Consider the following 461,373-nt stretch of genomic DNA (forward strand, 5'->3'; position numbering starts at 1 on the left):
GCTGGTTGGGCCGGCATCGACCCGTGCCCAGATCGAAGACTTCCGCGCGCGCATCAAAGCCCGCCCGCACGCCTATATCGCCCAACCCACCTTGTGCCTGTCCACCTGCCCGACCTTTGTCGACAGCGGCATCGCGCCACGCCACATCGACCTGCGCCCGTTTGTGCTTTCGGGCAGTGAAACCCGCCTAGTGCCCGGCGGCCTGACCCGCGTGGCGCTGAAGGAAGGCTCGCTGGTGGTCAACTCGTCGCAAGGCGGCGGTACCAAGGACACCTGGGTGGTGGAGGACTGAACCATGCTTTCGCGAACCGCTTCCGACCTGTACTGGATGTCGCGCTACCTGGAGCGTGCAGAAAACCTCGCGCGCATGCTTGAGGTCAGCTATTCGCTGTCGTTGATGCCCCAGGCCGGGCGCAGCGATGGCCATGCCGAGCTGGCGATGTCGCTGCTGGCATCCGGCACGCTGGACGACTACATCCGCCGGCACACCGAGCTCGACACCGAGCGCATGCTGCACTTCTTCGCCCTCGACGCGACCAACCCCAGCAGCATCTATTGCTGCCTGCAGGCCGCCCGCACCAATGCCCATGCGGTGCGTGGCCGCATCACCGCCGACATGTGGGAAAACATCAACGCCACCTGGATCGAGATGCGCAATATCGCCAGCAATGGCCTTGGCCGCTATGGCATCAGCCAGTTCTGCGACTGGGTCAAGGAGCGCTCGCACCTGTTCCGTGGCGCCACCTCCGGCACCATCATGCGTAACGATGCCTACAGCTTCATTCGCCTGGGCACCTTCCTGGAGCGGGCGGACAACACCCTGCGCCTGCTCGATGCGCGCTATGAAATGTTCGGCGAAACCTCCGAAGAGGTGAGCGACGATTCCGCCCGTGGTTATTACCAGTGGAGCGCCTTGCTGCGTGCGCTGACCTCGTATGAAGCCTTCAACGAGATCTATCGCGCCGCCCCCAGCGCGCGGCCGGTGTCCGAGCTGCTGCTGTTGCGGGTGGATGTTCCACGCTCGCTGCATGCCTGCATCGAGGAACTGGACCTGATCCTGGCCGGTCTGCCGGGCAGTAGCGGGCGCGCCGCCCAGCGCATGGCCGCCGAACTCAACGCGCGCCTGCGCTACACCGCCATCGATGAAATCCTCGATGCAGGGTTACACCCCTGGCTGAGCGACTTCATCGGCCGCGTCAACCAACTGGGCCAGGCGGTCCATCACTCCTACCTGGAGGTTGTATGAAACTGTCCATTCGCCACGACACCACCTACAGCTATGCCAGCGATGTCAGCAACAGCATCCAGTTCCTGCGCCTGACGCCGCGCAGCAGCGCACGCCAGCGTATCAATGAATGGCAACTGGGCCTGCCCTGCAAGGTCAAGAGCCAGATCGACCCGTACGGCAACATCCTGCATGTGCTGACCCTGGACAAACCCCACGGCCACCTGGCGCTGACTGCCAGCGGGCAGGTAGAGATCGACCCGGACTGCGAGCAGGAGGCCGAAAGCCAGTCTCCCCTGCCATTCCTGCGTGTCAGCCGCCTGACCCAGGCCGATGACACACTCAAGGCGTTCGCCACCCGGCAATGTGGCCAGCACCGCGACCGGGCGGCACTGACGGGGCTGATGCAAGGCTTGGCCGAGCACATGCCCTACAGCCCCGGGGCCACTTCGGTGGGTACCACCGCGATCGAAGCATTCAACGGCGGCGCCGGGGTGTGCCAGGACCACACCCACGCCTTCCTGGCCTGCGCCCGCAGCCTGGGGGTGCCGGCACGCTACGTTTCGGGCTACCTGTGCACCGAGGACGAGCAGCACCTGGCCAGCCACGCCTGGGCAGAAGCCTGGATCGACGACGCCTGGTACAGCTTCGACATCACCAACCGCCTGACGCGGCCAGACCGTCACCTGAAGCTGGCGGTTGGCCTGGACTACCTCGATGCCTGCCCGGTCCGGGGCGTGCGCCGCGGCGGCGGTATCGAATCGATGCAGGCCAGCGTTCACGTACACCGCCAGTGACACGTTTGCTGCAGGCCGGTCTTGCCGCGCAGGTGCGGCAAGACCACTCCATACCCAATACAAGGGAAACCGCATGACTTATTGTGTTGCCATGCACCTTGAGGACGGGCTTGTCTTCATCAGCGATTCACGCACCAACGCCGGCATTGACCAGATCTCCACCTTTGCCAAGTTGTTCGTGTTCAGCGTGCCGGGCGAGCGGCTGATCGTGCTGCAGACCGCCGGCAACCTGGCAACCTCGCAGTCGGTGGTGAACCTGCTGCAGCAACGCAGCCAGGGCAGCGGCCCTCACCTGCTGAACGTTGCCACGCTTTACGATGCAACGGTGCTGGTCGCCGACACCCTGCGCGAAGTGGTCAACCGTGACCGCAGCAAGCTTACGGGCGACATCGACCTGAGCAGTTCATTCATTGTCGGCGGCCAGATAGCCGGCGCCCCCATGGCCATCTACAACGTCTACGCGCAGGGCAATTTCTTCCAGGCCACGCCAGACACCCCGTTCCTGCAACTGGGCGAAAGCAAGTACGGGCGGCCTATTCTCGACCGCAACCTGCAATACCAGACGCCACTGGATGAAGCGTTGCGTTGCGGCCTGATTTCGTTCGATTCCACCATCCGCAGCAACCTGTCGGTGGGCATGCCGCTGGACTTGCTGGTGTATCGCAAAGGCAGCCTCGAAAGCATGACGCGCAAGCGCATCACCAACGAGGATGCCTATTATCAGCAGATTCGCAGGCAGTGGAGTGATGGGTTGAAGCGGTTGTTGGCGGAGCTGCCTGCACCGCCTTATGGCTGAATGAACACACGGCTCGAAACATCTGCTGCCTGTGCAGGCCTCTTCGCGGGCAAGCCCGCTCCCACAAGTACTGCGCATAACCTGAAGGCTGCGATGATCTTGTGCATGCTGTGAGGAGTCATCGTTTGAGTCTCACCGGCCACTGAGCTCTAATTGGGCGAATACTGCGCTACTGGTGAAACCATGATTCACGGAAAAACCCTGGAAGCCTGGCAAAAAAGCCACCCGATCATCGCCGACCTGGTTGCCCTGAAAGAAACCAGCTGGTTCAACCCTGGTATCGCCAAGGCTGCCGAAGCCCTGCACGACGTAGGTCTGACGGCTGACGACGTGCAAGCGACAAGCGCGCGATTGCAGCGTTTCGCACCCTACCTGGCCACTGTGTTCCCTGAAACGGCAGCTGCCGGCGGGGTGATCGAGTCGCACATCACCCCGCTGCCGCAGCTTCGCCAACGGCTTATCGAGGAAGGCTCACTGCAAAACGTGGGCAGCCTGTGGCTCAAGGCTGACAGCGACTTGCCTATCTCCGGATCCATCAAGGCCCGGGGCGGCATTCATGAAGTGCTCAAGCACGCCGAAGACCTGGCCTTGGCGGCCGGTTTGATCACCCCGTCGGATGACTACACCAGACTGGCCAACGATGAGGCCCGCACATTCTTCAGCCAGTACAAGATCGCCGTGGGCTCGACCGGCAACCTGGGCCTGTCGATTGGCATCATGAGTGCCAAGCTGGGCTTCCAGGTGAGCGTGCACATGTCGTCTGACGCTAGGCAATGGAAGAAGGACAAGCTGCGCGCCAACGGCGTAACGGTGGTAGAGCACGCCTGCGATTACAGCGTGGCAGTCGAGCAAGGTCGCCAGCAGGCAGCTTCAGACCCCAGCTGTTATTTTGTCGACGATGAAAACTCCCCGCAGCTGTTCCTCGGCTATGCCGTAGCAGCCGAACGGCTGGCACGGCAGTTCGACGAGGCCGGCATCCAGGTGAACGCTGATCATCCATTGTTCGTGTACCTGCCGTGCGGCGTAGGGGGCGGCCCCGGCGGTGTCGCATTCGGGCTGAAGCTGGTGTTCGGCGATGCGGTGCATTGCATCTTTGCCGAACCCACCCACTCCCCGTGCATGCTGCTGGGGGTGTACACCGGCTTGCACGATGAAACCCGTGTGCAGGACTTCGGCATCGACAATATCACCGCCGCCGACGGCCTGGCGGTCGGGCGCCCATCCGGGTTTGTCGGCAAAGCCATGCAACGGCTGATTGATGGTTACTACACCGTGACCGACGAAGAACTGTACCGCTTGATGGTCATCGCCCACGAGCAGGACAGGGTCAAGCTGGAGCCTTCTGCGCTTGCTGGCGTACCTGGCATGGCACGGGTGTTACAGGCAGACGAGTATCTGGCTCGCCAGGGCTTTACCCCAACTCATCTGCAAAATGCCACTCACCTTGTGTGGGGAACGGGCGGCAGCATGGTTCCAGAAACCGAGTTTGAGGCTTATCTGGCGAAAGGCCGCAACCTGTAGGCTACGCTTGTCACGGCCCTTGAATGGGTTGCCTGTACTGGCCTCTTCGCGGGTCCAGGGCGTCACGGTCTTCTGGTTGGTCTGGAAGATCGCCCCCGGCGCCCGCGTTACTCCCCTGCCCTGCACTTCGCGGGTCAGCACGGCAGTGTCGTCGATCCCCGGAAAGCGCGCCCACAGGTACAGGCTTTGCTCCGGCCGGCAGAACACCTCGGCACCTAGTTCGTCCAGCACCCGCAGCCCACCGGCGGTGGCTTCCCGCACCCGGTCCTGCAGGCGCATCAGGTGCCGCAGGAAGTGCCCTTCGCTGAGGATCACATCCGCCGTGCGTTCGCACAGTTCCGAACAACTGGTGTGCAACATCATCTGCAGGTCGGATAATCGTGAGTTATCCGCTGTCGATCTTGTAGTAAAGCGCCGCGAACCGGGTTTGCGGTTCGCGGCATTGCTCAGGCGATCAGCACGGTATACCCGCCAGTGGCCAGACAGGCGCTTGCGTCTCTTTGACCTGGCTGCGTTTTCGCGCCCACTGGGTCAGGCCGGCCATCAAGGCAAAGCCCAGCAGGATCATGACCGGGTAGGCCAACAGCAACTCGGTCAGCGAATATTTCCACGCCAGCGGCCGACCGACACCCAACATCGCCGCATACAACCAGGACACGCCCGACAGCGCGCCGGAAAACAACGCGAACATGCGCACGCCGATATTCAGGTCGAGCAAAGAACCTGCCTTGAGCAAGGCCGGCAATACATAGCGATGCAACAACATGCCATTGAACGTCAACAACAGGACAATAATAATCTTGGCATGAAGTTTAGGGTTGGCAAAATAGCTCATGCCCTTCTCAAGATAATCAATACCAATAACAGCAGCGCCTGTGAGCCACAAGAATATCAAGGCATTGGACACAGACGTTTGCAAACGCGCCATATGTTGACCGTCATGCCCGGCCTGTTTATGACCTTTGAGCAAGTCCCTGACCATCTCGGCATCACTGGCAAACACTAGCCCGATGGCGACACAGCAGGCCAGCAAGTGAACATAAATAACCGACAACCGCACCAGCTCCATGGATTCTTTCTGCCCGAACAGGCTAATAATTGTATTAATCTCCACGACGTCTTCTCCACGTAATGCATTAGCGCTAGAGGGCCTTGCAACAGACGTGCGAACGCGTTGATCGCAACGGCAAGGCCCGATTCATATCGTTAATTGAAACAGCGGATTGTTACTTCACACAGTGGCTCAGCCGTTGAACCTCGGCTGGGCATGGTGTTACTCCATTGTTCAGCGGTAAAAAAAATCCCCATATGCATCCCTGCGATGCAAATGAGGTTGAACGTCCATTATTACCTGGGGAATGGGGCGAAGTGCAGTTCTGGAGGAATGCACCTGCTGACTAATAGGAGCCGCCAGCAGCAGAATCGTTCACTTCTCGAACACAACCACCGACCAGCGGTATTTAAGACCACATTGATTAGCACCCTAACTTTTTTGCAAGCTGACCGAATGGAAAGTTTTATTACTACGGGATCCAAAACCCCACAGCAGCTTCTGATCGCTCTGGTTCGCTGCTTGCACTCTACTGACCGTCACCCAGGCTCACTTCTGGAGCCGGGGATCGTGACGAAATTGGCACTCAGTGGCCGGCTTGGGAGACGCGTTTGCCTATGGGCCGAAGAACGTCCAGTCAGGCCTACGTCTGCAACATAGATCACTCACGCTCTGAAAAATCGGATCGGCTGTCACCAACACCTGCGCAAGGCCAAGCACTACAAACCATTAAGAATACTGACAACGTCGCCAAGCGAAAACTGGCATTTTTGTCAGTTGTGCCTGATTCGCGCCGGGGAGTACTTTGTGGTAAAACCACAGGAAACTAGGCCTATGTTCAAGTTATATCTTCCCTTGGGAGCAATGCTGATTGCTGCCTCTCTCAGTGGCTGTTCCAATATAAACAAACAATCAACCAACCAATCAATCAATCAATCAAGACGTCATTCAAGCAGTAGACACAGGATGCGGATCGACTGATACCACCACATTCGAAAGTTATATTTCTGGCAACTGGCAATCTGGCCACCCCGTCCAGAAACTACTGATAACATCAGACCCCCAACCCTATAGGTATTACCGGGACGATGGCAGCAATGACATTGGAGAACCTATCTGGCGAAACACAATGTCAGTCATCATGAACATGATGAACACACAACGCAGCGGCAGCGAGTACTTCCCGCTCATCATCAATGGTGATCTCACAGAGTTCGGCCACGGCAATGAGCGGCGTAGCTTCCGGGAACAGATTGTAAAGGCTGAGGGATCGCAAAAGGGGCCACTCTTCCTGCCCGGGCTCGGAAATCACGACTACGCAAACAATGTGAACGACTGTGCAAACAACGGGTGTGCGCGAGACGCTGTCTGCGACCATATTATCTGGACCAAGACCATCCAGAACAAATCATCGGGTGTCAGTTTCGACCATAGCGTCAAAAAAGAGGGAAATGAAACAGTCCACAGGGGGTCGCTCGCTTACTCTTTCGATATTGGTAACCTCCATGTGGTGCAACTCAACCTTGAACCTACCTACACTGTAAACTTCCACACCGGGGACCCTATCGCTGGCACACGCTTCATCATCAGCAGCTCCATGGCATGGCTTGAAAACGACCTGACGGCTGCGAAAGCGCGTGGCAAATATACGATCGTCAACATGCATAAATACGGCAACTGGAAGGATGACAGTGTTCGCACAGGCAAGTTCGCTGATCTCGTCAAAAACAATAAGGTCGTTGGCATTTTTGCAGGAGACATTCATTTGGATTTAGGGAAAATAGGCGTATTAGGGAAGGTGCCTGTATTCCGAAGCGGCGCCCTGATGAATAAAACCTGGCTAAGGCTTTTATTTGACTGGAACAACCATATTCTTCAAGTCGACAGTTACCAACATGTAACCCACAAAGGAGAGTACAAATACAACATTGATACCTTCGCAGAGTTAACCCCGCCCCCTGCCCGTACAGTCAAGGTCAAACTGTATTCAAACAATAGTTTTGGCGGCACACTTTGCGAGATGGAACTGACGCCCGGGGCGATGAAGACTATATCCAAGCTCTGTCCCGGCTTTCCTCAGCGGGCGGGCGCCTCATTGAAAGTCACGGGCCTTTCAGGGCCACTTTGTCTAACGGTCCCTTACACCTTGAACAACCGATGCTTCAGAGGCACATACTCAGGTACATTTGAAGTACCTAACCTTACTGCTTGGCCAAGCCTTCCTGCAGGTGTCACACACACGCGGGGTGGCATTGATAACGGCTATAAGCAGATCAACTACTGACCCGTCAGCAGAATGCCGAAAGTGCGCTAGATGGCGCGCTTTCGGCAGTGCTCTATTGGTTTAATGACATTGCGGCCTCTCTCAACAACTGACTCAACACTGCCCGCAATTTCCCCGGTTTGACCGGTTTGTTCAGCAACGGCGCGCCCAGTTTCTGCAACGAACGCCGGCACTGGTCGCTGCGGTCTGCGGTAATGATCACCGCCGGTATCGCAACCGCAAAATGCTCACGCAAGTGCTTGACCACCTCGCAGCCCACCACACCATGGTCGAGGTGGTAATCGGCCAGGATCAATTCCGGAGCCCGCCCCTTCAACGCCAGCAAAGCTGCCTCCTGATCGGTTGCAGTGACCACTTCACAGCCCCACTGCCCCAGCAACGCGCCCATGCTCTCGAGGATGCTCACTTCGTTGTCCAGCACCAGCAAGCGACGGCCCGGCAGCGGGTTGCCGGCACTTGGCAGCGGCACAGCCTGGTGAACGGCCAGTGGCACTTCTTTGCCAATCGGTACCTCGATACTGAACATCGAGCCGCGCCCCGGCCATGAACGCACCTCGATCCGGTAACCCAGAATCTTGGCAATCCGTTCAACGATAGCCAGCCCCAGCCCCACCCCTTTGCGATCCGCAGCGCGGCCGACGTCCAATTGGTTGAATTCGAGGAAAATGGCATCCAGCCGATCCGCCGCAATGCCCCGGCCGGTGTCCCACACCTCAAGCCGCAGATGCTCGCCACGGCGCCTGGCCCCCAGCAGAATCCGGCCTTCGTCGGTGTAGCGGCAGGCGTTGCTGAGGAAGTTGCGCAAAATGCGCGTCAGCAACCGCAGGTCGGTGCTGATGGCATGGTCAGCGATGCGCGCGTGCAGCTTCAGGCCTGCCGCGTCAGCCACTGTGCAGAACTCCGAGACCAGCGGCGCAAAGACTTCGTCGAGACGGTACACGGCCACGTCGGGTTTGACCGCTGCCTGGTCGAGCCGGGAAATATCCAGCAGGTCGGTCAGCAGGTCTTCGGCACCTTCCAGGGCCTGGTGCGTACGCTCCACCAGCACATGCTCCGCCTCTGGCAATGGCCGCTCGCGCAAGGTGGAAATCAGCAAGCGGGCGGCGTTCAGCGGTTGCAGCAAATCATGGCTGGCGGCGGCGAGGTATTTGTCCTTGCTGCGGTTGGCGGCTTGCGCGGCATCCCGGGCCTCCAGCAATTCATCGGTACGCGCAGCAACCCGTTGCTCCAGTTCGTCGTTGAGCTGTTGCAAACGCTGCTGGGCCTGCTTGCGTTCGGTGATGTCGGCGACAAAACCTTCCACCAGCCCTTCCTGCCCGGGCTTGAGCAGCAGGTTCATCAGCACATCGAGGTGGCTGCCGTCCTTGCGCCGCAAGCGGGTTTCGTAGCCATGCAGGCTGCGGTCACGGGCGAGGATCGCGGTAATCGCCTGCAATTCTTCGGCACCGCCGTCAAACAGGTGAGCGGCCAGGTCAGTCAGGGAAAACAGCACGGCTTGCGGGTCGTCGTAGCCAAGCATGCGCGCTAACGCCGGGTTGGCGGCCCGCATGCCGTCCTGCAGGCTGGCCTGGAAAATGCCGTGCACGGCGTTTTCGAACAGCCATTTATAGCGGTTGCGTTCGGCCTCCAGTTCGTCCAGGCGGGCAGAAAGCTCCGGATAGTGGCTTTTGCGCGCGGAGTGGTCGCCAAGCCCCAGCAGCCCGGCCAACGCCCGCTGCTGCTCGTCAGAGGGCCTCGCCATAGACCACCTCGACATCACGCTGGCTCGACGCGCGGGGATTGGTGAGAATGCACGGGTCATCCATCGCATGCTGCGACAGGAACGGAATATCAGACGTGCGCACGCCGTGCAGGCCCAGGGTTTCGTGGAAGCCGATGGCGTGCTTCAGGGCGATCAGGTGGTCCACCAGGCGCCCGCAAATCTGCCGGTGGTTGAGGCCACGGCAATCGATGCCGAACACCTCGGCAATCACCTTGAAGCGCTCCGGCGCCGAGCTGTAGTTGAACGCTACCACGTGCTCCACCAGCACGGCGTTGCACAAGCCATGGGGCAGGTCCAAGAAACCGCCAAGGCTGTGCGACATGGCATGCACTGCACCCAGGATCGCGTTGGAAAACGCAAGCCCCGCCTGCATGCTGCCCAGCATGATCTTCTCGCGCAGGGCGATATCGGTGGGGTTGGCGATCATTTCCACCAGGTTGCCATTGATCAGGCGCATGGCTTCCAGCGCGTGGGGGTCGGTCAGCGGGCCATGGCCGGTGGACACGAAGGCTTCGATGGCATGCACCAGCGCATCGATACCGGTACAGGCCGACAGGAACGGGTCCATGCTCAGGGTGGTTTGCGGGTCGATCAGCGATACATCCGGCACCACCGCCTTGCTGACGATGGAGAACTTCATGCGTTCCTGCTGGTTGGAAATGATCACGAACTGCGACACGTCCGCCGAAGTGCCGGCGGTGGTGGGGATCAGGATCAGCGGCGGGCTTGGCACGCGGATCATGTCCACACCTTCGAATTCGAGGATGCTGCGCCCATGGGCAACCACGATGCCGATGGCCTTGCCGCAATCCATCGGGCTGCCGCCACCCACGGCGACGATCACGTCGCAGTGGTTTTGCCGGTAGATCTCGGCGCCGAGCATCACCTCTTCCACCCGTGGGTTGGGCGATACAGCCGTGTACAGGCAGTAGTCGATGCCCTGCGCCTGCAGGCTGGCTTCCACATCCGCCACCCAGCCGGCGGCAATCACGCCGGGGTCGCTGACCACCAGCACCTTGCGGGCGCCGAAGGTTTTGGCGTAATTGGCAACGTTATGCCGGCAACCGGCACCGAAGATGATTTCAGGCGATACAAACTTGCGAAGCGGGCTGAAACTCTGGCTCATCGTGAAGCCTGTTCTTATTGTTCTGGAAGGTAACTGCCAGCGTAAAGCATCCCGCAGCGAAAGCAACCAGACCAAAGCGTGGCACTGGCTCCACCACAGGTAATCAGGAGGAACCGGCCACCGTGGCGATGGCCGGGCGGCACATCAGCGATTGGCGAAATACATCGTCACTTCAAAGCCGATGCGCAGGTCGGTAAAGGCGGGTTTATTCCACATGGGCAATCCTCTTCTTATGCCGGGGGATTCCGGTAGAGGCATTAATGCACGGGGACGGACTGAGCCGAATGCTACTTTGGAAGGAAGTTGCAGGGTGCGTTGGTAGGAGGGAGAAGACACCTGTGCCGACCTATTCGCGGGTAAACCCGCTCCCCCAGGTACCGCACAAGTCTTGAAAATTGTGCAATCCCTGTGGGAGCGGGTTTACCCGTGAAGAACGCGATGCGGTTTAGAAGAAGCCCAACGGATTGATGTCGTAGCTCACCAGCAAGTTCTTGGTCTGCTGATAGTGGTCAAGCATCATCTTGTGGGTCTCACGCCCCACCCCCGACTTCTTGTACCCGCCAAACGCCGCATGCGCCGGGTACAGGTGATAGCAGTTGGTCCACACGCGGCCAGCCTTGATCCCACGGCCCATGCGATAAGCACGGTTGATATCGCGGGTCCACAGGCCGGCACCCAGGCCAAACTCAGTGTCGTTGGCAATCGCCAGCGCTTCGGCTTCATCCTTGAAGGTGGTCACGCCCACCACCGGCCCGAAGATTTCCTCCTGGAACACGCGCATCGCATTGGTGCCCCTGAGCAGGGTCGGCTGGATGTAGTAACCCGTGGCCAGGTCGCCTTGCAGCCGCTCGGCAGCACCACCGGTGAGCAACTGGGCACCCTCTTCCCGGGCGATATCCAGATAAGAGAGGATCTTGTCGTATTGCTGTTCCGAGGCCTGGGCGCCCACCATAGTCTCGGTGTCCAGCGGGTTGCCCCGGGTGATCTTGGCAATTTTCTTCATCACCTCGGCCATGAACGGCTCGTAGATCGACTCCTGGATCAGCGCCCGCGACGGGCAGGTGCACACTTCGCCCTGGTTGAAGAACGCCAGTACCAGGCCTTCGGCGGCCTTTTCGATGAACGCGGGCTCCGCCTGCATGATGTCTTCGAAGAAGATGTTCGGCGACTTGCCGCCCAGTTCGACAGTAGACGGGATGATGTTCTCGGCGGCGCATTTCATGATGTGCGAGCCCACCGGGGTAGAGCCGGTGAAGGCAATCTTGGCAATGCGCTTGCTGGTGGCCAACGCCTCGCCAGCCTCACGGCCAAAGCCCTGGACGATGTTCAGCACGCCGGCCGGCAGCAGGTCGGCTATCAGCTCGGCAAAAATGGTGATCGACAGCGGCGTCTGTTCAGCCGGTTTGAGCACTACGCAGTTGCCGGCAGCCAGGGCCGGGGCAAGCTTCCAGGCCGCCATCAGCAGCGGGAAGTTCCACGGGATGATTTGCCCGACCACGCCTAACGGTTCGTGGAGGTGGTAGGCCACGGTGCCTTCGTTGATCTCGGCCGCACCGCCCTCCTGGGCACGAATGCAGCCGGCGAAATAGCGGAAGTGGTCGGCCGCCAGCGGCACGTCGGCATTGAGCGTTTCGCGCACGGCCTTGCCGTTGTCCCAGCTTTCGGTAACGGCCAGCACTTCCAGGTTCTGCTCGATACGGTCGGCGATTTTCAGCAGCACCAGGGCGCGGTCCTGCACCGAGGTCTTGCCCCAGGCTTCGGCGGCGGCATGCGCAGCGTCCAGCGCCCGATCGATGTCCTGGGCGGTTGAACGCGGGAATTCGGCGATTGGCTGGCCATTAACCGGCGAGCTGTTGGTGAAGTATTGGCCAGCCAACGGCGCCACGAACTCGCCATTGATGAAGTTGCCGTAGCGTGGCTTGAAGGACACGACGGCGCCTGGAGTTCCGGGTTGTGCGTAGATCATGCTGAGCCTCTGTGGGTCGGTGCCTGTCCAGCGACAGGGGATGCAGCGATGGTAAAAAGCCCCGCGTGCCAGGCGAATGCATCGTTGGCAGCGGGGCTCTCCTCATTTGGTAGTAGGCGGCAGGGCCTCGGCCTTAAGGCTTGGCGCTGGCCGTTTGCTGCAACTGCTTGGGCAGCTTGAAGGTCCAGAGCATGCCGCCCTGGTTGAAGTCCTTGACCCGCTTGGCCACTTCGCCACCCCAGAGCGGTACAGCGCCGCCCCAGCCGGACACCACCGAGACGTATTGCTCGCCGTCCATTTCCCAGGTTACCGGCGAGCCAAGCACGCCAGAGCCTGTCTGGAATTCCCAGACCTTGTCACCGGTCTTGGCGTTGAAGGCCTGCAGGAAGCCTTCTGGCGTACCGGTAAACACCAGGTTGCCCTTGGTGGTCAGCACCCCACCCCACAGCGGCGCGTAGTTCTTGTGGCGCCACACTTCCTTGCCGCTGATCGGGTCGATGGCACGCAGCACGCCAATGTAGTCTTCGTTGAGCGGCTTGATGGTGAAGCCGGCACCGAGGAACGCCGCGCCCTTCTTGTAGGCAATGCCTTCGTTCCAGATGTCCATGCCCCACTCGTTGGACGGCACGTAGAACAACCCGGTGTCTTTGTTGTAGGCCATCGGCATCCAGTTCTTGGCACCGAGGAAGGCCGGCGCGACGAATACCGAGCTGCCCTTGGCCTCGCTACCCGGTGCGCCCGGACGGCTGGCTTCGTTGTAGATAGGGCGCCCGTCCTTGTCCAGGCCGGTGGCCCAGGTGATCTTGTCGACGAAGGGGAAGCCACGGATGAATTTGCCGTTGGTGCGGTCCAGCACGTAGAAGAAGCCGTTACGGTCGGCGGTGGCCGCGGCCTTGATCTCTTTGCCGCCGTCCTTGTAGTTGAACGAGATCAGCTCGTTGACGCCGTCGAAGTCCCAGCCGTCATGCGGCGTGCTCTGGAAGTGCCACTTGATGGTGCCGTCGTCCGGGTTCAGCGCCAGGCGCGACGAGGAATACAGGTTGTCGCCAGGGCGCAGGTGCGAGTTCCATGGTGCCGGGTTGCCGGTACCAAACAGGATCAGGTTGGTTTCCGGGTCGTAGTAACCGCCCAGCCAGGGCGCAGCGCCGCCGGTCTTCCACAGGTCGCCTGGCCAGGTCTTGCCCGCCTCACCGCCGGAGATACCGTTCTCGATGGCCTTGCCGTCTTTGTACACGTAGCCCATGTGCCCTTCCACGGTAGGGCGCATCCACAGCAGCTCGCCGTTCTCCGGGTTGTAGGCCTGGATCTTGCCCACAACGCCAAACTCGCCACCGGCCACGCCAGTGATCAACTTGCCGTTGACGATCATGGGCGCGGCACTGATGGAATAGCCTTCCTTGTGGTCGGCCACCTTCTTGCTCCACACCACCTTGCCGGTGTCCTTGTTCAAGGCCACCAGCTTGGCGTCCAGCGTGCCGAAGAACACCAGGTCGCCGTACAGTGCCACGCCCCGGTTGATCACGTCGCAGCACGGGCGAATGTCATCCGGCAGGCGCGCATCGTATTGCCACAGTTTCTTGCCAGTGCGGGCGTCCACGGCAAACACCCGCGAGTAGGAGCCGGTCAGGTACATCACCCCGTCCTTGATCAGCGGCTGGGCCTGCTGGCCGCGCTGCTTCTCACCACCAAAGGAAAACGCCCAGACTGGCCGCAGTTCCTTGACGTTATTGGCGTTCAGCAGGTCCAGCGGACTGTAGCGCTGGCCCTGCACGCCTAGGCCATTGGTCACGATCTGCTGCGGGTTCTTCGGGTCCTGAAGAATTTCTTCGTTGCTGACAGCGGCGTGGGCCGCGCCAGCAAGCAGCATGGCGCTGAACACCAGGCTCACGGCGAACAAGGGGCGACGCGGGGATCGGGTCATGACGGCTACCTTTGGTTTTTTTGTTGTATCCGGGAAAATTTCCCGGTGTGCCGGGAATTCTTGGTCCCGACCCGGTTGCCAACAATTGCCCGCAGTGCGGAGATTTCTAGTTCCTTGGTATAGGCTTGGGATTTGTGTGGACGCGCGCATCGAGCGCCCCCGCGCGGCGCTCGATCTCACAGGCGCAAAAAATGTCGTGGCAAGCCCTAAAAATCCCCGCTGTCCCGATCGACGCGCCGCAGCTGCTGGCGTTCGTAGCGAGGGTACAGGTGGCTGACACTGCGAATCAGCTCGTAACGGGTCAGGCTGATACCGGCAAACCGCTCGGGTATCGTGCTGCGAATCATCTCGGCCATGTCATCGCCACGCGCCGCGCCGTCACGCATCAACCCATCCAGCCAGCCCAGGTAGTCGCGCATCTGCACAAAGGGCCGGGCATCGCTGGCAACCGGACCATGCCCGGGTACCAGCTGCTTCCAGGGCAGCGCTTGCAGGGTGTCCAGGTCCTTCAGCCACACCTCCAGCCCCGGGCTGTTGGGCGTGGTCAGGGCACGTTCGTAGAACACCAGGTCGCCGGCGAATAGCACGCCGGTCTTTTCATCCAGAATCGCCAGGTCGGCACCGGTATGCCCGCCCAGGGCCAGCAGACGCAACCGGTGCCCGCCGACCTCGTGGATACCCGCCTCCAGCACACGGGTTGGCAGCACGACTTCGGTGCCGCGCATCCAGTCGCCGACCAGGCGGTACATGTTCTCGGCCATGGCATCGCCTTGCTGGCGCAACAAATCACCAGTACCCGCCAAGGCCCCGATAGGCACATCGGTGAAGGCCTGGTTGCCCAGCACATGGTCGGGGTGATGATGGGTCAGCAGCACCTCCAGCACCGGTTTGTCGGTGGTGGCGGCAATGGCCTGGCGCAAGGCTTCGCCGTAGCGTTTTGACGGCCCGCTGTCGATCACCACCACCCCGCTGTCGGTGACGATGAACGCGGTGTTGACGATATTGCCGCCGTTGCTCCTGGCGAAATTGTCGGTGCTGCCTTCCAATAGCCAGGTATCTGCGGCTATTTGCCGAGGTACAAGCCGATAGTCAAGGTCAGCCCAGGCCGGCAGGCCCAGGCACAGCAACAACAACGCTATCCAACGCATACAGGCGCCTCTGGTCACGGGTGAAGTCGGGCAAAAGGGTCAGGGCACCGCCGCCTCGAACTGGTTGCCACTGTTGTCCTGCAGCACCAGCCGGGTCGGCCCAGGGCCCTGGATGTCGAACCCGAGGTTGGGGTTTTCGCTGACGGCCGGGTACAGCTCGAGGTGGGCCAGGCGTTGGCCGTTCGCATCTTGCAACTCGGCCTGGTTGAGGAAGAACTCGGGAACGCCGCTGACCAGGCCGTTATCCATCGGGTGAGCCACCTGCAGGCGCAAGCGGCTGCTGTCGCCACGCGGGTAGCGCCCGCCCAGCACCTCGCCGAGGTGCTCCTCCCAGCCCGGTTGCGTGCGCACCACACTGGGTGCGGTGCAGCCACCGCCAGCGGCGTCGATCAGGGTCGAGCCCACATGCCACAGGCCGTCGCGCGTCTGCACCGCGGCGCGCAGCGGCGTGGCCTGTTCGATGCGGATGCGGATCGACAACCAGGGCAGCACGCGCTCGCCGGGCTGGAAATCGACAATACGCGGCAAGGGGTTCAGCTCCGCCCAGGCGATGATACGTACCACATCGCCAGATAACGCCCGGGCATCGATCTCCAGCGGCACCTGGCGCGCGTCCTCGGCAAACGGCGGCGCCAGCAGCTTGACCCGGTCGTCGAAGACGAACGCGGCCTGTCCCAGTAACTGCTTGTGGTAGAAGTCCCACATTACCGAGGGTACCGGGTCTGTCTGGGTCCCTTGCGTGGCCGCCAGGGCCGCACAAGGCATCCAGCAGGCCAGCAAAAAAGTCGCTCGCCAGTTCATGGCCTGCTCCTATTGATACATCTCCGGGACCTCGTAACGCAGGCCGTAAGCGGCATACATGGCCTTGAGCCGGCCATCACGAATCATCGCTTCGAGGGCTTCTTCCACGGCATAGGCCAACTGGCGGTTGCTTTCATGAACCGCCATGCCAATCTCCCAGGCCTGCTTGCCCAGGTTGGGGTAGGCGTTTTCCGCCAGCGCCAGTTGCGGGTCGGCAGCCTGGTGCAACTGCCAGTCAACCTCGCCGCGCATGGCCATCACCGCGTCCACCTGCCCGGCCTGCATCGCGGCGAATGCCTGTTGCACACCGGGGTAATGATGGGTTTTGGCACTGAGCATGCCGTTGAATACCGACGTCAGGTAGAACGACGGCACGCTGTCCACTTCGACCCCGATGGGGTGCTGCTGGAACACTGCCACACTGGCCACCGAGGCCAGTCGACGGCGGTCGTACGCGACTTGCCAGCGCTCTGCCTGATACGGGCCGAACATCACCACCTGGCCGTTTTCCAGCTCGCCCACGTCGTTGCGCTTCTGTGCATAGTCGTGGTCATAAGGCACCCGCATCATCAGGTCGGCCAACTGCTGGTGGCGCAGCGGGCTGCCGCGCCAGATATAGTCGCGCAGGTCATCGTCGAGCTTTTCCCCGGGCGGCGCCCAGATAAGATGCAGGCGCACCCCCATGGCCGTGGCCAGAGCCTGCGCCAGCTCCACATCGACACCGCGGGGCTTGCCGTGGTCCTCGAAACTGTAGGGGGCAAAATCCTTGTACACCGCCACCTTCAACTCGCCGGCAGCGATGATCGCGTCATAGTTGCGCACCTGCGCCTGGGCCGCTGCGCAACACAGCAGCAGGCCACTCAACAGCACCGCCCACAGACGCATGGCCGTCACTCCTCGACGTGCACACTGTCCAGATAGGTACGTACCGCCCACAAGGCTTCCTGGCTCAGGTAGTCGGCCATTTTCGGCATATACACGCGGCCGTCGCGAACCGCGCCATGGCGTACCCGCTCGACGAACCACTCATCGCCCGCCTCACCCGCATCGAGCATGCGCAGGTCGGGGGCAATCCCCCCGGATTTGGCTTCAAGGCCATGGCAGGCGGCGCAGTTCTGGTTGTAGGCAGAGGCACCGATTTCCACGGCCTTGTCGTGCTCCGGCGACGTACGGTACGGGTTGACCGCCGCCCAGCCGTCGCCGTCCAGGCTTACGCCAGCGTCCTTGATCGGGGTCAGGCCCTTGGTCTCTACCGCCTGGGGCACCACGTTGCCATGAGCCCAGGCCGTACCGCTCAGCACAGCCGCAGCCAGCAGCCCCGTAGCCAGCAACACATTGCGTTTTGTTGTCATTGTTATGCCCTCACCATTGCACGCAAAGCCTCAACCACAGAGGCCGTGCCGCCATCTTAAAAACAGCCCGCAGGCGGCCGAATGCTGCTTTGGTGGCCGGGCCTTACTCCCTTGGTAGTAGGGCTTGTGGTGAAGGGCCAATTGAGGTGCCGCTCGGGAACTCTTCCCGGCAAAGGCGGGATATTTTCCGTATCCGCCCAAGGCTGCCTCGCCGCACCCTGTGCAGGCCAAAACCTCCACAGGGAACTGCAACCATGACAACAAGAACGCTACCCGCCCTCTCCCCTCTGGCCCTCAGCGTGCGGGCCCTGCTGCTGGCCGGTAGCCTGGCCCTGAGCAACGCGGCCATCGCGGCCACTCCCCCAGCGGCACCTGCCGGCAAGAACGTGACCTGGGAAGACATCGCCAACGACCACCTGACCACCAAGGACGTACTGCAATATGGCATGGGCACCAATGCCCAACGCTGGAGCCCGTTGGCCCAGGTCAACGACAAGAACGTATTCAAGCTCACCCCGGCCTGGTCCTATTCCTTCGGTGACGAGAAGCAGCGCGGCCAGGAATCCCAGGCCATCGTCAGTGACGGCGTGGTCTACGTCACCGGCTCTTACTCGCGGGTATTCGCCCTGGATGCCAAGACCGGCAAACGCCTGTGGACCTACAACCACCGGCTGCCCGACAACATTCGCCCGTGCTGCGACGTGGTCAACCGCGGGGCGGCGATCTACGGCGACAAGATCTACTTCGGCACCCTGGACGCGCGGGTCATCGCCCTGGACAAGCACACCGGCAAGGTGGTGTGGAACAAGAAGTTCGGCGACCACAGCGCCGGCTACACCATGACCGGCGCCCCGGTGCTGATCAAGGACAAGACCAGCGGCAAGGTGCTGCTGATCCATGGCAGCTCCGGCGATGAGTTCGGCGTGGTTGGCCAGCTGTTCGCCCGCGACCCGGAAACGGGTGAAGAAGTGTGGATGCGGCCCTTCGTCGAAGGCCACATGGGCCGCCTGAACGGCAAGGACAGTACCCCGACCGGCGATGTGAAGGCGCCGTCCTGGCCAGATGACCCAACCACCGAAACCGGCAAGGTCGAAGCCTGGAGCCACGGCGGCGGCGCCCCTTGGCAAAGTGCAAGCTTCGATGCCGAGACCAACACCATCATCGTCGGCGCTGGTAACCCCGGCCCCTGGAACACTTGGGCACGCACCTCCAAGGATGGCAACCCCCACGACTACGACAGCCTCTATACCTCGGGCCAGGTCGGCGTCGACCCGAGCACCGGCGAGGTGAAGTGGTTCTACCAGCACACGCCGAACGATGCCTGGGACTTCTCTGGCAACAACGAGCTGGTGCTGTTCGACTACAAGGACAAAGACGGCAAGGTGGTCAAGGCCACCGCCCACGCCGACCGCAACGGCTTCTTCTACGTGGTCGACCGCAACAACGGCAAGCTGCAGAATGCCTTCCCGTTCGTGGACAACATCACCTGGGCCAGCCACATCGACCTGAAAACCGGTCGCCCGGTAGAAAACCCTGGCCAGCGCCCGGCCAAGCCGCTGCCGGGTGAAACCAAGGGAAAACCGGTGGAAGTGTCACCGCCGTTCCTCGGTGGCAAGAACTGGAACCCCATGGCCTACAGCCAGGACACCGGCCTGTTCTACATCCCCGGCAACCAGTGGAAGGAGGAGTACTGGACCGAGGAAGTGAACTACAAGAAAGGCTCGGCGTACCTGGGCATGGGCTTCCGCATCAAGCGCATGTACGACGACCACGTCGGTACCCTGCGGGCCATGGACCCGACCACCGGCAACCTGGTGTGGGAACACAAGGAGCACCTGCCGCTATGGGCCGGCGTACTGGCCACCAAAGGCAACCTGGTGTTCACCGGCACCGGTGACGGCTTCTTCAAGGCCTTTGACGCCAAGACGGGCAAAGAGCTGTGGAAGTTCCAGACCGGCAGCGGCATCGTTTCGCCGCCCATCACCTGGGAGCAGGACGGCGAACAGTTCATCGGCGTGACCGTGGGCTACGGCGGCGCCGTGCCGTTATGGGGCGGAGACATGGCTGAGCTGACCAAGCCGGTGGCCCAGGGTGGTTCGTTCTGGGTGTTCAAGATCCCGAGTTGGGACAACAAGACCGCGCAGCGTTGATCGCCAGCGGGGAGCGGGCCAACCCCCTCCCCGCTTTTGTTCATCTTCCGCCAGGAGCCTTTCACCATGAACTACCTGCCATTTGCCTTGCTGTTGGTACTGTCACCCGCCATGGCGGTGAGTGCCGACGACGATGGCAACGATGCCCCCCTGACCGTCAACGGTTGCGTGATTGCCGAAGCCAGCCAGTGCCCGGGGGCCAACCTTCGCGGCGCCAACCTGGCCAACCAGGACCTGCGCAAGATGAACCTGGCCGGCGCCGACCTGCGTGAGGCCGACCTGCGCCATGCCCGGCTGGACCTGGCCAACCTGGAAAAGGCCCGCCTGCAAGGCGCCAACCTGACCCGCGCCAGCCTGCAGCAAAGCAACCTGCGCCTGGCTGACCTGAGTAATAGCAAGTTGGTCGCCATTCAAGGCTGGGGCATGTTCGCCCAAGGCGCGCAGTTCGAGAAAGCCGACCTCGGCGCGGCCTACTTGCAGTTCGCCCGGCTGTCAGGGGCAAAGATGCACCACGCCAACCTGCAGGCCGCAGACCTGGAAATGGCCTGGCTGAGCAAGACGGACCTGCAAGAGGCCAACCTGGGGGACGCTAATCTGCAAGAAGCCAAATTTGGCCAGAGCAACCTGGAACGCGCCGATTTGCGCGGGGCGCGGCAGCATTACGGGAACTTTCAGGAGGCCAACATGGAGGGGTGCAAGGGGTGCCCAGAGACTTGGGATAATTGAGCGAAGGGTTCGCCGTGGCATCTTCAGCGCCTGTGAGACCCAGCGCCGCGCGGGCGGCGCTGGGTCTCACAGGCGCCGCATCCCGCACGTCGAATCACCCCGCCACCCTCACCACCCCCAGATCAATCCCCAGATGCACCAGCTCGGCATGCGAGCTGACCTGCAACTTGCTCTTGAGCAAGGTCAAATGATTGGACACGGTCTTGGCGCTGATACACAACTGCTCGGCAATCACCCGCGCCGGGGTGCCTTTGGCCAGCATCGTGAAAATCTCCAACTCACGCTGGGTCATGCGCTGCAAACGCGGGTCATTGGCGTTTTGTGGTGAAGTGCAAGCCAACTGGGTAGCCAAAGGCTGCTCGATGTAGGCATGCCCGGCCAACACCCGCTGCACCGCCTCGATCAACACCTCGGGCGCCGAGTTTTTGGTCAGGTAACCCAAGGCCCCGGCTTCAAGCGCCTGGCGCACCAGCGGCAGCTCATCATGCATGCTGAAAAACAGCACCCGCAACTGGGGCAGGCGCTGGCGCAGGCGGCGGGTGGTTTCAAGGCCGCTAATGCCAGGCAGGCCAAAATCCATGATCACCAGATTAGGCACTTGCTCCTGAACCCGGGCCAAGGCCTCTTCGCCACTGGCAGCCTCTCGTACTTCCATCGTGGGCAACACCGCCCGCAGCAGGCTGGCATAGCCCTAGCGGACCACGGCATGGTCATCGACCAATACAATATTCATCACACCTCCAAGGGAATATTCACAGCCAGTGCCCAGCCAACCCCGGGGCGGCTGAAAATGCGCAGTTCGCCCCCCAGGCTACGGGCGCGTTCGGCCATCGAATGCAAGCCTACGCCGGGCCGTTGCGGCTGATGGGCTCCGCAGCCATTGTCGCGAATCAGCAGGCGCAGGCCCTTGGTACTGCGTTGCAGGCGTACCCGCACCTGGCTGGCACCGGCATGCCGGGCGACATTGGTCAGCGCCTCTTGCAGCAACCGGTACAGGTGCGTGCGGCTCGCCCCGGGCAGCGTTGGCAGGTGCCCGCCAACCCGCAAACGGCATTCAATGCCCTGGCTGGCCTGCCACTGGTTGACGAGCAGGTCGAAGGCTTCAGCCAGCGGCATGTGTTGCAACGCGACCGGATACAGGTCACGTACCAACGCACGAAAGCCCTGTTGCAGGCGTTCGCAATTGAGTGCCAGGGCTTGCGCAGTCTGCTCCACCACGGTCGGCTGGTCGGCCACCATGCGCAACAGGCACACCTGGGCACGGATACCTGCCAGGTATTGGCCAAGGTCGTCGTGCAGCGTCTGCGCCAGGTGGGTGCGTTCCTGCTCCTGCACCGCCAGCAGGGCCTGCGTCAGTTGCGTATTGTCGGCCTGAGTCTGCTCCAGGGTGGCGGCCATGCGGTTGAAGTGTTCCGCCAGCTGACGGGCCTCCGGCAGGCCGGCCTCGCGCAGGCGGGCCGTCAACTGCCCGCCCGAGACCTGACGCAAGGCTTGCAGCAGCTCATCCAGCAAACCGATGCCCCGCCGTACCGCCCAGCGGATGGTCAACAGGCTCAATAGCAACGCCAGGCCGAACAAGCCGAGCAGTTGCTGCAAGGCATCCCAGACTTCGTCGATCTCATCACGCGCATCTACAGCGATCAGCACCCGCGCCCCGTCATTCAGGTCCAGCAGCCGGCTGCTACTGTGCCGCTCACCCAACAGCTGGCGGCCCAGCCAGGCATCCAGGCCGCTCTGCGGCGGTAGCTGCGGTGCTTCCCCCGCCGCCAGCCAGTGTACCCGCACATGGCGCAGGCTCTGGGTCAGCCGGGGTTGCAGGCTTGCCGGGTCACGTTCGGCGGTGTCGCCGAGGTAAGCCACCACGGCTTCGGCAGACTGCAACTCACGCTCGACATCAGCCACCGCCTGGTGCAACAGCACGCCGGCACAGGCCAGCGTCACCAGTGCGAAGCAGCACGTGACCCAGAGGTTGATCCGCCACAGGGCCGACAGGTTGACAGGGCGCACAGACGATTCTCCTTGGGCGTTGTAGCCCATCGTGTTTCCCATCGTAAAGCCGCAGCACCTACGCCGAATTACTACCTTGGTACCGGCCGGGCGCTACTTTCTGCATATTTCCCCCTCCCGGTGGGCTTCCTATGCTGGCGCCATCTGCCGTGGAGTATGTTATGCGCCAGCCTGCCCCTCTTGCCCTGACCTGCCTGCTGGCCCTGGCCGCAGCGCTGTGCGCACCGCTGGCACCCGCCGAAGAACCCTTGCAGGTACACATCGGCTACCTGAGCTATCGCCCCGACCCAGGCCCGTTGTTGTCCAACATCATCCCCGAACCTGCCGATGCCGGGGTGCAAGGCGCGGAACTGGCGATTATCGACAGCAACAGCACGGGGCGCTTCCTGAACCAGCGATTCCAACTGACCAAGGCCACGGCCGACAGCCCCGAAGCCTTGCTGCAGGCGGCCAACGCCCAGCACGACCAGGGCCTGCGGCTGTTCGTGGTAAATGCCCCGGCCGCCAGCCTGCGCGCCTTGTCTGCCGCCCTGCCCGACAGCCTGCTGTTCAATGCCGGCAGCCCCGACGACAGCTTGCGCAGCAGCCAGTGCCTGGGCAATGTGCTGCACAGCCTGCCGAGCCGGGCCATGCTGGCCGACGCCCTGGTGCAGTTCATGGTATTGCGCAAATGGCAGCGGGCACTGTTGGTGGTCGGCCAGACCGAAGACGACCAGGCGTACGCCGCCGCCCTGCGCAGGGCGATGAAGCGCTTTGGTATGCAGCTGGTTGCAGAAAAAGCCTGGACCTTCGACAACGACCAGCGCCGCAGCGCCCAGGCCGACATGCCGCTGTTCACGCAAACCGCCGAATACGACGTGGTGCTTGTGGCGGACGAACGCGGCGACTTCGGCGAGTACCTGCCCTACCAGACCTGGTACCCGCGCCCGGTGGCAGGCACCCAAGGGCTGACCCCCACCGGCTGGCACAAGACCGTGGAAACCTTCGGCGCCGCGCAGCTGCAAAAACGCTTCGAAGCCCAGGCCGGGCGCTGGATGAACGACCGCGATTTCGCCGCCTGGATGGCCGTGCGCAGCGTCGCCAGTGCAGTCAGCAAACTGCGCCAGACCGAACCACGTGCGTTGCAGCAACTGCTGCTCAGCGAACAGTTGCAGCTAGACGGGTTCAAGGGCCGCAAGCTCAGCTACCGCCCGTGGAACGGCGAACTGCGCCAGCCAATCCCGCTGGTACAGCCGCGCGCCCTGGTCAGCACCTCACCGCAGGAAGGTTTCCTGCACCCCTTCAACGAAATGGACAGCCTGGGCTACGACAAGCCCGAAGTGACCTGCAGCTACCCCTGACCCGATCACCACAACAATAAGGAATTCGCCATGCGCCGCCTCTTTCACAGGGCCCTGCTTTGCCCCAGCCTGCTATCGGCCGCCTTGGCACTGGCCAGCGGGCACACCATGGCTGCCACTGCCTGGGTCTCCAACGAGAAGGACAACAGCCTCAGCCTGATCGACATGCAAACGCTTGAAGTCACCGACACCTTGCCGGTCGGCCAGCGCCCGCGCGGCCTGCTGCTGTCCCACGACAACAAACTGCTATACATCTGCGCCAGCGATTCGGACCGGGTGCAGGTGATGGACGTGGCCACCCGCACGATCATCAAGGAGCTGCCCTCCGGCAAGGACCCCGAGCAGTTCGCCCTGCACCCCAACGACCGCTGGCTGTACGTGTCCAACGAGGACGACGCGCTGGTGACAGTGATCGACACCGTCACCGACAAGGTGCTGGGGCAGATCGACGTTGGCATCGAACCCGAAGGCATGGCGGTCAGCCCTGACGGCAAATGGGCAGTCAACACCAGCGAAACCACCAACATGCTGCACTGGATCGACACCAGCACCCAGACCTTGGCCGACAGCACCTTGGTCGATCAGCGGCCACGCTTCGTTGAGTTCAACAAGGACGGCTCGCGGCTGTGGGCATCGGCGGAAATCGGCGGCACGGTGACCATTCTCGACGTGGCCACGCGCCAGGTACTCAAAACCCTGAACTTCCAGATCAAGGGCGTACACCCGGACAAGGTCCAGCCGGTGGGCATCAAGCTCAGCGCCGATGGCAAGTACGCCTTCGTCGCCCTGGGCCCGGCCAACCATGTGGCGGTGATCGATGCCAACACCTACGAGGTGCTCGACTACCTGCTGGTCGGGCGGCGTGTCTGGCAGCTGGCGTTCACCCCGGACCAGAGCCAGTTGCTGGCCACCAACGGCGTCAGCGGCGATGTCTCGGTCATCGATGCAAAAAACCTCAAAGTGCTCAAGTCGGTGAAGGTCGGGCGCTACCCCTGGGGTGTGGTGGTCACACCATGAACGCCCTCGACGTCAGTGATGTAAGCTTTGCCTATGGCCAGCGCGCAGCACTCAAACAGGTCGGGTTCAGCCTGGCGCCAGGGCAATTCGCCGCATTGCTGGGCCCCAACGGGGCCGGCAAATCGACACTTATCGCCCTGCTTACGCGCCTGTACGACCTGCAGCACGGCGACATCCGCGTAGGCGGCTGCTCGCTGCGCAATGCCGCACGCCCGGCCTTGCGCCAGCTGGGCGTGGTGTTTCAGCAAAGCACCCTCGACCTGGACCTGACCGTTGAACAGAACTTGCGCTACCACGCGGCGCTGCATGGCCTGTCGCGGCGCCAGAGCAGCCAACGGGTCGACGCCGAACTGGCCCGTCAAGGCCTGGGCGAACGTCGGCATGAGCGTGTTCGTGCGCTGAATATCGGCCATCGGCGCCGGGTGGAGATTGCACGCGCCCTGCTGCACGAACCACGCCTGCTACTGCTTGACGAAGCCAGTGTCGGCCTCGACCCGGCCAGCCGCCTGGCCCTCAACCAGCACGTGCGGCGGCTGTGCCGCGAGCAGCAGCTCAGCGTGCTGTGGACCACCCACCTGCTGGACGAGGTCCAGCCCAGCGATGACCTGCTGATTCTGCATCAAGGCCGCCTGGTAGCACGCGGTACCGCCGACGCCCTGAGCCTGGAGCACGGTGGCGACCTCGACAATGCCTTTGCCCGGCTGACCAGCGCGCCCTCAGGAGCCAATGCCCAATGAACGCTTACTGGCAATGTTTCAACGGCATCATGCTGCGCGAATGGCTACGCTTCGTGATGCAGCGCACGCGCCTGCTCAGTGCGCTGGTGCGTCCGCTGCTGTGGTTGCTGGTGTTCGCCGCCGGGTTTCGTGCGGCCCTGGGCATTGCCATCATCGAGCCCTACGACACCTACATTCCCTATGAGGTGTACATCATCCCGGGCCTGGCCTGCATGATCTTGCTGTTCAATGGCATGCAGGGCTCGCTGTCGATGGTGTATGACCGGGAGATGGGCAGCATGCGCGTGCTGCTGACCAGCCCGTTGCCACGGCCGTTCCTGCTGGGCAGCAAGCTGTTGGCGACCGCGTTGATTTCCCTGCTGCAGGTGTATGCCTTCCTCGCCATCGCCTGGCTGTACGGCGTACAGCCGCCAGCGGCGGGCCTGCTGCTGGCGCTGCCGGCAATACTGCTGGTAGCGTTGATGCTCAGTGCCCTGGGGCTGCTGCTGTCGAACGCGATCCGCCAGCTGGAGAACTTTGCCGGGGTGATGAACTTCGTGATCTTCCCGCTGTTTTTCCTGTCTTCGGCGTTGTACCCGCTGTGGAAGATGCGCGAGGCCAGCCAGTGGCTGTACTGGCTGTGTGCGGTGAACCCGTTCACCCAAGCCGTGGAGCTGGTGCGGTTCGCCCTGTATGAGCGGTTGAACCTGCTGGCACTGGCTGTATGCCTTGGCTTGACCGTGCTGTTCACCCTGCTGGCGATACTCACTTTCAACCCTCAGCATGCCGCGCTGCGCAAGCCGCGCTGAAGCCTCCTGCCTGGGGCTGCTTTATGGCCCCATCTTCCTGAGCAGTGCCTACTACTTTAGTACTGCCTTTGCTGTCTGATCGTCGCATTCACAACACACCACCACTGGCATGTAATGGGCCTATAACAAAAAGGATAAAACCATGCCACGTGCCCCGCGCCCTTTGCTGGCTGCCCTTTCGCTGTGTCTGTCACTGGGTATCGCCCAGGCCGACACCACCCCGCTGTTTTCCGCCGAAGGCTACCGCGCCACCCTCTACCGCAGCCCGACCCCGCAACAGGTCGAGGGCGGCCAGGTCATCGACACCGCGACGCTGCAAAACCTGATGGCACAAAGCCCCAGGCCAGTACTGATCGACGTCTATCGCCGCCAATGGCTGCAAGGCCAATTCATCGAAGACGAACCGCACGCCAACCTCCCGGGTAGCCTTTGGCTGGCCAACACCGGCGACGGCGAGCTGAGCCCGGCCTGGCAGGACTACTTCGTGCGCAACCTGCAAAAAGCCACTGCCGGGCACCCGGAGCACCCCCTGGTTTTTTATTGCCGCTCCGATTGCTGGTTAAGCTGGAACGCGGTAAAACGCGCTAAAGCCCTGGGCTACGACAACCTGTACTGGTACCGCGACGGCCTGGACGCCTGGCAGCAGGCCAACCTGCCGCTGCAGCCAGCGCAACCTGTGCCCTTTCCCTGAACTGCCTGTAAATGCGTGCCCCGCCCCCTCCAATAAAAACAAGGTGAAAAGGCCATGTACAAAATTTTGATTGCCGACGATCACCCGCTGTTTCGCGAAGCCATCCACAACGTCATCAGCGATGGCTTCCAGGGCAGCGAGGTCATGGAAACCGCCGACCTGGACAGCGCCCTGGCCCTGACCCAGGCGCACGACGACCTCGACCTGATCCTGCTCGACCTGAACATGCCCGGCATGCATGGCCTTAACGGGCTGATTACCCTGCGCAACGAGGCGCCGACCACCCCGGTGGTGATCGTTTCGGCCGAGCAGGAAAAGCAGATCGTGCTGCAGGCCATCACCTACGGTGCCGTGGGTTTCATCACCAAGTCTTCGCCCCGTTCGCAGATGATCGAAGCGATCGAGCAGATCCTCAACGGCAATGTCTACCTGCCGCCCGACATCATCCGCGCCCAGAAAAGCAGCACCAGCCGGCGCCACAACGAGGCGCCGAGCTTCCCGCCGGAAATGCTCCAGGCCCTGACCCGCAAGCAGCTGCTGGTACTGGAGCGCATGACCAAGGGTGAGTCGAACAAGCAAATTGCCTATACGCTGGACATCGCCGAAACCACGGTGAAGGCTCATGTTTCGGCGATCTTGCGCAAGCTCAATGTGCATAACCGGGTGCAGGCCATTCTCAGTGCCGGGGATATCGATTTTGCCGACTACCTGCGGCGTTAGCCTGTTCTGGCCTCTTCGCGGGCGAGCCCGCGAAGAGGCCAGCGGCTATGTCATGCTGCCGGCCAGCAGGTGACTCATCGCCGTCTTGAGCTTCATCGGCCGCACCGGCTTGTGCATCAGGGTGTGGCCCAGCTCGCGAATCTGCTGCTTGAGGTCGTTGCTGTAGTTCGCGGTAATCATCAGCGCCGGTAATGGCTGGGTGCGCCGGGCATTGATCCGCGCCACGGCGTCGACACCGTTGCAGTCGTTGTCCAGATGGTAATCGGCTATCAGCAGGTCGGCTTCGGCATGGTAGTTGTCCACCTGGCGTGCCAGGTCTTCCTCCGACAGCGCCGTGACCACCCGGCAGCCCCACCCCTCCAGCAAGGTGCGCATGCCGGCGCAAATCGCCGCGTCGTTATCCAGCACCCACACCCGCGCCCCGCGCAGGCGTTCGAGCATTGGCTCGCTGACCACCTGGCTCGGCTGGGTTTTGGGCGCGGTGGTGCTCAGTGGCACTTCGACGGCGAATACCGAGCCTTTGCCAAGCCATGAACGTACCCGTATCCGATGCCCAAGGATGCCGGCGATCTTTTCTACAATCGCCAGGCCCAGGCCTAGCCCGCGGTCCTGGTCCGGGCGCTGCACATCACCGCGCTTGAACTCCTGGAACATGTCGTCCAGGTGCTCTTCGGCAATGCCGATGCCACTGTCCCACACTTCGATCCGCAGGCCGCCACGCAGGCGCCGGCAGCCCAGCACCACACGCCCGCTGCGGGTGTAGCGAATGGCATTGCTGAGCAGGTTGCGCAGGATCCGCGCCAGCAGCTGGATGTCACTGCGCACCACCGCCGAACAGCCCACGAAATGCAGTTCAAGGCCTTCACTGCGCGCCACCTGTGCGTATTCGGCAGCAAGGTTGTCCATCAGTTCCCGCAGGGCAAACGGGGCGACATCGGCTTTGATCACCCCGGCATCGAGCTTGGAAATGTCGACCAGAGTGCCGAGCAAGTTCTCCACATCTTCGAGCGAATTGCTGACGTTACGTACCAGGTGGGCGCTGTCTTGCGGGTCGCGGCGCTCCAGCAATGCGCTGGTGAACAGCCGCGCCGCGTTCAGCGGTTGCAGCAGGTCGTGGCTGACCGCTGCGAGGAACTTGGTTTTCGACAAGTTGGCCTGTTCGGCCTCGCGCTTGGCCTCGCGCAGGCGAGCCTCGGCTTGGCTTCGCTCTTCGATTTCACGCAGCAACTGGTCATTGAGGCTGGTCAGTTCGGCGGTGCGTTCGCGCACCCGCTGCTCCAGGTGCTGATAGGCCTGGTGCAGCGCCTGGGCGGTGTTGCGCCGCTCGGTAATGTCGCGGATCAACACGAAGATGCCCACCACCTCGCCGCTGGCCAGGCGGTTCGGCACGTAGGAGCGCAGCATGTAGCGTTCCTGGCCATTGATATTGGTTTCGGCAAATTCGAAGGTGACGCTCTCCCCCGCCAGCGCCCGCGCCACATAGGCTTCCAGGCGCTGGTAATGCTGTTCGCTGTGGGCCTCGCGCAGGCTCTGGCCAAGCATTACGCCGTGGGGCCAGCAATACCATTCTTCATACACCTTGTTGGTGAACTCGTAGACCAGATCGGCGTTCAGGTAAGCGATCAGCGCCGGTACATTATCGGTAATCAGGCGAATCTGATGCTGGTGGGCGGTCTCGGCCCGCTGGCGGGCCTCGCTGAGCAAGCGGTTGACGGCCTTGAGCTCGGCCATGGCCTGGTTCAGGGCATCGGTGCGTTCACGCACCTGCTCGGCCAGCACCACGGAATGCTGAAACGCCGCATAGGGATCGTTACCCCGGGTTACCCCAGACTCGATGCGTTCAATCAACGCGCCGTTGATCCGCTGCAGCTTTTGGTTTTCGTGCTGCAGCCGGGTGACCTCGGCCTGCAGCTCAGCGCCCGACAGGAGGCCGGTTGCGGGCAATGGCGACCCCGGTGAAGGTCTGGTTGATGTGCATGCCATTGAACTGTTCTCCGTAGGTGTTGAAACCGATCACCCGCTGCTCACGCAGAAACGCGCCTACCGGTTCCAGGCCATGCCGGGCCTCCAGTTCCAGCCGCCGCAGGAAGCAATCACAACCAATGGTCAGCAACAGCGGCCCGAGGCGCTGGCGCAGGCCGTCGAACAGCTGGTGCAGGTTAGGCAACAGCGGGCCTGGGGTCATGGCCGTAAGCACGATGCCGTTTTCCACTGCACAGTAAAAACTCAGGCTCAGGTCCGGGTGCACCTGCTGGATCGCGCGCACGTAGTACTGGTCGTGAATGCGCACGGCCAGCGGGTGAGCGGCGAACACTCTATGGTCAAGCGCAGCCACCGGTACACCGATGTGGCGGGCGTATTCTTCGGCTGCGGGCTCGGCATTCAGTTCAAAGACCCGGCGCTGGGCGCTGTCGGCGCCGGTTACCACCAGCTTTTCCTGGCGTGGCAAGATGTGGTGCGTGGTGAACACTTCAAAATCGAGCCAGGTGTTGACCAGCACCACCACGGCCGCCCCGTTGTGGAAGGCGCCCCCGTAGTACACGTGGGTACGTGTCAGGTAGTTGTCGTCACCGGCAGAGCCCCCGAAATGCGGGATTTCACCTAACGCCGCGCTGAGCGCGGCAAGCACCATTTCCTCGCGGCTGGACAGGCCGTCGAGCAAGGTCAGGGCAAAGCTGTGGCCCTTGATGGGGGCTAACGTATTGCTGCGGCAGGTGCCGACCAGGCGCTCGACCATCTGCTGGGCGTCGATCAGGCTGAAGCGCTCCATTTCATCGATCAGCGCAGTGGCGATAGAAAAGTGCCGGTGATCAAAGCCTACGGCTGTGACGCAATTACGGCCGTAGCCCTGCGGCGTGATTTCGCCGGCGCTGGTGCAGCCGACCAGGCGGATGCCGCCGAAACCTTGCTCCAGGGCCTCGCCCAAGGCCTGCAAGTCGTATTCGGCGGAACAGAAGAACAGCACGAAACCCAGGTGCGGGTGCAGCAATTGCCGCGCCAGGTCCTGGGCGGCCAACCGGGCGTCGGTGGCCTGGGACATGGCGCTGACCACACCGTCGTTTTGAGCCTGCTGCATTGGGGTCTCCGGCGCGGGGTGGCTGAGGGGTCAGTGTACGAAGGTGTTTGCGGGGGACGAATGCTACTTGGGTAGCGGGTGGGCGGTTCCATGGGCGTAAATGTTGGGGCCGCTTTGCGGCCCCGGGTGCCTACCAGGTCAACACCGCACCCACTGCAAAGGTATCGGTGTCTTCGTTCTGCGCACTGGTGTCATGCCCATCGATGGAAAACTGGTTGTACTCGGCCACCAGCTTCAGGTTGTCGTTGACGTCATGGAACAGTGCCACGCCACGGGTCTCGTAGTCCGCCCCGCTGCCCACCGCACCGTTGCCGTCGTCCTTGGTCTTGCCATACGACAAGGCAATGCGGTTCTTGCCGACTTTGTACGAACCCTGCAACAGGTAGCCGTCACTGTCGACGTTACGCAAGACCGGTTCGCCGGCATTGTTGGTAAAGAACGGGTTGATACCCTTGGCCTGGAACCCCGAGCCGGTCAGCGACAGCCCGCCCATCTTCGCCTGCACGCCATAGCCCACACCTTTGGACGTGATCGTCTCCACCGTCGAGTCGGTGTTGTCGGAGGTCTGGTAACTGCCGTTGACCCAGCTGTAGATCTGCGCCCCGCCCAGGTCGAACTGGTAGGTAATCTCGCTCTCGGTACGCGGGTTTTCCTGGTAGGCCTTGCCGGTCGGGCTGCTGTCGTTGGTGTCCACCGGGTCCATGATGCCTACCGCCACGCGCAGGCCGTCCATTACCGGGGTGCGGTAGGTGATCTGCGAGGTGGGGAACGGGTACGGGTAGCCACTGCCGATGTTGCCGAACGACACCCCGCCGCCGTCCACCAGCCCCAAGGTGTCACTGACCTGGCCGTAGCCGGCCAGCAGTTCGTCGAGCAGGATGTTGGAACGGGCGAACAGCCCGAAGTCCTTGCCGATCAGCACCTCGCCCCACTCGGGATTGGCCACGGTGCCGTAGAACTGGCGCACGTCGATGGCGGTGTCGGTGCCGTTGGTTTCACTGTCGTTGATGGTGACCCAGAACGAGGCACGTGCGCCGAGCTTCAGGTCATCCACCTGCTTGCCCATGTTGAAGCCCAGGTAGTTGGGCAAGAAGCCCATTTTCACCCGCGACTGGCGGCGATCGAACTGCTCGCCTTCGCGGTCGACCTTGCTGTTGACGTAGAAGGCATTGATGTAGCCGTCGGTGGAAAAGGTGGTCTGGTCTTTGTCGTACAGCATGATCTCGGCTTCGGCGACGCCACTCAGGCCCAGGGCAGAAAAGCTGGCGATGGCGGCGGCGAGGAAACGAGGCGGCAGGTGCTTATTGTTGTTGTACATGGCGCGCTCCAAACAGGGGACTGGATGTCGGAGGCGATTATCAGAACAGGGCAAATTGCCAGATACGCTGCTTTGGGGCGGGGTGGTGGGTGCTTTAGATCGGCTCGTGAGGCGTGATGATTTGGAAGCGCAACCTGATGGGACCGGGATGCAAGACTTACGGTGTACGCATGAATAACCGGCTGGTATCAGTACGGCTGAACGAACTGGGGCCGCTTTGCGGCCCCATTAACGTGTGCTCAGGAAGCAAGCGCCTGCGAACGCTGGCGCAGTGGCATTTGGTAGCGGTGCGGTTGCTGACAGGCCAGCCGTGCCTGCACATCGACGACCGCGTCCTTCACCTTCTGGGCCCAGTGCTCATCCTTCGGGCACACCACCACCACACGAAAACCATGGTCGACACCTTCCAGCCGCACACCTTCGGAGTCATCGACATGCAGGTCGATATCGAACGCCGAGGGTAACTTCGAGGGGGAATTCTCCAGGCCTTTCTGGGCCAGGATGTGTTGGTGCCGGTCGCTGTTGACCACGCCATCGACATGGATGCCATACAGCATCAGCCAGCGGCGAATGTAGGCCGGGGTGCGCCCCGAGGAGGTATAGATCCAGATGCTGCAACCCTGGCGGCGCAGGTCGCGGATCAGCGAACGCGTGCCACTGCGCAGGGGCTCGCCCAACCAGCGGTGGACGAAGCCCGGCAGCTTGCTGTCCTCGGCGTCAGCGTGCTCAGGCAGGCAGGCGAGCGTGTCGTCGATATCGAAGGAAATACGTACCTGGCCACGCTTGAGCTTGCGCTCGATGGCTTGGCGCCCGCGCTGGAGCATGGATGAACGAAGCATCAGCGGCTCCTCTCGCAGGCAGGCACGGGCGTACAGCTCAGGAAGAACTTGCCGGGCTCAGGCGCCTTCGCTTCAAGGAAAGCGGCGTACTTTTTCTTGATTTTGGGTAGTTCGTACAAAGCCTTGACACCGTGTTTGGCGGAGTTGCGAATGACCGAGGACGGGTTGAAGTAACCCTCGGCGTTATCCAGCGACAGCACGAATGGCGGCAGCCCGGCACGCATCAGCAAATAGCTGACAATGAGCGAACCCGTGCGGTTGTTGCCTTCGATGAACAGCTGCGGCTTGCTGAGGATACGTACATACACACCGGCAGCCCGCTTCCAGACCGAATCGCTGCGGTACGCGCAGTACCAGTTGTACAAATCCTTGATGCCACCTTCGACGTTGTTGAAAAAGTGCGCCTCGGTTGCAGCCAGGTGGGGGGCGAACTCCAGGCGGCGGGCCGGGTCGCTGCCGCACAGCACGGTGGCATTGATTTCCAGCATCAGGTTCAGCTGTTGCAGGTCGAACAGGTCGATACCGCGAGCGACATAGTCGTCAATCAGGGCATAGCCTTCAAGCACATTCAGCAGCACCTCGTCGGTGAACGGGTCCCTCGGTTCGGTGAAATGCTGGCTGAGTTCGGCAAAGCGGCCTTGCACCTCGCGCAGTGCGCGCTCTACCGCTGACAGATCAAGACGACGCATCGCTGGCATTGGAAATCCCGGGTAACACTTTAAGGGAAGGTAACGCGGCCGGGCGTTGCACCCTTCCTGGCTGCAACGCCCGGCCACCTTGAAAAGTGATCAGCTGAACTTGCCGCTGATGTAGTCGGCAGTCAGTTGTTCACGCGGGTTCTGGAAAATCTGCGTGGTCGGGCCCATCTCGACCAGGTAACCGGTACGGGTACCCTGGGAGATATCGACCGAGAAGAACGCGGTGGTGTCGGCGACACGAATCGCCTGCTGCATGTTGTGGGTTACCAGCGCGATGGTGTAGTCCTTCTTCAGTTCGACCATCAGCTCTTCCACGCGGCGGGTAGCGATCGGGTCAAGTGCCGAGCACGGCTCGTCCAGCAGCAGCACCTCCGGTTCGGTGGCGATGGCGCGCGCGATGCACAGGCGCTGCTGCTGGCCGCCGGACAGGGACAGGCCGCTGACCTTGAGCTTGTCCTTTACTTCGTCCCACAGGGCGGCGCCTTGCAGCGCGTGCTTCACGCGGTCACCCAGGTCGCCCTTGTAGCGGTTCAGGCGCAGGCCGAACGCGACGTTGTCAAAAATGCTCATCGAGAACGGGTTGGGCTGCTGGAACACCATGCCGATGTAGCGGCGCACGACTACCGGGTCGACGCCCTTGCCGTAGACATCCTGGCCTAGGAAGTGCACATGCCCTTCGAAGCGGAAGCCTTTGACCAGGTCGTTCATGCGGTTGAGGCTACGCAGCACGGTACTCTTGCCGCAGCCGGATGGCCCGATGAAGCCGGTGATCTCGTTCTTGCGGATCGGCACATGGCTGTCGCGTACGGCCATGAAGTTGCCGTAGAAGATCTTGTCCAGCTTGCAGTCCATGACGATGGGGGTTTCGTTGACCACGGGAGCGACCTTTTGCGCAGTGGATACGTTCAAGTTTGGATGCTCCCTTTCTCAATACTTGGGCTTGCCGAAAACACGGCTAAGAATGTTGATTACCAGCACGATCATTACCAGTACCAGCGAAGCCGCCCAGGCGAGCTCCAGCTGGTTGTCGAACGGCATGCCGGAGAAGTTGTAAATCAGTACGGCCAGCGAGGCCGTGGGGTTCATGACCGCCAGGCTGCCGTCGTGATAAATCCAGTAGTTGCTGAACAGCGCGGTGAACAGCAGTGGCGCGGTTTCGCCAGCGGCGCGGGCCACGGCCAGCATGACGCCGGTCAGGATGGCGGGCAGGCCGGTGGGCAAGACGATCTTCCAGATCACCTGTGCACGGGTGCAACCCATGCCGTAGGCAGCATCTTTCATGATCTTGGGCACCATCTTCATCGACTCTTCGGCGGTCAGCACCACGATCGGCAGCATCAGTACCGCCAGTGCCACGCCACCTGCCGGCGCCGAATAGGTACCGGTGGTCATCACCACCAGGGCGTAGGCAAATACACCGGCCAGGATCGACGGCAGGCCAGTGAGCATCTTGGCGGCAAAGCGCGCGGCGTTGGCCAGCTTGCTGTCCGGCCCGAGTTCGGCCAGAAATACCGCCGCCAGGATGCCAACCGGCACCGCGATGGCTGCGGCGATACCGACCATGACGAACGTACCGGCCATGGCGTTGCCGAAGCCACCGCCCATCTCGAAGCCGGTGGGCGGCAGCTCGGTGAACACTTCCAGGTTAAGGCGTGCACCGCCGCGGGTAACCAGCATGTACAGCACGGAAATCAGCGGCACGCTGGCCACCAGCGCCGCAACCCAGGCCAGCGTGGTCAGTATCAGGCTGCGCAGGGCACGGCCTTCCAGCTTGCGCTGCAGGCTGGGCAAAGCAGTTGTTGGGGTGCTGAGGTCCGTCATTATTTGTTACCCCGCTGGGCGTAGAGCATGATCATCGAGCCGAGCACGTTCACCAGCAGGGTGATGAACATCAGCACCAGTGCGGCGTACATCAGTACTTCGACCTCGTTCGGGCCGGCTTCCGGGAAGTTCAGCGCCAACAGCGCCGCCAGGGTGTTGGCCGGTGCGAACAGGGACACGGAAATGGTGTTGGCGTTGCCGACCAGCATGGCCAGCGCCATGGTTTCACCCAAGGCACGGCCCAGGCCGAGCACCAGCGAACCGAAAATACCGGTGGCGGCGGATGGCACCATCACCTTGAGGATGGCTTCCCAGTGGGTAGTCCCCATGCCGTAGGCCGCCTGCTTGGTTTTCATCGGCACGCTGGTGAGCGCATCCTGGGAAACGGCGGCGATGGTCGGCAGGATCATGATGGCCAACACCAGCGCCGCAGGCAGCAGGCCTGGCCCGCTCAAGGAAGTGCCGAAAAACGGGATCCAGCCCAGCTCGCTGTTCAACCAGGTGGTCAGCGGGCGGATGGCCGGGATAACGACGTAGATGCCCCACAGGCCATAAACCACGCTGGGGATGGCGGCGAGCAACTCGACAATGGTGCGGAACACGGCAGCCAGCCGTGCCGGCAGGAAATCCTGGGTGAGGAAAATGGCCATGCTGACGCCGAAGAAACCGGCGATCAACAGTGCGATGAAGGCGCTGTAAAGCGTGCCCCAGATCGCTGGCAGAATACCGTACTTGCCTTGGTTAACATCCCAGACGCTGCCGAACAGCACGTCAAAACCGTGTTTTTCAATGCCTGGCAGTGCCTTGCGGCCCACTTCGTAGACCAGCGCGACGACCAGCGCCAGTACCAGCACCACACCAATGCGCGCAAGCGCACGGAAGGTGCGATCAACCAGGAAGTCTTTCGCTGACGGTGGCTGGCACGCAGAGTCGGGGTTATCCGGTATGGCAAAGGGTGTGTTCATGGGCAAATTCCGGGACAAGGGACAAACACGCCCGGCACGGCTTCACTGCCATACCGGGAGCGCCTGGGTATTACTGGATGTTGGCCGACGCTTTGCGCACCTGGTCGACAACCGACGGTGGCAGCGGGATGTAACCCATCGAATCGGCGATGGTCTGGCCTTTGGTCAGGCTGTACTCGACCATTTCACGCATGGCTTTGGCCTTGGCCGGGTTGCCGTTGTCCTTGCGGAAGATCATCCAGGTGTAGGAGGTGATCGGGTAGGACTTGGCACCGGTCGGGTCTGGCAGCCAGGCCACCAGGTTTTCCGGCATGTTCACCGCAGCCAGTGCTTCGGCACCGCTCTCGGCGTTCGGCACGACGTATTGGCCAGCCTTGTTCTGCAGCACGGCGAAGTCGACCTTGGCCAGCTTGGCAAAACCGTACTCGATGTAGCCGATGGCGCCTGGGGTCTGGCGGACGGTGGCGGTTACGCCATCGTTTTTCGGCGATTTGATGAACTTGTCAGTGGCCGGCCAGTTAACGGTGTTGCCTTCACCCAGCCCTTGCTTGAAGTCAGCGTTGATGGCCGACAGGTGCTTGGTGAAGACGGCGGTGGTACCGCTGGAGTCGGCACGCACCACCACGGTGATCGGGGTGGCAGGCAGCTTCAGCTCAGGGTTGGCCGCAGCGATTTGCGGGTCGTTCCACTGGGTGATCTTGCCGAGGAAGATGTTGGAGTACACATCGCGCGGCAGCTTCAGGCCTTTAGGGTTGCCCGGCAGGTTGTAAGCCAGCACGATTTCACCGGCGGTCATTGGCAGCAACTGCACGCCTTCGCCAACCTTGGCAATGTCTGCTTCGCTCATGGCCGAGTCGCTGGCGGCGAAGTCGACGGTCTTGTTCAGGAAGTCCTGTACACCCGCCCCGCTCCCCTTGGACTGGTAATCAACGGTGACGCCAGCGGTGTTCTTGCTGAAGTCCTTGAACCAGGTCAGGTAGATGGGTGCAGGGAAGCTGGCACCGGAACCGGTCAGGCGAACGTTTTCGGAAGCAAAGGCTGCCGAAGTGGCGCAGAGGGAAACGGCAACAGCGAGTGCAGCAGACTTCATCAGGCGTTTCATCAAAATGTGCTCCGTGTGATGGCCGGCACACTTTGCATCAGCTGTGTTACAGCTTTGTGACTATTGAATGGCAGGCCGCACGTTAGAGCTTTCTGGTTGCGCCATCACGGCAGATTGATGCCATGCGCGGCTCACCGGCATCAACCAAGGCCGGCAATACCCCCATCATCTGTTTCTGGGCAGCGGTTACGGCATAGGCACTCGAACTCCGCCGCAGCCCGGGTCGGAAAGTTGAGGCTCAGGCGCATCTTGTCTTGCGTGTCATAAAGGTCGTAGCCCTCCCCCAACACGGCAGGAAAGCCGAGGCGGCGCGGGTAGATTTCTTTCTGGAGCGGCACGGCAGGAACCACAACGAAGCGCGTCTGCATGATCATCCCTCTTCGGCAGTGCTTTAGTATTAGTACTGCTAGAGGAAAGCATCAAGCTGACTCATGCAAAATTGCGCGGGCGGTCATCAGGCCCGGTAAAGGCTGAATACCCTCATCAGGATGAGCACGCAAAAGCCCAGCAGGCAGAGCACACCGATACCATAGAAAAGTGTTCGCCAAGGCTGCAGCGCCGCCAGGTAGGCCCCTGTGTGCAGGCCCCTGGCCAAGGTGAACACGACGCACAGCCAGGCAGTGAGTGCGGCAGGCGAATCCAGTGCAATGGCCAGCCCGCCAAGGGCAAAAAAAGCCGGGATGTTCTCAAGATCATTGGCCCACACTCTGGAGGCGCGGATTACCTGCGGGCGCTCCGCTGGCTGAGGGGCGCGCTTGAAGACAGCGGCATCCTCCGGGTTGGTGAACGCGACAACGCGCAAGCGGTGGTAACCCTGATAACAGGAGACCAGGAACATCTTCAGGAACAACGCGACCACGCAAAGCGCAAAGACATGCAAGCCCATCGTCCTCTCCTTGGTAGGGTTTGCCAGCACAGTAGTGATAGGGTTGCTTGCGCTCAATGACCCGTGAGGTCATGGACATTGCACTCAAGGACGATCAGGGCAACGCATGAATCCGCATCTTTTCCATCGAAATACCCCTGCCCCACAGACCACGGCGGGCCAGCATCTGCGTCAGCTGCGCCGGCAGGCCAACCTCAGCCAACTGGAACTGGCGCTGCTGGCGGGGCTGTCGCAGCGTCATCTGAGCTGTGTGGAAACCGGGCGCGCCAAGCCCAGCCCGAGCACCTTGCATGCCCTGCTTTCGGCGCTTGGCGCGTCGCTGGCGTTATGTAATGAGGTGTTCGTCGCCGCCGGGTACGCGCCCCGCTACGCGGCCTCGCCACTCGATGCGCCTGAACTGGCCTTGGTACACACCGCTATCGACCATATCCTGCAGGTGAACAACCCCGCACCGGCAATCGTCATCGACAGCAACTGGGACGTCATCGCCGCCAATACCAGTACGGGCCTGCTGTTGGCGATGGCAGGCGTTACGGCACAACCGGTGACAGGGCTTAACCTGTTGCAAACACTGCTCTGCCCTGGCGGCCTGGGCGACCACCTGGCCAATGCGCAAGAGATCCGCGCCGCTGCCTGGCAGCGCGCCACCAGGGAGGCCGCCGGCAACCCGGCACTGGCCGAGCGCTTGCACAGCCTGCCGGCCCCGGCCAGCCCACTTGAAACGGCGGCGGCGGCTCCCGTGTTGCTCACCCGTGTATGCACGCCTTACGGTGTGCTGACGTTTCTGTCCACCTTCACCACATTCGGCATGCCGCAGGACATTACCGTGCAATCACTGCGCATCGAGCACCTGATCCCTGCCGACCCGCAGACACGGCAGCGGATGCAGGCGGCATTCGAACAGTGGTCGGCCGTTACAGGGTGAACGACAACGTCTGGCCAAGGAACCTGGCACTGACCTGATGCCCTGCTGCCTTCAGGTCGAAGGGCTGGCACATGGCCCCCGTGGTTACCACATCCCCGGCATTCAGGGTAAAGCCACGTTCGGCAGCATGGGCATACAGGTGGGCCAGCGACACCAACGGGTCGGTTGCGGCATCGCCCGTCAAGCACCGCACGCGTAGTTCGCCATCAACATGCACCTCGGTGGTCTCGGCCAGGTCGGCCAGCAAAGGCACGTCGATGCCTGCGCCGAGGCTGCTGCCCACGACCAAGGCTTCAAACCCCACGTTGTCCGCCACGAAGCTTGGCCAGCCGACGCTCTTGCGGTCGACAAAGCGCGAGCGCACCACTTCGAAGGTGACGCAGGTGGCGCGCACATCAGCGCGGCGCCTTCAGCCTGCGATACTTCATGGGCATAGCGTTGTGCCGGCGGGCCACCTGGGTGGCTTTCACCAGCCTTGGCGCGCAAATCGGGCCGTTGCTCGGCGACCCGCGCAACTACGGCTTCGACATGACCTTCGCTGCGGTCTTACTAAAAAAGCCTGGATAAATGGCCAACCAACCCTGTTACCCAAGCTACTGCAACCGCCACGGCGCAAGGTAACAGGTACAAACCCGTGACCGCCTTGGTCAGCCGGCCATGGATGCGTATACCTATCATTTTTGCCAGTAGTACCCGACTTGAAATCACGAGAGACTTATACCTGCACGCTTGCACACTTCTCAATGGACCGAGGTAATAGCACGATGAATGCCACACCTATTTTCAGGTTATATTTTTACCAGAACAAAAGTCTTATTTCAATCAAAGAGCACGCTAGAACTCATTCTGCTTTCAGAAATGGCGAACAGCCACTCGCGCTAATGGATTCGAGCAAAACAGGTGATTCCTGCCTTATTGCAATCAATGCTAGCCACTCAGTTCTTAACTACCAAAACACCAACCAAAAAAAAACAAATGTTTATTCACCCTATGGCTATGACCCCGCTGAAAACTCAATATTGGAGTTAATCAGCTTCACTGGTCAGGCATTGGACTCCATGACAAACTGTTACGCGCTTGGAGCGGGGCATCGCAATTACAGCCCTATTCTTATGCGCTTCCTAAGCCCTGACAGCTTAAGCCCCTTCAGGGACGGAGGGATAAACACATACGCTTACTGCTCTTCCGACCCCATTAACTATTCAGACCCATCCGCACAGACAAGACGCGTAGTCAGTAATATCGGCGTACCTCGCGGAGGAGTAAAAGCCCAGGTAATCAAACGCCAAGCCCAGGCATCCAAAGACCTAAGCAAACGCCCCCCATTGCAACGAGATAGCGTCACACACCCTATCAAAGGGGAGAAACTAATATCCGGCGACAAAAGATCCGTGCACTTCAATAAACATCTGATGCCCAGTAATATCTCTCACGGAGTCAACGGCGGACCAAAATCCATCCTGAAAAATAAACGCACCTATTCTCAGAATGACATTGATATCGGCTCATTTAACATTTTCGACCAAACAAGCCGACAGAACTATGTCAACGAACAAAACATAATGAAATTGAACACCCTACCCCATGGACATCCGCTACAAACGGCAATACAATCTGAAATTAACTTAGGAAATGGATCTAACTCTCTCGCCGCGGACAACGCTGCTGTCCGTGACGAAATACCACCTTTACCGCCTAGACTCAATCCAACTACTTGATAACATTGAGCCGGAATAATGCGCTGAATCGGGATCTATCGGGGTGGCCTCATAACCGGCAGCCAACCCCGACACAGAGGACAAGGCCTCCCGGCGATAGTACCTGCCAAAAGACCTTCAGACCGAAAGCTGTACCAACGGCGCCGTCCACAAGCTACCCAGATTCTGCAACAACGGCCCGGCAGCCCCCTGCTGCCCAACGTAAAGTAGAAACAATGGTTTTCCTTCTTGCCGGTGGTGGTGTTTGCCATTGTCGTCACAGGGGTGCTGCGCGTGCTGTTGCCAGCATGATTCGCTGCAGCTGCAGCTTCTCCATTCCATTGACACACATCAAGCCCTCACGCCGGGTTAGCGCGACGATGGTCGCAAGCACGGAATGACTCAAGCACCGCCAGGCGCACAGTGCTCAAGGTTCACCCTTGACCCTTGTGCGCAACCTTGGACAAGGAGCCCCACATGAACCCGCTGAAACACATACTGGTTGCCACCGACCTGTCCCCCTATGCCCGCAACGCTGCGGAGCGCGCCGCCTACCTGAGCAAAGCGCAACAGGCTTCGCTTGACCTGCTCTACGTTGCCAACCCGGCACCCTTCGAGCGCCTGAAGCAGTTGGTAGTGCCTGACGACGACCTGTTGAAGCGCGTACTGGATAGCGCCGGAGAAAAAATCCATGCGCTGGCCGCCATGCTGTTCCAGCGCTACGACATCTCTGCAGGTGTGCAGGTTGCCAGCGGCTCGGTGACCACGGAAATCACCCGGGTGGTACAGGACAAGCACAGCAGCCTGCTGGTGTGCGGCGCCAGGGGCCAAGGCGTGGCCCGGCGCCTGCTGCTCGGCTCGACCGTGCAGAAAATGCTCAACCGCATGCCCTGCCCTTTGCTGGTGGTCAAGCCTGCTCCTCGCGATGCCTACCGCACCGTGCTGGTTCCCGTCGACTTTTCCCCCGTATCGCTGCGCGCCATCGAGTTGGCCAGGCGTATTGCCCCACAGGCCGAGATCATTCTGTTACATGTGTACGAAGCACCGTTCGAAAGCAGCGTGCGCTTCGCCCACATCGACCACGACACCCTCACCCATTACCGCAATGTGATCCGCAAGGATGCTGTGACACAGCTTGCCGCCCTGAGCCAGGCAGCCGGCATGCCCGATGCACGGCAGATCGTTGTGCATGGCGACCCTGGCTGGCGCATTGCCGAACAGGAACAGGAGCTGGAATGCGACCTGATCGTGGTCGGCAAGCAGGGTACTAGCGCGCTGGAGGAGCTGTTGGTGGGTAGCGTCACCAAGCATGTACTGAACGAATCGCAGTGTGATGTGCTGGTGTCGCCATAACACACCGGACCAGGCGGGCAGCCTTTTTCCGAATGCTGCCCTACCCGCAGCATTCCCAGGTTCCGCAACAACTGCCTACAGTGACACTGCCATTGCAAGCGCTCTGCTCACGGTGTTTCATCGATTGCGCTGATGTTTACTATCAAGCGGCCTGCCTGTCGTCCTGACAAGGGCGTCCCTATAATCCCCTGCAAATCCCCCCGCTCCTGCGCCTGCTACAGGCGATATCCCTCATGGAACCAAACCCATGCCAAGCAACCGCCAGGCCCCTCGCGGCCTTCCCGAACATAGTCAACAGAGTGTCCTGCAGCAATGGCTGGCAATCCTCTCGGTCGCCGTGGGTGCCTTCGCCCTGGTCACCAGTGAGTTCCTCCCGGTGGGGGTGCTCAACGATGTGGCCAGCGACCTGGGCATCAGTGCCGGGCTTGCCGGCCTGATGGTGACCCTGCCCGGCATCATGGCCGCATTGGCCGCCCCCCTGATTTCCGTCGGCGTGGGTGCGCTGGACCGACGCTACCTGCTGATCGGCCTGACACTGATCATGATCATCGCCAACGCGATCGTGGCCTATGCCGGCGACTTCAACCTGCTGTTGGTCGGCCGCGTGCTGCTGGGTGTGAGCATTGGTGGTTTCTGGGCGACCGCCATTGCCCTTAGCGGCCGACTGGCACCTGATGGCATGGGCGTGGCCAAGGCCAACTCCATCATCATGGCTGGCGTAACCCTGGCAACCGTCGTGGGTGTACCCGTGGGCACCTGGCTCAGTGGCCTGATGGGCTGGCGCATGACCTTCCTGGTGACCGCACTGGTGGGTGTGCCTGTGCTGCTGGCCCAAGTGTTCCTGCTGCCGCGGCTGATGCCGGAAAAGGCCATTCGCATCAGCGACCTGCCGGCGCTGTTCATCAACCCGCAAGCACGGGTCGGCTTGATCGCCGTGTTGCTGATTGGCCTGGCGCACTTTGCCGCGTACACCTATGTCGCACCGTTCTTCAAGCAAAATGCCGGGTTCGACGGGCCTACGATCGGCTCCTTGTTGCTGCTGTATGGTGTGGCCGGCTTCATGGGTAACATCTTCGCCGGCTTTGCAGCCAACCGCAGCGTGCGGCATACCCTGATGCTGGTCGCGTTGATGATTGCCGTCAGCACTGCCCTGTTCCCGCACTTCGCCACCGGCATGACCGGCGCGGCGATGCTGATCGCACTGTGGGGCTTCGCCTTCGGTGCGTTCCCGGCCTGCGCCAACATCTGGATGTTTGTCGTAGCCCCCAAGGATGTCGAGCGTGGCATGCCGCTGTTCGTGGCCATGTTCCAGGTGATCATTGCCGTGGGCTCATTCTTCGGCGGCCAGGTGGTCGACCACATGGGCACAGCGGTGCTGCTGAGCCTGGCCACGGCGCTGGTAGGCTGCGGCTTTGTCACGGTGTTGGTGCTGGGCCGCAACGTCAGCAACAGCCTGGTGGCGCAGCCAGGCTGAGTTGTATTGCCGGGGCTGCTGTGCAGCCCCTTGTAGGCAAGCCCGCGTCTGCACACAGGCGCACCCTGCACTGAACGTCACAACCTGAACCTGCCCGCCAGCGCTGTCATCTGCCCGACCAACCCCGACAGCGCCTTGCTCGCTTCGCTGGTTTGCTGTGCGCCCGCCGCCGAGTGGTTCGACAGCTCGCGAATGTTCAGCAAGTTACGGTCCACCTCCCGCGCCACTTGGGCCTGCTCTTCGGCCGCACTGGCAATGACCAGGTTGCGCTCGTTGATTTCGCCGATCGCACTGTAGATGCCCTCCAGCACCTGCCCTGAGGCCAGGGTCACGTCCAGCGTCGACTGGGCACGGTTGGTACTGGCTTGCATCGAAGCCACTGCGGCCTCGGTACCGGCCTGCACGCGGCCGATCATCTGCTCGATTTCCTGGGTCGACTGTTGTGTGCGGTAGGCCAATGTGCGCACTTCATCCGCCACCACCGCGAAGCCACGGCCGGCCTCACCCGCGCGGGCGGCCTCGATGGCGGCATTGAGCGCCAGCAGGTTGGTTTGCTCGGACACCGAGCGGATCACCTCCAGCACCTTGCCGATATCCCGTACCTGCCCGACCAACTGCTCAAGGTGCGCACTGCTGGTCTGGATCTCGCGGGTCATGGCCTCGGTGCCGTCGATGTTGTCGCTGACCTGGCGACGGCTTTGTGCTGCCAGCTGGTTGGACTCACTGGTGGTCTGCGAAGTGGTGATGGCATTACGTGCAACCTCCTCCACAGCCGTGGTCATTTCGGTCACGGCGGTAGCGGCCTGCTCCAGCTCCTGCCCCTGCTGGCGCAGGTTGTTGGCGCTTTCCTCGGTGACTGCGTTCAAAGCCGTGGCAGCAGCGTCCAGCTGCCGGGCGCAGTGGTCGATTTGCCCAAGGGTATCGCGCTGGCTCTGCTGCATGCGTTGCAGCTCATGGAACAGCTGGCCGATCTCGTTAGTGCCCTGGCCTTGCACCGGCACGCTCAGGTCGCCACCGGCAATGCGCTGGAAATGCCGACCGGCTTCACGCAACGGGCGCAGTACCCGCTGGGCAATGAAGGCCCAGCACAGCACCGCCAACAGCAAGGTCACACCCAGCAGGCCCAGGCTCAACCATTGCGCACGGGCCAGGCGCCGGTCGGACTCAAGCATGATCTGCTGGCTCCGCTCACTCAGTGCGCCAACCAGTTGCTGACGCAACGCCTGCAACCGGCCCATGGCATTGCCGGCATCGCTGTTGACCTTGAAGTACTGCTCCAGCGAACGCTGGCGGGTCGCTTCCCGCTGCCCCGCCACCGCCTTGGCGTACTCGGCAAAGGTAGCCTGCAGCTCGATAGCCAGTGTGCGAAGGGCGGTCTCGCGCGCGCTTTCGACAAATTCGTCGACCAGCTTCTGGCTCTTGTCGTTCAGCTCGACCGACAGCGCCATGCGCTTGCCTGCGCTCTCGTCATGGCCACCCAACTGCTCGATGAAACCCGAGGACACATTGGCACTGGAACGAATCGCCATGAGCAACGCATTGTTCAACCGGTCCGACTGGTGTGCGGTCTGGTCCAGTTCGGTGATCTGCTGGTCACTGCCCACAGCTGCCCACCAGGCGCTCACGGTAGAAAACAGCAAGGTCAGGCTGAACAGCGACAATACCCAGAACATTCCGGTACGTATCTTCAGGTTGGCAAGCATGCGGGCAGTACTCCTGGTTGGCACCACTTCTGGTCGATGATTCGACGGTGGGTGTGCTGCTATCGGAGGTGCCGGCGCAGGCTTGAGGTGCCTGGAAGCGGTTATGGGCGGTAACCGAACAGATGTTGCCCAGCCCAGGGGCGGGAGCGGCGGCAGTGCGCCGCCCATGCTTGAACTTCATCCCGGGTTCCCGGTCTATAGCGACCCCTCGCCCCTTACCCGCGAGCGGCTTGCCAAAGACCTGTCGAGCTCACTGCCAATGCCCAGCACACCTGCCCTGTCAGCCTTGCTTTTGTTGTTGAGCGTAGTGGCAACAACCCACTCGCTGGCCGGCGAGCGCTCGGCGCCTGCACGCAGCAACACGGCATCGACCGTGCTGATCGAAACGGCTTCGCAGCAGTATGCCGACGGCAAACTGGACCAGGCTGCGGCAACCCTTGAGCGCGCGCTGCACATCCAGCCGAACAACCCGGCAACCTTGCACTACCTTGGCGTTCTGCGCCTGCAGCAAGGGCAGTTTGAACAGGCAGAGACGCTGGCGCTGCGTTCCAACCTGCGTGTCGGGGCCAACCACGCGCTGCGCAATCGCAACCTGCAGTTGATTGAAGCCGCACACAACGCCCAACGCTCAGGCATGCTGCCGACGGCTGCGCATTGATGATCGGCCAAGCGCCAACAAAAACTCAGCGACCGAGGAAATCGACCACTGCCTCGGCGAACGCCTGGGGTTGATCCAGCATGACGAAGTGGAAGCTGCCGTCGATCCGCTTGAAACTGATGCCCCGCGTGCCGGCATAGGCATCAGCGAAGGTTGCATCAACACGGGTCGCGGGTATGCCATACAGGGGATCATAGGCATACACGACCTCTACCGGTGCCTGGATACGCCCGAGTTCCGGGCGCAAGTCGGTGGTCATCAGTTCATGGGTGGCATCGGCTACCGTCTTGCGGTCCGAGCGCAGCGCTGCATCAACCAGTGCAGGCCTGGCCGCTGTGGTCTTGGCCAACCGGTCGATGGCTGCCCGCTGCATCGTTTCGGCCTGCGCTGCCGGTGCCGCCAACATCGCATCGCGCAAGGCCGCAGCCTGTGGTGCTGCCGTTTCAGCGGTTGCCGCCGGATCGATCAATAACGTGTAGAACGGCAGCGCGTCGACCACCATCAGCCGCCCCACCTGCTCGGGGTGACGCGCGCCGAGCATCAGCGCAACCTCGCCGCCCAGCGAATGACCAATGATGGCCGGTGCCTCCAGGTGCTGGCTGCGGATGTAGCCTGCGACTGCCTCGGCCACGGGAGCTGCCACGCGCCCCTGCGCAGCGGGCACGGCAGGCGCGCCGGCAAAACCTGAAACCTGCACCAGATGAAGGCGGTGCTGCTGGCGCAGCGCACTGGCAAGCCCTGCCCATACTTCACGCGATGAGGCCAACCCAGGGATCAGGATAACGTCTGGCCCGGCGCCCTCGACCTGCACAGAAATGCGTTCATCAGCCATAGGTACTGATTGGCCTGGTGCGGCTAACGCCGAAGACAGGGCAACGCTGGCACCGATTGCCGCAAGCAGGGTTCGTACACGCATAGTGGCCATTCCTTTGACTTGAACCTGGAAAAGCCCGCCACTATAAGGCGTGCCACACGGCATGGGTAAACTATCGTTTGCAACCCGGTACGCTACACCGTTAAAGGCGAGGCCCTGGGGAGGCCTGGGCACAGCGGCAATTGCGGCTGAGCCCGCTTGCCGAACAGGTGCTTGCCGGGAAGGTACACTGGCTTGATTGCAACCCCGCACCGCGTTGGGTTGGCGGGGTGCTGATCGATGCGGCGGACAGGCCTTGGGTGGTCAGCGAGCAAGGCGAGGTGTGGCGGCGGCGATAGCGGCTCGACAAGGGGGCCGCTGTGCGGCCTGTGCCAAACGTTGCGTGGCCAGCCGGATCTCATCCACATCCAGCGAAGCAAACCCCAGGCGCAGGGCGTTCTCGGCATGGCCAAACGGGGAAAACTGCCGCCCACTGCGCACCACCAGGTCCAGCTCCAGTGCTTTCTCGACCAACTCATCCACATTGATTTCGTCGGCAAAGCGCACCCACAGCGCCAGTCCCCCCTCCGGCTCCTGTACGCAAATGTGCTCGCCAAACGCTTCGTGCAAACACGCCAACAGGGTCTCACGGCGTCGACGGTACTCACGGTTGACCCGGCGCAAGTGCTTCTTCAGCTCGCCCTCATTGATCAAGTCCGCCAGCATGCGCTGCATCACCGCATCGCCCTGCCCCATGGTCAGCGTCGCCCTGCGCTCCAGCACGGCAATCACCTCCACGGGCGCCACGATATAACTGCAGCGGAACGTGCTGCCCAAGGGCTTGGACATCGTGCCAATGTAGATCACATGCCGCTGCTGGCGGTCGCTGGCCAAAGGCAGGTAGGGCCGCCCGGAGAAGTGGTATTCGTAGTCGTAGTCTTCCTCGACCACGCAAAAGTCGTGCTGGCGCGCCAGCTCCAGCAACTGCTGCCGGCGCCCGGCCGGCAGGCTGACCGTGGTGGGGAACTGGTGATGGGGCGTGATGTACATCATCCGTACCTTGTGCTGCCTGCACAGGGCATCGAGCTGATCGACCCGGCAGCCCTCATGGTCCAGTTCCACAGTGACCAGCCGGGCACCCCGCTGACGGAAAATCTCCCACGCAGGCGGATAACTCAGGCGCTCGACCAGCACAACATCACCCGGCTTGAGCAACACGCTGGCCACCAGCGACAACGACATCTGCACCCCCTGGGTCAGGCAGATATGCTCGGCGCCAACGTTCAGGCTGCGATTGTGCCGCAGCATGTCGGCCAGGGCGCTGCGCAGGTAGCGGCTGCTGCATTCACTGCCGTGGCGCACGCTGTTGCTGGTGAAGCTGCTGCGCAAGGCATTGCGGTAATAGCGGTGCAGTACAGCCTGCGGCAGCAGGCGGTGGTCACACGCACCGTTGTCGAAAAACAACGCACCTGGCCGCCCCTGCTGCGCGGCGGCCTGCTCGTTCGCCGCAAAGTAGGCAACGGCGGGTTCCTCGGGCAGCGCCAGGGCAAAGCGCCGGGTGGCATCATGTTCGGCCCGTGCGCTGGCCGCCAGTTGCTGACTGACAAAGGTGCCCCGGCGCTGCACGCTTTGCAGCCAGCCTTTGGTTTCGGCTTCCTCATAGGCCAGGATCACCGTCTTGCGGTTGACGTTCAGCAATTGCGCCATCTCCCGCGTGCCCGGCAAGGGCGTGCCAGGGCGCAGGCGACCCTCGCTGATCGCGGCCACCAAGCCCTCGACAATCTGCCGGTACGAAGCTTGCGCCCCGTCGAGTTTGAGCAGCGGCTGCCATTTACGAAGCTGGACCATGTGAATTATCCAAATCTGGAGGTTCTGCTGGTCCTGGACTATAGCAACAATCGGAAGCTCCATTTGAGCCGAGGTGTTCATGCAAAGCCGCCACGTCATTGAATTGTCGCCCTCGGGCAAAACGTTCGAAGCCAGCCACGAATTGCTGCTCGATGCCATGCTCGCCAGCGGCCTGCCGGTACCTTTCTCCTGCCGCCGAGGCGCCTGTGGCTCGTGCAAGGTCAAGGTGGTGTCGGGGCAGTATCACGACAAGCAGCGAGATGCGGACACACCGGCCCCCTCCTATCCCCTGGCTGCCGACGAGATGCTGCTGTGCCAGAGCCACGCCTGCAGCGACATGCGCCTGGAGATACCCGGCTGGTCACTGGATACCCCGGCACTGGAAGTCGGCGCCCAGGTGGTTGGCCAGCGCGCGCTGAGCACAGATATCGTCGAGCTCGTGCTGCAGCCTGCCCAGCCACTGGATGTTCGGGCTGGCCAGTATGTGCGGTTCCAGCTGGGCAATGGCGACAGCCGCTGTTTCTCCATTGCCAACCTGCCGGCCCAGGAACAGGGGCAACTGGTGTTTCACATTCGCAAGGTCAGCGGTGGCCTGTTCTCCGAAGGCGTGCTGCCCGCCCTGCAAGCAGGTGCTTCAGTAACGCTCGAAGGCCCACTGGGCGCGTGCACCTGGCAACACGAGGACCAACACCCGTTGGTGCTGTTCGCCACCGGCACAGGGTATGCCGGTATCAAGCCCCTGCTGCTGACTGCCTTGGCCCGCGATGCCGAGGTCACGCTGTATTGGGGCGGTTCATCGCAAGCGGATTTCTACGACCATGATTTTCTCGAACAGGCCAGCCGTGCGCACCCTCACTTTCGCTGGTACCCGATACGCTCGGACCAGGCGCAAGTGCAGCAGGCCGCGCTGGCCCACCCGCATCGCTGGGCCGATACCCAGGTCTACGCCTGCGGAAATGCCACAATGATCAGCCAGGCCCGCGAACACTGCATTGCCGCAGGCGTACACCCCCATCGTTTTGTCGCCGAAGCCTTCGTCGCCAGTGGCACACCCGCAGCGCAGGCCTCATCGGCCAGTACACTGCACCCAGAGCTGGAAAAGGTCGGCCCGCGCTATTCGCTGGACGGCATGCTTGCAGCCCGCGAGCAGTCGGTACGGGCCGTGGCCGCAATTGCCAGCCAACTGCAGGTCGGCATGACCACTGCCCAGGCGCTTGAGATGGCCGCACAAACCCTGCAGGCCATGGGCGCATCGCACACCTGGCACCCCACCTACATCCGCTTCGGTGATGACACCGTGCGTACCCCCCGGCAAGGTATTGATCTTCAACGCGTACTACGTACTACGGATATCGTCGTGGTCGACGTCGGCCCGGTCTGGGATGGCTACGAAGGTGACTATGGGGACACCTTCGTGTTCGGCGAGCACGCACTGCACCACGCCTGCGTCAAGGCATTGCATGACGTGTTCGACGAAACCCGTCAGGCCTGGGGGCGTGGGCTGACGGGGCGCGAACTGTATGACTTCGCCGAGCGCAGTGCCCAGGCCAAAGGCTGGCAGCTCGAGCGCAACCTGGCCGGGCACCGCATCGCCGATTTCCCCCATGTGCTTTATGGGCAGGACAAACTGGCCGAGATAGAGATCGTCCCTAGCGAGGTGGTATGGGTACTGGAAATACAGTTGTGCCACCCTACCGAACCCGTCGGGGCGTTTTTTGAAGACATCCTGATTGGCGAGGCTAGGCCAGTCGTGGCTACGGCAGCTTGAAACGACCGTCAGGAGGCAAGGTGCGCGTCAATCAGGCGCGCAACCCCTTCGGCATGCCTGTGGCCCAAGCCATGACCGGGCTGATCGAGTCTGCGCCAACGCAAGGCGCAATCTCAAGGGTTGTTGGCTCTGATGGGTTTAGACCTACTGAAGTGCCCAAATCAGCAGCGAACGCTATGCCTGCCAAGGGCGAAAGCGGACACGCGTGAACGGCTGCTTTCGACCCAAAGCGGTCTCTGGCGAAGGGCAGCAATCGGCCAGGAGCGGACGCCCGAAAGCGTCCTCGGTAGTAGGGGCTCGTCAAACCGTTCGATCAGAGAGGCCATTGCGCTTACGTGCTCGGCTGAGTTGGTCACTCAGAGAGTTGACGTATCTTGGATATCGCCAAATAGAGCTTCCGCCGCGCGGTCGAGCCGCTCTACTTCATCCTCTCGGTAGTGCTCCCAATTGGCCTCTTTAAACAAGCGCGACTCTACAAAAAAATAAGACCCTGGATCCCGCTCCAGTACACGCATGATCGTTTGGGAGCGGTACCAAGCCATGGGCGTACTCAGTGCTGCCTCCAACTGTAGGGGCCAGTCAGGAATTGCTTCGAAACGTGGGTGTTCACTCAGCCGAGCAAAGCCGCGCCACAGGAGAAAAGCCTCATCGGGTTCTTGTGAGCCAACTCGTAAGTCAAATCGTTGAGTCCAACGATGGAGCAAGCCCTCCAAGATAGGTTGAATTTCAGGAGCGTCGATACGTCTAGCAAGGATGCACAGACCTTCAAAGAAATTATCGCCACCAGCATGTAGAAAGCGAGCTAAAGCAGGAACGAGGCGGATATCGATCACAAGCTTGGCCGATAAAACATAGGCATTTTGGCAAAGCACTGGCATCAACACGTGTTCCACCTCAGCCAAGGCCATATAGAAACGTGTAGCGTCGTCTTGAGCTGCTAAGCACTCAAGAAACTTAGCCGCATAGGATTCGCCAAGAGAGCCTTCAAGTAGCTTCGTATGCCAGGGAATTGGAAGACCGGAACAGTTAGCAGCGACTATGGCCGGCCGTAAACGATCCGGTAAGGAGGGCTCGCCCGTAGAAGTAGTTTGGCGCTGGGCGACTCGATGCCCCTCTTTGGTGAACGAGACAGCAGGGGTAAACACTGTTACTCCGCGCTCGGGATCTTTTGTCGGATCCGCTAATCCAATGAGAATTTCGCACTCTTCAGCCGTTATAGGCTCGAGAACGATTGGCCCATCGGGTAAAGCAGTAATGGCGCTACCAGACAGAAGGTGAACCACCGCCTGAAAACTCAGTGGTGAGCCCTCCTCTTCTTTGGGAGCAGGTGCGGAGCCTGTAGCAGGCTGCTCGCCTGCATCCATCTTCGTTGATGCCCCGAGCAAATGGAGATATTCGTTAATTACCCTATCCTCCGCCCATTCAGCACCGGCTACGAGAGTGTGCAACTTCTGCCTCAGCACTGGACCACGCTCTGCGAATTTAGAACGTTCAAGTAAGGCTCGGAAAGCTAGCCAAGCATGATTAGCGGCCCCCAGTTGTACATCGATCCTGTCTGGCCGCCCGGATAGCCGAAGCGAGCGCAACACCGCAGCTTGCAGCAGTGGGACATGTAGGGAATTTAGGAGTTGATCCACTGAAGAGCAATCTTGCCCATCTCCGCGAACAAGCATGTCATACAACCACCCGGCGGCATCGTCCCCAGATGGCAAGCCAGTCGAGTCGAGGGCCTCACTCCAGTTATCTTCGAAATAGGACCCAAAACAGCTAACGAAGCCAGCTCGATTACCTGTATAAGACCGCTTCAGATCCAAGGCGGCTAGGGGCGCGATATGGGCCATCACACAGTGAGCCAAGAGACTCCGATGATGATCCAGAGTGAATGGCGACTGCTCTGCCATGAGTATGGGTTCGATACGCCCAAGTGCTGCCTCATAAGGCAATCTACCCGCAGCGTTGATTGCGGCCCTCCGAACCTGCCATGACTGGCGAGGATCGATTGCAATCGAAACAACTCGATGGGCTGCACTAATGTCTCGGGTACGGTTCGCTAGGATGCACCTCCATAGATCTATCGCTGGAGCCTCCATGTGACCAGCTAAGTCAGCTGTTGACCTGGATCCCGAAGCAACAACTGCTGTTGCTAGGATGGCTTGAATTTCTGGAGTTACCTCCTGCTCATAGCACTCGATCAGCCGTGACAAGGCGGAACGATCACGTCGACGAGCAAGGGCAATTGCCGCGCTGAGACGAATTTGAGGGCTGCGATGGCTCAGCGCCTGAAGCAGCACAAGCGTGGTATGAGCTCCGAGAGCTTGCCCCTGCCGTGCGATGACTACAGGAATCTGAGCAGCCTCTTTATCGTTCTGAGATGCTAAGGCACTCTCTAGTAAGGGGATCGCGGCAGCAAACGGCGTCAAACTAGCGATGAGCCTAAGGGCACCGCTCCAACGCGGCCAATCTGACGTGTCACTCGCTTGGAGACGATTGAGCAAATCGTCGAGTTGACGACCAGAACAACCTAGATGAATCAGTGTTTGTAATCGGACTGAGAACTCCGCTGCCTGGTCCAGCACTCTCGCCTCATAGGGCAACCAATCGGTGAGGGCTGGAGCCATCAATGAGATGAGGCTCGCCAGCGCACCCAAATTGCCCCCTCGGCTCTGAAGGGGGACGCACAAATCCAATATCGTCGGCTCACCTAGGTAGAGCAGGATCCGGACAGCATTAAGCAATGCATCACTGTCCAGCTCCTGAGCCTGCAGCACAGCTATGCATGGACCTCGCAATTCCTTACGAGATTCCCAAATTAAGCCACCCAAGGGGCCAAGCTGGGGACTGCGAGCACGAATCATGTCGGATGGGGGCACCATCGGGATTGTCGAAAGTAGATCAGCAACATCCTCGGTATTTTGAATTCCTAAGCGAATCGCGGGCCAACTGTTGCTACGACTTGTCTGGAGCAATTCTGGATGCGTCTTCAGGTAACTAAGCGCATGCCGCATTGCAGCACGTCCCCCATGTAGAAGAAGCTCCAGTAAGGCTCTCTGGACCACTTCAGGTTGACCATTAACAGCGGGCAACGTCGAGGGCTCGATTCGGCTCTTCTTGCGCCGCGCTGCGATTGAGAGCCAAGCCAAAGCATCCGCACATGCCTGGGCTTCTGGTGCAGCCTGAATCAGCAATCCGATCAGATCGCTTAAATGCGACGGTGTCACCGCCAGGATAGTCTCAAAGAATGGCAGAGCCCATTGAGGATCCGCGAACGTGCGCGCGGATTGCTCACGAACAAACTCTATAAGTGTGTCGGTGACCTGCGGATCCCCAAGTTCCTTGAAAATTTCAGGCAGCATGTAGTGGCCCTCAACCCGCTTAGGTCCGGAAAGGACGACCATCACCTCTTTTGCAGATATGAGTCGGTGCCGGGCTACGTACGGCCAGATTGCTCCCCAGCTCTTCCCCGCCAGAAAAGCTTCCCGTGCTTGGGCCTGAGCCTCTTGACTTCGACCGGCCCGCTCCAAGTGGAGAATAACAGCACCTATCTGGCGCTGGCCTTGATACCAAGAAGCCAAAGAACTATGGGCGTCGCGACGAGTCTGCGGAGCAATCATCTCCTCAAGACCTGCACGCACTGTTTCATGCATTTCGAAAGCATCACCGTCATGCCGACGTAGCAGCCCTAAGTCTATTAGACCGTGAATCGCTAGGCCGACATTGTCATCAGGGAAGACGGTTTCAGCATCAATTCTTCGGAATGGAAGTGCGAAGCAGGTAAGCTTCTCAGCGGCAGAGAGTGAGCTGCTAGCCAATCGGCTGAATCGACTACGCTCTGCATAAGCTAGCCGCTCCTCGGCAGGGCGGGCTGCAATCACAGCCATTTCATCTGTTGTTCGGGCCCGAGCGAAGGCGTGCGCCAGGCTGACGTTTAGACCTGCCGCACGGCCGGCGGTTACCTGTTGGTAAATCCTCCAGAGTCGAGACCGATCCGGCTCAGCGTGTCGTTGCCCGACCAGAGCGACAAACTCCTCATAGCTCAGACCAGGGGCATCTAAGCTACGAACACCAAACTGCATCTGCTCCAGAGGAGTTAGCTCCCGAAGTCCACGCTCCTGTCCAAAAACAATAAGTCGCAGTGTATTTGAGAGCTGCACTCGAATGAACGCAGCGAGGTGCCGCGCAAAACCCGGCGGCTCACTACCCTCGACAAGGTCAAGTAGAAGCAAGCACTCACAGGGCAGCTCAGAGAAGGCCTTCGCAAGCGCAACAAGTACACTCTCGTCCGTCTGGTCGGGCTGGATTGCCACAGCAAAGGGCTTCGATATACCCCTACGCCTGAGGTGAAAAGCTGCACCCACCAGGCAATCGCGCAGGCTAACGCCTGTGCGTACTTCGGCATAAAGGGCAACACTGTCCGAATTGACCAGTCGTGACCGCTCGAGGACCTCGGCGGCTAACCGGGTTTTGCCAGAACCGGATATTCCGACAACCTCTACAGCTGTTCCAACCCGTGGATTGCTGAGGTCGGAGGCCAGCGCAGGCCGCCTTACATGGTCGTCCCCGAGTGGTGGGGGTGCCTTGATGGGGACCATCTGCGGCCAGACGCAACGCAGCTCCGTCTCTAATTCTTCATGATCGAACGACCGCGCTGGCTGTTTGGCAATGTCACTAATGAACCCTCGCAGATTGCGAAAGAGCGCATGTTCAATAATCGATCGCTGCAAACCATAGCGCTGCTCCAAGCGCTGCATGACCCGCTCAGCTACCTCGGCCTCTGATCCATTTGCGTCCCGGATGCTGATTCGGTCGAGGATCCCCGGCAGAAGCATATGCAGATGCTCTACCTCTTGCCCATAACACCGCATAAACCCCGCACCTTCGGAACCATAACGCTGCCCAAACGTACTTGCTGCGTCGGCCAGAGCTCTCTGAGCTTCAAGTGGATCGGCGGGGAATGATTTTGGCGACTTCCATTTTGCAGAGGCCTTGGCTATGTCTGATTTGGCCGCAAGAGGCAATTGAGCTTCTTTGCGCGCGAGGTAGTGAATAGCGGTCCAATATACTTGTGGGGCTTTGGCGAGCACCCCAAAACCAGCCTCAACGAACTCTCGAACCTCTGCCGCAACTTCGTCACCGAGCACCCAGACTTGGTGATGCTCATTCCCTACGAGGCGTGCTACGGCGTCTGGCAGGAGCTCCCGAATGACATCCATCAGGCTCCATAACGATGGATTCGGGAGAGCCTGAGCATCTTCGGTGGGTTTCTTGACCTGTACAAAGCAGCGGCGATCAACGCCAGCTTCGACCCAACGCAGATCAAGATCGTCCTCCCCCTCAGGGCGAACAGAGGCACTCGCCCCATGGCGATCGAAATGGTCGAACAGCAGATCCAAGATAACCGTGGCCTGATAGTCGAAACCACGAATGGCACTGATCCCACCTGACATATGACTGTATTGCCTCTAAATCAGACCGATCAGGTAAGGCTCTTATTAGCCGTAGGACCAAATACAAATCTGTAGTGATGCGGAGTCGGACACGACCAAGAAGTAGCCTATGGCCGAAATGTTAAGCAGGTTTGACGCCAAGGTCCTTAAACAAGCGTCAACACATGGGCGTAGCGGACATCATTGCAAGTGTCATGAGCGTCCGCAATGGGTCGAAAGTGGTCTGTAGCGACCGGCTGCTATCGACCCATAGCTGCCTTTCGCGCAAGACAGCTAAACCCACTGGGACGCTCTAACGTGGCCTTGGGATTTGAGATAGGAAGCTCATTGGAGCCTCGGTGCGAAGGCCTTCGTCTGCGAAATCAAAAACCGCCAATACCCCACACCATGCCAAGCATCGAGCTTGAATCCGACCTGCGCAAAAGTACCGATGTGCTGGAAACCCAGGCGCCGCCAATGCCGTTTTACTGAAGTTCTGTATCCGACATCAGGGTAACCATCGCCACGGCGTGCCCGGACAAGGCGTAAAAATCAGTTCACCCGGAGTGTGGGGCAACGATTTCAATGAGTAAGAATACGACATGCTCATGACCTCAAATAGACCGGATATTGACTCTCTTGGATAGTTCTTCCGCCGACTCTTTGCGCTCGGAGTAGCGATCTACCAAATAATCCTGGCGATCACGCAGCAGCAGCGTGAACTTGGTCAATTCCTCCATCACGTCGACCAGTCGATCGTAGAAAGAAGACGGCTTCATGCGCCCGGCCTCATCGAACTCCAGGAAGGCTTTCGGCACCGACGACTGGTTCGGGATGGTAAACATACGCATCCAGCGGCCAAGCACACGCAGTTGGTTCACCACGTTAAAAGACTGCGAGCCACCGCAAACCTGCATCACGGCGAGGGTCTTGCCCTGGGTCGGGCGAACGGCGCCCATGGCCAGCGGTACCCAATCGATCTGCGCCTTGAAGACAGCACTCATTGAGCCGTGACGCTCGGGTGAGCACCACACCTGGCCCTCGGACCACTGCATCAGCGCGCGGAGTTCCAGCACCTTCTCGTGGGAGTCCGGGGCGTCATCCGGCAGCGGCAGGCCGGAAGGGTCGAAAATACGGGTTTCGGCGCCGAACTCTTCCAGCAGGCGCGCAGCTTCCTGGACCATCAAGCGGCTGAATGAGCGTTCGCGGGTCGATCCGTACAGCAGCAGGATGCGCGGTTTGTGTGTGGAAGGATCCTTCGGCGCCAGGCGCTCAAGCGACGGCAGATCAATCAGGTCTGGTTGGACATTTGGCAGGTGGTCGTTCATTTCGGTCTCCATCAATCCAGGGCCTAAAGCGCGCCGATGCGGGCAAGTTCGGCTTTCAGTTCAGCCTGGCTCAGTTGCGAGAAAGGCAGCGCAATGAAGGCGCGCACGCGCTCATCGATCTTCGCCAGTGTGGTCTGGAAGGCTTCTTCGATTTCTGCCTCACTCCCGGTGACCGCCGAAGGGTCGGCCAGGCCCCAGTGGGCTTTGAGCGATGGACCGAAGAAGATCGGGCAGGCTTCGCCAGCAGCGCGGTCGCACACGGTGACAACGATGTCGGGAGGAGAGCTCTCGAAGGCATCCGAGGCCTTGCTTGAAAGACCAGCGGTGGGGATACCGGCGGCTTCCAAGGTTTTCAGTGCCCGCTCATTGACCTTGCCGCTTGGGAAGCTGCCCGAGCTCACAGCATCCATACCCTCGGGGGCCAGATGATTGAACAGCGCCTCGGACAGAATGCTGCGGCAGCTGTTGTGGGTGCACATGAACAAGACTTTCATCAGGTATCTCCGGTTCAAAAGCTCAGGCGGATGGCCAATGCGGCCAAGGTGGCAAGCAGGATCGGCAGCGTCAGGACGATGCCGGTGCGCAAGTAGTAACCCCAGGTGATGACGATGTTCTTGCGGGCCAGCACGTGCAGCCACAGCAAGGTGGCCAGGCTGCCGATGGGGGTGATTTTCGGACCGAGGTCACAGCCGATGACGTTGGCGTAGATCATGGCCTCGCGCACAATGCCGGTGGCTTCGGCAGAATGGATCGACAAGGCCCCTACCAGCACGGTGGGCATGTTGTTCATGACCGACGACAGGCCAGCGGCGAGCAGCCCCGTCCCAAGGGATGCGCCCCAGATCCCATAGCCGGCGAAGACATTGAGGATCTGCGTCAGGTACTCGGTGAGGCCGGCGTTACGCAGGCCATAGACCACGAGGTACATGCCAAGTGAGAACACCACGACCTGCCAAGGCGCGTCCTTGAGCACCTTACGGGTAGAAATAACGTGCCCGCGCGCGGCGATCAGGTAGAGGATCAGCGCACAGGCAGCAGCGATGGCGCTGATCGGTACACCCAGCGGCTCGATGGCGAAGAAGCCGACCAGCAACAGCGCAAGCACCCACCAGCCGGCAACGAACGTCGCCTTGTCGCGGATAGCGGCTTCGGGAGCCTTCAGTTGGTCGAGTTCATAGGTACGAGGCAGGTCCTTGCGGAAGAACCACAGCAGCATGCCCAACGTGGCGGCGATGCTGACCAGGTTCACCGGCACCATGACCGAGGCGTACTCGCTGAAGCCAATGCCAAAGTAGTCGGCGGAAACGATGTTCACCAGGTTGGATACCACCAGCGGCAAGCTCGCGGTATCGGCGATGAAGCCCGCCGCCATGACGAATGCCAGCGTCGCCGCCGGGGAGAAGCGCAGGGCCAGCAGCATGGCGATGACGATCGGGGTCAGGATCAGTGCCGCACCGTCGTTAGCGAACAGCGCCGAGACGGCGGCGCCCAGCAGGATGATGAAGGCGAACAGCTTGCGGCTGCTGCCATTGCCCCAGCGGGCCACGTGCAATGCCGCCCACTCGAAGAACCCCGCCTCATCCAGCAGCAGGCTGATGATGATGACGGCGATGAAAGTGGCGGTAGCGTTCCAGACGATCTGCCAGACCACGGGGATATCGGACAGGCTCACGACGCCCGCCAGCAGTGCCACGACGGCCCCCAGTGCGGCGCTCCAGCCCACGCCCAGGCCTTTGGGCTGCCAGATGACGAGAACGATCGTCACCAGGAAAATCAAAAATGCGATCAGCATGGCTACAACTCAATCAGCGAAGGGAAGTCTTAAGCACAGGCAACAGGGCTCTGCGGCCGCTCGCCCATTTCGGCAAGGCGCAATGCATCGGGGCTCAACCATTCCTGGTTGGCTTCGACAACGCCCTTCAGTATCGCGTCCACCCACTGCGGCAGTTCGGGGTGCAGTCGGTAGTACACCCACTGACCCTTGCGGCGATCCATCAGGATTCCAGCCTCGCGCAACTGGGCCAGGTGCCGGGAGATCTTCGGCTGGCTCAGTTCCAGCGCGTGGGTAAGTTCGCAGACACAGAGTTCGCCTTCACGGGCGATCAGCAGGGTCATCCGGGCCCGGGTGTCATCAGCCAGGCATTTGAAAACGATGGGGGGTGTCAGTGTTTCCCGCATGTGACCTCCTGGGAAATGCGTGTACGGCCAATATCTGGAAATCCGAATATATGACGATTCAAATATGCGGTAAAGCAGATATTTACAATCGACTCGCCTTACGGGACGTCATAAAAACCGGAAAATGCCCGCGCTCTGGGCCCTATACTGGCCGTCGACACCATCCCCAGACTCTCCAATGAACCAGCCTGATATCTCTATCCGGTTGCTTGGTACCGATCAAATCCAAGGCCTGGCTGAGCATCTGACTGCAGCGGGCTTGCCGACCCAAGACCTTTTGCAGCCCGAAGGTGGGATATCACCGGACCCGCAAGCACCAGAGGCACCATGCCCAGCGGAACGGTTTTCTTCGGGTTGTGAATCTCGTGAGTCGCACCTCACCCATGAGGCAGCCTCTGAAGGCTGAGACCTGTAGTAGCGGGTTTACCCGCTCCTGCAGGAATCGGGCCCTGTTTCAGGGCGATAGTGTTGCCCTTAGCCCATCTGCTGCCACAGGATCAGCAACCCAGGCACCCACGCGGTGAAGATCGCGCATACCAGGGTCATCACCGCCACCAGCCGCTGGATTTTCCTGGCCAAGGCCAACAACAGGAAAAAACTGAACCACAACACCGTCCACGCAGCCCAGTTCAGCACATCCCACACCTTCATCAGGCCCTCGGCGCCCGGGATGGAGCTGACTGTCACCACCAGCGCTGTCACGCTGACGAACAGGCAGAACCAGCCCAACCCGCGGCCATCGACCTGCAACAACTGGTTGGCGGCCACCCACAGGTAGGTAAAGGCGAACAGGATGGTCAAGGCACCCGCCTTGATGCCTTCGGCCGCCCCCACCACGAAAATCAGGTAGACCGCCACCAACAGGCTGAGCAACCCGACAAACAGGTTGATCACCGCCACTTCACGGTCGGTGATACGCCCCATCAGCCAGATGCCGTTGATGAACAACACCGCACCCACATACAGCAGAACCAGTCCGTACAACATGGCAACCTCTTCTCATTCGAATTGTTCTAGGGTTTTTCTTGCCATTTCCAACATCGACAACCGCTGTTTCATTGCCTCTTTCGACAGGTAGGCATGGGCTTCAGGCTCCTGCCAGCCCTGAGCCGCCATCAGCAGGACCTTGGCCTTGTTGATGTCGGCCTGGTGTTCCAGGCGCTCCTGTAACTGGGCGTTTTTCTGCATCAAACGGGCGTGGGCTTCGCTATTGCTTCTGGCGCACACCAGCGCAGGCAGCACCTTGTGGCTGTCCAGCGGCAGCACGATCACGCCATGGCACCCCAGCTCCAGAATCTGCGAGAGGATGGTCGGGCTTTCGTACTCAACCAGCGCGACAGCGGTCAGGCGAACCCCGCCCTGGGCCAGCAGCTTGCCCAGTTCGCCATGGTGGCGCCCTTCGAACACCCCGCAAAACACCAGGTCGGTGTGGGTGTCGAACGCCTTGGGCGGTGGCCAGTACTGCTTTACCGAACAACCGATGCGCATCAGTTGCAACACCAGGGCATCGGTGATTTCACTGGGCGGGCAAACAATGCCGACATGCAGCTCACGCAGCGTATTCAGGATGTTCGAGGTGCTCATGAGGGGCCGCCTCCCGCCATGCTCGCCGTCCAGTCATCGAGGTTGTGCACTACCACATAGGGGTCGGGGCGGATAGCCACTGGCGACTGCCATTTGATGCAGATCTGCCCGCTCGCATCGATCTCGCCTATGCGCGCGAACAGGTGCGAATGGTTGTTCTGCTGCTCCACATGCACCCTGCCCTGGGGGCTGTCCAAGCTGGCGTGGTACAGGTGATTGCGGATCACCTCCACCTCCAGGCTGCCGGTGGCATTCACCGCCTGGCACAACATGCGCATCTGGCTGTAGGCGGCCTCGGCCCAGGCGGTGATGCGCACATCAGCAGGGAAAAACGCCCGACACGCGCTGACGAACGCGTGGCTTTGTGGCGAGTCGACACTGGTGAAATACGGCGCCACGACGATGTTGCCACAGGCCACCTTGGCGCCCATCTCGGCGATTTCGGCCTCACTGGTGGTCAGGCTGGCAATGGGCGGCCGAGGACCATTACCGTAACGCTGCGCCAATGCCTGATAGAAACTTGCCGTACCCGTACCGACCACGGTCGAGAACACCACATCCGGGGCAGCGCGAACCACCCGCTCCACCACCTGGGCCAGGTCATCGGCCGAGGGGTACAGTGGCATGTAAGCCTCCTCCACCACTTCGCCGCCATGCTGCTTGTACAGGTGGCGCATGACGTGGTTGCTTTCCCGCGGGTAGATGTAGTCCGAGCCGACGAAGGCGACCCTGGCACCATAATGGCGGGTCAGGTAGGCCGCCAGCGGCGCGCTGTTCTGGTTGGGTGCCGGCCCGCCGTAGATGATGTTGGGCGAGTACTCGAAACCCTCGTAAGGCGTGGGATAGAACAGCAAGCCATCCGCGCGCTCGACCACCGGCATCACGGCTTTGCGGGTATGCGACATGTAGCAGCCGAGCATCAGGCGCACGCCGTGGTTGCGCACATAGTCGTCGCACAGGTTGCGGTACCGGTCCGGGTCGCCCCCGGGGTCACCGACCAGGGTCAGCACCGGCTGGCCAAGTACACCGCCTTCGCGGTTCACCTGTTCTGCCGCCAGCAACGCACCGCAGCGCTGCGAGCGCTCGATGGCTGCAGTAACGCCGCTTTCGGCGAACAGCAAGCCCACCTTCAATTGCCTGTCTTGTCTACTCATCACACTGTCCTGTGGCAGCCATCATGTAGGCACCGAAAAACGGATACGCCCGCGCTCGAGGTGCCCGGCCACCGTGATGCAGGCCACTTCGGCCCGGCAGGGGATGCGGTTGCCGAGCAGGTACTCGGCCAGCGGCACCTCCAGTTCGTGGCGGATGAACCGCTTGAGTGCACGGGCGCCGAACTCCACGTCATGCCCTTCGCTGGCCAGCTTGCCGACCACTGCCGCATCCAGTTGCAGGCGGCAGTGATGCTTGGCCAGACGCCGGTTCAGGCGCGACACTTCAAGCTCGACGATGCGCTCGCTCACTTCCTGTTCGATGGCGTTGAACACCACGGTGCTGTCGATGCGGTTGACGAACTCGGCAGAAAAACGCTTCACCAGGCGTCGCCGCACAACGGCCAGCAAACGCTCCCGTTGCCCTGCCCGCTGCCCCAGCAAACGCCGCAGCGATGCCAGTGGGCCAAGCCGGTGCTGGCGTATTTCGTCTGCCGCCAGGTTGCTGGTCATGAATACCAGGGTATTGCGGAAATTGAAGCTCTTTTCCCCGGAAGCCAAGCGCAGCAGGCCATTGTCGAACACATTGAGCAGCGCCTGGGACACCTCCTTGCTGGCCTTTTCCAGCTCATCGAACAGCACGATCCCCGGGCGCCCCTGGCTGCCGTCGAGCAGCGCCTGGTCGAACAGCGTGCGGCCCTCCTTGGCGCCAGCATAGCCCGGCGGCGCACCGGTCAGGGCAGCGGCGTAGTGCTCCTGGGCCAGCGTGTTCATGTCCACCCGGCAGAAGGCATCGGCATCACCGTGCAGTGCGCGGGCCAGGGCGCGCACGATCTCGGTCTTGCCAACCCCGGTCGGGCCGAGGAACAACGCCGTGAACAGTGGCCGGCGCGGGTCGAGAATATCCGCCCGCACCACCGTGAGCACATCTTCGATGGCCTGCAGGGCTTCGTCCTGGCCCAGTACTTCGCTGCGTAACACCTGCATGATAGCGGCGACATCGAAGCGGAATCGCGACTGCAGGGTGTCTTCGCTACGCAGGTGGGTTTCGACGATTGTCAGCGTGTGACAGTTTTCGGCATTCAGTGCAGCGCTGGAGGACGCGTCGCGGCGCGTCTGCTCCAGCAGGTCGTTCAAGAACGGCATGGTCTTCCCCTCAACGGTGAAACAGCGTGCCCGCAGGCACGCCGGGCACGCCCTTTAGCGGGCTTCCTTTTCCTTCGCGTCGTAGGGAAGGTTGCCAACCGGGCACTGCGCCACCCCCGAGGTGCGCCGGGTAATGGCCTCGACATTTTCGCGGGCCTTCTCGGCATCCAGCACCCAGGTGCGGTAGAAGTCGAACGGGCATTCGGCGATGCCACGGTCACCGTCGCCGGACAAATGCATACCGCTGTAACCGCGGTGCAGAATCTTGTACAGGTGGTTTTGTGACTGGTCGTTCTGCCGCGCATCGCGAATCTGCGAGATCGACAGCTGGGCGTACTGAATGCCCATTTCCTCTTCACCACACTCGCCCAGGGTGCGGCCATCGAAACCGATGATCGCCGAGTGGCCGAAGTAGGAATACACACCATCGAAGCCGGCGGCGTTGGCCACTGCCACGTAGCAGTTGTTGGCCCAGGCCATGGCTTTGGCCATCAGCACCTGCTGGTCCTTGGCCGGGTACATGTAGCCCTGGCAACGCACGATCAGCTCGGCGCCTTTCATGGCGCAGTCGCGCCAGATTTCCGGGTAGTTGCCGTCATCGCAGATGATCATGCTGATTTTCAAGCCCTTGGGGCCATCGGCAACGTAGGTCTGGCCGCCGGGGTACCAGCCTTCGATCGGGCACCAAGGGATGATCTTGCGGTACTTCTGCACGATCTCGCCGTTGTTGTCGATCAACACCAGGGTGTTGTAGGGCGACTTGCGCGGGTGCTCTTCATGGCGTTCGCCGGTCAGCGAGAACACGCCCCAGACATTGGCCTTGCGGCAGGCCTGGGCGAACACTTCGGTTTCCACGCCGGGTACGGCCACGGCGGTTTCCATCATTTCTGCCGGGTCGTACATGATGCCCTGCAGGCTGTACTCCGGGAAAATCACCAGGTCCATGCCCGGCAACCCCTGCTTCATGCCGACAATGATGTCGGCGATCTTCCTCGCGTTTTCGAGCACTTCATCGCGGGTATGCAGGCGCGGCATCTTGTAGTTGACCACGGCCACACCGACGGTGTCGTTGCTGCTGGAAATATCACCATGACGCATGTTGAACACCTCTTGTTGTTATTTTTCAGGGACGACAAAAAGCCCTCTCCGCATGCGGAGAGAGCTCATTTGCTCTTGGGGGTTCGGGGTGGAGGCAGCGGCATCGCCATTGATGCGCAGCTCCTGACAACCAACGGTATATGTCGGGTGTGGCGGCTTGTCAACCCGGCAACAGCTGCTGCCTCTTCAGGCGCCGAGTGAGCCCAGCACGCGTTGTAGCCTGTCCCGGGTCGTATCCGTGCACGCTTGCATCGGCTCGCGCAGCTCGTCTGCCATCAGGTTTTGCAACTGCAACGCTGCCTTCACCACCGTCGGGTTGGGCTCGGCAAACGCCAGCTTGATCCAGGGCAGCAACTGGTAGAACGTGCCACGCGCTGCCACCCAGTCACCGCTGTCGACCTGCTGCTGCATGCGCACATACAGGTCGGCGCGCACGTGCGCGGAGGCTGAAATGGCCCCGGCTCCCCCCAGGCACAGGTTGTTGAAGATCTGCAGGTCTTCACCGGCCAGCACCTGGGCATGGCCATCCTCGATCAGGGACAGGGTGGTCTCGCTGTCGCCGCTGCAATCCTTGACCGCTGCAATGCGCGGGTGGCGCACGATTCGGCGCAGGGTTTCACGCTCGATGCGCACGCCCGTGCGATAGGGAATGTCGTATACGATCACCGGCACGCGGGCGGCATCGGCCACAGTGGCGAAGAAGGCTTCGAGACCGGCCTGCGAAGGGCGGATGTAGCACGGTGCGGGGACTAGCAACCCGCCAATGTCACGCTGCTGGACTTCAGCCTGAAACGCTAGCAGCTCACGCAGGTTGTAACCCGACAGGCCCATCACCACCCTGCCTGGCTCCACCCAGGCCAGCACCGCATCCAGCACCGCCAGCTGCTCGGCCTTGGACAGTGCCGCCGCCTCACCCGTGGTACCGCACACCACAAAACCGGCCACGCCGTCCTCGAGCAGCTTCTTCACCAACTTTTCCAAGGCGGCAAAGTCGATTTCATTGGCGCGCATTGGCGTGACGAGGGCGATCCAGATACCACGGAAATTCGACATGCAAAAACTCCTGATGTTGACCGAAAGTCAGCGTCAGAGGGTGAAGAGTCGAAGTGGTCTGGCAGGGATACCTGGCGCCTTCTGTCTCGTCAGCCCACCTGACGAGACAGCGCGCCTCGGTCAGATGAGCGGCTGTTTCTTGGATTTCTTGGCAACGGCAACGCACGCGCCTGCCTGGGCAATGAAGCCCGAAGCGATGATGGCGTGGTTGGACATGGACATGGGGGAAAGCCCGTTGCGTGGATTAGGCTGGATAATGGTGGAGCGACACGCGGGGTGTCAACCCTCGACCTTGCTGCAGCGTCGCAAAGCTCGAAGCCGGCTCAGTGCAGAAGCCTGAACTTTCGTTCACCGTGCATACAGCGACATTTCGGGCGATGACTTGATGAGAAAAGGTTATGCCGGCAGGCGAATGCCTGGATGTGCGGTATGGTTACCCGGTAAGCAAAACCTGATTTGCGGAGACCCACATGTTTCGTGTTTTTGAACGCTGGCTCGACCCCTTCCCCCCTGACGAAGTGCCGCCACCCCCGGTGGGCCTGCTGCGCTTCATGTGGGCCTGCACCCGGGGCGCCCGTGGCTATATCCTTGCCCTGGCCCTGCTCAGTGCCGGGGTATCGGTTTACGAAGCCTGGCTGTTTGCCTTCCTCGGCCAGGTGGTTGACCTGCTATCGAACTGGCAGGCCGGGGGCGCCGTAGGTGCTGAGGAAAGCCGCGTGTTGTGGGGCATCGGTATCGTCCTGGTGGCCAGCATCGGGCTGGTGGCAATGCGTACCATGGTTCAGCACCAAGTGCTGGCGATCAACTTGCCGCTGCGGTTGCGCTGGGACTTTCACCGGCTGATGCTGCGCCAGAGCTTGTCGTTCTTCTCTGACGAGTTTTCGGGCCGGGTCACTACCAAAGTGATGCAGACAGCCTTGGCGGTACGCGAGGTGCTGTTCACCGTCATCGAAATACTGCCCGGTATCGGCGTGTATTTCATTGCAATCATCGCCCTGGCGGGTGGTTTTGCCCTGAAGCTGATGCTGCCGTTCATTGCCTGGCTGGCTCTGTTCGGGCTGGCGATGCTGTACTTCGTGCCGCGCCTGGGCAAGGTCGGGCAGGAACAGGCCAACGCGCGGTCGTCGATGACCGGGCGGGTTTCCGATGCCTACACCAACATCACGACGGTAAAGCTGTTCTCGCACTCCAGGCGCGAAGCGCACTTCGCCCGTGCGGCCATGGAGGACTTCAAGCAGACCGGCTTTCGCCAGATGCGCCTGGTCAGCCAGTTCGAAATCGTCAACCAGGCGCTGGTGGTGGGCTTGATCTTCGGCTCCGGCGGCTATGCGCTGTGGCTGTGGCACCAAGGCCAGGTCGGCACCGGTGCAGTCGCGGCAATCACCGCCATGGCCCTGCGTATCAACGGGATGTCGCACTGGATCATGTGGCAGATGACCTCGTTGTTCGAGAGCATCGGCACCGTGCAGGACGGCATGGCCACCCTCACCCGCGGCCCCAAGGTGCAGGATGCAACCGATGCAGGCGAACTGGTGACCCAGGGCGGCGCAGTAACGTTCGACAAGGTCAGCTTCAACTACAACGGCGAGCGCCAGGTGTTGAACGACCTGAGCCTGCACATTCGCCCAGGCGAAAAGGTCGGGCTGGTCGGCCGCTCAGGCGCAGGCAAATCCACCTTGATCAACTTGCTGCTGCGCTTCTATGACGTGGACAGCGGTGTCATCCGCATTGATGGGCAGGACGTCGCCAAGGTCACCCAGGACAGCCTGCGCAGCGCCATCGGCATGGTCACACAAGACACTTCGCTGCTACACCGCTCGATCCGCGACAACATCGCCTACGGCCGCCCGGATGCCACCGAAGCGCAGATCCGCGCTGCTGCGGTCAATGCCCAGGCCGATGGGTTCATCAGCCAGCTCAGTGACCGCCAAGGCCGCAGTGGCTACGACACACTGGTGGGTGAACGCGGTATCAAGCTGTCCGGCGGTCAGCGCCAGCGCATCGCCATTGCCCGAGTGATGCTGAAGAACGCACCGATCCTGCTGCTGGACGAAGCCACCAGCGCGCTGGACTCGGAAGTGGAAGTGGCCATTCAGGAAAGCCTGGATGAAATGATGCAAGGCAAAACCGTCATCGCCATCGCCCACCGGCTGTCGACGATTGCGGCCATGGACCGTCTGATCGTGATGGATGAAGGCCGCATCATCGAGCAAGGTACCCACGCTGAGTTGCTGGCGAAAAAGGGCACCTATGCCCGGCTGTGGCAACACCAGAGCGGCGGGTTCCTGGGTGAGGACCAAGGAGTGGCCGAGGCGGTGGAATAGGCCTTAGCCAAACACATGCGAGGGGCGGCGCAGCACCGGGTCGAACGGGTTCACCCGCTCGCCGATCGCCGCCGCCTCACGCTTGAGCAAGGCCACCACAGTCGGCATGCGGTTAGGCCCAAGGCGGTCGCTGATGGTCGCCACGCTCAGCGCAGCCACAGCGTGGCCGTTGCGGTCGAGAATCGGCACAGCCAGGCCGGCCATGCCGTCGAGTACCCCGGTATTGCGCCCGGCATACCCCAGGCTGCGCACATTGTCGATTTCGGCACGCAGCAGCACTTCGTCGTAATGGTGAAAATCCTTGAGCCGCGGCAGGTTGTAACGGATCACCTCGTCACGTTCTTCCTCAGGCAGGAAAGCCAGAATGGCCAGGCTGCCCTGCCCCACGCCCAACGCCACACGGCCGCCGATGTCGCCGGTAAAGGTGCGGATCGGGTAAGGCCCTTCGCTGCGGTCCAGGCACACGGCGTCAAACCCCGAACGCGCCAGCAGAAACAGCGAATCCCCCAGCGAAGCCGACAGCCGCAACAGGCTGGGGCGCACCACATCGCGCAAATTGCCGGCCTGCCCGGCCTTGGCCGCCAGGGCAAAGAAATCCAGGCTCAGGCGGTAGCGCTTGCTGGTCGCACACTGGTCGACCATGCCCTCTTCGATCAGGCTGCGCAGTAGCCGGTGTGTGGTGGGCTGTGCCAGGCCAACCCGCTGGGCCAGCTGGCTGACCTTCTCGCCCTCGCCACCGCAATCACCCAGCGCACGCAACACGGCGAACAAACGGGACACGGCACTGACACCCACTTCCCTGGCTTTCTCATTTCGTTTATCGGAATCCATTTTTCGCTAAAACCTTTCAAATTTCATTGAGTGGAATAATTTCAAAATAGCTGTCACTCAGTGAAATTACCCTTTGTCGCCATCCTAATCATTGCCCTACTCTCCGGTCCATAGGGCGATATCACAACATCGGCCGCCGCCACAGAAGCGAGCGCCAACGTCCGTAAAAGCATTGCTTTTCGCCGCTGGCGCTCTGCCCACCCTGAAACTGCCGGTTCATCCCGGTTCCGTTTGCGATGGAGCACAGCCATGACCTTTCTGTTGATCGACAAACTCTGCAAGCGCTATGGCGCCACGGAGGCCGTGGCCAGTTCGTCACTGGCCATCGAAAAAGGCGAGTTTGTCTCCCTGCTCGGCCCTTCCGGCTGCGGCAAGACCACCACCCTGCAGATGATTGCCGGCTTCGTCGAGGTCACCAGTGGCCGCATCGTGCTCGATGGCCGCGACATCACCCACGCCAAACCAGCCAGCCGCGGCCTGGGCGTGGTGTTCCAGAGCTACGCGCTGTTCCCGCACATGACCGTGCGCGACAACGTTGCCTTTGGCCTGCGCATGCGCAAGGTAGGCAATGCCGACATCGCCCGCCGCGTGGACCAGGCGCTGGCGCTGGTGCGCCTGGACAAGCATGCCGACCGCTACCCACGGGAATTGTCCGGCGGCCAGCGCCAGCGCGTGGCACTGGCACGCGCGCTGGTGATCGAACCGCCCGTGCTGCTGCTGGACGAGCCGCTGTCCAACCTGGACGCACACCTGCGTGAAGAAATGCAGTTCGAGATCTGCCGTATCCAGAATGAAGTCGGCATTACCACGTTGATGGTCACCCACGACCAGGCCGAAGCCTTGTCGATCAGCGACCGGGTGGTGGTGATGGAAGCCGGGCGCATCACCCAGGTCGATGACCCTTACCGTCTCTACGAACACCCGGGCACACCGTTCATTTCCGACTTTGTCGGCAAGGCCAACCGCCTGCGTGGTGTCACCGGCCCCGGCGGCCAACCGCAGGCAGCGCCCCAGGGGCCGCTCACCCTCAGCCTGCGCCCGGAAAAGATCAGCCTCGGCCCGGCGGGCAGCGGCAAACTGGCAGGGCGCATCAGCTGCCGCTACTTCCTCGGCAGCCAGTGGCTGTACCGCGTTGATACTGCCCTGGGCAACCTGGCCGTGGTCCGCGCCAACGATGGCAGCGCGCCGCTGGACGAAGGTGCGCCGGTTGGCCTGGACTGGAACGATGCCCTGCTGCGGGTGCTGAATGCGGCCGAGGTGGCGGCATGAGTACGGCAAAACTGCGCAACAATGCCTGGGGCTACGGCCTGAGCAGCCCGGCCCTGCTGTTGTTCCTGGCCTTGCTGGTGATGCCGCTGGGGCTGACCGTGCTGCTGTCGTTCAACGCGTTCGACTACACCAGCGGCATCCAGGCCGGCCAGTACACCCTCAGCCATTACCTGAGCCTGGTGACCGACACCTATTACTACGAGATTTTCTTTCGCACCTTCTGGATCAGCGCCCTGGTCACCTTGCTGTGCGTGCTGATCGGCATCCCCGAGGCCATGGTGCTTAGCCGCATGGGCGCGCCGTGGCGCTCGATCTTTCTGATCCTGGTGCTGACCCCGCTGCTGATTTCGGTGGTGGTGCGCGCCTTCGGCTGGAGCCTGCTGCTGGGCTCTGACGGCCTGATCAACCAAGGCATCAGCGCCCTCGGTGGGCAGCCCGTAAAGCTGTTGTACACCCCGTTCGCGGTGATCATCGGCCTGGTCCACGTGATGCTGCCGTTCATGATCATCCCGGTATGGACCTCGTTGCAGAAGCTCGACCCGGCCGCCGAACAGGCTGCACTGTCGCTGGGCGCCAGCCAGTGGACGGTGTTCCGCCGCATCGTGCTGCCACAGATCATGCCGGGCGTGCTGTCGGGCACGCTGATCGTGTTCGGCCTGGCGGCCAGCTCGTTCGCCATCCCCGGGCTGCTGGGCGGGCGCCGACTGAAGATGGTCGCCACCATGATTTACGACCAGTACCTGGCCGAACTGAACTGGCCGATGGGCGCCACCATCGCGGTCGCCCTGCTGCTGATCAACCTGCTGGTGATGCTCAGCTGGAACCGGCTGGTAGAACGCCGCTACAAACGCGCACTTGGAGTTTGAACCCATGACCCGTAACGGCCCGCTGGCCCTGTCTTTTCACGCCCTGGTGATGCTGTTCATGCTCGCCCCGCTGGTGGTGGTGTGCCTGGTGGCATTCACCCCGGAAAACACCCTGAGCCTGCCCACCGCCGGCTTCTCGCTGCGCTGGTTCAGCGCCGTGTTCGAGCGCGCCGACTTCCTTGACGCGTTCTACAACAGCCTGAAACTCGCCGCCCTGGCGGCCTCGCTGGCCACCCTGATCGCCGTACCCGCTGGCCTGGCGCTGACCCGCTACAGCTTCCCGGGCCAGGGCTTTGTCAACGGGCTGCTGCTGTCACCCATCATCATCCCGCACCTGGTGCTGGGTGTAGCCCTGCTGCGGCTGTTCGCCTTGCTTGGGGTCAATGGCAGCTTCGCCTGGCTGGTGTTTGCCCATGTGGTGGTCATTACACCCTACGTGCTGCGCCTGGTGCTGGCTGCCGCCATTGGCATCGACCGCAGCGCCGAGCAGGCCGCACAGAGCCTGGGCGCAGGCCGCGTCACGCTGTTCTGCAAAGTGACCCTGCCGATGATCTTGCCGGGGGTGGCCGGTGGCTGGCTGCTGGCGTTCATCAACAGCTTCGACGAAGTCACGCTGTCGATCTTCGTCACCTCACCCGCCACGCAGACTCTGCCCGTGCGCATGTACGTGTACGCCACCGAATCGATCGACCCGATGATGGCCGCCGTTTCGGCACTGGTGATCGCCGTCACCGCCCTGACCATGGTCGCCCTGGACCGGGTTTACGGCCTGGACCGCGTCCTGGTGGGCAAGCAATGACAAGGAATGCCCCTATGCCCCTGTTCAAGCGCGTGGCCGAGCACGACCGCGAGCCGCTGCCCTTTTTGCTCGACGGCCAGCCAGCCCAGGGCATGAACGGCGACACCCTGCTGACCGCTATCCTGACCAATGCCACGCACCTGCGCGGCAGCGACTTCAGCGCCGAGCCGCGCGCCGGTTTCTGCCTGATGGGCGCCTGCCAGGACTGTTGGGTGCGCCTGCAGGATGGGCGCCGGGTGCGCGCCTGCTCGACCTTTCTGGAAGCCGGCCAGTGCATCACCCGCGATCCGGGGCGCCGGCCATGACTGCAATCGTGATCATCGGTGCCGGCCCCGCCGGCATCCGCGCCGCGCAAACCCTGGTGGCCCACGGCGTTCGCCCGGTGCTGCTGGACGAAGCCAGCCGCGGCGGTGGGCAGATCTACCGCCAGCAGCCAGCCAACTTTCGCCGGTCGGCCAAGGCGTTGTACGGTTTCGAGGCTGGCAAGGCACAAGCCGTGCATACCACCCTTGAGCAACTGCGCGGGCAACTCGACTACCGCCCGGATACCTTGGTGTGGAACGCCGAGCAGCAGGTGCTGGACACCTTGCAACAGGGCGAGTTGGCCGACCGCCTGGCGTTCGACCGGGTGATTGTCGCCACCGGCGCCACCGACCGCGTGTTGCCGATCCCCGGCTGGACCTTGCCTGGGGTCTATACCCTGGGCGCCGCACAGATTGCCCTTAAGTTCCAGGGCTGCGCCATCGGCGAGCGGGTGGTGCTGGCAGGCAGTGGGCCGCTGTTGTACCTGGTGGCCTATCAGTACGCCAAGGCCGGCGCCACGGTCAGCGCAGTGCTCGACACCTCGCCGTTCAGCGCCCAGGTACGTGCCCTGCCACGCCTGCTGCTGCAGCCGGGCACCTTTGCCAAAGGCCTTTACTACCGCGCCTGGCTTGCCCGCAAAGGCATACCGGTGCACCAGGGAGTAACCCTGCTCGGCATTGACGGCGAACAACGCGCCAGCGGCGTTCGCTGGTCACTCAACGGTCAGCAGCATCAGCTGCCCTGCGACGCCGTGGCCTTCGCCCACGCCCTGCGCAGCGAAACCCAGCTGGCCGACCTGCTGGGCTGCGAGTTTGCCTGGAACACCCTCAACCGCGCTTGGCTACCGGTACGTGACCCCCAGGGCCGCGCCAGCAGCCCCGGCGTGTACCTGGCGGGCGACGGTGCCGGCATCCTGGGTGCCGATGGTGCGGAAATGACCGGTGAACTGGCAGCCCTGACGCTGCTGGACGATCTCGGCAAGCCTGGCAACCCGCAACGCCAGCGACAGCTGGAAAAGCGCTTGGCCACGTTGCAGCGCTTTCGTCAGGGCCTGGAGCAAGCCTTCCCGTTCCCCGAACAATGGGCCAGCCAAGCCTCCGACCTGCTGACCGTGTGCCGTTGCGAGCAGATCAGCGCCGGGGAAATCCGCGCAACCGTGCGCGCCGGGCACTGGGAAATCAACCGGGTCAAGGCCATGTGCCGGGTCGGCATGGGCCGCTGCCAAGGCCGTGTGTGCGGCGCCGCTGCCGCCGAGCTGATTGCCTGCGAAAGCGGTCGGCCCCTTGATCAGGTCGGGCGCTTGCGCGGCCAGGCACCGGTCAAGCCGCTGCCCTTTGGTCTGGAGATAAAGCCATGAGGCTGCTTGAAGTGGACGCCATCATCGTGGGTGGCGGCATCGTCGGCAGCAGCGCTGCCTTGACCCTGGCCCGTGCTGGCCAGCAGGTGGCGCTGCTGGAACGCGACTTCTGCGGCTCGCATTCCAGCGGGGTGAACTACGGCGGCGTGCGCCGTCAGGGACGCTCGCTGGCCCAGCTGCCGTTGTCGATGCGCGCCCATGCCATTTGGGGGCAGCTGCGCGAATGGATCGGCATCGACGGCGAGTACGCCCGCAGCGGCCACCTGAAGCTGGCCCGCAGCGAAACCGATTTCGATGCCCTGAAGGCCTATGCACGCCGTACCCAGGCCTTTGACCTGCGCCTGCAACTGCTGGAACGCCGCGAGCTGCGCCAACGCTTTCCCTGGGTGGGCGACATCGCCGTCGGTGCCTCGTATTGCCCCGAGGATGGCCACGCCAACCCTCGCCTTGTATCGCCGGCGTTCGCCCAGGCAGCCCGGCACAGCGGTGCCGAGGTGCACGAGCAGTGCAACGTGCTTGATGTGGACCACGACGGCCAGCGCTTCAGCGTACACACCAGCACCGGCCAGTGCTTCAAGGCACCCTGGCTGTTGAACTGCGCCGGCGCCTGGTCGGCGCAGCTGGCCGAACAGTTCGGCGAACCGGTGCCACTCACCGCCGCCCACCCGGCCATGCTGGTCACCGAGCCGCTGCCGCTGTTCATGACCGCCAGCACCGGGGTCGAAGGCGGCGGTATCTACGCCCGCCAGGTAGCGCGTGGCAACTGCGTGCTCGGCGGCGGGCGCGGCTTTGCCCTGACCCCGACCACCGCACGCCCGGGCCAGGCCGCCGTGCTCGACATATTGCGCAACGCCACTGAGCTGTACCCGGCCCTGGCCGGTGCCCAGGCCATCCGCACCTGGAGCGGCACCGAAGGCTACCTGCCCGACGACGAACCGGTGCTTGGCCCCAGCCTGCACCGACCCGGCCTGCTGCACGGCTTCGGCTTTGCCGGCGCGGGTTTCCAGATTGGCCCGGCGGCGGGTGAAGCACTGGCGCAATGCATCCTGCAGGGCACACCCGCCATCAGCCTCGCGGCCTTCTCCATCCACCGTTTTCAGCCCAACCACCACCACAAGGAAAACCTGTCATGACGCACAAGCAACGTTTGCTCGCCCTGTTCTGCACCGTGCCCGGCCTGTTCGCCTGCCTGCCCGCCATGGCCCAACCCACGCTGTACCTGGGCATGAACGGTGGCACCATGGAACGGCTGTTCAGCGACAACATCCTGCCCCGGTTCGAGAAGGCCAACGATGTAAAGGTGGTGATCGTGCCCGGTACGTCGGCCGACATCCTGGCCAAGGTCCAGGCTACGCCGAACAAGCCGTCGATCCATGTGATGGTGCTGGATGACGGCATCATGTACCGCGCCATTGGCATGGGGCTGTGCAGCACGCTCAAGCCCAACCCAACCCTGGCCCAGCTGCCGGAAAAAGCCCTGATCAAGGACAAGGCCGCCGCCGTCAGCCTGGGGGTAACCGGGCTGGCCTACAACAGCCGCCTGTTCAAGGAAAAGGGCTGGGCCGCACCCACCTCGTGGAATGACCTGGCCGACCCGCGCTTCAAAGACAAGGTAGTGTTCCAGTCGATGGCCTCGTCCACCTTCGGCCTGCACGGTTTTCTGATGTACAACCGCCTGCACGGCGGCACCGATACCGACGTCAACCCGGGCTTCGCTGCCTGGAAGCAGAACGTTGGCCCGAACGTGCTGGAGTACATCCCCAACTCGGCCAAGCTCTCGGAAATGGTGCAAACCGACGAAGCCGCGCTGTTCCCGCTCACCCCCACCCAAGTGACGGCACTGAAGCTCAAAGGCATCCCGGTGGAGTACGCAGCGCCCAAGGAAGGCGCCGTGGTGCTCAACCAGGCCGAATGCGTCACCGCCAACAACGACCAGCCGGAGCTTGCGCAAAAGCTCGCCGAATTCCTGCTGAGCCCCGAAGCGCAGGCTCCGGCTCTGGAGCTAGGTGACCAGATCCCGTCCAACCCCAACACCCCGACCAGCGACAAGACCCGTGGTCAGGTCGAGGCCATGCAGACCTACCTGCAAACGGCCGTTACCATCGATTGGGACCAGGTCAATACCCAACGTCCGGAATGGAACGCCCGCTGGAATCGCCAGATCGAGCGATAGGCCGACGCCACCTGGCCCGCTGGCCGGTACCTCGGATACCGGCCAGCGGGCGCACCACCCGCTTGAGCCATCTGTAAACGTAAGAATGCTCTGCCCTGCACAGGCGCGGACAGGGCTTCTGCACGCCTGCAAAACGGCTCAGGCCCCCCTTGCATCACGCTGCCACCTAACTAGAACAAGCAAACGGAGCATGAAATGAGCATCAACACACTCGGCGTCACCGCCCTGTTGCTGGCGTCTGCCAGCCCCTTGCTGCAGGCCAGCGAGCAGTCCGAATCGGCGGGTTTCATCGAAGGCAGCAAGCTGTCTGTCAAGGCACGCAACATGTACATGCAGCGTGACAACCGCGCCAGCGGCGCACGGCAAAACTACGGCGAGGAATGGGCCCAGGGCTTTATCGGTACCTTTCAGTCCGGCTTCACCCAAGGCACCGTCGGCTTTGGCATCGACCTGATCAGCCAGTACGCCTTCAGGCTCGACACGGGTGACGGCCGCACGGGGGGCGGTACGGGCTTGCTGGAGCAGGACAACCATGGCGCCAAGCAAGACATGAGCAAAGCCGGGGCAGTGCTGAAAATGCGCGCGTCCAACACCGTGCTCAAATACGGCACGCAGGTCATGGCAGTGCCTGTGCTGGCCACCTCCGACAGCCGCCTGCTGCCGGAAACCGTCGACGGCTTCTCGCTCACCAGCAAGGAAATCCGCAATCTGCAGTTGGACGCGGGGCACTTCACCGGCCTGACCAACCGCAACCAGTCATCCCGCGACAGCGGGCGCATGACCGCCGTGGACTACCTGGGCGGGGTGTACACGTTCAATGAGCGGCTCTCCAGCAGCCTGTACTACGCCAAAACTGCCGAGCACTTTCGCAAGTACTACGTGAACACCCGCTACCTGTTGCCGCTGGGTTCCGGCCAGTCGCTTAAGTTCGACTTCAACGCCTACGACACGCAAAGCATCGGCCAGGCCCGCAGTGGCGACCTGGACAACCGCATCTGGAGCCTGGGGGGGACCTGGACGCTGGGCGCTCATGCCTTCACCCTGGCCTACCAGAAGGTGTCCGGCACCGGCGACTACGTGTACGGGCCAGACGGCAACGCGGTCTACAACTTTGCCAACTCGGTGCAGTACTCGGACTTCGACTACGAGAACGAAAAGTCCTGGCAGGCCCGATACGACCTGAACATGGCCGCTTATGGCGTACCAGGGCTGAGCTTCATGACCCGCTATGTGAAAGGCACCGACTTCAAGAGCGGCACCGGCGGCGACCTGGATGGCAAGGCCTGGGAGCGTGACGTTGAAGTACGCTATGTGGTGCAGGCCGGCGTAGCCAAGGACTTGTCGTTCCGGGTGCGGCAGGCCAGCTACCGTAGCTCCGAGCGTGGCGGCCAGATTGATGAAGTGCGGGTAATTACCGAGTACCCGCTCAATATTTTCTAAGGGTATGTACTGCCCGCTCCTAAGGGATTGCGCAAGCCCGGCACTCTGCACGATACCTGTGGGAGCGGGCTTGCCCGCGAAGATGGCTACGCAATTCCCCAGCCATGCCGCCTCAAGCCATCACTGGCTGCAACAACGCCTGCGCTTCATACAGTGTCGGCACATACCGCAACCGAATTTCATCCACGCTCAGGCGCGAAGCATGGGTCGTGATGGTGAGCGTTGCTTTCAACTGCCCGGCCCGATCCAGCAGCGGTACCCCCAACACACGCATACCCATCTCATATTCCTGGTCGACAATACAGAAGCCCTGCGTTTTCACCCGCAGCAACTCCGCCTCCAGCAGCCCACGGTCAGTCTGTGTGTAAGGCGTCAGTGCCCGCAGCGGGTTGCGTGCAAAGTAGTCATCCCGCTCGCTTTCATCCAGCCAAGCCAGCCATATCCGTCCCCCCGCCGTGCAATACATCGGCACCCGCGAACCAGGCCTGATCGACAACGACGCCACATGGCTGTAGCGGCTGCGCACCAGGTGGATGATCTCGTCGCCATCGCGGGTGCCCACTGATACATGCTCCTGGGTCTGCCGCGCCACCTGCTCGACGATCGGCCGCAGCATGCGCGGCAGTTGCGCCGAGTCGACATACGCCTGGCCAAGGCGCAACGCCTTGGGCGTCAGCCAGTACTCGCGGCTGTCGGTTTCGGCAAAGCCCTCATGCACCAAAGTCAGTAAAAAGCGCCGGGTGGCGCTGGGCGTAAGGCCAGACAGCCTGGCTGCCTGCGGCACGCTCAGGCGTGGCTGCTCGGCGCTGAACAGCTGCATCAGGGCCAGGCCTTTCTGCAAGCCGGCAATCAGGTCACGGGGATGAATGGCGGGGGTGTTCATGCCTTCAACTCGCAAGTGGGGAGAAAAAACAGCCGATTACCGCGATAACCGGAACATGATTGCGATTATCGCACTAAACCACCGATTAGCGCATTGTTGCCCGCACCCCGCTGCTTCACGCTTGCCGTCATAACAACGCCAATAAGGAGGTCAGCATGATTCGTGGTTCCACTGAACTGGTCGCCATCGTCGGTTCGCCCATCGCCCAGGTGAAGTCCCCGGAAAACTTCAACACCTGGTTCACCCACAACAACTGCAACCTCGCCATGCTGCCCATCGACCTGCACCAGGCGGCGCTGGACAGCTTTGCCGGCACCCTGCGCGGCTGGCAAAACCTGCGCGGCTGCGTGGTCACCGTGCCGTACAAGCAGGCCCTGGCCAACCGCCTGGATAGCCTGAGCGAACGTGCGGCGGCACTGGGGTCGGTCAATGTGATACGCCGCGAGCGCGACGGGCGCCTGCTGGGCGACAACGTCGACGGCGCCGGCTTCCTGGGCGCTGCGCGCAAACATGGCTTCAAAGCGACGGGCAAGCGGGCATTGGTGATCGGTTGCGGCGGTGTTGGCAGTGCCATCGCCTATGCGCTGGGCGAGGCAGGCATTGCCAACATTACCCTCAGCGACCCCAGCACAACGCGCATGGGGGCGGTGTGCGAACTGCTCGGCAATGCCTTCCCCGGGCTTACGGTCAGCACACAGTTCAGTGGGCTGGAAGACTTCGACCTGGTGGCCAACGCCTCCCCGGTCGGCATGGGCACAAGCGCAGAGCTGCCACTGCCCGCCGCCCTGCTGGCTACCCTGCAACCCGACACCTTGGTGGCCGACGTGGTCACTTCGCCCGAAATCACCCCACTGCTGAACCGCGCACGGCAAGTCGGCTGCCCGATCCAGACGGGCCCGGAAATGGCCTACGCCCAACTCGGCCACCTTGGCGCCTTCATGGGCGTGACGCCGCTGGAGATCTGAAGCCATGGCGACCCTTGAACACACACAACACAGCGTTGACCTGGTGGTACTGGGCAGTGGTGCCGGCGGCTTGGCTGCGGCGGCCACGGCGGCCTGCCGCGGGCTGAAGGTGCTGGTCGTGGAAAAGGCCGAACGCTTTGGCGGCACCTCGGCGATTTCCGGCGGTGCGGTATGGCTGTACGGCACCGATCAGGCCCGGGACGCGGGTGCCAAGGACTCCCCCGAGGCCATGCGCACCTACCTCAAACACGTCATCGGTGATGGCTACGACCCCATGCTGGGCGACGCCTTCATCGAGCATGGGCACCAGGCACTACGTTGGCTGGAGCGCCACACCGAACTGCGCTATGCCTTACGCCCGCACTCACCCGATTATTACCCGGATGCACCCGGCGCCACGCAGTTCGGCCGGGCACTGGAAATGGTCGAGTACGACGGCAAGCACCTTGGCCCGCGCTTCAAGGACCTGCAGATGCCACCGCCCGGCATGCTGCTGTTCGGCGGCATGATGGTCAACCGCGTGGATATCCAGCATTTTCTCAGTATTCGCCGCTCGCCCGGCTCGCTGTGGCATTGCCTGAAACTGATAGTGCGCTACGCGCGGGACCGCCTAAAGCACCCGCGTGGCACTCGGCTTACCACCGGCAACGCATTGATCGCCCGCCTGGCCACCAGTGCCTTCGCCCATGGCACGCAACTGTGGTTGCGCAGCGAAGCCGAAGAGCTGATTGTCGAGCACGGCGTGGTGACCGGCGTGGTTGTACTGCACGAGGGCCGGCGTCAGCGGGTAATGGCACGTGGCGGTGTGGTGTGCGCCATGGGCGGGTTCGCTGCAGGCGCACTGGCCGCCAGCTACCGCCCCGCCCAAGAGGCGCCGCACCTGACCATGTCGCCCCCCTTCAACGACGGTGCCGCCCTGCGCCTTGGTCAGGCGGTGTCGGCCGCCGAGGGCGAAGGCCTGGCGGCCAACTTCTTCTGGGCGCCGGTTTCCGAACGGCGCCATCCCGGTGGCCAGCGGGAGCGCTTCCCGCACCTGGTCACCGACCGCGCCAAGCCTGGCGTGATTGCGGTAGACCCGACCGGGCGGCGCTTCGTCAACGAGTCCGACTCCTACCACCACTTCGTGCAGACCATGTTCGCCAACGGCATTGCCAGCTGCTGGCTGGTGTGCGATGCCGAGGCGATGAACCGCTATGGGCTCGGCCTGGCGCGGCCGAAGCCTGTGAACAACCAGGCGTTGATCGACGCCGGCTACCTGTACCGGGCCGCGACACCGCAAGCCCTGGCCCAGGCCATTGGCGTAGAGCCCAAAGTGTTCGCGCAAACCCTCGAGCAGTTCAACACGGATGCCCGCAATGGCATCGACCGTGCGTTCGGCAAAGGCGGCAACAGCTACAACCGCTACATGGGCGACCCGCAACACACGCCCAACCCCTGCCTGGCGCCGTTGAGCAACGGGCCGTTCTACGCCATCCGCATTCACACCGGCGACCTCGGGTCGGCCCGTGGCCTGGTGACCAACGCCGACGCCAACGTGCTTGACCGTAGCGGCCAGCCAATTGCCGGGCTGTATGCGGTCGGCAACGACATGAACTCACTGATGAAGGGCACCTACCCCGGCCCCGGCATCACCCTGGGCCCTGCCCTCACCTTCGGCTGGCTCGCTGCCAACCACATCACCGCGCGCCTGCAGGCGCCGGCCACCCACACGGAGACCCCGGCATGTACTACGAACTGAGAACCTACACCCTCGACCCACTGAAAATGGCCGACTGGCTAGCCCTGTACCAAAGCCATGCGCTGGACGTTCAAAGCGAACACCTGGGTAACCTGGTCGGCTTTTTCACCAGCGAGTTCGGCGACGTCAACCAGGTGGTGCACATCTGGGGCTATGCCAGCCTCGACGATCGCATCGCACGGCGCACAGCCATGGCAGCGGACCCGCGCTGGGCAGCGTTTTCGCGGCTTAACCGCGAGCTCGGGGCCGTTGTGCGCCTGCAATCGCGGCTGCTGCGGCCCACCGGTTTTTCGCCGCTGCAGTAAAGCGCGCCACCCTCTACCAACGCCTGAGCGGACCCCTTCATGCACCCCCTCGAATGTGACGTACTCGTCATTGGCTCCGGCGCTTCGGGCCTGGCTGCCGCCGTAACCGCCGCGCATCACGGCCTGCATGTGATCGTTGCGGAAAAAGCCCGCCAGCTGGGCGGCACCAGCGCCTGGTCGGGGGGCTGGTTGTGGATACCGCGTAACCCGCTGGCCATCGCCGAAGGCATCGTCGAAGCCGACGATGCCCCAGAGCGCTACCTGCGTGCGCAAACCCACACCCGCGAACTGGACCCGCGTCAACGTGCGTTCCTGCGCCATGGCCCGGAAATGGTGGCGTTTTTCCAGCAGCACACGGCGGTACAGTTCCAGAGCGGCAGCCGCATGCCCGACATGCGTGAAGGCGATGGCAGTGCACACGGCGGGCGCTCACTGTGTGCCCTGCCCTACGACGGGCGCCAGCTCGGGCCTTGGCTGCACACATTACGCCCACCGCTGGACATCGTCAGCCTGGCCGGCATGGGCATTGCCGGTGGCACAGACATGGCCGCCTTCTTCAACGCCACGCGCTCGGCCAAGGCGGCGCTGCATGTCAGCAAGCGCCTGCTGCGCCATGGGCGAGACCTGCTGCTGCATCGTCGCGGCCAGCAGTTGGTCAATGGCAATGCGCTGATGGCGCGCCTGCTACGCAGCGCCCTCGACCTTGATGTGACATTGCTGACCGACAAACCGGCCTGCCACCTGCTGGGCGAAGGCCGAGTCAGTGGCGCACTGTTTGCCGACGGCCAGGTCATCCAGGCACGCCGTGGTGTGGTGTTGGCCTGCGGTGGCTTCCCGCATGATCGCCAGCGCATCGCGCAACTGATGCCGCATGCGCCGCAGGGTGACCAGCACTACTCCGCTGCACCCAGGGAAAACAGCGGCGACGGCCTGCGGTTGGGTGAACAAGCCGGTGGCCTGGTCAGTACGGCACTGGCCCAGGCTGGCGCCTGGGCGCCTGTATCGAAGGTGCCATGCGGCGATGGCAGTTTCGGCCATTTCCCGCACCTGATGGACCGCGCCAAACCTGGCTTCATCGCGGTACGTCGCGATGGCCAACGCTTCGTAAACGAAGCCGATTGCTACCATGACTTCATGAACGCACTGTTCGCCGCAACACCGCACGGCGAAACACCTGAAGCCTGGCTGATCTGCGACCACGCAGCACAACGCCGCTATGGCATTGGCTGGGCCAAGCCCTTTCCGTTCTCAACCCGCTTCTATCAACGCCGTGGCTACTTGCACAGTAGCGCCAGCCTGGCGGAACTGGCGCAGCGCTGCGGGATCGATGCCGCGCAGCTGCAGCGCACGGTGCACGACTTCAACCGGCATGCAGCCCAAGGTGAGGACCCCGTATTCCAGCGTGGCGCATCGGCCTACAACCGGGCTCAGGGCGAACCGTTGCAAGCCCCCAACCCGTCGCTGCGGCCCTTGCTGCATGGGCCGTTTCACGCCGTGAAGCTACTGCCGGGCAGCCTGGGCACCTTCGCCGGCCTGGGCACCGACGCCTCGGCCCGTGTGCTGGACCGCGCAGGGCAGCCGATACCCGGGCTGTTTGCGGTGGGCAACGACATGCACAGCGTGATGGGTGGGCACTACCCCAGCGGCGGCATTACCCTTGGTCCGGGGATGACCTTTGGGTATCTGGCCGGTAGGGCGTTGAGCGGCTTGGGCTCGGCATGACCTCAGCGAGACATGGCGTCATAAAGGCTGTTCATGCGGTTGCCCGGTTTGAGCAACCTTGGTTGGCTGTTGCATTAACCCGCGTGGCAAGCGGAAACCTTTGAACGGTTGCTGGGTAATGGGGTTGAAGGCCTTTTCAGCATTCAACCGATAGCGCATTACACCGTCGCCTGTCCTGAAGCTCAGGTCCACGCTGGTCGCCGTTCGCCCATTGAGCGAGCCGCGGCTGAGCAAGCGGAACATCGACCATGGGCCACGGTATTCGAGGCTGCTGCTATTGCCGTTCTGCCTGAGTAAAGTCAGGTTGCTGCGTACCTGCTGCCCCATGGTATTGGGCCAGACGATACCGGTGATCTGGGTAGGCCCATGGGTGTAGGAGATCAACTGGCCATCCAGGTCCAGCAGGCTGGTACGCTGATTCGCACTGAGCCCCAACGGTTCGACACTGAACTGCACACTCAACTTGCCGCGCTGATCGAAGAAGGTTTCGCGAATACGTTCGGCCAGCTCGAGCTGCTCGATCACGTCGGGGCGAATCAGGGAATGCCCGTGCTGGCCAGACTGCAACGCCTCAAGGTTGTCCTTGAGGAAGACCTTGAGATACTGATCATCAAACTGCTTCAAACGCCCTTTGGGCCCAAAGAATGCTTCGAAGTCATCCAGTGAAGCATCAGGTGCCCTCACCACAAAGGGGTAGCGGCCTGCCAGACGTTGCTGGAAGAAGCTGTACACCTCAGCATCCCAACGTCGCTCCAGTTCGCGCAGTGCTTCAACGTTCAGCACTTTGGCTGTCTGGTCGGCAAGCTTTCTGACCTGGTGGTTGATCGGTTCCGGCAAACCTGTGGCAACACGTTGCAGGGTGCCAATCGGGTCCTGCCCGGTCATCGAGAAGCGCTGATGCACGGCTTGCAGCGCAGCCTTGCCGCGGTCCGGGCTGTCCTGTACGGCCTTGGCATAGTCCAGCACAGCCGATACGGCACCCAGGGTTTCGTCGTAGTAGCTCGGTTTGTCTCCTGTCACCAGCAACATGGCGCCCAGGCCTGCAAAAGCCCGCTGGATGGCCTGTGCTTGCTGTTGCTCGGGGTTGCCTGTTTGTGGCCGCAACGAACCCACCTCGCCCGGTGCCTCGACAACTGTGGGTGACGCAAGCGACGTGTTATCCCTGACCGTATACAGCAGCCGCTGCAACGGTGCTGCCGGGCCAGTCAACTGCTCCAGAACGGTGACACCATGGTTCAGATCACGGAAGTCTGCCACGGTGAAGGCGTTCAAGGCGCGACGCCAGCTGTCGACGTAATCGGCGCTGTAAAGGTTGTGCAGCCGTTCGGTCAGCGCCTCTCGATCAACGCTCGAATAATCGAGCTGGGCGCGCTCCCCGAGCGCCCACTGATCGACCATCGCCATTTCAGCGAACCGCTGGCTGTGCGGTTCAAAGTACTCCCTGAAGCCTTTGGCTGTGAGCATGGGGGGCAGTTGCACATCCTCCTCCCCTTGCCTGGCCCCGAACGAAGGCTGATACACGACATCGAATGCAGGGCCTACCTGGTGACGCAGGTTCAGGCCGGTGTGCAATTGCTCGTGAGCCTGTTGCTTCAGCCCCTCATAAACCCGCTGTGGTAGAGGCAATTTACGCAATGCCTGCTGCACTTCGCTGACGCGCTCACGGTACTGCGGCAAATCGGTGTCAGCGTAGGCAAGGGCGTATTCCAAATGGTGCATGAGGTCTCGCTGCAACTGCCCCTGACCAGGGAACGCCTTTTGCCATTGGCGCGCCATCCAGTCTTCCACCCATTCAGGCCGGCGACTGTGGCGGTCCTCGATCATCCGGTAAACCCTGAGCGCCGCCATTTGTTGCTCGCTGCCCGGCGGTGCTGCGTTCATGGCATCGATCACACCGCTGGCCAAGGCCGGCAAAAAACGCCTGGACAACAAGCTGAGGTACGCTTCGTCAACCGTGGGGCCAATGTTGCGCCCTTGATAAAGGCCAAGATCGGCAACCCCTGGCCATGCCACGCGATAGTCGCCAAACACCGCCACCGCATCGCGGATCTGGTCCAGTGGCGCCAACAGGTTGCGCCCGGTCGGGTCTAGGCGCTGATCGACCTGGTGATGGCTGTACTCCTGGCTTTTGGCGAGCACGCTGGCGGCCTTGGACCCATTGATATCGAAATAGCGTTGCCAACTCGCCAAGGCGATGCTGAACGCAAGGATGCCCACGCCCGAGCTGACCCACAGCAGTTGACGCTTGCTGCGCGCCACCCGAACGTTGTCGCCCGCCAGGCCGGCCTCCTGATAGATGACCCGCCTGAAGGCTTGCTGAATGAAGAAGGCCAATGCCTTGCCTTGTGCCTTGCCTTCACGCAACGGAAGTTTCGTCTTGTAGGGTTGTGCGGCTTCACGGACAAAGGCATTGCGCATGTCGCCTTGCTGCATCACAGACGACCAATACACACCGCGTACCAGGGCGGGCGTGGAGTAACGGTCACTCACCAGGGTTTCGCGCAGAAATGCCAGCAGTATGGGGCGCAACCCGACCAGCTGCCCATACAGCGAAAACAGGCGCCCACAGGGTGGAGCCTTCACCAGTACATCCAGTTGATCGATGAGCTGCTCCTGCAACGTGCCGAGAAACCGACCGTAGTGCTCGTCATACTCATCCAGCCAGACGTCGAACGCGTCAACCGCATCCAGTTTGAAGGTAAACCCCAACAGGTTTTCGCGCCTGGCGGCCGAAAGCTTGCCGTAGAACTGATCGAAGCCGTCCAGCAAATCGAATTTGCTCAGTACCACGTAGAGCGGCAAGCGCGATCCCAGGTGGCTGCTCACTTCGTACAGGCGGGTGCGCAACCTGTGGGCCAGCGCAACGCGCTGCTCAGGCGTGCCATGCAGCAGTTCCGGCAAGTCGACGACCAGCACCACGCCGTTAAGCGCTCGCTGGCTGCGATTTCGAAGTAGCCAGCCCAACAGGTGGTCCCACAACCTGGCCTGGGCCCCCGGCACGAAGGAGGGCTCCGGCTCGGTGGGGGCGTCGGCTGTCGAGCCTGCCGCTGGCTGCTGACGGATGAACGCACCGGGTGGGTCGATGAGCACGGCATCGTCGCTGACCCACCAGCCCACCGGATAGGCCAGCGCTTCAGTCTGCCGCCCTTGTGCCTGGACCTGATCGATACGCGTCAGGGTAAAACGCTGATCGGTGCAGTCGATGAAGCTGGTTTTACCGGCCTGTTCATCACCCATCACCAGGTACCAGGGCAGCCGGTACAAGGCACGTGGCCCACCGGCATTGTCAAGGTACCGGTCAAGCCCTTGGCTCAGCGCCTTCTCTTGCGCCTGCACCAACGGCAGCGCGCGATCCCGTTCGGCAGCCTGTGCCTGCCGGCGCTCCGCTTGCAATCGACGAAAGCGTCTACGCAGCACCACCAGCCAGCCTATTAGCGGCACGAGCATGAGTACCAGGCTTGCCACGCTGCGGTGCGCCACACTGGCCAGTGGCTGTTGCTCACGCCACGTCCATTGCGGGCCGAGCCACCAGATGGCGACCAGCAGCAGCGTTGCCGCCAACCCAAGTAACACCGGCAGCGCCAGGCCAATGCGCGTTACCCACGGCAAGCCCCAACCTTTGAATTGCTTCCATATATGATTCATCGAGGCTCCTGGTCCTTGTGTTGATCAGCCAGCGTTGGAGGGGCTGCGTACTGCTGAAGCCGCTGGAATACCTCTGGCTCCCACGCACTGGCGGTGGTTTGCTGCATCGTACGGGCAACGCCGGCGCACAAGTCCTGGGCCAGCCATGACACGCCCCGTGCGGCCAGCAAGTCGGCTGCGATCATGGTGGTATGGCAGCGGTCCCGAGGGGTACCCAGGTCCGCTTGCAGTGCTTGCAGCCTCAGCAGCACGGGCTCTACGCCGCCGCTGTCCAGCTGGCCGGCCAGTTCCTCGTGCAGGCCACCAAACGCGTGAGGCGGGGCCGCTTGGCCAGAAGGCCCTTGCGCGCCCTTGAGCCACGCCAGGCATTGGTCATCGACAAATACCAATCCGTCGCTGAAGCACAGCTGCTGAAGTGCCGGCATGCGCTGTACAAACCGGGCGGTCGCGCAACGGATGGCCTCAGCCACATCGCTCATCGCCAGCCGCGTGGCGACAGTTGCAGCCAGAAAGCTGCCACGAATCCAGTAGGGACACGCCGCCACGCTCTTTTCGATGCGCTGAAGCAAGGCCGGGTCAATCGCTGTGCTGGCAATGGCCTCTTCATAAACCCGCGTTATATCCAGTGGCACCGCCATCAATTCCGTGCGGGTGCCTTGCCTGGCCGGAGGCGCCGCCTGAATGTGTGCCCACAAACCGAAACGCCGTAACTGGTAGCCGGTTGGGTCGTAAGGATCCTGCTGGTTGATGAGTTCGGCCATGGCCAGTATGGCCCGTCGTGTCTCACGTTCACTGCCCATCGACACACGCGGCATGGGCGCGGCGATGACATCGGCCAGCGGCGTAGGCTTCACGTTTACAGCGGGCGCCTTGGGCACGGCAGCCTCGCCGGCACCGCTGACACGTTCAGTGTGTTTGCACAGCAGGCGCTCCAGCCCGTCGAGAACAGCAGCCTCCAGCTGTGCCGCGTGCTGTTGTTGCAGGTGTTTCAACGCCGCCTGCGCTGCTGCGGCATGGGCAGGGGTATAAGTGAAACGGTCGAGACGCGGCAGCGCCTCGGTCAAGCGGTTGATCACCAGCCCGACCAGCCTGCGCTTGGTCAGGAAGCCTTTCGGCCCTGGCTTGGGGTGGGCGGGTTCCCAATAGCACTCGATCATGCCGGCCAGCAACGCCAAGGTATCTCCCCAACGCTCCCAGCAGCGGCTGCGTAACCAGGCGGCACTCAAGTGCGCGACGATTCGCAGGTGCTTGCATTGCCGGCTCAGGTACTGACAGGACGCCTCTTCGATGTACACCCAGTCGATCATCGCCTCCTGCAGCCCGCCCAGCTTGACCATCTCCTGGTCGATCGCCTGGTAGGTTTCGTCCTCGACATCGAACAGGCCAGCCGGTACTGCCGGATCGATCGGCGCCAGCAGTCGCGTGAGCTTGCCCCCTGACACCTGCGCTACCACCGGCATGTGTTTCGCGCCTGGCTAATCAACGGGCTCAGCCCTTGTGCATCGAAGATCAACCCGTCGAGCTCGCTGTGCTCACTCACAACTTCGATGCGATGAGCGCCAATCAGCTTCCTGATCTGCTCGATCGCTGGCAAGCCCCGGCCGGCATCGATTACCTGCCCGTTCTCCATGACCTGCCAGGGCGTTTCACGGGTAGACCAGCCCTGCCCTGTCAGCCGTACCTTGACCCAGCTTGCCTCGATGGGGCGTTTGGCAATCAGTTGCAACCGGGAGATGGCCTGGATGCAACTGATTGCCAGGTAAGCAGGTTCGTTACCCGATGCGATGGCAGGCGCTGATATCACGAGCGCTGAAACGCCGGCACCGTCATCGGTTCGGCTACCGATGTGAAACGTCAGGTCATCTGGCGCCCGCGCTGCTTCATTCGCCATCACGCGCAACACGCTCGGGGCCTGCTGCTCTGGTGCAGACCACTGCCGTTCTGCCGTGAATGCCGGCGTGTTCGCAGCCTGGTCGAAACAGGCCAGTCGCTCGACGTTCGACACAATCCGTGAACAGTCCCGCGTGGGGCCTGCCAGTACCGGCTGCAAACAAAACAGCAACGAAAGACCGGCGCCATATACAGAACGGTTAATCATCCTGATTCACTCTCCAAAAACAGTACAAACGCCTATATGACCGCACCCATTTTCCTATAAACACATATAGGCTCACGCGCCAAAAAATAGCCAGCCAAAACAAAACCGGACGGAGACTAATACACAGCGACGACTGAACACAAACAAATATTTACTTACATCTTCACGCTCGACCAAAGAGCACTTCACCCTGCATGGTTTTATAGGAACAAGGCAACTCACCCCGCCAGATAAACATATGCAAGAAACTTCCTACAAGAGAAACAGCACATTAAACATGCCCCATAATTAAACATCCTACAAACCAACAGGGAGTTACGTACCAATGTCTAGGAATACGGGTTCTGTCGCGCCTAAAGAACGCGTCAATATCAAATACGTCCCCGCTACGAGCGATGAGCAGGCTGAGGTGGAGCTGCCCCACAAAATGCTGGTACTGGGCGACTTCGGCCTGGACGAAGACCGCGCGCTCGAGGACCGCCAGGTGATGCGAGTCGACAAACACACGTTCAACAGCGTGTTGAAAGACGCCAACGTGAGCCTGGCGGTATCTGTGCCTTCCGTGCTCAGTGCAGCCCCGGATGCCGAGCTGGCGGTCCATCTGCAGTTCAGGTCCATCAACGATTTCGGGCCGGACCGTATCGCGCGGCAGGTACCCGAGCTGAACAAGCTGCTGGAACTGCGCGAGGCGCTGGTCGCCCTGAAAGGCCCGCTTGGCAACGTCCCGGCCTTCCGCAAGCAATTGCAACACCTGCTGAACAACGAGCAAGCCCGTAAACAGCTCGCACAAGAACTGGACCTGGTACCTGAAGCGCCAGAAAAAGACTGAGACAATGGAGCGTCCCCATGCCTAATCCAAACACCACCACCCTCACCACAGACGCAACCATCGATACATTGGGCAATGGCACCTTGCTCGACCAGATCATGGCAGAAACCAAACTGGTACCTACTCAGGAGGGCTATCAGGTTGCCAGGCAGGGCGTATCTGCCTTCATCGCCGAAATCCTCAAGAGCAATGACCCGGATCAATTGATCAACAAGCACCGGGTCGACCAGATGATTGCTGAGGTTGACCGGGTTCTCGGCAAACAGATGGATGCCATTTTGCATCAACCCGAGTTTCAGCGGCTTGAATCCTCATGGCGAAGCCTGAAACTTCTGGTCGACCGCACGAACTTCAGGGAGAACATCAAGCTCGAAATTTTGCACATCAGCAAAGAGGACTTGCTCGACGACTTCGAAAATGCCGCAGACATTACCTGCAGCGGCCTCTACAAACATGTTTACACCGCCGGGTACGGCCAGTTCGGGGGAGAGCCGGTTGCGGCCATGGTAGGCAACTACAACTTTGGCCCTGCCTCCGCGGACATCAAACTGTTGAGTTACATGGCCTCCGTAGGTGCCATGTCCCACGCGCCCTTCCTGGCCGCACCTTCCCCCGAGTTCTTCAACTTGAGCAGCTTTGAAGAGTTGCCCAACCTCAAGGAAATAAAAGACCTCTTCGCCGGCCCACGTCATGCCAAGTGGCGCGCTTTTCGCGAAAGCGAAGACGCACGTCATGTCGCGCTGACCGGACCACGCTTCATGCTGCGCTCCGCCTACCATCCGCAAGAAAAGCCAATCGAGAGCTTCAACTACAACGAAGACATCGCCGGGCGGCATGACCACTACCTGTGGGGCAATTCCGCCTTCCTGCTGGCCAGTTGCATCAACGACAGCTTCGCCCGCTACCGCTGGTGCCCGAACATCATCGGCCCGCAATCGGGTGGTGCGGTCGAAGACTTGCCAGTCCACCTGTACGAGTCACTGGGGCAATTGCAGGCCAAGATTCCTACCGAAGTGCTGATTTCCGATCGCAAGGAGTTCGAGCTCGCCGAAGAGGGCTTCATCGCCCTGACCATGCGCAAAGACAGCGACAATGCAGCGTTCTTCTCAGCCAACTCGGTGCAAAAACCCAAGAACTTCCCGAAAACCCCCGAGGGGCTGCAGGCACAGACCAACTACAAGCTGGGGACCCAGCTGCCCTATCTGTTCATCGTCAACCGCCTGGCACACTACATCAAAGTGCTGCAGCGCGAACAGATCGGCAGCTGGAAGGAACGCCGAGACCTTGAGTCCGAGCTGAACAAGTGGATCAAGCAGTATGTCGCCGACCAGGAAAACCCCTCTGCCGACGTTCGCAGCCGCCGGCCGCTACGTGCCGCCCGTATTGAAGTCTCGGATGTTGCCGGTGACCCAGGCTGGTATCAGGTTTCGATCGCCGTGCGTCCGCACTTCAAGTACATGGGCGCGAACTTCGAGATCTCTCTGGTCGGGCGGCTCGATACGCAATGAGTGGTTTTTTTGAACGCTTGACGGTGGATCAGAGTACCCGTCCGCAGGCCACTCGACAGGAAAGCGCTGCGCACACGTTCGCCACCATCAAACGCCACCTCGAAACGCTGCTCAACGCCCGCCAGGGGTGCTCTCAGAGCAGTCCTGAGCTGGGCTTGCGTGACTTCAACTGGCATGACGTGAACCGCGGCGACTTGCTCGTACACGTGAGCGCGGATATTCGCCGCACCCTCCAGCGCTTCGAACCACGTATCCAGATACGCACGCTCAAGGTAGTGCCCGATAGCCATGCCCCGCTGGAGCTGCATTTCAGGCTCGATTGCCAGGTGCAGGTCAACAACCACGCAGAGCAGCTGCAACTCGAGCTGCTGGTCAACGGGCACAACCGCTACACCCGAGTGAGGTGACCGATGTCACTGAAAGACCGCTTCAGCGAAGAGCTGCGTTACCTGCACGAACTGGGGAACGACTTCGCCAAGGACAACCCACAACTTGCAAGGCTGCTTGGCACAGGTGCCAGTGACCCCGATGTCGAACGCCTGATGGAAGCCTTTGCATTCCTGACCGCCAAACTGCGGCTCAAACTGGAAGACGACCTGCCGGAGCTGACTCACCCCATGCTGCAGTTGCTGTGGCCCAATTACCTGCGGCCCTTGCCCAGCGCGACGATCATCCAGTTCACCCCGGTCAAGCAGTCCCTCAGTCAGTCACAGCACATTCCGAAGGGGTCGAGGTTGTGCTCGGAACCCGTGGACGGCGTAGCCTGCGAGTTCCGCACGTGCACTGCGGTGAACATTCATCCGTTCAAGATCGACACGGTGAGTGCAACCCAGACACTCGATAACGCGGTGATCCGCATCGGACTGCAGGCACTGGTCGACCGGCCACTGAACAGCCTGGGCTGCTCCAGTCTCGACTTCTACCTCAGCGGTGATATTCGCACCGCCCGCACGTTGTACCTGTGGGTTTCCCAATACCTCAAGCACATCAACGTGATCGTCAAGGGTGAAGTTCGTCGGCTGCCGGCCGGCAGCATCTCCTTCCCGGGCTTTAGCCCCGACGACGCCTTGCTGCCCTACCCGCAGAACGTCTTTGATGGCTACAGGATCCTGCAGGAGTACTTTGTCTTCCCCCAGCGCTTCCACTTTTTCAGCGTTACCGGGCTGGATAAAGCCTGGCCAGCGCATGACAGCCTGGCGGTAAGCCTCGAGTTTCACTTCACGCGCCAGTTACCCGACACACTGCGTGTCAGCAACGCAGATTTCAGTTTGTTCTGCGCACCTGCAGTCAACTTGTTTCAGCACAGTGCCGAGCCCATCGACCTGTCCAGCGAGGACGCCTTGGCCCCACTGAAACCCAAGGGAGCCGAGCCGCACGGTTACGAAATTTTCAGTGTCGACCAGGTCATCAGCACGCGAACGACGGCCGACGGGAGTGTCGGTGAGCACCTGCGAACGTTCCGTCCCTTCGAGTCGTTCGCCCATGAGATCGAGCACGTTCAAGGACGCACTGCGCTGTACTACCGCTACCAGGTGGAGGCGTGCCTGCGCGGCGATGGCGTCACGCACCGCATCGCCTTCGTTCGTGCCGATGCCAACAGCTATATCGGCGAGCTGGAAACTGCGTCCATCGACCTGACGTGCACCAACCGAGACCTGCCGCTGGCGTTGGGCATTGGTGACATCAACGCGCGTACCGAATTTACGCCGCCACTGGCCACCTACACCAACATCTGCAAGCCCACCCGCCCTTGTCGCCCGGTGCTGGACGGCCAGTTGCAATGGGCATTGATCTCCAACATGTCGCTCAACTACCTGTCCCTGCTCTCGGTCGAGCCGCTCAAAGCGGTGATCCGCGCCTACGACTTCGTCGCCCTGCACGACATCCAGCAGGCGCGGACCACCCAGAAGCGCCTGGACGGCATGCGCGACATCCATACAAAGCCCATGGACTGGCTTATCAAGGGGCAACCCATTCGCGGCTTGCACACCCGGCTGAAGCTGGACCAGGCCGCCTTCCTCTGCGAAGGCGACCTGTACCTGTTCAGTTGCGTGCTTGCCCACTTCTTTGCCTTGTACGCCAGCATCAATTCCTTCCATCAGCTGGAAGTGATCAACATCACCAACAACGAGCACTACACATGGCCAATACAGACCGGCAAACAACCGCTGATCTAGCCGACAGACTGCTCGCCGAGGCGCACCAGTACAACTTCTTCCAGTTGCTGGAGCGGCTGCATGGGTTGCATGGCGACGATCTGGAACCCCGTTGGCCTGACGAGGCTACCCGCTTGCGCGTGCGCCTGGCCTGTGACCCACGGCTGACCTTCCCCGTATCGGACGTTTACAAAGCCCAACGCATGCCCGACGAAGAGGCGCGCTACCGGGTCGTTGCCACGTTCCTCGGGTTACACGGTACCGATTCACCATTGCCCACCTATTACCTGGAGCAGGTGGCCTATGAACATGCGCAAGGCATCGGTGTACGGCCGGCATTCTTCGACTTTTTCAACCACTACCTGCTCAGCCTGTTGCACCGCAGCTGGCGCAAATACCGGTACTACATCCGCTTCCAGCCGGGTGCCCGTGACGGGTTCTCGCAGTACGTTTTTGCCCTGCTGGGGCTGAACGACAAGCAACTGCGAGGGGATACGGCACTGCCCTGGAGCCGCCTGCTCAGTTTTGCCGGGGTCATCGCCAGCCGCAGCCGTGCGCCAGGCACCGTGGCCGGCATCATTGCGCACTGCTTCGACCTCAAGCATGTGCAGATCCGCGAATTCGAAACCCGCTCGGTACCCACTGCGGCCGGGCAACGCGTAAGCCTGGGGCGCGCCAACGGCCAGCTGGGCAGCACGTTCATGATCGGCAGCCGTACACGCACACGCAGCAGCAAGTTCACCATCGTGATCAGCGAACTCGACCAGGCGCAACTGCGGGACCTGCTACCCAGCGGCATCAACTTCGGCCGTTTGCGTGCATTGATCGACGTTCTGCTGCGTGACGGCCTTGCCTACGACCTGGAGCTGCGCCTGAAGCAGAACGCGCTGTCACCCTTCTGCTTGCACCGCAGCCAGGGCGCCTACCTGGGCTGGACCAGCTTCATCGACGACCGGCATGGCCAGATCAGTCCCGTTGTACGGTTCAGGGGGCGCTCATGAACACATTGACCGTGAGCATCACCAACCTGGACCAACTGCGACATGGCGTTATCGCCAGGCACCGATTCGATTGCAAGGGCGGAACCATTGGCAGCGGACAGACAAGCTGGCAGCTCGACGATCCTAATCAGAGCGTTGCGCCCATCCACTGCGAGATCCGCTGGATAGAAGGCAGCTTCTGTGTGATCGATCACTGCCAGCGCACCTATCTGAATGGCAGCGCCACCAGCCTGGGTGCATACCCACCCAGACGCCTGCTTGAAGGCGACCAGCTTCGGGTGGGTGCTTATCGGCTACAGGTTCAGTACGCCCAGGACCCCGCCGCCACGCGTTCGCTAGAGGACATGTTCTATCCGGATCAGAGGGTACTCGACCGCCTGATCGCCGAAGAAACAGCAGCCTCTTGGCCGATCGAACCCTCTGCTACGCAACCGGCTGCCGAGATCTGCTCGGCCTTCGAGCCCACCATGGGCAACGATCCCTTGGCAGCGCTGGATGCAGCCGCTGAGTCAGAGGCTTCCCCGTCGAGCCCGCTGCTGCGGCTGATTGCCGGAGACCGCCCATGACCCGCCAACCGTTGCTGGTCGCGGCCCTGCTGGTTGCAATGTTCGGGGGTGCCGGCTGCACCTCGTTAAGCAGGATGGGCCAAGTTGCCATGGATCACACGTTGCCCATCGGGCCGCCGAAGGATCACCCGACCCAAGTTGCGTTCAGCATCAACGCGAGCCCTACCCTCAATGGTAATCCGAACAGCCTTGAGGTAGCGGCCGAAGAACAGCACAGCACCCTGGAGCCCAGCCCCTACGCCGTCACCCTGAGTGCGGGCGACCCTTATGCACTGACGGAAAAGATCGTGACCCTGCTGGAGTACCTGCACGAGCAGTTTCCAGCCATGTCCCCCGTCGAGGTGGACGAGGAAGGCAACGATGACCCGGCTCGCTCTCCTCTGGAAGAGAGCACCCCTGGCAGCTACGACGACCCGACCGTAACGTTGACCTTGCCGCACACCACAACCGTGGCCTCGGAACCCGTCGCCACGCCGATTGCCATCAAGATCCTGCAGCTGCGCGACGACTCGCTACTGCGTAACACCGTGTACCAGTTGCTGGATCAGGACCCGGCCAAAGCCCTGCGCAGTACCTACATCCGTGATGACGATTACCTGCTGCGCCCTGGCCAGTTCAAGTACATCCCGTTCGAACCCATCCATGCCGAAACCCGTTTCGTGGCGGTGATTGCCGACTACCGAGGCCTTGAGGACGCCAGCTGGCGGCAAGTGCTGCGCATTCCGCCGCGTGGCCGCCAGATCATGCTGTCGGTGTTGGTCAACGACACGCACATCGTGCTCAAGGAAGAAGATTGATGACACGTCTACTCCCCTTTGCCCTTCCCGCTTACTCACGTTGACACGGAGTGCCCATGAGTTCACGCAATCCCGTTCTTTGGCCCGAAGGCCTGTTCGTAAAACCACAGCATTTCCAGCAAGCAGCCCGGGCGGGTGAAGCAGCTCTCCACCAGCGCCTTGCCAGCCTGAACGCAGCCTACTACGGCTTTAGCGAGCTACAGCTGAACGACGAGTACCTGAGCCTGGGCAAGATCGCCATCACCCGGGCGCGGGGCGTCATGCCGGACGGCACGGTGTTCGACATCCCCGCCGACCTGCCGCCGCCGCCACCGCTGGAAATCGACGACGACGCGTGCAAGGACAGCGAGGTGTATCTGTGCCTGCCGCTGCGCACCGAGGGCGGCTGCGAAGTGAGCTGGCCCGACAATGCCGCCAACTTCCGCTACACCGCCCAGCCACAGGAGATCAAGGACACCCATTCTGCGGACGGTGACCTGGTACAGGTAGACCTTGCCATGCCCAACCTGCAGCTAAAACGCAAGGCTGATGACAGCAGTGCCTACACACGCCTGGCCATGGCACGCATCCTGGAGCGGCGCCCCGACGGCAGCCTGCAACTGGACGAAACCTTCTACCCCACCAGCGTGTCGGTGCGAGCGGTGCCGGCACTGCAGCGGTTCCTAGACGAAATGACCAACACCCTGCGCGAGCGAGCGCGAGGCCTTGCCAAGCGTATTGGCGCCTCGGGCCAGTCCGGTATCGCCGACATTCGCGACTTCAACCTGCTGCAGGCCATGAACCGCTGGTGGCCGTGCTTTCAGCACCTGGCCCGGCAAGCGCAAACGCATCCCGAGCAGCTTTACCTGTGCATGAGCCAGGCCTGTGGCGAGTTTGTCACGTTCACCGACGAAAACAGGCTCCCGCAAGATTACCCCGCGTACCACCACACGGCGCTGCGTACTTCGTTCAAGCCGCTGGAAGACACCTTGCGCCGCGCCCTGAGCACCGTCCTGCAGCCGCGCGCCGTTTCACTGCCGCTGGTGAACGAAGCGTTCGGTGTGATGACGACCAGGCTGGAAGACCGCCGTCTGATCGACGAAGCCGACTTCATCCTTGCCGTGCGCGCCGACCTGCCACCGCAGGTGTTGCGCCAGATGTTCATCCAGAAAGCCAAGATCACCTCACTGGAGTCGCTGTACGACCTGGTGCCGCTGCAACTGCCGGGCATCCCCTTGTTGCCTTTGCCGGTGGCGCCGCGCGACCTGCCTTTTCACGCGGGCTTCAGTTACTTCGAAGTGAACAGGCGCGACCCGGCCTGGGCGTGCATGGCCGAGGCCAATGGCTTTGGTCTCCACATTGCGGGCGAATTCCCGGGCCTCGAACTGCAGTTCTGGGCGATCAGGAGTCAGTGATATGGCAGATGACACGACTACCCGCACCGATGCAACAAACGCTGAAGTCAGTCAGCTGACTACAACCCTTAAACCGTCAGCACCCGACGACCAGGCCGCGCCGGCCAACGCACAAGCCTCTGCGCAAAAGCCTGAGCCTGTTTACGAAGGCTATCCCGCCGACCCGCAGTTTCAGCTGCGGGGCGGGTTCGCCAACCTGATGCTGGATGCCGCATCACCGCTGTTTGGCTTGGTCATACGCCTGCGTACGCTGGACGAATTGCCAAATATCAAAGATGTGCACCAGCAAGTGCGCAACCAGATCGACAACATTCAGGAAGAAATGCGCCAGCACGGATACGAGCCTGCTCAGCTGCTGGCGTATACCTACGGCCTGTGCCTGTTCATCGACGAAGCCGTCATGGAGCGGCCCTGGGGCAAAAGCAGCTGCTGGAGCCAGGAACCCTTGCTGAGCATCTTCCACGACGAGACCTGGGGCGGAGAAAAGATCTTCACCGTGATCTCGCGCCTGATGCAGGAGCCCAAGCGTTATCAGGACGTGCTGGAGTTCATGTACTTCGCCCTTTGCCTTGGGCTGAGGGGCAAGTATGCGCTGGCGCCGAAAGGTGAAGAAACCGTCACTGCACTGATTCACCAACTGCACGGGATCATCCGCGAACTGCGTGGCCCCACCCCTGAAGAAGTCTGCGACCCCTACACCAATGTGGCCCCACGGAACTTCCGCATGAACCGGCAATGGCCCTGGTGGAGCCCTTTGGTGATTTCCGCCATCGCCATGGCGGTGGCCTACGGCATCTACAGCTACCGGCTGCACCTGATTACCACCGAAGTACTGGAGTCGCTCAACGCCATCCTGCAGCAGTAGGCGAAGGCTACATGCACCCACCGAATTCACCCCATTAGCGAGGCATCTGCCTCATTGAAAAGCCCATCGTTTTCGATGGCCACGCCACCTGTGGTGTGCGTGCTAATCCACATGGACGCAGGAGAAACTGCCATGCCAACACCCGCTTACATCAAGATCGAAGGCAAGACACAAGGCAACATCACCGCAGGTGCATTCACTGCCGACTCCGTCGGCAACATTTTCGTAGAAGGCCACGAAGACCAGATTCTGGTGCAGGAAGTCAAACACCGCATCACCGTGCCCACGGACCCTCAAAGTGGTCAGCCAGCAGGCCAGCGGGTACATGGGCCGCTGATTATCACCTGCGCCCTGAACAAGGCAGTTCCGCTGCTGTACAGCGCGCTGTCCAGCGGTGAAATGCTGCCCAACGTCGAGCTCAGTTGGTACCGGACCTCGGTCGAAGGCACACAGGAACGGTTCTTCACGACCAAACTGATCGACGCGGTAATCATCGACATCGACCTTGAAATGCCACACGTGCAGGACAAGGGCAACAGCGACTTCACCCAGTTCTTCAAAGTTTCGATGGCTTACCGCGGCATCGAGTGGGAGCACCTCACTGCAAGCACCGCAGGCGCGGATGACTGGCGCAAGCCCAAAGAGACAGCCGTGTGATCTGACAGTACGGCAACCGGGCAGGCCAGCCTGCCCGGACTTCTGAAACCTCAGACGGCCGACAAGGACTGCTTATGCCCAGCCAATCTGACTTGCGATAAAGCTTCCAGCCACTCGTTTGCAACGCTGAGTTCGAAGTGGTGTCATTCAAGCTCGAAGAAGCGCTCAGCCAACCGTTTACATTGACCCTGGAGCTGATCAGCTTCGAACACGGCATCGACTTCGGCCACCTGCTCGACAAACCCGTGCTGTTCACCATCTGGCAGGGTGAACGCCCCGTACGGTACGTACACGGCCTGGTCAGCAGCTTCAGCCAGGGCGAGCCCCGACATCACCTTGGACTATGAGAAGAAACTCCCTGCTTTCGCCTCGCTACAAACTGAAGTCTACGCTTGGCACAACGAGCATTACGGACCAAAGTTACTATCTGCAGAGCAGGCCTTGTCACTTGGTATAACTGACGTTGACACGAAATGGCATCTGCGCCACTTCATGGCCCATGGCCCCGAAACCTTACCGTCGCCATCTGTTGGTACCTCATCTGCAAGCTCTTCAATGTCCGCGCGGCACCCCCACCCGCCGAGGCTTTTGAAGGTGTGTTGGCTACCGCCCGCGAATGATCACCACCTCAAGGTATTCGCTGGGCACCACCAACGATGCAGGCCCTCCCACATTGCAGTCATCCAGCAACTGAGCAAGGTCTCGCTCCAAAGCACTGGCCTTCTCCGCATCCAGCGAAGCAAACGCCTTGTGCACCGGCCCGTACCAGGTACGAAAAACCTCGATGAAATGCGCCGCCGAGCGGTAGCGGAAGTTGAAGTGCTGGCGACTGACATTCAGCTCACCCAGCACCCCTTCGAACATCACGCGCAACTGTTCCTCGTCACCCCACCGCGAGGGCGGCAAGGCCCCGGCGGGGGGCGGCACATGCCGCCCGAGGGTCTTGAACATCTGCCCGACAAAACCTTGCGGGGTCCAGTTGGCCAAGCCTATACGACCACCGGGCCGGCATACCCGCCCCAGCTCACGTGCGGCCTGGGCCTGATCAGGGGCAAACATCACACCGAACGTGGAAAGCACCGCATCGAAGGTGCCATCGGCAAACGGCAACGCTTCAGCATCGGCAGCCTGAAACAGCACATTCAGGTGTTCGGCCCGTGCCCGCTCTTCGCCACGATTTAGCAGTTCGGGGACATAGTCGGTGGAGGTGACGCGGCAACCGCGTCGGGCAGCCGCCAGTGTGGCGTTGCCATTACCGGCCGCAACATCCAGCACCTGCTCATCCCAGCGCAGGTCACAGGCTTCTGCCAGGCGCTCGCCAACCAGTTGCAGGGTGGTGCCGATTACCGCGTAGTCACCGCTGGCCCAGGCGGCTTGCTGACGGGCTTTGAGGGCATTGGTATCCAAAGGGGTGGTCATGGTCTGCGCCTTTTTGCTGTGCGCGGCCGAGGTCCTTCTGGCGGTTAACGCGCCATGGATTTGGGGAGCAAAATGTTACGCGCCTCTCAGGCCAAGCGGAAAGGCGAATTGGGGATAGGACCGTGATCAAAGCGATATATGGCACCGGCTGCGCCGGTGTTCGCGGCGGTTCGACAAGCCCGCTCCCACAGTAAACGCGCAGGCGTCAGGATATCGGGCAGGGCTGCGAGCCCTGCAACCGATTGTGCACTCAGGCGAACTTGGCCCGGGCTGCGTGCAGTTTCTTGTAGCTTTCGATCAAGCGCAGGTGGCGATCAAGGCCTTCGAGCTTCATGCTGGTCGGGGTCAGGCCATGGAAGCGCACGCTACCATCCAACGAGCCCAGCACAGCATCCATGCGTGCGTTGCCGAACATGCGGCGGAAGTTGGCTTCGTAGTCGTCCATCTCCAGCTCGTCATCCAGTTGCACTTCCAGCACCACGTTCAGGGCCTGGTAGAACAGCCCGCGCTCAACAGTGTTGTCGTTGAACTGCAGGAACGCCTCGACCAGTTCCTTGGCCTCCTCGAAGCGCTGCACTGCCAGGCAGATCAGCAGCTTCAGTTCCAGAATGGTCAGCTGGCCCCACACCGTGTTTTCGTCGAACTCCACGCCAATCAGTGTGGTGATGGTGGTGTAGTCATCCACATCGCAGTTATCCAGGCGCTTGAGCAGCAGCTTCAGGGCGCGGCTTTCAAGGCTGTGCAGGTTGAGGATGTCGGCGCGGAACGACAAGGCGCGGTTGGTGTTGTCCCAGATCAGGTCCTCGACGGGGTAGATTTCCGAGTAGCCCGGCACCAGGATGCGGCAGGCGGTGGCGCCCAGGTTGTCGTACACCGCCATGTACACTTCCTTGCCCAAGTCTTCGAGGATGCCGAACAGGGTTGCGGCCTCTTGAATATTGGAATCCTCGCCGTGGCCGGAGAAGTCCCACTCGACGAACTCGAAGTCCGCCTTGGCACTGAAGAAGCGCCACGACACCACACCGCTGGAGTCGATGAAGTGCTCGACGAAGTTGTTCGGCTCGGTCAGGGCATGGCTTTCGAAGGTCGGCTGCGGCAGGTCGTTCAGCCCTTCGAAGCTGCGGCCCTGCAGCAGTTCGGTAAGGCTGCGCTCCAGTGCCACTTCCAGGCTTGGGTGGGCGCCGAACGAGGCGAACACGCCGCCGGTGCGCGGGTTCATCAGGGTGACGCACATGACCGGGAATTCGCCACCCAGCGAAGCATCCTTGACCAGCACCGGGAAGCCCTGTTCTTCCAGGCCCTGAATGCCGGCAACAATGGCCGGGTACTTGGCCAGTACGTCCTGCGGCACATCCGGCAGGCACAGCTCGCCTTCGAGGATTTCGCGCTTGACCGCGCGCTCGAAGATTTCCGACAGGCACTGCACCTGCGCTTCAGCGAGGGTGTTGCCAGCGCTCATGCCGTTGCTGAGGAACAGGTTTTCGATCAGGTTGGACGGGAAGTACACCACCTGCTTGTCCGATTGGCGCACGAACGGCAGCGAGCAGATGCCGCGCGCCGTGTTGCCCGAGTTGGTGTCGTACAAATGCGAACCGCGTAGCTCACCGTCGGGGTTGTAGATTGCCAGGCAGTGCTCGTCGAGGATCTCGGCGGGCAGCGCATCGCGTGGGCCAGGCTTGAACCACTGCTCGTTCGGGTAATGCACGAACGGCGCGTTGGCCAGGTCCTCGCCCCAGAACTGGTCGTTATAGAAGAAGTTGCAGTTCAGGCGCTCGATGAATTCACCCAGCGCCGATGCCAGCGCGGCTTCCTTGGTGGCACCCTTGCCATTGGTGAAGCACATCGGCGACTGCGCATCACGCACATGCAACGACCACACGTTGGGCACGATATTGCGCCACGAAGCGATCTCGATCTTCATCCCCAACCCGGCCAGGATGCCCGACATGTTGGCGATGGTCTGCTCCAGCGGCAGGTCCTTGCCAGGGATGTAGGTGGTACTGTCCGACACCGGCATCAGCAGGCCCTGGGCATCGGCGTCGAGGTTGTCGACCACTTCGATCACGAACTCGGGGCCGGTCTGTACCACCTTCTTGACGGTGCAGCGGTCGATCGAGCGCAGGATGCCCTGGCGGTCCTTCTCGGAAATGTCTTCGGGCAGCTCGACCTGGATCTTGAAGATCTGGTTGTAGCGGTTTTCCGGGTCGACGATGTTGTTTTGCGACAGGCGAATGTTCTCGGTGGGGATGTCGCGGGTCTGGCAGTACAGCTTGACGAAGTAAGCCGCGCACAAGGCCGAAGACGCCAGGAAGTAATCGAACGGGCCTGGGGCCGAACCATCACCCTTGTAGCGGATCGGTTGGTCGGCGATCACCGTGAAGTCGTCGAACTTGGCTTCGAGACGGAGATTGTCGAGAAAATTGACCTTGATTTCCATGCGGGTTTACCGTGATTTAAGCGTGCAAAACGAAAGTGGCCGGCATTATCCGGGTTTTCAGCCTGGAAGTCCTGTTTACCTCGTCGCTTGCGCATTCCACCGGATTGCTTGCCTGATCCTCTGAACCTGCCCCCGCCACCAGACCAGCGGTCATCCCCCTGTGCTAGCGTTTCTTCTCTGGGGAACAACGTATTCCCCGCCCAGAAAAAACACAGCGATAGCAACCGATGATTGGCAGGTGAACCATGGAACTACGCATCAACCAGAAGACCTACCAGGTCGAGGTGGACGCCGACACGCCCCTGCTGTGGGTGATCCGCGACGACCTGGGGCTGACCGGCACCAAGTATGGCTGTGGCCTGGCCCAGTGCGGCGCCTGTTCGGTGCTGGTGGACGGCAACGTGGTGCGCGCCTGTGTCACCCCGGTGGCCGGTGTGGTCGGGCGCGAGGTGACCACCATCGAGGCAATCGAAGCCGATGCCGTCGGCAAACGGGTGGTCGCGGCCTGGGTCGAGCACCAGGTGGCCCAGTGCGGCTACTGCCAGTCCGGCCAGGTGATGGCGGCCACGGCGCTGCTCAAGCACACCCCTAAGCCCAGTGACGCGCAGATCGACGCGGCCATGGTCAACCTGTGCCGCTGCGGCACTTACAACGCCATCCATACTGCCGTGAATGCACTGGCCCAAGGGGAGCAGGCCTGATGAACACGCCCGTCGATACACCGGCCGAACTGCTCAAGCTGCAAATGGGCGAAACCGTCAACCTGTCGCGTCGGCGCTTTCTTGCCGGCACGGCCGTCGGTGCCCTGGTGCTGGGCTTCGGCCTGCCAAAGGGGCCAGCACGCGTGCAGGCGGCGATTGCAGCCGCCCCGCAACGCGGCACCCAAGTGCCCGCGTTTCTGGAAATTCGCCCGGATGGCACGGTGCGCCTGCTCAGCCCCTTCATGGAGGGCGGGCAAGGGCCCTTCACCGCCATGGCGCAGATCGTAGGTGAAGAGCTGGATGTCGACCCTGCCCATTTCGTGGTCGACAGCGCGCCACCGGGCGAAGCCTATGTCGTCATGGAAAACGGTATGCGCATCACTGGCGGCAGCATGTCGGTGCGCATGAGCTACCCGACCATGCGCCGCCTGGGTGCCCTCGCCCGGGCCATGCTGCTGCAGGCGGGCGCCGAACAGCTCGGCGTGCCGGTCGAGGAGCTCTCTACCACACCGGGTAACGTAGTACATACCATGAGCGGGCGCTCAGTACCTTATGGCGAACTTGCCGGCCGCGCCATGGACCTGCCAGTACCCGCCCCGGACAGCGTCAAATTGCGCGACCCCAGCCAGTTTCGCTGGATCGGCAAGCCAGTGCGTCGCCTGGATGCCTACGACAAGTCCACCGGCAAGGCGCAGTACTGCATCGACATCAAGGTCGACGGCATGCTCCACGCCGCCGTGCAGCACGCGCCACGCCTGGGCATGACCGTGGGCAGCCTGCGCAACGAAGAGCAGGTCAAGGCCATGAAGGGCGTGCATTCCGTGCATCAGTTACCGGGCGCTGTCGCCGTGGTCGCCGAACGCTGGTGGCATGCCAAACGCGCGGTGGAGGCTATCCAGGTGGACTGGCAAGAGGCGACCGCCGACACCAAGGTGCGGGCGATGCCAGCAGACTTCTCCAGCGATGGCTGGCGCGAGCACCTGGCCACGGTCGAGGGCCCGGCACGTGATGAAGAGAACGAGGGTGATATCACGGGTGCCTTGAGCAACGCCAAGACCAAGGTAGAGGCCAGCTACCACAACCAGTACCTGAACCATGCCCAGCTGGAACCGCCCTCTGCCCTCGCCCGCTTCAACGCGGACGGCACCCTGGACGTGTGGCTGCCCAACCAGGCACCGGACATGTTCCGCGACGACATTGCCAAACGTACAGGCCTGGAGGCTGCGCAGATCAACCTGCATTCGCCATTGCTGGGCGGCTTCTTTGGCCGCCACTTCCTGTACGACTCGGCCAACCCCTACCCGCAGGCCATCGAACTGGCCAAGGCGGTCGGGCGGCCGGTGAAGCTTATCTGGAGCCGCGAAGAGGAATTCCTGCGTGATGTGCTACGCCCGGTCGCCGTGGTGAAGTTCCGCGCCGGCCTGGATGCCGACGGCATGCCAGTGGCCCTCGAAGCGGTAAGCGCCACCGAAGGCCCGACCGAGGCCCTGGCCGGCAAACAAGGTGAAAAGATCGACCCGACCGCACTTGAAGGGCTGTCGGGCAAGGCCTACGCCATCGCCAACAAGCGCATCGCGCAGATCTACGTAAAAGGCCCGGCCATGCTCGGCTACTGGCGCTCGGTGGGCAACTCACTGAACGACTTTTTCTACGAGTCGTTCCTCGACGAACTGGCCGACAAAGGCGGCAAGGACCCGTTCGAACTGCGCCTGCACCTGCTGCGCGACAACCCGCGCCTGACCAATCTGCTGAACGCGGTCGCCGACCTGTCCGGTGGCTGGAAGCGCGGCCCGTTCACCGCCGAGGATGGCAGCAAGCGGGCACGCGGCGTGGCCATGGCCTCGCCATTCGGCTCGGAGGCAGCAGTCATCGCCGAGGTGTCGATCGAGAACGGCCAGGTGAAGGTGCACGACATCTGGCAAGCCATCGACCCGGGCAGCATCGTCAACCCGGCGATCATCGAGCATCAGGTGAACGGCGCCGTCGCCTTGGGCCTGTCGCAGACGCTGGTGGAAGAGGCGGTATACGTGGACGGCAAACCACGAGCGCGCAACTATGACCTGTACCCGATCCTGCCGCCTTCACGCATGGCCCGGGTGCATGTGCGCATTGTCGAAAGCGGGGCGAAGATGGGCGGCATTGGCGAGCCTCCGTTGCCGGCCGTAGCCCCGGCGGTGGCCAACGCCGTCGCGCAACTGACTGGCCAGCGCGTGCGCAGCCTGCCGTTGAGCCGCCATACCTTCAGCTGACCGCACAAGGATCGCCCCATGACCCATCGCTTCGCAAGAACCGCTGGCTGGCTGGCACTGCCGTGCCTGGTCGCGGCAGGCCTGATGGCCTGGTATGTCACCCGCGAGCCTGCCTCGCCGTTCGTCGATGCACAGGCCATTGCCGCCGACCCGGCGCTGGTCAGCCGTGGCGAGTACGTGGCCCGGCTCAGCGACTGCGTGGCTTGCCACAGCCTGCCGGACGGCAAACCGTTCGCAGGCGGGCTGGAAATGGCCACCCCGCTGGGGGCTATTCACGCCACCAACATTACCCCTGATCGCGACAACGGTATCGGCAGCTACAGCCTCGCCGACTTCGACCGCGCCGTGCGTCAGGGTGTCGCGCCCGGCGGCCGGAGGCTGTACCCGGCCATGCCCTACCCGTCCTACGCCAAGCTCAGTGACGACGATGTAAAGGCGCTGTACGCATTTTTCATGCACGGCGTGCAACCGGCCCGGCAGGCCAACCTGGCCAGCGACATCCCCTGGCCACTGAACCTGCGCTGGCCCATTGCCCTGTGGAACGGCCTGTTCGCCGCCACCACGCCTTACGCCGACAAGGCCGGGCAGGATGCGCTGTGGAACCGGGGTGCCTATATCGTTCAGGGCCCTGGTCACTGTGGCAGTTGCCACACGCCCCGTGGCCTGGCCTTCAACGAAAAGGCGCTGGATGACAGCGGCAAACCATTCCTGGCGGGCGCCCTGCTCGATGGCTGGTACGCACCGAGCCTGCGTGCCGACCACAACACAGGGCTGGGGCGCTGGAGCGAAGACGAGATTGCGCAGTTTCTCAAAACCGGCCGCAACCGCCATGCCGTCGTATTCGGCTCGATGACCGAGGCGTTCAACAACTCCACGCAGTTCATGAGCGACGATGACCTGAGGGCCATCGCCCACTACCTCAAATCGCTTCCCGGCGACCCGCAGCGCGATGGGGCGCCGTGGCAGTACGTGGCCGAGTCGGCAGCAACACAGCTCAACAGCCCGGGCGCACATACCTACGTGACTCGCTGCGCCTCGTGCCACGGGCTGGAGGGCAAGGGCCAGGACCAATGGATGCCGCCTTTGGCGGGGGCAACCTCGGCGCTGGCGAAAGAAGACGCTTCGGCGATCAACATTACCCTGAACGGTTCGCAGCGGGTGGTGACGGCGGGGTTGCCTGATGCCTACCGCATGCCGGCGTTCCGAGAGCAACTGAATGACCAGGAGATTGCCGATGTGCTGAGCTTCGTGCGCACGGCCTGGGGAAACCAGGGCGGTGTCGTGAATGCACAGGCGGTGGGCACGTTGCGTGGGCATACCGACCCGGCCAGCAGTAGCCCGATCATTTTGCATATGCGCTGAACGGGAGCCTCCATGGAAAGCATCGACCTGCTGGTGCTGCGCACCACCCGAGACTGGCTCACCGCCGGGCACCGCGTCCTGCTGGCCACGGTCGCCCGCACCTGGGGCTCCTCCCCGCGCCCGGTGGGCTCGATGATGGCCTTGCGCAGTGACGGCCGGGTGGTCGGCAGTGTCTCCGGTGGCTGTATCGAGGATGACCTCATTCACCGTTACACCACCGCCTACAGCGGCCCCGGCATGCCCAACGGCCTGCCTCAAGTGGTGCGTTACGGCGTCAGCGCCGATGAAGCACACCGTTTCGGCCTGCCCTGTGGCGGCACACTGGAGCTTGTGCTGGAGTTCGCACCGCCGCTGCAGCACCTCGAACGACTGCTGGCCTGCCTCGATAAGGGCAGCCTGGTCCGCCGCGGGCTCAACCTGCACAACGGTGATATCAGCCTTACCCCCACCAGCACGCCTGACCTGTTCAGCTTCGATGGCCAACACATGCTCAGCACCCTTGGGCCGGGCTATCGTTTACTGCTGATCGGTGGTGGCGCACTGGCCGAGTACTTGGCCACCATGGCCCTGTTCAATGGTTTCAACGTTTCGCTGTGCGACCCACGCCCTGAGTACACAGCAGGCTGGAGCGTGCCCGGCGTCAACCTGCTGGCCGGCATGCCCGACGACGTAGTCCGCGCCTTCGCGCCGGACCTGCGCAGCGCCATCGTCGCCGTCAGCCACGACCCCAAACTGGATGATCTGGCCCTGCTCGAAGCCTTGCACAGCCCGGCGTTCTACATTGGCGCCATCGGCTCGCGGCGCAACAGCCAACTGCGCCGTGAACGCCTGATCGAGCACTTCGGCGAAAGCGAGGCGTCGCTGCAACGCTTGCATGGCCCGATTGGCATCTACATCGGCAGCAAGACACCGGCCGAGATCGCCGTCAGCGTCATGGCCGAAATCCTCGCGGCGAAGAACGACGTCACCCTGCCTGGCGCGGTCAACGTGACCCGGGCCAAGCACGCACGGGAGGCCGCGCACCTTCCTCGCTGATTACTGCCACCGCTTCAGGTTCTGCTGCAACAACTGCTGCGGCAACGCCCCGGCCACGATCTTTTCCATTTGCCGCGCCAGCGCTTCACGCAAATGCGGCCGATTGCAGGGCGAATCATGCGAAAGCGCCAGGTACAGCCCTTCGCTGGAGATTGGCGGTTCCAGCACCTGCACAGTGCTGGCAATACCCAAGGTGCGCGCCAGCGCCATGCCGGGGTACTGCTCGTACACGACATAGTCGCTGCGTTTGTGCATGAGTTTTTCGAATGCCTGCCTGGCGCTGGGTACTGCTTCGAGGATGAGGTTGGCCCTGGCAAAGTCGTCGAACTGCTGACCGTGACTGTTGTTGACCAAGGTCCCGCCTTTGCGACCTTTCAGGTCTGCCCATTGGTGGTAGGCAAAGGCATTGTCCTGGCGAACCCAGACCACGCTGGGCGTGTGCAGAAATGGCGGGGTGATGAAGTCCATCTGTTGCTGCCGGGCCTGGGTCATGAAGTACCCGGCCATCAAGTCGATCCGGCCGGTGCGCACCTCTTCCTGGGCGCGCGACCACGGCCCGACGTAAACCACCTCGATCTCCAGCCCCAACTGCTTGCCCAGGTACTTGAGCAGGTCAGCGTTGGCACCGATCAGTTGCTGGGGGTTTTGCGGGTCGCGCCACAGGTACGGGGGGTACTCCGGGTTGCCGGTGGCGGTCAACCGCCGGCAAGGCTCTTGAGCTACCGCAGCCAACGGCAGCAGCAGGCACGACAACAGGAGCAAGCCGTGGCGAAAACAACGCTCGATCATCTACAACCCTCGGCACAAGTTACATCCGGTGACCCGGCGTGGTGGCCAAAGGCTGCCACATCCTGTGATCAACTGCAGCATTCATCTGTGCGGGCTGCAGACAGTCTGGCCCCTGTGCGAAAAGTAGATGGTCGGCTAACGGTGAACGAGCCGTCGATTACCCTCTCTGGCACTCAGGCGCCCTGACGACGCATCGCCAGGATCGCCGCACCAAACCCGATAAAGGTAGTGCCCACCACCCGGCTCACCCAGCGCGACAGTGACGGCCGGGTCAGCACGCCTTTCGCCCGTGCAGCCAGCGCGGCATACAAGCTCAGCGAAACCAGCGACAACGCCACGAAAATACCGGTCAAGGCCAGGAATTGCGGCAACAGTGCGGCCCCTTGGTCGATGAACTGCGGGAACAGCGCCGTGAAGAACATGGTCGCCTTGGGGTTGGTCACTGCGGTAAGGAACGCCGACTTGTAGAGCTTCAGCGGCGAGGGGCGAACCTTGGCCGCCCCCTCGGCAGTAGCCTGCGCCAGCATCGGGCCTTTTTTCAGCAACTGCCGCACCCCCAGGTAGAACAGATAGCCCGCCCCCAGGATTTTCACGGCATTGAACAGCACTTCAGAACTGGCCAGCAGGGCGCCCAGGCCCAGCATGGCGGCTGCCGACAGGCAGAACAGGCCCGAGCCATTGCCCAGCGACGACCAGATCGTGCTGCGCTGGCCATGGGCCAGGCTGTTGTTGATGGCCATGAGTGTGGCCGGGCCGGGACTGGCGATCGCGATGGCGGCAACCAGGGTAAACGCTAACAGCGAGTGAACATCCATTTTCAGGCTCTTCAGGCAAATCAGGAAAGGCCCTGTACAGGGCGCGAGGGTTCAGTCGGTATTCTGCCGCTTGGCTGCCTTCTTGACGATAGCCTTCATCCGCGTTGCCGCGCGTTGCACGGTGGCCATCTTTTCCGGCCGTTTCATGCCCCGCCACTTGCGGATTTCGTCACGGGTGCGGCCGCAGCTCACGCACAGCTCGCTGTTGAGCTGGCATAACGAAACGCAGGGGTTTTCGATGTCTTTGGCCATCCCACCACTCAGCCAGGCAGTTCTGCCCGCGCACGCTCGGCAGCGCTGTGAAACACCTGGCGCACTTCCTCGGCCTTGACCTTGCTCACCGACCTGGCAGCCAGCAGCTCATCAACCACCTGGATGCACTGGCCCAAGGCGGTGTCCAGTTGCTCGGCGTCAGACGCGTCAGCGATATCACCCAGATAAGGAGCGATGAGGTACACGTAACGGTCCTGCAGCTTGAGCGCTGCCAGCGCGTCGAGGGCTTTCTGGAACCGATCGGCAGCGGCAGGGCTCATGCTCAATTTATCGAAATGAATCAGGCTCACACGATCAGTGGCCATTTTGACGAATCTCCGTTTCCTGGTACGGCCAGGCCCGCAAGCAGCAGCGCTTCTACGGTGCTCGGATGAGCGGGCCCGGGTAATGCCCATCAGGGTACCAGAACCCGAGGCAGAAAGGGCTATTGCCCCCAGAACTAAAAGTATTTGCCAAGTCGCGCAATGGACGCCCCAGGGCGTTATCGGGACAGGGGGCGCCTTTTCCCGCGCAGGATAATCGCGCCAGCATTCCACCCCGCCGAGGCCGTCATCGAACTCGGTAGCCCACACAACAACAAGCCTGTGCATGCAGGTAAGCCACAAAGGGGCCTCATCATTCATGGCAAAGGAACACATCACCGAAACGCTCGACCTCGGCGTGACGGACCCCTCGAAAACCGCAGAGGCCCGCCAGGACCGGCATTTCGAGGGCAAACTCGACGGCGTCGTGTTTGGTTTCACCAGCCTCCTGGCAATCGCGTTCGTGCTCTGGGGCTTCCTCAACCAGGCCAGCCTCGCCAGCAGCGCTTCCAGCGCGCAGTCCTGGGTCATTCTCAACTTCGGCTGGTTCTTCGTGCTCACATCCACCTTGTTCGTGGTGTTCGTGCTGTGGCTGGCCGCCAGCCGTTATGGCCGGGTGCCACTGGGGCGTGATGGCGAGCAGCCAGAATTCCGTACGGTGTCCTGGGTGGCCATGATGTTCAGCGCCGGCATGGGCATCGGCCTGATGTTCTTCGGCGTGGCCGAGCCGCTGTCGCACTATGTGTCGCCGCCGCCCGGCTCGGCCACCGGGCAGACAAGTGAAGCGATGCAGGTGGCCATGGCCACCACCTTGTTCCACTGGACCCTGCACCCTTGGGCCATGTACGCCATCGTCGGTCTGGTGATTGCCTATGGCACCTTCCGCCGTGGCCGCTCACAGCTGATTTCCGCGGCCTTCCGGCCGTTGATCGGCAAGCACGCCAACGGCCCGCTAGGGCGCATGATCGACATGATGGCTATTTTCGCCACGCTGTTCGGCTCGGCGGCCTCATTGGGCCTTGGGGCCCTGCAGATTGCCGGCGGCCTGGAGTACAACGGCTGGATCGAGAGCCCCGGCAAGCTGTTCTACATCTCGATCATCACCCTGCTGACCATTGCCTTCGTCACCTCGGCGGTGTCGGGCATCGGCAAGGGCATCCAGTGGTTGTCCAACACCAACATGGTGCTGGCGCTGGTGCTGGCAGTGTTCGTGTTCATTGTCGGCCCGACGTTGCTGATGCTCAACCTGCTGCCGACCTCGCTCGGCATCTACATCAAGATGCTGCCGGAAATGATGGCCCGTACCAACGCCAGCGGCGGTGAGCAGATGAACAGCTGGCTGGCCGGCTGGACCGTGTTCTACTGGGCTTGGTGGATTTCCTGGACACCGTTCGTGGGCATGTTCATCGCCCGCATCAGCCGCGGCCGCACTATCCGCCAGTTCGTTACGGGTGTACTGCTGGTGCCCAGCCTGGTGAGCCTGGTGTGGTTCACCATTTTTGGCGGTGCGGCCATCGATGCCGTGCGCGAAGGCGCATTCCAGCTGGCCAATGGCGCAGTCAACAGCAACCACGCGCTGTACCAGTTGCTGGACAGCTATCCGCTGGCTTCAGCGACCTCGGTGCTGGTAATGATCCTGGTGGGCATCTTCTTCGTTTCCGGTGCCGATGCCGCCTCGCTGGTGATGGGCACACTGTCGGAACACGGCACCACAGCGCCCTCGCGGCGCACGGTGATTTTCTGGGGCGCGCTGACCGGTACCGTGGCGGCGATCATGCTGGCGATTGGCGACCCACGGGCCCCCGGCGAGGCGCTGACGGGGTTGCAGAACCTGACCATCGTCGTGGCCCTGCCCTTTGTGGTGGTGATGGTGCTGCTGTGCCTGGCCCTGTACCGCGACCTGCGCAAAGACCCGATGATGCTGCGCCACCTGCGCGGTAACGAGCTGATCGAGAAGGCCGTGCTGTATGGCGCGGTGAAGCATGGCGAGGAGTTCTACATCGTGGTGCAGGAGAAGAAGGCCTCAGTGAAGGTCGCGGCAGAAGCCGAAGTGACCGGTAGCTGACCGGGCCGGCCTGTAAACCGGGGCTGCTGCGCGGTCCCAACGCTGCCAGCATGCGGAACTCCAAGGGTGTGTGCTCCAATGCCACGCCCCGGTAGCGCGCCTGGAATGCACGGGCACCCAGTTCCAGGCCCAGCAGGCGGTCGATCTCGTCCACGAAAGCAGCGGATGAATCGGTGCCGCCACCTGAGCTCAGGAACGGCGGCACGCCTCGATAAGCGATGTTTTCCAGGACAAAACGATAACCAGAGCGCATAGACCGGCATCACCCCTTCAATGCCGCCGCAATTTTTGCCACATCGATCTTGCCCATCTGCATCATGGCCTCGAACGCCCGTTTGGCTGCGGCGCGGTCGGGATGGCCGATGGCTTCGATCAGGATACGAGGGGTGATCTGCCAGGAAATCCCCCATTTGTCCTTGCACCAGCCGCAGACGCTGGCCTCCCCGCCATTACCGACAATGGCATCCCACAAGCGGTCGGTTTCGGCCTGGTCTTCGGTACTGACCTGGAACGAAAACGCCTCGCAATGCGTAAAGGCCTTGCCGCCATTGAGCCCCACGCAGGGTATGCCCATGACGGTGAATTCGACCGTGATGACATCGCCCTCCTTGCCCGAAGGATAGTCACTTGGCGCCTTGTGCAGGGCAATCACTTTACTGTCCGGGAATACGCTGGCGTAAAAGTTGGCAGCCTCCTCGGCATCGTTGTCGAACCAGAGGCAGACGGTGTTCTTGGCAGTCATGGTCTTGCTCCATGAAGGTGTCAACCTTTCATTCTAGCGCTAGCTCCGATAAAGCTCCTGCAACATCCTGCAGACATTTCCGATATCAGGTAGTGAACCTGCTTACAAAAAAACGGTCTTTCGCTGACGGTCAACTCACCGACCGGTTCATCGGCCCAGTCACCGGGCCTACTTTTGTCCTGTTTCAGCGAAGACCGAACATGCCCGATTTCCGCCCAACCGCTTCCGCCCTCCCTGCCCTGCGCGGCGGCCTGATTGCCGCTCTGGTGGCCCTCGCCGTACCGGCGTACGCCGAAGAGCCCGCCAGTGATGCACGCTGGGTCAGCGACAGCCTGAGCACCTACGTGCGTAGTGGCCCGACCGATGGGCACCGCATCGTCGGCACCCTCAAATCCGGGCAGAAGCTGACCCTGATCGGCAGCCAGGGCAACTACAGCCAGGTGCGCGGGCAGAACGGCGACGTGGTGTGGATCCTCAGCAACGACCTGCAGGCCGTGCCGGGGCAGAACGAGCGCCTGCCGCAGCTCGAGGCCCAGGTTGCGGAACTGACCGGGCAGTTGAAGACCATCGACGACAGCTGGAAAAGCCGCGTGCAGGGCATGCAGGAAACCCTGGATTCACGCAAGAAGCTGAACGACGAACTGGAGGCGCGCAACAAGGCACTGAGCGAGCAGCTTGACCAGAGCCAGTCGGACCTGCGCGATACCCAGGCACGCCTGGGTGACGAGAACAAACAGGTGATGATGCGCTACATGGTGTATGGCGGCAGCATTGCCGGGGCGGGGTTGCTGGCGGGGTTGATCCTGCCGGCGCTGACCCGGGGGCGGAAGAAGAACGATCGCTGGTTCTGACAGTGGGGCCATCCTGCACTGGCTTCTTCGCGGGCTCGCCCGCTCCCACAGGATTTTCAACAGGTTCGAGGCCGGTGATGTACCTGTAGGAGCGGGTTTACCCGCGATGAGGCCCGCGAAGGCTTATTTGCTACGTGCCTTGTTGTAGATGGTCTTGGCCTGGTCCGCCGAGGCCTGGCACTGGGTATAGTCACCCTTGCTCTGAGCATCCTTGGCATTTTGCATGTGGACTTTGAAATCATGGGCCATGCCGCTGTGCATCGCTTGGCCACTGGCCTTGTGGAAATCCTCAAGCTCCTTGACCTTGGCTGCACAGTTGCTCGCCGGGTCGGCATGGGCGGCAAAACTCAACACAGAAGCAATCACCAGCAGTACGATGGATTTCATGGAGTGTTCTCCTGGGAAACCGGAAGGGTCATCGAGATGACATTGGCTCGACGCAGCAAACAGCATAGTCGGGCTTACGCCCCGGCGCTTCGGCTCAGCCCTGGGGCCGTGCACCTTCGGCAAACAGAAAATCAATGAACACCCGGACCCGCAACGGCATGTGCGGGCCGTGCGGGTAGATCAACATGAACGGCCGTGTCGTCCCGCCAAACTCAGCAAGCACCTCCACCAACTCGCCGCTGGCCAATGCGTCCTGCACGGTAAAGCGGTAAGCCTGCATCAAGCCGCCGCCATGGCGTACCAGCGTTGCCGTGGCAAGGAAGTCGCCCAGGCAGGTGAATGCGCCTTGGGTTTCGATCTCGATGTGGCGGCCATCCTGGCGAAAACTCCCGATAACTGGGGAGTGGGTGGCGAGACGGTGACCGTGGTGCGGGCACGAGAGCGAGGGTAAAGCCGGTAATCGCTACTGCCGCAACCGCTCCAATGCCTGCAACACATACGCCGTTGCCCGCTCAACCTGGCCTTCCCGGCAAGCGATACCCAACTGCCTCCACAACCCAGGCCGCAGTGGCCGACGTGCAATACGCCGGTCCAGCTCGGCCGCCTCGCCCTCCTGCGGCAATAACGTCGCCCCGTACCCGGCGCCGACCAGGCTCTTGATCGCATCGTTGTAATTCAGCTCGATCCGAGGCTCTGGGTACAACCCCGCTGCCGCAAACCACTCCCCTGTCACTCGCGAGAGCTGGGTGCTGCTGTCATTGAGGATCAACGCCCTTTGCGCCAGCCAGGCCGGGGTAACCCTGGCCGGTGGCTGCCAGTCGACCGGCACGTAGGCCAGGATCGGATCGCGCCGCCAGGGCGTCACTGTCAGCCCTTTGCCAGCGACTTGCGGCAAGGCCACAAGGCCGATATCCAGCGCGCCTTCACGCAAACGCGCCAGCGATGCCTGGGACGTCAGCACCTGGACCTGCACGTCGATCCCCGGGTGCTCCACGCGCAGGTGCTCCAGCGCCTGTGGCAACAAGTGAGCGATGGCACCGGTGGAGGCGCCCAGGCGTACCCGACCGGTCAGCCCCTCGACCTGTCGGCGTACTTCGTCCAGCGCCAGGTCAGCGTCGGCCAGCAAGCGCCGGGCGCGGGCCAGCAGTGTTTCGCCAATGGCAGTAGGACGCACCTGCCCGCGGGCACGGCTAAGTAACGGGGCACCGATACGTGACTCCAGTTCAGCCACATGCAGGCTGATGGTGGGCGGTGCCAGGTTGAGCTGGCGAGCGGCCTCGGCGAAGGAGCCCAGGTCGCTGATGACCACCAGCGTGCGCAGGCGGTCGAGGCTGATTTCACGCATGGTCTGTGCTGGCCTTTTCATTCATGAAACATGAACATCAGCATCATGATATTCAAATTTCCATTAACTCAGCCACAGGCGAGCATAGGTCATCCCAACCCTACCGGACCCTGACCATGCACACCCCTGTTGTTTTCATCGACGGCGACCAAGGCACCACCGGCCTGCAGATCCATGCACGCCTGCAAGGCCGCAGCGACCTGCGCCTGCTCACCCTCCCCGAAGCCGAACGCAAAAACCCGCAACGCCGCCGCGAGGCCATCAACAGCGCTGACATCGCCCTGTTGTGCCTGCCCGACGACGCCGCCCGTGAGGCCGTGGCGGCGATCGATAACCCGCAGGTGCGGGTGATCGACGCCAGCTCGGCGCATCGCACCACACCGGGCTGGGTCTATGGCCTGCCAGAACTCGACGAGCAGCAAGCCGAGCGCATCGCCCTAAGCAAACGCGTCAGCAACCCAGGCTGTTACCCTACTGGCGCCATTGCCCTGCTGCGCCCGCTGGTCAAGGCCGGGTTATTACCCGCCGACTACCCGCTGGGCATCCATGCCATTTCCGGCTACTCCGGCGGTGGCCGTGCGGCGGTCCAGCGCCACGAACACCCCAGTACCGAAAAGGCACCGACCCTGCAACTGTATGGGCTGGAACTGGCACACAAGCACGTACCCGAAATTCAGCTGCACGCCGGGCTGTCGGCACGGCCGGTGTTCATGCCCGGCTATGGGGCCTACCGCCAGGGCATCGTGTTGAGCATCCCGCTGCAACTGCGCCTGCTACCCGGCCAGGTCAGCGCCGATCAGCTGCAGGCCTGCCTGGAGCAGCACTACCAGGGGGCCCGCCACGTGCAGGTGATGCCGCTGCACCAACAAGGCGTAGCAGCCAACCTTGACCCCGAAGCATTGAACGACAGCAACGACCTGCGCCTGGCACTGTACGCCAACCCCGAACATGGGCAGGTGTTGCTCACTGCGGTGTTCGATAACCTGGGCAAAGGTGCCTCGGGTGCTGCGGTGCAAAACCTCGACCTGATGCTCGGTGCACTACAGGCACAAGGCTGATGGGGCAAAACCGGTTAAACTGTACAACCCGCGCCTACACGGCGTGGGCTGTATTCCTACCCGCCGGAGCCTGCCCCCCGATGTTCATCCTGAGCCGCCTCGACAGCGTGCCGCCCGAATCTTTCCAGAACCAGATCCGCGAACTGGTGATCCACAATGTCGGTGAATTGAGCAGTGTTGCCATCACCGCCGACAACCCGCTGTACCCGCTGTACCAGTACGGCGTTGGTATGGAAGTGCACCAGTACCTGCAAGCGCTGGACGGCACCCGCGGCCTGGCCGTGGCGCTGACCCTGGCGCTGGATGCCGAAGCGCCGGACCAGTTGCTGGGCTTTGCCCTGTCGCTGCCGGCCAAGGATGATGACCAGTCATGTGCGCTTGCATTCCTGGCCGTAAACGCCAGCCATCGCCGCCAGGGCATCGCACGGGCCTTGCTGGGCGACCTGCAGGCGCGCCATGCCTGTGTGGAACTGAATGCCTTTGCCAATCAGGTGCCTTGGTTCGAGGCGATGGGCATGCAAGTTGTAGCCGCCAATGGGCCGCAGGTACTGATGAGCAGTACCGGGCAGGCCAGTGGCGCGCTGATCGGGCGGTTGGACATTGCGCCGATTTATCAGACGGCAGAAGTGCTGCAGATTCATACCTACCTGCTTAACCAACAGGGTGAGGATGCGATGATCGAAGCCGAACAGATGCGGGACGAGCGGCTGGATGAATTGACCGTTCAAGCCCAAGAATGTGTGCGACAGCGCAAGACTGTGCATTGATCCCAGGGCCTCTTCGCGGGTTTACCCGCGAAAAGGCCCCACTGGCCCCTCAGTCATGCACCCATCGCCGATGCAGCCCTCGCGCCAAGGCATCCAGCACAAACCCCAGCACACCAATCAGCAGCACCATCGCCATCAGCTCGGAATACGCCAGCCGGTCGCGGGTATCGAGAATGAAATACCCCAACCCCGCACTCACCCCGAGCATTTCGCACGGCACCAGCACGATCCACAAAATGCCAATGGCCAGCCGCACACCGGTCAGCACGTGGCCAATCACCCCCGGCACGATCACCTTGCACAACGTCTCCCAACGCGTGGCACTCAGGCTGCGGCTCAGTTGCAACCAGCGTGGGTCCAGCTGCCTGACCCCGGCCGCCGTGTTCAGCAAAATCGGCCACAACGCGGCGAACGCCAGCAAGAAGTAGATAGGCTGGTCGCCCACCCCCATCAGCATCACCACCACCGGCATCCACGACAGCGGCGAGATCATGCGCAGGAACTGGAACGCCGGGGTGGTTGCCGCCTCCAGGTGCCGGTAACTGCCGACCAGCAAACCCAGCGGCACGCCGATGAGCAGTGCCAGCAACAGCCCGACCAGGATGCGCTTGAGGCTGACCCAGATATGCCCGTAGACCTCACCCTGCCCCAGCAACTCGAACAGGCTGGCCAAGGTTGCCGCCGGAGAAAAGCGCGCCGACAGGCCGTCGGCCTGGCCGAACAAGGCAACACCGGCCCACCACAGCAGCAACAAACCCAGCAACCCGGCCAGGCCAAGGCCGGCATGTACGACATGCGTGCGCATCAGACCGCAAACTCCTCGCTACGCTCGAAGTTGTCGGCAATGCCGAACACCGACGGGCCACCCACCGCAGCGATGGCATTGCGCACGAATCGGTCGTCGACCAGGTCGCGGGCCGTCTGCGCCGGATCAAGCCCGGCAAGAAACGCATTGTCGCCTTCGATCAGGGTGGTTTTCAGGCGTTTGACAAGTTCCTCGGTGTAACTGGGGAACGGATACGGCTGGAAGTCGATGCGCTTTTCGTCCCACTGCTGATGCCGAATGGCACCACTGGCAATGTAGCCGGCACGGTCCTCGGCGGCCGGGGCCAGCACCTTGGTCAGCACGGCAGGCTCATGCGGGGTGTACTTGTTGGGGCCGGCCTTGGACAGCAAGGCAGCGGCTTCAGCGCGGTGGTCGCGGGTCCAGTGCTGGGCCTTGACGATGGCGTTGACCACCTTCTGCGACCACTCCGGGCGGTTGTTCAGATCATGCTCATGCATGAACACCACGCAGCACGCGTGGTTACGCCACACATCGCCAGTAAAACGCTGCACGCGGCCAACCTTGAGGTTTTCGGCCAGGGCGTTGAACGGCTCAGCGACGATGTAGCCGGCAATGCGCTTGCTGGCCAAAGCGGGCGGCATGTCGGAGGGCGGCAGCACCAGCAGGTTGACTTCGTTGGCAGCCAACTGAGCGTTGGCCGGCTTCGACACTGGCTTCAGGCCGTTGTCGTTGAGCATTTGCTGCAGCACCACGTTATGGATCGAGTACCAGAACGGGATGGCCACGGTCTTGCCACCGAGCTGTTTCATGTCGGTGATGTCCGGAGCCACGGTCAGGCCCGAACCGCCCACGTGGTTCCACGCCACGACCTTGGCCGGCACCTTGCTGCCGTAACGCGCCCACACCGTCATCGGCGACAGCAAGTGGATGACGTTGACCTGGCCGGAAATGAACGCCTCGATCACCTGTGCCCAACTGCGCAACAGCACCGGGCGCTCGGCCTTGATGCCTTCGGCCTCGAACAGGCCATTGTTGTGCGCCACCAGCAACGGCGTGGCATCGGTGATCGGCAGGTAGCCGATGCGCACCGGCGCGTCCGGCTCGGCGGCAGCGCGCGCCTGCAGGCTCGACAGCAATGGCAGTGCACCCGCCGCCGTAAGCATGGCGCCAAGCTTGAGGAAATCGCGACGCGAAGAAGAGGAACAGCAGTCATCCATGCACATGGACAGCCTCCGAGGGCAACGGGGTTGGGGTAGGTTCTACGGTGCGGCTTGCCCGCCGAAGGGTTTTGAGGATTTCGATACGCAAGGCACCCAGTTCTTCAACCCGCTGCGCGCGTGGTTGCGGCAGGTCGATGTGCCATTGGCCGAGGATGTGCGCTGGGTGGTTGCCCAGTAGCAGAACCCGGTCGGACAACAGCAGGGCTTCGTCGATATCGTGGGTGATCAGCACCGCCGCCGTGTTGTGGGTGGCGATCAGTTGCAGCAGCAGTTGCTGCATGTCGGCCCGGGTCACTTCATCCAGCGCGCCGAACGGTTCGTCCAGCAACAGCACTTCGGGCTGGCGGGCCAGGCAACGGGCCAGCGCCGTGCGCTGGGCCATGCCGCCGGACAACTGCGCCGGGTACTGGCCACGGGCGTGGGCCAGGCCCACGGCGGCAATCGCATGGTCGATACGTGCGCGCCGCTCGGCAGCATCCAGCTTGGGCTGGCGGGCGAAGTCCAGGCCAAAGGCGACGTTCTTCTCCAGGCTCAGCCAGGGCAGCAGGCTCGGGTCCTGGAAGGCCACCGCCAGCCGTGGGTGCGGCCCTTGCAAGGGTTGGCCGTGCAACGTCACGCTGCCGCCGCGGGGCTGCTGCAGCCCCGCCAGCACCCGCAGCAGGCTGGACTTGCCGACGCCACTGGGGCCAAGAATGCTCACCACTTCGCCCGGTGCCAATTGCAAGTCAAACTGCGCCAGCACTTGCTGCCAGCCACCCTCACGCGGGTAGCCCAGGCTGACATCGCGAGCTTCGAGCAACACGTGGCTCATGCGGCGCCCGCCTGGCGTTGCAGTTCGGCGCGCAATTGCACCAGGCTGGGGGTGACGATCGGCACGAAGGCCGACTCGCGCCAGCGGCGGGCAAAGCCTTCGCCATATTCGCTGAGGTAGGCCTTGCCACCGCTGGCCTGCAACTCCAGTTGCACGGCATCGGCGGCACTTTCAGCCAGGGTGATGCGCAACTTGAACAAAGCCGCTGGCTGCTGCTGGAAGCGGCCATCGAGCAACCCCTGCTTGAGCTCGCTCACGGTGTTTTCCAGGCGCTCGCTGAGTACCTGACGGGCTTCATCGAGGAACGAGGCACGTCCATGCAGATGCCCCTGCACCTCTTCCAGCGCCCGTCGCGCCAAGCCGATGGCCATCCCGCATTGCAATGCCAGGAAAGCCGGGCGTACCCGCGGCAGGAACTCGCGGGCGTTCTCGTGCAGCAACCAGTCACGCGCCAGCGGCACCTGGTGGAAAGCCAGCGCCGCCGTGTTGCTCGATTGCAGGCCCATCAGTTGCAAGTCATCGGAGCGTGTCAGGCCCTGGGCCTCGGAAGGAATGGCCAGCACGAACGGCGTACCGCCGGCTTCGTCTTCGATGGCCGCCGCCACCACGAAACCGCTCTTGCGCAGGTTGGTCACCCAGTGCAAACGCCCTTCCAGGTGCCAGCCATCAGCTACCGGCCGGCCACGCACCTGCAGCGCTTCGATGCCGGACAGGAACTTCATGGCGTTGGACAGCCCGGTGGCACCCGCCAGTTCGCCCGTCAACAGGCGCGGCAGCAAGCGCTCGCGCAATGGCTGGTTGGGGCTGTGTAACAGGTATTCAATGAAGGCACGCTGGCCCCAGCAGACAAAGGCTGAAGCCAACGAACGGCTGGCAATCGCGGCGATGGCCTCGACGGCGTCGGTCACTTGCCCGCCCGTGCCACCCAAGGCCGGGTCGACACCAATGCGCAGTAGCTGTGATTCGGCGATCTGTGCCAGCACCTGTTGCGGTTCGCACAGGCCCCGGTCGATGGCCTCGGCATTGGCATCCAGCCAGTGACGAAATGCGCAATCTTGCATGGTCTTGCTCCTTTGGGAACGCCGGGGCCGCCTTGCGGCCCATTCGCGGCACAAGGCCGCTTCTACAACGACCGCATCAAGGCCGCTATCACGGGAGGGTTACGCAGAAGGCTGCCAACGGTATTTGCCAAGCTCTTCATTGAGCGGCGTCTGGGCGAAAACATTAGCAAAGTTGCACAGGGTTGCGAGGCTCACGCCCAGAATCACCTCCAGTGCGTTGCCTTCACTGAAGCCGGCGGCGCGGAAGGCCTGGTAGGTGGCCTCGCTGACATTGCCACGGGTGGCGATCACTTCGCGGGCAAACGCTGCCAGGGTTTCGTAACGGGCGTCGGGCAGTTCGCCCCGGGCACGCAGGGCATCGACCACTTCCTGCGGCAGCTTGGCCTTGTTCAGTGCCACAGCAGTGTGGCCGGCCACACAGAAGTCGCAGCCATGCTGGGTAGCGGCAATCAGTTGCACCACTTCACGCTCGGCCAGGCTCAGCTCGGACTTGCCGTTGAGCGCCGAAACGGTCACGTAGGTTTCCAGCGCCGCCGGGGCGTTGGCCAGCACACCCAGCAGGTTAGGGATGAAGCCTGAGTTTTTCTGGGCATTCTCGAGGAATGGACGGGCTGCTTCCGGGGCGCTTTGCAGGGTGTGTAAAGTAATGCGGGAGGACATGGAGTGGTCTCCTTTGATGGGGGTCACTACAGTCTGTTGGTTATAAGAATTACCCTCCATATTCATCAGTCGCCTTTCCTTGCTCCTGAGTGTTTGTATTAGATGATTTCGTCCAGCCACCTTGTCGATTGGTTATTAGAGGGCCTGGAGCTCGATGCCAGCCTGTTTCATGTCGGGCGCTACTGTGGTGGCTGGCACGCCAGCACCCAAGGCATGGGCCGAGCCAGCTTCCACCTGGTGGTGCAAGGGCATTGCTGGCTGCACATCGACGGCGAGGCGCGACCGGTGCGCCTGGAAAAGGGCGATGCAGTATTCCTGTTACGCGACCTTGCCTATCGCTTGTCCAGCGACCAGGACCCGGCCGATGCCTGTGCCCAGCCGCGCCAGGCCATGCAGGCGCTGGACAGTGAGGCCAGTGACGGCGTAGGGCTGGTCTGCGGCTTCTTCCACTTTCAGTCCGGCCTGTCTTCGCTGATTGTCGAAGGCCTGGCTGACTGGATCTTGCTGCGCGCCGAAGACCCCGCTGGCAGTGCGGCGCGGGCGCTGTTCGAGCTGATTCTGGAAGAATGCCGGCGAGCCGCTGGGCCGTCACAGGCGTTGCTGGAGCGGCTGACGCACCTGTTGTTCCTCTACGTGCTGCGCCAGCAGGTAATTGCCGGGCAGTCACTGGGCGGGCTGGTCGCCCTCGCCCGCCAGCCGGCGTTTGCCGGTTTGCTGGAGCAATTGATCGAGCAACCGGGGCAGGCCTGGACACTGGAAAGCATGGCTGCCTGCACCGGCTTGTCACGCTCGGCGTTTTTCAAGCGTTTCAATGAGCTGGCCGGGCAATCGCCGGGGCAGGTGCTGCTGGCTCTGCGTATGCGCCATGCCAGCCAGTTGCTGCGGGCGGGGAATACCGTGGAGCAGGTGGGGGCGCAGGTGGGGTACCAGTCGGTGGCGGCGTTTACCCGGGCGTTTGCCAAGGCGGTGGGGGTGCAGCCGGGGGCATTTCGGCGCCAACATGAGGGGCGCTGAAAGCGTTACGCCTGTACAGGCACCACATTCAGACCTGGCTGACCGGTATATCCCCGCCACCTTTGCCTTCGCGCCGCTCACCCATCCAGCTACTCACCTGCTGCCCGAACTCGGCCGGCGCCTTGCGCCCGAACCGCCGGGCCAGGTCAAGAATGGTCTGCTGCGCCAGCGCTTCCTCCATGCGCTTCTGCGCCCCCAGCATCACCGCATGGATCGCACAGGTACCCTCGGTCGCCCAGCCAGGTGGCGAACCGTCAAACAGGCTGCAACGCTCACGCACCTCGCGGCAGTCGAAAATCTTCTTCGGCCCGTCGATGGCATTGACGATATCCAGCACCGTGATTTCGTCCGACGGCCGCGCCAGGCGAAAACCGCCGCGAACACCCTCGGTGGCCGCGACCAACCCGGCACGGGCCAGTTTGGTGAAAACTTTGGCCAGATACTCCTGAGGCACCCCCTGCAACTCTGCCAGGTCACGCACGCTGGACTCGCGCGAATCACCACGTTCGTCCACCAGGAACAGCAGGCAATGGATGCCGTATTCGACGCCAGCACTGTAGAGCGACATATCAATCTCCGACCAATCTTGTCGCAAATAATACGCCGATCGCATTGGATGGGCAAAGCAGACAGTGGCCGCCTTTCGGTTCACCCCATCCCTCTGAACCATTAAACACGGCCAGTTGCTCCCTTTTTGGGCGTCACGAGGCACCGGCGTGTTCGAAAAAAGACTTGCAGGGAATAACTACGACAAATACAGTCGTAGTTATTCGAGCGACACTCACCCGTCCTCGAAGCCCTCTTCGAACCTTGCGGAGCCCCTACATGAAAACGAACATCCTCATCATCGGTGCCGGCTTTGCCGGTGTCTGGAGCGCCCTGAGCGCCGCTCGCCTGCTCGACCAGGCCCAACGCGACGACCTGAGCATCAGCGTGCTCGCCCCGCAAGCAGAACTGCGTATCCGTCCGCGCTTCTATGAAGCCAACGCGCATACCTTGAAGGCCCCTGTGGGTGAGTTGTTCGAAGTCGTTGGTGTGCGCTTCATCACTGGCAACGCCGAGACCATCGATGCCGATGCACGCAGCGTCAGCTACATCGACAGCCACGGCCAGCGCCATCAGATCGCCTACGACCGCCTGATCCTCGCCGCCGGCAGCCAGGTAGCGCGCCCGGCAGTCCCGGGCCTGGCCGAGCACACGTTCGATGTCGACCAGATGGAATCGGCTGTTCGCCTGGAGCAGCACCTTACGGGCCTGGTGGCCCTGCCAGCTTCGCCTGCCCGCAACACCGTGGTGGTCTGTGGCGGTGGTTTCACCGGTATCGAAACCGCGACCGAAATGCCCGCCCGACTGCGTGCCGTCCTGGGTGACGATGTCAGAGTACTGCTGGTTGACCGTGGCGCCAGTATTGGCGCGGCACTGGGCGAAGGCATCAAACCGTCGATCGTCGCCGCGTCGCAGCAGGCTGGCGTCGAATGGCTGACCAATACCTCGGTGGTGGCTGTGGATGCAGGCGGCGTCACCCTCGACAACGGCGAGTACATCGCCAGCAGCACCGTAATCTGGACCGTCGGTGTCAACGCCAGCCCGCTGACCGCACAGGTTGCCGGGGAGCGTGACAACTTCGGCCGGCTGAAGGTCGATGACCACCTGAAAGTTGTGGGCCAGCAGCACATCTACGCCACCGGTGATACCGCCTGGGCCGCCGTCGATGAAGTCGGCAACCACGCCCTGATGACTTGCCAGCACGCCATTCCCATGGGTCGCCACAGCGGCAACAACGCCATGGCTGATCTGCTTGGGGTGGCACCGGTGGTATACCGCCAACCGAAGTACGTCACCTGCCTTGACTTGGGTGAATGGGGCGCGGCGTACAGCGAAGGCTGGGAGCGCGAACTGAAGCTGCAAGGCCAGGAAGGCAAGGACCTCAAGCGCCAGATCAACTCGGTATGGATCTACCCGCCAGCGGCTGATCGTGCCGTGGCCTTGGCTGCTGCCGACCCGATGATTGCGATCGTTTGACAGCAAGATCCTGACAAAACCGTCAATAAACGACGGTTTTGTCAATTATGTCGTTACATTGTTGGACTGTCCAATAATGATGGCCATATGGCATCATTTAAACCAAAAAAGTATTCAAGAGGGTGAGGTAACACTACTAATCCGCAGCGCCTCAAGAGCCTGGCGCCATACCGGTGACCCGGCTTTACGACCAAGCTCCTGAGGCCCGCACGCCACCGTCAAGGAGCATTCCATGCAGTTACGGAATATGAAGATCGGCATTCGCGCTGCCAGCGTATTTGCCCTATTGGGCATCCTGGTCCTGTTCATGGGCCTTATCGCACTCTATGAAACCCGCCAGATGGACAAGGCCACCGACGAGATCCGTGTCACCTGGATGCCCGCCGTGGTAGCCCTGGGTGACATCAGCAGCAATCTCGGCCGCGCACGGGCTATCACCTTGCGCGCCGCACTGGACGACAACCCCGCCGAGCGCGCACGCAACCTGCAGTTGCTCGAAGGCATCAACGCCGAGCTCAAGGGTGGGTTGAAAGACTACGCCGACACCCTCATCGCGGCCGACGACCGCGCCCTGTTCAACACCCTCAATGACGCACACCAGCAGTACCTCGACCTGCAGGTGAAAGTGCTGCAGGACATTGCTGCAGGCCGCATGGACGATGCCAAGCAGCAGATCAACGGCCCCCTCACGCAGCGCGCCGACACCATGATGAAGGCCATGACCGCCCTGCTCGCCTATAACAGCAAAGGTGCCGAAGATGCCTCGCAGCGCAGCAGCGATGTGGCCGACGAAGCGTTCACCGCCATCATCGCCTCGTTGCTGGTCATCATGCTTGCCCTGGCCGCCATTGCCACCGTGCTTACCCGCAGCATCGTGGCACCACTGGCCGATGCCGTGGCTGTTGCCGAACGCGTGGCCACCGGTGACCTCACCCGGGAAATACGCGTGACCGGGCGCGACGAGCCAGCCTTGCTGTTACGCGCCCTGGCCCGCATGCAGGAAAGCCTGCGCGATACCCTGCGCAAGATCGCCGCGTCGTCCGACCAGCTGGCCTCGGCTTCGGAAGAGCTGCACACCGTTACCGAAGACACCAGCCGCGGCCTGCACCAGCAGAGCGCGGAAATCGACCAGGCGGCCACCGCCGTCAACCAGATGACCGCCGCCGTCGAAGAGGTCGCGAACAATGCGGTCAGCACTGCCGATGCTTCCAAGGGCGCCGACCAGACCACCCGCGATGGCCGCGATCGGGTCAATCAGGCGCTGGCATCCATTCAGCATCTGGTGGCTGACGTAACGGGCACCTCGGCCGAAATCGAGCAACTGGCCAGCAATGCCAACGAGATCAGCCGCGTGCTGGATGTGATTGGCGCGATTGCCGGGCAAACCAACCTGCTGGCGCTGAACGCCGCTATCGAAGCAGCCCGCGCAGGCGAGGCGGGCCGTGGCTTTGCGGTGGTGGCAGACGAGGTTCGCGCCCTCGCCCACCGCACCCAGCAGTCGACGGCGGAGATCGAGCAGATGATCGCCGGTATCCAGAACGGTACCGAGCGGGCGGTGACGGCGATGCACAGCAGCCAGGGGCGTGCATCGGGCACATTGGAAGTGGCACAAGGCGCCGGCCAGGCGTTGGAGGTGATTGCCGAGGCGATTGCGGCGATCAACCAGCGCAACCTGGTGATTGCCAGTGCTTCGGAGGAGCAGGCGCAGGTGGCACGCGAGGTGGACCGTAACCTGGTGAACATTCGTGATCTGGCGATGCAGACGTCGGCGGGTGCGAACCAGACCAGTGCGGCGGCGCAGGATCTGTCGCGACTGGCGGTGGACCTGAACGGCATGGTGGCGCAGTTCAAGGTTTGACCTGAAACAACAGGGGCTGCAAAGCAGCCCCATTTACAGCAAAAGTCATCTATCAGTCGTTAACACTCACAACCCGCCCAGCCTTCTCGACAGCCTTGCCGCGCGTCGCCAGGCAGTAATACAGCGGCACCGTGACGATCAACCCGAACAACCAAGACAAGTCCGCCCCTTCGACAATGTTGGAATACGGCCCCACATACAGCGACGTATTGGCAAACGGCAGCTGCACCAGAATCCCGCAGGCATAGGCAATGATCGCGTGGTGATTGAAGCGGCCATAGATACCGCCATCGGCACTGAAGATCGACGCAATGTCGTACTGTCCCTTCTTGATCAGGTAGAAGTCGATCAGGTTGATCGAAGCCCACGGCACCAGCACCAGCAGCAGCGCCAGGATCAGGCCGATGAAGTGGCCAATGAAATCCGCCGAGGCATTCAGTGCAACCATCCCGCAGCCCACCAGAATCACCGATGCCAGCAACACCCGCACCTTGATGCTTGGTGTCCATTCGGCCATGAAGGTCTGGATCGCAGTCACGATCGACAACACCGCGCCATACAGGTTGAGGGCGTTGTGGCTGATGATGTTGAGCAGGAACAGCACCATCAGGATCGGGCCCAACCAGCCAGTGGCCTGCTTCACCGCATCCATGGCGTCGGTGCCTTCCGGCACACACAGCACCGCTACCGCACCAAAGCTGAAGCACAGGATAGTGCCCAGGGTGGCGCCGAAGTACGTGGCCCAGAACGGCTGGGCAATGCCTACTTCACGCGGCAGGTAGCGCGAGTAGTCGGAGGTGTATGGCGAGAAGCTGATCTGCCAGATCGTGCCCAACGATACGGTGGCGATGAAGCCCGACAGGTTGAATGCACCACGGCTGAAGAAGTCGGCCGGCAGGTCCTGGGCGAACATCATGATGAAGCCGGCCAGCAGTGCCGAACCCATCACCCAGGTACCGATACGGTTCAGAATATGAATGAAACGATAACCGATCACGCCAATGGCAGTGGCGCTCAGGGCACCGATCACGATCGCGCCCGGCATCGGCACGCTTGGGGTGATGCCATGGATGGTCTTGCCCGCCAGGACAATGTTGGAAATGAAGAAGCCGACATAAATCAGCGCGGTGAAGAACACGATCAGCAAGGCGCCGTAGCGGCCGAACTGGCCACGGCTCTGTACCATCTGTGGAATGCCCAGCTGCGGTCCCTGCGCAGAGGCCAGGGCGATGACCACGCCGCCGACCAGATGGCCCAGCACAATGGCGATCAGCCCCCATAACAGATTGAGGTGGAACACCTGGACCACCATGGCGCCGGTGACGATAGGCAGTGGCGCAATATTGGTACTGAACCAGAGGGTGAACAGGTCGCGCGCCTTCCCATGGCGCTCGGCAGGTGGAACGTAATCGACCGTGTGATTCTCGACAAACGGGTGTTGCGACGACGGTTGGGACATAGGATTCAGCTCGAAAGGTCGTTTTTATCGTTGTAAGGAAACCGCATCCAGGGCGGCCTCTCAGCTGCGGACCATATTATGGTATTCCAAACTTTTGACAACACTGATCCGCAGGAAAAAACGGCCGCTGATCTGCTCGTGAAACGCCTGCGACAAACCACCTCACCACTCAAGGCCACATTATTCGTGGGTTTGCGCCGTTCATCGTGGAACAACAGGCTTGAAAATTCCGCTTGCAAATTAGGTATTACGGTATACCATCAGACACATCAATGATAAAAACCGCGGACCACCGCAGCCCTTTAGAGGTACACCCGATGATCGACGCAACCGTCTACAAGCACGTCCTGGGCTCCTTCCCCTCCGGCGTTACCGTCATCACTACCCTGGACGATGACGGCTCGGTTGTCGGCCTGACTGCCAGCGCCTTCTCCTCCCTGTCGATGGATCCGCCGCTGGTGCTGTTCTGCCCCAACTACACCTCCGATTCCTACCCTGTGCTGATGAAGCAGAAGCGTTTCGCCATTCACCTGCTCTCAGGTGAACAGCAAGCAGAAGCCTATGCGTTCGCCAAAAAGGGCAAGGACAAGGCCAGTGGTATCGAGTGGACCCTGAGCGAACTGGGCAACCCCATCCTGGCCGGCGCCACCGCCGTTATCGAATGCGAACTGTGGCGTGAATATGAAGGTGGCGACCACGCCATCATGGTCGGCAAGGTGCACAACCTGATCGTCCCAGCAGAAGCGCCACGGCCGATGGTGTACTGCCGCGGCAAGATGGCCAGCCTGCCGGCCTTTGCCTGAAGCCAATCATGAATCGAGCCCCCTGGCGCCTCCCCTGCCCGGCGCCAGCCCCTTTCAAGCGTTGAGGAAAGCCCCATGAAATTTTCGTTGTTCGTACACATGGAACGTTGGGATGAACAGGTCAGCCACCGCCAGCTGTTCGAAGACCTGACCGAACTGACCCTGATGGCCGAAAACGGCGGTTTCAGCACCGTGTGGATTGGCGAACACCACGCCATGGAGTACACCATTTCGCCAAGCCCGATGCCGCTGCTCGCCTACCTGGCCGCACGCACCGACAAGATCCGCCTGGGCGCTGGCACCATCATCGCGCCGTTCTGGAACCCCATCCGAGTGGCCGGTGAATGCGCCCTGCTCGACGTGATCAGCAACGGGCGCATGGAAGTGGGCCTGGCCCGTGGCGCCTACCAGTTCGAATTCGACCGCATGGCCAACGGCATGCCGGCCACCGACGGCGGCAAGGCGCTGCGCGAGATGGTGCCGGTGGTGCGCAAGCTGTGGGAAGGCGACTACGCCCACGACGGCGAAGTCTACAAGTTCCCCACTTCCACCAGCGTACCGAAGCCGTTCAACGCCACCCCACCGATGTGGATCGCTGCCCGCGACCCGGACTCGCATAACTTCGCCGTGGCCAACGGCTGCAACGTCATGGTCACCCCGCTGATGAAGGGGGACGAAGAAGTGCTGGACCTGAAGAACAAGTTCCAGGCCGCCCTGGACAACAACCCGGACGTACCGCGCCCGCAACTGATGGTGCTTCGCCACACCCACGTGCACAGCCCGGCCGAGCCGGAAGGCTGGAAGGTCGGCGCCCAGGCCATTTCGCGTTTCTACCGCACCTTCGACGCCTGGTTCGGCAACAAGACCACCCCGGTCAACGGCTTCCTCGAGCCAAGCCCGGAGTCGAAGTTCGCCGAAGTGCCAGCGTTCGAGCTGGAGAATATCCGCAAGAACACCATGATCGGCACCCCGGAAGAAATCATTGCGCGCATCAAGTACTACCAGGAGCTCGGTGTCGACGAGTTCAGCTTCTGGTGCGACAACAGCCTGCCCCACGCCGAGAAGAAGAAGTCGCTGGAGCTGTTCATCAAGGAAGTGGTGCCGGCGTTCGCCTGAATTCCCATTGCCTGAATCATTGCGGGACGCGCCCGCTCCCGTGGGCCTCTGAGGCCTGCGTGAGCGGGTTTTTTTATGAAATCGGCGCAAGGCAGGAAGACTGTGCGATCCCTGTGGGAGCGGGCTTGCCGGCGAAGAGGCCAGTACAGACACGACAAGAATCAAGGCATCACGCCACCTTTCGTCTCCCAGCAAGAGAAATGTTCAGCCCCCTCTTGCACTACAAATATTATGGTATACCATCAGACAACAAGAGCTGATAACCCTCACCAGGAGCCACCCATGAGTTTCGAAATCCGCAAGATCGTCACCTACTCCGAAGAGACCCGCATCGAAGGCGGCAAGGCCACCGACAAGCCGGTGACCATGGTCGGCCTGGCCGTCGTGATCAAGAACCCATGGGCCGGTCGCGGTTTCGTTGAAGATCTGAAGCCGGAAATCCGCGCCAACTGCTCGGACCTGGGTGCCCTGATGGTCGAGCGCCTGACTGCCGCCATCGGCGGTGCCGACAAGATCGAAGCCTACGGTAAAGCTGCAGTAGTGGGCGCCGATGGCGAAATCGAGCACGCCTCGGCGGTGATCCACACCCTGCGCTTCGGCAACCACTACCGCGAAGCGGTACAGGCCAAGAGCTATCTGAGCTTCACCAACAAACGTGGCGGCCCAGGCACCTCGATTCAGATCCCGATGATGCAGAAGGACGACGAGGGCCTGCGTTCGCACTACATCACCCTGGAAATGCAGATCGAAGACGCCCCGCGTGCCGATGAAATCGTCGTGGTCCTGGGCGCTGCCGACGGCGGCCGCCTGCACCCGCGCATCGGCAACCGCTACATCGACCTGGAAGAACTGGCTGCCGAAAAAGCCAACGCTCAATAACAACAACCAAAACGGGGCCGGGGCGTGGTGTGCTTACCCGCCGCGCCCGACCTTCAAGGAGCGCCCTCCATGATTCAGCCTGTCGCTGAACACACCCCTGCCGGCACCAGCTACCTGTCCGTCGGCCAGGGCCAACCCGTGGTATTGATCCACGGCGTGGGCCTGAACAAGGAAATGTGGGGCGGTCAGATCGTTGGCCTGGCCAACGACTACCGCGTCATCGCCTACGACATGCTCGGCCACGGCCAAAGCGCCCTGCCGGCTGCCGACATCGGCCTGGAAGGCTATGCCGCCCAGCTCGCCGAACTGCTTGACCACCTGCAAATCACACAAGCCACCGTGATCGGCTTCTCCATGGGCGGCCTGGTTGCCCGTGCATTTGCCCTGAACTACCCGCAACGCCTGGCAGCACTGGTGGTACTCAACAGCGTGTTCAACCGCACCCCCGAGCAGAGCGCCGGCGTTATTGCCCGCGCCGCCCAGGCTGCGCAGCTGGGCCCCGACGCCAACGTCGACGCAGCCCTGGACCGCTGGTTCAGCCGTGAATACAAGGCTGCCAACCCGGCGCAGGTCGCCGCCATCCGCCAAGTGCTGGCGAGCAACGACCCGCAGGGCTATCACACCACCTATTCGCTGTTCGCCACCCAGGACATGTACCGCGCCAACGACCTGGGCAGCATCCAGGTGCCGACGCTGATCGCCACTGGCGAACTCGACTCGGGCTCTACCCCGGCCATGACCCGCCAGCTCGCCGCCAGCATTCCTGGTGCGCACAGTGTGGTCCTCGCCGAGCAACGGCATATGATGCCGGTAGAAGCACCGCGTGAAGTCAACAAGATGCTGCTGGACTTCCTCGCGCAAGCCCGCACCCTCACAGAATCCGCCAAGGGGATTGTTGCATGACCCTCGTTCGTTTCCAGATGTGCATCGACGGCCAATGGCGCGATGCCCAGAGCGGCAAGACCTTCGACAGCCTCAACCCGGCCACCGCTCAGGCCTGGGCGCAACTGCCCGACGCCGATGAAGCCGACGTCGAACTGGCGGTGCAAGCCGCCCAGCGTGCCTTCGACAGCAAGGAATGGCGTAGCATCACCGCTACCGCGCGCGGCAAGCTGCTGCGTCGCCTGGGCGACCTGATTGCCGAAAACAAGGAGCACCTCGCCCAGCTGGAAAGCCGCGACAACGGTAAGCTGATCCGCGAAACCCGCGGCCAGGTGGGCTACCTGCCAGAGTTCTTCCACTACACCGCGGGCCTTGCCGACAAGCTCGAAGGCGGCACCCTGCCGTTGGACAAGCCCGACCTGTTCGCCTACACCGTGCACGAGCCGCTTGGCGTAGTGGCCGGCATCATCCCGTGGAACAGCCCGCTGTACCTCACCGCGATCAAGCTGGCCCCGGCCCTGGCCGCCGGCAACACCATTGTGCTCAAGCCGTCCGAGCACGCCTCGGCGACCATCCTCGAACTGGCCCGCCTGGCCCTTGAGGCCGGTTTCCCGGCAGGTGTGGTCAACGTGGTCACCGGTTACGGCCCAAGCACCGGCGCGGCGCTGACCCGCCACCCGCTGGTGCGCAAGATCGCCTTCACCGGCGGTGCCGCCACCGCGCGCCATGTGGTGCGCAGCAGCGCCGAAAACTTTGCCAAGCTGTCGCTGGAGCTGGGTGGCAAGTCGCCGAACATCATCTTTGCCGACGCCGACCTGGACAGCGCCATCAATGGCGCCGTGGCCGGCATCTATGCCGCCTCCGGCCAAAGCTGCGTGGCCGGTTCGCGCCTGCTGGTACAGGACGAAATCTTCGACGTGTTCGTCGAACGCCTGATCGCCCGCGCCAAGCGCATCCGCATCGGCAACCCGCAGGACGACGCCAGCGAAATGGGCCCCATGGCCACCGCGCAACAACTCGCGGTGGTTGAAGGCCTGGTCGCTGCAGCCAAGGCCGAAGGCGCCAAGCTGCACATGGGCGGCAAGCGTGCCGAGGTCGAAGGTGACGGCTGGTTCTACGAGCCGACCCTGTTCGAGTGCGACAGCAACGCGATGACCATCATGCAGGAAGAGGTGTTCGGCCCGGTTGCTGCGGTGATCCGCTTCAAGACCGAAGAAGAGGCACTGGAAATCGCCAACGACTCGCAGTTCGGCCTTGCCGCCGGCATCTGGACCCGCGACCTGGGCCGTGCCCACCGCCTGGCCCGCGACGTGCGCTCGGGGATCATCTGGGTCAACACCTACCGCGCCGTGTCGGCCATGGCGCCGATCGGCGGCTTCAAGAACAGCGGCTACGGCCGCGAGAGCGGCATCGATTCGGTGCTGGCCTATACCGAGCTGAAGACCGTGTGGATCAACCTGTCCACCGCGCCGATGCCCGACCCGTTCGTGATGCGCTAAGAGGAACACGAGATGATCGAACCCGGCATCTACAAAGACGTGATGGGCTCCTTCCCGTCCGGCGTCACGGTAGTCACCACCCTGGACGCCGACGGCGCCATCGTCGGCATCACCGCCAGCGCCTTCAGCGCGCTGTCGATCGACCCGGCGCTGGTGCTGTTCTGCCCCAACTACGCCTCCGACACCTACCCGATCCTGCGCGACAGCAAGCAGTTTGCGATCCACCTGCTGTCCGCCGACCAGACCGCCGAAGCCTATGCCTTCGCCGGCAAGGGCAAGGACAAGGCCAAAGGCATCGACTGGCACCTGAGCGAGCTGGGCAACCCGCTGCTGGCCAAGGCTACGGCGATCATCGAGTGCGAACTGTGGCGCGAGTATGACGGCGGGGATCACGCGATCATCGTGGGCGCTGTGAAAAACCTGGTGCTGCCCGAGCAGCCGGCAACGCCGATGGTGTACCACAAAGGCAAGCTGGGCGCCCTGCCCCCGCTTGGCTGATCACCCTTTTAGGGGCCGCGCTCATCGTCTCACCCTCGGTTGCGGCCCCTGTTTTATTCCGGAGTACTGCAGATGAGCAACGAAAAGTACGAGAAAGGCCTGGCCATCCGCACCCAGGTGCTGGGCGAGGACTACGTCAACCGCTCGATCCAAAACGCCGACGCGTTCACCCAGCCTTTGCAGGAACTGGTCACCGAATACTGCTGGGGCCACGTCTGGGGCCGCGAAGGCTTGTCGCTCAAAGAGCGCAGCATGATAAACTTGGCCATGATTTCCGCGCTCAACCGGCCCCACGAACTCAAGCTGCACATTCGGGGCGCACTGCGCAATGGCCTGAGCCGTGAACAGATTCGCGAAATCCTGCTCCAGGTCGGCATTTACTGCGGCGTACCCGCGGCGGTGGACAGCTTCCGCCTGGCCCGTGAAGCGTTTGCCGAAGCCGATGCGGAGCCAACCCGTTAACAACGGGCTGTTCGAACCACTGCATGGAACGCCTCGGTTCGGGGTATTCCGCGATGTTGGCGCAACAGCCTCATAAAGAGCGCACCTGATGAAACGCCAGCCACTCGACGACAGCTTCAAGGTCAACCGCAACCCCGTTACCCTGCGCGAAATCGTGCTCGACAAGCTGCGCGCCGCGATCATGAACTTCCACCTGCTGCCAGGCGACCGCCTGGTCGAGCGTGACCTCTGCGACCGCCTTGGGGTCAGCCGTACCTCGGTGCGCGAAGCGCTGCGACATCTGGAATCCGAAGGCCTGGTGGAATTCGCCGACGCCAAGGGCCCGCGTGTAGCCATTATTACCCTGGAAGATGCCCGCGACATCTACGAGCTGCGTTGCGTGCTCGAAGGGCTGATCGTGCAGTTGTTCACCCTCAACGCCAAAGCCAAGGACATCCGTGCCCTGGAACGTGCGCTGGAGGTCAACCGCGAGGCCCTCGAAGAAGGCGAACTGCAACAGGTGCTGGACTCGGTTCAAGGTTTCTACGATGTGCTGCTGGAAGGCTCCGGTAACCAGGTGGCGGCCCAGCAGCTGCGCCAGTTGCAGGCGCGCATCAGCTACCTGCGTGCCACCTCGGTGTCGCAGGAAAACCGCCGTGGCGCCAGCAACCGCGAAATGGAAAAGATCGTCGAGGCGATCAAGGGCGGCGACCCGCTGGTGGCCCACCAGGCCTCTGTCGACCACGTCCGCGCTGCCGCCAAGGTAGCCCTGGACTACCTGCGTCAAAAGCAGGATGACAACGCCAAGGTGCGCGACATGGTCGAGCCCCTGGCCCTGAAGGATCCACGTATATAAGAACCGCATAGGCCGCTGATCATGCCCAACGCCCCGCGCTACTGCCCGCACTGCACCACGGAACTGGCCCGGGGCGTTCCCACAGGCGATACCCACGAACGCCTGCACTGTAACGGCTGCGGTTACGTCCACTACGTGAACCCGAAGATCATCGCCGGCTGCATCATCGAGCGCGATGGCAAGTACCTGCTGTGCCAGCGCGCCATCCCCCCGCGCCCGGGTACCTGGACCTTGCCGGCTGGTTTCATGGAAGCCGGCGAAACCACCGAGCAGGCGGCGCTGCGCGAGGTGTGGGAAGAAAGCGGCGTACGTGCCGACATCGTTTCGCCTTACTCGATTTTCAGCGTGCCGAAAATCAGCGAGGTGTATATCATCTTCCGCGCCATCGTCATCGAAGAAACCGGGCAGTACGGGGCCGAGACGCTGGCGTACAAGTTTTTCGAACCGGACGAGATCCCGTGGGACGAGATCTACTATCCGGCAATCCGGCAGATTCTCGAGCGCTATATCCTCGAACGGCAGGCCGGTGTTTATGGCATCTACATGGGCAATGACGACACTGGCAAGGTGCACTTCATTCGCTAGCCTGTATCGGCCCTATCGCCGGCAAGCCACCAAAAATTCTCGCCAAACGTCTATTCTGGATGCACCCTTAAGGCCTTACGCAAAAGGACCAGCAGAGCAAATGGCAAAATGGCTAGACGGCGGCGGGCTGATGGCCGAGCGCATCCGCAACCACGACTGGGCCGCCACCACACTGGGCCCGCTGCAGCACTGGCCCGACCCGCTGAAAACCAGCCTGGCCCTGTGCCTGGCCTCGCGCTTCCCGCAAGCCGTGCTTTGGGGGCCAGACCTGCTCACCCTGCACAACGACGCCTTTTCGCAGATTCTCGGGCAAAAGCCTTCGGCATTGGGCATCCCCTTCCGCGCCGTGTGGCAGGAAGCCTGGGCCGACATCGGCCACATGGCCAACCGCGCCCTGGCCGGCGAGGCGGTGTACATCGAAGACTTCCCGCTCGTCATCGACCGCAACGGCAGCCCCGAACGGGCCTATTTCACCTTCTGCTACAGCCCCATCCGTGACCACGACGGCAAGGTGCTGGGCATGCTCGATACAGTCACCGAAACCACCGCCAGCGTGCTCGCCAACCAGCGCCTGAAATTCCTCGACGACCTGGGCCGTGCCGTGGCCGACGCCACCGCCCCGGACCAGATCCTTGCCACTACCACGCGCCTGCTGGTCGAACACCTGCAACTGTCGAGTTGCGCCTATGCGGTGATGGAGCCCGACGAGGACGGTTTCACCATCTGCGGTGACGCCGTGGCGCCAGGCTCGCCGCATCTGTTGGGCCGCTATCGGTTGGAGGATTTCGGCAAGCTGGCGGTCGGCCGCCTGCGCAGTGGCCTGCCGTTGGTCATCCGGGACAACCTGAGCGAGCTGTCCCCGGAGGAAGCTGCCACCTTCCAGGCCATCGGCATTACCGCGACTATTTGCATGCCCCTGATCAAAGGCGGCCGGCTGACCGCGCTGATGGCCATCCACGACAAGGCGCCACGGGAGTGGACCCACTATGAACAGGCACTGATCAGCGAAGTCACCGAGCGCTCCTGGGCGCATGTCCAGCGGGTAAAGGCCCACGCCGAAGTGCGCGAGGCCATGGCGGCACTGGAGGCGCTGAATGCCACCCTCGAACAGCGCGTGGATGAACGCACCAGCCAGTTGCTACACACAGAAGCCGTGCTGCGCCAGGCCCAGAAGCTCGAAGCCATCGGCCAACTGACAGGCGGCGTGGCCCATGACTTCAACAACCTGCTGACCATCATTCGCTCATCGCTGCATTTTCTGCAGCGCCCCAACCTCGACGCACAGCGTCGCGAGCGCTACCTCAAAACCATGTCCGACACCGTTGACCGCGGTACCAGGCTGACCGGTCAGTTGCTGGCCTTCGCCCGCCGCCAGGCCCTGAGCCCGCAAGTGTTCGAGGTCGGGCCACGACTGGAAGCCATGGCCGACATGCTCGACACGGCCACCGGTGCGCGGATCCAGGTCGAGCTGCAGTTGCCGCAGGCGCCTTGCCATATCCGTGCCGACCTCAACCAGCTGGAAACCGCGGTAATCAACCTGATGCTCAACGGCCGCGATGCCATGGCCGGCGAAGGCACCTTGCAGCTGCGCCTGCAGGCCGACCAGCACCTGCCCACCCTGCGTGGCCAGGCGCCACAGCCGGGCCAGTTCGCGGCGATTTCGGTGAGCGACAGCGGTGTCGGCATTGCCGCCGAACTGCTGGAGCGCATCTTCGACCCGTTCTTCACCACCAAGGCACCGGGTGAAGGCACCGGGCTCGGGCTGTCGCAGGTGTTCGGTTTTGCCAAGCAGTCCGGGGGCGATGTGCAGGTGAACAGTGTGCCGGGCCAGGGCACCACTTTTACCTTGTACCTGCCCCAGGAGCCGCCGCCTGAGGCCTAGCGATCAGCGCCGCCCTTCGGCCAGCATTCGCACGGCCAGGCCCGCCAGCACCGTCCCCATCAGCCAGCGCTGAACCTGCTGCCACAACGGGCGACCGGCGAGGAATACGGCGATCGACCCGGCCATGACTGCGATCAGTGCATTGACCGAAACGCTGATGGCGATCTGCGTCGACCCCAGCACCAGCGACTGCAGCAGCACGCTGCCATGCCCTGGCTCGATGAACTGCGGCATCAACGACAGGTACATGACGGCGATCTTGGGGTTCAGCAGGCTGGTGGCAAAGCCCATGGTGAACAGCCGGCGCGGGCTGTCCGCCGGCAGGTCCTTGACCTGGAACGGGGAGCGACCGCCCGGGCGCAGCGCTTGCCAGGCCAGGTACAGCAGGTACAGCGCGCCACCAATGCGCAGCGCATCGTAGGCAAAAGGCACAGCCATCACCAGGGCGGTGATGCCCAGTGCAGCGCAGAACATGTAGATGACGAAACCCAGCGCTACGCCGCCAAGGGAAATCAAGCCGGCCTTGCGCCCCTGGCAGATCGAGCGGGAAATCAGGTAAATCATGTTCGGCCCCGGGGTCAGCACCATGCCGAGGCAGATCAGGGCAAACGTTAACAGTTGGGTTATCTCGGGCATCGGGCACATCCTGGTTGTGCTGTGGACTGCTGCGAGTTTATCTGAAGCCTTTTGAAACCGGTGAACTCAGTTGATCTGCCCCACTATCAAGCCCAAGGCCACCGTGATCATCGCCACCCCCGACACCCGCCCGACCAGCCTGGCCGCCCCCGGCCGGGTGCTCAGCACCGCCTTGGCGCCATAGCCGACCAACGAATAGATCACCAGCGAGCTGCACAGGTGCACCAGGCCCAGCAGCAAAATCTGCAACGGCACCGGCCAGCTTGACTGCGGGTCGGTGAACTGCGGCAACAGGGCCAGGAACAGCAGGAACACTTTCGGGTTCAACCCGCTGACGCAAAAACCCTTCAACGCCCAGCGCGAGCCCGATTCTCCCACACCGCCCTGCCCGGCCTCGGGTAATGCCGGGCTCAGCAACAGGTTGCCGCCCAACCACAACAGGTAGCTGCACCCTGCCAGGGTCAGCAAGGTCAGCGCCAACGGGTGGCCGGCCAGCAGGCTGCCGACCCCAGCCGCCACCACCAGGGTGGCCAGGAAATGCCCCGACAGCATGCCCGCCACCGCCGGCATCACCCAGCGCCCGCGCATGCCCGCCGAAATAGCGTAGGCCCAGTCTGCCCCCGGGGTAATCACGAACAGCATCGACACGGCCCAGAATGCCGTCAGAACACTGATAGCCACTTGAATCTTCCTTTTTCCACTGCCTTGGGATGTCGAAAGATTACGGATTCCGCTCAGGGATTTTCTTTCGTATATTCCCCTTCGTGGTTCAATTACTGGAAGATCCTTCTCAATGGACAGGACCGATCGAAAGATTCTTGCCGAGCTACAAAAAGACGGTCGCCTCTCGGTGACCGAACTGGCTGATCGCGTGGGGCTCAGCCTCTCGCCCTGCCATCGGCGCCTGAAGGCACTGGAGGCGTCCGGGGCGATTCTGGGCTATCACGCCCGCCTGGCGCCGAGCGCTGTGGGGCTGAACTTTGCCGCGCTGGTATTCGTCACCCTGCGCGAAGTCACCCGCCAGCCGGTGGCGGACTTTGAAGCGGCAGTGGCCGAGATCCCGCAGATTGTCGAGGCGCAGCGACTGTTCGGTGACCCGGACTACCTGCTGCACGTGGTGGCCAAGGACTTGCCGGCGTTTCAGAAGCTGTATGACGAGAAGCTGACCAGCATTCCCAATGTGAAGCGCTTGAGCTCGACACTGGTGATGAAAGAGGTGATTCAGGATCGGTTGTTGCCGATGTAGCTGTTTTGCCTGCGCCCTGAAAACGGGCGCAGCGCACCAGCACAGCCCACTAAAATCAGCCCGCCAGACCACAAACCCCTCTACTACAAGCCCTCCCGCCAACTGGCACCCTCCTTGCTACCGTCCACCGCTTAAGCTTTTGTCAGCCTTAGGTTTTTTAAGGTTTATGGGTACATATTTACTAATTTCTCGTTATCCCCGCGCCCCGCATCATCCCTCCAACAAGAACGCGTCGCCCTTCGCCGGCACGCCCCCGGGCAGTTCCCGATGCCCTACCTTGCCTTGGAGTCAGTCATGACCAGTGCAGCCAATTCGGCACCCCTCATAGAGAAACACACGATCGGCTACGTACCGCCGCAAGACCGCCACGGAAAGGTAAGGGATCTGTTCACACTGTGGTTCGGCGGCAACATCGCGCCGTTGCCCATCGTTACCGGCGCGCTGGGCGTGCAGTTGTTCCACCTGAACCTGGTGTGGGGCATCATCGCCATCCTGGTCGGCCACCTGGTTGGTGGTGTGTTGATGGCACTGCACTCGGCCCAGGGCCCGCAAATGGGCATCCCGCAGATGATCCAGAGCCGCGCCCAGTTCGGTACCCTTGGCGCGCTGCTGGTGGTGGTGATCGCCGGGGTCATGTATATCGGTTTCTTCGCCTCCAACATCGTGCTCGCCGGCAAGTCGCTGCATGGCGTGGTCGACGCCGTACCGGTACCGGTGGGCATCGTCATCGGTGCGCTGGGCTCGGGCATCATCGGCATCATCGGCTACCGCTTCATCCACGTGCTCAACCGTATCGGCACCTGGGTGCTGGGCATCGGCATCGTGGTGGGCTTCGGCTACATCTTCACCCATGTGCAAAGCGACGACTTCCTCACCCGCGGCGGCTTCAACCTGGCCGGCTGGCTGGCCACCGTGTCGCTCGCGGCGCTGTGGCAGATCGCCTTTGCGCCCTATGTGTCGGACTACTCCCGCTACCTGCCGGCGGATGTGAAAGTCAGCTCGACCTTCTGGACCACCTACCTGGGCTCGGCCCTGGGTTCGAGCCTGTCGTTCATCTTCGGCGCCGTGGCGGTGCTGGCGATCCCGGCCGGCATGGACACCATGGACGCGGTCAAGCTGGCCACCGGCACCCTTGGCCCGGTCATGCTGGTGCTGTTCCTGCTCAGTGTCATCAGCCACAACGCCCTCAACCTGTATGGTGCTGTGCTGTCGATCATCACCCTGGTGCAAACCTTCGCCTACCGCTGGATCCCGACCGCCAAGAGCCGCGCGGTGCTTTCGCTGATCGTGCTGTCGGCCTGCTGTGTGGTGGCGGTGTTCGCCTCGGCAGACTTCATCGGCCACTTCGTCGACATGGTGCTGGTGCTGTTGGTGGTGCTGGTGCCATGGACGGCGATCAACCTGATCGACTTCTACGCGATTCACAAGGGGGACTACGACATCCAGTCGATCTTCCAGGTCGATGGCGGTATCTACGGCCGTTACAACCCGCAGGCGCTGATCGCCTATGCCGTGGGCATCGTGGTGCAGATCCCGTTCATGAACACGCCGCTGTATGTCGGGCCGATTTCCGAGCACATCAACGGGGCTGACCTGTCCTGGCTGGTGGGCTTGGCGATTACCTCGCCGCTGTACTGGTGGCTGGCTTCGCGTGACAGTGCCTACCGTCGTCGGCAGATGAGTGCCAAGTTGGCCATGGGGCACTGATTCAGCCTGTGCTGGCCTCTTCGCGGGCAACCCCGCGAAGAGGCCAGCACAGACCACTTGCCATCAGAGGTTGTACGCCCGCTCATTGTGCTCCGCCAGGTCCAGCCCCTGCTCTTCCTCTTCCTGACTGGCCCGCAGGCCCACGGTCAGCTTGATGGCCCCAAGAATCGCCCAGCTCACCACGAAGCAGTAGACGAAGGTGAACGCCACCCCCTTCAACTGCACCAGCGCCTGCCCTATCGGCGATACGCCCTCTACATAACCGCCCAACACCGGCGCAGCAAATACGCCGGTCAGAATCGCACCGACCATCCCGCCCACACCATGCAGCCCGAACACGTCCAGGCTGTCGTCATACCCCAATGCCTGTTTCAGCCGGGTCACGGCAAAGAAACAGATGGCCCCGGTCAACAGGCCAATCACTACAGCCCCCAAAGGCCCGACAAACGCACAGGCCGGGGTAATCCCCACCAAGCCTGCCAGCGCGCCGGAAGCCGCACCGAGGGCAGTCGGCCGACCATGCATCACCTTCTCGGTCAGCAACCAGCCGACAATCCCGGCGCAGGCCGCCACCATGGTCGCCAGCATCACCACCCCTGCTCCTTCGTTGGCCGCCAGCCCCGACCCCACGTTGAAGCCAAACCAGCCCACCCACAACAACCCGGCACCCACCAGGGTAAAACCGAGGTTGTGTGGCGGCATGGCCACCTGCGGATAGCCCTTGCGCTTGCCCAGCATCAACGCAGCCGCCAAGGCAGCGACGCCGGAGTTGATATGCACCGCCGTGCCGCCGGCAAAGTCCAGCACGCCCCAGTTGACCATCAGCGCCCCCGGCCCGCCCCACACCATATGGGCGATCGGCGCATACACCAGCACGAACCAGGCCCCCATGAACAGCAACGACGCACTGAACTTCATGCGTTCGGCAAAACCACCGGCAATCAGCGCTGGGGTGATGATGGCGAACGTCAGCTGGAACACCGCGAACACACCTTCCGGGATCGTGCCCACCAGGCTGTCGTGGCCGATGTTCAGCATCAGCGCCTTGTCCAGGCCGCCGATGAAGCTGTTGAAGGTCAACTGCCCCTCGACCATACCCGTGGTGTCGACCACCAGGCTGTAGCCAAACAGCACCCAAAGGATGCCGATCACACCCGCTACGGCAAACAGTTGGGTGAACACCGAAAGGAAGTTCTTCGCCCGTACCATGCCACCGTAGAACAGCGCCAGGCCGGGTATGCACATCATCAGCACGAACATCGCGGCGCAGATCATCCAGGCGGTGTTGCCGGTGTCCAGGGTGGGTTCCGCGGCATAGGCCAGCGGTGTCAGTGCGAACAGCACAACAGCAAGGGCAAGCTTCATGGAGTCACTCCTGTGCAATGAAAACCGCCGGCTGGCAGCCGGCGGTGTCGGGGTAGATCAGTACTGCGCCTGGCCCGGTACCCACGCAGTCCCCGCCAGCGGCACCCGTGCCATCGCCGCCGCTTCCACGGTCAACGCCACCAGGTCCTCCGGGTCCAGGTTGTGCAGGTGCGACTTGCCACACGCCCGTGCCATGGTCTGCGCTTCCAGCACCAGTACGCGCAGGTAGTTGGCCAATCGGCGCCCGGCCTCTTCCGGGTTCAGGCGCTTGGCCAGCTCCGGGTCCTGGGTGGTGATGCCGGCCGGGTCGCGACCGTTCTGCCAGTCGTCATAGAAGCCGGCCGCCGAGCCAATCTTCTTCAGTTCGCTGTCCAGTCGCGGGTGGTTGTCACCCAGGGCGATCAACGCCGCCGTACCAATGGCCACCGCATCGGCGCCCAGTGCCATGGCCTTGGCCACGTCGGCACCGTTGCGAATGCCACCCGATACAATCAGCTGCACCTTGCGGTGCATGCCCATTTCCTGAAGGGCCTGCACTGCCTGCGGGATGGCCGGCAGAATCGGGATGCCGACGTGTTCGATGAACACTTCCTGCGTCGCCGCAGTCCCCCCCTGCATGCCGTCGAGCACGATCACATCGGCACCGGCCTTCACTGCCAGCTTGACGTCGTAGTACGGGCGGCTGGCGCCGATTTTCACGTAGATGGGCTTTTCCCAGTCAGTGATTTCACGGATCTCGGCAATCTTGATCGCCAGGTCGTCCGGCCCGGTCCAATCGGGGTGGCGGCAGGCACTGCGCTGATCGACGCCGATCGGCAGGGTACGCATGCCGGCAACGCGCTCGGTTACCTTCATGCCCAACAGCATGCCGCCACCGCCCGGCTTGGCGCCCTGGCCGAGGACGATCTCGATAGCATCGGCCTTGCGCAGGTCATCCGGGTTCATGCCATAGCGCGACGGCAGGTACTGGTACACCAGATGCTGCGACTGACCGCGTTCTTCAGGGGTCATACCGCCGTCGCCGGTGGTGGTGCTGGTGCCGGCGATGGTCGCACCACGGCCCAGCGCTTCCTTGGCATTGGCCGACAGCGCGCCGAAGCTCATGCCGGCGATGGTCACCGGGATTTTCAGGTGGATCGGCTTTTTCGCAAACCGGTTGCCCAGCACCACATCGGTGCCGCACTTCTCGCGGTAGCCTTCCAGCGGGTAGCGCGACACGCTGGCACCCAGCAGCAGCAGGTCGTCGAAGTGCGGCACACGGCGTTTGGTGCCACCACCGCGAATGTCGTAGATGCCGGTTTCGGCGGCACGCTGGATTTCCTGGATGGTCAGGCGATCGAAGGTGGCCGACTCACGCAGTACCGGGGGGAATTGTTCGCTCATGGGAATGCTCCTGGATCAGTACGCGCTGGCGTTGTCGACTTTGAAGTTGTACAGCTGGCGGGCCGAGCCGTAGCGTTTGAAATCGGCGGCCTTGTGCTCCAGGCCTGCCTTGTTCAGCAGCTCCTGCAACGCTGTAAGGTGCTCGGCGCGCATTTCTTTTTCGATGCAGTCCGAGCCCAGCGACTGCACCGAGCCTTTGACGTAAATCTGCACCTCGTACAGCGAGTCGCCTAACGCATCGCCGGCATCACCACACACCACCAGGCGCCCGGCCTGGCCCATGAAGCAGCTCATGTGGCCGATGCTGCCGCCCACCACGATGTCCACGCCTTTCATGGAAATGCCGCAACGGGCACCGGCATCACCCTCGATCACCAGCAGCCCGCCATGGGCGGTGGCGCCAGCGGCCTGGGAGGCACTGCCCTTGACCCGCACCGAGCCAGACATCATGTTTTCGGCCACGCCCACGCCCACGTTGCCATGCACGGTCACGCTGGCCTGCTGGTTCATGCCGGCGCAGTAGTAGCCAGCGTGGCCTTCGATATCCACCGCCACGGCGGCGTTGATGCCCACGGCCAGGTTGTGTTTGCCATCGGGGTGGGTCACCCGCCATTCGTGGTCCTGCACCTCACCATGCAGGGACTGGTTGAGCACACGCACCGAAGTGCTGGAAAGGTCGATCGTTTTCATAAGGTTCTCCAGAGGTTCGGTGGCAGGTCAGGCGCTTTCGCGCTCCCAGACGTACAGGGTGGCCGGAGCCGGCTCCCAGACCTTGGCATGCTCGATACCCGGCAGGCTGGCCAGTGCCTGGTATTCCGAGGCCATGGCCACGTAGTCTTCGGTCTCGGCTAGCACTGCCGGCTTGCAGGCAATCGGGTCGCGGATCACGGCAAAGCCGTTGCGGGTGCCGATGGCGAAGGTGAAGAAGCCGTCCAGGTCTTCCAGCGCGCCATCCAGGGCCTGGGCCAGGGTATCGCCCTGCTGCAGGCGCCAGGTCAGGTAGCCGGCGGCCACTTCGGTGTCGTTATCGGTTTCGAAACTGATGCCTTCGCGCTTCAGTTCCTGGCGCAGGCGGAAGTGGTTGGACAGCGAGCCGTTGTGCACAAGGCACAGGTCGGCACCGGTGGAAAACGGGTGGCTGCCTTCCATGGTCACGGCGCTTTCGGTGGCCATGCGGGTATGGCCAATGATGTGGCTGCCCTTCATGCCGGCCAGGCCGAAACGGCTGGAGATTTCAGCCGGCAGGCCCATACCCTTGAGGATTTCGATGCTTTGCCCGGCGCTCATGATGCGCACGGCCGGGGCCAGTTCGCTCAGTGCCTGGCGGGCAGCCGCTTCGCTGGTATGCACTTTGAGTACCGCCGCGCTGGCATTCTGGAACCCGTCAAGCGAGCAGCCCAGGCGCCCCTCCAGCTGGCCCATCAGGGTGGCCCAGTCGTAGTTGATATCCGTGGCTTGCAGGGTCAGCTTGACCCAGCCATCCGCCACCTCGTCGCCGTAGATGGCAAAGCCTGCGCTGTCCGGGCCACGGTCGGTCATGGCTTCGAGCATGGGTTCGAAGAGTTTGCCAAGCTGGGCCTCCAGCTCGGGCTTTTTCAGGTACAGACCTACGATTCCACACATGGTGATGCTCCTTACTAGGCAGTGGGCGGTCGCTGTCGTATTGGCCGCCCAGAGGATTGGGGCGGTCAGAAGAACTCGGTGTAACGCTGGATTTCCCAGTCGGAGACATGGCGGCAGTACTCCACCCACTCCATGCGCTTGAGCTTGATGAACTCGTCGACAATCTCGGCGCCCAACACCTCGCGGAACAACGGGTCGGCTTCGAGCGCGTCGGCGGCTTCCTTCAGCGATTGCGGCAGGGTCTTGATGCCGCGTGCGGCAATTTCTTCAAGGCTGAGGTTGTAAAGGTTCTCGTTGCACATCTCGCCCGGCTCCAACTGGCGGTCGATGCCATCGAGCCCGGCGGCGATGATCGCGGCGGTAACCAGGTACGGGTTGCAGCCGGCGTCCGGCAGGCGGAACTCCAGGCGGCCATACGGGATGCGCACCATCGCCGAGCGGTTGTTGGCCCCCCAGGCCACGAAGGCCGGCGCCCACGTCGAACCCGACAAGGAACGCCCCACCACCAGCCGCTTGTAGGAATTGACCGTCGGTGCCGCGAAGGCACACAACGCCGGGCCGTGGGCCAGGAGCCCTGCGGCAAAGTGGTAGGCCAGCTTCGACAGGCCCATGCCGCTGCTGTCGGACGCGTCGTGGAACAGGTTCTTGTTGGTGCTGCTGGCCAGCGAGAGGTGGAAGTGCATGCCATTGCCGGCACGCTTGGGGTCGGGCTTGGGCATGAACGAGCAGATCATCCCCAGGTCGTTGGCGATTTCACCGGCGGCCATGCGGAAGAAGGTAAAGCGGTCGGCCGACTCCATGGCGTCGCTGTAGGTGTAGTTGATCTCGAACTGGCCGTTGGCGTCTTCGTGGTCGATCTGGTAGATGTCGAAGCCTACCGGTTGCAGGGCCTCGGTCAGGCGCTCGAGAAACAGCCGCGAGCGCGACAGGCCCTTGTAGTCGTAGCAAGGCTTGTCGAGGTTGTCGGAGGCATCCACCAGTTGCAGCTTGCCGCCTTCGTCACGGCGGAACAGGCTGAATTCCGGCTCCAGGCCGGTGTTCAAGGTCCAGCCCTTGTCGGCCAGGCGTTGCACCTGTTGTTGCAACACATAGCGGCTGTCGTAAGGCCAGGGCTGGCCGTTGACATGCCCCACGCACACCACCCGGCCGTACCCCGGCTGCCACGGTACCGGGATCAAGGTGGAAAGGTCGCCACGGGCCATGAAGTCCGGGCCGTGCGGCTCCATGCCCATGCCGCAGATGGCGAACCCGGCAAAGCCGGCGCCCTCTTCGGCCACCATCTTCAGGCCCGAGACCGGCACCGATTTGGTCTTCGCCGAGCCATGGATATCGACGAACTGCGCCAGCACGTACTTGATGCCGTGCTGGTCGAGGGTGCGCTGGGTTTCTGCTGGCAACATGGGTTGAACACTCCTGGGTAAGGGGCAATGATTCCGCATGAGAAACTTAATTTCCTCACAGGAATGCAATGCGCTTGCCAACTCTGTCCACAGCGCCCTTGTGTACCGCCTGATCTGGCCTCATCGCGGGTAAGCCCGCTCCTGCAAAAATACACCGCAGCCCCTGTAGGAGCGGGCTTGACCGCGATGAGGCCCGCACAGGCAACTCAAAACCCAGGCTGATATTTAAGCTCTATTTATGGGAAACTTGTTTTCACCCGAGGAAAGAAGCAGCCAACGCAGTTGCTTTTCGCACTTTCCCAGTGCGAAATCTTTATTCTTGAACTGAAACCGTGCAGGACATTCGATGTCGACCGAAACCGAACCGCGCCTTCGCCTGGAGCAGTACCTGGGCCTGCAGATCAAGCGCCAGCGCCAGGCCCAGTCCCTCAAGCTCGCCGATGTGGCGCGCATCGCCGGCATCAGCCAGGGCATGCTGAGCAAGATCGAGAACGCCCAGGTGTCCACCAGCCTCGACACCCTCAGCCGCCTGTGCGACGTACTGGGCATGCCGATGGCCAAGCTGTTCAGCCAATATGACCAGCCCGACGGCAATGCCTTGCTGGTGAAGGCCGGCGAAGGGCTGGAGGTGGTGCGCCGCGGCACCGAGAAGGGCCACACCTACCATTTGCTCAATCACGCCAGGGGGCCGAAAAAGAACTTCGAGGCGTACATGGTGAGCATGGATGACGCCAGCGAAGAGTTCCCGACCTTCGCCCACCCGGGCACCGAATTCCTCCACCTGCTGGAAGGCGAACTGGTGTACCGCCATGGCAACCAGCTCTATCACATGCACGCTGGCGACAGCCTGACCTTCGACGGTGAGACCCCGCATGGCCCCGAACAGCTGGTGCAGGTGCCCATCCGCCTGTTGTCGATCATGAACTACGGCGAAGAGTGACGCGGCGTAGCAAGGCAACTGCCGATATCGCGATCAGGCAAGCACACATCGCCCGCAAGATGGTTACCGCCGGCCTGGTGTTGGTGGTACCGACTTTCGACCTGCTGGGCAGCACCCGCCTGGCAGGCAGCGACTGGGTCGACCTGGCCTTGTTGGGTGTGTTCTGCACCGGGTTGTCGCAGTTCCTGTTCGTCAAGCGCCTGGAAGGCCTGGAAGCCCGCATTGCCGGCATGATCATCGCGCTGGAGCCGGTGTGCGCGATCATCGGGGCATGGTGGTTGTTTGGTGACCAACCGAGCCTGCGCATGGCTGCGGGTGCTGCGCTGATCGTGCTGGCGACTATTCTAGCTGACGCGCGCAAAGCACCTGCGGAGCAAGGGGACACCAGTCGCTGCGCGCACTGAATATCTGTCCTGGGCGCGGCTCAACGCATGCCGCGCCTGCTTGACGAAGCGAGAAGGCTTACTTCTAGAGTTAGCTTCGCCTAGGGGGTGGAGAAGGCGGCGCTTCTGGTGGTCCATAGCGCTCAAGCATCCTATCAAACCGGTCAATCTCCCTTTGGAAACGCACATCCCACATTGCTTTAGCAACTTCACGCCACGCTGACCCTGCTAGCTGCGGTCTCTCGTGCTGAGCAGCAGGAAGAGAGAAACTCCTAAGATCTCTTTTACTGACTTCGTAAGACTTATAATTTCCGAGCCCTCGTGCGGGTTTAAAAGGTCCCACGCCCAACACAAAGATATTCAGCTTCGTCTCATAGTGACCAACCGGCAAATGAAAAATGGGGCTGCCAGCCACGAAATCCGCTGCAAACCCATCGGTTTCAAAATTGTATTTTAGATCCCATCGGGTGTACCCATAGTGCGGAGCCCCGTGCTTATATAACCGTGCAGCTACAACACTCTTTTCCATCGTCCCCCGATGTATTCCCTTCGCCACTTTCCGGAAATGTGAAAGCTGTGGCTGCAAGCTTGATGGAAAACCCTCTTTTTGCAAAACATTGATATCCAGACTCATTCGAGGGTTCACTTGTCCCCTGGAGGCATTTCTGGAAGACCCAGAAGGGTCAACATAATTCACAGGATCACCTGAGCAATAGGCATACGCATTTATCCCCCCGCTACCAAACGGGCTTATAGAGTCAGGGCTGGTAAAGCGGCAGATTGAAGGGCTATACAGACGCCGACCATTTCCTAGCGGATACAAGCCATGCACTGCGTCACGCCGCTGTCCGGCGAATCCGATAATGGACGAATGTTGTGACAGCTCAGAGAAACCGTAAACCGTATAGGCTAGATCAAGGTTCGGACGACTCTGGAGACTTACACCCCGAAGGAGACAATCCATGGCAAAACTATCCCAAGCCTCAGATGCCTTCACCCTAGATAGACATTCGTGGTTTGGAAACTGATATTTTTACCAGGTCAGTCATTGCCTACTCAACGTTGCAATCTGGCCTATTGACGGGAAGCATGAGCCGCGAGCGAATTGCACAACTGCCCGATGACGACTGGCGAAAAACGCGCAGCGCGGATTTCCAGGAACCTCGCCTAAGCAAGAACCTCGCTTTGGTAGAAGTCATGGCAGATATCGGTGTCAGGCACGGGGTCGGTGCGGCGGCTGTAGCGATCGCTTGGGTTCTGCGTAATCCCGCGGTATCCGGAACTATCGTAGCCGCACGCCGCCCCAGCCAAATTGCCTGCCAACACACAACTCAAGAAACCGCGCAGCCGCCCGCGAGGGGGTTGCCGCATGCGGCACCAGAATGGAGAACCGACGCACCAGCGCCTGCGGCGTAACCTGCAGCCGGTGCAGCGCCCCATCTTCATGGCGAATGGACATCGCCGACACAAAGCCAACCCCCATCCCGGCCCGTACCGCCTCCTTCACCCCTTCCACCCCGGCAATCTCCAGCGCCACGCGCATCGCCACACCCTCACGGGCAAACGCCCGCTCGACGATTTGCCGCACACCCGAGCCGCTTTCGCGCAGCACCAGTGGGCAGGCTCCCAGTGACGCCAGCGTCTGCTGATCACTGTCAGCCAAGGGGTGACCCCGTGGCACGATGGCCACGATCTCGTCCTCACGCCATGCCGTCACTTCCGTGCCCAGCGGCAGCTCCTGTCCCGGCGGGCCTTCGATCAGGGCGATATCGACACTGTCCAGGGCGGCAACAATTTCCGCCGTGTTGCCATGTGAAGTGGTGACCAGCACGTCTGGATAGCGCCCGTGGAAATCTGCAATCAAGTAAGGCAGCAGGTAGCTGGCCGGCGTGGTGCTGGCACCGATGCGCAAGGTCCCGCGCTCCAGCCCGCGCATGGCTTCGCGCAGCGCCTGCGCCTGACGAAAGGTTTCACGCAGGCGCTCGGCATGGGCCAGCAGTTGCTCGCCAGCCGCCGTCAACCGTACACCACGGCCGGCACGTTGATAGAGCGGCTCGCCAAACGCCTCCTGCAACAGCTTGAGCTGGCCGGACACAGCCGGCTGCGACAGATGCAGGGCCTGGGCCGCATGGCTGATGTTGCCATGCTCGGCAACGGTGGCGAACGTTATCAGCTGTTCTGGGGTCATGAATGAAAAATATCAGCTATTCGGATATTTGCCATCCTAAATTACGATTTTTTATAAGCTTATAACCAGATTAACGTAGGCCTTGTCGAAATACCTTTCCGGAGGACTCACATGGCCACGGTTCCGTCCAACCCTGCTTTTGCACCTACCCTCTCTACCCGAGGGCGGCTCAATGGCATCCTGTTCGTGGCGTTGTTCGCGCTCGCGGTCACTCAGCTGGCCGCCATGCCCGCCATCGCCAACCTGGGCATCAGCCCGCTGATCGTCGGTATTGTCGCCGGTGCGCTGTATGGCAACGCGCTGCGTGACGGCGTACCGGCTAGCTGGGCGGCGGGTATCAACTTTTCTGCGCGCGGCCTGTTGCGCATCGCCGTGGCCTTCTTTGGCCTGCGCGTCAGCCTGCAGGAGATCGCCGAAGTCGGCTGGTCGGGGCTTATCGTGTCGCTGCTGGTGGTATCTAGCACACTGTTGATCGGCCTGTGGTGCGGCATGAAACTGTTCAAGCTGGACCGCGATACTGCCTTGCTGACGGCCGCCGGTAGCGCCATCTGCGGCGCCGCTGCGGTGCTGGCCTTCGAATCGGCACTGCGCAGTGCCCCGCACAAGAGCGCCATGGCAGTCGGTAGCGTGGTGCTGTTCGGCACCTTGTCGATGTTCCTGTACCCGCTGGCCATCAACGCCGGCTGGCTGCACCTCGACACGATGGGTGCCGGGTTGTTCCTGGGCGGCACTATTCATGAAGTGGCCCAGGTGGTTGGCGCCGCCAGTAACGTAAGCCCTGAAGCCACCCATATCGCAACCATCGTCAAGATGACCCGGGTAATGTTGCTGGTGCCGGTACTGTTGGTGGTAGGCCTGTGGATCAGCCGTTCGCGCAAAGCCGGCCAAGCGCAGGGCAATGGGCGTATCGCCATGCCTTGGTTCGCCTTCGGCTTCCTCGCTCTGGTACTGGTGAACTCGTTGCAGGTGCTGCCTGGTAGCGTGACCCATGCGGTGAACAGCCTGGACACCTTTGCCCTGACCATGGCCATGACGGCACTGGGGATGGAAACCCGCTTCAGCCAGATCCGCCAGGCTGGGCCGAAGGCGCTGGCGACCGGGGCGATTCTCAACCTGTGGCTGGTCGGGGGTGGTTTGGCGATTACAGTCGGCGTGCAGAAGCTGTTGGGCTGACTTGAGGCCGGGTTGGCTTCTTCGCGGGTAAATACGCGAAGAAGCCAACCCGGCCTCAAGCTTTTTCACTAGCCCTCTCGTTGCCGCCCACATTTCTCGGTATGGTGTTGTCAAAGAAGGATGTTTTACCCGCACAGGAAAGACTTAGATGCCTCAACGCAATGTCATCAATGCATCCGTCAGCCCCAAAGGCAGCCTGGAAACGCTGTCACAACGTGAAGTGCAGCAACTGAGTGAAGTCGGTACCGGTAGCCTTTACACCCTGTTCCGCCAGTGCGCCCTGGCCATCCTCAACACCGGCGCCCATGTCGACAATGCCAAGACCATTCTCGAGGCCTACAAGGACTTCGAGGTGAGAATCCACCAACAGGACCGCGGTGTCCGCCTGGAGCTCTTGAATGCCCCGGCCGACGCCTTCGTCGATGGCGAAATGATCGCCAGCACCCGTGAAATGCTGTTCAGCGCCCTGCGCGACATCGTCTACACCGAAAGCGAACTGGCCAGCCAGCGCATCGATCTGGAAAGCTCCCAGGGCATCACCGACTACGTCTTCCACCTGCTGCGCAACGCGCGCACCCTGCGCCCGGGCGTGGAGCCAAAAATGGTGGTGTGCTGGGGCGGCCACTCGATCAGCACCGAGGAATACCAGTACACCAAGAAGGTCGGCCACGAGCTTGGCCTGCGTAAACTGGACGTGTGCACCGGCTGCGGCCCTGGCGTGATGAAGGGGCCGATGAAGGGCGCCACCATCGCCCACGCCAAGCAGCGCATGCACGGCAGCCGTTACCTGGGCCTGACCGAACCGGGCATCATCGCCGCCGAAGCGCCCAACCCTATCGTCAACGAACTGGTGATCCTGCCGGACATCGAGAAGCGCCTGGAAGCCTTCGTACGTGTCGGCCACGGCATCATCATCTTCCCGGGCGGTGCCGGCACGGCCGAGGAGTTCCTGTACCTGCTGGGCATCCTCATGCACCCGGACAACCACGACCTGCCGTTCCCGGTGGTACTCACCGGCCCGCGCAGTGCCGAGCCTTACCTGCAGCAGTTGCATGCCTTTGTCGGCGCCACCTTGGGTGAAGCAGCGCACCGGCTGTACGAAATCATCATCGACGACCCGGCGGAAGTTGCCCGGCACATGGTCGAAGGGCTCAAAGAGGTCAAGCAGTTCCGCCGCGAGCGTAACGATGCCTTCCACTTCAACTGGCTGCTGAAGATCGAGGAGAGCTTCCAGCGCCCGTTCGACCCGACCCACCAGGCCATGGCCGAGCTGGACCTGCGCCGCGAGCTGCCGCCCCATGAACTGGCAGCCAACCTGCGCCGGGCGTTTTCCGGCATTGTTGCGGGTAACGTGAAAGACAAGGGCATCCGCCTGATCGAGGAGCACGGGCCGTACCAGATCCGTGGCGACAGCGCCGTGCTGGACCCGCTGGGCCGGCTGTTGCAGGCCTTCGTCGACCAGCACCGGATGAAGCTGCCCGGCGGCGCGGCGTATGTACCGTGCTACCAGGTGGTGACCTGATAGCCCATAACATCGGGGCCGCTTGGCGGCCCCGATGGCCTATTGGCTAAGGTCTGCCATAGGCCGCTCTACAAACCGGATACTGTCCCGCCCACTGCGTTTGGACTGGTACAACGCCACATCCCCCTGCTCGATCAACGCCGCCAGGCTGGCCGGCGGCTGCTCGAACAGGTTGGCACCGATACTCAAGGTGACCGCCTGCGGTGTAGGCACGGTCTTGCTGGCGTACTGCTGGAACTGTTCACGCAATAGCCCACCCAACTCCATGACCCGCTCGCTGCTCGCCCCGCACAGCAAGATGACGAACTCATCACCGCCCAAACGCGCTGCCAGCGAGCGCTCGGGCAGTCCTGTGCGAATGAGTTCGCTCAGGGCAATTAGCAAGCGATCACCCGCGATATGCCCATGCAGGTCGTTGACCAGCTTGAAGTTGTCGATGTCGATCAGCAGCAAGGCCCCGGGTTGCGCCGGGCTCACTTCCTTGAAGAAATGCCCGGCCCGCACTTCCAGCGCGCGGCGGTTGTAGAGCGCAGTCAACGGGTCGCGCGCGGCCAACCTGGCAATCCGCTCCTCGCGTCGATAACGCACGGTCCCCGTCATCGACAAGGCAATCAGCATGATCGCCATCGCCCCCTCGACCAGGGAAATCTGAATGATCAGCCCGCCAAAGGTGGCCAGGTCAATCAAGGTGCCCGGCGTGATCGCAATGACCGCCTTGGCCACGTAGAACAGCCCGTGAAGCAGCAACACATAGCGCAGCTGCACCGCGCCCACGCTCAGCGACTTGCCGTGCGGCCGCAACAGGAAGCTGGCCTTCAACGTCAGCGCGGCCACCAGCAGCGAGTTGACCATCAACATCACCTTCGACCACTGCGGCCCCACGGGCAGCAAAAGCAAGGCGAACCACACGACCACAACCAATAACCAGGCCCGCGACAAACGGTCTTGGGTAAAACGCAACACGCCCATCAGGAAAAACCAGTGCGCAACCACCAGCAAGCCATTGGCGAACCAGATGCCGATGAACAGCAAGCCGATCCCGCGTAGCAAGGCCAGAACACAGCCGACAGTAATGGTGGCAAAACCTGCACTCCAGAACAGCAAAGAGGTTTCGCGGACGCTGCGCCACTCAATCGCCAGGTACAACGCAGCTGCTGCTGCCAGGGCGACCGAGATGGTCAGCATCGTGGGTGGATCTAGCGCCATATACGCATTGGCCTATCTGGTTAACGAAGAAAAGGCCCGATTGTATGCGCTCGTGATGACTTTTCAGAGGGGCCTTGCACGGTTGCCTGCAAATGATAGCCCAGCCCCTGTCCATGGTCGTGCGCAAGCAATATCATATTGACATCAAGCGGTCGTGTTCACCACTCAAATCGCGATGCATTCACCCAAGAAAACGCACCCGTTGCCCGCCCGTGAGCACTCAGACAAGCACAGGCTTAGCTAAGGTCGCCGAGCCGGCGCGGTCCCTGTAGGCGCGGGCACGGCTTTTGGAAGAGTGCAAGGGCTCAGAGCACCCGCTTGATCAACGGCTCCAACCGGCTATAACGCAACCGCCGCAGGAACTTGCGCACTTCCTTGGGGTGCTCGGCCTTGACCCCCAACGCCTCGGCCGAGCCGATTTTCGGCGCAAACCGGCGCAACTCGGCCAGCTCCGCCTCTCGTGGCGCCAGCCACTGCCCCAGCGGGTCATCGATGAGCAGGCCGTTCTCAAGGTCCAGGTTGAACCCCCGCGGGTTCAGGTTGTTGCCGGTCAGCAGCGAATAGCGCTGGTCGACCCACACGCCCTTGGCGTGGAAGGTATGCCCGGGATCGTTCCAGATCCGCACTTCCAGCTGGCCACGGGTAATGGCCGCGTGGCGGCGCCGGGCGAAGCCTCGCAGGTTGTCTTCATACAGATAAGGCAAAGCGCCACTGGCACTGAACGGCTCACCGGGGGCGATGTAGAAGTCGTTGGCCGTGCGGTCACCCACGATCAGCTCAACGTGCACGCCCCGCTCCAGCGCATGGTCGAGCTCGCGCATCACCACCCGTGGCGGGTTGAAATACGGCGTGCTGATGATGATGTGCGTGCGCGCCGCCGCTAGCAGGGCGCACAGCGCCCGGTTCAACGGGTTGCCACGGCCCACGCCCAACAGTGGCACCACCCGCAACCCCTCCCCAGGCACGGCGGCCGGTGCCTCGTACGCCATGCGCCGCAACCGCGCACGCAAGCGCCGAATGTCGCCGCGCAGGCTACGGGTGGCGGGTGGTGCGGGCAAGTCGAGGCGTGGTGTGGCGGTGTGGTGCAGCAGGCGCGCTACCAGGCCGACCATGGCGTCGGCCAGCGCCGGTGACTGGAACAGGTGATAGCGGTCCAGGCGATAACGGTCGAAGCGGTGCAGGTACACGTTGTTCAGGCTGGCGCCGGTGTAGATCACACAGTCGTCGATGATGCTGCCCTTCAGGTGCAACACACCGAACAACTCACGGGTCTGCACTGGCACCCCGTGAATGACGATATCCAGCCCGCGCAACTGGCGCTGGGCCTGGTACCAGGCGGCGTTACCCGGCTGGCGACCGGCCCCGAGCAGGCCACGGCGGGCACGGAACCAGTCGACCACGATAGTGATTTCCAGGCCCGGCCGCTCGGCCTTGGCCTGGTACAAGGCATCCAGCACTTCCTGGCCGGCCTCGTCTTCCTGCAAGTACAACGCAACGATGACGATGCGCCGGGTTGCAGCGCGGATGCGCTCGAACAGGCAGGCGCGGTAGGCCTTGGCATCGGGCAGCACCTGGATCGACTCGGGCGACATGGCGTAGCCTGGCAATGCCGCCAGCATGGATTCGGGGTTCACGAACGATCACCTTCTCTGTGCAATCACTGTCGGCCCTGCCAGCCGGCGGGGCCATTCCTGGTCGCTGCGCCGGGGGTGTAAGATCGACCCGGCAACGACCTATAAAAACAAGAACCACGCGAGGCTGTATTTTCTCACTGCCCCTGACGAACTATGCCTCAGCTTGCACAGGAACAGCGCAATGGTCCACCCCGCTTCTTCAACCCCATCGCCATCTATTGTAAAGAGTTGTTCCGCGAAGACCTTCGGCTTTCTGATTTTGCCCAATTTCACCACCATCGGCCTGGCCTCGGCGGTAGAAACCTTGCGCATGGCCAACCTGGCCGCGCGCAAGCCACTGTTTCGCAGTGTGCTCATCGCAGCAGACGATGCGCCAGTGACGGCCAGCAACGGCATGCGCGTCTTACCCGACTACAGCATCGCCAACGCGCCCGCACTGGATACCCTACTGGTGGTGGGTGCCAACCCCATCGACCGTAGTCGAGGTAACCGTCCGTTGATCGACTGGTTGCGCCAGCTGGCCCGCCAACACATGCCGTTGGGCGGTATCTGTACCGGCAGTTACCTGCTGGCCAAGGCCGAACTGCTAAAGGGCTACCGCTGCACCATCCACTGGGAAGACTTGCCGACATTGCAGGCACACTTCCCCGGCATCGTGATCTCCAGCCAGCTGTTCGAACTGGACCGCGACCGCTACACCTGCTCGGGCGGTGTGGCAGCCATGGACATGATGCTGCAACTGGTAGCCCGCGAGGCTGGCGGCCAGGACATCGCGGCCAAGGCGGCCGAGCTGTTGCTGTGCGACCGCATGCGGGGCGAGCGCGAGCGCCAGCGGGTGCCGCTGCGCACCCTGTTGGGCAGCGCCCAACCCAAGCTGAGCCAGGTGGTGGCGATCATGGAAGCCAATCTGGAAGAACCGCTGGGGCTGGAAGAGCTGGCCAGCCTCAATGAAGTGACCGTGCGCCAGTTGGAGCGGCTGTTTCACAAGTACCTGCAGCGTACGCCCAGCCAGTATTACCTGGAGTTACGGCTGTCGAGGGCGCGGGAGTTGCTGCTGCGCAGTGATGTGCAGGTGCGGGAGGTGGCGTTGGCTTGCGGGTTCAGTTCGCCGGCGCATTTTTCCAAGAGCTATAGCCGATTCTTCGGGTTGTCGCCGCTGGGGGAGCGGCGGCAGGCTTCGCTGCATTAATTCAAGTTTTTGTATCGCTTTTACCGGCCTCTTCGCGGGTTTACCCGCAAAGAGGCCGGTACAGGTCAACTAATCTTCAAGAGCCGAGTGCGCCGTTTCCCGACACATCAGCATGGCCACCAGCGCGACCAGTGCCGCCGCCAGCAAATACCCCGCCGGCGCCAGCTTGCTGCCGGTCACCTGGATCAGCCAGGTGGCAATGAACGGCGCAGTCCCGCCAAACAGCGCGTTGGCCAGATTGAAGCTCAGGGCAAAGCCACTGAAACGCACCCGGGTCGGGAAAATCTCCGCCAGCAGGCACGGCAAGGTCCCGTCGTTCATCGCCAGTACCGCCCCGAAGCAAATCTGGATCGCCAGGATCACCACCAGCGGCTGCCCATCGAGCAGGCGGAACAACGGCACGGTCAACCCCAGGAACAACAGCGACGCCACCACCAGCATGGTCTTGCGGCCAAACTGGTCGGACAAACGCCCCATCAGGAAGATCAAGCCGATATAGGTGGCCAGCGACACCGTCGAGGCAATGAACGAATCCCGCTCGCTCATGCCCATTTCAGTGGACAGGTAGGTCGGCATGTAGCTAAGCAGCAGGTAGAACGCCACGGCGTTCAGGCAGGTAACGCCAATGCCGATGGCCAGGCTGCGGCGGTGCTGGCTCATCAGTTCGCGTATTGGCGCCTGCGCCATGCAGGCTTTGTTTTCCAGGCGCTGCTCCATCTCCAGAAATTTGGGGGTGTCCTGCAGACTCATGCGGATATAACGCCCTACCAGGCCAAACGGCGCCGCCAGCAGGAACGGCAGCCGCCAGCCCCATTCATGCAGGGCTTCGCTGCTGAGCAGCTCGTGCAGTACCGCCACGAATGCCGCACCAAACAGCAACCCCGCTGCGGTGCTGGCCGGCACGATGCTGGTGTACAAGCCGCGCCGTCCAGGCGGTGCGTATTCAGCCAAAAACGCGGCGGCACCGGCGTACTCGCCCGAAGCCGAAAAGCCCTGCACCAGGCGGATCAGCAACAGCAGGCAGGGTGCCCACAGGCCGATTTGCGCATAACCGGGCAACAGGCCAATGCAAAAGGTGGATACCGACATGATCAGGATCGACCACGACAGTGCGTTGCGCCGGCCATGGCGGTCGCCGAAATGGCCCCAGACAATGCCGCCCAGTGGCCGCACCAGGAACGACAGGGCAAACACTGCAAAGGTGGCCAGCAAGCCGGTGGTCTTATCGGTTTGCGGGAAGAAGGTGGCGGCGATGATGGTGGCGAGGTAGCCGTAGGCGGCGTAGTCGAACCACTCGACGAAGTTGCCCATGAAACTGGCCCGGGCGGCCTTGCGCAGGGCCTGGCGTTCGGCACTGAGCGCGGGGCCGTCGACGGTGGATGGGTCAAGTGTGGTGCTGGACATGACGGATACCCTCTGGTTCTTTTAATTGGAGGCAGGGTCTGGTGGTCATACAGTGATTTTTTTGTTGTCTGGGCTGGCCTAATCGCGGCTGAAGCCGCGACGAGGCACCACCGATGCTTACTTGCGAATGATGTTGTGCTCCGGCCCATACGGGAATCGGGTGATGTTCTCAGCGCCGTGGTCAGTGACGATCAGGATGTCATGCTCGCGATACCCGCCCGCCCCCAGTCGCCCTTCAGGCAGCATGATCATCGGTTCGATCGACACCACCATGCCCGGCTCCAGCACCGTGTCGATGTCTTCGCGCAGCTCCAGCCCGGCTTCGCGGCCGTAGTAGTGACTCAAGGTGCCGAACGAGTGGCCATAACCGAAGGTGCGGTATTGCAGCAGGTCGTGGCGCAGGAAAATCTCGTTCAGTTCACGGGCGATATCGCTGCAGCGCATGCCCGGACGTACCAGCTTCAACCCGGCCTCGTGTACCTCGACGTTGGCCTGCCACAGGCGCAGGTGCTCGTCCGGGCAATGGTCGAGGAACAGTGTGCGCTCCAGCGCGGTGTAGTAGCCAGCGATCATCGGGAAGCAGTTGAGGCTGAGGATTTCACCCTTGCCCACGCGGCGGCTGGTTACCGGGTTGTGCGCACCGTCGGTGTTGAGCCCGGACTGGAACCAGGTCCAGGTGTCCATCAGCTCGGCATCGGGGAAGCGCTTGGCAATTTCCCGGACCATCGCCTGGGTGGCATGCAATGCCACTTCATATTCAGGCACTTGATCGCGCAGCGCCTCTACCACCGCCGCACCGCCGATATCGGCCACCTGCGCGCCATGGCGAATCAGCGCCTGCTCCTCGGCCGACTTGATCATGCGCATGCGCATGCAGGGTGCACCGATGTCTACCAGCTCGGCCTTGGGGTAGCAGGCGGCGAGCTTGCCGTGGTTCTGCAGGTTGAGGTGGTCATGCTCCACGCCAATGCGCGAGGCCAGCGGCAGGGCCTGCTGGATGGCGACGAAGAAGTTGTCGCGCTGCCAGTCGGTGTAGACGATGTTGTCAGTGCCCACCGTGCGCCGCCAGGGTTGCCCGCCGTCGATGTTGGCACTGATCGAGACCACCTTGTCCTGGGTGATCACCAGCGCATAGGGGCGGCCGAACGAGCAGTAGAGAAAATCGCTGTAGTAGTTGACGTTGTGGTACGACGTGAAGATCGCCGCTTCGATGTCCTGCTCGTCCATGTAGGCCCGCAGCCGGGCATGGCGGGCCGCATATTCCTGGGCCGAGAAGGTTGGCTGCACCTTGTCGCCATTGCGGATTTTCAGGGTCTTGGGCATTTGCATGGTCGGGGTTCCTTGTCGTTGTAAGCACGCTGTTCAGGCTTGCCGCCTGAGACGCATTGCAACAGAACCGACGAGGACGCTTTTGTATCTATCCGACCTGGAATTGGCGGGATGGCCACTGCAAAGGGGGCGCGATGCGCCCCCGGAAACACTGCTACTTCAGGTCAAAGCGATCCAGCTCCATGACCTTCTGCCACGCGGCCACAAAGTCCCGGACGAACTTGTCACCCCCATCACTGCTGCCATACACCTCACTCAGCGCCCGCAACTGGGCATGCGAACCAAACACCAGGTCAACCCGGCTACCGGTCCACTTCACCTGCCCGGTCTTGCGATCGCGGCCTTCGAAGCTTTCGTTGTCTGCCGAAGTCGCCTTCCATTCCACGCCCATGTCCAACAGGTTGCGGAAGAAGTCATTGCTCAAGGTGCCGGGCTTGTCGGTGAACACGCCCTGCTTGCTGCCGCCATGGTTGGCGCCCAACACGCGCAGGCCACCGATCAGCACGGTCAGCTCCGGCGCGGTCAGGGTCAGCAACTGGGCCTTGTCCAGCAACAGCTTCTCGGCCTTGACGCTATAGCGAGCCTTGGTGAAATTGCGGAAACCATCGGCCAACGGTTCCAGCACGGCAAACGATTCGACATCGGTCTGCGCCTGGGACGCATCGACACGGCCCGGGCGGAACCCAACGCTGCCACTGTAGCCGGCATCCTTGGCGGCCTTTTCAACGGCGGCCGTACCCGCCAGCACGATCAGGTCGGCCATCGAGACCTTTTTACCGCCATTGTTGAAGTCGGCCTGAATCTTCTCCAGCGCCGCCAGCACCTTGTCTACACCCTGGTTTGCAGCCCAGTCCTTCTGCGGCGCCAGGCGCAAGCGGGCGCCATTGGCACCACCGCGCTTGTCGGAGCCACGGAAGGTCGAGGCCGATGCCCAGGCGGTGGAAACCAGCTCGCCCACGCTCAAGCCCGAAGCTAAAACCTTGGCCTTGAGGGCCGCGATGTCTTGTTCACTGAGAGTGGATGCCTCAGCTTTGGGCAACGGGTCCTGCCACAGCAGCTCTTCATTGGGCATTTCCGGGCCCAGGTAACGCGCAAGCGGGCCCATGTCGCGGTGGATCAGCTTGTACCAGGCGCGGGCGAAAGCATCCGCCAACTGCTCAGGGTTGTCCTTGAAGCGGCGAGCGATCGGTTCGTAGATCGGGTCGAAGCGCAGCGCCAGGTCGGAGGTGAGCATGGAAGGCGCGTGGCGCTTGGCCGGGTCATGGGCATCCGGCACGGTGCCTGCCCCCTTGCCCTCCTTCGGCCGCCACTGGTGGGCACCGGCCGGGCTCTTGGTCAGTTCCCAGTCGAAGTTGAACAGGTTGTTGAGGTACTCGTTGCTCCATCGGGTGGGGGTCGAGGTCCAGGTCACTTCCAGGCCGCTGGTGATGGTATCGCCACCCTTGCCGCTTCCGAACTTGTTGGCCCAACCCAACCCCTGCTGCTCCAGGCCTGCAGCTTCCGGCTCCGGGCCGACGTTGTCGGCAGGGCCGGCACCGTGGGTCTTGCCGAAGGCGTGGCCACCTGCAATCAGTGCCACGGTTTCTTCGTCGTTCATGGCCATGCGGCCGAAGGTCTCGCGGATATCCTTGCCCGAAGCCACCGGGTCGGGGTTACCTTCCGGCCCTTCCGGGTTCACGTAGATCAGGCCCATCTGCACGGCGGCCAGTGGGTTTTCCAGGTTGCGCTCGGCCGACAGGTCGCGGTTTTGCTCTTCGCCATGTTTGGCCGGTTCGGCCACCAGGTCACCCTGGCCTGGCGGCTGCGCCTTGACCTGGTCCTTGCCGTAGCGGGTATCGCCCCCCAACCAGACCTTTTCCGAACCCCAGTACACGTCTTCATCGGGCTCCCACACATCGGCACGCCCGCCCGAGAACCCGAACGTCTTGAAGCCCATGGATTCGAGGGCGACGTTGCCGGTAAGCACGATCAGGTCGGCCCAGGAAATCTTGTTGCCGTACTTTTGCTTGATCGGCCACAGCAGGCGCCGGGCCTTGTCCAGGCTGACGTTGTCCGGCCAGCTGTTGAGCGGGGCGAAACGCTGCTGACCCGAGCCGGCGCCACCCCGGCCATCACCAATGCGGTAGGTACCGGCGCTGTGCCAGGCCATGCGGATGAACAGCGGTCCGTAGTGGCCGAAGTCGGCGGGCCACCAGTCCTGCGAATCGGTCATCAAGGCGGTCAGGTCTTTTTTCAGGGCCTGGAAGTCCAGGCTCTTGAACGCCTTGGCGTAATCGAAGTCCGGGTCAGGGCTGGACTTGGACGAATGTTGGTGAAGAATCCTCAGGTTGAGCTGGTCAGGCCACCAGTCACGGTTGGTGGTGCCGCCACCTGCGGTTTGATGGAACGGGCATTTCGATTCGTTCGACATCTGCGGGTACCTTTGGGTCGGTTATCCAGATTTCCGGTCTATGCCAGGTGTTCTTTCAGCCGAGCGTGTGGGCTCGTGCTACCCCTCATCAGGTCTACACGGGGCTTGCGAAGCTGTCACGGCGGGCCGGTGCGGTCTTGCACGCAGGTGCTGACACACCGCCCGCTCGCGGAATTCGCGGGGCCAGGGGAAAGACTAGCCGAGCTTGGGCAGACTTCTAATAGAGTGGCTGTTAGGGGGTGATAGGCTGGCTCTGTCAGGCGTTGGCAGGCACATCCATACAAGGCAAGCAGGCCGCCCACATGCTTCAATACACCGCCAAGCCCTCTACCCCCGGAACCCGAGCCCAATGAACCGCAACGACCTGCGCCGCGTCGACATGAACCTGCTGGTGCTGTTCGAAGCCCTGATGATCGAACGCAACCTGACCCGCGTGGGTGAAAAGCTGTTCATCACCCAGTCCACCGTCAGCGCCGCCCTCGCCCGCCTGCGCGAGCTGTTTGACGACCCGCTGCTGATCCGTAGCGGCCGGGCCATGGAGCCCACGCCCAGGGCCATGCAGATCTTCGCCGAGCTGGGCCCGGCCATGGACGTGATTTCCGCCGCCATCAGCCGAGCCCGCGAGTTCGACCCGGCCAGCAGTTGCAACGTGTTCCGCCTGGGCCTGTCGGACGATGCCGAGTTCGGCCTGTTCCCAGCGCTTCTGCAGGCCCTTCGCGAAGAGGCCCCGGATATCAGCGTGGTGGTACGGCGTGCCAACTTCCTGCTGATGCCCGGCTTGCTGGCCAGCGGTGAAATTTCGGTCGGTGTGAGCTACACCACCGACCTGCCGGCCACCGCCAAACGCCGCAAGCTGCGTAACATCGGCGTGCGGGTACTGCGCGCCGACGACCGCCCCGGCCCGCTGACCCTCGACGAATACTGCGCCCGCCCGCATGTGATGGTGTCGTTCTCCGGCGACATGAGCGGCAATATCGACCTGGACCTGGCGCGCATCGGTCGTTGCCGCAAGGTGGTGCTGGCAGTGCCGCAGTTCGGCAGCCTGCGCGCCCTGCTACGCAATACCGAGATGATCGCCACGGTGCCGGACTACGCCGCCTGCGCCCTGGCCGACGACGGCAGCTTGCGCGCCGACCCGGCGCCGTTCGATATCACCGAGGCAGAGCTGTCGATGGTGTGGAGCGGTGCCCAGGACAACGACCCCGCCGAGCGCTGGTTGCGCGAGCGTATTTTGCAGTTTATGGCTCGGTAGGTGCTTGGCTGAAGAAGTTTGGCGTTTGTGAGATCGAGCGCCTCATTTACGCCGCTGCATCCACGCCGCCCCCAGCCCACTGAGGCAAATAACCGAAATACCCACCAGGCTCAAGGTATCCGGCACCTGGCTGTAGATCACGAACCCGAGCAACCCGGCAAACACGATCTGGCAGTAGCTGAACGGTGCCAGCAACGCTGGCGCCGCATGGCGGAAGGCCTGGGTCAGCAGCAGGTGCGCCGTCATGCCAAAGCCCCCCAACGCCAGCATCAGCAGCGCATGGTCCCAACGCGGCATTTCCCAGAAAAACGGCACCAGCGCACTCAACGCCAAGGTGTTGCACAGCCCCGCATAGAAGTTGCTGGTGGTCGGGCTGTCGTGCGCCGCCAGGATGCGCGTCAGCAGTTGGTAGAAGCAGAACCCCAGCGCCGAACCGAAGGGGTACAGAATGGCAGGGGTGAACATTGCTCCCCCCGGGTGTACTACCACCAGCACGCCGATAAAGCCCAACACCACCGCCACCCACTGCCCCACCGTCACCCGCTCTTTGAGCAGCGGCGCCGACAGCGCGGTGACCAGCACCGGGGCAAGAAAGTTGACTGCCGTGGCCTCGGCCAGCGGCAGGTATTGCAGGCCAGCGGTAAACAACAGGCTGGTGCTGAGCAGGCTCAAGGCACGCAGCGTCTGCAACAGCGGCCGACGGGTGCGCAGCACGTTCATACCCGACTTGGGCAGAAAGATGCCGGCCATCAGCAGCGTATGCACTAAATAGCGTGCCCACACCACCATGATGATCGGGTACAGGCCGCCAAGAAACTTGGACAAGGCATCGTGGCTGGCAAACAGAAACGTCGCCACCACGACGAGGGTGATGCCACGCAGAGGTTGGTTGACGCCGGACAGCGGTGTGCTGGAACTCATGGCTCTCTCGATGACGGCGCGCCAGCAGGCAGCGCCCAGGGAAGGCCGCACAGGCATGGCCTGGCGGGTGCAACAGTTCGGATTCTAGAAGAGATGGCGCAGCATAAGGAAGTTCAATTGCCGCTTGTCCAGGCCGACTGCAAATTCTGTTCGCTGATCGACCACTTTGTGCCCCGCGCGCATGGCCCGTGCAGTGCTGATCGCCGACCATCGACGGCGAACCCTGCACACCCTACAAGGAATTTACATGCAAAGGCTCACCACCCGTAACGGCCTGGCCCTGCCCGCAATCGGCCTGGGCACCTGGCCGATGACTGGCACCGCGTGCACCCAGGCCGTGCGCCAGGCGCTGGACGTGGGTTACCGGCACATCGATACCGCCACCGCTTACGACAACGAAGCGGCTGTCGGCCAGGCCCTGCGCGACAGCGACGTGCCGCGCGAGCAGATCCACCTGACCACCAAGGTGTGGTGGGACCGCCTGGAACCCAAGGCCATGCGTCAGTCACTGGAAGACAGCCTGCGCGCGCTGGGCACCGAGCACGTCGACCTGTTCCACATTCACTGGCCCGGCCAGGACTGGGACCTGGCCCGCAGCATCGAAACGTTGGTAGCGCTGCGTGACGAAGGCAAGGCGCGGCACATCGGCGTGGCCAACTTCCCGCTTGGGCTGCTGCGCCAGGTGATGGAAACCCTGGGCGCACCGTTGTCGGCGATCCAGGTGGAATACCATGTGCTACTTGGCCAGCAACCGCTGCTTGATTACGCGCGCCGCCATGACCTGCTGCTCACCGCCTACACCCCACTGGCCCGTGGCCAGGCAGCGGCGCAGCCGGTCATGCAGGAAGTTGCCCGTAAGCATGGTGTGCTGCCTGGCCAGGTGGCACTGAAATGGCTGCTGGACCAGGACGGCGTAGCGGCGATCCCCAAGGCCAGTAGCCGCGAAAACCAACTGGCCAACCTGGCAGCGCTGGACGTGCAACTGGATGACGAAGACCGTGCGGCGATTGCCGGGTTGCCGAAGGATCAGCGCGTAGTGAGCCCGGCGTTTGCGCCGGACTGGAATAGCTGAAATTCATAAGCGCGACACAGGCCTTGTGGGAGCGGGCACGCCCGCTCCCACAAGGATTGCACAAGTTTTTAGATTTTGAGTAAGACCGCGTAAGCCGTCAGCCTGGCGTAATGACCTGCTTCAACCGCTCGCTCGCCGGTGCCGGCCGCCCGTACAGGTAACCCTGAAAGTGCGAACACCCTTCCGCCGCCAACCGACGCATCTGCTCTTCCGACTCCACCCCCTCGGCCGTGGTCTTGATCATCAGGCTGTTGGACAGGTCGGTAATGGCGCGAATGATCGACATTGCTTCGCGGCTGTCGCACATGTCGTGCACGAACGACTTGTCGATCTTGATCCGGTCGAACGGGAACGACCGCAGGTACCCCAACGATGAGTAGCCGGTCCCGAAGTCGTCCAGCGAAATGGACACACCCAGGTCTTTCAGCGCACGCAAGGTGCGCACGTTTTCTTCGCTGTTGCCCAGCAGTACCGATTCGGTAATTTCCAGCTCCAGCCGCTGCGGCGGCAGGCCTGAGTCGGCCAGCGCCAGGGCGACAATATGGACAAGGTTGCCATTTTTGAACTGCACGGCCGACAGGTTGACCGACACGGTCTGCTCGCTGTCCCAGCTGGCCGCCTCCTGGCAAGCCAGGTTCAGTGCACGCGTGCCCAGTTCGTGGATCAGCCCGGTTTCTTCAGCGATGGGGATGAAGTCCATGGGCATGACCATGCCACGGGTCGGGTGCTCCCAGCGCAGCAACGCCTCGTAACCGGTAACGCTGCTGGTCTGCTGGTCGACCACCGGCTGGTAGTGCAGCTGCAGCTGGCCCAGATGCAGCGCGGTACGCAGGTCGGTTTCCACCAGGCGGCGCTGGCGGGCCGCGACGTCCAGCTCGACGTCGAAACACTCGTAGCGGTTGCGGCCATTGCGCTTGGCCTCGTACAGCGCCATGTCGGCATAACCGAGCAATTGCTCGGCCTGGTCGTTGTCATCGGGGGCGATGGCAATGCCGATGCTGACCCCCACAGTGAACTGGTGCCCCTCGATCTGGAACGGCGGGCAGATGGCGTTGATCAACCGCTGCGCGGTGTTGCATGCGGCATCTCGGCCATCCAGGCCGGTCAGCACCACGGCAAACTCGTCACCACCCAGACGCGCCAGAGTGTCGTGCTCGCGCAACTCGCGGCGCAGGCGTTTGCCCAGCTCGCGCAGCAGCTTGTCGCCAAAGGCATGGCCCAACGAGTCGTTGATGTTCTTGAAATTGTCCAGGTCCAGGCACAAGGCAGCGGTCAGCTTGGCGTTTTCGCTGCCGCGCACCAGGGCCTGTCGCAGGCGTTCGTTGAACAGCGTTCGGTTGGGCAACCCGGTGAGCGCATCATGGTGCGCCATGTGGTGGATCTGCGCATGGGCGGCCAACTCTTCAGTGGCGTCCTCGGCGACGAAGAGCACGTAGTCAGCCTGGCCCTCGCGGTTCTGGCTGAGCAAGGTGCGGCTGCGAAGGGTGCGCGGGCCGCGGGCCGTGTCGACGCGGGTTTCGGCGGCATGGCCCTTGGTACTGCGGGCACCACGCGCCAGTTGCTGCTCAAGGTAGCCGGCCGCTGCGGGGGCAAGGCAGTCACCGGGCAACTGACCGATCATGCTGCGCCCCGGCCCGCCGAACAGGCGCTCGGCCTGCTGGTTGGCCAACAGGATGCGCTGGCTTTCCAGGTCCTGGACGATGACGCTGGCAGGAATGTTGGCAATCACCGAATCCAGGAACTGAGACAGCTTGGTCATTTCCTGGCTGTACTGCTCGGCCAGTTCCTTGGCCTTCAGCAGCTCCTGCTCCTGGTGGTGGCGCTCGCAAATGTCGCGGGTGACCTTGGCGAACCCCACCAGTTGCCCGGCATCGTCATGCACCGCTTCGATGACCACATGGGCGTGAAAGGCAGTGCCATCCTTACGCAGGCGCGAACCCACTTCTTCAAAGCGCCCGGTGCTGCGCGCCTGCTCCAGGTTCAGCGCCGGCAGCCCGGCTGCACGCTCGGCATCGGTGTAAAACAACGAGTAATGCTGGCCGACAATTTCATCGGCATGGTAGCCCTTGGCACGTTGGGCACCTGGGTTCCAGTTGGCGACAATACCCTCGGGGGTGAGCAGGTAGATGGCATAGTCCACCACGCTCTGGATCAACAGCCGGTACATGATGTCGGGGTTTGCAGCTAGCGACATGAACTTTACCTGAACCCTCGAGGGGCATGAGAAGGGACCCCGGCACACTGTGGCCGGGTCTTGGTATGCGTTGATGGCATTATGCCGCTCATGACGATTTTGTGAAGCGGCTCACAAAAATCTCGCTATTCCCCTTCAAGGACGAACGAAGACAGATACAGCCTCAATGGCGGGTGCCACTCACCAGGAAATTCAGCAAGTCAGGCTCATCGTCCAAGGCAATCGCCTGTGCCGGGCGCGACAGGTTCGCCAGCACAGCCTTGCAGAACGCCACAGCGGGCGGATCCTGTGCGTAGCAGCGCAACAACCAGTCGCCCTCACCGCTCAACAACTGCAACGCCACCGCCTGCCCAATACCCTGGCGGCGGTATTTCTTCAGGATGAACAGGTCGGCCAGTTCGAGGGCATCGAGGCCCGGCAGCTCGCTGCGTTCCACCAGTACGAAACCGGCGATGAAGCCGTCCGCCAGCACCAGGTAGGCGCCCCAACCGTCGTCCTGCCAGTAGCGCTGCAGGTGCTCGTCGTGGATGTAGAAGCGGCCATCCACTTCAACATCTTCCTGCTCCCAGTCGGAGGACTCGTAAGAGTAGAACTGGTAAAGGTTGCGGATGAGCGGGGCCTGGTCGGCGGTAGTCGGTAACAGTGCAATCGGGAGCATGGTGCGGGCTCGGGGTAAAAGGCCGATTCTAGATGACAAGCGGCCGACAGCAAAAAGCCCAGGCCCTCCCCGCACGGAAAGGCCCAGGCCAAAACACTGTGAATCAAGGCTAGAACTCAGCCCTCCTGCAACGCACGCGGCCGATGGCTGCGCGCTTCGGCCTCCGGCGCTGCAGCCGCCTGCAGGTGGAAGTCGAACGCCAGTTCGGCAAAGCGCTCGCCCTGAACACCGCGATCACGCGCGGCAGCGGCATCTTCGACAAAGCGCAGCTCGCCAATCAACCCGTCACGGGTGGCGTAGGCGAAGTCATCCCACAGGTACTTGTCGCCCTCGAAGTTGATCTGCGTGGTCAGGTGGCGGAACCCAGGTGCCGAGATGAAGAAGTGCACGTGCGCCGGGCGCTGGCCGTGGCGGCCGAGCAGGTCCAGGCATTCCTGGGTCGGGCCCTGCGGGTCGCAGCCGTACCCCGACGGCACGATGGAGCGCGCACGGTAGCGGCCCTCGGCATCGGTGATGATGCGGCGGCGCAGGTTGTATTCGGACTGAGTCGAATCGAAGTACGAATAAGTGCCCTGGGTGTTGGCGTGCCAGAGGTCGACGGTGGCACCGGCGAGCGGCTTGCCGTCGGCATCGAACACCTGGCCCTGAAGGAACATCACCACACCCGGATCGGTGCCGTCATCCATGCGCGCTTCGCCTTGCGCCAGCGGCGCACCGGCCACGTACAGCGGGCCTTCGATGGTGCGCGGTGTGCCGCCACCCAAGCCGGCTTCGGCGTCCTTGGCGTCTTGCAGCAGGTCGAGGAAGTGCTCGATACCCAGGCCTGCGGCCAGCAGGCCCGCCTCGTTACGGCCGCCCAGGCGGTTGAGGTAGTCAATGGCGTGCCAGAATTCGTCTTCGGTGATTTCCAGGTCTTCGACCAGGCGCGCGGTGTCCTGCAGGACGCGCAGGATGATCTGCTTGAAGCGTGGGTTGCCCTCGGCATGGTCCAGGCCTGCCACCTTGTTGAAGAAGGCTTGAACATCGGCAGTGTGGGAAATTTTCACGGTCATCGTGCTTACCTCGTATTGTTCTTGTCGGGTAGTCAGGTGCGAATCAGCGGTCGTCGCTGTGGATCGACGAAGGGTGCCGGCACAGGCCGTTCACCTCGATGTCCATGTACGGGAACAGCGGCAGTTGCATCAGGGTATCGTGCAGCGCCTCGACGCTGGGCACATCGAACACGCTGTAGTTGGCATAGTGCCCGGCAATGCGCCACAGGTGGCGCCAGGTACCTTCGCGCTGCAGGCGCTGGGCCAGTTCCTTTTCGTCGGCCTTGAGCCGGGCGGCCTTGGCCGGGTCCATGTCGACGGGCAGTTTCACGGTCATCTTCACGTGGAACAGCATGATTATCTCCTTGTTTGCTGATCAGCGACGGGCGAAACGCGCCAGGCGCTGTTCGTCCAGGGTCAGGCCCAGACCTGGGGTACGGGGAATGTGCAGCTGGAAGTCGCGGTACTGCGGCGGCTCGTTGACGATTTCTTCGGTCAGCAGCAGCGGGCCAAACAGCTCGGTGCCCCAGGTGAGTTGGCGCAGGGTGAGGAAGGCGTGGGCCGACGCCAAAGTGCCGATCGAACCTTCGAGCATGGTGCCGCCATACAGGGCGATACCGGCGGCCTCGGCGATTTGCGCAGTACGCAGCACGGCACGCGGGCCGCCGTTCTTGGCGATTTTCAGGGCGAAGATGCTGGCCGCGCCGTCGGCGGCCAGGCTGAAGGCGTCCTCGACGCTTTCAATCGATTCATCGGCCATGATCGGTGCCGGGCTGCGCTGGTTCAGGCGCACCTGGCCACCCCGGTTGATGCGTGAAATCGGTTGTTCGATCAGGTCGATGCCGTTGTCGCCCAGTACCTGGCAGGCGCGAATGGCCTGGGATTCGTCCCAGTACTGGTTGACGTCGACGCGCACGCTGGCGCTGTCGCCCAGCTCACGCTTGATGGCCACCACGTGCTTGAGGTCTTGCTCCACCGGGTTGGCACCGATCTTCAGCTTGAACACACGGTGACGGCGAATTTCCAGCATGTGCTGAGCTTCGGCGATGTCGCGGGCAGTGTCGCCACTGGCCAGGGTCCAGGCCACTTCCAGGCTGTCACGCACACGGCCGCCCAGAAGCTCGCTGACCGGCAGGCCCAGGCGCTTGCCCTGGGCGTCGAGCAACGCGCTTTCGATACCCGATTTGGCAAAGGTATTGCCCTTGGCCAGCTTGTCCAGCTTGAGCATGGCGGCGTTGATGTTGTCTGCCGCCAGGCCGATCAGCGCAGGCGCCAGGTGCGCGTCGATGTTGGCCTTGATGCCCTCGGGGCTTTCGTAGCCATAGGCCAGGCCGCCGATGGTGGTGGCCTCGCCGATACCTTCCACGCCATCGCTGCAGCGCACGCGCAATACCACCAGGGTCTGTTGCTGCATGGTGTGCATTGCCAGCTTGTGCGGGCGAATGGTCGGCAGGTCGACGATAATTGCTTCTATGCGTTCAATCAGCGCGCTTGTCATTGTAGCCAGGTCCCGTCAGGTCGGGCTGCCAGTGGCAATCCCGAATGGTGCATTTACTTGCGTGTTCAAGGATTGCGCGAGACCCTGGTGACCGTCCAATATCAAATGAATCTCCCACCATACCCTGGAGGTCTTGTGGAGCTGCGCCACCTGCGTTACTTCAAAGTCCTGGCCGAAACCCTCAATTTCACCCGCGCCGCCGAGCTGCTGCACATTGCCCAGCCACCACTGAGCCGGCAGATCAGCCAACTGGAGGACCAGCTCGGTACCCTGCTGGTGGTACGCGAACGCCCGCTGCGGCTGACCGAGGCGGGTCGCTTCTTCTATGAGCAGACCTGCACCGTGTTGCAGCAATTGCAGAATATCAGCGACAACACCCGGCGTATTGGCCAGGGCCAGCGCCAGTGGCTGGGCATCGGCTTTGCCCCCTCGACCCTGTACAACGTGCTGCCGGAGCTGATCCGCGAGCTGCGCCAGGACAGCGAGCTGGAGCTGGGCCTGAGCGAGATGACCACGCTGCAGCAGGTAGAAGCGCTGAAGAGCGGGCGTATCGATATCGCTTTTGGGCGCATTCGTATCGATGATCCCGCCATCCACCAGCAGGTTCTGCGTGAAGACCCGCTGGTGGCCGTGCTGCCCAAGGGCCACCCGCTGGCGGGCCCCCCACTTACCCTGGCTCAATTGGCAGGCGAAGCGTTCATCCTCTATCCGGCCAACCCTCGGCCCAGTTATGCCGACCATGTGCTGGCGCTGTTCGCCCAGCACGGCATGAGCATTCGCGTCAGCCAGTGGGCCAACGAACTGCAAACCGCCATCGGCCTGGTGGCGGTGGGCGTGGGGGTGACCTTGGTGCCGGCGTCGGTGCAACAGCAGCACCGTACCGATATCGAGTATGTCGGTTTGCTGGATAGCGGCGCGGTGAGCCCGATCATTCTTAGCCGCCGCAAGGGGGATGTGAGCCCGGTCGTGCAACGGTGCATGGCGTTGATCGAACGGCAGGCTGGATGAGCAAAACCACATTCAATGTGGTTCAGTACGGCGACGGTATGCCACCAGCAAAAACACGAACCACAACGGCATCACGCACAGCGCCAACCGTGTATCCGGCTGCAATGCCAGCAGCACCAGCACAAAGCCAAGGAAGCCTAAGGTCGTGACGGCCATCGGCACCCCGCCCGGCAGTTTAAACTGCGAAGCCTGGTGCGCAACCGGGTTGCGTTTGCGATAGGCAAGGTACGCTGCAAGGATCATCGACCAGGTAAAGATCACCAGAATCGCCGAAACCGTCGAGATCAGCGTGAACACCGTCATCACCTCGGGAATGATGAACAGCAGGCTCAACCCGATCAGCATGCACACACCGGAAAAAACCAGGCTGTACACCGGTACGCTGAGCGCCGAAAGCCTGGCGAACAGGGCCGGCGCGTTACGCCGCTCGGCCAAACCGAACAGCATCCGGCAGCCCGAATAGACCCCGCTGTTGGCCGAAGAGGCTGCCGAGGTCAGCACTACGAAATTGATCATGCCGGCCGCCGCCGGGAAGCCGGCCAGCAGGAACAGTTCGACGAAGGGGCTGCGGTTGGCCGGCACCTCGGCCCACGACACCACGCTGATGATGCACACCAGCGCCAGGATGTAGAACAGCAGAATACGCAAGGGGATGGTGTTGATGGCCTTGGGCAGTGAACGATGCGGATTCTTCGCCTCGGCGGCGGTGGTGCCTATCAGTTCGGTGCCAGCAAAGGAAAACACGGCAATCTGGAACCCGGCGAAGAAGCCACTGATGCCGTGGGGCAGCACCGCACCCGGTGCGACCACGTTGGACAGCGACGCTACCACGCCATTGGGTGAGGTGTAGGAAGTGGCGATCATCACCACCGCCGTGATGATCAACAGCACGATGGCAACGATCTTGATGATGCCGAACCAGAATTCCACCTCGCCAAATATCCGCACCGCCAGCATGTTCAACCCCAACAGCACGAACAGGGTGAAGAACGCGGGTAACCAGGCCGGTGCATCGGGATACCAGTACTGGAAGAACCCAGCCACCACGACCACGTCACCAACCACTGCCACGCTCCAGCTCAGCCAGTAAGACCAGCTCAGCACAAAGCCGGCGCGCGGGCCCAGGTAATGGGCGACGATATCGGCGAACGACTTGAAGCGTAGGTCGGACAACAGCAGCTCGCCCATGGCGCGCATGACGAAGAACACAAAGAACCCGAGGATGGCGTAAACCAGCAGGATTGAGGTGCCGGACAGCGCAATGACCTTGCCCGAGCCCATGAACAGGCCAGTGCCGATTGCGCCACCGATGGAAATCAGCTGGATGTGGCGGTTTTCCAGCGTGCGTTGCAGGTGCCCGTCACGGTCGGGCGTTACCGGTTTGCTTTGCTCAAGGCTTGCGGGCATGTCTTGCATGGCGACCTCTTGTTATTGTTGGTCTGTCATACTGCGGCAAGGCCGTTTACCGGCCTCGCCAGCGCTTTGTGCGCGGGTTAGCGCGCGCTTTCGAACCCTTGCAGGGTGTTCACCGCATTGATGCCGATTTCGTCGACCATGTAGCCACCCTCCATCACGAACAGGGTCGGGATGCCGGCACTGGCGATCTCGGCGCCCATGCGCAGGAAGTCATCGCTGGTGAGTTTGAAATGGCTGATCGGGTCATCTTCAAAGGTGTCGACACCTAGCGACACAACCAGGAATTCGGGCTTGTGCGCGACGATGCGCTTGAGCGCTGCCTGCAGGGCCACCTGGTACTGCGCCCAGACAGTGCCCTTGCCCATTGGGAAGTTGGCATTGAAGCCCTCGCCTGCACCTGCGCCCTTTTCATGGGCATAGCCAGAGAAGTACGGGTAGGAGACATGCGGGTCGCCATGCAGGGAGGCGAACATCACATCAGGGCGGTCATAGAAGATGTTCTGTGTGCCGTTGCCGTGGTGGAAGTCCACGTCCAGCACAGCTACGCGCTTGGCGCCCTGGCTCAGGCAGCGCTCGGCGGCGATGGCGGCGTTGTTCAGGTAGCAATAGCCGCCCATGTATTCGCGGGCGGCATGATGCCCCGGTGGGCGACACAGGGCGAAAGCACTGTTGGCACCGTCGATGATGCGCTGCATGCCGGTGAGGGCAACGTTGGCGCTGCTGCGCACGGCCTCCCAGGTACCCGCCGTGATCGGTGCTCCGGCATCCATGGCGTAGAAGCCCAGCTTGCCGTCGATGAAGCCGGGTTCACGGTCGATGGCCAGGTCGCGCACCGGCCACACCAGCGGCAGTGCATCGTGGGTCTTGCCGGTGGCGGCCCATTCCGACCAGGCGTTTTCCAGGAAGGTTACATACCGTTCACTGTGCGCCGCCACATAGCAGGCACGGTCGAAGGCCTGCTCGGCGATCACATCGCCCAATGCGGTGCTGTGCACACGGGCCAGTACGGTGTCGGCGCGGCGGGGGTTTTCGAACGATGGCGTGATGGCGCCATCCTTGAGTTCCGAGCCGTGGTGCAAGCGGTGTTTGTTGCTAAAGACTGTCAGCACGCGAATGTCCTTTTTCAAGGGGTTACCAGATAACCAATTTTCGCGAGATAGCCCTGAAAATGCTTTGCTTTATGCTCAGATAAACCCGATGCTTGAGCAAAGTATTAACGGTAATTACAATCTATGAGCAAAGCTTTTGCTATTGAAGAACTAGACGAAACCGACCGCGAGCTGCTGCGCCTTTTGCAGGAGGACGGCACCCTGTCGAGCGCTGCGCTGGGCGAGCGCCTGTCGATGACCGTGACGCCCTGCTGGCGCCGGCGCAAACGGCTGGAGGAGCTCGGTATCATCAAGGATTACCAAGCCAACCTCGACCGCAGGAAGCTGGGGTACGACGTGATGGCGTTTGCCCAGGTGCGCTTTGGTAATCACTCGGCCAATGCGCCGGATGATTTCGAGCAAGTGATCTTGAAGCTGCCGCAGGTGCTGTCCTGCCACAAGGTGACCGGCGAGGCTGATTATGTGCTGACGGTGCTGGCGACTGATCTGGAGAGCTATGGCCGGTTTGTGGAAGAGGTTTTGCGCAGGCAGCCGGGCATTGCCTCGATCCAGTCGAGCCTGGCGTTGCGGGAAGTGAAGGCGGTGTCGCGGATACCCGTGTCCTGAAGGCTGATCGGTGGCTATTCCGGCAAACTGTAACGCTCGGCAAAATACTGCCGGAAAAAGTCCACCGCCACCCGCACCTTGGCCGAACTGGCCAGCGGCGAAGTATACACCGCCCAGATATCCGCCGGCTGGTGATAGTCCTCGAGCACCTGAACCAGCCGCCCGTCCTGCAGGCTATCGTGCACATCCCACCATGAACGCAGCAGTATCCCCCGCCCGTCCAGGCACCACTGGTGCGCCACTTCGCCATGGTTGGTCGACAGGCCGCCGGTCACTCGCACGCCTTCTTCGCCGTCCGGCCCCATCAGTTGCCACACGCCAAACGGGTGGTCGCGCTCCTTGATCACCAGACAGTCGTGGCTGGCAAGGTCGCCCAGCACTTTGGGCGTACCGCGCCGCGCCAGGTAAGCCGGCGCGGCGCATAGCACCCGACGGTTGCGCGCCAGCGGCTTGGCGATCAGGTTGGGGGCAATGGCGTTGCCCACACGAATGTCCAGATCCACGCCTTCTGCAATCAGGTCCACCAGGCGGTCGTGCACATCCAGGCGAACATCCAGCCGTGGATAGCGCTCGGCCAATTCGGACAACGCCGGCGCCACGAAGCGCCGGCCCAGTCCCAGGCTGCTGGCAATACGCAGCTGCCCGGCCGGTTCGCGGTGCTGGGCACTGATGTCATCACCCATGCGCTGCACGGCATCGAATATCTGCAATGCCCATTGATATACCCGCTCGCCCTCCTCGCTCACCGTCACCCTTCGCGTAGTGCGATGCAGCAGGCGTACCTCCAGGGTTTGCTCGAGTATGCGAATGCGCTTGCTGATGTACGCCGCCGACATGCCCAACTCGTCGGCCACGGCCGCGAAGCTGGCACGTTTGGCCACCAGCAGGAAGATGTTGAGGTCGTCGAGGCTGGGCAGATTATTCACGTAGCGTGTTCCAAGAATCAATGATTAGCCAGATTATCTCCAAGTCAAGCCCTTATAGCATGGCCAGCACCTGTTCCCTAGACAACGAGTGCACCCCCATGAGCAAGACGTTCAGAATCGCGGCAATCCCTGGCGACGGCATCGGCAACGAAGTACTGCCAGAAGGCATTCGCGTGGTCGAGGCCGCTGCACGCAAGCACGGCCTGGACATCAGCTTCGAGTTCTTCGAATGGGCCAGCTGCGACTACTACCTGGCCCATGGCAAGATGATGCCGGACGACTGGTTCGAACAGCTCAAGGATTTTGACGCCCTGTACTTCGGTGCCGTGGGCTGGCCAGACAAGGTGCCGGACCACATCTCGCTGTGGGGTTCGCTGCTCAAGTTCCGCCGCGATTTCGATCAGTATGTGAACATACGCCCAGTGCGCCTGTTCCCGGGTGTGCCGTGCCCGCTGGCTGGCCGTGAACCCGGTGACATCGACTTCGTGGTCATCCGCGAAAACACTGAGGGCGAGTACTCGTCGCTGGGCGGGCGCATGTTCGAAGGCACCGAGAACGAGTTCGTGCTGCAAGAATCGGTGTTCACCCGCCGTGGCGTCGACCGCATTCTCAAATACGCCTTCGAGGTGGCCCAGACCCGCGAGCGCAAGCACGTCACCTCGGCCACCAAGTCCAACGGCATGGCCGTGAGCATGCCGTATTGGGACGAGCGCACCGCCGCCATGGCAGCCAATTATCCCGAAATCAGCTGGGACAAGCAGCACATTGATATCCTTTGCGCCCGCTTCGTGCTGCAGCCAGACCGCTTCGACGTGGTCGTGGCCTCGAACCTGTTCGGCGACATCCTGTCCGACCTCGGCCCGGCCTGCGCCGGCACCATCGGCATCGCGCCCTCGGCCAACCTGAACCCCGAGCGCAAGTTCCCGTCGCTGTTCGAGCCGGTGCACGGCTCGGCGCCAGACATCTACGGCAAGAACATCGCCAACCCGATCGCGATGATCTGGTCCGGCGCGCTGATGCTCGACTTCCTCGGCAACGACGGCACCGACCCACGTTACCGGGCTGCCCACGACGACATCCTCAAGGCCATCGAGCAGGTCATCGCCGCCGGTGACGTAACCCGCGACATGGGCGGCCAGCAGTCCACCCAACAAGTGGGCCAGGCCATTACCGCGCTGGTCGAAGCCTAATGCACAGGGGCCGATTGTCAGAAGTGTCTGACAATCGGCCCCTTGCCTCTTGCGAGCGGCGTGGATTGTATGCAAAATCTGTTAACCATTAGATTATTGTAAACCAATGGTTAACCACCAAGGAAGGAGCAGTACCGCAGCACCCCGGATGCCTGCCGGGTATAACAAGTACGCCAACGTCCAGGAGACGATGATGTCGCACAAGAATAAAAAGATTGATGTGTTCCTGATTACCGTGAGCCTGATTGCCGTACTGCTCACCGTGATCGGCCTTGCAGCCTTCCCCTCCCAGGCTGAAAGCGCCGCCAACCAGTTGTTCGAACTGTCCACCCGCACCTTCGGTACCAGCGTGCAGGTACTGGTGTTCGCCAGTACCCTGGCCGTGCTGTACCTGGCCTTCAGCAAGTACGGCAATATCCGCCTGGGCAGCGGCAAGCCTGAATATGCCACCGCCACCTGGGTGTTCATGTTCATCTGCGCCGGCATGGGGTCGTCGACCCTCTACTGGGGTGTGATGGAGTGGGCCTACTACTACCAGACCCCAGGCCTGAACATCGCCGCCGCCACGCCCAAGGCGCTGGAATACAGCGTGGGCTACTCGTTCTTCCATTGGGGTATCAGCGCCTGGTCGATCTACGCCCTGGCCTCGCTGGCCATGGCCTACCACTTCCATGTACGCAAGAAGAGCGGCCTGAACCTGGCTTCGGTCATCGAAGCGGTGACAGGTTTCAAGGCCACTGGGCCAGTAGGCCGTACCGTCGACCTGATCTTCCTGCTGACCATGATGGGCGCACTGACCGTGTCGCTGGCCCTCACCGCCTCTACCCTGACGCGCGGCCTGCACGACCTGACCGGCACCCCGGATACGTTCACCGTGCAATTGATGGTGATCGGCGGCGTGGCGGTGATGTTCTCGCTCAGCTCCTACATCGGTATCGATGGCGGCCTGCAGCGCCTGAGCAAGATGGTGTGCATCGGCGCGCTGGTGTTTGCCGCGATCGTGCTGCTGGTGGGCCCGACCCAGTTCACCCTCAACAACACCGCGAACTCGATTGGCCTGATGATCCAGAACTATGTGCACATGAGCCTGTTCACCGACCCGGCCGGGGACGGTGCCTTCACCCGCAACTGGACGGTGTTCTACTGGTTGTGGTGGGTGTCGTACGCACCGGGCGTGGCCATGTTCGTCACCCGCGTTTCGCGTGGCCGACAGATCAAGGAAGTGGTGCTGGCCCTGCTGCTGGGTGGCAGCTTCGGTTGCTGGTTCTTCTTCGGTGCGCTGGAAAGCTACAGCATGCACCAGTTCATCACCGGCGCGGTGGATGTACCGAAGATGCTCGCCGAGCAAGGTGGCGAATCGGCCGTGACGCACTTGCTGCTGGCGTTGCCGTGGGGCCAAGTGTTCCTCGGTGTGTACCTGTTCATCATGGCCATCTTCTGTGCTTCGCACATGGATGCCGCAGCCTACGCGGTGGCCGCCACCAGCACCCGCAACCTGCGTGAAGGCGACGACCCGACGCCAACCCACCGCCTGTTCTGGTGCGTGGTGCTGACTTTGGTGCCGCTGGCCATGCTGTTCGCCAAGGCCTCGCTGTCGACCATGAAGACCGCCGTGGTGCTGACTGCAATCCCGTTCATGGTGATTCTGCTGGTGAAGATCTACGGCTTCTTCAAGTGGATGATCGCCGACTACGGCCAGGTACCGGCCCATGTCATCGAGGAGGAAGCTGCGCGCATGGCCGGTGAAGAACCCACCGATCAGGCCCCGCGCAGCGCTGCTGCCGTGCATTGATTAAATCAAAGGGGGCTGCACTGCGGCCCCCTCGAAGGACTGCAAATTTTTTTGCCTGATCTGTTAACCAACAGATACGCGTTAACCAACAACTATAAACCGAGCTTGTGAGATACCTGTCATGAACGACTTCAAACGCCTGCCCGCCGATTTCTGCGCGAATGCCGACGAGGCCTTCACCATCCCGGCCACCTTCTACACCCAGGCTGCGGTGTTCGAGCACGAGAAAGAAGCCATCTTCGCCCGCAGCTGGATCTGCGTAGGCCACCGCAGCGAAGTGGCAGACAACAACGCCTACATCACCCGCGAAGTGATTGGCGAAAGCATCATTGTCGTGCGCGGCCGTGACAGCGTGCTGCGTGCGTTCTACAACGTCTGCCCGCACCGTGGCCACCAGCTGCTCAGCGGCAGCGGCAAGGCCAAGAACGTCATCACCTGCCCGTACCACGCCTGGACCTTCAAGCTCGACGGCGAATTGGCCCACGCCCGCAACTGCGACAACGTGGTCAACTTCGACAAGGAAAACTCCACCCTGGTGCAGCTGCGCGTAGAGGAATACGCCGGCTTCATCTTCATCAATATGGACATGGACGCAGGCTCCGTCGAAGACCAGTTGCCAGGCATGCAAGCGCGCATGCGTGAAGCCTGCGCGGTGATCGACGACCTGCACCTGGCTGCGCGCTTTGTTAGTGACACCCCGGCCAACTGGAAGTCGATCGTCGACAACTACCTGGAGTGCTACCACTGCGCCCCTGCCCACCCTGGTTTCTCCGACTCGGTGGACGTTGGCCAGTACAGCCACAGCCTGCACGGCAACTGGACCCTGCAGTACGGCCTGGCCAAGCCTTCGGAGCAGTCGTTCAAATTTGACGAAAACGTGAAAGACCCGTCGTTCGCCGGTTTCTGGGCCTGGCCATGCACCATGTTCAATGTGCCGCCAGGGGCCAACTTCATGACCGTGATCTACGAGTTCCCGGTCGATGCCGAAACCACCCTGCAGCACTACGACATCTACTTCCTCAACAAGGACATCAGCGAAGAGCAGCAGAAGCTGATCGACTGGTACCGCGAAGTGTTCCGCCCAGAAGACCTGCGTCTGGTCGAAAGCGTGCAGAAGGGCCTGAAGTCGCGTGGCTACCGCGGCCAGGGCCGCATCATGGCCGACCGCGAACGCAGCGGTATGAGCGAGCACGGCATTGCCCACTTCCACAACCTGATCGCCGTGGCCCACCTCGACGATTGATGGCAACCGCTCCACTTTTATATGCACTTAAAAGGTGCGCGGCAGGGCCTGCCGCGCACCCAGGCAGTTGAGGTGAACCATGGCCAACACTTATGAAATGTTCAGCGTCCGCGTAACCGACGTGGAACACGCCACGCCGCTGATCAAGCGCTTTACCTTGGCCCGCGAAGACGGCGCGGCGATGCTCGCCTTCACCGGTGGCAGCCACGTCATCGTGCAGATGCAAGGCGCCGATGGCAGCCAGTTCAGTAACGCCTACTCGCTGATGAGCGACCCGCGCGACACCCGCAGCTACCAGATTGGCGTGCGACTGGAAGAGCGGTCCAAGGGCGGCTCGGCATTCATGCACCAGCAGGTGGAAGTCGGCACTCGCCTGACCATTTCGTCACCCAACAACCTGTTTGCCCTGGACCCTTCGGCTGGCCGCCATGTGCTGATTGCCGGCGGTATCGGCATTACCCCGTTCCTTGCGCATCTGCATGAGCTGGAAGGCGGCAGCACCGACTACGAGCTCCACTATGCCTTCCGCGCACCGGAGCACGGCGCGTTTCAGGAGCAACTGGTCTGCGGCCCGCACGCGGCCAATACCCGTTTCTACATCGACAGCCTCGACCGCAAGCTCGACCTCGCCGCCCTGTGCGCAGGGCTGGACGAGCGAGCGCACCTGTACGTGTGCGGCCCCAAACCGCTGATCGACGCGGTCATCGACTGTGCTGCCCAGGCTGGTATTGCCGAGCACCGCGTGCATTGGGAACAGTTTGCCGCCACCCCCGTCACCGGCAGCGCCTTTACCGTGGTGCTGGCGCAGTCGGGCGTGGAGTTGCAGGTGGAAGAAGGCATGACCATTCTGCAGGCCATCGAAAAGTCCAAGGCCGCCAAGGTCGAGTGCCTGTGCCGCGAAGGCGTGTGCGGTACGTGCGAGACCGCCATTCTGGAGGGCGAGGCCGAGCATTATGACCAGTACCTGAGCGACGAGGAGAAGGCTGCCCAGCAGAGCATCATGCTGTGCGTCTCGCGCGCCCGTACGGCGCGGCTGGTGCTGGATCTGTAAGTGACCGCTGCAAAGGCCGTCAACCAAAAGTTGACGGCTTGCGTATACTGGCAGGCTCTTGGCCCAGATCAGGACACCCTGCCGATGTTGGAAAACAGCTTCGCCTTCCGCCTCAAGGAACTGCTCGAGCATCACAAGCTGACCCTGCAAGCCGTGGGCACGGCCTTGGGCATCTCACGCACCGCAGTACACAAGTGGACCCGTGGCGGCGAGATCGACTACGACAACCTGCGCAAGCTGGCCGACTTTCTCAAGGTCAACTGGATCTGGTTGCGCTATGGCGACGAAGCCCTGCAGAACATCCAGCAACCGCAGGTGGTCGAGCTGCCGATGACCGACCTGCGCCGGCGCCTGACCGCCGAGATCATGGAAAGCGAAACGCGCATGAAGCTGGCCCAGGAAGGCGCGCGCATCGTCACCTGGGAGTGGAACCTGATCAGTGACGAAGTCACCTACTCGCCTAACGTCGAGCAGGTGTACGGCTGGCCGGTGCACCACAACGAAGACTTCTGGAAGCACCTGCCCGACGAAGACGTGCAGCGCATGCAGGCGATGTACGCCGAGGCGGTAGCCGAGGGCACGGGTTGTGAGTGCGACTTCCGCATCACCCGCCCCGATGGCGAAGTACGCTGGATTTCCTCCCGCGCCACGGTGGTACGCGACAGCGCCGGGCGCTCGGTGAAAATGGTCGGTATCAGCATGGACAACACCGAACGTCAGGTGGCCCAACAAGCGCTTAGCCAAAGCGAGGAACGCTTCCGGGCGATCTTCGAACTGGCCTGGGGCGCCCTCGCCTACATCGACCCGGACGGCACCTGGCAGCGGGTCAACAACAGCCTGTGCGAGCTGCTGGGCTACCGAGCCGAAGAGCTCTACGGCATGACCTTCCAGCAGATCACCCACGCTGACGACCTGGCGCAGAACCTGCAACTGCTGCAGCGCATGCTGGCCGGTGAGACCGAGCGTTACGAGGTAGAAAAACGCGTGCGCCACAAGAACGGCGAGTACATCTGGGTGCGCGCCCGCACCTCGTTGCAGCGCCATGCCAATGGCGAGCCTGAACACCTGATCAGCGTGTTCGAGGACATCAGCGCCGAGCGCCAGGAACATGAACGGCTGCAGGCACATATTGCCGCGCTGGAAGCTCGACTGGCCAAGATCAGTCTCTAATTTTCGAGGGGGTCGCCGCGCAACCAGTCGATGAACCGTGCAAACAACTCGGACTGGGAGTTGATCTCCAGCTTCAGGTACAGGTTCTTGCGGTGCATGCGCACCGTCTCAGGCGAGATACCCAGCTCCAGCGCGGTCGACTTCACCGAATGCCCTCGCAAGATCATGTGTGCCACCTCGCGCTCGCGGTCGGTCAGCACTTGGCAGCCAAAGCTGTCGAACGCTGCCTGCAAGCCGCCGCGCTCGACCGATGCAGTGCCAGGCTCCAGGTTGTGTCGGGCATAGCGCCCCAGCAGTTCGCGCACCATAGGCTCCAGCGCCCGCAGCAGGTCGATCTGCCCAGCACTCAGGGGCGTACCGCTGCACCCCTGGAACAGGCTCAGCGATAGCTTGCGGCCCGCGCTGAGGTCGACGATGTAGTAGCTGTCTTCGCTGCAACCGGTGCCCAGGTAATAGGCCTTGTAGTAGTCGCTGTCGAAGAAGTTGTCGGGGGCGATTTCCTGTAGGTGGTAAAAGCCTTCGGCCAGGCCGCCTTGCACGGCCAGGCAGAACGGGTCGAGCAGGTAACCGGCGCTGAAGTAGCGTTCCAGCACCGCGGCGCGGTGCCGTTCGGGAATGCCTTGCTGGTATAAAAGCTGCGGCGCCCGCCCCTGGCACTCCAGGCTGATCATCATCGATTCCACCTGCACCAGCTGGCCGATGGCAGCGGCTACATGCTCCAGCGCCTCAGGCGTTTCGCTATTGGCCAGCGCACGCTGCAACGCCGCATGCCATTGCTGCAGCGCGCCCATGGTGAGGGTAAGCGGGGTGTCGGGGGTGGCCTGGGTCATGCCCGGCAGTCTAGCCTGCCAGGCACGCCCCCGCACAGCCCTTTGCGCCAGGTTCATCGGCCCCGGTACAGGCCAAGCGCGGTGAGTTCGCGCGCGGTTTCGATGATGCACTGGCGCAGGGTCTCGACGATTTCATCCACCTGCGCATGGGTAATGATCAACGGCGGCGACATCACATTCAGGTGCATGATCGGGCGTACCAGCAGCCCCTTGGCCTGGGCCTTGCTGTGGATGCGTTCACCAATGTTCACCTCATCCGGGAACAGCGCCTTGCTGGCCTTGTCGGCCACGAACTCGACGCAGGCCATCAGCTTCATGCAGCGCACATCCCCCACCAGCGGCAACTCGCGCAGGCTTTGCAGGCGTTGTTCCAGATAGCTGCCAACGTCCTTGACGTGCTCCAGCAACTGCTCGCGCTCGATGATCTCGATGTTCTTCAGCGCCGCCGTGCAGCACACCGGGTGACCGCTGTAAGTGAAACCATGGGTGAAGCAACGGCCCTTGCCCGGCTCGGCGATAACCTGCCAGATGCGCTCGGAGAAAATGCACGCCCCCAGCGGCAGGTAGGCCGAGGTCAGGCCCTTGGCGGTAGTGATGATGTCGGGGGTAACGCCAAACAGCTCCTCGCTGGCGAAGAAGGTACCCAGGCGCCCGAACGAGGTCACCACCTCGTCGGCGACGAACAGGATGTCGTAGGTCTGGCACAGCTGCCACATGCGTTCGAAATAGCCCTTGGGTGGAATGATCACCCCGCCCGAGCCCATGATCGGCTCGGCGAAGAACGCTGCCACGTTGTCAGCGCCCAACGAGAGGACCTTGTCCTCGAACTCGGCCACGAGGAAGTCGAGGAACTCGGCCTCGTCCATGTCGTCCGGCGCGCGGTACGGGTTGGGGTTGGAGACGTGGTGGATCAGGTCATGGTGATAATCGAACTCCGGCACCCGGTCGGCGGCCTTGTTGCCGATCGACATGGTAAGGGTGGTAGAGCCGTGGTAAGCGTTGTAGCGGGCAATGATATGTTTCTTGTGTGGCTTGCCGCGGCAGTTCTGGTAGTACTGGATCAGCCGGTAGGCGGTGTCGACAGCGGTCGAGCCGCCGGTGGTGAGGAACACATGGTTCAGGTCGCCGGGGGCCAGCTGCGCAAGTTTCTGGCACAGCTCGATGGCCACGTCGTTGGCCATGTCGGAGAACGGGTTGGAATAGGCCAGTTGGCGCACCTGGTCGGCGATGGCCTGGGCCATCTCCTCACGGCCCAGGCCGATGTTGGTGCACCACATGCCGCCAACGGCATCGAGGAAGCGGTTGCCGTGGGTGTCGCGAATGTACGCGCCCTCGCCGGCGACGATGTTCAGTGCGCCTTGCTCGCGGTGCTCGTCGAACACATGGTAGCCGTGCATGTAGTGGGCCTTATCGGCTTCCACCAGCGGGTCGTGGGCGATGGAGAATGCTTTGCTTGGGGTGGCCATGGGCAGCTCCTTGGCGGGAATCGTTGGGCAGTGTTCAGAAACCGGTCTTGACCGTGCTCCAGACCCGGGTGATGGCACGCATGTCCTTGGGGCTCTGGGTTTTCTGCGCGAACAGGCGTTCGCGGGTGGATGAATCGGGGTAGATGGCCGGGTCCTGGCGGATGTCGTCACGCACCAGCGCAGTGGCAGCAGCGTTGCTGTTGGCGTAGTGGATGTAGTCGGTGACCTTGGCCATGGTCTGCGGCTGCAGCAAAAACTCGATGAAGCGGTGAGCGTTGGCTGCATGGGGCGCATCCTTGGGGATGTACAGGTTGTCGAACCAGATCAACGAGCCCTCCTGGGGGATGAAGAACGACAGCTTGATGTCCTTCTTCGCTTCCACCGCGCGGGCCTGGGCGGTGGCGTAGTCACCGGACCAGGTCAGTGCCAGGCAGACATCGCCGTTGGGCAGGCTGGTCAGGTAGTTGACCGAGTCGAACTTGCGAATAAAGGGGCGGATGCTCAGCAACAGTTGTTCGGCGGCCTTGAGGTCGGCCGCGGATGCGCTGCGCGGGTCCTTGCCCAGGTATTGCAGGGCCAGCGGAATGACCTCGGTGGGCGCGTCCATCAGGGTGACGCCACAGTCGGCGAAGCGCGAGACGATCTTGGGGTCGAACAGCATGGCCAGCGAGCCGATGGGGGCGTCGGGCATGCGCGCGGTGATCTTGTCGACGTTGTAAGTGACCCCCGAACTGCCCCAGGTGTAGGGCGCCGAGTACTTGAGGCCTGGGTCGTAGCCCTGCAGGTTGTCAACCACTTGCGGGTCGAGGTTGTGCCAGCTGGGCAGTTGCTGCTTGTCCAGCGCCTGGAACACCCCAGCACTGATCAGCGGGGGTACCAAGGATGCGTTGAGCATGACCAGGTCGTAGCCGGAGCGGCCGGTGAGCAGTTTGGTCTGTACCGTTTCGTAGCCGTCGAAGGTGTCGTAGATGACCTTGATGCCGGTGGCCTTCTCGAAGTCGGCCAGGGTGGTTTCGCCGATGTAGTCGGTCCAGTTGTACAACCGCAGCGTGTTACCGCTGTCCACCTCTCCCGCCTGGGCGAGGCTTGCGCCAGCCACCAGCAGCAGACCACCCATCACCTTCAGTACCTTGCGCATGGCAACTCCATCGTGTGAATGCTCCGGATCGAGCCGATGGGTTCACTATCGGGGGATTTGCCGAGGGGGGAACATACCCCGAATGTGTGGGTGGTCGTTTTTGGCAGACGGCACTGCCAGGTTTGCGCAATGTCGTAGGCCGATAACAGGTTGGGGCCGCGTTGCGGCCCCAAGGGTTGGTACAGGAGAAAGATCAGGTCAGCGGGTACAGCGCCTCATCGAACTGCGCCAACCGCGGGAACACCAGCGGCTGATCATCCGAGAGCTGCTCCAGCCGCTGTCGGTACTGCAGCAAGAAGCCCTGGCGCGCCTCATCGCTGATATACGGCACATGCCAAGCCACGAACGGCGGCAACACCTCGAACCCCACGTAGGCCAGCGTACCCCGCAGAATCGGCCGCAACATGTCTTCCAGCGGGCCATGAATCGCCCCTTCGCCAAACATGTGCTCGCGCCCGCCCAGGGTTACGGTGACCAGCGCCTGCTTGCCCGTCAAACCACCCTGGTCGTAGAAGCGCTTGCCGCCATAGCACACCCCCGACACCAGCACCCGGTCGATCCAGCCCTTGAGCATGGCCGGCGCCGAGAACCAGAAGATCGGGAAGTTGAGCACCAGCAGGTCAGCCCACAACAGCTTGTCCAGTTCCTGCTGGATATCCGCGGCGATGGCACCGCGCTTGACCCCCTGGCGTTGCTCCAGTGCATACACCAGGTATTGCGGGTTCTCGCGCTGGGTGAAGTCTTCGGCACTGGCCACCGGGTTCCAGCCCATGGCGTACAAGTCGCTGACCTGCACCTGGTGGCCCTGGGCACGAAAGGTTTCCACGGCCTGGTCGCGCAGTGCGGCGGTAAATGATTGTGGCTCGGGGTGAGCGTGGACGATCAGTACATTCACTCGTGTTCTCCTTGCACAAAACAGGTTGTTTTGCCGCCGTCGCTTAGCCTTGCATCAGCTCGCCGGCACAGCGGGCGATGCGCTGGCAGGCATCGACGAGCGCCTCGTTGCCCAGCACCAGCCCCAGGCGAATATGCCCGGCGGCGCTGGGGCCAAAGGCTTCGCCGGCCAATACCGACACGCCCTGGCTGTCCAGCAGGCGGTCGGCAAAGGCCTGGGCACTGAGGCCGGTTTCGCGGATATCAACCATCACGAACATGCCACCATCGGGCTTCAACGCCTTGAGGCCCGGGCAGCCAGCCAGTTGCTCGCACACCAGGTCACGGCGCTGGCGATAGGCCTCGCGCATGGCGTCCAGTTCGGGCAACTGCTGCTCCAGCGCCACCACCGCAGCGTCCTGAATGAAGTCTGGCGAGCCATACAGCATGCACAAGGCGAGGTTCTCCAGGTGCGTGGCCAGTTCAGCCGAACCGACTACCCAGCCCACCCGCCAGCCCGTCATGGCATGCGATTTCGACAGGCTGTTGAGGGTGGCGGTGCGTTCGGCCATACCCGGCAGGCTGGCTGGGCTCACATGTTCACCCTCGTACAGCAGCTCGCTGTACACCTCGTCGGAAATCAGCCACAGGTCACGGGCGATGCACAATTCGGCGAGTGCTTCCCAGGTCGCACGGGGCAGGCTTGCACCCGAGGGATTGTGCGGGCTGTTCAGGGCCAGCGCGCGGGTGCGCGGCGTGATGCGCTCGGCCACGTCTCGCGGGCAAACGCGAAAGCCGTTCTCCGGCTTCACCGGCACCGGTACCACCTTGGCACCACAAGCACCGAACACGGCCTCGTACGTGACATACATGGGCTCGGCAACGATCACCTCGTCGCCCGGGTCCAGCACGCACTGGGCCACGCAGTACAACGCGCACTGGGCACCCGCCAACACGGTCACCTGGTCTGCGCTGACCGCTTGGCCGCTGCGCTGCCGGTGGCGGTTGGCAATGGCCTGGCGCAGGGCCAGCTTGCCGCGCACATCGGCGTAATGGGTGTGGCCCGCACGCAGGCTGTCGATGGCCGCGTCAACGATCGGCGCGGGCGTGTCGAAGTCCGGGTCACCTACCGAGAGCAGCAGGATGTCCTTGCCCTCGGCCTGCAACGCCAGGGCGCGGTAGTGGATGTCCCAGGCCGCAGCCCCGTCGCCGGCGATGCGTTGGGTGAGCGTGGCGTAGCGCATGGCAATCTCCCTTCAATGGCGGTTTCAGTCGACGAGGATCTTCGGGTTGGAACTGCCCCACACGGTGTACAGGTCGGCGAGCAACGCGCCATTGATGTCTTCCATTTCGGCCTGGGTGATTTCGCCCCCGGCCTGCTTGCCGAACAGCACCACTTCGTTGCCCCCCTTCACATCCGGGAAGTCGGTAACGTCCACCATCAGCGTGTTCATCGACACCTTGCCCACGACCGGCACACGGTGGCCGTTGATCAGCACATGGCCCTTGTTGGTAAACGCCCGGCGGTAACCGTCGGAATAGCCGACAGTGATATTGGCCAGCCGAGCGTCACGGGCCAAAGTAAAGGTGCGGTCGTAACCGACGGTATTGCCGGCCGGGTAGCTGTGCACGGCAGCCACACGCGACTTGAACTGCATGGCCCGCTGGTACTCGGTGTGGCTCGGCACGGTGTCACCGAACAGCGCGCCACCGGTGCGCACCATGTCCAGGCGCGCTTCCGGCACCTCCAGCGTAGCGAATGAGTTGGCGGCGTGCAGGGTGAGCTTGCTGCGGTCCAGCTTGGCGTGCTTGATCAGCCAGTCGGTCTGCTCGTTGAACGCTGCCAGGCCCTTGCGCACATCATCTTTGTCTTCCACGGCAAAGTGGGTCATCAGCGCGACCAACTTGAGGTGCTTCTGGTCGGTAACCTGCAACGCTTCGCCACGGCCGGACCAAGTGGTCATCTCTACCCCGTTGCGGCTCATGCCGCTGGAATTGAGCGCCAGGTGGATGCGCAACGGCTTGCCATGGCGCTCGGCGATGGCGTCGAGTTGGCGGGCGAATTCGGCACTGCCCACCAGTTCTTCCATGTCGTACTGCAAGGCGTCTTCCACTTCGCTGAGGCTGGCCAGGCGTACCCGCACCAGTTGCCCGGTGAAGCCACTGGCGCGGACCACGCGGGCCTCCTCGTTGCTGGCCACCGCCACGCAGGGCACGCCCTGGGCAATGATCGACGGCATCACCAGGCCGACACCGTGGCCATAGGCATCCGCCTTGAGCACGGCACACAGCTTGGACTTGCCGGCCAGTTCGGCCTGCAAGGTGCGGATGTTGTGTTGCAGGGCGCTGGCGCTGATTTCGACCCAGGCGTTGCTGTTTTGCACGGTCAAGGCGGTGGTGCCGTTGTCCATCGACAGCGGCGGCGCGGCGTACAGCGGAGCCTGGCCAGTGATCAGCAGGGCCAGGGAGGCGGCCAGAAGGGTACGGCGAAATGGCATGGTGGTTTCTCTTGTTATGGGTGGTGTGCGCGGTTTAGCGCACACAGGTGTGTTTGAGTTCGATAAAGGTCACGCCGGGTGTGGCGAAGCCAATGGCCAGGTCGGCCTGCAGCGCGTCCAGGTCTCGCGGCTGGCGCACCGCGCAACCAAAGGCGCGGGCCAGGCCGACGAAGTCCGGGTTGCGCGGCAGTACACCGACCGGTTCGATGTCCAGGCCGAGCATGTCGTCACGGATCTGACCGAGGGCGTCATTGTTCCACAGCAGTACGACCAGCGGGCGGTCCAGTTCTTCGACCGCAGTGGCCAGTTCCTGGGCGGTGTAAAGAAAACCGCCGTCGCCCACCAGCACCAGGCCCGGGCGGTGATCGGTGGCGAGCATGCCGCCGATGCCGGCCGGCAGGCCGTAGCCGAGGGTGCCGTAGCCGGTGGGGTGCAGCCAGCTGCGTGGCGCCCGGCTGGCGAAGGCGTAGTTGCCGGTGTAGGCCAGCTGGGTCATGTCGCTGCTGATGAAAGCGTTGTCGGGCAGCACCGCGGCAATGCGGTCCAGAATGGCCTGGTGCGTGGCCTGCAGTGGCGCATGCCCGTTGCGGATGGCCTGGCGCAGGCTGGCCACAGCCTCGTGGGCCTGAGCCGGTTCGCGGGCGAGCTCCGGCAGGTGGTCGAGCAAGCCGCACAGGGTTTGCCGGGCATCGCCGTGCAGGGCCATGGCACAGGGGTAGAAGTCGTTGAACTTGCGCGGGTCGATGTCCACGCGCAGCAGTTCACCCGTGATCGGCAGGCGCTCGCGCCAGAAGTCGGTGTCGGCCATTTCGGTGCCCACGGCCAGCACCACATCGGCCTCGCTGATGAGTTGCCAACCGGGCTCCACGCACAGGCTAGAGCCGGCATTGAGTGGAGCGTCCGGTGGCAGCAGGCCCTTGCCGGCCACGCTGGTGAACACCGGTGCCGCCAGGCGAGTGCTCAGTTGCGCCAGTGGCTCGGCAGCGTGCAGCGCCCCCCCGCCGGCAATGATCATCGGCCGCTTGGCCGCCGCCAGCTTCAGGGCCGCCCGGTCGAGGGTTTCCCGGCACGGCTGGCCACGGCCGGGCCGACGCACCACCTCATTGCTCCAGTCGCGGCTTACCGGCGCGGCCAGCACGTCCAGCGGCACCGAAATGTGCACCGGGCGCGGCCGTTCGCTGTCGAACACTGCCCAGGCGCGGGCGATCAGCTCGGGCAGGTCTTCGCCGCGCAGGGCCACAGCAGAAAACGCGGTGATCGGCGCTGTCATGGCGCGCTGGTCCTGGGTTTCGTGCAGGCAACCCCAGCCCTTGCCCAGGCTGGCGGTGTGGTTGACGCTGGAAATCACCAGCATCGGGATAGAGTCGGCATAGGCCTGGCCAATGGCGGTGGCGGCGTTGGTCACGCCCGGGCCGGTGATGACAAAGCACACCCCAGGCTTGCCACTGACCCGCGCGTAGCCGTCGGCCATGAAACCGGCGCCCTGCTCATGCCGGGTCAGCACATGGCGGATGCCACTGCCCGGCAGGCCACGGTAAAGCTCCAGGGTATGCACGCCGGGGATGCCGAACACGGTTTCCACGCCGTAATTGGCCAACAGCCGTACCAGCGCCTGGCCGGCAGTCATGCTGTGGTTATTCATGTCGTTCTCCTTGCGCCTGGCCGAGGCGGATCAACGCGTCGACCGCAGTGGTGCCACGGGCCCCCACCATCAATGGGTTCACATCCAGTTCCAGCAGGTGCCCGGCGTTTTCGCAGGCGTAGTCGGCCACCGCGCGGATGGCTGCAACCAGCGCGTCGAGGTCGGCGGCCGGGCGACCACGGAAGCCTTGCAGCAGGCTGGCGCTGCGCAGGCTCAGCAGTGCGGCACGGATGGCGCTGTCGGTGGTGGGCAGCAACAGGCTGACGCTGTCTTTGAGCAGTTCGACCAACACGCCTCCGGCCCCCATCACCAGCGCCAGGGCGAAGTCGTGTTCACGCTTGATGCCGACGATCAGCTCGGCCAGCGGCGGCTCGGCCATGGGTTCGAGCAGTACCTGGTCGAATGCTACGTGCGGGGCGTAGGCGGCGATGCGCTGGCGCATCTGCACCAGTGCGGCTTCCAGGGCAGCAGCATCGCGCAGATTCAGCGCCACCGCACCGGCCTCAGTCTTGTGTGGCAACTGCGCGCTGACGGCCTTCAGCACCAGCGGGTAACCCACACGTGCGGCGTCTGCCACGGCGCGTTCGGGCGTGCTCAGTACACCCGCTGGCACCGGCAAGCCAAAGGCGCGCAGCGCTTGCTTGGATTGCCATTCATCCAGCAACCGGTTTTCGCCCGTGAGCGCCTGCGGGCACAACGGTACGCGTGCGGCCTCGCCCTGCTCCAGCAGCCGCTGGCGGTTGCGTTGGTAACCGACGATGCAGCCCCACGCAGCCAGGCCGTCTTCCACGCCCTGCAAGGCAGCGATGCCGCGCGCATGCAGGCGCTCACGCGCGCTGGCGGGCAGCAGCTCGGGGAAGGCCGAGGTAACGAAGCCGATCTTGCCATGGCGCTCCAGCGCATCGCAGTAAAGCCTTAGCAGCAGGTCGCATTCCTTGCGCTCGCCGGTAAAGGCCGCCGGGTAATCCAGCACCAGCATGGCAGCACCGGCCGGCCCGCTCAGGGTGCTATCGAGCATGCACTGCAGGGCCGCTTCATCGCCCCAGATGGCCGTGGTGAAATCCAGCGGGTTGACCAGGTTGGCATAGGCTGGCAGCACGCAGGTCAGTGCCGTCACCTGCTCTGGTTCAAGCGTTGGAAGGTTCAACCGGTTTCGCTCGGCATAGTCGGCAATCAGCCCGGCATCACCGCCTGAGCAAGCCAGTGCGATCAGCTCGCCGTCTGCCGGCAAGTGCCCGCAAGCGGCGGCCTTGAGGGTTTCGACAAAGCTGACCGGGCCACTGACACGGATCACCCCCAAGCGCTGGAACAGGCTGTCGTACAAGGCATCGGAGCCGGACAACGAGCTGGTGTGGCTGAGCGCCAGTTCAGCACCGATTTGCGACACGCCCGTTTTCAAGGCAATGATCGGCGTGCCCTGTTGCAGCGCTTTGTGAGCGGCGCGCGCGAAGCCCTGCACGTTTTTCAGGCCTTCCAGATGCAGGCCGATCGCCGTTACCCGTGGGTCGTCAAGCAGCACGTCCATCAACTCGGCCACACCCAGTTGCGCCTGGTTACCGACCGAGGCCATGTAGGCCACCGGTAGCGAGCGGTCGCTCATGGACAGGTTGTAGGCGAAGTTACCGCTTTGGGTGAGAATCGCCACGCCCTTCTCCACCTGTTTACCGCCATGGGCCACCGGCCACAGGGCGGCCCCGTGCAGGTAGTCGAGCAGGCCGTAGCAGTTGGGGCCGAGCAAGGCCATGTCGCCAGCAGCGTCAAGCAGGCACTGCTGCAACTGGCGGCCCTCCTCGCCACACTCGGCAAAGCCCGAAGCATAGCAGATGGCGCCGCCGGCCCCGCGTGCAGCCAACTCGGCCACACACTGCAACGTCCGCTCGCGGTTGGTGGCGATGAACACCGCGTCCGGGGCATAGGGCAAGTCGGCCACCCGCGCTACGCAAGGGATGCCCTCCAGGCTTTCGTGCTGCGGGTTGACCAGCCACAGCTCGCCACCAAAGCCCCCTTCCGCGCAGCGCTTGAGCGCCCGCGCCATGCTGCGCCCACCAACGAAGGCCAGGTGCCGGGGCGCCAGCAGGCGCTTGAGGTTGTCACGAATCGATTGCGACATGTGCGTTCTCCAGGCCGGTCAGCGCAGCAGCGGGCGCAGCAGTTCACGGGCGATGATGTGCCGCTGGATTTCCGAGGTGCCCTCCCAGATGCGCTCGATGCGCGCATTGCGCCAGATGCGCTCGACCGGCCCTTCATCCATCAGGCCCATGCCGCCGAAGATCTGCACGGCTTCGTCGGCCACCTTGCCCAGCACTTCACTGGCGAACAATTTGGCCATGCCAGCCTCGCCATCGGTCATGCTGCCCTGGTCCATCTTCCAGGCAGTGTGCAGGGTGAGCATTTCGGCAGCGCGGATCTGCGTGGCCATGTCGGCCAGCTTGAACGACACACCTTGATAGCTGCCAATGGCCTGGCCGAACTGCTTGCGGTCGGCGGCCCATTGCAGCGACAGGTCGAGGGCGCGCTGGGCCTGGCCTACGCAGTTGGCGGCAACCATCACCCGGCCGGCGGTGAGCCAGGCGTTGGCTACTTCCCAGCCTTTGTCGACTTCACCCAGCACCTTGCTGGCCGGTACCCGGCAATCGTCGAAGAACAGCTCATAAGTGTGATAGCCGCGGTTGCTCACGCACTTGGGGCCACGGCGGATGGTCATGCCCGGCGTACCACGGTCGACCAGGAAGGCCGTGACCGCGTTGCGCTTGCGCCCGTTGTGCTCGTAGGTGTCAGTGACGGCAAAGACAATGGCGAAGTCGGCATGGCCCGCGTGGCTGATGAAGTGCTTGCTGCCATTGATGACAAAGTCATCGCCCTGGCGCACGGCGCGGGTCTTGATGGCGTTGGCATCAGAGCCGGCCCCCGGCTCGGTGAGGGCGAAGCAATCGGTTTTCTCGCCCTGTACGCAGGGCAGCAGGTAGTCGTTGATCTGCTCGTCCTTGCAGGCCATGAGGATTTTCGACGGCCGGGCAACGAACACATGCAGCGCCCAGGACACCTTGGACAACTCGCGTTCGATCAGCGCCTGGGACAGGTAGTCCAGGCCGCCGCCGCCCACCTCCTCCGGCATGTTGAACGCGTAGAACCCGGCGCCGATGGCCTTGCCACGGATGTGCGCGGCCAGTTCCGGAGACACGGCATCGGCTCGGTCCACCGCTTCCTCATGGGGCAGCAGCTCTTTGGCAACAAAGCTGCGTACCGCTTCCACCAACATTTCTTGTTCTTGGGTCAGTTGGAAATTCATCTGCGAAGGTCCTGGTCAGGGTCGGTATCAGGTTACTGGCCGGTGAAACGGGGGGCGCGACGTTCAACCGAAGCTTGCAGCGCCTCGGCGCCGTCCTGGCTACGGCCACACAGCAGGCCGGCGTGGCGCTCGGCTTCCAGCTGTTCGGCCAGGGTGCGCCGGGCGCCATCGCGTATAAGCCGCTTGGTTTGCGCGTAGGCGAATGTCGGGCCGTTGGCCAGGCGCCCGGCCAGTTCGGCGGCTACGGCGGGCAGTTGTTCGTCAGGGCACACTTCGCTGACCAGCCCGGCTGCCAGGGCGCGTTCGGCGCCCCACAGTTCATCGAGGAACAACAGGCGCTTGGCCTGTCCGCTGCCGATCAGCCGAGGCAGGTGCCAGCTGGCGCCGGCATCGGGGCTGTAGCCCATGCTGGTGTAACCGGCCTTGAAACGCGCCGAGGCGGCGGCGATACGCAGGTCGCAGCACAGGCTGAGGTCCATGCCCCCGCCCACGGCGGTGCCGTTGATGGCAGCGAGGGTGGGTTTGTCGAGGCTGTGCAAGCGCAACATCAGGGCGTGGGCGGTTTCGGTCCAGCCATAGGTTTCCAGGGTACCTGCAGCCTCGGCGGCGGCCCACTCGGCCAGGTCGGCACCGGCGCAGAAGCTGCGGCCGCTGCCAGTCAATACCACCACGCGTACGGCCGGGTCGCCGTTGTGGCTGTCGAGCAAGGCGTGCAGCTGCTTGAGGGTGGGGATATCCAGCGCGTTGCGCTGCTCTGGGCGGTTGAGGGTGATCCAGGCAACGCCGGTTTCGACCTTGCTCAACAGAGACGACGACGGGGTGGTCATGTAGGCCTCGGTATTGTTGTGTCTATTTGAGGGGCTGACGAGGGAGATACTAAACGAGTGTTCAACAAGGCGGGATGGGCTGTTACAACTTCGCACAACTTGGTCTTCGACGTTACACACCCCCTGCTATTGCAGGGGGTGTGCGGCATGGGCTGTCGGTTCAGACGCCGGGCGCGCTGGGTGCCAGGGCCCCTTGCCGACGACGATTTACAAAGAAATACGCCGCATAGCACAGGGCAATGAAGCCAAAGCCCCAGTACAGCGACGGCCGCTGGGTTTCATCCAGCGCCAGGAACACGAACAGCGAACTGCACAAGGTGATGCACAGCAGCGGCACCAGCGGGTACAGCGGCGCCCTGTACTTCAAGCCTTGCAGTTGCCCACCTTCACGCAGGTAGGCTCTGCGGAAGCGGTATTGCGCCAGGGCAATGACGATCCAGGTCACGGTGCCGGACATGCCGCTCACCGCCATCAGCACCATGAACAGGGTGTCGGCGGCAATGAAGCTGGTCATCAACGAGATCAACGCAAAGCACAGGGTGATGCTCAGCGCCCGCAGCGGTACACCACGCTTGCTCAGCGGCGAGAGACTTTTCGGCGCCATGCCGCTTTTGGACATGGCCCACAGAATGCGTGTGGACGCATACAGCCCGGAGTTGCCCACCGACAGGATGGCGGTAAGGATGACGAAGTTCATCAGGTCGGCGGCGTAAGGGATGCCGACCATGTCGAACACCTGCACGAACGGGCTTTCCATCAAGCCAGCCTGCTCGTACGGCACGATGGCCGACAGCACGGCAATCGCCAGCACATAGAAGATCAGCACACGGAACACCACGTTGCGCACGGCCCGCGGGATGCTCTTTTCCGGGTGCTCGGTCTCACCGGCGGCCACGCCCATGATTTCACACCCCTGGAAGGCATAGACCACGGTCATCATCACGGCGAAGACCGCCGACAGGCCGTGTGGGAACAGCGACTCGCCCACCAGGTTGTCCAGCATCGGTGCCGGTGCCCCGCTGCTCAGCGGGATGGCGCCGAAAATCACCAACAGGCCAATGACAATGAAACCGAGGATGGTCGCCACCTTGATGCCCGAGAACCAGTACTCCGCCTCGCCAAAAGCGCGGGTGGCCAAGGCGTTGAGGCCGAACAGCACGACCACGAACAGCGCCGACCAGTACCAGATCGGAACCTCGGGGAACCAACGGGTCATCAGCATGCCGGCGGCGGTGAACTCCAGGCCCACAGTAGTGGCCCAGCTCATCCAGTACACCCAGCCGATCATGAAGCCGGTGGCGGGGCCAATGAACTTGGTGGCGTGGGCCTGAAACGAGCCGGACACCGGCATCTGCACCGACAGCTCGCCCAGGCAGACCATCACCAGATACATCAGCAAGCCTGCCACCAGGTAGGCCAGGATGGCGCCCACCGGGCCGCCCTGGTTGATGGTCACGCCCGAGCCCATGAACAGGCCGGTGCCGATCACCCCGCCCAGCGACAACATGAAGATGTGACGGCTTTTCAGTGCGCGGGTGAGCTGGATCTTCTCGTGGGTGTCAGTCATGGTGCACCTCGCCATTGCGGCCGGTGCGCGGGGTGGTGTGAAGGAAGGGCTGAGCACTAGCGCATGTCATTGTTCTTGTCTCCAGTAAGCCTCATGGACCGCGTACAGCACGGTTGCCATGGATTATTGGAAACAGATGTAAGACGCCGTTGTACGAACGGATCGAAGATGTAAAAAGTCGTAAGTTTTTTGTACGTCAGCCCTGGATCAGCTGTTCGAGGGTGGCGCGGGCCTGGCCGAGCTGGCTTGCCAATGGCTCACCAAGCGCCTTCAACGCCTGTTCGTCGTGCTGCCGGGCCGCCTCTTCAATGCAGCGCAATAGCGCGGCCAGGCCAGAAAAGCCCAGGGAGTCGCAACTGCTGGCCAAACGATGGGCCAGGTGCAGCACTTCGGTAACGTCCTGGGCCAGCAGCGCCTCGGCCAGTGCCGTGGCGTGCTGTTCCAGTGACTGGCGCAGCACCTTCAGCAAGCCCTGCAGTTTCTGCTCACCCAGCAGCGAACGGTGGGTGTCCAGCAGCGACCAGTCCATGTCTGCGTCAGTGCCAATCACTTCGCTGGGCGCCACTTCGGCCAACGCCTTGCGCAGGGTCTCCAACCGCAACGGTTTGGCCAGTACCCCCTGCATGCCGGCCGCCAGATAACCCGATACCTGCCCCGGTTGCACACCGGCCGTCAGCGCCAGAATCCGGCTGGCGCGGTTCGGTCCGGGCGAGGCACGCAGCCTCTGACACAGTTCCACTCCACTCATGCCCGGCAAGTGTACGTCCAGCAGGATCAGGTCGAAGCGCTGTTGCGCGCAAACCTGCAGGGCCTGCCCGGCGTCTTCGGCAAAGCTCACCCGATGGCCATCGCGCAGTAGCAACCCTTTCGCCACCTCGCGGTTCAATGCCACGTCTTCGACCACCAGAATATCCAGGCTGGGCATCGGCGGCATGGCGGGTGACCGGCCCGGCACGGGTTGCCCACGGGCCATTTCGAGCTCGAACCAGAAGCAACTGCCCTGCCCCGGCACGCTGTCCAGGCCGATGCTGCCGCCCAGTTTTTCCACCAGGTGCTTGCAGATCGCCAGGCCCAGGCCGGTGCCACCATAGCGACGGGCCACGGCCTCGCTGGCCTGGACGAAGCGGTCGAAGATTCTCGCCTGCACGGCGGGCTCGATGCCGATGCCATTGTCACTGACCGACAGCCGCAAGCGCTGCGCGTGCTCGCTACTGGCAAGCACCCTCACCCCAAGCTGCACCTGGCCGTGCTCGGTGAACTTGATGGCATTGGCCAGCAGGTTGCTGAGCACCTGACGCAGGTACTGCTCGGCACCGTGCTGGTACCCGGCCAACGCCTCATCGATATGCAGGTGCAACGTGTCGCCGTTGTCCTTGGCCATGGGCTCAAGCAGCGTCAACACTTCCTGGCACAGTTGGCGCAAGGAAAAACCCACCAGCTCGGCCCGGCTCTCGCCTTCTTCGAGCCGGGCGAAATACAGCACTTCGTTGAGAATCGCCAGCAGCCCCTCGCCGGCCTTGTACAAGGCCTCGACGCGCTGACGGTCAGGCAACTCCAGCCGCGCGCCGCGCAACAATTCAGCCATGCCCAGAATGCCGTTAAGCGGCGTACGCAGCTCATGGCTCATGGTCGCCAGAAAGCGCGACTTGGCCAGGTTGGCAGCCTCGGCCTCGTCCTTGGCCCGAGCCAGGCTGGCCGTACGCCGCTCGACCATGGCCTGCAGTTCGTCGCGCTTGTCCTGCAGTTCAAGCCGATCACGCTCGCGGCGCTCGATATCGCTGAGGATGGCGCGGCGCATATCGTCCAAGGCATTGGCCACCGTGTCGATTTCATCCGGGCGCGATGAAGGACGGCGGCCCAGGCGCAGCGGCTCTTGCCACTGGCCGGCGCCAATACGGCGAGCGAACTCGGCCATCACTTGCAGGTGGCGAGTGACCAGTCGGTAGAAAAGCCCCGACAGCGCCACCGCCAACCCGCACAAAAACACACCCATCCACAGCAGGCTGGTCAAGCCGGTGGCATACAGCCGCTGATGCACTGCCCCCAAGTCAATGGTCACTTCCAGCTCACCCAGGTGCCTGGCAGGCCCCGAAGGGGGCTGAAAGTCGAGCGGGAAGCGCTCGACACGCAGCGGCCCTTTGGGCTCGGCCGCCCCTCTCTGCAGTTGGAAGTCGTCGCTGACCAGGCGCACCCGGGCCACATCGGAAAAGTCCACCAGGCCGCGCAGCTGGGTGTCCAGTTGCGCTTCGTCCAGGTCCCACAAGCTGCGCTCCAGGCTGGCCAGGTAGCCGGCACGGATCAGCGCCATGCGTGCGTCAATGTCGCGCATCTCGCGGCGGTACTCGAAGTACAGCTGCACCCCGCTGGCCAGCACGGTAAAGCAAAGGCTGAACAACAGGATGAACAGCAACAGGCGGCGCAGCAGGCCGTCAGCGCGCAGCGGGATCATCGGGCATCCGCCGGCAGGTTGACCATGTCCCTGTAGGTGACTTCGCTCTGCTCCAGCCAGCGCGCGATCTCTCCGGCCTGGTTCATACGCTGCAACTGCGCGTCGATTTCGTCCATGTGCCGGCTCAGGGGTGATCGCCGCGATACCGCAACGCGCAGGTAGTCCACGCTCAGGGCGCTGGGCAATACGCGGATATCCTGCGCCCCGGGCAGGTGCTCGATGAACAGTTGGCCGGTGCGCCGCTCCTGGATCACATAATCGATGCGCCCACGGATCAGCTTGCCGAAGTTCTGCTGGCTGGAAGACACCCGCTCGATGTTCTGGTGGCGGGCCACGAAGCGATCGAATTCGGCGCCGTAGCTTTCACCGTACAGCAGGCCGCCACGGTAGCCCGCAAGGTCCTCCACGCGCTGGAACCGAACCGGCCGAAGGCGGTTGTAGAACACCGCCACCTCTTCGCGTACCACCGGCTCGGTGGAAAAACGCATGCGCTGGTCACGCTGGTCGCTGTTGTAGGCCAGTACCACGTCCACCCGCCCGGCGGCGGCGTCCATCAGGCAGCGCTTCCAGTTGCCCAGCACCACCGTCTGCACGTCGTAGCCCATGCGGGTGAACAGCTCGCGCACCACGGTCGGCGCCAGGCCGCGCACCTGGTGGCCATCGCTCCAGGAGATCGGCGGGTACACCGGGTAGTCACAATAGCGCACCGTCTCGGCCGCACCAGCGTGCGCGGCGAGCATCACCAGCGCCACCCCCAGGGCGCGGGGGGTCATGCGGCCACGCTGGCGGTGAACAGGTAGCCGGTACCGTGGATGGTGATGATCAGTTGCGGCTCGGCCGGGTCGTCGTGCAGCTTGCGCCGCAAGCGGCCGACCAGCACGTCGATGGAGCGGTCGTTGGGCACCCACTCACGGTTGCGAATCTGGTCCATCAACTGGTCACGGCTGAGGGTATGGCCGCTGTTGCGTAGAAACACGCTGAGCAACTGGAATTCACCGTGGGTGAGCAGGGTTTGCCCCCCGCGCGCGTCAATCAGGCGGCGACGGTCGGTGTCCAGCGCCCAGTCGGCAAACTGCTTCAGCGACTGCGCACAGGCCGGCACGGGATGCACTTCGCGAGCATGGCGCACGCGGCGGATCAGGTTTTTGGCGCGCGACACCAGCTCACGGGGGTTGAGCGGTTTGATGACGTAGTCATCGGCACCGCATTCCAGGCCGACGATGCGGTCGATGTCGTCGTTGCGCCCTGTGATGAGGATGATGCCCACCTCCGAGCGCACCCGCAGCTCGCGGGTCAGGGTGAGGCCGTCCTTGCCGGGCAGGCGGATATCCAGCAGCACCAGGTCGACATCCTGGCTGCCGAGCAGGGCTTCGGCTTTTTCTGCCGTATCAGCGCAGTGTACGTCGTAGCCTTCCTGGGAAAGATAGGCCTGCAGCAAGTCACGAATAAGCGGATCGTCATCGACGATCAATACCCGAGGCGTCATGCGTGTCGTCTCTTTTTATTGGTGTTGTTCTACACACTCGCGCCAGCAGCGTACTCGTTACTGAACAGGCGATCAACAGCCCTCGGGCAGGCTGAAACGGCGCCGACCACCGGCTTGCAGGCCATCGACCCAGGCTTCGCAGATAATCACGCCCTGCTCGGGCGTGAAGGTGCCGGGGTTGAGCCCCGACTCCAGCCACAGGCCGTCCAGCAAGGCGCTGAGGCTGATGGCGGCGAGGTCGGCATCGAAGCCCTGCCAGCCCTCGTCTCTGGCGAGCGAGGCCAGCAGCTGGCTCAGCTCCTTGCGGTACTCGCCATAGGAATGGTCGTGCACCTGGTTGATTGCATCAGCTGTCTTGACCGCGCCCCAGAACGCCAGCCAGGCGTCAAGCAGTTGCGGGTCGAGCAACTCTGCGCAGAACGAAGCGCGGAAAAACGCCGACAACCGCTCGCGGGCATTGGGCGCGGCCTGGGCCATGGCTTCACGCAACAGGCCCATCACCCGCCCGGTAACCGCCAGGTAGGCCTCGGCCACCAGTTCGTCCTTGCCGGCGTAGTGGTGGCTGATCAGCCCTACCGAAACCCCGGCCTCGGCCGAGATCTTGCGGATCGAAGCCCCCTGGAAGCCATGGCGCTTGAGGCACACCAAGGTCGCCTCGACCAGGTTGGCTTTGCGCAATTCCGGCAGCATGCGGTGGTAGCGGGCTTCCTGGTTCATGGGCGGCTCTCGGTTCGGGGGGCTGGACTGAACGACTGTACAACAAGCCGGCGTGCGTGATAAACCCTTGGCTCTCCTGCCTACAACAACAAAAGCGGCTGCCATGAACGACCTGATCATACGCGACCTGGACCAGGGCCTGCTGACCCTGGCCTTCAACCGCCCCGACAAGCTCAACGCACTGAATACAGCCATGTACCAGCAGCTGGGCGACCTGTTGTTGGCGGCCAGTGAAGACCCGAACGTAGAGGCAATCATCATCACCGGTGGGCCGCAGTGCTTCACTGCGGGCAACGACCTGCGCGATTTTCTCGACAACCCGCCCGGTGATCTGAACAGCCCGGTATTTCGCCTGATGCGGGTGGTGATGGGCCTGGACAAGCCGCTGATCGCGGCAGTCAGTGGCGCGGCCATCGGCATTGGTGCCACCTTGCTGTTGCATTGCGACCAGGTACTTGTCAGCCGTTCGACCAAGCTGCGCATGCCGTTCGCGCCACTGGGGGTGTGCCCGGAGTTTGGCTCCAGCCTGCTGCTGCCTCGCTTGCTTGGCCAGGCCCGTGCAGCCCGCTTGCTGCTGGGCAATGAAGGGATCAATGGCGAACAGATGGTGGCTTGGGGGCTGGCCAACGAGCTGCATGAGGATGGCGAACAATGCCTGGCCGCAGCCCGCACGCTGGCGCGGCAGCTGCAGGGCTACCCGCAGGCGGCGCTGCGCATCAGCAAGCGGCTGCTCAAGGACAGCCAGCGCGCCGAGCTGGAGGCGACGGTGGCGCGGGAGAGCCGGTTGTTTATCGACTGTTTGCGTACCGAGGAAGCCCGGACCGTGTTAAGGGGCCTGATCAAGGATTGAATGGGCTGAGGCTAGTATCCGGTCATCTCCAGATACCCACGCCCACCCGCACTTCCCGTCAACCGCACCGGCCCTTCCCAATACCCAAACCGCGTATCCATCCACGCCTGCGGTTCCACTGCATCCACGTGTATATCTACCCCGTGCGCGGGTACCCGCACCCGCCAGCGCGTTGGCACCTGCTTGTCATTTTTCTGAGTCACCGAAGCAAGCGCCTGCATCTGGATCTGCTCCCCATGAAGCGCCACGACGTCACCCTGCGGCCCCACCCAGGTCCCGGCGCGATACACCTCACCCTGCGCCTCGCGCACCTGGAACAGCATCAGCTTGGCACCACTGTCCAGATGCAGGGAAAACCAGTCCCACCCAGTCTGCCCGGCAGCCAGCGGCTGGCTGCTCCATTCCCGGTCCAGCCAGGCTTGGCCAGTGACAGCCATGCACAAGCCGTCACGCTCCACCTCCCCCTGCACGCGGTAAAACGGCTGGCTGTAATAATAGGAAGCCTGTCCCTTGCCGGATTTTTCGCTGTAACCCTGATCGCCGTGCAGCACCAAGGGCCGGTCACTGCGCAGGAGCAAGTCATAGTGAAAACCTTCGCCACCTGCGACCATTCGCAGGCTTTCGATACCTCCCCTGCCCTGCAACGCCCAGTCATTGATCCACGCCCGAAACGGCTGGGCCTGCACGCCGGCCTGGCCGATACCACCGCGCGCCAGGGTTTCGCCAGACCGATGCCCACCCGGGCCGGTCAAAGCCGCGTGCCCCATCCACAGGTTCGGGCTGTTCCAGTCAGCGGTTTCCGGGCCGGGGCGCAGTGCCGAGCGGAACAGCGTCCACTGCGCGCCCCAGTCGCGCCCCTGGGCGTCCTTGAGGTTGGCGGTGACATACCACCACTCGATGCGAAATCCCTCATGAGGCCCGTGGTCACGAGGGAACGCCAAGTGATGCCCGCGGGTTACCTGGCTGAACCCGACTGCCTGCTGCCCAAGCCCGGCATAGCCTTGTGGCGCCGGTTGATCACAAGCGCACAGCAGGCCGCACAGCAACAACCACGCACTACGCTTCATCGGCAAACGGCCTCAACAGTTCGCGGGGCTGGCGGCGCGCCAGTTGCCACAGCGGCCAGGCGCTGGCCAGCAGGCTGGTCAACAGGCCCAGCACAGCCAGTTGCAGCAGTTGCGCAGGAAACACGTAGAGCGGCAAACGCCAGCCAAACGCCTGCACATTGACGACCGCCACCAGGCACCATGCCAGTAACACCCCCAGCGGAATGGCCAGCAATACCGTGAAACTGCTTAGCATCAGCGTTTGCCCCAGGCTCAGCCACACCAGTTGTCTGCGTTGCACGCCCAGCGCCCACAGTGGTGCCGACTGGCCGAGCCGGGTTTGGCCCAACGTCAGCAGGTTGATGAACAACGCCACCCCGGCCACACCCAGGGTGAGGCTGTTGAGTGCGGCGGTGGCGGCGAAGGTGCGGTTGAACACCTCGGTAGACCAGCTTTTCAGGCGTACCTGCTCCACCACGCGGCTGTCGTCCAGGGCGAAGTGCTGTTGCAACGCGGCCTTGGTGACGGGCACTTGGTCGGTGTGCAGGTCAACACTCAACCCCGTCAGCGTCGCCTGTGGCCAATGCGAACGCAACCAGCCGGCATTCACCAGCACATGGCCTTTGGGGTTGCCGTAGTCGGCATAGACCCCGACCACCGTCATGGCCTGCGAAGACAGCGCAAGGCGGTCACCCAAGTGCAGCTTCAAGCGCCTGGCCAATTGTTCACTGAGCATCACGGCCTGCCCACTGGACAGTTGCTCCCAGGCGCGCGGCTGCTGCTCAAGCAACGGCCAACGTTTGAGGTAGAGGGGGTGATCGACAATACCCTGGACCTGCACTGGCCACCCCTGCAACCGGGTTTCAACACGCCAGCCAGGCAGCACTGCGATGACCGCAGATTGCTGGCCAAGCCATTCGGCAATTTGCAACCCTTGTTCGGTATCCCTGGGGGTGACATACAGGTCGGCAGACAGACGCATGTCCAGCCAGCCAACGAACGTCTTGCGAAAGCCTTCGGTCATGCTGCCCACGCCGACACTGGCCGCCAGCGCCAGCAACAACGCCATGAGCGCCAGGCTCAGGGCCGGCATTTGCTGGCGGCTGTCGGCCACGAACCATTGCGCCAAGGGCCGCCGACAAAACCGCGTCAACCCGCCAAGCCCGTGGTCGAGCAAGGCGGGCAACAGGAGTGCCGACGCCAGCAACAACCCCGCCAGCATGGCAAACGCGCAAGCCAGGCTGTTACCCAACACGCCAAACCCCAAGGCCAGCAGCAACAGCAAGCCTGCTGCGCAAGCCTGGCGCCTTGACCACAACCCCTGTGCCAGCCGCCAGGCCTGAGGCTGCGCCAGCGCCAGCAATGGCAGCCGGGCTGCACGCAACACGCTACCCAGCCCTGCCAGCAATGCCCCCAGCACACTCACCAGTACACCCGCCAGCCACCACCCTGCGGGCAGGCTCAGCGTGCCGGCCACCTGGGCGCCATACAGGCCGCGCAAACTGGCAGCCACATCAGGCAACAACCACGCGGCCAGTACATACCCACTGGCCACACCTGCCAGCCCGCCCAGCAGTGCGAACAGGCCCAGCTCCAACACCAATGCACCCAGCAGCGTGTTCAAGCTGACCCCACAGGCGCGCAGGTTACGTATCAGGCCTCGCCGCTGCTCCAGCGCCAGCCCGATGGCGGCGTGGGCGATGAACAGGCCAACAACGAACGCCAGCAGGCCAAGGGCGGTCAGGTTAAGGTGAAAACTGTCGGTCAGCCGCTGCAATCCGTCGTCGTCCTGCTGAGGTTGCAGTTCGAGCAGGGCCGCGATATCAGCAGGCAACGGCCCTGGCTTGCCGGCCACCAGCAACCGCGACAACTGCCCGGGTGCGTGCAGCAGGCGTTGGGCATGGCCGATGTCGACGACCATGATGCCGGGCGCCAGCGCAGGTTGCAGGACCACGGGGGGAAGCGGTTGCCCTTCGCTGTCGCGCATTGAACCTTCGCCCCATTGGCGCAACGTATCCGGCCCTACCCAGGCTTGCCCGGGTGTGCCGATAAATGCCTGCAGGTCGAATGCTTGGGGCTGCACGCCGGCAATGCTGCTGGTCGGCGGTAGGCTCAAAGGATCGATGCCGATCAGCCGCACACTGCGCACAGGCTCACCCGATAAGCGCAAACGCCCTTCCAGCACGGGTGTCACCTGCCACCCCTGCTTGCGCAACTGCACGTACAGCTTCTGATCGAAATGCTCACCCTTGCGCGGTACAAACTGCGCCTGCATCGGCCCGGCCAGCACGGCACTGGCCCGGGCATAGTCGCTGCGGGCCTGGCTGTTCAGTGCCTGTACGCCCGTCCACAAGGCCGTGGCCAGCCACAGCCCGGTGAAGATGCTGACAAACTGCACCCGATGGCGCCGCCAATGGCTGAGCAACGCCAACAGGGCCAGCGACAAGAGCCTCATCACCCGTGCTCTGGCTGAACGCGGCCGGCCTGCAGGTAGCAACGCTGCTGCAAGCGTGCCGCCAGCCGCGGGCTATGGGTCACCATCAGCACACCACTGCCGGCCTCGGCGACCAGTTGCAGCAGCAGGTTCAGCACCTCATCGCTGCTGGCTTCGTCAAGGCTGCCGGTAGGCTCGTCGGCCAGCAGCCACGTCGGCCGCCCGGCCAGCGCACGGCCAATGGCAACCCGCTGTTGCTGGCCGCCAGACAACTGTTCCGGATAGCGCGCGAGCAAACCTGCCAGGCCCAGGCGTTCTGCCAGGTAGGCCACCCATTGCGGGTCATGCCGGCCGGCGAGCCTTGCCTGGAATGCAAGGTTCGTCGCCACGTCCAGGCTGCTGATCAAATTGTATTGTTGGAACACCAGGCCAATGCCCTGCCGCCGCCACTGCGCCAACGATGACTCTGAACGGCTGTCGAGCGGCGTGCCATCAATCAGGATCCGACCACTGTCGGCGCGGTCCAGGCCGGCAACCAGGTGCAACAAGGTGCTCTTGCCGCTGCCCGATTCGCCCATCAATGCCAAGCTGCTGCCGCGCGCCAGGCGCAGGTTGACGCCCTGCAGCACAGGCAGCGGGCCTTGGGGGGTGCGGAATGATTTGTGGAGCTGTTCGATGGCGAGCATCGAGGGGCCTTGGTGGGTTGTGGGGTTTGTTTAGGAATAGCAGGTTCAGGCCGTTTCCCAGCCATTAAAACACCCTGCTCAATCCCGAGCCGTGATCAAAATTCCTATTAGTGGATCCATAAAATCCGATAATCGCCCAAAACCTTATAAATAACCGCGCAAACCATTGACCGCGCGTGAGGCGAATGGCTCTAATGGATCCATTAAATAAAAACAAAACCCGGAGAGCCTCCTTCATGTACCCCAAAAACACCTGGTACGTAGCCTGCACCCCCGACGAAATCGCCACCAAACCCTTGGGCCGGCAGATCTGCGGCGAGAAGATCGTGTTCTACCGCGCCCAGGAAAACCGCGTGGCCGCCGTCGAGGACTTCTGCCCGCACCGTGGTGCGCCGTTGTCGCTGGGTTACGTTGAAAACGGCAATCTGGTGTGTGGTTACCACGGCCTGGTGATGGGCTGCGATGGCAAGACCGTGTCGATGCCGGGCCAGCGGGTACGGGGCTTTCCCTGCAACAAAACCTTCGCCGCCGTCGAGCGCTACGGCTTCATCTGGGTCTGGCCCGGCGACCAGGCGTTGGCCGACCCGGCGCTGATCCCGCACCTGGAATGGGCCGTCAATGAAGAGTGGGCCTATGGCGGTGGGCTGTTCCATATCGGTTGCGACTACCGCCTGATGATCGACAACCTGATGGACCTCACCCACGAAACCTACGTGCACGCCTCCAGCATCGGCCAGAAGGAAATCGACGAGGCGCCGCCCGTCACCACCGTCACCGGCGACGAAGTGGTCACCGCCCGGCACATGGAAAACATCATGGCGCCGCCCTTCTGGCGCATGGCCCTGCGTGGCAACGGGCTGGCAGACGATGTGCCGGTGGACCGCTGGCAGATCTGCCGCTTCACCCCGCCCAGCCATGTGCTGATCGAAGTAGGCGTGGCGCACGCCGGCAAAGGGGGCTATCACGCGGATGCGCAGCACAAGGCGTCGAGCATCGTGGTGGACTTCATCACGCCAGAGAGCGACACCTCGATCTGGTACTTCTGGGGCATGGCGCGCAATTTTGCGGCGCAGGACCATGCGCTGACCGACAACATCCGGGAAGGCCAGGGCAAGATCTTCAGCGAAGACCTGGAGATGCTGGAGCGGCAGCAACAGAACCTGTTGGCCTACCCGGAACGCAACCTGCTGAAGCTGAACATCGATGCCGGTGGCGTGCAGTCGCGCAAGATCCTGGAGCGGCTGATTGCCAAAGAGCGCATGCCGCAACCACAACTGATTGCCACCAGCGCTACCCCTGCCTGAGGAGAAGCCAAGATGATCGATGCCGTAGTGGTTTCCCGCAACGATGAAGCGCAGGGCATTTGCAGCTTCGAGCTGGCAGCGGCGGATGGCAGCCTGCTGCCCGCGTTCAGCGCTGGCTCGCACATAGATGTGCATTTGCCCGATGGGCTGGTGCGCCAGTATTCCTTGTGCAACCACCCCGAAGAGCGCCACCGCTACCTGATCGGTGTGCTCAACGACCCGGCCTCGCGGGGTGGTTCACGCCGCCTGCACGAGCAGGTACAGGCCGGCGCACGCCTGCGCATCAGCGAACCCCGCAACCTGTTCCCGCTCGTGGAAGGGGCGCGGCGCAGTGTGCTGTTTGCGGGAGGCATCGGGATTACCCCGATCCTGTGCATGGCCGAGCAGCTGGCGCAAAGCGGTGGGGATTTCGAACTGCACTACTGCGCCCGCTCGAGTGAGCGTGCCGCCTTTGTCGAACGCATTCGTAAAGCGCCTTTCGCCGACCGCCTGTTCGTGCATTTTGATGAGCAGCCGGAAACGGCACTGGACATTGCCCGGGTGCTGGATAACCCGCAGCCGGATGTACACCTGTATGTGTGTGGGCCGGGTGGTTTCATGCAGCATGTGCTGGACAGCGCCAGGGGCCTGGGTTGGCAGGAGGCTTGCCTGCATCGGGAATATTTTGCCGCAGCGCCGGTGGATGCCAGCAACGACGGCAGTTTCTCGGTACAGGTCGGCAGCACCGGCCAGGTGTTCGAGGTACCCGCCAACCAGACAGTGGTGCAGGTGCTGGAGCAGCACGGCATCGAGATTGCGATGTCATGCGAACAGGGCATTTGCGGCACCTGCCTGACGCGCGTGCTGCAAGGCACGCCAGATCATCGCGACATGTTCCTCACCGAAGAAGAGCAGGCGCTGAACGATCAGTTCACGCCCTGCTGCTCGCGCTCGAAAACACCCCTGCTGGTGCTGGACATCTGAACCGGCCTACGACGAGGGCAGAATCACCTTCATGCCCTCTTCCACCGTTGCCCCGCCGAAGGTTTCGGCGTAGCGCAAGGTGGCGTTGGCGTGCTCGCGCATAATGGCTTCGGCGCGGGCACCCTGGCGATTGACCAAGGCATCGAACGCCGCATGGTGTTGCATGTGCGCGAAGTTGAAGCGCCGGTATTCACGGGCCAGGTCGTGGCGGTCCACGGCCAGCGCTGTGACGGAGGCAAACGGCAGGTGATCGTTGCGCGCCAGGGCATCGGCGATGGCCGGATTATGGCTGGCTTCGATGATGACCTGGTGAAAGCGCATGTTGAGGTCGTGGTAGGCCTGCAGGTCTTCTTCGGTAACGAAGCCCTTGTCGAACAACTGGTCGCCTTCGACCAGGCAGCGTTGCAGCGCTTCGCGGGCCTGGGCTGACAGGCCACGTTCCGCAGCCTGGCGGGCAGCCAGGCCTTCCAGTACGCCGCGTACCTCGACTGCGCCGGCGATGTCATCGGCACTGACCGAGCGCACCTGAAAACCCCGACCGCCAAAACGCACCAGCAGGCCTTCCTGCTCAAGGGTGCGAAACGCCATGCGCACCGGCATGCGTGACACGCCGAACAGTTCAGCGGTGGGGACTTCCATCAAGCGCTCGCCAGCTGCAAGCTCGCCCGAGGCGATCATCTTGCGCAACGCGACCAGCACCATTTGACCAGGCTTGCTCATCCGGGCGACTTCCAGGGACATGAGCGGGCATCTTAGCGTAAGGCGGGGAGGTGCTGTTGGCTTGTTCGGGCAATACCAGAGACAGTGCGGCGTATCATTGGGGCTGCTGCGCAGCCCCAGTGCCTTAAAGGCGGCGCGGTGCAAGCTTTTATAGCGACAGCGGATAGCTGACGATCAGGCGGGTCTGGTCGAAATCACTGTTGAAGCTTCGCCGGTTGGTCGCGTTGTTCAGCCGGATGTTAAGGTTTTTCAACGCCCCGCTCTGGAAGGTGTAGTTCACTTCGGTATCGCGCTCCCACTCCTTGCCATTGCTGCCGGCCGCCGTGGTCGCGTTCTCGCCATGCCCGTAACGCACCATGGCCAGCAGCCCTGGCACCCCCAATGCGGCAAAGTTATAGTCGTAACGCACTTGCCACGAGCGCTCGTCGGCGTTGCTGAAGTTGCCGTTGAACATGTCGTTGCCCAAGGTACGGCCGCTGCTGCCATACACCGACATCCACTGGCTGTCGCCACTGACCTTCTGCAACCCCAGGTACAGCGTATGGCCACTGTGCGAGGCCGACAGCAAGGCGTAACCGGTGCGGCTCTGAATGCCGCCGATGCGCGCCTGGCCGTCATCCCGGTCGATGAAATAGCCAAGATTGGCTCCCAACGTCCACTCCCCCACCCGCTGGTTGTGCAGCAGGTTGAAGTAACTTTGCTGATAGATGTCCTCCAGCTGCGAATGCCAGGCACCGATCAGTGTGCGCTGCTGGTTGAAGCGGTACTCGGCACCGGCGTAGTTGAAGCCGTCCGAGGTGACCCCGGGCGCGGCCCAGGCAGAAAGGTCTTGCATGTCGGACGAGTTGCGCAGGCTTACTTCACGGTACTGGCCGGCCTGCAGACTCAAGCCTTCGATCTCTCGCGAATCAAGCATCGCCCCACGGAATGTCTGCGGCAGCAGGCGGCCATCGTCGTAGCGCAGCAGGGGGATGTCGGGCAGCAGCTCGCCAACCTTCAGTTCGGTCGCGCTGATACGCAGCTTCGCCGCCAACCCTGCCCGGCCATAGTTGTCGGCTGCACGCCCGTCATCGTGCACCGGCAGCAATTCGGAACCGCTGGTGCCACCGCCGCTGTCCAGCTTCACACCGAACATGGCGATACCGTCCAGGCCAACACCGATCAACCCCGGGGTGTAGCCAGAGCTGAACTTGAAGATGAAGCCCTGAGCCCATTCTTCGACCTTGCCCTTGGCCGCCCCCGGGTCGCGGAAATCGCGGTTGAAGTAGTAGTTGCGCAGGGTCAGCCCGGCCTTGGCATCGTCAAGGAAGCCCCCCTCCTCGGCCCAGGCCGGCAAACCCAGGCCAAGCGCCAGCGATACCGCCAGAACCGAACGGGCCAGCGTGCAAGTTGTGTGCATCATTATTATTGTTCTCCGCTTTACTTGGGCGCAGCCGCCCGCCCCAGGCCAACAGACACCTGGGGCGATAAGCTGCATTCAGGTGCCCGGCCAGGCCGGGCGGCACTTAGTGGCTCAATGCATCGGTAGGTAGAGCAGGTGCCGGCTTGGCCGCTGGCCGCAGCAACAGCAGGCACCCTGCCGCCAGCACGAACACGCTGGCGAACACTCCGTACAGGTGCAGCGGTTGCCAGCCGCCATCGAGCAACACACCCGCCACGGTGGGCGACAGGATCGCCCCCATGCGCCCGATGCCGATGCCCCAGCCCACGCCTGTTGCACGTACCGAAGCGTCATAGACCACCGGCGACAACGCATACAGCCCGGCCACGCAGCCATTGGAAAACAGCCCGATCAGCAGCCCCAGCGCCAGCGCCGCACTGACCGACGCGCCATTGACCACGAACAACACCAGCAGCGCTGCGGTGATAAGCATGAACAACGCCAGCACCCGCGTGAGTGGCCAACGCGAAGCCAGGCCGCCGATCAGCGCCGCGCCGAGGATGCCGCCGACGCTCAGCAGCACCCCGCCGGTAATGCCCTGCTGTGCCGACAGGCCAGCGGCGACCAGCAGTTTCGGCGTCCAGCTCATGACGAAGTAGAAGCCGAACATGACCAGGAAAAACAGCAGCCAGATCACCAGCGTGGTGCGGCGCATGTCAGGCGCCAGCAGTTGCCGGAAGCCGCTGGCGGCGCCCTGCTTACTTTCAGTGGGTGTTGGCAGTTGTGCCAGCGCCGGCTGGCCGAGGCGAACGGCCAGGCGATTGACCCGTGCCAGCGCATTGGCCGGGCGACGTGCCAGCAGAAAGTCCAGCGACTCCGGCAACCACAGCAGCACCAGCGGGATCACCAGCACGGTGACAATGCCACCAAACAGGAACACCGAGCGCCAGCCCCACTGCCCCAGCAGCCACACCGCCAGCAAGCCACCCAACGTCGCGCCCAGGGCGTAGCCGGTGGACTGCAGGCTCACCGCCAGCCCGCGCCAGCGTCTGCTGGCGTACTCACTGGCAATCACGTTGCTGCTGGCCAGGATGCCGCCGATGCCCAGCCCGGTCAGGCCACGCAGCAACGCCAGCTGTAGCGGGCTTTGGCTCATCGCCGAAAGCAGCATGCCGATACCCGACAGCCCCAGGCACAGCAGGATCAGCGGGCGGCGGCCAAAGCGGTCGGCCCACGGCGCAATGAACAACGAGCCGGCCGCCATGCCGAACAGGCCGGCGCTGAGCAGCAGCCCTACCTGCGCCCCGTTCAGGCCCCACTCGGCAGACACCGAGGCAGCCGTGAAGGCCATCACCAGTACGTCGAAGCCATCGATCATGTTGAGGATGATGCAAATACCAATGGCCAGGCATTGGAAGCGGCCCATCGGGTCGTTGTCCAGGCGTTGCTTGAGATCGGCATTCATAAGGTCACCTGCCGGTTCACAGGTGGGAGAACAGATACGCACACGCAGGCAAAGCGCAAGGAACCCTGACGGTACCGTCCCCTTGGAAAGCCACTCATGACTGGACCCTTTTTGTAATTGTTGTCGCATACGGCTGGAGGGATCCGGCCGTTGTCAGGCGCTAATCAACCAGATAGTGGATCCACAAACAATCACTTCAAGGGTGGAGGCTCAGGGTGTAACGCGGTGAGCAAAGAAACAAAACGACAAAGAATCAATTTTTATTGATTATTTTCAACATCTTACATATTTATACCGAAAAAGATTTCTTGTTCGTTTATCGCACAAATTTTATTTATGGATCCATAAATACACCAAAATCGAGCTCAATCCTCTTCACCAAGGGTTAGCCATGAACAAATCTTCATGATGTGCGCCAGCGCCCTGATCACGGGGCACACAGCCCATACCCGCTTTCTGATGGGCGCCACTCACCTTGAGGCGGCGGGGCGTGTTGCGTAGCATCCCCCGCCCGTTCGCGCGCCCGCACAGCCAACGCGATACCCGTAGAAAGAAGAGCCCCGATGCCACAGCCCATCCCCCTCAAGGACCACGAAAAGGAAAAGCACCTGGTCAACCGCCGGCTTCTGGCCTGCGCCGCCCTGGTGTTCAGCCTGTGTGCCGTTCTGGTGGGACGGCTGTACGTATTGCAGGTGCTGCAGCACGACCAGCAGACCGCCGTGTCGGAAAACAACCGCGTGCACGTACTGCCCATCGCCCCCGAACGCGGGCTGATCTACGACCGAAACGGCGTGGTACTGGCTGACAACAAACCCAGCTTCGACCTGACCATGACGCGCGAGCGGGCCGGTGGCGATACGGCCAAGGTGCTCGATACCCTGACCCAGGTACTGGGCCTGACCGAGGACGACCGCAAGCAGTTCGACAAGGACCTGCGCCGGGGTCGCAAACCGTTCGAGCCCGTAACCTTGATGGTGGGCTTGAGCGAAGAGCAGATCGCCCTGGTGGCCGTGAACCAGTTCCGCCTGCCAGGCCTTGAGGTAGAGCCGCAGTTCATCCGCGAGTACCCGCTGGCCGAACATTTCGCCCATTCGGTAGGCTATGTGGGGCGTATCAACGAGAAAGAAGCCAAGGTCCTCGACAGTACCGAGTACCGAGGCACCCAATCGATCGGCAAGACCGGCATCGAACACTTCTACGAAAGCCAACTGCACGGCCACGTGGGCTACGAAGAGGTCGAGACCAACGCCCAGGGCCGTGTGATGCGCGTGCTCAACCACAAGGCCCCGACCCCTGGTCAGGACATCGTCCTGACCCTGGACGCCCACCTGCAGATCGCCGCAGAAAAAGCGCTGGGCGACCGCCGCGGCTCGGTGGTGGTGCTGGACCCGGCCAATGGCGATGTACTGGCGATGGTCAGCAACCCCAGCTTCGACCCCAACCTGTTCGTAAAAGGCATCAGCTTCAAGCAGTACGCCGAACTGCGCGACTCCATCGACCGCCCGCTGTTCAATCGCGTGCTGCGCGGCCTGTATGCCCCAGGCTCGACGGTGAAGCCGGAGGTAGCCATCGCAGGCCTCGACAGCGGCGTGATCACCCCGGGCAGCCGGGTGTTCGACCCGGGCTACTACGAACTGCCCAACTACGACCACAAGTACCGCAACTGGAACCGCAGCGGCGACGGCTGGGTGGACATGTACACCGCCATCATGCGCTCCAACGACACTTACTTCTACGACCTGGCGCACAAGCTGGGCATCGACCGCCTGCACGACTACATGGCCGAGTTCGGGCTGGGCCAGAAGGTATCACTGGACATGTTCGAGGAAGCCTCCGGGCTGATGCCGTCGGCCGAGTGGAAGCGTGCCACGCGCCGCCAGGCATGGTTCCCGGGCGAAACGCTGATCCTGGGCATTGGCCAGGGCTACATGCAGGTCACCCCGCTACAACTGGCCCAGGCCACCAGCCTGCTGGCGAGCAAAGGGGTATGGCACCGCCCGCACCTGGCGATGACCGTGGGCGGCGATACGCCAGTCGATCCTAACCCGATGCCCAACATCGTGCTGCACGACAAACATGCCTGGGACCAGGTCAGCCAGGGCATGCAGATGGTCATGCACGACCCGCGCGGCATCGCCCGTGCGGCGGCAGCTGGGGCGCAATACCGGATTGCCGGCAAGAGTGGTACCGCGCAGGTGGTAGCGATCAAGCAGGGCGAACGTTACAACCGCAACAAGACCCTGGAGCGGCACCGTGACAACGCCCTGTTTGTCGGCTTTGCACCGGCCGACCACCCAAGTGTGGTGGTGGCGGTGATGATCGAGAACGGTGAGGCGGGGGGCCGGGTGGCAGGGCCGGTGGTGCGGGAGGTGATGGATGCTTATCTGCTGGATGAGCAGGGGCATCTGAAGCCTGAGTTCGCGGGAGGAGTGACGGCCCACAGCGCGCCACACATTTAAGCATTTTGGGGTGCCTCGCCAGAGCGAAAATCAGCCATGGGCTTACCGGCCTCTTCGCAGGCGTGCCCGCTAAGCGGCCGGCGATACAAACGTTCAACCCCAGGTCAGACTGGCTTGTCATTGTGAGTGAATAATTCGCCCAGGTAGGCCTTCTTCACCTGGTCGTCATGCAGCAGGGTCTTGGCGCAGCCTTCCAGGCTGATGCGCCCACCATCTATCACGTAGGCGCGCTGGCAGGTTTGCAGCGCCAGCCGGGCGTTCTGCTCCACCAGCAGCAACGTCACCCCACCCTTGACCACCTCGAGGATGGTTTCGAAAATTTTCTGCACGATGATCGGCGCCAACCCCATGGACGGCTCGTCCAGCAACAGCAGCTTGGGCCGCCCCATCAATGCCCGGGAAATCGCCAACATCTGCTGCTCGCCACCCGACATGGTGCCGGCCAGCTGGAAGGCACGCTCCTTCAGGCGCGGGAAGATGCCGTACATGCGCTCGATGTCGGCAGCGACGGCGTCCTTGCCGTCGCGCCGGCTGAAGGCGCCCATTTCGAGGTTTTCGTGCACCGTCAGCTTGGGAAAGATCCCCCGCCCCTCCGGCACCAGCGCCAGCCCTTCGCGGATCAGGTCGTGGCCCTTGATCGCCGCATGCGCCTTGCCATCGAAGGTGATGCTGCCGGCACTCGGCTTCAGTAGCCCGGCCAGCGTTTTCAAGGTGGTGGTCTTGCCCGCGCCGTTGGCGCCGATCAGCGCCACCATCTCACCCTCGCCCACCCTCAGGTCGATGCCCTTGATGGCCTGGATGGCGCCATAGCTGACCCTCAGGTCGCTCACTTGCAGAATGTTCTTCATGCCACTGCCTCTGCACCCAGATAAGCCTCGATCACGCGTGGATCCTTGCGCACGTCGGCCGGCAAGCCGTCGGCGATCTTGCGACCGAATTCAAGTACGGTGATGTGGTCGCACAGGCCCATCACCAGTTTCACGTCGTGCTCGATCAACAACACGGTTTTGCCATCCGCCTGCATCTTGCACATCAGTTGGCGCAGGCCTTCGGTTTCCGAAGCGTTCATGCCTGCAGCCGGCTCGTCGAGTGCAATCAGCTTGGGTTCGGTGGCCAGTGCCCGGGCGATTTCCAGGCGACGCTGGTCGCCGTAGGACAGGCTCTTGGCCAACTCGCCGGCCAGGTGGCCGATGCCCACGTAATTCAGCCAGTAACGGGCGGCCTGGCGGATCTCGCGCTCTTCACGCACGCAGGCCGGGGTACGCAGGATGGCGCCGAACACACCGCTACGGGTACGCACATGGCGGCCAATCATCACGTTCTCCAGGGCGGTCATGTTGTGGAACAGGCGGATGTTCTGGAAGGTACGGGAAATACCCGCCTCCACCACCTTGTGCGGCTTGCTGATGCGCAGCGGCAAGCCGTCGAACATCACACGGCCCTGCTCGGCCCGGTACAGGCCGGTAAGTACGTTGAACAGGGTGGTCTTGCCAGCACCGTTAGGGCCCAACAGCCCCCGAATCTCGCCACGGCGAATGCTCAGGTCGATGCCGTGCAGTGCCTGCAGGCCACCGAAGAATTTACTGACCTGATGCAGTTCGAGAAGGATATCGCTCATGCCTTGTCCGCCTCTTTGATCGGGAGTTCGAAGGATGCCTGTTGAGGTACTGCAACGACCGGCGAGGGCTCTGCTTCCACTTCACCCTCGTGCAGCTCGGCACGGCGCCGGTCGGACGGCCACAGCCCTTCGGGCCGGAAACGCATGACCAGGATCAGCGCCAGGCCGAACACCAGCATGCGCAGGGTCGAGGCATCCAGCACGTTGCGCAGGATGTCGCGGCTGATGAAGGTAACGTTGTCCATCACCCATGGCTGGATCCAGTTGACCAGGTCGCGGAACAGCTCGGGCATCACCGACAGGATCAGCGCCCCCAGCACCACGCCACGGATCGAGCCCATGCCGCCGAGCACTACCATGGCCAGCACCATGATCGATTCCATCAGGGTGAACGATTCGGGGCTGACAAAGCCCTGATAGCTGGAGAACAGCACGCCAGACACCCCGCCAAAGGTCGCGCCCATGGCGAACGCCAGCAACTTGAGGTTGCGCTTGTTCAGGCCCATGGCCTCGGCGGCCACTTCGTCTTCACGCAGGGCCATCCAGGCACGGCCGATGCGCGACACTTCCAGGCGCTTGGACAGCACGATGCAGAGGATGACGATGAACAGGAAGAACAGGTAGTAGCTGATCACCGGCGAAACCTGCAGCCCGAATACGCTCCAGCTTTGCTGCAACGACAGCACGGGTGCCCCACCGGCATCCGGCGCATGCGCCCATGGCCCGAAATCGACGTGCAGCGGGGCAATGTCGCTGATGCCCTGGGGGCCGTTGGTGAGGTTCACCGGCTGGTCCAGGTTGTTCATGAAAATGCGGATGATCTCGCCGAACCCCAGGGTGACGATGGCCAGGTAATCGCCGCGCAACTTGAGCACTGGCGCCCCGATCAACACGCCGCAAATGGCTGCGGCCACGGCTGCCAGCGGGATGATCACCCACACCGGCCAGTCCAGCACAACCTCGATCAGGCCGGCCATTTGCAAGTGCGGCGAGGCCAGCAGTGCGTACAGGTAGGCACCAATGGCGTAGAAGCCGATGTAGCCCATGTCGAGCAGCCCGGCGTAACCGATGACGATGTTCAGGCCCAACGCCAGCAGCACGTAGAGCATGGCAAAGCCAAGGATGCGCACCCAGGTGGGGCCGAGCATGGGGATGGCCTCGATCAGGAACGGCAGGGCGATGAAGCCGAGGATCAACAGCAGGTACTGGCTCTTGAGGTTTTTCATGACCGCCTCCTCACGCCCGGTCGGCCTGGCGTTCGCCAAGCAGGCCGTTTGGCCGGAACAGCAACACCAGGATCAGCACCGCGAAGGCGAAGATGTCCTGGTAGTTGGCGCCCAGGAAACCGCCGGTGATCTGGCCGGTGTAGCCCGCTGCCAGCGACTCGATCAGCCCCAGCAACAGGCCGCCGGCCATGGCGCCGAACAGGTTGCCGATACCGCCCAGCACCGCCGCCGAGAACGCCTTCAGGCCCAGCAGCAAGCCCATGTAGGCATCGGCCTGGCCGTAGTTGATCGCACGCATTACCCCGGCGATGGCACCCAGGCTGGCGCCGATCAGGAAGGTGGCGCTGATCACGCGGTTGATGTTGATGCCCATCAACCCGGCCACTTCCTGGTTTTGCGCGGTGGCACGCATGGCCTTGCCCAGGCGGGTCTTGTCCACCAGCAGCCACAAGCCAAGCATGATCACCACGGCAATCAGCATGATCGACAGCTGCACGTTGGTGACGGTGGCGCCGAACACGTCGACCGGCTGCGTCTCGACCACTTCAGGGAAGGTCTTGTAGCCGCGCCCCCAGATCATCATCGCCAGGTTCTGCAGGGCGATGGAGATGCCAATGGCGAGAATCAGCGGGGTTAACCGCGGGGCTTTGCGCAAGGGGCGATAAGCGTACTTTTCCATGCCCTGGGCCAGCAGCATGCACACCACCACGGCGGCCATGATCGCCAGGAGCAAGGTAATCAGCCCGGGGGCAAAGCCTGCGCCAGCGAGCATCGTCAGTACCGAAATGGTCACCATGGCGCCAACCATCACCACCTCGCCGTGGGCGAAGTTGATCAGGCCGATGATGCCGTAGACCATGGTGTAGCCCAGGGCTACCAGGGCATAGATGCTGCCCAGCACCAGGCCGTTGAGGACCTGTTGCAACAAGATATCGAAATTACCGTCCACGCGCTGAATCCTCGAAACTGCGTTGTCGTCGGCGCGCGGCGGCTCAGCGCCACACGCCGACAGGCCTGGCAGGTGGGAAAAGTCTTCTTGTTATGTGGCAGGCCGGCGCCTGCTTGTTATGAGGTGCTGCTCAGTCGCGCTCGACCGACAGGGTTTTCCAGCCGCCGTCGGCGAACTGGAACACGGTGGCCGCCGGGTTCTTCAGGTTGCCCTGATCGTCGAAGGCGATGGTGCCGGTGACGCCTTCGTAACGCTGGTTCTTGAGCACAGGCAAGTACACTTTGGGGTCGTCGGAGCCGGCCTTGACCATGGCGTTGATTGCCGCCCAGGTGGCGTCATAGGCGGCGGGCGACGACTGCACCACGCCCACGCCGAACTTGTCCTTGAGCTTCTGCTCGAAAGCCGCGCCCTTGGGCATGTCCTGCAACGGCGTGCCGTAGTTCCAGGCGTAGGTGCCTTCAGCGGCGCTGCCGGCCATCTGCCTGAACGAATCGTTGGGCAGGTTGCCGATGTTCATGAAGCGCGCCTTCAGGCCCAGGTTCTTCATCTGCTTGGCCATCGGGGCGGCCTGGTAGTCGAGGGCGGCAAAGAACACTGCATCGGCCTTTTGCGCCTTGGCCGTGGTGAGGATGGCATTGAAGTCGGTCGACTTGTCATTGGTGTACTCGCGCACCACCACGTTGCCACCCGCCGCCTTGACCGCCTTGGTCACCTCATCGGCCAGGCCTTGGCCATACGCGGTGCGGTCATCGAAGATGGCAATGCGCTGAGCCTTGAGCTGGCTGACCAGGTAATTGCCGGCATAACGGCCAAGGGTGGCGTCGTCGTTGACGGTGCGAAATACCGAAGCGATACCCTGGCGGGTCAAGGTGGGGTTGGTGGCCGAAGGCGAGATTTGCGGAATGCCGGCGGCGGCATAGATTTTCGAAGCGGGAATACTGGTGCCAGAGTTGTAGTGACCGATCACCACCGCCACTTTAGCGTCCACCAGCCGCTGCGCCACCGCAGTGCCTGTGCGCGGGTCGGCGACATCGTCTTCGGAAACCAGCTTGAACCGGGCCACCTTGTCACCGATTTTCAGTTGCTGCTGGTTGGCCTCTTCCACCGCAATCTGGATGCCATGCTCGACGTCCTGTCCTTGGTGCGCCGAGGGCCCGGTCAGGGGGCCGGCGAAGCCGATCCTGACAATTTCACTGCCTGCTGCGTGTGCCGTCCCCATGGCCATCAGCAATGTTACCGCGGTCGCAAGGGCTGTACGCCCTCCCTTGTTGTTATTCATGCTCAGCTCCCAGTAGTGATTGGACGAACCTCGACATCGCTTACCGCATGCAAATTGGCCGGAACGCCATCGCACTTGTAAGATAACAGTCAGCAGGCAACTGTCAATGGGTGTATACTACGGGAGAAGGTAAAATAATCTTTCCGGCGACAAGCGATGCACGCAATCAAAAAGCAGGGCATGAGCCTGACTAGTAAGATGTTTGATAACATATGCCGACACCATCACCGCTGGTTGGCTACGGATCCCGCCGCAAGGGGCATCAGGGCTGCGCGCAACCTGCCGGAGAATCAACCGTGATGAGCCAATCAGTTTCAGGAGCAACCCTTCTATGAATGCGTCGTTAGGCACGCGCCGCGCCAACCTGGCGGAAACCGTGATCCAGGAGCTTTCCAGCCGGATCGACAACGGCACCTACGGCCCGGGCGACAAACTGCCGTCCGAACAGGAGCTGTGCAAAGAGTTCAACGTCAGCCGCCCCGTCATCCGCGAGGCGGTGGCCTCGCTGCGCCTTGGCGGGCGCCTGATCGCTCGCCAGGGTGTGGGCGTATTCGTGGTCGAGCAGGATGTAAAGCGCATCGGCTTCGCCATCGACAGCGTTGTCGATGATGTACGCGCTGCAGCGCAGATCCTTGAACTGCGCCTGGGCATCGAGACCGAATCGGTCGCCCGCGCCGCCGAGCGCCGCAGCCCTGCGAGCATGGCGGCGATCACCGAGGCGTTCGACCGCTTCAACTCGCTGGACGGCGCCACGCAAGAGGAAGAAGCCAAGGCCGACTTCGAGTTCCACCTGGCGATTGCCCGCGCCACCAGCAACCCGCACTTCACCCAACTGCTGGAGGCGCTGGGGCCGGACATCATCCTCGACCTGAACCTCAAGCATGGGCAGGTCACCGGCAAGAACCGCCAGGCGCATATCAAGAAAATCGCCCGTGAACACGGGGCAATCCTGTCGGCAATCAGCATGGGCGACGTGGCCAGTGCGCGCACGGCGCTGCGCAAACACCTGGAAGAGAGCCTGTCGCGGTATCAGCGCTTGCTCGACAGCAAGGCCTGATCGCTGCCCTGCGCTGGCCTCTTCGCGGTTGAACCCGCGAAGCAGGCGACGCAGTTCATGAACAACGCATCAGGCGCGCAGCTGGTACCAGGTGGTCTTGAGCTGCGAATACTTATCGAACGAATGCAGCGACAAGTCGCGGCCAAACCCCGACTGCTTGCCCCCGCCGAACGGCACCGTCACATCCAGCGCATCTACCGTGTTCACCGACACCGTACCGGCCTTCAACGCCCGCGCCACCCGGTGCACCTGATTGAAGTCATCGCTCCACACCGAGGCAGCCAGGCCATAAATGCTGTCGTTGGCCAGGCGCACCGCCTCTTCTTCCGTGTCGAAGGCGCTGACCGCCAGCACCGGCCCGAACACTTCCTCCCGCGCCAGGCGCATGCGCCCCTCGACACCGGCAAAAATGGTCGGCTCGATGTAGTTGTCCGAGCCTTCGACAGTCAAGCGTCGACCGCCACACACCAACCTGGCGCCCTCTTGCCCGGCGCGGGCAATGGCGGCCTCGATGCGGCCGGTCTGCTCGGCATCGACAATGGCACCGGCGCGGCTTGCCGGGTCCAGCGGATTACCCGGCATCCATTGGCGTGCCTTGGCCTGCAGGCGCTCGACAAATTCGTCATGAATCGAGCGCTGCACATACAGCCGCGAGTTGGCCGAGCATACCTCGCCCTGGTTGAAGAAAATGCCGAAGGCGGCCTTTTCCGCCGCCAGGTCGAGGTCCTGGCAGTTATCGAACACCAGGTTGGGGCTTTTGCCACCACATTCCAGCCACACTTGCTTGAGGTTGGATTGCGCCGAGTAATGCATGAAGTACTTGCCCACCTGGGTAGAGCCGGTGAACACCAGACAGTCTACGTCCGGGTGCAGGCCCAGCGCCTGTCCGGCCTGCTCACCCAGGCCCGGCACCACGTTCAACACACCTTCCGGCAAGCCTGCTTCCAGGGCCAGCCGGGCCAGACGCAGGGCCGAGAACGGGGATTGCTCGGCGGGCTTGAGTACCACGCTGTTGCCGGCCGCGAGCGCCGGGGCCAGCTTCCAGGCGGCCATGTCGAGCGGGAAGTTCCAGGGCACCACGGCGGCGACCACACCGAGCGCTTCCCGGGTGATGGTGGCAAGCGCGTTGGGCGCAGTGGGTGCCACCTGGTCGTAGAGTTTGTCCAGCGCCTCGCCGTACCAGGCGAATACATGGGCCGAGCCCGGCACATCGATGTTGTAGGCATCCATGACGGGCTTGCCCATGTTCAGCGAGTCCAGCAAGGCCAGTTCTTCGCGATGGGCCATGATCAGCTCGGCCAGGCGCAGCAGCACCTTCTTGCGCTCGCCGGGAGCCATGCGTGGCCACGGGCCTTGCTCGAAGGCCCGGCGGGCGCTGGCCACTGCAAGGTCGACTTCGGCCTGGCCGCAGGCAGTGACCTGGGCCAGTACGGCGTTGGTGGCGGGGTTGATGGCGGCGAAGGTGGCGCCATCCTGTGCGTTGACGGCTTTGCCACTGATAAATGCCTGGGACGGGAGGTACAGGTCCGAGGCGCGTTGTTGCCAGAATTCGAGGGTGTACATTTGTACTCCTTATACCCTTGGAGCAGTCTTTTGATGAAGGGCTACGCGTTTCCTGTGGGAACGGGTTAGAGTTTGCCGACCAACCGGGCCGTGCGGTCCACGGCAATCCGCGTCTTCTCCACCAGCTCATCCAGCTCGCTGTGGTTGGCGATCAAGGCCGGCGCCATGATCATCCGGCCCAGGGTCGAGCGAATGATCACCCCTTCCTCGAAACCGAACGTACGGCACTGCCAGGCCAGGTCGTTCTCGTTGGCAAAACGCTTGCGCGTTGGCTTGTGCTCGGCAAACTGCAACGCCGCCACCAGTCCGGCACCCTGCACCTGGCCGATCAACGGGTGGTCAGCGAACACCTCGCGCAAGATGCGTTGCAGGTAGGGCCCGGTGTCGTCCTTCACCTGGCGCACGATGCCTTCGTCGCGCAGCGCCTTCAGGTTGGCAATGGCCACCGCCGCCGCCACCGGGTGGCCGGAATAGGTCAGGCCATGGGCAAACACCCCACCGCGCTCTACCAACGCTTCGGCAATGCGCTTGCTCAGCACCAGGCCGCCCATGGGCACGTAGCCACTGGTCAGTCCCTTGGCGATCGACAGGGTGTCGGGCTCGAAGCCGAAGTATTCGTGGGCAAACCACTCGCCGGTGCGACCAAAGCCCCCAATCACCTCATCGGCGCAGAGCAGCACGTCGTACTGGCGGCAGATGCGCTGAATTTCCGGCCAGTAGCTTTCCGGCGGGAAGATCATGCCGCCCGCACCCTGGAAAGGCTCGGCAATAAAGCCGGCAACGTTCTCGGCGCCAAGCTCGAGGATTTTTTCCTCCAGCTGCAAGGCGCAACGGCGGCCAAACTCGACCGGGGTCAGCTCGCCACCCTCTGCGTACCAGTACGGCTCATCGATGTGCGCAACGTCCGGAATCAACCCGCCCATTTCGTGCATGAACTTCATGCCGCCCAGCGCCGTGGCCGCCAGGGTCGAACCGTGGTAGCCGTTCCAGCGGCCGATCATGATTTTCTTGCCTGGCTGACCCACCACCTGCCAGTAGCGGCGCACGGTGCGGATCAGCACCTCGTTGGCCTCGGAGCCGGAGTTGGTGTAGATCGCGTGGCTGTAGTGCCCCGGCAGCAGGCTGAACAGCAACTCGGACAGCTCGATCACCGCCGGGTGGGTGGTGTGGAAGAACATGTTGTAGTAGGCCAGCTGGTCCATCTGCGTGGCAGCGGCGGCCGTCAGATCGCGGCGGCCGTAACCGAGCTGGGTGCACCACAGGCCAGACATGCCATCCAGGTAGCGCTTGCCCTCGCTGTCCCACAGGTGCAGGCGTTCGCCACCCACGATCACCCGCGGCCCTTCGGCGTTCAGCGCCTTCTGGTCGAGGAAGGCATGGATATGGTGTGCGGCGTCGGCTGCCTGGTAGTCACGGGTCTGGCGTTGCGGGGCGAAAGGCGCGTTCATTGTTGGTTTTCCTTTGCGGTGGGGTTGCAGGGCAGCCGTCGCTCAGCGCAGCTTGCCCATGTAGCTTTCAAGCGGGTCCTTGCCCAGCACGCCCTGGGCATTGGCCAGCGCGTCGATGAACAGGGAAAACAGCTCGGACTGGGTGCCGATGTCGAGCTTGGCGTAGACGTTCTTGCGGTGCGACTTGATGGTGTCTTCCGAAACCCCCAGGCGCTCGGCCAGCGACTTGGTCGAGTGGCCACGCAGGATCAGCTGGGCGATGCGGCATTCACGCTCGGTCAGCAACGAGCTGCCGAAGTTGTTCAGCGCAGCGTGGATGCGTTGTTCGAGGATGTTCTCGAAACGCCCGGCGCGGCTGTCCAGCCCGGCGAAGTGCTTGCCGAGTACCGCCAGCACCCAGGGCGTGACGCGCCCGAACAGCTCGCGGGTCTGTGTATCGAGCTTGTCGGTAAACGCCAGCGACACCGCCAGGCTTTGCCCGGGCGCCACCTGCAGGATGTAGTTGAGCTCATCTTCCAGGTGCGAGTGCCGGTAGAACGACTGGTAGTACTCGCTGACCTCGAAGTGGTCGGGAGCCACTTCGAACAGGCCATAGCAACCGGACGCGACCTGCTCCACGCAAGCACCGTAAAACGGGTCGAGCAGGTAGAAGCCCGACAGGTAGCGGCTGACATTGCCCTCGGGCTGCCAGGGCGCCTTGTCGTCCTGCTCGAACAGCGCGCAAGGCATGCCGTCGTGCGGGTAGAGGTACACCGTGGTCGCCTGGATCGGCCGGATCACGCCAAGTGCGACAAACAGGTTGGCGGCGAAGCCCGGGCGACCGATGGCCTCGGTGACCTTGGCCAGGTGCTCGAACCACTGTTCTGAAAGCAATTGATTAGTCACTGTGGGCCTGCCGTTTCTATTCAGTGGCACCGCCGCCAGTGCGGTGCGTTGTTGACCAGATCCTCCCACGCCGCTGCAGGTACCGAAATCACCCGTTGGGGTGAGTCGGCCAAGGGTCGCCCCCCTCACCCCAAAGGGTGATTCCGGGCACCCACAGGGTGTGGGAGCATCAAACCGCCCCAGCGCTGCGAGCCTTGCGCTCGACCTCCTTGCACACCACCCACCGGTAGCGAGCCTGCTCGCGTACTGCGGTGCCCTGCATCCCTTTCCAGGAGTTAGCAATGCATACAACAACAAGTACAGCCCATTCGCCTGCTTCGCATGCACCGTCACACCCCGGCACCAACACTGGCCGCTTCCGCAAGTCCATGGGCATGACCGCCTTGGTGCTGTTCGGCCTGGCCTACATGGTGCCCCTGGCCGTCTTCACCACCTACGGGCTGGTCACCCAGATGACCAAAGGGCACCTGCCCACCGCCTACCTGCTCACCCTCGCCGCCATGCTGCTCACCGCCTACAGCTACGGCCGCATGGTCCAGGCCCACCCCTACTCCGGCTCGGTCTACACCTACACGCGCAAAGCCTTCGGCAGCCACATCGGTTTCATCACCGGCTGGACGCTGCTGCTCGACTACATCTTCCTGCCACTGCTCAGCTACCTGCTGATCGGCATCTACATGTCGGAATACTTTCCGGCGATCCACGCCTGGGTGTGGGTGGCGGGCTCCATCGCCCTGGTCACCTTCCTCAACCTGATCGGCATCGAGTCGATCACCCGCGTCAACTGGATCCTGGTGGTGGCGCAGCTGGTGTTCATCATCGTCTTCGTCGCCCTGTCCGTGCTCAAGCTCAACGGACAGGCGGAGTCGGTGTCGCTGCTGGCGCCCTTCCATCACGAAGGCTTCAACGTGCCGTTGATCATGACGGGCGCCGCTGTGCTGTGCCTGTCGTTTCTCGGCTTTGATGCGGTGTCGACCATGGCAGAGGAAACCAGCAACCCGACCTACCGCATTCCCGTGGCGATCCTGGCCGTGTCGCTGATCGGCGGCCTGCTGTTCCTGGTGGTGTCGTACTGCGCACAGATGGTGTTCCCCGACTGGGGCAGCTTTGCCGACCCCGACTCGGCCTCGGTGGATGTCATGCGCCGGGTGGGCGGCGAATGGCTGGTTACCGCGTTCACCGCCACCTACGTGGCCGGCTGCTTCGCCTCGGCCATGGTGTCCCAGGCCAGCGTGTCACGCGTGCTGTTCGCCATGGGCCGCGACGGCGCATTGCCGCGCGCGTTCGGCCAGCTGGTGACGAAAAAGCGCGTACCGGCGACTGCCATTCTGGTGGTCAGCCTGATGTCCCTCATCGCCCTGGTCATCACCCTCGACACCGTGGCCAACATGATCAGCTTTGGCGCCCTGTTCGCCTTTTCGGCGGTAAACCTGGCGGTGGTCAAGCACTACCTGGTCGATCAGAAGCTACGCGGAGGCCGCAACTACCTGCTGTATGGCGCCATTCCCGGCCTGGGCTTCCTTAGCACCCTGTGGTTGTGGAGCAGCCTGACCAGCCTGTCGTTCACCATCGGCCTGTGCTGGATGGGCATGGGGCTGGTGGTGCTGATGGGGCTGACCAAGGCGTTCCGGGTGAAGCTGCCGGAGTTGCAGATGGCCGAGTGACGCTGAGCACCGGGTGATAACCGCTCGTTATCACCCGATCCGCATTAATCATTATTCAGCCTCCCGTTCGCCGCCTACAGTCCCAGCGCAACGACTGTCAATGCCAACGGGAACCGAAATGTCCATCGAACATCGCCTGAACCACATCGCCGGCCAACTCAGCGGCAACGGGGACGTGCTGCTGAACAGCGTCGACGCCCACAGCGGCGAGCCGCTGCCGTACGCCTTCCACCAGGCGACCGGCGACGAAGTCGAGGCTGCCGTGCAGGCTGCCGAGGTTGCCTACCCGGCCTACCGCAGTACCCGCCCGGCACAGCGCGCCGCCTTCCTCGACGCCATCGCCAACGAACTGGACGCCCTGGGCGATGACTTCATCCAGCATGTCAGCCGCGAAACCGCACTGCCCGAAGCCCGCATCCGTGGCGAACGCAGCCGTACCAGCAACCAGTTGCGCCTGTTTGCCGAGGTGGTACGCCGTGGCGACTTCTACGCCGCACGCATCGACCGCGCCCTGGCCCAGCGTACCCCGCTGCCGCGCCCGGACCTGCGCCAGTACCGCATCGGCGTGGGCCCGGTGGCCGTGTTCGGCGCCAGCAACTTCCCACTGGCCTTCTCCACGGCAGGTGGTGACACCGCCTCGGCGCTGGCAGCGGGCTGCCCCGTCGTGTTCAAGGCGCACAGCGGGCACATGCTCACTGCCGCGCATGTAGCCGCAGCCATCGACCGCGCCGTGGCCAGCAGCGGTATGCCGGCAGGGGTGTTCAACATGATCTACGGTGCCGGCGTGGGCAAAGCGCTGGTCAAGCACCCGGCCATTCAGGCAGTGGGGTTCACCGGCTCGCTGCGGGGTGGCCGCGCCCTGTGCGACATGGCTGCCGCGCGCCCGCAGCCAATCCCGGTGTTCGCCGAAATGAGCAGCATCAACCCGGTCATCGTGCTGCCCCAGGCGCTGCAGGCCCGTGGCGAGCAAGTGGCTGTAGAGCTGGCCGCCTCGGTGGTGCTGGGGTGCGGGCAATTCTGCACCAACCCGGGCTTGGTCATCGGTATTCGGTCGCCGCAGTTCGAGCACTTCGTGCACACGCTGGTGGCGCGCATGGCCGACCAGGGTCCACAGACCATGCTCAATGCCGGAACCCTGCGCAGCTACCAGAACGGTGTGCAGCACCTGCTGGCGCACCCCGGCATCCAGCATCTGGCCGGGCAGCCGCAAACCGGTAACCAGGCCCGGCCACAGCTGTTCAAGGCAGACGTTAGCCTGCTGCTGAACGGCGACCCGCTGCTACAGGAAGAAGTATTCGGCCCGACCACCGTCGTAGTGGAGGTGGCCGATGCCCAGCAACTGGCCGAGGCGTTGCGCCACCTGCAAGGCCAGCTGACTGCCACCCTGATTGCCGAGCCTGACGACCTGCACGCCTTTGCCGGGCTGGTACCACTGCTGGAACGCAAGGCCGGGCGCCTGCTGTTGAACGGCTACCCTACTGGCGTTGAGGTGAGCGACGCTATGGTGCATGGCGGGCCTTACCCGGCCACGTCCGATGCCCGAGGCACCTCGGTCGGCACCCTGGCCATCGACCGCTTCCTACGCCCGGTGTGCTTCCAGAACTACCCGGAGGCGCTGCTGCCGGATGCACTGAAAAGCGCCAACCCGCTGGGGATTACAAGGTTGGTGGATGGTGTGGCCACCCGCGAGACGGTTTGAACGGGCACTGAGGTAGCCTGTGCCGGCCTCTTCGAGGCGCCTAACCGCCGCGAGGAGGCCGTTACAGGCTCACATCATTGATGAATTTGGGTTGTCAGCATTCAATAATGCAGCACTGACAATCAAACTCAATTCATCAAAAGGCCGGCCATGTACTCCTCCGAACGCCTGAAAGGCATCGATGTTTTCGTCGCCGTCGCCGATCTGGGCAGCTTCACCGCAGCCGCCGATCGGCTCAACCTCACCAGCTCGGCCATCAGCAAGAGTGTGGCCCGGCTAGAGGCTCGCCTGGGCGCACGCCTGTTCAATCGCACCACCCGCAGCCTGTCGCTCAGCGAAGCGGGCGTGCTGTTCTACCGCACCTGCACCTCGGTGCTGGCTGACCTGGAAGAGGTCGAGCACGCACTGGTCGCCAGCGATAGTCAACCCCACGGTAAAGTCCGAATCGAGCTACCCGCCTCCTACGGTCGCTTGCATGTGCTGCCACTGATCCTCGACTTTATCCGCCTGCACCCTCTGCTGCAGCCGCATGTGTCGTTTTCCGATCGTTTTGTCGACCCGGTGCACGAAGGTATCGATATCGTCGTGCGCATCGGTGGCCCGGATGCATGGCCGGCCGCGCTCGGCCACCAGTACTTCGGTGCCCAGCGCCTGATGTTCTGTGCCGCCCCCTCGTACCTGGAGAAGCACGGTGTGCCGCAAGACGAGCGCGACCTGGAACACCATCACTGCATCGGCTATGGCCACACCGACGGCATGGTCAGCCCATGGTTCTTCAAGGGCCGCCAACCTGGCGAGATGGAGCGACGCACCGTGCAGCCGCGCATCGCGGTGGGCGACGGCGAGGGGGAAGTTGCAGCCGTGCTGGCCGGTCATGGCATCGGCCAGCTGCCCACCTGGCTGACCCAGCAACACCTCGATCAAGGGCGGCTGGTAGAGGTGTTGCCGGCCCTGGCCACCGACGGCCTGCCGATGAACCTGGTGTGGCTGAAAAGCCGCGAAGGGTTACCCAAGGTACGCGCCTTGCGCGACTACCTGCTGCCCCGGTTGTCGCCTCACGGCACCCGTGCCAGCACCGCGGGCTGACGCGAAAGGCTGCTGACCAGCGGCACCAGGCCCAGCGCCAACAGCGCGACACCGGCGGCCATGTAGCCCAGGTACTCGATACCCAAGCCAGAGATGGTCATGCCACCGAGCAAGGCGCCCAGGCCGATCCCAGCGTTGGCCGCCGACACATTGGTGGTACCGGCCAACGCTTGGGCGTGCGTCACCGAACTCATCACCCGCACCTGGCTGACGGGGTACAGCGCCGTGTTGGCAATGCCCCACACCGCCAGTGCCAGGCAGAATGCCAGGCCGGCACCTGCCAGCGGCACCAGCGCCGCCATACCGATGGCCAACAGCAGCAGGAACAGCGCCGTCGCCCTGAGCGGTGAACGGTCCACTGCGCGCCCGCCGATCCAGTTGCCAAACAGGCCGACTGCGCCAAAGCCCATCAGCCACCAGCCGGTATGAGCCGGTGCGACGCCGACAACCCGCTGTAGCAGATCGGCCAGGTAGGTGTAGCCGGTAAACATCGCGGTGAACACCACCACCGACAGCAGCACATTGGCGAGAAAATAGCGCTCCTTGAAAATGCGCGCCTGCTGCATGAAATCGATTTTCGCCGTGCGGGCGACTCGCGGCATCCACAACCCCATGGCCAATGCCATCAGCAACGACAGTGCGGCCAGTATCCAGAACGCGCCACGCCAGCCCACGGCATTGGCCGCCACAGTACCCAGCGGAATGCCCAGCAACATCGCCGCCGAGATGCCCAGGTAAACCTTGGCGATGGCCTGCCCCGCGCTATCACGCCCGGCCAGGTGCCCGGCCGTTTCGCTGGCCGTGCCCCAGAACACCGGCAATGCCAGAGCCGGAATCACCCGCGCGATAGCCAGCACCCAGAAACTGCTCGATGCCGCAGCCAGCGCATTGGCTGCGGCAAACACCAGCAGGATGGCGATGAACAACCGCTTGCGGTCCAGATGGGCCAATGCGGCTGTCAAGACCGGGCCGGCAAGCATGACGGTAAAGGCGAACAGCGTAACCAACTGGCCCGCCATCGAGATCGATATCTCCAGGTCCTGGCTGAGCGCGGGCAGCAACCCGACAATGAGGAACTCGGTGGTGACGATCAGGAATGCCGAGAAGGCCAGGATGGCGATGCTGATTGCAACATTTCGCCCGGTAGTGGCAGCCCCAAGGCTGGATTCATGAACAGGCATCAAGACAGGCTCCAGAAAAGAGTCTGTCAGTCTATTGGCAAAATGGGTTCATATTTCTGGTCATATTTCATAAATTAAATGAACCAGATTCATCAATCATGGGGCAATGTATACAACTTTCATGAATTCTGATTACATAACCATTCGCCTACGACCTCGGTAAACGCCGATGCGTATTGCGACGGGCCTTAGCCATGTCATCTTCAACCCGCAAGAAAACCCTCCTCGTCAAGAACGCTGCACTTCTGGTCACCATGGACGGCGAACGCCGCGAAATCAAACACGGCGGCCTGTTCATCGAAGACAACCTGATCAAGCAGGTCGGCCCCAGCGATACCCTGCCACAACAGGCTGATGTCATCCTGGACATGGCCGGCAAAGTGGTGATCCCGGGCCTGGTCAACACCCACCACCACATGTACCAGAGCCTCACCCGCGTGGTGCCTGCTGCCCAGGACGGTGAGCTGTTCAACTGGCTGACCAATCTGTACCCGATCTGGGCACGCCTGACCCCAGAAATGATCGCGGTGTCGACCCAGACCGCGATGGCCGAACTGATCCTGTCCGGCTGCACCACCTCCAGCGACCACCTGTACATCTACCCCAACGGCTGCAAGCTCGACGACAGCATCCATGCCGCCGCAGAGATCGGCATGCGCTTCCACGCCGCGCGCGGCAGCATGAGCGTGGGCCAGAGCCAGGGCGGCCTGCCGCCTGACGCGGTGGTGGAAAAGGAGGCCGACATCCTCAAGGAGTCCCAGCGCCTGATCGAGGACTACCACGATGCCAGCCATGGCGCGATGCGCCGTATCGTGGTGGCGCCCTGCTCGCCCTTCTCGGTCAGCCGCGACCTGATGCGCGAAGCCGCCGTGCTGGCGCGGCAGTACGGCGTGTCGCTACACACCCACCTGGCCGAAAACGTCAACGATATCGCCTACAGCCGCGAGAAATTCGGCATGACCCCCGCCGAATACGCCGAAGACCTCGGCTGGGTCGGTCACGATGTCTGGCACGCACACTGTGTGCAGCTCGACCAGCACGGCATCGAGCTGTTCGCCCGCACCGGCACCGGGGTCGCCCATTGCCCTTGCTCGAACATGCGCCTGGCCTCAGGCATCGCCCCGGTGCGCAAGATGCGTGACCACGGCGTGCCGGTGGGCCTGGGGGTCGATGGTTCGGCGTCCAACGACGGCGCCAGCATGATCGGTGAAGTGCGCCAGGCCTTGTTACTGCAACGGGTAGGCTTCGGCCCCGACGCCATGACCGCACGCGAAGCACTGGAAATCGCCACCCTGGGCGGTGCCAAGGTGCTCAACCGCAATGACATCGGCGCCCTGGCACCCGGCATGGTCGCCGACTTTGTCGCCTTCGACCTGGGCCACGTGGCCTATGCCGGCGGCCATCACGACCCGCTGGCGGCACTGGTGTTCTGTACCCCGACCCAGGTGCACACCAGCGTGATCAATGGCCGTGTGGTGGTCAAGGACGGCCAGTTGGCCACCGTCGACCTGCCCCGCGTACTGGAGCGCCACAACCAGCTGGCGCACCAACTGGTCAGCGGTGCGTGATGCACCCGGCTGCTGCGTCCCATGTCGGGCGCAGCAGCCTGCTCACGCCTGCTGGCGGATGGCGTTCTAGGTACGCAGCACTGCCATCAGGTGCGCAGGACCTGCTCCCCTGCATTGCTCGGCAAGCGGATGGCATCCACCAACGCGACGCAGGCGATCAATGCAACGCCGATCAACGCCCAGTGAAAGTCACTGACTGACATCTCAGTCTCGCCGCCCCGCACCATCATCGCTACGCGTAGCAGCAGCGCCACCACGGCCACACCCAAGGCCATCGCCAGCTGGAAGCACATGCTGAACAACGTCGAAGCCTCGCCCATCTGCTGCTTGGGCACTTCGGCAAAGCCGACAGCGTTGTAGGTGGTGAATTGCATCGACCGCGAAAGCCCACCCACGAACAGCACCGCCGCCATCCAGTACCACGGCATGCCTGGCTGCAAGCCCAGGCACGCCAGCATGCATCCAACGCCAATCACGCCATTGACCAGCAACACCCGGCGAAAGCCATAACGGCGCAGCAAGCGGGTGGTGAACGGCTTCATCGCCAGGTTGCCCGCGAAGATCGCCAGCACCAGCAACCCGGCATCCACTGGCGACAGGCCAAAACCGATCTGCAACAGCAGAGGGATCAAAAACGGCAAGGCGCTGATCGACAGGCGGAACAAGGTACCGCCCACGATGCTGACCCTGAACGTGGGGATAGCCAGGGTTGCCAGTGGCAACAGCGGTGCAGGATGGCGGTTGCAGTGACGGATCGCCAACCCGGTCAGCCCCCCACCCAGCAACACCAGCGCCAGCCCGGTCCCCAGGCTGCCCCCAGCCAGTGAACCAAGCATTTCCAGGCCGACCAGCCACGCCGCACAAGCCGACGCCAGAAACAGGAAGCCCAGCATGTCGAAACGGCGCGTTTCATCTGCACGGGCATTCGGAACCAGTAACCAGGCCGCCGCGATCGCCAGCAACCCGAGGGGGATGTTCAGGTAGAAGATCCAGGGCCACGACCAATGGGTGACGATCAGGCCACCGAGCGGTGGCCCCAGTACTGGCGCCACCAGCCCGGGCCAGGTGATCACCGCAAGCATTTTCACCAGGTCTTTCTTTTCGGTGGTACGCAGCACCACCAACCGGCCTACCGGCACCATCAAGGCACCGCCAATACCCTGCAATACCCGCGCGGCGACGAAGGCTTCCAGGTTGGGGGCCATACCACACAGCAACGACGCCACGGTAAACAGGCCGATGGCCCCGGCGAACACTTGTCGCGGGCCAAAGCGGTCGGTCACCCAGCCGCTCAGCGGAATGAATACCGCCACCGCCAGCAGGTAGGCACTGATGCCGATGTTCAGGCTGACCGCATTTTCGCCGAAGTCACTGGCCATCTGCGGCAGTGCCGTGGCAATGACGGTGGCGTCGAGGTTTTCCATGAAGAAGGTGATGGCGACCAGCAAGGCGATGCAGGTGGCTTGGCGGGAGGTATAGGGGGCTGCCGGATTGGCCAAGGTACGCGTCCTTCTGGTTGGCAATGAATCATGGGCCGTGGAGCAGCCCCTGTGGGAGCGGGCATGCCCGCTCCCACAAAGGTCGGTGCTGGGACCTAGAGCATGCGCAAGGCCGCACGCAACGCCAGCAGGTAAGTCTCGACACCAAACCCGCAGATCTGCCCACGCACCACTTCGGCAAACACCGAGTGGTGCCGAAACGGCTCCCTAGCATGGATGTTCGACATATGCACTTCAACCACCGGCACCTCAAGAATGGCCAGTGCATCACGAATACCGTAGCTGTAATGCGTCCACGCCCCGGCATTGATCAGCACTGCATCCACCCGCTCGTCAAAGGCCCGATGGATACGCTCGCACAGGGCACCTTCGAAGTTGCTCTGGAAGCTTTCGACCCTTGCCCCCAGCTCCGCGCCCAGCGCCTCCAAGGCGTGGTCGATGTCGGCCAGGGTTGCCGTGCCATACTGGCGCGGGTCGCGCTTGCCAAACATGTTGTGGTTGATACCGTGCAGCATCAGGACATTGGCGACCATGGCTTACTCCAGCGCAATCGTCAGGCGGTCGATCACGGCACGGGTTTCAGGCCGCACTCCTCGCCACCAGGCAAACGCCTCTGCGGCCTGCTCGACCAGCATGCCCACGCCATCCGCCAGACGTGCCACACCGGCCTCGCGCGCCAGGCGCAGGAACGGCGTGAGGCCTTTGCCGTAGGCCAGTTCATACGCCAGTCGCGCTTCGCTCAGCACCCCGCCAGGCAGCGGCGGCAGTTCACCGACAAGACTGGCGGAAGTGGCGTTAACCACAATGTCGAAGGTTTGCCCTTCCAGCGCTTCGTAACGGCTGATACGCAGCCTTGGGTGATCCAGTTCGTTACGCAGTGCCAAGGCTTTGGACATGTCGCGGTTTGCAATCACCAGCTCGCTGGGCTGCGCGTGCAAGAACGGCAACAGCGCACCGCGCACTGCACCACCGGCGCCAAGCACCAGCACACGGCGGTTACGCAGCGGCTCACCGAGGTTGTCTTCGATATCGCGCAGCAAGCCGATGCCGTCGAAGTTTTCAGCTGTGATGTGGCCATCCTCGAACTTCAGCGCATTGGCGGCCCGGGCCAACTGCGCGCGCTCGCTGCGCCGGTCGGCCAGTTCGAAGGCACGCAGCTTGAACGGCGCGGTGATGTTCATGCCCAGCCCACCGTCAGTGCGAAACTGCAACACCTGGGCCTCAAAACCGTCCAGCGAGCCTTCAATAGCCCCGTATTCCAGGTGCTGGCTGCTGGCCTGAGCGAACAGGCCATGAATCAGCGGTGACTTGGTGTGGTTGATCGGTCGGCCGATCACTGCGTAGCGGTCGCTCATCGTGTATCTCCGTGGGTAAACAGCACACCGTCTGCCTGCATGGCGGTGATTTCTTCAGGGCTGAAGCCAAGCGCTGCGGCCACTTCGGCGTTGTGCTGGCCGAGGTCAGGGGCTACCTGATGGATCGTGGTGTCACAGCCGGAAAACCGGAACGGCAGATTGGGCAGGCGCAGGGTGCCGTAGCGAGGGTGCAGCTGTTCGATGACCATGTTGCGCGCCTGGATTTGCGGGTCTGCCAACACCTCATCGATACGCTGGACCTTGGCACTGGGAATGTCGACGGTGTCGAGCAAGGCGAGGATCTCGGCCACCGAGCGCGCACCCGCCCAGTCACGCACCACCGCCAGAATCGCCTCGCGGTGGGCATTGCGGCCATTCAGGTCGTGGTAGCGGTTATCGCTGCCAAAACCTGCCGGGCCGCCGTTGGCTTCGAGCATGGCGGCGAAGCGCCGCCAGGCATCATCGACCTGGGCTGCAATCACCAGATCGCCGTCGGCGGCGCGGAACACGCCGTACAAGGTAGACGTGGGCATGTCGTGGCCGGTCTGCTCGGGCAGCACGGTGCCATCGGACAGCGTGTAGCACTGCACGGCGTACTCATGCATCGACACCAAGGTGTCGTACAGCGCCATGTCAATGTGCTGGCCGCGCCCACTGCTCACCCGCCCCAGCAGCGCCGCATTGATCGCGGCTACAGCGTGAATACCGGTGTACATGTCGCCCAGCGAAATGCGCAGCAATGGCGGCGCTTCACCCGGCACGCCGACCATCTGCATGATCCCGCTCTTGGCCTCGGCGATCAGCCCGAAACCGGCGCGGTGGGCATCCGGCCCGGTGTGGCCATAGGCGGAGATCGAGCAGTACACCAGGCGCGGGTTACGCACCGACAGCTCGGCATAACCCAGCCCCAGCTTGTCCAGCGCGCCGGGGCGGTAGTTTTCAATGAACACGTCGGCCGAGTCGGCCAGGCGCTGCATGAAGGCTTTTCCGCGTGGGTCCTTCATGTTCACGCTGACGCCCTGCTTGCCCATGTTCATCTGCAGGAAATAGCCGCTCTGCTGATCGTCCAGGGTAAAGGCGTGCTGGCGGCCAGCATCGCCGCTGCCCGGCCGTTCGACCTTGATCACTTCAGCGCCCAGCGCCGCCAGGCAGCGCCCTACATAGGGCCCGGCAAGGAAGTGGCTGTAATCGATGACGCGGATACCCGCCAATGGCAATGCCTGGCTCATGCCTGCCCCCTCCGTGGCACCATCAACCGGTGCTCACCGCGCTGCACGACCTGGCCATGCTGGTTGACCAACTCTGACGGCAGCACCACGATGCCCCAGCCTGGCCGGCTGTTGCTCGGTCGCATCGCCCCCACCCGCATGCGTACGTGCAACACATCGTTGACCTTGATCGGCAACACGAAGTCCCAGGTCCAGCCCAGCGACATGCCCGGCAAGAAGCGGTACTCGCACTGGGTCTTCAAACCATCGGCGATCGACAGCCCGAACAGGCCGTGCGCAACCAGGCAGCCGAAGTGGCTGGCGTTGGCGTAGGCCTCGTCGACGTGCACCGGGGTGTGATCACCCGTGAGATCGGCGTAGGCCAGGATGCGCTCACGGGTTACGGTATAGGTGGGGCTGATGCACTCATCGCCTTCGCGGGCATCATCCCAGTATCTTTCCACCCCGCTCATGCCTGCACCTGCGCACGCGGGTCGATGGCCAGTGCCTGGGCAACACACTTCGCCGGCAACGCCTGAATGAACTCCACCGCCAGACCATCCGGCAGGCGCAGCCAGTTGCGGCCCTGGGGCATTTCGCTGACGCCATAGCGCTGGGCGGCTGCCAGCACGCTCTCCAGGTCTTCGCACATGATGCCCAGGTGTGCCATGCGCCCCTCAGGGCCGGCAAAGTCGGGCTGGTGAATGAACTGCAGGCCACCCAGCGTCCAGTACTGCGCCGGTTGCTCGACGCTGCCCTGCACCTCACGCATGGTCATGCCACACACTTCGCTGAAAAAGCGGATATGCCACTGGATGTCCTGCACCCAGAACGCCACGTGTTCAAGGTAGGCTTTTGGCTGGCTCATGGGTTGTCCCTTTTCTGATGATCGGCCATCGCGCGTTCGATGCCCTTGATACAAGCCACCAACGTGGCGTTGACCGGTGTGGCGACGCCATGGCGCTGGCCCCAGCGCACGACAGAGCCATTGATGAAGTCGATTTCGGTGACCGAGCCTTTTTCCAGGCTTTGCAGCATCGAGGTGCGGAAGCTCGATGGCAGGCCCTCGGCGGCCAAGGCCCACGCTGCGTCGGGGCTGGTCAGGCTCAGGCTTATGCCGGCACGCTCGGCCACGGCAATCGCCTCGGCCACCGCAGCTTTGGCAGTGCTGGCCAGCAGCGGCTCGCTGTACAACTGGCCGTAGCTAAGCATGGTGATGCCGCTGAGTGCGCCCGTGGCGACATTGACCAGCAGCTTGTCCCACATGGTACCGAGGATGTTGTCACTGACCGTGGTGGCCAGCCCGGCAGCGTTGAAGGCCTCGGCGATGGCCTGCACACGCGCTGAAAGCTGCCCGTCGAGTTCACCGATGTAAGTGTGTTTGCCCGCCACACCAGCGCGAATCGAACCGGGTGCAAGCAGCACGCCGCCCACATAGGTCTTACCCGCCAACACCCGTTCCCGTCCGGCCACCTCGGCCAGAATGTCCTCGTGCCCCAAGCCGTTCTGCAGCGACAGCACCAGCGTCTGCGGCCCCAGCAGCGCGGTGGCCCCGGCCATCGCTTCGGCGGTGTGGAATGACTTCACCAGCACCACGACCAGGTCGGCCACACCCACGTCGTTGGCGTCCGTGGTGGCGTTGACGCGCACGTGGCGCTCACCGCGCTCATCCTGCACCTGCAGCCCGTGCAGGTTCATCGCTTCGACATGCTCGCGACCACGGTTGAGCAGCCAGGTTTCATGCCCGGCCTCGCTCAGCGCCGCACCAATGGCGCAGCCCAAGGCGCCGGCACCCAGAATGCAGACTTTCAAATCGCAGACCTCCTGTGGTTTGCGATTACCTTATGCAGCGGGCCTTATTCGCGCTATACAATGACTGCAATATGCCAATTGAGATTTACAATAATGTCTGCTGCCGACGCCCTGCCCGAGCCCAAGCTGCTGCAATTGTTCGATGTGCTCTACCACTGTCGTAGCGTTACCCGTGCCGCCGAACAGCTGGGCCAGAGCCAGCCGACCATCAGCATCTGGCTGGCCCGCCTGCGCCAGCAACTGAACGACCCTCTGTTCGTGCGCACCCCCGGCGGCATGGCCCCAACCCCGCGCGCCGACCAGCTGATCGGGCCTTGCCGCGAGGTGCTGGAGTCGCTGCGCAGGCTCACCGCCTGGGAGCCGCAGTTCATCCCCGCCACGGCACAACGGCGCTTTCGCCTGTGTGTCAGCGATGCCAGCCATATCACCCTGCTGCCAAGCATCCTCAACCACCTGCGCACCCATGCGCCGGGCATTCGCCTGGAGGCTGTGCGCATCGATGGCAACAGTGAAAGCGCGCTGGAGTCGGGCGAGGCCGACCTCGCCATCGGCTTTGTGCCTTGGCTGGGTGGCGGGATGTACCAGCAGGTCCTGTTCGAACAGGACTGGGTATGCCTGAGCAACCGCCAGCACCCGCGGCTGGAAGGCGGCATGAACCTGGCCCGCTACCACGCTGAAGGCCATGTGCAGATCAGCGCGGGGACCGGCCAGAAGTTGCTGGAAGCGGGGCTGGCCCGCGCCAGCATCGAACGTCGCATCGTGCTGGAGCTACCCGCGTTTCTCGGACTGGGCATGATCGTCGGCACTACGGACCTGGTCGCAACCCTGCCTCGGCATATCGGCCAGACCCTAGCCGATATGCACGACCTGCAAGTGCACGACTGCCCGTTTGCAGTTGAGGGTTTCACGGTGAAGCAACACTGGCACGCTCGCTACCACCAGGACAGTGGCAACCGCTGGCTGAGGGAGGTGATCCACAACCTGTTCGGCCGCCCGGCCTGAAGCACGCCCTCGATTACAGGCCCATGATCATCTCGTGCCAGGCCATGCCGCCGTGGTCCGACGGTGACGGTTTCACATACTGGTAGCCCAGCTTCTGGTACAGGGCCACATGCTGCTCTTTGCACATCAGGTGAATGGTCTGCTTGCCCGACGCTTTCATGCGGGCGATGAATGCTTCCATCAGCCGTTTGGCGTAGCCTTTGCCCTGGTGTGCCGGGTCCACCACTACTGACATGATCACCACGTTCGGTGCTGCCGGGTCGTGGCCGACCAGTTCCTTGAACGCTTCATCAGACATGACAACTTCGTGGGCGCAGCCGCTGTTGATGAAACCGACGATCTCACCTGCGATTTCCAGAATGAGAAAACCCTGTGGGTACTGTGCGATGCGGGTGCGGATCTTCTCCAGGGTGGCCGCCTCATCCCCTTCATAGGCGCCGATTTCAATGGCGTAGCATCGCTCGGCGTCTGCGGCGGTGGGGGTGCGGAACTGGACAATACTCATGGCTGATTCCTTGGAAACGTGAAAGCGTCTGCCATGGTAAATCAGGCGTGCGTTCTGGCGATATCGGGCCGCCACCCTCGGCCAGGCCAGCCGCGTGGTGCTTGATGCTGGCCAAGGATGGCAAGCATCATGGGCGTATACCCCTCACACCACGGATACCCCTATGACCGCTGCACACTACCCCCTCGTGGAGCCCGGCCGCTGCAAACGCTTGAAGGCGGCCAGCAGCCGGGACCATGACAGCGTCGATCAACTGGTGATGGCGGCACGCCCTTTCGAAAACCGCGAGCGCTATGGCCGTTTCCTGCAGGTACAACACCGCTTTCACGGCAGCCTGTTGACGTTGTACAACGATGCACAGCTCAACCAGCACCTGCCAGGGCTGGTTGGGCTGTCGCGCTTCGCTGCGGTCGAAACCGACCTGCGTGATCTCGGCCTGCCACTGCCAACGCGCCCTCAACAAGTCTGCGTCGGCCCGGCCGAGGCCTTGGGCTGGCTATATTGCAGCGAAGGTTCGAATCTGGGGGCGGCGTTTCTGTTCAAGCAAACCCAGCGCCTCGGGCTCGATGGCGACCAAGGCGCCCGCCACCTGGCGCCACACCCGGATGGCCGTGCGCTGCATTGGCGCGAGTTCGTTGCCCGGCTCGACGGCCTGGTGCTGGACGACCAGGACGAGGCCGCAGTGGTCGCTGGCGCGATTGCCGCGTTCGACAGTTACCGGGCGCACTTGCGTGTGATATTTGCGGGTTTATGAGCTTGTGGCTCAGTGATACCCCTCGCCGTCCTTCACCTTGCCGCGGAACACGTAATACGACCAGGCCGAATACCCCAGGATGAACGGAATGATCAGCAACGCCCCGACCAGGGCGAAGCCCAGGCTCTGCGGTGGCGCCGCCGCTTCCCAGATGGTCAGGCTGGGCGGCAGCACGTACGGCCAGATACTGATGACCAAACCGCTATAACCGAGGAACACCAACACCAGCGACCAGACGAAAGGACCGGCATGGGGCGTACCGCGCAACGACCTGAGGATCGCCCAGGTGGCCACCAGCACCAGTACCGGTACCGGCAGGAAGAACCAGAAGTTCGGCAGGCCGAACCAGCGGTCGAAGATCGCCGGGTGCGTCAGCGGCGTCCAGATGCTCACAATCAGCATCGCCGCCACCGTCGCCAGGGTGATCGGTGAGCAGGCACGAATGATACTGGCCTGCAGCCGGCCCTCGGTCTTCAACACCAGCCAGGTGGCGCCCAATAGCGCATACGCCACGACCACGCCGATCCCGCAGAACACGTTGAACGGTGTCAGCCAGCTCATCAGCCCGTTGGTGGCCACGCCATCGACAATCGAATGCCCGTCGATGAACGCGCCCAGCATCACGCCCTGGAAAAACGCCGCCGCATACGACCCGCCAATGAAGGCCCGGTCCCAGAACGGCTTGTGCGCATCATCGGCCTTGAAACGGAACTCGAACGACACGCCACGCCAGATCAACCCGGCCAGCAGGCCGAGCGCCGGGATGTACAGCGCGCTGAGCAAAATGGCGTACACCTTGGGGAATGCCGCCATCAACCCTGCCCCGCCCAGCACCAGCCAGGTTTCGTTGCCATCCCACACCGGCGCCACGGTGTTGACCATGGTATCGCGGTGGTCGCGGTCGGTGATGAACGGGAACAGGATGCCGATACCCAGGTCGAAGCCATCCATGATGACGTACATCATCACGCCAAAGCCGATGATCAAGAACCAGATCAGCGGAAGATCAATACCCATGACAGCGTCTCCGGTCAGTCAGTGTGATTGGGCGAATTCGGATACAGCGGGTCGTCCACGGCCGACAATGGGCGGGCCGGGCGCTGGTTGGCGGCCACGGGGTGCTCATGGTCGTCGTGCGGCTGCGGCCCCTTGCCCACCATGCGCAGCATGTAAACGACGCCGGTGCCGAACACAGCCATGTACATCACCACCAGCACCACCAGGCCCACCGACAAGGTCAGTGCCGAATGATCGGAAACGGCGTCCTTGGTACGCATCAGGCCGTACACCACCCACGGCTGTCGGCCGATCTCGGTGACGTACCAGCCGGCCAACAGGGCCACCAGCCCGGAAGGCCCCATCCACAGGGCAAACCGTGCCAGCCCCCGCGACGCGTACAACTTGCCGCGCCAGCGCTGCCAGGTGCCAAACAGACCGAGCACGACCATCAGCAACCCCAGGCCGACCATGACCCGGAAGCACCAGAACAGGATGGTCGCGTTGGGCCGGTCTTCTCTCGGGAAGTCTTTCAACGCCGGGATCTGTCCGTGCAGGCTGTGGGTCAGGATCAGGCTGGCCAGGTTCGGGATCTCGATTTTGTAGCGGGTGGTTTCTGCTTCCATATCGGGTATACCGAACAGGATCAGTGGCACGCCCTGCCCCGGCGTGTTGCTCCAGTGGCCCTCTACGGCGGCAATCTTCGCCGGCTGGTACTTGAGCGTGTTCAAACCATGCATGTCACCAATCAGCACCTGCAGCGGCGCGGTGAACAGCAGCATCCACAACGCCATCGAAAACATCTTCTGCACTGCCGGGGTGCGGTTGCCACGCAGCAGGTGCCACGCCGCCGAGGCGCCGACGAACAATGCAGTCGACAGCATGGCGGCGGTCACCATGTGCGCCAGGCGGTACGGGAACGACGGGTTGAAAATGATCGCGAACCAGTCCACGGGCACTACTACGCCATTGATCACTTCGTGGCCTTGTGGCGTCTGCATCCAGCTGTTGGATGCCAGAATCCAGGTGGCGGAAATCATCGTCCCCACGGCCACCATCAGCGTGGCGAAGAAGTGCAGACCACGGCCGACCTTGTGCCAGCCGAACAGCATCACCCCGAGAAAGCCTGCTTCAAGGAAGAAAGCCGTCAGCACCTCATAGGTCAGCAACGGGCCGGTGATGCTGCCGGCGAACTGCGAGTAGAAGCTCCAGTTGGTGCCGAACTGGTAGGCCATGACCAGCCCCGAGACCACGCCCATGGCGAAGTTGACGGCGAAGATCTTCGACCAGAAGTGGTAAAGGTCGAGGTAGGCGTTTTCCTTTTTCCACAACCACAGGCCTTCCAGCACGGCCAGAAACGCCGCCAGGCCAATGGTGATGGCCGGAAAAATGATGTGAAAGGTGATGGTGAAACCAAACTGTATACGGGCCAGCTCCAGGGCTGTAAGGCTGAACATGGCTATGCCTCGCTCCGTTGTGAAAGACGTTGCAGCAGCGTGCGTGGCCGGGCCTGCCGATGGGTGGCCGCAGCCTCCTGCCAGCGCTGGGCCGGTACGCTGGGCGAAACCAGGGCACTGGTGAAGCCGCACTGCAGTAACATGGCGAACTGGTCAGGCAGCAATGGCCCGGCGGCGCGCAGGTCGCCGGTGAACCCATGGCGCTCGCGCAGCAGCCTGGCCAAGGTGAAGCCACGACCATCGCGTGACTTGGCGAACTCGATCACGATCAACGTCAGGTGGCCAAGCAGCGCCAGCACCTGTGCCGGGTCCTGGTCGGCGCTCAGCCACAGGCCCTCTGCCGGCTGACCGAAACGCATGTGGTAGTCGTCCCACTGCTGCGGCTGCAGCACGGTGTGCGGGGCATAGGTTGGCAGCACTTCGCTGCCCAGGTAGCGCCAGCTGTCGGGCTGCGCCTGGCCTTCACGATCAACGAGCATCACGCAGCACCTCCTTGAATGGCTCGATACCGACGCGGCGGTAGGTGTCGAGGAAGCGTTCGCCGTCCTCGCGCAATTGCAGGTAAATGCCAACGATGGCCTCGACGATGTCGGGCACCTCCTCAAAGGGCACCGAACGGCCGAGGATGGTCCCCACCGCAGCGTCCTCTTCGGCACTGCCGCCCAGCGTGATCTGGTAATTTTCGTGGCCAGCCTTGTCCAGACCGAGGATGCCGATATGCGCCACATGGTGGTGGGCACAGGCATTGATGCAGCCGGACACATTGAGCTTGAGCTCGCCGATTTCCTGTTGTCGGGCTGCGTCGAAACGCTGGGCGATGCGCTGGGCGACCGGCACCGAGCGGGCGGTGGCCAGGCTGCAGTAGTCCATCCCCGGGCAGGCGATGGCGTCAGACAACAAGCCGATGTTGCTGGTCGCCAGCCCCGCCTGGCGCAGGGCCTGCCAGACGCTGTACAAGTCACCCTGACGAATGTGCGGCAACACCAGGTTCTGCTCATGGGAAACGCGGATTTCGTTCAGCGAGTAAGCCTCGGCCAGGTCAGCCAGGGTGAGCATTTCCTCGGCGCTGATGTCTCCGGGGATGCCGCCTGGTGGCTTCAACGAGATGACTGCACTGATATAGCCACGCTGCTTGTGCGGGTGGGTATTGGTGCGTACCCAGCTGGCAAACGCGTTGTCGTCTGCCCGTGCGCGCAGAAAGCTGTCACACAGCCCGGGCAATGCCTCGAAGGCGGGTTGCACGAAGCGGGCATGAATGCCCTGGACGATGGCGGGCTCCAGGTATTGATGGTCAGCTGGAAGGCTGGCGAACTCCTGCTCGATCATCTCGATGAAGCGGCCAGGCTTGAGCTCGCGCACCAGGATCTTGATGCGTGCCTTGTACAGGTTGTCGCGCCGCCCCAGGGCGTTGTACACCCGTAAGATGGCTTCGACGTAGCGCAACAGTTCACGCTCCGGCAACCACTCGCGCACCCGGGTGCCGACGATCGGGGTGCGCCCCAGACCACCACCGGCATACACCTGGAAGCCCACCTCGCCCTGTTCGTTGCGCTGCGCCAGTATGCCGATATCATGAAAGCGCACAGCCGCCCGGTCTTTGGGGCTGCCGGTGATGGCGATCTTGAACTTGCGTGGCAGGTAAGTGAATTCCGGGTGATCAGTAGACCACTGACGGAGGATCTCGGCATGCACCCTCGGGTCGAGCACTTCATCTTCGGCGGCACCGGCAAAGTGGTCGGTGGTCACGTTGCGGATGCAGTTGCCGCTGGTCTGGATGCAATGCAGGTCGGCATCTGCCAGTACCGACAGAATTTCCGGCGTATCGGCCAGGTGCGGCCAGTTGAACTGGATGTTCTGCCGGGTGGTGAGGTGGCCGTAGCCTTTGTCATAGGTGCGTGCCACGTAGGCCAGCTGACGCAGTTGCACCGCGCTCAAGGTTCCATACGGAATGGCCACGCGCAGCATGTAGCCGTGCAATTGCAGATACAGGCCGTTCATCAGCCGGTAGACCTTGAACGCCTCTTCATCCAGCTCGCCACTCAGGCGGCGGGCAACCTGCTGCTCGAACTGGCGGGCGCGGTCCTTGAGGAACTCGCGCTCGAACGGATCGTAGCGGTATACCCCAGCCTGCCCCGCCGCAACCGGCAGCAGCGGCCGTACCCCTTTGCCGACCTGTAGGGCCCCCCCGGGAGCCTGCTTGCCAAGGTCGCTGCGTACCGACGGGCCGCGCGCACGCAACCGCTCACGCAGGCTTTTGGGCTCAGGCTGGCCATCGACCAGCCAGGCTTCACAAGGCGTCGGCGCAACCACCTGGTTGGCCCGCACGGCAGCTTCGGCCGCGAAGGTTGCCGCTTCCAGGGCCTGCGCATCGAAGGTGCCGGCCTGTTGCAGTGTCTCTACCCATTCATGCCCGGCATCAAGCCAGACCACAGCCCCATCGCCCAGGCGGTTGGCGCAGATCAGATGACAGTCATCCATCGAACATCTCCATGACTGGGAGCCCGGAAGCGCTTATCGTTGCAGCCCTGCAGCGGCGTTCCGGTGCATATCAAAATAACCATACGCTTTCCATTTTGTATGGATCTATTAACAACCGTATGTCATGATATTCCTATGCGTATGGACTGACAACCGGGGGATAATACTCATGCCTCTTGCCGAAACGCCAAGAGAACACGCTCAAATAAGCTGGACCAGGCCATTTAAGCCGAAGAGCGGCCCAAGATACATACAGATTGCCGATATGATCTCAGAATCCATACAGTCTGGAATTTTGCAGGACGGCGAACAAATCCCACCACAGCGTGCGCTGGCAGCGCACCTGGGTGTCGACCTGACCACGGTGACCCGTGCCTACGCCGAAGCGCGCGACCGCGGCCTGATTGCCTCCTACAGTGGCCGCGGGTCGTTCATTCTGGGTGCCCGCGAAACACCCACCCAGGCAGGCATTGACCTGACCATGAACATTCCGCCGCAGCCGGCCAATGGCTCGATGGCCCAATGGGTAAGCGCCGGGCTTGAACAGGTACTGCAACGCAACCCCATCGAAGCACTGTCGCCCTACCAGGATGAGCCGGCCTCCCGCTCGCTGCTGCAGGCCGCGCAGGGCTGGTTGAAACCGGCGCTGGGTGATCTGGACAGCCGCAGCCTGGCCCTGTGCCCGGGTTCGCAAGCGGCCGTATTCGCCATCCTCAGCGCCCATGCCCGCACGGGTGACACCGTGCTGTGCGACCCACTGACCTACCCCGGCCTGCTACTGGCTGCCCAACAACTGGGGCTGCGCATTGTCGCGGTGCCCGGTGACGCCGACGGCATGCGCCCCGACCATCTGGAGCAAGCCTGCCAACAAAGCGGTGCGCGCCTGCTGTACCTCAATCCCACGTTCCAGAACCCTACAGCGCACACCATGCCCGTGGCCCGGCGCCAGGCGATTGCCGAAGTGCTGCTCAAGTGCGGCATCACACTGATCGAGGACGACCCCTACCGCTATCTGCTTGACGATGCGCCAACGCCCATCACCTGCCTGACCGGGGGTGCCAACACGTATTATCTGGCATCGCTGTCCAAGTGCCTGTGGCCAAGCCTGCGCACCGCTTTTGTACTGCCCCCGCGCGGAGATGACGGCCATGCCCTGCTCAACGGCTTGCGCGCCTCGAGCATGGGCTGCTCAGCCCTGCTGCTGGCCTTGGTCGAGCAGTGGATCCGCAGTGGTACCGCCAGGGAGCTGGTACAGGAAATCCAGCGCGAAGCCCGCGCCCGCCAGCACTTGGCACGCACACTGCTGAGCCATGAGTTCCAGGCGCACCCAACCGGGCTGCACCTGTGGTTACCGTTGCCGGCGCACTGGCGCCAGGAACGGTTTACCCAAGCCCTGGATGATGTGGGGGTGAGTGTGGCCGGGGCGGACTCGTTCAGCGTTGCGCAGCAAGGGCCGGAGGCCGTGCGTATCTCGCTGGGCGGGGCACCGGACCAGGCCGTACTGGGGCAAGCGTTGCGCAAAGTAGAGGGGCTGTTGAAGGAAGACCGCCGCCGTGGGGGGCGGGCTTTTGTGTGATCAGCCAATCAGATGAGGTTTCTGGCAAGCAGCGCAAGCGGCATCGGGTGTGTGCAAATGTTCTACAAGTTGTTGCCGTAGCGAACTTTTTCTCGATGGCGGGTCTATTTCGCAGGTACAGAAAGGTAGCGGCTCGCGAGACAAGGCTCGCCCCCACCTGCTGGCCAGATGGCTCAATTGTTATCAGAGGTTGGCTTCGCTCATGAAAATACATGTCGCAAGGTTGATGCTGCTCGGCCTGTTCTCGTTCGCGGCAATGGGTTCGGCATCGGCAACACAAATGAAAGCACCAGTGGCCCAGGCCCCCGCCGTTCAGTCACCGTTGCAGCCTGCCGGCAACCCTTGGTCGAAAGTGGCCTCCGGGGCCGTCGAACAGCCGGCCACGCTGTTGGCGCATGATGACGACCGCTGGCATGACCACAGAAGCGACTGGCGCCGTGAGCAGTGGCGGCGTGAGCAAGCCCGGCGGGACTGGGAGCGGCGGCGGGACTGGGAACGCCGCCGTGACTGGGAGCGCCGCCATGAGCGGGCGATGCACCAGCGTCACTATGACGACCACCGGTACTACCGCCGTTAAGGGCGCTGCGGCAGCACTTGCGCTGCCTGCTCAGTGAGTCAGGTGGGGGTGTCCCCCACCGCCTCTGCCTCCATCTTCAACCGGTCAGCCTTGCAAATGTATTTGGGCTTGCGCGGTGCCAGCTTGGCACTGGCCTTTTTGGCATGCGCCTGCAATAGCTGCTTGATCTTCTTACGACGGTTCATAATCCACAGGGCCTGTCAGTACGTTTTAGCGGCCGCCATCATACCCGTGCGGCCTGCGCATTTCGCCACGTTGACGTTATTTTCACAGCCCACAGATTAGCGTCACATCCTTTATGGCCGCAGCAAACCTGCTGGCTACCAAGGTACGACGAGGCATACGTGTCACACACTACATCCCCCGCCGCGCGCAAGCGCGTGGACTGGGCCGGCCTGGGCTGGCTTTTGCTGTTCTTCTGGTACTTTTCCGGCGTAACCCAGGCGTTGCTGCTGTTCAGCGGAACGACCGGGTTTGCCGGTTTTCGTGATGCGTTCTTCCTCAGTAGCCTGTGGCTGGCCCCGGTGCTGCTGGTGCCGCGCTTCACCCGCGCCACTGCAGCGGTCATCGGCCTGGTGCTGTGGGGGGCTTCGCTGGTGGGTTTGAGCTACTTCGGCATCTATCGCCAGGAGTTCTCGCAAAGCGTCATCTTCGTGATGTTCGAGTCCAACACCGCCGAAGCCGGTGAGTACTTCAGCCAGTACTTCAGTGTATGGCTGGGTCTGGCGTTGCTGCTGTACACACTGGTGGCGGTGCTGCTGTGGAAGCGCGTACGCCCGGTCAGCCTGCCGCTACGCAGTCGCCTGCCGGTGGTCGCCTTGTTGCTGGTGGCCAACCTTGTGTACCCGTTCTACAAGCAGATGGTCACCCAGGAGCGCAATTTCGCCGATGCCGCGGAGAAGGTGCAGCAGCGTATGGAACCCGCCGTGCCCTGGCAGTTGCTGGTCGGCTACCGGCAGTACCGCCAGCAACTGGACAACATGCAGGAACTGCTGGCCCAGAACGCCGCATTGCCGCCGCTGCAAAACCTGCGTGACAGCAGCGGAACAGCGCCCCGCACCCTGGTGCTGGTACTGGGCGAGTCCACCACCCGCGAGCACATGCACCTGTACGGCTATAACCGCGACACCACGCCCAACCTCGACGCGCTGGCCGCCAGCGACAAAGGCCTGACGGTGTTCCGCGATGTGGTATCGCCACGCCCGTACACCATCGAAGTGATGCAGCAGATCCTCACCTTCGGCGATGAGCAGAACCCGGACCGCTTCCTCACCGACCCGTCGCTGATCAACCTGATGAAACAGGCAGGCTACAAGACCTTCTGGATCACCAACCAGCAGACCATGACCAAGCGCAACACCATGCTCACCACCTTCTCGCAGCAGACGGACGTGCCGGTGTACCTGAACAACCAGCGCAACCAGAATGCCAGCCAGTACGACGACGTGGTGCTGACGCCGTTCGAGAAGGCCCTGCAGGACCCTGCACCGAACAAGTTCATCATCGTGCACCTGCTGGGCACGCACATGGACTACCGCTACCGCTACCCGGACGACTACACGCACTTCACCGACAACCAGGGCGTGCCGGGCAAACTGACGCCGGACCAGGTCAAAACCTACAACTTCTACGACAATGCGGTGCGTTACAACGACTATGTGGTCTCGAGCCTGATCAAGCGCTACTCGGCCGGTAACCCCAATGGCTTCCTGGTGTACCTGTCGGACCACGGTGAAGACGTTTACAGCTCCGGCGACCACGACCGCCTCGGGCGCAACGAGGGCGCGCCGACCCGGCCGATGTACACCATTCCGTTCCTGCTGTGGACCTCGCCCAGCTGGCAGGCCGAGCACCCTCGTGACTTGCAGGCGATGGCCAACCGCCCCTACAGCAGCTCGCACCTGATCCATACCGTGTCAGACCTGGCCGGGCTGAGCTATGACCGCTTCGAGCCGGCCAAGAGCCTGGTAAGCCCGCAGTTCGTGGCAACACAGCGCTGGATCGGCGACCCCTACCGCAAGGATGGCTTGCGCGAGTTCGACCACCTGCCGCTGGACAAGCCTGAGCGAGCACAGGAAACAGCCAGCAGCCGGCAGTAAGCCGGCACCTGCGGGCGTTTTCCGGTGCGATGCACGGTGTAGTCCTGCTGGCAGGGCTGATCACCAGCGTGGCCTTCGCACTGCCCTGGCTGCTGCGCGAAGTGCCGCTGCGCCAGGCCACACAGGCATGAAGGCAGGATGCCAGCGCGCCGCCCGCATGGGACTTATACCGGTGCAGAGCAACTGCCGTTCCGGGCACTCCCCCGCACCGCCTCGGCCAGTTTGCGCAGGTTGGCCTGGTGCGCATTCACCAGGCTGGTGATGCTGTTGTCCGCGGCCGTCTGCACCGACGTGCGGCAGGTCAGTTCAGCCTGCCCTGCCTGCTTCAGGCGCCAGACGGCCTCCAGTGAAGCATAGCGCCCCGGCACCGTATCGAAGCGCCGCACATCCACCCGCAGTGCCGCCTTGTTGCCAGCCGCCGGCCCGCCCAACTGGTCCTGCAAGGCGCTGCGAAATTCATCCACCAGGTTGGCGCCCCACCATTCCGTTTCCAGAATGGCCAGGCCGCTCTGGCCCTGGCGCACCACCAGTTGCGGGCGGTCCACCTGCGGCGGCACCACCACCCGGGTCACCTGGATATGCTGCCCGCTGTCGCGCACCGGCTCGCTCGCCACCAGCGTGTGGTAGTTGTTCGGCGTACTGCTGCAGCCCCCGAGCCACACCAGCAGGCTGGCCACACAGACATTGCGCAGTCGTTGCATCGGCTGTCTCCTCAGGGTTCAAGCGCTTCGGCACCGGCCGCCTTCGGCCGCCCGCGAATCAGCGACTCGGGGTGCCGGCCCAGGTAATCGGCGAGGTCACGCAGCGAACGCGACATGCGCTCCAGCTCATCCAGTGTTTCGCCCATCCGCTCGCGCTGTGGCGAATCTTCGGAAATGGCCGAGTTGGCCGTGCGTAGGGTCTTGTGCACTTCATCGAGCGCCACCTTCACGTCCGGCAGCGTCTGGCCATTGAACTGTTTGAGGCTGGCGCGCAACGCTCGAAGGCTGCCGTCCAGGTTGCCGGCGATGCTTTCCAGCGGCAGCTTGGCAATGCGCTCGACCACCCGCTGCAGCTGCTCCTGCAACTGTTCAAGGCTACCCGGCAGTGTGGGGATGGTGATGGGATTGGCGGCCATGTCGAAGGCCACCTTGGGGGCATCCGGGTAGAAATCCAGGGAAATGAACATCTGCCCGGTGATCAGGTTACCGCTGCGCGCCTGGGCCCGAAGGCCATGTTCGACGAAGGTGCCGATCAACCGCCTGGCCCCATCCATATCGCCCTCGGCGTGCTTGAACACCGACAGCATCTTGCGGTGCACCGGCCCCAACCGTTGCGGGTAGATCACCGCATTGACCACCACCGGAAAAGTCTGGCGGGCGGCATCGTAGTCAAGCTGGACCGAGGTAACCCGGCCAAACTCCACGCCCTTGAACTCCACCGGCGCGCCCACCGAAAGGCCGCGCATGGCCTGGTCAAAGCGCAATTGCAAATACTGCGCCTGGCCATTGGGTGGTGCCAACGCGGTCTCGCGGTCGGCAAACAGCTGGAAGCGGGCCTGGTCGGCAGCAGCCTCGGCCTGGGGGGAAAAATCAGGCGAGCCGAAAGCCAGCCCACCCACCAGGATCGATGACAGCGATTCGGTATCCACCTTCAGGCCGTTGGCACCAATCTGCATGTCGATGCCGCTGGCGTTCCAGAAGCGGCTATCCGTGGTGACGAAGCTGTCATAGGGTGCCTGCACGAACACGCCAATCTCTACCCCCTTGCCATCATCCTGCAGGGCAAACGACACCACCTCACCCACCGGAATCTTGCGGTAGTAGATCGATGAGCCGACGTCCAGCGAGCCAAGGTCGCTGGCAGTCAGGGTAAAACGCTTGCCCTTTTCGTCGAACGTGATCGGTGGCGGCAGTTCAAGGCCGACAAAGGCCTTTTCCGGCACTTTCGACTCGCCGGAGTCAGCCCCGATGAAACTGCCGGAAAGCAGCGTGTCCACCCCGGACACCCCACCGACGCCGATGCGCGGGCGCACCACCCAGAAGCGCGCACCCTGTGTGGCGAACGAGCGGGCATCGTCCGACAACTGCACCTTGGCCACTACGCTCTTTTTGTCGTCGGCCAGTTCCACCGTGGTCACTTCACCAATCACCACGCTCCGGTACTTCACCTGGGTCTTGTGCGCCACCAGCCCTTCCCCGGTGTGGAAGGAAATGGCAATGACCGGCCCTTGCTGCATCCAGTTGCGCACCACCAGCGAAGCGCCGATCAGGATGGCCAGTATCGGCACGATCCACACCAGCGATACGCTCCAGCGTCGGGTGCGCACGTCAACCTGCCCCGCCCCCTCGCGTTCGTCAGCCTGTTGCCCCATCAGTGCGGCCTCCCCTCGTTGGCATGGCTATCCCAGATCAGGCGTGGATCGAAGCTCATCGCAGAAAACATGGTCAGCACCACCACCATGCCGAAGAACAGGATGCCCACCCGTGGCTCGATGGTGCCCAGCCCGCGCAATTGCACCAGTGCCGCCACCAGCGCCACCACCATGACATCGAGCATCGACCAGTAGCCGATCAGCTCGACGAAGCGGTACAGCTGCGAACGTTGCCGGCAGGCCCAGGTGGAACCACGCTGGGCGGTATACAGCAGCAGGCCGAGGGAAAAGAACTTGATGGCAGGCACACCCACGCTGGCAATGAAGATGATCAGTGCGATGTCCCAGGCCCCCGCCTCCCAGAACTCCAGCACCCCACCGCCAATGGTGCTTTCACTGCCACTGCCGAGCATTTCGGTGTGCATCACAGGCAGCAGGTTCGCCGGGATGTAAAACACCAGCGCGGCCAGCAGAAACGCCCAGCCGCGGCTGATGGCATTGGCCTTGCGCCGATGGATGGCAGCACCACAGCGGTTGCACGTATGCGCGCCACTGCTCAGGTCACACGCCTGGCCGCAGCCATGGCACAGACACAGGCCGAGGTCGTCAGCGCTGGCCGGGGCAGTCATGCCTGCTCCCACAAATCGCGGATGTCCTTGCCGGCGATATGAATGATCAGCATGCTCAGCGCGGCCAGGGCCAGCAAACCGATGCCCGGGATCACATCGAGCAACCCCGCCAGCTTGATCACCGCCACCATCGCCCCCAGCAGGCACACCTCCAGCATGCTCCAGGGCCGCAGGCTCTCCAGCCCGCGCATGCACAGGGCAAAGCCGGGGGCACGCTGACCGGCCAGGGCAAAGCTCAACACCCAGCACAACACGGCAATCTGCAGCACCGGCGCAACGATGATCGACAGCGCCATGACCAGGGCGATGAAGGTAATACTGCCGTGGCTGAGGATCTGCACCGAGTCCCACAACGTGGCCGAATGGGTAAGCCCCTGCATGCCGATGGTCATCACCGGGTAGGCATTGGCGAACACCAGCAGGATGCCACCGGTCACACTCAGTGCCAGCCGCTGCTGAAGGGTCAAGGACGTATGCCGGTACAGCACGCCGCCACAGCGCTGGCAAAGGGCGCGCTGATGCTTGCGCAGCGTCGCACGGTGATACACCGCGTCGCAGTACTCGCAAATAATCAGATCGTGGGTCTGAGTCATGACGATCCCACCGGTAGCCCGCTTTGATGGTCGTATGCAATGGTGAAGCCTGATATCCGGTGTAGACCATGCAGGCAAAACCGCCATGTCCAACTGAAGACAGACTATCCTGTGAAACGGGCTTTCCGCCCCGTGGAGGTGTGCCATGCGTACGTTCACATGGAGCTGCCTGCTGGTGCTGCTGAGCGCGGCACCGGCTGCCCAGGCGCAGTCGGTAGTGCCGCTTAAAGGCCAGAGCAGCCAGCAGATGCAACTGGATATCAACGATTGCAATACCGTCGCCACAAATGCTGCAAACAGCACCGCAACGTCCGGTGAAGCCCATGTCGGTGGCCGGGTACGCGGCGCGGCTGCCGGTGCCGCCGCCGGTGCAGTGGGCGCGCAGGTGCGCGGCAACCAGCATGAAGCGTTGTATGACCGGGCCAGTGACGATGCCAAGCAGCAATACCGGCAAAACCGCGCTGGCGAGGTGGCTGCCGCCGGTGCCGCAGTCGGTGGCATGCGTCAGCGTCAGGATCGGCGCCAGGACAGGCGCGGTCAGGACGAAGCAAAAACCCAGGCCCATGCCAGTGCCTACAGCGGCTGCTTGCAAGGCCGCGGCTATCAGGTCAATCCTTGACCCCCCTGGCACGCCATGCCGTTGAATCAGGCGGCATGGCGTGCCGGCCTCAGAACTTCGCCAGCTCCTCCCGACAGAACTCCACAAACAACTGTGCAGGTTTGGTCAACTGCACCCGCTTCAACCACGCCGCCGCCAGCCCCGACAGCGCCACCGGCTCGGCAATGTCCAGCATGGCCAGGCGCTGGCCGTCGTAGGTGCATTCCGAATGCGGCCGTGTCACCAACAGCGAAAAGCCAAAGCCCTGCCCGACCATGCCACGCACCATCTCGATCGACGGCGAGCTGAAAACGATGTTCGGCGTCAGCCCCAGTTCGTTGAACAGGCTGACGAAGTAGGTGCGGCTGGGCGCCACGTCCAGCAGGATCATCGGTTCCGGGCACAGGTCGCGCAGCGAGACCTGGGCCTGGCCGGAAAAACGGTGGTTTTCCGGCAGCAGCACATAGGGCTTTTGCGGCGGCATCAGCGGCTCGGCTTCGATGGTGCCGTCCAGGTCGTGATCGTAGAGAAACGCCAGGTCGAAGGTGCCGGCCGTCAGGCCCTGGATCAGGTCCTGCTGCTCGCCGTCACGCAGGCGAATGTCCACGCCCGGGTAACGCTGACGAAAACCGGCAATCAGCCGCGGCAGGTACAACGGCGCCACGGTTTCGAAACAGCCGATGTCGATCTGCCCGGCCACGGTATCGTTATCGGCCAAGGCGTTCTGCTCGAACTCATGGGCCATCTGCAGCAGCGACTTGGTCTTGGCGTAGAAGCGCTTGCCACTGGGCGTCAGCGACACACCCTGGGCATGGTGACGGATGAACAGCTGCACACCGAAACTTTCCTCCAGGCTTTTGATGGCCGTGGAGATGGACGGCTGGGCGATGTACAGCTGGCGCGAAGCCTCGGCAACGCTGCCGGCCTCCACGGTGGTGACGAAGTACTTCAGTTGTCGCAGGGTATAGGCAGCCACGGGTACCTCTTTGGTGCCCGATGGGCACGCAGGGATCATGGCTGACACTTTAACCCTGGCCGCTGGCGGATGGGGGCTGGGTGATAAAGGATTTACCTATGGCTTGAGCAGGTTTTTTTGTGGGGGCCACCTGAAGCCCCCACCGGATCACTCGAAGTCTATATTCGCCATCACGCAGTCATCCCCGACGTGTTTGTACCCTGGGGCACATGCCATCTCCATTACAGGGGCCACGCCACGCTTGCGCCTGGAGAGTTTCACTTCAGACTCCACATGCTCCAGCGTCTGTTGCTCATCGTTACCTGGCAATTCCGCCTTCGGTTCATCTTGCATGTACGTTACTCCTGGGTTGGGTGAACTTGCCAGATAGACTCTATCGTCCGCTCACCCGGTACCCCATCTGGAAACCCGGCCACTGGCCAATAATCTCTGAACGTCTTTACTGATACCCAACGGCCTCAGCGATACGGAGTGCCCCAATGAAGATCGTGGTTACCAGCATTCTCGTCGACGACCAGGCCAAGGCCCTGGCCTTCTATCACTATGTACTCGGTTTCGAGCCCAAGCATGACATCCCCATGGGCCGGCACCGCTGGCTGACCCTCACTTCGCCCAACGACCCCAATGGTGTGGAGTTGCTGTTGGAACCCGATGCGCACCCAGCGTCCAAGGTGTACAAAGCGGCGCTCAAACAGGACGGCATCCCCGCCACGTCGTTTGGCGTACGCGATATCCAGGCTGAATACACACGTCTGTGTGCGGCGGGCGTAACGTTCACCCAGCCGCCCACCAACATGGGCCCCGTTACCGTGGCCGTGTTCGATGACACCTGTGGCAACCTGATCCAGATCGCCCAAAAACACTGACACCCCACCCCACGCGCAACAACAAGGAAAACAGATGCGCCACGAATTCAGCGAAGTGCTCAACGACCTGGTCGATTACTTTCTGCTTGGCGATATCCAGCTGCTCGAACGCTTCAAACAGGAGCATGAGCTGCCCGACGACCTTGCCTATGCATTCACCCATGACGACAGTGGCGACCAAGCCGTACGCGAAGGCATCGTGCTGCCGCTGGCCGGGGTCGACAACCTGCCTTATCGCATCCTCTTCACCCTCGATGGCTACACCCCGGCCCTGCGCGAGCCCGGCAGCCGCCTGAAGCACCGGCGCAATGGCTACGTGCTGCGGGTCGAGCACGGTGCGCTGATGCTGTACACCTGGCGCATCCTGCAGCATTTCACGCCCAAGACCTTGGGCGACCTCATGGCTCGCTACCAGGTGCCGGGGCGGCCGATCATCGAGCTGGACAACGGCTGGTATGACGTGGAGGTGCTGGCGGGGGCACTGGTGCGGGACGGTTTGTACGAGCCGGCGTTCGAGTTTGTCTTGAAGAAGCGCTGGAGTCGGGGTCAGGCTGCTGAAGTGGATACCGGGTATGCCTTTGGGCTGCGAGGGTACTTCGACTGACCGGTTGCCTGTACTGACCTCTTCGCGGGTTTACCCGCGAAGAGGTCAGTACAGGCAACCTCATTCGTCAGGTATGACTGATATCCCGATCCTTGGTCTCCGGCATGAAGAGGATCCCCAGTACCGCCGTCATCACGGCGATCACGATCGGGTACCACAGGCCGTAATAGATATCCCCGGTCGCCGCCACCATGGCAAACGCAACCGTCGGCAGGAAGCCGCCGAACCAGCCGTTGCCGATGTGGTAAGGCAGCGACATCGACGTGTAGCGGATACGCGCGGGGAACAGTTCCACCAGCCAGGCGGCAATCGGGCCGTAGACCATGGTCACGTAGATCACCAAAAGGGTCAGTAGCAACAGCACCATCGGGTAGTGGATCTTCGCCGGGTCAGCCTTTTCCGGGTATCCAGCTTCTTTCAGCGCACCACTGAGGGTGGCGGTAAACGCCTCGCTTTGCGCTTTGAAGTCCGCTGCGGCCATGCTGCTGCCGTCAAAACTCGGCAATACCCGCTCACCAATACGGATCTGCGCCACGCTGCCAGGTTCGGCCGCTTCGTTGGTGTAGGGAATGGCGCGCTTGGCCAGCAGGCTCTTGGCGATGTCGCAGGAACTGGTGAATCTGGCCTTGCCCACCGGGTCGAACTGGAACGCGCACTGGCCAGGGTCAGCCACCACCACCACCGGGTTTTGCTCCTGGGCAACGAACACGTCCGGGTTGCCGTACTCGGTCAGCGCCTTGAAGATCGGGAAATAGGTCAGCGCAGCGATAATGCAGCCGGCCATGATGATCTTCTTGCGGCCAATGCGGTCAGACAAGCTACCGAAGAAGATGAAGAACGGCGTGCCGATCAGCAGCGAGCCGGCAATCAGCAGGTTGGCCGTCTGTGGCTCGATCTTGAGCATCTGCAACAGGAAGAACAGCGCATAGAATTGCCCGGTGTACCACACCACGGCCTGGCCAGCAGTGCCGCCCAGCAACGCCATGATCACCACCTTCAGGTTGTCCCAACGGGCGAACGACTCCGTCAGAGGGGCTTTGGAGGCTTTGCCTTCGGCCTTCATCTTCATGAACACCGGTGACTCGTTGAGCTGCATGCGTATGTACACCGAAATCGCCAGCAGCAGGATCGACAGCAGGAACGGCACCCGCCAGCCCCAGGCCTCGAAGGCCTCGGTCCCCATGGCCGTGCGGCACGCCATGATTACCAGCAGCGACAGAAACAGCCCCAGTGTAGCCGTGGTCTGGATCCAGGCGGTGAAAAAGCCGCGCCGCCCCTTCGGTGCATGTTCGGCCACGTAGGTGGCCGCGCCGCCGTACTCGCCCCCCAGTGCCAAGCCCTGCAGCAGGCGCAGAGTGATCAGGATGATCGGCGCGGCCACACCGATCGAGGCGTAGCCAGGTAGCAGGCCGACGATGGCGGTGGACAGGCCCATGATCACGATGGTAATGAGAAAAGTGTACTTACGCCCGATCATGTCGCCCAGGCGGCCGAATACGATGGCACCGAATGGCCGCACGGCGAACCCGGCGGCAAAGGCGAGCAAGGCGAAGATGAACGAGGTGGTTTCATTGACCCCGGCAAAGAAGTGCTTGGCGATGATCGCCGCCAGGGAACCGTACAGGTAGAAGTCGTACCATTCGAACACCGTGCCCAGGGAAGAGGCGAAGATGACCTTGCGCTCCTCCCGGGTGATACCGCGTTGGGGCGCGCTACTGCCCGTGGATGCGCTGTCGAGAACCGCCATGGGTTGCCTCCGTCATGTCATCATGCAGGCCGGAGCACCTCACAACCACTTCACCGTCGCACCCAGGCCCTGGGGCTTGCTTTGGTTGCGCGAAGCACGACGAGACGGGCCGCCTCGGATCGCAGCAGGTTAGTAAAGCATAATCGGGTTTGGCGGGATATCCACCCGCCTGAACGCACTCCAGAGGGCAGCATGAACGACACGGCTACACCGGGCTGGCTAGGCGATATCTGGTTGGCTGACGATCACTGCCTGCTGCTGTCTACACTCGGCAGGACCGACCGTCACGTGCACTACGCGCATCAGGTGCTTGTCGGCCTCGGCGCCGATGTCGAGGTGCGTGTGGGCGAGCAGCTCTGCAGCGGCCCGCAGGTGCTGATTGCCTCGCAGCAACCTCATGCCATCCTCAGTCATGGCATACCGTGCCTTACCCTGTTTGCCGAGCCGCTGGCATTCGACCTGGCAGACCTTGCCTTGGCCTGCGAGCACGCGGGCAATAGTGCAGAACATCTGGCAGAAAGCCTTGGGCATTGGCCGCGCCGCCGGCTCGATCCGCGCCTGGAAAAAGCGCTCCAGCGCATCCGCGCGCTCGACGAACAAACCTTGCCGGCCCGGGAACTGGCCAGTACCGCTACGCTGTCGATCAGCCAGCTGGATCGTCTGTTCAGCGGTTCACTGAAACTGTCGGTGCGGCGGCTGGTGTTGTGGCAGCGCTTGCGCGTGGCCCTGCAAAGGGCGCTGAGCGGCGCCAGCCTGACCGAAGCGGCATTGGCGGCAGGGTTTGCCGACTCGGCGCACTTCACCCGCAGCGTTCGCCGGCAGTTCGGCCTCAGCACCCGGGCAGCCTTGCGCGGATTGCGTCTACGTACGGTCGGCTAGCGCCTGGCACAACCCCGCTGGCAATACCGCAGGGGCATGAGCATCGCCGTTCACCCACGGCTCGCGCAATTGCGCCAGGTAAGCCTGCGGATAGTCGGGCCGATCCCCGATTCCCATGTCGTCGTCCGCAAGCGCATAGCCTGGCAGGTACAAAACCGTGCCAAGCAGCCGGTCCCAGAGTGGAAAGAACAGCGCGAAGTTGACGTCGCCAGTACTGCCGTACTTCAGGTGATGCAGGCGATGCACCGGCGCCCAGGCAAACACATGGCGCAAGCCGCCAATGCGCATGTCCACGTTGCTGTGTTGCAGCAACAGCTGGATGGACACACTGAACGCCAGCAGCGATGCCACCTCGACGGGCAAGCCCAGCAGCAACAACGGCAAGGTACCGCCCAGGGTTTCGAGCAACTGGTGCAGAGGGTGCTTCATCAGGCCGTTGAAACCGTACAGGCGCGTGACACTGTGGTGCACCGCATGCAGCCGCCACAGCAGCGGGCTGCGGTGGCTGGCGTAATGCACCAGGGTGATGCCCAGGTCGGCCAGCGCAATGGCTAGCAGCAACTGCAGGGCCAACGGCCAATGATCAGGCCAAAGACCCGTACCCGGCAGCCAGTTGGCAAGCAGCGGAATGGTCGCCACGCTACAGAGGGTCAGGCATTCATTGACCAGCGCATGGCAAACCCTTGCAGCAACTGCATCGCCGCCCGCCCACCCACCACACAACCCAGCGAATCATCCAGCAGGACAATGGGCGCCCCCTGCACCTGCAGGGGTACCCACGCCTAGGCGAACAGCTTGCCTTGCGCGGTGTCGTTCCAAGGCTCGCGACTGTGCAGCTCGCTCATACCGCACCTGCCACCGGCCCCTTCAACTCGACCTGGTTGCCATCCGGGTCGTAACAGTACAGGGACAGCCCCTCGCCTTCGGCACCATAACGCTTCTCTGCGGGCTCAACCTTTACCCCGGCGGCTTCCAGGTAGGCCGTCAATGCCGCCTCGTCGAACGGCTCGATACGCAGGCAGAAATGGTGCAGGTTGCGCCCCTCCACCCCCGGTGCCGCCCCGCCTGGCTGGCCCAGCGGGCCGTCCAGGGTCACCAGGTCGATCATCGCCGTGCCAGTGGCCAGGTGCACCATGCCCAGGTCGTCGCGCACGCGGCTGACAGCGCAACCCAGCAGCTCGGTGTAGAAGGCAACACTGCGCGGCAGGTCGCTGACCCGCAGAACAAGATGGTCTATGTGCTTGATAGCGAACGGTCGCATGCCGGGCTCCTTGTGCCGTGTGCGCGAATACGTTCGCCACCATAGCCCAGCTTCGCCCGGCGTGACCAGAATCAGCTACTCGTTAACCAACCGCTGCAGCACGCGCCCTTCATGCCGCGTCAGGATGCGCAACAGTTGGTCGACCAGCGCCCGGTCCGGGGTATCCAGGTGGAAGTGGTGCCCGCCCGGGTGCCACGAAATCTTCGCCTGACCAGGCAAGGCAGCCTCGCGCCGGGCAAAGGCTTCGCCGGTAAATGCACCCTGGCGACCAAACAGCAGGTACAACGGGCAGCTGATCTGGTTGAGCAGTTCGCAGGCTTCGCGCTCGGTCAGTGGCATGGGTTCGGGCAGCACCAGCCGCGGGTCGTGGCGCCAGCAATAGCCATCGCCCAGTTGCAACAGGTCGCGCAGCGCCAGCAGCCGTGCAGCACCTTCCGACAGCTCGGTGTCCAGGCGTTCGCGGCGTTGCGCCAGTGCGGTGTCCAGGTCGTCGAAGCGGCCGGGGTCTGGCTCGGCAAAACCCGGTAGCTGGCTGCGCTGCACCATACGCTTGAGCCGGTAGGCCCGCGCCAGGTGCTGCACGCGGTCATCCTCGGCCACCGTGAACGGTGCCCCCATGCCGTCGAGGAAGGTCATGCTGGCAATGCCGCTGGTCATGGCAGCCAGCAGCGATGCCACCCCGGTGCCCATGCCGTGGGCCAGCACATGGAACTGCGCCAGCCCCAGACTGTCGGTCACCGCCAGCATGTCTTCGGCGTGCTCCCACAGGTAATAGCCACTGTCGTGGCGGCGATGGTCAGAGCGGCCATGGCCGACCAGGTCGGGGGCCACCACGAAACAACCGTCCAGCATCGGTGCCAGGCGTTCGAACGAGGCAGCGTTGTCCAGCCAGCCATGCAAGGCCAATACGGGAATACCGTCTTCGGCGCCCCAGGTGCGGACCGCTATTTCAATACCATCGAGGTCTAACAGGTGATCTTTCGGACTGCACAGCGAACGCATTGCAATTCTCCTTGGCTGAAGCCTGCGCCATGGCCTGCCTCACCCTCTCGCAGATCGCCCCCTGCTGCTGGCCCCTCACCGACCCACGCATGCGCAAGACCGACCGTTACCGACAACTATCTACCGCACCACGGCGCCTTGAAGAGCGTGGACTATTCCCTCTACGCAAGAGGTCATGACCATGACAAACCCCACGCCGCTGCATCAAAGCCAGATAACCCGCGCATTGCCGAAATGGAGCAAGGCGCTTCACCCCGCACACACGCAAAAAGTGGTGCAAAGCCTGCGCAGGGACTATCTGGCTGAAGATGGCACCCCTTACACATGGTATGCCACTGCCGATGCGCCCGCGCGCGAGCAGTTGCGTAACGCCATCAAAGTGCGAAACAAATGCCTGGCGCAACTCAAGACAGCGCTTGCGGGCTTCAAAGACATCATCACCTTCAGCACCCCGCTGCTGACCGAGCGGTTGAAAGTGAATGTGCCCGTAGACAGAGCGCAGTATGTCTTCCAGCCCTTTGAAGCCGATGCCGATATCTGGACCGGCGTTCCCGACCTGGAAGTGCCTTTGTTCCCTGACCGGAAGGTGGATGTGCTGGCCACCCGCCCCGTGGGCGAGCCGCAAGCACGCAGCTTGCTGGAGGCGGCTCTGCACAACTTCGAGGGCCTGGATGAAGTAGGCGCCTACAGCAGGCTCACCCGTGCAGCAGGCAGCGAGACACCCTTGCCAGGCCTGACGATGGCGGACTTCGTCAAGCATTGTCGGGCGCTGGACCTTGGCCAGCGCTATCAAGACCATCTGCATGCAACCCACGAGGGCGACAACCGCGCTGAAATCCAGCGCCTGTCGATTCAAGCCAGCCGTGAAGCTTTGAGGGTGCAGGCCCTGATCGCAACGCTCAAAGGCCTGCTGAGCGACCACGCAGGCAATGCGCTCATTCAGTTATGCGATGGCAAGCCCCACCCCACCTACGATAAGCAGCCGTTGCACTGCTGGAACTTCAGCCTGTTCGGTATTCCCATCCACGAAATCCTGTTCATCGGGCCCGACGAGCCTGGCCAGATAAACCCGTGCATTGTTTACATACCGGAAGACAACGAGCACCCGGTCAGGGAATTTGCCTCACGCCAGGCAGCAGGCCAGCACCTGCGCAGCCGTTTGCTGCAAAGCACATTCCGTCGTGCCTTGGTCCATTTCGCCTACAAGGACAGGCAACAGGAGCTGGCCGACAAGCTGGAGAACGCGCTGTTCGAGAAGGACGATGCAGGCATACGCAGACCCCGACACAAGCCTGTACTCCACTTCACCCCCTCGCCCATCCGCACCGATCCCTGGGCCACCTTGTACAACGCGCACCTTGCGCGCATGAAGGCCGACGCGAAAACCATTGCTGTCCCCACTGCCGACGTAGACGCCAAGGCCCGCAACCAGCGCCTGAAGCACTGGTTCGACATGGGCATGAATGTGCTCAACGTGGCTGCGTTCTTCGTGCCCGGGCTGAACACGGTCATGCTTGGCGTTTTCGCCTACGACCTGATGAGTTCTGTGTTCACCGGGTTCGAGGCCTGGGAAGAAGGCGATAGCCAGCAAGCGCTGGTGCAACTGGAATCATTGGCCATCAATGCGGCGGTCATCGCCGGTTTTGCGGTAGGCGCCAAGATCGTTCAGGCATCAGGCTTCGTCGATGCACTGACGAGTGTGTGGCACGAAGATCAGGAAGTGCTCTGGCACCCCGACATGAAGCCGTATGCAAGCCCAGCGGCTGTCCCTGAGGGAGTTCAACCCGATTCGCTCGGCCATGTGCACGTCGATGGGAAGACCTACCTGAAGCTGGATGGGACGCTATACGAAGTGTTTCAGGACGCTGAGCAACAATGGCGCGTGCGCCACCCCGATGATGCGCAGGCTTATGCGCCACGCTTGTTGCATCATGGCAACGCCCGCTGGCAACTCGACCATGAACAACCGCTGGAATGGGACCACCAGCAACTCATGAGCCGCCTGGGCAACTACACCACTGGCCTGGACGAAAGCGAGCTGGACTACGCCATGCGCAGTACCGGTACCGATGAAGGTGTATTACGCCGTAACCAGGCAACAGGCTCACGCCCACCCGCCCTGTTGATCGACACCTTGCAACGCCTGCAACTCGACAACGAGGCTCAACAGATCATCGATCGCGTACGCCATGGGCTACCGCTGGCAGCGTACAAGAACTTTGCCTTACCTGAACTGCTGCGCCTGCCGGGGTGGCCTGAGGGAACTGTACTCAAGGTTTACAAAGGGCCAGAACCCTGGGGCGAGTCTGTGCGCTACGGCCCGTCCCATTCGACAGGGCAAATAGAAATCGAAGTCACCCGCACCGACCTGGACAATGGTCAACTGAGCCAGACCGTGTTGGCTCAAATGGATGAAGAGACCGCGCTGCAACTGCTGGGTGACACGCCGCCCGAGCAGCGACCTTCTGCCTTGAACAACACGCTCGCGACCCACCTGGAAGCACATCGCGAAGCGTTGTTCAGCAGCCTGCAACACAGCCGCCGCCCCGTCCTTCCCCCAGCCGCCCAACCCCTCGCCCAGCAGTTTCCCGGCCTGCCGGACAGTGCGCTTGAAGCGTTACTGGCCAACATCAGCAACGCCGAACGGCTAAGCCTGACAAGGGGACGGGTGCCGCTTCGCATTGCCGAAGAAGCCCGCCGTCTGCAAGCCCGTGCACGGCTAGACCGCGCCATCCTCGGCATGTTCAGGCGCAGCCTGGCTAACGATGACAGCCAACGCCTGAAACAGGCCCTGCAAGCCGAGCAGCCACAGGCTGACTCGGCCCAGTTGCTGCAACTTGCCCTTGCCGATCGCCAGCGCTGCGCCTCGCTGCTTGGCCAACAGCCCATCAAGCCGAGCTTGCGCTCACCCTTGCGCATGGCCAACGGCCAACTTGGCTACCCTTTGAGTGGTCGGGGCCTGCCAGCCGCGCGCCGCCTCCAGGCACTCTACCCCGAACTCAGTAGCCCGCAAATCAGTGCGCTGCAAGCTGAACTTGCGCAAGGGGGCGACCTGGGTATCGCCATCAGTCGGCTGGAAGCAGAACAGCGTACCCTCAGCCGTGACCTCAACCGCTGGGCCAACGCTTCAGCTTCGCTGGAAGAGCGCTTTGATCGCCAACAGTGCGCCGAGCGGCTGATGAGTGCTGCCCGGCGTGAAGGCGGCGCGCAACGCGAGGCACTCGTGCTGGACCGCATGCAGTTGCAAGCGCTGCCAACGTTCACTGCTCGCATGCCACATATCCGGCAACTCACGCTTGATGGGCTGCAACTACGGCGCCTGGACAGCGGCTTGCTGTCAAACTTCCCCAACCTGGAAAACCTGGAAATCATTGGCAACCCCGACATTGACGCCGAAACACTGTTCGAGGCGCTCAAGTCTGCGCCACGGCTACGCGAGCTGGGCCTGACAAGCAATGGCTTGACTGCCCTTACAGCCACTGCCCAACAAGCCATCGAAGCGATGCCCGGCCTGAGAATACTCGGCCTCAGCCGTAACCGCCTGCAACTCGATGACGCCAGCTTGAGCTTCCTTGCGCGCTTGCCACTGGATGCACTGGGCCTGGGCAATAATCGGATCACACTCGATGAAACCCTCGCTGCCCGTTTTCAGGACATGATTCACCCCATGGTATTGCACATGCCTGGCAACCCATTGCAGCTGCCGCCCGACCTGCGCTTCATGGCTCGCCTCAGCCACCTGGACCTCGAGCGTTGCGAACTGCAGCAATGGCCCGACAGCTTGACCACCCTCATGAGCCAGCCCCAGTACCAACTGCGCTATCTCAACCTCTCCTCCAACCGCATTCGCACGCTGCCAGACTTGCCAGGGGTGCTGCGTACCCCCTTCGCCCGTGACGTCGCCGCGCGCCTGCCTGAGCGCCGCTGGCTGTTCAACTACAACACCCTGGAAGCCCAGACACGTGCACGCCTGGGCAGCAGTGGCGTCAACGTATTCGAGCACGCAGAGGACGTACCGCAGTGGCAAGGCATTTTCCGTGGTGAGGCGAGCAATGCCGAGGAGCAACTGTGGAGCGATTTGTTCGACCAAGGTGAGAATGCGGCACTGCTAGGGGTCCTGGAACGTCTCGCCCAGTCGGCGGAAGCGCGGCGTGATACCGCAGCACTGAGGGAACGTGTCTGGGACTTGCTGGAGAAGGCTGCTCAAGACACCGAGCTACGTGAACGCCTGGCCACCGTGGCGGGCGACTTCCCCCCAACCTGTGGCGACGCAGGCGCCGACGCTTTCAGCGCATTGGAAATAGAGGTACTGGCCCACGAAGCCGCAGGCCGTGTTGGTAGCCGACCCATCGATCTGCTGAGGCTGTATCGCAAGCTGTATCGACGCGACCAGGTCAATCAACTGGCCGACCGCATCAGCTGGAAAAGGTCCTTGCGCAAACAGGCGCTGCTCGATGGCGTCTTCGATGAAGATCTTCCCGCTTACGATGTGCTCGACGAACCCTCTGCGTTTCCGGATATCGACCTGGAAACGGGGCTGGTGGACGATATCGAAGTACGCCTGGCGTTGCGCCAGTCTCTGGCCACCGCGCTGGACTATCCCGAACCGAGCCGAGGCATGTTGTACCGCGACACAGCCAGGATCAACCAGACCATCATCGACCGGGTGAAAGCTGCGGTCCTGGCGCTGGATACGGATGCCAGCGCGCGGGAACAATGGATGAACCAGCAGCCGGGTTGGGTTGAGTACATGAAACGTGAGCATGCAGCACAGTTCAGCCTGATCACCGATTTTTGGCGGCCGGGCCTGGACTACCTGTACTACTGCCTGGATGAAACCGCCGACCCAGTCACCTCCCTGGACAGTTCTGTTCTACAGGCGCTGGCTGGCGCCATGCCCGAAAGCCCATTGAATGCTCAAGGAATACTGCGTCGCGTCTCGATCAACGAGCAGCAGTACCGCCAGGGGGTGGACGTGCTGACTGCCGAGCAGCAACAGGTTGAAACCGGCCTGCTGACCAGCCTCACTCGCCAGGCGCAAACCCTCGGCGGCTAAGCGGCTCTCACTGCCCGCGCAGGTCTTCGAAGAAGGCCTGCCGGCCATCCACCTGAGCAGGCAATTATCTACCGCACAGACTGCCAGCTTATACGGCCCCATAGCGGCTCCCGAATACGGAGCACCGACATGAGCCACACCCCTTACCACCACGCGCAAATCGTGCGTTCCCTTCCCGACTGGAGCAAGGCACTGCACAGTGAACATGCCGGCCAGATAATGAGGCGACTGCGCAAGGATTACCAAGACACCGACGGCAATACCTACGCTTGGTATGACCAGGCAGACGAACTCACCCGCCAGGCCCTGCAGCGCGCCATCGCCAGACGCGACGCCAGCTACAGGGCCCTGCAGGCGGCGCTCGGCGCCTTGCAGGGCATCTCCGAATTCTGCGCCCCACTGCTGCAGAAACAACTGAGCATCGGCATACCGGTCACTCAGGCTCAGTACGTGTATCAAGCAACCTCCGTCAAACAACCGGGCGGGCTACCTGGCGGACCTGCAGTGCCACACGAGCTGGGCGAAATCATACCCAAGGGTAACCCACAGTATCGCAGCCTCCTCGAAGCGGCCTTGCACAACTTCGAAGGCCTTGCCGATACCACGCGCTTGAGCCGCCTGCAGCACAGTCGCCAAAACATCAGGCTAATCGAAGGGTTGACGCTGGCGAGCTACATTGAGCAATGCCGGGCACTGAACCTGGGCCAGCGTTACCAGCAGCACCTTGACCAGGTCTACAGCGGTGCGAGCAAAACCAAGCTGCATTCGCTGGCCATCAACGCTCGGCGTGACGAGTTCCGTGTACAAACCCGTATCGCTGCCTGCAAAGGCCACCTCAGCGCTTCCGGCTCTTTGGCGATGCATGGCCTCTGTGCAGAGCCCGCCAACGCCACCTACCAAGGCCGCCCCCTGCATTGCTGGCAATTGCAGTTGTTTGGCATCCCCATCCACGAGCTGCTGTTCATCGCACCCGCGCAAAACCGCAAGCATGACCCGGTGTTTCTCTATAACCCGGTGGATGGGGATACGCTCAGGGAGTTTGCCTCGCTAGGGGATGCACACAAGTACCTGCGCCAGCAACTGCTGCAGGACGACTACCGCAAGCGCTTTGTCGCCCTGGCCCTGCAATCTCAGCAAGCGGCGTTAAACAAGCGACTGATGCGAGCCCTTTACAGCAACCCCGACCAGGACGATGCAACGCAGTTGGAGCCTCGCAAGTCGATACACCTGGAATCCATCGACACAAACTTGCCAAACATCCCTTGGTCGCCACTGGAGGCCAAGCACCTTACACGCCTGAAGGCCGATGCCCGCTGGGTCGCGGTGCCTACCGAAGACGTAGACGCCAGGGTACGTCTGCGCAACATCGAATACTGGCTGGATCTTGGCATGACCGTGCTGAACGTCGCTGCCATGGTCGTGCCATGCATGAACCCGATCATGCTCGCCATCGGCGCCGCGCAGATCATGGACAACGTCTTCGAAGGCATCTCGGCCTGGGAGGAAGGTGACAACGAAGAGGCTGTGGCTCAACTTGAGTCAGTGTTGATGAACGTAGTCATGGTGGCTGCAGTGGGTGGCGGTGCTGTGGCGCTGAAGGCTTCAGGTTTCGTCGATGCCATGCAGAGCGTCGTCAAGGATGGCAAGGACTACTTGTGGAGCGCCACGCTCAAGGACCACGCAAGCCCGGTATCCATCGAACACCTTGAGCCCGATGCACAAGGCCGCTACACGATAGACGGGCGCCACTACATACGCATCGATGGGACTGTGTACGAACAGGTACAAGCGCGCGGCCAATGGCGAATCCCCCACCCGCAGGACCCACAGGCCTATCGGCCACTCGTGCGCGATAACGGCGCAGGCGCATGGCGAGCGGCACATGAAATGCCGCTCGAGTGGGAGGAGCTGCATCTATTGCGGCGCCTGGGGCCAATCAGTGACGGCCTGAATGACGAGGAACTGGAAGCGGCACTCAAGTGCTCAGGGGTGCAAGGCAATGAACTTCGCCAAACCCAGGTTGCAGCGCAGCATCCCCCTGCGTTGCTGGCCGATGCACTTGACAGGCTGAGCGCGCGAAATGAGGTCAGTTTTCCCGAAGAAGCCCAGCCACTAATCAGACAGTTTCCGGGCCTGCCGCAGCGCGCCATCGGTCAGATCATGGCCAGGACCTGCATCAGTGAACGCCTGAGCCTGGCCGAAGGCAAGGTCCCCTTGCGGGTTGCCGAAGAGGCCCGAGCCCTGCAGGCACACGCCCGCCTGAGCAGGGCCTTGCTGGGGCTTTTTCGCCCTGGGCTGGCCACTGCAGACAGTGAGGTGCTGGACGTTGCGCTCAGAGCCGAGCACCCTGGCCTTGATGCACGACAACGGTATGAGATGGCCGTCACCGACCGGGGGCGTGCGGCCAGGCTGATCGGGCAGCAGCCGATCAGACCAGGCTACCGTTCGCCAATGCGCCTGGCCGACGGGGGCCTTGGCTACCCGCTCAGCGGCCGGCTACCTTGGCGCAACACGATAGATCGGCGCTTACGTTCGCTCTACCCAGGCTTGGACGCACAAGCGCGTAACGCATTGCGGGCTCAGCTGACCCAGCGTGGTGATATGGCAGCTCAGCTCAGGGCGCTGGAAATCGAGCGCGATAACCTCGACAGCACGCTGCATCACTGGGCAAGCCAGGGCAATGAAAACCAGCGCAACGCGCGTACCGTGGTGCGCGACCTGTTCAATGCCGCCTGGCGCCGCGACGACCCCGACAGCCTGACACTTCAAGGCCTGGACATCGACACGCTGCCGTCCTTGCCGGCGCGCTTCGATCACATCACCACCCTGAACATTCGCGCCATCGGCATCCGCCAGATACCTGCAGACTTTTTCCAGAGTTTCCCCTCGCTGCGCACCCTGCGCCTGGCACAAAGCCCAGAGCTCGACTTCGAGGGCCTGTTCCGGGCACTGGCATCCACACCGCAACTGGAAGTGCTGGAGCTAGGCAACAACCAGCTCGGCAGCCTGACTGACAGCATGCGCCAGCGCCTGGCCAGCCTGCCCCACTTGCGCCGGCTGAGCCTGCGCCTGAACAGGCTGCAGCTCGACGAAACCGACCTGCAAGCCCTTGCACAACTGCCCCTTGAGGACCTTGACCTTGAAAACAACCACATCGTGTTGACTGAACCGCTGGCAGCCCGCTTTACCCGCCTGCAACACCTGCGCGACTTGCGAATGACCAACAACCCTCTGGGCCACGCCCCCCATGTGACCGGCCTCACTCGCCTGGCCAACCTTCAACTGCGCAACTGTAGCCTGCTTGAATGGCCGCGCGGCCTCACACCACTGATGACGCAGGCCGACCTGCAATTGCGTCACCTAAACCTGAGCTACAACCCAATCGACCACATACCAGACCTCGACCAGGTGCTGACCAGCGCCTTTGCCAATGCCCTGCGTACGCCAAGCGGTGATGCCATCTGGACCTTCAACGAAAACAATCTGGATACTGGCAGCAATCGCCAGCTGCGCATGGCAGGCGTCGAAGTGCATAGCGACGATCAGCTGTCGGCTATCAGCGTGGACTTCTGGCTCGTGGATGCCAGCCCGGATCAGGCGCAGCTTTGGGACGAGCTGTTCGAAGGTGATTCAAACCGGCATTTGCGCGAGGTGGTCGAAGGCGTGGCGCGCTCGCGGCAGGCCGAGCGCAACTTGCGTAGTCTGACCCGCCAAGTCTGGCAGCTACTGGAGCAGGCAGGCCAGGATGAAGAGTTGCGAACCCACCTGGACACTGTCGCGCAAGAGTACCCACCTACCTGTGGCGATGCCAATACCGATGCGTTCAGCGCCCTGGAGCTCGAAGCACAGGTGTTCAGGCAACTGACCGAGGACGCAGAACGCCCTACCGCGCTCTTCAACTTTTTCAGAAGCCTCTATCGCCGCGAAATGGTCAACGCGATAGGCGAGCAACTACAGCTTGCCCGCCTGGCGCGTCAGGCCCGCTTGCAAGAGCTGGAGCGGTTACCCGCACAGGCGCAGCCGCAAAGGCTTGACGTGCCTGCGCTGGACGGCCTTGACGACGTTGAAGATGGCGCCTTGCTCAATGGCGGCGTGGACCTCATTGAAATACGCCTGGCCCTGCGCCAATCGCTGGCGAGGTCGCTCAATTTCCCAGAAACCAGCCAAGGCATGCTGTATCGCCACGAAGCGATGATTTCAGCACGCGTGCAAAACAATGTCGAACGTGCCGTTCTGCGGCTAGACAGTACGGCCACAGAGCGCAGGTCCTGGATTGCGCGGCAGCCCAGTTGGCAACGCTACCTTGCCCAGCGTTTCGCCAGCCGCTTCGCAACGCTGGATGAACGCTGGTATCAAGGCATGCAATATCTGGACTATTGCCTGGATGCCGAGAACGCAGTGATCACTTCACTGGATGACCCGGTGCTGCAAGCCCTCACCGAGGTACTGCCTGAGCCACCGCTGGACGAACGCGGGCAACTGCAGAGAATGGAGCTCGGCAGCCAGGCGTATGACCAGGCCAGCCGTCGGCTCAATACCGGCCGTGATCAGCAGCGCGAAGCGTTGTTCGAAACACTCACCCGCGCGCTAGACCCGAAGGACTAGGCATCCTACTGACCGCGCAGGTCTTCAAAGAAGGCCTGCCGGCCATCCACCTGGCTGGACGCCCGCGGGGCCACCGCCGCATCAGCATTGGCGGCCTCCACATGCCAATAGCAGTGCTGCACCGCACGGGTCACCGCCACATAGGCCAGACGCTGCACTTCTTCCTTTTGCGCCGTATCGAACGGTTGGGCATCACCGGCCTTGCCCAGCCCGGCCTGGCGATACACCTGGTTTTTGTAGGGCGAGCTGGTCAGGTACTGGCAGTCGCCCAGCATGAACACCGCATCGGCCTGCAAGCCCTTGGCACTGTGGTAGGTCAGCTGGCGCAGCCGGCGCTGTTCGGCCGGCAATGCGGCTTCGGCGTGCAGCACGCTTTGCAGGTGCTCGTTCATCAAGGCCCTGTCGCTGCCCTTGCGGTACAGCATCATCACCGTCTCGCCCCGCTGATAGTGCTCCATCAGCGTTTCGCCCAGGGCGGCCTCATCACGGTCGAATACCTTCACTGGCGAACCCGGGAGTTCGGCTGCCGGGCCACTGGCCCGGGCTTTCTTGCCAGCAATTGCCGGGGTGCCCTTCACCAGATGCTCGGCCGCGTCGATCACCTGCTGCTGGCAGCGGTAATTGTCGACCAGCATCACCCGAGTGCTGGACGGCGACGGGAAGGCCTTGGTGAACTCCATGAAGTACTTGGGCGAACTGCCACGCCAGCCGTAAATCGACTGCCAGTCGTCCCCCACGCACAGCAACGACGAATGCTGCGCATGGCGCCCGGTGTGCATGGCCGGGCCGCGTCGGCGGATTTCGGCGAGGCTGGCGCGCAGCCAACTGACGATCTGCGGCGACACGTCCTGGAACTCGTCGATCATCAGGTGCGCCAGTGGCCGCAGCAGCGGGTCGGGCAGCAGTTTCAGGTTTTCCGGGTTGTTCTCCCCAAACAAGGCGAACATACGGTTGTAGCTCATCACCGGCGGCGACTGGTCCAGCAGGTGCGCCTCCAGGGCTTTCCAGTACAGGGCCAGGGCCTCGAAGAACAAGGCATCACTGTCGCCCGACGGGAAGCTCATCGCCGCCACCGCGTTGTTCACGTCCAGGCCAAGGTTCTCGATGAAGTTGGCCGCGCCGACAAAGGCATCCAGCAACGGCGCCGGGGCCAGCTCACCCTTGACCTTGTACTCGAACCCCGGGCCAGCCACGGCATCGCCCGCCAGCGAGGCCGCCAGGCGCCGGGCCATGGCGTAGTTGTCGAGCCAGATCAGCGGCCTGTCGCAGAAGGCCTGCAACAAGGTGCGCTTGACCGCCCACTCGGCACGCACGGCCAGCTTGGCTCCGGGGCGCTGATACTGGGCACTTTCTGCGGGGTCGAAGCCCAGCACCACCCAAGGCCCCTGGCCTTCCAGCCGGCCATGCACATGGAAGCGGCTGCCACGGATGTCGACGGTTTCGCGGCAAGGTTCGATACCCTTGATCGGCCAGGCACCAGCGGCGAACCACAGGTCCTCGATCACATCGCACAGCTCTTCGTCGCGCTGGGCCGCCAGCTGCGTAACCTGTGCGCGCTTCTGCACATCAGGGTTGTTCGGGTCCAGTGGCTTCAGTTGCAACGCTTCGCTGCGCAACAGGCCGACCAGCTCGGCAAAACGCGGGCTCTCGCCCAGCAAGCTGCTGTAGCACTGGTTCAGTTGCTGGCGCTGGGCATCGTTAAGTCGCAGGTCGAACGGGTTGCTGTCGGCCTCGGCCTCACGCCCGGCGGGCATCTCATTACCCAGCGTCTCGAATGCGCGCACCAGGCCGAAACCCGGCAGGCTGCGCACCAGCGGCAGAATGCGTGAATGGAAGGTGCGCACCAGCTCGCGTGCCTGCACCGGTTGCAGGTTGATCTGCCACAGCGCGAACACGTGCAACAGGCGCTTGATGAAGTCCTTGCGCGACTCGCGGGTAAATGTGACCACGGTCATCGCGTCCAGCTCGTAGCCCAAATAATGGCGCAGCAGCAAAATGCGCAGCACCAGCGATGTGGACTTGCCTGCCCCAGCCCCGGCCACCACGCAGGTGGAGGGTGTGTCACTGAAGATCAGCTTCCATTGCGCGGCACTGGGCTGGGCCTCGGCAGGCAGACGCTGGGCCACATCAGCCTTGAAGCGCTTTTTCAGCTCGGCCGTCAATGGCAGGCGCCAGTCATCGAACAGGTTATCGTCCTGCCCAGGCACGGCGGCGGTGTCGGGGCGGGTATCGCGAATAACCAGCACCTGGCGCCCGGCCTCGTAGCCTTCCACCCGACCGCGCTCGAACCCTTCGCGCTCACCCTCGGCATGGCCCGTGCGCTGCCCGCTGGCGTGGCCGAGGAACCAGGAGTCGCGGTGCTGAGCCTGCAGGCGGGTCAGGCCACGCCCCAGCAGACGGGCGACCAGGCGGCGAAACCAGGGCAGTTGGGCGGGCGGGGTAAGGTCGGCGGGGGCCTGGGGTTGCTCGTGGGCCACGGTCACTCCGTTGAAAAACAAAATCAGCGGGCATGTTCGCTGCATCGACGGAAAATCGCCAGCGAATGCTTGCAGATCAGTGGATTAGGCGATGAAGCGAAGAAAGGCCGGCAACAATAACATCTATTAAACTGATTTTTTTAAGCCGATATTTACGCTTATTTTCGATGTTTACTTAGCGCATCATGGCGTCATTCCACCGTTTCAAGGAGCACGATCATGCTGCAATTACGACCGTTTGATAGCCTCGGCCACGCCAACCATGGCTGGCTGGACGCCCACCACCATTTCTCGTTTGCCGAGTACTACGACCCGGCGCGCATGCACTGGGGCAACCTGCGGGTATGGAACGACGACCTGATCGCAGCCGGCAGCGGCTTCCCGCCGCACCCGCACCGCGACATGGAAATCATCACCTATGTGCGTGAAGGCGCGATCAGCCACCAGGACAGCCTGGGCAACAAGGGCCGCACCGAAGCCGGAGACGTGCAGGTAATGAGCGCCGGTACCGGCATCGTGCACAGCGAGTACAACCTGGAGGACGTCGATACCCGTATCTTCCAGATCTGGATCGTGCCGGAGCGCACCGGTGAAGCACCGCAGTGGGGCACCCGGCCGTTCCCAAAAGGCGAACGTGGTGAAGGCTTCGTGACCCTGGCCAGCGGCCGCGTGGGCGATGAAGACAGCCTGCAGATTCGCACCGATGCGCGGCTGGTGGCTGCTACCTTGCGTGCTGGGGAAACCGCCGAGTACTGCTTCGATGCCGCACGCCGGGGTTACCTGGTGCCGGCCAAGGGGCTGGTGGAGGTGAACGGGTTGCGGGCCAAGGCGCGTGATGGCGTGGCGATCGAGCAGGAAGAAGTGTTGCGGGTGACCGCCATCGAAGACAGCGAGATCGTGCTGGTAGATGTGGCCTGATGAATCGGCCAGTACAGGCAGCCTTGTAGTGCCTGCACTGGCTTGCCGGCGATGGGCTGCACAGCAGCCCCCCTTTCAGAATGGCAAGGTCAGCTTCAACCAGTAGGCATCACCCTGGGCGCGATTGCGCACTTCGGTTTCCTTCGACCACTTCGCCGTCACGAACCAGCCATCCTTGCCGCTGTACTTGATCGACGGGCCGATGGCAAAGCTGCGCCCCTTGTTGTCTTCGATACGCTCACCGTCCTGACGGTCGTCAGTCGTCTGCCGATAGTAATACCCCCCTACTCCCAGCACCCAGCCATTCCCAAGGCCCCATCCCACGGCATAGTCCACATGAAACTCCTGCCCCGAACGGTAATCGGTGGCCGGGTTGCGCCTGTTGAAGTCGTACATCACCTTGGCATCCAGGTTGAGCCCGGCCGGGTCGATGTAGCTCATCGCGTACACCGGCTCGAACACCCAATAGTTGCGCCCGGGGTTGGCCAGGTCGTTCTTGTCGTAACGACCGGTGGGGGCAATCATGTCGAAGGCCAGGATGCTGTGAAACTTGTCACTGTGGTGAAAGCCCAGTGCCGGGCCGAAGATCACGTCGCCCAGGCCGCTGTTGTGCTGCGACTGGCCATTGAGCGAGACCTTCACATCCACCAGCGGCACGATGGCATGCAGCGCCAAGCTGCCACCCAGCACGGTGTAGTCACTTACCCAGATCAGCCGCGGCACGAGGGCGTTGGCGCGCACCCGAAAGTCCACCGGCAGTTTGCGCCCGTCGTTGCCGCGCAGGTTGTCGGCTTCGTAGTGGTTGACGAACAGCTGGCCGTAGAAGCCAGGTGGCGGCATGGCGCCAGACATGTAGTTTTCGGCACCGAGCGGGTAGGACGTGCCGCCCCCCTCGGTGGCATGGGACAGGTTGGCAGCGCCGAACAACGGGGCACACACGGCAAGGCGCAGCAGGTTTGCAAGGGTCGGGGTCATCGGGTCAACCTTTCTTGTTGTTATCGGTCGGGTGCACGCCAGCCCCCTGTGGCCAGGGAGCCAGACGCCAAAAGGTTCAGATGCGTTTGAACAGGGCCGAACGCTGGCCTTCGGAGGCACCGTCTGCGGCGCTGTAGAAGCGCTCCATGAAGATGTCGCGTTCGAACAGTCGGCCCTGCATCAGGCAAGTGATGGCCGCATCGATCATGGGTGGTGGGCCGCACAGGTAAGCCTTGTGGCCGTTGAAGCGGCCATCGAAATGCTGCCTGGCCGCGTCGTGCACGTAACCGCGCACACCTTGCCACTGCGCGTCTTCGGCAGCCTGGCTGAGGGCTGGCACATAGCTGAAGTTGGCATGGCGGGCAGCCAGCGCTTCGAACAGTTCGCGGTTGTACAGCTCGGCACGGGTACGAGCGCCCTGGAACAGGGTGATGCGGCGGGTATCGCCACGCGCCAGCAAGTCGAGAATCATCGACTGCGGGCTGGAAAGCCCCGAGCCGCCAGCGATGAAAATCAGGTCGCCCGGTTGTGAGCTGCGCACGAAAAACTGCCCGTATGGGCCGGACAGCGCCAGCGCATCGCCCACCTTGAGCTGCTGGTGAATGTACCTCGTGGCCACGCCGCCTTCCACCAGGCGCACATGCAGTTCCATCTCATCCGCCTGCTGGGGCGGGTTGGCCAGGGAAAATGCGCGACTGCCTTCAATGCCTGGCAGTTGCAGGTTCACATACTGCCCGGCCTGGAAGGCCATCGGCCGGTCGAGTTTCAGGTGCACGCCGCGAATGGTCGGTGACAGTTCGACCAGCCGAGTGACTACGGCGTGGTAGTCCTGCACCGGCAGGCCGGCGAAGTCCGGGTCGACGTCGATGTCGGCCTCGATGACCAGGTCGCTCTGCGGGATGGCGCAACAGGCCAGCACCTTGCCCTCGTCGCGTTCCATGTCCATCAGGGCGAAGGACGAAGCGGCACCGAGGTCGACCTCGCCTTCCAGTACCTGGCACTTGCAGGTAGCGCAGGTGCCGTGGCCGCAGGCAAACGGCAGCCACACGCCCTGGCGCAGGGCGGCTTCGAGAATGGTCTGCCCCTCCTCTACTTCAATCTGTTCACCAGTGGGTTCGATGGTGACTTGATAGCTCATGGCGGCACTCCTCAGTTGTGGCTGCCGCCCAGGCCTTCAAGGCCGGGGGTATGCAGGTGCAGCAGGCTTTTGTGGGTGATGCCGTTGGCCGCCAGGCCACGGGCCAGGTCGGGCGTGAAGGGCTGCTCATCCAGGCGCCACCGCGCAGTGGCGAAGTCCACCTGGGCGGCATCCGGGTGCAGGGCAATGGCCGGTTTGACCACCTGCTCGATGAAAGCGGCGAAGGGCAGCGCCGGGTCCACCGGCAGGGTGAACGGTGCGCAGAACAGCAGGTGGTTTTCCCAGCACAGGTACACCAGCTGGGCGCCGTGGAAGTTGGCCTGGCGGTCCAGGGGCTGGGCAGTGTAGGTGCCGATGGCGGTCACGGGCATGGCGTTGTTCCTCTTGTTCTTGTAGGGCCAGGGCGCGTCAACGGCGCCCTGGTGGTTCGGTGGCTCAGCCGGTCTTGCGCCCGGTGCCTTGCAAGGCCTGCCAGCGCTGCTGTTCGGGCGAACCCTGGTACTCGAAGTTGTCCTGCCCGGGGTCGATGTTGTAATAGTTGCGCACGACCGCCTCGACATCGCCGCCACCGCAGTTGCCCTGCAGGATCTGATGCACCGGCAGCCAGGCCTGCACGTACTTGTCCGGCTCGAAGGCGAATATGTCGCAGCAGCCATCGGAGCAGAAGTGGTAGCGCTCGCCCTCATGCACCAGGCTGCGATGGCTCAGTTGCGTGGGCGCATCCGGCTCGGTGAAGGCCAGCGGGATCTGGCAGATCTGGCACAGCATCGGCAGCGTCGGGTTGTAAAAGCGCTCACCCCGCGCCTGCAGCTCGCGCCAATGCTCGTAGCGTGGCCGGTAGTAGCGGTCGAAGGTGTCCGGGTACTTGGCCGACAGCCAGTCCAGCTCCTCGTCGGTGGGGATCCAGGTGTGGAAGTTGGTGGCCTGGCTGTACTGGTAGAAAATCGACCAGGCCTGGTGGCTGATGTGTTCCTTGCCGATGGTGGTCTGCTCGACGTACTTCGGCGGGCGGATGCCATAGCGTTCCAGGTCCTTGAACAACGCGCCACCGGCCTGTTCGAAGTACACCTCCCAGGCTTCGGCCCAGGACATCACCTTGTTGGGCAGCATGTAGTCCATCATCATCCCGACCAGGGTCAGCAGCCGGTAACCGCGCCAGAACCACTTGTAGATCCAGCGCTGCACGATGGGCACGTTGTCCTCGTGTTGCTCCAGCAGGAACTTGATCACCTCCAGGCCCAGGGTCATGTGCCGGGCTTCGTCGGACTGCGCCGAGAAGCCGAAGGTGACCGTGGCCATGTCGCCGTTGAACGCGGCACCCGACATGAACGGCACGAACAACAGGTTGGTCAGCACGTACTCGAACGAGAACGAGATGGCGGTGAGGAACTCGAACGGGCCGGCTGTGCGCGCATCTTCGAAGAACGACTTGGGCACCGACAGGAACCACACCCGGTCGTGCATGTGGGCGAAGTCATGCAGGCCGTTGAAGTGCTTGTTGTAGTGGCTCATGGCATGCACCTGGGTCTGCACGTGGCGCAACTCGTCGATGGCCTGCATCTGGCAGGCCACCCGTGCGCCGGCGCCACCAAAGTGCCGGCCGACACGGGCGAAGCCCTGGTAGGCCTGGTACTCCAGCGGGGTGACGCCGCTCAGGAACAGTTTCAGGGCGTTCACGTAGCGGGCGTCAGAGATGTTCTGGTGGCCATTGTTCTGGGCGAAGGCATCGAAGATGGCGTACAGCTTCTTCTCTTTTTCGGCCTGGTACTTCCAGTAGGCGTCCATGGTCAGGCGGAACGGGTCTTCCCACTTGTCCCAGTCGGTGATCTTGATGCCCTCGAACCGCTCGTAGGGGTAGATGGCGTCCTTGCTCTGGTAGCTTGGCTCCCAGCCCAGGTCGCGGGTCAGGCAGCGGTACTTGTCTTTCTGGTTGAGGCGCTTGGCGGCCATGGTGGTCTCCCTTGTTATTGTCGTTGTGCGGATCAGTTCCAGTGCAGGGCGAAGCAGTCTTCGTCTTCCTCGACGTTGCCGCCGAGGGTGATCACGTCGATCAGCATTTCCTGCACGTCCCACTCACGGCCGATCTTTTCTTCCACCGTGGCGCGGTGGATTTCCAGGCGCCCTTCGGCCTGCACGCGGATCATCGCCGGCTGGTGCTGCACTTGGGCATGCGGGTTGTCCTGGGTGATGGCCTCGACGATGTAGCGGGCGCTGTCGTTGTCCTGGAAGGCGATGTACACGAGGGAAGTCATGCGGCGTCTCCACTGAGGCCAAGTTTTTTCAGGCGTGCGCCAAAGGCGCTGTCACAAGCATCCAGCGCGTCACGGCCTGGGCCGGCCTCGGCCAGCGGCAGCAGCGCTTGCACGGCACGGCTGCGCCACTCACACACCCAGCCTTCGATCAACTCACGGTTGTATGGGCTCTCGGCTGCGGCCGTCTTGACCAGCGCATCGACCCAGCGCTGGCTTTCGGCAAACCACAGGCGCATGAACTCGGTGAGCATGCCCAGCTGCCCTGCCCCGATGGCCACCAGCTGCGCATCGAAGTGTTCGAACAACAGCGGATACAGCAGGCCGTCGCTGACCAGGTTCTGCGCCAGGCTCAGCTCGAACCAGTCATGCACCACCAGGCTGTCCTCCACATAGCGGCGCAGCCCTTGCCAGGCCGGCTCGTCCAGCCAGCGCTGCTTGGCCTCGGCCAACAACGCCAGGCCGTCGTCCTCCAGCAGCAGGCCGATGCGCGACAGGTACTGGGCAATGGCCAGGCGGTCCATGGCGTGGAACATGTGCATCTGGGTGACGCTGGTGCCGAACGCGTCGGCGGCAATGCCGCTGTTGTTCATGTTGGCGCCCAGCTCGGCATGGCGCAGCGGCAGCAGCAGGCGCGCGACCAAAGCACGGGTTTCGGCCGGCAGGCTGGCCAGCAGCTCGCGCTTTTCGCAGAAGGCGAAGCTGTGCTCGGCGTTTTCCTGCATGCGTGCCCGGGCTTGCACGTAGGCGCCGTAGTAGTACTGACGCGGGTCGCTGACGGCGTACCAGTCAGCCATCTGCACGGTGGTACGGCTGGGGTCGTTGAGCAGCTTGTCGGGCTGCCACAGCGGGCGGTAGTGGAAGTTGGTGGCGGCCTCGATGTCGAAGCTGGCTTCCTGGTAGCGGCTGGCCGGCTTGTCACCGAAACGGCGGCGGATGTGGCTGAAGGTCTGGCGGATCGGCTCGACCGTGGCCGTCTTGATCTCGATACTCATGCAAGGCGTCCTGTACTTGTTGTTGTGGGGATGCAATGCGCCGGCAGGCGGCGCTTCAATCGTCCGCGTCGCGGCTTTCGCCATAGCGCCACTTGCGCATGTCGGCATCGACGGCAGCGGCCATCGCAGCGTCCATGTGGCGCACCCGGTTGCTGGCGCAGAAGCTGGCGAAGGCCGTGCGCGGCAGGACCAGTTCGACGAACAGTTCCGGGTAACCGATGGCAAAGTCGAACTCGACGAATGCCGCGTCCGGCTCGCTACGTACGCGGACATAGCGCGGCATTTGCTCGAAGGTGGTGGTGGCTTGAGTCATGCGCTGGTGCTCTGGTTGGACGTGTCATAGGCCAGAGCAACGGCTGTGCCAGGCGCGTTGAAATCGCCAAGAACCCAACCCAACCAATTGTTTCTAAAGGATTTTAATTTTTTCAGCGTTACCCTCAGGCAGCGCTATGCGCACGCTGCAGGCTGCCCGTTTGATCATTTGCTCAAATGCGCCAGCGCCGTTTGAGCAAATGGCAAACGTCACCGGCGATTGACTTTTGCGCCGCTTTCAGGCGGTTTAGAAAAGAGATCGACCCGGGCCTTGCCTGCAGACTGCGGTCGTCCCGGCGTGACCAGCAAACCCGCCTTGCCTGAGCGGGTGCACGCCGATTCCCCATACAACTACAAACAAGGGGCGCAAGCGAATGATTACCCAGTACAGGGCGCCGGAACCTGCGCCGGCGCTGAAGGACCTGACCGAACGGGTACGGTTTGAAGGCACCGAAGGCAAGATCTGGCGGGACGAGCAGCGCATGCTGCTGGTGCAGGCCGCAACCATGGCCAGCATGCGCCGCGAGCTGATCGAAATGCTTGGCGTGGAGCGGGCCAAGGGCTTCTTCCTGCGCCTGGGTTACCAGTCGGGGCTGAAGGATGCCGAGCTGGCGCGCAAGCTGCGGCCCAATGGCAACCCGGTGGAAATGTTCTTCATCGGCCCGCAACTGCATTCGCTCAAGGGCATGGTCAAGGTGCGCCCGCTGCAGCTGGAAATCGACCTGGACAACGGCCATTTCTACGCCGACATCGAATGGCAGGACTCCTTCGAGGTGGAAAACTGCCAGTCCGAGGCCCTGCATTCCGAGCAACCGGTGTGCTGGATGCTGCTCGGTTACGCCATCAGCTACAGCTCGTTCTTCCTCGGCCGCCAGGTGCTGTACAAGGAGGTCAGTTGCCGTGGCTGCGGCGGCAGCGAATGCCGCATCATCGGCAAGCCGGTGGAGCAATGGGAGGATGCCGACACCTTCCTGCGCTACTTCCAGAGCGACCCGGTGATCGACGAGCTGCAGTCGCTGCAGGTGCAGGTGGCCAACCTGCGCCAGCGCCTGCAGTACGAGTCGGGGCAATTCTATGGCATCGGCCAGTCGGCGGTGTACCGGCGCTGCTGCGCACTCACCGACAAAGTCGCCCCTGGCAAGGCCTCGGTGCTGTTGCTGGGCGAAACCGGGGTTGGCAAGGAAGTGATCGCCCGCAGCCTGCACCTGCGCAGCGAGCGCGCTGGGGCCGCGTTCGTGGCGCTGAACTGCGCGACCATACCGCCGGACCTGATCGAAGCCGAGCTGTTCGGCGTAGAGAAAGGCGCCTACACCGGCGCCCAGCAGGCACGCATGGGCCGCTTCGAACGGGCCAACGGCGGCACGCTGTTCCTGGACGAAATCGTCGAGCTGACCCCACGCGCCCAGGCCAGCCTGTTGCGTGTGCTGCAGGAAGGCGAACTGGAGCGCGTGGGTGACAGCCGCACGCGGCCGGTGGATGTACGGGTGATCGCCGCCACCCACGAAAACCTCGAACAGGCCGTGAAGGATGGACGCTTTCGGGCCGACCTTTTCTACCGCCTGAACGTGTTCCCGGTGCACATTCCGGCACTGCGCGAACGCCGCGAAGACATCCCGCTGCTGATCGAGCACTTCCTCGGCCGCCTGCACCACAGCTACGGCAAGAAAACCCGTGGGCTCAGCGACCGGGCGATGCAGGTGTGCCTGCAATACGACTGGCCGGGCAACATCCGCGAACTGGAAAACCTCATGGAGCGCGGGGTGATTATCACCGACGAGAATCAGAGCATCGGCCTGGACGCGCTGTTCCCGCATGCTCCTCCGGCTTTCGACAGTATCGGACTGGGCAGCGATGGCCGGCTGGTGGCAGACGGTGACCAGGCTACGCCCGGCTGGGTGGCGCAGATTCTCGACAGCGGTACAGGCCTGGACGCCGTCGAGGCGGTGCTGATGCAGGAGGCCATGCAGCGCTGTGGGCATAACGTTTCCGAAGCCGCCCGCCTGCTCGGCATGACCCGCCCTGCCCTGGCCTACAGGCTGAAGAAGGGGTGAATCCACCGTAGCAATTTTTGCAGAGCCCCTGTGAGAGCGGTTCTAGCCGGTGCCATCCACTGCATCTTCTTCAGAGGGCGCAGTACGGGATTCGCGGTCTATGTCCGCTGGCCATTCAACCTTAGGTGCCAGGCAATGCATGTGGCTCAGGCCATCGTCGTCGTTCCAGTCGCGGGGTGGGTGCACGAATGTGGGTAGGGCTTCAGGGCCTTGCTGCATGAAGAGCCGGGCGATAGCCCAGTAGGCCTTGCCTTGGTCCAAGGTATGCGTGAAGAAGACACGGTCAATGACTTCATTGGTTTCGGGATTACGGGCTGACAGCATGACGTTTTCGATCAGGCCCCCGTGGCCGGGGGCGTAGATGCGGTAGACCTCAGCGGTGATGTCGTCCCAGTTATAGGCGACGGGCTGGACGCCCCAGCGTTTGCGGCTGAAGATGAAAATGCGGTCGATCTTGCACTCGTAGATGTAGATTTTTCGACGCAGGCGATTGAAGCGGATGGGTTCGTCTCTGGGCAAGACAAGATCCTCTATCGCGTAAGGGATGAGTGCCCATAGAATTATTGGCGAGCCAATCAGAAATAATACATTCATTAACCAGTCACGCTGCAATCCGTACACGAACAAATCCCAGTACAAAGAAAGTACCGAACCAGCGCAAAAAAGCAAACCAGGAATACCGATTAATGCTGAAACCCCTCGAAGGCTTATTGTTTTCCTCGGCAGTTCAAGGTAGACATCATTAAAATAATTAGGCGAGGGATCTACAGCCTCTATCCAGCAGCGGCCATCTGGCTCCTCTCCCGTTGAAGGCAGATCATAGCTCCAGCCTATAGCACGCTCCCATAAAACCTTGGACTTAAGCGTCATTCATTCATCTCCCGAGAGCAAACTTCAATATAGGCGTCCGGCAAATTGCGGTCGGGCCAATACATAATCAGCAGAGTGGCGGCGAGCAAGCTGTGGGTCCCAATCATAGGAACCAGGGGCACAACCCCAGAAATTTCAAGCTGAACACTGCCGTCTTCGACGGCATAGGGTCTCTGGTTTTCATCAATGGAACAATCACTCGTATAGTCCGGGTGGCGCGGGGGTGAAAATTTAGAAAATGACGATGATGGAGAAAGTGATTTCGTTGCGTGTGCCAGGTAATCGCCCGAGGCAATAGTCTCTCCACCTACGAAATCCGGAAACGTTCCATCACCGAAACGATGCGCTATCAGTTTCCAGCGATAGGCGGACTTCGCCTTAATAAACCTGGGCAATATGACGAGAAACTTGAGCTTTTGCATCGTATTCAAGCCGACCAAGCCTCCTATCTTGGGGAGTGTAGGGTCCGTAGCCAAACTCGACTCAAAGTGTAGTTTTGCCTGAACGCCCAACGTCGCAGCATTGAGGTCAGCGAATGCTATGTCTGAAAATTCCGGAGCATTCCAGTGTATGGAGGGAGTTTCGTTCGCGAACCCAAAATAGCATCGCCGCGCCCAGCGTTCTAGAGCAGTTGCTTCTTTGCTTTCTGCTCGTTTACTCAATTCATAGGCAACTAGACTTAATGTGACTGCTACGCCCAACGGGCCAAACACGAAAGGTCTGAAAACTGCATACACAAACGCCACTGTACCCACCCCAGACGCTAAAGCTGAATATTTATAATGCGAAGCAGCTGTAGTATCACCAGTGGCCAAAGTGCGTTTTCTCGCCAAAATCGCTTGAACCGTGTCAAAAACACCTGCAACTGCACTCAATACAGCGCCTATTTTTATGATGGCTTTTCCAGTGACAGCAGCCCCCCGAGCCCATGGCCTGTTTATGTTGCTGGTGCTGGAGCGCATGACGAGTCCAATCAACTCAATCTGCCCGCCCAATACCCCCAACAGCGAACCCTGCATCGCGAACTTGGCCTCATGAGCCTTTGGCCCAATCTCGGTTTCTGCTTTATCCTGGTTTCTGCTCAGGCTGTCGTGTTGCAAATACAACCCGCCTATCGCGAGCAATACTTCCCAACTGCCTGCCACACCCCGCAAGCCGCTAAAGCCAGTTCGCACCAACCGCGCCGCCTGCTGCGAAGTAATGCGCACTTCCTCCAACACCTTGCGCGCATTCGCCTCCAGCGTCCCCGCCGCCACCGAGATATCCACCAAGGCAATCTGTGCCGCGCTACTCGCCTGGGTCACTGCCTTACTGGCTCCCTCAAGCAACCGGCCACGCACCTCTTCAGCCGTACCCTCCACCCACACCGTCACGCTGATCATGGTGTGGGTAAACCGTGGATCAAGCACGGCCAGGCTCATCAGCCCGTGCTGCATGATCGGCCGCACCTTGTTCCAGGCCTTGGTTGAATGGAGGTCGAAGTCATCGACATTGCGATGCATCCGGTCCCTGGCTTCGGCAATCGAGGCATTGGCCTTGTGCTGCAACTCGCGCAAGTGGGCACTCTGCAAGGCGTAGTACTCACCCAGCTTCATCTTCACTTCCAGCTCGATCAGGTGCACACCGTTGTACAGATACTGCGTCGCGCTGTTCAGGTGCCGCACAGCGTTCTGAATGCCTGACGGTAGGCTGGGCGCCAAGCGCTGGCTGGCGGCGTTGAGGGCACCCTGGATTTCGGCGATGGCCTGCTTGAGGGTGTTGCGCATGCGCAAGCCGGCGTCGTCGCTGGCGATGATCTTGCTCAGCATGCCGTAGAACTTGTCGCTGTCATTCCAGTTGATAACGTCGGTGGCGGAAAAGCTGGGCAGCAAACCGGCCAACAACGCACGGTCGCGCATCAGCAACGCGCGGTAAGGGGGACTATCAGGATCCTGCAGCCATTTCAGCCAGAGCGTTTCGCTGGTGCCGACCGTGGGACTCGTTCCGGGCGCCACCGCCTCGGTAATGCCACCCCCCAGGCACAGCGCCATGGTCTTGGCATAGGCCACGCCAGACTCGCGGTGATCGCCGTCGTAGTCGTACTGCTCGGCCACCTTGAACATGGGTGTGTCGAACAGCGCAACATAAGCACGGGCGTTCTTGTCGATGTAGCCCTGAAATTCCGCTTCCTGCTGGTCATACTCGGCCTGGAACGCTGCCCGTTTCGCTTCGTCGTAGCGTTCCTCCAGCCGCTCGTCACTCTCCAGCTGTGCTCGCTCTACCAACCGCTGGCGCTCCACCGCCGGGTCGGTGAACACCGGTGGTCCGTCGCCGGTCATGGGCTCCAGCGACGGCACTTTCTGCGCGGCCCACTCCCGGTGCGTGGCGCGAATGACTTGCAGGATCTGCGACGTCTGCAGCTGGTAGGCCCGCATGGGGTCTTCGCGCCAGACCTGGCGCTTCACCACCCAGCTCAACCGCTGATGGTTGAACTCCTGAATCAAACCCACGGTATCGTCCAGCACCACCGCCAGCACACCCTTCTCCAGCGTGTGCCGGTTCATCACGTTGACCAGGTATCCCTTCAGGGCAAACCTTCGCAACCAGCGCGTGTGGAAGCCATGCGCACTGTCGAATGGCGAACACCCATGCTGCGCGTACTCGAACACCTCCTTGTCGACCCGCAGGTTGTCGGGCGTCATGGCAATGCCCAGCAACTCGGGGTTGTTGCGCGCCTGAGTCAGGTCCAGCCCTTCGAAGCGATGGGCAGGCGCCTGGCCCTTCTTGTAGGCATTCAACACGCTGACCGGCCAAGGGTCGCTGGAGAAAGCCAGCCAGGCGCTGCCATAGCGGTCGGTGTCGATGTTGAGGAAGGACGAAGGAATGTCGTGGTTTTCATTCACGCACTTCTCGGGCAGTGATGCAGGCAAACCCTCCGACGGCTCGTAGGGGTTGAAGCGGCGCAGGTGGCCCTGCTCGCTCACTTCGTAGGCATGCCAGACCTGCTGGTCGAGCAGCACGTACAGGTAGCCCATGCGCAAGGTGCGCACCCCTAGCTTCGCCGAGACATGCAGGCTGCCGGCCACGGTGCTGAGGCCCTGCGGGCGTGTGTCCGGCACCAGGGCGCGGCGCAGGGGCAGGATCGGCAGGCCTTGGCGTTCACAGGCCATGCACTGGTCGGAAGGGAGCCCGGCTTCGGCTGTCGCAATGGCAATTCGCTGGCTGATTGTCAAAAACGACCTCGCAATGAAAGGGACCGTGATGGTCCCTGAACACTAACGAGGAATCGCTTGCCGGAGGTTCATGGGGCGTCCTAATTCCTTGTAGGAAACGTCTGGGATTGAGCTTTTGGGCGATCAAAAACACAGCGCGGGCATGGCTCCGGCTTCGTCGGTGTTCGTGGGTGAACCCGCTCCTACAGGGTGCGCACCCGGCTATCGCGCAGCAGCCACTCGGATTGGCGCCACCGGCCACCGTGCACTAGCGTTGTGCTACCAGCCAGCCCCAACGTTCATGCGGAGCCCTTACCCATCATGCCGGACCTGCGCCCGAACCCGACGCTGTGCCTGGAGTACCGTGCCGAGCAGCCCATTCACCACGCCTTCCTCGAACAGGCCGGTCGCTGCCCGGATGCCATCGCCATTCATGCCCAGCACACCATCTGCAGCTATGCCCAGCTCGCGCAGATCAGTCAGGGCATTGCCGCCTATCTGGTAGAAAACGCTGCCAGCGGCACCGATCGTGTGGTCATCGTCGCCAGCCGCTGCGCCGCCCTGGTCTACGCCATGCTCGGCTGCCTGCGCGCAGGCCTGGCCTTTACCGTGGCCGACGCCGCCTACCCGCCTGCGCGCATTGCGCAGATCGTCCGCACATTGGGGCCGGCCGTGGTCCTGCGCTGTGACGAGGCAACTGTCGACACCGACTGCCCGCTTGTCGTTACGGTGCCGCAAGCCCCCGCTGACGCACTGCAAGCCTTCCCCAACCTGCCTGTGGCGCTGCCCGCCGTAACCCCCGAACACCCCGCCTACATCACCTTCACCTCGGGCAGCACCGGTGAACCCAAGGGCATCGTCACCCACCACGCGCCGCTGGTGCACTTCATCGACTGGCATGTAAGCCAGCATGGCTTCAGCCAGGCCGACACCTTCTCCCTGCTTTCCGGCCTGGGCCACGACCCGGTGTACCGCGACGTGTTCACGCCTCTGTCGATCGGCGCGACCATCGCCTGCCCTGCCCAGCCAACCCTGACCGACCCGTCCCGGCTGGCCAGCTGGATTCATCAGCACAACGTGAGCGTGATCCACCTCACCCCGCCACTGGGCAAGCTGATCGAAACCGGCGCACACCTGAATGGCCAGGTGCTCGACCGGCTGCGCTACCTGTTCTGGGGCGGCGATGCGCTCAGCCCGGCGCTGTACCAGCAGATGCGTGCCATTGCGCCCAACGCCGTCAGTGTGAACTTCTATGGCACCACCGAAACACCACAAGCAATGGCCTTCCATACGCTTGACCCGCACGCCGACAATGCGCGTGTCCCGTTGGGCAAGGGCATCGCCAATGCACAGTTGCTGGTGGTCAACCCGGCCAACCAGTTGGTCAGCGAAGGGGAAACGGGCGAAATCCTGATCCGCAGCCCCTACCTGTCCCAAGGCTACTGGGGCGACCCGGCACTGACCGAGGCCAAGTTCGTCGCCAACCCGTTCACCGGCGACCCAAGCGACCGCTGCTACCGCACGGGTGACCTGGGCACCTACCTGGTCGATGGCAGCGCCCGTTTTCTGGGACGCGGCGACAGCCAGGTGAAAATCCGCGGCCATCGCATCGAGCTGGCGGAAATCGAAAACGCCATCACCCGCCACCCGCACATCGGGCAATGCGTGGTCGTGGCTAACCACGACAGCGCCTCGACCCGGCTGGTTGCCTATTGCGTCAGCCGCAAGCCCACCATCGCCGATGAACTGCGCCAGGCGCTCAGGGGCCAACTGCCAGACTACATGGTGCCGGCGCTTTTCGTGTTCCTCGATGCCCTGCCGCTCACCCCAAACGGCAAGCTCGACAAACGTGCACTGCCTGCGCCCTTTGACGACAGTGCCAACGTGCTCCTGTCCCCACTGGCGGAAAAGCTGAGCACCGCCTGGGCGCGCATCCTCCAGGTGCCACGCCTGGACGCCAGGTTGAGTTTCGTCGAACTGGGCGGCGATTCACTGTCGTTCGTGCAGGCTTCACGCGTGCTGGAGGAGCTGATCGGTCACCTCCCTGAACGTTGGGAAACCCTGCCGGTGAACCAGCTGGCCGAGCTGAGCGCACCGCCCAAGGGCCCTTGGCGGGTGATGGAAATGCCGGTGTTCGTGCGCATGCTCGCCATCATCCTGATCGTGGTCGGCCACCTGAGCGCGTTCGACCACTGGCTGATCGTGGGCGAAACGTCGGTGCTGTTCCTGGTTTCCGGCATCAGCCTGGCGCGATTCCAGCTCAAGGCCATCGAAGAACGTGGCGATGCGCGCACACTGCTCAGGTCGCTGGCAGCCATCGTGGTGCCAACGGTGCTGTACACCGCGCTGATCCAGCTGGTATTCGACCACCTGCACTGGCAATCGCTGCTGTTGGTTTCCAACTGGTTCCCGGCCAGCGAGGTCAGTGTGTTCAATTACTGGTACATCGAAGTGCTGGTGCAGATGATCCTGATCATCGGCCTGGTGTTGTCGATCCGGCGTGTGCGCCAGGTGGTCCTCGCCGACCCGTTCCGCTGCCTGATCATTGCGACCTGTGCGCTGGTGGCAGTGGATGTGCTGGTCAGCCGCTTCGTGTTCGACGCCGGTGCGCTGTTCAACCGGGTACCACAGCATTTCCTGGCCGTCATGGTGTTGGGCATGGCTGTGCACCATGCCGACACTACCGCGCGTAAATGGGTGGCCAGCGCGGTAGCGGTGCTGGTGGTCGGCGAGCTGGACCTGATGGCGATTGCCGGCGTGGGCTGGCAGGCATTCTCGCGCTATATCGATATCGCGCTGCCGGCGATGCTGGCCCTGATCTGGGTGCGCTCGGTGCCAGTGCCTGCCCTGGTGGCACGGGCAGGTGCGGTGATTGCCTCGTCAACCTTGTATATCTACCTGACACATTTCCAGTTCCTGTCGCTGGCAGACCGTATTTTCAATCACCCGCTGTTCGAGGTAACCCTGGCACTGGCCGGCGGGGTGCTGGTGGCCTACTGCTGGAACACCCTGTTGCGCCTTCTATTCAACCGCAAGAACAGGCAGAACCCGGCGCGCGGAGCAGATGCAGCCGAGCGCGCCACCTCCGCTTGAGGCTGGGCAATTTCGATACCACGTACTGTAGCGGGCGCTGTAGTCGACGTTGCCATCCTGCAACTTCACAGGTTTGGGAATCGCCAGCACATTGACCTGGCCCGGGAGCTCGAGGCGCCAGATGACGGCCAAGTGACTACATGCGTCAGGTCTGTCCGGCCAGTTCGGCCAGTACCTCTACCGAGGTAGTGACTTGACGGAAGTGATGCTGCCACAACGCGATGCCCAGCTTGCCAGAACGGTCCAGCGAAGAGCCTACGGTCATGTCCGTCACCAGGGTAGGCGTCAGCCCCGCATCGAACAGGGCAAAGCCAGCGGCCAGCACGCAGGTTTCGGTCTGCAGCCCGCACACCAGCACCCGCTCTACACCCAGCTGCCGAATGTACTCGATAGCTTCGACGCTCTGCCCGTAGCCATGCTTGATAAAGACCTGGTCGGCCTCGACCAGGCTCTCGTCCTCAGCCGCCGGGTGCCAGCCGAGTTGCCGCTCGAACGGTGTGACCTGTTCGTCATGCAACTCGACCGAAGCAATGGTAGGGATATTCGCTGACAACCGCCGCAAACCATCGACCAGCCACTCGGGCGGGCTAAAGGTGGACTGGACATCGACGATGAGCAAAACCTGGCGCATAGCGTACTCCGGCCATTGGCAAAATGGCGCGGAGTATAACGCGTGGCCAGGTCGGAAACCCTAGGCCACAATACTTCTGTTCATGCCCTGGGCCCACGCAGCAGCCATCTTCTCCCCTATGCGCTCAAATGCCGAATGGCTGTTGCGATAATCTGATAACTCCGCCATCGCACGGTTGATGCCGACTTCGACTCTGTTGAGCAACTCATCGCAGCGCGATTGCGTAAGGTTGCAGGCGGTGCGCCCGAACTGCACCAGCATCTTGCGTTTGGGCCAGGCCTTGGAGCCACCCAGCAACAGCCCCATGATATCGTGGCTGTTGTACACCGTCGTGGTCACCAAATCGTAAGCGGGTGCAAGCCGGATGTCGGCATCTTCCGCACAGTTCTCGTACAGCAGGCCGAAGTTCTTCAAGTGAGCATCGCCGTTCTGAATGCCCGCACAAAGCGCTACCAGCGTAAAGAAGCTTTCCAGCGCGTCCGGTACCCGGTCGGGGGTGACATAAAGTTTGATCAGTTGCGCGCAGCCTTGGTAACTGCCGTCGTACTTCTTGCGCGTCCCCCACCCGGAAAGCACACACATGTCTTCAAACCCGAGGTAGCTGTCGCTGCCGATGTCGAAGCGTCTCACAACCAGAAACTGCCCATGCTGGCTCAGTTGAAATTCCGGTACCTCAAGGCCACAGTGAAGGGCCGCCCGCATGCAGAAAAACTCGTTGGCGGCCAACTGCGGGAACTCTGCTTCATTGAATGCCTTCACCAAGTGCGTAGCACCTCGATGGGTGAACCGGCCAACTTCGGCTCCAACTTCATCGGTATCACGCACCAGCACCTTGGGTTGAACACCTGATACCCCTGAATAGGTCGCGTAAGTGCTCAAGAGGTCATTGAACAGGTCTGTGGCTCCGTCGTGAATCAGCAGGTTGGCGAGCTTGATGCCCGGTAGCGACTGGTCGCTGGCATGCTGGGCAATGCTGATGCGGCCTAGCTGGTGTGGACCGACGATACCCAGCAGCGCAAAGTCGTCAAAACCGCGCACCGACTTGCTGAAGCGGCGCATCAATTCCTCTTTGAGGTGCCCTTCCGGGATATGCATTTCGAACAGTGGGTGTATGCCGTACTCCCACTTGTAGCTTTCGAGGCGCACCGGCATGGTCAGGGAAACAGCCTGTTCCTCAGTGACCGCCGCGTTGTAAACAAAGACCGAATCACGCAGGTTATCCTCGCTGCGGCCAAGTGTTCCGACAGCCTCACCGCTGGCGCCAATGTACAAACGATCACGCTGACTGGTCATGGATACCCCCGGCCTTCAACTCGTCAAGGGTCTTGCGCCGACGCTTGGGCGTTGCCGTCAACTCGTAACCCAGGCCCTCAAGGATTGCGGCGACCTTGCGGATCCCGACTTCGGGAATCGTGTTGTTCTCGATGCCAGAGATGGTCGCCCGGCTCATACCATGCCGCTGGGCAAGTTGCGCCTGTGACAGGCCGGCCTCCTTGCGCAGTTTTTTTATCAGATTGCCTAATTCATTCATACTTGAGTGCATCGAATACAGTGCAAAAATAGAAAAACCTTAAAAATGCATCGTATTCGATTCATAAAACCTTGTATACCTCGTACCCCTCACGTCTTGCTGTGTTGATCATTACCGAAGCCGTGAGCTACACCGCTGGCGTGCACACCCACGTGTCCGGCAACAACCGGACCGACAACACCTTGATGGTGCGCGGGCAATGCGCCGGTACGTGTGCCGCGCCACCTGGCCTCGGTGTGCGTCGACTACACCCTGCAAGGCGGGCCACTGGCCGGACTGGGCGGCGGCCGGGGTGTGCGCTACATTGGTGGTACGTATTGGCGATGCACAGAACACCTTCGAAGTGCCGGGCGAGCGCGCCGTTTTTCTCTGTGCCAAAGCGCAGCGTGCGGCGGCGCTACTGCCACGCCGACTGGCTGTCGCCCTGTCGGAAGAACTGCCGCAAATGCTCGACAAAACACGACACCTTCGCCGACAGGTTCAAGCGCTCCAGATACACCGCATAGATGTCCGCAGGCGGCGTGTGGTAATCGCCCAGCACCTCCACCAGGCGCCCGCTGCGCAGGTGATCGGCCAGGTTCCACTCGGCCCGCAGCAGGATGCCCTGCCCGTCCAGCGCCCAGTTCAGCGCCACTTCGCCATCGTTGGTGCTGAGACTGCCATGCACCTTCACCGACTCGCCATGCTTCCCACGGCTGAGCCGCCAGATGCCGAACGCGGCATCGTTCTGGCGCAACACGATGCAGTTGTGGCTGGCCAGGTCCTTGGGGGCTTGCGGGGTGCCGTGAGCTTCCAGATAGCTGGGTGCAGCGCACAACCTGCGGCGGTTGGCAGCGATCTTGCGGGCGATCAGGCGTGAGTCGGGCAGTTCACCAAAGCGGATGGCCACATCGATGGCGTCGTTCGGCAACGCGATGGGACGGTCGGTCAGGTGCAGTTGCACCTCCACCTCCGGGAAACGTTTGGCAAACGATGAGACTGCCGGCCCTACATGGGTACGCCCGAACCCCAACGGCGCATTGACACGCAACAGCCCCTTCGGCTCGGCACGGCTGCTGGACACCTGCCGCTCCATTTCCTCGATTTCACCCAATATCCGCCGGGCATTCACCAGGTAGGTCTCGCCTTCGGCGGTAAGGCTGATGCTGCGCGTGGTGCGGTTGAGCAAGCGCACACCCAGGCGCTGCTCCAGTTGCGCCAGGCGCTTGGAGACGGCTGGCGGGGTCAGGTTCAGTTCGCGCGCGGTGCCCGCCAGGCTGCCCACCCTGATCAGTTGGGTGAAGAACGCCAGCTCCGATACCGGATTCATAATTAACCTGAGGGAAACAATGAGTTGAATTTCATTGTATTACAGCATTTCTGAAAAACCATTACCTTTTGCCCTGCGTGATTAACCACAAAAACGCTGGGCTCTTCGGCCGCCAAGGCCAGGTGTGACCTGCACCCCACGATCAGCCCGGCCGCCAGATAAATCCGACTCACAACAATAATTCGGAGACGGCAATGGCCAAGCGATTGTTCGGCAAGCTTTATGTACAGGTATTGATCGGCGTAACCCTCGGGGTGCTGATCGGGGTGTTCTGGCCACAGGTTGGCGCGGACTTGAAGCCCATCGGTGACGCCTTCATCAAACTGATCAAGATGGTCTTCGCCCCGATCATCTTCGCCACGGTGGTGCTGGGCATCGCCAAGATGGAAAACATGAAGGAACTCGGCCGCGTGGGTGTACGTGCGCTGATCTACTTCGAAGTGCTGTCCACCTTCGCCCTGGTGCTTGGGCTGGTGGTGGTCAACATCGTGCAGCCCGGCCAAGGCATGAACGTCGACCCTGCCACCCTCGACGCCAAGAGCATCTCCACTTACACCGCTGCGGCGGCCGGCAACAGTGGCGGCTTCATCGACTTCATGCTGCATGTGATCCCGGGCAGCGTGACCGACGCCTTCGCCAAGAACGAGATCCTGCCGATCCTGCTGTTCAGCACCCTGTTCGGCATCGCCCTTTCCCACCTCGGCCCGCGCGGCAAACCGATGGTGGATGTGCTGGAAGCCTTTTCCCACGGCATGTTCTTCATCGTCGGCATGATCATGCGTGTGGCCCCGCTGGCCGCCTGCGGCGCCATGGCCTTCACCGTCGGCAAGTACGGCCTGGGCTCGATCGTCTCGCTGGGCAAGCTGATGGCGACCATGTACCTGACCTGCTTCCTGTTCGTGGTGATCGTGCTCGGCGCCATTGCCCGGCTGTGCGGTTTCAACCTGTGGAGGTTCCTCAAGTACCTGAAGGAAGAGCTGTTCACGGTACTGGGCACCAGCTCGTCCGAGTCGGTGGTGCCGCAACTGATGAACAAGCTGGAAAAGGTCGGCGTGTCCAAACCGGTGGTCGGCCTGGTGATCCCCTCGGGCCTTACCTTCAACCCGGACGGCCAGTGCATCTACTACACCATGGCCGCCATCTTCATCGCCCAGGCCACCAACACACCATTGACCTTGATGGACCAACTGATCGTGCTGGGCGTGCTGCTGCTCACCTCCAAAGGCTCGGCAGGTGTGACCGGTTCGGGCTTCATCACCCTGGCCGCCACACTGGCGACCATGGACAACATCCCCGTGGCCGGCATGGTGCTGCTGTTGGGCGTGGACCGCTTCATGTCCGAGGCCCGCGCCATCACCAACACCATCGGCAACGCCGTCGGCACGGTGGCCATCGCCCACTGGGTGGGCGCGCTGGACAAGCAGCGCATGGCGCAGGCCCTGGACGGCCAGCTGCCGGCAGAACCGCAAGCCGCTACGCCGCACCCTGCCCTTGCACGCATGGAGGCCGACACACCCATACCCTGACCTTTCGATAACAGCAAGAACGAATCCGCCTTGTGATGCAGTGAGGAAATAATCATGGACAAAGAAACCGCCGTGTCATCGCTTACCGACGTGATGGCCAAGTTCACCGCCTATATCGGCAAGCGCCTGCCCAAAGACGTCAAGGAAAAGACCGCCAAGTTACGTGCTGCCGAAACCAACCCGCTGGCCATTGCCGTGTACGACTCGATGGCCGACAACCAGGAATACGCCGACAAACTCAACCGCCCCAGCTGCCAGGACACCGGCGTGATCCAGTACTTCGTCTCGGCCGGCGCACGCTTCCCGCTGCTGGGTGAGATGGAAGGCATCCTTGAGAACGCCACCAAGGAAGCCACCATCCAGGGGCCGCTGCGCCACAACGCAGTGGAAACGTTCATCGAGAAAAACACCGGCACCAATACCGGCTCGAAAATCCCGTGGCTGGACTGGGAAATCATCCCCGATGCCGATCACTGCATCGTCGATGTGTACATGGCAGGTGGCGGCTGCACCTTGCCAGGTTCGGCCAAGGTGCTGATGCCGGGTCAAGGCTATGAAGGGGTGACCGAGTTCGTCTTCGATGTGATCACCTCACGCGGGGTCAATGCCTGCCCGCCGTTGCTGGTGGGGGTTGGGGTTTCAACCTCGGTAGAAACAGCAGCACGCCTGTCGAAGAAAGCCATTCTGCGTGAAGTGGATTCCTGCCACCCCAACGAAAGCGCGGCCATGATGGAAAAGCTGCTGGAAGACGGCCTGAACGAAATCGGCATCGGCCCGCAAGGCCTGACCGGTAACAGCAGCGTGATGGGCGTGAACATCGAGTCCTCGGCCCGTCACCCCTCCACCATCGGCGTGGCTGTGTCCACCGGTTGCTGGGCCCACCGACGCGGCAAGATCCGCATCAACGCCGACCTGAGCTACGACATCCTCTCCCACGAAGGGGTAGTACTGTGAAAAAGATCCTCAGCACCCCGATCAGCGACGAAGACCTGGCCAGCCTCAACGTGGGCGATGTGGTCTACCTCACCGGCCAACTGGTGACCTGCCGTGACGTGGCACACCGGCGTCTCATCGAGCTGGGTCGCGAGCTTCCGGTTGACTTGCGTGGCGGCGCCATTTTCCACGCCGGTCCCATTGTCAGGAAGAAAGACGATGGCAGCTTCGAGATGGTGTCCATTGGCCCGACCACCAGCATGCGCATGGAAAAGTTCGAGAAGCAGTTCATCGAGCAGACCGGCGTCAAGCTGATTGTCGGCAAGGGCGGTATGGGCCCGGAGACCACCACCGGGTGTCTGGAGAACAAGGCCGTACATGCGGTGTTTCCAGGCGGCTGCGCAGTGTTGGCAGCCACTCAGGTGGAAGAGATCGAGCGGGCAGAATGGCAGGACCTGGGCATGCCGGAAACGCTGTGGGTGAACCGCGTGCGTGAGTTCGGGCCGCTGATCATTTCGATCGATACCAAGGGCAACAACCTGTTCGAACAGAACAAGGCACGCTTCAACGAACGCAAGGGGGCCGTGATCGAGAAGATCAACAGCCAGGTGCGCTTTATCAAGTAAGCGGGCGATGGTCGGGCTGCAATGTGGCCCGACCTGTCAATTGTGCGCAAGCGCCTGGGCTGCTTTAGATTCAAGCCCATACAACGACTCTACGCCGAGACAGGCGGTGACAGGTCCTAAGGGCACATAATCTTTAACGCGAGGTGCGCATCATGGGAAACGACAACACCCCAAAACAGAGCGGTGTCATCATGTTCTGGCAAGAGAACAACGGTACCGGACCAAGCCAGGGTCTTAATTTACCAGCAGAGGGAAGTGGCGAGAGGGCAAGTAAAACGGTTGTCGCCAGCTACAGCAAAATTGCGATGAGCGACATCCCTTCAGCCTCGACCATCACCCTGAATTACAGGACGGCCCCAGACGACTGGACTGTGCGTTCCTCCATTAAATTCAGGACAACCCATAAGCCAGCTTCACTCAACCGCACCGAGTACAGCTATCTGCTCAATACCTACTCGGTTGGTGACTTCATCAGTGAGGGTCTGGGCCTGAAAGTGATTGCCAAGCAAGCGGGGCCTTCCCCTCAAGCTGATGTAAAGGCGGCCCACCAGATAGATTGCTACGTTCATCTTTCCGACTCGATACCTACAGACTGAACAGCTTTCACGCTTTTGTCAGCTCCCCGATCTTTTCCAGGCGCGCTCTGACAATGTTGCGACTGATGTTCAACAGCCTGCCGGTCTGCAGCTGGTTCCCATGGCAGTACCGATACGCGGCACGAAACACCGTCTCCTCTATGTGTTCGTACAGGTTCGGGACATTCTGCTCGAACAATGCCAGCAACGCACTCTCCAGGTCCGGTGGCGGCGCAAGTGCCACCGGAACATGGCTTTGGATTGCAGCCGGGCTCGTCGGCCTCATGTCCACCAAGTGCAGGTCCGCCGGCGCCACCACCTGATAGCGGCACACCAGCAACGCATGGTGAATGGCGTTCTCCAGCTCGCGAATGTTGCCCGGCCAGCTATGCGCCAGCAGTTTGCGTTCGGCATCCGGACTCAGCGAAGCGCGCTCGTAACCCAACCGTCGGCAATGCTCTTCGATGAAAAACTCCGCCAACGGCAGGATGTCCCCCGGCCGCTCGCGCAGCGGCGGCAGCCGGATTGTCGCGACGTGCAGGCGGTAGAACAGGTCCTCGCGAAAATGCCCCGCCACCACCGCATCGGCCAGGTTGACGTTGGTTGCCGCCACCAGCCGCACGTTGATCGGGATTGGCGTGCGTGAGCCCAGGCGCACCACTTCACGCTCCTGCAGCACCCGCAGCAACTTCACCTGCATGTTCAATGGCAGGTCACCGATTTCGTCGAGAAACAACGTGCCGCCATTGGCCGCCTCGAACCAGCCGGCCTTGTTGCTGGTGGCGCCGGTGAACGCGCCCTTCTCATGGCCGAACAGTTCGCTCTCCACCAGGGTTTCGGCAAAAGCACCGCAGTTCACCGCCACGAATGGCTCACGCCCACGGCGGCTGAGGTGATGGATATGGCGGGCGACCAGCTCCTTGCCGGTGCCGGTTTCGCCGATGATCAGGGTATTGGCCTCGCTGGGCGCCAGGCGCTCGATACGGCTGAGCAGTTCCTGGGAGCGCGGGTCCTTGAACACGAGCACGGTGGCACGTACCGACTTGGTCAGCTCGCGGGCATTGGGGTGGGTGATCAGCGACATGGGGCATTCCTGGCAGTTGACGCACAGGCCCATAGTGCATGAAACAAATTAGATCAAAAAATTATTAATTAATATTTACATATACGAATAAGGAATATTCGATTTTCCAGCGGCCGACTGCTGCTGCAGCAGCAACCCGCCAGCACTCTCCTGCCCGCCGATCAGCAGGCCAAGCCCTTCACCGACAGGCAATCCCTCCCCGAAAGCCCCGCCAATCGAGCCCTGCAGGCCATTTTCAACTGGCTGGCATGCATTTCGCTCCAGGCCTGAGGAACCTTTGCCTGGAGCTGCACATGAACAATCCCTCGCGTCATGCCCTCAGCTTGGCGCCGCTGCCATGTCAGCCGGCAAAGTGGATGCCGCCGTGCTGCTCAACGAAACCGGCGCCCTAATAGGCGAACGCGGGGTGCACATCCTCTGGGCGACCAAGCAAGCCGCCAACGACTGGCCGTCCTCAAACGCTCAACTCAGCCATCAACCTTGAGACCCTGACTCATGAAACTGCCTGCTTCCCTCATCTTCGCCCTCAGCGCCCTGGCCCTATCCGTGAGTGCGGTGGCCGCCGAAACCTACGCACCCAAGCCCGACCCGCAACAGGGCGATGGCCGCGTGTCGGCCTTCTACACCTGGACCAAGATCATCCCCGCCACGCCCGGCAAACTGCTGCGCAGCGAACCGCTGGAACAAGCCCTGAGCTTGCCCAGTGCGGCCAGTGCGCAACGCATCCTCTACACCTCGCTGGACGGTATCGACGGCAAGACCCCGGTTGTGGTTTCCGGCGCGCTGTTCATCCCCAAAGGCAAGGCACCGGCAGGCGGTTGGCCGGTTGCCAGCTGGGGCCATGGCACGGTCGGCGTGGCCGACATCTGCGCGCCATCCTGGGCCGGGCGCAGCTACCGCGACGTGCAATACCTCAACCGTTGGCTCGAAGAGGGCTACGCCATCGTTGCCACCGACTACCAAGGCCTGGGCGTCCCCGGCGGCCACCCGTTGCTGAACAACCGCATGGCCGCCTACGGCATTCTCGATGCGGCCAAGGCTGTGGTGGCCGGCGTACCGGGGCTGGCCGACAAGGTGCTGATCATCGGCCAGTCCCAGGGCGGTGCCGGGGCGTTTGCCGCTGGCGCCTACGCGGCCACTTATGCGCCCAAGCTAGGGGTCAAGGGCAGTATCGGCACTGGCGTGATCTATACCGTGGGCCCGAAAAACGTTGGCGAGCAGGACCAGGACAAAGTCGACCCGGCATTGGCTTACGGCTTCTACACCCTGCTGGCTGCGCAACAGTATGACCCGAGCATCGACCCGCGCGACTTCTATACCGACAAGGCCCTGCCGCTGTTCGAGCAGGCACGTACCAGCTGCCTGTCATCGCTGGTCAGTGATGTGGTCGGCACCGGCCTGACCCCGGCCAATGCCAAGAAAGACTACAAGGGCGACAAGCTCAAACCATGGCTGGCACAGGTGTCGTACCCGACCCTGAAACTGGCCCAGCCGATCTTCATCGGCACCGGTGCCGAGGACAAGACCCCCGCCGCCGCTACCCAGGTAGCGCTGATGCAGGACGCCTGCAAGGCCGGCTCTGTGGTGCAGGGCCACTTGTACAAGGGCCTGGGCCACAGCGAAACGGTGAATGCCTCGCTGAAGGACTCGATCCCCTTCGCCCGCCAGGTCATCAGCGGCCAGCCAGTCACCCCCAATTGCAGCCCAAGCGTCCAGTAAGGAGGCCGCCCCATGAGCATCGAATTCTTCACCCGCCTGCCCTTGCACGGCGAAACCCAGTTCCTGCCCGGCGACCCGCGCAACCGCGGCGACTGGCATGCGGGCGGGGCGAGTACCGGGGCGGTGTCGGGGTTTGCCGTAGGTGATCACTTCACCTATATCGACTACCTCGGCCAGATCGCCCGCGCGGCGGAAATCAACGGCTTCGGCGGCGCGCTGATGGTCAACGCGCCGACCGGAGAAGAACCGTGGACGGTGTGCTCACTGCTGGCCCGGGAAACGCGCACGCTGAAGTTCGTCACCGCGTTCCAGCCCTACCACTACACCCCGTGGGTGGCCGTGCAGCAGGCCGCGACCTACCAGCGCGCTACCGGCAACCGCCTGGTGTGGAACATCATCAACGGCGGCTCGGATGCCATCCAGCGTCAGGTCGGCGACTTCGAGGGCCATGACGAACGCTACGCTCGCGCCACCGAATTCATGGACGTGGTGCGCGGCTATTGGCACAACGAGCAGTTCCACTACGAAGGCACCTATTACCGTGCCGAAGGCGGCGGCCTTCGCGGCCCATTGAAAAAGGCCGAACTGCCGCTGATCTGCACGGCCGGCTCGTCGGTGGCAGCGCGGGAATTTGCCGCCAAGCACGCCGACTTCTACCTGATGCGCGCCGAGCACCCGGACGAGATCGCTGCGCTGATCGACGACATTCGCGCCCGCGCGTTGAAGTGGGGGCGCACCGATATCCGTTTTGGCCTGTCCATTGACGTGATCACCCGCGACACTGAAGCGGCAGCGCTGGCCGAAGCCAAACGCTTCTTCGACGAAGGCGTGGCCAAAGGCACGGTCAAGGCCCGCGCGGCCCACGCAGGCCTGCGCACGGCACGCAAGCTGAGCTACGAACATGGCTACAACGACAAGGACGAGCAACAGGCCTTCGACGACTTCTTCATCCACCCCAATGTGTGGACCGGCTTCGGCTACATCGGTATCCCGCCGGGCTGCGCGCTGGTAGGCAGCTACGCCAACGTGGTAGCGCGCATCCACGAGTACCACGGCATCGGCATCGACCTGTTCTTCCTGGCCGGCTACCCGCACCTGGAAGAGGCCTACCGCATCGGCGAGCACATCCTGCCGCACTTCCGTGCGCAGCGCGCAGCCCTTGCCCGCCCGGCAACCGAACCCGTGCAGCTGCACGCCAGCAACGGAGCCTGACGCCATGGCCAGGGACGGTTTCCCATTGAGCCGGCGCAGCTTCCTTGGCCACGCTGGCGTGCTGGCCGGTGGTTTGCTGGCCGGCTGCGGCCCCGCCGACAGCCCAAGCCATGCCGTAGCCGACCAGCCGCGCCATGGCGGGCGCCTGCGTTTAGGCATCATCGACGGCAACCAAAGCGGCAACCTCGACGCCCACAAGCCCATCGGCAGCGGCATCGTGCGTGGCTTTGCGCTGTACAGCAAGCTGTGGGAATGGGACGAGCAGATGCAGCCGCGCCTGGCCCTGGCCGAGTTCGCCGAGCCCAACGCCGATGCCAGCAGCTGGACCCTGCGCCTCAAGCCCGGGCTGGAGTTCCACCATGGCAAGACCATCGACGCCGAGGACCTGATCTTTTCCATCCGCCGCCTCACCGACCCGCAGCTGGCCTCGCCCTATGCGGCGCTGCTGCACTGGGTGGACCGCGACAACCTGGTCAAGCTTGACGAGCGCACCGTACGCCTGAGCTTTCGCGACGGCCGCAGCTACCTGCCGCTGCCGGAGACCTGGGTCAACTTCGGCGGCATCGTGCCGGTGGACTACCACCCGGTCACTAACCCGGTCGGCGCCGGGCCTTACAAACTGAAAAGCTTCACCCCGGGCCAGCGCTCGCTGTTCACCCGCTTCGACAACTACTACAAACCCGGCAAGCCCTACGCCGATGAACTGGAGATCATCGACTTCAAGGACCAGACCGGCCGCCTGGCGGCACTGCGCGCCGGGCAGATCGACATGGCCAACGTGATGTCCACCGAGCACCTGCAGGTGCTGCAGGCCGACCCACGGTTGCGCCTGCTGAAGTCGGTGAGCGGCAACTGGCTGTCGTTCGACATGAACACCGCCAAGGCGCCGTTCAACGACCCGCGAGTACGCGAGGCATTCCGCCTGCTGGCCGACCGTGACGAGCTGGTGCGCCGTGCGCTGAATGGCCAGGGCCGTGTGGCCAATGACCTGTATGCACCCTTCGACCCCACCTTCGACCACAGCATTGGCCCACGCCCCTATGACCCGCAGCGCGCAGCGCAGTTGCTGCGTGAAGCCGGCCATGAGCAGTTGCAGGTGGAGCTGGTGACCACAGCCGGGCCGGGGCTGGCTTCGGCACTGGTGCTGGCCGAGCAGGCCCGGCGCATTGGCGTGACGATCAACGTGCGCCAGGTTGACCTGGCCACCTTCCAGGGTCCGCAACGGGATGACTGGACCCTGAGCACCGGTGGCAGCATCGGCGCGCCGTTCCTGGCCAGCGCGATTCATACCGACGCGCCGTTTGCCGTGGCCAACAAGACCCACTTCAACGACCCCGAATTCAGCCAGGCCTTTCTCGCCGCCATGGCCCAACCGGACCTGGAAAAGCGCAAGGCGCTGGTGCACCGGGCGCAACGCATCCAGTACGCGCGCGGCGGCATGCTGATCTGGGGCTTTGCCGACCTGCTCGACAGCGTCAGCACCCGCGTGGGTGGCGCGCAGGCGGAGCAGTCGCTGTTCAGTACCTGGCGATTCGAGCGTTTGTGGCTCAAAACCTGATCTCTGGGCCGGCATCGTTCTCTGTGGGAGCGGGCGCGCCCGCGAACCAGGGCAAAGCCCTGGCCATGCACCGCGGTGGATTCTTCGCGGGCATGCCCGCTCCCACAGGAACCGCGTCAGCGCCCCGCATCAACCTATAACCGCAGGCGCGGCTGCGCCCTCGTTTTTCCCCTATTCCTACTATCGGACGAGGCCCAGCCAATGCCCCGCGTTACCTTGCTCCACCCAAAATTCCAGCCCAGCGCCCTGGCGCTGGCCATCCTGGCCACCAGCACGTCATTGGCCCACGCCGAAGATACCCTGCTGCAAACCGTCACCGTGCAGGCCGAGCAGACCGACGACGACGCACTGCCCACTCGCCCGCCCGCCTCGATCTATGGCGGCCTGGAAGCCAAGGTGCTCGACACCCCGCGCTCGGTCACCCAGATCAACGCCGAACAGTTGGTCAACGACCCCATCCGCAGTTCCGACGACCTGGTCAAATACGCCCCCGGCATCACCCGAGGGGGTGGCCAGAACGCCGGGATCGCCCCGCAAATGCGCGGGCAGAACACCGAGGTGTTTCAGGACGGCCAGCGCGCCTACGGGGTTCGCCACCCCGCCAACTTCAACGCCTACGAAGGCGCCGATATCGTCGCCGGGCCATCGTCGGTGACCTATGGATCGGTCAGCGGCAGTGGCGGCTACGTCAACTACCTGAGCAAGAAACCCGACTTCAACCGATTCCGCACCAAGCTCAGCGGCGAAATCGGCAGCTGGATCCCCGATGGCGAATCACGCGATGCCACCAAGTTCAGCATCGACCACACCGGCCCGCTCACAGACAACCTGGCCTACCGGGTCAGCATCACCCGCCAGCGCCAGGAGGACTTCTACGACAACGTCGAGAACAACTTCGACGCCTTCTACGGCGCGTTGGCCTGGCGCAACGACAACGTGCGGGTGGACTGGAATGCCGCCTATGACGACTACTACGACTACAACATCACCCACGGCTGGAACCGCGCCACCCAGGACTTGGTCGACCACGGCAAGTACTACGCCGGCCGTGCCACGCCGATCATCCAGAACGGCAATACCCTGTGGTCGCCGGTGCTGTCCTCGGGCGCAGCCGACGCTCAGGTGCTCGGGTGGGTGCAACGCCAGCGCAATGCCCAGGGCCAGTACTCAGTGGTGGACGGCAGCTTTCAGGGCGCCTCGCCCAATACCCAGGCCAACCCCGGCAGCCTGCGCGGCTGGGTCTACGACCCGTCGCTGACAGGCAATGGCCTGACCTCGTTGTCGTCACAAACCGGCCAGCGTGCACAGGACGAAAACCGCTCACGGCGCTTTACCACGCAACTGCGCGTCGAAGGTGACCTGACCTCGTCGATCACCCTGGCCAACAGCACCTTTTACCAGCACTCCACCGATACAACCGACGCCGTGGGTGCGTTTCAGGTGCAAGGCAAGGACGATATCTTCGACAACCGCTTCGAGTTCCGCGCCCGTGGCCAGTGGCAGCTGGGCGAGCTGACGCTGGTCGATGACAGCAACAGCGGGCTGATCTATCGCCGCGAGCGCAACGAGTCGATCGCCGCCAACAACAGCTTTGGCAGCACCATCAACGCCTATGACCTGACCCTAGACCCCACCTTGAAAAACCCCGGTGACCTGCTCGGGCTCACCGGCCGCAACCCCGCAGGCGGCAACGCTGCGTGGATCGGCCAAGCCGGCGTGCCGCAGTTCTCCAGCTACTACGGCTGGCTCAACCTGCCGGCCATGTACCCGGCCGGGCATGGCCTGTATGCCGAGTCGGTGGCGCCGTACACCGCCGACAGCACCTGGACCACCAAGACCCTGTTCAGCCAGCACAACCTGCGGCTGGGCGAGCGCGTGGGCCTGAACGTGGGCGCCAGCCGCAGCTGGATCGATGCCCGTATCGAAAACCCCTTCGTGCTGCCCGGCGGCAACCCACGCAAGGACTCGGACAACTACCGGCTGTTCTCGGTGCAGGTCAGCCCCTATGTCAAACCCACGGAAAACAGCACGCTGTACTACACCTTCGACCGCTCGCTGGCGGTGAACACCGGCTTCTTCACCAACGGCCTGGGCTGGGGCAGCGGCACCGGGGCCAACCAGCTCAACCCGCTGGCCTTCGAGAGCCTGAGCGTGTTGCATGAGGTGGGTTTGAAAGTGGAGGCAGTGCCCGACCAGCTGTTCCTCACCCTGGCTGCCTACAAGCAGGCCCGCGACCAGTCGCCGGACAGCAACAACAACATCGCCCGGTTGATCGTCAAAGGGTGGGAGGCAACGCTGCGCTACCAGGACCAGAACCTGCGGGGTGGCCTTAACCTCAGCCGCATCAGCGCTTACAACGAGTTCACCAGCCAGGCCGGGTTCGCCTCGGCCGGGTTCATCCCCGACAACGGCACGGTATTCGGCGACAACAACAGCCTCAACCAGCGGCCATCCGGCAAATTCGATGCGGTGCAGATCCCTGAATACAACGCAGGCGGCTATGTCGACTACCGCTTCGATTCTGGGTTTGGCGTGGAGCTGTCAGGGTGGTGGACCAGCAGTTGGTACCTGAACCTGAGCAAGACGGTGAAAGTGCCGGACGAATACAACCTTGACCTGGCCGTTTACTACCGCCAGCCGCAATGGGGCGTGACGGTGCGCATGCTCAACGTCACCGACGAGCTGAATTTCGTCAGTGGCCTGGCCGGCTCTACCAACACCTTCCTGCAACCGATGCCGGGCCGGACCTTGTTGGCGCAGGTGGATTATCAGTTTTAGAGGTTTGTTGTCTGGGAGATCGAGCGCCGCCCGCGCGGGCGGCGCTCGATCTCCCAGGCGCCAAACTTCTTCAGACAAACCAACATCAAAACCGGGCAAGGCTCGGCGAGTGCGCCACCAGGTTGCGGGTATAGGCGTCCGCCGGCCGCTCCAGCACCTGCCCGGCACTGCCCTGCTCCACCACCCGCCCCTGGCGCAACACCAGCACGCGGTCGGCAATCGCCCGCACCACGCCCAGGTCGTGGGTCACGAACAGCAACGTCAACCCTTCGCCCTGCAAATGCCGCAACAGGGCCAGGATCGAGGCCTGCACCGACACATCCAGCGCCGAGGTGATCTCGTCACACACCAGCAACTGCGGTTCACAGATCAACGCCCGGGCAATCGCCACGCGCTGACGCTCGCCGCCGGAAAGCCCCTGCGGGTAAAGGTCGGCTACCCGTGCCGGCAATGACACCCGCGCCAACACCGCCTCGACCCGCTGCCGGGCCTCGGCACCGCGCACGCCAAAAAAGTGCGCCAAGGGCGCACTCAAGGTTTGCCCCACCGTTTGCCGTGGGTTCAGTGCCCGGTATGGGTTCTGGAACACATACTGAACCTGGCGCCGCAACCGTGCATCACGCTGCCGGGCAGCAAAAGCCAAGGGTTGCCCGGCATAGCGCATTTGCCCCTGCACGTTCTCGCCCAGCCCGGCTATGGCCCGGGCCAGGCTGGTCTTGCCCGAGCCGGACTCACCGACCAATGCCAGGCATTCGCCCTGGCGCACCTGCAGCGACACATCGAACAACACCTGGCGGTCATAGGCGACATCCAGGCCCTGCACCTCCAGCAGCACTTCGCCGGGTGCGGCCAGCGCTTCGACCCGCACCTCACCCAAGGCCGCATGTTCGTGCTCTGGCACCAGGCACGCCACCTGATGGCTGTCTGCATGCGCCAGTAGCGACGGCGCGATCACTGAACACTCCGCACGGCGCCGGCCGCAGCGCGGCGCGAATGCACAACCATCCGGGCGCTGCCCTGGTGCCGGTGCATGCCCGGCGATCGCCTGCAACGGCTGGCGCCGGGCTATGTCGGGAATGGCTGCGAGCAAGGCGCGGGTATAGGGGTGCGCAGGCATGCGGAACAGCACCTCGCGCCCGGCCACTTCCACCAGCCGCCCGGCGTACATCACCATCACCCGGTCGACCAGGTCACGCACCACTGCCAGGTCATGGGTCACGTACAGCGCCGCCACGCCCTGGCCACGGCACAGACGCTTGAGGGTTTGCAGCACATGGGCCTGGGTGGTCACGTCCAGCGCGGTGGTGGGTTCATCAAGCACGATCAGCTTCGGTTTCAAGACGAACGCGAGGGCCAGCATGACCCGCTGTTGCTGCCCGCCGGACAGTTGATGCGGAAAACGCCGCAGGAAGGCGTCCTCATCGGGCAAACCCACATCCCGCAACGTTTCGCCGACACGCAAGCGCACGGCATCACGCGACAGTGCAGGCTGATGCGCCAGCAGGGTTTCACCCAGCAAGGCACCGATGCGCAGCGCGGGGTTAAGCGCCGTGGCCGGGTCCTGGGCCACGTAACCGACCAGCCCGCCACGGGCCAGGCGCAACGCTTCGCCTTCCAGTTCGAGCAGCGACTGCCCGGCCACCTGCACTTGCCCAGCCACAATGCGTGCGCCCTGCCGGGCATGGCGCAGCAAGGCCGTGGCCAACGTGGTCTTGCCCGAACCGGACTCGCCCACCAGGCCAACGATCTCCCCAGCCGCCAGGCTGAAAGAAACCTTGGCCAGCACATCGACCTGCCCGGCCAGTTCTACCCGCAGGTCACTGACCCGCAACACTTCACTCGCAACATTCAACGGCGCGTTCATGGCTGCTTCTCTCCTATCCGTGCACTGGCCCGTCCAATGCCTTCGGCCAGGATGTTGGTGCCGTAGGCAAACACCCCGATGAGCAAGGCAGGTGCCAGTACCGCCCAAGGCTGTACCAGCAGGCCTGCCTGGTTTTCGTTGATCATCAGGCCCCAGTCCGCAGCGGGCGGTGCCACCCCGTAGCCCAGGAAACTCAGGCCCGACAGCATGCCCACCGCCCAGGTGAGCATGTTGCCGAAGTGCACCAACAGCGGCGTGAGGATGTTTGGCAGGATTTCCTGAAAGAGGATGCGCCAACGCGGATAACCCATCATCTGCGCTGCCTCGACGAACTCCTGCCCTGCCACCGCCACCGCGCTGCCACGGGCCAGGCGGATGACGCCGGGCGTGAAGGCGATGGCCACCGTCAGCACGATCAGCCACGGCGCCCGGCCGAGCATGGACACGATCAGCAGCACCAGGATCAGGTCCGGGAACGCCAGCGACACGTCGGCCGCCCAGCTGATGGCCTGGTCCAGGCGCCTGCGCGAGAACCCGGCCAACAGGCCCAGGCTACCGCCGACCAGTAACGCGAGGGTGGCCGCCGCCACCGACATCCACAACACCGACAGGCCGCCAGTGAGCAACCTCGACAACAGGTCATGGCCCAGAAAATCATGCCCCAGCGGTGCCCCGGCAGCTGGCGGGCCATACACCGGCCCAACCATTGCCGTGGGCGCATGCGGCGCCAGCCAAGGGCCGAGTGCTGCCAGCAGGGCTACCAGCAACGTGATCACTGCGCCGCGCCGTACCTGCGGGTCGGCCAGCCAACGCGATTCAATCATGGGTCGCCTCCTGGGCAGGGGTGCTGCGCGCGCGGCGCCACCACGGGCGGATACCACGCCGAACACGGCGGATCATCCGCACCCGGCGTGCAGTGCGCAGCTTGGGGGTAAGCAATACCGTCAGCAGGTCGGCCAGCAGGTTGATCAGCACCACCGCCAGGGTGATGACCAGCACCACGCCCTGGATCATCGGCAGGTCGCGCATCTGGATCGCCGCGTTCAGCGCGGTGCCAATACCCGGGAAACTGAAAATGACCTCGGCCAGCAGCGCACCACCGACCAGCGTGCGCAGGGTCAGCGCCACCCCTTGAATGGCCGGGGTCAGGGCATTGGGTAAGGTATGCCGCCAGACGATGCGCCGCTCGGCGATACCGCGCAGGCGCGCGGCAATCACATATTCGGACTCCAGCGCCTCGATCATCGAGGCGCGCACCATGCGCGTGAGGTACGGCAGTGCCGTCAGGCTCAGGGCCAGCACCGGCAGCACCAGCGACGGCCACTGCCGCCACAGCGGCAGCTGCGGGTCGAGGATCGATACCGCCGGCAACCAGCCCATGCCGGGCATGGAGAACAGCAGCACCAGGCCGATGGCCAACAGAAAGCCCGGTGTGGCCTTGAGCAGGATCAACGCCGACAGGCTCCAGCGGTCCAGCCGGCTGTCGCGGCGCAGGGCCAGGCTCACGCCCAGCAACAGGGCCAACGGCACCACCAGGGCGAGCACCCCGGCCAGCAAGGCCAGGGTGTGGCCCAGGCGGCCGAACAACAGCTGCGCCACCGGGACCTGGGAATCCAGCGATATCCCCAGGTCCCCGCGTAGCGCAGCGCCCAGCCAGCGTAGGTACTGCACCAGTATCGGCTGGTCGAGGCCCAGTTGCCGTTGCAGGGTGAGGATGCTTTCCAGCGGCGCATCAGGGCCAAGAATCACCCGTGCAGGGTCCGAGGGCAGCGCCTGGGTGGCGATGAACACCACCAGGCTGATCACCCAGGCGGTCAGCAGCCCGTAACCGAGGCGGCCGATGAACCAGGCCAGCCAGGCCGGCGTGCGGGGCGTGTGTCGGGTATCAGGCATTGGGGTTCAACCAAAGTTCGTCGAAGCGCCAGGAGGCGAAAGTGGTCTGTTCCGGCGTAAGTCCGCCAACCTTGGCCGACGCGGCGTCGAGCACGTCGGAGAAACCCCAGATCAGCAGCCCGCCACGTTCGTGCTGGATGGCCTGGGCCTCATGCACCAGGGCCTTGCGCTGCGCCAGGTCGGGCTGGGCCAGCGCCTGCTGGTACAGTTCGGTGAAGCGCGGATCGTGGAAGTTGCTGCGGTTGTAGATGGCCTGCGGCGCATCGTTGTGCAGTGCCGAGGCGAGAAAGCCGCGCGCTGGGGTCGAGCCCGGTGACAGTTGCCATTGCTCACGTTGCGGGCCATTGAAGACGGACCCGTCCACCTGATTGACCTTCACTTGCACCCCGGCCTTCAGCGCCTGCTGGGCAAACACCAGCGCGGCGTTGACGCCGGCCCCAGGCGTGGTGGTCAGTTCGACGCGTAAGTCGTCCTGCCCCGCCTGACGCAGCAGCGAACGGGCCTGCTCCAGGTCGTACGGACGCTGGGCAATGGCGTGGTTGTAAGTGGGGTCGTGGGGCGAATACAGGTCGTTGGCCACCCGGCCAAAGCCATTGAGCCCACGCGCCACCAGTTCCTGGCGGTCGGCCAGCAGGCGGAACGCCTGGCGCACACGCACATCCTGGAACGGTGCCTTGGCCAGGTTCAGGTTGAAGCCGGTGAACGAGGTGGTCGGCGAGGCATACAAGCGCAGCCGCGGGTCGGCCTTGAGCAACGCGCTGTGCTCGGCCTGCACGCCACTGGCCACGTCGATCTGCCCGGCGCGCAGGGCGGCGGCCCGCGATACCTGGTCCTTGAATTCGATGATTTCCAGCTCGTCCGCATAGGGGCGGTTGGGCTTGTAGTAATGCTCAAAACGGGTGTAGAGCGAGCGCTGGCCGGGGATGAAACTTTTCAGCCGATACGGCCCCGCCCCCACCGGGTTGGTCACCGGGTGGTAGTCGGTGGGCACGATGCCGCCGAAGCTGATCAGCGTTTCATCGAGTGGGTAGAAGCTTTGGCCCTGCTTGAAGCGGATCTCCACGGTGCGCTCATCCAGCTTGCGCAGCGCCTGGCGATCGATAGCGCCGACCAGCCCTGCGAATGGCGAAGCCAGTTGCGGGTCAGTCAGCCGCAGGATCGAGAACAGCATGTCGTCGGCGGTGATGCTTTTGCCGTGATGGAACTCCAGCCCCGGCTTGAGGCGGATGGTCCAGGCGCTGGCATCGGCATTCGGCTCGGCAAACTCGGCCAGTGCCAGGCGCGTGCTGACATCGGCATTCCACTCCCAGAACTTGGCGTAAAGTGCCCAACCGCGAATGATGCCGCCGCCTACCGGCTTGTGCGCATCGAGGTTGCCGGCCTGGTCGCCGTCGATAATGCCCACCCGCAAGCGCCCACCGCGCACTGGCGTACCTGGCAGCGCCGCACTGGCCACTGCCGGTGTGCCATTGTCACAGCCGCTGAGCAGCCCGCCGCCGAGCAGCAGGCCGCCACCGACAGCCAGGCTATTGCCGAGAAACACCCGGCGCGAAAACAGCTCGCTCATTACCTTCTCCTTATGCCGGCTGCACGGCAGCCGGTTTGCTCGCCGCACCCAGGCGCGGTACGTCGAAGCCGTGATCAAGGTCCAGCAACGGGAACAGTAGGTCGGCCACCCTGTGCGCCTCGTCGATCAGCGGGAAGCCCGACAGGATGAACGCCGAGGTGCCCTGGGCTTCGTATTCACGAATACGCTCGGCCACCTGCTCGGCGCTGCCGACCAGGTAAGTGCCGGCAGCCGGGCCGAGGATGTTGAAGCCGAACAGGCTGGGGCCCAGCCAGACGTTGGGGTAGATCTCCAGCTCGCGGGCCGTGGGCAGACGCCCGGCGCGGATGCTGTCGAGGTTGCGCTGAATGCGCGGGTCGTCGCTGACATAGCTGTCGAAGGTCTGACCGGGAGGCAACTGGCGTTCGATGGCCGCGCGCGCGGTGGCCAGCGAGGTGCGCTGCAACAGGCGCTCGGCGTGGGCCCAGGCTTCCTCCTCGGTCTCACGCACGATCACCTGCAGGCGGGTGCCGTAGGTCAGCTCGCGGCCGATCTTCGCCGCCTCGGCGCCTACCCGGCGGAACTTGTCGCCCAGCTTTTGCGGGGTGTCGGCGAAGCTCAGGTACACATCCAGCAACTGCACCGAATGGGCTACGCCCGGTGCCGAGGTGCCTGCGCCCCACAACGGTACGCCGGGCTTTTGCTTCGGTGGGTGCCAACCGCCCAGCGGGTGATGGGCAGCCGCTGGCGAACGGGGTGAAAGCTTGACGTAGCGGCCATCGTAGCCGGCAGTTTCGCCTGCGTAGAAGCTTTGGAAAGCGCGCCAGTACTCCAGGCTGAAGTCGTAGCGTTCATCGTGCGGGTAATGCACGCCCAGGATGGCTAACCCTGCGTCGTTGCCGTTGACCACGTTGAACAGCAGGCGGCCGTTGGAGAACTGGTCGAAGGTGAGCGCCCACTTGGCCAGCACTGCCGGCGACAGCTCGCCGGGGTGCTGGGCAACCAGGAAGCGCAGGCGCTTGGTGGCGTCGATCAACGCTGCCGACACGGCCAGGCTTTCGTTAGGGCTGGAGCCGAGCAGCGAGCCGTAGAAGCCCAGGCGGTCGGCGGCGATGGCCAGTTGCTTGAGGTGTTCGAAATCGGTGTGCCAGCGGCCTTCGGGTTCCCAGGGATAGGGGCCGTCGGGGGTGGTGAGGTACCAGAGGATTTTTACTGCCATGGGGTGGGGTCCTTGTCTTTGGGTGGCGTTCAGGGGCGCACAGCGCCCCAAAGATCAGCCGCGTCGGTCGATGCCTGGCACCAGGCCCAACTCAGTAGCGCGCTCATACAACCCGCTCATCTTCCATTGCTGGGTCAGCACTCCCGGCCCGTAAGGGCGCGACCCACCCAGGGCATCAGCCAGCAATTGAATCTGCGCCCCCTCCTCCAGCAACAGGATGAACTCCGCCGTGGCGCGCAACCCCTGCTTGCCCCACACCGTGGAGCCGCCGTTAGCTTCCAGGATCGCCAGGTTGAATGGGTTCTCGGCAATTTTGTCGAGGATGAAATCCACCTCGGCCTGACGCCGGTCGATGTACACCGGCAGCTCGCGGGCCAGCTGGTAGCGCTGCACCGGCACGTAGTGGAACGGCAAGGTGCGATGGGTTTGTGCCCAGGCACCCAGGTACGGGCTGTGCACGTGTGACACGGTGGTGACATCGGCATGGGTCTGGAACAGCTTGGTGTAGCGGCCCAGGCCGCCTTTGCCCTTGCCGACGATGACGTTGCCGGAAAAATCAGTGACGGTGGCCTGCACCGGCTTGCGGTGGTTCCATGGCCCGCCGTAGTTCACCGATACCAGCAGCTCTTCACCAGGCACGCGCTCGATGAAGCCGACGGTGCCATTGGCGGTGATGGTGTTGGTTTCGCGAAATACGCTGAAGGCCGCTTCGGCTTCGGCCACCACCTCGTCGATGAAGGTTTGCAGTTCGGCAGTGACGGGGCGTTCGTTGATCAGTACGGTCATGTTCAATCTCCAGTCAGGTCAGGCGCGGCGCTGGGCCCGCAGTTCATGGGCAGCTTGCAGAGGCCGCGGGTCGACCCAGTCGGCGATGTCGAAATCGGCTTCGAGGAAGCCGTGCAGGTACAGAAAATCTTTTTGTGTGGCGAGGAAGGCCAGGCGTTGCGCGGACAGGTCCGGGGCCAGGGTGGTGTGGAAGTCGCCGCGATAGGCCTCGGCTACGCCCTGGCTGCCGGCGCGGGTTTCTTCTTCGAGGATGCTGTTGAGCGCGGCGCGGTTGCCGGCTGCCCACTCGGCGGCACGCAGCGTTTGTGCAAGGAAACGCACCACCAGGTCGAAATGATTGTCGAGCAGGCGCTGGTGCACGGTGATTGGCCGCGGCGTGCCGTTGTTGATGCGGTGGCGCGGGTCGGGCAGCAGATCGAGGTCGACGCCGACCACCAGCCCCAGCCGGCGCGCAGCATCGGCAGCGGCCGCGCCCTTCACGTACACCGCATCGACTTCACCGCGCGCCAGGTATTCAAGCCCCGACCACAGCCGTTGCAGGCCCAGTTGCGGGGTGGCAGCACCGGCCTGGTCGAGCAGCGCTACCTCTACCAGTTGCACGTCATCCAGGTGCAAGCCTGCCGAAGCCAGGGCGCCTTTGTAGCCATGCAGGCTCATGGCCCGGGCAATACTGCCAGGCCGGGTATCGGCCCAGGCCGGCAGCGCCAGGCGCTTGCCACGCAGGTCGGCGGCGCTGCGAATGCCGGAATCCGGGCGGACCAGAATGGTCTGCCATTCCTCGATCCAGGTCAGGCCGATCAACCGGCTGGGCGAGCCGGCCGCACGGGCAGCCAACGCCGGCACGTTGCCGCCTTCACGAAACAGCCCGGGCAGCTGATGATCGTAATGGTGGTGGCCAAGCTGGCGGGCCTCCTGCAGGGTCGAGACTGGCAGGCCGTCGGCAGCAAACTCCTGCTCCAGCCAGCCGAGCTTGTAGGCGATGCCTGAGGCAGTGGGCACGGGGCAGCGGGTGAACCAGATACGCTCCAGGGCGGACGGGTCGTCTGCCAGGCGTTTTGCGATGGGGGTTGCGAGGGTCATGGGGTGGCTCCTTGGGCGTCGTGAAGGCAGCATTGCAGTGTGCGTGCCAACCGCTGGAGGCCTTGATTTACGCGGGGTTTGCCTTTGGTTGCGGGCGCTGTTTGCTGGGCTGGGAGCAGGATTGCGGGCGGGGTGCTGCCAGATCAGCAAGGGAGGTGTTGCTGGAGCAGCAAAAAGTAGTGGAAGCCTTGCAGGATGGGGCCTGCGGAGGGCTGGCAAAGATATTGCTCAAGGGGTTGGGACCGCGGTGTGGCCATTCGCGGGCATGCCCGCTCCCACAAGGGCCAGCACAACCCTCAAGGGCAGTGCAGGTCCTGTGGAAGCGGGCAAGCCCGCGAAGGAGGCGCACTGGCCCCCTCAGACAAACCCGAGACCCCTCAATGAGCGCCATAGAACCCTCCCCCGCCCGCCGCCTGACCAGCGAGACCGAGGCCATCGAAGTAGCCCGCCAGGTCGCCGCGCAAATCGCCGAACTGGCCGCCGACCCGCGCAACAACGGCCAGCTCCCCCGCCGTCAGGCCGAGCTGTTGTCCAGCAGCGGCCTGACCGCCATCGCCGTACCCGCTCAGTTCGGCGGCCTGGGTGCTTCGGTACAGACTGTGGTCGAAACCGTACGCCTGGTCTCCACCGCCGACGGCGGCGTCGGCCAGCTGCTGCAGATCCACAACGTGATGCTGCGCGGTATCTTTACCGGCTACCCGGATGACGTGCGCGACCGGCTGATTGCCGATGTGCTGGCCGGCAAGCGCTTCGGCAACGCCTTGGCCGAAGTCGGTGGCAAGAACAAGTTCGCCCTCAAAACCCGCGTCGAGCGCCGCGCCGATGGCCAGTGGCTGCTCAACGGCAGCAAGTTCTACTCCACCGGTTCCTACCTGGCCGAATGGATCTCGCTGACCGCCGCCAGCGAAGACGGTGGCGTGGGCGTGCTGTTGCACCGCGACACCCCGGGGCTGACCCTGGTCGATGACTGGCAGGCCTTCGGCCAGCAGAACTCGGTGAGCGGCACAGTGAACTTCGACGACATCGTGCTCGACGAGCGCTACCTCACCCGCCGCAGCGGGCCGATGAAACGCACCGGCCTGACCTTCCCGCAAATCCTCCACGCCGCCATCGACACCGGCATCGCTGCGGGCGCCTTGCAGGCGGCTGTCGAGTACCTGCGCGAGCATGCCCGGGCCTGGGTAGAGAGCGGCGTCGAACGCGCCAGTGACGAGCCGCATGTGATTCGCCAGATTGGCGAGTATGCCGTGGCGCTACGCGGCGCCGAGTCGGTGTTGCGCGAGGCCGCGCTCGTGTTCGACGAACACGAGCGCGACCCCGAGAACAAGGCGCTGCAGGATGAGCTGATCTTGTCGGTAGCAACTGCCCGGGCGCATTCCGATGCCGCATCGCTAAAAATTTCCAGTGACCTGTTCTCGCTGCTGGGGGCCAGCGCTTCGCTGAGCAAATGGAACCTCGACCGTTTCTGGCGCAATGCCCGGGTACACACCACCCACGACCCGATCCGCTGGCGGCTGCACAACGTGGGCAACTACTACCTGAACGGGGTCGACCCGGGTGAGTACACAGCAGTGCTCAATGCCAAGGAAACCCAAGGCGCTACTCGCCGTTGAAATCGTTTGAGGGCCGGGGGCGCGTTGCGCCCCTTTCGCGGCACAAGGCCGCTCCTACAAGGGGCGGTGTCGCATTCTGATCGAGCACTTACATGAACCACCCGCTTCTTCGGGCATTGGCCATCTACCGGGAAATGCCTTGGCGTTTCGCGCTGGTCACGGCCTTGTACATCGCCGGCAACCTCGGCCTGGCCTGGCAGCAGTGGCTGATCGGCCATGCGGTCGATGATGTCAGCACCGGCCGCGCCGTGCAGCGCCTGGCCGACGGCAGTCTGGACGCCAGCGTGGGCTGGCACTGGCTTTGGTCGCTGCTGGCCATCGCCCTGGGCCGTGGCCTGCTGCAATATGCCGCCGCCGTGCTGTCGCTGGTACTCAGCCAGGCCCTGCTCACGCGCCTGCGTGAACGCATCCTCTGCCAGGTGCAGCGCCTGCACCTGGGGTATCACTGGCAACACGGCATGGGCGAACTGGTTACCCGCACCACCCGCGATGCCGACAAGGTGCGCGACGCGCTGATCACCTTCTGGCGGCAGATCATCGATACCCCGCTGGTGGTGATTGCCGCCGTGGGCCTGCTTGGCTGGTACGACCCGCTGCTGGGCCTGGTGCCCTTGCTGCTGACCGGTGCCGGGTTGTGGCTGTTCGTGGTGCAGACCGACCGCCTGGTCACGCTTGACCGCGCCGTGGGCGCCGCCTACGACCAGGTCAGCCAGGACCTGGCCGAAGGCATCGGCGGGGTGCGGGTGATCAAGGCGTTTGGCCTGGAACAACAACGCATCGCCCGTTTCGCCAGCCAGGTCGACGTCTTTAGCAGCCACGCCCGCGCCGCCCTCGCCTACGCCAGTTCGCGTATCCCGCTGCCACAGGCCGTAGTGGCGCTGGGGCATGTGTGGATCCTGGTGTACGGCGCCCACCGTGTGGCAGCCGGCGCGCTGGGCATCGGCGAGCTGGTGACCTCGCTGCTGGTGGCGACCACACTGGTGTTTCGCATCGAGGGCATTGGCCGGGTGATGCAGACCTTCGCCGATGCCCGGGCCAGTGCCGAACGCATCTGGCAACTGCTGGACGAACGCCCGGCCATCGTGGGCGGCCACGCCACCCTGCCTGTCGGGCCGCTGGGGTTGAAGCTGAACCAGGTGCAGGTGGGTGCCATTGAAGCTGGCCGGCCTGTTCTGCAAGGCTGCTCACTCACCCTGAGGCCCGGTGAAGTGGTGGCGCTGGTAGGCGCCACCGGCACCGGCAAGAGCCTGCTGGCCAGCCTGCTGCCGCGACTGACCGATGTGCAGCACGGCCAAGTGCAGGTCGGTAGCGAGGCCGGCGGTTGGCACGACGTACGTGACCTGGACCTGGCCGACCTGCGCCGCCGTGTGCAGGTGCTACCGCAGGAGAGCTTTCTGTTCTCCGACAGCCTGGCCAGCAACTTGCGCCTGGCCGCGCCGCAGGCCAGCGACGCCCAGTTACGAGAAGCGTTGCGCCTGGCCGCCGCCGAGGACGTGCTGGAGCGCCTGCCCCACGGTCTCGACACGCCACTGGGTGATCGTGGCGTGACTCTTTCTGGCGGCCAGCGCCAGCGCCTGTGCCTGGCCCGGGCACTGCTTGGCGCGCCCGACATCCTCTGCCTGGACGACGCCACCAGCGCCCTGGATGCCTTGGGCGAGCGCCAGGTGCTGCATAACATCCGCCGCCTGCACAGTACAGGCAGCCAGGGCCCGACCTTGCTGCTGATTACCAGCCGCCTTTCCACGTTGCTGTTGGCCGACCGCGTGCTGATGCTGGAAAACGGCCGCATCAGCGCCAGCGGCAGCCATGCCGAGCTGAGCGCGCACAACGCCCATTACCGCGACCTGCTGGGGATCGACCATGAATGATGTGCAGCACGCCCCTGCCAGCGATATCGACATCGAGCAACGCCTGGCTCGCCAGGCGCTGGACCGGGGCATGTTCCACCGCCTGTTGCCGCTACTGCGGCCCATTCGCCGGCAAATCGTGGCAGTGATCGGCATCGAGCTGCTGCTGGTGTTCACGGTTTTCCTGCGCCCATGGTTCGTGCGCGAACTGCTGGACAGGGGCCTGGTGCCCAGCGCCGACCATTGGCTGCTCGACGAACGCCTGGTGCTGTGGCTGGGCCTGGGCCTGGCAGCCAGCTGGCTGGGGCGTTTTCTGCTGGCGGGTGTGTCGCAGTTCATTGCCGGGCGCGCGGCGATCGGCGTGCTCAATGACCTGCGGGTTAACGTGTTCGCCCATGTGCAGGCGCTGTCGGTGAGTTACTTCGACCAGACCCGTGCCGGACGCATCATTGCCCGTGCCGACCGTGACGTGGACGCGCTGGAGCCCTTGCTGGTACAGGGCCCGCCCGAGCTGCTCGGCGCCTTGCTGCGCTGTGGCCTGGCGGCGGTGATGTTATGGCAAATCGAACCCGGCTTCTTCTACAGCCTGGCGGCCACGGTACCCCTGCTGGCCGTGGCCACCTGGCGCTTCAAGCGGGTGTCGCAGCGCAACTGGGCCAAGGTGGCCGAGCAACGCAGCCGCTTCACCGCGCACCTGGTGGAAAGTGTCAGTGGCGTGCGGCTGATTCAGCAGTGCGGCCAGGAGCAGACCAACCAGGCACGCTATCGCCGCCTGCTGGAAGACTTCAACCAGGCACTGATACGCGGCAGCCTGCGCGCTGGATGGTTCGCACCGTTCACCGCGTTGCTGAGCACCACCGGCATGGCCGTATTGTTGCTGGTCGGTGCCCATGGCCTGGCAGAGGGCAAGGTCACGGTCGGCCAGGTGGGTGAGAGCCTGTTCTATGTGTTCCTGTTCCTTGGCCCGTTGCAGGAGCTGTCGGACCTGTTCGAACGCTACGCCACCGGCAGCGCATCCGCCCAGCGCATCTTCCTGCTGCTCGACACCCGGCCACAGGTGCTCGACCCGCCCGCGCCATATGCTCTGGCCAGGGCACGCGGCCAGGTGGACTTTGACGCGGTCGGTTTTGCCTATGTGCCGAACAGCCCTCGGCCAGTGATCGACGGGCTGAACCTGCATATCCGCGCCGGTGAAGTGCTGGCCATCGTCGGCCCCTCGGGGCATGGCAAGAGCACCCTGGTGCAATTGCTGACACGCTTCTACGAAGTGCAGCACGGCGCGGTGAAACTGGACGGCATCGACCTGCGTGCGCTGGCCCAGCACGACTTGCGGCGCAACGTGGGTGTGGTGCTGCAGGACAATGTGCTGTTCAGCGGCAGCATCCTCGACAACCTGCGCCTGGCGGCACCGGCTGCCGACGATGCGCAGTTGATAGCTGCAGCCCGTGAGTTGGGCGCCGACGAGGTACTGGAACGGCTGCCCCAGCGCTACCACACCGAAGTCGGCCCGCTGGGCGCGCACCTGAGCCATGGCCAGCGCCAACTGGTGTGCCTGGTGCGGGCGTACCTCGCCGACCCGGCGGTGCTGGTGCTGGACGAAGCCACCTCGGCGGTGGACGTGCACACCGAACGGCGCATACAGCGTGCGCTGCGCCGGCTATGCCAAGGGCGCACGGCGATCATCATTGCGCACCGGTTGGCGACTATTCGCGATGCGGACCGGATTGCCGTGGTACGGCACGGGAAGGTGGTGGAGCAGGGAACGCATGCCGAGTTGATCGGGCGAAGTGGTGCTTATGCGGCGCTTTACGACGCGTATCTGCGCAGTGCCGGGGAGGTTGTGGCCGAAGTGTAAGACTTGGGGTCTGCAGCGCTTGGGCGATCGAACGCCGCTCGCGCGGCGCTCGATCTTCCAGCCACCACATCACCCAAGCCCTACACCTAGCGGCCCTCATGCTGCTTTCCCAGCATCCACTGCTGCCCGATTGCTGCCACAGCAGCACCCCTCACCCAGCCGCCCCCGCAACCCCCACCCCACCGGCCCTGCGCCGTCCATGGCACAGCCATTGCACCACCCTCCCCACTCGCACACTCTCCCCCTTCAGGAGCCCCCATGACCACCGAATTCTTCTGGCGCCTGCCGCTGGGCACCGACGGCCCGCAGCTGTCCGCCGACCGCCACAACCGCGGCAACCCCGTGCATCGCCCCGGCAACATCGCCCCCGGCCGGCTGCCGGGTGGCCAGGCCGACGGTTTCACCTACATCGACTACATCGCCCAGGTAGCCAAGGCTGCCGAGCTGGCCGGCTTCGAAGGCGCACTGCTGCCCACCGGCCCGGAGCCATGGATCGCAGCCGCAGCGCTGGCCCGCGAAACCCGCCGCATCCGCTTTCTGATCGCCTTCCAGGCCACCTGGACGCTGCCCGCCTATGCCGCGCAGCAGGCAGCGATCCTGCAAAACCTCAGCGGTGGCCGGCTGGACTGGAACATCATCACCGGCGGCAACCCGGCCAGCCAACGGGCCAATGGCGACTTCCTGGAACACGACCTGCGTTACAAGCGCACCGGCGAATTCCTCGACGTGATCCAGGGCCTGTGGCAGAACGACACGTTCTCCTACGAAGGCGATATCTATCGTCTGGAAAACGGCAGCCTGCCGCCGGGCCTGCAACACGAACGCAAACCGGGCGTGTACTTCTCCGGCTTCTCCGATGCTGCGTTGGACGTGGCCGCGCGCCATGCCGATGTGTACCTGAACTGGGCCGAGCCGATCGACAAGCTCAAGCCGCACATCGAACGCGTGCGCGAGCTGGCCGACAAGCAGGGCCGCACCGTGCGTTTCGGCCTGCGGGTCGACGTGTTCGCCCGCGAGACCGAAGAACAAGCCTGGCGCGAACTGCGCCAACAGTTCGAGCGCCTGGAAGGCAAGGCCAGCGCCTCGGCCAAAGGCTTCATAACCGGCTCGGACTCCGTCGGCGGTGCACGCCAGGCAGCCTATCACCAAGGGTTGCAGGGCTTTGACGAACTGGTCCTGGCACGCAACCTGTGGGCCGGTTTCGCCAAGGCCAAGCCTGGCCCCACCGTAGGCCTGGTGGGCAGCCACCAACACATCGCCGAACGCCTTGCCGAGTACCGCGACGCCGGTTTCAGCACCTTCATCCTCGCCGCCAACCCGCATCTGGAAGAAGCCTTGCGCATCGGCCAGGAAGTGCTGCCGCTGGTGCAACAAACCACCCCAGTCCCCTTGCAGGCCAGCGCCTGAACCGACCGGAGCACACCATGAGCCAACCCCTCGATACCCTGTGGTACACGCGCTGTCCGGTGCCCACCGGCCTGGGCATCGCCGTGCAGCAAGGCTGGCTGCAGGACGACCTGGCCAGCCTTGGCACCCAGGTGCAGTCCTTGCGCGAAGCCGACCAGCAGGCCGTACGCGAATCGCACTTCGACCACAGCTTGCTCAATTCGGTACGCCACGGCGGCAGCATCCCCGCCATCTGGGCCCGCGCCCAAGGGCGTGACACCCGTGTGATCGGCCTGTCGTGGGCCGATGAAGCGCAGTTGATCCTGACGCGACCAGACAGCGGCATCCACACCGTAAAAGACCTAAAAGGCCGCCGCGTTGGCCTACCTGACTGGGCCTCGGCACAGATCGACTTCACCCGCGCCCAGGCCCTGCGCGGGCTGGAAAACGCCCTGAAGCTCGAGGGCCTGCAAGTGGGCGACGTGGAGCTGGTCAACTACCGCTACGACGGCACATTCAGCGACCGCCCGGTGCGTAATGTGGCCGGTACGCCGGTGTCCAGCACCCAAAGCGAAGGCCGCAACCTGGAACTGGCCGGCCTGCTGCGCGGCGAGGTGGACGCAATCTTCCTCAAGGGCGCCAGTGCCGTGCAACTGGCCCACGCCTTTGCCCTGCGCACGGTGATCGACACCGGCAGCCACCCCGACCCGCTGATCCGCAGCAACAATGGCACGCCGCGCACGCTGGCGGTAGACAGCCACCTGCTTGAGCAGCATCCGCAGGTGGTGCGCACCCTGCTCGGCTCGGTACTGCGCGCCGAACATTGGGCCCACCAGCACCCGGATGAAACCCGCCGCTACCTGGCGCGGGAAACCAACAGCAGCGAGTACTGGGTGCAAGTGGCCTACGGCGCTGACGCCCACCTGCGCCTGAGCACCCGCCTGGACGAGCAGTCCATCGACGCCTTGCAAGACTTCGTCGAGTTTCTCAGGCGCTGGCGCTTCATCCCTGCCCGCTTCGAGGTGCGCGACTGGATCGCCCGCCACCCCCTGGACCAACTGCTGGCCCCCATTCCCATGGACAGGAAACCCGCGACCCCATGACCAAGCCCCTGGAAACCCTCTGGTACACCCACAGCCCCGTGCCCACCGGCCTCGGCATTGCCGTGCAGTCGGGGCGCCTGGCCGAGGCCTTTACACCGTTCGGCACCAATATCCAGTCGTTGCGTGAATCCAGCGAACGCGAAGTGCGCGAAGCCCACTACGACCACCACCTGCAGAACTCGGTACGCCATGGCGGCAACATCCCGGCGATCTGGGCCTATGCCAGCGGCGTCGAGACCCGCGTGCTGGGGCTGTCGTGGAGCGATGAAGTGCAGCTGATCCTCACCACGGAAGAAAGCGGCGTACGCAGCATTCGCGACCTGAAGAACCGCCGCTTCGGCCTGCCCAAATGGGCCAATGTGCAGATCGACTTCACCCGAGCCCAGGCCCTGCGAGGGCTGGAAAATGCCCTGAAGCTGGAAGGCCTGGCGGTGGCCGATGTCGAGCTGGTCGACTACCCCTACGGCGGCACCTACAGCGACGATGCCAAGCAGCATCTGTATGGCGCCGAAGTTAGCCTGGACACCAGCCGATTCAGCCGCCGCAACAACGAGCTGATCGGCCTGCTGCGTGGCGATATCGATGCCATCTTCCTCAAGGGCGCCCATGCGGTGCACCTGGCCCACGAGTTCGGCCTGCGCGTGGTGGTCGACACCGGCAGCCATCCCGACCCGCTGATCCGCAGCAACAACGGCACCCCGCGCACGCTCACCGTGGACCGGCACTTGCTGGAAAACCATTTCGATGCCAGCCGTACCTTGGTCGATACGGTGCTGCGCACCGAGCAGTGGGCCTGGGCCAACCCTGAGGAAACCCGGCGCTTTCTGGCACGTGAACTCAACACCAGCGAGTACTGGGTGGCGGCGGCCTATGGTGACGATGCGCACCGGCGTTTGCGCACGACGCTGGACAGCCGCTCGATCGAGGCGCTACAGGACTTTACCGAGTTTCTGTTCAGGTGGGGGTTCATACCGCGCCGCTTCGATGTACGGGAGTGGATTGATTTTCGGGTGCTGGAGCATGTGATCGGGTCGACGTCCCGGTTGGCGGTTTGAATGCTGGGGCGCACCTTGCGCCCCTGAGCGGCACACGTGCGCGCCAGGCGCGGGTCAGTGCGCCAGTGCCTCGCGGAACCGTCGGGTGCTGGCAACCGCCAGCACCAGCCCGATGACTGCCACGCTACCGCCCACAAGGCCGATATCCGCCACGTCCATCTGGCTGCTGACGATACTGCCCAGCAGCGCACCACCACCAATACCGATGTTGTAGATGCCCGAAAACAACGCCATGGCCACATCGGTGGCGTCGGATGCCAGCTTCAACGTCTTCGACTGCAGCGACAAGCTGAAACTGAGAATCGCCACGCCCCAGAACATGCTCAGCGCAGCGAACGCATAGAAGTTGCCCGACAGCGGCAGCAACAACAGCAGGCACGCTGCCAACAGGCCGATCGACCCCACCAGGAAACCATGGGGGAAGCGGTCGCTGTAGCGGCTGAACAGCAACGAACCGAACACCCCGGCACCGCCAAACAGCAGCAGCAACAGCGTGGTGCGCTCACCGCCAATCTGCGCCACATGCAGCGCGAACGGCTCAATGTAGCTGTAGGCGGTGAACTGCGCCGTGATCACCAGCGTCACCAGCACATAGGTAATGACCAGCGCCGGGCGCTTGAACAGGATCGGCAGGCTGCGCAACGAGCCGGAGTTCTGGCTTGGCAGCAGCGGCAGCGATTTCATCAGGCACAGCATGGTGGCCAGCGCCACCCCGGCAATGCTCAGGAAGGTGATGCGCCAGCCCAGCGCCTCACCCACTACGCGGCCCAGCGGAATGCCCAGCACCATGGCCAGGGTGGTGCCGGTGGCCAGCAGGCCCAGCGCCTTGGCCTGCTGGCCCGGTGGTGCCACGCGCACCGCCAGCGAGGCAGTGATGGCCCAGAACACCGCATGCGCCAAGGCAATGCCGATACGGCTGACCAGCAGCATGGCAAAGCTCTGCGACAGCCACGACAACAAGTGGCTGACAATGAACACCAGGAACACGAGCAGCAACAAGCGCCGCCGTTCGACGTTACGGGTCAGCAGCATCATCGGCAGCGAGGCCAATGCCACCACCCAGGCATAGATGGTCAGCATCAGGCCGACCTGGGCGGTGCTCATGTCGAAGCTACGGCCAATGTCACTCAGCAGCGCCACCGGCACGAACTCGGTGGTGTTGAAGATGAAGGCTGCCAGGGCCAGGGCGATGACACTCAGCCAGCTGCCGCTGCCCGCCGTGGGTGGCTGGTGGGTGGGTATGGGTCCGTTCATGGGTGCAAACCGCTTCTCCGCAGACAAGGCAACAGATCGCACGCCAGCCACCCGCTTGCAGGGGCGCCAACGCACGCTTTGTTATTGATAGGAATGCCCGGCATGGTACGCGTCAAGCCGGAGCCTCACAACCGCGTGGCAGGCAGAAGGAGTACCATGCGCGTTGTGTGTGAAACGCGAGTGCAACAAGGAGCCCGATCCGCTCATGGACAAGCAGCACCCCCAGCAGCAGTGGCAGCAGGCGGTCACCGCCTACGCCCAGGCCGTCAACGACTACGTCGCGCAGGGCCGTGCGCAAGGCTGGGATAACCTGAAAGAGCCACAGGCGCCAGCCACCGGGCACTTGCTGGACGCCTGGCTGGCTGCCCTGCAGGCCGCCAATCGCCCTGGCGTCGACGAACAACAGCACCGGGCGTTTCGCGAGGCCTGGCCACCCGCACACCACCCCTTGGTACCGTTGCTCGATGACCACGGCCAAGGGATCAGCAATGTCCTGCTGCTGGACGACGGCAGCCTGCTGGCCCGCATCGGCATGCCTTACGACAAGGGCCAGGTCGTGCGTATCGACCGCCATGAGGTGACACCGGTGATCGGCATCGAGCACTTCGGCCGCTGCCCTGCCCGCCGCTACTTCGCCCTGGCCAATGCCGAGGGCGTGCGCGTGACCGACGGCTGGGGTGGCCCGCAAGTACAGCGACTGGCATGGCCAAGTGGGCTTGAGGGGTTGCCGTCGGGGTACCCGTTCGAGCCGTTCGACCTGCCGCCCACGCCAACCGCGCTGATCCCCTTCCCCGATGGCCAGCGTGTGCTGCTGGTAAGCGCCGAAGGGATCTTCGTGCTGACCACTCAAGGTGCGACTCGCCTGCTGCCGCAACAAACGCGGGTGCTCGACGAGCTGGCCGAAGGCACCGACCCGGACGACATCAGCCTGGGGCTGAGCATGGCGCATGGCGCAGTGTCGGCGGATGGCCGGCTGATCGTGGTGGGCGAGCAAGGTACCCGTCACCGGGTGCTGGATGCCCAGCTCAGGCCGGTTGCCGAAATCGGCCCAGGCAGCGAGTACCCGCACTTTGCGTTGTTCAACCGCACGGATGACCAGTTGATCGTCAATGCCTGCCATTTCCATAGCGGTGCCACGCTGGCAGTGAAGGTGGCGGACTTGCCAGGGCTGGATACCGATTACTACAGCCAGGACCCGCGTACCCCGCTGGTGCAGGATGGCGCCAGGGTATATGCCGGGGTGGCGCGCGATGGGGAGTACATTGTGGGGGATGCCTATGGCTACCTGCGGGCGTTCGGCGAGGATGGCACCGAACATTGGCAGCATTACCTGGGGTCGACCATCAGTGCGATGGATATCAGCGCCGATGGACAAACGCTGGTGGCGGCGAGCCATGCGGGGGTTGTTTCGGTGATCGCGCTGGACAGCGGGCGGCCTGAATGGCAGATCGGCACCGGGGCGCATGGCGAGGTGCGGCGGTGGTTGTTCTGGAAGAGTTGGGACAAGGCGATGGTCTGGTAACAGCTACAGCCTCATTGCCTGTACTGGCCTTTTCGCGGGCTTGCCCGCTCCCACAGGGACCGCACAGACGTTGAAAACTGTGCAGTACCTGAGGGAGCGGGCAAGCCCGCGAAGAGGCCGGTACAGCCAACCGAATAATCAGCCCTGCAAAGTGGCCATGTCGATCACGAACCGGTACTTCACATCACCGGCAATCATCCGCTCGTACGCCTGGTTGATATTGCGAATATCCAGCATCTCGATATCGCAACGGATGTTGTGCTCGGCACAGAAGTCCAGCACTTCCTGAGTCTCGGCAATGCCCCCGATCAACGACCCCGCCAGCACCCGGCGCTGCATCACCAGGTTGGCCGCGTGCACCGCCGGGTCGATCGGTTCGATCAGGCCGACAAGAATGTGCACACCGTCGAACTTCAAGGTTTCAAGGTACGGGTTGAGGTCATGCTGCACCGGAATGGTGTCCAGCAGGAAATCGAACCGGCCGGCAGCGGCGCGCATCTGCTCGGCATCGGTGGACACGATCACGTGGTCGGCACCTTGGCGGCGGGCTTCTTCGGCCTTGGCCTGGGACCGGGTGAACAGCGTCACCTCGGCACCCAGGGCCTTGGCCAGCTTGATGCCCATGTGGCCAAGGCCACCCATACCGAGGATGCCGATTTTGTGGCCCGGGCCGACGCCGTGGTGCTTGAGCGGCGAATAGGTGGTGATGCCGGCGCACAGGATAGGGGCCGCGCTGGGCAAGTCCATGCCGGCCGGAATGCGCACCACGAAGTGCTCGCTGACCACGATGCTGCTGGAGTAACCGCCCATGGTGTTGCTGCCGTCGACCCGGTCCGGGGTGGCGTAGGTCATGGTCGGGCCTTCCAGGCAATATTGCTCCAGGTCCTTGGCGCAGGCTTCACAGTGGCGGCACGAGTCGACCATGCAGCCGACGCCCACCAGGTCACCGACCTTGTGCGCAGTCACCTGGCCGCCCACCGCCGTGACGCGGCCGATGATTTCGTGGCCGGGCATCAGCGGGTACACGGCAATGCCCCATTCATTGCGCGCCTGGTGGATATCGGAATGGCACACGCCGCAGTAAAGGATTTCGATGGCGACATCGTCCGGGCGTGGGCTGCGGCGCTCGAAAGTGACAGGGGCCAGGGGGCTGGTGGGGGTTTGGGCGGCGTAACCGATGGCGGTATACATGCAGGGCCTCGCAGTAAAGTGAAACGATTCAGGCGGCGCATTTTGCGCGCTGTTTGCCGCCTGGCACACGGCTGATTCTCCGGCATGCATGCCTGATTCTCCGAAGATGCCAGCCAGCATCTGGCGCCAAACCCTCAATCTGCGATGATTAGGCTGTCCGATTCTCTGCTCCAGGTTCACCATGCAACTGACCCGCCACGTCGACGCCAACGCGCCGCTCTGCGCGCTGATCCGCAGCCTCGCCACGCACCCTGGCTTCGCCCCCACGCACCTGCCCCAGGTGCAGGTGCTGAGCTGGGACCATTATGTGGCCAGCAGCCCTCAGATCTACGAGCCCAGCCTGATGATCCTGGCCCAGGGCAGCAAGCTGGCGCGCCTGGGGCCGCGTACCCTGGAATATGGCGCCGGGCATTACCTGGTGCAGGCGTTGTCGGTCCCGTTCATGTGTGAAACCTTCGCCACCCGTGAAGCGCCCTTGCTGGGCGTGGCGGTAGACATCGACCGTGGCGTGCTGGGTGAACTGGTGCAGAGCATGGACCTGGCACCGGACGTTGCAGTGCAGGCACAAACCCCGCAATCGATGACCTCGGCAGCGCTGGATGCGCCGATGCGCGACAGTGTGGAGCGGCTGCTGCACTGCCTGCAGGACCCGCTGGATGCCAAAGTGCTGGGCCCGGCGCGCGTACGCGAAGTGCTGTACACCGCGCTGCGCGGCCCACAGGCCGGTGTGTTGCGGGCGCTGGTGGAGCAACAGGGGCACTTCGCCCGCATCGGCGCCGCCCTCGCCCACCTGCGCGCGCACTACAGCGAGCCGTTGAGCGTGGAAGCACTGGCTGCGCGGGCAAACATGAGCGTTTCGACCTTCCACGAACACTTCAAGCGCTGCACCGACATGGCACCGATGCAGTACCTCAAGCGCCTGCGGTTGTTAAAGGCGCAGCAGATGCTGATTGGCGAAGGCCTGGGGGTGGCGCAGGCCGCGCACCGGGTGGGCTACCAGAGCACCTCGCAGTTCAGCCGCGAGTACAAGCGCCAGTTCGACCGCAGCCCGGGGGATGAGTTGCCGTATCAGAGCTTGCCGGTGTAGCAGACCATTCCCGGATAGCGGCACGCTCGGTTCTGGGCGCTGCCCCATTGCGAGACAACGAACGACCCGGCTACTATTGAGAACGATTCACACTCACATGCGGATGCCAGGCGTTGGACAGCTCATCAACCCGTAAACTGGGCTTTTTCTTCAGCGACCACCATCGCTGGTTGCTCCAGCACATCCAGAAACGCCTGCGAAACCATGCTGACGCCGAGGACACCGCCGCCGAAACGTTCTGCCAGATGCTCGGCGCACGTGTCGACCCAGACAGCATTCAGCAACCTCGCGCCTACCTCACCATCATCGCCCGCCGGCTGATCTTCGACCGCCATCGCCGTCGCCAGCTCGAACACGCCTACCTGGAGCACTTGGCGCGGTTGCCGGAGGCTGTAGCACCATCGGTCGAGGAGCAACTGCTGCTGGTCGAGGCCCTGGTGGCCATCGACCAGGCACTGGACGGCTTGCCGGCAGTGGTCAAAGCCACCTTCCTGTATAGCCAGCTCGACGGCATGCACTACGCCGACATCGCCGCAAAACTGCAGATCAGCGAACGCTCTGTCAGCCGCTATATGAAACAGGCGCTGCGCCAATGTTACCTGTGCGAGGTGCAGGCGTGAGCCGGCCAGCCCTCGACCCGGTCAGCGAGCAAGCCATCGACTGGATGGTCGAGCTCAGGGCCGCCACGCCTGACGAAGCGCAACTGCAAAGGTTCAGTCTGTGGCTGCAGCAGGCCCCCGCTCACCAACAAGCCTGGAGCCGTCTGGAGCAACGCCTTGGCCATCCCCTGGCCGTGCTGCACGCACTGGATCAACGGGCCCCTGGCCAAGCTGCAGAGGCGCGTCACTTGTTGATGCAGCCCACTCGCACACGGCGTGACGTACTCGGCGCCATGGCAAGCCTGGGGCTGTTCGGCGCGGCGCTTTGGGGGGGATGGCGCAGCGACACCACCCAAGGGTGGCTGGCCGACTTGCATACAGCCAGCGGTGAGCGACGTAGTTTTACCTTGGCCGACGGCAGCCGCCTGAGCCTGAACAGCGCCAGTGCGGTCGACGTGCAGTTCGATGCCGGGCAACGGCTTCTGGTGCTGCGCCACGGCGAGTTGCTGATCCAGGTTGCGCGCGATCCGCTACGCCCCCTGCGGGTGCGAACCGCGCAAGGGCAAGTACAGGCGTTAGGGACGCGTTTTCTGGTCAGCCAGGAAGAGGGCGCCACCCGGGTCGTGGTGCTGCAACACAGCGTCCGCGCCAGCTTGGCCAATGGGCAATGGACCGATCTGCAACAAGGGCAGGCGGCGCTGCTACGCAATCATTCCATCGAGCGGCTGGCGGGCGAACAACAGCAACGGGCGGCCTGGCTGGAGGGCCGCCTGGAGGTCCTCGACCAGCCTCTTCATGTGGTTGTCGATGCGCTGCGTCCCTATCAGCGCGGCTACATCCGGCTCGCCCTCGCGGCACGCGATCTGCGGGTACAAGGCGTATTCCCTCTGGATCAGCCACTGCAAGCGTTGAAGGCATTGGCCGAGGCCCTGCCAATCAGCGTGGAGCATTACGGCCCGTGGTTGATGTTGATCGACCTGAAAAACGCTTGATAAAAATATTTCTAAAAATCATTCGCAATCGTGGCAAGTTTTTTTTGCTCGTCCCACATATCTCCTGACAGCCACTTCATTCGGGAGTAATCCGTGTACAACCCCTTGCCCCGCGCCCTGCCTCTGGTCGCTGCCCTGGCCAGCTTCAACGTGCTCGCCCAGCCGCAAAGCCAGATGTTCGACCTGCCAGCCGCCAGCCTGGCTCACACGCTCAACCGCATCGCCAGCCAAAGTGGCCACATCATTGCGCTGGAGCCTGAACTGGTGCGCGGCAAGCAGGCGCCTGCAGTGGTCGGCCGGATGAGTGCCGAGCAAGCCATGCAAGCCGCACTGGCCGGTAGCGGCTTGCAGTTGCGGGTATCTGGCGAAGGGCATTTCAGTGTGGCCCCTGCCAGCCTGGGCAGCGATGTCATGGAGCTGGGCAGCACCAGCATCACCGACAACTACGTGGATGCAACCAGCGAAGGCACAGTTTCCTATGCCGCCCGCGCTGTGACCCTCGGCAAAGGGACGCACACCCTCAAGGAAATTCCCCAGTCGGTTACCGTCATCACGCGAAAGCAACTGGATGACCAGGGCATCACCGACTTGCAGGATGCGCTCAACCACACCACGGGCATCGTCGGCGCACAGGGCATTGGCCCCGGCGTGGTCGTGACCTCGCGTGGTTTCCAGATTGATGACTGGCAATACGACGGCGTACCGATTCCGCGAAACAACTATTCGCTGGGGAACTGGGCAACCCAGGACCTGGTGTTCTTCGACCGGGTGGAAGTGCTGCGCGGTGCCTCGGGCCTCCTGCAAGGCACCGGCAGCCCAGGCGGGGCGATCAACCTGGTACGCAAGCGTGGCCAAACGGCGCCGACCGTTACGCTGACGGGCAAAGCGGGCTCCTGGGACCACTATGGCCTGCAACTGGATGCTGGCGGCCCGCTGACCGCCGACGGCCGGCTGCGCGGGCGGTTTGTGGCAGACGAAGACCAAAGTGACAGCTTCATCGACTATGTCTGGAGCAAAAACCATTCGCTGTATGGTGCGCTGGACATCGACCTGAACGATGCGACCACAGTAGGCGGCGGTATCAGCTACAGCCGTCAACAGTCGCGGCCAATGCTGCGTGGCCTCCCACGTTACGCCAATGGCAAGCCCGTGGACCTGCCGCGATCGACCTACACCGGCGCCCGCTGGAGCAGTGCCGAAAACGACGTCACTACGTACTACCTGGACCTTGAACACCGCTTCAACGAGGACTGGACCTTCAAGGCCGCTGCCGTACGCATGGATGAAACCAATACATCCACCCACCAGCGGGTGCAAAGCACCGGCCAAGGCGTTGCGCCAGACGGCAGCGGCATCACCTACGCCGACTGGCTCACTGACTTTCACTCGACCAAAGTGGGCTTGGACATGAACGTGGTGGGCCACTTCGATACAGGCCCCTTGGCCCATGAGATCACCGTGGGTGGCAACTATTCCAAACTGACCTCGGATGACGCCTACTGGCGCAACTTCGATGCAGGCGGCAACATCTTCGACATCGATCATGACCGCCCCGAGCCCAGCCGTGACAGCGTCTTCGATGGCGATCTCGCACGTTCCAACAGGGCTAGTTATGACATACGCCAGAAAGGCCTGTATGGCGCCTGGCGCGTCAAACCCACCCAGGACCTGACCGTGATCCTTGGCACGCGTGTGAGCTGGTTCGACTACAGCTGGGACTCGATCGACTTCAACAGCCTGACCGACCCGGGTACCCGCTACCCGACCAGCCGCATGACCGAAACGGGCCAAGTCACCCCTTATGCCGGCTTTGTCTACGACCTGACTCGCGAGTGGGCCTGGTACGCCAGCTACACCGACGTGTTCGTACCGCAGACCGAGCGCGCCGTTGGCAATGCGCCACTCAAGCCAGTGATCGGCAGCAACTACGAGACAGGCTTCAAGGGCGAACTGCTCGACGGCCGGGTCAACGCTTCGATCGCGCTGTTCCGTTACGACCAGGAAAACCGTGCCGTCACCGACGTAGCCTCAGGCTTCGCCTGCGATGATTGGTATTGCTCTACCGCCGCAGGCAAGGTACGCAGCCAGGGTTTCGAAGCCGAGATCAGCGGTGAAGTGCTGAGTGGCCTGCAACTGTTTGCCGGTTACACCTACAACACCACCAAGTTCCTCGATGACCCGGACGAAGAAGGCCGCACATTCAGCCAGTGGACGCCCAAGCACATGCTGCGCGCCTGGGCGGATTACACGCTGCCACTGGACGGCCAGCGCTGGAGCACTGGCCTGGGCTTCACCACCCAGAGCCATACCCTGGGCTACGAGCGCACCTACACCGTGCCTGGCTACACCGTGTGGAGCGCACGCCTGGCTTATCAGCTGACACCGGAAGTGAACGTTGCCGTCAACGCCAACAACCTGTTCGACAAGAAGTACTGGGTTGCAGGCTTCAATCAGCTCAATGGCAGCAACAACTATGGCGAGCCACGCAACTTCATGCTGACGGTAAAGTACACCCCGGAATTCTGACTCCGGGTCCGTCCGCCAGCGGCCACTGCGCCAAGGGCCAGTAAGCGCCCTTGCGCGACTCGTATAGCGTGAAATGGCGTGCCGCGAGGTAAAACTCCGGCGCGCTGCTGGCCTCGGGTGGCTGGCCGCGAAAATCCCTGGACAGCGTCAGGTGCGGGCGATACTCACGGCTGACTGCCTCCACCCCCAACGGCAGCAACGCCTGCTGCAACCCATACACCAGTTGCAACAGGGCCGGCGGTGTCTGGTGGGCCTCCAGCACCAAAGCGCTGGCCCGCTGCCACACCTGCAAGCGGTCGAGCAACAGCCGTGGCGCCGCAGCCGGCAGCGCCAGTTGATCGACCGCCGCACAGATCGCAGGCACCTGCGCGGCATCCACATCACCAAGAAACAGCAACGTGACGTGGAAGTTGGCCGCCGGCACCGGTTTGCCGCTGCGCAGGTTCAAACCCCGGCGCCACTGGGCCAGGGCACGGCGCTGTACATCGCTGACCGGCAGGGCGAAAAACAGCCGTTTGAAGGGGCTACCGCTGGGTCGTGCATCCTGAACCATACAAACTCCCGAACATGAAACGTTTGCGCAAGACTGTAGGGCATTACACCAATGTCGCCCCGTCGTTTCGTAACAATAAGTACAAACTGCCCCCATGATTGTTTATGCTGGCTGGCTTATGCCATGGCGCATGGCCATTTTTCGACAAGTAAACGTCCATGAAAATTGCACTCGTACTCATCTTCGTCCTCTCGATCGCCTATGTTCACCTGCGCGGTCGGGTTCGTCACAAGCTGACCCGCCAGCTGGGCGACCACTCCAGCTTCCTGGCCCCGGTCAACAGCTTCCTGTACCTGTTTTCCAAGCTCCCGGCCAAGCCTTACTTGCCGGTCGAGGCCTTCCCCGAACTGAAGCCGCTGCAAGACCACTGGCAGGAAATCCGTGAAGAGGGCCGCCAGTTGCTGCATGTGGGCGAAATCAAAAAATCCGAAAATTACGATGACGTCGGTTTCAACTCGTTCTTCAAAACCGGCTGGAAGCGCTTTTACCTGAAGTGGTATGGCGAAAGCCACCCATCGGCGATGGCCCTGTGCCCACGTACCACCGAGCTGCTGCAAGGCATCGGCACGGTCAAGGCCGCCATGTTCGCCACCCTGCCGCCGGGCGCCAAGCTGGTGCGCCACCGTGACCCGTATGCCGGCTCGTACCGCTATCACCTGGGCCTGGATACGCCAAACGACGACGGTTGCTACATCGACGTGGACGGCGAGAAGTACTCGTGGCGCGACGGTGAGGGGGTGATCTTCGACGAAACCTACATTCACTACGCGGCCAATACCACCGAACACAACCGCATCATCCTGTTCTGTGACGTCGAGCGCCCGCTCAAGTACCGCTGGGCAACGGCGTTCAACCGCTGGTTCAGCCGCAACGTCATGGCCGCCGCCGCCGCGCCCAACGGTGACGGCGACAAGACCGGTGGGATCAACCGGCTGTTCACCCGCATCTACAAGATCCGCGAGCGCGGCAAGGCACTGAAAAAGCGCAACCGCATGCGCTACTACCTGGAAAAATGGGCCGTGGTCGCGGCGTTGGTGCTGGTGTTCATCTACATCTGACCGATGTGGGAGCGGGCTTGCCCCGCGAACACCGGCGAAGCCGGTGCCATGTTCCGCGCAGCCTCCTTCGCGGGACAAGCCCGCTCCCACAAACAGCTCAGCAAACACCCACCAAAGTACAAGCCTCACACTTGCCACACTTCGACTAGCCTGAAAGCTCCACTCGCACCCCCCCCAAGGTGAAGACGATGAGCATGATGGACTGGGACGCCTACCGTAAGCAGTTGATGGCCGGCATCGGCGATCTCAAGCAACTCTCCCCCGACACCGTGGCCGGCTACATGACCGCCAGCGGTGCGGGGGCCAAGACCAACCACCTGGACGCCAAGACCCGCGAGCTGATCTCTCTGGCGGTGGCCGTGACCACCCGCTGCGACGGCTGCATCGCCGTGCATTCGCAGCAGGCGGTCAAGCATGGCGCCAGCCGCGAGGAAATTGCCGAGGCGCTGGGCGTGGCCGTGGCGATGAATGCCGGTGCCGCGCTGGTTTACTCGGCGCGGGCCATGGATGCTGTCGGCAAGGCCAACGGCTGAGCACAAACGGCGCCGCCGCCCTTGCGCGACGGCGCCGCGCGACCCAGACTGGGCGGCTTAGCCCGCGCAGGAACCCGCATGATCCACATTCGCCCCATGACGCCCGACGATTTCGACCGTTTCTGGCCCACCTTCCAGGCCATTGTCCAGGCCCGTGAAACCTATGCCTTCGAGCCGGCCCTGAGCTTCGAAAAAGCCCGCCAGGTGTGGCTGGAACTGCCCTTGCACACGCTGCTGGCCGAAGAAGATGGCAAGCTGCTGGGTTCGTATTACCTCAAGGCCAATGCTGCCGGGCCTGGTGCGCATGTGGGCAATTGCGGCTACATGGTCTGCGAACAGGCGCGTGGCCGTGGCGTGGCGCGTCTGATGTGCGAGCACTCGCAGAAGCTGGCACGCCAGGAGGGCTTTCTGGCCCTGCAGTTCAACTCGGTGGTGGCCAGCAATGAAGTGGCCGTGGCGCTGTGGCACAAACTGGGCTTCGAGACCGTTGGCCGCTTGCCCAAGGCCTATCGCCATGCCCGCCTGGGGCTGGTGGACTGCCTGGTGATGTACAAATGGCTGGCGGACGAGCCGGTGGTGGAGAAGCCGCCATTGCTGATCGGGCGCAAGAACATCGAGGCACGGGTGTCGCGCCGTCGCGGACGCTGATGTTCTTGAGCAGGCCCGCGCAGCGGTCGGGCCTGCCAAGCGCTCAGCTTCAGAAAGCCAAGCCTACCTTCACACCAAACTCGTCACGCTTGAGCTTGGTGTTGTCTGCTACTGGGGAGTCTTCATCCAGCTTGTATTCGGTGCGGGTGTAGTAAACCCCGGCCTGTACCGGCATACCGCCTTGCTGATTCATCAGCAACGTCACCTCGGCATACGGGTTGGTGCGGTCTTTCAGGTCGACCGTGTCGCTGCCAAAGTCATCCACCTTCAGCCGCGCGCGGCCGTCCAGGGTATGTCGCGCGCCCACTTCCACCCGCAGTGTCGAGGCGTCGAACTGATGGTTGTAGCCCAGCGCTGCCTTGGCAAAGGGCGACTTCACGGTGAGCTTGGTATCAAGGTCGTTGATTTCCGGCTCGAAGCGCGACCAGCTGTAGCCGCCGCCCACAGTCACGTCGACAAAGTTGCGAGCGTCCAACGCCGCACGCCAGCCAAGATCAAGATCGGCCTGAGCCTCCTTGAGCTTGTTGTCGTTCTTTTTGCCGAATTTGGCCTCGGCGCCGAGTTGGTAGATGAAACCAGATTCGGCTGTCAGCTTGTTGCCGAATGTGGCGAACACGCCGCCTTGGCCCATGTGTTCCTTGTCGCTTTCACTGCCACCTTCAAACTTGAACTTGTCGTAGGCGCCCTGCAGACCGATTGTGAACAACGGATCGGTGCTGGGCGCGGCGGTGGCAGCCAGCGGCGCGGCGATCAGGGCGAGCAGGCAGGAGTGGCGCAACAGTTGACGAGCAGGCATGCGGGAAGTCTCCATGACTTGATAACGAAAGGCTAACGTGCGGTTCGAGACAAACGCCGCCAAAAAAGTTCGAAAAAAAATCAGTAAAAACGTGCAACCTTGTGATTTATCGCGGCATTCATGGCGTACCAACATTTGACGCCCCGGCGTTTCAATGGTCAGATGCGCGCCAGTTTCAGGTGCCCTGTACCGCCGCGTGCAGGGTGAAACGGGAAGCCGGTGCGTCGTATCGACCACGACAAGTCCGGCGCTGCCCCCGCAACGGTAAGCGAGCGAACCCTTCGACATACCACTGTGCTCAGGCATGGGAAGGTGAAGGTTTCATGCCCCTCGCAAGCCCGGAGACCGGCCTGAAGCTTCACTTGGCAACCCGCGGTGGGCGGGCGCAGGCCGGTATCCGTGCGCGCGCCTGCCTGCACGGTGCGCCTTTGCGTGTTTTCCACCGGGATCCTTTCATTCCTGCAGCATTGGAACGACATGTCCCGTATGTTCAAGCTTCACCCCCTGGCGGCCTGCCTGGCCGTCGCCCTGCCAGCCCTGGCCGATGACCAGGACCGACAACCCCTGGCCCTGCCCACCACGGCCATTACCGACACCCTCGACAACCACGCTATCGACCTGGTCACGCCGACCCAGGCCGGCTCGCGCCTTGGCCTCAACGCCCTGGAGACGCCGGCCAGCACCAGTAGCATCAGCACCGAGCAGATCCAGCAGCGCAACAACCTCACGGTGCAGGACGCCGTGACCCGTTCGCCGGGCATCACCTTCGTCGGCTCCCCGGGCGACGGCGGCACGGGCCTTTCTGCTCGCGGCTTTGCCGGGCACAGCTCGGTGATGACCCTGTTCGACGGCGCACGGCTGTACACCGGTGCCGGCACCCAGACCTTCCCGGTCGACCCGTGGATGGTCGAGCGCATCGACGTGATTCGCGGCCCGGCTTCGGTGCTGCATGGCGAGGGCGCCACCGGTGCGGTGGTCAACGTAATCCCGAAAAAGCCGTTTGCCGGCGAAGTGCGTAACCACCTGCGCCTGGGTTACGGTTCGTGGGACCGCCAGCAGCTCGGCCTGGACAGCGGTGGCAGCCTCAGCGAACGCCTGAGCTACCGCCTGACCCTGAACCAACAAGGGGGCAATGGCTGGGTCGACCGCACCCCTTCGCGCAGCCTGGCCCTGAGCGCCGCGCTGCGTTTCGATGCCAGCGACGACCTCAGTTTCACCCTCGCCCACGACCGTGGCGATGCGCAACCCGACAACTACTACGGCACGCCACTGATCGATGGCCACTACCGCAGCAGCCTGCGCAAAAAAAACTACAACGTGCAGAACGACGTGCAGCACTACGTCGATGAATGGACCCGGCTGAACACCGACTGGACGCTGAACGACCACCTCAGCGCCAGCAACCAGCTGTACTACATCAAGAGCCGCCGCCACTGGCGCAACGCCGAAGACTACAGCTGGGACGCCGAACGCCAGCAGTTGCAACGCGGCAGCTACCTGGAGATCAAGCACAACCAGGAGCAGTTCGGCGACCGCCAGACCTTCACCTTCGACCACACCCTGTTCGGCCTGGCCAGCAAGACCGTGGTCGGCGCCGAGTACAACAAGGTGCGTTTCAACGTTGACAGCAATGCCCCCTACAACGATGTGGGCGGCGACTACATCCACCCGTGGCAGCCGCACCCTGGGTGGTTCCACAGCGCCTCGCCCCTGCGCCCGCAAACCTTGTCCACCACCCACACCTTTGCCTTGTTCGCCGAGAACCGCCTGCAGCTGAGCGATCGGTTGTCGTTGGTCACGGGCGTGCGCCGCGACCAGAACCACATCGACCGCGACAACCTGATCGATGGCAGCCGCAGCGACCACAGCCTGCAAGGCGGCAACTGGCGCGCCGGCCTGGTGTATGCGTTTACCGACGACCTGTCGCTGTACGGCCAGTACTCCACCAGCGAGGACGGGGTGAACAATCTCATCAGCCTCAGCCCGGCCCAGATGCACTATGAGCTGACCGAAGCGAAGCAGACCGAGGTGGGCCTGAAGCAACGTTTCTGGGACGGTCGCGGTGAATGGACGTTGGCGGCCTACCACATCGTCAAGAAGAAGCTGCTGGTGGACGACCCGATCACCCACGAGAAGCAGCAGGCCGGACAGCAGACGTCCGATGGCCTGGAAGCGACCCTGGAACTGGCGCTGGCGCATCAATGGCAGGTGTCGGCGAACGCGTCACTGGTGCGCGCCAAGTATGATGACTTTGACGAAATGGTCGGTGGAGCAGCGCAGGACCGTGCGGGCAATCGGCCGGCCAATGTGCCACGGCGTACTGCCAACCTGTGGCTGAGCAAAGGCTTCGGGCAGCAAGTGGAGGCCGGCATTGGTGCGCGTTATGTGGATGAGCGCTTTGCCAATACTGCCAATACCCAGAGCGCGCCTGGGTACACCGTGGTCGATGCCAACGTCGCCTGGCAGGTGCTGCCGGATGTGCGGCTGGGGTTGCAGTTGAACAACCTGTTCGACCGGGAGTATGTGCAGTCGGCGTTCAGTGGGCAGCAGTGGTTGATGGGGATGCCACGGTCGTATTTTGCGACGGTGGATTACAGCTTCTGATTGAGTTGCCTGTGCCCGCGAAGAAGCCGGAGCAGGCAACACAAAAACCTCTACCAACCGCTGACCAATTAGTTATAAGATAACGTTTCACATGACATTCATTCCTATCAGCGACCCTCCATGACAAGCGCCAGCGCCACCCCCACCCTGCTCACCCAGCGCCTGCAGAGCATCGACGCCCTGCGCGGCCTGGTGATCCTGTTCATGCTCCTGGATCACGTCCGCGAAACCTTCTTCCTGCACCGTCAGGTTAGCGACCCGATGGCCATCGACACCACCGAGCCGTCGCTGTTCATCAGCCGCACGCTGGCCCACCTCTGTGCGCCGGTGTTCGTCCTGCTGACCGGCCTGTCGGCCTGGCTGTACGGCGAAAAGCATCAGGGCCGTGGCGATGTGTCGGCGTTCCTGTTCAAACGCGGGCTGTTTCTGGTGGCGCTGGAGTTCACCCTGGTCAACTTCGCCTGGACCTTTCAGCTGCCGCCCAGCGTCATCTACCTGCAAGTCATCTGGGCCATTGGCATCAGCATGATCGCCCTGTCGCTGCTGGTATGGCTGCCACGCGCCGCCCTGCTCGCCCTGGGCGCAGCCATCGTCGCCGGCCACAACCTGCTCGATGGCCTGCACTTCGGCGTGGAATCGGCCTTGCATGTGCCGTGGGCGATCCTGCATGACCGTGGTTGGCTGGCGTTTTCCGACACCCTGCGCCTGCGCACGTCCTACCCGGTGCTGCCGTGGATCGGCGTCATCGCCCTGGGCTACGGCCTAGGCCCGTGGTTCGCCCGTGGCAGCGAGGCCGACCAGCGTCAGCACCGCCTGCTGCTGACCGGGCTGGTCGCGTTGCTGGGCTTTGCCGTGTTGCGTATGTTCAACGGCTATGGCGAGGCGCCCTGGAGCGGCTACCCAACCTTCACGCAAACCCTGATGAGCTTCTTCAACATCACCAAATACCCGCCGTCACTGCTGTTCCTGGCCCTGACCCTGGGCTGCGGCCTGCTGTTGCTGCGCGCCTTCGAACGCGCCGGCCAGGCCCGCTGGATCAGCGTGCTGGCGGTGTTTGGCGCTGCGCCGATGTTCTTCTACCTGCTGCACCTGTACGTGCTGAAGCTGCTGTACCTGGCCAGCGTGGCGCTGTTCGGCCTCAACCATGGCGACTATTTCGGTTTCGAGGGCATCGCCGCTGTGTGGCTGAGCGCCATCCTGCTGGCCGCGTCGCTGTACCTGCCGGTGCGCAAGTTCGCCCGCCTGAAAGCGCGCCGTCGCGACATCACCTGGCTGAAGTACTTCTGAAAAGCGTTTTCACCCGGCGGCGTGATGGTCTACCATGCGGGCCGCCGGTTTCCACCACGGAATTAATAGGGAATCCCAGGCCCGCCAACACGGGCCAAACGGAACTGCCCCCGCAACTGTAGGTGCCGAGCCTGCTCCATCGATGCCACTGGGCGTAACTGCCCGGGAAGGCTGGAGCCTGGCCATGACGCACCAGTCAGGAGACCTGCCGGCCTACCTATACCAACCGGCGGGGTGTCCGGGATTGGCCATCCGTGTTGCCCCTGCCAACGGCGGGGCACGGCGATGCCTGTCCGTGCGTTCCTCACCCGAACTGTCCGATAGGAGATCGCCCAGCATGCTGCCCCGTTTCGCCACCCTGCTCGCCGGCCTCGGCCTCACTGGCCTGGCCCAGGCCGCCGCCACCCATTACCCGCTTACAGTCGAGAATTGCGGCAGGCCGCAGACATTCGCCCAGGCGCCGCAACGCGCCGTCACCATCGGCCAGGCCGGCACTGAAATGCTCTACGCACTGGGCCTGGGTGACAAACTGGCGGGCACCTCGTTGTGGTTCAACAACGTACTGCCCGAATACAAGGAGCAGAACGACAAAGTGCCGCGCCTGGCTGACAACGACCCGAGCTTCGAGGCCGTCGTAGGCAAGCGCCCGCAACTGGTGGCGGTACAGTTCGAATGGATGGTCGGCGCACAGGGTGTGGTCGGCACCCGCGAACAGTTCGACGAACTGCAGATACCCACCTACCTGCTGCCTTCGGACTGCGAAGGCAAGGACAACCTGGTCGGCGCCGACGGTACTCGCCTGCAAGCGTTCCAGGTAGGCAGCATCTACAAGAGCGTCAGCCAACTGGCCGAGATCTTCGATGTGCAAGACCGCGGCACTGCCCTGAATGCCGAGCTCAAAGGCCGCCTGGACAGCGCCAAGGCACAACTGGCGGGCAAGGACCTGTCCGCCACCTCGGCACTGTTCTGGTTCTCCAGCGCCGACCTCGACATCGACCCGTACGTGGCCGGCCGCCAAGGCGTCGCCGACTTCATGCTGCGCACCCTGGGCGTGCGCAACGTGGTCGAGTCCACGGAGGAATGGCCCACCGTAGGCTGGGAAACCTTGGCCAAGGCCAACCCCACCTGGCTGATCATCGCGCGCATGGACCGTCGCCGCTTCCCCGCCGACGACTACCAGAAAAAGCTCGAATTCCTGCGTAACGACCCGGTTACCCGCAACATGGACGCGGTAAAGCATGACCGCATCATCATCCTCGACGCCGATGCCATGCAGGCCGGCATCCGCCTTTTCAGCGGCCTGCAGACGTTGTCTGCAGCCTTTGCCAGCGGTAAAGCAGCCCAGTGATGATTCGCCTGTTACCTTGCATCGCGGTCGCCCTTGCAGCCCTGCTGGCCGCCTTGCTGGCCGGCACCGCCATTGGCGAAACCAACCTGTCGCCCCGTGTGGTTGGCCAGGTGCTGGCCAACCACCTGTGGCAGGCCGGCTACCCGGTCGACCCGATCGACGCCGGCATCGTCTGGAATTACCGCCTTACCCGCACCCTGGTCGCCGCTGCTTGCGGTGCCGGCCTGGCGACGTGTGGCGTGATCCTCCAGGCGCTGTTGCGCAACCCCTTGGCCGAGCCTTATCTGCTGGGGTTGTCTGCCGGCGCCTCGACCGGGGCGGTGCTGGTCGGCCTGCTGGGGCTGGGTGGCCTGGCATTGAGCATGTCCGCCGGGGCGTTCATCGGCGCACTGGCCGCATTCACCCTTGTACTGGTACTGGCCCGCGCGGCCGGCCCCGGCAACAACAACGCCCAGGTCATCCTTGCCGGCATTGCCGGCTCACAACTGTTCAACGCGCTAACTGCCTTTCTGATTACCAAGTCGGCCACTGCCGAACAGGCACGCGGCATCCTGTTCTGGCTGATGGGCAACCTCAGCGGGGTGCGTTGGCCATCGGTGTGGCTGGCCGTGCCGGTGGCACTGTTCGGCCTGGTGGTGTGCCTGTTGCACCGCCGCGCGCTGGATGCTTTTACATTCGGCGCCGATTCGGCTGCTTCGCTGGGCATACCGGTGCGGCGCACCCAGCTACTGCTGATCAGCTGCGCGGCGCTGGTGACGGCGGTCATGGTGTCCATCGTCGGTGCCATCGGTTTTGTTGGGCTGGTGATTCCCCACGCCCTGCGCCTGCTGCTCGGCCCCGGGCACAGCCGCCTGCTGCCAGCCAGCGCACTGGGCGGCGCGCTGTTCCTGATTACCGCCGACGTGCTTTCACGCACCTTGATTGCGGGCCAGGTGATCCCTGTGGGGGTGGTCACCGCACTGATCGGGGCACCGGTCTTCGCGCTGATTCTGGTCAGCCGCCGGGGGCGCTCATGACCGTCATGACCGCTGTACAGATTTCGCCCCTGAGTTGCCAGGGCCTGGGGTTGCAACTGGCCGGCAATACCGTGCTCAGCGGTATCGAGCTGAACGTTGTCGCGGGCGAAACGCTCGGCATTGTCGGCCCTAACGGCTCAGGCAAGTCTTCGCTGCTCAAGTTGCTGGCCGGGCTGCGCAAGCCGGCCAGCGGCAGCGTGCAACTGTTGGGTGAACCACTGGCACAGCTGCCCCGCCGCCGTGTGGCGCAGGCCCTGGCACTGGTCGAACAACAGGCCGACACCCTCGATGCAATCCGCGTGTTCGATGCCGTGGCCTTGGGCCGTACACCTTGGCTCTCGGCACTGGCACCGTTCTCGCAAGTGGACCGCGCCATCGTCGAGCAGGCGCTGGCTGACCTCGACGCCCTGCACCTGCGCACACGGCTTTGGGGCTCATTGTCCGGTGGCGAGCGCCAGCGCGTGCACATCGCCCGCGCCCTGGCGCAACGGCCACAAGTACTCCTGCTGGACGAGCCGACCAACCACCTGGACATCCAGCACCAGCTGAGCCTGCTGCAACAGGTCCAGGCCCTGCCGGTCACCACATTGGTAGCGCTGCACGACCTCAACCAGGCACTCACCTGTGACCGCGTGGCCGTACTCGACAAAGGCCATCTGGTCGCCCTGGGCAACCCCCTTGAAGTGCTCACCCCCAAGCGCCTGCTGAACACCTTTGGCGTTCACGCCCATTACCTTACCGACCCCTTCGACGGCGCGCGCATCCTGCGCTTTCGCGCCCCCTGAACCAGGAAGTTCTACCGATGCCGCTGCGTCCTCTCGCTTTGCTGCTTGCCAGCACCCTGCTCGCCCCGGCCGCGCTGGCCGACGTGCACGAAGTGAAAATGCTCAACCGTGGCAGCGAAGGCGCGATGGTTTACGAGCCGGACCACTTGCGCATCGCGCCCGGCGACACCGTGCGCTTCCTGCCCACCCAGAACGGACACAATGCGGCCAGCGTGGCAGGCCTGCTGCCCACCGGGGCCAAGCCCTTCAAGAGCAAGCTGAACCAGCCGTTCGAACAAACCTTCAGCGTGCCGGGCGTGTACGGCATCCAGTGTATTCCGCACCTGGCGATGGGCATGGTGATGGTCATCCAGGTCGGTGACGCATCGGTTCCCGAACTGCCCGCCAACTTGCCGGCCCGGGCCAAGGCCCGCTTTGCTGCCCAGTTGCAGAAGCTTGAGGCCGTGCAATGAGCCGGTTGTTGTTGGCGCTGCCACTGCTGGGGCTGGCGCCGTTCGCCCAGGCCGACTCTGCACAGTCGCAAAGCAACGGTTTTGTGGAGGATGGCAGCTGGAGCATCCTCAACCGCAGCGTGTTCGACCAGCGCGACTACACGCATGGCGGGCGCAACAGTTCCGCGCGCAATGCCTACAAACAACGCAGCGAACGCAGTGGCAAGGCTGAAGAATGGGCCTACGGTTTGATGGGCACCTTCCAGTCTGGCTTTACCCAAGGCCTGGTGGGTGTCGGCGTCGATGCCCACGCCTACCTGGGCGTGCAACTCGACAGTGGCGGCGGGCGTGCGGGCAAAGCGCGCTTGCTGGGGGTCGATAACGACGGGCACCCAAAGAACGAGTACAGCCGCGCAGGTGCGGCATTGAAACTGCGCATGGCCAATACCGTGGTGGCCTACGGTGAGCAGCGGGTCAAGACCCCGGTGTTCAGCTCTTCCGACAGCCGCCTGTTACCCGAAACCGCCACCGGTTTCTTCCTTACCAGCAACGACTTCGACACGCTCAAGCTGGTGGCCGGGCACTTCAACGAGAGCAGCGACCGCAATGCCACAAGCCACGATCAGGGCTTTGTGGTGAACTACTCCAATAGCAAACAGGGCAACAGCTTCGACCTGGCCGGCGTGGTCTGGAACCCGGGCGCCAGCTTCAGCGGCAGCCTCTACACCTCGCGCTACGAGGACAGCTGGAACCAGCATTACCTGGGCAGCACCCTCAGCCATGTGCTGGATAACCGCCGCAGCGTCAGCCTGGACCTCAACCTGTACCGCACCACCGACACCGGCAAGGCGCTGTCCGGGCGTATCGACAACACCACCTGGAGCCTGGTCTCGCGTTACAACCAAGGGCCGCACGGGTTCAGCCTGGGCTGGCAGCAAGTGGACGGAAATACGCCCTTCGACTACGTCACGCGGGGTGCGATCTTCATTGCCAACGCGGTGCAGATGTCGGACTTCAACGCACCGAACGAGAAGTCATGGCAGGCACGCTATGACCTGAACTTGGGGGCCTATGGGGTGCCAGGGCTGAACCTGACGGCGCTGTACGTGCGCGGGTTCGATATCGACGGCACGCATGTCGACCCGACTGGCGGGTATGCGTACCTGGGATATGGCAAGGGTGGCAAACATTGGGAACGCGACCTGGAGGCGCGGTATGTGGTGCAGAGTGGCAAGACCAAGGGCACCACGTTCTCGCTGCGACATAACGTGCACCGGGGGAACACGGCGCAGGCCGAGCTGGATGGTGACCAGATACGCCTGGCGGTGGAGTGGCCGTTGTCGGGTGGGTTCTGATGGCTGCATTGCCTGAATCGGGGCTGCCGGGCAGCCCCAGGTTCTGTCAGGCAACCGTGCCGGCAGCAGGCAGCAAGCCCCACTCCGCCCGTTCTTGCACACTCATCGTCGCCAATACCTCGGCAAACGTCTGCTCAAGCTCCGAACTGACATTGCCAAATACCCGGTAATTGGTCAGCAGGTAGCGCTTCACCGTCCTCGGCCAGCGCCGTTCCTTGTGCGCCGCATTGATGATGCCTTTGGCATCATGCCGCGTCGCGCCACGCCACAAGTCCATCAACCTGTTCTCGAAATCGCCGAAGGTCCACAAGTCGCTGCGGTCCTCGAACTCGTCCAGCAGTTTAAGTTTGTACAGGGCCATGTGTGGCATCGTGAGTCTCCCTCAGTGCAGTGAAAAAGCCTTGCATGAGGGAAGGTAAGCAAGCCGGGCAGCCCTGAAAATGAACGCGTCGATCACGCCGAAAAGGCCGTTGTAGGCGCTTTCCCACAAATCAGCGCAGCCGCAGCTGCATGTGCGTGGTCTGCCAGACCGGGTCTTGCTCCACGTCCACCACCGCAAACCCATGCCGCTCCCAGAACGCAATCGCCCCCGGGAGAAACGGATGCGTATGCAGGTACAGGCAGTCGATACCTGCCTGCACCGCCTGCTCGCGCAATGCACTGAACAACGCGCCCGCCAGACCCTGCCTGCGATAGGCGGGCAGCACGAACAGGCGCACCACCTCCACTACCCGCTCAGCGTGATAGTCAAGCTGGGCAAAACGATGGTCATAGGGCACATAGCCGATCACGGCGACCAGCCGACCGTCATCGCGGGCTTCAAGAAAGCAGCCCGCGCCGTCCAGGTAGGTTTCGGCAAAGTGCGCAAGGTCGTGCGGCAAGGGTGCCGCGACAAGCATCGGGAACAGCTCGCGGCGAGCGCTTTCGACAAACGCCACGACTTCGGCAATGGCGACGCGCGCGACAGGTTGCAGGGTCCGGTTTGGCATGGGGCTGCTGGCAATGGTTGGAGGGCTGGGTTCTACACCAGCGTGCCGATCAAGGCAAATAACGGGGCTCGTCGCGGCTATGCGGACATCGGTATAATCGGCAGTCTTCACTGCCAGACCAGACCAGGCCATGCCATGCCTCGCTTCCAGAAGTTGCTGTTGCCCCTGCTGCTGACTGCCGCCCTTACCGCCTGCGACCAGAAGCCAACCCGTGAAGAACAGATCCTCGCCCAGCTACCGCTGCAGGATGCCTACACGCACAATATCGAGCGCATGGCCACGCTGCTCGGTCGCACTCACCCGCAGCTGTCGCAAGCCACTATCCAGGGTGTACTGCGCAAGTACCTCACCGTCGAGGACCAGCACCAGGACCTGTTCCGCCTCTACAGCGAGAAGAATTTCAGCGATGCCGAGTTCGCCACCATCGTCGAAGCCACCCAGGACCCGGCCAAGGCCCGCGCGCTGGAAGACACCGAAGCCGGCAGGCGTCTGAGCGAAAAGCTCACTGCCCTGATGCGCGAAACCGCCCGCGATGTGAAGGTGCAGGCGCTGGTGGAGCGACGCATGCAACAGGTGGAAGACGAGCTGAATGCGCTGGACAGGGCAGGTTCCTGAATGCAACACCCGTCCACCCGCTAGCGCGTAAGGCTGTTTCCATTTCTTAGCTATTTTCAAAGCCCGAGGTCAGGATTGCCACACGCCAAGCACGGATTGCGCCTGGATCTACGAACACTCATTCTGGTGCTCTGCGCCCTTACAGCCCTGGTCATGCTGTGCGCCAGCTATTTCGCCAGCTACCGGGTGCAGCGCCAGCTGCTGATCGACCACGCCCTGGAAGCCAACCGGGTGTATGCGACGAAACTGGCAACCATCACCGAGACCTTCATCGGCAACGCCTTGCAGCAGCTTTCATTCAGCGCCGGCGTGCAGGGCCACCAGTTGAGCGACGCGGCAGCACTGCAGGTGGAGACCGACCGTGTACTGGGCCAGAGCATGGCCTTCAACTCCACGTTCGTGATCGATGCCAACGGCGTGCTGCTGGCGATTTCTCCAGCCTCGCTACGCCACTTTGTCGGCACCCGCATGCAATCGCCGGGTGCTCAGGAAGCACTGCACGAACGCCGCCCTCTGGTTTCCACGCCCTACCTGTCGGCGGCCAACAACCTGGTGGTGGTGTTGTCGCACCCCATTTTCGACGACAACGGCCGTTACCTCGGGTACGTGGGGGGCAGCCTGTACCTGCGAGAACGCAACATCCTCAACAGCCTGCTGGGCGAACACTTCTACAAGGACGGCTCGTACCTGTATGTGGTCGACCGCAACCGCCGACTGCTGTATCACCCCAACAGCCAACGAGTAGGCACCGTGGTGGAAGGCAACGCGCTGGTCGACCAACTGGCGACACTGGACAGCGGTACTCGGCAACTGACCAACAGCCAGGGCGTGGAAATGCTGGCCGGGTACGCCACCGTGCCCAGCGCCGGCTGGGGCGTGGTGGCGCAGCAGCCGTTGGCACAGACCGTAACGCCGCTGAGCCACCTGATTCTCAACGTGATCGGCACCTCCGCGCCCTTCGCGCTGGTGGGCAGCCTGCTGCTGTGGTGGCTGGCCCTGACCATTGCCCGGCCACTCTGGCAACTGGCCGCCGGCGCCCGTTCGATGGACCGAGCCGGTACAGCCGAACGCTTGCACCGGGTGCCCGCCTGGTACTTCGAGGCGGCCGAGCTCAAGCGCGCACTGTTATTCGGGCTGAACCTGCTGCACGAGCGCATCGGCAGGCTTGACCGTGATGCCCAGACCGACCCGCTGACCGGCCTGGGCAACCGCCGCAGCCTGGAACTCAGCCTGTCGTTGCTGGAAGCCGAAGGACGGGCATTTGCGGCCATCGTACTGGACATCGACCATTTCAAGCGGGTCAATGACAGCCATGGGCACGAGGTCGGCGACCAGGCGCTGCGCCAGCTGGCCGAGCTGATGCGCCGTTGTTGCCGTGAAGGGGACCTGCTCTGCCGCACCGGCGGCGAAGAGTTCCTGATGATGCTGCCGGGGGCCAGCCTGGAGGTGGCTGCGGTGGTAGCTGAACGGTTGCGGGTTACAGTACAGGATACGCCGCTGGAACCTGTGGGGGCGGTGACAATTTCACTGGGGGTAGCGCGCTGGGATGGCGAGGCAGGCAGTGAGCCTATGGAAACACTGAGCGAGGCTGACCGCGCGCTTTACCGGGCCAAGCAGGAGGGGCGCAATCGGGTAGTCATCGCCTGACCTGTGGGGCGGTAACCTGGCGTCACGGCATAAACTGGCGCTGGCGTTTGTCGATTTGCTGGATGTGCTGGAGCGGGCAGCCTGACAGTTTTTGGGGGCGCAAAGCAGCCCCGTGAATCTTGCAGCAAAAGAGCTACCCGACCGTTCATCCGGATGGTAGATTCGCCGCCATGAAAACCACCCGGCACACTCGCACGCTGACTGCCTGGACGCTCTACGCCAGCGTCCTGTTCAGCCTGTTGCTGTGCGGCCTGCACCATGGCCAGATGGGCGGGCTGCGCCTGGCCGGGCTGGAGGGCGGCTTCTGCTCGGTGAACAGCGAACACGGCGTGGCCATCGACCTGGACGGCGCCGGCGGTGACCAGCACATGGCCCAGCTGGACTGCCCGGTGTGCTCTTCGTTCGGCCTGGCCGTACCGCTCAGCAGCGGCGGCTGGTCGTTCACTCCGGCGCAAGCCGTGGCCACCTCGCCCATCGTCGTACGCAGCTGGGCACAACCGCCACCGCGCTATCAACGCCCCGCCCTCAACCCCCGCGCCTCCCCCACCGCCTTCCCCGTCGTTTAATGCCTTTCGCCTGACGTCAGCCGGGCACGCCTGCGTGCGCGCTCGCCGTCAGCCATGACCTTTGCGTGGAAGACACACCAACATGCTTCGTAACACCTCCCTGGTGCTCCTGATGGGCACCTGCAGCTTCGCCTGCGCCGAAATCGCCCCCGTTGAACTGGGCGCCACCACCATCGACGGCGAACGCGATGCCGCCAGCGGTGTGCAACTGGACGAACCGATCCGCACCGGCTCGCGCCTGGGCCTCACCGCGCGGGAAACACCCGCCTCGGTCAGCGTCTCGGACCGCCGCCTGATCGAAGAACGCGGCGCCAAGGACAGCCAGGACGTGATCAACGCCATGACCGGCGTGAACGCCTCGGCCAACCCAGGCTTTGGCGGCTTCGTTGCCTACCGTGGCTTTACCCAGAACCAGGTCACTCAGTTGTACAACGGCATCAACCTGGGCTACAGCAGCGCCACCCGGCCAGTGGATGCCTGGGTGCTCGACCGCGTCGAGCTGATTGGCGGGCCGTCTTCGTTCCTGCATGGTGCCGGTGCCGTGGGCGGTTCGATCAACTACATCACCAAACTCGCCAGCCGCGACCAGCAGACCATTGACGGGCGTATCCGCTATGGCAGTTTCGACGACAGCGAGGTGGCGTTCGGAATCAACCAGGCGCTGGCCAGCAACCCCGCTGAAGCCCGCCATTTCATGCGCCTGGACTTCAGCCGCGGGCAGGGCAACGGTTACGTCGACCGCAACGAACGGCACACCGACAGCCTGGCCTTTTCGCTGCTCAGCGACCTGGCCCCCAACCTCACCCACACCCTGGCGCTGGAGTATCAGGAAGACCGCGAAGACAGCCCCTACTGGGGCTCGCCGATCCTGCCCGGGCGCAGCACGATGAAGATCGACAACAGCCGCCGCTTCGAAAACTACAACGTTGCTGACGGCCGCTATGAGCAGCGCGTACGCTGGCTGCGCTCGATACTCGACTACCAGGTCAGCGACAGCACCAGCGTGCAAAACACGCTGTACCACTACAACGCCCAACGCGACTACCGCAACCTTGAACGCTACGCCTACACCCCGACTGGCCAGGTGCAACGCAGCAGCCCTTACCTGCAGCGCCACGACCAGAACCTGTTGGGCGACCGCATCGAGCTGCGCCACGACAACCTGCTGTTCGGCCTGGCCAGCCAGTGGTCATTGGGGCTGGAATACTCACGCATGCGCCAGACCCTCTACCCCTCCTCGGGCAGCTGGAGCGACGTGGTCGATGCCGAGCACTTCAACCCTGGCAGTTTCGATGACATCCCCGGGGTGAATGCCGGCCTGACCAAACAACGTCGCCACGAGGTGATCAACCGTGCGGTGTTTGCCGAAAACCGCCTGCAACTCACCGAGCGCCTGGCCCTGCTGACCGCCTTGCGCTACGACTACCTGGACATGGAAGTCACCAACTACGGCGCCGTGACGCCCACCTCGCCGGCCTATTTCGAACGGCGCTGGGAGCCGCTGTCCGGGCGCATCGGCCTGACCTATGCACTGACACCTTCGGCCAGCCTGTATGCGCAATACAGCACCTCGGCCGACCTGCCAGCCGGCTCGCTGGCAGCCGCGACCTACTCCAATGTGGGGTTGTTCGACCTGTCCAAGGGTGAGCAATGGGAAGTGGGCAGCAAGTTCGACTTCCTCGACGGGCGCGGTGCGGCCACCCTGGCGCTGTATCAGATCGTGCGCAAGGACTTTGCCGTGCGCGACTCGAACGACGCCAACCTCACGGTCCAGGCGGGGCAGCAGACTTCACGCGGCGTGGAGCTGTCCGGGCGCCTGCAGGTAACGCCAAAACTGCTGGCCGAAGCCAACTACGCCTACGTCGATGCGCAGTACGACGAATTCAACGAGGCCGTCAACGGGGTATCGGTCTCGCGTAAGGGCAATGCACCGACCAACGTACCGGCCAATGTCGCCAACCTGTGGCTGACCTACAGCCTGTCGTCGGTGTGGTCGGTGGGCGCGGACGGGCGCTACGTGGGTTCGGTGTATGCCGACAACGCCAACAGCCTCAAGGCCCCCGCCTACACGCTGTTCGGCGCGTTCGCCCGCTACCGGCTGGACGAGCACACCACGCTGATCGGGCGGGTGCGCAACCTGACCGACGAGGTGTATGCCAAGCAGGCCTACAACAGCCAGTACTACATGGGGCCGCCGCGCACCTTCGAGCTGGCGCTGGACATGCGCTTCTGAGCCAATGGCCTGTCTTGCATGAACATCCCGGCCTGAATTGGCTCTTGTGTGCGGCCTTGCGAACAACTCGCGGTTGATTCAGGTATCCCGAGGTCGCCCTCGACAAAGCACGCTCCAGCGCCCGGCGATCTACTGGCAAGCATAACAATGATGGCGCGGCCCGACCGCGCCACGTTCATCATGCCTGCCAATGGAACCGGAGAGCACTCGCATGTCCGCACCTCATGAGGTATCCCCCGCCACCCTGCGCAGGGTGATCGCCGCCTCGGCCATCGGCAATTTCGTCGAGTGGTTCGACTTCGCCGTCTATGGCTTTCTCGCCACCTTGATCGCCAGCCAGTTCTTTGCCAGCGAAGACGCCAGCGTGGCCTTGCTCAAGACCTTTGCAGTATTTGCCGTGGCCTTTGCCCTGCGCCCGCTGGGCGGGATCGTGTTCGGCGCGCTGGGCGACCGCCTTGGGCGCAAGCGCATCCTGTCGCTGACCATTCTGCTGATGGCAGGCTCCACCACCCTGATCGGCCTGCTGCCGACCTACGCCAGCATCGGCTTGGCCGCACCTGCGTTGCTGACCTTGGCGCGCTGCCTGCAGGGTTTTTCGGCCGGCGGCGAATATGCCGGGGCCTGCGCCTACCTGATGGAGCACGCGCCCAATGACAAGCGCGCCTTCTATGGCAGCTTCGTGCCGGTCTCGACCTTTTCTGCCTTTGCCTGTGCAGCGGTCATTGCCTATGGCCTGGAGGCCAGCCTGTCGAGCGAGGCGATGAATGCCTGGGGCTGGCGCATTCCGTTCCTGATCGCTGCACCGCTGGGGCTGGTCGGCCTGTACCTGCGCTGGCGCATGGAAGAAACCCCGGCATTCCGTGAAGCCATCGCGCAGGGCAAAGAGCACGAGCATTCGCCGCTCAAGGAAACTTTGCGCAATCATGGCCGGGCCATTCGCAACCTGGGGGCGTTCATTTCGTTGACCGCACTGTCGTTCTACATGTTCACCACCTACTTTGCCACCTACCTGCAACTGGTGGGCAACCTGACCCGCGCGCAATCGCTGCTGGTGACCACCGTGGCGTTGCTGTTCGCCGCCATCGGCTGCCCACTGGCCGGGGCGTTCTCGGACCGGGTGGGGCGGCGCAAGACCATCGCTTTTACCTGCCTGTGGGTGATGCTGTGCGTGTTCCCGGCGTACTGGCTGGCCAGCTCGGGCTCGATGTCCGGCGCGCTGATCGGCGTGATTTTGCTGGCGGTGGGGGCGTTGTGCAGTGGTGTAGTTACCGCAGCGTTGCTGTCGGAAAGCTTCCCTACCCGCACCCGCTATACCGCTTCGGCGATTACCTACAATGTGGCCTATACGCTGTTTGGCGGCACCGCGCCGTTGGTGGCGACCTGGCTGATCGGGCAGACCGGCAGCAGCCTGGCACCGGCGTTTTACCTGGTGGTGATTGCGCTGGTGGCATTGGTGGGGGGGTTGGCGTTGCCGGAGACTTCGCGGATTTCGTTGCATGATGAAGTTGGGGTAGACGGCGTGCGGCCGGGGGTTCGTAGTACCGTCTGAGATTTTTGGGGCTGCTTTGCAGCCCCAGGGTCTCAGCCCTCCTGCACCTCTTCGCGCCGATACGCCCACTGATACAACGCCGGCAATACCAGCAACGTCAGCGCCGTAGACGACAGAATCCCGCCAATCACCACCGTCGCCAGCGGCCGCTGAACCTCCGCCCCGGTACCCGTTGCCAAGGCCATCGGAATGAACCCCAGCGACGCCACCAGCGCGGTCATCAAGACTGGCCGCAAGCGCGTCAGCGCGCCCTCTTCCACGGCCGCTCGCAGGGTGCGCCCTTCTTCGCGCAACCCACGGATGAAGGCAATCATAACCAACCCGTTGAGCACCGCCACGCCTGACAGCGCAATGAACCCCACGCCCGCCGAGATGGACAGCGGAATGTCCCGCAACCACAGCGCCAGCACTCCACCGGTCAAGGCAAACGGGATGCCGGTGAACACCAGCAGGCCATCCCGGAGGTTGTTGAACATCATCAGCAACAATGCCATGACCAGCAGCAATGCCACCGGCACCACCACCTGCAAGCGCTCGGCCGCCGACTGCAGCTGCTCGAACTGGCCACCCCAGCGCGTCCAGTAGCCCGGCGGGATCTGAACCTGGCCAATGAGCGTCTGTTCAGCCTCTTCGACAAACGAGCCCAGGTCACGCCCACGCACGTTGGCACTGACCACCACCACGCGCTTGCCATCCTCGCGGCTGACCTGGTTCGGCCCCAGCTGCAGGTTCAGCGTGGCCACCTGCGACAGCGGAATAAAGCCGATCTGCGCAGCGCCGGCTGTGGCACTGGCCGGCACCGGAATCAGCAGGCTGCCCAACCCGTCCACATCGGTACGCAAGGTTTCGGGCAGGCGCACCACCATGTCGAAGCGGCGGTCACCTTCATACAGCGTGCCTGCCGTGCGCCCCCCTACGGCGATGGCGATGGCGTCCTGCACGTCACCCACGTTCAGGCCATGGCGGGCAGCCTTGTCACGGTCGATGTCGATGGTCAGCACGGGCAGCCCGGTGGTCTGCTCAACCTTCACCTCAGACGCACCCGGCACGCGCTGCAGGCTGCTGGCGATTTGCGCGGCGGTGCGGTTGAGCACGTCCATGTCGTCCCCGAACAGCTTTACCGCCACATCGCTGCGCACCCCGGAAATCAGCTCGTTGAAGCGCAACTGGATCGGCTGCGACAGCTCGTAGTTGCTGCCCGGTACGCTGGCCGCCGCACGTTGTACTTCGGCAATCAGCTCGTTACGCGGCTTGCCCGGGTCTGCCCATTGCTCGCGTGGGCGCAACATCACGTAGGCGTCGGAAATGTTCGGCGGCATCGGATCGGAGGCGATCTCGGCGGTGCCGGTGCGGGCGAATACCCGCTCCACTTCCGGCACCTGGGCGATGATCGCCTGCTCCAGGCGCTGTTGCATGTCCACCGACTGCGACAGGCTGGTGCCCGGCACGCGCAGGGCCTGCAAGGCAAAGTCGCCCTCGCTGAGGCTGGGGATGAACTCGCTGCCCATGCGGCTGGCCATTACGCCGGAAAGCAGCACCAAAGTGCCAGCCGCCGCGAACGCCAGCTTGCGCCGGCCCAGCACCCAGGCCAGCACCGGGGCATAGCGCTGGCGCGCCGTGCGCATCAGCAGGCCTTCCTCCTCCTTGACCTTGCCGGTGACGAACAGGGCAATGGCTGCCGGCACGAAGGTAACCGAGAGGATCATCGCACCCAGCAGGGCCATGACCACGGTAAACGCCATGGGGTGGAACATCTTGCCCTCGACCCCGGTCAGGGCAAAGATCGGCAAGTAAACCACCATGATGATCAGTTGCCCGTAAATCAGCGGCCGGCGCGCTTCGCGGGCGGCGGCAAACACCTCATGGAAGCGCTCGCTGCGGGTCAGCATGCGGCCATGGCGTTGCTGGGCGTGGGCCAGGCGACGGATGGCGTTTTCCACGATCACCACGGCGCCATCGACGATGATCCCGAAATCCAGCGCGCCCAGGCTCATCAGGTTGGCGCTGACCTTGTTGCTGAACATGCCGGTGAAGGTGAACAGCATCGACAGCGGGATGACCATGGCGGTGATCAGCGCAGCGCGGATATTGCCCAGGAACAGGAACAGCACGGCGATGACCAGAATGGCGCCTTCAACCAGGTTTTTCTTCACCGTGGCGATGGCTTTTTCGACCAGGTTGGTGCGGTCGTACACCGTTACCGCCACCACGCCCTTGGGCAGGTTGCGGTTGATCTCGACCAGTTTGGCGGCCACCGCCTGAGACACCGTGCGGCTGTTTTCGCCGATCAACATGAACACCGTGCCCAACACCACTTCACGGCCGTTCTCGGTGGCGGCGCCCGAACGCAGCTCTTCACCCAGGCCAACCTCGGCCACATGGCTGACGCGGATCGGCGTGCCGTCCACGCTGGATATGACGATATTGGCGATGTCTTCGGCCGAGGCCACCTGGCCCGGCGCCCGGATCAGCAGCTGCTCGCCATTGCGCTCGATGTAACCGGCACCCACGTTGGCGTTGTTGCGTTCCAGCGCGCCGATCAGGTCGTTGAGGGTGAGCTTGTAGGCCGCCAGCCGCTTGGGCTCCGGTGCAATCAGGTACTGCTTGGCATGGCCGCCGATGCTGTTCACTTCGGCCACCCCCGGCACATTGCGCAGCTGCGGCTTGATGATCCAGTCCTGGATCACCCGCAGGTCGGTGGGTGTGTAGGGCGTGCCATCCTCCTTCAGGGCGCCCTGTTCGGCTTCCACGGTCCACAGGAAAATCTCGCCCAGGCCGGTGGAAATCGGCCCCATGCCCGCCTCGATACCCTCGGGCAACTGCTCGCGGGCCACTTGCAGGCGCTCGTTGACCAGCTGGCGGGCGAAGAACAGGTCGGTACCGTCATCGAAAATCACCGTGACCTGCGACAGGCCCGAGCGCGACAGCGAGCGGGTCTGTTTCAGCCCTGGCAGGCCAGCCATGGCCGTCTCGATGGCAAAGGTAATGCGCTGCTCGGTTTCCAGCGGGGAGTAGCCGGGGGCGGCGGTGTTGATCTGCACCTGGACGTTGGTGATGTCCGGTACAGCGTCGATCGGCAGTTTCTGGTAGCTGTGGATACCCACCGCGGCCATCAGGACCACGGCCAGCATCACCACCAGGCGCTGCTCGATGGCGAATTGGATCAGGCGTTCGAACATGCAGGCGTCCCCGTGATCAGTGGCTGTGCTCGGCCGAGCCTTTGCCCAGTTCCGACTTGAGGACAAAGCTGCCGGCGGCGGCCACCTGGGTACCGGCGGCAAGACCGTCAGTGATTTCTACCTGGCCAGCGTCGCGGCGGCCGGTTTTCACCGGGCGAGCCTCGAAACCTTCTTCAGTGCGGGCAAACACGACGGTTTGCTCTTCCCAGGTTTGCAGGGCGTTTTCCGGCACCGCGACAGCGGCATTGAAGCGCTCGACGCTGACAGCCACATTGACGAACAGCCCGGGGCGCCAGGCGCCGTTGGGGTTGGCCAGGGTGGCACGCACGGTGGCGGCACGGTTCTGCTCGCCAAGCAGGCTGCCAACGTAGTTGACCTTGCCCTCGACCTGGGCACCCAGGTCCGGTGCGCTGACCGTGACATCACGGCCGGTCATCACCTTGTCCAGGTCACGCGGGGCCACGGCGAAGGTTGCCCACACCCGGCTCAGGTCAGACAACGTGAACGCATTGCTGGTCTCGTCGACCATTTCGCCCACGGTCAGGTGCTTTTCCACCACCACCGCATCGAACGGGGCGCGCAGCTCATAGCGGTTGCCAGCGCCAGCCGGGCCCACGGCGGCGACCTTCTGCCGGGCATTGGCCAAGGCGATCTCGGCCTCCTGCAACGCCTGGCGTGCCTGCAGGTAATCCTGTTCGGCACTGATACGTTCCTGCCACAGCTGCTGTTCGCGCTGGAAGGTCAGGCGCGCCAGTTCCAGCCGGCGCTGGGCGGCCTGCTGCTCGCTGCGCAGGTCTGAAATCTGCTGGCTGGCAATCACCGCCAATACCTGGCCGCGCTTGACCGCCTGGCCCAGCTCGGCTTGCACCGCCTCGACCACGCCGGGTACACGCGGCACCACGTGAGCCGTACGGTCTTCGTCGAAGCGGATTTCCCCCGGAAAACCGATAGCGGTACCCAGTGCCCGAGGGCCGGCGGTAGCCAACTGCACACCGGCGGCCTCGATCTGGGCGATGGACAGGTGCAACTGGCCCTCTTCTTCGCCGTGGCCCTCCTCTTCGTGGCCTTCGGCGGCTTTCTCGGTGCCATGGCCGTGGCCGTCTTCGCCGTGGTCATCGTGCCGGGCTTCTGTTTTCGACGCCGGGCCGAGGTTGCCGGTCCAGGCCAGGCCACCCAGGCCGAGCGCGGCCATGGCGGCAACCAGAAGGGCTATCTTGCGTGGGTTAGTCATTGTTGCTCCTGCTGTTCAAGGGGGTGCTAAGGCCATCGAGGTCGCCATAGATCCGCTCGACCTGCGCCCGTGCATCGGTCGCCGAGGCCAGCGCTTCGAGGTACAGCCCGCGTGCCTCGATCAGCGTGCGCTGGGCGTCAAGCACATCGAGGAAGGCGAACTTGCCCATCTCGAAGCCACGGGTGGCGGTGTCCACGGCCTGCTGCGCAGCCGGCAGAATGGTGCGGTCGTAGGCGTCCACCTCCTGCATCGCCGTGTGCCACTGGCTGACAGCGCTGCGGGTGTCACTGCGCAGGCGCAGCTCCACGGCGTTACGCATGTCACGCGCCTGGTCGGCACGGCGCGCGGCTGACATCACGTTGCCCTGGTTGCGGTCGAACAATGGCAAGGGCATCGACAGACCGACCACGTTGACGCGTTCGCGGTCCTCGCGGCTGTACTGGCTGCCGAGGCTGACGGTGAGGTTGGGAATGCGCTGGGCCTTTTCCGATCCCAAGGAGGCTTCACCACGCTCGACCTGGGCGGCGGCCAGGCGCCATTCGACCGTTTGCTCGACCCGGTCGAGCAAGGTGTCTGCCCTGGGCGCAACGCCAGGTGAAAGGTTGGCGGCCTGCAAGTGGTCGAAACCTGCCAGCGGGCTGCCGATCAGGCGTGCCAAGGCTTGGTAGGCCACGCCGCGCTGGGTTTGCGCACGCCGCACTTCGGCCTGGGCCTGGGCCAGTTGCACCTGGGCACGGGTGACCTCTACGGGTGATGACTGGCCAGCGGTGACCCGCCCCTGTACCACCCGCAGCCCGCGCTCGGTCAATGCCTGTGACTGCTGCGCCAGTTCCAGCGCGGTCTGCGCCCGCAAGGCTGCATGGAAGGCCTGCACCACATCAGCCCGCAGGCCATTGCGCTGGCGCTCCAGGTCGAGTTGGGCAATGGCCTGGCCGGCACCGGCCACTGCGATACGTGCGCCGCGTTTGCCGCCCAGTTCCAGCGGCTGGCTGAGGGTGACGGTGGTGGTGCTGGTGTCGCGGCGAGTGTCCTCGACCTCCCAGGACAACTCAGGGTTGGGGATCAACCCTGCCTGGCGCCGCTCGCCGTCGGCAATGCCGACTTCGCGGCCGGCGGCGGCCAGTTCCGGGTTCTGGGCAAAGGCGGCGGCAAGCGCCTGGGGCAGGCTCAGGCTCTGGCTGGCCTGGGCGCTGGTGGCGCTGGCCAGCAACAGGCAGAGCAAGGCGATCTTGCGGGGGTTGGGCACGAACAAGTCCTCGTCGACGCGTGTAGGCGAGGGACTGTAAAAAGCCGTGCTTATCGGGGCGGTGTCGGGAGCATTACAATTTTGTAAGGTTTGGCTGCGTTCGATAATCGCCCACTTTCCCGGTGCGGCGGCCTCGTCCAATTGACGGAACTAACCAGTCAGTACAAAACTACGCGCATCCAACAACAACAAAGCGATGCCCGTCATGAAGCCCCTTATTCTTGTGCTCAACGGCCCTAACCTGAACATGCTGGGCACCCGCGAGCCTGCCCAATATGGCCACGAAACCCTTACGGACCTGGCGCAAAGCTGTGCCGATACTGCCCATGCCCACGGCCTGGAACTCGAATTCCGGCAAACCAACCACGAAGGCGAACTGATCGACTGGATTCACGCCGCCCGCAACCGCTGCGCCGGTATCGTGATCAACCCCGGCGCCTGGACCCACACCTCGGTGGCCATCCGCGACGCCCTGGTGGCCAGCGAACTGCCGGTCATCGAAGTGCACTTGTCCAACGTGCACAAGCGCGAGCCGTTCCGTCACCTGTCGTTCGTATCGTCCATCGCCGTCGGTGTCATCTGCGGCCTGGGCAGCCATGGCTACCGCATGGCCCTCAGCCACTTCGCCGAACTGTTCCAGGAGCGCACGGCATGAGCCAGCACGCCATCCTCGCCGGCCTGATCGGCCGTGGCATCCAGCTGTCGCGTACCCCTGCCCTGCACGAACACGAAGGGGATGCCCAGGCTTTACGCTATTTGTACCGGCTGATCGACGCCGACCAGCTGCAGCTGGACGACAGTGCCCTGCCCGGCCTGCTCGACGCCGCGCAGCACACCGGCTTCACCGGGCTCAACATCACCTACCCGTTCAAACAGGCGATTCTGCCACTGCTCGACGAGCTGTCGGACGAAGCCCGTGGTATCGGCGCGGTGAATACCGTGGTGCTCAAGGACGGCAAACGGGTCGGCCATAACACCGACTGCCTGGGCTTTGCCGAAGGTTTGCGCCGTGGCCTGCCCGACGTGGCACGCCGCCAAGTGGTGCAGATGGGTGCCGGCGGCGCCGGTTCGGCGGTAGCCCATGCCCTGCTGGGTGAAGGGGTCGAGCGGCTGGTGCTGTTCGAAGTGGACGCGGCCCGTGCGCAGGCATTGGTGGACAACCTGAATGCCCATTTCGGCGAAGGGCGCGCCGTGGTTGGCAGCGACCTGGCCACGGCTTTGGCCGAGGCAGACGGACTGGTCAATACCACGCCAGTGGGCATGGCCAAACTGCCGGGTACGCCACTGCCGGTCGAGCTGCTGCATGCACGCTTGTGGGTGGCGGAGATCATCTACTTCCCGCTGGAGACCGAACTGCTGCGCGCGGCCCGGGCGCTGGGTTGCCGCACGCTGGATGGCAGCAACATGGCGGTGTTCCAGGCGGTGAAGGCGTTCGAGCTGTTCAGCGGGCGCCAGGCGGATGCGGCACGGATGCAGGCGCACTTTGCCAGTTTTTCCTGACTGACCGGTGTTGGCTGCTTCGCGGGCAAGCCCGCGAAGAGGCCGGCACAGGCCAGTCACCCTTTCTCATCCAGCAAAGCCTGTATCACCTGTTCCTGCCCCCCATAATCCCCTTCGCCAAAGTGCACATGCCGCACCTGCCCCTTGCGGTCGACAAAGTAATGCGCCGGCCAGAACTGGTTGCCCCAGGCATTCCACACCTTGTAATCGTTGTCCACCGCCACCGGGTAACCGATCCCCAGCCCGGCCACCTTGTCCCGCAAGGTGCCCACATCATGCTCGTAGTCGTACTCCGGCGTATGCACCCCCACCACCACCAGCCCCTGGTCGGCATACCGCCGCGCCCAGTCGTTCACATGCGGCAGGCTGCGCTGGCAGTTGATGCAGTCCCAGGTCCAGAAGTCCACCAGCACCACCTTGCCCTTGAGCGCCGGGCCATCCAGCGGTGTCGAGTTGATCCACTGGCTGGCCCCCGCCAGCGACGGCATCGCGCCGTAGCTGTCGCGGGCCATCAGGTGCCCCGCCAGGCCAAGCCCCGTCAGTGCCAGGGCAATCCCCCCCACCTTCAGCATCAGGCGGCGATCAATTCTCATGGCAACCGCCGGTGGCGTAGGTGCGGTACTGCACGCTTTGCTGCTGGCCCTGGGAGTCGAGGTAGTCCATGCGGGTGTTCACCAGGCCGCAGGCGTTGCTCTGGTCATCCTGCACCGACAGCACTTTCTTCACATCCAGGTGGTCACCGTAGCGGTACTGCATGACACCGGCATCGCCCATGGGCGCGGTGCCGGCCTGGGCGGCGATAGCGCCGAAGCTGAGCACGGCGAACAGGCTGGCGCTGGCGAAGGTTTTGACGTTCATGGCATCTCTCCTGAGTAACACTTTGGGTATGGGAAGTTGTGCTTCCCGGTCGAGAGCCATTTCACGCCTGCCAGGTATCCCGTATGTGTCGCCCGAGGCTGTGATGTGCTTCCTGCTGTATCTCTACCAGTGCCAGATACACTGCAATACAAAACCCGGCAGGCAAGCGCGAACGCGCTCGGTACACTGCGCCCATCCCCCTTTACACAGGAACGCTGAGCATGGAACACGTCGATCACATCCTGATCGTCGACGACGACCGCGAGATCCGCGAACTGGTCGGCAACTATCTGAAGAAGAACGGCCTGCGCACCAGCATCGTTGCCGACGGCCGGCAGATGCGCGCTTTTCTGGAAGCCAACAGCGTCGACCTGATCGTGCTCGACATCATGATGCCCGGCGACGACGGGCTGCTGCTGTGCCGCGAGTTGCGCGCCGGCAAGCACCGCAACACCCCGGTATTGATGCTCACCGCACGCAACGACGAAACCGACCGCATCATCGGCCTGGAAATGGGCGCCGACGACTACCTGACCAAACCGTTCTCCGCCCGCGAACTGCTCGCCCGCATCAACGCCGTGCTGCGCCGCACACGCATGCTGCCGCCCAACCTCACCATCAGCGAAAGCAGCCGCCTGCTGGGTTTCGGCCAGTGGCGCCTGGACACCACCGCGCGCCACCTGCTCGACAGCGAAGGCACCCTGGTGGCCCTTAGCGGCGCCGAGTACCGCCTGCTGCGGGTGTTTCTCGACCACCCACAGCGGGTACTCAGCCGCGAACAGCTGCTCAACCTGACCCAAGGCCGCGAGGCCGACATCTTCGACCGCTCCATCGACCTGCTGGTCAGCCGCCTGCGCCAGCGCCTGGGCGACGACGCCCGCGAGCCCAGCTGCATCAAGACCGTGCGCAGCGAGGGCTATGTGTTCTCGTTGCCCGTGCAACTGCTCGAGTCGCCGTCATGAAGTGGCCACGCACCCTGGCATCGCGCCTGGCGCTGATCTTCTTCACCGGCCTGGTGCTGGCGTACAGCCTGTCGTTTGGCTTGCAGGCCTACGAGCGCTACATCAGCAGCCGCTCGATGATGCTCAGCACCCTGGAACAGGATGTGGCGACGTCGGTCGCCATCCTCGACCGCCTGCCCGCAGCCGAACGTGCCGCCTGGCTGCCACGTCTGGAGCGGCGTACCTACCGCTACCGCCTGGACCACGGCCTGACAGGCGAGGCGATGCCCAGCAGCGACCCGCCCATGGCCGCCGAGTCGATCGTGAAGGCCATTGGCAGCGACTACCGCCTGACCTTCCAGGAAATACCCGGGCCGAATGCACACTTCCAGGCGCACCTGAGCCTGGCCGACGGTGCGCCCCTGACCATCGACGTGACCCCATCGCCGGTCCCGGTGGCCCGCTGGTTGCCGGTGGTATTGCTGATTCAGCTGGCCGTGCTGCTGCTTTGCACCTGGCTGGCAGTGCGCCTGGCCATCGGCCCCCTCACCCGGCTGTCCCACGCCGTGGACAACCTCGACCCGGACAAGCCTGGTGTGCAACTGGATGAAAGCGGCCCGCGCGAGGTGAAGTACGCCGCCGTGGCCTTCAACGCCTTGCAGGCACGCATCGCCGCGCACCTCAAGGAGCGCATGCAATTGCTGGCAGCCATTTCTCACGACCTGCAAACGCCGATCACACGTATGAAACTACGCGTTGAAGTGATGGACGATGGGGTCGAGAAAGACAAGCTGTGGAGCGATCTGGGTGAAATGGAGCACCTGGTGCGCGAAGGCGTGGCCTATGCCCGCAGCATGGACACCAGCACCGAAGCACCCTGCCGGGTCAACCTCGATGCCTTTCTTGATAGCCTGGTGTTCGACTACCAAGACAGCGGCGCCCAGGTCGAGCGCCACGGCAGCACTGGAAGCCTGCTGGAAACCCGCCCGCATGCACTGCGCCGGGTGTTGGTGAACCTGGTGGACAACGCCCTCAAGTTTGCCGGCGCCGCCGAACTGGAAGTGTGCCGCGAGGGCGGCACGACCGTAATCCGTGTGCTCGACAACGGGCCGGGGATTCCCGGCGGCGAACTGGACGAAGTGCTCAAGCCGTTCTACCGGGTAGAGGGTTCACGCAATCGCAGCACGGGTGGTACCGGGCTGGGGTTGGCCATTGCCCACCAGTTGATCCAGGCCATGGGGGGCCGGTTGACCTTGAGCAACCGCGAAAGCGGCGGGCTGTGCGCGCAGATAGAACTGACCTGACAGGCCTTCGTGAGAGCGGGGTAGCCTGATACATCCATACAAACCGATACACAACCCCATCGCCCCCGACACACTGCAGATACCCTACCCCCACACACTCCCGGTGACACAATCACACACCGGGAGCCCCTTGATGAAAGCCCTCACCCTGCCCTCCGGCTGGAAGCTGTTCGCCGCACTCGCCGGCCTGACTCTGGCGATGACCACCGTAGCCCTGGCCAGCCAGCCTGACCCTGATGGCCTGCGCAGCGCCATCCGCGCTACCGCACGCAGTTCCTTCGCGCTGTTTCTGCTGGCCTTCCTGGCTTCCTCACTCGTCACCTTGCTACCCGGCGCTGTCAGCCGCCGCGTGCTGCAGGAACGGCGCTACCTGGGACTGGCCTTCGCTTTCTCCCACACCGTGCACGGCCTGTTGATTTACCGCTACGCCCAACAATTCCCCGAACTGTTCTGGGCCGGCCGCACGCTCACCTCCACCTTGCCCGGCAGCGTCGGGTACCTGTTCCTGCTGCTGCTCACCGCCACCTCGTTCAAGGCCCCCATGCGGCTATTGGGCGGCCGCGCCTGGCAAGCCCTGCACAGCACCGGCATGTGGGTACTGGCAGCCGTGTTCTGCCTGTCGTTCTACAAACGCATCCCCATGGGCGGCTGGTACCCGCTGGCGTTCGCCCTGATGTTCAGTGCCATCGCCGTCAAGCTCACCGCCAGGCTGGCGCGCCAACAGCGCCGCAGCGCCCGCGCCCTTTCCTGACTAAACCTGCCTTGGAGTACACACTGACATGACCACTTCGATCCGCACACTGACCACCTTCGACCGCGTCGGCACCTGGACCGCCGACCTGCCGCTGCGGCTGTTCCTGGCCTGGGAATTTTTTGAATCCGGCCTTGAGAAGTTCAATGGCAGCAACTGGTTCGCCGACCTGCAAGGCAGCTTTCCGTTTCCCTTCAACCAGCTGCCCGCCGAGCTGAACTGGCAGTTGTCGATGTGGGCGGAACTGGTGCTGCCGATACTGCTGATACTGGGTTTGGGAACCCGGCTGGCCTCACTGGGCCTGATGGTGGTGACCGTGGTGGCGATAGCCGCGGTGCACTGGCCGGCACACTGGTCGAGCCTGGCTGAACTGGGGCAAGGATATGCGATCACCGACCAGGGCTTTGGCAACTTCAAGTTGCCGCTGATCTACCTGGTGGCGTTGTTGCCACTGCTGCTTAAAGGGGCTGGGCGATTGAGCATTGATCATTGGCTGAGGATGCGGTTCAGCAGGTAATGCCAATGGGGCTGCTTTGCAACCCTTCGCGGCACAAGGCCGCTCCTACAGGGATATGCAATCCCCTGTAGGAGCGGCCTTGTGCCCTCAAACTGTACCAACAATGACACCCTGTTCACGCAACCCCTCCAACAATGCCAGCCCCTGCTGCACATCCCCTCCCAACACCTCCATCCGTGCCCGCCCGGTACCCTGCTCCAGCGCCAGCAACTGATACGCCATCGGCGCCAGGCGCGCAAAGCGCACCGTCAACGCAGCATCGCGATACACCAGCAGCAACGTCGGGGCCTCGGGCGCAACCGTTGGCTGATAATCCACCCCGATGCGCTCCACCGGCCACTCATAAGCCAGCACCCGCGCCACGCAGGACAACAGCGGCGCCCCCTCCAGCAAATCGCCCGCCGGGTCATGGGACGGGTCCTCGGCATCGCTCAAATACAACTGCGCCTCGACCCACTCATAATGCGCCAGTTCCAACTGCCAGGGCGCATCCAGCTCGACGCCTTGCAGATAATCGACAAACGCTTCGGCAATCTCGGTAAACAAGGGCGTCTGACTACGGTAATTGGCATAGAAGTCTCGCACTCGCGCATGCCAACGCTGTTCGCCCAAGGCCTGACGCATCACCGGAAAACTGCCTGCCAGCAAGCCCTCGATAGCGCCATAGAACAACTCGCGGTAAACCTTCAGGCGCCGACCCTCTATGCCCGGTGGCGGTGCATTGCGCTGCGGGTCACGCAAGTGACGGGCCAAGGTGTATTGCTGCTCGCGCAACGTCTCATTCATCACGCGGCCCTCCCGAAGCCAGTTGCACGCTGCGGATACGCGCCGTCTCGGCCAACAGTTCGGCCAGCGGGGGATAGTTGAAATCACGTTCGAGCACGGTCGGCTGCACGCCAAAGCGCGCACAAGCGAGGGTGTACAGCGCCCACACATCTTCCTTCACCGGCGCCCCATGGGTGTCGACCTTGAGGTCCGGTGCTTCATCGTAATGGCCGGCTATGTGCATGCCGGTCACCCGGGCCTGGGGCAAGCCTTCAAGAAAGGCCCGGGCTTCGTAGCCGTGGTTGCAGGCATTGACGAAAACGTTGTTGACGTCCAGCAGCAAATCGCAATCGGCTTCATCGAGTACCGCACGGATAAAATCGAGCTCGCTCATCGCCTGATAAGGCGCGGCGTAGTAGCTGATGTTTTCCACGGCAATACGCCGGCCCAATTGCTCCTGCGCCTGGCGAATGCGCGCGGCCACATGGTGCACGGCTTCGTCGGTGAACGGTATGGGCATCAGGTCGTACAGGTGCCCGTCGTCACTGCAATAGCTCAAGTGCTCACTGTACAGGCGCACCTGGTGGCGATCGAGAAAATGGCGGGTCTGGTCGAGAAAATGAAGGTCGAGTGGCTCACTGCCGCCCAGCGACAACGACAACCCGTGGCAAGTCATGGGAAAACGCTCGGCCAACTGGGCCAGGCCCTTGCCGTAGGCACCGCCAACCGCTATCCAGTTTTCCGGCGCGCATTCAAGGAAGTCTACTGCACCAGCGTCCATCGCCAGCAGTTCCGGCAGCAGGCCACGGCGCAAGCCAAGCCCGGTATTCAACGTCGCAGCACGCATAAAAAAGTCTCCAACAGGCACAACGCCCCGCCTGACCAGCAGGAGGGGCGTTGCGTCAGTTCAAAGGGTAAGGGTCAGGATTTGCCAGCCAGGTGGCTGAACAGCCCCTCGGGCATGGCCTTGCCATTGGCCTGATAGATCGCCTTCAGGTGGTCCGCCGCTTCTTGCTCGGAGATGAAACCGTCATGGTTGGTGTCGATCTTGTCGAAGTCGCCGGCACGGTCCTTGGCCACCGCCAGAAACTCATCCCGCGAGACCTTGCCATCGTGGTTGCTGTCGGTTTTGGCGAACGAGGCATCGCCGCACTTCCCTTCGCCGCATTTGCCTTCGGCCCCGGCCTTGGCGCTGGCACCACACTTGCCCTCACCGCATTTGCCTTCGCCCTGGGTGGCTTTGCCGCTGCCGCCGCACTTGCCTTCGCCACACTTGCCCTCGCCGGCCACCTTGGCCGAAGCCAGTTGGTAACCTTGTGCCAGCGGTTCCACGGCAAACGCACTGCTGGTCAATGCCATACTGCCGATCAGGGCGGCGCCGAGCAGGCCGAGGGTGTTTTTTGCATGAGTCATGATGTAGCTCCACTGTGGTTGGAAAGTGGAGCCATTAGGCCGTTGCGGTTTGTCGTGAGTGTATCGGGCAAGGCGCGCTTTTGTATGGGAATGGGTCTGCAGCGCGGTCAGATACAGTGGGATACACAACACCCGGTAACGGGCCCCAAGCTACCTTGGGGCCATGACGCGTGCTCAGTCTTCCAGCGGCTTGGGCGGGGCCGCCGGTTTGGCTGGCTTGGCCGGTTTGCTGTCCTTGGCCTTGGCCTCCGGCGCTGCGGCCACCGGTTCGGGTGCGGTCACCGCCTTTTCGCTGGCGGGCAATTCATCGACCGCCTTGAAAATCGCCTGCGGGTCGATAGGTTCACCGCTTTCGTCATCCTTGAGCATGTGCCGCTCGCCGTCCTTGCCCACCAGGATCACCTTGGTGCCCTTGCTCGCGCCCAGCTTGAGCTCACGGATCAGGGCCATGGTGGTCTGCTGTTCGAGGTTCTTGTCTTCGCGCTTGCCCATCATGTTGGCGACGCTGTAAAGCACCAGGTTGCGCTCCTTGAAGGCGGCCTGGGTAGCCGGGTCTTCCAGGGCCTTGTTCAGCCCGCGCAGGGTCGGGTCGGCAGTGCTCGGAGCAATCACCACCAATGGCCTGGCCTTGCCCAGTTCCTTGGCTAAAGGCGCATCACTGTCTGCGGCAAACAGGGGGCCGGCAACAGCTAGCAAGGTAGCGAGGGTCAGTGACCGGACGAGCATGCGTATCTCCTTATTGTCTCGATATACCAATGACTACAGATCACGGAGAAAAATCCGACAAGGAGCCTAAACCACTTCACTCAGTAACGGGCCGTGGAAAAGTAACTGTCGATTTCCAAGCTTTCTGAAGCCAAGGCGACAGCGCGGGCAAAGCCACTGTCACCTTGACTGAGCATAGCCCAAAGCCGCTTCGCACAGGGGCAGGCAACCCCTGCATTAAGCCGCCATCAGCGCACATGAATGCCTGGGTCTTCTGGCCCCACTTCCATGGCACGAATCGTCAAGTCCAGCATCAGCCCCCTGCGTGCAGCACGTTGGGCGTCACGAATGGCATCTGCCTGCTCGAGCATCTCACCCTCAGGGAGCGCTTCATCGTCAAGGACCGTTTCAAGCTGCCGCCTGAACGGCCGGTCAACTTCGGCGAACCGGTCAGGATGAGTACGCTCCAGGTGCGCCTGCCAAAATTCACGGTCAACCATCGAGCGGGCGAGCTCATCCCTGGTTTCGGCATCTCGCACTGCCGCTTGCGCCGCCGCCAGGTCCGCCTGGAGAACCCCTGAAATAGCATGGAAGCTCATATCACCAACCTGCAGGGGCAAGTCGAGCGGCTCCCTCAGCCCGACCCTGAAGGCCAACCCGACTTCACTTCCCTCTTGCTCCCTGCCATGTTCGAGTGCCCATCGGGTAGCGAACCTGTCGACCGCATCCTGGCGCCATAAACGTCTTCCCAGGCGAAGCAGAGCGCGTTCGTCTTTTCCTTGAGCGGCATGTTGAACCTGCCACACCAGCAAGTTCAGTTCTATATTGCTCAAGCACCAGGTTGCACCATCCTGGCACCCCCATTCATCATTGGCCACGGACAACAGGTTCTCCCGCAATTCCGGCGTGATGGCCATCGCTTGCAACACCGCCATCACCCGATTACCCATCGCCCGCGCATTGACGCGAAAATCCTCGGACAGCAACAGTTGCCTGAGAACGCGGAAAAACCGCTCGGAGCCCGGCCCTGCATCCAGGGAATCCCAGGCTGCGAGCATCAAGCCACGATGCTCAGGGGCCACCGCATCCCCCCATACTTCCCGCGCGTGCTCCAGCCGCAGCAGCGCTTGCTCCTCGTCGACGACAGGATGCTCGCTCCTCAACGAAGCCTGCAAACGTTGTGTCTGTGCTTCGCCCAAGGGGTTGCCGCTCAGGCGGATCCTTCGCCGACGCCATACGGGTAACTGGTAGTAATGCTCCGGAACCTGCCGGATCCGGTTTTCCCTCAAGTCAACAGCCACCAACTGATCGCGGTCGAAAATGCCCGGGGGAAGCTGCGTAATTTGTGTGTCGCGCAGGCTCAGCCAGCGCAGTTCGGTCAAACCGGCCAACGTGAACCCCCGCCGCAGTGGATTGTGGGACAGGTCGAGGGATTCCAGGCCAGTGCAACAGGCCAGTGTGGCGGTTTGCTGCAGGTTCAGGCCAATGCGGTTGTTGGTAAGGCTCAGGTGCCGTAGCTGCGTGAACTGCAGCAACGGTTGCGGCAGCCGCGTCAGCAGGTTGCCACCCAAGTCAAGGGTTCTGAGGTTAGGGAAGGCCAACAAGAAACTGTCGGGTACTTCCACGAGGTCAAGGTGCAGCAACGACAGGCTGCTCACACCTCTGAAGCTGACCTGCGCCGGCAGGCTGGGCAAACCGCCCGACCTGAAATTGCAAAACATGACATGGAGGTTTTCTTGTGCGTCGATGCGCAGATTGCCGACCCCTACCGACCGTCTCCAGCAATTGAACAGCGTCTGGCGCAAGGCGTCCCGGTCCTCCCGAACATCGCCCTGTTCCTGTGCCACCCAGGTATCCAGCGTGTTGCGAAGCACCCTGAACTCAGTGCTCAGGTCCCTCAGTAGCCCTCTGAGCTGACGCCCTGAACGTCTCACGTCATCGGCCAAGGTGTCAATCTGCTCGTCACTCAACCAAGGGAAGATATCTCGCAATTCCGCCCTCAAGGCATTGCCTCTTGACGCGAAACCGCTCACGCCTGCACCACCCAGCGGGTAACCCAAACGCCCGTCGGCCAAGCGCATCGGCGCTCGAACAGCCCGCGGGCGTACCACGCCTAGCAGACGACTGATCTGGTCACGACGTCGCACCGCCTCGCGCGCAAGCATCACCCGAAGGTTGTGCGAGAACGGATCACCGACCCCCATCATTTCACGCTGCGCCTCGGTATAAGCTGGCGCGATGACTTCGAACAACTCGCCTGCCTCACCGATGGCCCCACCCTGATCATCAAACAGCTGGAACCCGCCGTTCAGGTGCACCAGGTCAAATGCCTGCCCGCCTTGACCGCACTGCGCCAGCATCGGCCCGCCCAGATAGCCCTCATACAAGCGCCAGCGCACACCTTGTTCGCCCCCAGGCAGCTCCTGCAACAGGCCCAAGGCCACCCGTGCCAGGTCCGCATGCTGCGGCGTGTCCAGGTACAAGGCTTCCAGAACCCGCGTCTGGCGGATACCCGACAGGCTGGCCCTGGCCGCTTCGGCCAGATCGAGTGCGACCCTGCCGCTGGTCAACAAGCGCCTGCGATCAACGCCGCTGGCGGCCGTTACCAACGCTTGCGCGGTGCGAGCATCCAGCCCGGGGAAGACCCGGCGCAGCGCTGCGCTCCCGGGGCTGTCGGTGGGTTGCAACGCATCGTACAGGTACTGCAGCAATGTTCGGCGTTGCGTCCACGCCAGCTCAGCCAGTGCCTGATCCGGCAGGCCATTCGCACCTGGCAACCGCCGTGCGTGATCAAGCACGGTCGTATCTTCTACCGGCTCACCGCTGCGCAAGCGGCCAATCATGCCGCGAATGCGCTGGTCGAGCCTGACCCGCTGCACGCTGTCGAGCATGCCCGGGCTGGGCGCCTGGGCATGCACATGCAAGCCTCGCACGTCATCGCCATCGAGCCCATGGAACAGCAGGACCTGATCGATCTCTTCGTCACCCAGCCTGTTGAAGGGCTCGCCCAGGCGACGGAACATGCGATGTCTATCCCTCCACAGGGCCGGTTGTTCATTCCATAACCGCCAGGCACCAGCGCCATTGTGACGCAGCATGGGTCCATGGCCGGCAACGGGGCACAGTTGCCATTGACCGTCGCCAGCCGATTCGGTCACTCGATAATGATGAGCGTCCATCTCGATCCAGGCCTGCCCGTCCAGACGCCGGATGCCCAAGGCATCCCGGCTTGCGGCAGCATCGGGGGCCTGGCATTGAAACGGGGTCAGATCTTGTTGCCAGAGTTTGACGGTGCCATCCTCCAGCCGAGCCGGAAACATGGCATCGACCTGCGTGGAGCGCGCCCAAAGCCGTCGGGCCACACCAACCCCCGCCGCTGTGGCCGCAAGCACGGCAAGGTCGGTGGCAACATGGGTCAAATGGTCGAGTGCCTCTCGGCGATCTCCCTCATGCCAGGCTTCAAAACCATGATAAACCTCGCCCAACAGCTCCCAGGCCGTCACAGCAAGAAGCGGCAGGCCAAGGCCCGGCACAAAGAAACTGGCCAGATTGAGCAGCGCCCACCCCTCGGCGGCCAGGCGCTGGTCATGCTGGCGCTGCACCTCACGGTCCAGCCTGGCCACAGGCACCGCGATCATCGCCGCATCCTCCTTGATCTGGCGAATACGTGCCTGTGCCAGACCGTTGAACAACGGTTGCGAATAACCCTGCAAATGCGGTTCGAGATCGCGAAACGCCCAGTCCGCCAGGTCATCGAACAGCGCCGAAACCTGGGCAAAGAAAGCCTGGCTGTCACGTCGTAGCACGAAGCGGCTGAAAAAACGCTGGTAGGCTTTGTCTCGCAGGCGACGACCCAACTCGCGGTTCAGCTTGTCGATGCTCTCGAATGCGCGCCAAGGCGACACAGGGTCACCTGGCACGTAGAGCAACACACGGCGCGAGGTGTTGAAAAGGACACCCTGGTCAATCACCTCGAGCACGATCACCTGCTCAATCCGGCAACCCAGCAACTTCAGTTGCCTGGCCTCCACAAGGTCACCCGCCAGGCGCAGCAGCTTGCCATCCTCGCACATAGCCACCACCAACTTGAGCTCGCTGTCATCCAGCGTCCCTTCCTGCCTGGCTTTGTAGGCGTCTACCAACATGGCGTGGCGGCTGGCATCTACAAGGCAGGACTCCACGCGCCTTGCATCACCTGCGGGCTTTAGAATGGAATCCAGATGACGTTGATAACCCTCACCCAAATCCAGCTCGCGGCAAAGCGCGGCAAGCTCGATGCACGTGGGCGGTACAAGCCTGCCCTGGCGCGGAACCAGCAGCCGATTACCGCGCGGCTGGCCACCTGCCTGGGCCTGCTCGGCAGTGAAGTTGCGCAGTGCCACCTCAAGCAGCGGCTTTTCTTCATAGACCACCTCGGTGAGGTGCGCGCCTACCGGCTGGCTGTTGATCACAGGCTCGCGACGGCCTTCCAGAAACTTGAACGAGCGAGCATTGCCGCCAAGCCCGTAACGTTCGTCAAGGGCCTTGTCCAGGCCCGTCGCAACAAAGCTGTCGATACCTTCGATACCCCGCAGCAGCGCATTGACTTGCTCACGGCTGCGAAGGCTGTTCGCCAATGCCTTGCGGACCTCAGGCAGTTGCCCTGGGGGTATCTGACGCAACCAGAGCGGCAGGCGCTTGCTGATGATGCTGTCCTGGAACGCATCGATGGCTGCCTGTGCGCTTGATGGCGGAGTAGTGTCCATTGCTCGAGGCCTCTTCATGAAAAGAGGCCAGACTAGGGAGCAGGCTCGGCACCGGGTACTAGATAGCTAACGCCTGCGCTCAGAACAGCTGTAACTGGCGGCCAGTCAGCGTGGCGAAATCATCGCCAACGAACGGCAAAATGGCATCGGCTACCGGCTGCAACTGCCGGCTGAGGTAGTGCTCGTAATCGATCGGCGATTGAAGGTTTTCCATCGGCTCGGGACCGGCGGTAGTGATGACGTAACTGATCCAGCCGCCGCGCTGGTACTGGCGAGGGCGACCGAGCCGGCTGTTGTATTCATCGGCCTGGCGCGCAGCACGTACATGGGGTGGCACGTTGCGCTGGTAATCGGCCAACGGACGACGCAGGCGCTTGCGGTACACCAGCAGGTTGTCGAGCTCGCCCGCCAAGGTCTGCTGCACATAATTGCGCACATAGTCGCGATACGGCTGGCCGCGAAAGATCCGCCCGTACAGTTCCTGTTGAAACTGCTGCGCCAGTGGTGACCAGTCGGTGCGCACCGACTCCAGGCCCTTGTAAACCACATCCTCGCTGCCGTCGGCGCGCTGCACCATCCCGGCATAACGCTTCTTGCTACCCTCGTCGGTCCCACGGATGGTCGGCATCAGAAAACGCCGGTAATGCACTTCGAACTGCAATTCCAGTGCGCTTTCCAGGTTCATCTGCTGGCGCAGGTGCTCGCGCCACCACTGATTGACGTGGGCGACCAGTTCTCGGCCGATCTGCGCCGCACCCGCTTCACCATGGGCACCCTTGAGCCAGACGAAGGTAGAGTCGGTATCACCATAGATGACCTCATAGCCCTTGGCCTCGATCAACGCCCGGGTCTGGCGCATGATCTGGTGACCGCGCAGGGTGATCGACGATGCCAGGCGGGGGTCGAAGAAACGGCAACCGCTAGAGCCCAGCACGCCGTAAAAGGCATTCATGATGATCTTCAGCGCCTGCGACAGCGGTGCGTTGCCTTCACGCTTGGCCGCCTCCCGCCCTTGCCAGACGCGCTCGACGATGGCCGGCAAGCAATGCTGGCTGCGCGAGAAACGCCCACCCCGGAAGCCTTCTACCGAGTGCTCATCATCGGGCAAGCGCAGGCCCTCGACCAGCCCTACCGGGTCGATCAGGAAGGTCCGGATGATCGACGGGTAGAGGCTCTTGTAGTCCAGCACCAGCACCGAGTCGTAAAGGCCTGGGCGCGAATCCATCACGAAACCGCCGGGGCTGGCTTCCTCAGGGCGGCTGCCCAGGCTGGGGGCGACGAAGCCCAGGCGGTGCATCTGCGGGATATACAGGTGGCAGAAGGCGGCCACCGAACCCCCACTGCGGTCTACCGCCAACCCAGTGACAGAAGCGCGCTCCAGCAGGAACTCGAGCAGGCGGGTATGGGCGAAGATGCGCGTGACCAGCTCGCAATCCTTGAGGTTGTAGCGTGCCAGTGCGGGTTTGTCTTCGGCGAAACGGCGGTTGATTTCGTCCATGCGCTGGTAGGGGGTGTCGATGGCCTTGCCTTCACCGAGCAAGGTCTGCGCGACATTCTCCAGGCTGAACGACGTAAAGCTCCAGGTTGCCGAGCGCAGCGCCTCGATGCCGTCGATCAACAGCCGCCCCGGCGCGTCGGCGAAGGCATGGCCGCCACTGGCGTGGCTGCGCAAGGTCATGGGGGCGCCGTTGCGGCCCAGGGCCAGCGGCACCTGCATCAGCTTGGCGTGCTCGTGCAAAAGGCGTAGGTCGAACTGGATCAGGTTCCAGCCGATGATTGCATCCGGGTCGTGCTCCGCCATCCACTGGTTGAGGCACACGAGCAACCCGGCACGGTCATCGCAATAGTGCAGGTCGAAGTCGAGGCCCTCAGGGTCGCCGTTGGCCGGGCCAAGCATGTAGACCTGACGCTGGCCGCAGCCTTCCAGGGCAATGCTGTACAGCTCGCCACGTTCACTGGTTTCGATATCCAGCGACACCAGGCGCAGCGGTGGGCGATAGCCCGGCAGGGGCTTGAGCTGGGCATCGCAAATCACGCCCTGGTCATCGGGTTGCCCGGTGAACTGCACCGGCGCGGTGACGAAGCGCTCCATCAGGTAGCGTTCGGGTGGGCGGATATCCGCTTCGAACACCTCGATGCCTGCCGTGCGCAGCCGTTGCTCCAGCTGCATCAGTTGCCGGTGCTGCCGGCAATAAAGGCCCATGACCGGGCGCTGGTCGAAATCCTTTAACTGCAAGGGCCGCAGTTCGGCGCCCGGCTCGTTCGCCAGCAACACCTGCGCGTGCGCCGCTTGCGCTTGCGGGATGAACGCCACCGAAACCTGGGGTGCCAGACGTAGCAGCCGTGGCCCCTGATCGGTGGCCAGCCAAAGTTCCACGCAGGTGCCTTCTGGCGTGTCATGCCAATGCCGGGTCAGGACAAAGCCCTGCTGCAACTCCACTGCCTCACCCTCTGCCGAAAAGGATGATTCTACGCTAGCGTGCCCCCGCCACGAAGCCGCTTCTGCGCGCGGCCCAGGCCAACAACCAGGCCACCGCGATCAGCGCGAGCACCACACCACCAAACCCCTCCACCCCTGCCCCGGCCAGTAACAACCCGCCAATGATGCCGCCCAGGGCAATGGCGCTGTTCCACACCGTCACCAGCATCGATTGCGCCACGTCGCCCCCTTCGCCCGCCGCGTCTGCACAGGCCGTCTGCAGCAAGGTCGGCGCGCCGCCGTAGGTCACCCCCCACAAAGCGATACTCAGGTACATCAGCCAGGACGACGCTTGCCCCAAGGCCAGCGTAGCCAGGGCAAAGCCCGCCAGGCTCAAGAGCACCAGCGTGCGCAGATGCCGGTCGACCAGCAGGCCCACCAAACCAATCCCGGCCAGGGCCGACAGGCCGAACACCATCAGCACAGGGCCAATGTCCGCTGCCATGCCGGCCGCCGCCAGCAGTGGCACGATATAGGTGTAGAGAATGTTGTGGCCAAGGATCCAGCTGAGGATCACCAGCAGCACAAGCAACACCCCCGGCGTGCGCAGCACCTGCATGGCGGCCGGGCGCTTGCCAGCGGCCTGTCCGGGGTAGTCCGGCACTGAACGCACCACCCACACCACCAGCAGCAATGCCACTAGGGTGACCACCATGAACGTAGCACGCCAGCCCAACCCCGCACCCAGCCAGGTCGCGATCGGCAAGCCGAGCGACAGGGCAATCGGCTGGCCGAGCATGGCCAGTGCCATGGCCCGCCCCTGCTGCGCCACCGGCACCATGCGCCGGGCGTGGCCGGCTATCAGCCCCCAGGCCAGGCCGGCGGCCGCGCCGGTGAAAAAGCGCAGTACCAGGGTCAGGCTGTTGGAGTCCGACAGGGCCGTCAGCCCGTTGAACAACACAAAACCGACGATGGCCAGCAACAGCGCCCGGCGCCGATACCAGCCCTGAGTCAGGGTTACCAGCGGGATGGCGGTGAGTAATGAGCCCAAGGCATACGCCGTGACCCATTGCCCGGCCATGGCTTGGCTGATGTGCATGCCGTCGGCGATCTGGTCGAGCAAACCGGCCGGCAGGGTTTCACTGAGGATGGCGATGAAGCCGGTCATGGCCAGCGCCAACAGCCCGCTGAGCGGCAAGCGTTCGCTGCTGGCGGACAGCAACGGTGCGGAGGATGTCTGGGACATTGCAGAAGCCTTGAGTAGGAAACGAGGCGAACAGTCTGCAAGGCAAGGCCATTACGGAAAAAGACGGTTACAATGCCGTTCACCCCGGACATCCACGTCCGCAATCAGGAACGCAGCATGGATAGCCTCAGCGGTTTCGTGGTCTTCAATCGGGTGGCCGAAACCCGCAGCTTCGTCGCCGCGGGCCAGTCTTTGGGGATCAGTGCCTCGGCTGTGGGCAAGCGCGTAGCGCGCCTGGAAAGCCGCCTGGGCGTACGCCTGTTCCACCGCAACACCCGCAGCATCACCCTCACCGCCGAGGGCACGCTGTTCCTCGAGCGTAGCCGGCGCATCCTCGCCGAAATAGAGGCCACCGAGCAGGAACTGTCGCAAGCCAGCGAAACCCCACGCGGGCGCCTGCGGGTGAGCATGCCGCAGGTCACCGGGCTGGTAATGCCGGCGCTGGCCGAGTTCATGGCGCTGTACCCGCAAGTGGAGCTGGACCTGGACTTTTCCGACCGCATGGTAGATATCATCGGCGAAGGTTTCGATGTGGTGATGCGCGGTGGGCAGCCGGTGGATTCACGGCTCAATGCCAAGTTCCTGGGGTATTTCCAGCACCGGCTGGTGGCTTCGCCCGGCTACCTGCGCGAACGCGGCACGCCCGTGCACCCGCGCGACCTGGCGGCGCACACCTGCCTGCATTACCGCTTCCCCAGCAACGGCAAGCTGGAAACCTGGCCGCTGCGCCAGGAGCACCCCGAACACGCCTATGACATCCCCATCTCGATGGTGTGCAACCACGTCGAGACACGCGTCTGCTTCGCTTTGAACCACCGCGGCATCACTTGCCTGCCGGACTTCACCGTGGGCCGTGAGCTGGGCAATGGCTCACTGGTGAGCGTGCTCGACGACTTCATGGAGCGGCGCGGCAGCTTCTACCTGCTGTGGCCGTCCGGGCGGCAGATGCCGCCGAAATTGCGGGTGTTCATCGACTTCATGCTCGAACGGGTGTTCAACCGTACAGGTAGTTGATGTCCTTGTAGGCCAGCGGTGGCACCTGGCCGAGCAGGAAGTCACGCAGCTTGTGCATTTGCCGCGCCTTGGGGCTGGCCTTGAGCCAGGTCATGTAGTAGCCGTCGCCGGTGGCCACGGCGTGCTTGAACGGTGTGACCAGGCGCCCGGCCGCCAGGTCGGCGCTGGCCAGCACCAGGTCGACCACCGAAATACCCAGGCCTTGCTGGGCGGCCGAAATGCCCTGGTCGAGGGTATCGAACACTTGCCCCTGATCGATGCTGATATCCAGCGCGTCCATGCGCGCCAGCCAGCGCCGCCAGTCACGGCGGTCCGGGGACGGGTGCAGGAATTCGCATTGGGTCAGGTCGGCCAGGGCCGGCTGCGCTTGCGCCATGTAATCCGGGTGGCACACCGGGATCAACCATTCATCGAACAGCTTGAAGCTCTCGATATCGGCGGGGAAACGCCCGTTGGCCAGGAGAATGGCACAGTCGTAGGGCTCGGAATAGAAGTCCACGCTGTCGATGTCCATCCACACGCTGGACAACTGCACGCTGCAGTTGTCCTCGTGCTTCTTGAAGGCATCCAGTGCCCGCAGCAGCCAGCGCACCGTGAGCGTGGACGGGGCCTTCAGGCGCAAGCCATAGCGGTCCTGGCGCAGCAATGCGCAGGCATTTTCGATGATCTTGAAGCCCACTTTCAGCTCTTGCGCCAGCAGGCGACCGTGCTCGGTCAGGCTGAGCTTGGGGCCACGGCGTTCGAACAGGTCGCAGCCGAACATGGCCTCCAGGGTCTTGATGTGATGGCTGACCGCGCCTTGGGTCAAGGCGAGCTCTTCCGCAGCGCGGGTAAAGGAGCCATAGCGAGAGGCCACCTCGAAGGCACGCAGGGCGTGCAAGGCCTGAATCCGTTCCGACATGGCGACGTCCCGAGCATGAGTAAGACTAATAGTAGGTCATAGTTCCACGCGTTTTACAACGTCAAGAGCGTCTCGGAAAATGCAGGTAAATAATAAACATAACCAAGATCCTGCCTGCATGTGGCTTGAACGCTCACTAAATTTACGCCTGGGGAAATCATGTTTACAGGATATGGAAATTGCTATCGCCTGGATGCGCTAGAGCTAGCCGATGAACATGTCTGGAACACGCAGCACTGGACTTACAAGACCATAGAGCATTTTCGCAGTATTCTCGCCAACCCCAACTTCCCCTGCCTGTTCGGCCGCAAGGCGGTCAACGGCGAAACCTGCCATATTCTTTTCGCGCGCGCCGAGCAGCTCGCCGATGACATCGCCCAAGGCCTGGCCGACTACGTACGCACCGTCACACCGATCAAACCCAAACAGCGCATCGGCAGCCCCCTGGTGGTGTTTCTCGAAACGGCAGCGGGCAGCACCCTGGCCGAACAGCAGGCGCTGGCCTGGAAAGTGTTGCGTGGCGTACATGCGCGCGACCCACACCCGTGGCCGCAAGGCATTCCCACCGACCCCGACGACACCGCCTGGTCGTTCTGCTATGCCGGTATGCCCCTGTTCATCAACATGAATTTCCCCGGCCACCAGCAAATGAAAAGCCGCAACCTGGGGCTGCACATCACCTTCGTCATTAACCCCCGGGAAAACTTCGACGAAGTGGCCAACGCCAATACCGAGAGCGGCAAGAAAATCCGCGAGCGCATTCGCGAGCGCGTGCACCACTACAACGACGGTGTCGTACCTGACACCCTCGGCTTCTTCGGCGATGCCGACAACTACGAGTGGAAGCAGTACCAACTTCAGGAGGCGGGGTCGCTCAACCCGTCGCGCTGCCCGTTCCACGTCCATGCCGCACACCCGGCGGCAACCGACATACTGATCGAGAACTGACCGTGAATACCGCACTTACCGCCACCTATGCCCTCACTGTCCTGCTGCTGATCGCTACCCCCGGCCCGGTGGTGGCACTGATCGTCAACACTGCGGCCGCCTCCGGTTCGCGCAAGGCCATATTTACCGCCGTCGGCACCAACTGGGCGTCACTGGTGCTGATCGGTGCAGCGGCCTGGATCATTCTCACCAGCGCCGCCATCGACAAGGCCTGGCTCAGCACCATGAGCCTGCTGGGCTGCCTTTTCATCGGCTACATCGCGGTGGGCACGTTGAGGGAAGCCCTGAATGCGCCTGCGCCGGAAACGGCGAGCGAAGCCCCCAAGGCCGGGCGTGGCGGGCTGCTGCAAGGGTTCATGGTGGGTATTTCCAACCCGAAAGACATCATTTTCTTCATCGCCTTCTTCCCGCAGTTCATCCAGATCACCGAATCGTTCGGCAAAAGCATGGTGGTCCTGTCGCTGCTGTGGGTGGCCATCGATTTTGCCGTGCTCAGCCTGTACATCTTCGCCATCGGCAAGATCGCCTCGCAGCGGAGCAACCGCATGATAAGCCTGGCTTCCGGGGTGGCCCTGCTGCTGATCGCCGCCGGTGGCCTGCTGTACAACCTCAAGGAACTGGCGGCCTGAACGTGAAGCGCAACACTCGGCGCAACCGAAGGAGCGACCATGACCGCGACTGACATGCGCGCATCTCCTTCGCCGTTGCAGCAGGACTACCAACGCTTTCTGCTGCTGGGCAGCCGGCGTGCCCCGCTCACCGTGCATGTGCACGAAAGTGGCTACCGGTCTGGCACCATCAATACCGATGCGCTCGGCCTGCGCTACAGCCATTGCGCCGGCAAGCGCTTTTCCGCAGCCGAGCGCGGTGGTGCTTCGCGTATCAACCTGCTGGTCGGCGGCTCCACCGCCCTGGGTATCGGCGCCAGCTCCGACGAGCACACGGTGGCCTCACACCTGTCGATGCTCACCGGCGAAGTCTGGCTGAGCCTGGCCGGCTGCGGCCTCAACGCCAGCCAGGAGCTGCTGATGTTCCTGACCCACCAGCACCGCCTTGGCCAGCTCGGCCACGTGGTGGTGCTCAGCGGCCTCAACAGCCTGGCCCACGAAGCCCTCAGTGAAGTCCTCGCCACCCTCAACGGCCCGCAGCACGCCAAGGCCTACCAGGACTTTCTCAACAGTTTCAGCGAAGGCATGCAGCCCGCCGCACCACCCCGTCGGCAGTCGTTGTGGCGGCGTATCCGCCAGGCGTTGGCCACCCCTGCGGTCGCCGCCCCGGTCAGCTGGCCGCTGTCGCCCCCGGAAAAGCGCCTGGCCCGTGCTGCCGATAATATTGGCCGTACCTTGCGCCAGTGGGACCGGCTGCTGGCAGACAGCCACGCCACCCTCACCTTCATTCTGCAGCCGTTGCTGCCCTGGTGCCGGGATACCCTGCCTGCCGGCGAACAGGCCATGCTGACCGCCCTGCAGCAAAAACCGGCGAACTTCGACCGGCTGCTGGAGGGTGCATTCGACAGCCAGTTGCATTCGGCGTTTTTCCGCCGCATCAAGAGCCAGGCCGACCCTGTGCCTTGCTACGACATGAACTGCATGCTCAACAGCTCACCTGTGTTCGGTGCCGACCTGTTCATCGACCGCCTGCACCTGAACGATCTGGGCAACAATGCCCTGGCCAAGGTTATCACCGCCAAACTCGGTCTGGCCCAGGAAAAACACGCCCTGCGCAAGGTCACGCCGATCAAGCTCCTCTGACAGTTGCCGGGTGGTCTTCCGGCCGCTCGCCTGGGTGGCTAGAATACATCGTCGTTCCGATTTGCCCGAGGCGCACGCTTGACCGCCATGAACATCGAAGCCGTCCATCCTTGCCAGGCCGCCCATGGGGCTGGCCTATGAACCGCATGCGACGCCTGCCCCCGCTGTTGATCGCCCTGATGCCACTGGCTGCGCACGCGCTGGAGGTGCGCATCGACCCTCATGCCGACCTGCTCTACCGCCAGGCCCTGCCGTTGCTGGAGCAGGCCGACAACCAGGGCGACGATGCCAATACACTGCGCACAGCCGTTGGCGGCGACCCCGAGCTCAGCCGTCAGGGTCAGGCCCTGGCCCATACCTTGCCGACAGCGGTTGCCCTGCTGAAAAAATCGGTCGAGCTGGGCCACCCGGTCGCGCAGTACCGCCTGGCGCTGTACTACATGACGTATCTGCCCGTCGCGCAAATTCCGGATGCTGCCTGCCCGTTACTCGTGGCCAGCCTCCAGCAGGGTTTCGCCGCACCCGCGCCGGCCATCGCCACCTGGTGCCGGCCCTATAACGTCAGCAACGAGTATCGCGCAGCGCTGGAAGCCATTCCCAGCATGGCCACCGTGTACGCCCCCTACTACCCGCAACCGGCCACCCGCCTGATCTGCAACCGCAGCCGGCCACAAGGCCTGGACATGCTGTGGGGGCGCCAGCGTGACTACCAGGCCGAAGTGTACCGCCTGCTCGGCGACCTCGACCCGCAGCACCGCCTGACCCTGCTGCAGAAGGCCGTGGACATCAATGGCTGCGTGACGGCGCAGCAGCATCTGACCCGCCATCCGTAGTCCCCACCCACAAGGACTCACGTCGACCAGCAAGATCGTTCAAGCCATGCCCCTCCCCCTTCTGGCATGCTGGCCTACCACGTAAAGCATTGCAGCCATCATGCCCCACATCGCCCGCCAAGCCTTTCTCCACGGCGCCATCGCCATTCTCCCCCTGTCCCTGGCCGTCGCCCCCTGGGGGCTGCTGGCCGGTTCCATGGCCATCGAAGCCAACCTCACTGCCTGGGAAGGGCAAGGGCTGTCGGCCATCGTCTTCGCCGGCGCCGCGCAACTGGTGGCCATCGGCATGCTCAAAGGCGGCGCCAACCTGGCGTCGATTCTGCTCACCACCCTGCTGCTAACCTCGCAGCATCTGCTGTACGGCCTGTCGATGCGCCCGGTACTGTCCAGCCAGCCGCTGCGCTGGCGGCTGGGCCTGGGCTTTCTGCTGACCGACGAATTCTTCGCCCTGACCAGCCAGTACGACCAGCAGCAGTTCAACCGCTGGTACGCTCTGGGGGTGGGCCTGACCTTCTACGTGGCCTGGAACCTGTTTACCCTGGCCGGCATCCTGCTGGGCCAGAACATTCCACACCTGGACCAATTGGGCCTGGACTTCTCCATCGTCGCCACCTTCGTCGCCCTGATCGCACCGCTGGTGCGCAACCTGCCCACGGTGGTATGCGTAGCTGTGTCGTTGTTCTGCTCGGTATTGTTCAGCCACTGGCACTGGGAAACCGCCCTGGTGGCCGCAGGCCTGCTGGGCATGAGCGCTGGTTTCATCTGCCAGAAATTTGCAGGAGCCCGAGCATGACCTGGATCCTGATTTTTGCCATGGGCGCCATCGTGTTCCTCAACCGCTATGCGTTCCTGGAACCACGCCTGCCCTTGCGTCTGAGCTCCAACGCCAGGCAGTTCCTTGGCTTTGCCGTGCCGGGCATGCTCACCGCCATCTGCGGCCCGATCATCTTCATGCCCGATCACCAGCTCAACCTGAGCCTGCTCAACCCCTACCTGCTGGGCTCTCTGGTGGCCATCGCCCTGGTGCTGTTGACCCGCAGCGTATTGCTGAGCATGCTGGTGAGCATGTTGATCTTCTTCTTCCTGCGCAGCTGGCTGGCATGAGCACACCCCTGCGCGAGCAGACACACCTCTGGCAGGCGCCGGCATTGGGCGACGTCGAGATGCTGCACGCGCGTTATTTCCAGCAACGTTTCGCCCCGCATGTGCACGAAGGCTACGTGTTCACCGTGATCGAATCCGGGGCCCAGCGCTTCTGGCACCGAGGCAGCGAGCACTTGGCGCCGGTTGGCAGCATGGTGCTGATCAACCCTGACGAGCTGCATACCGGTGCCACAGCCCATGAAGCGGGCTGGCGTTATCGCGGCTTCTACCCCGAGCACGAGCGGGTAACCGGCGTGCTCGACGAGCTGGAACTGGGCCGTCACGGCATGCCCCGTTTCAAGGACAGCGTCATCCAGGACCCTGCCCTGGCCATCGCCTTCAGCCAGCTGCATCAGCTGTCCGAAAACGGCGCCAGCGCCCTGCAGCAACAGACCGCCTGGCGCCAGGCGGTGCTGGCCCTGGTGCAACGCCACGGGCAATGCGCCGAACCCTCGGCCCCCGGCCACGAACCACTGGCCGTGGCCCGCGCCCGCGAACTGCTGGAAAGCCAACTGGCGGACCCGCCCTCGCTCGAAGCGCTGGCGGCGGCCGTCAACCTGTCGCCATTCCACTTCGCCCGGGTATTCCGCCAGGCCACCGGCCTGCCGCCACATGCCTGGCTGAAACAGCGGCGCCTGGCCCGCGCCCGGGAAATGCTGAAGAGCGGCCTGGTTGCTTCGGAGGTGGCGTTTGACCTGGGGTTTGCTGACCAGAGCCATTTGAGCCGGCAGTTCAAGCAGGCGTATGGGGTGACGCCGGGGGCGTATCGGCAGGCTTGTGCTCAATCTGCAATAACCGCCTGAGGCGCCGCAATACCAGTTCAAGCCTACCTCCAGGTACCAATACCGAGCGGCACATTACGCACTATCGTCGGTATCAAGGGCGCGTCCTTTCAGGTTCCAGCGTACCGGTGCGATGAACAGCATGAGCGTCATCCAGATGAAGGTTGCTGGCCCCGCAAGCACGAAGACCAGGCTGGCAACCAGCCCTGAAACGGCATCCCCAATGACGGCCGTGAAGTAATAAAGGGAAAAGTTCCTGCCAACTTCATGCTCGTTCGACAAGCACTGGATGTTTGTCACGATTGCGATATCGACAAATGCGCCAATGAAGCCAACCAGGAAGAGGATCAGCAGAAACAACCAGGTATTGAACTGCAGCGCCACTGCGGCAGCAAAAAACAGTGCGCCGTAAATTATCCAATAGCGCAGTACCAACCGTGCAGTGGTACGCGGGTTGAAGCGGGTGTAGAGCACGCCACCCAGCACGGTGCCTGCCGCCAGCAGTGAGAATACGTAACCCACCGCTGCCTCAGAGGTAAAGTGCTCCAACACCGAAGCCGGGAGAATGAAGCGAATCACCGACGTGGCGAACATCGCACAAAGCGTGGTACAGCCAATAACGGCAAACAACGGGACATTGCTGCCCTTGAGCTGGTTCACGCTGCGCACCGCATCGCGGACTATGGCTCGCCCATCGAATGCCTGCCGCACGCCTTGCCTTGCTGGCCCCAAGGTAGCAATGGAAATGGCAGACAACACCAGGCATATTGCAAAGAACAAGAAGGTTGCGTCGCGAGATAGCAGCAACACACAGGCCGAAAACACCAACGGTCCAATAATAGAGGCCGTATCTTCGATCACCTGGATACCGCTGTTGACTGAAGCCAGTTGGTCCTTTTCCACGATATCCGGAAAGTATGCGCGAAACGTGGGTACATACAGACATTCAAGCGCGGTCATGACCATCGCGAAGGCCACCAACACGGGCAGTACCGGCGTAAACCAACTGAACAAGGCAAAGAAGGCAAGCGACAGAATGCATTTGGCCAACTCGACCGCAAACAGTGTTCTTTTCTTGTCGGCGTTATCTGCCAGCCAACCACCCAAGGGAGAAAACACCATGCTCGGCAAGTAGCGGAAGAAATAAGCGATGCCAATCAACAACAAATCCGCCTCGACCATGAGTACGATGGTCACGGCAAATGCCGCTTCGAAGGCAAATTCACCGCACTTGGAAAAGCAATAGCCCAATGTAAGTGAGCGCGTTCCGGAGTTAAGACTCAACGCCTGCATAATCGTTGCTTTCTTCAGCCAGCGGTACAGAGGCGACTGAATCTAGAGCTCATCCGCGGCTGGATTCAACATGAAAGTTGTAACAACACCCGCACTGTCAGCGCAGCCAACATTGAGACTCCGAATGTTCCTACGTTCAGTAACTATTGGCGAAGTCAGACCAGTCGCCGCCAAACTGTGTGACAGAACGGCTCAGCACATCTCGTCCGCTTGCAAAGGGTCATGCCACCGGCGACGTAGCGGCATCCACTTTAAACACGATGTTTATTCCTATAGATAAGTAACTCAGTGTTACTCAAACGACGGAGTACTCCTTTTTGCATCCTCAACACCCCTGCAAAGCCATCAGGAGCCCCGCCAACCCTCTGCTACACTGACAAGGCTGAATTGGAGGATCCTGCCATGTCCGAAAGAGAGCTCACCACCCTTCTGTCGCTGATGAACCAGCGCCAGGCCTGCCTGAGCAGTGCCTGCAAGGAGATTGCCGACTGGATCGACCGGCAGGGCGATGTGCCCGCCGCCGGCAAGATCCGCGCCAGCCTGAAGGCACTGGAGGCCGATGAGGCGCAGGTTCGAAAGACCCTTACGTCGCTGACACTCGACAGGCCGCTGCCGCGCTTTCGTAGCTGAAAGGCGCCGCTGAAAAAGAAAGGGCCGCTAAGCGCCGCCCTTTGGTCTGTCAGTGGTTCATGTGCATGTGGTCATGCCCACCGCCGGCCTCGGCGTTGAGCGGGCGCACCTCAGCATGCACGTCCACGGTTTCCTTGCCGCCCTTGGCATCTTCGATGGTCAGGGTCAGTGGCACTTTCTCGCCTTCCTTCACCTGATCGTTCAGGCCCATCAGCATCACGTGCAGGCCATTCGGGTCCAGGGTCACGGCCTTGCCGGCCGGCAACTCGACGGCCTTGACCTCACGCATGCCCATCACGTCGCCGTTCATGGTCATCTCGTGCACCTGCACGGTCTTGGCCACGGGCGACGCCACGCTTACCAGCTTGCTGTCGCTGCTGGCGGTCAGGGTCATGAAGGCACCGGTGGACTGCTGGTGCGGCACGCTGGCACGGACCCAGGCATCGCTCACAGTGGTCTGGGCCAGGGCCGGCAGGGCCAGGCCCATCAGTGCCAGGGCAGCCAGGCCGCGTTTGATCGGTTGCATCGACATTCAGCAGATCTCCATCAGGGTGACCAGGTCTTCGGCACATTCCTTGGCATTCAGGGAATGGCCCAGGCTCAGGCGCAGGGTGCCACGCGTATCGTAGACGTAGCTGGTGGACGAGTGAGAAATGGTATAGGTGTCACCGGCCGGGACCTTTTCGTAGAACACCTTGAATTCCTTGGCCACTGCGGCAATTTCCTCGGGGGTGCCGGTGAGCGCGGTGAACGTCGGGTCGAAGGCCTTGACGTAGGCATCAAGCACCTCGGGGGTGTCGCGCTCCGGGTCCAGCGTGATGAACACCACCTGGAACAGGTCACGGTCACGGCCCCTCAGCAGCTTGCGGATTTGCGCCGCACGCGCCAGGGTGGTCGGGCAAACGGCCGGGCACTGGGTGAAGCCGAAGAAGACCATCGGCATGCTGCCGTAGAAGCTCGACAGGGTGCGCACGTTACCTTGTGGGTCTTTGAGGCTGAACTTGCGCCCGAGGATTTCGTTGCTCATGTTCTTGCCGTACTTGAACTCGAGCCCCCGGGCCGGGCTGCAGCCTGCCAGCAGGCCGAGCCCGAGAACGCCCATCCCGGCGACAACTGCGCGCCGGGTATACAGATCATTCATGAAACCATCCTTTACAGGGAAGGTGCCGGCCCTCGGGACGGGCCGGCTGAAAAACCGGGGCATTCTGGCATGACACCCCAAGGGGTTCTACCCGACCAAGGCGGGGAAGGCCTGCAACCCTTTGAATACGGGCTGCGGCCTGTTGTCGCAGGGGTTGAAACCGTAACACTTTGTTGCTAGAGAGCCGACCTTGGCTTAGTAGTAAGCGTTCTCTTTCTGGCTGTGGTCGGTAACGTCACGCACGCCCTTCAATTCCGGAACACGCTCGAGCAGGGTGCGCTCGATACCTTCCTTCAGGGTGACATCGGCCTGGCCGCAGCCTTGGCAACCGCCACCGAATTGCAGCACGGCGATGCCGTCGTCGACCACGTCCACCAGGCTGACCTGGCCGCCGTGGCTAGCCAGACCCGGGTTGATCTCGGTCTGCAGGTAGTAGTTGATGCGCTCGTTGATCGGGCTGTCTTCGTTGACCATCGGCACCTTGGCGTTAGGCGCCTTGATGGTCAGCTGGCCACCCATGCGGTCGGTGGCGTAGTCAACCAGTGCGTCTTCCAGGAACGGCACGCTGACCGCATCCAGGTAAGCGGTGAAGCTTTTCAGACCCACGGCGGTGTCGTCAGGCTTCTCTTCGCCCGGCTTGCAGTAGGCAATGCACGTCTCTGCGTACTGGGTGCCCGGCTGGGTGATGAAAATGCGAATGCCGATGCCAGGCGTATTCTGCTTGGAGAGCAGATCGGCCAGGTAGTCATGGGCGGCGTCGGTAATGGTTATAGCGCTCATGTAGGTTCCTCACAGACTTGCCGCCAAGTGTACGCCAACCCGCTCATTGAACAAAGTCCTAGTATTTGACTCGGGAAAGCGCATATTCAGGGGCCGCCCCCCGTGGCGCCGCCAGCCAGGCCTGCATGCGCCGGTACAGCCCGCGCTCCAGCCACTGGTAACTGAACCACGACATTAGTCCAATGGACGGCACGCACAGGGCAAACACCAGATACGGGTTCAACTGCAGGCGCTGGCTGGCGAACCAGCCGGCGTACAGCACCAGCACATGGACCAGGTACACCGAATACGAGCAGTCCCCCAAGGCCTTGAGCAGCCGGTTGCCTTGAAAAAGCGGTTCCAGCGCGATGAAGGCCATCACGATCATGGCGCTCGGCAGGCCCCAATGCAGCAGGCGCTGGGACGCATCCAGGTGATAGATGGCCAGACCCGCCACAACCAGCACGCCCAGCGGCAACCACCGCCCTTGGCGGATCAGCCCACGCCGATACAGCACGCCCAGGCCGATGCCGAGCAAGAACTCGTAGATGATGTCGTTGTTGTAGAAGCGGCTTAGCACACCCAGCCGGCCCAGCACCTCGCTGGCCAGCAACAAGGCCGCGGTAACCAGCAACAGGTGATGACGCCGGCGCACCAGGAAGGCCAGGCCGAACAGCAGGTAGAAGAACATCTCGAAGTTCAGCGTCCAGCCCACGTTCAAGGTCGGGTACAGGCCATAGCCTCCGGGGTTTTCTGCCGGGATGAACAGCATCGACAAGAACAGATGGTGCCAGGTGAACACCTGATGTGGCATCCATTGGCTAAAAGCCAGCAGCAACAGAGCCATCAACACTGTGTAGAACCAGTAGGCCGGCACAATACGCAGTACCCGATTGAGCAGGAACTGGCGCGGTTCGATGGTTTTATCGCGGGTCGACAGGTAGATGACCAGCCCGCTGATGACGAAGAAGATGTCGACGCCTACGGCGCCACGGTCGGTAAGCAGTTGGCCAATGGGGCCGGTGGCGTGGAAGTCGAAGAAGATCTGCATGAAATGGTGGCAGACCACCACCCAGGCGGCGAACGCCCGCAGTGCCTGAAGCGAATACAGCATGAAGTACCCTGCGCTTGCCGGTGCGTTGAGGCCTTGGGAGCCTATGACAGCTCCCAGACCACCCAACCTGTCCGACCGCAGGGTACCCGGAAAGGTCAGCTCACCCGATCAGAGGTTTTCATAGCGGTTCATGTCCAGCACCCCCGCCTCCACCGGCTGGGTCTCCTTGATGAAGCTGTTCAAGTCATGGAAGTAGCGCCAGAACTCAGGGTGACTACGGCGCACGCCCCAGCGCATGACGATGCGCTCGAACTTCGCCGGGTCATCTTTGGCATACTCCATGTCCTCGACGAACTCCGCCACATCCTTGGTCGGGATGTTGAAGATGAAGTTCGGGTAGCTGCTGAGCACACCCGGTGCCAACGTCAAGGTATCCAGCCCCGGCTGATAGCGGTACGCCTCACCCAGCAGGAACGCCACGTTGCTGTGCGCACGGTTGCGCAGCAGGCTGTACACCTGGCGCTCGCCGCCCTGCCCTTCGATACGCAGCATGGTTGCCTCGGGCAACTGGTTGATCACCTTCAGCCCCGCAGCCGGGCGCGACACCAGGCGGCTGAGCGACTGCTCGGCATTGCGGAACTCTTCGCTCATCTGCGGCCGTGAGCAGAACGCGCCCTGGCAGCGGTTGATCGGGTCGGGCGTGGCATTCAGGCTGCCGGTGCGCTGCAACAGCTTCAGGCCAAAGTCGCGCTTGGGGTTGCGCGGGTCAAGCTGGATACCACTCGGGGTGTCGGTGTCGATGTCCTCATAGTCCATCCACATCTTCACCTTGCCGCTGTTCTGGTACCAGTCACCCAGGATCGCCTTGCGCTGGTCGGCCGGCATCAGGCGCAAGAAGTTGATCTCGGCACCGTTGCGAATCAGGTCGAAATACAGGCGCGTCTGCAATTGGTGCGAAACATTGCCGAACACGTCAAAGTTGACCGCCAACTGGTAATAGGTGCGCTCGAACAACGGGTAGTCGAACAACCACACGGTCAACGGCACGTCACCGATCAGGCCCTTGCTTACCGACGCGCTGTCGAAATGGCGGAAGATGCTCAGCAACGCGTTGTCGTTACCGGCCCACAAGGTCGACCAGCCCGGTGCCGGCATGTCGGCATAGGCGTCACGGCGCAGCTTTTCGTACTCGTTGCGCTTGTCGCGGTAGGCGTGCCACAGGCTCAGCACACTGCCTACGTCATCGATCTGGCCCGGCATGGCCAGCAACGGCGTGGCCTCGCCACGGTATTTGGCGTCGGTGATGTAACGGTCGAAGGCCGGCTCCTGGAACAGCGCCCAGAAGTTATCGCGGATCACGTCAGTGGCGATCTGCCCACGGCACACAGGGCCCCGGATGAAAGTGCGCACGAAGTATTCGGCGTTATCCAGCATGAACTGGTAACGCGCCACTGCCGGGATCGCCTCGAAGGTTTCGAACGGGTTGGCCCGGTGACGCGGGCCGTAGCCCGGCAGTGCGGTGGCGTGCCAGTCGCCGGCATAGAACAGCTGCTTGACCCGTTTAAGTTTCTGCGGCCCCATCGGGTAGGTGATGTGCGTCTTGTGCACGATCACACCCTGCACCGGGATCAACCGATAGTAGAAGTCGGTGCCGGGCGGGTCGTTGGGGCGGCGCGTGGCAATGATATCGACCGGCTTGCCGCTCGGCGTGCGCGAACGCACCCACTGGAAGAAGTGCCCCTGCTCCCCCCCAACGAAGTAGATATGCGCCAGGAACAGGTGTTCGTACAGCCAGCGGCCGACCAGCGCCTCGGTGGAGCCCGGACGGTTGAGCAGCTCTTCCCACTCGGTGATCTGCCGGGCTTCGGCTGCGCTTGGCTTGATCGGCTGGTATTCCACCGGCGCACCCGCTGCCAGCCAGCGGCGCAGGGTGTCGTATTCCTTGTCGGTCAGCCCGGTCACCGCCAACGGCATACCCTCTTTGGGGTGGGCGCCGGCATAGGCGTCGAATTCATGGGGCAGCGGGCACATGTTGTTGCGGTTCAGGCCCAGGACAATGTCCTCGGGCAACTTGGCGTTGGGCGTGAGTGGGGTCTTGTGCCCCAGTTCCAGCATCCGCGCCATCAGTGCGGCCTGGCTGCCCTGGTTGTCGAGCACCGAATAGAAGCCCTTCTTGCGCCATTCCTCTTCGCTGTGAGCGTCGTAGAACAGCCGCGTGGTAGGCACCGCCTTGCTACGCTCGCCCTGGTACACCGGGACCTTGCTGGCCCCGCGCACCGCGCCTTCCGGGCTTTCCAGCTTGAGTTGGCAGGCAGCGTCGTTGCAGGCGTGGCAGGCCACGCACTTCTCGGTGAAGATCGGTTGAATGTCCCGGGTGTAGGAAATAGCCGGGCTCGACTGGGGGGCTTGCCCGAACACCGCGCCGCTGATGAGCAGGGCGAAGGCGCCGGCAAGGATACGATGCACCATGTGCGAAAAGTCCTGGTTCTTGAAAGCCATCACGATTGTGCCTGGTCGTCCTTGGGTGCTGGTAATCGCGCCAACAACATGAGCAGTTTTCATGCAAATGGGCGATGTGCGTAAAAACCGCGCAGCTTTGTTATGATTCCGCACCTTCTGATTTTTGCCCGACCAGGTAGTTCCTATGTCCGACCGCAGCGCTCGTCTCCAAGCACTCCAGAACGCACTCAAAGAGCGCATCCTGATCCTCGACGGCGGCATGGGTACTATGATCCAAAGCTACCGTCTCGAGGAACACGACTATCGTGGCACGCGTTTCGCCGATTGGCCAAGCGATGTCAAAGGCAACAACGACCTGTTGCTGCTCAGCCGCCCGGACGTGATCGCCGCCATCGAGAAAGCCTACCTGGATGCCGGCGCCGATATTCTCGAAACCAACACCTTCAACGCCACGCAGATTTCCCAGGCCGACTACGGCATGGAGTCGCTGGTCTACGAACTGAACGTCGAAGGCGCGCGCATCGCCCGCCAGGTAGCGGATGCCAAGACCCTGGAAACCCCCGACAAACCACGCTTTGTCGCCGGCGTGCTCGGCCCTACCAGCCGCACCTGCTCGATTTCCCCGGACGTCAACGACCCTGGCTACCGCAACGTCACCTTCGATGAGCTGGTCGAAAACTACATCGAGGCCACCCGCGGCCTGATCGAGGGCGGCGCCGACCTGATCCTGATCGAAACCATCTTCGACACCCTCAACGCCAAGGCGGCGATCTTTGCCGTGCAGCAAGTGTTCGAGGAAGACAACGTCGAACTGCCGATCATGATCTCCGGCACCATCACCGACGCCTCCGGCCGTACCCTGTCCGGCCAGACCACCGAAGCGTTCTGGAACTCGGTGCGCCACGCCAAGCCGATTTCCGTGGGCCTGAACTGCGCCCTCGGCGCCAAGGACCTGCGCCCGTACCTGGAAGAGCTGGCGACCAAAGCCGACACCCATGTTTCGGCCCACCCCAACGCCGGCCTGCCGAACGCCTTCGGTGAATACGACGAGACTCCGGCGGAAATGGCTGCGGTGGTCGAGGAATTCGCCGCCAGCGGCTTCCTGAACATCATCGGCGGCTGCTGTGGTACCACCCCAGGCCACATCCAGGCCATTGCCGAAGCCGTGGCCAAGTACAAGCCGCGTGAGATCCCGGAAATCGCCAAGGCCTGCCGCCTGTCGGGCCTGGAGCCGTTCACCATCGACCGCCAGTCGCTGTTCGTCAACGTCGGCGAGCGCACCAACATCACCGGCTCCGCCAAGTTCGCCCGGCTGATCCGTGAAGAGAACTATACCGAAGCCCTGGAAGTCGCCCTGCAGCAGGTCGAGGCCGGCGCCCAGGTGATCGACATCAACATGGACGAAGGGATGCTCGACTCCCAGGCCGCCATGGTCCGCTTCCTCAACCTGATCGCCGGTGAGCCGGACATTTCCCGCGTGCCGATCATGATCGACTCGTCCAAATGGGACGTGATCGAGGCGGGCCTCAAGTGCATCCAGGGCAAGGGCATCGTCAACTCCATTTCCATGAAGGAAGGCGTCGAGCAGTTCAAGCATCACGCCCGCCTGTGCAAGCGCTACGGCGCTGCCGTGGTGGTGATGGCCTTCGACGAGGTCGGCCAGGCCGACACCGCCGCGCGCAAGAAGGAAATCTGCCAGCGCAGCTATGACATTCTGGTCAATGAAGTGGGCTTCCCACCGGAAGACATCATCTTCGACCCGAACATCTTTGCCGTCGCCACCGGTATCGAAGAGCACAACAACTACGCCGTCGATTTCATCGAGGCCTGTGCCTACATCCGCGATCACCTGCCCCATGCGCTGAGTTCGGGCGGTGTGTCCAACGTGTCGTTCTCGTTCCGTGGTAACAACCCGGTGCGTGAAGCGATCCACTCGGTGTTCCTGTACCACGCGATCCAGAACGGCCTGACCATGGGTATCGTCAACGCCGGCCAGCTGGAAATCTACGACGAGATCCCGGCGGCACTGCGCGAAAAAGTCGAGGACGTGGTACTCAACCGCACCCCGCACGGCACCGACGCACTGCTGGCGATCGCTGACGACTACCGGGGCGGCGGCGCCACCAAGGAAGTGGAAAACGAAGAGTGGCGCTCGCTGCCGGTGGAAAAACGCCTGGAGCACGCGCTGGTCAAGGGCATCACCGCGTTCATCGTTGAAGACACCGAAGAATGCCGTCAGCAGTGCGCACGCCCGATCGAAGTGATCGAAGGCCCGCTGATGAACGGCATGAACGTGGTCGGCGACCTGTTCGGCGCGGGCAAGATGTTCCTGCCCCAGGTGGTCAAGTCGGCCCGCGTGATGAAGCAGGCGGTGGCGCACCTGATCCCGTTCATCGAGGCCGAAAAAGGCGACAAGCCGGAAGCCAAGGGCAAGATCCTGATGGCCACGGTCAAAGGCGATGTGCATGACATCGGCAAGAATATCGTCGGCGTGGTACTGGGCTGTAACGGCTACGACATCGTCGACCTCGGCGTGATGGTGCCGGCCGAAAAAATTCTGCAAACCGCCCGCGAACAGAAGTGCGACATCATCGGCCTGTCCGGCCTGATTACCCCGTCGCTGGACGAGATGGTCCACGTTGCCCGCGAAATGCAGCGCCAGGGCTTCGAGCTGCCACTGATGATCGGTGGTGCCACCACCTCCAAGGCGCACACTGCGGTCAAGATCGAGCCCAAGTACAGCAACGATGCCGTGGTCTATGTCACCGACGCCTCCCGCGCGGTGGGCGTGGCGACCCAACTGCTGTCCAAGGAACTCAAGCCGGGCTTCGTCGAGAAAACCCGCCAGGAATACGTGGAAGTCCGCGAGCGCACCGCCAACCGCAGCGCCCGCACCGAGCGCCTGAGCTACAGCCAGGCCATCGCCGCCAAGCCGCAGTACGACTGGGCCGGCTACCAGCCAGCGGTGCCCTCCTTCACCGGCGTCAAGGTGCTGGAAGACATCGACCTGCGCACCCTGGCCGAATACATCGACTGGACCCCGTTCTTCATCTCCTGGGACCTGGCCGGCAAGTTCCCGCGGATCCTCACCGACGAAGTGGTCGGCGAGGCGGCCACGGCGCTGTACAAAGATGCCCGCGAGATGCTCGACAAGCTGATCGACGAGAAGCTGATCAGCGCCCGCGCGGTGTTCGGGTTCTGGCCAGCCAACCAGGTGGCCGATGACGACATCGAGGTGTACGGCGAGGACGGCCAGCCGTTGGCCACCCTGCACCACCTGCGCCAGCAAACCATCAAACCGGATGGCAAGCCCAACTGGTCGCTGGCCGACTTCGTCGCGCCAAAAACCAGCGGCGTCACAGACTATGTGGGCGGGTTCATCACCACCGCCGGCATCGGTGCCGAGGAAGTGGCCAAGGCTTACCAGGACAAAGGCGACGACTACAGCTCGATCATGGTCAAGGCCCTGGCCGACCGCCTGGCCGAAGCCTGCGCCGAGTGGCTGCACGAGCAGGTGCGTAAAGAGCACTGGGGCTATGCCCGCGACGAGCACCTGGACAACGAGGCGCTGATCAAGGAGCAGTACAGCGGTATTCGCCCGGCCCCGGGCTACCCGGCCTGCCCCGACCACACCGAGAAGGAAACCCTGTTCCGCCTGCTCGATGGCACCGCCATCGGCGAAACCGGGCCGAGCGGCGTGTTCCTGACCGAGCACTTCGCGATGTTCCCGGCGGCGGCGGTCAGCGGCTGGTACTTTGCCCACCCGCAGGCGCAATACTTTGCCGTGGGCAAGGTGGACAAGGACCAGATCGAAAGTTACAGCGCGCGTAAAGGCCAGGAGGTGAGCGTGAGCGAGCGCTGGCTGGCGCCTAACCTTGGGTACGACAGCTAAAACTGCGCTGGCTTCTTCGCGGGCAAGCCCGCGAAGAGGCCGACACAGACAACCTCATAGCCATTGCCTACACTGTCCCTGATTGCCTCTGATTTCTCAGGAGCCACCATGGACGATTCCAGCCAGGGCAAACCGCCTACCTTCTGGCAGATGCTGCACAGCATTCTCGCCGCCGCCTTCGGCGTGCAAAGCGGCAAGAACCGCGCTCGCGACTTCACCCACGGCAAAGCCAGCCATTTCATCGCATTGGGGACGCTGTTCACCCTGGTGTTCATTGCCGTCTTGATCGGCCTGGTGCAACTGGCCCTGCACCTTAGCGCCCGCTAGAAATGAAAACGCCTGCGGGATTCCCTCCCGCAGGCGCTCTGACGGCTTCATGGTCTTGAGAACAAGTCTACTGGTGGCTGACCCAGTACACGGCAGTGACCACCACCAACACGATCAGGCAGAGGATCGCCCAGGCATCGACGCTGCTGTCAGCTTTGCGGACCTTGGTTGAGTTTCCCATTGCATTGCCTCTTGTAGTGGTTATGGGAATGCACTTCACCACCAGCAGTTAAGACGAGCAATGCCCTTTCCTCAAGCAGGGTCTTTTGCCTGGCGACGGGTGACGCGCCCACCGCCAAGCCAGGCCGTTCAAGCATTGGCAAGGCCCGCATCCCTGGCCACTGCATCATTCATCACCAGCAGAAAACCACTGGCCCTGTTCTCCAGAACGAATACCCGCAACCCCAGTTCGAGGAAAGCGCGCTTCTTGTAAGGGGAATAAGCGTTGGTAATGATGACCCGTCCCCGATTGCGGACAAAGGGCATGACATGGTCCTCGACGTGTTTCATGAATTGCACTTCATGTAGCCCAGAGGTCGCCTCGGAACGCACGGGCAAATACCTGCATCGCCGTTAACCCTTGCGCAGCATCTGCTACGAAAAGCCGCCCCTCGGGCGATGTACCCGCATAAATGTACGTGCCGCTGGCGGTGCTCAATGCGAACACGGGCAGCTCATGCCCTTCCACCCTCAGCATGAAGTTGCCCTTGTGCAGGGCCTGGCCCACTGGGGGCAAGCCATAACTCAAAACCCTCGGCAGGGCGAGGCTGCCACTCGCTTGCAGTTGCAGGTGCTGCGCCGCCGTGATGTCCCCCACCTTCAAGGCATTGAGCAGTGAAATCTCGAAGTTGGCATTCGACTCACGCCTGATCGTCGAGGCTACCTGCTCCTGTGCCAGCCAGGCATCGCACCGGATGGCAATCGATTCACCGATGTCCAGTTCACGCCCCATGCTGACGATCTCATCGACCGTTACCTGGCTGCCATCCTGTTTGCCGAACACAGCGCCATTGAGCGTGAGCCAACTGTTGTCGACAAAATCGTTCGCATCCCTGGTCAGGCGGGGTTGCGCAAGTTGGACAGGGGTACCACGGGAGAGCCAGGCCCAGAGCGGTTCGCTGACCGCAGGTTTTTCCGGTCGGGCGGTGTGAATGCGCACAGCATCCACCTGCACTTCATGCCCACAGCACGCCGTGAGGTGGGCACTGACCTGCGCCTTGACACCCTGAACGATCTTCATGAGTGCATCGGCACCCACCCGGGGCGTGCCATACAAAGCGTCCAGCCTAGCGCGCTGCGCTTTGTTCAACGTCCCGTAGAACGTCTTTGTTACAGCCAGTGCCTTGGCCACCAGATCAGCCGCATTACGTTCCTCCGCGGTCAGCAGAATGGGTTCATGACCAGAGGGGTATAAGGTGATGCCTGGCTCTACCTCAGCCGTGGCTGCATTGCTGGCGACAGACAAATCGGACAAGACAGGCTCCTTGGATTGGAAGCTGCCATCAGATCAAAGCGCCAGTGGCCGGCAGTGGTACTTAACTATGCCCGCGCCCGCAAAACTTCACTTCGCTCAATAGTCCATGGGCGACGTCAGAAACGGGTATTGGTAGTCGGTCGGGCGCCCTTGAGCACTGTAACGCTGAAAATCGACGCCGTAGTCAGCCCGCTCCAGCAGTTTCAGCCAACGTTGCGCTTTGGCCCGGTCGATCGGCTGCAGCACCGGCACGCTGTGCTCGCGCAGGCCATCGCGGTTCAGCTTCAGCCCCAGTGCGTCATCGTGCAGCATCACCATGGCCCAACCACCCAGGGTAAAGTGCCCGCCCATCAACACACTCAGGCGCCCGTCGATCCGCGCGCGCAAGGCCTCGGGCGAACTGTTGACCGCGCTGAACAGCACATCGCGCCCCGGCTTGCGGCCGGCGGCTTCGAACGCCTGCATGGCGCCAAAGGCCATTTCGTCATTGGCCGACCACACCAGACGCGTGGCCGGGTAGCGCTCCAGCAACTGCTGCGCCTGCTCGTAGGCGCGCTGGCGGCTCCAGCCGCCATACACCACCTGGCGCAGGCGCACCTGAGGGAAATCAGCCAGCGCACGGCGCATGCCCTCCTCGCGCAGCTGCGAGGCCGGGGTGGTCTTGACCCCGGCAAAAGCCACGAGGTCTACCGCCCCGACGTCGTGCGGCAGTTGTGCGACCATCTGGTGCAACATCTGGAAGCCCGCCTGCTCGTCGTTGCTCATCAAGGTGCCCAGCGGCTCGGCATACTTGTCGGGCTGGGCCTGAATGCTGCGAACCTGGCTGGCCGTGAGGCCGTTGTTGACCAACAGCAGCTTCACCCCCGTGCCACGCGACAGGCGCAGCACTTCGGGCGCGACGTACTGCTCGTTGACCAGCACCAGGTAATCCGGCCGCTGCGCCCCACTCAGGATCGCCCGGGCCTGGGTCAGCGCCAAGTCGGCGCGGCGCTCACTGTATTCCACCCTGAGGTTCATGCCCAGCTCATCCGCGGCGGCCTGCATGAAGCGGGTGTAGCTGGTCCAGAACGTCTCGGTAGACAGCCCTGGGTTGATGAAAACCACCGATGGCTGCGCACTCGCCGCCAGCGGCAGGGCTAGACACAAGCTTTGGCACAGGGCCTTGAGCATAGGGTCACATCTCTGCGAAGCAAACACCGGATTATAAACGCCCTGCCTCGCCCAAGGCACAAATGGCAGTCAGTCTCACATAGTCCATTTGGTTCTTTTCATATGCTAAAACATCACTTTAGCGCATAACCGCAACCTGATATCGTTCCCCGGCTCCGTACCGGAGTGCGCGGCCGTGCGCGCGAATAGCTGCATGCCTGAGACAGGACTTATATGTACGTATACGACGAGTACGATCAGCGGATCATCGAGGACCGCGTCAAGCAGTTCCGTGATCAGACCCGCCGCTACCTGGCCGGTGAGCTGAGCGAAGAAGAATTCCGCCCTCTGCGCCTGCAGAACGGCCTTTACATCCAACGTTTCGCGCCGATGCTGCGTGTCGCCGTGCCGTACGGCCAGCTGAACGCCACCCAGGTCCGCACCCTGGCCAAGATCGCTCGCGACTACGACAAGGGCTATGCCCACATTTCCACCCGCCAGAACGTGCAGTTCAACTGGCCGGCGCTGGAAGACATCCCGGACATCCTCGCCGAGCTGGCCACCGTGCAAATGCACGCGATCCAGACCAGCGGCAACTGCCTGCGCAACACCACCACCGACCAGTTCGCCGGTGTGGCCGCAGACGAAATCATCGACCCGCGCCCGTGGTGCGAGATCGTCCGTCAGTGGACCACCTTCCACCCGGAATTCGCTTACCTGCCGCGCAAGTTCAAAATCGCCATCAACGGCTCGCAAGAAGACCGCGCCGCCATCGAAGTGCACGACATCGGCCTGGAGCCGGTGCGCAACGCTGCCGGCGAGCTGGGCTTCCGTGTGCTGGTCGGCGGTGGCCTGGGCCGTACCCCGGTGGTCGGCTCGTTCATCAACGAATTCCTGCCGTGGCAAGACCTGATCAGCTACCTGGACGCCATCCTGCGCGTGTACAACCGTTACGGTCGCCGTGACAACAAGTACAAGGCGCGGATCAAGATCCTGGTCAAGGCCCTGACCCCGGAAGTGTTCGCCGAGAAGGTCGAGGCCGAAATGGTCCACCTGCGTGGCGGCAGCACCACCCTGACCGAAGCTGAAGTGCAGCGCGTGTCGCGCCATTTCGTCGACCCGGATTACCTGGCCCTCGAGAATTTCGACTACGCCAACCAGGACGCCGAATACCCAGGTTTCGCCCGCTGGCGCTCGCGCAACACCCGCGCCCACAAGCGCCCTGGCTACGTGGCCGTGACCCTGTCGCTCAAGCCGACCGGCGTTGCCCCGGGCGACCTGACCGACAAGCAGTTGGACGCCGTGGCCGACCTGGCCGAGCGCTACAGCTTCGGCTTCTTGCGCACCTCGCACGAGCAGAACATCATCCTCGCCGACGTCGAGCAGCGCCAGCTGCACGCGCTCTGGCTGGAACTGCGCGAAGGCGGCTTCGCCACGCCGAACATCGGCCTGCTGACCGACATCATCTGCTGCCCGGGCGGTGACTACTGCTCGCTGGCCAACGCCAAGTCGATCCCGATTGCCGAATCCATCCAGCGCCGTTTCGACGACCTGGACTACCTGTTCGACATCGGTGAAATCGACCTCAACATTTCTGGCTGCATGAACGCCTGCGGCCACCACCACGTGGGCCACATCGGCATCCTCGGCGTGGACAAGAAGGGTGAGGAGTTCTACCAGGTGTCGCTGGGCGGCAACGCCGCGCGTGGCGCGAGCCTGGGCAAGATCCTCGGCCCGTCCTTCGCCCAGGATGACATGGCCGATGTGATCGAGAAGCTGATCGCCGTGTATGTCGAGCAACGCACCGAGGAAGAGCGTTTCATCGACACCTACCAGCGTATCGGCATCGACCCCTTCAAGGAACGCGTCTATGCAGCGAATCATTAAGAACAACCAGATCGTCGACGAAACCTGGCACCTGTTGCCCAAGGAAACGTCCTTTGACGAGCTGACCAACTGCGACGACTACATCGTCCCGCTGCAGATGTGGCGCGACCATGCCCATGTGCTCAAAGCCCGCGACGGCGGCCTGGGTGTGTGGCTGGACAGCGACCAGGAGGCAGAAGAAATCGGCGAAGACGTGCAGCACTTCCAGGTCATCGCGCTGAACTTCCCGGCCTTCACCGACGGGCGCAGCTACTCAAATGCGCGCCTGCTGCGTGACCGCTACAAGTTCAAGGGCGAACTGCGCGCCATCGGTGACGTGCTGCGTGACCAGCTGTTCTTCATGGCCCGCTGCGGTTTCGATGCATTCGCCATCCGTGCCGACAAGAACCCGGAAGACGCGCTGCAAAGCCTGAAGGACTTCTCGGTGACCTACCAGGCCGCCACCGACGAGCCGCTGCCGCTGTTCCGCCGCCGCTGATGCACCGCAAGCCATGGCCCACCCAGGCCATGGCTTGGCTCATTACCCTCTGCGTGAGGGTGGTTTTCTGATTGCGGTCACCTCCCCCTCTTCTTCTTCCCTGGCCCATTGCAATTGCAAGCGCGCCAAGGCATCGCGTACACGAGCCATGACCTGCTCGCTCAAGTGATTGTCTTCGAGATTGACGGTATGGGGGTTGGCCTCCACCCAACGCAGGGCATCCTCGTCCAAGGCAGTGATGCGATTGCCTCGCAAGTCCACGCTCAAGTCTGGGTGACCTTGCATTAACTGAAGCGGGAACGCCCTCAGGCCGGTAGCACGCAACGACAAATAACGCAGGTGGACGTTGTAGCGCAGCAGTGGCGCACTGACGAGTGGATTGCCCTCAAGGTTGAGCACCTCCAGCCTGGAAAACCACTCCAGTCGCGACTCGCTGACGGCATCAAGAACAATGGTGTTATCCTGCAAGTACAACTGAGTGAGCCTTGCCAGACCATTCAGGTTTTCCGGCACTACGCTCAATTGGTTGCCACCGAGATTGAGAATGTTCAGCCGCGCCAGGTTGCCTATAGTGCGTGGCAAGCCTGTCAACAAGTTACCGCTCAACTGCAAGTTCTCGAGCGCTGGCAGCGCACCCAGCTGTTCCGGCAGCTCACTCAACTGGTTGAAGGCCAGGTCCAGGCTCGTCAGATTCGTCAAACGCTCAATGCCAGCGGGCAATACCTCCAGCCTGCAGCCGCTGAGGTCCAACTCGACCAACTGCCCCAGGTTTTCCAGGCCTGTCACCGTATCAAGCAGGTTACCCCCCAGGTTCAAGCTGCGCAGTTGAGGCAAATGCTCAAGCCCTTCCAGGCGTGAAATTCTGCTACCCGACAGGTTCAACACCTCCAGATTGGGAAAGCGCCGCAAAAAATCACCTGCAATGGCCGTGACCTGCTGGTTGCGTAGCGACAACGTACGCAGCCTGTCAAAACGAATGCCCACCGGCAGCTCCGGCAACGTGCTGACCGACAACCCGTCGATGGTGGGATTGAAGCCTGGGCCTTCAGCGCGAAAGCCCGAATACCAAGCCTGGCGCAGTGTTTGCGCCACGGCAGAGCGAGCATGATATTCCGCATCGGTCGGCAGACCTCGCCAAGTATCCAGGCTTTGCTCCAACTGCCTCGACAGCCGGGTAAACGCTCGAAGGCCAGGCCCATGAGGGGGCTCAAAGCGGAACCACGCCCAGGCATTGCCACGCGCCAGTTTCAGCGTCAGCGCCCTCTCCGATGCCTGACGTTGGGCGACGATCCGATTCACAGCATCCATGGGGGCATGCGCCTCACCGGGTTCAGGCTCCAACGCACCTAACTGCGGAGCGTACTCGTGGCGTATTTCGGCAAATTCATCGGCGTACGCGACACGCACATAGTCCTGCCAGAAGGATTGCCGCGACAGGAACTGGCTCAGCGCTTCAGCCGTTTCGGCCTCGTGCACCGCTGCTTCGGCTTCCGATAGCAGCTCAGGTGTGACGCTGGTTACATGCTGGAGGTTCAGGTAGGTGGGTTGCCCATAAATACCCAAAGCATCTGCCAGGCCCACTCTGAAGGCGAGGTAAACGTCATTTATACGGGCTTCGCCGGGCGGCAGACGCAGACGCTCGATATGCTGCGCGGCAAAACGATTGACTTGCTCCAGCCGGAACAGCTCCCGCGACAGGTCTCGCAACGCGCGCTCCACCCGTCTCCCTCTCACGCCTTCGGTACGCAGCTCGACCTGCAGCCTCACCAACAGTAAATCGAGGTCGGCACGCCCGCGCGGCATTGCCGCCTGACGGAACACAGCACTGCGGACAACCGAATTGTGCCACATGGTTTCAAGCAACTCGCCCACACGCCGGCGGGCCTCTGCCGGTTGGCGCGTGAACTGCTCAGCCGCCCGCACCGCTTCCAGATAGGCAAAAAAGTCTTCACTGCCCCGTTCGGCACGCAACGCTTGCCATGCCTCCCTGCGCCGGGCCGCTTCCTGCCCGCTCAAGCCGGCCAGCCAAGGGTCCGACTCATGAGGAGCAGGTTGTGCGGGCAATGGCCGTGAAGGGGGGAGCCACACTCGCTCGTCCACGCGTTCCAGTATGACAGGAGGCAGCGGGTTGCCCTGCAGACGCACCCTGTCGGGATGTGCGTTCAAGAGGGCTAGCTGAGCTTCATCGATGACACCGATACGGTTGCCCCGCAAGTCGATCTGCTCCAGCGCGCCCTGTTGCAGCAGCTGCAAGGGGACAGCTCGCAGCCGATTGCCACGCAAATGCAAGCGTCGAAGCGCAGTCGAAAAGTTCACCCTTGGCTCAACCTCAAGCGCGTTGAAATCAAGGTCCAGCGTGGTCAGATGGTTCAAACCAGCCAGCTGCCGATTGCCCGGCTCGGTTATCACGATCCGGTTATGCGCCAGTCGTAACGTCTCCAGCCAAGGCGTGTGTTCCAGTGTTGGCAGTTCGGTCAACCGGTTCCCCGTCAGGTCAAGCCTGGTCACGCTGGGGAAACGGGACAGAAAGCGCTCATCGACGTTGGCCAGCTCCAGGTTTGTCAGCGTGAGCGTGGTCACATGGTCAAAACTGACGGTATCTGGCAAATCCGGCAATGAGCCCAGCCGTGAGTTTTCCAGAATCAACGCGAAGTTGCCGGCCTCGTCGCGAATACTGCGCCGCCAGGCATTTCGTATTCGCCGTGCCATGCGGGCCCGCCTGAGCAGTTGCACAGGGCCGGATGACTGACGTCGCCATCGGCTCAAAGCCAGGTCAAGTGCACGCAGCTGCCCACTGAGGCGCAGATGATAGTTCCAGGCCGTCAACCCAAGGCTTCGCGCCCTGTCGATGAGGTCGTCAAATGCGTGATCATCCAGTTCCGGAAACAGCCGCTGCATACCCCGGCGCAATGCACGAAGGCTGCTCTCCCCCCGTCCGCTCAACGGGTATCCCACGCGCCCGTCTCCCAGCCTGACTGGAGGCCTGAAACCAGGGGTGATTGGCGCCATACCAAGCACATCGGCCACCCGTTCACGCCGCTGGCTTGCCCAGAGTGACAACGCATCCACCAACGCCTGCGGGCTGTCGGCGGCCTCGCCCAACTGCTTGCGCTGCCAAGGGTCCAGCAGCTGTATCAGCGCTTCGAACAGGCTGCATGGCGACGAAGGGGGCGACAAAGGGTCGCCGGCGCGCGCTATTACTTCATAGCCGTCGGCGGTACGCACCAGCGTACGGAGCTCGTCGGAGGTTTCAGCGCCGACACAGGCCATTCTTTCGCCTTGCGCCGATGCAAGCCGCACTTCAACCCGGGTGCCTCGCCAAGGCGCCTCATCGCCGACCAGGCTCAACGCCAGCTGCTCGGTATCGCGGTTGATGGCTGCGGCCTGGCGCAGCCCGGCACAGGCACGATCCAGTCGCGCATCGTGCAGTTGCCAACGCGCCTGTTCGGCCAAGGCAAGGGGAACACGCTGGTGTATCAGCAATTGCTCGACCTGGTCCTCGCTGGCATGCTCGACGATTTCACGCGCCTCCCTGATTGAAAGCCCAGGGAAGTCTCTTCGCAACACGGCCTGCTCTGGGGTAGCGACGCCTTGTTGGGCCTGCAGATGCTCCTCGAAGCCATCGCCGCGTAGCCATGGCACTTGCGTGTGCATACGATGCCGCTCAGCTGCATCGAGCAGCCGTGCCGGTGGCGGCGCATGATCGAGGTGCAAACGCCTCAGATGGTCTTCATTCAGGCCGGTGGCGAGCAGCACATCGTTGGCCGCTTCAGCATCCAGCTGCGACAGATCGCTGGCGAGGTCTTGCAGCAAATGCACGCGCCCCTGCCACTCATGAGGGCTTTCGAGCTCGTGGCGCCAACCGCCGGCGCCGTTGTTTTCAAGCATTGGCGCATAGGCACTGGTACGCTGCGGATGACGGATTCGCCGTTGTTGCGATTGCGCCTCCAGGTAGGTTTCAAAGCTGCCGACCGGCGTGCGCACCCGCTCACCCGGCCCGCCCAAAGGTCGTGCTCCCGTGCTGCCCACTGGGTCAATCGCATAGCCGGGCAACGCCGGGTCGCATAATTTCAAACTGTGCTCATCGTACTGGACCGGCACCAGCTCATCGACCTGCACTGCCCTGGCCAGCCGCTGCGCTGCCAGCCCGGCGCCAACATTGACGCCCGTCATGATTACCGTTTCAGCAACCGAATAAAGGTGTTCCAGCGCCGCCTGTCGATCACCCAGTCGCCAATCGGCATAGCCCTCGTATACCTCGCCGGCCACCTGCAACGCGGTGATGCCCAACAATGGCAGCGCCAACGCGGGAAGCCCGAAGCTCGCCAGGCCCAGTAGGTCCAGCGCACTTTCGAGATAGAAGTGCAAGCGCCGGTCACGCACCTGTGCATCCACATCGGCGGTAGGCACCGCCAGGACCCTGGCATTGTCCAACAAGGTATCGATCTGTTGCTTGCGCAGGTACTCGAACAATGGCTGCTCGATCACTTCGTGACGCCCATCGAGACGGACCGGCACATTTTCATCACCTTGCTTCAACGCCTCACCCAGCGCACGGCTATACGCTTCACGATCCCGTTCGCAGATGAAACGCTGGAAGAAATCGACATACCCAGGCAAGCGAAACTGCTTGCCCATCGTCAGGAACAGTTGGTCCCAGGTGGAGTACCAGGTAAGTGCACCATGAGGATCGTCAGGCACCCAGCACAGAAGGCCCTTCTGCGAACTGTCGGATGCTGCAACGTCGAATACCACCACCCCGTGTGCGAGCTTGCCGAATACACGCAGCGCATGAGGCTGCAAACCTGTACCTGTCGAGGGTTTGCCAGCTACCTGCGAGGCCAGCGGGATGCACTGATCAAAGCCATGCCTGGAAATTTCGCCGTTGTACAGTGAGAGACGCAGTGCCGCCTCCAGAGCAGCCCGATAGCCCTCCTGCAAAAGGGCCTCCAGCTGCCTCCCAGGCTCTCCGCCTGGCATCAACCGGGTATTCAGATAAGCCTGGTACTGCCCACCCAGGTCGAGGGTTCGGCACAACGTGTAAAATGCCTTTGGCGAAAGACTTGCGTCCTGGCCATTCGAGTCCTGCACGACAGTGCCTTGCAAAATAGCACTGGCAAATGTTTCCCCCTCGGTAAAATTATGCAGCGCAGCAGCCAGCAGGCTCTGCTGATGGACATGCTCTTTCACCCCATCTGGAAGGGTCGCAATGTGTGATGGGAAACGCTGCAATGTACGTCGGCGCAGCATCGCCTTGCGAACATCCAACGTCAAACCATGCCGGGTGTACAACGCCTGCTGCAACAATGGGGCGGCAAATGCATCCAGAGGCAGGATACTTGCCAACCACTCATGCAACTGGTGTTGAACGTGCTGCTGCCATTGCTGGCTCGCATGCAGTGAGTACAAGGTATTCAGCGATGCCCCGGTCAGCCAGGACGGTAAACGGCTGGCAATCAGGGCATCGGTCGAGCCATCGGTAAAGGGTGGCGGGTGCATCGCGGTCTCCGGGCAAGAAAACCGCATTGCATCAGGCCCGACGTGGCCACGGTGGTATCTATGGCAATCCCTTGGCGCCCTGAACATAAGTACCGGGGCGACTGTTGACTTCAAAGCAAAAGATCTTGCCGCCACACTGCATTAATCGTTACACGCAAAACCTGCACACTGGCTTCACTGACGCAGGCCCCCGCCTGGGTCCACCCTGATCTGCCAAGGAGCATTTTCATGAGCATCCCATCTTTTGGTCTAGGCACCTTCCGCCTCACCGGGCAAGCCGTTATCGACTCGGTCAAGTCGGCCCTGGCGCTGGGCTACCGGGTGATCGACACCGCGCAAATCTACAAGAACGAAGCTGACGTCGGCCAGGCGATCGCCGAAAGCGGCGTGCCGCGCAGCGAGCTGTTCGTCACCACCAAGATCTGGGTGGACAACTACGCCGCCGACAAGCTCATCCCCAGCCTGCGCGACAGCCTGAGCAAACTGCGTACCGACTATGTCGACCTGCTGCTGGTCCACTGGCCAGCGCCGGGCAACGGGGTGGAACTGCGCGAATACATGACCGCGCTGGCCGAAGCGAAAAAACTGGGCCTGACGCGCCAGATCGGTGTATCCAATTTCAACATCGAGCTGACCCGCCAGGCCATCGACGTCGTCGGCAAAGGCGAAATCGCGACCAACCAGATCGAACTCAGCCCTTACCTGCAAAACGGCAAGCTGACCGCGTTCCTGAAGGAACAGGGCATCACCGTCACCTCCTATATGACCCTGGCCTACGGCAAGGTGCTGAAGGACCCGGTACTCGCCGAGATTGCCGCGAAGCACAAGGCTACTGTCGCCCAGGTTGCCCTGGCCTGGGCCTTGCAGTTGGGCTATGCGGTCATCCCGTCGTCGACCAAGCGTGAAAACCTGGCCAGCAACCTGCTTGCCCGTGACCTGAAGCTGGACGCAGACGACATGGCACGCATCGCCACGCTCGAACGCAATGGCCGCGAAGTCAGCCCGCACGGCCTGGCACCGGCCTGGGACTGACAGGGGTACGCCCTTGTGCAGGGGTGACACAAGGGCCGCACCTGGGCAAGACACCTCAGCACTATTCCACGCACCGCAATTATGAAGTGCCCGGCACATCCATTCTCTGTCCAGGCAGCGGCAGCTAACCTGCTACAAGCCAAACGACCCGAGGAGTACACCGATGTCCCGCCCACCCCTTCCTCCCTTCACCCGCGAAAGTGCCATCGAAAAAGTCCGGCTGGCCGAAGATGGCTGGAACGGCCGTGACCCTGCCAAGGTTGCGCTCGCCTACACCCCGGACACGGTCTGGCGCAACCGCGTCGAGTTCCCCCGTGGCCGTGCCGAGGTCGAAGCGTTTCTGACCCGTAAATGGCACCACGAACTGGAATACCGCCTGATCAAGGAACTGTGGGCCTTCACCGGCAACCGCATTGCCGTGCGCTACGCCTACGAATACCACGACGACAGCGGCCAGTGGTTCCGCGCCTACGGCAACGAGAACTGGGAGTTTGCCGACGACGGACTGATGCAGAACCGTCATTCGAGCATCAACGAACACCCAATCAGCGAGGCCGAGCGCAAGTTCCACTGGCCGCTGGGCCGGCGCCCGGACGATCACCCCGGGCTCAGCGAACTGGGGCTTTGATCAACCCACTGGCAGTGTGACTTTGGCTTGCAAACCGCCGTCGAGGCGGTTGCTCAATGTCAGGCTGCCACCTTGTTCCAGCACGATGGCCCGTGCGGCGGGCAGGCCCAGCCCCACACCGCCAGTGTCGCGGTTACGTGAGCCTTCAATACGGTAAAACGGCACGAATACTTGCTCCTGCAGTTCCGGCGCGATACCCGGCCCGCGATCCTGCACGGTAATTTCTATCTGCCTGGCAGTTACCACCAACACCACCGTTGGTTCGCAACCGTACTTCGCGGCATTGTCGATCAGGTTGACCAACACCCGCTTGATGCCCACGGGCCGCCCGGTGTAAACACAGCGGCGCGGCCCGCTGAGGCCAACCTCCACGCCCGCATCCTTGAAGTCGTCCACCACGGTCAGCAGCAGCTCGCCCAGGTCGAACACGGTGGTGGGTTCAAGCCGCGCGTCATCACGGAAAAACGCCAGCGCGGCATCGACCATCGCCTGCATCTCGTCAACGTCCTGAAACAACTTGGCCTGCAACTGGGCATCGTCGATGAACTCAGCGCGCAAGCGCATGCGCGTCAGTGGTGCGCGCAGGTCGTGGGAGATGGCCGCGAGCATCTGCGTGCGGTCGTTCAGGTAATGCTTGAGCTGAGCCTGGGTGGCATTGAAGGCCAGGATGGCCTGGCGCAGGTCGTGCGGGCCGACCACCGGGATGTGGGGCGCGTTGAAGTCCTTGCCAAAGCGCCGCGCACCTTCGGCAAAGCGCTCCAGGGGCTTGGCCAGGTAGCGTGTGGCCAACAACGCCACAACAAGGCTGGAAGCCAGCATCAAGGCGAGGATGATCAGGTTACGCGGCAGTTCATCCAGGCCCCAGCTACGGCTGGTAGCGCGAAACAGCACCCAGGACTTGTCGCTCAGCTCGATCATCAGGGCATAGCCGCGTTCAGGGGCGTATTCCGGCATGTCGGAAGGCTCGAATGCCTCGACCCTGGCATCCGGGCGCTTGAGCAAGGCACGCAGGATAGGCGTGCCCTGGCGGTACTCGGCATCGACCAGCATGGGCACACCGGCTTCGTCATGGCGCTGCAACCAGCGTACCGAATAGGTGCCGTCACCCGCCGCGCCCGCAATGTTGCTGCGTTGCAACACAGGCGCCGCATCGAGGATGCGGGTCACCGCTGCCACTTTCTCGATCACCCCGCTTTCCAGCAGCGGTGGTTGCGCCCACACACTCAACAGCAGGCTGAACAGCCCCTTGAGCAGCAACAGGAACAGCATCGCCGTCAAAGTGGTCAGCGCAATCCAGCGGGCAATGGTGATTCTTGGCTGCGGCAGGGCCTGTCGCAGCCGGGTGAACAGCTTCATCGCCTGGCGACCGTGGGCGTGAACAGGTAGCCGGCATTACGCAGGGTGCGAATCAACGGCTCACTGCCATTGTCGGCTTCAAGCTTGCGGCGCAACCTGCTCACCTGTACATCAACGCTGCGGTCGTAGGCATCGTAGGCTTCACCACGGGCCAGGTCCAGCAACTGCTGGCGGCTAAGCACCCGACGTGGATGCTCGGCAAACACCAGCAACAGCTCGAATTCACCATTGGACAACGGGATCATGACGTTATCCGGCGAGCGCAACTCGCGCCGCACCACGTCCAGCTGCCAGCCGGCGAACTCAAGCACCGAGGGGTGGCTCGTAGCGACAACAGCGCCAGCAGCCCCCTCACCGGCCCTGCGCAACACGGCCCTGACCCGCGCCAGCAGTTCACGGGCAGCGAACGGCTTGGTCAGGTAGTCGTCTGCCCCCAGCTCCAGGCCCACCACACGGTCGCTCAGCTCGCCCATGGCGGTCAGCATGATCACTGCCACCTTGTGTTCGGCCAACAGGCGCTGGCACAGCACCAGGCCACTGTCACCGGGCAGCATCACGTCGAGGATGACCAGGTCTGGCACGCGCCGCTCGATCGCCTGCCAGAGCGCCTTGCCATCGCAGGCGACGTCTACCTCGTAGCCATGCTGGCGAAGAAACTTCTGTAACAGGTCGAGCACCTCGACATCATCGTCGACGATCAGCAAATGGCTCACGAAAAAGCACCACGAACAAGGTAACCAAGCGGTACTTTAAGGCCATCACCCTGCGGCCGTCATATATTTCAACCCGGTAACAAAGTGTCCGGGCCGAGACAATCCAGACATTACCAGGCAAAAAAAGCCGGGCAGCATCGCCGCCAGTTCTTGCCAGGAATGTGCCTATGTCCCGCTCATCATCCGTTTCCCGTTCGGCGCGCTCTGCTGCGCTGGCACTGTCGCTGCTTGCAGCCGGAGGCTGCAGCCAGCGCGCACCTGCCGCCTCGTCCTGCGGCCCTGTGGCCTATCAAGTCAGCGATCCGGCGGAACCCGCCAACCGCGCAGTATTTGCCTTCAACCGCACGGTCGATGACTACCTGCTGACCCCCATCGCCCGCAGCTACACCGCGCTGCCTGGTTTTGCCCGGCAGGGCGTGCACAACTTTGCCAACAACTTCGGCGAGCCCAAGGTGTTCGTCAACGACCTGCTGCAGGGCAACGGCGAACGGGCCATGACCAGCCTTTCACGCTTCATCTTCAACACCACCCTGGGTGTGGCGGGCCTGGTCGATGTGTCCGGGAAGATGGGGCTGAGCCAACACCGCTCAGACTTTGGCCAGACTTTCGGCGTCTGGGGCATCGCCAATGGCCCCATCGTCGAGCTGCCATTACTGGGTACGCACAACGTGCGCGACGCTACCGGCAAGGTATTGAGCATGGCCGTGGACCCGCTCGGCGATAACAGCGACACGGTTGCCACCCTCACGACCGTGGCCACTGCCGGGCACATCGTGGATGGGCGCGCCGCCACCCTGCCGTTGACCGATCTGCTGCACACCTGGCCCGATTACTACCTGGCAATGCGCGACTACACCGCCCAGCAGCGCAGCAACCGGGTGGCAGAAGGCAAGGCAGGCAGACCTGGAACGTGGCAAGCCCATTGCCCGGAGGCAACCGGCCATGAATGATGCCCAGGCGGCCATGCTGCTGTTCAGGCGCCTGGAAGGTGCCGCCCGGCAACCCCTGTTGCTGCATGAACTGGAGGCGCGGCTATCGGCTGATGGCCGTAGCCTGGTCATTAGCCGGTATCGAGAGCGCTTCAGCGCCGAAGGTAAGCCCTACCGACACGAGGCTCACCGCAGCATACCGATTGCGGCATTGCTGCGCTGGATGGCCAGGCACGAACGCTAAAAGGGCTTTGCGGGCACGGATGCCCGAAACGCGGCAGTGGCTGCCTGTTCGGCGTGAGACAGGCAACCCGGGCACTGGCTACCCTGCTGCGGCAATGCCTTGCTCCCTTGCCACAGAAGAACCTTGCCCATGACAACCTCCGCTGCCTCCGTAGCCTCGACCACGCCTGCCGACCAGCCTCAGGGCTTTGTGGTCCGCATCGTCGGTGCTGCTGCATTCGCCCACCTGCTCAACGACCTGATCCAGGCGGTGCTGCCATCGATCTACCCCATGCTGAAAAGCGATTTTGCGCTGAGCTTTGCCCAGATCGGCTGGATCGCCCTGGTCTACCAAGTGACCGCCTCCCTGCTGCAGCCCTGGGTCGGCCTGTTCACCGACAAATATCCACAACCTTTCCTGCTGCCCGCCGGCATGCTGGTGACGCTGGTGGGCATCGCCCTGCTCGCCTTTGCCGGCAGCTATGAAATGCTGTTGTTGGCCGCCGCAGTGGTTGGCGTGGGTTCGGCGACCTTCCACCCCGAAGCCTCGCGGGTGGCCAGGATGGCCTCCGGCGGGCGCTTCGGCACCGCGCAATCCACCTTCCAGGTTGGCGGCAATACCGGCTCGGCCCTCGGCCCGCTGCTCACCGCCGCGATCGTCATTCCGCACGGCCAGCCGGCCATTGCCTGGTTCATGCTGGCGGCTGCACTGGCAGTATGGGTGCTGTTGCGGGTAACAGGCTGGAGCGTGCGCCACGGCCAGGCCCGGCTCAAGACATTCGCCGGTCAGCAGGCGCCCGGGTTGTCGCGGGGTGCCATGTGGCGCGCAGTGGCCGTGGTAGCCGTGCTGATGTTCGCCAAGTTCGTTTACATCGCCTCGTTCACCAACTACTTCACCTTCTACCTGATCGAGCATTTCGGCCTGAGCGTGCAACACAGCCAGCTGTACCTGTTCGTGTTCCTCGCAGCCGTGGCGCTGGGGACCTTTGCCGGCGGCCCGGTGGGTGACCGCATCGGGCGCAAGGCGGTGATCTGGGTCTCGTTCCTTGGCGTTGCCCCCTTCGCCCTGGCCCTGCCCCATGCCAACCTGGCCTGGACAGCCGTACTGGCCGTGGCCATCGGCCTGGTGATGTCCTCGGCCTTCGCGGCCCTGGTGGTGTATGCCCAAGAGGCGGTGCCAGGGCGGGTCGGCATGGTCTCCGGGGTGATGTTCGGGCTGATGTTCGGCATCAGCGGCATCGGCGCCGCCGGCCTGGGCGAACTCGCCGACCGGCATGGCATCGAGTGGGTGTACCAGGCCATCGCGTTCCTGCCGCTGCTCGGGCTGGCCACCGCGCTGCTGCCGGCCACCCGCTCGCAGGCCCGGCCGAACCGTTGCTGCTAAAGTGGCGCTGCCTGGCTGCATCTACACGAGGTCACGATGGTAAAGCCGCAGCGCGAATTGCTGGTGGAGGTCGATGAATGGACCTGGGAAGTGGGGAGCCGCGCGACCGACTACCCTACGGACTGGTTCATCGAACCCCACCGGCATGCCAAGCATCAACTGATCTACGCCATCAAAGGCTTGATGATCGTCGAGTCCGGTAACGAATGCTGGACCGTGCCGCCCAGCCGCGGTGTGTGGATGCCCTGCGGCCAGGTGCACGCCATCCGCTGTGTTGGCGACGTGAAGATGCGCAGTGTGTTCGTGCGCACCGACGCAGCCGCGGGCCTGCCCCTGCAGAGCAAGGCCATCAGCATCTCGCCGCTGCTCAGCGAACTGATCAAAGCCTCGGTGAGCTTTACCGCCCCCTTTGCCGAGGACTCGCGTGAGGCCCGGGTAATGCGCTTGATCCTCGACGAAATCTGCGTACTGCCAACCTTGCCGCTGAAGCTGTCGCAACCCAGCGACAGCCGCTTGAAGGCCATCTGCTCGGCCTTGCACGAAAGGCCTGATGACAACGCCACCGTGGCTGACTGGGCCTTGCAACTGGGCGTAGATGAAAAGACCATCCAGCGCCTGTTCCGCAAGGAAACCGGCATGACTTTTGGCCAGTGGCGCCAGCAGGCGCGGCTGATGCAGGCACTTGAGCGGATCGCACAGGGCGAGCGGATCATCGATGTGGCGGGGGCGCTGGGGTATGACAGCCCCAGTGCCTTCGCCAGCATGTTCAAGCGCCAGTTCGGCACCACACCGAGCCAGTTCTTCAAATAACCTTCAGGCCGGTGCGATTTTGGCGTCGACCGGGCCAAGCCGTGTACAGTACCCCTACAACAACGCCCGATAAGGAGCCCGGCCCATGACCGTGACGCTGTCCCCCGTGCAGATCGACTGCGCTTTCGATTCCGGCAACATTCAGGTGCTGGACGCCAGCAACCCGGCCCAGGTGCACCTGGCCATCCGCCCCGACACCCACAGCGGCCACTACCAGTGGTTCCACTTCAAGGTCAGTGGGCTGACCCCGGGCCAGGTCCATCGCTTCAGCCTCGACAACGCATCGGGCTCCTCGTACAAAAATGCCTGGAGCGGCTACAACGCAGTGGCCAGCTACGACCAGAACACCTGGTTCCGCGTACCCAGTCAGTTCGACGGCACGGCGCTGTCGTTCGAAGTGAAAGCAGAGCACCAGCAGATCTGGTTCGCCTACTTCGAGCCCTACCCGCGCGCCCGTCACAACCAGCTGATCGAACGTGCTCGCCAGTTGCCAGGGATCGAGTTGCTGGCCAGCGGCAGAAGCGTACAGGGCCGCGACATCCCGCTGCTGCGCGCCGGTGATGGCGCCACTGGCAAGCGCAAGCTGTGGCTGATTGCCCAACAGCACCCGGGCGAGCATATGGCCGAATGGTTCATGGAAGGGGTAATCGATCGCCTGCAGGCCAACGATACGGTAATCCAGCAGTTGCTGGCCAAGGCCGACCTCTACCTGATCCCCAACATGAACCCGGACGGCGCCTTCCTCGGCCACCTGCGTACCAACTTCAAGGGCAAGGACCTCAACCGCGCCTGGCAGGACGCCAGCGTCGAGCTGACCCCGGAGGTGTTCTTTGCCCAAGCGCAGATGAAGCAGTACGGGGTGGACGCCTTTGTCGATGTACACGGCGATGAAGAGATCCCCCACGTATTCACCGCCGCCTGTGAGGGCAACCCGGGCTACACGCCACGCCTGGCAACGCTCGAGGAGCAGTTCCGCAGCACCTTGTGCACCCTGACCCGGGACTTCCAGACCGTGCATGGCTACACCCGTGACGAGCCGGGGCAGGCCAATACCACGCTGGCCTGCAACGCGGTGGGCATGGCGCATGACTGCCTGTCACTGACCCTGGAGATGCCGTTCAAGGACCATGACGACGCGCCCGATGCGGTTACCGGGTGGTCGGGGGCGCGGTCGAAGGCACTGGCCGGGGCGGTCCTGGAGACATTGGCGAAAATGGTTGACGATTTGCGTTGACCATCATGGCCTCATCTCCGGCAAGCCGGCTCCCACCTCGACCGCGCTATACCTGAGCCATGTGCAGTACCGTGGGAGCTGGCTCGCCGGCGATGAGGCCGGTAAGCCCGACAGAGGTCTGGGCTCAGAACTGCACATCCAGTATCACACTGTCGGAATAGGTCGCCGCTGGCGGCGTAGCCTGGTCCGTGTAGACCTTGGCGTTATAGTTGAACACCTGGCTGCCGATACCGGTACCCGCCCCGGGGTTGACGTCTGCATCGGTACTGGCACGTCGTGCCGCCCCCGATGAGCCCCAGCGCACCGTCCCGGCACTCTTGAAAATGTCGTAGGCCAGGTAGTTGTTGGCCGATGACTTCATTCGCCGCCGGCCACCGGAGACGTTCTGCCCGTCGTCCAGCCCCACGGTGTAGTTGCTGCCCTTGGTGCACGACACGTTAAGGCTCTGGCTCACCGTACCGAACCCTGCGACCACCGGCGCGCTGCTGAAGCTGATGTCGGGGGTGGTAATCTGGCAATCGTTGGTCACGGTCAGGCTCACGTTCAAGGTCTTGGTGCCCGAACCAACGTCACGCCCCAGGCATATTCCAAGCGCGCCAATCCCCGAACAGTAATCCCAGCTCCAGGCCACGGTCAGGTTTTCCTGATACAACCCTGCTGCAACGTTGCTACCGATCTGCGTGCGCATGTAGATCGGCACTGCCTTGGGTGTAGTGCCCCCGAGCAACCCCAACAGGTCGATAATACCGTTGCGGGCAAAGTCGTAGGCCACCCCCCGGGTGATCGGGTAACTGGTCGTGTTGTTCGCGTACAGGGTATAAGGAATGACATCGCCTGTAGGGCCGACCAACCCGCCCGAGGCAGGCGTTATCGTCGCGTAGAAATGATCACTGCTGCTGAGCAAGGTCAGTAATGAACCTGTGCACTGCAAACCGGAGTTCAGGGTCGACGCAGTCTGCACCGTGGTGCGAACCTGCGTTGAATTCAGACTGCCAAACGCTGCTGGCAACGTTGCTACCGACGAGCAAAGGGCCCAGGAGGTACCCGCTGGCAACAGCAGCACGCTCGCCCACAGGACACGCAGCCAGCCACTCATCGGCACACCAACGGGCCAATCAAGGGTATCGAGCCTTGTGCTTCGGGCAGGTCGAAGGCCACCTGGCACTGCCCGCCCCCTTCGATCTGCACCTGCAGGCGGTTGTGCTCCGACAGGTTCTCCAGGTATACCAATCCGTCCCAACCCACCACGGCCTGGCTGCCACTTTGCTCGTGGGTGACCCGGCTGCCCAGCTTGAGCACCTGCTGGTTGCCGTCCACCAGCTCGACGCTGGCCGCCATCACACGCTTGAGCGGGAACTCCAGCAAATAACCGCTGCCCCGGCGCACCGCCACGCGCTGTTCAACCTCAGCAGCAAGCACGTCCGGTGGCAGGTCCATGGGGTCGATTTCGTACTTGCCGCGGTAGTACCCGCTGCTGTATGGCACAAGCAAATGACCTTTGGAATCGGTACGGCCGATTTCCTGGTTCTCGTAGCGTACCGGTACATCGGCATAACCTGTAGTACTCACTACCACAAACGCATCGTCAATGCGGTTGGCGGCGAAAACGCCCGCATCCATCCACACCAGCGAGCCACTGGCGTCGGCCCAGCGGGTCATCTCGCCGCTGCTGCCATACACCCCGGCCTGCAACTGCACCGATTGCAGCCGCCAGGTAACGTCAGCCTGGCGGTAGGCATCGCGGTCACTGCCTGCGGCGTAACCGAGGTTATAGCCAACGCCGACGCCGGCCGGTACCGCATGGCTGTAGTTGACCCGTTGCAGGCGCTCGCCTTCCTTGCTCTGCTCCATACTCAACGCCAGGGTGCCGTGCAGGTCGAACGGGATCACCAGCTGCGCCTGCACCGCCCACTGGCTATCACCCACTTCGCGGTTAGCCGACAGGTACACGCTGCTGCTGCCCCACAACGGTTTGCTGTAACTCAGGTTGATCAGACGGGTTCGCGTGCCGTCACCGGCGCGCACATCGAAATAGCCGGCACCTATGCTGCCGTACTCGTTCAGGTTGAGGCTCAGGGTGACCTGCTCGCTGCTTTTGCTCAGTTGCATGTCCGGGGAATCGACCCGCGTCAGGTCGGCATAATCGCCATGGCGTTGCAGGCGCTGGTAGCTGAAGCCGATGCGCTGGCTGTTGTACTGGTAACCCAAGGCGACCTGGTGGCCCTTCTCGCCGTCGAAGCGGCTTTGCGCCAAGGCAGCGTTGAGCACCCCGTAGTTGCCCAGCCGCATGTTGCCGCCCAGGCCGCCCAGCATCAGCGATTCGGAGGTTTCGGCATGGGTTTCCAAAGTGAAGGTGTCGCTGAGCCCGTAGCGCAGGCTGCCCGAAGCCACGCCTGGGCCATAAGCAAAATCGCGCACGGCGTAATCACGTCGCAAGCTACCTGCCGCCATCGAATAGTCCGACAGCCCTTTTTGCAGCAGGCTACTGGTGACGTAAAACGGCAAAGTGGTCGACACCTGCCGTCCCAAAGAATCAGTAGTGACCACCACCGCTTCCCCCGCGCCATTGATGAAGGGGACATTGGTCAAGGTGTATGGACCCGGTTGCAACTCGGTGGTGCTGGACTTGTAGCCATTGATGAACAGGTCCAGCGACGTCGGAACCGCCGCTTCACCCGCGAATGCCGGTAACGGGTACGTCACCAGGTCGGGGCGTGCACCGAAATCACGCGACAACTGAAGCCCCCCTACCCGTACCGAACTGCTCCAGGGCAAGGCACCGGTAACAAAATCACCCATTTCATACGTGAGCAGGCGCTGCTCGTCGGTAAGGCGCCAAGTGGTGTCGTAACGCATGAACCCCTGGCGTGTTGCATCCGCCTGTGCGCCATTGAACGACTGGCGCCACTGCCCGGTGCTGGAAAACGTGCCCCAACTGTCGAACAGGCGCAGCTCGTTCCAGGCGGCCAGGTAGGTACCGCCATCATCGGTGTCGTTCAGGTACAGGTCGTAGTTGAACAAGGCGCCGAAGCTGCTGCGGGCATCACTGGCCGGGTACAGGTTGTGGTCGCCGACCTGTTGATCGGGCAGCCAGGCCGGCGGCACCTGCAGCAGCAAGCGCTGGTTCTGGCTGTCGTAGTCGGTGTGCAACCCTGCGATGCCTTCCAGTGCCACTTCGCCCTGGGGGTTGCCCGGCAGCGAAATACCGGCCGCGCGCAACACCTCGCTGTCCAGGTACAACTGCCCGGCCCGCTGCTGCACCGGCACCAGTTCAGCCCTGGGCATCTGGTTTACCAGCAGGTCGAGGTACAGCGTGGCATCGGCGGTGGCGGACATCTCCGTAGGCGGCGGGGGCAGGTCGTCGGCCAGCGCCAGGCAGGGGCCAGCCATGGCCAGCCCCAGGCACCAGCGGCGCGTCGTCGCCGTCAGCCATTTCACACACGGTTTCCAACCATTGCCGGGTCCTCCCTGGCCCCTGCACTGCATTCGGTTGCTGGCTCATTGGCCTTGGCGGATGGCGTCCGCCGAGCCTTGGCCGTTGACCCGGCCCTTGAGCACGCTGGTGCTGCCGGGCGCCACGGGTGCCGGCCAACGCATGCTGGCACCCGGCAGCACATAGCCCAGCAAGCCCTCGGCCAACGGTTTGCTCTGGCTGCCTTGCTGCACCACCACATCGGTCAGGCGCGCATGCACCGGGCCTGTGTTGCGCAGCTCAACGTAGGGCTTGCCCTGCACGGTCACCGGGCGCCAGGTGAGTTGCGGCTTGCCAACGCCCTCGGCATTGCGCCTGCCCTCGGTGTCGGCCTTGCCCCACAGGCCTTCGCCGTAGACGAACAGAGGCACCGAATAGCGCATCTGCAGGCGAATTGCCGCAGTGGCGCCTGGCTCGGCCTTGTCCACAGCAATGGCGGGCGGGATTTCGTCGATGATGATGCGGTAGGCCTGCTCCTGACCGGCCGGTGACGGGCCGGTGCGGGTAAGGCGGATGAGCTGCTTTTGCCCAGGGGCGATGTTGGCCACCGGCGGGCTGCCGATGATTTCACGCTGCGCCTGGAACTGTTCCTGATAATCGCCCTGGCGCCAGGCGAATACCCGTACCTGCAGGTTGGCCGGCGCCGTGCCGCGGTTTTCAAGCCACAGGGCACCGGCCTTCTGATCAGCCTCCAACACCGGGTCGATCGGCCAGATCAGCACCGAAGTCGCCGCTCCGGCTGGCAGGCTCGCCAGCCACGATAACCCGATCAATCCATGCGCCCACTTCGCGCCTTGCCGCATGCAACTCTCCTTAGACACGTGTCGTTGGTGGCGCTGGCACTCACCAGGTCACCGTCACTTGCACCACATCGGTGTAGGTCCCCGCTGGCAGCGTGCCGCTCAGCTGAACCCGCCCGTAAACCGGCAGTTTGATCGCTGTCGGGTCGGAATAGCTCACGGCCACACTCGTGCCGATGCCCAACGTCTGGCTGTAGGCCGCGTCCCGGTAAAGCTGGTAGGCCAGCAGCTGCGGGCCGCTCGTGCGCTTGAGGTTGCGCGTGCCACTCGCACTGTTCTGCCCACCATCCACGCTCATGTTCATGGCAACGCCGGGGGTGCACTGGAACGTGACCGTGGTGCCACCCAGCGAGGTGCTCAGGGTGCTGGTGGACAACGCAGACTGCGTACCATAGTCCAGCGTTCCATAACTGGTGACGCCCCCCACCACCAGGCAACCGGCAACAATCTGTGCCGTCACGGTGAAGGTGCTGGTAGTCACCGCGCTCAACGGTGTAGCCAGGAGCAAACCGGTGCCCGTAAGGCCCCACGTCAACCAGCGGCGCATGGTTCAGAACGACAGCTCAACCGAAATCGTGTCGCTGTACACCCCAGCTGGCAAACCCGCCTTGCCCACGGCCTTGCCGTACAGGTTGACGGTCTGGGCCACACCCGTACTGGTGGGCAGGGTGATGGTGCCGTCGATTGCCAGCAACGTTGTACGCCCCGAGTCGGTATACAGGTCGTAAGGTACAAAGTTGCCAGCGCCGTCAGCGAGGGCACGCGTGCCACCGCTCGACTGGCCGTCGTGCAGGCCCGCACGTACCTTGACCACCGGCACCGTACCGGCCGAGCACAGAATGCTCATGGCGCCGCCCCCGCCCCCCAGTACCTGGGCATTTGCGGTAGTGAACAGGGCATCCTGGGTGCCAAAGTTCAAGGCACCGAAGTTAAGCCCCGATGTACCCGAACTACCGTTGACCTGGCACGCGGCAATCAAGGTCAGCGTCGAGGTGATATTCCCGGTTACCGTCGCCGCCTGGGCCTGGGAGGCCAGCGCGAGGCAAAGGCCTGCAAGCATGCAGCGTGAGAGGTTCGTTCGCATCGGAGTCTCCTTGCGTAGTTACCAGTCCAGGGTCACTCTGAGGGTGTCGCGGTACAGCCCGGCCGGCAGCGCGCGACGTTGCGCCACTACCACTCCGTAGATGGGAATCGGGATCTGCCGGGTGCTATTGATGGTGAAGGCGCGTGCCTGGCCGATGGCGTAGCGGCTGTTGCCACCCGGGTCGACCGCCAGTTGATAAGGGATCAGTTCACGGCCGTTGCTCAGTCGGCGAATGCCGTCGTCGCCATTCAGGCCACCGTTGATCCGCACGTTGAACGCCCGTACCTCAGGCGTGCAACTGATCTGCAGGCTGCCCTCGCCGCTTGCTTCGTCAACCCGGCTGCGCAGCGGCTGGTCCCAGTTCGGGCCACGTTCACCGAAATCCAGCAGCCCCGGGTTACCCAGTACGGCCGGTTGAGTGTCGTTGCTGCTGATCTGGCAGGCCGCGCTGATCACCAGCCGCGCCTGGATGAAACCGGTGGTGCTGCCGTGCGCCGCACCGCCAGTTACCAGCAATGGCCCAAGGGTGAGTAACAGGATGGAAGTACGGTTCATGGCATGGCGTCCTTGTGCATGGCGGCGTCCCTACCAGGTGACCGTGACTTTGAGCAGGTCGGCATACGCGCCTGCGCTCGGTACCCAGGCCAGCTTGTCGATGCGCGCGTACAACGGCAGTTCGGCCGAACCACTACTGGGCACCCTCGCCGATTGAGCCACGCCGACTACCAGCGGCTCGCGCCAAGCCGCGTCGCGGTAAACGCGGTAGGGAATGGGCCGGGCCGAACGGTCGCTGCTGGCGAGGTAGCGCAACTCGCCAACGCCGCCATGCTGGCCGCCATCGACGCGTATCTGGTAAGGGGTGTCGGGGTTGCACTCCAGGCGCGGCGGGCGCTGGCTCAGCAATACGCCACTGAGCGGTGCGTCCGGGCCGTCCAGGCGCGCTGTTACCCCTAGGTCTATTCGCCCCAGGGCCTGGGCTCCCGCATCGCGTGCCTGGGTAACCAGCATGCAGCCACGCTGCACCAGCACCCGCACTTCCACGAGAAAATCCGCTGCCACGGTACTGCCGCTGAACAACAGGCCCAACAGCACGGCCACCAAGCGCTCCGTCACCTTGTTATCCTTGTCGTTACGTCCTGAATTGAGCGTAGCAGCGAGGCAGCGCGACCGTGGTGGCATCAAGCCATTTTTTTGTATTAGCGATAAAGCGATACCGCCCCGTCAAAAAAAACCAGCACCGCGTAGAACCCCTCGCTACCCAATGCCTCCAATGGCCAGAGGCCGGTAAAACTGCTGATATTCTGTTAGGGTGACACACCTTATCCTGTGCCATACAGGGACGGACAAGACAGGAGCGTTTTCACTGATGACTGCAGACAACACGCTGGAAGAAGCCATGGAACGCTGTGCCCGGGAACCGATCCACGTGCCGAGCAGCATCCAGCCCCACGGTTTCTTGCTGGTGCTGGATGCCACCGACCTGTGCGTGCTGCAGGCCAGTGAAAATGTCGAACAGTGGCTGGGTTTGCCGGCCCGGGAACTGATCGGTTGCCAATTCACCCACCTGGTCGGCGACGGTTTTGACCTACGCGCGCAGCTCGCGCGCATACCCGACGATGAAATCTTCCCTTTTCACATAGGCGACGTGCGCTTGCGCCAAGGCGCGCCGTTCAGCACCCCGTTGCACCTGCTGGTGCACTGTCACGACGACGTGCTGGTGGCCGAGCTCGAACCCCCACGCCTGCCACCGGACCTGGTCGGGCAAGGCGACTACTACCCACTGGTGCGCAGCTTCGTTGGCAGCCTTCAGCTGGCCAGCAGCCTTGAAGACCTGCTGCAGCAAACGGTGCTGCAACTCAAGCGCATCACCGGTTTTGGCCGGGTCAAGGCGTACCGTTTCGATGCCGATGGCAACGGCCAGGTGCTGGCCGAGGTGGCCGACCCGGGCTACCCCCGTTACCTGGGCCTATGCTTCCCGGCTGCAGACATCCCGCGCCAGGCGCGCGAGCTGTACCGGATGAACCGCATCCGCGTGATCGAAGATGCCAACTACCAACCCTCGCCCCTGCACCCGGCCACCAACCCGCGTACCGGCAAGGCACTGGACATGAGTTTTGCCACGCTGCGCAGCGTGTCACCGGTGCACCTGCAATACATGCGCAACATGGGCACGCTGGCGTCGATGTCGTTGTCGATCGTGGTCGACGGTGAACTGTGGGGGCTGGTGTCCTGCCACCATGAGCAGCCGCGCGCAGTGGACCTGCGTACCCGCACGGCCAGCGAGCTGCTGGCCAGCGTGCTGTCGCTGCAGATCGAGTCCCGCGAGGCGCATGCCAGCACACGCAAGCTGCTGGCGCTGCGCCAACACATCGTGCGCATGATCTCGTCCATGGCCGACCATGACAGCGTCAGCGACGGCCTGCGCGACCTGCCCCATGTGCTACTGGCCTTTGCCGATGCGCAGGGTGCCGCCGTGATCTCGGCCGAACGCTGCGACCTGATCGGCAAGACCCCGCCCGAAGCCCAGGTGACCGCGCTGGTACACTGGCTTGGCCAGCGCGGTGCAGACACCGTGTTCCACAGTGACAACCTGCGCCGTGACATCACCGACCTGCCCGAGCTGGCCGCCCATGCGGGCGGTGTGCTGGCGGTGGCCATCTCGCAGATCCACTCGCACTACCTGCTGTGGTTTCGCCCCGAGCAGGTGCGCACGGTGAACTGGGCTGGCCAGCCGACCAAGCAGGCCGGGCCGCAGGGCAACCTCGACCCGCGGCACAGTTTCGAACGCTGGCAGGAAGAACTGCGCGACTACTGCGAGCCCTGGGACCCGCTGGTGATCGAGGGCGTGATGGAGTTGCGCAGCGCGGTGCTGGGCATTGTGTTGCGCAAGGCCGAAGAGCTGGCGCAACTGGCAGGCGAGCTGCGCCGTTCGAACAAAGAGCTTGAAGCATTTTCATACAGCGTGTCCCACGACCTGCGCGCCCCCTTGCGGCACATTGCCGGCTACACCGAACTGCTCGGCGAAATCGAAGGCCAGGGTCTGAGCGAACGCGGCAAGCGCTACCTTCAGCATATCGGAGAAGCAGCGCACTTCGCCGGCAGCCTGGTGGACAACCTGCTCAACTTCTCGCAAATGGGCCGCTCGGCCTTGCGCCTGTCCGACGTCGACCTCAACACGCTGGTCGATGCGATTCGCAGCGAGCTGGCGCCGGATTACGAAGGCCGCGCAATCGTTTGGGACATTGCTGAACTGCCCAAGGTGATCGGCGATCCGGCATTCATCAACATGGCCTTGCACAACCTGATCGCCAATGCCATCAAGTACACGCGTGGCCGTAACCCCGCGCACATTGGCATCCGCGCGGTACAGCACCCTGACGAAACCGAAATCATCATCGTCGATAATGGCGTAGGCTTCGACATGGCCTACGCCAACAAGCTGTTCGGGGTGTTCCAGCGCCTGCACCGCATGGAGGACTTCGAAGGCACCGGGATTGGCCTGGCCAGCGTACGTCGTATCATCGAGCGCCATGACGGCCGGGTCTGGGCCACTGGCCAGATCGACCAGGGTGCCAGCTTCCACTTCACCCTGCCACACCACCCCGCATCCACCTGAGGCACCACTATCACCATGCTCAAACCCATCCTGCTGGTCGAAGACAACCCAAGGGACCTGGAGCTGACGCTGCTGGCCCTGGAGCGTAGCCAGTTGGCCAACGAAGTCATCGTGCTGCGCGACGGCGCCGATGCCCTGGACTACCTGCTGCGCCGCAATGTCTATGCCGATCGCGACGACGGCAACCCTGCCGTGCTGCTACTGGACCTGAAACTGCCCAAGGTCGATGGCCTTGAAGTGCTCAAGGCAGTTCGTACCACACCTGAACTGCGCAGCATCCCCACGGTCATGCTGACCTCCTCGCGGGAGGAGCCCGACCTGCTGCGCGCCTACGAGTTGGGGGTGAACGCGTATGTGGTCAAACCGGTGGAATTCAAGGAATTCGTCGCCGCCATCTCCGACCTCGGGGTATTCTGGGCAGTGCTCAACGAACCGCCACCCGGCTCACTGCGGCTGAACCGTCGCGGTAGCAACTGAGGCCGCCGCAACGATGCAGCAAACGCCGTTGAAAATACTGATGGTCGAGGACAGCTCGATGGACGCCGAGCTGACCCTGATGCGCCTGGAGCGCAGCGGGCTGAATGTGCAGCACCGGCTGGTGTTCGACCATTGGGGTGTCGAACATGCCCTGCGTGAGGCCCACTATGACCTGATCCTGTGCGACTGCGTGCTGCCAGGCTCGTCCGGCACCGAGGTGCTGGCCATCGCCCAACGCCTGGCGCCAGCCGTACCGTTCATTTTCCTGTCCGGCATCTATGGCGAAGAGCACGCGGTGGAAATGATCCGCCTCGGCGCCACCGACTATGTGCTGAAGAAAAACTTGCCGCTGCTGCCCAAGGCCGTGCGCCGGGCCCTGACCGAGGTGCAGGAACGCCAGCGCCGGCGCCGCGCCGAAGAGGCACTGGCAGATGTCGAAGCCCGTGCCCGCATCGCCATCGACGCCGCCGGCATGGGCACCTGGGACCTGCGCCCGCAAGAAGGCCTGCTGCTGTGGGACGACCGCTGCAAGACGCTGTTCGGCCTGCCCACCAGCACCGAAATGAGCCTTGACGTGTTCTACGCCGGCATCTACCCCGACGACCTGCCACTGGTGCGCGAGGCGGTGGAGCACGCCATGCGCCCGGAAAGCGGGGGCCACTACCGGGTCGAGTTCCGTATTGCCCAACCCAACGGGCTGGAGCCACGCTGGTTGCTTAGCAGCGGCCAGTGCCAGTTCGTCAACGACCAGTGCGTGCGTTTTTCCGGCGTACTGCAGGACATCCACACCCAGCGCCTGGCCACCCAGGCGCTGCGCCAGCTCAACGAGATGCTGGGCGAGCGGGTGGAACGCCGCACCCGTGAACGCGACCGCGCCTGGGAGCTGTCGCAGGACCTGCTGGCCGTGCTCAACAAGGACCTGACCCCAGTCGCACTCAACCCCGCCTGGGAAGCCAGCCTGGGCTTCTCCCGCGAGCGCCTGAGCCAGTCCTCCTTGCTGCACCTGCTGCCCGAGCACGACCAGGAACTGTTGCTTACCGAGCTGGCCGCCCTCGCCCACGGCCGCACCAGTGCCCGCTTCGTCGGGCGCATCCAGCACGCCGGTGGGCAGCAGCGCTGGCTGTCGTGGGTGGTGGTGCCCGAGGACACCTTGCTGTACGTGGTGGCGCGTGACATTACCAGCGAGCGCGAAGCCGCCCTTGGCCTGGCAGAAGCCAACACGCGCCTGCGCGAGCAGATCAACGAGCGCGAACGCATCGAGGCGGCGCTGCAGCAGATGCAACGGCTGGAAGCGGTCGGCCAGCTGACCGCAGGCGTGGCCCACGACTTCAACAACCTGCTGACGGTAATCCTCACCGGCGCCAGCTTTCTCGAGCGCGACCTGGCCAAGGCCAACCTGGACAAAGCCCGCACGCGCCTCACGCACATCCGCGAAGCCGGCGAGCGTGGCGCCAAGCTGACTTCACAGCTGCTGGCGTTTTCCCGCCGTCAGCGCCTGGATCCCGTGCCGCTGAACCTCAATCGCACCCTGACCGGCCTGGAAGAACTGCTAAGCCGCACCTTGGGCGGTAACATCTCGGTACGCCTGGACCTGGATCCGGCCCTGTGGCAGGCCCTGACCGACCCTACCCAGACCGAAATGATCATCCTCAACCTGGCGATCAATGCCCGCGATGCCATGCCCGATGGCGGCCAGCTGACCCTGACCACTCACAATACCTGCATCGATACCCGCCCACAGCGCCCCGAAGACCCGGAGCCTGGGGAATACGTGATGCTGAGCATCCGCGATACCGGCTGCGGCATGAGCGAAGACGTGCTGGCCAAGGTGTTCGAGCCGTTCTTTACCACCAAGGACATCGGCAAGGGCTCCGGCCTTGGCCTGGCCCAGGTGTTCGGCTTTGCCAAACAGTCCGGGGGCGGCGTGCGCATCGACACCGTACCTGGCCGTGGCACGCAAGTGGCGGTGTATCTGCCGGCGGTCAAGGAGCAGGCCATGAGCGAACCGGCCGTACCGCTGCTCAGGCAGCCGGTCAGCGACAGTGGCCGCAACCGTACGGTGCTGCTGGTGGATGATGACCACCTGGTGCGCGACATGCTGGGCGACGTGTTGCGCCAGTACGGCTACCAGGTGCGCCAGGCGCACAGCGGCGAACAGGCCCTGGTCCTGCTGGATGGGGAAATCGACCTGCTGCTTACCGATTTCGCCATGCCCGAGTTCAACGGCGCGCAGTTGGCGCTGGCGGCCCGTGACCGCTACCCGCACCTGCCGGTGGTGTTTCTTACCGGTTATGCGGAGTTGCAGGGCCTGGAATTACCGCGCAGCGTGGTCATCCAGAAGCCCGTGCAGGCGGATGAGCTGGCCAGGGTGCTGAATGAAATGCTGGGGATTGCAGGTTAGTTGAGAGCGGCACAAGGCCGCTCTACAGACATCGCGCAAAAACGACAAAAACGACAAAACCCAGCGCTCATCTTTCCAGGCACCGGGTGATATACGTTTGAATCTGAAAAATGGCAGGGGCGGCTGGATTCGAACCAACGCATGGCAGGATCAAAACCTGCTGCCTTACCGCTTGGCGACGCCCCTGTATCGGATGCAGCGCTTGCTGCTCTGACAATTCCAACTGAGTGACAACTGGGTTGTTGTCTTGGAATGCGCGGCACTTTAACAACAAAGTTTTGATCTGTGAAGCCCCCTGATGAAAAAAATTGCCAGAAAACAGCGAGTTAGTCATTTTCGCCCGCGCTGATGCCAGACCTATCGCATGAAGCGATCATTGCCGGCCACTTTCCGTATTAGTCAAAATGGCCGCCCTCGGGCAAGCTGCACGCTGCCCCGCCATCACCCAAGGAGCTGTGCATTTGTCTGCCTGGATCCCCGCCCCACTTCGCCAGCTTGGCCAACGCCTGCGTGGCGCCGAAGCCAACAACAGTGAACTGCTCGACTGGTTCGAGGAAAAAGCCCGCAGCCGGGGTTACCAGCTGAGTGATGGCCAGCGACGGGTGATCCAGTGCATGGCCACACAACTGGCACAGCTCGAACAAGGGCAAGCACGCAGCCTTTACCTGTACGGCTCGGTGGGACGCGGCAAGAGCTGGCTGCTCGATGGCTTTTTCCAGGCGGTGCCGGTAGAAGCCAAACTGCGCCTGCACTTTCATGACTTCTTTGCCCGCTTGCACCAGGGCATGCACCACCACCGGGCATTGGACGATGCACTGGGCGCCACACTCGATGAGCTGGTGGGCAATTGCCGGGTGCTGTGCTTCGATGAGTTCCATGTGCATGACATTGGCGATGCCATGCTGCTCACCCGGTTGTTCAACGCCTTGTTCGCCCGTGGCGTGTTCCTGCTGGTGACCTCCAATTACGCCCCTGAGGGCTTGCTGCCCAACCCGCTGTACCACGAGCGTTTCCTGCCCGTGATCCGCCTGATCAACAGCGCTATGCAAGTGCTGGAGGTAGGCGGCGATACGGATTTTCGCAGCCTGCCGGCCAACCGCGAGCACCAGCGTTTCACCCAGGGCCATTATGTGTGGCCAGGCGATGCCGCGCAGCGCCAGGCGCTGAACGTGCCGCGCGAACAGCCGGTGATGCTGGAGGTGAACAAGCGCCCACTACGCGCACTGGCCATCGACGGCCGGCGGGTGGTGCTCGGGTTTGACGACTTGTGCGAAAAGGCCACGGCGGTGATCGACTACCTGGTGCTGGCGCAGCAGTATGATGAGTGGATCATTGATGGGCTGGATGACTTGGCGGAGTGTTCGCTGGCAGCCCAGCAGCGCTTCGTCAACCTGGTGGATGTGCTGTATGACCAGGACCGCCAAGTGACGGTGATTGGCAAGCGACCGCTGGAAGAGAGCCTGGGCGGGCCGCTTGCCGACCTGATGCGAACCCGCAGCCGGTTGGGGCAACTGCATCAGGTAGCCCCTTAGATCTCCATTGCCTGATACGGCCTTTTCGCGGGTAACCCCGCGAAGAGGCCAGAAGAGTCAGCGCATCAACCCGCCCTGGGCAAATCCGCCAGCACCCCCTCGATCTCCCCCAGCACCGCCGGGTCATCCAGGGTCGAAGGCGGCACGTAGTCCTGCCCGTCGGCAATCTTGCGCAGCACCGCCCGCAAGATCTTCCCCGACCGCGTTTTAGGCAAACGCTTCACCAGCCGAACCCGGTTGAAACAGGCCAGCGGGCCGATTGCCTCGCGCACGCTGCCCACCAGGTCCACCAGCAACTGCGCCTCGCTGATGCCCTCGCCGTCCTTGAGCACAACGAGCGCCAGCGGCACCTGCCCCTTGATCTCGTCGTGCACACCAATCACCGCGCACTCGGCCACCGCCGGGTGACAGGCCACCAGGTCTTCCATTTCGCCGGTGGACAGGCGGTGCCCGGACACGTTGATCACGTCATCCGTGCGCCCCATGATGTAGACAAAGCCATCATCGTCCAGGTAGCCGCCATCGCCTGTGTGGTAGTAACCCGGATAGGTGCGCAGGTAGGCCTGCAAATAACGCTCGTGGTCGCCCCATAGCGTCTGGCTGCACCCGGGCGGCAACGGCAGGGCAATGACAATCGAGCCTTGGTGATTAGGCCCCAGCAAGTGGCCTTCGTCATCCACGACACGCACATGGTAGCCCGGTACCGCCCGGTTGCTTGAGCCCGGCTTGGCCGCGCTGCCCTCCAGCCCGACGCAGGGCGCAGTGACCGGCCAGCCGGTTTCGGTCTGCCACCAATGGTCGTGCACCGGTTTGCCACTGACCCGCTCCAGCCATTCATGGGTGCTTGAGTCGAGCTTCTCACCCGCCAGGAACAGCTGGCGCAGCGAGCTGAGATCGTGCTTGCGGATCAGCTCGCCCTCCGGGTCTTCCTTGCGGATGGCACGCATGGCGGTGGGCGCACAGAACAGCGCATTGACTTTGTATTGCTCCACCACCCGCCAGTAGGCCGAGGCGTCCGGGGTGCGGATCGGCTTGCCTTCGTAGAACACCGTGGTGCAGCCGCTCATCAACGGCCCGTAGACGATCAGCGAATGGCCGACCACCCAGCCCACGTCGGAAATGCCCCACCATACATCGCCGGCCTGCATGCCATAGATATGGCGCATGGCATAGCACAGCGCCACAGCATTACCGCCGTTTTCCCGGACGATACCCTTGGGTTTGCCGGTGGTGCCCGAGGTGTACATGATGTACAGCGGGTCACCGGCATCCAGTTCGACCGGGGCGACCGGCGTGGCGCCGGCCAAGGCCGCCTGCCAGTCCAGGTCGCGGCCTGGTTGCAGTTCAGCTTGTGCCTGCGGCCGTTGCAGCACCAGCACATTGCGCGGCTGGTGCCGGGCCAGTTGCAGGGCACGGTCGACCAGCGGCTTGTAGGCAATTACCCGGTCGAACTCCAGCCCGCAGGATGCCGTGAGCAACAGCGCCGGCCGGGCGTCATCGATACGCAGCGCCAGCTCGTTGGCGGCAAAGCCACCGAACACCACCGAGTGCACCGCTCCAATGCGCGCGCAGGCCAGCATGGCCATGGCCGCCTGCGGCACCATGGGCATGTAGATGATCACACCATCGCCCTTGTTTACCCCTAGCTGGCGCAGCAAGCCGGCCAGGCGCGCCACTTCGTCGCGCAACTGGTTGTAGGTATAGGCCTGCTGCACGCCCGTCACCGGCGAGTCGTAAATCAGTGCCAGCTGCTCGCCACGGCCCTGCTCGATCTGGTGATCGAGGGCCAGGTAGCAACTGTTCAGGCGGCCATCGGCGAACCAGCGGTGGGTACCGTCGGCGTTGTCTTGAAGGATAAGGGCAGGCTTGCGGTGCCAGGCCAGGTGCGCGGCCTGTTCCGCCCAGAATGCGGCAGGGTCGGAAATGGAATGGGCGTAGCTGTGCTGATAGCTCATAGTGAAAGGAACCCGGTACTTGTTGTTATTGAAGGGCGAACCTTGAGTATGGACCGCTACAACGGCGCCGCCATGGGACTAAAGTCACAACCGACCTGCAAATTTGCAGACAACGCTAAAGCGCCCCATAACGGTGCAAAGCCTCTAGAATAGGCCACCCTTCAGCCACCGAGCAGCCCATGGACATCGAACAGGCCCGAACCTTTCTGGAAATCGTGCGTTGCGGCAGCCTGGTCGCCGCCGCCGAACGCCTGTTCGTGTCACAGACGGCCATTACCGCCCGGGTGCAGCGCCTGGAGCAGCAATTGGGCTGCCAGCTGTTCGTGCGCAGCCGCAACGGTGCCAGCCTGACGAGCGACGGCGAGGCCTTTGTCAGTTATGCCAACCAGCTGGTGCAAACCTGGGAAGCAGCGCGGCGCGACCTGCCGCTGCCTGAAGGCTGCCAGCAAGTGCTGCATGTGGGGGCAGAAGTCAGCCTGGGCAACCCGATGTTGCTTGACTGGGTCACTGCCCTGCACCGTGAACTGCCCAGCCACGCCATACGCAGCGAAGTGAGCGACGGCGAGTCGCTGCTGCGCAAGGTCGAGATGGGCCTGCTGGACGCTGCGCTGGTGTACCAGCCGACCTACGGGCCGGGCTTGCAGGTGGAACAGTTGATGGAAGAGAAACTGATCCGCGTGCGCCGCGTCGACCAACCCGAACCGTATATCTACATCGACTGGGGCGAGGCCTTCCGCCGTCGGCACGATGCCGCCCTGCCCGATTGCGCGCGCCCGGCGTTAAGCTTCAACCTCGGCCCGTTGGCTTTGCAGTTCATTCTCGACCAGGGTGGCAGCGGTTACTTCCGCACGCGGGTGGTGCAGGCATACCTGGACAGCGGTGTGTTCGAGCGGGTACCGCAGGCCCCGGAGTTCACTTACCCAACCTTCCTGGTGTATCCACGCGAACGCGACAGCGAAGCCCTTCAACAGGCCTTCGCCATCTTGCGCCGGCTGGTGGCTGCAGGCGCCAGCGACTGGTCACAGCGCTGGGACCCGGTTATCTGACGCCTCGGCTTTGCTGAGCAACTGGCGCTTGAGGCCGGCGATCAGGTCAGTCTGGGTAATCACCCCCACCAGCTGGTCGGCGTCGAGCACCGGCAGGCAGTGCAAGCCTTGTTCGCACAACAGCGGCAGCAGGCGCTCCAACGGGTGCTGGCTGCAGACACTCACCACTCGCCGGCTCATCACCTGCTCCATGCGCACCGCCTTGCGGCCAAACAGCCCGCGCCAGCTGAAACGGCCGCGCTGCATGGCCGGGCCAACCAGGTCGCTGAGGCTGACGATGCCCACCAGTTTACCGTGCTGTAATACCGGCAGGGTTTTCAGGTGGTGGCTGGCGAGCATTTTCCAGGCCTGCTCAAGGGTGGTATCGGGCGTGGCGAACTGCACGTCGCGGGACATCACCGAGGCCGCCGTAATACCGCCGAGACTGCGCTGCAAGGCATGCTGCTCGGTGGCGAGAATGATGCGCTCCAGCTCGTCACGGGTGACGTCGACGAACTCGCCCAGCTCTTCCAGGGCCTGGTCCAGGTCTTCGCTGCGGATGCCAACCCGCTCGCCGGGCAGCGGGTCATGGGTGTGGTGCAGGTCTTTGCGCGGCACCGCGCCTTTCGGGTAGCGCACGCCCGTCAGGCGGTTGTAGACAATCGCCACTGTCACCAGGATCAACGCATTGAGCAGCACCGGCTCCAGCAAGTGGTCGCCCATGGCCGTCAGCCCTGAGTCAGCCAGCACTGCACTCACCGCCACCCCGCCACCCGGCGGGTGCAGGCAGCGCAGCAGGCACATCACCAGCAGCGAGATGCCCAGGGCGGCTGCGGCTACCCACAGCTCGGGGCCGAAGCCTTCGCGCATGGCCAGGCCGACCGCGCCCGCTAGGGCATAGCTGCCCAGCACCGGCCAGGGTTGGGCCAGTGGGCCGGAATGCACGGCGAACACCAGCACAGCCGAGGCGGCCAGCGGGCCAAGCAGATGCAGGGCGATACCGGGGCCATAGGCGATGCTGGTCAGCCAGCCGGCGAGGAACAGGCCGAGCAACGCACCGATAGCGGCACGCAGCCATTCTTTTGGGGGAATATTCAGGGGCGCCGGCAACAGCCGCTGCAGACGACTTTCGGAACGCGAGGCAGGCATTTGAGTAGTCGGAATCTTTGGTTTTTCTGATTAAAAAGAAAGCCCAGCCGAGGTGGCCTGGGCCTCGTATTGCGCGTGCAATACCACAAGGGGCTCCGTCCGTGGAGAGATGGAAACCGCAGGGTTTCGTGAATGGGATTTTGCCGGGCGGGGGGAGATTGGGCTAATTCAAAAAAATGCGGCTGTACTGCAATTTTTTTGCAGTACTGACAGGGCCTGGAGGGGCGCACAGCGGCCCCGGCATTATCGGGCCTTGCGCGGCAGGTCGATATTGACGCGAAGCCCACCCAGCGGGCTCTCCAGCAAGGCCAGCCGCCCGCCCCAGGCCTCGACGATATCGCGTACGATGCCCAACCCCAGACCGTGCCCGTGCACCTGCTCATCCAGCCGCGAACCACGCTCCAGCACCTGCTGCCGCTGGCCCTCGGGAATCCCCGGGCCGTCATCATCGACCCATACCTGATAGCCCTCGGCATTCGACCCAATGCCGAGGCGCACTTCGCTGTCTGCCCACTTGCAGGCGTTGTCCAGCAGGTTGCCCAACAACTCCAGGAAGTCCTCACGGTCCCATGGCAACAGCAACCCGGGGGGCACATCACTGGCCAGCAGCAACCCTTCCCCATGGATCATGCCCAACGTGCTCAGCAACCCCGGCAGTTCGGCATCGCAATCGAATTGCGCACCGGGCAAGGCATCACCCGCCAACCGCGCGCGATTCAGTTCGCGCGCCAACCGCTGCTGAATCTGCTCCAGCTGCTCACGCATCTGCGCCCGCACTTCGGGCAAGTCCTTCAGGCGCTCACTCGACGCCAGGCTCAGCAGCACCGCCAACGGTGTCTTCAGTGCATGCCCCAGGTTACCCAAGGCATTGCGCGAACGGCGCAGGCTGTCTTCGGTATGGCTAAGCAAGTGGTTGATCTGCCCCACCAACGGGGCCAGCTCGCTGGGCACCTCGGCATCCAGTTGTGACCGTTGGCCCTGCTGCAGTTGGGCGATCTGCTGGCGCGCCCGCTCCAACGGCCGCAGCGAGCGCGTTACGGTCATGCGCTGCAGCACCAACACCAGAATCAGTGCCACCAGGCCCATGCCAAGGCCGATCTGCTGCATGCGCCGAAAGCCCTCACGCACCGGCGAGTAATCCTGTGCGACGCTGATCGAGATGTCTTGGCCCAGGCGCCGGTAGTCAGCGCGCAGGGCAAGCAGTTGCTGCCCTTCCGGACCGAGCTCATGGCTGTCGGAAAGGCCTGGCGCAGCAGGCTTGGGCATGTCCAGGTCCCACAGCGAGCGTGAGCGCCAGGTGCCTTTGTCGAAATCGATTCGGAAGTAATAACCGGAAAAAGGCCGCTGATACGCCGCCGAGATGCGCCGCTCATCCAGCTGCAGGCCGGATGGCCCGCGCACCAGTGCCACCAGCAGGTTCTCGCTTTCCTTGCGCAGGCCGTTTTCCAGGTAACGCTGCAGGCCGGCTTCGAACAACCACAAGGTCAGTTGCGCCAGGACCACCCCGACCACCACCAGCACCGCGACCAGGCCAAGGCTCAAACGCGCCTGGATCGACTTCACCCGGTGCTCCCCGCGTAGATATAGCCTTGCCCGCGTCGGGTCTCGATCACGCTGCGACCCAGCTTGCGGCGCAAGTGGTTGACATGTACTTCCAGCACGTTCGAATCCCGCTCGGTCTCACCGTCGTAGAGGTGCTCGGCCAGGTGGCTCTTGGACAGGATCTGCTGCGGGTGCAGCATGAAGTAGCGCAGCAGGCGGAACTCGGCGGCGGTCAGTTGCACATCCACGCCATCACGGCTCACGCACTGGCGGCTTTCATCCAGGTGCAGGCCGGCAGCTTCCAGGGTTGGCTGATTGGCCAGGCCGCGCGCACGGCGCAGCAGCGACTGGATGCGCAGTTGCAACTCTTCCGGGTGGAACGGTTTGCTCAGGTAGTCATCAGCCCCGGCTTTCAGCCCCTCGATACGCTCGGCCCACGAGCCACGGGCGGTAAGGATCAATACCGGAGTGGCCAGGCCAGCGGCACGCCACTGGGCGAGCACGTCCAGGCCCGGCAAGCCCGGCAGGCCAAGGTCGAGAATGATCAGGTCGTAGGGCTCGCTCTGGCCCTGGTACACCGCATCACGGCCGTCAGCCAGCCAGTCCACGGCATAACCCTGGCGCTGCAGGCCGGTGGTCAGCTCGTCGGCCAGCGGTACATTGTCCTCGACAAGCAACAGGCGCATTCAGTCGTCTTCCTCGTCTTTGAGCAAGGCGCCGGTGCTGGCATCGAGCTTGATCTCGCGCACCACACCGTCCGCCGTCAGCAGTTCGACTTCATATTCGTAGCGATCGTCGTCCTCTTCCAGCTCGGCCTCCAGCAAACGCGCCCCGGGGTAACGCCCCAGGGCGGTTTCCAGCAATTGTTCGAGCGGCAGGATGACGCCCTTCTGGCGCAGCTTCAGGGCTTCGTCCTGGTCAAGGTCGCGGGCAGCGGCCAGCGAACACACGGCCAGCAGCGCCAGCGCGAGGTAGCGCGCTGGCCGCGGTAAGTGAATCATCAGTTGTCCCGCTCGTCCTTCAGCACTTCACCGGTCTTGGCGTCCAGCGCCACGTCCCATTCTACGTTCTGCGTGTCACGCAGTTCGACCTTGTAGATGTAGCGGCCGTACTCGTCTTCCAGCTCCGAATCGGTGACGGTGGCGCCCGGGTGCTTGGCCACGGCGGCGGCTTTCAGCTCGTCAAGCGACTTGATGGTCTTGGCGTTGACCAGTTTAACCACTTCGTCAGGCTGTACGTCCTTGGCGAAGGCGGCATTGGCGCCCAGGGCAAGGGCGGCGGCGGTGAACAGGGCAGTCAAGGTTTTCATCGTGCTTCTCTCCTGAGAACTGTGCAAGTTGTCTACGGGGTTAAGATTAACCACCGGTCCTTAATTCAACCTGAAAACAGCTGGCGCCATGATAGCGCAGGTCAAGACCACACCACCGGGCGGTTGCATGAACACCTGCAAGCCTTGTAGCGGGCATGCTGGTAGACTGCGCGCATTATTGATTCACACAGAGTTATGACAGCGTGGAAATTTTTAAAGAGTTCACTTTTGAGTCGGCCCACCGCCTGCCCCACGTTCCCGAAGGGCACAAATGCGGCCGCCTGCATGGCCATTCGTTCAAGGTCGGCCTGCACCTGACCGGCCCGCTGGACCCGCACACCGGCTGGATTCGCGACTTCGCCGAGGTCAAGGCGATCTTCAAGCCAATCTATGACCAGCTGGACCACAACTACCTGAACGACATCCCGGGCCTTGAAAACCCCACCAGCGAAGTGATCGCCAAGTGGATCTGGGAGCAGGTCAAGCCGCTGATGCCAGAGCTGTCGAAGGTGCGCATCCACGAAACCTGCACCAGCGGGTGTGAATACACCGGCGACTGATTCGCCCGGCTCACTGCCCCTGCGTGCTGCCCATGGCATCGCGCAGGAAGCTGGGGGCGATGTAGCGCTGGTAATGCGCCTCTGAAAGCAGGAAGAATTCGCGGTCGATGGCATCGCGCAGTTGCGGCAGTTCCCAGTCGCGGAACTCCGGCAGCAAGGCCATGCCGTAGGCCTCAAGGTCCCGGATCATCCGCGCCCCACGGGCAATCAGCTGGTACGCCCAGCAATACGCCGACTGCTGCTCGACAAACCGGATGGAGCGCTGTTCCAGCTGCTGGCGCAGCAAGCCTTTGTCGAACACCTCCAGCTTGGCCATCATCACCTGCACCAGCAACTGCTCAAGGCGCAGCCATACCGCGCGCTTCTGCGCGTCGTCGTAGCCGTTCCAGTTGATCACTTCGTGGTGGAAGCGCTTGCAGCCACGGCACACCGTGTCTCCGTACACCGTGGAGCACAGGCCGACGCAAGGGGTCTTGATGGACTTGTTGGACATGAAAAACAACAGCTTGGCGGTGGAACACGGCCCCATGTTAGCCCTTTGTCTAACCAGGGTCACTCGTTAAAGTCATCTTCTGCGCCTTACCTTCGGGCTTTTTTTGCCGTAGAATCATCCCGCCTTTTCAAAGGCAACAATGTCCGTTGGAAGCTGTTTTCAAAGCGTCACGAGCACAGTTAATCCGGTAGAACGGCGTTGGCCCGGGCCATGCACCCTCGCATGGCCGCGCCAGCCCTCATCAGCTCCCCGTTCTGCAGGCGTAAAACTTTGAAAGCAGCTTCTGTAAGGATTCTTTGCGACCCTGGCTGGGCGGCCCACAAAGCCGTAGCAGCGCATGGGTGCATGGAATGCTGGATGAGCGTCCCGGACCCCCTTTAGGGACCACTGATGAGGGAAATAACTGTGCTTGAAGCCTACCGCAAACACATCGAAGAGCGTGCCGCCCTGGGTATCGTGCCCCAGCCGCTGAACGCCGAACAAACTGCAGGCCTGGTCGAGCTGCTGAAAAACCCGCCGGCCGGCGAAGAAGCCTTCCTCGTAGACCTGATCACCAACCGCGTACCGCCAGGGGTCGACGAAGCTGCCTACGTCAAGGCTGCTTTCCTCTCCGCCGTCGCCAAGGGCGAAGCCAAGTCGCCACTGATCGACCGCAAGCACGCCACCGAACTGCTGGGCACCATGCAGGGCGGCTACAACATCGAAACGCTGGTCGCACTGCTGGATGACGCCGAACTGGGCGCCGTCGCGGCCGAACAGCTCAAGCACACCCTGCTGATGTTCGATGCCTTCCACGACGTGGCCGAAAAAGCCAAGGCGGGCAACGTCCACGCCAAGGCCGTGCTGGAGTCCTGGGCTGCCGGCGAGTGGTTCACCTCGCGCCCGGCCATCGCCGACAAGTACACCCTGACCGTGTTCAAGGTGCCTGGCGAGACCAACACCGACGACCTGTCCCCTGCCCCGGACGCCTGGTCGCGCCCTGACATCCCGTTGCACGCCCTGGCCATGCTGAAAATGGCCCGTGACGGCATCGAGCCGTCGCAGCCAGGTTCGGTCGGCCCGCTGGCCCAGATCGAAGCCGTCAAGGCCAAAGGCTTCCCGGTTGCCTACGTCGGTGACGTGGTCGGCACCGGTTCGTCGCGTAAATCCGCCACCAACTCGGTGCTGTGGTTCTTCGGTGACGACATCCCATACGTGCCGAACAAGCGCGCCGGTGGCTTCTGCTTCGGCACCAAGATCGCCCCGATCTTCTACAACACCATGGAAGACGCCGGCGCCCTGCCGATCGAATTCGACTGCAGCAACCTGGCCATGGGCGACGTCATCGACGTGTACCCGTTCAAAGGCGAAGTGCGCCGTCACGGCAGCGACGAGCTGGTTACCGAATTCGCGCTGAAAACCGAAGTATTGCTGGATGAAGTCCGCGCTGGCGGCCGTATCCCGCTGATCGTCGGCCGTGGCCTGACCGAAAAAGCCCGCGCCGAGCTGGGCCAGGGCCCATCGGACCTGTTCAAGAAGCCAGAGCAGCCAGCCGACACCGGCAAGGGCTTCACCCTGGCGCAGAAGATGGTCGGCCGTGCCTGTGGCCTGCCAGAAGGCCAGGGCGTGCGCCCAGGTGCCTACTGCGAGCCTAAGATGACCACCGTCGGCTCCCAGGACACCACTGGCCCGATGACCCGTGACGAGCTGAAAGACCTGGCCTGCCTGGGCTTCTCCGCTGACCTGGTCATGCAGTCGTTCTGCCACACCGCGGCTTATCCGAAGCCGATCGACGTCACCACCCACCACACCCTGCCAGACTTCATCCGCACCCGTGGCGGCGTGTCGCTGCGCCCGGGCGACGGTATCATCCACAGCTGGCTGAACCGCATGCTCATGCCTGACACCGTGGGTACCGGTGGCGACTCGCACACCCGCTTCCCGATCGGCATCTCGTTCCCGGCCGGTTCCGGCCTGGTAGCCTTCGCCGCTGCCACCGGCGTCATGCCGCTGGACATGCCAGAATCGATCCTGGTGCGCTTCAAGGGCAAACTGCAACCTGGCATCACCCTGCGTGACCTGGTGCATGCGATCCCTTACTACGCCATCCAGAAGGGCCTGCTGACCGTCGAGAAGAAAGGCAAGAAAAACGCCTTCTCCGGCCGCATCCTGGAAATCGAAGGTCTGGACGAACTGACCGTCGAGCAAGCCTTCGAGCTGTCCGACGCCTCGGCTGAGCGTTCTGCTGCCGGTTGCACCATCAAGCTGCCAGAGAAGGCCATCGCCGAGTACCTGCAGTCCAACATCACCCTGCTGCGCTGGATGATCGGCGAAGGCTACGGCGATGCCCGCACCCTGGAGCGCCGCGCCCAGGCCATGGAAGCCTGGCTGGCCAAGCCTGAGCTGCTGTCGGCCGACGCCGATGCCGAATACGCCGAAATCATCGAAATCGACCTGGCCGACGTGAAAGAGCCTGTGCTCTGCGCGCCGAACGACCCGGACGATGCCCGCCTGCTGTCTTCGGTACAGGGCGAGAAGATCGACGAAGTGTTCATCGGTTCGTGCATGACCAACATCGGTCACTTCCGCGCTGCCGGCAAGCTGCTGGAAAAGGTCAAGGGCGGTATTCCGACCCGTCTGTGGCTGGCCCCGCCAACCAAGATGGATGCCCACCAGCTGACCGAAGAAGGCTACTACGGCATCTACGGCAAGGCCGGTGCGCGCATGGAAATGCCAGGCTGCTCGCTGTGCATGGGTAACCAGGCACGTGTGCAGACCGGCTCGACCGTGGTCTCCACCTCGACCCGTAACTTCCCGAACCGTCTGGGCGACGCCACCAACGTGTACCTGGCATCGGCCGAGCTGGCTGCTGTCGCTTCGATCATCGGCAAGCTGCCGACCGTCGAAGAGTACATGCAGTACGCGAAAGACATCGACAGCATGGCTGCCGACGTCTACCGCTACCTGAGCTTCGACCAGATCGCCGAGTTCCGCGAAGCGGCAGCCAACGCCAAGATCCCGGTGGTTCAGGCGTAAGCTGAGTTACACGCTGTAAAAGAAAGCCCCGGCAGCGATGCCGGGGCTTTTCATTTGCCTGCTCTCACCCGCTCAGATCACGAACAAATCCACAAACCGGTGCACCGCCATCCCTTCCAGCGTTTGCTGGTCCTTGCACACCTCCAGTACCTCCCCACACCGCTGGCGCGCAAATCGCGTTGCCAGGTTGGCCCTGAACTTGGCCTCCAGCAGGGGTATGCCCTCCCCTCGCCGCCGCCGGTGCCCGATAGGGTATTCCACCACCACCTGCTCTGTACTGCTGCCATCCTTGAAGAACACCTGCAGCGCATTGGCGATGGAGCGCTTGTCCGGCTCCAGGTACTCGCGGCTGAAGCGCGGGTCTTCCACTACTTCCATCTTCTCGCGCAGGCGGTCGATGCTGGGGTGGTTGGCATGGAAGGTGTCTTCATAGTGCTCCGCCACCAGATGCCCGAAGATCAACGGCACTGCCACCATGTACTGCAGACAGTGGTCACGGTCAGCGGCATTGGCCAGCGGGCCGCTCTTGGAAATGATGCGGATTGCCGACTCCTGGGTGGTGATGACGATGCGGTCGATTTCATGCAGGCGGTTACGTACCCGAGGGTGCAGGGTAACTGCCGCTTCGCAGGCAGTCTGGGCGTGAAATTCGGCAGGGAAGCTGACCTTGAACAGCACGTTTTCCATCACGTAGCTGCCCAAGGCCTGAGGCAGACGCAGTTCGTACTGCCCGGCGGGCTTGAGCGCCAGGTCCTTGTTGGTATGGCTGAACGATACGTCGTAGAAGCCCCATTGTGGCGCCGTGAGCACACCCGGTACGCCCATCTCACCGCGCAGGGCGATATCGGCCAGGCGCACGCCACGGCTGGACGCATCACCTGCGGCCCAGGACTTGCGTGAGCCAGCATTGGGCGCGTGCCGATAGGTACGCAGGGCCTGGCCATCGACGAAGGCATGGGACAACGCCGAGAGCATCTGTTCGCGGTTGGCGCCCATCAACCTGGCGCACACGGCAGTCGAGGCCACTTTCACTAAAATGACGTGATCGAGACCGACTCGGTTGAACGAGTTTTCCAGTGCCAGCACGCCCTGGATCTCATGGGCCATGACCATGGCTTCGAGCACATCACGCATCAGCAGCGGTTTTTCACCAGCGGCCACGCGCTTCTGCGACAGGTGATCGGCAACGGCCAGAATACCGCCCAGGTTGTCCGAGGGGTGAGCCCATTCGGCCGCCAGCCAGGTGTCGTTGTAATCCAGCCAGCGCACGGTGCAGCCGATGTCCCAGGCCGCCTTGACCGGGTCGAGCCGGTAGGCGGTACCGGGGACGCGGGCACCATTGGGCACCAGCGTGCCCTCCACCTGAGGGCCGAGCAGTTTGGTACATTCGGGAAAGCGCAGGGCCAGCAGGCCGCAGCCCAGGGTGTCCATCAGGCAGTTGCGTGCGGTATCGAGGGCTTCGGCGGAATCGACCCGGTAGCCGAGGGCGTAGTCGGCCAGGGTTTGCAGCACCAGGTCGTAGTCCGGGCGGTCGTTCAGGTCAACGTTGGCGCTCATATCCAGCTCCCTTCAGAATTGCCGGGGCTGCTATGCAGCCCCAACTAACTAAAGCCGAGCGCCAGTGGTGCGTTAGAAGCTATCGCCAGGCACGCGAACCCAGCCCTCCATCAGCACGCGAGCACTGCGGCTCATGATTGCCTTGGTCACTGTCCACTCACCATTCACCTGACGCGCCTCGGCCCCGACCCGCAAGGTGCCCGAGGGGTGGCCGAAACGCACGGCGCTACGCTCACCCCCGCCAGCCGCGAGGTTGACCAGCGTGCCCGGAATGGCCGCCGCAGTGCCAACCGCCACCGCAGCCGTCCCCATCATCGCATGGTGCAGTTTACCCATGGACAAGGCGCGCACCAGCAGGTCGATACCACCCGCTTGCACCGCCTTGCCACTGGACGCAGTGTAGGTGCTCGGCGGCGCAACGAACGCCACTTTTGGCGTGTGCTGACGTCCGGCTGCCTGGTCGACGTTTTCAATCAGGCCCATGCGCACGGCACCGTATGCACGAATGGTCTCGAAACGCAGCAGCGCCTGAGGGTCCCCGTTGATGGCGTCCTGCAGTTCTGCGCCGGTATAACCGATATCGGCCGCATTGACGAAGATGGTCGGAATGCCGGCATTGATCAGGGTGGCCTTGAACGTACCCACGCCCGGCACCTCCAGCTCATCGATCAGGTTACCGGTCGGGAACATCGAACCGCCGTCACCGTCTTCGTCGGCTGCCGGGTCGAGAAACTCCAGCTGCACCTCGGCCGCCGGGAAGGTCACCCCATCCAGCTCGAAATCGCCGGTTTCCTGCACTTCACCTTCGGTGATCGGCACATGGGCGATGATGGTCTTGCCGATGTTGGCCTGCCAGATGCGCACCGTGGCGATGCCGTTGCGTGGAATGCGCGCCGCGTCCACCAGGCCACTGCTGATGGCGAACGAACCGACCGCCGCAGACAGGTTGCCGCAGTTGCCGCTCCAGTCGACAAACGCCTTGTCGATACTGACCTGGCCGAACAGGTAGTCCACATCATGCCCGGGCTTGATGCTTTGCGACAGGATCACGGTCTTGCTGGTGCTGGAGGTGGCACCGCCCATGCCGTCGATCTGCTTGCCGTAAGGGTCGGGGCTACCGATTACCCGCAACAGCAGCGCATCGCGGGCCGGCCCCGGGATTTGCGCCTGCTCGGGCAAGTCTTGCAGGCGGAAGAACACACCCTTGCTGGTGCCGCCACGGATGTAGGTGGCGGGGATTTTCACTTGCGGTACATGTGCCATGTTCAAGTCCTGTTCAAGCGGTTGCTTCGAGGAAGTCCTGGGCAAAACGCTGCAGCACGCCACCCGCCTCGTAGATCGACACTTCCTCGGCGGTGTCCAGGCGGCAGGTCACCGGCACTTCCAGGCGCTCGCCATTGGCGCGGGTAACCACCAACGTCAGGGTCGCCCGGGGCGTACGCGCGCCCAGCACGTCATACGTCTCGCTACCGTCCAGGCCCAGGGTCTTGCGGTCGGTGCCCGGCTTGAACTCCAGCGGCAGCACGCCCATGCCCACCAGGTTGGTGCGGTGAATGCGCTCGAAGCCTTCGGCCACGATCGCCTCGACACCCGCCAACCGCACACCCTTGGCCGCCCAGTCACGGGACGAACCCTGGCCGTAGTCGGCGCCGGCCACGATGATCAGCGGCTGCTTGCGCTGCATGTAGGTTTCGATGGCCTCCCACATGCGGGTGACCTTGCCTTCCGGTTCGATACGCGCCAGCGAACCCTGCTTCACGCTGCCGTCTTCCTTGCGCACCATTTCGTTGAACAGCTTGGGGTTGGCGAAGGTGGCACGCTGGGCGGTCAGGTGGTCGCCACGGTGGGTGGCGTAGGAGTTGAAGTCTTCTTCCGGCAGGCCCATTTTCGCCAGGTACTCACCGGCCGCGCTGTCGAGCATGATGGCGTTGGACGGCGACAGGTGGTCGGTGGTGATGTTGTCCGGCAACACCGCCAGCGGGCGCATGCCGCGCAGGGTGCGCTCACCGGCCAGGGCACCTTCCCAATAGGGGGGGCGGCGGATGTAGGTGCTCATCGGGCGCCAGTCGTACAGCGGCGCCACCTTCGGCCCACGGTCTTCCTCGATGGCGAACATCGGGATGTACACCTTGCGGAACTGCTCTGGCTTCACCGCAGCACGCACCACGGCGTCGATCTCTTCATCGCTCGGCCAGATGTCCTTGAGGCGGATTTCCTTGCCATCGACCACACCCAGCACATCCTTCTCGATGTCGAAGCGGATGGTGCCGGCAATGGCATAGGCCACCACCAGTGGCGGGGACGCCAGGAAGGCCTGCTTGGCATACGGGTGGATACGCCCGTCGAAGTTGCGGTTACCCGACAGCACGGCGGTGGCGTACAGGTCGCGGTCGATGATTTCTTGCTGGATTACCGGGTCCAGAGCGCCGGACATGCCGTTGCAGGTGGTGCAGGCGAAGGCGACGATACCAAAGCCCAGTTGCTCCAGCTCCTTCTCCAGCCCCGCCTCTTCCAGGTACAGCTGCACGGCCTTGGAGCCCGGTGCCAGCGACGACTTGACCCAAGGTTTGCGGGCCAGGCCCAGCTTGTTGGCATTGCGCGCCAGCAGGCCTGCGGCAATCACGTTGCGCGGGTTGCTGGTGTTGGTGCAGCTGGTGATGGCGGCGATGATCACCGCGCCGTCAGGCATTTGCCCTGGCACGTCTTCCCAATTGCCGGCAATGCCCTTGGCAGCCAGGTCACGGGTGGCCACGCGGGCGTGTGGGTTGGACGGCCCGGCCATGTTGCGCACCACGCTCGACAGGTCGAAGCTCAGGGTGCGCTCGTAGACGGCGCCGCCCAGGCTGTCGGCCCACAGGCCGGCGGCCTTGGCGTAGGTCTCGACCAGCTTGACCTGCTGCTCTTCGCGGCCGGTCAGGCGCAGGTAGTCGATGGTCTGCTGGTCGATGGCGAACATGGCTGCGGTGGCACCGTATTCCGGGGCCATGTTGGAAATGGTGGCGCGGTCGCCCAAGGTCAGGGCGCGGGCACCCTCACCGTGGAACTCCAGATACGCGCCGACCACTTTCTGCTTGCGCAGGAATTCGGTCAGGGCCAACACCAGGTCGGTGGCGGTGATGTTCGGTGCCAGCTTGCCAGTCAGCTCGACGCCGACGATTTCCGGCAGGCGCATCCACGAGGCGCGGCCGAGCATCACGTTCTCCGCTTCCAGGCCGCCCACGCCGATGGCGATCACGCCCAGGGCATCGACATGCGGGGTGTGGCTGTCGGTGCCGACGCAGGTGTCCGGGTAGGCCACGCCACGGTCGTTGTGAATTACGGGCGACATCTTCTCCAGGTTGATCTGGTGCATGATGCCGTTGCCCGGCTGGATCACGTCGACGTTCTTGAACGCCTTCTTGGTCCAGTTGATGAAGTGGAAGCGGTCTTCGTTGCGGCGGTCTTCGATGGCACGGTTCTTTTCGAACGCCTGCGGGTCGAAACCACCGCACTCGACGGCCAGCGAGTGGTCGACGATCAGCTGCACCGGCACCACGGGGTTGACCGCGGCCGGGTCACCGCCTTTGTCGGCAATGGCGTCACGCAGGCCGGCAAGGTCGACCAGCGCGGTCTGGCCGAGAATGTCGTGGCACACCACGCGGGCCGGGAACCACGGGAAGTCGAGGTCGCGCTTGCGCTCGATCAGCTGGCTCAGCGACGCATCGAGGGTGGCCGGGTCGCAGCGGCGCACCAGGTTTTCGGCGAGCACGCGGGAGGTGTATGGCAGGCCGTCGTAGGCGCCGGGCTTGATCGCCTCGACCGCCGCACGGGCATCGAAGTAGTCCAGGTCGGTACCTGGCAGGTGCTTGCGGAATGCAGTGTTCATATCGTTATCAGGCTCGGTCACGGTATTCGGTTTGCAGGTCTGGCCACGGGGGTGCTTTGCACCCCTTTTCCCGGCACAAGGCCGCTCCTACAGGTATTGCGCCGTCCTGTAGGAGCGGCCTTGTGCCGCGAAAGGGTTGCAAAGCAGCCCCTGCGAAGTCAGCTCAGCGTTGTTCGATCGGCACGAACTGGCGCTGCTCGACGCCGACATACTCGGCACTCGGGCGGATGATGCGGTTGTTGGCGCGCTGCTCGAAGACGTGCGCCGCCCAGCCGGTCAGGCGCGAGCAGACGAAGATCGGGGTGAACAGCTTGGTCGGGATGCCCATGAAGTGGTACGCCGAGGCATGGTAGAAGTCGGCATTGGGGAACAGGCGTTTCTGCTCCCACATGGTCTTGTCGATGGCTTCGGAAACCGGGTACAGCACCTTGTCACCCACTTCGTCGGCCAACTGCTTCGACCAGCCCTTGATCACCTCGTTGCGCGGGTCGGACTCTTTGTAGATCGCGTGGCCAAAGCCCATGATCTTGTCCTTGCGCTCCAGCATGCGCAGCAGCTCGGCGGTGGCGTCCTGCGGGCTCTGGAAACGCTCGATCAGCTCCATCGCCGCCTCGTTGGCACCGCCGTGCAGTGGGCCGCGCAGCGAGCCGATGGCAGCGGTGACGCAGGAGTACAGGTCGGACAGGGTCGAGGCACAGACCCGGGCAGTGAAGGTCGAGGCATTGAACTCGTGCTCGGCGTAGAGGATCAGCGACACGTTCATCACCTTGACGTGCAGCTCGCTCGGCTTCTTGCCATGCAGCAGGTGCAGGAAGTGGCCACCGAGGGTGTCTTCGTCGCTGGTGCAATCGATGCGCACACCCTCATGGGTGAAGCGGTACCAGTAGCACATCACGGCCGGGAACAGCGCCAGCAAGCGGTCAGTCTTGTCGCGCTGGGCCTCGAAGGTCAGCTCGGGCTCCAGGGTGCCCAGCACGGAACAACCCGTGCGCATCACGTCCATCGGGTGAGCGTCACGCGGGATGCGCTCCAGCACTTCCTTCAGTGCTTGCGGCAGGTCACGCAGGCCCTTGAGCTTGCGCTTGTAGTCGGTCAGTTCGGCCTGGGTTGGCAGCTCGCCGTACAGCAGCAGGTAGGCGACTTCTTCGAATTCGGCACCGGCCGCCAGGTCACGCACGTCGTAACCCCGGTAGGTCAGCCCGGCACCGGCCTGGCCCACGGTCGACAGTGCGGTCTGACCAGCCACTTGGCCGCGCAGGCCTGCGCCACTGAGTACTTTTGCTTCGGCCATGGTGATTCTCCTTTCTTGAATTTGTTATGGATGCTTTCTGGCTAATTCGGGGTGTTGCTCAGCCCTTCTTCTGGGCAAACAGCGCATCGAGGCTCTGCTCGAAGGCGTGGTAACCAATGGCATCGTAGAGCTCCATGCGGGTCTGCATGGTGTCGATCACGTTCTTCTGCGTGCCGTCGCGGCGCAGTGCGGTGTACACGTTCTCGGCTGCCTTGTTCATGGCACGGAACGCCGACAGCGGGTACAGCACCAGCGACACGTCGACCGAGGCCAGCTCTTCGGTGGTGTACAGCGGCGTGGCGCCGAACTCGGTGATGTTGGCCAGGATCGGTGCCTTCACCCGGTCAGCGAACGTCTTGTACATCTGCAGTTCGGTAATGGCTTCCGGGAAGATCATGTCGGCGCCAGCCTCGATACAGGCCTCGGCACGGTCCAGGGCAGCGTTCAGGCCTTCGACGGCCAGGGCATCGGTACGCGCCATGATCACGAAGCTGTCATCAGTGCGGGCATCGACGGCGGCCTTGATGCGGTCGACCATTTCCTGCTGGCTGACGATTTCCTTGTTCGGGCGGTGACCACAGCGCTTGGCGCCCACCTGATCCTCGATATGGATGGCGGCAGCACCGAACTTGCTCATCGAACGCACGGTACGGGCAACGTTGAAAGCCGAGGCCCCGAAGCCGGTGTCGACATCCACCAGCAACGGCAGGTCGCACACGTCGGTGATGCGGCGCACGTCGGTGAGCACGTCGTCCAGGCCACTGATACCCAGGTCCGGCAGGCCCAGGGAGCCGGCGGCCACGCCGCCACCGGACAGGTAGATGGCCTTGAAGCCGGCGCGCTTGGCCAGCAGGGCATGGTTGGCGTTGATGGTGCCAACCACCTGCAGCGGGTGTTCAGCGGCAACGGCGTCGCGGAAACGCTGACCGGGGGTGCTCTTCACAGTCATTTCTCACCTCGTGGGCTGTTGTTGTGGGCGTCCAGGTAGTGACGCTCGATATTGCGCTTGGACGCGCCGATGTGGCGGCGCATCAGGAGTTCGGCCAGTTCGCCGTCACGGTCGGCGATGGCATCGAGAATGCGGTGGTGCTCGGAAAACGCCTGGCGTGGACGGTTGGGCGTGGCCGAGAACTGGATGCGGTACATGCGCACCAGTTGGTACAGCTCGCCACACAGCATCTTGACCAGGGTCTGGTTGCCGCTGCCCTGGATAATCCGGTAATGGAAGTCGTAGTCGCCTTCCTGCTGGTAATAACCCAGGCCGGCCTGGAACGCGGCATCGCGCTCGTGGGTGTCGAGCACCCGGCGCAGCTCGTCGATGTCCGCCTGGCTCATGCGCTCGGCGGCCAGCCGGCAGGCCATGCCTTCGAGCGATTCACGGATTTCGTACAGCTCGATCAGCTCGGCGTGGTTGAGTGACACAACCCGCGCCCCCACATGCGGCACGCGCACCAGCAGACGCTGGCCTTCGAGGCGGTGAATGGCCTCGCGCAGCGGCCCGCGGCTGATGCCATAGGTGCGCGCCAGCTCCGGCTCGGAGATCTTGCTGCCGGGGGCGATTTCACCTTTGACGATGGCCGCCTGGATGCGCCGGAAGACGTTTTCGGAAAGGGTTTCCGTTTCGTCTGCCTGCACTGGGCTGGGGGTGGAAAGGTCCTGCATATTGTCGACACCTTGAAAAACTCTTCGCCAGAAATTAACGAACAGAGCACTCCAAGTCAAAGACAAAATGAATATTGTCGACAATCGTCTAAGAACGAACTATCACCCTCTCGATGCTGTCAGATCGCGCACCGCTGGCGTCAAGACGTCGGCGTGATAGAATGCCGCGCCTCCGATGGGGTATGGATAGCCTGTCTGTCATCCATTCATGCTTGTTGACAGATTAACGAGGAAGCTTGCGCAGTCGTTGCCAGTCGCCTTGCCCTTAACATAGCCCGAACCTTGCACTGCACCGCGCCAGGATTATGAGACTTACACCCGTTTTATTGCTGCTATGCCTCACCCTGCTACCGGCCCTTGGCCAGGCGGCGGGCAAGACCGTGTATGGTCTCAACGAATACGCCCGCCTGGGCGACCTGGACCTGGAAGTGGCCGCCAAGCTCGATACCGGTGCCAAGACCGCATCGCTCAGCGCCCGCGACATCAAGCGTTTCAAGCGCAACGGCGAAAGCTGGGTGCGCTTCTACCTGGCCATCGATGCGGCGCACTCGCACCCGATCGAACGCCCGCTGGCACGCGTGAGCAAGATCAAGCGCCGGGCCGGCGACTATGATGCCGAATCGGGCAAGGCCTATACCGCCCGCCCGGTCATCGAACTCGAAATCTGCATGGGCCAGGCCATGCGCACCATCGAAGTCAACCTCACCGACCGCAGCGCGTTCCAGTTCCCGCTGCTGATCGGCTCCGAGGCGCTCAAGCACTTCGACGCGCTGGTCGACCCAAGCCTTAAATATGCGGCCGGCAAACCTGCCTGTGCCACCGACGCTCCCAAAGCAGAGTAATCCCGATGCGCTCTCTTACCCTCCATCTGAAAGTCCTGATCACCGTGCTGGTGCTGCTGGGCGTGGCGGTCACGGCTTATCAGATCTTCTTCCTCGGCATCCCGGTGACCGAGGATGAAACCGACGACCTGTGGAACATCGACGCCAAGGTCGAGTTCGTGGCCAGCACCAAGGACCCGGTCAAGGTGCAGATGTTCGTGCCACCGCTGAACCGCGACTACGTCAGCCTTAACGAGAGCTTCATCTCCAACAACTACGGGGTCAGCGTCAACCGCGCCGACGGCAACCGCAAGGTTACCTGGTCGGCCCGCCGCGCCAGCGGCAACCAGACCCTGTACTACCGCCTGGTGCTGACCAAGCGCTACAGCAACGAGAAGACCACCGTCAAAGGCCCGACCTTCCGTGACAGCCTGGCGATCGAAGGCCCCGAGAAGATTGCCGCCGAAGCCCTGATGGCGCCGATTCGCCAGCACTCCGCCGACGTCGAGACCTTCGTCAGCGAGACCATCAAGCGGGTCAACAACCTCAACGACGACAACGTCAAGCTGCTGCTGGCCGGCGACACCTCGCCAATGAAAAAGGCCCAGATCATCGACCTGCTGCTGTCGATTGCCCATGTGCCGATGGAGAAGGTGCACACCATCCGCCTGGTGGCCGATACCCCGCAAACCCCGGAGCTGTGGCTGCGCAGTTTCAACGGTAACGACTGGTTGTACTTCAACCCGGACACGGGCGAGCAGGGTCTGCCTAGCGACCGCCTGCTGTGGTGGACCGGTGACGACAACCTGATCACCGTCGATGGCGGCAAGAAAGCCAACGTCACCTTCAGCATGAACAACAGCGAGATGAACGCCATCCGCCTGGCCAAGCTGACCGACGAGAACACCGACGCCGACTTCCTCGAATACTCGCTGTACGGCTTGCCGCTGCAGACCCAGCAAACCTTCATGATCATGGTGATGATCCCGATCGGCGTGCTGGTGATCCTGGTATTGCGCAACCTGATCGGCCTGCAGACCCTGGGCACCTTCACCCCGGTACTGATCGCCCTGGCCTTCCGCGAGACCCAGCTGGGCTTCGGCATCGTGCTGTTCACGGTCATCACGGCCTTGGGCCTGTCGCTACGCTCGTACCTGGAACACCTCAAGCTGCAGATGCTGCCGCGCCTGTCGGTGGTACTCACCTTTGTCGTGGTACTGATCGCCGCCATCAGCCTGTTCAGCCACAAGCTGGGCCTTGAGCGCGGGCTGTCGGTGGCACTGTTCCCGATGGTGATCCTGACCATGACCATCGAACGCCTGTCCATTACCTGGGAAGAACGTGGCGGTGGTCATGCCATGAAAGTGGCCATCGGCACCCTGTTCGCCGCGTCGCTTGCGCACCTGCTGATGATGGTGCCGGAACTGGTGTACTTCGTGTTCACCTTCCCTGCCGTGCTGTTGATCCTGGTGGGCTTCATGCTGGCGATGGGCCGCTACCGCGGTTACCGCCTGACCGAGCTCGTGCGCTTCAAGGCATTCCTGAAGAAGGCTGACGCCTGATGTTTGGCCTGATCAAGACGTGGAAAGCCCTGGAGGCCCGGGGCATCATGGGTATCAACCGGCGTAACGCGGACTACGTGTTGAAGTACAACAAGCGCCACCTGTACCCGATTGTCGACGACAAGATCATCACCAAGGAGCGTGCCCTGGCGGCCGGCATCCATGTGCCGGAAATGTACGGCATCATCGAGACCGAAAAAGAGATCGAAAAGCTCGACCAGATCATTGGCGGGCGCAGCGACTTCGTCATCAAGCCGGCGCAGGGTGCCGGCGGTGATGGCATCCTGGTCATCGCCGACCGCTTCGAGGACCGCTACCGCACAGTGTCGGGCAAGATCATCAGCCATGAGGAAATCGAGCACCAGATCTCGAGCATCCTCACCGGCCTGTACTCGCTGGGCGGCCACCGCGACCGCGCGCTGATCGAGTACCGGGTTACCCCCGACCAGATCTTCAAGAGCATCAGCTACGAAGGCGTGCCGGACATCCGCATCATCGTGCTGATGGGCTACCCGGTCATGGCCATGCTGCGCCTGCCGACCCGCCAGTCTGGCGGCAAGGCCAACCTGCACCAGGGCGCCATCGGCGTGGGTGTTGACCTGGCCACCGGCGTGACCCTGCGCGGCACCTGGCTGAACAACATCATCAGCAAGCACCCGGACACCACCAATGCGGTGGACGGCGTGCAACTGCCGAACTGGGATGGTTTCATGAAGCTGGCGGCCGGCTGCTATGAGCTGTGCGGCCTGGGCTACATTGGCGTGGACATGGTGCTGGACCAGGACAAAGGCCCGCTGATTCTGGAACTCAACGCCCGCCCGGGCCTGAACATCCAGATTGCCAACGACTGCGGCCTGACCCAGCGCACCCATGCCATTGAGGCGCACATTGAAGCGCTGGCAAAAGATGGTATTACTGAAGATGCCGAACAGCGCGTTCGTGTAGCACAGGGGTTGTTCGGGCACGTGCCCAACCGCTGAAATATTGGGGCTGCTTTGCAGCCCCTGCATAAAACACAATGTTGAATGTCGCGCCCAGTGCTAGGCGCTTTTCCTACACAGGTCTACAATCGCCCTCCTCGCTTTTACATCGCCGTCCACACTGATGCCGACCTGTACGCTGCACCCCCTGCCCTACCAGCCCGACCCTGCTGCCTATTTCGCCCGCCTGCGCCAGGCCCCCGGCGCGATCCTGCTCGACAGCGCCCGCCCCGGCGCCGAACGCGGTCGCTTCGACCTGCTCAGCGCCTGGCCGCTGCAACAGTTGCAAGCGAAGCCCGATGAAGACGGCCGCGCCTTCCTCCAGCGCCTGCGTGCCGGCCTGGCGCAACTGGGCCACGCAGGCTTGCCCAAGGGCGTTGAACTGCCCTTTGCCGGTGGCCTGATCGGCTACCTGAGCTACGACTTCGGCCGTCGGCTGGAACACCTGCCAAGCCTGGCTGTGGACGACCTCGGCCTGCCTGACGCGCAACTGGGCCTGTACACCTGGGCCCTGGTCAGCGACCACCTGCAAGGTACCAGCCAGTTGGTGTTCCACCCGAGCCTGGCAAGCGACGAGCGAGAACGCCTGATCGGCCTGTTCGAAGGCAGTCGCTGCACCGAAACCGGTGACTTCCAGTTGCTCGCCCCAATGGCTGGTGACCTGCAGCCGGAACAGTACAAAGCCGCTTTCGACCAGGTACAGCGCTACATCCAGGCCGGTGACTGCTATCAAATCAACCTGACTCAACGCTTCCGCGCCCCCTGCCAGGGTGACCCCTGGCGAGCTTACCAGGCCCTGCGCAAGGTATGCCCCACGCCGTTTTCCGGCTACCAGCAATTGGCTGACGGCAGCGCCTTGCTGAGCTTTTCGCCCGAGCGCTTCATCCGTGTCAGCGAGGGCCAGGTGGAAACCCGGCCAATCAAAGGCACCCGCCCGCGCGCCAGCGACCCAGATGAAGACGCACGCAATGCCGAGGAGCTGCTGCGCAGCCCCAAGGACCGCTCGGAAAATCTGATGATTGTCGACCTGCTGCGCAACGACCTGGGGCGCAGCTGCGAAATCGGCTCGGTGAAAGTACCGGAGCTGTTCAGCCTGGAGAGCTACCCCAACGTCCATCACCTGGTCAGCAGTGTCACCGGCCAGCTTGCCAGCGACAAGGATGCCCTGGACCTGATCGGCGACAGTTTCCCCGGCGGATCGATCACCGGCGCGCCGAAAATTCGCGCCATGCAGATCATCGACGAGCTGGAACCTGCGCGGCGGGCGCTGTACTGCGGCTCGCTGCTGTATGTGGATGTGCGCGGCGAGATGGACAGCTCGATTGCCATTCGCAGCCTGCTGGTCAAAAACGGCCAGGTCAGCTGCTGGGGTGGCGGCGCGGTAGTGGCTGACTCCGAATGGCAGGCCGAATATGAAGAGTCGATCGCCAAAGTGCGGGTGTTGATGCAGACCTTGCAGGGCTTGTGAGTCCGTCTAGCCCGCGTTTTTTTGTTACCATCACCTTACTACGAGCGCACAGCGCCACAGCCAAGATGGAAACCGCCTGATGAGCCAACCCTTCGACGTCGCCGCCCTGGCCGCGACCTATGCCAACAAGTCCCCGCAGGACATCCTCAAGCTTGCCTTCGAGCACTTTGGTGATGACCTGTGGATCTCCTTCAGCGGCGCCGAGGACGTGGTGCTGGTCGACATGGCCTGGAAGCTGAACAAGCAGGTCAAGGTGTTCAGCCTCGACACCGGCCGACTGCACCCGGAGACCTACCGGTTCATCGACCAGGTGCGCGAGCAGTACAACCTGCCAATCGAAATCCTCAGCCCGGACCGCGACAGGCTTGACCCGTTCGTGAAAGAAAAGGGCCTGTTCAGCTTCTACAAGGACGGCCACGGCGAGTGCTGCGGCATCCGCAAGATCGAGCCGCTGCGCCGCAAGCTGGCTACCGTGAGCGCCTGGGCCACCGGCCAGCGCCGCGACCAGAGCCCGGGCACCCGCAGCCAGGTAGCGGCACTGGAAATCGACAGCGCCTTCTCCACACCCGAGCGCACGCTTTACAAGTTCAACCCGCTGGCGCAGATGAGCAGCGAGGAAGTGTGGGGTTATATCCGCATGCTTGAGCTGCCGTACAACAGCCTGCATGAGCGCGGCTTCATCAGCATTGGCTGCGAGCCTTGCACCCGGCCGGTGCTGCCGAACCAGCATGAGCGCGAGGGGCGCTGGTGGTGGGAAGAGTCGACACAGAAGGAATGCGGGTTGCACGCGGGCAACCTGATCAGCAAGGCTTGAAATAACCGGGGCTGCTTTGCAGCCCCTGCATTTGCGGATCAGTGCACCGGCAGTTCGACACCTTCGAACAGCTCTTCCAGTTCCTGCTTGTTATGGCATTGAATGGCCTTGGCCATCACTTCGCGGGTCAGGTGCGGGGCGAACTTCTCGATGAAGTCGCACATGAAGCCACGCAGGAAGGTGCCACGGCGGAAGCCGATCTTCGTGATACTGGCCTCGAACAGCTCGCTGGCATCCAGCGCCACCAGGTCGCTGTCGAGCTTGGCATCCACAGCCATGCCCGCCACGATACCCACGCCCAGCCCCAGGCGCACATAGGTCTTGATAACGTCGGCGTCGGCCGCGGTGAACACCACTTTCGGCGTGAGGCCGCGGTGGTTGAACGCTTCGTCCAGCTTCGAGCGCCCGGTAAAACCGAACACATAGGTAACGATCGGGTATTCGGCAACCGCTTCCAGAGTGAGTTTCGGCAGCTTGGCCAGCGGGTGACCCTGCGGCACCACCACGCAACGGTTCCACTTGTAGCACGGCATCATGATCAGGTCGCCGAACAGCTCTAGTGCCTCGGTGGCGATGGCGAAGTCTACCGTGCCGTCTGCTGCCATCTCGGCGATCTGCATGGGCGAACCCTGGTGCATGTGCAGGGACACTTCCGGGTATTGCTTGATGAAGCTACTGATCACCGGCGGCAAGGCATAGCGCGCCTGAGTGTGGGTGGTGGCGATGGACAGCGTACCCTTCTTCTCGTTAGAGAACTCCTGGGCAATCTGCTTGATGCTTTCGACCTTGCGCAGGATTTCGCCGGCGGTATTGATGATGCGCTCGCCGGCCGGCGTGACGCGGGTCAGGTGCTTGCCGCTACGCGCAAAGACTTCAACACCCAGTTCGTCTTCGAGCAGGCGGATCTGCTTGCTGATACCTGGCTGGGAGGTATACAGGCTCTGCGCCGTCGCGGAGACGTTGAGGTCATGGTGCGCCACTTCCCAGATGTAGCGCAGTTGTTGAAGCTTCATAGGTTCCCCTCGGTTCAGCGATGAGTCCGCGGCAGCAGGCAGCGACGATATATAACTATATTAGTGGTTCTGGAAATAAATCTAGAACTATTTTGTTACATGCCCCCGGAAATAGCCTACAGCCATCTTCATGCTTTTCTACGCCCCAAGTGCTGCGCCAACGGCACCATGTACACCGGCACCGGCGACAGCTGCAGCAGCCGAACCGCCGTTCGCCCCAGCGGTACATCCACGCCGGCACCGGCGCTGTGGCTGCCGAAGATCAGCAGGTCGACACTCAACCGCTGTGCCTGGTCAAGGATTACCTGCGCGGGGTCACCTTGGCGTACCCGCACCGCCTTGATCACCGCGAGGTCGGCCTCCTCGCCCAGCTCATCACGAAAGTTTTCCAGCACGCGCTGCTCGATGTTGGCCATCACCGTGTTCACGCCCTGGCTGTGCAACTGGTCAAGCGTCTGCTCATCAAGGTAGCTTTGCAGGAGGGATTCGGCGAACTGCCCCATGGGTTCCACCGCATGGATCACATACAACTCGGCATTGAACGTACGCGCCAGTGCCAGCGCGTGTTGCATCACAAAAGGTGCGTAGACACCGAGGTCGGTGGCGTACAGCATGGAGCGGATCATTCGACCTCCTCGACTGCCGCAGCGGCAGAGCAAGCTTCAGCTTAGCAGCGCGCCGGATGCACGCTTTGCCGTCCGGCGCGCTACTGGTGCGGGCTGAAGCGCCCAGCCGAGGTCAGTGCCGCCCTCAGTGAGGCCGGTGGTTGCTGTCGAGAAAGCTCAGCGCCTGATAGAGCATTTCCATACGCGGCAAGCAGCAACCTGCCGCACGCGCACGTGCCAGCGGCTCGGCATAGATAGCCTGCAATTCCAGTGGGCGTTTGAACGTATGGTCGTGATACATGCTTGGCCAGTAGTCGGGCATGCGCTCTGTAACCTGGAACAAGTGCTCGGCATACCCCTTAGGCAACACGTGGCCACAGGCTGCAGCGCCCTGCACCACCTCGGCCATCAATGCCTGGATGAGATCACGGCTGTGACTGTCTGCCATCAGCGGCGTGGTGCTAGCCCCCAGCAGCACCGACAGCCCATTGTAGGGCACGTTCCACACCAGCTTCTGCCAGCGCGCCGCGTCGAGATTTGGCATGGCCTGCGAATCGATGCCCGCGCGTTTGAACAACGCCACCCCTTCATCGACCAGCCCGGTACCGCCGTCACTTGCCGGCCCACTGTGGTAACCCAGGTTGACAGCCCCGAGTGCCTGATGGCGGATCACACCTGGCGCATGACGGTTGACGCAGATGAAGCACAGGCCGCCCAGCAGATGCATGTCGCTACGCAAGGACGGGCGCAATTGCTCCTCCACCCCCAGGCCGTTCTGCAGCAGTACGACCTTGGCGCCGGGTGCGGCGGCCTGCACGACCAGAGGTGCGAGCTGATCATTGCTGGTGGCCTTGGCACCGATCAGCAACCAGTCGCAAGGCGGCATGTCGGCGGCACTGGCATAGGCTTGCACCTGCATCTGCAACGCACCATGCACGTCACTGTCCAGGGTCAGCCCTTGCTCCCTGACGGCCTGGTACTCGCTGCGCAACAGAAAATGCACATCGAAACCGGCCCGGGCCAGCATCAACCCATAAAAGCCGCCGATGGCGCCACTGCCGATGATACCGATGCGAGGGGTGTGTGGATGCATGCCGATCTCCGAGTATGAAGTCAGCCCTCTTTTTACACAGGTTACGCAGCGCTGGGCAGCCCATTCGCGCGCAACGCACTCGAACACGGAAAAACCCCACAATGACTGGGCCAAGCCCATTGTCGCGCCACCTGTAACGCGCTAAGGTTCGGCTCCCCGCTGCGAATATTCTTGCTGCTGGGCCGCACGGGGATAGCTGGCGGCCGGCACCCGTGACCTGACGAGTAACACGATGGCTGATTTACCGATCGATGACTTGAACGTTGCCTCCAACGAGACCCTGATCACCCCCGATCAGCTCAAGAAGGAAATCCCCCTCAGCGCCAAGGCCCTGCAGACCGTGACTGCCGGCCGTGAAGTGGTGCGCAATATTCTCGACGGCAAGGACCATCGCCTGTTCGTCGTGGTCGGCCCTTGCTCCATCCACGACATCAAGGCCGCCCACGAGTACGCCGAGCGCCTGAAGGTGCTGGCCGAAGAAGTGTCCGATACGCTGTACCTGGTCATGCGCGTGTACTTCGAAAAACCACGCACCACCGTGGGCTGGAAAGGCCTGATCAACGACCCGTACCTGGATGACTCGTTCAAGATCCAGGACGGCCTGCACATTGGCCGTCAGCTGCTGCTGGACCTGGCCGAGATGGGCCTGCCGACCGCCACCGAGGCGCTCGACCCGATTTCCCCGCAATACCTGCAAGACCTGATCAGCTGGTCGGCCATCGGCGCCCGCACCACCGAATCGCAAACCCACCGCGAGATGGCCTCGGGCCTGTCTTCGGCGGTCGGCTTCAAGAACGGCACCGACGGCGGCCTGACCGTTGCCATCAACGCCTTGCAGTCGGTCTCCAAGCCACACCGCTTCCTCGGCATCAACCAGGAAGGCGGCGTGTCGATCGTCACCACCAAGGGCAACCCTTACGGCCATGTGGTACTGCGCGGCGGCAACGGCAAGCCGAACTACGACTCGGTCAGCGTCGCCCTGTGCGAGCAGGACCTGGCCAAGGCCAGGATCAAGGCCAACATCATGGTCGATTGCAGCCACGCCAACTCCAACAAGGACCCGGCCCTGCAACCGCTGGTGATGGAGAACGTTGCCAACCAGATCCTCGAAGGCAACCAGTCGATCATCGGCCTGATGGTCGAGAGCCACCTGAACTGGGGCTGCCAGTCGATCCCGAAAAACCTGGAAGAGTTGCAGTATGGCGTCTCGATCACCGATGCCTGCATCGACTGGTCGGCTACCGAGAAAACCCTGCGCAGCATGCGTACCAAGCTCAAGGATGTGCTACCGCAGCGTAAGCGCGGCTGAGCATTGCAATAAACAAAACGCCGGGCATTGCCCGGCGTTTTTGTATCTGATGCCTTTCGGCAGCTCAGGCCTTGCTGGAATGCCGCTGCTGGCGCTCCATGTAGCGTTCCACATACGAGCAGGACGGAATGACCGTGTAACCCATTTGCTCGGCGTACGCCAAGGCCTGCTCGGTCAACGCGGCGGCAATCCCGCGGCCCCGCAAGGCGTTCGGCACGAAGGTGCGATAGATGTCCAGCGTCTGCTTGCCCAGATCCATGTACGTCAGGTAGGCACGATGACCGTCCACGTTGGTCTCGAACTGATGACCGGCCTGGTCATGGTGGATGGTCAGCGCTTCGCTCATCACTACTCCTCGCAGGTCTTCTCGGCAGACCCATACCTTCACCGATGGTGGTTTATCCGGCACAGAATCCTCTATGCCACCTGTTGCCCCTTCGACCTCTGGACGATTGCAATCGTTCGGATTCTCTGGCACTCACAAGATAGTAGGCGCCGCAAACGGGATTGCTCAAGGCGGTAGCGGCTAAAAATGGCGAAAATGCCCGGAATGCGACTCTTCCCTGCACGTTCAACAGCCACCGGATGTTGTAGGGCTTAAGACGTCGAAGGACAGTTAAAGTCACCCTTAGTTCAACAAAAAAGTTCCTGTAGTACAACCGCTTGCGAACCCTGCACGTTTTTTTCACACACGCGTCGCAAATCTTGTCGGCACGGCGTCAAGCAACATTTTTTTTGCAGTTCTTGCGCTCAGTCAGTTTACTTACTACAAGTAATGGGTACTATGTACGCCGGCCAGTTTCTCTTTTCCTGAGAGATGGCTATTTAATAGAAAGTCCTTGAAGGGGAACACGATGAACAACGTTCTGAAATTCTCTGCTCTGGCTCTGGCCGCAGTTCTGGCTACCGGTTGCAGCAGCGTATCCAAAGAAACCGAAGCTCGTCTGACTGCGACTGAAGACGCAGCAGCTCGCGCTCAAGCTCGTGCTGACGAAGCCTACCGTAAGGCTGACGACGCACTGGCAGCCGCTCAGAAGGCTCAGCAGACCGCTGACGAAGCCAACGAGCGCGCTCTGCGTATGCTGGACAAAGCCAGCCGCAAGTAATAGTCCTCACGGATTGTTATGGAGCCGACCCACTTGTGGGTCGGCTTTTTTATTGCCTGTATACAACGCAAACGCGCCCCGCAGATACGAAAAGGCCCGCACTGAGGCGGGCCCGGGTGTGTCGCGAATACCTTACTGCAGTTCGGGCGGTATGCTCGTCACCATCGGCGCATTGCCCTGGTTTTGCACCGGCACGGCAATTTCTACCGGCATGCCATCTTCTGCAGCCACCACGTCACGCACCATGTCCCAGTTCATGCGCAGGTTGTTGGCCAGGTCTTCCCGCTTGAGCAAGGCGTTGATAACCGCAGTGTGTTTGTCGACCACCGACGGGTTACCCTGGTCGTCCAGCGGCGTGTGCGCCTCCAGATAGACCTTGCCGCCACTGATACCGAACTTGTAGGGCTCGTTGATGATGCGTACCGGCGTACCGACCGGCACCATCTTCGACAGTTCCAGCACGTTGTTGTTGAGCATGCGGAAGCAACCGTGACTGGTACGCATGCCGATGCCGAACTTCTTGTTCGACCCGTGGATCAGATAGCCCGGCACGCCCAAGGTGAACTTGAACGGCCCCAGCGGGTTATCCGGACCTGCTGGCACCACGGCCGGCAGGATGTCGCCGTCTGCGGCGTGTTCTTTACGGATAGAGGCAGGTGGCGTCCAGGTCGGGTTCGGCGTTTTGGCGGTGATCTTGGTGTTGGCGATCGGCGACCCCCACCCCTCACGACCAATACCCAGCGGGAAGGTATGCACTACGTTCTGCCCTTTCGGAAAGTAATACATACGGTACTCGGCAAGGTTGATGACGATACCTTCACGCGGGCCCGGCGGCAGGATGTAGCGGGTCGGCAGGATGATCTCGGTGCCGGCGCCCGGTAGCCACGGATCGACGCCCGGGTTGGCGGCGATCATTTCCAGATAGCCGAGGTCGTTGGCGGTGCCGATGTCGGCGAACGTGTCCTCGTACTTGGCCTTGATCGTATGCACCTGGCCGACGATGTCTTCACCGGGCGGTGGCAGTGGCAATTCCAGCGCAGCAGCGGGGCCCGCTACCAGCAGGGCGGCCAGGGACAGGCTACGGGTGACGACAGGAAAGCGCGGCAACATCCGGTAAATCCTTCGAAAGATAGGTCAAGAGGAACGATTGTACACCCGCCTTGATGCAAGCGGGAGGCATTGGCGCCCATGCAAGCGTTTCAGATGATGAAAGGTGCTTGCCGCTCAGCTGGCCTGCAGCTCTGGCCAGACCGGGCGCATGCCGCGCCGCTGGGCATCGAGGATGGCACGGCACAGGTCACACAGGCGGTTGTCACGGTAGATGGCGCGCGGCACGGCCGACCAGCGCGGCTGCGCAGGCAGCAGGCCGCCGCACAGGGTGCGGTCTACCGGCACGCCCAGCTCAAGCTGGCGAGCCACCAGGTGAACGCGGATTTCCTGGCAGGCGAACAGGTCGAGCTGCTCATCGGGCTCGATCAGTTGGTAGGCATACAGGGACCAGGCAGGGCGCGGCATCGGGGGCACTCGAAACGGGGGGCGCAACATTAGCCGAAAGCCGGCCCCGTTTAAAGCGTCAGAGCAAGGGTTTTATCGCCGGCCAGGCATTTTCCAGCAAGCGCTGCTGGGCACCCTGGGCCGGGTGGATGCCATCGGCCTGCATCAACTCAGGCACACCCCCTATTCCTTCGAGGAAAAACGGCACCAATGGCACCTGTTTATCCGCCGCCAGCTGTTCATACACCTTGGCGAATGCGGTGGTATAGCGCACGCCATAATTGGGCGGCAGGCGCATGCCCAACAGCACGACCTTGGCGCCGGCCTGGCGCGCGCTTTCAATCATCGAGGCAAGATTTTGTTGCAATTGCGCAGGCGGCTGCCCACGCAAGCCATCGTTACCGCCCAGCTCCAGCACCACCAGGCTCGGTTTATGGGCTGCAAGCAGCGCCGGCAGCCGCGCCTGGCCACCTGCACTGGTGTCACCGCTGATCGAGGCGTTGACCACTTTATCGTCGAAACCTTCGTCCTTAAGCCGGGTCTGCAACAAAGAGACCCAACCCTGGCGGCTATCCAGGCCAAAACCGGCGCTGATACTATCGCCAACAATCAGCAGTGTTCCCGCCGCCGCGCTCTGGGCCAGGCAATACAGGGCCAGACCGGCACTCAACCACCACACTCGCATCGGATTCTCCATGGGCCCCAGCATTCTCGTTGCGCAGAACCTTAGCAAAGTGGTCCCCAGCGCGGAAGGTGACCTGACCATCCTTCACGCACTCTCCCTCGACCTGGCCCAAGGCGACAGCCTGGCCATCGTCGGCGCCTCGGGCTCCGGCAAGTCGACCCTGCTCGGTTTGCTTGCCGGCCTCGATCAGCCCAGCGCCGGCAAGGTCATCCTCGCCGGCCATGACCTGGCCCCCCTGGATGAGGACCAGCGCGCCCGGGTGCGCGCCGAACATGTGGGCTTCGTGTTCCAGTCGTTCCAGCTGCTCGACAGCCTCAACGCCCTGGAAAACGTGATGCTGCCATTGGAGCTGGACGGCCGCCGGGATGCCCGCGAACACGCGCGCACACTGCTGGAACGGGTCGGCCTCGGCAAGCGCCTGAGCCACACGCCCCGTCAACTGTCGGGCGGTGAGCAGCAGCGGGTTGCTATCGCCCGCGCCTTCGCGGCACAACCGGCGGTGCTGTTTGCCGACGAGCCCACAGGCAACCTCGACAGCCACACGGGCGAGCGCATCAGCGATTTACTGTTCGAGTTGAACAAGGAGCGCGGTACCACCCTGGTGCTGGTCACCCATGACGAACGCCTGGCCCGGCGCTGCCGCCGCCAGATCCGCCTGGACGCGGGGCGCCTGGTGGCCCCGGTGGAGGCCTGATGACCCACATGCCGTTGTCCCGCCTGTGCGGCCTGGCCCTGCGCCAGCTGCTGCGCGACATTCGCGCCAGCGAAGTGCGCGTGTTGTTCTTTGCCCTGCTGGTGGCCGTGGCGGCCAGCACCGCCATCGGCTATTTCGGCGCCCGCCTCAACGGCGCCATGCAGCTGCGCGCCAGTGAATTCCTAGGCGCCGACCTGGTGCTGCAAGGCAGCGCCCCGGCCCGTGCGCAGCAGATCGATAGCGGCACTGCACTTGGCTTGCGCCATGCACAGGTGGTCGAATTCACCAGCGTGGTAGGCGGCGACAATGGCATCCAGCTGTCCAGCGTCAAGGCCGCCGACGGCGCTTATCCGTTGCGCGGGCAGGTACGCAGTGCGCCGGCCCCTTATGCCGAGGAGATGCCTGGCGGTGGCCCGGCACCGGGTGAAGCCTGGGTCGAACCCCGCCTGCTGGCGGCGCTGGGCCTGGCGATTGGCGACAGCATCGACGTGGGCATGAAAACCCTGCGCATGAGCCGCGTGCTGACCTACGAACCCGACCGCGCCAACAACTTCTACAGCCTTACCCCCCGGGTGATGATGAACCTGGCCGACCTCGAGGCCACTGGCGTCATTCAGCCGGGTAGCCGGGTTACCTACCGCGACCTGTGGCGTGGCGATACCGAGGTACTGGCCCAATACCGCCAGGCCGTGGAAAAAGACCTGGCCGCCAACCAGCGTCTGCGCGACACCCGCGATGGCAACCAGCAGATCGGCGGCGCCCTGGGCAAGGCCGAACGCTACCTGAACATGGCCAGCCTGGTGGCGGTGCTGCTGGCAGGCGTGGCCGTGGCCCTGTCGGCCAGCCGCTATGCCGCACGCCGCCTGGACGCCAGCGCCCTGCTGCGCTGCCTGGGCCTGTCGCGCCGCCAGGCACTGGGCCTGTATTGCCTGCAACTGGCCATGCTCGGCCTGGTCGCCGCCCTGGCCGGTGCCCTGCTCGGCTGGCTGGCCCAGCTGGGCCTGTTCCGCCTGCTGCAGGGGCTGTTGCCAAGCGTGGTGCCTGCCGGTGGCATCGTTCCGGCCCTGGCCGGCATCGGGACCGGGCTGGTGGCACTGGCCGGTTTCGCCCTGCCGCCGATCGCTGCACTGGGCCAGGTGCCCCCGCTGCGGGTGCTGCGCCGCGACCTGCTGCCGATACCGCCCAGCAGTTGGCTGGTGTATGGCGCCGCGCTGTTTGCCTTGGGCCTGATCATGTGGCGCCTGAGCCTTGACCTGCTGCTCACCTTCGCCTTGCTCGGTGGCGGCCTGGTCGCCGCATTGTTGCTCGGCGGCCTGCTGTTGCTCGGTTTGCGCAGCCTGCGCCAGTTGCTGGCCGGCGCACCGCTGACCTGGCGCCTGGGGTTGGGCCAGCTGCTACGCCACCCCACGGCCGCCGCCGGCCAGGCCCTGGCCTTCGGCCTGATCCTGCTGGCCATGGCCCTGGTCGCCCTGCTGCGCGCCGAACTGCTCGACACCTGGCAAGCCCAACTGCCCAAGGATGCACCCAACCATTTCGCCCTGAACATCCTGCCGGATGATCGCGAACCGTTCGCGCAACGCCTGCACCAGGTCAATGCAGCCTCGGCGCCGCTTTACCCGGTTACGCCCGGGCGCCTGGTGCAAATCAACGAGCAGCCGGTGCAGCAAGTTGTCAGCAAAGACTCGGCGGGTGAACGCGCCGTGCAGCGAGACCTTAGCCTGACCTGGGCCGCCGAACTGCCCGAAGGCAATCAACTCACTGCCGGCAGTTGGTGGCAAGCCTTGCCGGCCGACAGCGAAATACCCGGCGTTTCGGTGGAAGCGGAGCTGGCCACCAGCCTGAAACTGCACATGGGCGACCTGCTGACCTTCGACATCGGCGGCCAGCAGCGCCAGGCCAGGGTCAGCAGCCTGCGCAGCGTGCACTGGGACAGCTTCCAGCCAAACTTCTACATGATCTTCCAGCCCGGCACGCTGCAGGGGTTGCCGACCACTTACCTGACCAGTTTCTACCTGGCACCCGGCCACGACCTGGATGTGGTGGCGCTGTCGCGGGCATTTCCGGCGGTGACCATCCTGCAGGTGGACGCCTTGCTCGACCAGCTGCGCAGCATCCTCGCCCAGGTGACCCTGGCGGTGGAGTATGTGCTGTTGTTCGTGCTGGCGGCCGGGCTGGCGGTGCTGTTCGCCGGCTTGCAGGCAACGCTGGACGAACGCATTCGCCAAGGTGCCTTGCTACGTGCGCTAGGGGCGGCGCGGCCATTGCTGGTGAAGGCGCGGCGTATCGAGTTCGGTTTGCTGGGTGCGGCCAGTGGGCTGTTGGCGGCAGTGGGTTGTGAACTGATTACCCTGGTGCTGTATCGCTATGCCTTCGATTTGCAGTGGAGCCCACACCCGTGGCTGCTGGTGTTGCCACTGGCGGGGGCGCTGCTGGTGGGCGGTGCAGGTGTGCTAGGGACGCGGCGGGCGTTGAATGCCAGCCCTTTGGCGGTGTTGCGGGAAACTTGAGTGTTACATTTGCCGGCCTCTTCGCGGGCTCGCCCGCGAAGAGGCCGGCACAAACAACATCAATCTATTGCCCGTACGAGATGCTGTTCACATACCAGGTCGCTTCACCGGTAGGCGTATGCACCAACACCTCATCGCCCTCCTCCTTTTTGAGCAAGGCACGGGCCATGGGCGAATCGATCGAGATGTAGTCGTTACGCCCGTAGATTTCGTCATAACCGACAATGCGAAACTTCATGGTCTCGCCATCATCATTCTCGATCTCGACCCAGGCGCCGAAAAACACCTTGCCTTCCTGCTGCGGCGAATAAGCCACCACCTTCACATCTTCAAGACGCTTTCGCAGATAACGCACCCTGCGGTCGATTTCGCGCAGCAGCTTCTTGTTGTACTGGTAGTCGGCGTTTTCGCTGCGATCCCCCAGGGATGCCGCCCAGGCAACCTTCTGAGTGATCTCCGGGCGATACACCCGCCACAGGTGGTCCAGCTCTTTCTTCAGCGCGTCGTGGCCTTCCGTGGTAATGATGTTGGTGCTCAACAGCGCACTCCTTAGCGGCGGGTAATCAGGCCTTGGCGCGCGATACGGGTGAGGTGGCCAATAACGTCTGCGGCCTCATCCTGCGCCGGAGCCTGGATGACGGCCAGGTCAAAACGGTCATTGCCGTACTGCGCCAGGTGGCAGCCGGTATCGGCGAACTGAATCAGAAATGCGCGCGCCTGGCCCTTGCGTCGAGACAGGCCTTCGAGGTGACGCAAAAGGGTGGGCTGATGCTGGCCGCCGAGCAGAATGCGCGGTGTGCGGGACGCCTGGTTGGCAGGCAATGGGCTTAAACAGACACTGGTACGTGGGCAACTCATGGAGCTTCTCTCCGCCTCGCGAATCCCGCTGGGCAGCGGTGGGAGGCGTCACCGAACCAGCGCTTTAGCGGTATTTCGGATAACCCGGATGGGGGCTTTCCTGCGCCCCGCAAGTAGCTGTTTAAATCGGCGCAGGCGGTATGCTAGAGCTACAAGCGGCAAGATACAAGCCTCAAACCGAAAGTGATCGGCCTGAGGCTTGGATCTTGCCGCATGGGTGGTATCAGCGGGCGATCAGGCGGTCCAGCGAGAAGCGGCCAGCGCCTTCGATCATGACGGCGACAGTGCCCGCCAGCAGGGCCAGGGCGAACTCATAGCCGTTATTGGACATGAACAGGCCGTTGCCGATATGCACCGAGAAGATCGCCACCACCAGGGTCACGGTCAGCGCCAGCGCCGCCGGGCGGGCCAGCAGGCCGATCACCAGGGCCAGGCCGCCGAAGAATTCTGCGCTGCCGGACAGCAAGGCCATCAGGTAACCCGGCGCCAGGCCGATGCTTTCCATCCACTGGCCGGTACCTTCCAGGCCATAACCGCCAAACAGGCCGAAGAGTTTTTGCGCGCCATGCGCCATGAAGATGATGCCAACCAGGATGCGGATCACGCTGAGGCCAGCGCCGGCGCGGGTGGAGAACAGGGCGTTGAGGGTCGTGTTGTTCATGTCGAAGCGTCCTTGAAGCGGAGAAGTTGTGTTGGGTTGGGCGCCATCATAATCAATTCAATAGATATGAAAATGGCAAAAAATCCAACATAACAATCGATAAAATCGATTTTTCAACGCCTCGCTACGCGCTCCAGGACCGCACGCTCGCGGTTGAACGCCAGGAAGTACTTGTTGACGCTATTGACGAAGTTGACCGGCCCCAT

The 461,373-nt window shown here is 62.8% G+C and carries 396 protein-coding genes, 1 tRNA gene, 9 pseudogenes and 2 riboswitches (2 of these 408 only partly in view); of the genes and pseudogenes, 182 read left to right on the forward strand and 224 right to left on the reverse strand.

Annotated features, from left to right (window positions below):
* From FHW75_RS05865 to FHW75_RS05885, 5 genes are all read left to right on the forward strand, one after another.
* Positions 1 to 292, forward strand: the 3' portion of a protein-coding gene (locus FHW75_RS05865; RefSeq protein ID WP_016714282.1) for a circularly permuted type 2 ATP-grasp protein. The gene continues 1,118 nt to the left of window position 1, outside the view; only the last 292 of its 1,410 coding nucleotides appear in the window; its start codon lies off the left edge, out of view; it ends in the stop codon at positions 290 to 292.
* Positions 293 to 295: 3 nt separating this feature from the next.
* Positions 296 to 1,246, forward strand: a complete 951-nt coding sequence (locus FHW75_RS05870) for an alpha-E domain-containing protein (protein ID WP_025753165.1) — start codon at positions 296 to 298, stop codon at positions 1,244 to 1,246.
* Positions 1,243 to 2,022 carry a transglutaminase family protein gene (locus tag FHW75_RS05875; RefSeq protein ID WP_025753166.1) on the forward strand — a complete coding sequence of 260 codons (780 nt, stop codon included), beginning with the start codon at positions 1,243 to 1,245 and terminating at the stop codon, positions 2,020 to 2,022. The genes FHW75_RS05870 and FHW75_RS05875 overlap by 4 nt, the downstream gene beginning before the upstream one ends.
* 73 nt (positions 2,023 to 2,095) lie before the next feature.
* Positions 2,096 to 2,818: a proteasome-type protease gene (locus FHW75_RS05880; RefSeq protein ID WP_020371278.1), complete on the forward strand. Its 723-nt coding sequence runs from the start codon at positions 2,096 to 2,098 to the stop codon at positions 2,816 to 2,818.
* Positions 2,819 to 3,001: 183 nt separating this feature from the next.
* Positions 3,002 to 4,339: a D-serine ammonia-lyase gene (locus tag FHW75_RS05885; protein WP_019099510.1), complete on the forward strand. Its 1,338-nt coding sequence runs from the start codon at positions 3,002 to 3,004 to the stop codon at positions 4,337 to 4,339.
* A 48-nt stretch (positions 4,340 to 4,387) separates the two neighbouring features.
* Here the strand turns inward: FHW75_RS05885 and FHW75_RS05890 are convergent.
* Both FHW75_RS05890 and FHW75_RS05895 read right to left on the reverse strand, forming a co-directional pair.
* Positions 4,388 to 4,717: pseudogene (locus tag FHW75_RS05890) on the reverse strand (PLP-dependent aminotransferase family protein); the annotation flags it as partial.
* Positions 4,718 to 4,793: 76 nt separating this feature from the next.
* Positions 4,794 to 5,408, reverse strand: coding sequence for a hypothetical protein (locus FHW75_RS05895; RefSeq protein ID WP_025753171.1), 615 nt, complete (start codon positions 5,406 to 5,408; stop codon positions 4,794 to 4,796).
* Between the two features lie 1,123 nt (positions 5,409 to 6,531).
* On the opposite strand from FHW75_RS05895, the gene FHW75_RS05900 reads away from it, so the two are divergent.
* A complete protein-coding gene (locus FHW75_RS05900; RefSeq protein ID WP_332262056.1) occupies positions 6,532 to 7,674 on the forward strand; it encodes a hypothetical protein in 1,143 nt (380 codons plus the stop codon).
* A 52-nt stretch (positions 7,675 to 7,726) separates the two neighbouring features.
* Here the strand turns inward: FHW75_RS05900 and FHW75_RS05905 are convergent, their stop codons facing one another.
* From FHW75_RS05905 to pedF, 9 genes are all read right to left on the reverse strand, one after another.
* The gene (locus FHW75_RS05905; RefSeq protein WP_183673315.1) at positions 7,727 to 9,415 is read right to left on the reverse strand and encodes a NahK/ErcS family hybrid sensor histidine kinase/response regulator; all 1,689 of its coding nucleotides are present in this window, start codon (positions 9,413 to 9,415) and stop codon (positions 7,727 to 7,729) included.
* Complete coding sequence (gene ercA / locus FHW75_RS05910) at positions 9,399 to 10,562, reverse strand: alcohol dehydrogenase-like regulatory protein ErcA (RefSeq protein WP_016714295.1); 1,164 nt, start codon at positions 10,560 to 10,562, stop codon at positions 9,399 to 9,401. The genes FHW75_RS05905 and ercA overlap by 17 nt, the downstream gene beginning before the upstream one ends.
* 144 nt (positions 10,563 to 10,706) lie before the next feature.
* Positions 10,707 to 10,778 (reverse strand): pyrroloquinoline quinone precursor peptide PqqA, encoded by a 72-nt coding sequence (gene pqqA / locus FHW75_RS05915; RefSeq protein ID WP_010455123.1) that lies wholly within the window; start codon positions 10,776 to 10,778, stop codon positions 10,707 to 10,709.
* 229 nt (positions 10,779 to 11,007) lie between these two features.
* Positions 11,008 to 12,528, reverse strand: coding sequence for an aldehyde dehydrogenase family protein (locus FHW75_RS05920; protein ID WP_019099514.1), 1,521 nt, complete (start codon positions 12,526 to 12,528; stop codon positions 11,008 to 11,010).
* Positions 12,529 to 12,661: 133 nt separating this feature from the next.
* Positions 12,662 to 14,449: a PQQ-dependent alcohol dehydrogenase PedH gene (gene pedH / locus FHW75_RS05925; protein ID WP_019099515.1), complete on the reverse strand. Its 1,788-nt coding sequence runs from the start codon at positions 14,447 to 14,449 to the stop codon at positions 12,662 to 12,664.
* Between the two features lie 206 nt (positions 14,450 to 14,655).
* Positions 14,656 to 15,597 carry a quinoprotein relay system zinc metallohydrolase 1 gene (locus FHW75_RS05930; RefSeq protein WP_183673317.1) on the reverse strand — a complete coding sequence of 314 codons (942 nt, stop codon included), beginning with the start codon at positions 15,595 to 15,597 and terminating at the stop codon, positions 14,656 to 14,658.
* Positions 15,598 to 15,636: 39 nt separating this feature from the next.
* Positions 15,637 to 16,398, reverse strand: coding sequence for a quinoprotein dehydrogenase-associated SoxYZ-like carrier (locus tag FHW75_RS05935; protein WP_183673318.1), 762 nt, complete (start codon positions 16,396 to 16,398; stop codon positions 15,637 to 15,639).
* Between the two features lie 9 nt (positions 16,399 to 16,407).
* Complete coding sequence (locus FHW75_RS05940) at positions 16,408 to 17,283, reverse strand: ABC transporter substrate-binding protein (protein WP_019099518.1); 876 nt, start codon at positions 17,281 to 17,283, stop codon at positions 16,408 to 16,410.
* A 5-nt stretch (positions 17,284 to 17,288) separates the two neighbouring features.
* Positions 17,289 to 17,750, reverse strand: coding sequence for a cytochrome c-550 PedF (pedF, locus tag FHW75_RS05945; protein WP_016714301.1), 462 nt, complete (start codon positions 17,748 to 17,750; stop codon positions 17,289 to 17,291).
* A 254-nt stretch (positions 17,751 to 18,004) separates the two neighbouring features.
* Between pedF and exaA the strand changes: the two genes are divergently transcribed.
* Together exaA and FHW75_RS05955 are read left to right on the forward strand one after the other, a co-directional pair.
* Positions 18,005 to 19,900, forward strand: a complete 1,896-nt coding sequence (gene exaA / locus FHW75_RS05950) for a quinoprotein ethanol dehydrogenase (protein WP_183673320.1) — start codon at positions 18,005 to 18,007, stop codon at positions 19,898 to 19,900.
* Between the two features lie 66 nt (positions 19,901 to 19,966).
* On the forward strand, positions 19,967 to 20,626 hold the full coding sequence (locus tag FHW75_RS05955; protein WP_027609026.1) for a pentapeptide repeat-containing protein: 660 nt from the start codon (positions 19,967 to 19,969) through the stop codon (positions 20,624 to 20,626).
* Between the two features lie 94 nt (positions 20,627 to 20,720).
* Here FHW75_RS05955 and FHW75_RS05960 read toward each other — a convergent pair whose 3' ends face one another.
* Complete coding sequence (locus FHW75_RS05960) at positions 20,721 to 21,305, reverse strand: response regulator transcription factor (protein WP_260308761.1); 585 nt, start codon at positions 21,303 to 21,305, stop codon at positions 20,721 to 20,723.
* 53 nt (positions 21,306 to 21,358) lie between these two features.
* Positions 21,359 to 22,633 (reverse strand): histidine kinase, encoded by a 1,275-nt coding sequence (locus FHW75_RS05965; protein ID WP_183673322.1) that lies wholly within the window; start codon positions 22,631 to 22,633, stop codon positions 21,359 to 21,361.
* A 161-nt stretch (positions 22,634 to 22,794) separates the two neighbouring features.
* Between FHW75_RS05965 and FHW75_RS05970 the strand changes: the two genes are divergently transcribed.
* From FHW75_RS05970 to FHW75_RS05995, 6 genes are all read left to right on the forward strand, one after another.
* The gene (locus FHW75_RS05970; protein WP_183673323.1) at positions 22,795 to 23,973 is read left to right on the forward strand and encodes an ABC transporter substrate-binding protein; all 1,179 of its coding nucleotides are present in this window, start codon (positions 22,795 to 22,797) and stop codon (positions 23,971 to 23,973) included.
* A gap of 30 nt (positions 23,974 to 24,003) precedes the next feature.
* Positions 24,004 to 24,990 (forward strand): YVTN family beta-propeller repeat protein, encoded by a 987-nt coding sequence (locus tag FHW75_RS05975; protein ID WP_016714307.1) that lies wholly within the window; start codon positions 24,004 to 24,006, stop codon positions 24,988 to 24,990.
* A complete protein-coding gene (locus FHW75_RS05980) occupies positions 24,987 to 25,727 on the forward strand; it encodes an ABC transporter ATP-binding protein (protein WP_161751230.1) in 741 nt (246 codons plus the stop codon). Before FHW75_RS05975 ends, FHW75_RS05980 begins: the two co-directional genes overlap by 4 nt.
* Positions 25,724 to 26,515 (forward strand): ABC transporter permease, encoded by a 792-nt coding sequence (locus tag FHW75_RS05985; protein WP_183673324.1) that lies wholly within the window; start codon positions 25,724 to 25,726, stop codon positions 26,513 to 26,515. Before FHW75_RS05980 ends, FHW75_RS05985 begins: the two co-directional genes overlap by 4 nt.
* A gap of 142 nt (positions 26,516 to 26,657) precedes the next feature.
* Complete coding sequence (locus FHW75_RS05990) at positions 26,658 to 27,206, forward strand: PQQ-dependent catabolism-associated CXXCW motif protein (RefSeq protein ID WP_183673325.1); 549 nt, start codon at positions 26,658 to 26,660, stop codon at positions 27,204 to 27,206.
* A gap of 54 nt (positions 27,207 to 27,260) precedes the next feature.
* Positions 27,261 to 27,926 carry a response regulator transcription factor gene (locus FHW75_RS05995; protein ID WP_019096518.1) on the forward strand — a complete coding sequence of 222 codons (666 nt, stop codon included), beginning with the start codon at positions 27,261 to 27,263 and terminating at the stop codon, positions 27,924 to 27,926.
* A gap of 45 nt (positions 27,927 to 27,971) precedes the next feature.
* Here FHW75_RS05995 and FHW75_RS06000 read toward each other — a convergent pair whose 3' ends face one another.
* The 11 genes from FHW75_RS06000 to FHW75_RS06050 all read right to left on the reverse strand — a co-directional run bounded on the left by FHW75_RS06000 (position 27,972) and on the right by FHW75_RS06050 (position 38,631).
* Positions 27,972 to 29,909 (reverse strand): NahK/ErcS family hybrid sensor histidine kinase/response regulator, encoded by a 1,938-nt coding sequence (locus FHW75_RS06000; protein ID WP_371104903.1) that lies wholly within the window; start codon positions 29,907 to 29,909, stop codon positions 27,972 to 27,974.
* Positions 29,839 to 31,002 carry a nitric oxide-sensing protein NosP gene (nosP, locus tag FHW75_RS06005; RefSeq protein ID WP_019096516.1) on the reverse strand — a complete coding sequence of 388 codons (1,164 nt, stop codon included), beginning with the start codon at positions 31,000 to 31,002 and terminating at the stop codon, positions 29,839 to 29,841. Before nosP ends, FHW75_RS06000 begins: the two co-directional genes overlap by 71 nt.
* A gap of 130 nt (positions 31,003 to 31,132) precedes the next feature.
* Positions 31,133 to 32,320 (reverse strand): porin, encoded by a 1,188-nt coding sequence (locus tag FHW75_RS06010; protein ID WP_016714314.1) that lies wholly within the window; start codon positions 32,318 to 32,320, stop codon positions 31,133 to 31,135.
* Positions 32,321 to 32,559: 239 nt separating this feature from the next.
* Complete coding sequence (locus tag FHW75_RS06015) at positions 32,560 to 33,159, reverse strand: hypothetical protein (protein WP_183673326.1); 600 nt, start codon at positions 33,157 to 33,159, stop codon at positions 32,560 to 32,562.
* Entirely contained in the window at positions 33,159 to 33,857 is a 699-nt protein-coding gene (locus tag FHW75_RS06020) for a hypothetical protein (protein ID WP_183673327.1), read from the reverse strand. Before FHW75_RS06020 ends, FHW75_RS06015 begins: the two co-directional genes overlap by 1 nt.
* Before the next feature lie 90 nt (positions 33,858 to 33,947).
* Positions 33,948 to 34,709, reverse strand: a complete 762-nt coding sequence (pstB, locus tag FHW75_RS06025; protein ID WP_042131386.1) for a phosphate ABC transporter ATP-binding protein PstB — start codon at positions 34,707 to 34,709, stop codon at positions 33,948 to 33,950.
* A gap of 75 nt (positions 34,710 to 34,784) precedes the next feature.
* Positions 34,785 to 35,678, reverse strand: a complete 894-nt coding sequence (gene pstA, locus FHW75_RS06030) for a phosphate ABC transporter permease PstA (protein WP_016714318.1) — start codon at positions 35,676 to 35,678, stop codon at positions 34,785 to 34,787.
* Positions 35,678 to 36,643, reverse strand: a complete 966-nt coding sequence (pstC, locus tag FHW75_RS06035) for a phosphate ABC transporter permease subunit PstC (protein WP_016714319.1) — start codon at positions 36,641 to 36,643, stop codon at positions 35,678 to 35,680. Before pstC ends, pstA begins: the two co-directional genes overlap by 1 nt.
* Before the next feature lie 70 nt (positions 36,644 to 36,713).
* Entirely contained in the window at positions 36,714 to 37,745 is a 1,032-nt protein-coding gene (gene pstS / locus FHW75_RS06040) for a phosphate ABC transporter substrate-binding protein PstS (RefSeq protein ID WP_016714320.1), read from the reverse strand.
* Between the two features lie 140 nt (positions 37,746 to 37,885).
* Entirely contained in the window at positions 37,886 to 38,119 is a 234-nt protein-coding gene (locus FHW75_RS06045) for a hypothetical protein (protein WP_183673328.1), read from the reverse strand.
* Between the two features lie 80 nt (positions 38,120 to 38,199).
* Positions 38,200 to 38,631: an MAPEG family protein gene (locus FHW75_RS06050; RefSeq protein ID WP_019096512.1), complete on the reverse strand. Its 432-nt coding sequence runs from the start codon at positions 38,629 to 38,631 to the stop codon at positions 38,200 to 38,202.
* 106 nt (positions 38,632 to 38,737) lie between these two features.
* Between FHW75_RS06050 and FHW75_RS06055 the strand changes: the two genes are divergently transcribed.
* The gene (locus FHW75_RS06055; RefSeq protein WP_089230062.1) at positions 38,738 to 39,556 is read left to right on the forward strand and encodes a helix-turn-helix domain-containing protein; all 819 of its coding nucleotides are present in this window, start codon (positions 38,738 to 38,740) and stop codon (positions 39,554 to 39,556) included.
* Here the strand turns inward: FHW75_RS06055 and FHW75_RS26735 are convergent.
* Positions 39,546 to 39,953, reverse strand: a pseudogene (locus FHW75_RS26735) (hydratase); the annotation flags it as partial. The gene FHW75_RS06055 and the pseudogene FHW75_RS26735 overlap by 11 nt on opposite strands.
* A 367-nt stretch (positions 39,954 to 40,320) precedes the next feature.
* Between FHW75_RS26735 and FHW75_RS06065 the strand changes: the two are divergent.
* Positions 40,321 to 41,274: an RHS repeat-associated core domain-containing protein gene (locus tag FHW75_RS06065; RefSeq protein ID WP_161989859.1), complete on the forward strand. Its 954-nt coding sequence runs from the start codon at positions 40,321 to 40,323 to the stop codon at positions 41,272 to 41,274.
* Between the two features lie 117 nt (positions 41,275 to 41,391).
* Here the strand turns inward: FHW75_RS06065 and FHW75_RS26980 are convergent.
* Positions 41,392 to 41,493: pseudogene (locus FHW75_RS26980) on the reverse strand (DUF2780 domain-containing protein); the annotation flags it as partial.
* 237 nt (positions 41,494 to 41,730) lie between these two features.
* On the opposite strand from FHW75_RS26980, the gene FHW75_RS06070 reads away from it, so the two are divergent.
* On the forward strand, positions 41,731 to 42,606 hold the full coding sequence (locus tag FHW75_RS06070; protein ID WP_084297129.1) for a universal stress protein: 876 nt from the start codon (positions 41,731 to 41,733) through the stop codon (positions 42,604 to 42,606).
* 247 nt (positions 42,607 to 42,853) lie between these two features.
* A complete protein-coding gene (locus FHW75_RS06075; RefSeq protein ID WP_016714324.1) occupies positions 42,854 to 44,080 on the forward strand; it encodes an MFS transporter in 1,227 nt (408 codons plus the stop codon).
* A 77-nt stretch (positions 44,081 to 44,157) separates the two neighbouring features.
* Here the strand turns inward: FHW75_RS06075 and FHW75_RS06080 are convergent, their stop codons facing one another.
* Complete coding sequence (locus FHW75_RS06080) at positions 44,158 to 45,783, reverse strand: methyl-accepting chemotaxis protein (protein ID WP_019099476.1); 1,626 nt, start codon at positions 45,781 to 45,783, stop codon at positions 44,158 to 44,160.
* A 166-nt stretch (positions 45,784 to 45,949) separates the two neighbouring features.
* Between FHW75_RS06080 and FHW75_RS06085 the strand changes: the two genes are divergently transcribed.
* Positions 45,950 to 46,441, forward strand: a complete 492-nt coding sequence (locus FHW75_RS06085) for a tetratricopeptide repeat protein (protein ID WP_260308756.1) — start codon at positions 45,950 to 45,952, stop codon at positions 46,439 to 46,441.
* Positions 46,442 to 46,466: 25 nt separating this feature from the next.
* Here FHW75_RS06085 and FHW75_RS06090 read toward each other — a convergent pair whose 3' ends face one another.
* Both FHW75_RS06090 and FHW75_RS06095 read right to left on the reverse strand, forming a co-directional pair.
* A complete protein-coding gene (locus FHW75_RS06090) occupies positions 46,467 to 47,357 on the reverse strand; it encodes an alpha/beta fold hydrolase (RefSeq protein WP_161989857.1) in 891 nt (296 codons plus the stop codon).
* Between the two features lie 261 nt (positions 47,358 to 47,618).
* On the reverse strand, positions 47,619 to 49,142 hold the full coding sequence (locus tag FHW75_RS06095) for a PLP-dependent aminotransferase family protein (protein ID WP_183673330.1): 1,524 nt from the start codon (positions 49,140 to 49,142) through the stop codon (positions 47,619 to 47,621).
* A gap of 79 nt (positions 49,143 to 49,221) precedes the next feature.
* On the opposite strand from FHW75_RS06095, the gene FHW75_RS06100 reads away from it, so the two are divergent.
* The gene (locus tag FHW75_RS06100) at positions 49,222 to 50,910 is read left to right on the forward strand and encodes an NAD(P)H dependent flavin oxidoreductase family protein (protein ID WP_089230169.1); all 1,689 of its coding nucleotides are present in this window, start codon (positions 49,222 to 49,224) and stop codon (positions 50,908 to 50,910) included.
* Positions 50,911 to 51,266: 356 nt separating this feature from the next.
* Here the strand turns inward: FHW75_RS06100 and FHW75_RS06105 are convergent, their stop codons facing one another.
* The 11 genes from FHW75_RS06105 to dapA all read right to left on the reverse strand — a co-directional run bounded on the left by FHW75_RS06105 (position 51,267) and on the right by dapA (position 65,871).
* Entirely contained in the window at positions 51,267 to 56,354 is a 5,088-nt protein-coding gene (locus FHW75_RS06105; RefSeq protein WP_183673332.1) for a HEAT repeat domain-containing protein, read from the reverse strand.
* Positions 56,355 to 56,947: 593 nt separating this feature from the next.
* Positions 56,948 to 57,661 (reverse strand): arsenical resistance protein ArsH, encoded by a 714-nt coding sequence (gene arsH, locus FHW75_RS06110; protein ID WP_025753211.1) that lies wholly within the window; start codon positions 57,659 to 57,661, stop codon positions 56,948 to 56,950.
* 23 nt (positions 57,662 to 57,684) lie between these two features.
* Positions 57,685 to 58,155, reverse strand: coding sequence for an arsenate reductase ArsC (locus FHW75_RS06115; protein WP_019099352.1), 471 nt, complete (start codon positions 58,153 to 58,155; stop codon positions 57,685 to 57,687).
* Positions 58,156 to 58,169: 14 nt separating this feature from the next.
* Positions 58,170 to 59,453 carry an arsenic transporter gene (locus FHW75_RS06120; protein WP_183673334.1) on the reverse strand — a complete coding sequence of 428 codons (1,284 nt, stop codon included), beginning with the start codon at positions 59,451 to 59,453 and terminating at the stop codon, positions 58,170 to 58,172.
* A 29-nt stretch (positions 59,454 to 59,482) separates the two neighbouring features.
* Positions 59,483 to 59,839: a metalloregulator ArsR/SmtB family transcription factor gene (locus tag FHW75_RS06125; protein ID WP_025753212.1), complete on the reverse strand. Its 357-nt coding sequence runs from the start codon at positions 59,837 to 59,839 to the stop codon at positions 59,483 to 59,485.
* Positions 59,840 to 60,313: 474 nt separating this feature from the next.
* Positions 60,314 to 60,826, reverse strand: coding sequence for an AmiS/UreI family transporter (locus FHW75_RS06130; protein ID WP_025753213.1), 513 nt, complete (start codon positions 60,824 to 60,826; stop codon positions 60,314 to 60,316).
* Positions 60,827 to 60,838: 12 nt separating this feature from the next.
* Positions 60,839 to 61,423: an ANTAR domain-containing response regulator gene (locus tag FHW75_RS06135; RefSeq protein ID WP_027615153.1), complete on the reverse strand. Its 585-nt coding sequence runs from the start codon at positions 61,421 to 61,423 to the stop codon at positions 60,839 to 60,841.
* Positions 61,420 to 62,577 carry a transporter substrate-binding domain-containing protein gene (locus FHW75_RS06140; RefSeq protein ID WP_033694576.1) on the reverse strand — a complete coding sequence of 386 codons (1,158 nt, stop codon included), beginning with the start codon at positions 62,575 to 62,577 and terminating at the stop codon, positions 61,420 to 61,422. Before FHW75_RS06140 ends, FHW75_RS06135 begins: the two co-directional genes overlap by 4 nt.
* Before the next feature lie 21 nt (positions 62,578 to 62,598).
* Positions 62,599 to 63,720: an AAA family ATPase gene (locus tag FHW75_RS06145; RefSeq protein WP_019099347.1), complete on the reverse strand. Its 1,122-nt coding sequence runs from the start codon at positions 63,718 to 63,720 to the stop codon at positions 62,599 to 62,601.
* 54 nt (positions 63,721 to 63,774) lie between these two features.
* Positions 63,775 to 64,818, reverse strand: coding sequence for an aliphatic amidase (locus tag FHW75_RS06150; RefSeq protein WP_027609037.1), 1,044 nt, complete (start codon positions 64,816 to 64,818; stop codon positions 63,775 to 63,777).
* Between the two features lie 186 nt (positions 64,819 to 65,004).
* Positions 65,005 to 65,871 (reverse strand): 4-hydroxy-tetrahydrodipicolinate synthase, encoded by an 867-nt coding sequence (gene dapA, locus FHW75_RS06155; RefSeq protein WP_084297132.1) that lies wholly within the window; start codon positions 65,869 to 65,871, stop codon positions 65,005 to 65,007.
* Positions 65,872 to 66,341: 470 nt separating this feature from the next.
* Between dapA and FHW75_RS06160 the strand changes: the two genes are divergently transcribed.
* Positions 66,342 to 68,195: an ABC transporter ATP-binding protein gene (locus FHW75_RS06160; RefSeq protein WP_019099342.1), complete on the forward strand. Its 1,854-nt coding sequence runs from the start codon at positions 66,342 to 66,344 to the stop codon at positions 68,193 to 68,195.
* 3 nt (positions 68,196 to 68,198) lie between these two features.
* On the opposite strand, the gene FHW75_RS06165 is transcribed toward FHW75_RS06160, so the two are convergent.
* Positions 68,199 to 69,026 (reverse strand): IclR family transcriptional regulator, encoded by an 828-nt coding sequence (locus tag FHW75_RS06165; RefSeq protein WP_026020493.1) that lies wholly within the window; start codon positions 69,024 to 69,026, stop codon positions 68,199 to 68,201.
* A gap of 249 nt (positions 69,027 to 69,275) precedes the next feature.
* On the opposite strand from FHW75_RS06165, the gene FHW75_RS06170 reads away from it, so the two are divergent.
* The 8 genes from FHW75_RS06170 (at position 69,276) to FHW75_RS06205 (ending at position 77,233) form a co-directional block, all read left to right on the forward strand.
* Complete coding sequence (locus tag FHW75_RS06170) at positions 69,276 to 70,295, forward strand: ABC transporter ATP-binding protein (RefSeq protein WP_019099340.1); 1,020 nt, start codon at positions 69,276 to 69,278, stop codon at positions 70,293 to 70,295.
* On the forward strand, positions 70,292 to 71,161 hold the full coding sequence (locus FHW75_RS06175) for an ABC transporter permease (RefSeq protein ID WP_019099339.1): 870 nt from the start codon (positions 70,292 to 70,294) through the stop codon (positions 71,159 to 71,161). Before FHW75_RS06170 ends, FHW75_RS06175 begins: the two co-directional genes overlap by 4 nt.
* A 4-nt stretch (positions 71,162 to 71,165) precedes the next feature.
* Positions 71,166 to 71,960, forward strand: a complete 795-nt coding sequence (locus FHW75_RS06180; RefSeq protein WP_016714351.1) for an ABC transporter permease — start codon at positions 71,166 to 71,168, stop codon at positions 71,958 to 71,960.
* A gap of 14 nt (positions 71,961 to 71,974) precedes the next feature.
* Entirely contained in the window at positions 71,975 to 72,265 is a 291-nt protein-coding gene (locus tag FHW75_RS06185; RefSeq protein ID WP_016714352.1) for a (2Fe-2S)-binding protein, read from the forward strand.
* Positions 72,262 to 73,620 carry an NAD(P)/FAD-dependent oxidoreductase gene (locus FHW75_RS06190; protein ID WP_027609041.1) on the forward strand — a complete coding sequence of 453 codons (1,359 nt, stop codon included), beginning with the start codon at positions 72,262 to 72,264 and terminating at the stop codon, positions 73,618 to 73,620. The genes FHW75_RS06185 and FHW75_RS06190 overlap by 4 nt, the downstream gene beginning before the upstream one ends.
* Complete coding sequence (locus FHW75_RS06195; RefSeq protein ID WP_183673337.1) at positions 73,617 to 74,753, forward strand: FAD-binding oxidoreductase; 1,137 nt, start codon at positions 73,617 to 73,619, stop codon at positions 74,751 to 74,753. The genes FHW75_RS06190 and FHW75_RS06195 overlap by 4 nt, the downstream gene beginning before the upstream one ends.
* Positions 74,750 to 75,793 (forward strand): polyamine ABC transporter substrate-binding protein, encoded by a 1,044-nt coding sequence (locus FHW75_RS06200; protein WP_019099336.1) that lies wholly within the window; start codon positions 74,750 to 74,752, stop codon positions 75,791 to 75,793. Before FHW75_RS06195 ends, FHW75_RS06200 begins: the two co-directional genes overlap by 4 nt.
* A gap of 195 nt (positions 75,794 to 75,988) precedes the next feature.
* Positions 75,989 to 77,233 (forward strand): OprD family porin, encoded by a 1,245-nt coding sequence (locus FHW75_RS06205; RefSeq protein WP_183673338.1) that lies wholly within the window; start codon positions 75,989 to 75,991, stop codon positions 77,231 to 77,233.
* Positions 77,234 to 77,345: 112 nt separating this feature from the next.
* Here the strand turns inward: FHW75_RS06205 and FHW75_RS06210 are convergent, their stop codons facing one another.
* Positions 77,346 to 78,116: an IclR family transcriptional regulator gene (locus tag FHW75_RS06210; RefSeq protein WP_019099334.1), complete on the reverse strand. Its 771-nt coding sequence runs from the start codon at positions 78,114 to 78,116 to the stop codon at positions 77,346 to 77,348.
* A gap of 155 nt (positions 78,117 to 78,271) precedes the next feature.
* Between FHW75_RS06210 and FHW75_RS06215 the strand changes: the two genes are divergently transcribed.
* From FHW75_RS06215 to FHW75_RS06230, 4 genes are read left to right on the forward strand one after another with little or no spacing between them, the layout of a single operon-like run.
* Complete coding sequence (locus FHW75_RS06215; RefSeq protein WP_019099333.1) at positions 78,272 to 79,081, forward strand: shikimate dehydrogenase; 810 nt, start codon at positions 78,272 to 78,274, stop codon at positions 79,079 to 79,081.
* A 4-nt stretch (positions 79,082 to 79,085) separates the two neighbouring features.
* Positions 79,086 to 80,819 (forward strand): FAD-dependent oxidoreductase, encoded by a 1,734-nt coding sequence (locus tag FHW75_RS06220; RefSeq protein ID WP_183673340.1) that lies wholly within the window; start codon positions 79,086 to 79,088, stop codon positions 80,817 to 80,819.
* Entirely contained in the window at positions 80,804 to 81,124 is a 321-nt protein-coding gene (locus FHW75_RS06225; protein ID WP_025753224.1) for an NIPSNAP family protein, read from the forward strand. Before FHW75_RS06220 ends, FHW75_RS06225 begins: the two co-directional genes overlap by 16 nt.
* A gap of 39 nt (positions 81,125 to 81,163) precedes the next feature.
* Entirely contained in the window at positions 81,164 to 82,846 is a 1,683-nt protein-coding gene (locus FHW75_RS06230) for an FAD-dependent oxidoreductase (protein WP_183673342.1), read from the forward strand.
* Between the two features lie 18 nt (positions 82,847 to 82,864).
* Here the strand turns inward: FHW75_RS06230 and tssM are convergent, their stop codons facing one another.
* The 3 genes from tssM to vasI are packed head-to-tail and all read right to left on the reverse strand — an operon-like array spanning position 82,865 to position 88,589.
* Complete coding sequence (gene tssM, locus FHW75_RS06235; RefSeq protein WP_028614267.1) at positions 82,865 to 86,491, reverse strand: type VI secretion system membrane subunit TssM; 3,627 nt, start codon at positions 86,489 to 86,491, stop codon at positions 82,865 to 82,867.
* Positions 86,488 to 87,951: a type VI secretion system protein TssA gene (tssA, locus tag FHW75_RS06240; RefSeq protein ID WP_027615146.1), complete on the reverse strand. Its 1,464-nt coding sequence runs from the start codon at positions 87,949 to 87,951 to the stop codon at positions 86,488 to 86,490. The genes tssM and tssA overlap by 4 nt, the downstream gene beginning before the upstream one ends.
* A complete protein-coding gene (vasI, locus tag FHW75_RS06245; protein ID WP_027609046.1) occupies positions 87,939 to 88,589 on the reverse strand; it encodes a type VI secretion system-associated protein VasI in 651 nt (216 codons plus the stop codon). Before vasI ends, tssA begins: the two co-directional genes overlap by 13 nt.
* A 325-nt stretch (positions 88,590 to 88,914) precedes the next feature.
* On the opposite strand from vasI, the gene tssB reads away from it, so the two are divergent.
* From tssB to FHW75_RS06300, 11 genes and pseudogenes are all read left to right on the forward strand, one after another.
* Complete coding sequence (tssB, locus tag FHW75_RS06250; protein WP_183673344.1) at positions 88,915 to 89,418, forward strand: type VI secretion system contractile sheath small subunit; 504 nt, start codon at positions 88,915 to 88,917, stop codon at positions 89,416 to 89,418.
* Between the two features lie 17 nt (positions 89,419 to 89,435).
* The gene (gene tssC / locus FHW75_RS06255; protein WP_025753234.1) at positions 89,436 to 90,926 is read left to right on the forward strand and encodes a type VI secretion system contractile sheath large subunit; all 1,491 of its coding nucleotides are present in this window, start codon (positions 89,436 to 89,438) and stop codon (positions 90,924 to 90,926) included.
* Entirely contained in the window at positions 90,923 to 91,333 is a 411-nt protein-coding gene (gene tssE, locus FHW75_RS06260; RefSeq protein WP_019097030.1) for a type VI secretion system baseplate subunit TssE, read from the forward strand. The genes tssC and tssE overlap by 4 nt, the downstream gene beginning before the upstream one ends.
* Positions 91,334 to 91,336: 3 nt before the next feature.
* On the forward strand, positions 91,337 to 93,103 hold the full coding sequence (gene tssF, locus FHW75_RS06265; RefSeq protein ID WP_025753236.1) for a type VI secretion system baseplate subunit TssF: 1,767 nt from the start codon (positions 91,337 to 91,339) through the stop codon (positions 93,101 to 93,103).
* Positions 93,067 to 94,083 carry a type VI secretion system baseplate subunit TssG gene (gene tssG, locus FHW75_RS06270; RefSeq protein WP_019097028.1) on the forward strand — a complete coding sequence of 339 codons (1,017 nt, stop codon included), beginning with the start codon at positions 93,067 to 93,069 and terminating at the stop codon, positions 94,081 to 94,083. The genes tssF and tssG overlap by 37 nt, the downstream gene beginning before the upstream one ends.
* Positions 94,080 to 94,649, forward strand: coding sequence for an FHA domain-containing protein (locus tag FHW75_RS06275; RefSeq protein ID WP_019097027.1), 570 nt, complete (start codon positions 94,080 to 94,082; stop codon positions 94,647 to 94,649). The genes tssG and FHW75_RS06275 overlap by 4 nt, the downstream gene beginning before the upstream one ends.
* A complete protein-coding gene (gene tssJ, locus FHW75_RS06280; protein ID WP_019097026.1) occupies positions 94,646 to 95,446 on the forward strand; it encodes a type VI secretion system lipoprotein TssJ in 801 nt (266 codons plus the stop codon). The genes FHW75_RS06275 and tssJ overlap by 4 nt, the downstream gene beginning before the upstream one ends.
* A 56-nt stretch (positions 95,447 to 95,502) precedes the next feature.
* On the forward strand, positions 95,503 to 96,840 hold the full coding sequence (gene tssK / locus FHW75_RS06285) for a type VI secretion system baseplate subunit TssK (RefSeq protein WP_084297135.1): 1,338 nt from the start codon (positions 95,503 to 95,505) through the stop codon (positions 96,838 to 96,840).
* 1 nt (position 96,841) lies between these two features.
* Positions 96,842 to 97,705, forward strand: a complete 864-nt coding sequence (gene icmH, locus FHW75_RS06290) for a type IVB secretion system protein IcmH/DotU (RefSeq protein ID WP_027609051.1) — start codon at positions 96,842 to 96,844, stop codon at positions 97,703 to 97,705.
* Between the two features lie 132 nt (positions 97,706 to 97,837).
* Positions 97,838 to 98,362, forward strand: a complete 525-nt coding sequence (locus FHW75_RS06295) for an Hcp family type VI secretion system effector (RefSeq protein WP_019098308.1) — start codon at positions 97,838 to 97,840, stop codon at positions 98,360 to 98,362.
* A 74-nt stretch (positions 98,363 to 98,436) separates the two neighbouring features.
* Positions 98,437 to 98,697, forward strand: a pseudogene (locus FHW75_RS06300) (contractile injection system protein, VgrG/Pvc8 family); the annotation flags it as partial.
* 268 nt (positions 98,698 to 98,965) lie between these two features.
* Here FHW75_RS06300 and FHW75_RS06305 read toward each other — a convergent pair.
* Positions 98,966 to 99,781, reverse strand: coding sequence for a class I SAM-dependent methyltransferase (locus tag FHW75_RS06305; RefSeq protein ID WP_183673346.1), 816 nt, complete (start codon positions 99,779 to 99,781; stop codon positions 98,966 to 98,968).
* 250 nt (positions 99,782 to 100,031) lie between these two features.
* Positions 100,032 to 102,218, reverse strand: coding sequence for an OsmC domain/YcaO domain-containing protein (locus tag FHW75_RS06310; protein ID WP_019098311.1), 2,187 nt, complete (start codon positions 102,216 to 102,218; stop codon positions 100,032 to 100,034).
* Positions 102,219 to 102,463: 245 nt separating this feature from the next.
* On the opposite strand from FHW75_RS06310, the gene FHW75_RS06315 reads away from it, so the two are divergent.
* Genes FHW75_RS06315 through FHW75_RS06330 form a run of 4 tightly spaced genes read left to right on the forward strand, consistent with a single transcriptional unit; the run spans position 102,464 to position 107,565 of the window.
* Complete coding sequence (locus FHW75_RS06315) at positions 102,464 to 102,919, forward strand: (2Fe-2S)-binding protein (RefSeq protein ID WP_016715736.1); 456 nt, start codon at positions 102,464 to 102,466, stop codon at positions 102,917 to 102,919.
* Positions 102,919 to 105,168: a xanthine dehydrogenase family protein molybdopterin-binding subunit gene (locus FHW75_RS06320; RefSeq protein WP_183673348.1), complete on the forward strand. Its 2,250-nt coding sequence runs from the start codon at positions 102,919 to 102,921 to the stop codon at positions 105,166 to 105,168. The genes FHW75_RS06315 and FHW75_RS06320 overlap by 1 nt, the downstream gene beginning before the upstream one ends.
* Before the next feature lie 18 nt (positions 105,169 to 105,186).
* A complete protein-coding gene (locus FHW75_RS06325) occupies positions 105,187 to 106,530 on the forward strand; it encodes a cytochrome c (protein ID WP_025754485.1) in 1,344 nt (447 codons plus the stop codon).
* A gap of 12 nt (positions 106,531 to 106,542) precedes the next feature.
* Positions 106,543 to 107,565 (forward strand): XdhC family protein, encoded by a 1,023-nt coding sequence (locus FHW75_RS06330; RefSeq protein WP_027609055.1) that lies wholly within the window; start codon positions 106,543 to 106,545, stop codon positions 107,563 to 107,565.
* On the opposite strand, the gene FHW75_RS06335 is transcribed toward FHW75_RS06330, so the two are convergent.
* The 4 genes from FHW75_RS06335 to FHW75_RS06350 all read right to left on the reverse strand — a co-directional run bounded on the left by FHW75_RS06335 (position 107,566) and on the right by FHW75_RS06350 (position 109,747).
* Positions 107,566 to 108,354 carry an ABC transporter substrate-binding protein gene (locus FHW75_RS06335; protein WP_019096409.1) on the reverse strand — a complete coding sequence of 263 codons (789 nt, stop codon included), beginning with the start codon at positions 108,352 to 108,354 and terminating at the stop codon, positions 107,566 to 107,568.
* A 173-nt stretch (positions 108,355 to 108,527) separates the two neighbouring features.
* A complete protein-coding gene (locus FHW75_RS06340; RefSeq protein WP_019096410.1) occupies positions 108,528 to 109,169 on the reverse strand; it encodes a LysE family translocator in 642 nt (213 codons plus the stop codon).
* Between the two features lie 51 nt (positions 109,170 to 109,220).
* The gene (locus tag FHW75_RS06345) at positions 109,221 to 109,421 is read right to left on the reverse strand and encodes a DUF1289 domain-containing protein (RefSeq protein ID WP_025754486.1); all 201 of its coding nucleotides are present in this window, start codon (positions 109,419 to 109,421) and stop codon (positions 109,221 to 109,223) included.
* An 8-nt stretch (positions 109,422 to 109,429) separates the two neighbouring features.
* The gene (locus tag FHW75_RS06350) at positions 109,430 to 109,747 is read right to left on the reverse strand and encodes a hypothetical protein (protein ID WP_019096412.1); all 318 of its coding nucleotides are present in this window, start codon (positions 109,745 to 109,747) and stop codon (positions 109,430 to 109,432) included.
* A 316-nt stretch (positions 109,748 to 110,063) separates the two neighbouring features.
* Between FHW75_RS06350 and FHW75_RS06355 the strand changes: the two genes are divergently transcribed.
* Positions 110,064 to 111,809, forward strand: coding sequence for a BCCT family transporter (locus tag FHW75_RS06355; RefSeq protein ID WP_019096413.1), 1,746 nt, complete (start codon positions 110,064 to 110,066; stop codon positions 111,807 to 111,809).
* 262 nt (positions 111,810 to 112,071) lie between these two features.
* Here the strand turns inward: FHW75_RS06355 and FHW75_RS06360 are convergent, their stop codons facing one another.
* Complete coding sequence (locus FHW75_RS06360) at positions 112,072 to 112,551, reverse strand: VOC family protein (protein WP_019096414.1); 480 nt, start codon at positions 112,549 to 112,551, stop codon at positions 112,072 to 112,074.
* Between the two features lie 200 nt (positions 112,552 to 112,751).
* On the opposite strand from FHW75_RS06360, the gene FHW75_RS06365 reads away from it, so the two are divergent.
* Positions 112,752 to 113,402: a TIGR04211 family SH3 domain-containing protein gene (locus FHW75_RS06365; protein WP_025754488.1), complete on the forward strand. Its 651-nt coding sequence runs from the start codon at positions 112,752 to 112,754 to the stop codon at positions 113,400 to 113,402.
* A 123-nt stretch (positions 113,403 to 113,525) separates the two neighbouring features.
* On the opposite strand, the gene FHW75_RS06370 is transcribed toward FHW75_RS06365, so the two are convergent.
* From FHW75_RS06370 to FHW75_RS06380, 3 genes and pseudogenes are all read right to left on the reverse strand, one after another.
* Complete coding sequence (locus FHW75_RS06370) at positions 113,526 to 113,789, reverse strand: hypothetical protein (RefSeq protein WP_084297140.1); 264 nt, start codon at positions 113,787 to 113,789, stop codon at positions 113,526 to 113,528.
* 94 nt (positions 113,790 to 113,883) lie between these two features.
* Positions 113,884 to 114,177, reverse strand: a pseudogene (locus FHW75_RS06375) (LysR substrate-binding domain-containing protein); the annotation flags it as partial.
* Positions 114,178 to 114,252: 75 nt separating this feature from the next.
* A complete protein-coding gene (locus FHW75_RS06380; protein ID WP_016715723.1) occupies positions 114,253 to 115,134 on the reverse strand; it encodes a LysR family transcriptional regulator in 882 nt (293 codons plus the stop codon).
* Between the two features lie 116 nt (positions 115,135 to 115,250).
* Here FHW75_RS06380 and argC point away from each other — a divergent pair, with 116 nt between their 5' ends.
* Together argC and FHW75_RS06390 are read left to right on the forward strand one after the other, a co-directional pair.
* Positions 115,251 to 116,192: an N-acetyl-gamma-glutamyl-phosphate reductase gene (argC, locus tag FHW75_RS06385; protein ID WP_027609058.1), complete on the forward strand. Its 942-nt coding sequence runs from the start codon at positions 115,251 to 115,253 to the stop codon at positions 116,190 to 116,192.
* An 80-nt stretch (positions 116,193 to 116,272) separates the two neighbouring features.
* Entirely contained in the window at positions 116,273 to 116,959 is a 687-nt protein-coding gene (locus FHW75_RS06390) for a GNAT family N-acetyltransferase (protein WP_016715721.1), read from the forward strand.
* Positions 116,960 to 117,008: 49 nt separating this feature from the next.
* Here FHW75_RS06390 and FHW75_RS06395 read toward each other — a convergent pair whose 3' ends face one another.
* The 5 genes from FHW75_RS06395 to FHW75_RS06415 form a co-directional block, all read right to left on the reverse strand.
* Complete coding sequence (locus FHW75_RS06395) at positions 117,009 to 117,764, reverse strand: ABC transporter permease (RefSeq protein ID WP_027609059.1); 756 nt, start codon at positions 117,762 to 117,764, stop codon at positions 117,009 to 117,011.
* Positions 117,764 to 118,969 carry an ABC transporter substrate-binding protein gene (locus FHW75_RS06400; protein ID WP_183673350.1) on the reverse strand — a complete coding sequence of 402 codons (1,206 nt, stop codon included), beginning with the start codon at positions 118,967 to 118,969 and terminating at the stop codon, positions 117,764 to 117,766. The genes FHW75_RS06395 and FHW75_RS06400 overlap by 1 nt, the downstream gene beginning before the upstream one ends.
* The gene (locus FHW75_RS06405) at positions 118,956 to 119,777 is read right to left on the reverse strand and encodes an ABC transporter ATP-binding protein (RefSeq protein WP_025754489.1); all 822 of its coding nucleotides are present in this window, start codon (positions 119,775 to 119,777) and stop codon (positions 118,956 to 118,958) included. The genes FHW75_RS06400 and FHW75_RS06405 overlap by 14 nt, the downstream gene beginning before the upstream one ends.
* Positions 119,774 to 120,838, reverse strand: coding sequence for an acyl-CoA dehydrogenase family protein (locus FHW75_RS06410; RefSeq protein ID WP_019097847.1), 1,065 nt, complete (start codon positions 120,836 to 120,838; stop codon positions 119,774 to 119,776). Before FHW75_RS06410 ends, FHW75_RS06405 begins: the two co-directional genes overlap by 4 nt.
* Before the next feature lie 99 nt (positions 120,839 to 120,937).
* Entirely contained in the window at positions 120,938 to 121,498 is a 561-nt protein-coding gene (locus tag FHW75_RS06415) for a carboxymuconolactone decarboxylase family protein (RefSeq protein WP_025754491.1), read from the reverse strand.
* Positions 121,499 to 121,600: 102 nt separating this feature from the next.
* Here FHW75_RS06415 and FHW75_RS06420 point away from each other — a divergent pair, with 102 nt between their 5' ends.
* Positions 121,601 to 122,512 (forward strand): AraC family transcriptional regulator, encoded by a 912-nt coding sequence (locus FHW75_RS06420; RefSeq protein ID WP_027609061.1) that lies wholly within the window; start codon positions 121,601 to 121,603, stop codon positions 122,510 to 122,512.
* A 28-nt stretch (positions 122,513 to 122,540) separates the two neighbouring features.
* On the opposite strand, the gene FHW75_RS06425 is transcribed toward FHW75_RS06420, so the two are convergent.
* The gene (locus FHW75_RS06425) at positions 122,541 to 123,080 is read right to left on the reverse strand and encodes an Rrf2 family transcriptional regulator (protein WP_019097848.1); all 540 of its coding nucleotides are present in this window, start codon (positions 123,078 to 123,080) and stop codon (positions 122,541 to 122,543) included.
* Between the two features lie 257 nt (positions 123,081 to 123,337).
* Here FHW75_RS06425 and FHW75_RS06430 point away from each other — a divergent pair, with 257 nt between their 5' ends.
* Positions 123,338 to 124,534, forward strand: a complete 1,197-nt coding sequence (locus FHW75_RS06430; RefSeq protein WP_183673352.1) for an NAD(P)/FAD-dependent oxidoreductase — start codon at positions 123,338 to 123,340, stop codon at positions 124,532 to 124,534.
* Positions 124,535 to 124,766: 232 nt separating this feature from the next.
* Complete coding sequence (locus tag FHW75_RS06435; protein ID WP_016715714.1) at positions 124,767 to 126,392, forward strand: methyl-accepting chemotaxis protein; 1,626 nt, start codon at positions 124,767 to 124,769, stop codon at positions 126,390 to 126,392.
* Positions 126,393 to 126,444: 52 nt separating this feature from the next.
* Here the strand turns inward: FHW75_RS06435 and FHW75_RS06440 are convergent, their stop codons facing one another.
* On the reverse strand, positions 126,445 to 127,851 hold the full coding sequence (locus FHW75_RS06440; RefSeq protein ID WP_019097850.1) for a cytosine permease: 1,407 nt from the start codon (positions 127,849 to 127,851) through the stop codon (positions 126,445 to 126,447).
* A 317-nt stretch (positions 127,852 to 128,168) separates the two neighbouring features.
* On the opposite strand from FHW75_RS06440, the gene FHW75_RS06445 reads away from it, so the two are divergent.
* The 10 genes from FHW75_RS06445 to FHW75_RS06490 all read left to right on the forward strand — a co-directional run bounded on the left by FHW75_RS06445 (position 128,169) and on the right by FHW75_RS06490 (position 137,292).
* Positions 128,169 to 128,654 carry a flavin reductase family protein gene (locus FHW75_RS06445; RefSeq protein ID WP_016715712.1) on the forward strand — a complete coding sequence of 162 codons (486 nt, stop codon included), beginning with the start codon at positions 128,169 to 128,171 and terminating at the stop codon, positions 128,652 to 128,654.
* A gap of 75 nt (positions 128,655 to 128,729) precedes the next feature.
* Complete coding sequence (locus FHW75_RS06450; protein ID WP_016715711.1) at positions 128,730 to 129,770, forward strand: LLM class flavin-dependent oxidoreductase; 1,041 nt, start codon at positions 128,730 to 128,732, stop codon at positions 129,768 to 129,770.
* 282 nt (positions 129,771 to 130,052) lie between these two features.
* Complete coding sequence (locus FHW75_RS06455) at positions 130,053 to 130,649, forward strand: amino acid synthesis family protein (protein WP_016715710.1); 597 nt, start codon at positions 130,053 to 130,055, stop codon at positions 130,647 to 130,649.
* A gap of 69 nt (positions 130,650 to 130,718) precedes the next feature.
* Positions 130,719 to 131,552: an alpha/beta fold hydrolase gene (locus tag FHW75_RS06460; protein ID WP_019097888.1), complete on the forward strand. Its 834-nt coding sequence runs from the start codon at positions 130,719 to 130,721 to the stop codon at positions 131,550 to 131,552.
* Entirely contained in the window at positions 131,549 to 133,030 is a 1,482-nt protein-coding gene (locus FHW75_RS06465; RefSeq protein ID WP_183673354.1) for an aldehyde dehydrogenase, read from the forward strand. Before FHW75_RS06460 ends, FHW75_RS06465 begins: the two co-directional genes overlap by 4 nt.
* A 12-nt stretch (positions 133,031 to 133,042) precedes the next feature.
* Positions 133,043 to 133,528, forward strand: a complete 486-nt coding sequence (locus FHW75_RS06470; protein WP_016715707.1) for a flavin reductase family protein — start codon at positions 133,043 to 133,045, stop codon at positions 133,526 to 133,528.
* A gap of 72 nt (positions 133,529 to 133,600) precedes the next feature.
* Positions 133,601 to 133,990: a carboxymuconolactone decarboxylase family protein gene (locus tag FHW75_RS06475; RefSeq protein ID WP_016715706.1), complete on the forward strand. Its 390-nt coding sequence runs from the start codon at positions 133,601 to 133,603 to the stop codon at positions 133,988 to 133,990.
* Positions 133,991 to 134,078: 88 nt separating this feature from the next.
* Complete coding sequence (locus tag FHW75_RS06480) at positions 134,079 to 134,825, forward strand: GntR family transcriptional regulator (protein ID WP_016715705.1); 747 nt, start codon at positions 134,079 to 134,081, stop codon at positions 134,823 to 134,825.
* 21 nt (positions 134,826 to 134,846) lie between these two features.
* Positions 134,847 to 135,410, forward strand: a complete 564-nt coding sequence (locus FHW75_RS06485; RefSeq protein ID WP_016715704.1) for an NUDIX hydrolase — start codon at positions 134,847 to 134,849, stop codon at positions 135,408 to 135,410.
* 100 nt (positions 135,411 to 135,510) lie between these two features.
* Complete coding sequence (locus FHW75_RS06490) at positions 135,511 to 137,292, forward strand: ATP-binding protein (RefSeq protein ID WP_016715703.1); 1,782 nt, start codon at positions 135,511 to 135,513, stop codon at positions 137,290 to 137,292.
* Between the two features lie 3 nt (positions 137,293 to 137,295).
* On the opposite strand, the gene FHW75_RS06495 is transcribed toward FHW75_RS06490, so the two are convergent.
* Entirely contained in the window at positions 137,296 to 137,928 is a 633-nt protein-coding gene (locus FHW75_RS06495) for a LysE family translocator (protein ID WP_025754496.1), read from the reverse strand.
* Between the two features lie 66 nt (positions 137,929 to 137,994).
* A complete protein-coding gene (locus FHW75_RS06500) occupies positions 137,995 to 138,609 on the reverse strand; it encodes a LysE family translocator (protein WP_016715701.1) in 615 nt (204 codons plus the stop codon).
* A 112-nt stretch (positions 138,610 to 138,721) separates the two neighbouring features.
* Between FHW75_RS06500 and FHW75_RS06505 the strand changes: the two genes are divergently transcribed.
* A complete protein-coding gene (locus tag FHW75_RS06505) occupies positions 138,722 to 139,174 on the forward strand; it encodes an Lrp/AsnC family transcriptional regulator (protein WP_016715700.1) in 453 nt (150 codons plus the stop codon).
* Between the two features lie 294 nt (positions 139,175 to 139,468).
* Entirely contained in the window at positions 139,469 to 140,881 is a 1,413-nt protein-coding gene (locus tag FHW75_RS06510) for a cytosine permease (RefSeq protein WP_019097854.1), read from the forward strand.
* Positions 140,882 to 140,944: 63 nt separating this feature from the next.
* Here the strand turns inward: FHW75_RS06510 and FHW75_RS06515 are convergent, their stop codons facing one another.
* The 5 genes from FHW75_RS06515 to glnT all read right to left on the reverse strand — a co-directional run bounded on the left by FHW75_RS06515 (position 140,945) and on the right by glnT (position 146,652).
* Positions 140,945 to 142,246 carry an ammonium transporter gene (locus FHW75_RS06515; protein WP_183673356.1) on the reverse strand — a complete coding sequence of 434 codons (1,302 nt, stop codon included), beginning with the start codon at positions 142,244 to 142,246 and terminating at the stop codon, positions 140,945 to 140,947.
* A 57-nt stretch (positions 142,247 to 142,303) separates the two neighbouring features.
* A complete protein-coding gene (locus tag FHW75_RS06520; protein ID WP_016715698.1) occupies positions 142,304 to 143,629 on the reverse strand; it encodes an FMN-binding glutamate synthase family protein in 1,326 nt (441 codons plus the stop codon).
* A gap of 15 nt (positions 143,630 to 143,644) precedes the next feature.
* The gene (locus FHW75_RS06525) at positions 143,645 to 144,319 is read right to left on the reverse strand and encodes a protein glxC (protein WP_025754498.1); all 675 of its coding nucleotides are present in this window, start codon (positions 144,317 to 144,319) and stop codon (positions 143,645 to 143,647) included.
* Between the two features lie 27 nt (positions 144,320 to 144,346).
* Positions 144,347 to 145,252, reverse strand: coding sequence for a glutamine amidotransferase family protein (locus tag FHW75_RS06530; RefSeq protein ID WP_016715696.1), 906 nt, complete (start codon positions 145,250 to 145,252; stop codon positions 144,347 to 144,349).
* 65 nt (positions 145,253 to 145,317) lie between these two features.
* Positions 145,318 to 146,652, reverse strand: coding sequence for a type III glutamate--ammonia ligase (gene glnT, locus FHW75_RS06535; RefSeq protein WP_019097857.1), 1,335 nt, complete (start codon positions 146,650 to 146,652; stop codon positions 145,318 to 145,320).
* Positions 146,653 to 146,998: 346 nt separating this feature from the next.
* Between glnT and FHW75_RS06540 the strand changes: the two genes are divergently transcribed.
* Together FHW75_RS06540 and FHW75_RS06545 are read left to right on the forward strand one after the other, a co-directional pair.
* Complete coding sequence (locus FHW75_RS06540; RefSeq protein WP_016715694.1) at positions 146,999 to 147,592, forward strand: cupin domain-containing protein; 594 nt, start codon at positions 146,999 to 147,001, stop codon at positions 147,590 to 147,592.
* 59 nt (positions 147,593 to 147,651) lie between these two features.
* On the forward strand, positions 147,652 to 147,996 hold the full coding sequence (locus FHW75_RS06545) for a DMT family transporter (protein WP_080587360.1): 345 nt from the start codon (positions 147,652 to 147,654) through the stop codon (positions 147,994 to 147,996).
* Positions 147,997 to 148,066: 70 nt separating this feature from the next.
* Here FHW75_RS06545 and FHW75_RS26740 read toward each other — a convergent pair whose 3' ends face one another.
* Together FHW75_RS26740 and FHW75_RS26745 are read right to left on the reverse strand one after the other, a co-directional pair.
* Positions 148,067 to 148,609 carry a hypothetical protein gene (locus tag FHW75_RS26740; RefSeq protein WP_232062875.1) on the reverse strand — a complete coding sequence of 181 codons (543 nt, stop codon included), beginning with the start codon at positions 148,607 to 148,609 and terminating at the stop codon, positions 148,067 to 148,069.
* A 51-nt stretch (positions 148,610 to 148,660) separates the two neighbouring features.
* Positions 148,661 to 148,939 (reverse strand): annotated as a pseudogene (locus tag FHW75_RS26745) (RHS repeat-associated core domain-containing protein); the annotation flags it as partial.
* Between the two features lie 80 nt (positions 148,940 to 149,019).
* Here FHW75_RS26745 and FHW75_RS26985 point away from each other — a divergent pair.
* Positions 149,020 to 149,289, forward strand: a pseudogene (locus FHW75_RS26985) (aldo/keto reductase); the annotation flags it as partial.
* On the opposite strand, the gene FHW75_RS06560 reads toward FHW75_RS26985, so the two are convergent.
* Positions 149,258 to 150,163, reverse strand: a complete 906-nt coding sequence (locus FHW75_RS06560) for a LysR family transcriptional regulator (RefSeq protein WP_019097859.1) — start codon at positions 150,161 to 150,163, stop codon at positions 149,258 to 149,260. The pseudogene FHW75_RS26985 and the gene FHW75_RS06560 sit on opposite strands and share 32 nt — an antisense overlap.
* A gap of 111 nt (positions 150,164 to 150,274) precedes the next feature.
* Here FHW75_RS06560 and FHW75_RS06565 point away from each other — a divergent pair, with 111 nt between their 5' ends.
* Complete coding sequence (locus FHW75_RS06565) at positions 150,275 to 151,336, forward strand: YeiH family protein (RefSeq protein WP_183673358.1); 1,062 nt, start codon at positions 150,275 to 150,277, stop codon at positions 151,334 to 151,336.
* 148 nt (positions 151,337 to 151,484) lie between these two features.
* Entirely contained in the window at positions 151,485 to 152,858 is a 1,374-nt protein-coding gene (ppnN, locus tag FHW75_RS06570; protein ID WP_019097861.1) for a nucleotide 5'-monophosphate nucleosidase PpnN, read from the forward strand.
* Between the two features lie 39 nt (positions 152,859 to 152,897).
* Here ppnN and FHW75_RS06575 read toward each other — a convergent pair whose 3' ends face one another.
* Together FHW75_RS06575 and pssA are read right to left on the reverse strand one after the other, a co-directional pair.
* On the reverse strand, positions 152,898 to 154,043 hold the full coding sequence (locus FHW75_RS06575) for a GGDEF domain-containing protein (RefSeq protein WP_025754501.1): 1,146 nt from the start codon (positions 154,041 to 154,043) through the stop codon (positions 152,898 to 152,900).
* 326 nt (positions 154,044 to 154,369) lie between these two features.
* A complete protein-coding gene (gene pssA / locus FHW75_RS06580; protein WP_025754502.1) occupies positions 154,370 to 155,698 on the reverse strand; it encodes a CDP-diacylglycerol--serine O-phosphatidyltransferase in 1,329 nt (442 codons plus the stop codon).
* A gap of 181 nt (positions 155,699 to 155,879) precedes the next feature.
* Between pssA and FHW75_RS06585 the strand changes: the two genes are divergently transcribed.
* Positions 155,880 to 156,887, forward strand: a complete 1,008-nt coding sequence (locus tag FHW75_RS06585; RefSeq protein WP_025754503.1) for a GlxA family transcriptional regulator — start codon at positions 155,880 to 155,882, stop codon at positions 156,885 to 156,887.
* Positions 156,888 to 156,956: 69 nt separating this feature from the next.
* Here the strand turns inward: FHW75_RS06585 and FHW75_RS06590 are convergent, their stop codons facing one another.
* The 3 genes from FHW75_RS06590 to katG all read right to left on the reverse strand — a co-directional run bounded on the left by FHW75_RS06590 (position 156,957) and on the right by katG (position 162,030).
* Positions 156,957 to 158,291, reverse strand: coding sequence for an MFS transporter (locus FHW75_RS06590; protein WP_019097864.1), 1,335 nt, complete (start codon positions 158,289 to 158,291; stop codon positions 156,957 to 156,959).
* A gap of 117 nt (positions 158,292 to 158,408) precedes the next feature.
* Positions 158,409 to 159,620 (reverse strand): M24 family metallopeptidase, encoded by a 1,212-nt coding sequence (locus FHW75_RS06595; RefSeq protein WP_019097865.1) that lies wholly within the window; start codon positions 159,618 to 159,620, stop codon positions 158,409 to 158,411.
* A 154-nt stretch (positions 159,621 to 159,774) separates the two neighbouring features.
* Positions 159,775 to 162,030 carry a catalase/peroxidase HPI gene (gene katG / locus FHW75_RS06600; RefSeq protein ID WP_183673361.1) on the reverse strand — a complete coding sequence of 752 codons (2,256 nt, stop codon included), beginning with the start codon at positions 162,028 to 162,030 and terminating at the stop codon, positions 159,775 to 159,777.
* A 349-nt stretch (positions 162,031 to 162,379) separates the two neighbouring features.
* Here katG and FHW75_RS06605 point away from each other — a divergent pair, with 349 nt between their 5' ends.
* Positions 162,380 to 163,282, forward strand: a complete 903-nt coding sequence (locus tag FHW75_RS06605) for a LysR family transcriptional regulator (protein ID WP_019097866.1) — start codon at positions 162,380 to 162,382, stop codon at positions 163,280 to 163,282.
* A gap of 42 nt (positions 163,283 to 163,324) precedes the next feature.
* On the opposite strand, the gene FHW75_RS06610 is transcribed toward FHW75_RS06605, so the two are convergent.
* Positions 163,325 to 164,203 (reverse strand): DMT family transporter, encoded by an 879-nt coding sequence (locus FHW75_RS06610; RefSeq protein WP_016715684.1) that lies wholly within the window; start codon positions 164,201 to 164,203, stop codon positions 163,325 to 163,327.
* Positions 164,204 to 164,450: 247 nt separating this feature from the next.
* On the opposite strand from FHW75_RS06610, the gene FHW75_RS06615 reads away from it, so the two are divergent.
* Entirely contained in the window at positions 164,451 to 165,275 is an 825-nt protein-coding gene (locus tag FHW75_RS06615) for an aldo/keto reductase (protein ID WP_183673363.1), read from the forward strand.
* Between the two features lie 97 nt (positions 165,276 to 165,372).
* Here FHW75_RS06615 and FHW75_RS06620 read toward each other — a convergent pair whose 3' ends face one another.
* The 5 genes from FHW75_RS06620 to FHW75_RS06640 all read right to left on the reverse strand — a co-directional run bounded on the left by FHW75_RS06620 (position 165,373) and on the right by FHW75_RS06640 (position 170,656).
* The gene (locus tag FHW75_RS06620) at positions 165,373 to 167,469 is read right to left on the reverse strand and encodes a bifunctional diguanylate cyclase/phosphodiesterase (protein WP_183673365.1); all 2,097 of its coding nucleotides are present in this window, start codon (positions 167,467 to 167,469) and stop codon (positions 165,373 to 165,375) included.
* Between the two features lie 163 nt (positions 167,470 to 167,632).
* On the reverse strand, positions 167,633 to 168,127 hold the full coding sequence (locus FHW75_RS06625) for a GNAT family N-acetyltransferase (RefSeq protein ID WP_019097868.1): 495 nt from the start codon (positions 168,125 to 168,127) through the stop codon (positions 167,633 to 167,635).
* Positions 168,128 to 168,243: 116 nt separating this feature from the next.
* A complete protein-coding gene (gene catA / locus FHW75_RS06630) occupies positions 168,244 to 169,179 on the reverse strand; it encodes a catechol 1,2-dioxygenase (protein ID WP_027609068.1) in 936 nt (311 codons plus the stop codon).
* Positions 169,180 to 169,222: 43 nt separating this feature from the next.
* Entirely contained in the window at positions 169,223 to 169,513 is a 291-nt protein-coding gene (gene catC / locus FHW75_RS06635) for a muconolactone Delta-isomerase (RefSeq protein WP_060497109.1), read from the reverse strand.
* 21 nt (positions 169,514 to 169,534) lie between these two features.
* The gene (locus tag FHW75_RS06640) at positions 169,535 to 170,656 is read right to left on the reverse strand and encodes a muconate cycloisomerase family protein (protein ID WP_060497110.1); all 1,122 of its coding nucleotides are present in this window, start codon (positions 170,654 to 170,656) and stop codon (positions 169,535 to 169,537) included.
* Between the two features lie 135 nt (positions 170,657 to 170,791).
* On the opposite strand from FHW75_RS06640, the gene catR reads away from it, so the two are divergent.
* The gene (gene catR, locus FHW75_RS06645) at positions 170,792 to 171,664 is read left to right on the forward strand and encodes an HTH-type transcriptional regulator CatR (RefSeq protein ID WP_019097871.1); all 873 of its coding nucleotides are present in this window, start codon (positions 170,792 to 170,794) and stop codon (positions 171,662 to 171,664) included.
* Between the two features lie 12 nt (positions 171,665 to 171,676).
* Here catR and FHW75_RS06650 read toward each other — a convergent pair whose 3' ends face one another.
* Together FHW75_RS06650 and FHW75_RS06655 are read right to left on the reverse strand one after the other, a co-directional pair.
* On the reverse strand, positions 171,677 to 173,080 hold the full coding sequence (locus tag FHW75_RS06650) for an amino acid permease (RefSeq protein ID WP_019097872.1): 1,404 nt from the start codon (positions 173,078 to 173,080) through the stop codon (positions 171,677 to 171,679).
* 77 nt (positions 173,081 to 173,157) lie between these two features.
* Positions 173,158 to 174,189: a histone deacetylase family protein gene (locus FHW75_RS06655; RefSeq protein ID WP_019097873.1), complete on the reverse strand. Its 1,032-nt coding sequence runs from the start codon at positions 174,187 to 174,189 to the stop codon at positions 173,158 to 173,160.
* A gap of 123 nt (positions 174,190 to 174,312) precedes the next feature.
* Here FHW75_RS06655 and FHW75_RS06660 point away from each other — a divergent pair, with 123 nt between their 5' ends.
* On the forward strand, positions 174,313 to 174,795 hold the full coding sequence (locus FHW75_RS06660; RefSeq protein WP_019097874.1) for an Lrp/AsnC family transcriptional regulator: 483 nt from the start codon (positions 174,313 to 174,315) through the stop codon (positions 174,793 to 174,795).
* 14 nt (positions 174,796 to 174,809) lie between these two features.
* Here FHW75_RS06660 and FHW75_RS06665 read toward each other — a convergent pair whose 3' ends face one another.
* A complete protein-coding gene (locus FHW75_RS06665) occupies positions 174,810 to 175,721 on the reverse strand; it encodes a LysR substrate-binding domain-containing protein (protein ID WP_019097875.1) in 912 nt (303 codons plus the stop codon).
* 98 nt (positions 175,722 to 175,819) lie between these two features.
* Between FHW75_RS06665 and FHW75_RS06670 the strand changes: the two genes are divergently transcribed.
* The 5 genes from FHW75_RS06670 to FHW75_RS06690 all read left to right on the forward strand — a co-directional run bounded on the left by FHW75_RS06670 (position 175,820) and on the right by FHW75_RS06690 (position 182,167).
* Positions 175,820 to 176,911, forward strand: coding sequence for a tartrate dehydrogenase (locus tag FHW75_RS06670; protein WP_019097876.1), 1,092 nt, complete (start codon positions 175,820 to 175,822; stop codon positions 176,909 to 176,911).
* 193 nt (positions 176,912 to 177,104) lie between these two features.
* Positions 177,105 to 178,703 (forward strand): BCCT family transporter, encoded by a 1,599-nt coding sequence (locus FHW75_RS06675; RefSeq protein WP_025754508.1) that lies wholly within the window; start codon positions 177,105 to 177,107, stop codon positions 178,701 to 178,703.
* A 121-nt stretch (positions 178,704 to 178,824) separates the two neighbouring features.
* Entirely contained in the window at positions 178,825 to 179,946 is a 1,122-nt protein-coding gene (locus FHW75_RS06680; RefSeq protein WP_019097878.1) for an aromatic ring-hydroxylating dioxygenase subunit alpha, read from the forward strand.
* Between the two features lie 79 nt (positions 179,947 to 180,025).
* Complete coding sequence (locus FHW75_RS06685; protein ID WP_183673367.1) at positions 180,026 to 180,997, forward strand: PDR/VanB family oxidoreductase; 972 nt, start codon at positions 180,026 to 180,028, stop codon at positions 180,995 to 180,997.
* Between the two features lie 84 nt (positions 180,998 to 181,081).
* A complete protein-coding gene (locus tag FHW75_RS06690) occupies positions 181,082 to 182,167 on the forward strand; it encodes a helix-turn-helix transcriptional regulator (protein WP_025754509.1) in 1,086 nt (361 codons plus the stop codon).
* Here FHW75_RS06690 and FHW75_RS06695 read toward each other — a convergent pair.
* The 15 genes from FHW75_RS06695 to FHW75_RS06765 form a co-directional block, all read right to left on the reverse strand.
* Positions 182,164 to 182,997, reverse strand: coding sequence for a helix-turn-helix transcriptional regulator (locus FHW75_RS06695; RefSeq protein ID WP_025754510.1), 834 nt, complete (start codon positions 182,995 to 182,997; stop codon positions 182,164 to 182,166). The two genes, FHW75_RS06690 and FHW75_RS06695, sit on opposite strands and share 4 nt — an antisense overlap.
* Before the next feature lie 53 nt (positions 182,998 to 183,050).
* On the reverse strand, positions 183,051 to 184,463 hold the full coding sequence (locus FHW75_RS06700; protein WP_084297146.1) for an aminotransferase: 1,413 nt from the start codon (positions 184,461 to 184,463) through the stop codon (positions 183,051 to 183,053).
* A 34-nt stretch (positions 184,464 to 184,497) separates the two neighbouring features.
* Positions 184,498 to 185,601 carry a polyamine ABC transporter substrate-binding protein gene (locus FHW75_RS06705; RefSeq protein ID WP_019097883.1) on the reverse strand — a complete coding sequence of 368 codons (1,104 nt, stop codon included), beginning with the start codon at positions 185,599 to 185,601 and terminating at the stop codon, positions 184,498 to 184,500.
* Positions 185,602 to 185,794: 193 nt separating this feature from the next.
* Positions 185,795 to 186,496: an NAD(P)H-dependent oxidoreductase gene (locus FHW75_RS06710; protein ID WP_027609073.1), complete on the reverse strand. Its 702-nt coding sequence runs from the start codon at positions 186,494 to 186,496 to the stop codon at positions 185,795 to 185,797.
* A 43-nt stretch (positions 186,497 to 186,539) separates the two neighbouring features.
* A complete protein-coding gene (locus FHW75_RS06715) occupies positions 186,540 to 187,718 on the reverse strand; it encodes a pyridoxal phosphate-dependent aminotransferase (RefSeq protein ID WP_019097885.1) in 1,179 nt (392 codons plus the stop codon).
* Positions 187,719 to 187,742: 24 nt separating this feature from the next.
* Positions 187,743 to 188,972: an alanine racemase gene (gene alr / locus FHW75_RS06720; protein WP_019097886.1), complete on the reverse strand. Its 1,230-nt coding sequence runs from the start codon at positions 188,970 to 188,972 to the stop codon at positions 187,743 to 187,745.
* 34 nt (positions 188,973 to 189,006) lie between these two features.
* Positions 189,007 to 190,614, reverse strand: a complete 1,608-nt coding sequence (locus tag FHW75_RS06725; RefSeq protein ID WP_025754511.1) for a 5-guanidino-2-oxopentanoate decarboxylase — start codon at positions 190,612 to 190,614, stop codon at positions 189,007 to 189,009.
* Positions 190,607 to 192,724 carry an acetate--CoA ligase family protein gene (locus FHW75_RS06730; RefSeq protein ID WP_025754512.1) on the reverse strand — a complete coding sequence of 706 codons (2,118 nt, stop codon included), beginning with the start codon at positions 192,722 to 192,724 and terminating at the stop codon, positions 190,607 to 190,609. Before FHW75_RS06730 ends, FHW75_RS06725 begins: the two co-directional genes overlap by 8 nt.
* 18 nt (positions 192,725 to 192,742) lie before the next feature.
* Entirely contained in the window at positions 192,743 to 193,903 is a 1,161-nt protein-coding gene (locus FHW75_RS06735) for an acyl-CoA dehydrogenase family protein (protein WP_027609074.1), read from the reverse strand.
* A 32-nt stretch (positions 193,904 to 193,935) separates the two neighbouring features.
* On the reverse strand, positions 193,936 to 194,730 hold the full coding sequence (locus FHW75_RS06740) for an enoyl-CoA hydratase/isomerase family protein (RefSeq protein ID WP_183673369.1): 795 nt from the start codon (positions 194,728 to 194,730) through the stop codon (positions 193,936 to 193,938).
* Positions 194,731 to 194,890: 160 nt separating this feature from the next.
* On the reverse strand, positions 194,891 to 196,297 hold the full coding sequence (locus FHW75_RS06745) for an amino acid permease (protein ID WP_016715661.1): 1,407 nt from the start codon (positions 196,295 to 196,297) through the stop codon (positions 194,891 to 194,893).
* 196 nt (positions 196,298 to 196,493) lie between these two features.
* Positions 196,494 to 198,746: an ATP-binding protein gene (locus FHW75_RS06750; RefSeq protein ID WP_084297149.1), complete on the reverse strand. Its 2,253-nt coding sequence runs from the start codon at positions 198,744 to 198,746 to the stop codon at positions 196,494 to 196,496.
* Positions 198,743 to 199,519, reverse strand: coding sequence for an ABC transporter substrate-binding protein (locus FHW75_RS06755; RefSeq protein ID WP_183673371.1), 777 nt, complete (start codon positions 199,517 to 199,519; stop codon positions 198,743 to 198,745). The genes FHW75_RS06750 and FHW75_RS06755 overlap by 4 nt, the downstream gene beginning before the upstream one ends.
* Positions 199,516 to 200,232 (reverse strand): response regulator, encoded by a 717-nt coding sequence (locus FHW75_RS06760; RefSeq protein ID WP_016715658.1) that lies wholly within the window; start codon positions 200,230 to 200,232, stop codon positions 199,516 to 199,518. Before FHW75_RS06760 ends, FHW75_RS06755 begins: the two co-directional genes overlap by 4 nt.
* A gap of 72 nt (positions 200,233 to 200,304) precedes the next feature.
* The gene (locus FHW75_RS06765) at positions 200,305 to 200,949 is read right to left on the reverse strand and encodes a TetR family transcriptional regulator C-terminal domain-containing protein (protein ID WP_016715657.1); all 645 of its coding nucleotides are present in this window, start codon (positions 200,947 to 200,949) and stop codon (positions 200,305 to 200,307) included.
* Positions 200,950 to 201,052: 103 nt separating this feature from the next.
* On the opposite strand from FHW75_RS06765, the gene FHW75_RS06770 reads away from it, so the two are divergent.
* Positions 201,053 to 201,799, forward strand: coding sequence for an enoyl-CoA hydratase-related protein (locus tag FHW75_RS06770; protein WP_183673373.1), 747 nt, complete (start codon positions 201,053 to 201,055; stop codon positions 201,797 to 201,799).
* Between the two features lie 11 nt (positions 201,800 to 201,810).
* Here FHW75_RS06770 and FHW75_RS06775 read toward each other — a convergent pair whose 3' ends face one another.
* The 3 genes from FHW75_RS06775 to FHW75_RS06785 are packed head-to-tail and all read right to left on the reverse strand — an operon-like array spanning position 201,811 to position 205,965.
* Positions 201,811 to 202,866 (reverse strand): lipocalin-like domain-containing protein, encoded by a 1,056-nt coding sequence (locus tag FHW75_RS06775; RefSeq protein ID WP_183673375.1) that lies wholly within the window; start codon positions 202,864 to 202,866, stop codon positions 201,811 to 201,813.
* Complete coding sequence (locus tag FHW75_RS06780; protein WP_183673377.1) at positions 202,856 to 205,300, reverse strand: FtsX-like permease family protein; 2,445 nt, start codon at positions 205,298 to 205,300, stop codon at positions 202,856 to 202,858. Before FHW75_RS06780 ends, FHW75_RS06775 begins: the two co-directional genes overlap by 11 nt.
* Positions 205,300 to 205,965, reverse strand: coding sequence for an ABC transporter ATP-binding protein (locus FHW75_RS06785; protein WP_025754519.1), 666 nt, complete (start codon positions 205,963 to 205,965; stop codon positions 205,300 to 205,302). Before FHW75_RS06785 ends, FHW75_RS06780 begins: the two co-directional genes overlap by 1 nt.
* 236 nt (positions 205,966 to 206,201) lie before the next feature.
* Between FHW75_RS06785 and FHW75_RS06790 the strand changes: the two genes are divergently transcribed.
* Together FHW75_RS06790 and FHW75_RS06795 are read left to right on the forward strand one after the other, a co-directional pair.
* The gene (locus tag FHW75_RS06790) at positions 206,202 to 207,269 is read left to right on the forward strand and encodes an aromatic ring-hydroxylating dioxygenase subunit alpha (protein WP_025754520.1); all 1,068 of its coding nucleotides are present in this window, start codon (positions 206,202 to 206,204) and stop codon (positions 207,267 to 207,269) included.
* A 12-nt stretch (positions 207,270 to 207,281) separates the two neighbouring features.
* Positions 207,282 to 208,232 (forward strand): PDR/VanB family oxidoreductase, encoded by a 951-nt coding sequence (locus FHW75_RS06795; RefSeq protein ID WP_025754521.1) that lies wholly within the window; start codon positions 207,282 to 207,284, stop codon positions 208,230 to 208,232.
* A 6-nt stretch (positions 208,233 to 208,238) separates the two neighbouring features.
* Here the strand turns inward: FHW75_RS06795 and FHW75_RS06800 are convergent, their stop codons facing one another.
* The 3 genes from FHW75_RS06800 to FHW75_RS06810 all read right to left on the reverse strand — a co-directional run bounded on the left by FHW75_RS06800 (position 208,239) and on the right by FHW75_RS06810 (position 211,798).
* Entirely contained in the window at positions 208,239 to 208,952 is a 714-nt protein-coding gene (locus FHW75_RS06800; protein ID WP_016714586.1) for a GntR family transcriptional regulator, read from the reverse strand.
* A gap of 148 nt (positions 208,953 to 209,100) precedes the next feature.
* On the reverse strand, positions 209,101 to 210,354 hold the full coding sequence (locus FHW75_RS06805) for an OprD family porin (protein ID WP_025754522.1): 1,254 nt from the start codon (positions 210,352 to 210,354) through the stop codon (positions 209,101 to 209,103).
* Positions 210,355 to 210,457: 103 nt separating this feature from the next.
* Positions 210,458 to 211,798 (reverse strand): MFS transporter, encoded by a 1,341-nt coding sequence (locus FHW75_RS06810; protein ID WP_183673379.1) that lies wholly within the window; start codon positions 211,796 to 211,798, stop codon positions 210,458 to 210,460.
* Positions 211,799 to 212,361: 563 nt separating this feature from the next.
* Between FHW75_RS06810 and mrdA the strand changes: the two genes are divergently transcribed.
* A complete protein-coding gene (gene mrdA / locus FHW75_RS06815) occupies positions 212,362 to 214,257 on the forward strand; it encodes a penicillin-binding protein 2 (protein ID WP_025754523.1) in 1,896 nt (631 codons plus the stop codon).
* Positions 214,258 to 214,361: 104 nt separating this feature from the next.
* Here mrdA and FHW75_RS06820 read toward each other — a convergent pair whose 3' ends face one another.
* The 5 genes from FHW75_RS06820 to FHW75_RS06840 form a co-directional block, all read right to left on the reverse strand.
* On the reverse strand, positions 214,362 to 215,105 hold the full coding sequence (locus FHW75_RS06820) for an ABC transporter ATP-binding protein (RefSeq protein WP_183673381.1): 744 nt from the start codon (positions 215,103 to 215,105) through the stop codon (positions 214,362 to 214,364).
* Positions 215,102 to 215,875 carry an ABC transporter ATP-binding protein gene (locus FHW75_RS06825; protein ID WP_019098888.1) on the reverse strand — a complete coding sequence of 258 codons (774 nt, stop codon included), beginning with the start codon at positions 215,873 to 215,875 and terminating at the stop codon, positions 215,102 to 215,104. The genes FHW75_RS06820 and FHW75_RS06825 overlap by 4 nt, the downstream gene beginning before the upstream one ends.
* Positions 215,872 to 217,101 (reverse strand): ABC transporter permease subunit, encoded by a 1,230-nt coding sequence (locus FHW75_RS06830; RefSeq protein WP_025754525.1) that lies wholly within the window; start codon positions 217,099 to 217,101, stop codon positions 215,872 to 215,874. Before FHW75_RS06830 ends, FHW75_RS06825 begins: the two co-directional genes overlap by 4 nt.
* Before the next feature lie 10 nt (positions 217,102 to 217,111).
* The gene (locus FHW75_RS06835; protein ID WP_019098889.1) at positions 217,112 to 218,050 is read right to left on the reverse strand and encodes a branched-chain amino acid ABC transporter permease; all 939 of its coding nucleotides are present in this window, start codon (positions 218,048 to 218,050) and stop codon (positions 217,112 to 217,114) included.
* A 130-nt stretch (positions 218,051 to 218,180) separates the two neighbouring features.
* Positions 218,181 to 219,329: a branched-chain amino acid ABC transporter substrate-binding protein gene (locus tag FHW75_RS06840; protein ID WP_025754526.1), complete on the reverse strand. Its 1,149-nt coding sequence runs from the start codon at positions 219,327 to 219,329 to the stop codon at positions 218,181 to 218,183.
* A gap of 331 nt (positions 219,330 to 219,660) precedes the next feature.
* Here FHW75_RS06840 and FHW75_RS06845 point away from each other — a divergent pair, with 331 nt between their 5' ends.
* Positions 219,661 to 220,386 carry a FadR/GntR family transcriptional regulator gene (locus tag FHW75_RS06845; protein ID WP_016714594.1) on the forward strand — a complete coding sequence of 242 codons (726 nt, stop codon included), beginning with the start codon at positions 219,661 to 219,663 and terminating at the stop codon, positions 220,384 to 220,386.
* Positions 220,387 to 220,455: 69 nt separating this feature from the next.
* On the opposite strand, the gene FHW75_RS06850 is transcribed toward FHW75_RS06845, so the two are convergent.
* From FHW75_RS06850 to FHW75_RS06860, 3 genes are all read right to left on the reverse strand, one after another.
* Positions 220,456 to 221,949, reverse strand: a complete 1,494-nt coding sequence (locus FHW75_RS06850) for an aldehyde dehydrogenase (protein ID WP_025754527.1) — start codon at positions 221,947 to 221,949, stop codon at positions 220,456 to 220,458.
* A 65-nt stretch (positions 221,950 to 222,014) separates the two neighbouring features.
* Positions 222,015 to 223,397, reverse strand: a complete 1,383-nt coding sequence (locus FHW75_RS06855) for an aspartate aminotransferase family protein (RefSeq protein ID WP_016714596.1) — start codon at positions 223,395 to 223,397, stop codon at positions 222,015 to 222,017.
* Between the two features lie 42 nt (positions 223,398 to 223,439).
* Positions 223,440 to 224,282 (reverse strand): helix-turn-helix transcriptional regulator, encoded by an 843-nt coding sequence (locus tag FHW75_RS06860; protein ID WP_016714597.1) that lies wholly within the window; start codon positions 224,280 to 224,282, stop codon positions 223,440 to 223,442.
* Between the two features lie 281 nt (positions 224,283 to 224,563).
* Here FHW75_RS06860 and FHW75_RS06865 point away from each other — a divergent pair, with 281 nt between their 5' ends.
* The 3 genes from FHW75_RS06865 (at position 224,564) to FHW75_RS06875 (ending at position 228,731) form a co-directional block, all read left to right on the forward strand.
* Positions 224,564 to 225,946 (forward strand): APC family permease, encoded by a 1,383-nt coding sequence (locus tag FHW75_RS06865; RefSeq protein WP_019098893.1) that lies wholly within the window; start codon positions 224,564 to 224,566, stop codon positions 225,944 to 225,946.
* Positions 225,947 to 226,064: 118 nt separating this feature from the next.
* Positions 226,065 to 227,645: an aldehyde dehydrogenase (NADP(+)) gene (locus FHW75_RS06870; RefSeq protein WP_183673382.1), complete on the forward strand. Its 1,581-nt coding sequence runs from the start codon at positions 226,065 to 226,067 to the stop codon at positions 227,643 to 227,645.
* Positions 227,646 to 227,795: 150 nt separating this feature from the next.
* The gene (locus tag FHW75_RS06875; RefSeq protein WP_019098895.1) at positions 227,796 to 228,731 is read left to right on the forward strand and encodes a LysR family transcriptional regulator; all 936 of its coding nucleotides are present in this window, start codon (positions 227,796 to 227,798) and stop codon (positions 228,729 to 228,731) included.
* Here FHW75_RS06875 and FHW75_RS06880 read toward each other — a convergent pair.
* Positions 228,701 to 229,912, reverse strand: coding sequence for an MFS transporter (locus FHW75_RS06880; RefSeq protein WP_027615116.1), 1,212 nt, complete (start codon positions 229,910 to 229,912; stop codon positions 228,701 to 228,703). The genes FHW75_RS06875 and FHW75_RS06880 overlap by 31 nt on opposite strands.
* A gap of 194 nt (positions 229,913 to 230,106) precedes the next feature.
* Between FHW75_RS06880 and FHW75_RS06885 the strand changes: the two genes are divergently transcribed.
* Positions 230,107 to 231,480, forward strand: coding sequence for an 8-oxoguanine deaminase (locus FHW75_RS06885; protein ID WP_019098897.1), 1,374 nt, complete (start codon positions 230,107 to 230,109; stop codon positions 231,478 to 231,480).
* Between the two features lie 86 nt (positions 231,481 to 231,566).
* Here the strand turns inward: FHW75_RS06885 and FHW75_RS06890 are convergent, their stop codons facing one another.
* The 7 genes from FHW75_RS06890 to FHW75_RS06920 form a co-directional block, all read right to left on the reverse strand.
* Entirely contained in the window at positions 231,567 to 232,979 is a 1,413-nt protein-coding gene (locus FHW75_RS06890) for an MFS transporter (RefSeq protein ID WP_183673384.1), read from the reverse strand.
* A gap of 95 nt (positions 232,980 to 233,074) precedes the next feature.
* Positions 233,075 to 233,512 (reverse strand): type II 3-dehydroquinate dehydratase, encoded by a 438-nt coding sequence (aroQ, locus tag FHW75_RS06895; RefSeq protein WP_019098899.1) that lies wholly within the window; start codon positions 233,510 to 233,512, stop codon positions 233,075 to 233,077.
* A gap of 3 nt (positions 233,513 to 233,515) precedes the next feature.
* Entirely contained in the window at positions 233,516 to 234,334 is an 819-nt protein-coding gene (gene aroE, locus FHW75_RS06900) for a shikimate dehydrogenase (protein WP_019098900.1), read from the reverse strand.
* Positions 234,331 to 235,563, reverse strand: coding sequence for a CaiB/BaiF CoA-transferase family protein (locus FHW75_RS06905; protein WP_016714607.1), 1,233 nt, complete (start codon positions 235,561 to 235,563; stop codon positions 234,331 to 234,333). Before FHW75_RS06905 ends, aroE begins: the two co-directional genes overlap by 4 nt.
* On the reverse strand, positions 235,560 to 236,015 hold the full coding sequence (locus tag FHW75_RS06910) for a MaoC family dehydratase (RefSeq protein ID WP_016714608.1): 456 nt from the start codon (positions 236,013 to 236,015) through the stop codon (positions 235,560 to 235,562). The genes FHW75_RS06905 and FHW75_RS06910 overlap by 4 nt, the downstream gene beginning before the upstream one ends.
* A complete protein-coding gene (locus tag FHW75_RS06915) occupies positions 236,012 to 236,410 on the reverse strand; it encodes a VOC family protein (protein WP_016714609.1) in 399 nt (132 codons plus the stop codon). The genes FHW75_RS06910 and FHW75_RS06915 overlap by 4 nt, the downstream gene beginning before the upstream one ends.
* Complete coding sequence (locus FHW75_RS06920) at positions 236,407 to 237,354, reverse strand: ketopantoate reductase family protein (RefSeq protein WP_025754531.1); 948 nt, start codon at positions 237,352 to 237,354, stop codon at positions 236,407 to 236,409. The genes FHW75_RS06915 and FHW75_RS06920 overlap by 4 nt, the downstream gene beginning before the upstream one ends.
* 93 nt (positions 237,355 to 237,447) lie before the next feature.
* Between FHW75_RS06920 and FHW75_RS06925 the strand changes: the two genes are divergently transcribed.
* Entirely contained in the window at positions 237,448 to 238,356 is a 909-nt protein-coding gene (locus FHW75_RS06925; protein ID WP_016714611.1) for a LysR family transcriptional regulator, read from the forward strand.
* A 13-nt stretch (positions 238,357 to 238,369) separates the two neighbouring features.
* Here FHW75_RS06925 and FHW75_RS06930 read toward each other — a convergent pair whose 3' ends face one another.
* A complete protein-coding gene (locus FHW75_RS06930) occupies positions 238,370 to 238,861 on the reverse strand; it encodes a GNAT family N-acetyltransferase (protein WP_019097282.1) in 492 nt (163 codons plus the stop codon).
* Positions 238,862 to 239,024: 163 nt separating this feature from the next.
* Here FHW75_RS06930 and FHW75_RS06935 point away from each other — a divergent pair, with 163 nt between their 5' ends.
* On the forward strand, positions 239,025 to 239,615 hold the full coding sequence (locus FHW75_RS06935) for a biliverdin-producing heme oxygenase (RefSeq protein WP_019097283.1): 591 nt from the start codon (positions 239,025 to 239,027) through the stop codon (positions 239,613 to 239,615).
* Positions 239,616 to 239,624: 9 nt separating this feature from the next.
* Here the strand turns inward: FHW75_RS06935 and cydB are convergent, their stop codons facing one another.
* The 4 genes from cydB to FHW75_RS06955 are packed head-to-tail and all read right to left on the reverse strand — an operon-like array spanning position 239,625 to position 244,546.
* Positions 239,625 to 240,632 (reverse strand): cytochrome d ubiquinol oxidase subunit II, encoded by a 1,008-nt coding sequence (gene cydB, locus FHW75_RS06940; RefSeq protein WP_019097284.1) that lies wholly within the window; start codon positions 240,630 to 240,632, stop codon positions 239,625 to 239,627.
* 14 nt (positions 240,633 to 240,646) lie between these two features.
* Positions 240,647 to 242,068, reverse strand: coding sequence for a cytochrome ubiquinol oxidase subunit I (locus FHW75_RS06945; protein WP_025754534.1), 1,422 nt, complete (start codon positions 242,066 to 242,068; stop codon positions 240,647 to 240,649).
* Between the two features lie 2 nt (positions 242,069 to 242,070).
* Positions 242,071 to 242,547: a DUF934 domain-containing protein gene (locus tag FHW75_RS06950; RefSeq protein ID WP_019097285.1), complete on the reverse strand. Its 477-nt coding sequence runs from the start codon at positions 242,545 to 242,547 to the stop codon at positions 242,071 to 242,073.
* On the reverse strand, positions 242,537 to 244,546 hold the full coding sequence (locus tag FHW75_RS06955) for a DUF2849 domain-containing protein (RefSeq protein ID WP_089230041.1): 2,010 nt from the start codon (positions 244,544 to 244,546) through the stop codon (positions 242,537 to 242,539). Before FHW75_RS06955 ends, FHW75_RS06950 begins: the two co-directional genes overlap by 11 nt.
* A 265-nt stretch (positions 244,547 to 244,811) precedes the next feature.
* On the opposite strand from FHW75_RS06955, the gene FHW75_RS06960 reads away from it, so the two are divergent.
* The gene (locus tag FHW75_RS06960; protein ID WP_232062856.1) at positions 244,812 to 246,122 is read left to right on the forward strand and encodes a PLP-dependent aminotransferase family protein; all 1,311 of its coding nucleotides are present in this window, start codon (positions 244,812 to 244,814) and stop codon (positions 246,120 to 246,122) included.
* A gap of 226 nt (positions 246,123 to 246,348) precedes the next feature.
* Entirely contained in the window at positions 246,349 to 246,699 is a 351-nt protein-coding gene (locus tag FHW75_RS06965; protein ID WP_019097288.1) for a hypothetical protein, read from the forward strand.
* A gap of 38 nt (positions 246,700 to 246,737) precedes the next feature.
* Here FHW75_RS06965 and FHW75_RS06970 read toward each other — a convergent pair whose 3' ends face one another.
* Positions 246,738 to 246,884, reverse strand: coding sequence for a DUF2986 domain-containing protein (locus tag FHW75_RS06970; protein ID WP_016714615.1), 147 nt, complete (start codon positions 246,882 to 246,884; stop codon positions 246,738 to 246,740).
* Positions 246,885 to 247,043: 159 nt separating this feature from the next.
* On the opposite strand from FHW75_RS06970, the gene FHW75_RS06975 reads away from it, so the two are divergent.
* Positions 247,044 to 248,798, forward strand: coding sequence for a phosphoethanolamine transferase CptA (locus FHW75_RS06975; RefSeq protein ID WP_183673386.1), 1,755 nt, complete (start codon positions 247,044 to 247,046; stop codon positions 248,796 to 248,798).
* 164 nt (positions 248,799 to 248,962) lie between these two features.
* Here the strand turns inward: FHW75_RS06975 and FHW75_RS06980 are convergent, their stop codons facing one another.
* Genes FHW75_RS06980 through FHW75_RS06995 form a run of 4 tightly spaced genes read right to left on the reverse strand, consistent with a single transcriptional unit; the run spans position 248,963 to position 252,373 of the window.
* Entirely contained in the window at positions 248,963 to 249,499 is a 537-nt protein-coding gene (locus FHW75_RS06980; RefSeq protein WP_019097291.1) for a membrane integrity-associated transporter subunit PqiC, read from the reverse strand.
* A gap of 11 nt (positions 249,500 to 249,510) precedes the next feature.
* Positions 249,511 to 251,151, reverse strand: a complete 1,641-nt coding sequence (locus FHW75_RS06985) for an intermembrane transport protein PqiB (protein ID WP_019097292.1) — start codon at positions 251,149 to 251,151, stop codon at positions 249,511 to 249,513.
* A complete protein-coding gene (locus FHW75_RS06990) occupies positions 251,151 to 251,780 on the reverse strand; it encodes a paraquat-inducible protein A (RefSeq protein ID WP_016714620.1) in 630 nt (209 codons plus the stop codon). The genes FHW75_RS06985 and FHW75_RS06990 overlap by 1 nt, the downstream gene beginning before the upstream one ends.
* On the reverse strand, positions 251,777 to 252,373 hold the full coding sequence (locus FHW75_RS06995) for a paraquat-inducible protein A (protein WP_019097293.1): 597 nt from the start codon (positions 252,371 to 252,373) through the stop codon (positions 251,777 to 251,779). Before FHW75_RS06995 ends, FHW75_RS06990 begins: the two co-directional genes overlap by 4 nt.
* 145 nt (positions 252,374 to 252,518) lie before the next feature.
* Between FHW75_RS06995 and FHW75_RS07000 the strand changes: the two genes are divergently transcribed.
* Complete coding sequence (locus tag FHW75_RS07000) at positions 252,519 to 252,992, forward strand: YMGG-like glycine zipper-containing protein (RefSeq protein ID WP_019097294.1); 474 nt, start codon at positions 252,519 to 252,521, stop codon at positions 252,990 to 252,992.
* 49 nt (positions 252,993 to 253,041) lie between these two features.
* On the opposite strand, the gene FHW75_RS07005 is transcribed toward FHW75_RS07000, so the two are convergent.
* Positions 253,042 to 253,947: a LysR family transcriptional regulator gene (locus FHW75_RS07005; RefSeq protein ID WP_183673388.1), complete on the reverse strand. Its 906-nt coding sequence runs from the start codon at positions 253,945 to 253,947 to the stop codon at positions 253,042 to 253,044.
* A 147-nt stretch (positions 253,948 to 254,094) separates the two neighbouring features.
* The gene (locus tag FHW75_RS07010; RefSeq protein ID WP_019097296.1) at positions 254,095 to 254,280 is read right to left on the reverse strand and encodes a hypothetical protein; all 186 of its coding nucleotides are present in this window, start codon (positions 254,278 to 254,280) and stop codon (positions 254,095 to 254,097) included.
* A 146-nt stretch (positions 254,281 to 254,426) separates the two neighbouring features.
* Between FHW75_RS07010 and FHW75_RS07015 the strand changes: the two genes are divergently transcribed.
* Positions 254,427 to 254,813, forward strand: a complete 387-nt coding sequence (locus FHW75_RS07015; RefSeq protein ID WP_019097297.1) for a VOC family protein — start codon at positions 254,427 to 254,429, stop codon at positions 254,811 to 254,813.
* Between the two features lie 34 nt (positions 254,814 to 254,847).
* Positions 254,848 to 255,417: a hypothetical protein gene (locus FHW75_RS07020; RefSeq protein ID WP_019097298.1), complete on the forward strand. Its 570-nt coding sequence runs from the start codon at positions 254,848 to 254,850 to the stop codon at positions 255,415 to 255,417.
* Positions 255,418 to 255,484: 67 nt separating this feature from the next.
* On the opposite strand, the gene FHW75_RS07025 is transcribed toward FHW75_RS07020, so the two are convergent.
* The gene (locus FHW75_RS07025; protein WP_025754540.1) at positions 255,485 to 257,164 is read right to left on the reverse strand and encodes an MFS transporter; all 1,680 of its coding nucleotides are present in this window, start codon (positions 257,162 to 257,164) and stop codon (positions 255,485 to 255,487) included.
* A 192-nt stretch (positions 257,165 to 257,356) separates the two neighbouring features.
* Between FHW75_RS07025 and FHW75_RS07030 the strand changes: the two genes are divergently transcribed.
* Complete coding sequence (locus FHW75_RS07030) at positions 257,357 to 258,043, forward strand: helix-turn-helix domain-containing protein (protein WP_183673390.1); 687 nt, start codon at positions 257,357 to 257,359, stop codon at positions 258,041 to 258,043.
* On the opposite strand, the pseudogene FHW75_RS07035 reads toward FHW75_RS07030, so the two are convergent.
* The 3 genes and pseudogenes from FHW75_RS07035 to FHW75_RS07045 form a co-directional block, all read right to left on the reverse strand.
* Positions 258,026 to 258,724: pseudogene (locus FHW75_RS07035) on the reverse strand (sterol desaturase family protein); the annotation flags it as partial. The gene FHW75_RS07030 and the pseudogene FHW75_RS07035 sit on opposite strands and share 18 nt — an antisense overlap.
* A gap of 160 nt (positions 258,725 to 258,884) precedes the next feature.
* Positions 258,885 to 259,304 (reverse strand): VOC family protein, encoded by a 420-nt coding sequence (locus FHW75_RS07040; RefSeq protein WP_019097302.1) that lies wholly within the window; start codon positions 259,302 to 259,304, stop codon positions 258,885 to 258,887.
* 75 nt (positions 259,305 to 259,379) lie between these two features.
* Positions 259,380 to 260,306 (reverse strand): alpha/beta fold hydrolase, encoded by a 927-nt coding sequence (locus FHW75_RS07045; protein ID WP_019097303.1) that lies wholly within the window; start codon positions 260,304 to 260,306, stop codon positions 259,380 to 259,382.
* A gap of 181 nt (positions 260,307 to 260,487) precedes the next feature.
* On the opposite strand from FHW75_RS07045, the gene FHW75_RS07050 reads away from it, so the two are divergent.
* A complete protein-coding gene (locus tag FHW75_RS07050) occupies positions 260,488 to 265,362 on the forward strand; it encodes an NEL-type E3 ubiquitin ligase domain-containing protein (RefSeq protein WP_260308757.1) in 4,875 nt (1,624 codons plus the stop codon).
* Positions 265,363 to 265,491: 129 nt separating this feature from the next.
* Complete coding sequence (locus tag FHW75_RS07055) at positions 265,492 to 269,967, forward strand: NEL-type E3 ubiquitin ligase domain-containing protein (protein ID WP_161989821.1); 4,476 nt, start codon at positions 265,492 to 265,494, stop codon at positions 269,965 to 269,967.
* Between the two features lie 5 nt (positions 269,968 to 269,972).
* Here the strand turns inward: FHW75_RS07055 and FHW75_RS07060 are convergent, their stop codons facing one another.
* Positions 269,973 to 272,489 (reverse strand): UvrD-helicase domain-containing protein, encoded by a 2,517-nt coding sequence (locus tag FHW75_RS07060; protein ID WP_033693196.1) that lies wholly within the window; start codon positions 272,487 to 272,489, stop codon positions 269,973 to 269,975.
* Between the two features lie 174 nt (positions 272,490 to 272,663).
* Between FHW75_RS07060 and FHW75_RS07065 the strand changes: the two genes are divergently transcribed.
* Positions 272,664 to 273,362: a pirin family protein gene (locus tag FHW75_RS07065; protein WP_027609093.1), complete on the forward strand. Its 699-nt coding sequence runs from the start codon at positions 272,664 to 272,666 to the stop codon at positions 273,360 to 273,362.
* A 75-nt stretch (positions 273,363 to 273,437) separates the two neighbouring features.
* On the opposite strand, the gene FHW75_RS07070 is transcribed toward FHW75_RS07065, so the two are convergent.
* From FHW75_RS07070 to FHW75_RS07100, 7 genes are all read right to left on the reverse strand, one after another.
* Positions 273,438 to 274,337: a transporter gene (locus tag FHW75_RS07070; RefSeq protein ID WP_183673392.1), complete on the reverse strand. Its 900-nt coding sequence runs from the start codon at positions 274,335 to 274,337 to the stop codon at positions 273,438 to 273,440.
* 76 nt (positions 274,338 to 274,413) lie between these two features.
* Positions 274,414 to 275,475 (reverse strand): NADH:ubiquinone reductase (Na(+)-transporting) subunit F, encoded by a 1,062-nt coding sequence (locus FHW75_RS07075; RefSeq protein ID WP_183673394.1) that lies wholly within the window; start codon positions 275,473 to 275,475, stop codon positions 274,414 to 274,416.
* 11 nt (positions 275,476 to 275,486) lie between these two features.
* Complete coding sequence (locus tag FHW75_RS07080; RefSeq protein WP_016714637.1) at positions 275,487 to 275,846, reverse strand: phenol hydroxylase subunit P4; 360 nt, start codon at positions 275,844 to 275,846, stop codon at positions 275,487 to 275,489.
* Between the two features lie 64 nt (positions 275,847 to 275,910).
* On the reverse strand, positions 275,911 to 277,425 hold the full coding sequence (locus FHW75_RS07085) for an aromatic/alkene/methane monooxygenase hydroxylase/oxygenase subunit alpha (protein ID WP_183673396.1): 1,515 nt from the start codon (positions 277,423 to 277,425) through the stop codon (positions 275,911 to 275,913).
* A gap of 32 nt (positions 277,426 to 277,457) precedes the next feature.
* The gene (locus tag FHW75_RS07090) at positions 277,458 to 277,727 is read right to left on the reverse strand and encodes an MmoB/DmpM family protein (protein WP_019097310.1); all 270 of its coding nucleotides are present in this window, start codon (positions 277,725 to 277,727) and stop codon (positions 277,458 to 277,460) included.
* Complete coding sequence (locus FHW75_RS07095) at positions 277,724 to 278,719, reverse strand: aromatic/alkene monooxygenase hydroxylase subunit beta (RefSeq protein WP_019097311.1); 996 nt, start codon at positions 278,717 to 278,719, stop codon at positions 277,724 to 277,726. Before FHW75_RS07095 ends, FHW75_RS07090 begins: the two co-directional genes overlap by 4 nt.
* A 55-nt stretch (positions 278,720 to 278,774) precedes the next feature.
* Positions 278,775 to 279,032, reverse strand: a complete 258-nt coding sequence (locus tag FHW75_RS07100) for a phenol hydroxylase subunit (RefSeq protein WP_027615104.1) — start codon at positions 279,030 to 279,032, stop codon at positions 278,775 to 278,777.
* 373 nt (positions 279,033 to 279,405) lie between these two features.
* On the opposite strand from FHW75_RS07100, the gene FHW75_RS07105 reads away from it, so the two are divergent.
* Positions 279,406 to 281,082, forward strand: coding sequence for a sigma-54-dependent Fis family transcriptional regulator (locus tag FHW75_RS07105; RefSeq protein WP_183673398.1), 1,677 nt, complete (start codon positions 279,406 to 279,408; stop codon positions 281,080 to 281,082).
* Between the two features lie 42 nt (positions 281,083 to 281,124).
* On the opposite strand, the gene FHW75_RS26755 is transcribed toward FHW75_RS07105, so the two are convergent.
* The gene (locus FHW75_RS26755) at positions 281,125 to 281,952 is read right to left on the reverse strand and encodes a DUF6708 domain-containing protein (protein WP_260308758.1); all 828 of its coding nucleotides are present in this window, start codon (positions 281,950 to 281,952) and stop codon (positions 281,125 to 281,127) included.
* On the reverse strand, positions 281,949 to 285,164 hold the full coding sequence (locus tag FHW75_RS07115; RefSeq protein ID WP_183673400.1) for a T6SS effector BTH_I2691 family protein: 3,216 nt from the start codon (positions 285,162 to 285,164) through the stop codon (positions 281,949 to 281,951). Before FHW75_RS07115 ends, FHW75_RS26755 begins: the two co-directional genes overlap by 4 nt.
* 300 nt (positions 285,165 to 285,464) lie before the next feature.
* Here FHW75_RS07115 and FHW75_RS07120 point away from each other — a divergent pair, with 300 nt between their 5' ends.
* Positions 285,465 to 288,236: an amino acid adenylation domain-containing protein gene (locus tag FHW75_RS07120; RefSeq protein ID WP_019097995.1), complete on the forward strand. Its 2,772-nt coding sequence runs from the start codon at positions 285,465 to 285,467 to the stop codon at positions 288,234 to 288,236.
* A gap of 145 nt (positions 288,237 to 288,381) precedes the next feature.
* Here the strand turns inward: FHW75_RS07120 and FHW75_RS07125 are convergent, their stop codons facing one another.
* From FHW75_RS07125 to FHW75_RS07140, 4 genes are all read right to left on the reverse strand, one after another.
* The gene (locus FHW75_RS07125; protein ID WP_019097994.1) at positions 288,382 to 288,867 is read right to left on the reverse strand and encodes an isochorismatase family protein; all 486 of its coding nucleotides are present in this window, start codon (positions 288,865 to 288,867) and stop codon (positions 288,382 to 288,384) included.
* Between the two features lie 60 nt (positions 288,868 to 288,927).
* A complete protein-coding gene (locus FHW75_RS07130; protein ID WP_183673402.1) occupies positions 288,928 to 290,160 on the reverse strand; it encodes a type II toxin-antitoxin system HipA family toxin in 1,233 nt (410 codons plus the stop codon).
* A complete protein-coding gene (locus tag FHW75_RS07135) occupies positions 290,144 to 290,398 on the reverse strand; it encodes a helix-turn-helix transcriptional regulator (RefSeq protein WP_019097992.1) in 255 nt (84 codons plus the stop codon). Before FHW75_RS07135 ends, FHW75_RS07130 begins: the two co-directional genes overlap by 17 nt.
* A 397-nt stretch (positions 290,399 to 290,795) precedes the next feature.
* Positions 290,796 to 291,707: a LysR substrate-binding domain-containing protein gene (locus FHW75_RS07140; RefSeq protein WP_019097991.1), complete on the reverse strand. Its 912-nt coding sequence runs from the start codon at positions 291,705 to 291,707 to the stop codon at positions 290,796 to 290,798.
* A 194-nt stretch (positions 291,708 to 291,901) separates the two neighbouring features.
* On the opposite strand from FHW75_RS07140, the gene FHW75_RS07145 reads away from it, so the two are divergent.
* The 4 genes from FHW75_RS07145 (at position 291,902) to FHW75_RS07160 (ending at position 295,388) form a co-directional block, all read left to right on the forward strand.
* Positions 291,902 to 293,233, forward strand: a complete 1,332-nt coding sequence (locus tag FHW75_RS07145) for a dicarboxylate/amino acid:cation symporter (protein ID WP_019097990.1) — start codon at positions 291,902 to 291,904, stop codon at positions 293,231 to 293,233.
* Between the two features lie 54 nt (positions 293,234 to 293,287).
* Positions 293,288 to 294,187 (forward strand): L(+)-tartrate dehydratase subunit alpha, encoded by a 900-nt coding sequence (gene ttdA / locus FHW75_RS07150; RefSeq protein ID WP_019097989.1) that lies wholly within the window; start codon positions 293,288 to 293,290, stop codon positions 294,185 to 294,187.
* A complete protein-coding gene (ttdB, locus tag FHW75_RS07155; RefSeq protein WP_019097988.1) occupies positions 294,184 to 294,792 on the forward strand; it encodes a L(+)-tartrate dehydratase subunit beta in 609 nt (202 codons plus the stop codon). The genes ttdA and ttdB overlap by 4 nt, the downstream gene beginning before the upstream one ends.
* Before the next feature lie 152 nt (positions 294,793 to 294,944).
* On the forward strand, positions 294,945 to 295,388 hold the full coding sequence (locus FHW75_RS07160; RefSeq protein WP_025754349.1) for a hypothetical protein: 444 nt from the start codon (positions 294,945 to 294,947) through the stop codon (positions 295,386 to 295,388).
* Between the two features lie 7 nt (positions 295,389 to 295,395).
* Here FHW75_RS07160 and FHW75_RS07165 read toward each other — a convergent pair whose 3' ends face one another.
* Positions 295,396 to 296,451: a sigma-54-dependent Fis family transcriptional regulator gene (locus FHW75_RS07165; protein ID WP_027609692.1), complete on the reverse strand. Its 1,056-nt coding sequence runs from the start codon at positions 296,449 to 296,451 to the stop codon at positions 295,396 to 295,398.
* 316 nt (positions 296,452 to 296,767) lie between these two features.
* On the opposite strand from FHW75_RS07165, the pseudogene FHW75_RS07170 reads away from it, so the two are divergent.
* The 5 genes and pseudogenes from FHW75_RS07170 to FHW75_RS07190 all read left to right on the forward strand — a co-directional run.
* A pseudogene (locus FHW75_RS07170) lies at positions 296,768 to 296,899 on the forward strand (nitrate ABC transporter substrate-binding protein); the annotation flags it as partial.
* A 47-nt stretch (positions 296,900 to 296,946) separates the two neighbouring features.
* The gene (locus tag FHW75_RS07175) at positions 296,947 to 298,170 is read left to right on the forward strand and encodes a lipase family protein (RefSeq protein WP_019097984.1); all 1,224 of its coding nucleotides are present in this window, start codon (positions 296,947 to 296,949) and stop codon (positions 298,168 to 298,170) included.
* 12 nt (positions 298,171 to 298,182) lie between these two features.
* Positions 298,183 to 299,382 (forward strand): LLM class flavin-dependent oxidoreductase, encoded by a 1,200-nt coding sequence (locus FHW75_RS07180; protein WP_025754351.1) that lies wholly within the window; start codon positions 298,183 to 298,185, stop codon positions 299,380 to 299,382.
* A 4-nt stretch (positions 299,383 to 299,386) separates the two neighbouring features.
* Positions 299,387 to 300,940 (forward strand): ABC transporter substrate-binding protein, encoded by a 1,554-nt coding sequence (locus tag FHW75_RS07185; protein WP_027615706.1) that lies wholly within the window; start codon positions 299,387 to 299,389, stop codon positions 300,938 to 300,940.
* Positions 300,941 to 301,141: 201 nt separating this feature from the next.
* Positions 301,142 to 303,718: a TonB-dependent receptor plug domain-containing protein gene (locus FHW75_RS07190; protein ID WP_183673404.1), complete on the forward strand. Its 2,577-nt coding sequence runs from the start codon at positions 301,142 to 301,144 to the stop codon at positions 303,716 to 303,718.
* A gap of 85 nt (positions 303,719 to 303,803) precedes the next feature.
* Here the strand turns inward: FHW75_RS07190 and FHW75_RS07195 are convergent, their stop codons facing one another.
* The 7 genes from FHW75_RS07195 to FHW75_RS07225 are packed head-to-tail and all read right to left on the reverse strand — an operon-like array spanning position 303,804 to position 312,106.
* Positions 303,804 to 305,582 (reverse strand): ABC transporter ATP-binding protein, encoded by a 1,779-nt coding sequence (locus tag FHW75_RS07195; RefSeq protein ID WP_183673406.1) that lies wholly within the window; start codon positions 305,580 to 305,582, stop codon positions 303,804 to 303,806.
* On the reverse strand, positions 305,579 to 306,406 hold the full coding sequence (locus FHW75_RS07200) for an ABC transporter permease (protein WP_025754354.1): 828 nt from the start codon (positions 306,404 to 306,406) through the stop codon (positions 305,579 to 305,581). The genes FHW75_RS07195 and FHW75_RS07200 overlap by 4 nt, the downstream gene beginning before the upstream one ends.
* Complete coding sequence (locus tag FHW75_RS07205; protein WP_027609695.1) at positions 306,399 to 307,475, reverse strand: ABC transporter permease; 1,077 nt, start codon at positions 307,473 to 307,475, stop codon at positions 306,399 to 306,401. Before FHW75_RS07205 ends, FHW75_RS07200 begins: the two co-directional genes overlap by 8 nt.
* Positions 307,468 to 309,042, reverse strand: a complete 1,575-nt coding sequence (locus tag FHW75_RS07210; protein ID WP_161751192.1) for an ABC transporter substrate-binding protein — start codon at positions 309,040 to 309,042, stop codon at positions 307,468 to 307,470. Before FHW75_RS07210 ends, FHW75_RS07205 begins: the two co-directional genes overlap by 8 nt.
* 10 nt (positions 309,043 to 309,052) lie before the next feature.
* Entirely contained in the window at positions 309,053 to 310,240 is a 1,188-nt protein-coding gene (locus FHW75_RS07215; protein WP_027615710.1) for an LLM class flavin-dependent oxidoreductase, read from the reverse strand.
* Between the two features lie 54 nt (positions 310,241 to 310,294).
* Positions 310,295 to 311,026, reverse strand: coding sequence for a class II aldolase/adducin family protein (locus tag FHW75_RS07220; RefSeq protein ID WP_183673409.1), 732 nt, complete (start codon positions 311,024 to 311,026; stop codon positions 310,295 to 310,297).
* 18 nt (positions 311,027 to 311,044) lie between these two features.
* The gene (locus FHW75_RS07225) at positions 311,045 to 312,106 is read right to left on the reverse strand and encodes an ABC transporter substrate-binding protein (protein WP_019097617.1); all 1,062 of its coding nucleotides are present in this window, start codon (positions 312,104 to 312,106) and stop codon (positions 311,045 to 311,047) included.
* Between the two features lie 380 nt (positions 312,107 to 312,486).
* On the opposite strand from FHW75_RS07225, the gene FHW75_RS07230 reads away from it, so the two are divergent.
* The 6 genes from FHW75_RS07230 to FHW75_RS07255 all read left to right on the forward strand — a co-directional run bounded on the left by FHW75_RS07230 (position 312,487) and on the right by FHW75_RS07255 (position 320,965).
* Positions 312,487 to 313,719: an acyl-CoA dehydrogenase family protein gene (locus FHW75_RS07230; protein WP_025754358.1), complete on the forward strand. Its 1,233-nt coding sequence runs from the start codon at positions 312,487 to 312,489 to the stop codon at positions 313,717 to 313,719.
* 92 nt (positions 313,720 to 313,811) lie between these two features.
* A complete protein-coding gene (locus FHW75_RS07235; RefSeq protein ID WP_019097615.1) occupies positions 313,812 to 315,587 on the forward strand; it encodes an ABC transporter ATP-binding protein in 1,776 nt (591 codons plus the stop codon).
* Positions 315,580 to 317,421, forward strand: a complete 1,842-nt coding sequence (locus FHW75_RS07240) for an ABC transporter ATP-binding protein (protein WP_183673411.1) — start codon at positions 315,580 to 315,582, stop codon at positions 317,419 to 317,421. Before FHW75_RS07235 ends, FHW75_RS07240 begins: the two co-directional genes overlap by 8 nt.
* 258 nt (positions 317,422 to 317,679) lie before the next feature.
* Positions 317,680 to 318,828, forward strand: coding sequence for an LLM class flavin-dependent oxidoreductase (locus FHW75_RS07245; RefSeq protein ID WP_183673413.1), 1,149 nt, complete (start codon positions 317,680 to 317,682; stop codon positions 318,826 to 318,828).
* Positions 318,829 to 318,845: 17 nt separating this feature from the next.
* On the forward strand, positions 318,846 to 319,910 hold the full coding sequence (locus FHW75_RS07250) for an ABC transporter substrate-binding protein (RefSeq protein ID WP_019098442.1): 1,065 nt from the start codon (positions 318,846 to 318,848) through the stop codon (positions 319,908 to 319,910).
* A complete protein-coding gene (locus FHW75_RS07255; RefSeq protein ID WP_025754360.1) occupies positions 319,907 to 320,965 on the forward strand; it encodes an ABC transporter substrate-binding protein in 1,059 nt (352 codons plus the stop codon). Before FHW75_RS07250 ends, FHW75_RS07255 begins: the two co-directional genes overlap by 4 nt.
* Before the next feature lie 54 nt (positions 320,966 to 321,019).
* On the opposite strand, the gene FHW75_RS07260 is transcribed toward FHW75_RS07255, so the two are convergent.
* Complete coding sequence (locus tag FHW75_RS07260) at positions 321,020 to 322,219, reverse strand: sugar transporter (RefSeq protein WP_019098440.1); 1,200 nt, start codon at positions 322,217 to 322,219, stop codon at positions 321,020 to 321,022.
* A gap of 205 nt (positions 322,220 to 322,424) precedes the next feature.
* Here FHW75_RS07260 and FHW75_RS07265 point away from each other — a divergent pair, with 205 nt between their 5' ends.
* Positions 322,425 to 323,741: a hypothetical protein gene (locus tag FHW75_RS07265; RefSeq protein ID WP_019098439.1), complete on the forward strand. Its 1,317-nt coding sequence runs from the start codon at positions 322,425 to 322,427 to the stop codon at positions 323,739 to 323,741.
* 138 nt (positions 323,742 to 323,879) lie between these two features.
* On the opposite strand, the gene calA is transcribed toward FHW75_RS07265, so the two are convergent.
* The gene (calA, locus tag FHW75_RS07270) at positions 323,880 to 324,932 is read right to left on the reverse strand and encodes a vanillin reductase (RefSeq protein WP_019098438.1); all 1,053 of its coding nucleotides are present in this window, start codon (positions 324,930 to 324,932) and stop codon (positions 323,880 to 323,882) included.
* A 181-nt stretch (positions 324,933 to 325,113) separates the two neighbouring features.
* Between calA and FHW75_RS07275 the strand changes: the two genes are divergently transcribed.
* The 4 genes from FHW75_RS07275 (at position 325,114) to FHW75_RS07290 (ending at position 330,136) form a co-directional block, all read left to right on the forward strand.
* Entirely contained in the window at positions 325,114 to 326,019 is a 906-nt protein-coding gene (locus FHW75_RS07275; RefSeq protein ID WP_019098437.1) for an AraC family transcriptional regulator, read from the forward strand.
* 113 nt (positions 326,020 to 326,132) lie between these two features.
* Positions 326,133 to 326,639 (forward strand): sigma-70 family RNA polymerase sigma factor, encoded by a 507-nt coding sequence (locus tag FHW75_RS07280; protein WP_019098436.1) that lies wholly within the window; start codon positions 326,133 to 326,135, stop codon positions 326,637 to 326,639.
* Complete coding sequence (locus tag FHW75_RS07285; protein ID WP_183673415.1) at positions 326,636 to 327,610, forward strand: FecR family protein; 975 nt, start codon at positions 326,636 to 326,638, stop codon at positions 327,608 to 327,610. Before FHW75_RS07280 ends, FHW75_RS07285 begins: the two co-directional genes overlap by 4 nt.
* Positions 327,611 to 327,703: 93 nt before the next feature.
* Complete coding sequence (locus FHW75_RS07290) at positions 327,704 to 330,136, forward strand: TonB-dependent receptor (RefSeq protein ID WP_183673417.1); 2,433 nt, start codon at positions 327,704 to 327,706, stop codon at positions 330,134 to 330,136.
* Here the strand turns inward: FHW75_RS07290 and thpR are convergent.
* The gene (thpR, locus tag FHW75_RS07295) at positions 330,102 to 330,689 is read right to left on the reverse strand and encodes an RNA 2',3'-cyclic phosphodiesterase (RefSeq protein WP_027609703.1); all 588 of its coding nucleotides are present in this window, start codon (positions 330,687 to 330,689) and stop codon (positions 330,102 to 330,104) included. The two genes, FHW75_RS07290 and thpR, sit on opposite strands and share 35 nt — an antisense overlap.
* 158 nt (positions 330,690 to 330,847) lie before the next feature.
* Between thpR and lpxO the strand changes: the two genes are divergently transcribed.
* The 3 genes from lpxO to FHW75_RS07310 all read left to right on the forward strand — a co-directional run bounded on the left by lpxO (position 330,848) and on the right by FHW75_RS07310 (position 332,928).
* A complete protein-coding gene (lpxO, locus tag FHW75_RS07300) occupies positions 330,848 to 331,747 on the forward strand; it encodes a lipid A hydroxylase LpxO (RefSeq protein ID WP_016714655.1) in 900 nt (299 codons plus the stop codon).
* A gap of 188 nt (positions 331,748 to 331,935) precedes the next feature.
* On the forward strand, positions 331,936 to 332,280 hold the full coding sequence (locus tag FHW75_RS07305; RefSeq protein WP_013973174.1) for a carboxymuconolactone decarboxylase family protein: 345 nt from the start codon (positions 331,936 to 331,938) through the stop codon (positions 332,278 to 332,280).
* 78 nt (positions 332,281 to 332,358) lie between these two features.
* Positions 332,359 to 332,928 (forward strand): GNAT family N-acetyltransferase, encoded by a 570-nt coding sequence (locus tag FHW75_RS07310; protein ID WP_019098432.1) that lies wholly within the window; start codon positions 332,359 to 332,361, stop codon positions 332,926 to 332,928.
* 49 nt (positions 332,929 to 332,977) lie between these two features.
* Here FHW75_RS07310 and FHW75_RS07315 read toward each other — a convergent pair whose 3' ends face one another.
* Positions 332,978 to 333,724 carry an outer membrane beta-barrel protein gene (locus tag FHW75_RS07315; protein WP_016714657.1) on the reverse strand — a complete coding sequence of 249 codons (747 nt, stop codon included), beginning with the start codon at positions 333,722 to 333,724 and terminating at the stop codon, positions 332,978 to 332,980.
* A gap of 160 nt (positions 333,725 to 333,884) precedes the next feature.
* A riboswitch (cobalamin riboswitch) is annotated at positions 333,885 to 334,093 on the forward strand.
* Positions 334,094 to 334,201: 108 nt separating this feature from the next.
* On the opposite strand from FHW75_RS07315, the gene FHW75_RS07320 reads away from it, so the two are divergent.
* The 7 genes from FHW75_RS07320 (at position 334,202) to FHW75_RS07350 (ending at position 342,550) form a co-directional block, all read left to right on the forward strand.
* Positions 334,202 to 336,328, forward strand: a complete 2,127-nt coding sequence (locus FHW75_RS07320) for a TonB-dependent siderophore receptor (RefSeq protein WP_183673419.1) — start codon at positions 334,202 to 334,204, stop codon at positions 336,326 to 336,328.
* Between the two features lie 120 nt (positions 336,329 to 336,448).
* Entirely contained in the window at positions 336,449 to 337,615 is a 1,167-nt protein-coding gene (locus FHW75_RS07325) for a DUF1624 domain-containing protein (RefSeq protein WP_025754365.1), read from the forward strand.
* A gap of 28 nt (positions 337,616 to 337,643) precedes the next feature.
* Positions 337,644 to 337,843: riboswitch (cobalamin riboswitch) on the forward strand.
* A 109-nt stretch (positions 337,844 to 337,952) separates the two neighbouring features.
* A complete protein-coding gene (locus FHW75_RS07330; protein ID WP_019098430.1) occupies positions 337,953 to 338,963 on the forward strand; it encodes an ABC transporter substrate-binding protein in 1,011 nt (336 codons plus the stop codon).
* On the forward strand, positions 338,963 to 339,979 hold the full coding sequence (locus tag FHW75_RS07335) for an iron ABC transporter permease (protein ID WP_025754366.1): 1,017 nt from the start codon (positions 338,963 to 338,965) through the stop codon (positions 339,977 to 339,979). Before FHW75_RS07330 ends, FHW75_RS07335 begins: the two co-directional genes overlap by 1 nt.
* A complete protein-coding gene (locus tag FHW75_RS07340) occupies positions 339,976 to 340,764 on the forward strand; it encodes an ABC transporter ATP-binding protein (RefSeq protein WP_089230392.1) in 789 nt (262 codons plus the stop codon). Before FHW75_RS07335 ends, FHW75_RS07340 begins: the two co-directional genes overlap by 4 nt.
* Before the next feature lie 17 nt (positions 340,765 to 340,781).
* Positions 340,782 to 341,216, forward strand: a complete 435-nt coding sequence (locus FHW75_RS07345; RefSeq protein ID WP_089230393.1) for a pseudoazurin — start codon at positions 340,782 to 340,784, stop codon at positions 341,214 to 341,216.
* Positions 341,213 to 342,550, forward strand: a complete 1,338-nt coding sequence (locus FHW75_RS07350; RefSeq protein ID WP_183673421.1) for an OprD family porin — start codon at positions 341,213 to 341,215, stop codon at positions 342,548 to 342,550. Before FHW75_RS07345 ends, FHW75_RS07350 begins: the two co-directional genes overlap by 4 nt.
* 46 nt (positions 342,551 to 342,596) lie before the next feature.
* Here FHW75_RS07350 and FHW75_RS07355 read toward each other — a convergent pair whose 3' ends face one another.
* Complete coding sequence (locus FHW75_RS07355; RefSeq protein WP_016714665.1) at positions 342,597 to 342,920, reverse strand: hypothetical protein; 324 nt, start codon at positions 342,918 to 342,920, stop codon at positions 342,597 to 342,599.
* A 121-nt stretch (positions 342,921 to 343,041) separates the two neighbouring features.
* Positions 343,042 to 343,539, reverse strand: a complete 498-nt coding sequence (locus tag FHW75_RS07360; RefSeq protein ID WP_019098425.1) for a GNAT family N-acetyltransferase — start codon at positions 343,537 to 343,539, stop codon at positions 343,042 to 343,044.
* 135 nt (positions 343,540 to 343,674) lie between these two features.
* On the opposite strand from FHW75_RS07360, the gene FHW75_RS07365 reads away from it, so the two are divergent.
* From FHW75_RS07365 to FHW75_RS07385, 5 genes are all read left to right on the forward strand, one after another.
* The gene (locus FHW75_RS07365; RefSeq protein ID WP_016714667.1) at positions 343,675 to 344,154 is read left to right on the forward strand and encodes a hypothetical protein; all 480 of its coding nucleotides are present in this window, start codon (positions 343,675 to 343,677) and stop codon (positions 344,152 to 344,154) included.
* Between the two features lie 75 nt (positions 344,155 to 344,229).
* A complete protein-coding gene (locus tag FHW75_RS07370; protein WP_183673423.1) occupies positions 344,230 to 345,801 on the forward strand; it encodes a sensor domain-containing diguanylate cyclase in 1,572 nt (523 codons plus the stop codon).
* 170 nt (positions 345,802 to 345,971) lie between these two features.
* Positions 345,972 to 346,367, forward strand: coding sequence for a DUF2946 domain-containing protein (locus tag FHW75_RS07375; RefSeq protein WP_019098423.1), 396 nt, complete (start codon positions 345,972 to 345,974; stop codon positions 346,365 to 346,367).
* Positions 346,368 to 346,449: 82 nt separating this feature from the next.
* Positions 346,450 to 348,600 (forward strand): TonB-dependent siderophore receptor, encoded by a 2,151-nt coding sequence (locus FHW75_RS07380; RefSeq protein ID WP_183673425.1) that lies wholly within the window; start codon positions 346,450 to 346,452, stop codon positions 348,598 to 348,600.
* A 211-nt stretch (positions 348,601 to 348,811) separates the two neighbouring features.
* Entirely contained in the window at positions 348,812 to 350,149 is a 1,338-nt protein-coding gene (locus FHW75_RS07385; protein ID WP_019098421.1) for an MFS transporter, read from the forward strand.
* A gap of 32 nt (positions 350,150 to 350,181) precedes the next feature.
* Here the strand turns inward: FHW75_RS07385 and FHW75_RS07390 are convergent, their stop codons facing one another.
* Genes FHW75_RS07390 through FHW75_RS07400 form a run of 3 tightly spaced genes read right to left on the reverse strand, consistent with a single transcriptional unit; the run spans position 350,182 to position 355,805 of the window.
* The gene (locus FHW75_RS07390) at positions 350,182 to 353,328 is read right to left on the reverse strand and encodes an efflux RND transporter permease subunit (RefSeq protein WP_016714672.1); all 3,147 of its coding nucleotides are present in this window, start codon (positions 353,326 to 353,328) and stop codon (positions 350,182 to 350,184) included.
* Positions 353,329 to 353,344: 16 nt separating this feature from the next.
* Positions 353,345 to 354,559, reverse strand: a complete 1,215-nt coding sequence (locus FHW75_RS07395; RefSeq protein WP_183673427.1) for an efflux RND transporter periplasmic adaptor subunit — start codon at positions 354,557 to 354,559, stop codon at positions 353,345 to 353,347.
* On the reverse strand, positions 354,552 to 355,805 hold the full coding sequence (locus FHW75_RS07400) for a TolC family protein (protein ID WP_019098419.1): 1,254 nt from the start codon (positions 355,803 to 355,805) through the stop codon (positions 354,552 to 354,554). The genes FHW75_RS07395 and FHW75_RS07400 overlap by 8 nt, the downstream gene beginning before the upstream one ends.
* A 205-nt stretch (positions 355,806 to 356,010) precedes the next feature.
* On the opposite strand from FHW75_RS07400, the gene aroQ (FHW75_RS07405) reads away from it, so the two are divergent.
* Both aroQ (FHW75_RS07405) and FHW75_RS07410 read left to right on the forward strand, forming a co-directional pair.
* Positions 356,011 to 356,460, forward strand: coding sequence for a type II 3-dehydroquinate dehydratase (aroQ, locus tag FHW75_RS07405; RefSeq protein WP_183673429.1), 450 nt, complete (start codon positions 356,011 to 356,013; stop codon positions 356,458 to 356,460).
* The gene (locus tag FHW75_RS07410; RefSeq protein ID WP_019098418.1) at positions 356,457 to 357,305 is read left to right on the forward strand and encodes a shikimate dehydrogenase; all 849 of its coding nucleotides are present in this window, start codon (positions 356,457 to 356,459) and stop codon (positions 357,303 to 357,305) included. The genes aroQ (FHW75_RS07405) and FHW75_RS07410 overlap by 4 nt, the downstream gene beginning before the upstream one ends.
* A 56-nt stretch (positions 357,306 to 357,361) precedes the next feature.
* Here the strand turns inward: FHW75_RS07410 and FHW75_RS07415 are convergent, their stop codons facing one another.
* Positions 357,362 to 357,877 (reverse strand): thioredoxin family protein, encoded by a 516-nt coding sequence (locus tag FHW75_RS07415; RefSeq protein ID WP_025754372.1) that lies wholly within the window; start codon positions 357,875 to 357,877, stop codon positions 357,362 to 357,364.
* 10 nt (positions 357,878 to 357,887) lie between these two features.
* Positions 357,888 to 358,163: a DUF2790 domain-containing protein gene (locus FHW75_RS07420; RefSeq protein ID WP_019098416.1), complete on the reverse strand. Its 276-nt coding sequence runs from the start codon at positions 358,161 to 358,163 to the stop codon at positions 357,888 to 357,890.
* Between the two features lie 221 nt (positions 358,164 to 358,384).
* Here FHW75_RS07420 and FHW75_RS07425 point away from each other — a divergent pair, with 221 nt between their 5' ends.
* The 4 genes from FHW75_RS07425 to FHW75_RS07440 all read left to right on the forward strand — a co-directional run bounded on the left by FHW75_RS07425 (position 358,385) and on the right by FHW75_RS07440 (position 361,676).
* Positions 358,385 to 359,125, forward strand: a complete 741-nt coding sequence (locus tag FHW75_RS07425; protein WP_003250463.1) for a response regulator — start codon at positions 358,385 to 358,387, stop codon at positions 359,123 to 359,125.
* Positions 359,122 to 360,408, forward strand: coding sequence for a HAMP domain-containing sensor histidine kinase (locus FHW75_RS07430; RefSeq protein ID WP_019098415.1), 1,287 nt, complete (start codon positions 359,122 to 359,124; stop codon positions 360,406 to 360,408). Before FHW75_RS07425 ends, FHW75_RS07430 begins: the two co-directional genes overlap by 4 nt.
* Before the next feature lie 133 nt (positions 360,409 to 360,541).
* Positions 360,542 to 361,159 (forward strand): ferric reductase-like transmembrane domain-containing protein, encoded by a 618-nt coding sequence (locus FHW75_RS07435; protein ID WP_183673432.1) that lies wholly within the window; start codon positions 360,542 to 360,544, stop codon positions 361,157 to 361,159.
* 28 nt (positions 361,160 to 361,187) lie between these two features.
* Positions 361,188 to 361,676, forward strand: a complete 489-nt coding sequence (locus FHW75_RS07440; protein WP_019098413.1) for a DoxX family protein — start codon at positions 361,188 to 361,190, stop codon at positions 361,674 to 361,676.
* A gap of 87 nt (positions 361,677 to 361,763) precedes the next feature.
* Here FHW75_RS07440 and FHW75_RS07445 read toward each other — a convergent pair whose 3' ends face one another.
* The 7 genes from FHW75_RS07445 to FHW75_RS07475 form a co-directional block, all read right to left on the reverse strand.
* Positions 361,764 to 362,462 carry a DUF2063 domain-containing protein gene (locus FHW75_RS07445; RefSeq protein WP_019098412.1) on the reverse strand — a complete coding sequence of 233 codons (699 nt, stop codon included), beginning with the start codon at positions 362,460 to 362,462 and terminating at the stop codon, positions 361,764 to 361,766.
* A complete protein-coding gene (locus FHW75_RS07450) occupies positions 362,455 to 363,288 on the reverse strand; it encodes a DUF692 domain-containing protein (RefSeq protein WP_025754374.1) in 834 nt (277 codons plus the stop codon). Before FHW75_RS07450 ends, FHW75_RS07445 begins: the two co-directional genes overlap by 8 nt.
* Before the next feature lie 74 nt (positions 363,289 to 363,362).
* Entirely contained in the window at positions 363,363 to 363,854 is a 492-nt protein-coding gene (locus FHW75_RS07455; protein WP_019098410.1) for a hypothetical protein, read from the reverse strand.
* A 174-nt stretch (positions 363,855 to 364,028) separates the two neighbouring features.
* Complete coding sequence (locus FHW75_RS07460; RefSeq protein WP_019098409.1) at positions 364,029 to 364,580, reverse strand: DUF4174 domain-containing protein; 552 nt, start codon at positions 364,578 to 364,580, stop codon at positions 364,029 to 364,031.
* A 227-nt stretch (positions 364,581 to 364,807) separates the two neighbouring features.
* The gene (locus FHW75_RS07465; RefSeq protein WP_183673434.1) at positions 364,808 to 369,304 is read right to left on the reverse strand and encodes an NEL-type E3 ubiquitin ligase domain-containing protein; all 4,497 of its coding nucleotides are present in this window, start codon (positions 369,302 to 369,304) and stop codon (positions 364,808 to 364,810) included.
* A 79-nt stretch (positions 369,305 to 369,383) separates the two neighbouring features.
* Positions 369,384 to 371,744, reverse strand: a complete 2,361-nt coding sequence (locus tag FHW75_RS07470; protein ID WP_161751683.1) for a DNA polymerase II — start codon at positions 371,742 to 371,744, stop codon at positions 369,384 to 369,386.
* 34 nt (positions 371,745 to 371,778) lie between these two features.
* Positions 371,779 to 372,969 carry an MFS transporter gene (locus FHW75_RS07475; protein WP_025754377.1) on the reverse strand — a complete coding sequence of 397 codons (1,191 nt, stop codon included), beginning with the start codon at positions 372,967 to 372,969 and terminating at the stop codon, positions 371,779 to 371,781.
* Between the two features lie 117 nt (positions 372,970 to 373,086).
* Here FHW75_RS07475 and FHW75_RS07480 point away from each other — a divergent pair, with 117 nt between their 5' ends.
* Entirely contained in the window at positions 373,087 to 373,983 is an 897-nt protein-coding gene (locus FHW75_RS07480; protein ID WP_027615725.1) for a LysR family transcriptional regulator, read from the forward strand.
* Here the strand turns inward: FHW75_RS07480 and FHW75_RS07485 are convergent.
* Positions 373,964 to 374,884 carry a LysR substrate-binding domain-containing protein gene (locus tag FHW75_RS07485; protein WP_025754379.1) on the reverse strand — a complete coding sequence of 307 codons (921 nt, stop codon included), beginning with the start codon at positions 374,882 to 374,884 and terminating at the stop codon, positions 373,964 to 373,966. The two genes, FHW75_RS07480 and FHW75_RS07485, sit on opposite strands and share 20 nt — an antisense overlap.
* 159 nt (positions 374,885 to 375,043) lie before the next feature.
* On the opposite strand from FHW75_RS07485, the gene FHW75_RS07490 reads away from it, so the two are divergent.
* The 7 genes from FHW75_RS07490 (at position 375,044) to FHW75_RS07520 (ending at position 380,362) form a co-directional block, all read left to right on the forward strand.
* Complete coding sequence (locus FHW75_RS07490; RefSeq protein ID WP_025754380.1) at positions 375,044 to 375,832, forward strand: YqcI/YcgG family protein; 789 nt, start codon at positions 375,044 to 375,046, stop codon at positions 375,830 to 375,832.
* A gap of 2 nt (positions 375,833 to 375,834) precedes the next feature.
* Entirely contained in the window at positions 375,835 to 376,461 is a 627-nt protein-coding gene (locus FHW75_RS07495) for a LysE family translocator (protein ID WP_019099674.1), read from the forward strand.
* 39 nt (positions 376,462 to 376,500) lie between these two features.
* Positions 376,501 to 377,583 carry a hypothetical protein gene (locus tag FHW75_RS07500; protein WP_019099675.1) on the forward strand — a complete coding sequence of 361 codons (1,083 nt, stop codon included), beginning with the start codon at positions 376,501 to 376,503 and terminating at the stop codon, positions 377,581 to 377,583.
* A gap of 137 nt (positions 377,584 to 377,720) precedes the next feature.
* The gene (locus FHW75_RS07505) at positions 377,721 to 378,416 is read left to right on the forward strand and encodes a sel1 repeat family protein (protein ID WP_019099676.1); all 696 of its coding nucleotides are present in this window, start codon (positions 377,721 to 377,723) and stop codon (positions 378,414 to 378,416) included.
* 100 nt (positions 378,417 to 378,516) lie between these two features.
* On the forward strand, positions 378,517 to 379,209 hold the full coding sequence (locus FHW75_RS07510; RefSeq protein WP_016714696.1) for an AzlC family ABC transporter permease: 693 nt from the start codon (positions 378,517 to 378,519) through the stop codon (positions 379,207 to 379,209).
* Complete coding sequence (locus FHW75_RS07515) at positions 379,206 to 379,520, forward strand: AzlD domain-containing protein (protein ID WP_016714697.1); 315 nt, start codon at positions 379,206 to 379,208, stop codon at positions 379,518 to 379,520. Before FHW75_RS07510 ends, FHW75_RS07515 begins: the two co-directional genes overlap by 4 nt.
* Entirely contained in the window at positions 379,517 to 380,362 is an 846-nt protein-coding gene (locus FHW75_RS07520) for an AraC family transcriptional regulator (RefSeq protein ID WP_019099677.1), read from the forward strand. The genes FHW75_RS07515 and FHW75_RS07520 overlap by 4 nt, the downstream gene beginning before the upstream one ends.
* A gap of 54 nt (positions 380,363 to 380,416) precedes the next feature.
* On the opposite strand, the gene FHW75_RS07525 is transcribed toward FHW75_RS07520, so the two are convergent.
* Positions 380,417 to 381,634, reverse strand: coding sequence for an MFS transporter (locus FHW75_RS07525; protein ID WP_025754382.1), 1,218 nt, complete (start codon positions 381,632 to 381,634; stop codon positions 380,417 to 380,419).
* A gap of 402 nt (positions 381,635 to 382,036) precedes the next feature.
* Between FHW75_RS07525 and FHW75_RS07530 the strand changes: the two genes are divergently transcribed.
* Positions 382,037 to 382,264 (forward strand): hypothetical protein, encoded by a 228-nt coding sequence (locus tag FHW75_RS07530; protein ID WP_003250422.1) that lies wholly within the window; start codon positions 382,037 to 382,039, stop codon positions 382,262 to 382,264.
* Between the two features lie 49 nt (positions 382,265 to 382,313).
* Here the strand turns inward: FHW75_RS07530 and FHW75_RS07535 are convergent, their stop codons facing one another.
* The 5 genes from FHW75_RS07535 to FHW75_RS07555 form a co-directional block, all read right to left on the reverse strand.
* Positions 382,314 to 382,796, reverse strand: a complete 483-nt coding sequence (locus FHW75_RS07535) for a copper chaperone PCu(A)C (RefSeq protein ID WP_183673435.1) — start codon at positions 382,794 to 382,796, stop codon at positions 382,314 to 382,316.
* A complete protein-coding gene (locus FHW75_RS07540; protein WP_016714700.1) occupies positions 382,797 to 383,405 on the reverse strand; it encodes an SCO family protein in 609 nt (202 codons plus the stop codon). It abuts the gene before it with no gap.
* Positions 383,406 to 383,600: 195 nt separating this feature from the next.
* Positions 383,601 to 384,185 (reverse strand): Fe-S biogenesis protein NfuA, encoded by a 585-nt coding sequence (nfuA, locus tag FHW75_RS07545; protein WP_016714701.1) that lies wholly within the window; start codon positions 384,183 to 384,185, stop codon positions 383,601 to 383,603.
* 58 nt (positions 384,186 to 384,243) lie between these two features.
* Positions 384,244 to 385,278 carry an acyltransferase gene (locus FHW75_RS07550; protein ID WP_019099680.1) on the reverse strand — a complete coding sequence of 345 codons (1,035 nt, stop codon included), beginning with the start codon at positions 385,276 to 385,278 and terminating at the stop codon, positions 384,244 to 384,246.
* 108 nt (positions 385,279 to 385,386) lie between these two features.
* Positions 385,387 to 387,687: a fatty acid cis/trans isomerase gene (locus tag FHW75_RS07555; protein ID WP_084297474.1), complete on the reverse strand. Its 2,301-nt coding sequence runs from the start codon at positions 387,685 to 387,687 to the stop codon at positions 385,387 to 385,389.
* Positions 387,688 to 387,862: 175 nt separating this feature from the next.
* Here FHW75_RS07555 and metH point away from each other — a divergent pair, with 175 nt between their 5' ends.
* Positions 387,863 to 391,570, forward strand: coding sequence for a methionine synthase (metH, locus tag FHW75_RS07560; RefSeq protein WP_028614376.1), 3,708 nt, complete (start codon positions 387,863 to 387,865; stop codon positions 391,568 to 391,570).
* 108 nt (positions 391,571 to 391,678) lie between these two features.
* The gene (locus FHW75_RS07565) at positions 391,679 to 391,897 is read left to right on the forward strand and encodes a DUF2970 domain-containing protein (RefSeq protein WP_027609720.1); all 219 of its coding nucleotides are present in this window, start codon (positions 391,679 to 391,681) and stop codon (positions 391,895 to 391,897) included.
* A gap of 309 nt (positions 391,898 to 392,206) precedes the next feature.
* Here the strand turns inward: FHW75_RS07565 and FHW75_RS07570 are convergent, their stop codons facing one another.
* The 3 genes from FHW75_RS07570 to FHW75_RS07580 all read right to left on the reverse strand — a co-directional run bounded on the left by FHW75_RS07570 (position 392,207) and on the right by FHW75_RS07580 (position 394,541).
* A complete protein-coding gene (locus FHW75_RS07570) occupies positions 392,207 to 392,407 on the reverse strand; it encodes a hypothetical protein (protein WP_183673437.1) in 201 nt (66 codons plus the stop codon).
* A 10-nt stretch (positions 392,408 to 392,417) separates the two neighbouring features.
* On the reverse strand, positions 392,418 to 393,362 hold the full coding sequence (locus FHW75_RS07575) for a hypothetical protein (protein WP_143512096.1): 945 nt from the start codon (positions 393,360 to 393,362) through the stop codon (positions 392,418 to 392,420).
* Between the two features lie 105 nt (positions 393,363 to 393,467).
* On the reverse strand, positions 393,468 to 394,541 hold the full coding sequence (locus FHW75_RS07580; protein ID WP_019099686.1) for an ABC transporter substrate-binding protein: 1,074 nt from the start codon (positions 394,539 to 394,541) through the stop codon (positions 393,468 to 393,470).
* 213 nt (positions 394,542 to 394,754) lie between these two features.
* On the opposite strand from FHW75_RS07580, the gene FHW75_RS07585 reads away from it, so the two are divergent.
* Together FHW75_RS07585 and FHW75_RS07590 are read left to right on the forward strand one after the other, a co-directional pair.
* A complete protein-coding gene (locus tag FHW75_RS07585) occupies positions 394,755 to 396,407 on the forward strand; it encodes a nitrite/sulfite reductase (RefSeq protein WP_016714707.1) in 1,653 nt (550 codons plus the stop codon).
* The gene (locus FHW75_RS07590; RefSeq protein ID WP_016714708.1) at positions 396,391 to 396,885 is read left to right on the forward strand and encodes a DUF934 domain-containing protein; all 495 of its coding nucleotides are present in this window, start codon (positions 396,391 to 396,393) and stop codon (positions 396,883 to 396,885) included. The genes FHW75_RS07585 and FHW75_RS07590 overlap by 17 nt, the downstream gene beginning before the upstream one ends.
* Before the next feature lie 42 nt (positions 396,886 to 396,927).
* Here the strand turns inward: FHW75_RS07590 and FHW75_RS07595 are convergent, their stop codons facing one another.
* Positions 396,928 to 402,471, reverse strand: a complete 5,544-nt coding sequence (locus FHW75_RS07595; RefSeq protein ID WP_260308759.1) for a dermonecrotic toxin domain-containing protein — start codon at positions 402,469 to 402,471, stop codon at positions 396,928 to 396,930.
* 141 nt (positions 402,472 to 402,612) lie between these two features.
* Here FHW75_RS07595 and dkgB point away from each other — a divergent pair, with 141 nt between their 5' ends.
* The gene (dkgB, locus tag FHW75_RS07600; protein ID WP_183673439.1) at positions 402,613 to 403,416 is read left to right on the forward strand and encodes a 2,5-didehydrogluconate reductase DkgB; all 804 of its coding nucleotides are present in this window, start codon (positions 402,613 to 402,615) and stop codon (positions 403,414 to 403,416) included.
* A 163-nt stretch (positions 403,417 to 403,579) separates the two neighbouring features.
* Complete coding sequence (locus FHW75_RS07605; protein WP_019099690.1) at positions 403,580 to 404,044, forward strand: nuclear transport factor 2 family protein; 465 nt, start codon at positions 403,580 to 403,582, stop codon at positions 404,042 to 404,044.
* Here the strand turns inward: FHW75_RS07605 and FHW75_RS07610 are convergent, their stop codons facing one another.
* Positions 404,045 to 405,400 (reverse strand): ATP-binding protein, encoded by a 1,356-nt coding sequence (locus FHW75_RS07610; protein WP_183673441.1) that lies wholly within the window; start codon positions 405,398 to 405,400, stop codon positions 404,045 to 404,047.
* Positions 405,397 to 406,113, reverse strand: a complete 717-nt coding sequence (locus FHW75_RS07615) for a response regulator (RefSeq protein ID WP_016714713.1) — start codon at positions 406,111 to 406,113, stop codon at positions 405,397 to 405,399. Before FHW75_RS07615 ends, FHW75_RS07610 begins: the two co-directional genes overlap by 4 nt.
* 167 nt (positions 406,114 to 406,280) lie before the next feature.
* Here FHW75_RS07615 and FHW75_RS07620 point away from each other — a divergent pair, with 167 nt between their 5' ends.
* From FHW75_RS07620 to FHW75_RS07640, 5 genes are all read left to right on the forward strand, one after another.
* A complete protein-coding gene (locus tag FHW75_RS07620; protein ID WP_025754388.1) occupies positions 406,281 to 407,063 on the forward strand; it encodes a VacJ family lipoprotein in 783 nt (260 codons plus the stop codon).
* The gene (locus FHW75_RS07625; RefSeq protein ID WP_019099692.1) at positions 407,056 to 407,286 is read left to right on the forward strand and encodes a hypothetical protein; all 231 of its coding nucleotides are present in this window, start codon (positions 407,056 to 407,058) and stop codon (positions 407,284 to 407,286) included. Before FHW75_RS07620 ends, FHW75_RS07625 begins: the two co-directional genes overlap by 8 nt.
* Positions 407,287 to 407,415: 129 nt before the next feature.
* Positions 407,416 to 408,648: an MFS transporter gene (locus FHW75_RS07630; RefSeq protein ID WP_019099693.1), complete on the forward strand. Its 1,233-nt coding sequence runs from the start codon at positions 407,416 to 407,418 to the stop codon at positions 408,646 to 408,648.
* Between the two features lie 36 nt (positions 408,649 to 408,684).
* Positions 408,685 to 409,458: a helix-turn-helix domain-containing protein gene (locus FHW75_RS07635; protein WP_019099694.1), complete on the forward strand. Its 774-nt coding sequence runs from the start codon at positions 408,685 to 408,687 to the stop codon at positions 409,456 to 409,458.
* Positions 409,459 to 409,543: 85 nt separating this feature from the next.
* Positions 409,544 to 410,692: a M14-type cytosolic carboxypeptidase gene (locus tag FHW75_RS07640; RefSeq protein ID WP_027615732.1), complete on the forward strand. Its 1,149-nt coding sequence runs from the start codon at positions 409,544 to 409,546 to the stop codon at positions 410,690 to 410,692.
* A 124-nt stretch (positions 410,693 to 410,816) separates the two neighbouring features.
* On the opposite strand, the gene FHW75_RS07645 is transcribed toward FHW75_RS07640, so the two are convergent.
* The 7 genes from FHW75_RS07645 to FHW75_RS07675 form a co-directional block, all read right to left on the reverse strand.
* A complete protein-coding gene (locus tag FHW75_RS07645; RefSeq protein ID WP_019098007.1) occupies positions 410,817 to 411,788 on the reverse strand; it encodes a spore coat U domain-containing protein in 972 nt (323 codons plus the stop codon).
* Positions 411,785 to 414,082 (reverse strand): fimbria/pilus outer membrane usher protein, encoded by a 2,298-nt coding sequence (locus FHW75_RS07650; RefSeq protein ID WP_027615733.1) that lies wholly within the window; start codon positions 414,080 to 414,082, stop codon positions 411,785 to 411,787. The genes FHW75_RS07645 and FHW75_RS07650 overlap by 4 nt, the downstream gene beginning before the upstream one ends.
* Before the next feature lie 108 nt (positions 414,083 to 414,190).
* Positions 414,191 to 414,967 carry a molecular chaperone gene (locus FHW75_RS07655; protein ID WP_025754391.1) on the reverse strand — a complete coding sequence of 259 codons (777 nt, stop codon included), beginning with the start codon at positions 414,965 to 414,967 and terminating at the stop codon, positions 414,191 to 414,193.
* A gap of 40 nt (positions 414,968 to 415,007) precedes the next feature.
* The gene (locus tag FHW75_RS07660) at positions 415,008 to 415,511 is read right to left on the reverse strand and encodes a spore coat U domain-containing protein (RefSeq protein WP_027615734.1); all 504 of its coding nucleotides are present in this window, start codon (positions 415,509 to 415,511) and stop codon (positions 415,008 to 415,010) included.
* 3 nt (positions 415,512 to 415,514) lie between these two features.
* Positions 415,515 to 416,048, reverse strand: coding sequence for a spore coat U domain-containing protein (locus tag FHW75_RS07665; protein ID WP_019098004.1), 534 nt, complete (start codon positions 416,046 to 416,048; stop codon positions 415,515 to 415,517).
* 18 nt (positions 416,049 to 416,066) lie between these two features.
* Positions 416,067 to 416,603, reverse strand: coding sequence for a spore coat U domain-containing protein (locus tag FHW75_RS07670; protein ID WP_019098003.1), 537 nt, complete (start codon positions 416,601 to 416,603; stop codon positions 416,067 to 416,069).
* A gap of 30 nt (positions 416,604 to 416,633) precedes the next feature.
* Positions 416,634 to 417,161 (reverse strand): spore coat U domain-containing protein, encoded by a 528-nt coding sequence (locus tag FHW75_RS07675; protein ID WP_019098002.1) that lies wholly within the window; start codon positions 417,159 to 417,161, stop codon positions 416,634 to 416,636.
* Between the two features lie 253 nt (positions 417,162 to 417,414).
* Between FHW75_RS07675 and FHW75_RS07680 the strand changes: the two genes are divergently transcribed.
* From FHW75_RS07680 to FHW75_RS07690, 3 genes are read left to right on the forward strand one after another with little or no spacing between them, the layout of a single operon-like run.
* On the forward strand, positions 417,415 to 419,664 hold the full coding sequence (locus FHW75_RS07680) for an ATP-binding protein (protein WP_019098001.1): 2,250 nt from the start codon (positions 417,415 to 417,417) through the stop codon (positions 419,662 to 419,664).
* A gap of 15 nt (positions 419,665 to 419,679) precedes the next feature.
* On the forward strand, positions 419,680 to 420,141 hold the full coding sequence (locus FHW75_RS07685; protein WP_019098000.1) for a response regulator: 462 nt from the start codon (positions 419,680 to 419,682) through the stop codon (positions 420,139 to 420,141).
* Between the two features lie 13 nt (positions 420,142 to 420,154).
* Positions 420,155 to 422,542 (forward strand): response regulator, encoded by a 2,388-nt coding sequence (locus FHW75_RS07690; RefSeq protein WP_019097999.1) that lies wholly within the window; start codon positions 420,155 to 420,157, stop codon positions 422,540 to 422,542.
* A gap of 111 nt (positions 422,543 to 422,653) precedes the next feature.
* On the opposite strand, the gene FHW75_RS07695 is transcribed toward FHW75_RS07690, so the two are convergent.
* Positions 422,654 to 422,728, reverse strand: a tRNA-Gln gene (locus FHW75_RS07695).
* 275 nt (positions 422,729 to 423,003) lie between these two features.
* Here FHW75_RS07695 and zapE point away from each other — a divergent pair.
* Complete coding sequence (gene zapE / locus FHW75_RS07700) at positions 423,004 to 424,074, forward strand: cell division protein ZapE (RefSeq protein WP_019097998.1); 1,071 nt, start codon at positions 423,004 to 423,006, stop codon at positions 424,072 to 424,074.
* Between the two features lie 65 nt (positions 424,075 to 424,139).
* On the opposite strand, the gene FHW75_RS07705 is transcribed toward zapE, so the two are convergent.
* On the reverse strand, positions 424,140 to 426,029 hold the full coding sequence (locus tag FHW75_RS07705; protein ID WP_019097997.1) for a propionyl-CoA synthetase: 1,890 nt from the start codon (positions 426,027 to 426,029) through the stop codon (positions 424,140 to 424,142).
* A gap of 179 nt (positions 426,030 to 426,208) precedes the next feature.
* Between FHW75_RS07705 and FHW75_RS07710 the strand changes: the two genes are divergently transcribed.
* Entirely contained in the window at positions 426,209 to 427,075 is an 867-nt protein-coding gene (locus tag FHW75_RS07710; protein WP_025754393.1) for a LysR family transcriptional regulator, read from the forward strand.
* On the opposite strand, the gene FHW75_RS07715 is transcribed toward FHW75_RS07710, so the two are convergent.
* From FHW75_RS07715 to FHW75_RS07735, 5 genes are all read right to left on the reverse strand, one after another.
* Entirely contained in the window at positions 427,049 to 428,203 is a 1,155-nt protein-coding gene (locus tag FHW75_RS07715) for an HPP family protein (RefSeq protein ID WP_019097602.1), read from the reverse strand. The genes FHW75_RS07710 and FHW75_RS07715 overlap by 27 nt on opposite strands.
* A gap of 243 nt (positions 428,204 to 428,446) precedes the next feature.
* A complete protein-coding gene (locus FHW75_RS07720; protein ID WP_019097601.1) occupies positions 428,447 to 429,766 on the reverse strand; it encodes a sensor histidine kinase in 1,320 nt (439 codons plus the stop codon).
* Positions 429,763 to 430,431: a response regulator transcription factor gene (locus FHW75_RS07725; protein ID WP_019097600.1), complete on the reverse strand. Its 669-nt coding sequence runs from the start codon at positions 430,429 to 430,431 to the stop codon at positions 429,763 to 429,765. The genes FHW75_RS07720 and FHW75_RS07725 overlap by 4 nt, the downstream gene beginning before the upstream one ends.
* Positions 430,432 to 430,746 (reverse strand): PepSY domain-containing protein, encoded by a 315-nt coding sequence (locus tag FHW75_RS07730; protein ID WP_019097599.1) that lies wholly within the window; start codon positions 430,744 to 430,746, stop codon positions 430,432 to 430,434.
* Complete coding sequence (locus tag FHW75_RS07735) at positions 430,746 to 431,054, reverse strand: PepSY domain-containing protein (RefSeq protein ID WP_019097598.1); 309 nt, start codon at positions 431,052 to 431,054, stop codon at positions 430,746 to 430,748. The genes FHW75_RS07730 and FHW75_RS07735 overlap by 1 nt, the downstream gene beginning before the upstream one ends.
* Positions 431,055 to 431,257: 203 nt before the next feature.
* Between FHW75_RS07735 and queD the strand changes: the two genes are divergently transcribed.
* Positions 431,258 to 431,614 carry a 6-carboxytetrahydropterin synthase QueD gene (gene queD, locus FHW75_RS07740; RefSeq protein ID WP_019097597.1) on the forward strand — a complete coding sequence of 119 codons (357 nt, stop codon included), beginning with the start codon at positions 431,258 to 431,260 and terminating at the stop codon, positions 431,612 to 431,614.
* 10 nt (positions 431,615 to 431,624) lie between these two features.
* Here the strand turns inward: queD and FHW75_RS07745 are convergent, their stop codons facing one another.
* A complete protein-coding gene (locus FHW75_RS07745; protein ID WP_161751678.1) occupies positions 431,625 to 432,107 on the reverse strand; it encodes a DUF1289 domain-containing protein in 483 nt (160 codons plus the stop codon).
* A 405-nt stretch (positions 432,108 to 432,512) separates the two neighbouring features.
* Between FHW75_RS07745 and acnB the strand changes: the two genes are divergently transcribed.
* A complete protein-coding gene (gene acnB / locus FHW75_RS07750) occupies positions 432,513 to 435,122 on the forward strand; it encodes a bifunctional aconitate hydratase 2/2-methylisocitrate dehydratase (RefSeq protein WP_019097595.1) in 2,610 nt (869 codons plus the stop codon).
* A gap of 72 nt (positions 435,123 to 435,194) precedes the next feature.
* On the opposite strand, the gene prpD is transcribed toward acnB, so the two are convergent.
* The 6 genes from prpD to FHW75_RS07780 form a co-directional block, all read right to left on the reverse strand.
* On the reverse strand, positions 435,195 to 436,679 hold the full coding sequence (gene prpD, locus FHW75_RS07755) for a 2-methylcitrate dehydratase (protein WP_019097594.1): 1,485 nt from the start codon (positions 436,677 to 436,679) through the stop codon (positions 435,195 to 435,197).
* Positions 436,680 to 436,751: 72 nt separating this feature from the next.
* Positions 436,752 to 437,942, reverse strand: coding sequence for a 2-methylaconitate cis-trans isomerase PrpF (prpF, locus tag FHW75_RS07760; protein WP_183673443.1), 1,191 nt, complete (start codon positions 437,940 to 437,942; stop codon positions 436,752 to 436,754).
* A gap of 13 nt (positions 437,943 to 437,955) precedes the next feature.
* Entirely contained in the window at positions 437,956 to 440,544 is a 2,589-nt protein-coding gene (acnD, locus tag FHW75_RS07765) for a Fe/S-dependent 2-methylisocitrate dehydratase AcnD (RefSeq protein ID WP_183673445.1), read from the reverse strand.
* A 163-nt stretch (positions 440,545 to 440,707) separates the two neighbouring features.
* Complete coding sequence (prpC, locus tag FHW75_RS07770; RefSeq protein WP_016714742.1) at positions 440,708 to 441,835, reverse strand: 2-methylcitrate synthase; 1,128 nt, start codon at positions 441,833 to 441,835, stop codon at positions 440,708 to 440,710.
* Between the two features lie 58 nt (positions 441,836 to 441,893).
* Entirely contained in the window at positions 441,894 to 442,784 is an 891-nt protein-coding gene (gene prpB, locus FHW75_RS07775; RefSeq protein WP_016714743.1) for a methylisocitrate lyase, read from the reverse strand.
* Positions 442,781 to 443,497, reverse strand: a complete 717-nt coding sequence (locus FHW75_RS07780) for a GntR family transcriptional regulator (RefSeq protein ID WP_016714744.1) — start codon at positions 443,495 to 443,497, stop codon at positions 442,781 to 442,783. Before FHW75_RS07780 ends, prpB begins: the two co-directional genes overlap by 4 nt.
* Before the next feature lie 305 nt (positions 443,498 to 443,802).
* Here FHW75_RS07780 and FHW75_RS07785 point away from each other — a divergent pair, with 305 nt between their 5' ends.
* The 5 genes from FHW75_RS07785 to FHW75_RS07805 all read left to right on the forward strand — a co-directional run bounded on the left by FHW75_RS07785 (position 443,803) and on the right by FHW75_RS07805 (position 449,142).
* Positions 443,803 to 444,339 (forward strand): ATP-dependent zinc protease, encoded by a 537-nt coding sequence (locus tag FHW75_RS07785; RefSeq protein WP_016485910.1) that lies wholly within the window; start codon positions 443,803 to 443,805, stop codon positions 444,337 to 444,339.
* 5 nt (positions 444,340 to 444,344) lie between these two features.
* Positions 444,345 to 445,880 (forward strand): inactive transglutaminase family protein, encoded by a 1,536-nt coding sequence (locus FHW75_RS07790; protein WP_016714745.1) that lies wholly within the window; start codon positions 444,345 to 444,347, stop codon positions 445,878 to 445,880.
* Entirely contained in the window at positions 445,880 to 446,860 is a 981-nt protein-coding gene (locus tag FHW75_RS07795) for an alpha-L-glutamate ligase-like protein (protein WP_016714746.1), read from the forward strand. Before FHW75_RS07790 ends, FHW75_RS07795 begins: the two co-directional genes overlap by 1 nt.
* 124 nt (positions 446,861 to 446,984) lie before the next feature.
* On the forward strand, positions 446,985 to 448,328 hold the full coding sequence (pabB, locus tag FHW75_RS07800; protein WP_183673447.1) for an aminodeoxychorismate synthase component I: 1,344 nt from the start codon (positions 446,985 to 446,987) through the stop codon (positions 448,326 to 448,328).
* Between the two features lie 79 nt (positions 448,329 to 448,407).
* Positions 448,408 to 449,142: a phosphoadenylyl-sulfate reductase gene (locus FHW75_RS07805; RefSeq protein WP_019097591.1), complete on the forward strand. Its 735-nt coding sequence runs from the start codon at positions 448,408 to 448,410 to the stop codon at positions 449,140 to 449,142.
* Positions 449,143 to 449,180: 38 nt separating this feature from the next.
* Here the strand turns inward: FHW75_RS07805 and cysB are convergent, their stop codons facing one another.
* From cysB to FHW75_RS07820, 3 genes are all read right to left on the reverse strand, one after another.
* On the reverse strand, positions 449,181 to 450,155 hold the full coding sequence (gene cysB / locus FHW75_RS07810) for an HTH-type transcriptional regulator CysB (RefSeq protein WP_010953293.1): 975 nt from the start codon (positions 450,153 to 450,155) through the stop codon (positions 449,181 to 449,183).
* 128 nt (positions 450,156 to 450,283) lie between these two features.
* Positions 450,284 to 450,781, reverse strand: coding sequence for a universal stress protein (locus FHW75_RS07815; protein WP_016714749.1), 498 nt, complete (start codon positions 450,779 to 450,781; stop codon positions 450,284 to 450,286).
* A gap of 124 nt (positions 450,782 to 450,905) precedes the next feature.
* On the reverse strand, positions 450,906 to 451,853 hold the full coding sequence (locus FHW75_RS07820) for a putative 2-dehydropantoate 2-reductase (protein WP_183673449.1): 948 nt from the start codon (positions 451,851 to 451,853) through the stop codon (positions 450,906 to 450,908).
* A 232-nt stretch (positions 451,854 to 452,085) separates the two neighbouring features.
* Between FHW75_RS07820 and FHW75_RS07825 the strand changes: the two genes are divergently transcribed.
* Positions 452,086 to 453,162 carry a 3-deoxy-7-phosphoheptulonate synthase gene (locus FHW75_RS07825; protein WP_019097589.1) on the forward strand — a complete coding sequence of 359 codons (1,077 nt, stop codon included), beginning with the start codon at positions 452,086 to 452,088 and terminating at the stop codon, positions 453,160 to 453,162.
* A 64-nt stretch (positions 453,163 to 453,226) separates the two neighbouring features.
* On the opposite strand, the gene FHW75_RS07830 is transcribed toward FHW75_RS07825, so the two are convergent.
* Positions 453,227 to 453,508 (reverse strand): GNAT family N-acetyltransferase, encoded by a 282-nt coding sequence (locus tag FHW75_RS07830; protein WP_016714752.1) that lies wholly within the window; start codon positions 453,506 to 453,508, stop codon positions 453,227 to 453,229.
* Positions 453,509 to 454,016: 508 nt separating this feature from the next.
* On the opposite strand from FHW75_RS07830, the gene oprI reads away from it, so the two are divergent.
* On the forward strand, positions 454,017 to 454,268 hold the full coding sequence (oprI, locus tag FHW75_RS07835) for an outer membrane lipoprotei OprI (protein ID WP_003259780.1): 252 nt from the start codon (positions 454,017 to 454,019) through the stop codon (positions 454,266 to 454,268).
* A gap of 132 nt (positions 454,269 to 454,400) precedes the next feature.
* On the opposite strand, the gene FHW75_RS07840 is transcribed toward oprI, so the two are convergent.
* The 3 genes from FHW75_RS07840 to FHW75_RS07850 form a co-directional block, all read right to left on the reverse strand.
* Positions 454,401 to 455,378 (reverse strand): L,D-transpeptidase family protein, encoded by a 978-nt coding sequence (locus FHW75_RS07840; RefSeq protein WP_016714753.1) that lies wholly within the window; start codon positions 455,376 to 455,378, stop codon positions 454,401 to 454,403.
* 114 nt (positions 455,379 to 455,492) lie between these two features.
* On the reverse strand, positions 455,493 to 455,783 hold the full coding sequence (locus tag FHW75_RS07845; RefSeq protein WP_183673451.1) for a hypothetical protein: 291 nt from the start codon (positions 455,781 to 455,783) through the stop codon (positions 455,493 to 455,495).
* A 58-nt stretch (positions 455,784 to 455,841) separates the two neighbouring features.
* Positions 455,842 to 456,447, reverse strand: coding sequence for an arylesterase (locus FHW75_RS07850; RefSeq protein ID WP_019097588.1), 606 nt, complete (start codon positions 456,445 to 456,447; stop codon positions 455,842 to 455,844).
* Between the two features lie 10 nt (positions 456,448 to 456,457).
* Between FHW75_RS07850 and FHW75_RS07855 the strand changes: the two genes are divergently transcribed.
* Positions 456,458 to 457,141 carry an ABC transporter ATP-binding protein gene (locus FHW75_RS07855; protein WP_025754398.1) on the forward strand — a complete coding sequence of 228 codons (684 nt, stop codon included), beginning with the start codon at positions 456,458 to 456,460 and terminating at the stop codon, positions 457,139 to 457,141.
* Positions 457,141 to 459,648, forward strand: a complete 2,508-nt coding sequence (locus FHW75_RS07860) for an ABC transporter permease (RefSeq protein WP_027615736.1) — start codon at positions 457,141 to 457,143, stop codon at positions 459,646 to 459,648. The genes FHW75_RS07855 and FHW75_RS07860 overlap by 1 nt, the downstream gene beginning before the upstream one ends.
* Before the next feature lie 64 nt (positions 459,649 to 459,712).
* Here FHW75_RS07860 and greB read toward each other — a convergent pair whose 3' ends face one another.
* The 4 genes from greB to FHW75_RS07880 all read right to left on the reverse strand — a co-directional run.
* On the reverse strand, positions 459,713 to 460,186 hold the full coding sequence (gene greB, locus FHW75_RS07865; protein WP_019097174.1) for a transcription elongation factor GreB: 474 nt from the start codon (positions 460,184 to 460,186) through the stop codon (positions 459,713 to 459,715).
* Positions 460,187 to 460,197: 11 nt separating this feature from the next.
* The gene (locus tag FHW75_RS07870; protein ID WP_019097175.1) at positions 460,198 to 460,506 is read right to left on the reverse strand and encodes a hypothetical protein; all 309 of its coding nucleotides are present in this window, start codon (positions 460,504 to 460,506) and stop codon (positions 460,198 to 460,200) included.
* A gap of 223 nt (positions 460,507 to 460,729) precedes the next feature.
* A complete protein-coding gene (locus FHW75_RS07875; RefSeq protein ID WP_019097176.1) occupies positions 460,730 to 461,167 on the reverse strand; it encodes a DoxX family protein in 438 nt (145 codons plus the stop codon).
* A 113-nt stretch (positions 461,168 to 461,280) separates the two neighbouring features.
* Positions 461,281 to 461,373, reverse strand: the final stretch of a protein-coding gene (locus tag FHW75_RS07880) for a transglycosylase SLT domain-containing protein (RefSeq protein ID WP_019097177.1). It continues 1,326 nt past the right edge of the window; 93 of the gene's 1,419 nt are visible here — the last part of the coding sequence; the start codon falls outside the window, past its right edge — the gene reads right to left on this strand; it ends in the stop codon at positions 461,281 to 461,283.

The sequence above is a fragment of the Pseudomonas sp. OG7 genome (assembly GCF_014192825.1).
Taxonomy (GTDB): Bacteria; Pseudomonadota; Gammaproteobacteria; order Pseudomonadales; family Pseudomonadaceae; genus Aquipseudomonas; species Aquipseudomonas monteilii.

Bases quoted from the DNA above. Each gene is read 5' to 3' on its own strand.
- FHW75_RS05870 (WP_025753165.1), top strand. From the start codon at position 296: ATGCTTTCGCGAACCGCTTCCGACCTGTACTGGATGTCGCGCTACCTG.
- FHW75_RS05875 (WP_025753166.1), top strand. From the start codon at position 1,243: ATGAAACTGTCCATTCGCCACGACACCACCTACAGCTATGCCAGCGAT.
- FHW75_RS05880 (WP_020371278.1), top strand. From the start codon at position 2,096: ATGACTTATTGTGTTGCCATGCACCTTGAGGACGGGCTTGTCTTCATC.
- FHW75_RS05885 (WP_019099510.1), top strand. From the start codon at position 3,002: ATGATTCACGGAAAAACCCTGGAAGCCTGGCAAAAAAGCCACCCGATC.
- FHW75_RS05895 (WP_025753171.1), bottom strand. From the start codon at position 5,408: ATGGAGCTGGTGCGGTTGTCGGTTATTTATGTTCACTTGCTGGCCTGC.
- FHW75_RS05900 (WP_332262056.1), top strand. From the start codon at position 6,532: ATGAACATGATGAACACACAACGCAGCGGCAGCGAGTACTTCCCGCTC.
- FHW75_RS05905 (WP_183673315.1), bottom strand. From the start codon at position 9,415: ATGGCGAGGCCCTCTGACGAGCAGCAGCGGGCGTTGGCCGGGCTGCTG.
- ercA (WP_016714295.1), bottom strand. From the start codon at position 10,562: ATGAGCCAGAGTTTCAGCCCGCTTCGCAAGTTTGTATCGCCTGAAATC.
- FHW75_RS05920 (WP_019099514.1), bottom strand. From the start codon at position 12,528: ATGATCTACGCACAACCCGGAACTCCAGGCGCCGTCGTGTCCTTCAAG.
- pedH (WP_019099515.1), bottom strand. From the start codon at position 14,449: ATGACCCGATCCCCGCGTCGCCCCTTGTTCGCCGTGAGCCTGGTGTTC.
- FHW75_RS05930 (WP_183673317.1), bottom strand. From the start codon at position 15,597: ATGCGTTGGATAGCGTTGTTGTTGCTGTGCCTGGGCCTGCCGGCCTGG.
- FHW75_RS05935 (WP_183673318.1), bottom strand. From the start codon at position 16,398: ATGAACTGGCGAGCGACTTTTTTGCTGGCCTGCTGGATGCCTTGTGCG.
- FHW75_RS05940 (WP_019099518.1), bottom strand. From the start codon at position 17,283: ATGCGTCTGTGGGCGGTGCTGTTGAGTGGCCTGCTGCTGTGTTGCGCA.
- pedF (WP_016714301.1), bottom strand. From the start codon at position 17,750: ATGACAACAAAACGCAATGTGTTGCTGGCTACGGGGCTGCTGGCTGCG.
- exaA (WP_183673320.1), top strand. From the start codon at position 18,005: ATGACAACAAGAACGCTACCCGCCCTCTCCCCTCTGGCCCTCAGCGTG.
- FHW75_RS05955 (WP_027609026.1), top strand. From the start codon at position 19,967: ATGAACTACCTGCCATTTGCCTTGCTGTTGGTACTGTCACCCGCCATG.
- FHW75_RS05970 (WP_183673323.1), top strand. From the start codon at position 22,795: ATGCGCCAGCCTGCCCCTCTTGCCCTGACCTGCCTGCTGGCCCTGGCC.
- FHW75_RS05975 (WP_016714307.1), top strand. From the start codon at position 24,004: ATGCGCCGCCTCTTTCACAGGGCCCTGCTTTGCCCCAGCCTGCTATCG.
- FHW75_RS05980 (WP_161751230.1), top strand. From the start codon at position 24,987: ATGAACGCCCTCGACGTCAGTGATGTAAGCTTTGCCTATGGCCAGCGC.
- FHW75_RS05985 (WP_183673324.1), top strand. From the start codon at position 25,724: ATGAACGCTTACTGGCAATGTTTCAACGGCATCATGCTGCGCGAATGG.
- FHW75_RS05990 (WP_183673325.1), top strand. From the start codon at position 26,658: ATGCCACGTGCCCCGCGCCCTTTGCTGGCTGCCCTTTCGCTGTGTCTG.
- FHW75_RS05995 (WP_019096518.1), top strand. From the start codon at position 27,261: ATGTACAAAATTTTGATTGCCGACGATCACCCGCTGTTTCGCGAAGCC.
- FHW75_RS06000 (WP_371104903.1), bottom strand. From the start codon at position 29,909: ATGGCATGCACATCAACCAGACCTTCACCGGGGTCGCCATTGCCCGCA.
- nosP (WP_019096516.1), bottom strand. From the start codon at position 31,002: ATGCAGCAGGCTCAAAACGACGGTGTGGTCAGCGCCATGTCCCAGGCC.
- FHW75_RS06010 (WP_016714314.1), bottom strand. From the start codon at position 32,320: ATGTACAACAACAATAAGCACCTGCCGCCTCGTTTCCTCGCCGCCGCC.
- FHW75_RS06015 (WP_183673326.1), bottom strand. From the start codon at position 33,159: ATGCTTCGTTCATCCATGCTCCAGCGCGGGCGCCAAGCCATCGAGCGC.
- FHW75_RS06020 (WP_183673327.1), bottom strand. From the start codon at position 33,857: ATGCCAGCGATGCGTCGTCTTGATCTGTCAGCGGTAGAGCGCGCACTG.
- pstB (WP_042131386.1), bottom strand. From the start codon at position 34,709: ATGGACTGCAAGCTGGACAAGATCTTCTACGGCAACTTCATGGCCGTA.
- pstA (WP_016714318.1), bottom strand. From the start codon at position 35,678: ATGACGGACCTCAGCACCCCAACAACTGCTTTGCCCAGCCTGCAGCGC.
- pstC (WP_016714319.1), bottom strand. From the start codon at position 36,643: ATGAACACACCCTTTGCCATACCGGATAACCCCGACTCTGCGTGCCAG.
- pstS (WP_016714320.1), bottom strand. From the start codon at position 37,745: ATGAAACGCCTGATGAAGTCTGCTGCACTCGCTGTTGCCGTTTCCCTC.
- FHW75_RS06045 (WP_183673328.1), bottom strand. From the start codon at position 38,119: ATGATCATGCAGACGCGCTTCGTTGTGGTTCCTGCCGTGCCGCTCCAG.
- FHW75_RS06050 (WP_019096512.1), bottom strand. From the start codon at position 38,631: ATGGGCTTGCATGTCTTTGCGCTTTGCGTGGTCGCGTTGTTCCTGAAG.
- FHW75_RS06055 (WP_089230062.1), top strand. From the start codon at position 38,738: ATGAATCCGCATCTTTTCCATCGAAATACCCCTGCCCCACAGACCACG.
- FHW75_RS06065 (WP_161989859.1), top strand. From the start codon at position 40,321: ATGAATGCCACACCTATTTTCAGGTTATATTTTTACCAGAACAAAAGT.
- FHW75_RS06070 (WP_084297129.1), top strand. From the start codon at position 41,731: ATGAACCCGCTGAAACACATACTGGTTGCCACCGACCTGTCCCCCTAT.
- FHW75_RS06075 (WP_016714324.1), top strand. From the start codon at position 42,854: ATGCCAAGCAACCGCCAGGCCCCTCGCGGCCTTCCCGAACATAGTCAA.
- FHW75_RS06080 (WP_019099476.1), bottom strand. From the start codon at position 45,783: ATGCTTGCCAACCTGAAGATACGTACCGGAATGTTCTGGGTATTGTCG.
- FHW75_RS06085 (WP_260308756.1), top strand. From the start codon at position 45,950: ATGCTTGAACTTCATCCCGGGTTCCCGGTCTATAGCGACCCCTCGCCC.
- FHW75_RS06090 (WP_161989857.1), bottom strand. From the start codon at position 47,357: ATGCGTGTACGAACCCTGCTTGCGGCAATCGGTGCCAGCGTTGCCCTG.
- FHW75_RS06095 (WP_183673330.1), bottom strand. From the start codon at position 49,142: ATGGTCCAGCTTCGTAAATGGCAGCCGCTGCTCAAACTCGACGGGGCG.
- FHW75_RS06100 (WP_089230169.1), top strand. From the start codon at position 49,222: ATGCAAAGCCGCCACGTCATTGAATTGTCGCCCTCGGGCAAAACGTTC.
- FHW75_RS06105 (WP_183673332.1), bottom strand. From the start codon at position 56,354: ATGTCAGGTGGGATCAGTGCCATTCGTGGTTTCGACTATCAGGCCACG.
- arsH (WP_025753211.1), bottom strand. From the start codon at position 57,661: ATGAACGACCACCTGCCAAATGTCCAACCAGACCTGATTGATCTGCCG.
- FHW75_RS06115 (WP_019099352.1), bottom strand. From the start codon at position 58,155: ATGAAAGTCTTGTTCATGTGCACCCACAACAGCTGCCGCAGCATTCTG.
- FHW75_RS06120 (WP_183673334.1), bottom strand. From the start codon at position 59,453: ATGCTGATCGCATTTTTGATTTTCCTGGTGACGATCGTTCTCGTCATC.
- FHW75_RS06125 (WP_025753212.1), bottom strand. From the start codon at position 59,839: ATGCGGGAAACACTGACACCCCCCATCGTTTTCAAATGCCTGGCTGAT.
- FHW75_RS06130 (WP_025753213.1), bottom strand. From the start codon at position 60,826: ATGTTGTACGGACTGGTTCTGCTGTATGTGGGTGCGGTGTTGTTCATC.
- FHW75_RS06135 (WP_027615153.1), bottom strand. From the start codon at position 61,423: ATGAGCACCTCGAACATCCTGAATACGCTGCGTGAGCTGCATGTCGGC.
- FHW75_RS06140 (WP_033694576.1), bottom strand. From the start codon at position 62,577: ATGAGTAGACAAGACAGGCAATTGAAGGTGGGCTTGCTGTTCGCCGAA.
- FHW75_RS06145 (WP_019099347.1), bottom strand. From the start codon at position 63,720: ATGCCGTTCTTGAACGACCTGCTGGAGCAGACGCGCCGCGACGCGTCC.
- FHW75_RS06150 (WP_027609037.1), bottom strand. From the start codon at position 64,818: ATGCGTCATGGTGATATTTCCAGCAGCAACGACACCGTCGGTGTGGCC.
- dapA (WP_084297132.1), bottom strand. From the start codon at position 65,871: ATGTCGAATTTCCGTGGTATCTGGATCGCCCTCGTCACGCCAATGCGC.
- FHW75_RS06160 (WP_019099342.1), top strand. From the start codon at position 66,342: ATGTTTCGTGTTTTTGAACGCTGGCTCGACCCCTTCCCCCCTGACGAA.
- FHW75_RS06165 (WP_026020493.1), bottom strand. From the start codon at position 69,026: ATGGATTCCGATAAACGAAATGAGAAAGCCAGGGAAGTGGGTGTCAGT.
- FHW75_RS06170 (WP_019099340.1), top strand. From the start codon at position 69,276: ATGACCTTTCTGTTGATCGACAAACTCTGCAAGCGCTATGGCGCCACG.
- FHW75_RS06175 (WP_019099339.1), top strand. From the start codon at position 70,292: ATGAGTACGGCAAAACTGCGCAACAATGCCTGGGGCTACGGCCTGAGC.
- FHW75_RS06180 (WP_016714351.1), top strand. From the start codon at position 71,166: ATGACCCGTAACGGCCCGCTGGCCCTGTCTTTTCACGCCCTGGTGATG.
- FHW75_RS06185 (WP_016714352.1), top strand. From the start codon at position 71,975: ATGCCCCTGTTCAAGCGCGTGGCCGAGCACGACCGCGAGCCGCTGCCC.
- FHW75_RS06190 (WP_027609041.1), top strand. From the start codon at position 72,262: ATGACTGCAATCGTGATCATCGGTGCCGGCCCCGCCGGCATCCGCGCC.
- FHW75_RS06195 (WP_183673337.1), top strand. From the start codon at position 73,617: ATGAGGCTGCTTGAAGTGGACGCCATCATCGTGGGTGGCGGCATCGTC.
- FHW75_RS06200 (WP_019099336.1), top strand. From the start codon at position 74,750: ATGACGCACAAGCAACGTTTGCTCGCCCTGTTCTGCACCGTGCCCGGC.
- FHW75_RS06205 (WP_183673338.1), top strand. From the start codon at position 75,989: ATGAGCATCAACACACTCGGCGTCACCGCCCTGTTGCTGGCGTCTGCC.
- FHW75_RS06210 (WP_019099334.1), bottom strand. From the start codon at position 78,116: ATGAACACCCCCGCCATTCATCCCCGTGACCTGATTGCCGGCTTGCAG.
- FHW75_RS06215 (WP_019099333.1), top strand. From the start codon at position 78,272: ATGATTCGTGGTTCCACTGAACTGGTCGCCATCGTCGGTTCGCCCATC.
- FHW75_RS06220 (WP_183673340.1), top strand. From the start codon at position 79,086: ATGGCGACCCTTGAACACACACAACACAGCGTTGACCTGGTGGTACTG.
- FHW75_RS06225 (WP_025753224.1), top strand. From the start codon at position 80,804: ATGTACTACGAACTGAGAACCTACACCCTCGACCCACTGAAAATGGCC.
- FHW75_RS06230 (WP_183673342.1), top strand. From the start codon at position 81,164: ATGCACCCCCTCGAATGTGACGTACTCGTCATTGGCTCCGGCGCTTCG.
- tssM (WP_028614267.1), bottom strand. From the start codon at position 86,491: ATGAATCATATATGGAAGCAATTCAAAGGTTGGGGCTTGCCGTGGGTA.
- tssA (WP_027615146.1), bottom strand. From the start codon at position 87,951: ATGCCGGTGGTAGCGCAGGTGTCAGGGGGCAAGCTCACGCGACTGCTG.
- vasI (WP_027609046.1), bottom strand. From the start codon at position 88,589: ATGATTAACCGTTCTGTATATGGCGCCGGTCTTTCGTTGCTGTTTTGT.
- tssB (WP_183673344.1), top strand. From the start codon at position 88,915: ATGTCTAGGAATACGGGTTCTGTCGCGCCTAAAGAACGCGTCAATATC.
- tssC (WP_025753234.1), top strand. From the start codon at position 89,436: ATGCCTAATCCAAACACCACCACCCTCACCACAGACGCAACCATCGAT.
- tssE (WP_019097030.1), top strand. From the start codon at position 90,923: ATGAGTGGTTTTTTTGAACGCTTGACGGTGGATCAGAGTACCCGTCCG.
- tssF (WP_025753236.1), top strand. From the start codon at position 91,337: ATGTCACTGAAAGACCGCTTCAGCGAAGAGCTGCGTTACCTGCACGAA.
- tssG (WP_019097028.1), top strand. From the start codon at position 93,067: ATGGCCAATACAGACCGGCAAACAACCGCTGATCTAGCCGACAGACTG.
- FHW75_RS06275 (WP_019097027.1), top strand. From the start codon at position 94,080: ATGAACACATTGACCGTGAGCATCACCAACCTGGACCAACTGCGACAT.
- tssJ (WP_019097026.1), top strand. From the start codon at position 94,646: ATGACCCGCCAACCGTTGCTGGTCGCGGCCCTGCTGGTTGCAATGTTC.
- tssK (WP_084297135.1), top strand. From the start codon at position 95,503: ATGAGTTCACGCAATCCCGTTCTTTGGCCCGAAGGCCTGTTCGTAAAA.
- icmH (WP_027609051.1), top strand. From the start codon at position 96,842: ATGGCAGATGACACGACTACCCGCACCGATGCAACAAACGCTGAAGTC.
- FHW75_RS06295 (WP_019098308.1), top strand. From the start codon at position 97,838: ATGCCAACACCCGCTTACATCAAGATCGAAGGCAAGACACAAGGCAAC.
- FHW75_RS06305 (WP_183673346.1), bottom strand. From the start codon at position 99,781: ATGACCACCCCTTTGGATACCAATGCCCTCAAAGCCCGTCAGCAAGCC.
- FHW75_RS06310 (WP_019098311.1), bottom strand. From the start codon at position 102,218: ATGGAAATCAAGGTCAATTTTCTCGACAATCTCCGTCTCGAAGCCAAG.
- FHW75_RS06315 (WP_016715736.1), top strand. From the start codon at position 102,464: ATGGAACTACGCATCAACCAGAAGACCTACCAGGTCGAGGTGGACGCC.
- FHW75_RS06320 (WP_183673348.1), top strand. From the start codon at position 102,919: ATGAACACGCCCGTCGATACACCGGCCGAACTGCTCAAGCTGCAAATG.
- FHW75_RS06325 (WP_025754485.1), top strand. From the start codon at position 105,187: ATGACCCATCGCTTCGCAAGAACCGCTGGCTGGCTGGCACTGCCGTGC.
- FHW75_RS06330 (WP_027609055.1), top strand. From the start codon at position 106,543: ATGGAAAGCATCGACCTGCTGGTGCTGCGCACCACCCGAGACTGGCTC.
- FHW75_RS06335 (WP_019096409.1), bottom strand. From the start codon at position 108,354: ATGATCGAGCGTTGTTTTCGCCACGGCTTGCTCCTGTTGTCGTGCCTG.
- FHW75_RS06340 (WP_019096410.1), bottom strand. From the start codon at position 109,169: ATGGATGTTCACTCGCTGTTAGCGTTTACCCTGGTTGCCGCCATCGCG.
- FHW75_RS06345 (WP_025754486.1), bottom strand. From the start codon at position 109,421: ATGGCCAAAGACATCGAAAACCCCTGCGTTTCGTTATGCCAGCTCAAC.
- FHW75_RS06350 (WP_019096412.1), bottom strand. From the start codon at position 109,747: ATGGCCACTGATCGTGTGAGCCTGATTCATTTCGATAAATTGAGCATG.
- FHW75_RS06355 (WP_019096413.1), top strand. From the start codon at position 110,064: ATGGCAAAGGAACACATCACCGAAACGCTCGACCTCGGCGTGACGGAC.
- FHW75_RS06360 (WP_019096414.1), bottom strand. From the start codon at position 112,551: ATGACTGCCAAGAACACCGTCTGCCTCTGGTTCGACAACGATGCCGAG.
- FHW75_RS06365 (WP_025754488.1), top strand. From the start codon at position 112,752: ATGCCCGATTTCCGCCCAACCGCTTCCGCCCTCCCTGCCCTGCGCGGC.
- FHW75_RS06370 (WP_084297140.1), bottom strand. From the start codon at position 113,789: ATGAAATCCATCGTACTGCTGGTGATTGCTTCTGTGTTGAGTTTTGCC.
- FHW75_RS06380 (WP_016715723.1), bottom strand. From the start codon at position 115,134: ATGCGTGAAATCAGCCTCGACCGCCTGCGCACGCTGGTGGTCATCAGC.
- argC (WP_027609058.1), top strand. From the start codon at position 115,251: ATGCACACCCCTGTTGTTTTCATCGACGGCGACCAAGGCACCACCGGC.
- FHW75_RS06390 (WP_016715721.1), top strand. From the start codon at position 116,273: ATGTTCATCCTGAGCCGCCTCGACAGCGTGCCGCCCGAATCTTTCCAG.
- FHW75_RS06395 (WP_027609059.1), bottom strand. From the start codon at position 117,764: ATGCGCACGCATGTCGTACATGCCGGCCTTGGCCTGGCCGGGTTGCTG.
- FHW75_RS06400 (WP_183673350.1), bottom strand. From the start codon at position 118,969: ATGTGCATGGATGACTGCTGTTCCTCTTCTTCGCGTCGCGATTTCCTC.
- FHW75_RS06405 (WP_025754489.1), bottom strand. From the start codon at position 119,777: ATGAGCCACGTGTTGCTCGAAGCTCGCGATGTCAGCCTGGGCTACCCG.
- FHW75_RS06410 (WP_019097847.1), bottom strand. From the start codon at position 120,838: ATGCAAGATTGCGCATTTCGTCACTGGCTGGATGCCAATGCCGAGGCC.
- FHW75_RS06415 (WP_025754491.1), bottom strand. From the start codon at position 121,498: ATGTCCTCCCGCATTACTTTACACACCCTGCAAAGCGCCCCGGAAGCA.
- FHW75_RS06420 (WP_027609061.1), top strand. From the start codon at position 121,601: ATGATTTCGTCCAGCCACCTTGTCGATTGGTTATTAGAGGGCCTGGAG.
- FHW75_RS06425 (WP_019097848.1), bottom strand. From the start codon at position 123,080: ATGTCGCTCTACAGTGCTGGCGTCGAATACGGCATCCATTGCCTGCTG.
- FHW75_RS06430 (WP_183673352.1), top strand. From the start codon at position 123,338: ATGAAAACGAACATCCTCATCATCGGTGCCGGCTTTGCCGGTGTCTGG.
- FHW75_RS06435 (WP_016715714.1), top strand. From the start codon at position 124,767: ATGCAGTTACGGAATATGAAGATCGGCATTCGCGCTGCCAGCGTATTT.
- FHW75_RS06440 (WP_019097850.1), bottom strand. From the start codon at position 127,851: ATGTCCCAACCGTCGTCGCAACACCCGTTTGTCGAGAATCACACGGTC.
- FHW75_RS06445 (WP_016715712.1), top strand. From the start codon at position 128,169: ATGATCGACGCAACCGTCTACAAGCACGTCCTGGGCTCCTTCCCCTCC.
- FHW75_RS06450 (WP_016715711.1), top strand. From the start codon at position 128,730: ATGAAATTTTCGTTGTTCGTACACATGGAACGTTGGGATGAACAGGTC.
- FHW75_RS06455 (WP_016715710.1), top strand. From the start codon at position 130,053: ATGAGTTTCGAAATCCGCAAGATCGTCACCTACTCCGAAGAGACCCGC.
- FHW75_RS06460 (WP_019097888.1), top strand. From the start codon at position 130,719: ATGATTCAGCCTGTCGCTGAACACACCCCTGCCGGCACCAGCTACCTG.
- FHW75_RS06465 (WP_183673354.1), top strand. From the start codon at position 131,549: ATGACCCTCGTTCGTTTCCAGATGTGCATCGACGGCCAATGGCGCGAT.
- FHW75_RS06470 (WP_016715707.1), top strand. From the start codon at position 133,043: ATGATCGAACCCGGCATCTACAAAGACGTGATGGGCTCCTTCCCGTCC.
- FHW75_RS06475 (WP_016715706.1), top strand. From the start codon at position 133,601: ATGAGCAACGAAAAGTACGAGAAAGGCCTGGCCATCCGCACCCAGGTG.
- FHW75_RS06480 (WP_016715705.1), top strand. From the start codon at position 134,079: ATGAAACGCCAGCCACTCGACGACAGCTTCAAGGTCAACCGCAACCCC.
- FHW75_RS06485 (WP_016715704.1), top strand. From the start codon at position 134,847: ATGCCCAACGCCCCGCGCTACTGCCCGCACTGCACCACGGAACTGGCC.
- FHW75_RS06490 (WP_016715703.1), top strand. From the start codon at position 135,511: ATGGCAAAATGGCTAGACGGCGGCGGGCTGATGGCCGAGCGCATCCGC.
- FHW75_RS06495 (WP_025754496.1), bottom strand. From the start codon at position 137,928: ATGCCCGAGATAACCCAACTGTTAACGTTTGCCCTGATCTGCCTCGGC.
- FHW75_RS06505 (WP_016715700.1), top strand. From the start codon at position 138,722: ATGGACAGGACCGATCGAAAGATTCTTGCCGAGCTACAAAAAGACGGT.
- FHW75_RS06510 (WP_019097854.1), top strand. From the start codon at position 139,469: ATGACCAGTGCAGCCAATTCGGCACCCCTCATAGAGAAACACACGATC.
- FHW75_RS06515 (WP_183673356.1), bottom strand. From the start codon at position 142,246: ATGAAGCTTGCCCTTGCTGTTGTGCTGTTCGCACTGACACCGCTGGCC.
- FHW75_RS06520 (WP_016715698.1), bottom strand. From the start codon at position 143,629: ATGAGCGAACAATTCCCCCCGGTACTGCGTGAGTCGGCCACCTTCGAT.
- FHW75_RS06525 (WP_025754498.1), bottom strand. From the start codon at position 144,319: ATGAAAACGATCGACCTTTCCAGCACTTCGGTGCGTGTGCTCAACCAG.
- FHW75_RS06530 (WP_016715696.1), bottom strand. From the start codon at position 145,252: ATGTGTGGAATCGTAGGTCTGTACCTGAAAAAGCCCGAGCTGGAGGCC.
- glnT (WP_019097857.1), bottom strand. From the start codon at position 146,652: ATGTTGCCAGCAGAAACCCAGCGCACCCTCGACCAGCACGGCATCAAG.
- FHW75_RS06540 (WP_016715694.1), top strand. From the start codon at position 146,999: ATGTCGACCGAAACCGAACCGCGCCTTCGCCTGGAGCAGTACCTGGGC.
- FHW75_RS06545 (WP_080587360.1), top strand. From the start codon at position 147,652: ATGGTTACCGCCGGCCTGGTGTTGGTGGTACCGACTTTCGACCTGCTG.
- FHW75_RS26740 (WP_232062875.1), bottom strand. From the start codon at position 148,609: ATGAGTCTGGATATCAATGTTTTGCAAAAAGAGGGTTTTCCATCAAGC.
- FHW75_RS06560 (WP_019097859.1), bottom strand. From the start codon at position 150,163: ATGACCCCAGAACAGCTGATAACGTTCGCCACCGTTGCCGAGCATGGC.
- FHW75_RS06565 (WP_183673358.1), top strand. From the start codon at position 150,275: ATGGCCACGGTTCCGTCCAACCCTGCTTTTGCACCTACCCTCTCTACC.
- ppnN (WP_019097861.1), top strand. From the start codon at position 151,485: ATGCCTCAACGCAATGTCATCAATGCATCCGTCAGCCCCAAAGGCAGC.
- FHW75_RS06575 (WP_025754501.1), bottom strand. From the start codon at position 154,043: ATGCTGACCATCTCGGTCGCCCTGGCAGCAGCAGCTGCGTTGTACCTG.
- FHW75_RS06585 (WP_025754503.1), top strand. From the start codon at position 155,880: ATGGTCCACCCCGCTTCTTCAACCCCATCGCCATCTATTGTAAAGAGT.
- FHW75_RS06590 (WP_019097864.1), bottom strand. From the start codon at position 158,291: ATGTCCAGCACCACACTTGACCCATCCACCGTCGACGGCCCCGCGCTC.
- FHW75_RS06595 (WP_019097865.1), bottom strand. From the start codon at position 159,620: ATGCAAATGCCCAAGACCCTGAAAATCCGCAATGGCGACAAGGTGCAG.
- katG (WP_183673361.1), bottom strand. From the start codon at position 162,030: ATGTCGAACGAATCGAAATGCCCGTTCCATCAAACCGCAGGTGGCGGC.
- FHW75_RS06605 (WP_019097866.1), top strand. From the start codon at position 162,380: ATGAACCGCAACGACCTGCGCCGCGTCGACATGAACCTGCTGGTGCTG.
- FHW75_RS06610 (WP_016715684.1), bottom strand. From the start codon at position 164,203: ATGAGTTCCAGCACACCGCTGTCCGGCGTCAACCAACCTCTGCGTGGC.
- FHW75_RS06615 (WP_183673363.1), top strand. From the start codon at position 164,451: ATGCAAAGGCTCACCACCCGTAACGGCCTGGCCCTGCCCGCAATCGGC.
- FHW75_RS06620 (WP_183673365.1), bottom strand. From the start codon at position 167,469: ATGTCGCTAGCTGCAAACCCCGACATCATGTACCGGCTGTTGATCCAG.
- FHW75_RS06625 (WP_019097868.1), bottom strand. From the start codon at position 168,127: ATGCTCCCGATTGCACTGTTACCGACTACCGCCGACCAGGCCCCGCTC.
- catA (WP_027609068.1), bottom strand. From the start codon at position 169,179: ATGACCGTGAAAATTTCCCACACTGCCGATGTTCAAGCCTTCTTCAAC.
- catC (WP_060497109.1), bottom strand. From the start codon at position 169,513: ATGCTGTTCCACGTGAAGATGACCGTGAAACTGCCCGTCGACATGGAC.
- FHW75_RS06640 (WP_060497110.1), bottom strand. From the start codon at position 170,656: ATGACAAGCGCGCTGATTGAACGCATAGAAGCAATTATCGTCGACCTG.
- FHW75_RS06650 (WP_019097872.1), bottom strand. From the start codon at position 173,080: ATGCAAGACATGCCCGCAAGCCTTGAGCAAAGCAAACCGGTAACGCCC.
- FHW75_RS06660 (WP_019097874.1), top strand. From the start codon at position 174,313: ATGAGCAAAGCTTTTGCTATTGAAGAACTAGACGAAACCGACCGCGAG.
- FHW75_RS06670 (WP_019097876.1), top strand. From the start codon at position 175,820: ATGAGCAAGACGTTCAGAATCGCGGCAATCCCTGGCGACGGCATCGGC.
- FHW75_RS06675 (WP_025754508.1), top strand. From the start codon at position 177,105: ATGTCGCACAAGAATAAAAAGATTGATGTGTTCCTGATTACCGTGAGC.
- FHW75_RS06680 (WP_019097878.1), top strand. From the start codon at position 178,825: ATGAACGACTTCAAACGCCTGCCCGCCGATTTCTGCGCGAATGCCGAC.
- FHW75_RS06685 (WP_183673367.1), top strand. From the start codon at position 180,026: ATGGCCAACACTTATGAAATGTTCAGCGTCCGCGTAACCGACGTGGAA.
- FHW75_RS06690 (WP_025754509.1), top strand. From the start codon at position 181,082: ATGTTGGAAAACAGCTTCGCCTTCCGCCTCAAGGAACTGCTCGAGCAT.
- FHW75_RS06695 (WP_025754510.1), bottom strand. From the start codon at position 182,997: ATGACCCAGGCCACCCCCGACACCCCGCTTACCCTCACCATGGGCGCG.
- FHW75_RS06700 (WP_084297146.1), bottom strand. From the start codon at position 184,463: ATGGCCACCCCAAGCAAAGCATTCTCCATCGCCCACGACCCGCTGGTG.
- FHW75_RS06705 (WP_019097883.1), bottom strand. From the start codon at position 185,601: ATGCGCAAGGTACTGAAGGTGATGGGTGGTCTGCTGCTGGTGGCTGGC.
- FHW75_RS06715 (WP_019097885.1), bottom strand. From the start codon at position 187,718: ATGCGCTACGCCACGCTCACCCAACGCATCGCCGGCGACGGGGCTGCG.
- alr (WP_019097886.1), bottom strand. From the start codon at position 188,972: ATGCCATTTCGCCGTACCCTTCTGGCCGCCTCCCTGGCCCTGCTGATC.
- FHW75_RS06725 (WP_025754511.1), bottom strand. From the start codon at position 190,614: ATGAATAACCACAGCATGACTGCCGGCCAGGCGCTGGTACGGCTGTTG.
- FHW75_RS06730 (WP_025754512.1), bottom strand. From the start codon at position 192,724: ATGTCGCAATCGATTCGTGACAACCTCAAGCGCCTGCTGGCGCCCCGG.
- FHW75_RS06735 (WP_027609074.1), bottom strand. From the start codon at position 193,903: ATGAATTTCCAACTGACCCAAGAACAAGAAATGTTGGTGGAAGCGGTA.
- FHW75_RS06740 (WP_183673369.1), bottom strand. From the start codon at position 194,730: ATGACCACCCCGTCGTCGTCTCTGTTGAGCAAGGTCGAAACCGGCGTT.
- FHW75_RS06745 (WP_016715661.1), bottom strand. From the start codon at position 196,297: ATGACTGACACCCACGAGAAGATCCAGCTCACCCGCGCACTGAAAAGC.
- FHW75_RS06750 (WP_084297149.1), bottom strand. From the start codon at position 198,746: ATGATCCCGCTGCGCGCTGACGGCCTGCTGCGCCGCCTGTTGCTGTTC.
- FHW75_RS06755 (WP_183673371.1), bottom strand. From the start codon at position 199,519: ATGACCCCCCGCGCCCTGGGGGTGGCGCTGGTGATGCTCGCCGCGCAC.
- FHW75_RS06760 (WP_016715658.1), bottom strand. From the start codon at position 200,232: ATGACGCCTCGGGTATTGATCGTCGATGACGATCCGCTTATTCGTGAC.
- FHW75_RS06765 (WP_016715657.1), bottom strand. From the start codon at position 200,949: ATGAACCAGGAAGCCCGCTACCACCGCATGCTGCCGGAATTGCGCAAA.
- FHW75_RS06770 (WP_183673373.1), top strand. From the start codon at position 201,053: ATGAACGACCTGATCATACGCGACCTGGACCAGGGCCTGCTGACCCTG.
- FHW75_RS06775 (WP_183673375.1), bottom strand. From the start codon at position 202,866: ATGAAGCGTAGTGCGTGGTTGTTGCTGTGCGGCCTGCTGTGCGCTTGT.
- FHW75_RS06780 (WP_183673377.1), bottom strand. From the start codon at position 205,300: ATGAGGCTCTTGTCGCTGGCCCTGTTGGCGTTGCTCAGCCATTGGCGG.
- FHW75_RS06785 (WP_025754519.1), bottom strand. From the start codon at position 205,965: ATGCTCGCCATCGAACAGCTCCACAAATCATTCCGCACCCCCCAAGGC.
- FHW75_RS06790 (WP_025754520.1), top strand. From the start codon at position 206,202: ATGTACCCCAAAAACACCTGGTACGTAGCCTGCACCCCCGACGAAATC.
- FHW75_RS06795 (WP_025754521.1), top strand. From the start codon at position 207,282: ATGATCGATGCCGTAGTGGTTTCCCGCAACGATGAAGCGCAGGGCATT.
- FHW75_RS06800 (WP_016714586.1), bottom strand. From the start codon at position 208,952: ATGAGCAAGCCTGGTCAAATGGTGCTGGTCGCGTTGCGCAAGATGATC.
- FHW75_RS06805 (WP_025754522.1), bottom strand. From the start codon at position 210,354: ATGATGCACACAACTTGCACGCTGGCCCGTTCGGTTCTGGCGGTATCG.
- FHW75_RS06810 (WP_183673379.1), bottom strand. From the start codon at position 211,798: ATGAATGCCGATCTCAAGCAACGCCTGGACAACGACCCGATGGGCCGC.
- mrdA (WP_025754523.1), top strand. From the start codon at position 212,362: ATGCCACAGCCCATCCCCCTCAAGGACCACGAAAAGGAAAAGCACCTG.
- FHW75_RS06820 (WP_183673381.1), bottom strand. From the start codon at position 215,105: ATGAAGAACATTCTGCAAGTGAGCGACCTGAGGGTCAGCTATGGCGCC.
- FHW75_RS06825 (WP_019098888.1), bottom strand. From the start codon at position 215,875: ATGAGCGATATCCTTCTCGAACTGCATCAGGTCAGTAAATTCTTCGGT.
- FHW75_RS06830 (WP_025754525.1), bottom strand. From the start codon at position 217,101: ATGAAAAACCTCAAGAGCCAGTACCTGCTGTTGATCCTCGGCTTCATC.
- FHW75_RS06840 (WP_025754526.1), bottom strand. From the start codon at position 219,329: ATGAATAACAACAAGGGAGGGCGTACAGCCCTTGCGACCGCGGTAACA.
- FHW75_RS06845 (WP_016714594.1), top strand. From the start codon at position 219,661: ATGAATGCGTCGTTAGGCACGCGCCGCGCCAACCTGGCGGAAACCGTG.
- FHW75_RS06850 (WP_025754527.1), bottom strand. From the start codon at position 221,949: ATGTACACCCTCGAATTCTGGCAACAACGCGCCTCGGACCTGTACCTC.
- FHW75_RS06855 (WP_016714596.1), bottom strand. From the start codon at position 223,397: ATGAACGCGCCTTTCGCCCCGCAACGCCAGACCCGTGACTACCAGGCA.
- FHW75_RS06865 (WP_019098893.1), top strand. From the start codon at position 224,564: ATGCATACAACAACAAGTACAGCCCATTCGCCTGCTTCGCATGCACCG.
- FHW75_RS06870 (WP_183673382.1), top strand. From the start codon at position 226,065: ATGTCCATCGAACATCGCCTGAACCACATCGCCGGCCAACTCAGCGGC.
- FHW75_RS06875 (WP_019098895.1), top strand. From the start codon at position 227,796: ATGTACTCCTCCGAACGCCTGAAAGGCATCGATGTTTTCGTCGCCGTC.
- FHW75_RS06880 (WP_027615116.1), bottom strand. From the start codon at position 229,912: ATGCCTGTTCATGAATCCAGCCTTGGGGCTGCCACTACCGGGCGAAAT.
- FHW75_RS06885 (WP_019098897.1), top strand. From the start codon at position 230,107: ATGTCATCTTCAACCCGCAAGAAAACCCTCCTCGTCAAGAACGCTGCA.
- aroQ (WP_019098899.1), bottom strand. From the start codon at position 233,512: ATGGTCGCCAATGTCCTGATGCTGCACGGTATCAACCACAACATGTTT.
- aroE (WP_019098900.1), bottom strand. From the start codon at position 234,334: ATGAGCGACCGCTACGCAGTGATCGGCCGACCGATCAACCACACCAAG.
- FHW75_RS06905 (WP_016714607.1), bottom strand. From the start codon at position 235,563: ATGAGCCAGGCATTGCCATTGGCGGGTATCCGCGTCATCGATTACAGC.
- FHW75_RS06910 (WP_016714608.1), bottom strand. From the start codon at position 236,015: ATGAGCGGGGTGGAAAGATACTGGGATGATGCCCGCGAAGGCGATGAG.
- FHW75_RS06915 (WP_016714609.1), bottom strand. From the start codon at position 236,410: ATGAGCCAGCCAAAAGCCTACCTTGAACACGTGGCGTTCTGGGTGCAG.
- FHW75_RS06925 (WP_016714611.1), top strand. From the start codon at position 237,448: ATGTCTGCTGCCGACGCCCTGCCCGAGCCCAAGCTGCTGCAATTGTTC.
- FHW75_RS06930 (WP_019097282.1), bottom strand. From the start codon at position 238,861: ATGAGTATTGTCCAGTTCCGCACCCCCACCGCCGCAGACGCCGAGCGA.
- FHW75_RS06935 (WP_019097283.1), top strand. From the start codon at position 239,025: ATGACCGCTGCACACTACCCCCTCGTGGAGCCCGGCCGCTGCAAACGC.
- cydB (WP_019097284.1), bottom strand. From the start codon at position 240,632: ATGGGTATTGATCTTCCGCTGATCTGGTTCTTGATCATCGGCTTTGGC.
- FHW75_RS06945 (WP_025754534.1), bottom strand. From the start codon at position 242,068: ATGTTCAGCCTTACAGCCCTGGAGCTGGCCCGTATACAGTTTGGTTTC.
- FHW75_RS06950 (WP_019097285.1), bottom strand. From the start codon at position 242,547: ATGCTCGTTGATCGTGAAGGCCAGGCGCAGCCCGACAGCTGGCGCTAC.
- FHW75_RS06955 (WP_089230041.1), bottom strand. From the start codon at position 244,546: ATGGATGACTGTCATCTGATCTGCGCCAACCGCCTGGGCGATGGGGCT.
- FHW75_RS06960 (WP_232062856.1), top strand. From the start codon at position 244,812: ATGATCTCAGAATCCATACAGTCTGGAATTTTGCAGGACGGCGAACAA.
- FHW75_RS06965 (WP_019097288.1), top strand. From the start codon at position 246,349: ATGCTGCTCGGCCTGTTCTCGTTCGCGGCAATGGGTTCGGCATCGGCA.
- FHW75_RS06970 (WP_016714615.1), bottom strand. From the start codon at position 246,884: ATGAACCGTCGTAAGAAGATCAAGCAGCTATTGCAGGCGCATGCCAAA.
- FHW75_RS06980 (WP_019097291.1), bottom strand. From the start codon at position 249,499: ATGCAACGACTGCGCAATGTCTGTGTGGCCAGCCTGCTGGTGTGGCTC.
- FHW75_RS06985 (WP_019097292.1), bottom strand. From the start codon at position 251,151: ATGGGGCAACAGGCTGACGAACGCGAGGGGGCGGGGCAGGTTGACGTG.
- FHW75_RS06990 (WP_016714620.1), bottom strand. From the start codon at position 251,780: ATGACTGCCCCGGCCAGCGCTGACGACCTCGGCCTGTGTCTGTGCCAT.
- FHW75_RS06995 (WP_019097293.1), bottom strand. From the start codon at position 252,373: ATGACTCAGACCCACGATCTGATTATTTGCGAGTACTGCGACGCGGTG.
- FHW75_RS07000 (WP_019097294.1), top strand. From the start codon at position 252,519: ATGCGTACGTTCACATGGAGCTGCCTGCTGGTGCTGCTGAGCGCGGCA.
- FHW75_RS07010 (WP_019097296.1), bottom strand. From the start codon at position 254,280: ATGCAAGATGAACCGAAGGCGGAATTGCCAGGTAACGATGAGCAACAG.
- FHW75_RS07015 (WP_019097297.1), top strand. From the start codon at position 254,427: ATGAAGATCGTGGTTACCAGCATTCTCGTCGACGACCAGGCCAAGGCC.
- FHW75_RS07020 (WP_019097298.1), top strand. From the start codon at position 254,848: ATGCGCCACGAATTCAGCGAAGTGCTCAACGACCTGGTCGATTACTTT.
- FHW75_RS07025 (WP_025754540.1), bottom strand. From the start codon at position 257,164: ATGGCGGTTCTCGACAGCGCATCCACGGGCAGTAGCGCGCCCCAACGC.
- FHW75_RS07030 (WP_183673390.1), top strand. From the start codon at position 257,357: ATGAACGACACGGCTACACCGGGCTGGCTAGGCGATATCTGGTTGGCT.
- FHW75_RS07040 (WP_019097302.1), bottom strand. From the start codon at position 259,304: ATGCGACCGTTCGCTATCAAGCACATAGACCATCTTGTTCTGCGGGTC.
- FHW75_RS07045 (WP_019097303.1), bottom strand. From the start codon at position 260,306: ATGCGTTCGCTGTGCAGTCCGAAAGATCACCTGTTAGACCTCGATGGT.
- FHW75_RS07050 (WP_260308757.1), top strand. From the start codon at position 260,488: ATGACAAACCCCACGCCGCTGCATCAAAGCCAGATAACCCGCGCATTG.
- FHW75_RS07055 (WP_161989821.1), top strand. From the start codon at position 265,492: ATGAGCCACACCCCTTACCACCACGCGCAAATCGTGCGTTCCCTTCCC.
- FHW75_RS07060 (WP_033693196.1), bottom strand. From the start codon at position 272,489: ATGCAGCGAACATGCCCGCTGATTTTGTTTTTCAACGGAGTGACCGTG.
- FHW75_RS07065 (WP_027609093.1), top strand. From the start codon at position 272,664: ATGCTGCAATTACGACCGTTTGATAGCCTCGGCCACGCCAACCATGGC.
- FHW75_RS07070 (WP_183673392.1), bottom strand. From the start codon at position 274,337: ATGACCCCGACCCTTGCAAACCTGCTGCGCCTTGCCGTGTGTGCCCCG.
- FHW75_RS07075 (WP_183673394.1), bottom strand. From the start codon at position 275,475: ATGAGCTATCAAGTCACCATCGAACCCACTGGTGAACAGATTGAAGTA.
- FHW75_RS07080 (WP_016714637.1), bottom strand. From the start codon at position 275,846: ATGCCCGTGACCGCCATCGGCACCTACACTGCCCAGCCCCTGGACCGC.
- FHW75_RS07085 (WP_183673396.1), bottom strand. From the start codon at position 277,425: ATGGCCGCCAAGCGCCTCAACCAGAAAGACAAGTACCGCTGCCTGACC.
- FHW75_RS07090 (WP_019097310.1), bottom strand. From the start codon at position 277,727: ATGACTTCCCTCGTGTACATCGCCTTCCAGGACAACGACAGCGCCCGC.
- FHW75_RS07095 (WP_019097311.1), bottom strand. From the start codon at position 278,719: ATGAGTATCGAGATCAAGACGGCCACGGTCGAGCCGATCCGCCAGACC.
- FHW75_RS07100 (WP_027615104.1), bottom strand. From the start codon at position 279,032: ATGACTCAAGCCACCACCACCTTCGAGCAAATGCCGCGCTATGTCCGC.
- FHW75_RS07105 (WP_183673398.1), top strand. From the start codon at position 279,406: ATGATTACCCAGTACAGGGCGCCGGAACCTGCGCCGGCGCTGAAGGAC.
- FHW75_RS26755 (WP_260308758.1), bottom strand. From the start codon at position 281,952: ATGACGCTTAAGTCCAAGGTTTTATGGGAGCGTGCTATAGGCTGGAGC.
- FHW75_RS07120 (WP_019097995.1), top strand. From the start codon at position 285,465: ATGCCGGACCTGCGCCCGAACCCGACGCTGTGCCTGGAGTACCGTGCC.
- FHW75_RS07125 (WP_019097994.1), bottom strand. From the start codon at position 288,867: ATGCGCCAGGTTTTGCTCATCGTCGATGTCCAGTCCACCTTTAGCCCG.
- FHW75_RS07130 (WP_183673402.1), bottom strand. From the start codon at position 290,160: ATGACCAGTCAGCGTGATCGTTTGTACATTGGCGCCAGCGGTGAGGCT.
- FHW75_RS07135 (WP_019097992.1), bottom strand. From the start codon at position 290,398: ATGAATGAATTAGGCAATCTGATAAAAAAACTGCGCAAGGAGGCCGGC.
- FHW75_RS07140 (WP_019097991.1), bottom strand. From the start codon at position 291,707: ATGAATCCGGTATCGGAGCTGGCGTTCTTCACCCAACTGATCAGGGTG.
- FHW75_RS07145 (WP_019097990.1), top strand. From the start codon at position 291,902: ATGGCCAAGCGATTGTTCGGCAAGCTTTATGTACAGGTATTGATCGGC.
- ttdA (WP_019097989.1), top strand. From the start codon at position 293,288: ATGGACAAAGAAACCGCCGTGTCATCGCTTACCGACGTGATGGCCAAG.
- FHW75_RS07160 (WP_025754349.1), top strand. From the start codon at position 294,945: ATGGGAAACGACAACACCCCAAAACAGAGCGGTGTCATCATGTTCTGG.
- FHW75_RS07165 (WP_027609692.1), bottom strand. From the start codon at position 296,451: ATGTCGCTGATCACCCACCCCAATGCCCGCGAGCTGACCAAGTCGGTA.
- FHW75_RS07175 (WP_019097984.1), top strand. From the start codon at position 296,947: ATGAAACTGCCTGCTTCCCTCATCTTCGCCCTCAGCGCCCTGGCCCTA.
- FHW75_RS07180 (WP_025754351.1), top strand. From the start codon at position 298,183: ATGAGCATCGAATTCTTCACCCGCCTGCCCTTGCACGGCGAAACCCAG.
- FHW75_RS07185 (WP_027615706.1), top strand. From the start codon at position 299,387: ATGGCCAGGGACGGTTTCCCATTGAGCCGGCGCAGCTTCCTTGGCCAC.
- FHW75_RS07190 (WP_183673404.1), top strand. From the start codon at position 301,142: ATGCCCCGCGTTACCTTGCTCCACCCAAAATTCCAGCCCAGCGCCCTG.
- FHW75_RS07195 (WP_183673406.1), bottom strand. From the start codon at position 305,582: ATGAACGCGCCGTTGAATGTTGCGAGTGAAGTGTTGCGGGTCAGTGAC.
- FHW75_RS07200 (WP_025754354.1), bottom strand. From the start codon at position 306,406: ATGATTGAATCGCGTTGGCTGGCCGACCCGCAGGTACGGCGCGGCGCA.
- FHW75_RS07205 (WP_027609695.1), bottom strand. From the start codon at position 307,475: ATGCCTGATACCCGACACACGCCCCGCACGCCGGCCTGGCTGGCCTGG.
- FHW75_RS07210 (WP_161751192.1), bottom strand. From the start codon at position 309,042: ATGAGCGAGCTGTTTTCGCGCCGGGTGTTTCTCGGCAATAGCCTGGCT.
- FHW75_RS07215 (WP_027615710.1), bottom strand. From the start codon at position 310,240: ATGGCAGTAAAAATCCTCTGGTACCTCACCACCCCCGACGGCCCCTAT.
- FHW75_RS07220 (WP_183673409.1), bottom strand. From the start codon at position 311,026: ATGACCGTACTGATCAACGAACGCCCCGTCACTGCCGAACTGCAAACC.
- FHW75_RS07225 (WP_019097617.1), bottom strand. From the start codon at position 312,106: ATGACCCTCGCAACCCCCATCGCAAAACGCCTGGCAGACGACCCGTCC.
- FHW75_RS07230 (WP_025754358.1), top strand. From the start codon at position 312,487: ATGAGCGCCATAGAACCCTCCCCCGCCCGCCGCCTGACCAGCGAGACC.
- FHW75_RS07235 (WP_019097615.1), top strand. From the start codon at position 313,812: ATGAACCACCCGCTTCTTCGGGCATTGGCCATCTACCGGGAAATGCCT.
- FHW75_RS07240 (WP_183673411.1), top strand. From the start codon at position 315,580: ATGAATGATGTGCAGCACGCCCCTGCCAGCGATATCGACATCGAGCAA.
- FHW75_RS07245 (WP_183673413.1), top strand. From the start codon at position 317,680: ATGACCACCGAATTCTTCTGGCGCCTGCCGCTGGGCACCGACGGCCCG.
- FHW75_RS07250 (WP_019098442.1), top strand. From the start codon at position 318,846: ATGAGCCAACCCCTCGATACCCTGTGGTACACGCGCTGTCCGGTGCCC.
- FHW75_RS07255 (WP_025754360.1), top strand. From the start codon at position 319,907: ATGACCAAGCCCCTGGAAACCCTCTGGTACACCCACAGCCCCGTGCCC.
- FHW75_RS07260 (WP_019098440.1), bottom strand. From the start codon at position 322,219: ATGAACGGACCCATACCCACCCACCAGCCACCCACGGCGGGCAGCGGC.
- FHW75_RS07265 (WP_019098439.1), top strand. From the start codon at position 322,425: ATGGACAAGCAGCACCCCCAGCAGCAGTGGCAGCAGGCGGTCACCGCC.
- calA (WP_019098438.1), bottom strand. From the start codon at position 324,932: ATGTATACCGCCATCGGTTACGCCGCCCAAACCCCCACCAGCCCCCTG.
- FHW75_RS07275 (WP_019098437.1), top strand. From the start codon at position 325,114: ATGCAACTGACCCGCCACGTCGACGCCAACGCGCCGCTCTGCGCGCTG.
- thpR (WP_027609703.1), bottom strand. From the start codon at position 330,689: ATGGTTCAGGATGCACGACCCAGCGGTAGCCCCTTCAAACGGCTGTTT.
- lpxO (WP_016714655.1), top strand. From the start codon at position 330,848: ATGAAAATTGCACTCGTACTCATCTTCGTCCTCTCGATCGCCTATGTT.
- FHW75_RS07305 (WP_013973174.1), top strand. From the start codon at position 331,936: ATGAGCATGATGGACTGGGACGCCTACCGTAAGCAGTTGATGGCCGGC.
- FHW75_RS07310 (WP_019098432.1), top strand. From the start codon at position 332,359: ATGATCCACATTCGCCCCATGACGCCCGACGATTTCGACCGTTTCTGG.
- FHW75_RS07315 (WP_016714657.1), bottom strand. From the start codon at position 333,724: ATGCCTGCTCGTCAACTGTTGCGCCACTCCTGCCTGCTCGCCCTGATC.
- FHW75_RS07320 (WP_183673419.1), top strand. From the start codon at position 334,202: ATGTCCCGTATGTTCAAGCTTCACCCCCTGGCGGCCTGCCTGGCCGTC.
- FHW75_RS07325 (WP_025754365.1), top strand. From the start codon at position 336,449: ATGACAAGCGCCAGCGCCACCCCCACCCTGCTCACCCAGCGCCTGCAG.
- FHW75_RS07330 (WP_019098430.1), top strand. From the start codon at position 337,953: ATGCTGCCCCGTTTCGCCACCCTGCTCGCCGGCCTCGGCCTCACTGGC.
- FHW75_RS07335 (WP_025754366.1), top strand. From the start codon at position 338,963: ATGATTCGCCTGTTACCTTGCATCGCGGTCGCCCTTGCAGCCCTGCTG.
- FHW75_RS07340 (WP_089230392.1), top strand. From the start codon at position 339,976: ATGACCGTCATGACCGCTGTACAGATTTCGCCCCTGAGTTGCCAGGGC.
- FHW75_RS07345 (WP_089230393.1), top strand. From the start codon at position 340,782: ATGCCGCTGCGTCCTCTCGCTTTGCTGCTTGCCAGCACCCTGCTCGCC.
- FHW75_RS07350 (WP_183673421.1), top strand. From the start codon at position 341,213: ATGAGCCGGTTGTTGTTGGCGCTGCCACTGCTGGGGCTGGCGCCGTTC.
- FHW75_RS07355 (WP_016714665.1), bottom strand. From the start codon at position 342,920: ATGCCACACATGGCCCTGTACAAACTTAAACTGCTGGACGAGTTCGAG.
- FHW75_RS07360 (WP_019098425.1), bottom strand. From the start codon at position 343,539: ATGCCAAACCGGACCCTGCAACCTGTCGCGCGCGTCGCCATTGCCGAA.
- FHW75_RS07365 (WP_016714667.1), top strand. From the start codon at position 343,675: ATGCCTCGCTTCCAGAAGTTGCTGTTGCCCCTGCTGCTGACTGCCGCC.
- FHW75_RS07375 (WP_019098423.1), top strand. From the start codon at position 345,972: ATGAAAACCACCCGGCACACTCGCACGCTGACTGCCTGGACGCTCTAC.
- FHW75_RS07380 (WP_183673425.1), top strand. From the start codon at position 346,450: ATGCTTCGTAACACCTCCCTGGTGCTCCTGATGGGCACCTGCAGCTTC.
- FHW75_RS07385 (WP_019098421.1), top strand. From the start codon at position 348,812: ATGTCCGCACCTCATGAGGTATCCCCCGCCACCCTGCGCAGGGTGATC.
- FHW75_RS07390 (WP_016714672.1), bottom strand. From the start codon at position 353,328: ATGTTCGAACGCCTGATCCAATTCGCCATCGAGCAGCGCCTGGTGGTG.
- FHW75_RS07395 (WP_183673427.1), bottom strand. From the start codon at position 354,559: ATGACTAACCCACGCAAGATAGCCCTTCTGGTTGCCGCCATGGCCGCG.
- aroQ (WP_183673429.1), top strand. From the start codon at position 356,011: ATGAAGCCCCTTATTCTTGTGCTCAACGGCCCTAACCTGAACATGCTG.
- FHW75_RS07410 (WP_019098418.1), top strand. From the start codon at position 356,457: ATGAGCCAGCACGCCATCCTCGCCGGCCTGATCGGCCGTGGCATCCAG.
- FHW75_RS07415 (WP_025754372.1), bottom strand. From the start codon at position 357,877: ATGCTGAAGGTGGGGGGGATTGCCCTGGCACTGACGGGGCTTGGCCTG.
- FHW75_RS07420 (WP_019098416.1), bottom strand. From the start codon at position 358,163: ATGAACGTCAAAACCTTCGCCAGCGCCAGCCTGTTCGCCGTGCTCAGC.
- FHW75_RS07425 (WP_003250463.1), top strand. From the start codon at position 358,385: ATGGAACACGTCGATCACATCCTGATCGTCGACGACGACCGCGAGATC.
- FHW75_RS07430 (WP_019098415.1), top strand. From the start codon at position 359,122: ATGAAGTGGCCACGCACCCTGGCATCGCGCCTGGCGCTGATCTTCTTC.
- FHW75_RS07435 (WP_183673432.1), top strand. From the start codon at position 360,542: ATGAAAGCCCTCACCCTGCCCTCCGGCTGGAAGCTGTTCGCCGCACTC.
- FHW75_RS07440 (WP_019098413.1), top strand. From the start codon at position 361,188: ATGACCACTTCGATCCGCACACTGACCACCTTCGACCGCGTCGGCACC.
- FHW75_RS07445 (WP_019098412.1), bottom strand. From the start codon at position 362,462: ATGAATGAGACGTTGCGCGAGCAGCAATACACCTTGGCCCGTCACTTG.
- FHW75_RS07450 (WP_025754374.1), bottom strand. From the start codon at position 363,288: ATGCGTGCTGCGACGTTGAATACCGGGCTTGGCTTGCGCCGTGGCCTG.
- FHW75_RS07455 (WP_019098410.1), bottom strand. From the start codon at position 363,854: ATGACTCATGCAAAAAACACCCTCGGCCTGCTCGGCGCCGCCCTGATC.
- FHW75_RS07460 (WP_019098409.1), bottom strand. From the start codon at position 364,580: ATGCTCGTCCGGTCACTGACCCTCGCTACCTTGCTAGCTGTTGCCGGC.
- FHW75_RS07465 (WP_183673434.1), bottom strand. From the start codon at position 369,304: ATGGACACTACTCCGCCATCAAGCGCACAGGCAGCCATCGATGCGTTC.
- FHW75_RS07475 (WP_025754377.1), bottom strand. From the start codon at position 372,969: ATGTCCCAGACATCCTCCGCACCGTTGCTGTCCGCCAGCAGCGAACGC.
- FHW75_RS07480 (WP_027615725.1), top strand. From the start codon at position 373,087: ATGGATAGCCTCAGCGGTTTCGTGGTCTTCAATCGGGTGGCCGAAACC.
- FHW75_RS07485 (WP_025754379.1), bottom strand. From the start codon at position 374,884: ATGTCGGAACGGATTCAGGCCTTGCACGCCCTGCGTGCCTTCGAGGTG.
- FHW75_RS07490 (WP_025754380.1), top strand. From the start codon at position 375,044: ATGTTTACAGGATATGGAAATTGCTATCGCCTGGATGCGCTAGAGCTA.
- FHW75_RS07500 (WP_019099675.1), top strand. From the start codon at position 376,501: ATGACCGCGACTGACATGCGCGCATCTCCTTCGCCGTTGCAGCAGGAC.
- FHW75_RS07505 (WP_019099676.1), top strand. From the start codon at position 377,721: ATGAACCGCATGCGACGCCTGCCCCCGCTGTTGATCGCCCTGATGCCA.
- FHW75_RS07510 (WP_016714696.1), top strand. From the start codon at position 378,517: ATGCCCCACATCGCCCGCCAAGCCTTTCTCCACGGCGCCATCGCCATT.
- FHW75_RS07515 (WP_016714697.1), top strand. From the start codon at position 379,206: ATGACCTGGATCCTGATTTTTGCCATGGGCGCCATCGTGTTCCTCAAC.
- FHW75_RS07520 (WP_019099677.1), top strand. From the start codon at position 379,517: ATGAGCACACCCCTGCGCGAGCAGACACACCTCTGGCAGGCGCCGGCA.
- FHW75_RS07525 (WP_025754382.1), bottom strand. From the start codon at position 381,634: ATGCAGGCGTTGAGTCTTAACTCCGGAACGCGCTCACTTACATTGGGC.
- FHW75_RS07530 (WP_003250422.1), top strand. From the start codon at position 382,037: ATGTCCGAAAGAGAGCTCACCACCCTTCTGTCGCTGATGAACCAGCGC.
- FHW75_RS07535 (WP_183673435.1), bottom strand. From the start codon at position 382,796: ATGTCGATGCAACCGATCAAACGCGGCCTGGCTGCCCTGGCACTGATG.
- FHW75_RS07540 (WP_016714700.1), bottom strand. From the start codon at position 383,405: ATGAATGATCTGTATACCCGGCGCGCAGTTGTCGCCGGGATGGGCGTT.
- nfuA (WP_016714701.1), bottom strand. From the start codon at position 384,185: ATGAGCGCTATAACCATTACCGACGCCGCCCATGACTACCTGGCCGAT.
- FHW75_RS07550 (WP_019099680.1), bottom strand. From the start codon at position 385,278: ATGCTGTATTCGCTTCAGGCACTGCGGGCGTTCGCCGCCTGGGTGGTG.
- FHW75_RS07555 (WP_084297474.1), bottom strand. From the start codon at position 387,687: ATGGTGCATCGTATCCTTGCCGGCGCCTTCGCCCTGCTCATCAGCGGC.
- metH (WP_028614376.1), top strand. From the start codon at position 387,863: ATGTCCGACCGCAGCGCTCGTCTCCAAGCACTCCAGAACGCACTCAAA.
- FHW75_RS07565 (WP_027609720.1), top strand. From the start codon at position 391,679: ATGGACGATTCCAGCCAGGGCAAACCGCCTACCTTCTGGCAGATGCTG.
- FHW75_RS07570 (WP_183673437.1), bottom strand. From the start codon at position 392,407: ATGAAACACGTCGAGGACCATGTCATGCCCTTTGTCCGCAATCGGGGA.
- FHW75_RS07580 (WP_019099686.1), bottom strand. From the start codon at position 394,541: ATGCTCAAGGCCCTGTGCCAAAGCTTGTGTCTAGCCCTGCCGCTGGCG.
- FHW75_RS07585 (WP_016714707.1), top strand. From the start codon at position 394,755: ATGTACGTATACGACGAGTACGATCAGCGGATCATCGAGGACCGCGTC.
- FHW75_RS07590 (WP_016714708.1), top strand. From the start codon at position 396,391: ATGCAGCGAATCATTAAGAACAACCAGATCGTCGACGAAACCTGGCAC.
- FHW75_RS07595 (WP_260308759.1), bottom strand. From the start codon at position 402,471: ATGTTCAGGGCGCCAAGGGATTGCCATAGATACCACCGTGGCCACGTC.
- dkgB (WP_183673439.1), top strand. From the start codon at position 402,613: ATGAGCATCCCATCTTTTGGTCTAGGCACCTTCCGCCTCACCGGGCAA.
- FHW75_RS07605 (WP_019099690.1), top strand. From the start codon at position 403,580: ATGTCCCGCCCACCCCTTCCTCCCTTCACCCGCGAAAGTGCCATCGAA.
- FHW75_RS07610 (WP_183673441.1), bottom strand. From the start codon at position 405,400: ATGAAGCTGTTCACCCGGCTGCGACAGGCCCTGCCGCAGCCAAGAATC.
- FHW75_RS07620 (WP_025754388.1), top strand. From the start codon at position 406,281: ATGTCCCGCTCATCATCCGTTTCCCGTTCGGCGCGCTCTGCTGCGCTG.
- FHW75_RS07625 (WP_019099692.1), top strand. From the start codon at position 407,056: ATGAATGATGCCCAGGCGGCCATGCTGCTGTTCAGGCGCCTGGAAGGT.
- FHW75_RS07630 (WP_019099693.1), top strand. From the start codon at position 407,416: ATGACAACCTCCGCTGCCTCCGTAGCCTCGACCACGCCTGCCGACCAG.
- FHW75_RS07635 (WP_019099694.1), top strand. From the start codon at position 408,685: ATGGTAAAGCCGCAGCGCGAATTGCTGGTGGAGGTCGATGAATGGACC.
- FHW75_RS07640 (WP_027615732.1), top strand. From the start codon at position 409,544: ATGACCGTGACGCTGTCCCCCGTGCAGATCGACTGCGCTTTCGATTCC.
- FHW75_RS07645 (WP_019098007.1), bottom strand. From the start codon at position 411,788: ATGAGTGGCTGGCTGCGTGTCCTGTGGGCGAGCGTGCTGCTGTTGCCA.
- FHW75_RS07650 (WP_027615733.1), bottom strand. From the start codon at position 414,082: ATGGCTGGCCCCTGCCTGGCGCTGGCCGACGACCTGCCCCCGCCGCCT.
- FHW75_RS07655 (WP_025754391.1), bottom strand. From the start codon at position 414,967: ATGCGGCAAGGCGCGAAGTGGGCGCATGGATTGATCGGGTTATCGTGG.
- FHW75_RS07660 (WP_027615734.1), bottom strand. From the start codon at position 415,511: ATGCGCCGCTGGTTGACGTGGGGCCTTACGGGCACCGGTTTGCTCCTG.
- FHW75_RS07665 (WP_019098004.1), bottom strand. From the start codon at position 416,048: ATGCGAACGAACCTCTCACGCTGCATGCTTGCAGGCCTTTGCCTCGCG.
- FHW75_RS07670 (WP_019098003.1), bottom strand. From the start codon at position 416,603: ATGAACCGTACTTCCATCCTGTTACTCACCCTTGGGCCATTGCTGGTA.
- FHW75_RS07680 (WP_019098001.1), top strand. From the start codon at position 417,415: ATGACTGCAGACAACACGCTGGAAGAAGCCATGGAACGCTGTGCCCGG.
- FHW75_RS07685 (WP_019098000.1), top strand. From the start codon at position 419,680: ATGCTCAAACCCATCCTGCTGGTCGAAGACAACCCAAGGGACCTGGAG.
- FHW75_RS07690 (WP_019097999.1), top strand. From the start codon at position 420,155: ATGCAGCAAACGCCGTTGAAAATACTGATGGTCGAGGACAGCTCGATG.
- FHW75_RS07705 (WP_019097997.1), bottom strand. From the start codon at position 426,029: ATGAGCTATCAGCACAGCTACGCCCATTCCATTTCCGACCCTGCCGCA.
- FHW75_RS07710 (WP_025754393.1), top strand. From the start codon at position 426,209: ATGGACATCGAACAGGCCCGAACCTTTCTGGAAATCGTGCGTTGCGGC.
- FHW75_RS07715 (WP_019097602.1), bottom strand. From the start codon at position 428,203: ATGCCTGCCTCGCGTTCCGAAAGTCGTCTGCAGCGGCTGTTGCCGGCG.
- FHW75_RS07725 (WP_019097600.1), bottom strand. From the start codon at position 430,431: ATGCGCCTGTTGCTTGTCGAGGACAATGTACCGCTGGCCGACGAGCTG.
- FHW75_RS07730 (WP_019097599.1), bottom strand. From the start codon at position 430,746: ATGATTCACTTACCGCGGCCAGCGCGCTACCTCGCGCTGGCGCTGCTG.
- FHW75_RS07735 (WP_019097598.1), bottom strand. From the start codon at position 431,054: ATGAAAACCTTGACTGCCCTGTTCACCGCCGCCGCCCTTGCCCTGGGC.
- FHW75_RS07745 (WP_161751678.1), bottom strand. From the start codon at position 432,107: ATGTCCAACAAGTCCATCAAGACCCCTTGCGTCGGCCTGTGCTCCACG.
- prpD (WP_019097594.1), bottom strand. From the start codon at position 436,679: ATGAGCGCCAACGTTGACCTGAACGACCGCCCGGACTACGACCTGGTG.
- prpF (WP_183673443.1), bottom strand. From the start codon at position 437,942: ATGGCACATGTACCGCAAGTGAAAATCCCCGCCACCTACATCCGTGGC.
- acnD (WP_183673445.1), bottom strand. From the start codon at position 440,544: ATGAACACTGCATTCCGCAAGCACCTGCCAGGTACCGACCTGGACTAC.
- prpC (WP_016714742.1), bottom strand. From the start codon at position 441,835: ATGGCCGAAGCAAAAGTACTCAGTGGCGCAGGCCTGCGCGGCCAAGTG.
- prpB (WP_016714743.1), bottom strand. From the start codon at position 442,784: ATGACTGTGAAGAGCACCCCCGGTCAGCGTTTCCGCGACGCCGTTGCC.
- FHW75_RS07780 (WP_016714744.1), bottom strand. From the start codon at position 443,497: ATGCAGGACCTTTCCACCCCCAGCCCAGTGCAGGCAGACGAAACGGAA.
- FHW75_RS07785 (WP_016485910.1), top strand. From the start codon at position 443,803: ATGAGACTTACACCCGTTTTATTGCTGCTATGCCTCACCCTGCTACCG.
- FHW75_RS07790 (WP_016714745.1), top strand. From the start codon at position 444,345: ATGCGCTCTCTTACCCTCCATCTGAAAGTCCTGATCACCGTGCTGGTG.
- FHW75_RS07795 (WP_016714746.1), top strand. From the start codon at position 445,880: ATGTTTGGCCTGATCAAGACGTGGAAAGCCCTGGAGGCCCGGGGCATC.
- pabB (WP_183673447.1), top strand. From the start codon at position 446,985: ATGCCGACCTGTACGCTGCACCCCCTGCCCTACCAGCCCGACCCTGCT.
- FHW75_RS07805 (WP_019097591.1), top strand. From the start codon at position 448,408: ATGAGCCAACCCTTCGACGTCGCCGCCCTGGCCGCGACCTATGCCAAC.
- cysB (WP_010953293.1), bottom strand. From the start codon at position 450,155: ATGAAGCTTCAACAACTGCGCTACATCTGGGAAGTGGCGCACCATGAC.
- FHW75_RS07815 (WP_016714749.1), bottom strand. From the start codon at position 450,781: ATGATCCGCTCCATGCTGTACGCCACCGACCTCGGTGTCTACGCACCT.
- FHW75_RS07820 (WP_183673449.1), bottom strand. From the start codon at position 451,853: ATGCATCCACACACCCCTCGCATCGGTATCATCGGCAGTGGCGCCATC.
- FHW75_RS07825 (WP_019097589.1), top strand. From the start codon at position 452,086: ATGGCTGATTTACCGATCGATGACTTGAACGTTGCCTCCAACGAGACC.
- FHW75_RS07830 (WP_016714752.1), bottom strand. From the start codon at position 453,508: ATGAGCGAAGCGCTGACCATCCACCATGACCAGGCCGGTCATCAGTTC.
- oprI (WP_003259780.1), top strand. From the start codon at position 454,017: ATGAACAACGTTCTGAAATTCTCTGCTCTGGCTCTGGCCGCAGTTCTG.
- FHW75_RS07840 (WP_016714753.1), bottom strand. From the start codon at position 455,378: ATGTTGCCGCGCTTTCCTGTCGTCACCCGTAGCCTGTCCCTGGCCGCC.
- FHW75_RS07845 (WP_183673451.1), bottom strand. From the start codon at position 455,783: ATGCCGCGCCCTGCCTGGTCCCTGTATGCCTACCAACTGATCGAGCCC.
- FHW75_RS07850 (WP_019097588.1), bottom strand. From the start codon at position 456,447: ATGCGAGTGTGGTGGTTGAGTGCCGGTCTGGCCCTGTATTGCCTGGCC.
- FHW75_RS07855 (WP_025754398.1), top strand. From the start codon at position 456,458: ATGGGCCCCAGCATTCTCGTTGCGCAGAACCTTAGCAAAGTGGTCCCC.
- FHW75_RS07860 (WP_027615736.1), top strand. From the start codon at position 457,141: ATGACCCACATGCCGTTGTCCCGCCTGTGCGGCCTGGCCCTGCGCCAG.
- FHW75_RS07870 (WP_019097175.1), bottom strand. From the start codon at position 460,506: ATGAGTTGCCCACGTACCAGTGTCTGTTTAAGCCCATTGCCTGCCAAC.
- FHW75_RS07875 (WP_019097176.1), bottom strand. From the start codon at position 461,167: ATGAACAACACGACCCTCAACGCCCTGTTCTCCACCCGCGCCGGCGCT.